We start from the raw sequence: 461,373 nt of genomic DNA, 5'->3' as shown, positions 1-461,373 counted from the left end.
ACGGGCGGCCATGACCACCGCCACGACGGCGAAAGCGAACGCCGCCGTGGTCAGGAGCAGGAACGCAGCGACGACGGCGCAGGCCAGCCCGCGCGGCTGGTCTCGCCAGTTGCCGTAGTGGTCGCGCACCTGCCGCTCCAGTTCCTCCCGTGGCGGCTGAGGCCGCTCCTCCGGGCCGGGCGGAGAGGACGAGGGCGTCACGCGCCCAGTGTCGCAGAAGCTCCCGGAGCGCGGAGGACGACAAAAGGGCCGGGCGCCGGTCCCTGGTGGGGATCGGCGGCCCGGCCCTGGCCGCGGGGGCGCTCCTGGTCGAGCGGGAAGGGATCAGGAACGCCCGTGCCCGTCCGCGGTCCGGAAGCGGTTCAGTACCGGTTCAGACGCCTCTACCGGTTCAGACGCCTCAGTTCCGGTTCAGACGCCCGGTCCCCCGGGGCCGCCCTGTCCTCCCTCTGCGATGGTGAACGCGACGTCGCCCTGCGGGTCGACCTGCGCGTCCAGGGTCTTGTCGTCGAGCAGCTGGGCGACGGTGGGCTCCAGGTAGACCCGGGCCCCCTCCGCCTCCACGACCTGGTCGCCGGCTTCCGGCTCGGGAGCGACCGAGAGCCGCAGTGCGTCGGAGCCGTCGATCCCGGCCTCGATGCGGATCCCGGTCTCGGGCGGCATCTCGGGGTTTGCGGTCACGGTACGGATCACCTGGACGGCGCCGCTGGTCAGGGTGAGCACGGTCGGCTCCTCATGTCTCGGTTGCAGGCCAGGGCAGGTCAGTGACCTGTTCGCCCCACCCTCCCCGGCGCGCGCGCCGGTAAACCTCCTTCTCCGGCAATCCGGGTGAACGCCCCGTAAAGGACCGGGCCCGGCGCGTCACCGCGACCGGGCCCGGAATCACCGCGACGAACGCCCCTTAATCGCCGGGGGCGAGGGCGCGGACCGCCTCGACCGTCGACAGCCCGCCGCCGGGGACGATCGCGAGCACGGGCGTGGTGAGCCCGTTCTCGACGTACTCCCGGACGCGGGCGCGGCAGGCCGCCGGCGAGCCGTGCACGATCAGGTCGTCGACGACCTCGTCCGGGATCACCTCCAGGGCCTTCTTGCGGTCGCCCGCGGCCCACGCCTCGTTCATCGGTCGCAGCGCCTCGCCGCGTCCCAGCCACTGGTGGAACGCCTGGTAGACCGGCACGTTCATGTACGCGGCGATCATCCAGCGGCCGATGGAGCGGGCCTCCTCGGCGTCGTCGGTCGGGCAGACGAACAGCCGGGCGAGCAGCTCGGGCTCCTCGCCCAGCTCGCCGCGCACGGTCCGCACGTCCCGGGGCGCCAGCCAGTTGGTGATCGCGCCGTCGGCCTCGCGGGCGGCCAGCCGCAGCATGCCGGGACGCAGCGCGGCCAGCACGATCGGCGGCGGCGTCGCGGGGGCCGCCTCCAGCTTGAAGCCCTTGACGGAGAACGTCGCGAAGTCCTCCTTGATCTTCTCCCCGGCCAGCGCGCGGCGCAGGAACCGCAGCGTGTCGCGGGTGCGCTTGTACGGCTCCTCGAACGGGATCCCGTTCCAGCGCTCGACGATGGTGTCGGAGGAGGTGCCGATGCCGAGCACGAAGCGGCCGGGCGCCAGGTCGGCGAGGGTCGCGGCCTGCTGCGCCAGCAGGGCCGGGCCGCGCGTGTAGACCGGCACGATCGCCGGGCCGAGGCGCAGCTCGGGCGCCCACTGGGAGGCCAGCGCCAGCGGGGTGAAGCCGTCGGTGCCGTTGGTCTCGGCGGACCAGGCGTCGGTGTAGCCGAGCGAGGGCAGCTCGGCGACGATCTCGCGGTGCTCGCCCAGGGCGAGCCCGCCCAGCGGAATGGTCAGTCCCCAGCGGTTCATGGTGCCGCTCCTCACGCGATCGAGGGCCGGATGATCGCGCCGCCGTCGATCACCATCGTCTGCCCGGTCATCCAGGACGCCGCGTCGCCGGCCAGGAACACCGCCGCCTTGGCGATGTCCTCGGGTGCGCCCAGCCGGCCCAGCGGCAGATGCTTGCTGATCTGCTCCTCGTTGTTCTCCCACAGCGCGCGGGCGAGCGCGGTCTTGACCAGCCCGGGGGCGATGCAGTTGACCCGGACGGCGGGGGCCAGCTCCATCGCGAACTGCCGGGTGAGGTGGATGACCGCGGCCTTGGTGGCGTTGTAGTACCCGATCCCGTGCTCGGTGATCATGCCGCCGACCGAGGCGATGTTGATGACCGAGCCGCCCCGTTCGCGCATCGAGCGCTTCCAGGCCAGCTGGGTCCACAGCACCACGGCGAACTGGTTGACCTGGACGGTCTTCTCGGCGGCGGCGGGCTCGATGTCGACCATCGGGCCGAAGTACGGGCTGGTGCCGGCGTTGTTGACCAGCACGTCCACCCCGCCGAACTCGGCCACGGCCGCCTCCACGCAGGCCGCGGCGGCGTCGGGGTCGCCCACGTGGGCGGCCTTGGCCAGCACGCCCGCGTCCGGGTGGGCCGCGCGGATCTCGGCGGCGGCCTCGTCGAGCGCCTCCTGCTTGCGCGAGGAGAGCACGACGTTGGCGCCCTCGGCGGCCAGCGCGACGGCGGTCGCCTTGCCGATGCCCCGGGAGGCCCCGGTGATGAGGGCTGTCTTTCCCTGCAGTCCAGTCCGCATGCGCACTCCAGAATCCGGCTCGGTTCGGTCTCACTGTACCGAAGTGACTGACGCGTCAGTTAGGAGACCTTCCCGTCACGCCCGGCCGTCCGGCCTCCGGCCGTTCGGTCCAGCACGAAGCGGCGGAATCCGTCCGCGGCGGGGGTCAGGGTGCGCCCGCCGTGCCAGGCCAGCCCGATCGTGCGCTCCGCGCCCGGATCCTCCAGCGGGATCTCGGCGAGCCCGGCCGACCCGCCGCCGCCCGTCCCCTCCCCGGCGGGCACCACCGCCACACCCAGGCCGGCGGCCACCAGCCCGCGGATGGTGGACAGCTCGTCCCCCTCGAACAGGATCGACGGCCGGAACCCGGCCCGCCGGGCCAGCTCCTCGAAGGTGTCGCGCACCCCGGCGCCCGGCCGTACCGCCACGAACGGCTCCCCCGCCGCCTCGGCCAGCCGCAGCGCCGCGCGCCCGGCCAGCCGGTGATCGGCGGGCACCGCCAGCAGCAGCCGCTCGGTGACCATCGGGGCCCAGGCCAGGTCCCGGGGCCACGGGCTGGTGATCGCCAGATCGGCGGCGCCGCCCCGGACCGCCTCCTCCAGCCCCGCCGCGGTGTCCTGGGCGAGCCGGAACCGCACCCGCGGACGCTCCCGCCGGAAACGGCGCAGCAAGTCAGGGACGAGCCAGGTGCCCTGCGTGTGCAGGAACGCCAGCGCGACCTCGCCGCCCTCGGGATCGGCGGCCTGCGCCAGCGCCCGCCGCGCCGCCTCCTCCTCGGCCAGCAGCCGGCGCGCGTGCGCGGCGAACACCTCCCCGTACCGGCTCGGCCGCACACTGCGCCCCTCCCGGTCCAGCAGCGGGACGCCCAGCTCGCGTTCCAGCCGGGCCACGGCCCGCGACAGTCCGGGCTGGGAGAGGCCCAGCTCGGACGCGGCGTTCGTCACATGCCCGTGCTCGACCACCGCCAGGAACCACCGCACCGTCTCCAGATCCACGCACTCATGCTTACCCGTCATCGATTTCCGTGACAACTCTCATTGGACGCATCACCCCTGCACGGCGGACCCTGGAGCCCATGACGGTCACGGTGGAGGCGGCCGGGCGGCACCGGCTCGGCTCGCCCGGCCTGCGCAGGATCAACCTCGCCCTGTTCGCGGCCGGGCTCTCGACGTTCATGTCGCTCTACTGCACGCAGGCGCTGCTGCCCGAACTCTCCCGCGCCTTCCACGTCCCGCCGGCGAAAGCGGCCCTGCTGGTGTCGCTGACGACCGGGGCGCTGGCGGTCGCGATCATCCCGGTCAGCTCGCTGTCGGAGCGGTACGGCCGCACCCGGGTCATGCTCGTCTCCTCGGTGGCGGCGGCGCTGGCCGGGCTGCTGCTGCCGCTGTGCCCGTCGTTCCCCGCGATGGCCGCGCTGCGCGCCGTCCAGGGCGTGGCGCTGGCCGGGGTGCCCGCCGTCGCGATGGCCTACCTGGCCGACGAGGTCGACCCCGGCTCGCTCGGCGGCGCGATGGGCCGGTACGTCGCGGGCACCAGCCTCGGCGGGCTGCTCGGCCGACTGGTGCCCGGCAGCGCGATCGACGTCGCGGGCTGGCGCTGGGCGCTGGCCGCCACGACCCTGCTCGCGCTCGGCTGCACGCTGCTGTTCTGGGCGCTGCTGCCGCCGTCCCGGTTCTTCCGGCCGGGCCGCGCCGAGCACCGCGCCCTGCTCGCCCACCTGCGCGACCCTGGGCTGCGCCGGCTCTACCTGACCGGGTTCCTGCTGATGGCGGGCATGGTCACGGTCTACAACCTGCTGTCCTACCGGCTGCTGGACGCGCCGTTCCACCTGCCGCGCGCGGTGGTCGGGCTGATCGCGGTGATGTACCTGGGCGGGTCGTTCGCGGCGGCCCGCGCCGGGCTGCTGGCCGACCGGCACGGAGGCCGTCCCGTCCTGCTCGCCGCGGTGGTGGCGACGGCCGGCGGGCTGGCGCTCACGCTGCCCGACTCCGTGCCGCTGATCGCCGCCGGCCTGCTGGTCTTCACGGCCGGGTTCTTCGCGGCCCACTCGGTGGCCGGCGGCCGGGTCGGCCTCCGCGCCACTCGCGGCCGGGCGCAGGCCTCCGCGCTCTACCTCTTCGCGTACTACATGGGCGCCGGCGTCGGCGGGACGGCGGGCGGCCTGGCCTACGAGCACGGGCAGTGGACGGGCACCGGCGTGTACGTGCTCGTCCTGCTGCTCGTGGCGGCGGTGGCCGTCGCCACCCTTGATTTGAACGTGCGCTTGGTTGGTAAGCTGCGCTCGTGACCCCCGGGAGGCGGCGTTGAGCGACACGGCCACACCAGGCGCGAAGGAGCGGCGGCCCGCGGTCGACGGCTGGTTCGCCGCCGCGCCCGCGGACGGAGGCGGCGCCCGCCTCCTCGGCACCCGCTGCGCGTCCTGCGGCACCCCCTACTTCCCCCGCAACGACCTCGCCTGCCGCAACCCGGCCTGCACCGGCCCCCGGGACGGCTCGGAACTGGAGGAGTACGCCTTCTCCAACCGCGGGCGCGTCTGGTCGTACGCCGACTCCCGCTACCAGCCCCCGCCCCCGTACGTCTCCCCCGACCCGTTCCGCACCTACGCGGTCGCGGCCGTCGAGCTGGAGGCCGAGCGGATGGTCGTCCTCGGCCAGGTCGTCCCCGGCGTCGGCGTCGCCGACCTGGAGGTCGGCATGGAGGTCGAGCTGACCGAGGGCGTCCTGTACGAGGACGACGAGGCCCAGTACACCGTCTGGATGTGGAGGCCCTCCCATGGGCGCTGATGTGGCGATTCTCGGTGCGGGGATGCATCCGTGGGGGAAGTGGGGGCGCAACTTCGTCGAGTACGGGCTCGTGGCCGCGCGGGCGGCGCTGGCGGACGCGGGCGTGGCCTGGCCGCAGGTCCAGTACGTGGCGGGCGCCGACACCATCCGGAACGGATATCCGGGGTTCGTCGCCGGTGCGACGTTCGCGCAGGCGCTCGGGTGGTCGGGCGCCCGGATCTCCAGCAGCTACGCGGCGTGCGCGTCCGGGGCGCAGGCGATCAACGCCGCCCGCGCGCAGATCCTGGCGGGCCTGTGCGACGTGGCGCTGGTGGTGGGGGCGGACGCGGCGCCCAAGGGGTTCTTCAAGCCGGTCGGCGGCGACCGTCCCGACGATCCCGACTGGCTGCGGTTCCGGCTGCTGGGCGCGACCAACCCGATCTACTTCGCGCTGTACGCGCGGCGCCGGATGGCGCTGCACGGCGCGACGCGGGACGACTTCGCCGCCGTGAAGGTCAAGAACGCGCGGCACGGCCTGGCCAACCCGCACGCCCGCTACCGCAAGGAGGTGTCCCTGGAGGACGTGCGGGCGTCCGCCGTGGTCGCCGATCCGCTGCGGCTGCTGGACATCTGCGCGACCAGCGACGGCGGTGCGGCGCTGGTGCTGTCGTCGATGGACTTCGCGCGGTCGCGGGGGGGCGCGGATCCGGTGCGCATCCCGGCGCTGTCGACGGTCACCCCGACGTTCCCCAAGACGGTCCTGGACCTGCCCGACTTCGCGACCGATTCGGCGCTGGCCGTGCCCGCGCCCGACACGGCGTTCCGCCCGGCCATGGTGCGGGCCGCCTACGAGGAGGCGGGCCTGGGCCCGGAGGACCTGTCGCTGGCCGAGGTGTACGACCTGTCCACGGCCCTGGAACTCGACTGGTACGAGGACATCGGGCTGTGCGGGCCGGGCGGGGCGGAGAAGCTGCTGCGCGCGGGTGACACGGCGCTGGGCGGGCGGGTGCCGGTGAACGCCTCGGGCGGGCTGGCCTCGTTCGGCGAGGCGATCCCGGCGCAGGCGATCGCCCAGGTGTGCGAGCTGACCTGGCAGCTGCGCGGCCGGGCGGAGGGCCGCCAGGTGGAGGGCGCCCGGGTGGGCATCGCGGTGAACCAGGGCCTGTTCGGCCACGGTTCGGCGATCATCACCGTCCGCTGACGTCCCGGGCACCGGGGGCGTTCCCGGCGACCTTGAGCGCCCAGGCGACCAACGGGACCTGGAGCGGCAGCCGCCCGTACGCGGCGGCGCGCTGCGGGAGCGGCCGGCGGCGCCAGTCGTGCGCCATCTTCACGTTGGCGGGGAAGACGGCGACGAACAGGGCGGCGGTGGCCAGCGCCCCGGCGCGGCGCGTCCTGGGCACGGCGACGGCGGCGGCGCAGGCGAGCTCGGCGACACCGCTGAGGTAGGTCCAGGTGCGCGGCGTGCCCGGCAGGTTCGCGGGGACGACCGTGTCGTAGGGCTTGGGCGCGACGAAGTGGGTGACGCCGGCCGTGGCCAGGAAGGCGGCCAGGGCGCGGGCCGGACGCGCCGAGGGGGAAGCCGAAGCGGGCATGGGCGCAACGCTCTCACACCCCCGTCCCGGCGGGATACGCGCGTCATTGACATAGCGCGCGTCACGGTTGTGCCCGCCGGATCAAGGCATGCGGCGCACCTGTTCGATAAGGCCGGGCATGGCCTCGTTGCCGCCCTGGACGTAGCCGGACAGCAGCCGCAGCTGCGCGTCGGAGTAGCCCGCCATCCGCTCGCCGAACGCCCGCGCGATCGGCTCGAAGTACTGCTCGAACCGCGCCGCGTTCTCCGGCACCAGCTCCACGATCACCCGCCGCCGGTCGTCGGGGTCGCGGCTGCGCTTGACGTACCCGGCCCGCTCCAGCCGGTCGATGACCGCGGTGATCGCGCCGCCGGTGGTGATCCCCATGAGTGCCGCGAGCCGTCCCGGCGTCAGGGGGCCCTCCAGCGACAGCGCGTTCAGGCACTGCGCGTCGGTCACGTTCAGCCCCGCCTTACTCGCGGCGGTGTGGTGGAGCAGCATCGTGTAGAGCGTGCTCCGTTGCATCGCCTCCCGCAGCTCCGCCACCGCCCGCTCGCGTTCCGGGGTCGACACGCTTCCACCTCGATCTCCAGGTTTTCCGAGGGGAGCCTAGTGCCCGCGGGGCACCCTCCACTCCCGACACACAGAGATCAACGCCTGGGCGCGTCCATCCTCTCCAGCTTCTCGCTCACCCGGCTATCCCGCCGCCTCCTGGGCGACCTGTTTGGCCCACCGGTAGTCGGCCTTGCCCGCGGGACTGCGCTTCATCTCCCCGACGAACGCGTACACGCGCGGCACCTTGTAACCGGAGAGGTTCTTGCGGCAGTGGGCGTCGAGGTCCGCCGGCGCCGGCGCCTCCCCCTGCGCCTGGACGACGGCGGCCACGCGGAACCCGAAGCGCTCGTCCGGGATCCCCGTCACGACCGCGTCGAACACGGCCGGATGCCCCTTCAGCACGGCCTCCACCTCCTCCGGGAACACCTTCTCGCCACCGGTGTTGATGGCCTGCGAGCCCCGGCCGTAGACGGCGATGCTGCCGTCCTCCTCCACCGTCGCGATGTCGCCGGTCAGCAGCCACCGCCGCCCGTCCACCTCGGGGAACGTCCGCGCGGTCTTGTCCGGGTCGTTGTAGTAGCCGCGCGCGATGTAGCCCGTGCGGGCCACCTGCCCCAGGACGCCCGACCCCGGCTTGACCGGCTGGAGCGCGTCGTCCAGGACGGTGACGTTCTCGACGTCGGCGGTGAACCGCAGGCCCTTCTCCGGTGTCGAGCCCGCCACCGCCTCGGCCGTGGAGCCCGACTCGGTGGACCCGAACCGGTCCATGATGATGACGTTCGGCATCGCCGCCGCCAGCCGCTCCCGGACCGTTCCGGTCAGGATCGCGCCGGTCGAGACGTAGGCGAACAGCGACGACAGGTCGTACGACGAACGCTCCAGGTCCTCCACCATCGGGATCGCCATCGCGTCGCCGGTGATGGTGAGGGAGTTGACCTTCTCCCGCTCGATCGTCCGCCACACCTCGGCGGCGTCGAACCTGCGCACGTACACCACGGTCGCGCCCATCCACCAGGCGATCCACGTCGCCATCTGCGCGGCGCCGTGCATCAGCGGCGCCACCGGCATCATCACCATCGGGCCCGAGTTCCGCGCCATCTCCACCACGTCCTCCGGGACGTCCGGGCGCGGCAGCGTCGGGTTCCAGAACGCGAAGAGCAGGTCCTTCAGCCCCCACATCACCCCCTTGGGCATCCCGGTCGTGCCGCCGGTGTAGATGACGTAGGTGTCCTCGGGCGAGCGCGGCCCGAACCCGCGCGTCGCGGGCTGCGCGGAAAGGGCCTCCTCGTACTCGACGGCGCCGGGCACCGACGTCGGGCCGCCGACCGCGACCAGGTGCCGCAGCCCCTCCACCTGCGGGACGGTCGCCGCGACCCGGTCGTCGAACTCCACGTCGTACAGCAGCGCCACGCTGTCGGAGTCGCGGAACAGGTAGAGCAGCTCGCTCTCCACGTACCGGTAGTTGACGTTGATCGGAACGGCCCGGATCTTCAGCGCGGCGACCAGCGCCACGGCGTACTCGACGCCGTTGTACAGCTGGAGGGCGACATGCCGGCCGGGCTCCACCCCGGCCGCCTCCAGATGGTGCGCGAGCCGGTTGGCCTGCGCGTCCAGTTCGGCGTAGGTGAGACTCCTGTCGCCGCAGACGAGCGCGACGCGGTCCCCGATCGCGTCCGCGACTCCCTCGAACAGATCGGCGTGGTTGAACTCCATCGGTCGTCCTCCGGAGATCGAGGGGGGTGGGGTGGAGGCGCCCGGGGGGCGCTTCTAGGGCTTCTCTGAGCCGACGATCCACATCGCGAAGAACTGCGCGCCGCCGCCGTAGGCGTGCCCCAGGGCGCGGCGCGCTCCGTCCACCTGGTGCTCCCCGGCGAGCCCGCGCACCTGCAGCGCCGCCTCGGCGAACCGGATCATCCCGGAGGCGCCGATCGGGTTGGACGACAGCACGCCGCCCGAGGGGTTCCACGGGATGTCCCCGTCCAGCGCGGTCGCGCCCGCCTCGGTCAGCTTCCAGCCCTCGCCCTCACCGCAGAACCCCAGGTTCTCCAGCCACATCGGCTCGTACCAGGAGAACGGCACGTACACCTCGGCGCAGTCCAGCTCGCGGCGCGGGTCGGCGATCCCGGCCTGCCGGTACACGTCGGCGGCGCAGTCCTTGCCGCCCCGCGGGTTCACGGTGTCGCGCCCGGCGAAGAAGATCGGCTCGGAGCGCATCGCGGTGCCGTGCACCCAGGCGGGCCTGTTCGGGGCCTGCCGCGCCGCGTCCTCGGAGGCCAGCACCATCGCGCAGGCGCCGTCGGACGACGGGCAGGTCTCCAGGTAGCGGATCGGCTCCCACAGCATCGGCGTCGACTCGACCATCGCGCGCGAGATGCCGGGGATCTTCAGGTGCGCGTACGGGTTCTTCAGCGCGTTCTCCCGGTCCTTGACCGCGACCAGCGTGCCGATGTGGTCGGGGGCGCCGGACCGCCGCATGTACGCCCGGATGTGCGGGGCGAAGTAGCCGCCCGCGCCCACCACCAGCGACGTCGAGTACGGCGAGTTCACCGTCAGCGCCCACGTCGCGTTCGACTCCGACTGCTTCTCCCACGCCACCGTCAGCACCCGGTCGTGCACGCCGCCCTGGATCAGGCTCGCCGCCACGATCGCGGTCGACCCGCCGACCGACCCGGCCGTGTGCACCCGCATGACCGGCTTGCCCGCCGCGCCCATCGCGTCCGCCAGGTACGCCTCGGGCATCATCACGCCCTCGAACAGGTCCGGCGCCTTGCCCAGCACGACGGCGTCGATGTCGTTCCAGGTCAGCCCGGCGTCGTCGAGCGCCTTCGCGGCCGCCTCGCGCAGCAGCCCGGCCATCGACACGTCCAGCCGCTTGGTCTTGTAGGCGGTCTGCCCCACACCAATGATGGCGCACGGGTTACCCATGGTCTTCTTCTCCCGAGAGGACGCAGACGAGGTTCTGCTGCAGGCACGGGCCGGCGGTGGCGTGGCCGAGCGTCCGGGTGGCGGAGCCGTCGTGGATCCGGGCCGCGGCCTCGCCGATCCTGATCAGCCCGGCCGCCATCGGCGGGTTGGCCGACAGCGGGCCGCCCGACGGGTTGACCGTGACGTCCTCGCCCAGCCCGAGCGCCTCCCGCAGGATCAGCTCCTCGTGCGAGAACTGCGCGTGCAGCTCGGCGACCTGCACGCCGGCGGCGCCCGCCCTCTCGCCCGCGATCCGGGTCGCCGCCGACCGGGACAGGTCCCGCACGCCGGGCGAGTGCGCCTCGCTGCGATGGTCGATCCCGCGGATCCACGCGGGCCGCTCGCACAGCTCGCGGGCCTTGTCACCGGTCGCCAGCACGATCGCGACGGCGCCGTCGGCGGACGGCGCGACGTCGTACGGCCGCAGCGGCGCCACGTCGTAGCCCTCGTCACCGGACGGGTCGGGCAGATGCAGCGCGAACGGGTTCTCGCGGCCCGCCGCCCGCGACCGCGCCGCCACGGCCCGCAGATCGTCCTCCTTGGCGCCCGAGCGCTCCAGGTAGGCGCGGGCCTGCAGCGCCGCCAGCGACACCTGGTCGATTCCGAGCGGCGCCAGGTAGTACGGGTCGAGCTGCTGCGTCATCAGCTCACGCAGTACGGTCTGCGACGCCTTCCCGAACCCGTACACCAGCGCGGTATCGACCTCGGAGTGGCGCAGCTTCACCCACGCCTCGTACAGCGCCCAGGCCGCGTCCATCTCCACGTGGCTCTCGGAGATCGGCGGCCAGGCCCCCACCGCGTCCAACCCGGACACGAACGAGAACGGTGCCCCGACCAGGTAGTCGTTGGACCCCGAGCAGGTGAACCCGAACCGGCTCAACCCGGTCCGCTCCTTGATCTCGGTGATGACGGGCGCGAGGATCTCCACCTCCGACAGCCCGGCGTCCTCGGCCGCGTGCTCGCTCTGCACGAACGCGACCACCGCTATGTCGGTATTCATTGCCTCGCCTCCGCTCGGCGGCTCGCGGCCGTTTCTTCGCGACGGCTTCCCTCGTCGCTCCGGTCGCTCGTCCCTCGCTCCCTGCGCTCCTCAGTCCAGCCGCCGCGCGGCCGCTCGCGATTCACACGTAGTCCTTGATCGTGTCGAAGGGCACGTCGGGCTCGTCGAGCGGCTCGAACCACTTGATGTTGGCCATGCTCCGGTCCCACTCCTCGCGCGGACGCCACGCCGCCTTGACCCGCATGCCCATCCGGACCTGGTCCGCGGGGATCCCGGCGACCAGGGCGAGCATGGGCAGGCCCGCGCCGTCCAGGAGGACGTACGCCGACACGAACGGGACCTCGGGCGCGCGCGGATCGGGCAGGTTGTTGACCGCGAAGGTGGTGACGGTGCCGGTGTCGGGCAGCTCCACCTCCTCGGTGGTCGGCACGCCGTCGCGCGAGCACAGCCCCTTCATCGGGACGATCACCTCGCCGCACACGCCGCAGCGGTGGCCGAGGATCCGGCCCTCGGAGATCCCCTCCAGGAAGCGGTCCAGCGCCCGCCCGCCGCGGAGCCGGTACTCCAGCCGGGTCGGCGCGTTGATCATCGTGACCTCGGGGACGAAGCACTCGATGTCGCCGATCGCGCCGGTCCGCTCCGCCCGGTACCTCGGACGGACCCGCATCCCGGTCTTGAGGAACCGCGGCGGATCGGCGCCCTCGTCGACGACGCCCAGATCCAGCGCGTGCAGCAGGGCCGTGTCGGCGCCGTCCGGGCGGATCAGCGCCCACGCGAACGGGCGGTCCAGCGGATGGTTCTTCAGCGGCCGCGGCACCCACGACCAGGTCTGCACCGTCCCGATCGGGCCGACCTCGACGAACTCCTCCGTCACCGGCTCGCCGCCGTCGGGGTCGTACTCCACCGGCGGGACCAGCACCCGCCCGCCGGCCGTCCGCACGCCGACCAGCCGCCCGTCGCGCAGCTCGCTCAGGAACCGCCCGATGACCGGCCCGACCGACCGCGTGTACCCGCCGGGGAACTCCAATACATGGTCGAGGGCCTCAGATGGCACGCTGGTGGTCCTTCCAGTACGGGTCGCGCAGCTTGCGCTTGAGGAGCTTGCCGTTCGGCTCGCGCGGCATGACCTCGATGAAGTCGATCGACCGGGGCCACTTCATCCGCGCCAGCCGGCCCTCCAGGGACGCAAGGATCTCCGCCGCCAGCTCCGGGCCGGGCGCGGTGCCCGCGGCGGGCTCCACGACCGCCTTGATCTGCTCGCCCCACTCCTCGTCCGGGATGCCGAAGACGGCCACGTCCGCGACCTTGGGGTGCAGCACGATCTCGTTCTCGATCTCGGCCGGGTAGATGTTGGCGCCACCCGAGATGATCATGTCGGACTTGCGGTCGGACAGGAACAGGAAGCCGTCCTCGGTGAGGCGGCCGATGTCGCCGACGGTGAAGAAGTCCTTGAGGCGGTTCTTCTCGGTCTTCTCCCGGTCGCCCTTGTACTCGAACTCGGTGCCGGCCATCTTCATGTAGATCGTGCCGTCGCGGCCGGCCGGGACGGGCTCGCCGGCGTCGTCCACGATGAGCAGCTCGCTGATCGGCCACGCCTTGCCGACCGTGCCGGGATGCTCGCGCCACTCCTGCGGGCTCGCGATCGTCCCGCCGCCCTCGGTGGCCGCGTAGTACTCCCAGACGCAGTCGCCCCACCAGTCGAGCATCTGCTTCTTGATGGGGACGGGGCAGGGCGCGGCGGCGTGGATCGCCCACTTCATGGACGACACGTCGTACCGCTTGCGGGTCTCCTCCGGGAGGGCCAGCAGCCGCTTGAAGTGGGTCGGGACCATGTGCGTGTTGGTGATGCCGTACTTCTCGATCACCCGCAGGCAGTCCTCGGCCTCCCACTTGTCCATGTAGACGAGCGTGTGGCCCATCTGGAGCGACGTGCCGCCGAACTGGGTGACGGCCGTGTGGTAGTTCGGCGAGGTCACCAGGTGCGCCTGCGGCTCCCGTCCCGCGGGCCTTCCGGGCGGGATCCCGAACAGCCCCAGCAGGAAGGACATCAGCTCCGCGCTGTCGTCGGGGTCGATCCCGCCGAGCGTCCTGCGCACCCCCTTGGGCCGTCCGGTGGTGCCCGAGGTGTAGTGCATGGTGGCGCCGTTGCTGCGGTCGTCCGGCAGCGTGTCCGGCTGCCCGTCCACGAGCTCCCCGCACGGCCGGAACCCCGCGACCTCGCCGAACGCGAACCGGCGCCGCGGGTCGATCCCCGACTCCTCGGCCCCGCGCGCGCCCTCCACCGCGTACCGCTCGTGCACGAAGAACGCCTTGGCCTCGCTGTCGGCCACGATGTAGCCGATCTCGGGGCCGGTCAGGTGCCAGTTGACGGGGGTGTAGTACCAGCCCGCCTGGAGCGCGGCCAGGTACAGCACCAGGCCGTCCACCCCGTTGGGGACGAGCCCGCAGATGCCGTCCCCCTTCTCCACGCCCAGCGCGCGCAGCCCGTGCACGAGCCGGTTGGCCCGGGCCAGCAGCTCGCCGGCGGTGTGCTCGGTCCCGTCCGGGTCGACGGCGGCGATCCACCCGGGATCGGCCTGCGCCAGCCGCCAAAAGCCCAACGACCCCATCGGTTCTCCTCGGTGATCGCGGTGCACCCGCAGGTGCCGGGGGACCAAAGTAGATCACGTTCTCGTTTTCCTGGGCAAGACCCGTTGACAGGCAACTCCTGTCACTAGAATCTGTTCTTGTTTACTGCCGGTTGAGTGGAGGAACGATGGCCGAACGGCTGCCCATCAGCACGGCGCACTGCACCGTCGAGCAGGACGGCCACGTGGTCGTGGTGACGCTGAACCGCCCCGAGGCGCGCAACGCGCTCAGCAACGACATGCTCGTCGGGCTGGCCGACGCGTGGGCCTACATGTCCGAGACGCCGGAGGTGCGGGTCGGCATCCTCACCGGGGCCGACGGCCAGTTCTGCGCGGGCGCCGATCTCAAGGCGATGGGCACGCCCTCATCGGACGCCCGCGTCCGGGAGCGCGCGGCCCAGATCCCCAACTTCCACTGGAAGGGCCTGCTGCGCGAGGGCCGTCCCACCAAGCCCCTCATCTGCGCCGTCGAGGGCTACGCCGTCGCAGGCGGCACCGAACTCCTCGTCGGCACCGACCTGCGCGTCGTCGCCGAGGGCGCCACCCTGGGCCTGTACGAGGCCAAGCGCGGGCTGTTCCCGATGGGCGGCTGCGCGATCCGCCTCCCCCGGCAGATCGGGTACGCCAACGCGATGGACATCCTGCTGACGGCCCGTTCCGTCACCCCGCAGGAGGCGCTCGACATGGGCCTCATCAACACGATCGTCCCGGACGGCCAGGCCCTCGCCGCCGCCCGCGAACTGGCCGGCCAGATCGCCGAGTGCGGCCCGCTCGCCGTCCAGGCCATCCTCCGCACCTACCGCGAGACCGAGCACCTCTCGGAAGAGGAGGCCCTGAAGATCTCCGACGAGATCGGCTGGCCCGTCATCGGCTCCGAGGACGCCAAGGAAGGCTCCAAGGCATTCAAGGAAAAGCGCCCCGCCGTCTTCAAGGGCCGCTGACCCCGCACCCGCGGGCACCAGACATCCCTGAGTGATCGAATCGACACATCGGGTAGTGACCCTGACGTCCGGGTACGAGGGGCGGAGGGGGAATCGGGGTGTTGAAGAAGAAGCAGGTCGTCGGGGTGTCTTGGGGCGGTCGTACGATGTGCGCCTGCGGGGAGGGGGGCGCCATGGACGAGGCCGCGTTCGCGGAGATGGCCGAGCGGTACCGGCACGAGCTGCGGGTGCACTGCTACCGGATGCTCGGGTCGTTCACGGACGCCGAGGATCTCGTCCAGGAGACGCTGCTGCGCGCCTGGCGGAAGCGGGAGAGCTGCGAGGGGCGCTCCACGTTCCGGGCCTGGCTGTACCGGATCGCGACGAACGCCTGCCTGGACGCGCTGGCCGGGCCGGTGCGGCAGCGGGAGATGTCGGCGGCGCCCGCGATGATGGCCGAGGTGTCGTGGCTGGAGCCGTTCCCCGACCGGCTGCTGGACCTGGCGGCGGACGGCCCGGACGCGGCGGTCGTGGCGCGGGAGACGATCGAGCTGGCGTTCCTGGCCGCCATCCAGCACCTGCCCGTCCGGCAGCGGGCCGTGATCATCATGCGGGACGTGCTGGGCTGGCCGGCCGCGGAGACGGCCGAGGTGCTGGAGACCAACGTCGCCGCGGTGAAGGGCATGCTGCAGCGCGGCCGGATGACGCTGCGGGCGTACCTGCCGAGGGAGCGCGCCGAGTGGAGCGCGCAGGCCGGTCCGGACGAGCGGGAGGTCCTGCGCCGGTACGTGGAGGCGAATGAGCGCTCCGACCTCGCCCGGCTCAAGGAGCTGCTGCGTGAGGACGCGCGGCAGACGATGCCGCCGCACGGGCTGGTGTACGAGGGCCGTGAGGCGATCCTGGAGCTGTGGGGGCCGGTGCTGGCCGGGGACGCGGCGTGGGGCGAGTGGCGTTCGCTGCCGCTGTGGGCCAACCGGCAGCCGGCGGTGGCCAACTACGTGCGCCGGGTGGGCGAGGAGCGGTTCACGCCCGTCAACCTCGACGTGCTGGCGGTGCGGGACGGGCGGATCGCGGAGATCACGACGTTCGATCCGCGGCTGCTGGAGTCCTTCGGGCTGCCCGCCGCGCTGTGACCGATTCCTTTTCCGGGGCCCGGCCGTCTTATGCCGAATCCCCAACGAGAGGAGCGGTCATGAAGGAGCTTGAGCGGCTGGTCGGGACGTGGCGGGTCACGGGCGGGGGCGAGGGAACGGTCACCTACCGGTGGATGGAGGGCGGGTTCTTTCTGCTGCAGGAGGTCGATCTGCGGCAGGACGGCCAGGACGTCAAGGGGATCGAGGTGATCGGGCGGCTGCTGCCGTTCGGCGCCTCCGATCCCAGCGAGGACATCTGGTCGCGGTTCTACGGCCACCAGGGCGTCACGTTCGACTACGTGTACGAGCCGGACGGCGACACCCTGACCATCTGGGGCGGGGAGAAGGGGTCTCCCGCCTACTTCCGGGGGACGTGGAGCGCGGACGGCAACACCCTGGACGGCGCCTGGGTGTACCCGGGCGGCGGAGGCTACCCGTCCACGATGGAACGGCTCCCCTAATTAAGGATGTCCGAAATTACGGCCATCGTTTGGTCGCGGCCGGTCGCGGGAGACAAGGGAGCGACTGTTCCGCGGAAGGAGCGTGACGAGGCGATGGCCGTTTCCATCTTCCGGCGGCGCGAGCACCGTGCGGCCGACACGGACCCGGCGGTGACCGGGCCGGGCGAGACCGGCGCCGCGCCGCGGCGCACCGTGGTGGTGCGCAGGCCGTCCCGGTGGCGGCGCAGCAGGCACAACCCGATCAGCGCGACCATCCTGGCCGCGGGCTGGGCGGCCGTCCTGGTGCTGGGGCTGGGCATGCTGCTGACCTGGAGCGACGCCAATCCCGGCAACGCCCTGGTGGACGCGACGCTGGACGCGGGGCGCTGGCTGGCGAGCCCGTTCCACGACGTCTTCACCAGGTCCTCGCCCGAGCACCAGCTCTACCTCAACTGGGCGATCGCCGCCGGGGTCTACTACGCGCTGGCGCGCGTGCTGGCCTGGCTGACGCGCTTCTGAGACGACCCGGGCCCGCCCCCGCGCCGGGGCGGGCCCGGGGGCGGGGGGCGGGGTCTCAGTCGGCCTGGGTGATGGTGTTCAGGCGGTCGAGGGCCTCGACGTACTCCTCGATGAGGTCGTACACGACCTGGGCGGCCGGTTTGACCTGGTTCATGGAGCCGACGATCTGGCCGACCGGGAAGGTGACCAGTTCGCCGTCACCGGACCGGCTGATGCGGCGCAGCGCGTCGGAGATCAGCATGAACTGCATCGGCATCGGGAGGTAGCCGGGCGAGGACTCGCTCTCCCACGCCTCGGTCCAGGCGGTCTTGAGGAAGCGGGCGGGCTTGCCCGTCCAGGCGCGGGAGCGGACGGTGTCCCGGGAGGTCGCGTCGAGCAGCTTGCCGCGCGCGTTCTCGGGGGTGTCGGCCTCGTCCACGGTGAGCCAGATCGAGCCGGTCCACACGCCGTCGGCGCCGAGCGCCATGCCCGCGGCCATCTGGCGGCCGCGGCCGATGCCGCCGGCGGCGAGCACCATGGTGTCCTCGCCGACCGCGTCCACGACCTCGGGGATCAGCACCATCGTGGACACGTCGCCGGTGTGGCCGCCGGCCTCGGTGCCCTGGGCGACGATGATGTCGACGCCGACCTCGACCTGCTTGCGGGCGTGCCGGGCGTTGGACGCGAGCCCGGCGACCTTGACGCCGTGCTCGTGGGCCTCCTGGACGACGTCGGCCGGGGGCGGGCCGAGCGCGTTGGCGAGCAGGGCGATGGGGTGCCTGAGCGCGACCTCGACCTGGGGGCGGGCGGTGGCGTCGGTCCAGCCGAGCAGGGCCCGGCCGGCGCCCTCCTCGCTGAGCGGCTCGACACCGTGCTCGGCGAGCAGGTTCTCCAGGAACTCCTTGTGCCGAGCGGGGATCATGCCCTGGAGCTTGCTGAGCATCTCGCCCGCGTCACCGAGGTCCGCGCCCTCGTACTTGGCGGGCATCACCACGTCGACGCCGTAGGGGCGGCCGCCGACGTTCTCGTCGATCCACTTGAGCTCGAGTTCGAGCTCCTCGGGGGTGAAGTAGAGGGCGCCGAGGACGCCCATGCCGCCGGCGCGGCTCACCGCGGCGACCACGTCGCGGCAGTGACTGAACGCGAAGATCGGGTACTCGATGCCGAATAGTTCGGTGACTCGTGTCCGCACGCCTCGACCCTAGGCCGCCCGAGAGAAAACTGCAACAGGTTCTAGTTCACTTCGGGCATGGGCAGGCCACAAAGGAGGGGGGTGAGTAGAACACGTATCAAGCAGCGGGGTCAGCGGCGGCGGGACGGGGCCGAGGGGATCTGGCGGCCGGGCGGGGGCGCGGCGGGCGCGCCCGAGGCCGGCGCGCCCGAGGCCGTGTCGCCGAACTTGCCGTCCGAGCGGCGCGGCGCCGGTACCGGACCGCCGCCCCGGCGCTCGCGGACGCCCCCGGCCAGACCGCCGATCGCGCCCGCCACCAGCAGCGCCAGCCCCAGCAGGACCGCCGTGACCGGCACGTACGACCGCACCATGCCGAGCTTCAGCGCGTTGCTGTTGGCCATGTCGACCAGGCTCTTCTGGAACGCCTCCATCGTGACCAGGTCCGCCGACGCGACCGTCATCCTCCCGCGCTGGTCGGGGGTGCGGACCGTGCTGTTGATGGTCTGGCGGTGCTTGACCGGGATCCCGGTCCGCGGGTCCACCCACACCGTGATGGTCGCCGAGGAGTAGCGGTCCACCTTCTGGTCGGGGGTCTTCGCGGGCAGCCCCAGCATGCGGGCCGGCAGCTTGACGTCCAGGGCCGCGGTCTTGGTGTCGGGGACCTGCTGCACGAAGCGGTACGCCCGCATCCCGCGCACCTCCTCCTCACCGGAGTAGCGCATCGGGACGGCCTGCTTCGTGGTCATGTCGAAGAACGGGTAGTCGCGCTTGCGCACGTTCGCGAGCGGGAACAGCAGCCCGTAGCCCCGCATCTTCACCGAGCCGTCGCCGTCGACGTGGGCGCCGCAGCACTGCACCAGCTGGGAGCTGGCACGGTCGAACGCGATCCGGTAGCCCTGGATCTGGACGGGCTTGTCCGGGTTCGCGGTGTCGTAGATGTTGGTGGAGGAGTCCCAGACCGCGATCCGGTCGTCGCCCCCGTTGGCCCGCACGTCGCCGCGGACGGTGTTGCTCGCCTGCAGCGTGACGCCCGTCTTCGTCTTCAGGCTCGCCTGGTCGAAGTACGTGGCGTTCCGGGCCTCCAGCCGGGTCACCTGGTAGCGGTTCAGCGGCGCGCGCACCATCTGGTCGGCCATGTAGAACCGGACCAGCGGGGCGAGCGTGAGGCAGAAAGCGCCCAGGCAGATCAGTGCCAATCCGACCGGTCGCCGCATGAACACCTCCGGGGGATGAGGTCCTCGCTCGGCGTGTCCCGCGTTACCCTACAGGACCTCCAATAAGCCGAACGCTACCGGAAGGTACCCCTTGTCCCGCGCCGCACCGCATCCGGGGGGTCACTCCGCGGGCCGCCCCGGCGACCGTGCGGGGACGCGCCGCTGGCTCGCGCTGCTGGCGGTGCTGCTGGCCACGTTCATGGACCTGGTGGACGTGACGATCGTCGGCGTGGCGCTGCGGGCGATCCAGACCGACCTGCACGCCTCGTACGCGGCCGGGCAGTGGTTCACCGCCGGGTACGCGCTGGCCTTCGCGCTGCTGCTGGTGACCGGCGGGCGGCTGGGCGACCTCTACGGGCGGCGCCGGGTCTTCATGGCCGGGGTGGCCGGGTTCACGGCCGCCTCGGCGCTGGCCGCGGCGGCGCCGTCCGCCGGCCTGCTCGTCGCGGCGCGGGTGGCGCAGGGCGCGTTCGGCGGGGTCATGGTGCCCCAGGTCATGTCGATCATCGCCACCGAGTTCCGGTCCGCGCGGGAGCGCACCCTGGCGATCAGCCTGTACGGGCTGGTGCTGGGGGCGGGCCAGGTCAGCGGGCCGCTGCTGGGCGGGCTGCTCACCGGGGACGCGCTCGGCTGGCGGCTGATCTTCCTGATCAACCTGCCGGTGGGACTGGTCGCGCTGGCGGGCGCGTGGCGCTGGATGCGCGAGTCGCGCGCGGACCGGCCGTCGCGCCTGGACGTCTCCGGCGTGCTGCTGGTCGCGCTGGGCTCCCTGCTGCTGGCCTACCCGCTGGTGCAGGGCCGCGAGCAGGGCTGGCCGCCCTGGACGGCGGTGTCGATGGCCGCGGCGGCGCCCGTCCTGTACGCGTTCGTGCGGCACCAGCGGCGGCGGGAGCGGGCCGGGCGGCCGGTGCTGGTGCCGACCGGGCTGTTCCGGCGCCGGTCGTACTCGGCCGGGCTGGCGCTGATGTTCGTCCTGTTCTGCGGTGTCTCGGGGTACTTCATCGTGATGACGTGGACGCTGCAGTTCGGGCTCGGCTGGTCGCCGCTGCGGGTGGCGCTGGTGGGGCTGGCCTGGCCCGCCGGGATCGCCTGCACGGCCCAGCTCACCAACCGGTTCGGCCAGCCGAGGGCGCGCGCCCTGGTCGCGCTGGGCACGCCGGTCATGGCGCTGGGCACGGCCGGGCTGGCCTGGTCGGTGGCCCGGCACGGCGCGGCGACGACGGCCCCGGACCTGATGCCGTGGATGTTCGGCGCCGGGATCGGGATGGGGCTGACCGTCCCGATCCTGTCCAACCTGGTGCTGGGCGAGATCCCGGCGGCGGACGCCGGGGCGGCCTCGGGCGTGCTGAACTCGGTGATCCAGTTCGGCAACGCGATGGGCGTGGCGCTGGCCGGGGTGGTCTTCTTCGGCGGGCGGGCGGCTTCCGGCACGGTTTCCGGCACGGTGTCCGGGACGGTGTCCGGGGCGCTGCCGGACGCGGCCGGGCACGCCGCCGGGGGCGCCCGCACGCTGCTGGCCTGCGCCGCGGCGTTCGCGCTCGCCGCCGCCCTGTCGCCGCTCCTGCCGCGCCGGGTCGCGCGGACGGGGCCGGACGCGACCGGCGGCGACGGCGACGGCGGCGACGGCGGCGGGCCGGAGGTCTCCCGCCTGCTGTCTACCGGTCGGTAGTATCCGGCGTTACGCAACCCTCGAACCCCCCGCGAGGTGGCCATGTCGACGGTCCGCCCCACCGGCTCCCACGGCTCCCCGGGCGCCTTCGGCCCCGCTCCCGGCCCCGCTCCCGGCCTCGGCCACGGTCCCGGCCGCAGGCGCGCGGCGACGCTGGCCCGGTCGGTCCGCCTGCTCTCGGCCTTCCGGCGCGAGCAGGCCGACCCGGCGACCTTCTACCGGCTCATGGCGCGCGACACGATCGCCCAGCTCGCCTCGTACACCGGCCTGGACGGGGCGACGGTCGTCGACGTGGGCACGGGGGCCGGTTTCTTCGCTCGCGAGATGGAGGCCCACGGAGCGCGCTGCGCCGGCATCGACCTCGACCCGGCCGAGCTGACCGCGTACGGCGCTCCGGCCGGGAACAACCTGGTGGCCAGTGCGCTGGCGTTGCCTTTCCGGACGGGCACCGCCGACGTGTGCTTCTCCTCCAACGTCCTGGAACACGTCCCCGACCCGTGGCGGATGTCGGCGGAGATGGTGCGCGTGACGCGGCCCGGGGGGATCGTCTTCCTGTCCTTCACCAACTGGCTGTCGCCCTGGGGCGGTCACGAGACGTCCCCCTGGCACTACCTCGGCGGTGAACGGGCCGCGCGCCGGTACGAGCGCAGGAACGGCCGTCCGCCCAAGAACCGCTTCGGCGAGAGCCTGCACGCCGTGTCCGTGGCCGCCGCCCTGACATGGGCCCGTTCCTGCCCCGAGGCGGAGGTGCTGGACGCGATCCCGCGCTATCACCCTCGCTGGGCGGACGGCATCGTGCGCGTTCCAGGGGTACGCGAGGTCGCCACATGGAATCTCGTCCTCGTCCTGCGCAAGCTGCCGGGTGCAGGCGATGAGTGACCCGGGCACGGGCGGCGGCAAAGGCCGGTGGAGCGTCACGCCCGCCCAGCAGCCCGCGCAGCAGCCCGCCGCTGTGCAGTGGCGCACCGCTCCTCCGCCCGTCAGCGCCAACGAAAGGGCCCTGCCTCCCATCTCCGGGCACCAGGACACCCTCGACGGTGTACGCGCCGTGGCCGCCCTGGCCGTGCTGGTGTACCACGTGGCCAGCACCTCGGGAGACCTCACCGCTCCAGGCACGTCGGGCTGGCTCTACAACGGGGGCCAGATCGGCGTCCCCATCTTCTTCATCCTGTCGGGCATGCTCCTGTACCGGCCCTGGGCCGCGGCCGTGCTGGACGCGCGCCGTACCAAACCGCGCACGCGCACGTACCTGCGCAAGCGCGCGCTGCGCATCCTGCCCGCCTACTGGGCCGCGGTCATCTGCTTCATGCTCACCGCGGGCTGGAGCCACATCACCGACCCGGGCACCTGGGCGCCCCTGCTCACCCTCACCCACACCTACCTACCCGACCCGTGGTGGCAGAGCAGCCTGGGCCCGCCACAGCTCGGCCAGATCTGGAGCCTGGCGGTGGAGGCGGCCTGGTACGCGAGCCTGCCCGCCACCGCGGCGGTCCTCGGCTGGTACGCGAGGCGCGGCCGTAACGGCGACGTGGGCGAGCGGGCGCGCAGGCTGCTGCGGGGCCTGGCCGTCTACGCGGCGCTGTCGTTCGTCTACACGACGGCGATGTTCGTGCCCGAGCACCACCCGCTGCTCGGCCTCTGGCTGCCCCGCTTCTTCGCCTGGTTCGCGATCGGGATGGCGCTGGCCGTGCTGACGGTCTGGGCGCGGCTGGAGCCGGACGGCCCCGTCGCGCGCCTGTGCCGTACCATCGCCGGTTCCTGGGGCGTGTGCTGGGCGGGGGCGGCGCTCCTGTACGTCATCGCCTCCACGCCCGCGACGGGCCCGCTCGACCTGGTGTCCCTCGACGTGGTGTGGACGTCGATGCTGGACATCGCCGTCAACGGCCTGTGCGCCGCCGCGTTCGTCGCGCCCGTGGTCCTGGCGCCGCCCGGCCACGCGGCGCTGGGGGCGGTCCTCGGCAACCGGGTGATGCGGTTCCTGGGGCGGATCTCCTACAGCCTGTTCCTGTGGCAGATGCTCATCATCGTCGGCTGGTACGAGTGGTCGGACCGGGTGTTCCGCGGGGACGTGGCTACCGATCTCCCGTTGCTGCTCGCGGCGTCCATCGCAGCGGCGACGGCGAGCCATTATCTGGTGGAACGTCCGGCTCAGCGTCTGGCGCGCTCTCGTCCTCGTCGGCGCGACCCGGAGGACCCTCCGGCCGAGGCGAGGATGCCGGGGCCCGGCGCCCATCCGGCGGCGACGCATCCGGACTGGCCGCCCAGTTCAGCTCGATCGACCCTTCCGGATCTGCCGGCGAACCATGGCGGGGCGTCCACAGGTGGAGAGCCACCAGGCCCAGGATGACCAGGCCCAGGAGTTGCGGGACGACATCACCGAGATATCCGGACGGGGCCGCGGGGTTGTTCACGGCGCCCGTCCAGTAGCCCACGGCCATGCATCCCGTTCCGGCGACCATGAGCAGTGCCACCGTCCAGGGGGACGCGGGCGCGCGCAGGAGTCGACTTCGCCGTCCACGGGACCACCCGCAAACGGCGGCTGTCGCCCCTGTGACGGCCAGTCCGGGTACTCCGGCCACCCAGAAGCCCAATGCGGCGGCGAGTCCTAGGGCGGCCCATACGGGCCAGCCTCGCGCCTCACGTGTGCGGGCAAGGCCGGGGGTCGGCTCCTTTCGGCTCGTTCCGGTGCCACCGCCACCGCCGGGCCATACGGCGACCAGCAACATCACCAGCAGGAGGTTGAGCCCTGCCACGACCGCGAGGCGCTGGGCCGCGTCAGGGCGGAAGGTGAGTTCGACAGTGCCGCTGGTTCCGGCAGGTACGAGCCAGCCCTGTTTCCAGCCGTCCAGGCGTACCGGGCGCAGCGTCCTGTCGCCGATGCGCGCCCTCCAGCCCGGGTTGTAGTTCTCGTTCACGGTGAGGAAGGAACGGCTCTGGGCGTTCACCTGGAGCCTGCGCTCGCTCTGGGACCACTGCGTCACGCGCACGGGTCGCGGGGCATCGCCCAGGGCGGGCGGGTCTCCGACCACGGCGGTCTCGATCCGGAAGCCGTCAAACGAAACGGAGCTCAGCCGGTTGGCCCCGGCCTGCACCGGGACCTGCCGGCATGCCTCGAACGCGACCGGCCGCCCTTCCAGCAGGTCGCCCAGGGTCCCGGTGGCCCTGGTCTGGACGACCCCGCCGCCGGCGCCGTTCGGCCCGATCCGCAGCTGGGGCCCGAACCCGCACTTCAGCCCGAGCGGGAAGGAGCCGGCGTCGCGCGCGGGCCGTACCCCGGGCACCCTCACCTCGGAGATCTGCACGGGCTGGAGCCGCCCGGCGCGCCGGAACGTCAGCGTCAGCCGGTCGGTGTCGAGGGGCGCGAAGGTGATCCGGCCGCGCGAGTCGGACAGGGCCTCGCGGGTCCCGCCGTCGCGTCCCTCGATGCGCACCTGGACGGGCCCGGACGCCGAGGGCGGCCGGTCGAGCGTGATGGACGAGACGCGGGCGCGGCGCTTCCACTGGAGGGTGAGCGTGGGCGCCTGGTCGTCGGACGCCGCGATCCAGGACGTCCGGTGGTCGCCGTCGAACGCGGACCGGGCCCGGGCCGCCGGGTGCGTGCTGACCGCCGAGGAGGCCGCGACCCGGGGATCGCCGTCCAGCGTCGTGTACCGGGCGATCAGCGCCGGATCGGTGAGCACCGCGGTACCCGACAGGGCGGTGCGGCCGGCGCGCCCGGCCGTGAACGTCCGGTCGAACCCGGTGCCCTCCTCGTCGCGGGCGCCCAGCGTGTCGGAGCAGACCCAGCGCCTGATGCCCTCCATGCACTCGGGCTTGGCGCCGGGGGCGCGGTTCATGACGTACGAGGGCGTCCCGGTGACCCCGCGCGGGGTGGGGAGCGCGAAGGTGCGGGAGGGCCGGACGCCCTCGATCGTCAGCTCGGAGATCCCCGCCCGGGTGAACGTCCTCGCGCCTCCTCCGCCGTCGGCGACCCCGGTGATGCGCAGCCGCACCCACCGCGTGGCCCCGGGCGCGGCCCGCAGCGGCTGCGGTTGCGCGACGGCCCGGACCGCCTGGTCCACGACGCCGCCCTCCGTCTCCACCGCGACGCGCGTGACCGGCGGCCCGTACCTGCGGTCCTGCACGAACGCGGCCGTGAGCACGGGGTTCTCGCGCGCCCGGTCGAGGTCGGCCCGGAGCCACTGCCCGACCGGTCCCTCCCAGCCGCCCGTCTGCCAGGCGCTGAACGCGTCGCCGTCCAGGGCCGCGTAGGGGATGGCGTCCGGACGGCGCAATTGCGGGATCGCGCTGTTCCCGCCCAGGGACGAGGACGCGACGACGTTGCGGAGGCCGCCGCCGTAGACGGCCGTGCTCGCGTACTTGCGCCAGCCGCCGTCCAGGACGTCGCCGGCCCGCCTCCGGTCGGCGGCGGCCAGCGTCTGGGACGTCTGGTGCAGCTCCCCGAAGTTGCGGCGCAGCAGGCGCTGCGCATCGGTGACGATCGGGGTACCGCCCAGATCGGAGGCGTCGTCGTTCAGGAGGACGGGGCCGCGCGGCAACGCCTTCGCGTCGGCCATCGGCAGCAGCGACTCAGGGCCGCCGTACACGCGCACGGGCTCGTCTGCGTCCGCCAGGCTCGCGACGGTGTCGGCGCCTTCGACCTCGTACACCTCCAGGGCCGGGTAGGGCTGGTCCACGGCAGAGACCGCGTCGTCATTGAAGTCACCGCCGACGGGTGCGCCGAACGCCGCCGCCCTGCGCAGCCCAGGCGAGGCGTCCAGGGACTGGTGCAGGCGGGCGGGCCAGCCGCCGCGCAGCGTCTCGCGGCGCAGGTCGTTCCGGACGAGCAGGTAGCGGACGCCCATGCGCCCCAGGAAGTCGGCCAGCCCAGGCGAACTCTGGCCCGACCTCACCTGCTGGTCGATCGCGTCAAGCGCGCGCGTGTAGCCGGGCGATCCCGCTGGGACGAGCTGCCGTACACCCCAGCGCGCAGTCAGGAGAGGCTGGACGATGTCGTCCATTGGACGGCCCCACAGGTACTCCCCGAACGCGGCGCCCGGCAGCGCGAGCACCCCCTGCTGCCCCGCGCGCCCGTTGAGCCAGGACGCGGCGTCCTTCCAGTAGCGCGGCACCTGCGTGAACTCCCCCGGCCCGGACAACCCCTGGGAGACGGCCGTGACACCGATGCCGCTCAAGCCGACCACCGCGACCACGGGAACGCTCAGGACGACCCGGACCCGCTCACGCCAGCCGTCCCCGCGCCTGAGGGCGTCCACGCGCGCCGAGGCGGCGGCGGTCGCGACGGTCAGCAGATGGGCCAGCCCCAGCGCGATCGGCAGCCGCACCACCGCGTCGAACTTGTGCAGGTTGCGCAGCGGGGCCAGCGGGCCGTCCAGCAGGTCGCGCAGCTCGGCGGCGAACGGCCCCGGCAGGTCGCTGAGATGCCCCATCGAGATGATCGCCACGCCGCTCAGCAGCGTGATCAGCAGGAACGTGCGCTCCGGCAGCAGCCGGGACAGCAGGCCCGCCAGCCCGAGCGCCGCGACCAGCCCGGTGCACAGCACCGGCAGCGGATCGAGCGAGAGCCCGTACCCGACCGGCCACCACACCTGGCCGTCCACGATCAGGTAGTTCACCCAGCGTTCGGCGCCGCGCAGCACGTTGACCAGCCCGGTCGGGCCGGTGGTCGTCTCCGCCTTCTCGGTGTAGGTCAGCCAGGAGAAGCCGTACGTGCCGGTCAGCAGCAGCGGGATCAGCCACCACGCGGCCGCCGCGCCCACCGCCGCCGACCACCAGGCCATGAGGCGCACCCGTCCCCGGCCGCGCCGCCGGGTCAGCAGGTACAGGACCGGCACGACCAGGACGGCCACGGTCGCGGTCGCGTTGACGCCGCCGCAGCAGGCGACCGCCACACCCGACCGCGCCGCCGCCCGCACCCGGCCGCCGCCGCTCTCCGACGCCGTGACCAGCGGCAGCACGATCCAGGGCAGCATCGCGGCGGGCAGGTACTCCGAGGACAGCTGGCCCATCGTCGCGAGCGCGTTCGGGGCCAGCGCGTACGCCATCGCCGCCGCCAGGCGGGTCCCCGGGCCGCCCACGCCCAGCCTGGCCGCCAGCCGCCGCGCGCCGAGGAAGGCCAGGCACATCAGCAGCGACAGCCAGAACCGCTGGGTGATCCAGGCGGGCATGCCGATCAGGTCGCCCAGCGCGTAGAACGGTCCCATCGGGAACAGGTAGCCGACCGCCTGGTTCTGCAACTGCCCGAACTGCTCGGGGTCCCACAGGTGCAGGGCCCGGCCGAGGAAGCCCAGCGGGTTCACCGCCATGTCGATCTTGGTGTCGGCGAGGATCGCGCCGGGACGGGTCGAGAAGGCCAGCGCGGTCAGCGCCAGGCAGCACACCGCCGTGCGCAGCCGGTCGCGCAGCCTGGGGTCGACGCCCCCGGCGGCCTGCGCGCCCCCGGCGGCCCGCGGCCGCCCCGCCTCTCCCACGGCCATGCTCGCCCCGGCTCCCTTCCCGATCCCTCGCGCCCGATCCCTCGCGGTGGTGCGGCCCGCGCCGCCCTCAGACCCCGGCACCGCCCGCGGCACCCGTCCCGGCGCCGCCGGCCGCCGCCTCTATCTCCGCCTCGATCTCCGGGGGCGGGTCGGCGGCGGCCCAGGTCCGTCCGAGCAACCGCTCCAGCGGCGTCGCCTCCCGCAGCACCGGCGGGCGCCCGCCGACGCGGTCCGCGAGCAGCAGATCGCGGTCGGGCCCCTCGGCGACCCGCGGCCGATCGTCACCGTACCGCCGCACGATATGCGCCCGGTGATCTTCGGAGGCGGCCGACCCGGTCGCCACCGCGGCCGTGATCAGCCGCGCCCACCGGCCGGCCGTGCCCGCCCAGCCGAACATCCCGGCCCACTCCCGGCACGCGGCGGCCACCTCGCGGCGCCGCACCGGATCCGCCCGCTCCTCCAGCGCGCGCTCGACCGCCCCGGCCAGGTCCTCCCCCGGCCCGACGAGCCATCCGGTCGCGCCGTCGCGCACGGCGTCGCGCAGGCCGTCGACGTCGTAGGCCACGGTCGCTACGCCCAGCGCCGCCGCCTCGATCACGCTCAGCCCCCAGCCCTCGCCCTGGGACGTGCTGAGGTGCAGGTCGGCGCGCGCCACCAGCGCGGCCTTGGTCTCCTCCGGGACGAACCCGTGCGCGACCACGACCTCCCCCAGGCCACGCCCCTCGATCTGGGCCGCGAGCCAGGACGCCTCGGGGCCGTCCCCCACCACGTGCAGGCGAAGGCCCGGATAGCGGCCGCGCAGGTGCTCGGCCAGGTCGAGCAAGTGGGAGAGCCTTTTGTGCGGGACGAGCCGCGTCACGCACACCAGGTCCGGATCGCCCCTGGGCACGTCCACGGCTCCAGGGCCCTGCTTGGAAACGGTGGCTCCGTTGGGCACGACGTAGGCCGACCCCTTCCAGCCGAGCCGTTCCCGTACGGCGTTCAGGGTGGACGGCGACACGCACACGAACGCGTGGCGGCGGTAGGCCCAACGGCTCACCGGCCCCTCCAGGAGGCGGCCGACCCACGCCATCCACCGCGGGAAGTAGAGCCCGAACTGCGCGTCGTGCACGTGATGGATCACGCAGAAGACGGGGACCCGCCGCGGAAGGACCCACGGGGTGAAGAAGGGGATGCCGTTCTGGCAGTCGATGACCGCGTCGAACGACCTGCGTCTCAGCAGCGTCCAGAGCAGCACCAGCGGGTACACGGTGAACCGTCCGCCGAGCCGGACGACGTCCACCCCGTCCACACGGTCGCGGCGCTGCTGCCCGCGCGCGCGGGACGTCACGTACCGGACCCCGGCGCCCTCCAGGGCGAGCCGCCGCGCCACCTCCCACGCGTAGCGCTCGGCGCCGCCCGCGGCCGGATGCCAGGGATCCCGCCAGTTCACGATGGCCAGCCGCAGGCCGTTCATGTCCTACGGCTCATCTCGTACGGCTCATCCCGGCCCGGCCCCGGTCCCTTCCGACAGCACCAGAGGCGACGCGGGCTGGGCGGACGACGGCGACGAACGCGTCCACGCGGAGGCGGAGGCGCCCGCGTTCGCCGCGCCCGTCTCCCGCGCGGCGCGCACGGGGCGCGGACGGCCCGCGCGGGCCCGGATGCGGGCCAGGTCGAGCATGCATTCGGCGGTGTGGCGGCGCACGGAGAAGGTGGTGCCCGGCCGGTCCCGCCACACCACCGGGATCGCGGTGACGGGCGCGCCGCGGCGGACGCAGTGCATCAGCAACTCGACGTCGAAGGTGAACCCCGCGGTCTTCAGGTCGGCGGCGGCGGCCCTGGCCAGCGGGCCGGTGAAGAACTTGAAGCCGCACTGGGTGTCGGGGATGTCGTCGGCCAGGTCCCGCACGAGCCGGTTGAAGGTGACCGCGCCGAGCCTGCGCAGCGGCTGCCCGTACCCTTCCACCAGCGAGGATGGGTGGCGGCGCGAGCCCACCACGACCGGGTGCCCGGCGCGCAGCAGGGCGAGCACCTGGTCCAGCGCGGCCAGGTCGGTGGCCATGTCGGCGTCGCAGAACCCCACGTACGGGGCGCGGGTGGCCAGCAGCCCGACCCGCACCGCGGCGCCCTTGCCGCGCCGCGCGCAGTGCAGCAGCCGCGCCGGAACGGGCCCGCGCCACTGCCGCACGATCGCGGCGGTGCCGTCGGTGCTGGCGTTGTCGACCACGAGGATCCGCGACCGGACGCCGAGCCCGGCCAGCTTCTCCCCGAGCAGTGCGAGCCCCGCCGGGAGCCGTTCGGCCTCGTTGTAGGCCGGGACCACGATCTCCAGGTGAACGGGTTCGGTGCCGTGGGCGCCCACGGGGTGGCCTTGGCCCCGGCCGTCAGCGCGAGCCGTAGTTGTAGAGCGGCTTGATGACGGGGTCCTTCTGGGAGGCGTTCGACAGCTGGACCACGCTGAACGAGGTACCGGCCGCCAGGACGACGCCGACGAGTGCAGCGATCGCGATCCGCATCAGGGGGCCCTTCGACGGGGGATACTGCCCAGTAACGGGCTGCCCAGAGTAGTGGCTCGCGTCACCAATGACCAGAAAAGCGCCACACTTACGACAATCCAGGCGGCGACCACGGCGGTGACCGGCGTGTTCTCCTCAGGACTGTGACGGGTCCCCGGGATTCGGTACAGCACCAAATCCTTGTCTTGGACAAGCCGTTCAGCCCCCGGCAGCCGCTCGGTGGCGCCGCCGGCATCGACCACGACATACCGGACGCCCGCCGCGCGGAGCACCTCCGTCAGCGGACCGCCCGCCCTGATCGCCCCGTCCAGCCGCACGGCCTTCGGGTCCTCGGGCGCGACGGTGGTCGCGTCGACCGTCACCGCGTCGTTCACGATGACCGGCCGGTGCAGGTAGCGCGGCAGGGGGTCCAGGACACGGCGGCCGTGGTTCCACGGGTAGCTCCGGTACGCGGCCCACGGCAGAACGAGCACGTCCCCCGGCTCGCGGTCCGCCTCGATGATCTGCTTCGCCCGCGCCCAGCCGGACGGATAGTCCACCGAACGCAACTGACCCGCCGCCCCCCACGCGAGGGACGGCAGCAGCACCACCGGAGCGAGCAGCGCCCCCACCGCCACGGCCGGGTGCCGGGCCTCGATCGCCCGGTCCGCCGCCAGCCCCAGGCCCACGGCGACCACGACCGCGAGCGGTGCGACGAACTGCTGGCCGTCCCGGAACACCGCGAGCCCCGACCACAGCCCGATCGCGCCCTCCAGCACCGGCGGCGCGACCGCGCCCAGGGCCGCCACCGCGAAACCCGCCACGGCGGCGATCGCCGCACCACGCCACCAGGACTCGACGCGGTCGCGGAACCTCCCGAAGGCGAACAGCGCCCCGGCCACCACCAACGCCCACAGGGAGGCCGTCACCGGCGCCCCATAACCGACCGGGACCGTCTCCCCGTTCCACACACCCCCCAGCAGCAGAAGGCTGCCGAGCGTTCCGAACGGAGTATCGGCGCGCGCCGCGAACGCCTCCACGGCCACCCCGTCCCCCGGCACGCCCCCAGGACGCAGCAGCCCGGGCACAAGCCACGGCAGACTCAGCACGGCCAGCGCGGCAACGACCTTGGCGCGTCCACCCCAGCCACCACGCCAGGGAACCATCAACAAGGCCGCCAGCCCCGACATCGCCAGCGCAGCGAAACCACCGACCGCCGCCGGAATCAGGGCGCACACCAGGCGGCGCCCACCACCGCGCTCCCCCGCCCTGGACGCCGCGACCAGAACCCAGGGCAACGCCGCATACCCCAGAAGCAGCGCCCACTGCCCCAGAAGCAACCGCTCCGCGACGAACGGATTCCACGCGTAGCAGACCCCCGCCACAAGCCGCGGGAGAAGCCGCCGCGACGGCACCAGCGAAGCCGCGGCCGTGCACGCCATCACGAACACGCCCAGCAGCACCAGCCGCTGCGCCGCCCACGCGGGAACGACCGCCGCCAGCGCGGTGACGACGACGTCGCTCGGCACGTGCCGCGGCACCGTCCCGGTCAGCCCGAACGTCATGCGCGTGAACGCGGGATCCGGGACGAACACCATGTCGTACGACAGCACGAACCCCGGCGCGAGCCCCGGACCCAGCACCAGCAGACCGAGCCCCAGCCCGGTGAGCGCGGCCGCCGGATGATGCCGCGTCCGCCCCACCGCGGCCGTCAGGAAGCGATCTTCAACCGGGTCAGGAACTGGTTGACGTCCGGCCACATCTTCTTGTGCGTGTTCGGCACCGACACGAACGCGACCGCCGGCGCCGGCCGCCCGGTGTCGACCACCGCGGTGACGACGACCTCACCCGTGGCCCGCACGCCCGCCCTCTTGTAGGTGAGGTACGAGGCGACCAGCCAGCCCTTCCGGCCGTCCACCGTCAGCGCCTGCGACGCCAGCGGAGCCGTCCGGTGCGGGAAGTCGTAGTACTGCGCCTCGATGCCCTTGTGCGCCAGCACCGCGACGCCCGGGACGCTCTCCGCGCCCGTGTACGCGCTGTGCAGGTTCGGGTTGAGCGTGCCGGTGAGCAGCTGGCCGTACCAGACCTGCGTGCCGCGCCGCTCGGTGACCAGCACCTGCTGCCCCGACCAGCCGGGCGTGGCCAGCTTGTTGGCCTTGGTCGGCGGCTGCCACGGCCGCGCCAGCCGCGGGTACGCCAGGCCGGAGGTCCGGTCGGAGACCATGCCCAGCAGCCTGCTCGGACGCCCGGCGAACCGCTTCAGCGGCTTGGCGGCCGGCATCTGCACCTGCGGCGGCTGCGGACGGCTGTCGGACGCGGCCCGTCCAGGCCGCACCTCGCCCGCGCCGGAGTCGCCGCCCCGCTGCTTGAGCAGGTAGACGCCGCCGGCCGCCAGCAGCGCGACCACCAGCAGGCCCACGCCGCCGTACAGCACCAGCTTGTTGCGGCCCTCGCCGCCGTCGCCCAGGCCCTCGCCGCCGCGCCCGCGGGGCTGGCCGTCGAAGCCGCCGGACGAACGGCCCAGCTTGGCGTCCGCGGCGTCCTCGTCGGCCATCCAGTCGGGCATCTGCCAGTTGCCGCTGCTCGGCTTGCCGGGCTTCGGCGGCGTCGCCGGGCCCATGGTGGTGACGCCCGCGTACTGCGGGTCGCCCTCACCCCCGAACAGCTCGTCATCGGATCCCTGCGCGCTCTCAAGCCCCTTCGCGTCATCGAAGGCCTTGGGAACGGGCGCGACCTTCACATCGTCAGCCTCGGCGCGCTCCGGAGCCAGGGCGGGCCCGGAGAAATCGGTCCGGCCTTCCGGCTCGGGCACCTCGACCTCGGGAACGGTCACGCGCACGTTCTCCTCGCGGCCGGCGGAGTTGTCACTCATCTCGGTCCAGCGCCCCCCGCGCTCCCCCTCATCGGACATGCGGCACAGGTTACGGCAAGATCACTGGCCCCGACGGGGCAGGTCATCACGCTCAGGACACATCTTTCCAACACCTCAGCCATGTGCCGGCGGCCCTCCCGCGCCCGGAGCGTACGGCCCCGGGGCGTACTGCCCGGGCGTGTACGGCCCCGGCGCCTGAGGACTGTGCGCCTGCGGCCCCGGAACCTGAGGACCGTGGCCCGGCGCGCCGGGCGCCTGCGGCGCCGCGGGCGCCTGCGGAATGCCGGCCGCCAGCCGCTCCCGGGCGAGCAGCGTGCCGGCCGCCACCGCGCCCGGCATCGCCAGCACCGCGCCCAGCGGGATGAGGAACACCACGACCGTCGCCACGCCGAGGCCGACCACCAGCATCCGGTTCTGCTTCATCAGCGCGAACCGCTGCTTGCGCCGCACCCCGCGCCGGTCCAGCGCGACCGACGTCAGCTCGCCCGCCAGGAAGTAGCCCGACACGCACGCCGCCACGACCGGCACCACCGTCTGCCCCACCAGGGGGATGAACCCGCAGGCGAAGAACACGATCGCGAAGCCCAGCGCCACCACGCCCAGCAGCACCGCGTCCTTGACCGCCCGCGCGATCTGCGTCATCAGCGGCTCGTCCGGCTCCGGCGGGGCGCCGCCCTGCGACTCCTCGACCTTCTCCGAGATGTTCTCGTAGAAGGGATCGCCCACCATGAGCGTGCACGCGGTGAACGTCACCAGCGCCAGGAAAAGGGACGCCCCGAACAGCGCGAGGCCCGCCACGACCCGCGTGGCCTGCCGAACCCCGTCCGACCAGTCGTCGGCGAACGGGGTCAGCCACCCCACCACGCCGTCCAGGTTCCAGGCCAGCACGCCGAGCACCGTCCCGTACACCACCAGGACGATCACGGCCGGGATGAGCCCGAACAACCACAGCAGGGGATGCCTGGCCACCCACCCCAGCCCGCGGAAGAGGTAGCCGATTCCGGAGATCAGATCACTGAAACCTTGGCGCACACGCACCAAACTATCGTTCAGAGGCGCACGAGCGCCGCCGAGCGCTCCCAGACCGCCGCGCGCAGGCCCGCGTCCCTGCGCGCCGCCACGACCGGCAGCAGCCGCGCCCCCGGAATCGTGGAGTGGAACCGCCCGGACTCGAACCGCTCCTCCACCGCCAGCCTCACCGGCACCCGGGCGCCCTGCGCCGGCGTCCGCACCAGCGGCGTCCGCGCCATCAGCCGCTCCGCCCGCTCCGCGCCCGGCACGTCCCGCACCAGCCCGGTGGCGACCCACCCGGGACAGACCGCGTTGACGGCCACGCCCTTGACCCGCTCCGCCAGCTCCTGGGCGAACAGGATGTTCAAGAGCTTGGAGCGCCCGTACACCCGCACCGATCCCAGCGGCCCGTAAGCCCCGGGCTCGGCCAGCCGCGCCACGTCCCAGCGGCCCGCCCGGCGGTGCATCTCCGACGCGATCATCACCACCCGCGACGGCGCCGCCTCCTCCAGCCGCTCCAGCAGCAGGTTCGTCAGCAGGAACGGCCCGAGATGGTTGGTCGCGATCATCCGGTCGTAGCCGTCCGCGCTCACCTTGGCGCGCAGGTTGTGCACGCCCGCGTTGTTGACCAGCACGTCGATCCACCCGTACCGGTCGCGCAGCCGTCCGGCGACCTCCCGCACGTCCGCGAGCACCGACAGGTCCGCCTCGAACATCTCGACCTCGGCCCCGGGCGCGCTCCGCCTGATCTCCGCGACCGCGGCCCGGCCCCGCACCGGATTCCGGCACACGACCCCGACCCGGAAACCCCGCCGCGCCAGCTCCCGCGCGATCTCCCTCCCGATCCCCGAGCCCGCCCCGGTCACGATGGCGATCTTCTCCATCCCCCCACTCTCCCACCCACCGACCAACCCCCGACACGCCCTCAGCCCCACCGCCCGAACAGCCGCACCCGCACGGCCAGGAGGATCCGCCGCCATTCGGGCTGGAGCAGCCGCACGAGAACGTCGTCCTTGACGGTCCGCCTCCCGCCGCCCCCGCTGCCCGCCCACCGCCGGACGAGGTCCACCATCACCTGAGCCCGCGCCGGCTCGTGCCCGGCGGCCCGGCAGAACGCCGCCACAATTCCCGGCCGCAGGTCGGCGCGCCGCGCCGCCGTGTCCAACCACAGTCGCGCCACCTCCTCGAAACCCCCGTAGCCGGTGTCGCGACGCCGCGCCGGCGACGCCGCCCGCGCACCGGCCACGGGCTCGGGCGGCGGTTCGGCCCCCAGCGCCACGGCCCACGCGGGCGTGCAGGCGTACGGATCGACGGCGGCAGGCCCGGTCAGCGCCGTGGCGAGCCCCTCGTGATCGCGCTCGGCCGCCAGGTCCAAGAACAGCTCGGTCCCGATCCTCGCCTGCTGCGCCTCGTCCCCGTACAGGCCGCCGCCGCTCCCGACCCCCGCCCACGTCAGCGCGGCGTCGAGCACGTCCGCGCGGTACCGAGCGGCCAGCTCCCGCGCCGTGTCGAGGACGATCGGCCGGATCTCCGGTCCGCCCCGCTCCGCCAGATCCCCGAGAACCCTCAGCACACGCCTGAGGTGGTGCGGGTCGGCCGGGCCCTGCCCGTCCAGGAATGCGCACAGCAGCCGGAGACCCGCACGCGTCCGGCGCGCCCTGTCCTGCTTGGACAAGTTGGGGTTCGGTTCGCACCACCGCATCGCCGTGACGATGACCGTGGCCCGATTCTGGACGGCCAGCTTGAGCGCCACGTCGTGAACCTCGGCCTGCACCTGCTCATCGCCGTACGTCGTCAGGTGCTTGAGCCGGGTCAGCGCGATCGACACGTGCGCCTCCCCCAGCACCTGGCAGACCCGCGCCACCGTCAGCTTCAGTGTCTGCGGGGCCCGCCGCTCGGTGGACCACTCGTAGAGCCGCCTGCGCACACGTCCGCCGACAAGCGGATCCAAGCAGGTGTTCGCCAGGGCGATATAGGCCAGGTTCGCCCCCAGTTGGTCCTTGCCGGTCCACCTCCGGGCCGTATCGGCGATGAACGCCGCTTCGCCGTGCCCGGCCGCCAGTTCGGCGAACACCTCGGCGAGCCGGTTACGCAGCGCGGTCTCCAGGCCCACCGCGTCGATGGCCAGCTTCGACAGCCATGTCAGCAGGTCCATGCGCGTCAGGGGGTACTCGTTCCAGACGTACCGGAGCACCGACTCCCGGTAGCTCTGGCGGCGAAACACGATCTTGCTCCCGTCGCGCTCGGCCTCGAGCAGCGCGGCGAGTCCCGTCGTGGGACACCAGGCCAGCCCGCCGCCCGCGACGGACATCTCCAGCTGCCGGGCCAGCCACAGGGCCGCGTCGTACACGCTCGTCTCGTCGGCCGGAGTGATCGTCGCCGCGGCCACCATCAGCGTCTGCTCCCGCAGGTCATGCCTGGCGAACCAGTGGCGCAACTCATCGGCCCAGCCCTGGTAGGCCCGCTCGACCTGCTGCTCGTCCCCGCCGGCCGCCGTGACGTCCAGCACGAGATCGGCCAGCCGCCGCCCATCCCCGGGCAGGGCGCGCTCCAGCAGCTCCGCCGCCCGCGGCCAGCCCGGCCAGCCGGTGCCGCCCAAGCCTCGGCAGGACAAACGGCGCCGGTACACCGCATCGGTCGGAGGCGGCTTCACCTCGATCGTGGCGAGGAACTCGGCGAAGTCCTGGCACTCCTCCGGCCTGCCGACGACCAGCAGGTAGCCGCCGACCTCGCGAACCCTGTCCAGGCAGGCCCACAGCCTCGTCTTCGATTCGTCGTGTGCGCGCACCAGGTAACCCTGGGCACCGGCGACCTGGATCTCCTCCATGTCGTCGCTGTCGGTGGAGAAGTACCGGATGGGCATGCTCGGCTGCAGCTGGCGCAGCGCCGCGATGGCCGTGGTCGCCGTCCCCGCGCCCCGCGGTCCAGTGACGGCGACGCCCCTGAAACGGCGGAGCGCCTCAACGATCTCGTCGTGGTTGTGAGCGGTCACGTAGCCGGTGACCCGCTCGACGATCCGGTCCTCCGTCATGACCATCTGAGGGCGCCCGCGCACGATCCGGATCTGCTGTTGGACGAGGTCACCGTTGACGGTGTTGCCGAACGCGGCCTGCGCCTCGTCCCCGCTGAACTCGACGTTCTCGATCGTCATGATGAGCGCCCCTGCCGGAGGTCACCGCCGACCGTGTTACCGAACGCGGCCTGAGCCCCGTCCCCGCTGAACGTGACCCCGCTGATGTTCGCTCCGCCTGTGGAAGGCCGCGGCGGGGCCTCCTCGGGCGGTCCTGCAGATGGCTCCACGGGCTTGACGGACGGGACGGGCACGTAAAGGTAGGCGGGCCGGGCGTACTGCTTCACCTTCACCGCCACCTCCGTGAACTGGCTCTCGCGCAGGCTCGTCCATTCTCCGAGCACGTACGGCCGGAAGATCTCCTCCGACAGCAGGAACGCGGCGAAGGTCACCCGGGGATCGCTGTGCTCGAGGGCGTCGCGGAGCGGGTCGCTGTCGAGCAACCGGTTGACATCGACGGTGGCGGTGGAGATGCCCGGCGCGTCGAGACGTTCGTCGTCCACGAGCCCGACGTGCAGCGCCACCCGCAGCCGCAACCGCAACTCCCGGGCCCGGAACTCCGGCGCCGCATCGTGCAGCGCGTCCTGGAGCCTGCGCGGGAACGGGTCGATGAGCGCGGCGCTCGACTCGTGGGGCAGCGCGGCCAGGACACCGTCGCCGGTGCTCTCCTTGAACTGTGCGTTCTCCCACGCCTCACCGAGCCCGCTGGCCTGGCACGCCTTTCCCAGGACGCGCCGGATCTCCAGGTGGACGTCGGGCAGCTTCTTGTCAGGGTGTGCGCTGAACTTCTCGGCGTCGACGACGAGCAGGGCGCGAAACTGTTCCACGGCGGTGTCTCCAGGGAGGCGGCGGGTTCTCCACCACCATGCCGACTCTCCGTTGACACGAGTGTCGGATATCAGACATTCCAGCGACCCGATTCGGCCAGCGCCCGCAGCCGCTCCGGGTCGGTGATGACGATCCTGCGCCGGGCGGTCCGGACTATCCCCTGGTCACGCAGCTTGCCCAGCTCAGCGGCCACCACGCTGCGGGACAGGCCCACGGCCTGGCCGATCTCGCTCTGGCCGAGGCCCACGTCCACCGGCCCGCCCCGCCCGGGGACCGCCAGACGTACCAGCGCCCGTACGACCCGCGGCCCCGCGGGCAGCGCCGCCGTCTCGGCCCGCCACGCCTCGCCCTCGCGGATACGCCGCATCGCCCGCTGCAGCAGTTCGGTCTCCAGGCCCGACGAACGCACCAAAGCCCGGAACCGGTCGGCCGGCAGCATCCGCATGACGCACGGCTCGATCGTGACCACGGTCGCCGAGCGCTCGTCCCCGCCCAGCACGGCGATCTCCCCGATCAGTTCCCCCACGCCCCGGAGAGCCAGCAGGAGCACCTCACCGCCGGGCAAAGAGAGCGACACCTTCACCCGTCCCGAGACCAGCAGCAGGACGTGCGTGGGCGGATCCCCCTGCCGGAGCACGACCTTCTCCGCCTCGAACCGCCGTTCGCTGCCCGCGGCATGCAGCCGCTCCCACATCTCCACCGAAACTTCCACGACCCAAGATCTCCGGCGCACGGCGATAGGTCCGACCCGTCCCCACCACCCTGCCAGACCACACGGACGAGGGCGTTCGGGACGGCATTCCGGTCTCTCGCGCGGCGGGAACAGGAGATCCCGAAACGCATCGCCGGCTCCGGGGGGAGCCACCGCAGTGCCGGGAGCACCGGCGCCCACCCTGTGGCGATTAGTGTGGCCGGGTGGTGTTCGAGGAGCGGCTGGAAGCGCACCGGGTGGAGTTGACCGCCCACTGCTACCGGATGCTCGCCTGTGCCGCAGAGGCCGAGGACGCCGTTCAGGAGACCTTCGTCCGCGCCTGGAAGAACGCCGACCGGTTCGACGAACGCAAGGCGCGGCTGCGCACCTGGCTGTACAGGATCGCCACCAACGTCTGCCTTGACATGACCCGCAGCGTGCAGCGCCGCGCGCTCGCGATGGATCTCGGCCCGTCCGGGGGTCCGCTCGGTGCGCCGCTGGACGCCGCCGCGTTCGTCCAGCCGATCCCCGACCGGCTCGCGCTGCCCGACCCGGCCGAGCTCGCCGCCGAGCGCGAGACGATCAGGCTGGCGTTCGTCGCCGCCCTCCAGGCACTGCCGCCGCGCCAGCGGGCCGTCCTCATCCTGCGCGAGGTGCTCTGCTGGACGGCGGAGGAGACGGCCGCGCTGCTCGACACCAGCCCGGCCGCAGTCAACAGCGCCCTGCAGCGCGCGCGTGCCGCCATGTCCGCGCGGCGCCCGTCCAACGAGATCGACGAGGACCTGCTCGAGCGGTACGTCAAGGCGTTCACCGCCTACGACGTCGACGGCCTGGTGTCGCTGCTCCACGAGGACGCCACCATGTCGATGCCGCCGTTCGCCTGGTGGCTCAGCGGCAGGGAGGCGATCCGGGCGGCCCTGCTGGGCGCGGGCGGCGCGTGCGCCGGCGACCGGCTGGTCCGCACCGCGGCCAACGGCTCGGCGGCCTTCGCGCAGTACCGCGACGGGAAGGCGTTCGGCCTGGTCGTCCTGGACGTCCGCGACGGATTGATCGCAAGCACCACGACCTACCTCGACCCGTCCCTGTTCGCGTTGTTCGGGCTGCCGATGAATCCGGGGACGCCGTCCCGTATGTAGTGCATGACCGACATCGTTGACATGTGGCATGACGAGCGCGGCGCGGGCGACCCGGTGGTGCTGCTGCACGGCGGGATGACCGACGGCCGCTGCTTCACCGGCAACCTCGACGGACTCGCCGACACGTTCCGGCTCTACCTGCCCGACCGGCGCGGCCACGGCCGTACACCCGACGCCCCCGGCCCGATCACCATCGAGCTCATGGCGCGGGACACGATCGCCTTCCTCGAACGCGTGGTCGGCGGTCCGGCCCGGCTGGTGGGCTACAGCGCCGGCGGCACGGTCGCGCTGTGGACGGCGATGCTCCGCCCCGACCTGGTCGAGCGCCTCGTCCTGATCAGCACGGCCTACGACCTGGACGGGCTGATCTTCAAACCGTCGGCGGAGGGCCCGATGCCCGCCGAGATCGTCGACGCCTACGCCGAGGTGTCGCCCGACGGCCGCGACCACTTCCCGATCGTCGTCCGCAAGATCGCGGATGCGGCCGCGACCGGGCCGGGCCCGGCCGACCTGCGCGCGGTGACGGCCCGTGCCCTGGTGCTGGCCGGGGACGACGACCTGGTCACCCTCGACCACACCGTGGCGCTCTACCGGGCACTGCCCACCGCCGAACTGGCCGTGCTGCCGAACGCCAGTCACCTGCTGCTGATGGAGCACCCCGAAACGGTGCGCGCCATCGTCCAGGCGTTCCTGACCACGGACCCCACCCCGACGTACATGCCCATCGCACGCAGGTAGCTCCCGAGGACATTCGCGGGACACTTCGTGCGGATACCGTGGAGAACGTGCGATCCCCGTAGGCGATCGCACGCTTCTCCGAGAAGCTGTCGACATGACCACGAATCGCGGCGCCCCGACGTGGCCGGTGCACCGGAAACGCAAATGGGGAGGACGGGTCGTAGCGTTCTTCCTGCTCGCCGGGATAGGCGCCGCGATCGTCTCCTACCTGGCGATCGGGGGCTCGTGGAGAATCTGCGAAAGCGGCCCTGGACCGGGCGGGGCCTTCGTCATGAACTTCCTGGGCATCGTCGGGTTCCTGGTCATGCCGCCACTGGCCGCACTATGCGGCGCGCTGGCCGTCGCCGCCCACGCCCTACTCAGCCGGTCGACGAGGCTGCGACGGTTTGAGAACACCGTGCCCACGCTCATCACCGTGGCGGGAATCATCATGCTGATCGCGCTGGTCGTCCTGTGGATAGCGTGGGGCAGCCCGCCCGACGGCTACTGCGACAAACCGCTCGGCTGAAGCAGAACACCCAGCCCGAGATCCCGACCAGGCCGCACGATCGTGGCGGCGCACCCCCCGGAAAACATTGGGGGCGACTCGTAAAGGTAATCACGTCCTGCTCGAACACATACGACCTGGTCAGAGATATATGCGTCCGGCTGACCGGCACGCCCGCAACCTCCGGCTTCGAGATGGTCGTCACCGATCTGGACGGACTCGTCCGGGCAGTTCGACCTCAACGCCGTGTTCTGTGAACATGCGCAGGAGATACTCCAGGGTGACCGCAGGGCCGTGTCGATGACGGTCGTAGCCTGCCACCAGGCGTTCGCGGGCTACTGCCGAGTCGTGCCAGACCAGGCGGAACGGCGCGCGGACTCCCCACTTCCCGCTCAGACAGTCATCGAAGGCGTCCAGGTTCCAGCCGAAGTAGCCACCCGGACCGTTGATGGCCTCACCGATGGCGCAGTAGAAGCCCTCGACGTCGGTGACGAAACGGCCGTCGAGGTCGAACGCGGTCCCTGCCGGACGATCGGGGACGTCGGAGCGATGATGGGCCAGCGCCACGCCGGCCCACTCGTGCCGCAGCGTCCGGTCGTAGTCGCCCCACAGGTTGCGCCGCGTGGGTCGGCCGGTGAACCACAGGTCCAGAATGCCGCGTGTGCCGGCCGGACGTGGTTCTGCGTTGCCGGCGATGGTCACGTCCAGGAGGCCGGCGCCGTGTGTGGACGGCACGCACGCCACGATCGTCCCGGACACACCGCAGTCGATCAGGGGTGTCACCGAGCCGTCGGCGGCAACGGCTCCCACCTGCGCGGACACCCGGCGGCGGCGCTGAGCGGCCTTCGTGGACCGCGGTAGTGCGGCGATCGCGTCCAGCAGCGGCGGCTCGGGCCGGCAGCCGATCAGGATGACCTGCGGTACCGGGGGCTCGGCCGGCTCCCGGAAGAGGCCGGTGACGTCGGCGCAGGTCCCGCATGGCGCACCGTCGGGATCGGTCAGCGCGAATCCGGTGACGTCGTCCGGACGAGCGATGCCGTCCGTACGGTCGTCGACATCGGCCAAGCCCTCCAGCTCGAGGTCGACACGCCCCGGCCAGTCCCGTGACGGCCGGTGGCCCAGGACGATCACGTCGAGCAGTCGTTCGCCCAACCAGCCGCGCCGCACCGCCGGATCGTCGGGCTTGGCCGACACCCATAGGTCGCCTGCCCACGCACCCTCGGGATCGGGATTCTGGGTCGGCCGATCGAGTGCCGCGGTGAGCACCCCGTCCGGCACACACCCCAGGAGGGTGAAGCGTTCCCGCGGACGAGGCGGCAGATCGACGAACAGCCCGTCGATGTCGGCGCACACCGCCACGGCTTCCTCATCGGGGTACTGCGGCGTACCGGTGTGCCCGACGAGCAGCCAACGCGGCGCAACCCCCACGTTCCACCTCCATGGCTGTTCGGCCAGGCGATCGTTTGTCACTGGCCAAACGTACCGGTCACCAAGAAACCGCCTCATCACCGCGGATCGCAGACGGCCGCCCGCACGGGAATGCTTTGAGATCCGGGGATCCGGTGACCAAACGGCCCGACCGGTGGGTCAGGCCGCACCCACCGCCCGTGGGGCGTCCCCCGCAAGGCGGGCGACCGCCTCAGTAGCAGCTTTCTATGGACTACCGCAGTCCCAGTACCTTTGCGGATGCACCACCCGATCCCTGGCCTTCCGCTTTCACCGCAGGTCAAAGCACCAAGGGCGGTGCACGATCTGGGAGCAGGCGGTGCCTTGATCCCAGTGGATCTGGACGCGACCATCGTGATCACGCACTCCGCCAAGGAGCAGGTCGCGCCCACCTGGAAGCGCAGCTTCGGGTTCCATTCGATTGACCGCATTTATCGCAGCCGGGCCACCACGCCGACCCGCCGACAGAACACCGGTCGTTGGGTCGCTCCACGCCCCGACCAACGGTATGGCTCGGGAAGGAGCCCCGAGGCCCGGCCGCTCAGCCTCGGCGCGCGGAATACACCGTCAGGTAGCGGTATTCGGGCGAGGTCACTTTGGCGTTCTCATCCTTTTTGGCCAGGGCCCGCTGCTTGTTCACCTCTTTCCATTGCGCCATCATCACGTCCTGGTATTTCTCGTGAAGCCGGCCCTCGCCGTCGACCTCCATCTGACCGATGTTCTGATCCCGGATGTAGATCTTCTCACCTTCCTTGAAGAGGGCGGCGGTATGGCCGAGTCGCCGCCCGATCGAGGACTCGGTGAAGCAGAGGAGATAGCCGGTGTTGTCGTCCAGGGCGTCGAACGGATCAAACTCTCCGTCATCGGCGATCTTGCGGGTCTGCTTCCGCTCGACCGTGAATCCGCGCGATGCGGCGTACTCGATGAGGCCGGCGTCGCCGTTCCGTTCCTCGGCGATCCTCCGGTACTCCAGCTGCTGGGCGGCCAATTGCCGCAGGTTTTGCCCCGCGAAGGCCGCGGGGGCGGTGTCAGTGGTGTACACGAGCGTCAGCCAGTCGAGTGCGATCGCCACGCAGATCCCGGCGTTCTCGGTGCCGTGGATCACGGTTTCGAGTTCGCGATAATCCGCTTCGGTCATCAGGTAGGTCGTGATCCTTTTCGGCATCGGCTTCGTCCTCTCCGTTGAGGCGTCGGTAGGGTGCAGCGTAGCCCCATATCAGAAATTTGTGGACTGAATAGCCACTTCCGGACGACAGGGCAGACGACGTCTCATGATCCCGCCATTCGGTTGCCAGTGGGTGGTGGCACCATTCGCTCATTGACTCCCGTGGATCACAGCGGATCTGGAATGTGCAGTCGAGAACGCGCGAGATCGACCAGAGCCATGCTCGAAGATCCACACGGCGATCCGCGTGCGTGACTTGAATATGCACTCGGCATGCCCCTCGGCGGTACGCTGGGCGACCACCAGCCGCTCTGCGTTTTCCTTGTTGCCGAGTTCCCCTCCGCGACTTCCGCTCCCGCGGCGTCAGCACCGTGTCAACGGCCTGTCCGGCCAGCCGGGCTCCGGCTCCGCATCCTCCGCGGACGGCGTCCCGGCACGCGTTGAAGAGCGCCAGGCAGGTGTCATCGCCCGGCGCGGGCTGCGGAGCCGCTCAAGGCGGCCGAACCCGACAAGCGACGCGCCGGCCGCGGTTGTCCTGTGCGGCGCGAACTTCACCACGCGTTCGAGGGACAGCTGCACGGACTCGGCGGCGCGGCACGGTCACGAGCGCCTCGCCGTTGATCCTGACGGCTCGTCGCGAGGAATGATCAACGGCGAGCCGGGGCGTGTCGCCCGCTCGCCCAGCCCGAGCGCAGTCGCAGTCCGCGTAGCGAAGACTGGGTATCGGGGGGGAACCAGGACGGCCAGGCGTTCAGGAGACCAGCGGACTGTAACGCCAGGACGCGCTCAGCCCCTTGTCCACCACGACAGTGCTTCCGGTCATGCCCGCACCGGCGTCAGGGCTGGCGCCGCTCCACCGCCTTGATGATCGTGTCCGGATCGGCGTTCGATGATGCCGGGGCACACGCAGTTGACCCTGATGATCGCCGAACCGAGGTCCATCGCCGCCGGAGGAAGGTCGCTGCCGCGCAGTTGACGAGGCCGCGGAGTTCGAGCCGGTCGGCGGCGGCGACGGCCCGCGATCCTTGATGTCGCCGGCGAGGGCGGAGGGGACGTCCGCCCCCGCGCCTCGCAGCTCATCGGCCGCGTGCGCCAGCCGTCCGTGCCCAGCATCCGCGCGCTCGCCAACCCGGTGCCGGGGCGCCACCCGTGACGATGACCGAACGCTTCTTCTCTGACATGGCGTGCCTCTCACATGCATGGACGGCTGCCGGTGGACCGCCGCGGCACGGGCTTCAGTCGCCGGTCACGATCTCGTAAGGAAGAACGGACATGAGCCGCCCGCAGTCGCCGACGGTCACCTCCACCAGGTGGCCGGAGCGCCGCGCCTCCGTACAGCGCGTAGTCGAGCCCGCTGCTCCCGTCGATGCCCACGCGGCCGGACATGTGGACGGTCGCTCCGGCGGCCTCGAGCAGCCCGCCGGCCTCGGCCGGGTCGTCACCCCGGACCTGCAGGTGGTGCAGACCAGGGCCGTGCTCGTCAAGGAAGTCCCGGTAGGGACCGGGACCGGCCGACGAGGACCTCGACGTGCAGGTCACCGGCTCGGACCGTGGCGATCCGCATGGCGAAGTCGGCGGGGCTTCCAGAGCGCGACGTGCGTCCCGGGGCCGGCGATCGACTTGAGGATGTCGGCCGTGATCTGCGATGCCCGCGATGTGCGAGACGCCATGCTGAATGCTTTGAGATCCGGGGATACGGTGACCAAAACGGCCCGACCGGTGTTCCGGTCGGGCCGCATCCACCGCCCGTGGGGGCGAAGCCCTCACGGGCGGGGGGTTCGGGGGTCGCGCCCCGATGGGCACAAACGAAACGACGCGGGGAGCAGGCCCGAAGGGCCTGCTCCCCGCGTCGTCCAGAGTGGAGGTGGCGGGAATCGAACCCGCGTCCTTCGGTGATGAGTCAGGGCTTCTCCGGGTGCAGCCTGCGGATCGCTTTCTCAGCCCCGGCGCTCATGCAGGCCTGTCGCCGGCGGGCTCAGTCGCTGTTAGATGTTCCTGCTCACCCCGCGACCGGGTGGGCAGGTGAAGTCCCCTGATGATGCCAGGCCCCGGGCCGGAGACATACCCGGGCTGACAGAGTCGCTACTCGCCTCAGGCGGCGAGAGCGAACTCAGACTGCTTCTTGTTGGCAGTTATTGGTTTGCTGTCACAGGATTTACGAGGTCACGACAGCAACCCTCGACCCGCTTCCCCTGGCTCGACCTACCGAAGTCGAAGCCGGTCACCCCCATGTTCAGTTGTCAACGCGGATGCCGGAGCATCCGCAGGAGACGCTACAGGGACAACGCTTCGGATGCCAACGGGATTCCCGCCCGGGCACGGTGATGCCCCGGTGAGCGGCGAGCTGGGTCGCTCGCTCACCGGGGCCGACCGGCAGGGTCAGGGCCGGTCCGGACGGCAGAGCCTCCCCCGAGACGAGGCTCTGGTCTCATCACGGCGACTGAGTCCGCAACCCCCCAAGCGGAATCCCAGTCACCCGTAAAGACGCCCAGGACCCCAACCGGGGTTGCGGCCCGGCCGTAAAGAGACCACAAAGCCCGTCAGCGGGCGGGGGCGCCGGTGAGGAAGATGGGTACCAACTTGGCGGCGTTGACCTTGCCCTCCACGGCGATGGCGAACGACATGTCGCCGCGGGAGCCCACGAACCAGGAGATCGGCTTGCCGTTCTGGTCGGCGGTGGCGGCCACGCCCCGCACCACGGCGCCGGTGCCGACCTCGGCGTCCCTGGCCGCCCCGGCGAAGACCGAGCGCCGCATCAGCAGCTTCAGGTCGGAGGTCGCCACCGGGCTCAGCGGCTGCGCGGCCACCTGCTGGGGGTCGCGGGGGTCGTTCAGGAGGTAGGGCGGGCGCCACGTGCCGGACTCGACCACTCCGGCGACCAGCGCCATCGCCAGGGGGCTCACCTCGACCTTGCCCTGGCCCAGCATGATGGCGGCCTTCTCGGCGTCGTTGGCCGGCGCCTGCACGGAGCCGGAGAAGTGGGGCGCCGACAGGCCCCAGTCCTTGCCGATCCCGAGCTTTCCGGCCTCGGCGAGCAGGGCGTCGCCGTTCAGCCGGCCGCTGAGGGCGGCCAGCGTGGTCGCGCACGAGTTGGCGAACTGCATCTGGAGGGTGTCCTGCTTGCGGGCGCCGCCGCCGGGGTTGCTGAACGTGCGGCCGCCCACGGTGGTGGTGGCGGGGCAGTCGGCCTTGGTGGTCTGCGACAGGCCCGCGTTCAGCAGCGCCTCGGCCGAGACGACGCTGAAGGCCATCCCGGGCGGGTAGCGGCCCTCCATGGCCAGGTTGCGGCCGCCGGTGAGGTGGTTGGCGACCGCCAGGACCTCGCCGGTGCTGGGACGGACGACGACCATCGACGCGGGCGTCCTGAGGCCGCTCAGGGCCAGATCGGCGCGCGGCTGGAGCCTGCGGTCGAGGGTGGTGCGGACCGGTGCCGGGTTCTGGCCGGGCCACGAGCGCAGCTCCTGCCGTCCCGAGCCGTCGGGGTTCTGCGCCACCACCCGTACCGTCGGGATCCCGGCGAGACGGCGCTGCAGCAGCAGCTGCAGCCCGCTGACACCGATGGTGTCGCCGGGCTGGTACGGGGCGCCGACCTGCTGGAGGCGGTCGGCGGTGGCGGGGCCGAGCCCGCCGACCAGCTCGGGGGCCAGTTCGGGGGCCATCGGCGTCTGCACGGGCTGGAACCGCAGCCCCTGGACCTGCCGCAGCCGCAGGATCAGCGCGTTGCTCTCGGGACGCTGCAGCGTCAGCAGGGGCAGGAACGCGTTCGGCGGCGCGGACCTGACCCGGCCCAGGAGGCGCTCGGAGTCCAGTTGCTGGCCGCCGTCGGCCCGGGCGGCCCGGGTGATCTGGTCGACGGTCCGCTTCGGGTCGCGCAGCTGCCCCGGGTAGACCCCGACGATGTCGGCGTTGACCTTGCGGATCAGGGGGCGGGCCGCCGAGTCCTGGATGGGGGCGCGGGGCGGCACCTCGGTCACCACGGCCAGGCGCTGCCCGGCCTTGAGGTTGGGGTTGATGATGGACGGGTCCCACTGGACCTTCCACTGCCCCTTGATGCGCTTGAGGTGCATGAGGCCGGTGTAGGTCCAGGGCTCGCCGTTCTCGCCCAGGTCGACCTTCACCGAGAAGCGGGCGGTGGCCGCTTCGCCGGTCTTCTCGATGGCCTTGTCGCGTTCGTCGCGCTCCTGCCCGGCCTGGACGGGCGCGCCCAGCGCCAGCTTCAGCGACGCCGCGTCCAGCTGGCCGCGCACCTGGTCGAGCGCGGCGGCGACGGTGGCACGGTCGGCGCCGGTGGTCTTGCGGGCGGCGGCCTCGTGGTTGCCGACCTGCCAGGCGATCAGGAAGTCGCGCATGGTCGGCAGCGCGGACGGCTCGGCGAAGCAGGCGCCGGCCCCGGAGCCGACGAGGACGGCGCAGCCCGCCGCCGAGATCACCCGGCGCACCCGGGAACGCGCGGGATCCAGGCGGCCCCGCCGGTCGGACCTGAAGCTCATCGGCACCTTCACCGTCCCGCCCTGAACCGGGCCGCCTGGGCGCGCTGCATCTCCCGGTCGGCCTCGCGCTTGGCGAGGGCCTGGCGCTTGTCGTAGGACTTCTTGCCGCGGCCGAGCCCGATCTCGATCTTGGCCTTGCCGTCCTTGAAGTACAGCGCCAGCGGGATCAGCGTGAAGCCCGGCTCGGACGACTTCGCGATGATCCTCTGGATCTCCTTCTTGTGCAGGAGGAGCTTGCGGCGCCGGCGGGGGGCGTGGTTGGTCCAGGTGCCCTGGGTGTACTCGGGGATGTGGACGTTCTCCAGCCACACCTCGCCGTCCCTGACGTGGGCGTAACCGTCGGCGAGCGAGGCGCGGCCGGCGCGCAGCGCCTTCACCTCCGTGCCCATCAGCACCATGCCCGCCTCCCACGTGTCGTCGATGTGGTAGTCGTAGCGGGCCCGCTTGTTCTGGGCGATGAGTTTCCGCCCTGTCTCACGTGGCACTGGTCATCAGCCTCGTTCAGCCTCGGTTCCTGTCCGGCAGCGTCGCGAGCAGGCCGCGCAGCACCTCCTGGCCGCGCTGCTCGGCCGCTCTGGGGGGGCGGTCGGCGGGGACCGGCACGTCGGGCTCGATGCCCACCCCGTCGAGGTTACGGCCGCCGGGCGTGCGGTAGCGACCCACGGTCAGCTCGATCGCCGAGCCGTCGGGCAGCTCCACCGGTTCCTGCACCGAGCCCTTCCCATATGTACGCGATCCTACGATCACCGCGCGGTCGCGATCACGCAGGGAACCGGCCACCACCTCCGCCGCGCTGGCCGTCCCGCCGTCGACCAGCACCACCACCGGGCCGGCCGGGTCGCCGGGACGGGTCACGGCGAGCTTCTCGGCGGGCAGGCCGGGGCGCTCGTAGGTCACCACCAGCCCGTCGGTGAGGAACGCCGAGGCGGTCTCCACCGCCTCCTCCAGCAGGCCGCCGGGATTGCCGCGCAGGTCGAGCAGGATGCCCGCGGCGCCGCGTCCGCCGGGCCCGCCGGTGACCGCGTCGCGGACCTCCCGGCCCACGCCGCGGGTGAACTCCTCGACCCGGATCAGGCGGGTGCGTCCGCCGGCCTCGGTCACGGTGACGTCGTGGGCGCGCACGGCCGTGCGGACCAGGGAGAAGCCGAGCTCGCGGCCGTTCCGCCCGACGGTGAGCCGCACCCGGGTGCCGGGACGGCCGCGCAGGGCCGTGGAGACCTGGGAGACGTCCCAGGCCCCGGCGGGCCGGCCGTCGACGGCGACGATCGAGTCGCCGCCGCGCACCCCGGCGCGCTCGGCGACGGAACCGGGCCGTACCCCGGCCACCAGCACCCGCCCCGCCGGGACCGGGACCGCGCCGCCGTCCTCGCCGGGGACCGCCGTGGCGTCGCCGGTGCCGAGCCACAGGCCGACACCGCTGTAGCGGCCTTCGAGCCGCCCCTGGAACTCGTCGTACTCGCTGGGCGAGTAGTAGCGCGCCCACCGGTCGCCCAGGCGGTGCAGCACGTCCTCGACCGCCGGCCCGTCCACGGCGCCGTCGCCCCTGGACGGCACCGGCACCCGGTCACCGACCCGCCACGCCGTCTCGTCGAGGAGCGAGGCACGGGCCGTACCGGAGGCCGGCCGCCCCTGCGGGCCGCCGGGGACCGCACCGGCGGTGTACGCGCAGATGACGACGACGGCTACGGCCGCCCCGCGCGGCATTCGGCCGCTCGACCGGAACATGCGGTCAGTCTAGATGCGTAGATAACGGCGCAACGTCAGGAACGAGGCGACCGCGCACAGCAGCACGCCGAAGCAGATCGAGACCACGATGACCGCGATCACCGTCCCCCAGCCCAGCTGGCTGGCGAAGCCGATATTGCCGGCCAGCCGGTCGATCAGCAGCATCTTGCTGGCCACCAGCAGGACCGAGGAGAACATCCCGCCGATCAGCCCGGCGATCGCGCCCTCCAGGATGAACGGCATCTGGATATAGGTGTTGGACGCCCCGACCAGCCGCATGATCCCGGTCTCCCGGCGCCGGTTGAACGCCGACAGCCGGACCGTGTTGCCCACCAGCAGCACCGAGGCGATCACCTGGACCAGCGCGATGAACAGCGACGCGAACTGCAGCCCGTTCAGGATACGGAAGAACTTCTTCAGGATCTCCTGCTCGTTGATCACCTGGTCGACCCCGGGACGGCCCAGCGCGGCCTGCGCGACCCCCTTGAACTCCTCCGGGTTCTTCAACCTGATCCGGTAGGAGTCGGGAATGTCACCCTCCTTCGCGCTCTGCACGAAGCCGGGGGTGCTGGCGAACCGGTCCTTGAACCGGGCGTAGGCCTGCTGCTTGCTCTCGTACTCGATCGCGGCCACCTGCGGCAGCTTGTCCAGCTCCGCCTTCAGGTCCTGCTTCTGCTGGTCGGTGGCGTCGGCCTTCTGGCAGTTGGGATTGGAACTGGTCTGGGCGCACAGGAAGATCGAGACCTCGACCTTGTCGTACCAGTAGGTCTTGGAGGAGTTGACCTGCTGCCTGATGAGGAGGCCGGTGCCGAAGAGCGCCATGGCGATGGCGACGGTGATGACGAGGGAGATCGTCATCGTCAGGTTCCGGCGGAGACCGATCCAGATCTCCTGGAGAACGAACTGTACGCGCATGCCTCGCTGTCCTTGATCGCCTGTGCCCCGCTGGGAGCGTGGGTCCGGTGCAGGCTACGCCATGCGCCCGGTCGAGCGGCGGCGCCCGGATGTCATACGCCCGTCGCGGACCCTCGGTTCAGATGCGTGCTTGGTCTCTTTCGGCCGGTTCCCGCATCCCGCGCGGGCCGGTGTCGGTGTCCCTTCCGGGGGCGGACCCCCAGACCCCGGCTTCGCCCAGGTCAGTTGTTCCTTCCGGGGACGGACCCCCGGGCTTCGCCTGGCTAGTAGGCCTGGCCGTAGACGCCGCGGGACTGGTCGCGGACGACGCGCCCGTCCTCCAGTTCGACGACGCGCTTGCGGAAGGCGTCGACGATCGCGGCGTCGTGCGTGGCCATGACCACGGTCGTCCCGGTCCGGTTGATCCGGTCCAGCACCTTCATGATGCCGATCGAGGTCGCCGGGTCGATGTTCCCGGTGGGCTCGTCGGCCAGCAGGATCATCGGGCGGTTGACGAACGCCCGCGCGATGGCCACGCGCTGCTGCTCGCCGCCGGACAGCTCGTCGGGCATCCGGTGCTGCTTGCCCTCCAGGCCGACCAGGTCGATGACCTCGGGCACCACCTTGGCGATGAAGCGCCGTGGCTTGCCGATCACCTCCAGGGCGAACGCGACGTTCTCGAAGACGTTCTTGTTCGGCAGCAGCCGGAAGTCCTGGAACACGCAGCCGATCCTGCGGCGCAGGTGCGGCACCTTCCAGTTGCTCAGCCGGCTCAGGTCCTTGCCCGCCACGTGGACGTGCCCCTGGGAAGGACGCTCCTCCTTCAGGATCAGCCGGAGGAAGGTCGACTTCCCCGAACCGGACGGGCCGACCAGGAACAGGAACTCGCCCTTCTCGATGGCGACGTTCACATGCTGCAGGGCGGGCCGGTTCTGGGTCGGATAGGCCTTGGTGACGTTGTCGAAATGGATCATGGCTGCATCACGGTGGTTCAGCACCATTCTTGCGAAGGACCCGCGCGGTCACGTACGGGAGGAATCGCGTCTATATCTCTTGTCGTCCCGATGTGCGGACGGTAGTTTTCCTGTAGCGGTCGGTGAGTCCGGTGCGCGGGCCCTGCGGCTCGCGGACGGACGGCGGACCGGTCACGGACGGCCCGGGGGCGCGGACACGGCCGTGGACAGCGTCACCGGCCGGTCGCCCCGACCCTGCTCGCAGGCCCTCGCCCGCCGGGATCCTTGCGCGCCCGGCGACCGCTGCCCGCGACGGGACGGACCCGCGAAGGTCCGGCGTCCGTACCTGCTCCAGTCCGTCGACGATGTCCGTCAACCTGCCTGAGGCGGCATCATACAGCCGCCCTTCCGGCTGATACGTCACCTCCAGTGGCGGGTGCGGGCTGCGAGTCCGGGGCGCCGAACCGCAGGCCGCCGACTCTAAGCGCTCCGGCCCCGACCGCGGTAACCGAAACCCGCGGCGACCGGCGAACCGTGCGGCCCCGTGCAGTGTAGAGGTGGGAGTGCACCGCCTCGACCCGGCAGGGCCCCGGCCTGGTCCAGGACTTTACAGCCCGGTCATGCGGATTGCTGCGGAATCACGCTTAAAGTTCTCAGTGACAGGAACTTCCCGATCGAGAGAGACGGCCATATGAGCTGCGAACATCTGATCTGCGCCCGGTGCTCGGGTCCGGTGGTCGAGGGCCGCTGCCCGACCTGCCGGAACGCCCGGGACGAGATGCACGAGCACGGCCCGTCCATCCCGCCCGCGCTGGTCCTGGCCGGGCTGGTAGCCCTGTTCTTCGTCGCGCTCGTCCTGCAGCGCCTGTACTGAGCCCCGCACCCGCCACCGCGCCGAATCAGCTGGGCGGCTTCCGGATGGGAGGCGCGGTGGCCTTGTACACCCCGCCGGCGTCGGCGATCACATCGGCCTTGGGAGGCTGCGGCGCGGCGCCGTCCCCGCCCTCGCCCTCGCCGTCCCCCTCGTCCTTCTCGGGACGCGCCGGATCGAGCGCCGCGAACTGCAGCGTCTCCGAGACATGGATCTCGTTGCCCTCGACCGTCCCGTCGTCGAGCAGATGCGCGATCTCCGGCGTGATCGGCGGCTTGGCCGTCTCGTCCTCCTCGTCGGCGACCCTCGTCACGCTGTTGCGGTACAGCGAGTACAGCACCAGCCCGCCGCCGTCCTCGGTGCGCAGCTGGAAGATCGGGTACGGGGTCGCGGTGATCACGACCGACAGCGTCAGATCCTTCGTCTTCGCCCGCCGCTTGGCCTTGCGCGCCGCGTCGTAGTAGCCGGTGGTGACCGGCCCCGACCTCATCACCTTCGCCGCGACGCTGTCGGACCCCTCCGCCCCCACGGTCGCGTGGATGCCCGGCACCTCCCGGGGCCGGATGAGCACCGAGGTGTCCGAGGTCGTCAGCGCCGTCGCGTACCCCTGCGCGTCCAGGACGACCTTCGGCTCCTTCGCCTTGGGCGCCAGCGTCGACGCCAGGCTCAGCGTCCACCGCTCCCCCGGCGCCCGCAGGACGAACGCCATGATCGCGGTGCGGGTGCCCTTGTCCTCGCCGCGCACGCTCCGCGGCACCGACGCCACGAACCACTGCGGGTACACCTCGGGCCGCAGCTTCGGCACGTACAGCTTCGGGGCCCCGTACACGTAGCGGCGCACCGGATCGCCGTCGAAGGCCGCCTTGCGGTACTCGTTGGCGGTGAGCGGCGACTCGCCGTCCGACACCCACGTCAGCGCCAGCCGCTCGTCGCCGGCGGCGCGGGCCACGTCCTCGTTGGTGACGAACGTCCGGAACTCCCGGCGCGCCACCTCCAGCGTCAGCGGCTCCGGCTCCTCCTTCGTGGCCGTGACCACCGTCGTCGGCCGCGCCTCGGGCTTCTCACCCGCGCACCCGGCGGCCGCGAACGGCACCGCCGCCAGCGCCGCCACCAGCAGCGAGGTTCTCCGCGCAGTCCTCATGACGCCCGAACCCGACCTCTCCCCCGGCACCTGACGAACCGATCCCACGCCCGGAGAACGCGCCCGCGGCAGTGATCGATCCCGTGATTGTGCCATCCAACGGGCGGGGACCGGAGCGCGGACCGGAGTATCGGTCGCTCGCGCACTGCCGGGACGGCGATAAGCTCGGGGTGTGGCAGGCATCGAACCCGAAGAACAGCTCAAGGAGCTCGGCTCGACCCTGTCCGGCATCGAGCAGGTGCTGGACCTCGACGGCATGCGGCGTGACATCGCCGAGCTGCGCGAGCAGTCCGCCGACCCCGACCTGTGGAACGACCAGGAGCGCGCCCAGACGGTGACACGCCGGCTGTCGTACCTGGAGAGCGAGCTGAACCGGGTCGAGGGCCTGCGCCAGCGCCTCGACGACGCGGCCACGCTCTACGAGCTGGCCGGCGAGATGGACGACGAGGACACCCGCAAGGAGGCCGACGACGAGCTGGCCGCGCTGCACAAGGCGATCCAGCAGCTCGAGGTCCGCACGCTGATGTCCGGCGAGTACGACGAGCGCGCGGCGCTGGTCACCATCAACGCCCAGGCCGGCGGCGTCGACGCCGCCGACTGGGCCGAGCAGCTCCAGCGGATGTACCTGCGCTGGGCCGAACGCCACGGCTACCCCACCGAGGTCTACGAGACCTCCTACGCCGAAGAGGCCGGGATCAAGTCCACCACCTTCACGGTGCGGACCCCCTACGCCTACGGCACCCTCCGCGGCGAGCACGGCACCCACCGCCTCGTCCGCATCTCCCCGTTCGACAACCAGGGCCGCCGCCAGACCTCCTTCGCCGGCCTGGACGTCGTCCCGGTCGTCGAGCAGAGCGACCACATCGACATCGACGAGAACGACCTGCGGATCGACGTCTACCGCTCCTCGGGCCCCGGCGGCCAGGGCGTCAACACCACCGACTCGGCCGTCCGCATCACCCACATCCCGAGCGGCATCGTGGTCTCCTGCCAGAACGAGCGCAGCCAGCTCCAGAACAAGGCCACCGCGATGGGCGTCCTCCAGGCCAAGCTCCTGGAGCGCAAGCGCCAGGAGGAGGCCGAGAAGATCTCCTCACTCCGCGGCGAGACCACCACCAGCTGGGGCACCCAGATCCGCAACTACGTGCTGCACCCCTACCAGATCGTCAAGGACCTGCGCACCGGCGTGGAAGCGGGCAACCCCACCTCCGTGCTGGACGGCGACATCGACGAGTTCATCGAAGCCGAAATCCGCTGGATGCGGCAACAAGAGCACTCGTAATCGTGGAGGGGCGTTTCATTGTGGGGGGACGACCCCCCACGCCCCCCGATACGGCGCGAAGCGCCTCCTCCACTCGCCTGGGGGCTCGCTACGGACCCGCTCCCCGCCGCCTGCCCGTCCCTCCACTCCGCTGGCGCTCCGCTACGGGCCGGACAGTTTTCGCGGTCGCCGTTGCGGTTGCCACGGGGCCGGCAACAAGGCTTTATGGGCCCGGCCGTGGTGCGTCACGGGCCGTTCTGATACAGGTAGGCCGTCGGGTGCCGGAGCGGCTCCACCGCAGCGGTCAACAGAAGCGGACCCGTCCGGCACCCGACCGAACGCAAGCAATCCTCGCAGGGTGACCGATCGGTCACCCTGCGAAAGGACTATTGTGGCGAATGTCGGCCACCTCGTTTAGGCCGCCTTCCCCCGGGTTTGCCCAGGTAGGCCACTTGACCTGCGGATAACGTCCCATCGCGCGGCGGGACGCGTAAGGATGGTGGGCATGAGAGAGGCGCAGCGCGAGGCCATCGCGGACGAGCTGGAAATGCGCGGATCTCCGCTGTGCGACTGCGTCGAGGCCCTCCCGGCGATCAGCCCGACGAGCGGCGCGGCCACGGCCCACCACTGCTGGTGCACGGCGGTACGCGCCTCGGCAGTGGCCCGCCGCACGGCGTCGCTGACCCGCCACGCGCGGGAATGCGGATGCTCCGAGGCCGACCGGTCGGCCGCCCTGTTCTGGGAAGGCGAATTCGCCGCCCGCACCCCCGGCCGCCAATGGCCGAACTCCGGCAGCTGACACACATTCGCCTGCCCGGAAAGCTTGGTCGCTGACAAACGCTTCGCGATTACCCCGGGCGGAATCTGGCCATGTGTGGGGCCAGGCGATGCTGGTGGCCCGCATCCCTGGGGGAGTCCTTGGAGAAGGTCCGGAGAGCTTCCCGCTAAGGGCCGAACCCACCCCTGTCCGAGCTCCGCCGTGGGATTGATCGAGGCGTGGACCTGGAAGGTAATGCGAATCTCCAGGGGTAGGTGGTGGGGGTGCAGGGGGCGGAGCCCTTTGCCGGGGTGTGGGGCGGAGCCCCGCCGGGGGGGTGGGGGGGGCTGGCCCCCCACCGGGGTGGGTGTGTCCGGGAGCGAGCCCCCAGGCGAGCGGACGGGTGCGCCCGCCCTGCCCGGGGGTCTGGGGGGTGGCCCCCCAGGTAAACAGAGCGAGCCCCCAGGCGAGCGGACGGGTGCGCCCGCCCTGCCCGGGGGTCTGGGGGGTGGCCCCCCAGATGAACACAGCCGGGGGGTGCAGGGGGGCGGAGCCCTCCCTGCCGGGGGCGTGGGGGCTGGCCCCCACCGGGGTGACCGCTCCCGGAGCGAGCCCCCGGGCGAGCGCAGGGAGCGCTCGCCCCGCCCGGGTGGTGTGGAGGGTCGCCCCTCCACAAGGTCACAGACTGCTGGCTGTCACCAACGTGCGGATGGCGCCCAGGGCTACGGACAGGGTGGCCAGGTCGAAGCTGTCGCTCTCCCAGATCTCGGAGAGGGTCAGCTGGGCTCGGGAGACGGCGGTGCGGTTCTTGTCGGCCCAGTGGACCATGCGTTCTTCGGGTTGGGCGCCGGGTTCGCTGGTGACGAGGACGTCGCGGGTGAGGGCGGCGTGGGCGGCGTACAGGTCGTCGCGGAGGGCGGAGCGGGCCATGGAGCGCCAGCGGTCGTCGCGGGGCAGCGCGATGATGCGTTCGCGGAGGCGGGAGAGCTGGAGGCGGTCGGCGAGGTCGAAGTAGACCTCGGAGACCTCTTCGACCGGGCGTCCGGTCTCGTGGGCGATGCCGACGAGGTCGAAGGTGGAGTACGCCGGGACGAGCATGGCGCACTGCTCGGCGAGTTCGTCGGGGACGCCCCGTTCGGCGAACTCGTCGCGGCGCTGCTCGAAGGCGGCCAGGTCGAGGCCGACGAGGAGCTTGGGCAGCTGCGAGCCGAGGGTGACGGCGCCCTTGGAGAAGAAGTCGATGTTCTCGCGGATGTCGAACGGGGGGCGCCGGTTGTGCAGGAGCCAGCGGGCGCCGCGTTCGGTGAGCTTGCGGGCCTCCAGCAGCATCTTGATCTGCGTGGACTCGTCGACCTGGTGGGCCAGGCCCTCGACCGAGCGCCAGAAGCGGGGCATGTCGAAGACCTCGCGGGCGACCAGGTAGGCGCGGGCGATGTCCTGGGAGGACGCGCCGGTCTCCTCGCTGACGCGGAAGCCGAAGGTGATGCCGCTGTTGTTGACGACGTCGTTCACCACGGCGGTGGTGATGATCTCGCGGCGCAGCGGGTGGCGGTCCATGTAGGCGCGGAACCGGTCGCGCAGCGGGGTCGGGAAGTAGTCGACGAGCCAGGACTCCAGGTACGGGTCGTCGGGCAGGTTGGAGGCGATCAGCTCGTGGTCGAGGGTGAGCTTGCCGTAGGCGAGCAGCACCGAGAACTCGGGGCCGGTGAGGCCGAGACCGGCTTGGCGGCGTTCGGCGAGGGCCTTGTCGTCGGGCAGGAACTCCAGCCGCCGGTCGATCTTGCCGTCGCGTTCCAGCTTGCGCAGGTAGCGGGCGTGGACGTGGAGCATGGAGGACGCCTGGGCGCGGGAGGCGGCGAGGACGACGTTCTGCGCGTAGTTGTCGCGCAGCACCAGTTCGGCGACCTCGTCGGTCATCTCGGTCAGCAGGCCGTCGCGCTGCTTGCGGGTGAGCTCGCCGTCGCGGACGACCTGGTCGAGCAGGATCTTGATGTTGACCTCGTGGTCGGAGGTGTCGACTCCGGCGGAGTTGTCGATGAAGTCGGTGTTGACCAGGCCGCCGGCGCGGGCGAACTCGATCCGGGCGAGCTGGGTGAGGCCCAGGTTGCCGCCCTCGCCGATCACCTTGCAGCGCAGGTCGGGCGCGTCGGCGCGGACGGTGTCGTTGGCCTTGTCGCCGACGTCGGCGTGGTTCTCCAGGGACGCCTTGACGTAGGTGCCGATGCCGCCGTTCCAGAGGAGGTCGACGGGGGCGCAGAGGGCGGCGTGGATGAGCTGGAACGGCGTCATGGCCTTGACGTCGTCGGCGATGCCCAGCGCGACGCGCATCTGCGGGGTGATGCGGATGGACTTGGCGGTGCGGGGGAAGACGCCGCCGCCCTTGGAGATCAGCTTGGCGTCGTAGTCGGCCCAGGTGCTGCGCGGCAGCGCGAACAGCCGTTCCCGTTCGGCGAAGGAGCTCTCGGGGTCGGGGTCGGGGTCGACGAAGACGTGCCGGTGGTCGAAGGCGGCGACGAGCCTGGTGTGCCGGGACAGCAGCATCCCGTTGCCGAAGACGTCGCCGGACATGTCGCCGATGCCGACGGCGGTGAAGTCCTCGTTCTGGATGTCGGTGCCGAGCGAGCGGAACAGGTACTTGACCGATTCCCAGGCGCCGCGGGCGGTGATGCCCATGGCCTTGTGGTCGTAGCCGACGGAGCCGCCGGAGGCGAACGCGTCGCCGAGCCAGAAGCCGTAGGAGGCGGCGACCTCGTTGGCGATGTCGGAGAAGGTGGCGGTGCCCTTGTCGGCGGCGACGACGAGGTAGGTGTCGTCGCCGTCGTGGCGGACGACGCTGGGCGGCGGGACGACCTTGCCGTCGACGAGGTTGTCGGTGAGGTCCAGCAGCCCGGAGATGAAGTCCTTGTAGCAGGCGATCCCGGCCTGCGTGAACGCCTCGCGGTCGGCGGGGTCGGGCAGCTGCTTGCCGACGAAGCCGCCCTTGGCCCCGGCCGGGACGATCACCGTGTTCTTGACGGCCTGGGCCTTGACCAGGCCGAGGATCTCGGTGCGGAAGTCCTCGCGGCGGTCGGACCAGCGCAGGCCGCCGCGCGCCACGGACCCGAACCGCAGGTGGACGCCCTCGACCCGGGGCGAGTACACGTAGATCTCGAACGTGGGCCTGGGCTGCGGCAGGTCGGGGATCCGCTCGGGGTCGAACTTCAGCGCCAGGTACGGCTTGCGCTGGTAGTGGTTGGTGCGCAGGGTCGCCTGGATCATCGACAGGTAGGCGCGCAGGATGCGGTCCTCGTCGAGGCTGGCGACGTCGTCGAGCTCGCCGTGCAGTTCCTCGGCGATCCCGGCGCTGCGCTCCTCCTCGCCGCCCGCCAGGGACGGGTCGAGGCGGCTCTCCCACAGCCGCACCAGTAGCCGGGTGATGGAGGCGTTGCTCAGCAGCACCTGCTCGAAGTAGCGCTTGGAGAAGGCGTTGCCGGTCTGCCGCAGGTAGAGGGCGTAGGCGCGCAGGATCATCGCCTGCCGCCAGGTGAGGCCGACGTGCAGGACGAGCGCGTTGAAGCCGTCGTTCTCGATCTCGCCGCGCCACAGCGCGGTGAAGGCGTCCTGGAACAGCTCCTTGGTGGTGTCCTCGGGGACGTTGGCGGACGGCCGGTAGCGCAGCCCCAGGTCGTAGATCCAGGCGCGGCCCCGGTCGGCGGGCCTGATCTCATAAGGGCGCTCGTCGATGACCTCGACGCCCATGTTCTGCAGCAGCGGCAGCACCCGGGACAGGGTGATCGGCTCGCCCAGCCGGTAGATCTTCAGGCGGCGTTCGCCGGGTCCGGCGCCGTACGGCTCGTACAGGTTGATCGAGGTGTCGTGGGTGTCGTCGAGGGCGTCCAGCCGCTTGAGGTCGGACACGGCGGTGCGGGCGGGGAAGTCGGCCTTGTAGCCCTCGGGGAAGGCCTCGCCGTACCGGCGGGCCAGGGCGCCCGAGCGCTCCTCGCCGCACTGCTCGACGATGGCGTCGGCCAGGTCGTCGGCCCAGGAGCGGGTCGCGGCGGTCAGCCGGGCCTCCAGGCCCTCGACGTCCACGTCGGGCAGCGGGCGGCCGCGCTCGCCGCGCACCACGACGTGCAGCCGGGCCAGCAGGGACTCGCTGACGTTGGCGCTGTAGTCGACGCTGACGCCCTCGAACGCCGTGCGCAGGATCTCCTGGATCTTCAGCCGGACCTTGGTGGTGTAGCGGTCGCGGGGCAGGTAGACCATGCAGGACATGAAGCGGCCGTACAGGTCCTTGCGCAGGAACAGCTTGAGCTGGCGGCGCTCGCGCAGCCGCAGCACGCCCAGCGAGATCGGCAGCAGGTCGTCGACCGACACCTGGAACAGCTCGTCGCGGGGGTAGGTCTCCAGGATCTCGACGAGGTCCTGGCCGTCGTAGCTGTCGGGGGTGAACCCGGCGCGGTCCAGCACCTGGTCGAGCTTGCGCTTGAGGACCGGGACGTTGGCGATCGACTCGCTGTAGGCGACGTGGGTGAACAGGCCGAGGAAGCGGCGCTCGCCGACGACCTGGCCGTCGGCGCCGAACTTCTTGACGCCGATGTAGTCGAGGTAGGCGGGGCGGTGCACGGTGGCCCGGGAGTTGGCCTTGGTCAGCAGCAGCAGGCGCTTCTCGGTGGCCTTCTCGCGGACCTCGGGGGGCAGCGCGGCGAAGCTGTCGGACTCGCCCTTGTCGTTGCGCAGGATGCCCAGGCCGGTGCCGGGCACGGGGCGCAGGGCGGTGCCGTCCTCGGTGAGGGTGTAGTCGCGGTAGCCGAGGAAGGTGAAGTGGCTGTCGGCCAGCCAGTCCAGCAACTCGACGCCCTCGTCGAGTTCGGCCTCGGTCAGCGGCGGCGGCTCATCGCGGATCAACAACGCGATCTCGCCCGCGCGGGAGCGCATCTTGGCCTCGTCCTCGACGGCGGCCCGCACGTCCTGCAGGACGCGCTGCAGGTCGCGCTCCAGCTCGTCCAGGCGGGCCCGGTCGCTGGTGCGGTCCACCTCGATGTGGATCCATGACTCGTCCAGGTCGAGGGGGCTGTCGAGCTTGTGGCGGAACGCCTTGAGCTGCCCGGCCACGTCCCGGTCCACGCCCAGCAGCGGGTGGACGATCAGGTGGGTGGTCAGCTGGTGGCGGCTGAGCTCCATCACGACCGAGTCGACCAGGAAGGGCATGTCGTCAGTGACCACTTGCACGACGGTGTGCCCGGGGTCCCAGCCGTGCTCCTCCAGGTTCGGGGTGAACACCCGGACCTTGGCCCTGCCCTGCGGGCGCTCCTCGCCCAGCAGGCGGTGGGCCATCGCGGGCCCGCAGATGTCGGCGGGGTCGCGCGCCAGCAGGTCCTCGGGGGCGACGTGGCGGTAGTAGAGGCGAAGGTACCCGACCGTCTCCTCCACGTCCGTGCTCCGGGCACCCGGGCGCTGGGCGCACGTCTCCGCCGCCCGCCGGAGTAGGTCGTCCTTCGCCTGATCGAGCCTGCCGCTCATCAACAACTCCCCTAGAGACCCTTCGCCACCTCATTGTGGCGCCGCTCACGCGCCAGCGTAGCCAGGAAACGCCCCAAAGCCGACCGCCGGGGCGGCGCGGCGAGCGTGGCCTTTCTTACGGTCACGCCCACAAACCCTGTCGCGTGCGAAATCCCGGTTTTCCCGGAGGGGCCGCCGGCCGGGCACCGGTCATCGCCCGGTGCCCGCGGGTTCGACGGCCCCGATCACCCGCCGGTGCCCGTGCCGCCCTGGCCGCCCGTCCCGGGTTCGCCGGGTCCCGGCGGCTCCTGCGGGTCGGTCTCGGTCTCGGTCGGCGTCGGGGTGGGGGTCGGCTCCTTGGTCGTCTCCGACGCGGTGGGCGTCGGGGTCGGCGTCGGCGTGCCGGTCGGCGTGTCGGAGTAGGTCGGCGAGGGGGACGGCGAGTACGGGCCGGTCGCGGTGTCCTGCGGCGTCGGGACGATCCGCTCCGACAGCGTCGGGGACGCGCTCGGGACGGAGCTGGCGGGCGGCACCGGCTGCTTGGAGTCGCTGACCGGATGGCCGGTCTTGTCGTTGCCGCCGCCGCTCAGCGCCAGCACGGTGGAGATGATCGTGACGGCGACGACCAGGGCCGCGGCCCCGGCGAGCGCGGCCGTCCGGCGCGGGCCGGTCACCGTGTGCCGCAGGCCGCCGGTGTTGCGCCGCTCCCCCAGCATCTCGGGGGGCAGGGTGTTCTGCGCGGCCCACTCCGAGGGGGTCAGGGCGCCTCCGGACCCCCCGGGCCGGTCGTCGCGTCCGGCGGCCGGGACGGGCTCCAGGCGGCCGGTGGCGCCCGGGTCGTCGCGGTCGTCGTATCCGGCGGACTGGTATCCGTCGTCGTAGTCGTCGTAGTCGTCGTAGGCCGAGTCGTAGCCCGTCTGGATCTCGCGCCCGGCCGCGGCGCGGGAGGCGCGGGTGGCGGTGGCGGCGGCGCGGGCCTCGTCCTCGCCCAGCTCGGCGGCCAGCACGCTGCCGGCGGCCAGGATCGCGGTCGCGTCGTCGGGGACCTCGCCGTCCGCGCCGTCCGCGGCGGCCCCGGCGGCCCCGGCGGGCGCGGCGGCGACGGGCAGGGCGGCGGTGGCCGCGCCGCGCTCCTCGTGGCCGAGCAGCCGCATCAGCAGCTGCCGGGCGTCGGGCCGGCCGGCGGCCTCCTTGCTCAGGCAGTCGACCACCAGCGCGCGCAGCGGGCCGTCCAGGTCGCCCAGCTCGGGCTCGCGGTGCAGGATCCGGTTGATGACGGCGGGGATGGTGTCCTGGCCGAACGGGGGCTCGCCGGTGGCGGCGAACGCCAGCGTGGCCGCCCAGCAGAACACGTCGGCCGCGGTGCCGATCTCGTCGCCCTGCAGCTGCTCGGGCGCCATGTACGAGGGCGTGCCGATGACCTTGCTGGTGAGCGTGGTGGACCCGCTGATCGCCCGGGCCACCCCGAAGTCGATCACGCGCGGGCCGTCGCTGCCGATCAGCACGTTGTGCGGCTTGAAGTCGCGGTGGATGATCTCGGCCTGGTGGATCGCGGCCAGCGCGGTGGCGGTGCCGACCGCCAGCCGCTCCAGCGCCGCGCCGCTCAGCGGGCCCTGCTCGGTGACCAGCTGGTTGAGCGAGGGGCCGGGCACGTACTCGCTGACGATGTAGGGCCGGTCGCCGGTCGCGTCGGCGTCGATCACCTGGGCCGTGCAGAACGGGGCGACCCGCTTGGCGACCTCCAGTTCCCGCAGGAACCGGGCGCGGGCCTTGTCGTCGGCGGTGAGCTCGGCGTGCAGCAGCTTGACCGCCACCCGGCCGCCCCGGCCGTCCTCGGCGAGGAAGACGGTGCCCTGACCGCCCTCGCCCACGCGGCCGATGAGCGCGTAGGGCCCCAGCCGCTCCGGGTCGCCGGAACGCAGCGCCCCAACCTTCATGCGCCGAACCGCCCTCTCTGGACCGACGGGACCGGACGACCCGTCCCCCGGATCATCCCGGATCGGCACAGATCGGTCCCTCGATTGTGTGACGCCCCAAACCCAGGGGAAGTTCACCCAGCCCTGAGACCTTACGTCGCATTGTCACCCTGCGCCCCCCATAAACCCACTTTGAGGTGATCTTCCGTTCACCCCCGCGGAGGGCGGCCGGCCGCACGGGCCCGCCCGGACCCCGCACAGACCCGGCAACGCCTGACATTATGGCAGGTCAGCGCCGTAATCTGGGGGAGTTTTGAGAGTGTGGCGACGGGGTCCGGGGTACACCGCGCTCGATGATCTTCGTAGACGGACGCGAGGGCATGGTCTGCGCGGCCACCCTGACCCTGGCCTTCGCGCTGATACCAAACACCGCGGAGGCCGTGCACGCCGCGCCGGGGCCGGCCGGGTCCGCGGCGGCGGAGTCGGCCGCGCGGGCCGCGACCGCGTCCTCGGGATCGCGATCGTCGACGGCGAGGTCGGCCGCCGCGACCGCGACGGCGTCCTCGGAGTCGGGGTCGGCGTCCGCGCGGGGGCAAGGGATCGTGCGGTCGCCGCGCACGCAGGAGTCCCTGGCGGCCTTGCAGCAGGCCGTGCGCAAGCGGCGGGTCCAGATGAAGGCCACCTGGACGCGGCGCGCCCGCAAGGCCGTGGAGTACGCGTACGCGCAGCGGGGGCGCCCCTACGTATGGGGCGGCACGGGTGAGTACGGGTTCGACTGCTCCGGTCTGGTCCAGCAGGCGTGGCGCCAGGCGGGCGTGTGGATCCCCCGGGTCAGCCACGACCAGTACGAGCGGATCCCCACCAAGGTCGCGCGGAACGATCTGCGCTCGGGCGATCTGGTGTTCTTCAACCGGCTGCGGCACGTGGGCATCTACATAGGCGGCGGCAGGTTCGTGCACGCGCCGCGTACGGGCCGTCCCATAACGGTGGACCGGCTCCAGGGACGGTACGCGCGCACCTACGCCGGTGCCGTACGGCCAGGGTGGGAGCCGCTGCCGCCCATACCGACCGGCACCTGAGCCAAGATGGGCGCATGACCTCGCTGGACGGGCGCCGCGCCTACACCAGGGCCGATCTGATGGCCGTGCACGGGCTGGGGCGCAGCACGCTGGAGAAGTGGTACCGCGAGCGGGCCGAGAACGGCCATCCCGAGCCCGCGGGCACGGTCGAGGGCGGGCAGCTCGCCTGGGACGCGGACGCCTGGGACCGCTGGTACGAGGCGCGCCAGACCGCGCCCAAGGTCCCGCCGGGCCTCCTCACGCGCGACGAGCTGGCGGCCCGGCACGGCCTCAGCCGCCACGTGCTGAAGAAGCTCTGGGCGGAACGCGAGACCAACGGCCACCCCCGCGCCGCCTACCAGGCCGGCAAGGCCCTCTACTGGGACGAGGCGGAATGGGCCGCCTGGCACGCGTCGTACCAGGCGGCCCAGAGTGACCGCGCCGAACGGGACCGGCAGGGCGGCGGCGACCCCGACGAGCTGATCACGCTCGCCGACGCCGCCCGCCTGCTCGGCCTGGCCCAGACCAGCGTCACCGTCTACCCGAAGCGGCCGCCCGCCGGGTGGCCCGAGCCCGCGCGCACCGAGCCGCTGGGCGGCGGCCGCGTCCGCCGCCTCTACCGGCGCGGCGACATCCTGGCCTACGGCGCGCTCAAGGGGCTCACGACGACGGCGTGAAGTGCCGCAGGACCTCCGGGTTGGCCAGCGAGTCGCGGTTGGCCGCCTGGTCGACCGGGGTGCCCTGGAGGATCTTGCGGACCGGGACCTCCAGCTTCTTGCCCGACAGCGTGCGCGGGATGCCCGGGACCTCGTGGATCTCGTCGGGGACGTGCCGCGGCGACAGCGCCGAGCGCAGCTCCCGCCTGAGCCGTCCGATCAGCTCCTCCGACAGCTCGGCGCCCTCGGCGGGCTGGACGTAGAGGATCAGCCGGCCCTCCTGCCCCAGCCGCCCGGTGTCGATGACCAGGCTGTCGGCGATCTCGGGGAACGCCTCCACCACGCGGTAGAAGTCGGAGGTGCCCATCCGGACGCCGCCCCGGTTGAGGGTGGAGTCGGACCGGCCGTAGATGACGCAGCCGCCGTCCGGCCGGACCTTGATCCAGTCGCCGTGCCGCCACACGCCGGGGAACATCTCGAAGTAGGACTCGCGGTAGCGGGCGCCGTCGGGGTCGTTCCAGAACAGCACCGGCATGGACGGCATGGGCTCGGAGATGACCAGCTCGCCGACCTCGTCGATCACCGGCTTGCCGTCGTCGCCGTACGCCTCCACCTTGGCGCCCAGGCTGCGGCACTGGAGCACGCCCGCGTACAGGGGCAGCAGCGGGGACGGGCCGACGAAGCCCGTGCACAGGTCGGTGCCGCCCGACAGGGAGCCGAGCAGGAGGTCCTTGCCGACCGCCTCGTACACCCAGGCGAAGCCCTCGGGCGGCAGGGGCGACCCGGTGGAGCCTATGCCGCGCACGGCGGACAGGTCGTACTCCTTGCCGGGCTGCTGGCCGTCCTTGGCGCAGGCGGTGATGTACGGCGCGCCCACGCCCATGTAGGTGACGCCGCTGTCGGCGGCCAGCTTCCACAGGTCCATGGGGGCGCCGTCGTACAGGACGATGGTGGAGCCCACCAGCAGGCCGCCGATGAGGTAGTTCCACATCATCCAGCCCGTGGTCGTGTACCAGAAGAACACGTCCCCGGGGCCGAGGTCCTGGTGGAAGGTGGTGGCCTTGAGGTGCTCCAGGACGACCCCGCCGTGCCCGTGGACGATCGGCTTGGGCAGGCCGGTGGTGCCGGAGGAGTAGACGACCCACAGCGGGTGGTCGAAGGGGACGTCCTCGAACTCCAGGGTGTCGTGGTCGCGCTTCGGCAGGTCGCCGTAGTGCATGCCCACCCGCAGCCCGCCGGGCGTGGCGGCCGGGTCGAGGTAGGGGACGAGCACGGTGGCGGCCAGGGTGGGCAGCGCCGCCTCGATCTCGCGGACGATCTCGCGCCGGTCGAACCGCTTGCCGTTGTAGGCGTAGCCGTCCACGGCGACCAGCACCTTGGGCTCGATCTGGGCGAACCTGTCGATCACCGACGAGGAGCCGAAGTCGGGCGAGCAGGACGACCAGATCGCCCCCAGCGACGCGGTCGCCAGGAAGCAGATCAGCGCCTCGGGGATGCTGGGCAGGTAGGCGGCGACCCGGTCGCCCTTGCCCACGCCCAGCTCGGCCAGCCCGGCGCGCACCTCGGCGACCTGCATGCACAGCTCGCGGCCGGTGAGCACGCGGTGCCCGCCCGCCTCGGAGCGGAAGACCACCGCGGGCCGGTCGGGGTCGCGGGCGGCGTGCCGCAGCGCGTTGGCGGCGTAGTTGAGGGTCGCCCCGGGGAACCAGCGCAGCCCGTCGACGGGGGTCGGGCCGCCGTCGCGGACCGGGCCGTCGCCGCGCTCGCCGACCACCTCGAAGTAGGACCAGAGCGCGTCCCAGAACGCGTCGACCTCGGTCACCGACCAGCGCCACAGCTCGTCGTAGGATCCGGCCTCGACGCCGCGCTCCCGCAGCCAGCGCATGAAGGCGGTCGTCCGCGAACCGGCGACGACCTCCTCCGACGGCTCCCACAACAGCGTGCCCTCGGCCACCTGTCGATCACGCGACATGTCTTATCCCTCCGCCGCTGCCCGCAGTGTCTCCCCAGCATCGGGCCGACCGGGTGACCTGCGCAACTTCCGAGATCGGAGGCTACGGGACGGCCCCGGGCCGGGTGCCGCCCGGGGGCGCCGCTACCGGCGGCCGGGCCGCGGGCAGGTCAGCGTCCGGTGAGCTCCAGGACGGCGCGGACCACGGCGTCGGTGTCGGCGAGGGTGGCCAGCACCACGTCCGCGCCGGCGCCGCGCAGCTCGGCCTCGGTCGCGCTGCCGGTCGCCACCGCGATGATCGCGGACCGGGCGATGTGCGCGGCCTGCACGTCGCGCGGCGAGTCGGCGATGAACACCGTGGCCGTCTCCGGATAGCGGACGCCGTGCTTCTCCCCCGCCCTGGTGCGGGCCAGCTCCAGCAGCGCGGCCTTGCTGTAGACGCCGTTCTCGTAGCCGCCGACCTCCAGGTCGAGCCGGTCGGCCAGCCCCAGCTCGGTCACCTTCAGCACGGCGTTCGGCTGGATCGAGCCGGTCAGCACCGACTGGGCGGTGTCGGGCAGCCGGGACAGGGCCGTGACCGCCTCGCGGGCCCCGGCCAGCACCCGGCCGTGCGACTTCAGGTCGGCCCGCCGGGCGGCGAACGACGCGGCCAGCGCCGTCATGAGCGCGGGCAGGTGGTCGTCGGTGGTGACGACGTCGTTGAACGCCAGCGTCTCGAAGATGATCTCCGACTCGGTGCGTCCGGGGGTGGGCGGCAGCCGGACCAGGGGCCGGCCGATGGTCCGCTGGAACGCGTCGGCATAGGCGTCGCGGGTGATCCGTCCGACGTCCACGAGCGTGTGATCGATGTTCCACAGCACCAGACGGTTCAGCGTCGTCATCCCGTTCCCAAGCGCAGCCCTGACCGCACTCCGGTGGTGCGGGCGGACATATCGTCGGGTCTGGCGCCCGCTTCCCGCAAGCGGGCGCCGGGGGCGGCCTGCTCTCCGCGAGGCCATGGATCACCGACCCGGCGGTGACGATCACCTGGCGGGACGGGCGCCGCCGCGGCCCGCGGGCCCGGGATCAGGAGTCCATGTGCGGGTAGCGGTAGTCGGTCGGTGCGACGAACGTCTCCTTGATCGAGCGCATGCTGGCCCACCGCGTCAGGTTGACGATCGACCCGGCCTTGTCGTTGGTGCCGCTGGCGCGGGCGCCGCCGAACGGCTGCTGCCCGACGATCGATCCGGTGGGCTTGTCGTTGATGTAGAAGTTGCCGGCCGCGAACCGGAGCCGCTCGGTGGCGGCGGCGATCGCGGCGCGGTCGCGGGCGACGATCGCGCCGGTCAGCGCGTACTCGGCGACGCCCTCCATCTGGTCCAGCATCGCGTCGTAGTCGCCGTCGTCGTAGACGTGCACGCCGACGATCGGGCCGAAGTACTCCTTGACGAAGATCTCGTCGTCGGGGTCGGTGGACTCCAGCACGGTCGGCCGGACGAACCAGCCCTCGGAGTCGTCCAGGGTGCCGCCGGCCAGGACGCTCATCGTGCCGACGCCGCGGGCGCGCTCCAGCGCCGCCCGGTGCTTGGCGAACGCCCGCTCGTCGATCACGGCGCCCATGAACAGGGACAGGTCCTCGGCGACGTTGCCCATGGGCAGCGCCTCGACCTCGTCGGCGAACTCGTCGCGGATCCGCGTCCAGATCGAGCGCGGCACGTAGGCGCGGGAGGCGGCCGAGCACTTCTGCCCCTGGTACTCGAACGCGCCGCGGATCAGCGCGGTCTTGAGCACGGCCGGGTCGGCGGACGGGTGGGCGACCACGAAGTCCTTGCCGCCGGTCTCCCCGACCAGCCGCGGGTAGCCCCGGTAGCCCGCGATGTTCTCGCCGACGGTCCGCCACAGGTGCTGGAAGGTGGCGGTGCTGCCGGTGAAGTGGATCCCGGCCAGGTCGGGGTGGGGCAGCGCGGCCTCCGACACGGCGCGGCCGTCCCCGGTCACCATGTTGATCACGCCGGGCGGCAGCCCGGCCTCCTCCAGCAGCCGCATGGTGTGGTGCGCGGCCAGCTGCTGGGTCGGCGACGGCTTCCACACCACCACGTTGCCCATCAGCGCGGGCGCGGTCGGCAGGTTGCCCGCGATCGCGGTGAAGTTGAACGGGGTGATCGCGACGACGAAGCCCTCCAGCGGCCGGTAGTCCATCCGGTTCCACACGCCGGGCGAGGAGTTCGGCTGCTCGGCCAGCAGCCGGCGCGCGTAGCCGGCGTTGAACCGCCAGAAGTCGATCAGCTCGCAGGCCGCGTCGATCTCCGCCTGCTGGACGGACTTGGACTGGCCGAGGACGGTGGCGGCGTTGATCGTGGCCCGCCACGGCCCCGCCAGCAGGTCGGCGGCGCGCAGCAGGATCGCGGCGCGGTCCTCGAACGGCGTCGCCCGCCAGGCCGGCGCCGCCGCCCGCGCCGCCGCGATCGCGGCCCGGACGTCGTCGCCGGTGGCGTCGCCCATGCGGCCGAGCACGCGGGCGCGGTCGTGCGGCTGCACCACCTCGATCGGCTCGCCGCCGCCCAGCCGGCGCTCGCCGCCGATCGTCATGGTCAGCTCGGCCGGCCCGGCGCCGGCGAGCTCCTTGATCCTGGCCTCCAGCGCGGCCCGCTCGGGGCTGCCGGGCGCGTGGGACTTCACCGGCTCGTTGGCCGGTACGGGCACGTTGATGACGGCGTCCATCTGCTCGCTCCCTGGAATCCGACCTCGTCGTCGCACGCCCCGGGGAGCCCGTGCCGGACGAGCACCGCGCGGGCGTGGCCGGGCGGCGCGCGGCCGTCCGACGTCGGCAGACCTACCCATCCGGGCACGCACGACGCTTCACCGCGCGAAGAACGCGCGGAGCGGTCAGGGCAGCAGGTGGCGGAGCTCCTGGGTGGCGTACCACATCAGCTCGTGGCCCTCGGCGCCGTCCACGGTGAAGCGGGCGTCGTCGTCGCCGGCGTCGGCGGCGGGCAGCGCCTGGACGGCGGCGCGGACGTCCGCCTCGGCGTCCGCGTCGTCCACGTGGCCGGAGGCGATCCGCCGCCACGGGATCACGGCGGAGACCTGGACCAGGGCGCGGGCGTCCTCCTCGGAGCCGGACTGGCCGGGCGCCCAGCGCACCTCGCCCTCGGACACCTCGGCGGCCAGCACGACCCGCCGGGGCGGGGCGTCCGGATCGCCGGCCAGGAGCCGCAGGGAGGCGCGGGCGGCGGCGGTCAGGGCGACGTACTCCAGCTCCTCGAGATCGCCGTCGGCGTACCACTCGCGCAGCGCGGGCGTCACCGCGTACGCCGCCAGCGGGGCGGGACCGGCCTCGCGCGCGTCGTGGACGCGGGCGAGGGCACTCAGCGTGGACGGGACGTAGACGCGCATGACGATCCGCAAGTCTGCCAGATCGCGCGCCTCAGATCCGCAATCCGAGGGCGCGCAGCTCCTCCAGCGTGGCGTCGGAGGAGGTGTGGTGGACGGCCTTCATGCCGACCGCCAGGGCGGCGTCCACGTTGTGCCGCACGTCGTCGATGAACACGCACCGCGCGGGCGGCAGGCCGACCAGCTCCAGCGTGTGCCGGAAGATCCGCTCGTCGGGCTTGCGCAGGCCGACCTCGCCCGAGATCACCACGGCGTCGAACAGCTCGGCGAAGACGTCGCGGGGGTAGTGGTTGCCCCAGGAGTTGGACAGCAGCGCCGTGCGGATCCCGCCGGCGCGGGCGGCGCGCAGCGCGGCGTACATCGGCTCGACGGGGTCGAACGCGCCGAACATCCGGTCGATCAGGCCCTCGGCGGGCACCGGGCCGCCGTCGACGGTGAGCAGCTCGGCGGCCAGCAGCCGCTCGAACTCGGCGGGCGGCAGGGTGCCGTCCTCCAGGCCGTGGATCGGGTTGGTCCCGGTCGCGGCGTCGTAGGCCTGCTTCACCCAGGCGCGCATCACCGCCTTGTACCGGCCGGCGTCGATCCGGTCGGCGGCCAGCCAGGCGCCGATCGCCTCGTTCAGCGGGGAGGTCAGCACGCCGCCCCAGTCGGTGATGACGGCCTGGACAGGCGCGGAGGTCGCGGGGGTCACGCACCGATGGTAGGCGATCGCCGCCGCCCCGCCCCGGCCAGGGTGATCATGCAATCGGCGGGGGCGATTGCATGATCACATGGCCGTCGGGCTCCAGCGCGGACCGGCCGGGGGCCGCCTCAGGCGGAACGCAGCCGCTGCAGCGCCTCCCGGACTCCGCCGTCGGTCTCCTCCAGCACCATCGTCGCGCGCGCCGCCGGCACCTCGCCGAGCAGCGAGACCAGCCTCCCCTCTTTTTCCCCCCCCCCTTTCCCTCCCCTCCTCCTTTTCCTCTCCCCCTTTCCTTTCTTCCTTCCCCCTTTTTCCTCCCCCCCTTTTTCTCTCCTCCCCCCCCTCCTTTTCCCCTCCCCCTTTCCTTTCTTTCCCCTTTCCCCCCCCTTTCCCCCCTTCCTTTTCTTCTTTTTCCTCCCCCCCCCTCCTTTCCTTTCCCCCCCCCCCTTTTTTCTTTTCTCCTTCTTTTTCCCCCCCCCTCCTTTTTTTTTTCTCCCTTTTTTTCCTTCCCTTTTTTTTCTCCCCTCTTCCCCCCCCTTTCCCCTTTTTCCCTTTCCCTCTTTCCTCTCCCTTCTCCCCCCCCTTCCTTTTTCTTTCTTTTTTTCCCCCCCTCTTTCTCTCTCTTTTCCCCTTCCTCCTTCCTCCCCCTCCTCTCCTTCCTCTTCCCCTCCCCCCCCCTCCCCCTCCCCCCTTCCCCCCTCCTCTTTTTCCTTTTTCCCCCCCCCCTTTTTTTTCCCTTTTCCCTCCTCCTTTCCCCCCCCCTCTTTCCCCCCCCCTCTCCCTTCCCTTCCCTCCCCCCCCCCCCCCCCTTCCCTTTCCCCCCTTTCCTCCTTCCCCTTTTTCCCCCCTCTCTCCCTTTTCCCCCTTCCTTTTCTCTCCCTCTCCCCTTCCCCCCCCCCTCCCCCCCCTTCTTTTTTCCCCTCCCCCCCCCCCCCCCCTTCCCCCCCCCCTCTTCCTCCTTTTCCCCTTCCTCCCCCCCTCCCCCCTTCTTCCCCCCTCCCTTCCCCCCCTTCCTTCTTCTTTTTTCCCCCCCCCTTCCTCCTCTCTCTTCCCCCCCCCCTTCCCTCTCCCTCTTCCCTCCTCCCCCCCTTTCCCCCCCCCCCTCCTCCCCCCCCCCCTTCTCCCCCCCCCTCCCCTCCCCCCTCTATAGCTCGGGGAGCACGGACGCCACCACCAGCGGCACCGTCGCGTCCTCGGCGTTGATCCGGCGCAGCACCTCCAGGGTGGGCAGCGTGTCGACGTCGAGGGTGCGCGGGTTGCGCCCCTCCGTGGGCAGATCGCAGTCGATCACCGGCGCCTCCGATCGGGTCGGACGGTCCGGCCGCGGACCGCCTCGAAGGTGGCTTCCAAGGCCTTGCGGGTGGTTCCGTAGGTGCGCTGGGCCACGCCGACGAAGACGCAGTCGACCACCGTCAGCTGCGCCAGCCGGCTGGCGGTCGCGCCCGAGCGGAACGTGGTCTCCCGAGCCGCGGTGGTCAGGATGAGATCGGCCACCTCGGCGATGGGCGACTTGGGGAAGTTGGTGAGGGCGACGGTCGTCACCCCCCTGTTCCTGGCGACTTCGAGCGCGTCGATGGTCTCGACCGTCCCGCCCGTGTGGGAGATCCCGATCGCGACGTCGCCCGCCCCCAGCACCGCGGCGCTGGTGAGCATGATGTGCGCGTCCGACCAGGCGGCGCAGACCCTGCCGATGCGGTGCAGTTTCTGCTGGAAGTCCGCGGCGACGAAGGCGCTGGCGCCGACCCCGTAGACGTCGACCCGGTCGGCGGCCACGAGCGCGTCCACGACCTGTTCGAGCATCTTGATGTCGAGCTGGGCCGCGGTCTCCTCCACGGCCCTGGCGTCGGCGAACGTGACCTTCTCCACGATCTGCTCGAGGGAGTCGTCGGGACTGATGTCGCTTCCGATGACCCGGCCGCCGGTCGCGCTCTGCGCCCGGCCCGCCTCGGTGGCCAGGGTCAGCCGGAGCTCCGGGTAACCATGGAACCCGATCGCCCGGCAGAACCTGATGACCGTGGTCTCCGAGGTGCCGCAGGTCTGGGCGAGTTCCGTGATGGTCGAGTTGGCGACCCCTTCGGGGTCGTCGATGACGCGTTGAGCGACACGTCGCTCAGCGGGGGGCAGTGAAGGCAGCAGGGAGCGCACTCTGACCACGGTGCTCAGCGGTGTCGCGTCCCTGCCCGCGCCGGTCGGCGGTGCCGGTGCGCCGAGCGCGCCGGCCCCCCCGGTGCTCCCCGGCTCCGAGCCGGTGGGTTTCCTCATGGAAGAAAGTTTCTTACTTGCGAGATGTCACGTCAACGGTAGAAAAGGCTACGGTCGCCATGTGTTGACCCATTTGGCCGGTCCGTACGTGATCGGCATAGACGCGGGTGGCACGAAGACCCGCTGTGTCGTACTAACGCTCGGGGGCGCCGAGGCCGGTTCCGGAACCGGTCCCGGCGCCAACCCCAACTCCGGGGGCGACACCGCGGGGGCGCTCACCACGGCCCTGCGGGAAGCGCTCGGTGACGTGGACCGTTCCCATGTGATCGGCGGCGTGTTCGGGATCGCCGGGGCCGGCTCGGCGGGGCGTCCCGCCGCGGTCGCCGCCGCGCGGCGCGCCTGGAACGCCGTCGGGCTGCACGGCTCGCCCGCCGTCGTGACCGACATCGCGGTCGCCTTCGCCGCCGGCACCACCGCCCCCAAGGGCATCGTGGTGTTCTCCGGCACCGGCGCGGGCGCCGCGGTGATCAGCGACGGCACGATCGTGCAGCGCGCCGACGGCTACGGCTGGCTCGTCGGCGACATGGGATCGGCCGTCTGGCTGGGCAGGGAGGCGGTCCGCGCCGCCCTGGCCGCCTACGACGGCCGAGGTTCCCCCACCCTGCTGACCGAGTCGGTGCCGCGGGCGCTGCTGGGCGCGGCGGTGGTCAGGGAGATCGACGCGACCCGGAGGCGTCAGCGGCACCACCGTGCCCTGGCGCTGGCGGCGTCGCCCCCTCCCGGCCACCCCGCGTCCGCGGCCGCCCACGGCGCCTCCCCAGGTCACGGCGCCTCCCCGCTCGGCCACGGCGCCCTCCCCCACGGCGCCCACCCCCTCTCGGCCGCCCCCGCGCCCAGCCCCTCCCCGCCCTCGCCCCTGGCCCACGGAACGGGCACCGCCGTGCTCGTCGCCGACGTGCCGCACCCGCCGGAGGGGGGCCCGCTCGGGCACCCGCCGGACGGCGGCCCGCTGGGACGGCCGCCCGATCCCGGGACGATCCCCACGGCCGGCCCCGCGCCCCCGCCCGACCCCCGGCTCGCCCAGGCGATCATCAAAGAGGTGTACGGCCGCCCGCCCGCGGCCCTGGGCCGGCTCGGCCCGGTGGTCGCGGACGCGGCGGCCGCGGGCGATCCGGTGGCCCTGCGCATCACCGAGGAGGCGGCCGAATGGCTGCTGCGGGACGTCGACGCCGTCCGCCCGGCGCTGAACGACCCGTACGCCCCGGTGGTCATGCACGGCTCGGTGCTGCGCGACGGGCCCGTCGCCGACGCGGTGCGCGCCGGGCTGCGCGACCGCTTCGCCGCCGAGCCCTGCGGGGCCGGCGACGGGGCCGTCGGCGCCGCCTCGCTCGCGCTGCGCCGGCTCGGCCACCCGCCGGTCTGACCCCGGCCGCACCCGCGGCCCCGGACACCGTCCGGAACACGGAGCGCACGCCGCGGCGCTCTCGGTGACCTTCACTCCCGCCCCGCCGCTCGTGGTTCCCCCCTGCCCTCCGAACGCCCCCGGCGCCTTGATGATCATGGTCAAGGCTCGTCCGGCCGGGCGCGGCGGGAGTCGACACCGGCCCGGCGAGCGGCTAACGTCGCCAGGTCAGATCACGACCGAGTAACAGATAACAGATCATGACCGAATGAAGCGAGCGACCACGTCGGGGGGCCTGGTCCGGTGCGTGTCCCACGTTCGATCGTCCTGGCCGCGGTGACCGCGGTCACGGTGCCGCTGGCCGGCTGCGGCGGCGGTGCCCCCGCCGACCGCGGGCGCCCGTCCGGAGGCGCCGCCCCGGGCGCCGGCGCGGCGCGGCCCGCGCCGTCCGCCGCGACCCCCGCGCCCGGCGCCTGGATCGCCGGACACGTCGCCGAGATGACCCTTGAGGAGAAGGTCGGGCAGCTGTTCGTCCCCACCTTCGCCAGCGCCGCCGACGCCCGGGCCATGATCAAGCGCTACCGCGTCGGCGGGCTCATCTACTTCCCCGCCAACTTCGCCGGCGGCCCCGCCGCGACCGCCCGGCAGTCCAACGCGCTCCAGCAGGCCTCCGAGCTGCCGCTGCTGCTGTCGGTGGACGAGGAGCAGGGCCTGGTCAGCCGGGCGCCGTTCCTCACCCGCTTCCCCGGCAACATGGCGCTGGGCGCCACCCGCGACCCCCAGGACGCCCAGGCCGCCGCCCGGATCACCGGCACCGAGCTGCGCGCGGTCGGGATCAACCAGGACTACGCCCCCGTCGCCGACGTCAACGTCAACCCCGCCAACCCGGTGATCGGCGTCCGCTCGTTCGGGTCCGATCCCGCGCTGGTGTCGCAGCTGCTCACCGCGGCCATCGGCGGCTACCAGTCCGCCGGCGTCGCCGCCACCGCCAAGCACTTCCCCGGCCACGGCGACACCGCCACCGACAGCCACACCGGGCTCCCCGTCATCCCGCACACCCGCGCCGAGTGGGAGCGCGTGGACGCGCCGCCCTTCCAGGCCGCGGTGCGCGCCCGCGTGGACGCCATCATGTCCGCCCACATCGTCGTCCCGGGCCTCGACAGCTCCGGCGACCCCGCCACGCTCTCCAAGACGGTGCTGACCGGGCTGCTGCGGCAGCGGCTGGGCCACCAGGGCGTGATCGTCACCGACTCGCTGCAGATGCAGGGCGCGCGCAGGAAGTACGGCGACGGCGCGGTCGCCGTCCGGGCCGTCAACGCGGGCGCCGACCAGCTCCTCATGCCGCCCCGGCTGGCCACCTCCTACGGGGCCGTGCTGCGCGCGGCGCGCGACGGCACGATCCCGCGCGCCCGCCTCGACGACGCCGTCACCCGGATCCTGCGGCTCAAGGAGGCCCGCGGGCTGTTCCGCGGCACCACCGCCGACCCGGCCCGCGCGGACGCGGTCGTCGGGGCCGCGGCGCACCGCGCCACGGCGCGGCAGATCGCCGAGCGCGCGGTCACGCTGGTGCGCAACGACTCCGGGCTGCTGCCCCTCAGGAACCGGACCGTCCAGGTCATCGGGCCGCGCGGGGACGCCCTCATGGACGCGCTGCGCCGCAACGGCGTCCGGCTCGCCGCGTCCCCGGCGACGGCGGACGTCGTCGTGCTCACCACGCTGAACGCGGGCGCGGCGACCGCGGCGCGGATCCGCTCCCCGGGGCCCAAGCCGGTGGTGGTCGCGGCGCTGGGCAGCCCGTACGACCTCGACCGCTCCACCGGGGCGGCGGCGACGCTGGCGACCTACTCCTCCGGGTCGGCGGCCGTCATGGCGCTGGGCAAGGTGCTGGCGGGCACGGTGAAGCCCGCCGGGAGGCTGCCGGTGAAGGCGGGCGGACGGCCGTTCGGGCACGGGCTCACCTACCAGTAGCGCCGCGGGCGCCGGGCGGTCGTCGACGGCGGGTGATCGGACGCGCACCGAATGCAGTGACCGTGTGGACGGGCGCCCCGGAGCCTGGGAAGATCGCGCGACGGCCGTGCCTCGTATCGCAGCAGGAGGTCCCGTGTTCCCCCGCTCCCCGTTCCGGACGTCCAGGGCGTTCCGGGCGCTCGGCGCGCTCCGGGCCCGCCCGGTGCCGCTCGCGCTGCCGGTCCTGGGCGTGGGCGTGGCGCTCGGCGCGTCCCTCAGCGCGTGCGGAGGGACCGACGAGGTGACCATGCCCCCGCTGACGCCCGAGCCCGGCGACGCGCATCCTGCCGCGACCGCCGCGGCGGCGGCGCCGGCCGCGCGGACGAAGGCCGCCAGGGTGGTGCTCTACAAGTACCTGCGCGGGGTGGCGTCCGGTGACGTCAAGGTGTGCGCCTCCCTGTCGCCCGCCTACGAGCGCGCCACGTTCGGCCGGCCCGGCGGTTGCCGTACGGGACTCGCCCAGGTCAGGAGCAGGCTGCGGGCCGAGGACGTCACCGCGCTGCGCGGCGTGACCGTCCCCGCGGCCGAGGCCGGGCCGGGGGACGGCGAGGTCACCGTGCGCTTCGAGGACCTGCGGTGGAAGACCGCGCCGGCCCGTCCCGGAGGGGTGATCGCGGCCCGGTACACGCTCCAGCTGACCGGGGCCCGCTGGCTCATCATCGGCTGACCGGAACCGGCCAGGGACGGCCCGGCCGGCTCCGGACCCGTCCCCGGCCCTGTCAGAGACCGAGTTCCGGCAGGACGGGCAGCAGGGCCCGGGCGCTCTCCCGCGCCTCCGCGGCCGACCGGGCCGCCCGCGCCGCGCCCGCCGCCGCGCGGCACTGGTCCAGCGTGTGGCGGGCCAGCGCGGCCCGTACCAGCGGAAGCGTGGGCGCGCTCATCGACAGCGACGTCACGCCCAGCCCGACCAGCACGCACGCCAGCGCCGGATCGCCCGCCGCCTCACCGCAGACGCCGCAGCCCTTCCCGGCCTCGCCGGCCGCCCCGGCGGCCATCGCCACCAGGTCGAGCACGGCGGGCTGCCACGGGTCCTGGAACCCGGCGAGCCCGCCGATCTGCCGGTCGGCGGCGCACGCGTACTGGGTCAGGTCGTTGGTGCCGATGCTGAAGAACTCCACCTCCGGCGCCAGGTCGCGGGCGCGCAGCGCCGCCGCGGGCACCTCGACCATGACGCCCGGATACTCGATCCCGGCGTCGCGGCACGCACCGGCGAAGAACGCGGCCTCCGCCGCGTCCGTCACCATCGGCGCCATGACCTCCAGCTTCGCCGACGCCCCGGACGCGGCCCGGGCCAGCGCGGCGAGCTGGCCGCGCAGCACGTCGGGGTGCAGGCGCGCCATCCGCAGCCCCCGCTCGCCCAGCGCCGGGTTGGGCTCCTCCCCGGGCGGCGGCAGGAACGCCAGCGGCTTGTCGGCTCCGGCGTCCAGCGTCCGCACGACCACGCGGCCGTCCGGGAACGCCTCCAGGACCTCCCGGTACGCCCGCTCCTGCTCCTCGTCGCCGGGGGGCGTGGCACGGTCGAGGAACAGGAACTCGGTGCGGTAGAGCCCGACGCCCTCGGCGCCGTTCATCACCGCGGCCTCGACGTCGCGCGGCCCGCCGATGTTGGCCAGCAGCGGCACCCGGTGGCCGTCCGCGGTGGCGCCCGGCCCGGTGACCTCCATCAGCAGCGAGGCACGCGCGGACGCGGCGTCGCGCGCCGCCGCCACCTCCTCGTCGGCCGGGCCGACCAGCACCGTGCCCGCGCCGCCGTCGACCAGCACCCGGGCGCCCTCGGGCAGCCCGGTCGCGCCCGGCAGCGCCACCACGGCGGGCACGCCCATCGTGCGGGCCAGGATCGCGGTGTGGCTGGTCGGGCCGCCCTCCTCGGTCACGAACGCGACCACCAGCGCGGGGTCCAGCAGCGCCGTGTCGGCGGGCGCCAGATCCCGCGCGACCAGCACGAACGGCTCGTCCGACTCCGGCACGCCCGGCATCGGGAGGCCGAGCAGCCGGGCGACCGCGCGGTCGCGGATGTCGTCCAGGTCGGCCACCCGGGCGGCCAGGTACTCCCCCGCCCCGGCGAGCATGTCGCGGTAGACGCCGAACGCCTCGAAGACGGCCCGGGGCGCGGCCGTCCCCTCGTCGACCTTGGCGGCCACCCCGTCGGCCAGGCCCGGGTCGCGGGCCATCAGCGCCTGCGCGCCCAGGACCTCCTGGCCGTCCTTGTTGCCCCGCGCGGCGGCCTGCTCGCCGCGGGCCTCCAGATCGGCGGCGACCGCCTCCAGCGCCGCCAGCGCCCGCTGCTTCTCGGCCGCCGCGTCACCGCCGTGCCGGTCGCCGGCGGGCGGCTCGGGGACCGCGCCGGCGACGGTACGGACCGGGCCCGCCCCGATCCCGGGGCTGACACCGGCGCCCCGCAGCGGCTCAGGCACCCTCGGGCTCCGGCTTGTTCAGCAGCCCCTCCAGACTGTCGAGCAGTTCGTCGGCGCCCTCGCCGTCGGCGCTGATGACGACCTCCTCGCCGTGGCGGGCGTCCAGGCCCAGCACGGCCAGGATGCTCTTGGCGTTCACGGGGGCGCCCCCGCGCCTGGCCACGGTGACGTCCATCGGGGCCTTGGCGGCGGTCTGCACGAACAGCGCGGCCGGCCGCGCGTGCAGCCCCACCTTGGACTCGATCTTGACCTTGCGCTCGGTCACAGCAACTCCCTCGTCATCGCTTCCCGGTACGGCCCGGATCTCATCGGACCGGTCTCATGGGGCCCCGGCCACCGGTCACCCGCAGCGCGGGCCCCGGGACGACGTCCACTTCCTTCAGGTTCGCCACGACGTGATCGGCCCCCGCCAGCGCCTCGGCGGGCAGCGTCGTGGTGACGCCCACGCACGTCATACCCGCGGCCTTCACCGCGGCCACCCCGGCGGGGGCGTCCTCGAAGCCCACGGCCCGCTCCGGCGGCACGCCCAGCCCGGCGCACGCGGCCAGGAACCCCTCGGGGTCGGGCTTGCCCGTCGTCACGTCGTCGGCGGTCACCACGGCCGCGAAGCACTCGCGCAGCCCCAGCTCGCTCAGCAGGCCCTCGGCGTACGGGCGCTGCCCCGAGGTCGCCACGCCCAGCGGGACGCCCTCCCGGTGCAGCGCCCGCACCAGGTCGGCCGCCCCCGGCACCGGCGCCACCGCGGGCGCCCCCGGGCCGTGCTCGTACGAGATCGCCTGCTGGTACAGCTCCTCGACGCCGCGGCCCGGGAACAGGTGCAGCAGCTCGGCCAGCACCTCCCGGCCGCGCCGCCCGGCGAACGAGGCGATCACCGCCGGGTCGTGCGCGGCGCCGTGCTCCTCGAACAGCCAGGTCCACATCACGCGGTTCCGCGGCTCGGTGTCGATCAGCGTGCCGTCCAGGTCGAAGACGGCGGCGCTCAGCTCCACACGAAAAGCTCGGCCCCCCTCTCGACCGCACCGGACTCCACCACCTGGCTGAGGGCGTCGGCGCCGGCGTCCAGCGCCACCACCGCGGTCACCGGCGACCGGCCGCCCGCCTCGATCTCGGCGGGGTTCCAGCCGACCAGCGGCTGGCCCGCGACCACCTGGTCGCCCTCGGCGGCGAGCAGCTGGAAGCCCGCGCCCTTCAGCTGCACGGTGTCCACGCCCAGATGGACGAGCACGCCGTGGCCCTCCGCGTCGACGACCACGAACGCGTGCGGATGCAGCTTGACGATCTTGCCGTCCACCGGGGACAGCGCCTGGCCGGGACCGCGCTCGGGGTCGATCGCGGTGCCCGGGCCCACCATGGCCTGCGCGAACACGGGGTCGGGCACGCCGGCCAGCCCCACCGCCCGGCCGCCGACCGGGGAGAGAACACGCGTCATTGCTCCGGACTCCTTCGGTCGGGGGGTCAGTCCAGGATGTCCTCGATGTCGCTGGCGATGGTGTCGGCCTCGGGGCCCACCACCACCTGCACGACCCGGCCGCTGCGCATCACGCCGAACGCCCCGGCCGCCTTCAGCGCCGCGTCGTCGACCTTGGCGGCGTCCGCGACCTCGGTGCGCAGCCGGGTGGCGCAGGGCTCGATCTCGACGATGTTGTCGGCGCCGCCCAGCGCCGCGAGGATCGCCTCGGCCTTGTCCATGTTCACTCCGTTTTCTCTTGCGCGGATCGGGGCCCCACGGCGGAGGCGGGGGTTCCGGACGGTCAGTCGGTCTGGGTCACCTTGTTGAGGCCGCGCGGGACGTCGGGGTCGACGCCGAGCTCGCGGGCCAGCCGTTCCACCAGGATCTGCCCCGGCACGATCAGCCCGAGCGGGGCGACCCACTCGGGCAGGGACGGACCCGGCAGCGACCGCGAGCACGCCTCGGCGAGCCCCCGTCCACCCCCCACACCGTACGCGCGGGCGCCCGCCCCGCGGACCCGGTGCGCCAGCGCGATCGTGCCCTGCAGGGTCGGGCCGGACTCGGCCGCCACCAGCAGCGCCGGGGTCCGGTCGTCCACGACGGCGATCGGGCCGTGCAGCAGGTCGGCGTACGACAGGCCCATCGCGTGCAGGTAGCAGGCTTCCTTGATCTTGAGGGCGAGTTCCAGCGCGGTGCCGAACGCGATGCCGCGGCCCGACACGACCGCGCCCTGCACCTCGGCCAGCTCCGCGGCGATCGCGGGCAGCTCCTCGGACGCCTCGGTCAGCGCGATCAGCCGCCCCACCTCGTCCGGGACGCGGCGCAGGTCGTCCGCGTCCGCCCCCTCGCCGGGCCCGAGGCCGAGGCCGAGCACCGCCAGCGCGGCGAGCTGGGTGGTGTAGGTCTTGGTCGCCGGGACGGCCAGCTCCTCGCCCGCGTCGGTGACCAGCGCGACCTCGGCGGCCTCGGCCAGCGGCGAGCTCGCGCCGTTGGTGATCGCCACGGTCCGGGCGCCGCAGCCGGCCGCCCAGTCCAGCGTCTCCACGATCTCCTCGGTCTTGCCGGACTGGCTGATCGCCACCGCCAGCACCCCCGACAGGTCCAGCCTGCGGCCGTAGGCGGTCGCGATGGACGGCGCCGCCAGCGTGCCCAGCCGCCCGGCGTGCGACTCCACCAGGTAGCGGCCGTACACGGCGGCGTTGTCGGACGAGCCCCGCGCGATGAACAGCACCTGCCGCGACTCGCGCGCCAGCGCCGCGATCTCCGGCCGCCGCGGCAGGAGGCCGTCGATCGTGCGGCGCAGCGCCTCGGGCTGCTGCCCGATCTCGGTGCGCATCCGGGTCGGGCCGGTCGTGGTCATGATGCCCCTCCGAAGACTCTCTCCCCGGCGATCCAGGTGGCATGCGCCCGGTGGTCGGGCCCCAGCCACACCAGGTCGGCCGCCGCGCCGGGGGCGATGCGGCCCAGGTCGGTCCGGCCGATCAGGTCGGCCGGGACGCGGGTGGCGGCGTCGACCGCGGTGACCGGGTCGACGCCGATCGCGACCGCGTTGGCGACCGCCTCGTCCAGCCGCAGCCCGGAGCCGGCGATGGTGCCGTCGGCGCGCAGCGGCGGGCCCTCGGCGGGCATCGTGATCGGCTCGCCGCCGAGCTCGTAGGTGCCGGGCGGCATCCCGGCGGACGCCGCGGCGTCGGTGACCAGCACGGTCCGTCCGGCCGCGGCCCGGAACACCATCCGGCAGACGGGCGCCGCCACGTGGTGCAGGTCGACGATGAGACCGGGGCTCAGCCGGTCGTCGATGAGCGCCTGCACGGCCACGCCCGGGTCGCGGTGGTGGACGCCGGACTGCGCGTTGAAGATGTGGGTGACCTTGCGGGCCCCGGCGTCGGCGGCGGCCGCGACCTGGTCGGCGGTGGCGTCGCTGTGGCCCACGCTGACCAGCACGCCCGCGGCGGCCAGGGTGCGGATCGCCGCCGGCGCGCCGTCCCGTTCGGGGGCGAGCGTGACCAGCCTGACCAGCCCGGTCTCCAGCAGCGTCGCGACGGCCTCGGGGGTGGGGTCGGTGAGCCAGTCGGCGTTGTGCGCGCCCTTGCGCTCGGCCGACAGGAACGGCCCCTCCAGATGGACGCCCAGCACGCGGGTGCCGTCCTTGGGCAGGCCGGGCAGCAGGTCGCGGGCGCGGCGCAGCGCGGCGGCCTGGATCTCGACGGGCGCGGTGATGAACGTGGGCAGGAACGCGGTGACGCCGGTCTCGGGCAGCCGCCGGACGACCGTGTGCCAGCCGGTCTCGTCGGCGTCCACCAGGTCGTGCCCGTAGAACCCGTTCACCTGCAGGTCGACCAGGCCGGGGGCCAGCAGCCCGCCCTCCAGGTCGACCGCGGGCGCGCCCGCGGGGCGTCCCTCGCCGACCTCGGTGATCACTCCGTTCTCCACGCGGACGTATCCCGGGGACAGGACGCGGGTGGGACCGCCGTCCCCGGGAGAAGTGATCAAACTGCTCGCGGTGATGAGGAGTGATGCCATGCGTGCGCACTCTCTGTCCCGCCGCGCCGGCGGCCGACTGGTCAGGTACTGGTCTAGTCCGGACTAGACCAGTACGCACCATACTCCACGAAAGAGATGGAGCGACAGATAGCGCGACGTAACAGCTCGGCGTCGCGTCCGGACCGGCACCGGCCCGGGGCGGCGCCCGGGGGGCCCGGCCGCCCGACGTCCGGCCCGCCTTCCGCCGACCGGCTGTGACCTGCGAATTCTCCGATCTTGGCGGGCCCGTGACGCGATCCGGCCGTTATCCTTTCGTGCATTGACAGGGCTTCGAGGGCTGTGGTCTAGTCCGGCCTAGACCAGCACTAACAAGGCGAAGACGGCGAACCGGTAACTCCACTCATCGGCCCGGCCACGAGGAAGCCCGTGACGACCATCGACCCGCACAGCCCGGTGCCCAAGTACTTCCAGCTCCGGGCCATCCTGCTCGACATGATCGAGGGCTCGGAGCTGCCCGTCGACGCTCCGATCCCCTCCGAGCGCGAGCTGTGCGGCCGCTACGGGCTGTCCCGGATGACCGTGCGGCAGGGCGTCGACCAGCTCGTCTCGGAGGGACGGCTCTACCGCGTCCCGGGCAAGGGCACCTTCGTGGCCAGGCCCAAGATCGAGATGCCGCTGCGGCTCGTCTCGTTCACCGAGGACATGCTGGCCCGCGGGCTGCGGCCGGGCGCGGTCGACCTCGACCGCCGCACCGTCCCCGCCGACGCCAGGCTCGCCCGCATCTTCGAGGTCGAGCCGGGCACCCCCGTCCACGTCATCGAACGGCTGCGCACCGCCGACGGCGAGCCGATGGCGCTGGAACGTTCGCACATCCTCGCCTCCCTGGCCCCCGACCTGCTCGACCGCAGGCTGGCCGACCGCTCCCTGTACGGGGTCCTGGAGGCGGTCTACGGACTGGTCTTCGACGCCGGCGACCAGACCATCGACGCCGGGCTGGCCGACGCCGCCGAGGCCAGGCACCTGCAGATCTCCCGGGGCAGCGCCGTGCTGCTCCTGCAACGCCGCTCCTACTCCGGAGGTGTCTGCGCCGAACTGGGCGTGTCGACCTACCGGGCCGACCGCTACCAGGTCCACACGGCCCTCGGAAACCCGCCCAAGCGCACCTAGCCCCAGACGCCGACCGGTTCGGAACCCCCAGGAAGAACCCCGGTATTGGAGGAACCCCTGATGAGTTCGACAACCGCAGTGGACGGGAGCGCTGCGCCACGCCGAGGGTCGAGCGCCCTCGCCGTGCTGCAGCGCATCGGGCGCAGCCTCATGCTGCCGATCGCCGTGCTGCCGGCCGCCGCCCTGCTGCTCCGGCTGGGCCAGGCCGACATGCTCGGCAAGGACGGGCTCGGCTGGAACGAGGTCGCCAACGTCGTCGGCAACGCCGGCGACGCGCTGTTCGCCGCGCTACCGCTGCTGTTCGCGGTCGGCGTGGCCATCGGGTTCGCGCGCAAGGCCGACGGCTCCACCGCGCTCGCCGCCGTGGTCGGCTACCTCGTCTTCGACCGGGTGTCGAAGGTGATGTTCTCCTACAGCGACGAGCTCAAGGGCAAGGTCCTCATCACCAAGGTCGTCGACGGGGCGCCGACCGAAGTGATCGACTGGGGCGCCAAGAACCCCACCGACGTGCTGGGCGGCATCCTCATCGGCGTCCTGGCCGCGCTGCTCTACCAGCGGTTCTACCGGATCAAGCTGCCCACCTGGCTGGCCTTCTTCGGCGGCCGCCGGTTCGTGCCGATCATCACCGCGGTCGCCGCGCTCGGCCTGGGCGTCGTCATCGGGTTCCTCTGGCCGGTCCTCGGCGCCTGGCTGACCGACTTCGGCAACTGGCTCACCGGCGCGGGCGCGGCCGGCGCCGGCATCTACGGAGTGGTCAACCGGCTGCTGCTGCCGTTCGGCCTGCACCACATCCCCAACTCGCTGATCTGGTTCGTGTTCGGCGACTACCAGGGCCCCGACGGCGTGGTGCACGGCGAGATCAACCGCTACCTGGCCGGCGACCCCGACGCGGGCGGCTTCCTCGCCGGATTCTTCCCGGTGCTGATGTTCGGCCTGCCCGGCGCGGCCCTGGCCATCTGGCGGGCGGCGCCCGCGCACCGGCGGCCCGCGGTCGGCGGCATCATGATCTCCGCCGCGCTCACCGCGTTCGTCACCGGCGTCACCGAGCCGATCGAGTTCGCGTTCATGTTCGTCGCCCCGGTCCTGTACGCGGTGCACGTCGTGCTGACCGGCATCTCGATGGCGCTGCTGGAGGCCGCCGGAGCCCAGCTCGGCTTCAGCTTCTCCGCGGGCGGCATCGACTTCCTGCTCAACATGACCAAGGACAACACCAAGGGACTGCCGCTGATCGTGGGGCTCGGAGTGATCTACTTCGTGCTCTACTACGTGATCTTCAAGTTCCTCATCGAGAAGTTCGACTTCGCCACCCCGGGACGGGAACCCGAGGGCGAGGAGTCGGTGGCCGCCGATCCCGGCGCGTCACCGGAACTGGCCGGCGCCGGAAAGACGGACAAGCGCCCGAAGGGCGGCACCGAGGCCAGGCCGGCCGCGGAGGACACCACCTGACGGACCTTCCCCCAAAAGCGGGCCCTCCTTCCTCCCACACTTTCGGGAGGGCCCGCTCCGGAACGGCGGCGGGCGTCCCCACACAACGCCCGCCGCCGTTCTCCGTGCGCGGATGACCGGATACGGCCAGCCGGTATCGGCCTCCCCGCCTTGCGCTCTGGTGAGCGATTCCTCACCGCCAGGAGGCGCCTTCATGCCCGACCGCCGTCACCGTTCCCGAGCCGAACTCCGTCCCGGCACGTCCAGCCCGGCCGCCCGGCGGCTCACCGTCGTGCGCATCGTCCAGGACGGTGGCGCGCCCGCCACGGACGGCTCCCTGGCTCTGGCACGGCAGGCGCCGCCCGAGGCACCGCGAAGACCGCACCTCTCCCTGGTCGGCGACGACGACCGCCGCCCGTCCCACGAGGAGGAGGCGGCGGCCATCGTGCGGCTCGTCCTGGAAGTCCTGGCCGGCACCCGACCGCCGCGCCACCTCGCCGAGCGCGCCGTCCCGGACGTGTGGCAGGCCCTGGCCGCACGGCGGCGCGGGCCGATCACGCCTCCGCGCATCGCCCGGACACTGCTCCAGGAGCCGACGCCAGGGGTGCTGGAAATCGCGGCGGTGGTCGTCCTGAACGGCCGCACCCACGCACTCGCGCTACGCCTGGACCACCACCGCGGCCGCTGGCGGTGCACCGCCATAGAGACCACAGCAATACAACGGCCATAAACCGGCAGTCAGAAAGAAAGCGACGCCCCAGGTTAAGAGACGGCCGTGAAGAAGCGGCCATCAGGGAAAGCGACGGCGGCCTCCCGGGATATGCATCCCGGAAGGCCGCCGCCTTTCCGTCCTCACGCCCCCGCTTCACACCGGGGCGGCCTGCCGAACGCCCCTACTTGTTGCGGGGGTCGCCGTGGCAGCGCTTGAACTTCTTGCCCGAACCGCACGGGCACGGGTCGTTCCGGGAGACACCGGCGTACTCGTCCGGAGCGTCCTCGCTGTGGTGCTCGACGCCGCCCTCACCGTCGACGGTCGGCGCGGAGTACTCCAGCTTCTTCGCCCGCTTCGGCTTGTCGAGCCCCTTGGCGCGGATGACGGGGGCCTCGGTCTCCTCCTCGTCGGAGGGCACGGTGTCCTTCTCGCCCTTGGCGAGCGACACCTCCTCGTCCTCGTCCTCGTCCGCGGGCGCCTTCGCCGGGGCGGTCGTGGAGACCTCGATGACCTTGGTGCCGACCACCGGGGACTCCGGCTGCTCCTCCACCTCCACCTCGAGGTTGAAGAGGTAGCCGACCGACTCCTCCTTGATGCCGTCGAGCATGGCGTTGAACATGTCGTAGCCCTCGCGCTGGTACTCCACCAGCGGGTCGCGCTGCGCCATGGCCCGCAGGCCGATGCCCTCCTGCAGGTAGTCCATCTCGTACAGGTGCTCGCGCCACTTGCGGTCGAGCACCGACAGCACCACGCGCCGCTCCAGCTCGCGCATGACCTCCGCGCCGAGCTCCTCCTCGCGCTTGTCGTACGACGCCTGCGCGTCCTCGCGGATCTTCTCCGCCAGCGTCTCGGCGTCCAGCCCGGAGATCTCCCCGCCGACCTCCTCGACCAGGTCGTCCACCGCCACCGAGATGGGGTAGAGCTGCTTGAACGCCTTCCAGAGCTTGTCCAGGTCCCATTCCTCGGCGAAGCCCTCGCCGGTGGCGCCCGCCACGTAGCCGTCCACGACCTCGTCGATCATGTTGCGGACCTGCTCGTGGAGGTCGGCGCCCTCCAGCACCTTGCGGCGCTCGGCGTAGATGACCACGCGCTGCCGGTTCAGCACCTCGTCGTACTTCAGAACGTTCTTGCGCATCTCGAAGTTCTGCTGCTCGACCTGGCTCTGCGCCGAGCGGATCGCATTCGAGACGATCTTGGACTCGATCGGGACGTCGTCCGGGATGTTCAGCCGCGTCATGATCGACTCGACCCGGGCGGAGTTGAAGAGCCGCATCAGGTCGTCCTCCAGCGACAGGTAGAACCGGGATTCGCCCGGGTCGCCCTGCCGGCCGGAACGACCGCGCAGCTGGTTGTCGATCCGCCGCGACTCGTGCCGCTCGGTGCCCAGCACGTACAGGCCGCCCGCCTCGACGACCTCCTCGTGCTCGCCCTTCACGGCCTCCTTGGCCTTCTCCAGCGACTCCGGCCAGGCCGCCTCGTACTCCTCCGGAGTCTCCAGCGGCGACAGCCCGCGCTGGTGCAGCTCCAGGTCGGCGCGGAAGTCGGGGTTGCCGCCGAGCATGATGTCGGTGCCGCGGCCGGCCATGTTCGTCGCCACGGTGACCGCGCCCTTGCGGCCCGCCTCCGCGACGATCGCCGACTCCTGCTCGTGGTGCTTGGCGTTCAGCACCTGGTGCGGGACGCCGCGCCGCTTGAGCATCTTGCTCAGCCGCTCCGACTTCTCCACCGACGTGGTGCCGACCAGGACCGGCTGGCCCTTCTCGTGCCGCTCGGCGATGTCGTCGACGCACGCCTCGAACTTGGCCTGCTCGGTCTTGTAGACCACGTCCGCGACGTCGTCGCGGACCATCGGCCTGTTCGTCGGGATCGGCACGACCCCGATCTTGTAGGTCTTGTTGAACTCGGCCGCCTCGGTCTGGGCGGTACCGGTCATCCCGCTGAGCTTGCCGTACAGCCGGAAGTAGTTCTGCAGGGTGATCGTGGCGAGCGTCTGGTTCTCGTCCTTGATGGGCACGCCCTCCTTGGCCTCGATGGCCTGGTGCATGCCCTCGTTGTAACGCCGGCCGTGCAGGATGCGGCCGGTGAACTCGTCCACGATCAGGACCTCGCCGTTCATGACGACGTAGTCCTTGTCGCGCTTGTACAGCTCCTTGGCCTTCAGCGCGTTGTTCAGGAAGCTGACCAGCGGCGTGTTCACCGAGTCGTAGAGGTTGTCGATGCCGAGCCAGTCCTCGACCTTCTCCACGCCGGACTCGGTGATGCCGACCGTGCGCTTCTTCTCGTTCACCTCGTAGTCGCCGGGGCCGTACTGGTCGACCTGCCCGGCGGTGCTGACCAGCTCGGCCCGCTTCAGCCGCGGCACGATCTTGGAGAACTCGCCGTACCACTTGGAGTTCTGCTCGGCCGGCCCGGAGATGATCAGCGGGGTCCGGGCCTCGTCGATCAGGATGGAGTCGACCTCGTCGACGACGGCGTAGTAGTGCTCGCGCTGGACGAGCTCCTCCAGGCTCCACGCCATGTTGTCGCGCAGGTAGTCGAACCCGAACTCGTTGTTCGTGCCGTAGGTGATGTCGCAGTTGTAGGCCACCCGGCGCTCGTCCGGAGTCATCTGCGGGAGGATGACACCGACCTCGAGGCCCAGGAACTGGTGGATGCGGCCCATCCACTCGGCGTCGCGCTTGGCCAGGTAGTCGTTCACCGTGACCACGTGCACGCCCTTGCCGGCCAGCGCGTTGAGGTACGCCGGGAGCACGCAGGTGAGGGTCTTGCCCTCACCGGTCTTCATCTCGGCGATGTTCCCCAGGTGCAGCGCGGCGCCGCCCATGACCTGCACGTCGTAGTGGCGCTGGCCCAGTACGCGGCGGGCGGCCTCACGGGCGGTCGCGAAGGCGTAGGGCAGGAGCTCGTCCAGGACTTCCTTCTCGGCGTCCTTCTCGGACTTGCCCTTGTCGGTGAGCTTCGCCACCTCCTCGGCGAACTCTTCCCGGAACTTCTCGGTCTGCTCGCGCAACTCGGCGTCGCTCATCTCGAGGTAGTCGTCCTCGATCGAGTTGACCTGATCCGCGAGCTTCTTGAGCTTGCGCAGGATTTTTCCTTCGCCCGCACGAAGGATCTTATCGATGACTGGCGGCACTCTCGGAGGCTCCTTGCAGATCGTGGGTCACCGCTCCCGGCGGTACGCACACCACACGTACGATGCCCATCGTAGGCGAGACCCAGAATGGTCTAGGTCACGTCGCGACGCAATCCACAGCGCGTCCCGTTTGACCCGGCGGGTCGGAGGAAGATCTGTCGGTGCAGATCCGAGGGAGCGTGAGCATGACCGAGAAAACGCACGACGACCACCACGGCTCGCACGCGGGCCGCCCCAGCTCGTGGATCGCGGTCGGCATCATGGTCGCCGGCTTCATCGTCGGCGGCGTGGCACTGTGCGTCGGCCCGTCCTGGATCATGTTCTGGGCCGGGGTCGCGATCGTCGTCGTCGGCTTCATCGTGGGCGGAGCGGTCCACATCTTCTCCGACGTGGTGGTGGACGCCCCCCGCGTCATCCCGGAGATCGTCGACTACTCCGTCTTCGGCGGCCGCACCACCAAGCGCCGCGGCGGCGCCGCCGGAGAGACCCTGGACAAGCCCAGCGCCACCGACCCCCAGACCCACCCCCACGGCTGAACCCCGCCCCCGGCCGCAAAGCCGGGGGCGTTCTCCCCTACCCGGGCGTGTCGAGCCCCAGCGCCGACAGGGCCGTACCCGCCTCAACCGGGTGAATCCGCTCGACACGCACGTCATCGCAGCCGACCCAGGACGCGGCCTGCCGCAACGCCGTGCGCAGCGCCGCCACCGACGCCTCCGCACGAGCGGCCGTCCTGGTCGCCCACGGCTCGAACGACACCTGCCTGGCGACGAGCGTGCGGCCCTCGCGGCCCGGGTCGACCCGTCCGATCAACCTTCCACCGGCCAGGAGCGGCATCACGAAGTACCCGTGGACCCGCTTCGCCTTGGGCACGTACGCCTCCAGCCGGTGATCGAACCCGAACACCCGCGACGTCCGGGCCCGATCCCACACCAGGGAGTCGAACGGCGACAGCAGCGTCGTCGCGTGCCGCCCCCGCACCGGCGCCCCCAGCGCCTCCGGGTCGGCCCACGCCCCGTTCTTCCACCCCTCGACCCGCACCGGGACGAGCCCCGCGGCCTCCACGACCTGCTCGACCTGGTCGGCCTTGATCCGGTAGTAGTCCGCCAGATCCGCGCGCGACCCCACGCCCAGCGCCCGCCCCGTCCGCTCCACCAGCCGCGTCAGGCACTCCGCGTCGTCGGGCTCCCGCTCGAGGAGCCGCGCCGGGACGGCCCGCTCGGCCAGGTCGTACACGCGCCGCCACCCGACCCTGCGGACGCACACCACCTCGCCGATGTCCAGCAGCCACTCGATCGCGATCTTCTGGTCGCTCCACTGCCACCAGTCGCCGCCCGCCTTCGCCCCGCCGAGCTCCTTGGTGGTGAGCGGGCCGTCCACCCGGAGCCGCTTGAGGATGTCGCCGGTCACGCCCTCGGGAACCTTGTGCCAGCGCCACCCCCGCCGCCGGTACGCCCTGCGCCGGAAGGCGAACAGCGGCCAGTCCTCCATCGGCAGCACCGACGCGGCGTGCGCCCAGTACTCGAAACCCGTCCCGTCGCCCCAGTAGGCCGCCTCCACCGCGTCCCGCCCGACCGGGCCGAGCCGCGCGTAGGGCACCAGCTCGTGCGAGCGCGCCAGCACGGAGATCGTGTCGAGCTGCACGGCCCCAAGCCCGCCCAGCAGCCCCTTGACCCCGCCACCGCGCCGGAACCCCTGCCCGAGCAACCCCTGCGCCCGCAACTGAAGCCGCCGCACCTCGTCCGCCGTCAGCTCGATCTCGTCCACGCCCGCGATGCTAAAGCACAACACCGACAAACCAACATTGCCGGTTGCCCTCACCCACCCGCCACGCGGAGCGGCAGGGCGAACTGAACATGAGTGCTTGTCGAAGTGGGTGCTGGCTCGGCTTGGTCGGCGGGAGTGCCCGTCGGCGCAAAGGGTCCAGTGGGGGGCGCCAGAGTGCGGAGGCGGCTAAGTGAGCCGTGGCGTGCCGCCGAGGGCGGGTGCGTGTCCGGTTTTCAGGGGCCTGCGAAGGCGGGGGCTGCTGCCAGGAGGTGGTGGGCGAGGGTCGGGTCGCCCTCTATGGCGGCGTCCACCTCGGCGGGGGTGCGGCGGTCGGCGGCCAGCATGCAGAAGTCCAGGACGTCCAAGCGAAGCGTTGTTCGCGGGTGGTCGTCTCCGAGCGGGACGAGCCAGTCGCCGCCGCCCGGGCCTTCGAGTAGGACGCGCGCCGTCCCCGTGGTCTCGATCCCGCGGGCGGCGAGGGCGGCGGGGAGGGAGCGGACGCCCAGGTCGGCGATGGCGTGCAGGTGGTCGGGCAAGGGGACGGGCAGGCTTCGCCGGACGGCGGCGGCGATGTCCGTGGCGTGGACCCAGGTCTCGAACGCGCGGGCGACCACGGCGTTCTCCAGGCGTAGCGGCTGGCGGATCCAGACCTTGTCAGGGGTGCCGGGGCCGGTCAGGCGGGTGCAGAGGTCGCGGGCGTGCCGGCGCCAGGCGGTGCGGGTCTCCTCGGGGCTGTGCGCGCGCTCGGAGGTGATCGCGGCGGCGGTACGGGCGTCGACGTCCGACTCGGGCGGGCGCTCGCCGCTGAGCTGGTCGGCCAGGAGGCGGTCGGTGGCCATGAGGTGCGCCACCACGTCTTGCACGTTCCAGTCGTAGATGACCACGGCCGACCAGTCGGGCCCGTCGAGCTCGGCCAGCAGGACGTCCAAGGTGGAGACCTGGGCCGCGTACGGCGCGATGTGCCCGGGAAGAGGGCCCACCGGGGGCCTTCGCCGGAAGGCGGCGCCGAGGATTCCGGCCCTGAGCGCCGCCGGTGTCTCATCCACGGCCCCGCCCGGTGGTCGTCATGGGAGGTTCCCCTCAGGTGATCTCGAGGAGCTTCTCCCGGACCGCGTAGACCACGGCCTCCATCCGGGAGTGCAGCTGCAGCTTCTCCAGGATGTTGCGGACGTGGTTCTTCACGGTGTTCTCGGAGATGAACAGCTCGCGCGCGATCTCCCGGTTGCCCAGGCCGCGGGCGACCAGCCGGAGCACCTCCATCTCCCGGTCGGTGAGGCGGGGCGCGGGGACCTGCTGGGTGCGCTCCTCGCTGCGCTTGGCGAGCGCGGCGAACTCGGTGATCAGTTTGGACGCCATCGAGGGGCTGATCAGCGACTGGCCGCCGTGCACGGCGCGCACCGCCTGCGGGACCTCGTCGATGGAGATCTCCTTGAGCAGGTAGCCGCTGGCGCCGGCCTTGATGGCCTCGAAGAGGTCCTCCTCCTCGTCGCTGATCGTCAGCATCACGATCTTGGCGCTGGGCGCCGCGTCCTTGATGGCGGTGCAGGCCTCGATGCCGCTGCGGCGCGGCATCCGGATGTCCATGAGGACGACGTCGGGCAGCAGGTCGCCGGCCATCTCGACGGCCTCGTGACCGTCCCCGCCCTCGCCGATGACCTCGATGTCGTCCTCGCCCTGCAGGACCATCTCCAGGCCGCGGCGGAACAGCGCGTGGTCGTCCACGATGAGGACGCGGATGGGGTCGGTGCCCTCGCCGGCCTTGGTGTCGCCGGCGGCGGCCTGACGGGGCACCGCTGCGGCGCCGCGAGCCTGGGGATTCTCGCTCACCTGAGTCGCGGCGTGGAGGTACGCCGCTTCCCCCCTTCGGTTTCGGTGGTCTCGGGTCGTGCGGAGGGGTGCGCGGGCGGGCGGGTCCGGGGCGGGATCGCCCGCCGAGGGCCCGCTCCGCGGGCGCGCACTCGGCACACGACCCCTCGCCCCCGGACCACCGCGTCCGCGGCTTGCTTCGAGTTACGCCTTTCTAGATCATGGCACGCTCTTGGCGGTGACGTGGCGCATGTGCCACATCACTCTTCGACAAGGCGGATGACGCCGTAGTCCCAGCCTCTCCTCCTGTATACGACGGAGGGGTGCCCTGTGGCCTTGTCCCGGAAGAGGAAAAAGTCGTGACCGACCAATTCCATCTCGAAAAGGGCCTGTTCGATGCCCATCTGCTCGGCTTCGTGGAACTTCTCGCGGACGATGAGGGGGCCTTCGCCCTCCATGGGGATCGGGACGAGCTGCTCGTCCATCGCCGAGTCGACCGCCTCGTAGGCGTCGGCCTCGGCCTCCTCGGGGGCGGCCGCCGCCTTCGCGGAGTTCTTCGGCGACTGCTGCGGTGCCGGTACGGCGTCGGCGGTGGTGTCGGGGAGCGCCTCCATCATGGCGAGCTTGGCCGGGGCCCGGCTGCCGTGGTGCACCTTCCTGCGGTCGCTCTCCCGGCGCAGCCTGGACTCCAGCTTGTCCAGCGCCAGATCGAGGGCTCCGTAACGGTCGTCGGCCGCCGCCTCGGCCCGGATCACCGGGCCGCGTGAGCGAATGGTCAGCTCCACCCGCTCCCGCTGGTCGGCGAGGCGCGGATTGCGTTCCTGCGACACCTCCACGTCCACGCGCCTGACCTTGGTGGCGAGTCGTTCGATCTTGGCCAGTTTCGTGTCGACGTGACGCCGGAACCTGTCGTTGACGTCGGTGTGACGGCCCCTCACGATGATGTCCACGCGAGAACCCCCTTCTCCCGATTGCGTTGTCCACCCGTCCCGCCGCCGTTGGCGCGCGGAACGAACACCGCGACCCGATGGGGTCGCACCCGCCCGGCCGACCTGGTCTTCGTCCCCACATCCGCCTGCTGAGGGGCTCGCGGCGCTCTCGCCACTACTGCCCTTCTCCCTGTGCGGGGGATGTCGGATCCCCCGCCGGGGCAGGACTCACCTCTAAGGCGCACCGTGATCGGTCGACGAGAAGTCGCCTTACGTGGGCCGTTTCGCCTGCGCCTGGCATCGGCTTGCCGGACCGCCTGCCGTGCTCTCGACGAGCACTGCGATCCGACGCAACCACGGACCCGGGCGGGTGCCATGTCAGGAACGCTAACCCCTTACGCCTCGAATGTCAGGGGGGTGGGGCGAGGAAATACTCACGGACCGTTATCGGGAAGGCCTTCCACACCGCGTCCGGCCCCGGGGGGCCCGCTCACGAGCAGTGAATCCACGTGACCGCAGCGCATGGGAGCACCTCCTCCCGACGCAGGTCATAACCACCTGACCAGCGGGTTAGTTCGGCGAACCTGTACCGCCCACCGGGTCTGCCAAGACGCTCGACGGGCCCGCATCCACGGACAAGCCCCGTCAGGCCGGGCATCCCAGCTACGTTAGGTAACTATCCACCTCACAACCTTGTTCGTTGGCATATTCTCACCAATGACCCGTTTACCCCTCATGTCACTCTTGTCACATCCCCCCTTCGAGCCCATCCATGCCGGCGCCCAGCCGACTCACTGGTGTAGCCGCCTTCCAGCACCCCTCTGACGCGCCGTCCGCGCCAACGACCGGCACGCTGCCTCTGACGCCGTCCTCGCCAGCGCCCGGCCGGGCGGCTTCGCGGATGGTCGGGGCGGTGGCTCGGTCGGGTGGCAAGGTGGTGTCCCCCCAGGTGGGGCGGTGTCTCGTCAGGTGGGGTGGTGTCTGGGGGTTGCGGCTACGGCGGCGGCGGCCAAGACCTGCGCGCCGGAGGTGCGCAGGGCGCGGGCTGCCTCGACGAGTGTGGAGCCGGTGGTGATCACGTCGTCGGCGAGCACCACGGCGCGGCCTGCCAAGGGGAGGCCGGGTAAGGGCTCCAGAGCGCCCGCCAGATTGGACGCTCGCCGGGACGCGGGCAGGGACGCCTGGTCGGCGACCTTCCGGCGGTGCCGGAGCGCCTGGAGGAGCGTGACGGGCGCCCCGGCATTCTGCAGCTCTCTGACGGCGACCTCGGCCATGCGCCGGGTCGGGTCGTGACCGCGTAACCGGACGGAGCGGCGGGACGACGGGACCGGGACGACGACCAGCGGCTCCGACAGGGACACCGCGCTCCGGACGGATCTGGCCAATGCCCTGCCCAACGGGACGGCCAGGGACGTGCGGGCCCGCTCCTTGTGAGCCACGATGACGGCTCGTACGGGCCCCGCGTATGACGCGACCGCCCACGGGCGCGGCAGGCCCGCAGGGACCGCCTCAGGCCAGGCTGGACGGGCTGGGGCCGCCACCAGGAAGGCCAGGCAGGTCGCGCATAAGAGCACCGACGGCCGTTCGCAGCCCGCGCACGCCTGCGGCAGGACCAGATCGAGGAGGTCGGCGAAAAAATTCATGCCTCCACGATGCCGGGCGTGTCGCGGAGGGGGCCAGAGGGTGCGGGAATTGTGGATAACCGGCGTCCTCGGGTCTCGAAGGTCCGATGTTTCAGCAGGTCGGGCGGGCTTTACCGGCGGCGGGCGGGCTCCAGCGAGCGGGGGGTGAGGTTCGGGGCGGGTGGGTGGGGTTAGCGGGGGTAGGTGGGGTCGGCGGCGGGGATGTTGCAGACCCACTCGCTGAACTGTTCGCGCGGGGTGCGCTGGCGGCATACCTGCTTGACGTGGGACGAACGGGTGCCGATCAGGACGGGCTCGTCCGGGGCGGCGGCGATCGACAGGGGCATTCCGAGCGCGCCACCGCCCAGCGTGCTGATCGCGCCGCCGCTCACCGGGACGAGGTAGGCCAGCACCTGCGAGTCGAGGTTCTTGCGGCCCAGCACCGCCAGCGTGCCGTAGTCGCGCCAGGCCAGGTCGATGGCGCCGCCCAGTTCGGAGCTGACCGGGAGGAACGAGCCCACGTCGGTGCCGCCCTCGTGGACGATCCGGCCGATCTGGACCTGCGCGCGGCCGTCCACGTGCACGATCGCGGCGGCCCGTACGCCGTCGCGGGAGACACGGAAGGCCAGGACCTGCCGCCCGCCGAGTCCCCAATGCGCCACCCGCGCCGGAGCCTGGCCGCGGCGTTCGCGTACCCAGAGCCAGGACTTGTCGCCGGACGACTCGACCGTCCACAGCCGGCCGTGGCGGTCCCAGGACGGCGGGGTGAAGCGGGAGCCCGCGCCGGACGGGCGGAGCAGGGTGCGGATGTTCGCCGCGCCCGCGACCAGGTCGCCGACCAGCACCTGGTCGCCGCGCGGGCTCAGCCCGGCGACCTCGACGTAGTCGGGGGCGACGGCGGGACGGACCAGGCGGCCGCCCGTGCCGGTGGCGACCGGCTGCGGCTGGTCCTGCAGGAGCTGGCTGAGATGGCCGGCGGCGCCGATCACGTAGGCGGTCTGGTCGGCGGCGGTGCCGTCGGGGTCGTTGACCTGCCAGGAGCGGACGGACTGGGTGCCGCTCGCGCCCTCCGGCGCGACCGTCTCACCCTCGATCTGCAACCGCCACTGCTTGATCTCCGACAGCTGCCGGAACGTCCAGCTGAGCTGCGCCGACATCCGCTCCACGTTGCCGCCGCGGGCCTCGCCGGTGAGGTCGACGGTGGCGACGTCCTTGCTGACGGTGACGCCGCGGCCGCGCAGCCGGCTGCCGCGGGGGAACGCGCTCTCGACCGCCGGGTCGAGCCAGGAGGTGGGGCCGTTCAGCAGCGCCCCGACCAGGTGGGCGGCCAGGTCGCGGCGGTTCACCAGGGGCAGGAAGATCCCGTTCGGGACGAGGGTGCGCTGGTCGGGGGCGAAGAAGAACAGGTTCACGGTGCGGAACGAGCGGTCGACGTCACCCTTGGTCAGCAGCAGCCCGTTCTCCACCTCGGCCGGCAGGCCGGTGATCCGCCACAGGCCGTGCGCGGTGCGGCCGACCTGGAACGTCACCTCGACGGTCTTGGGGTCGGCGGTGTACTGGCCGCCGGGGTCGATGGTGCCGAGCTGCTGCCCGCGCACCCGCACGGTGGCGCCGGTGGCGGTCTCCTTGACGATGTCGGGGTCCTGCCGGTCCTGCAGGACGGTCACGGCGGGACGGTCGTCCGGCCGCCACAGCCCCGGCCCGGACATGTACGCGCGGGCCACCGCGTGGTCGTCGTCGAAGCTGGCGGAGGCGGCCAGGAAGCCCGACACGATCTGCCGCGGCCCCCATTCGGGACGCGGCCGCACCGGGATCAGCCGGACATAGGGGTCGTCGACCTGGTCGGCGCCCTCCGCGCGTTTCCCCGAGACGACGCGGCCGCCGCTCGGCACGCCGGCGCACCCGGCGAGGAGCGAGGCCACCGCGGCCAGCGCCACGACATGCCGGAAGGTCCGGATCAATCTCCCGCCTCCAGCTCCGCGAACAGGGGGCGGGGGCTGCCCGCGCCCGGCGGTACGAGCGGCAGCGGGGAGCCGCGCAGTTCCGCGCCCGCCACCCGCGGCAGCGAGAGCCGGAACTGGGAGCCCTCCCCTGGCTCGCCCCACGCCTGGAGCCAGCCGCCGTGCAGCTGGGCGTCCTCGCGGGAGATCGACAACCCGAGCCCGGTGCCTCCGGTGGTGCGGGCGCGGGCGGGGTCGGCGCGCCAGAACCGGTCGAAGACCATCTGGCCCTCGCCGGGCTTGAGGCCGACGCCGTGGTCGCGGACGGCCACCGCGACCGCGTCGCGGTCGGCGGCGACGGTCACCACGATGTCCTCGCCCTCGCCGTGCTCGACGGCGTTGACCAGGAGGTTCCGCAGGATCCGCTCCACCCGGCGGCGGTCGACCTCGGCCATGCACGGCTCTCCGGGCAGCTGGAACACCACCTTGCTGCCCTTGCGCTCGGCCAGCCCCTGGATGTCGCCGACGGCGCGCAGCACCAGGTCGCGCATGTCCAGGGACTCGGCGTCCAGGGTGGCCGCGCCGGCGTCGTGCCGACTGATCTCCAGCAGGTCGCCGAGCAGGGACTCGAACCGTTCGAGCTGGCTCTGCAGCAGCTCGGCGGAGCGGCCGACCGCGGGATCGGAGAAGGTGTCGCGGTACTCGTAGAGCATGTCCGCGGCGATCCGGATGGTCGTCAGCGGTGTGCGCAGCTCGTGCGAGACGTCCGAGACGAACTGCCGCTGCACCTGCGACAGGTCCTCCAGTTCGCCGATCTTCTCCTGGAGGTTGGCGGCCATGTCGTTGAACGATCTCGCCAGCCGGGCGAGGTCGTCCTCGCCCCGGACCCGCATCCGCTCCTCCAGCCGCCCCGCCGCCAGCCGCTGGGCGCCCTGCGCGGCCAGCCGCACCGGGATCACGACCTGCCGGGTGACCAGGGACGCGATCGCGGCCAGCAGCAGCACCAGCACCGCGCCGACCCCGGTCAGCGACCGGCCCACCCAGGTGAGGGTGCGCTGCTCCTCGGCGAGGGGGAACAGGTAGTACACCTCGAACTGGCCCGCCTTGCCGCCGACGATCAGGCCGGGCTCGGAGCCGCGGCCGATGTAGGACAGCTTGCCGAAGGTGTGGTCGCGGGCGCCGGAGGGGCCCTTGCTCAGCTCGTCGCGCAGCCGCTGCGGGACGCTCTCCTCGCGCAGCTCGTTGGTGGCGAACCCGTCGAAGTACGGCTCGCGCACGTCGCGGATGTAGACCTCGTACAGCCCGGACGGGCCGCTGCGGGCCTTCAGCCCGTTCACCACGCTCTCCAGCCGCCCCCCGGAGTCGTCGGAGGGGGTGCCGAGGTCGCGCTGGACGGCGCCGAGGCCCTCGTCGAGCTGGAGCAGCGCCTGCTTGATCTTGCCGTCCATCAGGGCGGTGGTGATCTGCTGCATGAGGAACAGCCCGAGGATCGCCACCACGATCGCGGAGATGAACAGCGTGGAGGTGACCACCCGGACCTGGATGGAGCGGCGCCAGCGCGTGTAGGCACGCCGGACCGCGCCGCGGACCACCCGGCGCACGCTGCCGAGCCCGCGACGAACGAGCCGCTTCAGCCTGTTCATCGCGGGGAGCTGCTCCGTTCCGGAGGGAGGGTCAGGCGGGGCCGGCCTTGTAGCCGACGCCGCGTACGGTCACGACGATCTCGGGCCGTTCCGGATCCTTCTCGATCTTGGCCCGGAGCCGCTGGACGTGCACGTTGACCAGGCGGGTGTCGGCGGCGTGCCGGTAGCCCCAGACCTGCTCCAGCAGCACCTCGCGGGTGAACACCTGGCGCGGCTTGCGGGCCAGGGCGACCAGCAGGTCGAACTCCAGCGGGGTCAGCGGGATGTGCCGGTCGCCGCGCTTGACCGAGTGCCCGGCGACGTCGATGGTGATGTCGCCGATCTGCAGCGTCTCGGGGGCGGGCTCGTCGGTGCGGCGCAGCCGGGCGCGCACCCGGGCCACCAGCTCCTTGGGCTTGAACGGCTTGACGATGTAGTCGTCGGCGCCGGACTCCAGGCCGAGCACCACGTCCACCGTGTCGCTCTTGGCGGTGAGCATCACGATCGGGACGCCGGACTCGGCGCGGATCTGGCGGCACACGTCGATGCCGTCGGCGCCGGGCAGCATCAGGTCGAGCAGCACGAGGTCGGGCCGGGTCTCCCGGAACGCCTCGAGCGCCTTGTCGCCGTCGTGGACGAACGACGGCTCGAAACCCTCGCCCCTCAGCACGATGCCCAGCATCTCGGCGAGAGCGAGGTCGTCGTCGACGACCAGTACGCGTCCTCTCATGGCCCTCATCGTCACAAAGTCGGGGTGCGGTGGAGTGTGCAGGAAGGGGAAGACACACCTTGGCGTGCCAGGTTACCCGCGTTTGCCTCGTACATGACCCTTCCTGGACGGGCCGGTGACGCCCGCCCGGCCGGGACGGGTCCGGCTCGGACCGTCCAAAGGCCGGATTGTAAACAACGAGCGGCGCCGCGTTTCCCGGTTTGACCTCGATCGGCGGGCCGGGCCCGCCGCGCGTCCGGGCCGGTACGGGCAATCGCGGCAGCTCGCCCGTGACAGGATGACCTGACGAGTCATCGCACGGGGAGCAGACATGCCGACACCGGACGGTTGGGACGAGCGTGCCGTCCCGGGCGGCGGCGCGGCCGGGAACGAGGGCGCCGTGCCGTCCGAGGAGGTGCCCGGCGCCGGGGGCGGCGGGGTGGCGCTGGGGGGCGAGATCCCGTTCCGGCCGCTGTCGATCTCGGAGATGCTGGACGGCGCGGTCGCCTGCGTCCGCCTCTACCCGCGGGCCGTCCTCGGCCCCTCGGTCGCGATCACCACGGTGATCCAGGTGGCGGGGTCGCTGGCGGCGTTCTTCTTCGTGGGGCGGACGGCGCGGGACGAGGTGTCGCCGGGCTGGGTGGTGCGCTCCATCGGAACCCAGTTCACGCTGGGGATCTTCGGGCTGGTGCTGTCGGCGTTCGGGATCGTGCTGCTGGCCGGGCTGCTGGGGCCGGTGCTGGGGCGCGGGCTGTTCGGGATGCCCGTCACGCTGCGCGGGGCCTGGCGCGACCTGCGGCCCAGGCTGGGGCGGCTGGTCGCGGTCGGCGCGGCGGTCACGCTGGTGCCGCTGCTCGGCATGGCGCTGCCGGTGCTGCCGTTCGCGCTGTTCGTGGCGGTGGACGCGCATCCGGCGCTGGGCGTGCTGGCGGCGCTGGCGGGGTTCCCGCTCGGCGCGGCGCTGATGGTGTGGCTGTACGTGCTGCTGGTGCTGGCGGCGCCCGCCGTGGTGATGGAGCGGGAGAGCGTCGGCGGGGCGCTGCGCAGGGCCTGGACGCTGTCGAAGGGCCGCTGGTGGCGCACGTTCGGGACGCTGCTGCTGGCGATCCTGGTGACCGTGTTCATGGGGTTCTTCGCGCTGCGGATCCCGTTCCTGCTGGTGGAGCTGCTCTTCTTCGGCGGCGGGGGCGCGGGCGAATCGCAGGCGCTGCTGGCCATGGCGGTGGACACGGTGGGGCGCATCGTGAGCTGGTCGGTGGTGCTGCCGTTCGACGCGGGCGTGATCGCGCTGCTGTACTTCGACCGGCGGATGCGCCGCGAGGGCCTCGACCTTGAGCTGCGCACGCGCGCGCACGAGCGGCGGCGGGCGAACGGCCGGGCGCCCGCGGAGGGCGCGTCCCATGACGGAGGCGGTGTGGAGGACGAGGGGTTCTTCGAGCACTGGCGTCCCGACCTCGCGGAGCACGCGGCCACCCCGTACGGGCTCCAGCGGTACGGATCGGGGGCGTTGTCCTGATGCTCGACCCGATCGGCCGCGACGAGGCCCAGGAGATGGCCCGCCGCGAGCTGGAGAAACCGATCTACCACCGTGACCGGCCGTCCTGGCTGGAACGGGTCCTGGACCGGGTGGGCGACTGGCTGCGCGACCTGTTCAACCGGTCCGCCGACCCCACCGCGCACGGCAACGACGGCGGCTGGGTGTCGCTGGTGGTGATCCTGCTCCTGGTGGCGGCCGCGATCGCGCTGGTCGTCTGGCTGATGTGGGGGCGCGGGAACGTCCGCTCCCGCCGCGAGGCGCTGCTGGAGGAGAAGCCGACCACCGCCAGGGACCACCGGGCCGCCGCCGAGGAGTTCGCGGCGGCCGGCGACTGGCCCAACGCGATCCGGGAACGGCTCCGCGCCATCGCCCGCGACCTGGAGGAGCGCGCCGTGCTGGCGCCGGAGCCGGGCCGCACCGCCGACGAGCTGGCCGCGGAGGCGGGCGAGGCGCTGCCCGAGCTGGCCGGCCACCTGCGCGGCGGCGTGCGGATCTTCGACGACGTCTGGTACGGCGACCGGCCCGGCAGCGCCGAGGAGTACGCCCAGATGAAGGCACTGGACGACCGCGTGCGCGCCACCAGGCCCCGCCCGCTCGACGAGGACGAGGACGCGGCCCTGGCCGGCGCCGGGGCCGAGGACGGGGGCCTGCGATGGTGACCGCGACGCGGCCGCCGGAGGCACCGCCCGGCGGCACCCCCTCCGCGGGCCAGGTCGCCGCGCACCGCTGGCGCGCCTCGCGGGGCGTGCTCCTGGCCCTGCTGGCGCTGGTCGTGGTGGCGATCGGGCTGGCCGCGCTGCGCCCGTCCGGCACCGCCCAGGACCAGGACCCCGAGTCGCCCAGCCCGGACGGCACCCGGGCGCTCGCCGAGATCCTCAAGCAGCGCGGCACGCCGGTGCACGTGTCCCGGCGGGCCGAGGACGCCGCCCGCAACGCCGGCCTCGGCACCGTCCTGGTGATCACCCGGCCGGAACGGCTCACCGGCGCCGACGTCCAGCGGCTGCGCGCCGTCCGGGGCGACCTGCTGCTGGTGGAGCCGACCCGGGACGTCCTGGAGGGCCTGGCGCCCGGCGTCGAGCGCGCCGGCAGCAGCTTCGAGTCGATCGGCACCCCCGACTGCGCCCTGCGGGAGGCGACGCTGGCCGGGCGGGTCCTGTTCGACCGCTCCGACACCTACGCGCTCCCGCCCGGCGGCACCGGCTGCTACGAGGCCGACGGGCTGTACCGGCTCGTCCAGACACGGACCGGCGACCGCACGGTCACCGTGCTCGGCTCGCCCGAGCCGCTCACCAACGACATGCTCGACGAGGAGGGCAACGCCGCGCTGGGCATGAACCTGGCGGGCGCCCGCACCTCGGTCGTCTGGCTGATCCCCGACCAGCCCGCGCCGGGCAGCGGCAGCGAGGAGGAGACGGTCACCGACCTGCTCCCGTTCGGGGTCAAGCTGTTCATCCTGCAACTGCTCATCGCCGTCGTGCTGGTCGCCCTGTGGCGGTCCCGGCGGCTGGGACCGGTGGTGGCCGAGACGCTGCCGGTCGTCGTCCGCTCCGCCGAGACCGTGGAGGGCCGGGCCCGCCTCTACCGGGCCCACCGCGCCCGTGGCCGCGCCGCCGACGCGCTGCGCTCCGGGGCCCGGCAGCGGCTCGTCCCGCTGCTCGGGCTGCCCCGCAGCGCCGCCGAGGACCCCGCGTCCGCGCGGGAGATCGTCGCCGCCGTCGCGCAGCGCACCGGCTACGACGAGGCGATGGTCGGCGTGGCCCTGTACGGTCCTGAACCGGCGGACGACGGCCAACTCGTCGGGCTCACCGACCTCCTCGACGACCTGGAAAGGCAGGTACGCCACTCGTGAACCACCCAGTCGGACTCGACAAGGACGGCGGCGCGGCGCCGTCCGACACGCTCCCGCCCGGCGCGGCCGCCGACCCGGAGGCCCGGCGCCGCGCCGAGGGCGCCCGCGCCGCCCTGACCGCGCTGCGCGCCGAGGTCGCCAAGACGGTGGTCGGCCAGGACTCGGTGGTCACCGGGCTGGTCATCTCGCTGCTGTGCCGCGGCCACGTGCTGCTGGAGGGCGTGCCCGGCACCGCCAAGACGCTGATGATCCGCACCCTGGCGCGGGCGCTCGACCTGGACTTCAAGCGGGTCCAGTTCACGCCCGACCTGATGCCCGGCGACGTCACCGGCTCGCTGATCTACGACAACCGGACCGCGGAGTTCGAGTTCCGCGAGGGCCCGGTGTTCACCAACCTGCTGCTGGCCGACGAGATCAACCGCACCCCGCCCAAGACGCAGGCGTCCCTGCTGGAGGCGATGGAGGAGCGGCAGGTCTCGGTCGAGGGGTCGCCGCGTCCGCTGCCCGACCCGTTCGTGGTCTGCGCGACGCAGAACCCCATCGAGTACGAGGGCACCTACCCGCTGCCCGAGGCCCAGCTCGACCGCTTCCTGCTCAAGCTGACCGTGCCCGTCCCCACCCGGGACGAGGAGATCGCGATGCTGCAGCGGCACGCGACCGGGTTCGACCCGCGCGACCTGTCGGCCGTCAGGCCGGTCGCGGGCGCCGACGAACTGGCCGCGGGACGGGAGGCGGTCCGCACCGTCCACCTCGACCCGAAGGTCGCCGCCTACGTCGTCGACCTGTGCCGCGCCACCCGGCAGTCCCCGTCGCTGGCGCTGGGCGTGTCCCCGCGCGGCGCCACCGCGCTGCTGGCGACCTCCCGGGCCTGGGCGTGGATGTCGGGCCGCGACTACGTGACGCCCGACGACGTCAAGGCGCTGGCCCGCCCCACGCTGCGGCACCGCGTCCAGCTGCGCCCCGAGGCCGAGCTGGAGGGCGCCACCGCCGACGGCGTCCTGGAGGGCATCCTGTCCCACGTCCCGGCGCCGCGCTGAGCAGGCCGACGTGACCCGTGAGGAAGGGGGCGCGGCATGGCACTGACCGGACGTCTCGGGCTGCTGGCCCTCCTCGGCGCCGTCCTGCCGATCTTCCTGCCGAGCTGGTGGACGCTGCTGGGCGTCTGGGCCGCGCTGCTGCTGGGCGTGGCCGCCGACCTGGCGCTGGCCGGGAACGTACGCGCGCTGAAAATGCACCGCGACGGCGACACCAACGTCCGGCTCGGCGAGACCGCCCGCGCCGGCCTGGTCGTGGAGAACCTCGGGCGACGCCGCGTCAAGGCCGTCGTCCGCGACGTGTGGCCGCCCAGCGCGGGCGCGACGCCCCGCACCGTGCGGGTGGACGTCCCCGCGGGCGAGCGCCGCCGCGCCGACGTCACACTGCGGCCCACCCGGCGCGGCGACCGCAAGGCCGTGACCGTCACGGTGCGCTCGGCCGGGCCGCTCGGCCTGGCCGCCCGCCAGCTGTCACGCCCGGCGCCGTGGACGGTCCGGGTGCTGCCCGCGTTCCCGTCCCGCCGCCACCTGCCCGCCAAGCTGGCCAAGCTGCGCCAGCTCACCGGCCAGCACGTGGCGCTGATCCGCGGCCAGGGCACCGAGTTCGACTCGCTGCGGGAGTACGTGGACGGCGACGACGTCCGGTCCATCGACTGGCGGGCCACCGCGCGGCGCGCCGACGTCGTCGTCCGCACCTGGCGCCCCGAGCGGGACCGCCGCCTCTACCTCGTCCTCGACACCGGCCGCACCTCCGCCGGCCGGGTCGGCGACATCCCGCGCCTGGACTGCTCGATGGACGCAGCGCTGCTGCTGGGCGCGCTCGCGTCCCGGGCCGGAGACCGCGTCGACCTGCTCGCCTACGACCGCCGCGTCCGCGCCCGGGTGGAGAGCGCCTCCCGCACCGACCTGCTCCCCGCCATGGTGCAGGCGATGGCGCCGCTGGAGCCGGAACTGATCGAGAGCGACGCGGCGGGCATGGTGTCCACGCTGATGTCGCGGGTCCGGCAGCGCTGCCTGATCGTGCTGCTCACCGAGCTGAACCCGGCCGCGATCGAGGAGGGCCTGCTGCCGCTGCTCCCCCAGCTCACCGCCCGCCACCTGGTCATGCTGGCCGCCGTGAGCGACCCCCGGGTCGGCGAGATGGCCGGCACCCGCGGCGACCTGGCCTCCGTGTACGACGCCGCCGCCGCCGAACGCGCCCGCGCCGACCGCCGCCGCCTCACCGCCGAACTCCGCTCCTACGGCGTAGAAGTCGTCGACGCACCCCCAGAAGAGATAGCCCCCGCCCTGGCCGACGCCTACCTCGCCCTAAAAGCCGCCGGACGCCTGTGACTGTGTTTATGGTCGCCCTGTGTTTATTGGTCGCCCTGCGGCGTCGGGCGCGGGGCGCCCTCCTTCTCCGGGCGACGCGCGATCGCTGCATCGCTTCGACTCGCCTGGCGGCTCGCTGCGCGATCGGTTTCTCGCGGGCTCGAAACCGGCTTCGCACGCGATCGCAACGGTTGGGGTCGCCGGCGGCTGAGGAGAGACGGTTGGCGTCCCTGTTCAACTGGAGGTGCTGAGTTGGGTGGCGGTGGTCGGTTAACCGCTGGTCGGGGCGAGGTCGGGGCGGAGTTCGGCGTCGCCGGTCTCGCCCTGGCGGACGGCGCGGCGGCCCAGGACGATCACGTAGGCGAGGAAGGCCAGTTCGGCGACCACGCCGATGCCGATGCGCAGCCAGGTCGTGTGCACCCAGCCGGTCACGAAGCCCTCGATCAGCCCGGATACCAGCAGCACGCCGACCAGGCCGAGGGCGATGCCGACGGCGGCGCGGCCCTCCTCGGCGAGGGCGTGGCCGCGGCGGCGGGGGCCGGGGTCGATGACCGTCCAGCCGAGTTTGAGCCCGGCGGCGCACGCCAGGTACACGGCGGTCAGCTCCAGCAGGCCGTGCGGCAGGATCAGGCCGAAGAAGATGTCGCCCTTGCCGTGCGCGAACATCAGGCCCGCCGTGATGCCCAGGTTGGCCTGGTTGAGCAGCAGCACGTAGACCGTCGGGATGCCGAGCAAGATGCCGAAGATCAGCGCGACCGCCGACACCCAGGCGTTGTTGATCCAGACCTGGAAGGCGAACGAGGCCGCCGAGTGCTCGACGTAGTAGTTGGCGAAGTCGTGGTCGACCAGCTCGCGGATCTCGTGCGGGGTGGCGATGGCCGCCTGCACCTGGGGGTTGCGCGCCACCCAGATCGCCAGGACGAGGGCGAACAGGTTGCCGAGCACCGCGCAGCCCAGCCACCACCAGCGCATCCGGTACGCGGTGGCCGGGAACGACACCGTGGCGAAGCGCGAGACGTCCCGCCACAGCGGCGCCTGCGCCCCCGCGACCGCGGCGCGGCCCCGGGCCACCAGCGACGACAGCCGGCCCACCAGCATCGGGTCGGGCGAGCTGGACCGCACCACCGACAGGTGGGTGGCGGTGCGCTGGTAGAGCTCGACCAGCTCGTCGATCTCCTCCCCGGTCAGCTTCCGGCTGGAGTTGATCAGCCGCTCCAGGCGCTGCCACTCGGCGTTGTGCGCGGCCACGTAGGCGTCGACGTCCACCCGGCGAGACTAACGCCTCGCCCGCCGGTGCGGGCAAAATGGACTCCGGCACCCCACTCCCGAGGAGGGAGCCCAGCCATCGCTCCTCAGCCACCGGCGACCCCAACCGCCGCGATCGCGTGCGAAGCCGGTTTCGAGCCCGCGAGAAACCGATCGCGCAGCGAGCCGCCAGGCGAGTCGAAGCGATGCAGCGATCGCAGCGTCGCCCGCCGAAGGAGGGCGTTCAACGCCCGACGCCAAGGGCGACCAATAAATAGGGAGGGATCGTGACCCAACTCGTCACCGGCGAGGCCGTGGCGCTCGACATCCGGGTGGCGCGGCTGGCCAGCCGGGGGTGCGCCCTCCTTCTGGACCTGTTCTTCCAGATGATGATCCTCAACCTGGCGCTGTACATCGTCGGGATGACCACGCTGATCGCCGACGAGGCGTGGGCGGTGGGGCTGAGCATCCTGACGGTCGCGGCGGTGCTCGTCGGGTATCCGTGCGCGTTCGAGACGCTGTCGCGCGGCCGCACGCTCGGCAAGCTGGCCGTGGGGCTGCGGGTGGTCGCCGACGACGGCGGCCCGATCCGGTTCCGGCAGGCGCTGGTGCGGGCGCTGGCCGGGTTCCTGGAGTTCTTCGTCCTGTACGGGGCGCCCGCGCTGCTCACCTCGCTGTTCAACCGGCGCGGCAAGCGGCTGGGCGACGTGTTCGCCGGGACGGTGGTCATCCAGGAGCGGATCCCGCACTCGGCGATGCACGGGCCGGTGGCCGTCATGCCGCCCCAGCTGGCCGAGTGGGGCCGCACGCTGGAGGTCTCGATGCTGTCGGACGAGCTGGCGATGACCGCCCGGCAGTACCTCGCGCGGTTCTGGGAGCTGCGCCCCGAGGTCCGCGACGAGCTCGGCCGGCGGATCGCCGCGCAGGTCGCCGAGGTGGTGAGCCCGCCGCCGCCCCCGGGCGTGCGCCCGGAGATCTTCATCTCGGCCGTGCTGGCCGAACGGCGCCGCCGGGAGGAGTGGCGCCTCTGGCAGCGCCAGGCGCGGCGCATGCGCAAGCTGGGCGTCGCGTGGCCGAACACCGGGCAGGCCGCCGCTCCCGTGCCGGTGATGGCGATGGCCGGGGGTCCTCCGGCGGCTCCGGTACGGCAGGGGCCGCCCGCGCCGCCGCCGTTCAGCGCCCCGGTGCCGGGACAGCCCCGGTTCCTGCCCCCGCCCAACTACGGCGCGGGGCCGTACCAGCAGGTCCTGACCGCGCCTCCGCCCGGCCAGTACGGGCCGCCGACCGGCGGGTGGCCCCAGCAGGGGGCGTACAACACGGCGCCGCCCCCGCCCGAGCAGCGCTGATCAGGGAAGGGCCAGGTTGGGCGGACTCTCCAGCTCGGCCAGCTCGATGCCCGGGGCGTTCAGGACGACGTCCCCGGCCAGATGGATCTCCTGGCCCTCGCCCGTGGCGAGGTCGGCCACCTCGTACCGCGCCACGGGCAGCGGCCCGGTCTCGGTGTCGTACGGCGTCACCTCCGCCAGCCGCCAGCGCCGGTCGACGGTGAGCGCGGACAGGGCCGTCCCCGTGACCTGGACGAGCCGGACGTCGGCGTGCTCCCCCGCCGCCAGCCCCAGCGTCCGCGACACGGCCACCAGGAAGCCCGGCGACTCCCCCAGGAACCCCACGGCGCGCACCGCGCGCTCGGCCGCCTCGGAGCCGCCGCCCCGCACCCAGACCAGGTCGCGGCCCGTGACACCGCCGCGGATCCACCACCCGGCGCTCACGAACTCCACCCGGATCTGCCGCCACCGCGAGTCCACCACCAGGTCCACGCGCAGCCCGTCGGACCGCTCCCCCACGTACCGCCAGCCGCCGGCGCCGGGCGCGCACTGGAAGCGCTCTTCGAGGTCGCCGTCGAGATGCAGGTAGGTTCCGCGCGGCACTAGGAGCCGATCCGCCAGGAGTGCAGGTAGTCCTCCTGCTCGGCGGTGAGGGTGTCGATGGAGATCGCCATCGAGGCCAGCTTGAGCCGGGCCACCTCGGTGTCGATCGCCTTCGGGACCTCGTGCACGGCCGGTTCCAGCGTCGCGTGCTCGGCGGCCAGCCACGCGCACGTGAGGGCCTGGTCGGCGAACGACATGTCCATCACCGCCGCCGGATGCCCCTCCGCCGCCGCCAGGTTGACCAGCCGCCCCTCGGCCAGCAGCACCAGCCGCCGCCCGTCGGCCAGGACGTACTCGTCGGCCTGCGGGCGCACCCCCCGGTGCACCTCCACCGACAGCTCGGCCAGCGCCCGCACGTCGATCTCGATGTCGAAGTGCCCCGAGTTGGCGAGGATCGCTCCGTCCTTCATCACCCGCAGGTGCTCGCCGCCGATCACGTCCCGGTTGCCGGTGACCGTGATGAACACGTCGCCGTGTGCCGCCGCCTCCGCCATCGGCTGGACGGAGAAGCCCTGCAGCGCCGCGTCCAGCGCCTTCACCGGATCGATCTCGGTGACGACCACCCGGGAGCCCAGGCCGCGCGCCCGCTCGGCCAGGCCGCGCCCGCAGTACCCGAACCCGGCGATCACCACCGTCTTCCCGGCCAGCAGCGTGTTGGTGGCCCGGACGATGCCGTCCAGCGTGGACTGCCCGGTGCCGTACCGGTTGTCGAACATGTGCTTGGTGTCGGTGTCGTTCACCGCCACCATCGGGAAGCGCAGCACGCCCTCCCGGGCCATCTGGTGCAGCCGGATGACCCCGGTGGTGGTCTCCTCGCAGCCGCCCTTGACCGTGCCGAGCAGGTCGGTCCGCTCGATGTGCAGCGTGTTGACCAGGTCGCAGCCGTCGTCCAGCACCAGGTCCGGCCCGGTCTCCAGGGCCTGGTGGATGTGCCGGTAGTAGCCCTCCCGGTCGGTGCCGGACCGCGCGAACACCTCGGCCCCGTACTCCTGGACGAGCGCCGCGGCGGTGTCGTCCTGCGTGGACAGCGGGTTGGACGCCGCCAGCGCCACGCTCGCCCCGCCCGCCTGGAGCGTCCGGATCAGGTTGGCGGTCTCGGTGGTGACGTGCATGCACGCCGCGACCCGGAGCCCGTCCAGCGGCCGCTCAGCCGTGAACCGCTCGCGGATCTGCCGGAGCACCGGCATGGTCCGGTCGGCCCACTCGATCCGCTTGACGCCCTCGTACGCCAGCGAGGCGTCCGCAATATCGCTCACCATGATCCTTAAACGAACAACTGCCGGACAGGCCGTAAACCCCTGTCCGGCAGTGTCCCATCTACCTCAGCCGCCCTGCCTCAACCCCCGGCGGCCTCAACCGCCGCGATCGCGTGCGAAGCCGGTTTCGAGCCTGCGAGAAACCGATCGCGCAGCGAGCCGCCAGGCGAGTCGAAGCGATGCAGCGATCGCAGCGTCGCCCGGAGAAGGAGGGCGTCCAACGCCCGACGCCGCAGGGCGACCAATAAACACAGCAGCGATCGCGCGTCGCCCGGAGAAGGAGGGCGTCCAACGCCCGACGCCGCAGGGCGACCAATGAACTCAGTAGCGGTAGTGGTCGGGCTTGTAGGGGCCTTCGACGTGGACGCCGATGTAGGCGGCCTGCTCCTTGGTGAGCTCGGTCAGCTTGACGCCGAGGGCGTCCAGGTGCAGCCGCGCGACCTTCTCGTCCAGGTGCTTGGGCAGCACGTACACGCCGACCGGGTACTCCTCGGTCTTGGTGAACAGCTCGATCTGCGCGATGACCTGGTTGGTGAAGGAGTTGGACATGACGAACGAGGGGTGGCCGGTGGCGCAGCCCAGGTTCATCAGCCGGCCCTCGGCCAGGACGATGATCGAGTGCCCGTCCGGGAACCGCCACTCGTGCACCTGCGGCTTGATCTCGATCTTCTCGATGCCGGCGATCTTGGCCAGCCCGGCCATGTCGATCTCGTTGTCGAAGTGCCCGATGTTCGACACGATCGCCTGGTGCTTCATCCGCTCCATGTGGTCGGCGCGGATGATGTTGAAGTTGCCGGTCGTGGTGACGAAGATGTCGACCGTGTCGACGACGTCGTCCAGCGTGCTCACCTGGAAGCCGTCCATCGCGGCCTGGAGCGCGCAGATCGGGTCGATCTCGGTGACGATCACGCGGGCGCCCTGGCCCTTGAGCGCCTCGGCCACGCCCTTGCCGACGTCGCCGTAGCCGGCGACCAGCGCGACCTTGCCGCCGATCAGGACGTCGGTGGCCCGGTTCAGGCCGTCGATCACGCTGTGCCGGCAGCCGTACTTGTTGTCGAACTTGGACTTGGTGACCGAGTCGTTGACGTTGATCGCCGGGAACGCCAGGGTGCCGGCCTTGGCCATCTCGTAGAGACGGTGCACGCCGGTGGTGGTCTCCTCGGTCACGCCCTTGATCTCGGCGGCGGCCGCCGTCCAGCGGCCGTCCTTCTCCGCGATGGTGCGGCGCAGGGTGTCGAGGATGATCCCCCACTCCTCGGGGTCCTCGGCGGTGGCGGTGGGGACGGCCCCGGCCTTCTCGTACTCGGCGCCCTTGTGGACGAGCAGGGTGGCGTCGCCGCCGTCGTCGAGGATCATGTTCGGGCCCGTGCCGTCCGGCCACTGGAGGGCCTGGTCGGTGCACCACCAGTACTCCTCCAGCGTCTCGCCCTTCCAGGCGAACACGGGGACGCCCTTGAGGGCGTCGGCGGTGCCGTCCTTGCCGACGACGACGGCCGCGGCGGCGTGGTCCTGGGTGGAGAAGATGTTGCAGGACACCCAGCGGACGTCGGCGCCGAGCTCCACCAGCGTCTCGATCAGCACCGCGGTCTGGATGGTCATGTGCAGCGAGCCCATGATCTTGGCCCCGCGCAGCGGCTTCGCCTCGGCGTACTCGGCGCGTACGGCCATCAGCCCCGGCATCTCGTGCTCGGCGAGCCGGATCTCCCGGCGCCCGAAGTCGGCCAGCGACAGGTCGGCGACCTTGTAATCCATGCTTGCGTAACTCCTCGTGTCCACTGGGGTCGGCGCCCGCCGCAGGTCCCGCGAGCGCGGGCGGTCCGGGTCTGCCCGCGAGTCTAGGCCCGGCCCGGCCCGGAAGGCACGGCCGGAGCTGACTTTCTGACACAGATTTGTCAGAATCACCCTATGCGCATCACGGAGGCCGCCCGCCGTCTCGGCACCTCGCCCCGCATGCTCCGCTACCGGGAGAGCCTCGGGCTGCTCCCCGCCACGCGCGACGCCCCCGCGGGCGGGCACCGCCGCTTCGGCGACGCCGAGCTGCGCGCCGTGGCGCTCGCGCTCGCCCTGGAGAAACGCTTCGACATCGGCCCGGCCGAGCTGGCCTTCGGCCTCCGCGTCCTGGCCGAGCCGGACGCCCAGGCCCGCGTCCGCGAACTCGGCGAGCGCATCGGCAGGCTCTCCGCCCCGCCCACCCGCGCCCTGGACTTCGAGAAGGAGAAGGCGCTGCGCCTCCTCCAGCAGCGGCAGCGCCCCCGCCCCCGCTGAACGGGCGGCGGGACGGCTCCGCCCGTCAGACGGGCGGGCGGCGGGCCTCGTTCTCGCCCGGGACCACCACCCCGGACTCGTACGCCAGCATCACCGCCTGCGCCCGGTCGCGCAGGCTCAGCTTGGTGAACACCCGGGCCACGTGCGTCTTCACCGTGTGCTCGCTCACCACCAGCCGCGCGGCGATCTCCCCGTTGGACAGGCCGCCCGCGATCAGCACCAGCACCTCGGTCTCCCGCGCCGTCAGCGTCGCCAGCTCCGACGGCGCCTGCGGACGGTTGCGGCGCTGCTTGGTGAACTCGCGGATGAGCCGCCCGGTGACCTGCGGGGCCAGCAGCGAGTCGCCGCGCGCCACGACCCGCACGGCCGAGACCAGCTCGTCGGCGGTGGCGTCCTTCAGCAGGAAGCCGCTGGCGCCCACGGCCAGCGCGTCGTAGACGTACTCGTCCACGTCGAAGGTGGTCAGCACCAGGACGCGGACGCCCTCGGCGCCGGGCTGGGCCAGGATGCGCCGGGTGGCCTCGATGCCGTCCATCCCGGGCATCCGGATGTCCATCACCACGACGTCCGGCCGCCGGGACTCGGCCAGCCGCACCGCCTCCCGGCCGTCGCCCGCCTCCCCGACCACCGAGATGTCCTCCTGGGCGTCCAGCAGGGCGGCGAATCCGGCCCGCACGATCGTCTGGTCGTCGACGATCAGAACCTTGATCACACCGGCCCCCCGTGACGGGCGCCGGACCGCCGTCCGGCACGGGCCGTCCCCACCGTGTCCGGGGGGAGGGCCTCCCGGACGCCCAGGGGAAGGGCGGGCTCAGGGACGACCGTGCGGCGGCGCCTGCGAACCGGGTTCACGGGTGGGGGTCTCCTCCCTCGTCAGCGGAAGCTCGGCCTCCACCACGAACCCGCCCTCGGCGGCCGGGCCGGCGGAGAACCGTCCGCCCAGCATGGTCGCACGTTCCCGCATCCCCACGAGGCCATGTCCGCCGTCCGGAACGCCCGAGGACGGGGTTTCCAGGCGAGTTCGCCCTGCCTGACCGGTTCCGGCGCCCGGGGGATCCAGTACCGCCGTACGGGACGGCGTCCCGTCCCGGTTCAGGACCATGGTGGGCGCGGAGGCGCCGTCGTCGAGGACGCGCACCGCCAGCCGGTCGGGCAGGTAGGTCAGCTCCACCCTGACCCCCGCGCCCGGCGCGTGCCGCCGCGCGTTGGTCAGCGCCTCCTGGACGATCCGGTACGCCGACAGCTCCACCGTGGTCGACAGCGTCCGCGGATCGCCCCGCACCTGCATGTCCACCCGGCCGCCCGCGCCGCGGTGCTGCTCGACCAGCTCGGGCAGCCGGTCCAGCCGGGGCTGCGGTGCCGACTCGGGCTCGGCCTTCGCGTCGGCCCGCAGCACGCTCAGCAGCCGCCGCATCTCCACCAGCGCCTCGCGGGCCGTCTTGGCGATCTCGGTGTAGCCGTCGCGGGCCTCCGGCGAGAGGTTCTGCATCGTGTACGGCGCGGTCTCCGCCTGCACCGCGATCATCGAGACCGAGTGCGCCACCACGTCGTGCAGCTCCCGGGCGATCCGGGCGCGCTCGCGCATCACCGCCTGCTCCCGCTGGACGGCGGTCAGCCTGGTCAGCGTCTCGGTGTTGCGCTCGTCCGCCTCGGCCCGGGTGCGTCCCGCCGTCTCCACCACCCGGCGCGCGTCGCCCAGCCCGACGGCCGCCAGCACGGCGACGACGGCGGCCGGCCAGGGGATGTCGTCGAGGGTGCCGGTGGACAGGTAGACCACCGCGATCGTCACGAGCCCGCCCACCGCGAGCGCGCCCGCCGACTGCCGGGGCAGCTGCCGGGCCAGCGTGTACAGCGTGTAGAGGGCGGCGAACGCGGTCGTCACCAGGAGGGCCTGGCCGGTGAGGAGGCTGGCGGCGAACGCGCCGAGCGCCACGGCGGCCACCGGCCGCAGGTTCTCCCGCCGCCACACCAGCGGCAGCGTGGCCGCCACCGCGAACCCGCCCGCCACGCTCAGCGGCGTGTCCACCTGCGGCGCGAGCTCGGCGAGCGCGGCGATGGTCAGCGCGAGCCCGGTGAGGGGCGCGAAGTACCACGCCTGGCGGAACTCGCTCCAGGCGTTGATCCACCGCGGCAGCGGCGCCGTCTGGGTGGTCGAGGCGATCCGGGTGCGCCCGTCGGGCTGCTGCTGCTGGGCGCGGCGCCCGGTCAGCCTGCCGGCGATCCCCGTCCCGAGCGGCTTGAGCAGCCGTCCGATCCCGGTCAGGATCCACAGCAGCAGCTGGCCCACGCCCGCCACGATCCGGCCCGACAGCCGCCACGCGTGGTGGGCGACCGCCGGCCCGAACCCGCTCGGCGTCCCCCGGTCACGGGGCGGCGCGGTCTGGGAGTGGTCGTCGCTGGTCACCACTCAATACTGACCGCTGCACGGCCCTTGTCACCTCACCGTGCGGTGTTATGCGCCCGGCCTGTATCCCCCTCGAGGACGACATCGTTTCCCTCCTCTGGGGGGACGTGCGGCGGACCAGCGGGGACGTACTGTCTTAATCGTGATCGAGCCGGTGGCCCCACCGACCTAGGGGGTTCGGCGGAGCCGCCACGGTCACGCCAGAACCGCCCGGCTTCAGGGGTCCGGGCGGGGAGCATGGGAAGGCGCCTCGCCGGTCGACCGTCCGGTGTGCTTCGCAGAGGCACGGCCGGTCAAGCCTGGGCTGGGGTCGACCGGTACAACGGCCGATCGGCGGGGAAGCCGCCCTCCCGCTCACGAGCCGCCATCGGACTCCGATGGCCCCGCCTTCCGCCGATCGCGGCGATCTCTCGCGTGGCCCGCAGACCACCATCCGCCTGACCGCCTCCGGATCTTCCGGGGGCTTTCGCTTTTCCGGGGGACGTTCCGGGGGCGGTCAGGGGACGGCGGACGGATCCGCGAGCCGGTGCCTTGCTCAGGAGGTGGCAGGGGTTTCGGGGGCGGGGCTCTTCAGGTCGGCCTCGTCCAGGGCCGGCTCCAGGTAGATCAGCCGGGCCTCGGGGAACTGGGCGCGGATCTTCGCCTCGGCCGCGTCGATGCCGCGCGCCACGTCCGCCGCCGTGTCGTCGTGATGCACCGCGATCTTGGCGGCGATCAGCATCTCCTCCGGGCCGACGTACTGGGTGCGGATGTGCATGACGTGGTCGACCTCGTCCACCGACTCCAGCGCCCCGATGATGCGCTCCTCCTGCTCGGGGTCGGCGCCCTCGCCGATGAGCAGGCTCTTGGTCTCGACCGCCAGGATGATCGCGATGGAGGCCAGCAGCACGCCGATGCAGACGGTGCCGACGCCGTCCCACACCAGGTCGCCGGTGACGACCGCCATGGTCACACCGCCCAGCGCCAGGATCAGGCCGACCAGCGCGCCCAGGTCCTCCAGCAGGACCACCGGCAGCTCGGGGGCCTTGGCCCGGCGGATGAACTGCCACCACGACTGCTCGCCGCGGACGCGGTTGGACTCCACGATGGCGGTGCGGAACGAGAACGTCTCCATGATGATCGCCGCGATCAGCACGCCGAACGCCCAGGCGGGCGAGTCCATCTTGGCGCCCGGGTGCTCGATCGCCTCATGGATCTTGTGGTAGCCCTCGTACAGCGAGAAGACGGCGCCGACGGTGAACAGCACCACCGCCACCACGAACGCGTAGAAGTAGCGCTCCCGGCCATAGCCGAACGGGTGCCGCGGGGTGCGGCGGCGCTCGGACCGCTTCTTGCCGACCAGCAGCAGGCCCTGGTTGCCCGAGTCGGCCAGGGAGTGGATGCCCTCGGCCAGCATCGACGAGGAGCCCGTGAAGCCGAACGCGACGAACTTGGCGGTGGCGATTCCGAGGTTGGCGGCCAGCGCGGCGACGATCGCCTTGGTTCCGCCTTCTGCACTCATCTACGAAATCCTCGCTTTGAGCTCTTGGATGGCCGTGACGGGAGTGGGATCGACCCCCAGCGCGATAGCCAAGTAAACCGTGATGTAGTCCGCCAGCGCGATCATTGTCGCGATTCTTTCCAGCGGATGGTCGCCCTCGGCCGGGATCTCGGTGATCGCCACACCGCGCCCCCTGGCGAGCTCGACCGCCACCTCCCGGCGCCTGGCCACCTGCGGATGCTCGTCGCCGTCGCGCAGCACCACCAGATGGAGCCCGTGCTCGGACTCCTCGGCCCGGTCGCGGAAGAAGTCGTCGGCGTCGTCGGCGTCGGCGGCCGGGCGGCCGCCGGCGGCGAAGAACCCGTCGAACGCCACCACCTGGTTGTGCCCGGCCTCCGGCAGCTCGCCGTAGACCCCCGGGTACTTGGCGTTCTCGTTGAGCTGGCAGCAGAACCGGTACGCCGCCGTGCCCGCCAGCTGGGACGTCCCCCACACCAGCGGCACGTCGCCCATGAGATCGAGCGCGGCCCGCTTGGCCGGGTTCACGAACGACTCGCTGGCCGGACGGCACCGGTGGGCGACCTCCTCCAGCCGCTCGGCCGCCGACTCCAGCACCTCGTCGCGCACGTCGGTCAGCCCCAGCGCCCGGGCCGCCAGCAGCAGCGGAACGGTCAGCCCCCACAGCGTCGAACGCGGCTGGCCCACCGAACGCACCGGCACGAACAGCCCGCGGCTGCGCTCGGCCAGCCCCGCCAGCGGCGACTCGGCGCCGCCCACGAACACCATCCGGCACCCGCGCCGGGCCGCCTCCGCCGCCACGGCGAGGGTCTCCTCGGTGCCGCCCGAGCACGACACGGCCATGACCACGTCGGCCGCGCCCACCCAGCCCGGCAGCCGGTAGCCCCGGACGGTCACGATCGGCACCGGGCAGCCCGCGCCGCAGACCGCGGCCAGCACGTCCCCGGAGATCCCCGAGCCGCCCATCCCGGTCACCACGATCGCGCGCGGCCGCCCGTCCTCGGCGACCGCGTCGACGCGCGCCTCGGCGGCCAGCCGCCGGGCCTCCCGGATCTGCGCCGCCGACGAGGCCACCTGCCGCAGCATGCCGCCCGGGTCGGCCGACTCGATCGCCTCCGGCTCGTCGAGCCGGGTCGGGTCGACGCCGCCCATCACCGCACCGCCTCAGCCAGGGCGGTGCGGCGCCCCTGCGGCTCCCACCGTGCTCCCCGGTCGCCTCCGGGACGCCCCGACGCACCGCCTTCCCTCGTCGCAGGCTCCTCAGTCCAGGCGGTGCGGCGCCCCTGCGGCTCCCACCGTGCTCCCCGGTCGCCTCCGGGACGCCCCGACGCACCGCCTTCCCTCGTCGCAGGCTCCTCAGTCCAGGCGGTGCGGCGCCCCTGCGGCTCCCACCGTGCTCCCCGGTCGCCTCCGGGACGCCCCGACGCACCGCCTTCCCTCGTCGCAGGCTCCTCAGTCCAGGCGGTGCGGCGCCCCTGCGGCTCCCACCGTGCTCCCCGGTCGCCTCCGGGACGCCCCGACGCACCGCCTTCCCTCGTCGCAGGCTCCTCAGTCCAGGCGGTGCGGCGCCCCTGCGGCTCCCTCACGGGGCCGGGGTCCGGGCCTCGTCGACCAAGAGGACGGGGATGTCGTCGCGCACCGGGTAGGCGTAGCCGCACGAGCCGGTGCAGACCAGCTCGGAGTCGGCGTCCTCGGCGCGCAGCTCGCCGCCGCAGTTGGGGCAGGCCAGGATCTCCAGCAGCCAGCCGTCCAGCTTCATGCTCACTTCCCCCTCACGATGGCCAGGACCTCGTCGCGGATCCCGTCCACGGTCTGCTCGTCGGCGGCCTCCGCGTTGAGGCGCAGCAGCGGCTCGGTGTTGGAGGGCCGCAGGTTGAACCACCAGTCGCCGGTGCTCACGGTCATGCCGTCGAGCTCGTCGACGCTCACCCCGGGCCGCCCCTCGAAGGCGGCGCGGACCTGCGCGATCGAGGCGTCCTGGTCGGCCACCTCGCTGTTGATCTCGCCGGAGGCGGCGTACCGGACGTACTCGGCCAGCAGCTCCGACAGCGGCCGGTCCTGCCCGCCGAGGGCGGCCAGCACGTGCAGCGCGGCCAGCATCCCCGAGTCGGCGAACCAGAAGTCGCGGAAGTAGAAGTGGGCGGAGTGCTCGCCGCCGAACACCGCGCCGGTCTCGGCCATCGTCTGCTTGATGAACGAGTGCCCCACCCGGGTGCGGACCGGCGCGCCGCCGTGCTCGGTGACGATCTCCGGCACCGCACGGGACGTGATCAGGTTGTGCACGATCGAGGAGCCGGGGTGCTTGGCCAGCTCCCGCACCGCCACCAGCGCCGTGATCGCCGACGGGGACACGATCTCGCCGCGCTCGTCCACCGCGAAGCAGCGGTCGGCGTCGCCGTCGAAGGCCAGGCCGATGTCGGCGCCGGTCTCGCGCACCTTGGCCTGCAGGTCGCGCAGGTTCTCGGGCTCGATCGGGTTGGCCTCGTGGTTGGGGAAGGTGCCGTCCAGCTCGAAGTACAGCGGCACCAGGTCGACCGGGAGGCCCTCGAACACCACCGGGACGGTGTGGCCGCCCATGCCGTTGCCCGCGTCCACGACCACCTTGAGCGGGCGGATGCCCGACAGGTCGACCAGGGTCTTGAGGTGGTCGGCGTACCCCTTGAGGAGGTCGCGCTGGGAGAGGGTGCCGGGCGCGCCGTCGTGGGCGGGGACGCCCCGCTCGACGAGCTCGCGGATCTCGGTGAGGCCGGTGTCGCGGCCGATCGGCCTGGCCCCCGAGCGGCACAGCTTGAGGCCGTTGTAGCGGGCCGGGTTGTGGCTGGCGGTGAACATCGCCCCCGGCAGGTCGAGCACGCCGCTGGCGTAGTAGAGCATGTCGGTGGAGCCGAGCCCGGCCTCCACCACGTCGGCGCCCTGGCCGGTGGCGCCGCGCGCGAACGCCGCCGCCAGCGGGCCCGAGGAGGCCCGCATGTCGTGGGCGGTGACGACGGCGGTGGCCCCGGTCACCCGGACGAAGGCGGCGCCGATCGCCTCGGCGGTCTCCTCGTCGAGCTCATCCGGCACCACGCCGCGGATGTCGTACGCCTTGAAGATCTTGGCGAGGTCGCCCACTCCTGCTCCCTTGTCATCGCGGACGCCGTGCGAAGCTGCGAAGCCCAGAGCCTACCGGGACCAGAGGCAGGCCGGGCCGCGCACCGGGGGCTGTGGATATCTTCGCAGAAGGCGGGCCGCGGGCGCGCGGAGAGGGTCACTCCTGGCCGGGCTGCGTCCCCGCGGGCTCGGAGCGGAGCACCCGCAGATGGCCGCGGCGGCCCACCTCGGTGCCCTGGCCCACGGGCTCCGGGCCGCCGGGAGCGGGCCTGGCGGCCTCGCGGACGGCGTCGGCGAGGGCCTCCAGGTCGTCCGCGCTCGGCTCGGTCTCCTCCTCGACCGGGAGCCTCACCAGCTCCCAGCCCATGGGGGCGGTGAGCCGCTCGGAATGCTCCGCGCACAGGTCGTAGCAGTGCGGCTCGGCATAGGTCGCGAGCGGCCCCAGGACCGCCGTCGAGTCGCGGTAGACGTACGTGAGCGTGAAGACTGCGGTCGCCTTGCAGGCGGTGCGGGAGCAGATGCGGACGGGGCTCACGATGGCCGACCGTACCCCGCTGCCGCCGAGTCCGCCACCACCCGCGTGCACGTGTCGCCGTTACCGGCCTAATTCCTTTGGAAGGATCACATTCCGTGCCGCGGGGGCCGCGCTGGGTCGCCGGCACCTCACCGGCGCGGCCCGGTCGCGGGACGGGCCGGGCGGGGTAATGTGGACGGCGTGCGATCCCGTGTGGCAGGCGTACGACGCCGCGACCGGCACGGTCGTGGCCTCCGTGGTCCTCTGACGCCCCCGCAGGCGCCGGTCTCCCGCACCCGGGCGGAGCGCTTCGACGACCTCGTCCGCGACGAGGTCCGCCGGCTCGGCCGGCGTTGGGGGCGCGAGCTGGCCAGGGTCGAGTTCGCGGTCGAGGAGGTCCCGCCGGTCGAGCCCTGGTTCGACGGGCCGGTGCCCCTAGGCCAGACCCGGCCCGGCACCGGGGGCCGCCCGGTGCGCATCGTGATCTTCCGCCGTCCGGTGGAGGCGCGGGCCGCCGGGGAGCGCGAGACCGGCCGCCTGATCCGCGACCTGCTGGTGGAGGAGATCGCCGATCTGCTGGGCCTGTCGCCCGAGTCGGTGGATCCCAGCTACGACTCCCCCGACGACTGACCGGCACCCGGAGCGGAGCGCCGGCGGAGTGGAGGGTGACGGTCAGTCCGCTCTTGCCGGGGAGTCCGAGGGGGCGCCCCCTCAGAGTGTTACTGATCCCTTTATGGGAGGAGCGCGCCCTGGCCGTCGCCCACCGACGGCAGCCGCAGCGCGGTGAGGGCGGGCGTGATCGGCAGGGCTGTGAGGAGCAGGTCCTCGTCCTTGCCCGTCGATTGGATCCGTGCGGCGTGGACGGGCCCCGATCCTGGCCTGGGTTGGATCAGCGCGCCGTAGCCCTTCTCGCCGCCGCTGGGCGCCTTGAGGGCCACTTCCACGGTGCGGTCGGACGGCACGGCGACGTCCTGCGGCGTGCCGGGGCCCTGCGGGCCGATCGGGGTGATCCGTACGGCGGCGGCGCCGTGCGGGGCGGTGAGCGAGATCGTGGAGTCGAACCGGTTGTCGGACACCACGCCGAAGCCCTCGCCCTCCAGCGCGGGGGTGGCGGTGCCGTAGGCGACGTCGGCGCCGCGCTCGGCGGCGTACCCGGCCAGGATCGGGCGGTCGGAGCGCAGCCGCACGGCGGCGGGCTTGCCGCCGAGGGCGCGGTCGAGGTCGACGGCGGTGACGGTGCCTGCCGGGGCGTCGACGGTGTCCTGGCCCTGGGGTGCGAACGCGCCGTTCTGGGTGATGACCTGGACCTTGACGGTGGCGTCCTCCTGGTCGGGGACGGCGACCAGCAGCCGCCGCCGCCCCTCGCCGCCCGGCACGCCGGGGACGATCAGCGAGGTGCCCGGCGCGGGTGAGAGCGGCACCCATTCGATGCCCTTGCCCTCGGCGATCCGCACCCGCAGGGAGGCGGCGACCCGGCCGGTGGTGGCCCGCACCCGCAGCCCGAGGTCGGCGGCGGTCTTCACGATGTCGCCGAGCCCCTCGGCGGACTCGCCGACGGTCACGACCTTGGTGCTGTACGGCGGCACGGGAGTGCCGCGCCCGTCGGCGGTGTCGAGGGGGCCTTCGCCGGAGAGGGCCGTGACGTCGACGGTCGCGGGCTGGGCGTCGACGTTGGTGAGGTGCAGTTGGACGCTCTCGGCGGCGACGGGCCCGGGCCCCAGGAACCACAGGTCGGTGCCTGGACGGGCGCAGCGCAGCCCCGCCAGGCCCCTGTCCTTGCCCCCGGGCCAGTGGGTGGTCTGCTCGGCCTCCAGACCGGCCGCCATGGCGCCGTGGGCCCACACGGTGTAGGAGTCCTTGGACTGGGCCAGGTCCTTGCTCCAGCCGCCACCGGGAGTGGTGAGCGAGCCGATCCCGGAGCCGTCGGGGGCCTGGACGACGTCGGCGCGTCCACCCGTACGGGCGGTCTTGGCGCTCTGCAGGGTCAGCCGAGTGCCCTCCCGGCCCGGGCAGACCGACACCGCGGATCGGACGGGGTCGGCCCGGCCGGTGTCGGCGGCCGTGGCCCGGTCGGCGGGACGGGAGAGGGACGCCGCGCCGTACAGCGCGGCCAGTGCGAGCAGCACGAGGGCGGCGGTGGCATAGCGCAGCCCGAGCAGGCGGACGATCCGGTCCAGGTTCACGGGCGCTCCTCCGGCACCGTGGCCGCGTCCTTCCGGACCACCGGCCCGGCCGCCGGGGCGTCCGCCGGGTCGTCCGGCGTGCCGTTCACCGTGACGGGTTCCGGCGTGGGGTCATCGGCGGGCGCGTCAGGGGTGCTTTCGGGAGAGGTATCGCCGGTGTGGCGGATGCGGGCGCGCAGGGCGCCGGTGCGGCGTTCCGCCCCGGCAGCGGCTCGGCGGGCCAGGCCCCCGGCGGCGACGCGGGCTCTGCGCCCGCGGACGCGGCCGTGGCCGCCGGCCCTGGTCGCCGCCGCGTCCAGCGCCTCGGGACGCGCCCCGGGGAGGGCGAGGACGATGACCAGCAGCACCGCCGCCGCCTGGACGGTCACCCAGCCGTGCCGCGTCCACATGCCGCGCGTGAGCTCGAACTGCCCTCCGGCGGCCGGGATCCGGTACGCCTGCGCCCAGCCGTCCAGGGTCCGGGACCGGACCTCGCGGCCGTCCAGGGCCGCGCGCCAGCCGCCGTCGGCGGGCTCGGCCAGCAGCAGGGTGCGCTCGGTCCTGCCCGCGGGGATCCGGACGCTGACGTCGGTCCCACCGGGGCCGGTGTCGAGCGGCGTGGCGTTCTGGCCGTCCAGCAGCATCAGGCGCCCGGCCGGGGCCGGCAGCCGCCACACCCCGAAGGAGTCGGTGCGGCTCAGCCGCGACAGCTCCGGGGTGGCGTCCAGGACACGGGTCAGGTCGTCGCGCGCCGGCCGCGGCACCAGGACGTACTGGACGCCCATCCGGGTCAGCGCCCGGCCGCCGCCCGCCCGCCCTCCGGCCAGCCCGGCGACCAGGTCGTCCATCCGGCGGCGCGCCTCGTCGTTCACGGGGGTCTCGGACTCGCCCAGCATCGGCTCGACGCCGCGCAGGACCGTGTAGGCGACCCGGCCGGTGGGTTCGCGGCGCACGACCAGGGTGCGTTCCCCCGCGGAGCCGTTCACGAACGCGGGCACGGCGTCGGGGTCGGTGCGCCCGAGCGGCCCGGCGGCGCCCCCGGCGATCCAGCCGAACGCGGCCAGCGCGGGAGCGGTCAGCGCGGCCAGCACCACCAGGGCCCCGGCGACCCGGTAGGTCAGGTGCCGCCCGGCGAGCACGTCCACGGCGCGCTGCACCGCGGCGGTGGCGGCCAGCAGCACCCCGGCGCCGGCGACGGCCAGCGTCACGCCCGGCCACACGGCGGCCTCGTCGGCGCCCTTGGTGACTGTGGCCATGCCGGTCAGGATCGCGGCCAGCAGCCCGAAGATCGCCAGCATCCAGCCGGCCAGCACGGTGGTGCGGCGGCTGCGCAGCGGCAGCGCGCACAGCGCGACCAGCAGCAGCCCGTACAACGTCCAGCGCGCCGGGGTGCCGGGGCCGCCGGGGTCCAGCGCCAGCAGGTCGCGGGCGGTGGCGACCGGGGTGACCGGGGTGTGCAGGCCCGCCTCCAGCAGGAACCGGGACGGGTGCAGGATCAGGCCCAGCGTCCAGGGCAGGAGCAGCAGCGGCGGGACGGCCAGCGCGATGGCCAGGTGGCGGCGGGCCCGCCCGCCGGCCAGGCGCCCGCCCGCCCCGGCCGTGCCGCCGAACAGGTTCCAGGTGACCACGCCCGTGATCAGGGCGAGCAGCCAGATCAGCGGGACGAAGGCCATCGCGATCGTGAGGAGCAGCGCGACCGTCCAGGCCGCGCGCCCGGCGCGGCGCGGGTCGGGGCGGCCTCGGCCGGCGCGCTGACCGGCGCGGCGGGCGGCCGAGCGCGGCAGCCCGAGCATCCGGGCGGTCTGCACGGCGATCAGCGGCAGCAGCACGATCACCACGGCGGTGCCGAGGCGGCCGCCGGCGATGGCGCCGGTGGCCGCGGGCAGCAGCGCGTACACGGCGGCGAACCACATCCGCACCGCCCAGACGGGGACGCGCGGGCCGTGCGCGACGGCGCGGCGGCCGGTGCGGGCCGGCGCCGCCACCAGGGTCCGGGAGGCGTGGTAGGCGGTCAGCCCGGCCAGCGGCACGCTGCCCAGCAGCAGGATCGTCACCACCAGCCACGGCTTGCCGAGCAGCAGCGTGGACAGCGCCGCCAGGACGGCCACGTACGGCGGGCTTCCCGCGTCGGAGCCGAGCCCGACCGGATGCCAGCCCGCGAGGTACTGGGCCCACAGGTCGCTCGCGCCGCCCCAGGCGGGGACCAGCGCGCCGCCGCCCAGCCGCCCGGCCGCCGTGAGCAGCGAGCGTTCGGCGGCCACGGCCACCGCGGCCAGCGCGAGCACGACGATGACGCCGGGGCGGGCCAGGATCCGCCGGACCAGGCCCGGGCCCTCGTCGCGGGGCGGCTCGTCGTCGGCGTCGTGGCGGCGGCCGCCGCGGGCCGCGACCCGTCCGGCGGCGGCCTCCACGAAGCGGCGCAGCGCGACCCGGCGCGGCTGGAAGCGCCGCATGCTCCGGTGGACGCGCTTGCGGCCCTCCGCGCGGGCCGCGCGGGCGCGCCGCAGGCGCCCCGGGTGCCGCAGCACGCCGCCGAGCGCGGCCAGTTCGTCGCGGGCGGCCTCGGGACGCTTGACGGCCAGCAGGAACAGGACCCGGGTGAGGGTCGTCCAGATGTTGCGCAGCAGGGCGCGCAGCATCGCGGGCAGCGGCAGGTTGGCCAGCAGCGCGTAGAGGGCGTTGCGGCGGTCGCGGCGGCGCCGGGACTCGGCGGTCATCCCGATCTCGCGGACGCCGCGCCAGGACGCCTCGGCGTGGTGCAGCACCGCGTCGCTGACCACGACCACCCGGTGCCCGGCGGCGTGCGCCCGCCAGCAGAAGTCGATGTCGTCGCGGAAGAGGCCGAACTCGACGTCGAAGCCGCCGAGCCGCTCCCACACGTCGCGGCGCACCAGCATGCCCGCGCTGGAGACCGCCATCACGTCGCGGACGCCGTCGTGCTGGCCCTGGTCGAACTCGTGCCGGTCCAGGCCGGTCTCGCGGCGGCCGGCGCCGTCCATGGCCACGCCGAGCTCGCGCAGCGTCCGCCGGTCGTTCCAGTCGCGGAGCTTGGGGCCGAGGACGGCGGCGTTGGGGTCGGAGTCGGCGACCCGCAGCAGCTGCGCCAGGGCGTCCTGGGCGGGCGCGGAGTCGTCGTGCAGCAGCCAGACCCACTCGGTGCGGCCCTCGTCGGGCAGGTCGTCGGGCGGCGGCACGGGCAGCGACGCGGCCGGGTGGCGCAGCGCCTCCGCGACGGCCTCGCCGTAGCCGGTGGTGCGGGGCAGGGTGACCATGTTGCCGGCGCCGACGACCTCGGTGAGCACGGCGGTGCCGCGGTCCAGGCTTCCGGTGTCGGCGGTGACCAGGCGTTGCACGGGCCGGGTCTGGGTCAGCAGCGCCTTCAGCGTCTCGGGGAGCCATCGCGCGCCGTCGTGGGCGACGAGGACCGCCGTGACGACGTGGCGATCGAGTGTGGGCGACAAGGGTCCGCTCGATCTGTGGGGTTCGTGTGGGTTCCTGGTGGGTCGGAAAACGTCAGCCGTGCCGGCCAATCCGGCCGGCACGGCTGACAACTGTACGCGCGGCGGCCCCCGCGCGCCCTGGATCCCCCCAGATCCCCGGCGCGGGCGCCGTTCGCGTCAGACGGCCTGACGCTTCAGCTTGCGGCGCTCCCGTTCGGAAAGACCGCCCCAGATGCCGAAACGTTCGTCGTGCTGGAGCGCGTACTCCAGGCACTCCGCCCTTACCTCGCATGCGCGGCACACCTTCTTGGCCTCGCGAGTGGAGCCGCCCTTCTCCGGAAAGAAAGCCTCCGGGTCCGTCTGCGCGCACAGTGCGCGCTCCTGCCAGCCCAACTCTTCGTCACCGTCTGTGCCGTGCGCCAGCGGGATCACTACCTCGCTCACAGCGCACCTCCTAGCCCGTGGAGCCCCCTGGTCAATGCCTTCCCTCAGCTCCATCCCCCGAGAAGGCATAGAACTACACCCACGAAATTACACGCGTGTAGCGCCCACTCCGTCAAGCGGAACGGGTTTCCAGGGGGGCAAGGATGGTTATTCGCGGTTTGGGCGAGAGCGGCTTTGACCGGAGATCAGTTAAACGCCGGGAACATGCGTGTGAGCGATCATCGGGCCGGTCGGTGGTGGAACGCGCCGAAGATCACGCGTCGAAGATCACTGGGGCGGGCGGTTGTCCCGGTACCAGTCGCCGCCCTCGTCGCGCTGCTCGCCCTTGGACCCGCCGGGCTGCCCGTGGCCCTGGTCGGCGGAACCCGAGCCGCCGTACGCGCGGGTCCAGTCGCCGACCTCCTCCTCGCCGCCGGGCTGCTGGTAGCCGCCCTGGCCGTACTGCGGCGGCGCGGGCTGGGTCTGGCCGGGCTGGGGCGCCTGGTAGTCCTGGGGAGGCTGCTGGGGCTGCGGGGCCTGCGGCTGGCCGAACTGCTGGCCGTAGCCCTGCTGCGGGGTCTGCTGCGGGGCCTGCTGGTAGCCCTGCTGCTGGTACGGCTGCTGGGGCTGGCCGAACTGCTGCTGCTCCTGGGGCTGCCCGAACTGCTGCTGGCCCTGCGGCTGGGCCTGGGGCTGGGCCTGGGGCTGGCCGAACTGCTGCTGCTCGTGCGGCTGGCCGAACTGCTGCTGGCCCTGCTGGTAGCCGAAGTCGGGGTAGCCGCCCGCGGGCGCCTGTGCCTGCGGCTGCGGCCGCGCGGGCTGCAGCGCCTGGAAGACCGTGAAGACGAACCAGCCGGCGACGCCGATGACGGCGAGCCGTCCCGCGCCGGACAGGAAGACCGCCAGCTTCATCCCGCCGCCCGCGTACGCGGAGTCGACGAGCAGCGAGCCAAGCCAGCAGATGACGCCGAACAGCGCGATGCCGCCGAGGACGCCCAGCGCCCCCATGACGATGTTGCGGGCCTGCTTGGTCGGCGCCGGGCCGAGCGCGACCAGCGCCACCGCCAGCGCGAGCAGGCCGATCACCGCGACCTGGGTGAAGAAGCCCCCGGTGATCTCGATGTACGCGCGGTACTTGAACCCGGGGGACTCGGCGCCGCCGCCGGCGAACAGGGCGATGATGCCGGCGAACAATTGCACCCCCGCCGAGGCGAGCAATACCCAGGCGGCCGGTTCCCGCAGGCGGTGGACGGCTTCCTTGTTCACGGCGTCATCTCTCCCGTGGCAGACATTCGGATTCGGTGCGCAAAGCTTCGCACACCCCGTCCCTCCTAGTCTCTTCCCCCTGCCACGGGCGGTCTACCGTCCGAGGCACTCCGCCGGGCGCAGGTCGCGGCACCCCATAGGCTGAACGGGCAACACGGCGCGAGTCGAAACGGATGCACAGCATGAAGATCGTTACGTTGGCCGGGGGCATCGGCGGGGCCCGGTTCCTGCGCGGGCTGCGGCGGGCCCGCCCGGACGCGGACATCACCGTGATCGGCAACACCGGGGACGACATCTCCCTGTTCGGCCTGCGCGTATGCCCCGACCTGGACACGGTGATGTACACCCTGGGCGGCGGCATCAACGAGGAGCAGGGCTGGGGCCGGGCGGCCGAGACCTTCACGGTGAAGGAGGAGCTGCTCGCCTACGGCGTGGGGCCGAACTGGTTCGGGCTGGGCGACCGCGACTTCGCGACGCACATCGTCCGGACGCAGATGCTGGAGGCGGGCTACCCGCTGTCGGCGGTGACCGAGGCGCTGTGCGACCGGTGGAAGCCGGGCGTGCGGCTGATCCCGATGACCGACGACCAGGTCGAGACGCACGTGGTGGTGGACGATCCGGAGCGCGGGCGGCGCGCGATCCACTTCCAGGAGTGGTGGGTGCGGCTGCGCGCCTCGCTCCCGGCGCGGTCGATCGCCGCGGTCGGGGCGGAGGACGCCAAGCCCGCGCCGGGCGTGCTGGAGGCGCTGGAGGAGGCCGACGCGGTGCTGTTTCCGCCGTCCAACCCGGTGGTGAGCATCGGCACGATCCTGGCGGTCCCCGGCATCAGGGAGGCGGTCGCCGCCAAGACCGTGGTGGGGGTGTCGCCGATCATCGGGGGCGCGCCGGTGCGGGGCATGGCGGACGCGTGCCTGACCGCGATCGGGGTGGAGACCAGCGCCCGCGCGGTGGCCGCGCACTACGGCGCCGATCTGCTGGACGGCTGGCTGGTCGACGAGGCCGACGCGGACGTCGCGGACAAGGGCCCGGAGGGGATCGCGGTGCGGGCCAGGCCGCTGCTGATGAGCGATGCCGACGCCACGGCCGCGATCGCGCGCGCGGCCCTCGACCTGGCCCAGGAGCTCGCGTGAGCGGTGAAGGGCAGGGCATGAGCGAGTCGAACTCCCCCGTCGGACCCGACGGCCTGCGGATCTTCGGGATCCCCGGGCTGCCCGAGGTGACCGAGGGCGCCGACATCGCGGCGCTGGTCGCGGACGCGGCGCCCGCCGGGACGCTGGCGGACGGCGACGTCCTGGTCGTCACCTCCAAGATCGTCAGCAAGGCGGAGGGCCGTGTCCTGGTCGCCGACGACCGGGAGAAGGCGATCGACGCCGAGACCGTGCGGGTGGTGGCCCGCCGGACGCACGCGCGCGGCGAGACGCGGATCGTGGAGACCCGGCAGGGCCTGGTCCTGGCCGCCGCCGGGGTGGACGCGTCCAACACCAAGCCGGGCACCGTGCTGCTGCTGCCCGAGGACTCCGACGCCTCGGCCCGCCGGATCCGCGCCGCGCTGCGCGAGCACCTCGGCCTGAACGTCGCGGTGCTGGTCTCCGACACCCTCGGGCGGCCCTGGCGGATGGGGCTGATCGACGCGGCGATCGGCGCGGCCGGGCTGGCCCCGCTGCACGACTTCCGGGGCCAGGACGACACGTACGGCAACCGCCTGGAGGCGACGGTCACCGCCGTCGCCGACGAGATCGCCGCGGCGGCCGAGCTGGTCAAGGGCAAGCTGGACGGGGTCCCGGTCGCGGTGGTGCGCGGGCTGGGCGCGCTGGTCACCGAGGACGACGGGCCGGGCGCGCGCGAGCTGGTGCGGCCGCCCGACGAGGACATGTTCCGGTTCGGCTCGGCCGAGGTGCTGCACGCGCGCCGGACGATCCGCGAGTTCACCGCCGAGCCGGTCGACCCGGAGGCGGTCCGCCGGGCCGTCGCCGCCGCGATCACCGCGCCCGCGCCGCACCACACCACCCCGTGGCGGTTCGTGCTGCTGGAGTCGGCGGAGTCGCGGACCCGGCTGCTGGACGCGATGCGCGACGCCTGGGAGGCCGACCTGCGCCGCGACGGGTTCTCCGAGGAGTCGGTCGCCCGGCGGCTGCGGCGCGGCGAGGTGCTGCGCCGCGCCCCGTACCTGGTGGTCCCGTGCCTGGTCATGGACGGCTCGCACGACTACCCCGACGCCCGGCGGGCGGCGGCCGAGCGCGAGATGTTCGTGGTCGCCACCGGCGCCGGGGTGCAGAACCTGCTGGTCGCGCTGGCGGTGGAGGGGCTGGGCTCGTGCTGGGTGTCCAGCACGATGTTCTGCCGCGAGGTGGTCCGGGACGTGCTCGGCCTGCCGGACGCGTGGGACCCGATGGGCGCCGTGGGCGTCGGGCACGCCGCCGCGCCGCCGCGGCAGCGCCCGCCGCGCGCCCCGGACGCCTTCATCGAGGTCCGCTGAACGCGCCGTAATCAATGGGCGGGTATTTCCGTCCGGGGCCTCTTCCTGTCAGATCATTACCGGCATGCGAAGGAATTCGTCAGCACGTTACTAAAACGCGGTCGGGCGGCGCCGAAAGGCGCCGCCCGACCCTCACTTCAGGCCGTACTCGGCGGTGCTCAGGTGCCGACGAGCGGCAGGCCCGCCCGGCCGCCGCCGCCCTTTCCGAAATGGCCGACCCCGTCGGTGCGGCGGGCCGCCTCGATCCGCTCGGCGGGCACCTCCCCGTAGGTGGTGGTCCGCTGCCGCGCCGGCCGCCCGGCCGCCGCCGCGATCTCCTCCAGCGAGCTGATCGTCTTGAAGGAGCCGTTCTCCGACCCCGCCATCCGGCTGATCGTCTCCTCCATCAGCGTCCCGCCGAGGTCGTTGACGCCGCCGCGCAGGACCCGGGTGCACAGCTCGTCGCCCAGCTTCACCCAGGAGGTCTGGATGTTGTGGATGGCGCCGTGCAGCATGATCCGGGCCAGGGCGTGCACGGCCACGTTCTCCCGGACGGTCGGCCCGGGCCGGGCCAGCCCGGCGAGGTAGATCGGCGAGTTGTGGTGCACGAACGGCAGCAGCACGAACTCGGTGAACCCGCCGGTCCGCTCCTGGATGGAGCGCAGCAGCCTGAGGTGCCCCACCCAGTGCTCGGGGGTGTCGACGTGCCCGTACATCATCGTGGACGTGGTCGGGATGCCCAGCTCGTGCGCGGTGGTGACGACCTCGACCCACTGGTCGGCGGGCAGCTTGCCCTTGGTCAGCACCCAGCGGACGTCGTCGTCGAGGATCTCGGCGGCGGTGCCGGGCAGCGAGTCCACGCCCGCCTCCCTGGCGGCCTGGAGCCACTCGCGGATGGACAGGTCGGTGCGGCCGGCGCCGTTGACGACCTCCATCGGACTGTAGGAGTGCAGGTGGATCCCCGGGGCGCGCTTCTTGACCTCGCGGGCGAGGTCGAAGTAGGCGGTGCCGGGCAGGTCGGGGTGGATGCCGCCCTGCATGCAGATCTCGGTGGCGCCGGCCGCCCACGCCTCGTCCACCCGGTCGCCGACCTGGGAGAGGGACAGGGTGTAGGCGTCGGCGTCGGTGCGGCGCTGGGCGAACGCGCAGAACCGGCAGCCGGTGTAGCAGACGTTGGTGAAGTTGATGTTGCGGGTGACGACGTAGGTGACCTCGTCGCCGACCGTGTCGCGGCGCAGGTCGTCGGCCAGCTTGGCCAGGGCGTCCAGTTCGGGGCCGTCGGCGTGCAGCAGGGCGAGGGCCTGGTCGTCCGACAGCCCGCCGGGGTCGCGCTCGGCGTGCGCGAGGGCCGCCTTGACATCGGCGTCGAAGCGGCGGGGGGCGCCGATGCGGTCGCGGACGGCGTCCCAGTCGCCGTAGACCGAGTCGAAGTCCTCGCGGCGGTCGCCGGTGCGGCCGGTGGTGTCGATCTCGACGTGCAGGTCGGTGCGGCCGGTGCCGCCGAACGCGTCGAAGCCGCCGTCGGGCTCCTGCCACGGGCGGCCTTCGAGGACGGCGTCCTCGCGGGCCAGGCCGGTGGCCGGGTCGGCGAGGGCGGCGACGTGGGCGGCGAGGCGCGGGTCCAGCCACGGCTCGCCCCGCGTGACGTACTCGGGGTAGATGGTGAGCCGCTCGCGGAGGGTGAAGCCCTGCTCGGCGGTGCGGGCGGCCAGCTCGTCGATCTGCGGCCACGGGCGCTCGGGGTTGACGTGGTCGGGGGTGAGCGGCGACACCCCGCCCCAGTCGTCGATCCCGGCCCGCAGCATCATGGCGTACTGGTCGTCCACCAGGTTGGGCGGCGCCTGGACGCGCGCCTTCGGGCCGAGCACCAGCCGGGTCACCGCGATCGTCGCCGCCAGCTCCGCCAGCTCGGCGTCGGGGGTGTCGCGCATCTTGGTGTCGGGCTTGGCGCGGAAGTTCTGGACGATGACCTCCTGGATCGCCCCGTACTCCCGCATCGTCTTCCGGATCGCGAAGATCGCGTCGGCGCGCTCCCGGACGGTCTCGCCGATGCCGATGAGGATGCCGGTGGTGAACGGGACGTTGGTGCGGCCCGCGTCCTCCAGCACCCGCAGCCGCACCGCCGGGTCCTTGTCGGGCGAGCCGAAGTGCGGCCCGCCCTTCTCGCTGAACAGCCTGGTCGCGGTGGTCTCCAGCATCATCCCCATCGAGGGCGACACGGGCTTGAGGCGCTGGAAGTCGCGCCAGCCCAGCACCCCGGGGTTGAGGTGCGGGAGGAGCCCGGTCTCCTCCAGCACCCGGACGGCCATCGCGCGCACGTAGGAGAGCGTGTCGTCGTAGCCGTGCGCGTCCAGCCACTCCCGGGCCGGTTTCCAGCGGTCCTCGGGCCGGTCGCCAAGGGTGAACAGCGCCTCCTTGCAGCCCATGGCCGCGCCCTGGCGGGCGATCTCCAGCACCTCGTCCGGGCTCAGGAACGGCGAGTCCAGCCGGTGCGGCACGGTGGCGAAGGTGCAGTAGCCGCACCGGTCGCGGCACAGCCGGGTGAGCGGGATGAAGACCTTGCGGCTGTAGGTGATGACGCCGGGCCGCCCGGCGGCCTCCAGCCCGGCGTCCCGGGTGCGCGCGGCGTAGGTGAGAAGCTCGTCGAGCTGCGCGCCGCGGGCGTGCAGCAGGGTGGTGGCCTCGTCGAGGTCCAGGGTCTTGCCATCACGCGCCCGGGCGAGGGCCCGCCGGAGCCCGCTCGGGGTCACGCTGCTGTCCATGGCGTCCATGACATCGCACTCTATGCCAAGCGTCATAGAAAGAAGAGGGGTGGGGGCCCCTACCTTTCCCGCATTCCGGACAGTACGCGCCGTCCGTCCACAGCTTCCACCCGGGCGGTTCTATTCCCCGTCCGGGACGCCTCGCACGATCGAGGGACGGCGCGCGGCCAGCTCGTCCGCGGACGAGCGCAGCGCGTCCAGCACCGCGCCCACCGAGGGACGCACGTCCGCGCCCGCCCGCGTCCACATCACCATGCGGCGCAGCACCCGGGCCTCGGCGATGTCGCGGACCACGACGCCCTCCTGCCGCTCGGCCATCGCCAGGTCGGGGACGAGGCAGGCGGCGCCCGCCCGCGCCACCATCGCGAAGACCACCAGGAAGTCGTTGGAGCGGAACCGGATCTCCGGCCGGAAGCCGCCCAGCTCCACGCACGTGCGCTCCAGCAGGTCGGCCACGTTCGTGCCGACGTGCCCGGTCACCCACGGGTGGCCGGCCAGGTCCGCGACGCGCACCGGTCCCCCGCCGGCGGCGTGCCGGTCGCCGGCCGGCAGCGCGATCCGGATCGGCTCGGTGATCAGCACCTCGGCGGCCAGTCCGGGGCGGTGCGGACGGGGCAGGTGCGTGTACTCGTCCGTCAGCACCACGTCGATCTCGGCGCGGACCAGCGCCATCAGGACGCGGTGGAACTCCTCGTCGGTGATCTCCAGGGCCAGCTCGGGATAGCGCTCGGCCAGCCCGGGCAGCGCCGGGGCCAGGACGTGCAGCAGCGCCGTCTGGAAGCCGACGAGCCGCACCACGCCCGCGACCCGGCCGCTGGCCGCCAGCGTCTCCTCCCGCGCCCGCTGCGCCTGGGCGAGCAGCGCCTCGGCGTGCCCCGCCAGCACCTCGCCCGCCGCCGTCAGCCGCAGCCTGCGCCCGACCCGTTCCACCAGCGGCACGCCCGTCTCCCGCTGCAGCTGCGCGAGCTGCTGGGACACCGCGGACGGCGAGTAGCCGAGGGCCTCGGCGACCGCGCCGACGGTGCCGCGCAGCTCCAGTTCGCGTAGCACCCGCAACCGGCCCAAATCCATCATTGTGAAGGGATTCTTACACGAACCCTGCAGAAACAGTCGCTGGACCTGAAAGATGCGCCGGGCGAGAATGGAGGCACCGCGGAGAACCACCCAGTCCCTGGCCAGGGCGCGACCGCCACCCCTCCCCTCCACCCGAAGGACACGGACCCATGTGGATCGCGCTCGCCCTCATCGCCCTCGCCGTCCTCGGCCCGCTGGCCGGCGCCGACTCCCGTGACGGCCTCGACTGGAGGCCGCACCACTTCTGGCTGCGCCGCCGTCCCCGCTCCGACCGGCTCAGAAACCCCGGTAATCCCGGACGGGAAGGCGGGGGCCCCGTCGCGGCGGAGCGGCGCCGGTCAGTTCCAGCAGCCGGGTGACCCGGTGCCGGTGACCCGCGTACGGGGCCAGCAGCTCCAGCATCCCGGCGTCGTCGACCTTCCCCCCGGCCAGGGACCAGCCCACGAGCCCCGGCAGGTGGTAGTCCCCGACGGAGACGGCGTCGGCGTCGCCCGCGGCCCGCTGCCGGATCTCCGCCGACGTCCACTCCCCGATCCCCGGCAGCGACCGCAGCCGGGGATCGGCGGCCGTCCCGCCGCCGGCCGGCAGGGCCTCCAGCCGGGCCGCCACCCGCGCGGCGCCGATGATGGTCCGCGCCCGGACCGCCTCGGCGCCCGACCGGTGCCACTCCCACGACGGGATCCTGATCCACGTCTCCGGCGGCGGCGGCACCCGCAGCCACGGGACGCCGGGCGCGGGACGGCCGAACCGGCGCACCAGGTACCGCCAGGCCCGCCACGCCTCGGCGGTCAGGACCTTCTGCTCCAGCACCGCCGGGGCCAGCGCCTCGAAGACCCGGCCCGACCGGCCGATGCGCAGCCCGGGGCAGCGCCGCACCGCCTCCCGGAGGACCGGGTCCCGGGGCTCGAACTCCTCGGGGACGTCCCCCGCCCCCAGCAGGTCGGGAACCCCCTCCAGCAGCCACTCCGCGCCCGGCCCCCACGCGGTGGCCTCGACGACGCTCCCCGGCTCGCACCCGTCACCGCGCTGCCGCAGCCGGATCGTGCCCGGCCCCTCCGGAGTGAACGAGGCGCGCCAGACCGTGCCGTCGGGGTCGGTGTGGAACGCCGGATCCCGTAGCCCGCGCCGGTGCGGCGCCACCGTCAACCCCAGGTCGACCGCGAACGGCGCCCGCCACACCCGCTCCGCGTCCGGCGCCGCCGCGGCGACGCCCGCGCGGGGCGCGGCGGCCAGCCGGCTCGCGCCGCCCGCGAGACGCGCGCCTCCCCCGCCGCCGCCGCGTGAACGCGGCGCGAACGCGGGCGACGCGAAGTCAGGCATCGGTGGAGAATTTCAACGCCGTCGGCGGCAGCTCGATGTCCGGCCACACCCGCAGCCCGGCGCACGACCTCACAGGTCGTGCCTGCCGCTTCTCACCTCGGCCACCAGCGCCGACCAGCCCCCCTGAGAGAGAGCCAGCCTCGGGCCGCCCGGGTCCTTGGAGTCGCGAACGCCGATCACCCGATCCAGGTCCGCGACCTCCACGCAGTTGCCGCCGTTCGCGCCGCTGCGCGACGCCTTCCGCCACTTCACTCGCCTGTCCATCGCTCTTCCATCGTCCTCTCGATGAGTTCGATCGAGTCCGGCCGGCTGAGGGCCTCCGCCCTGAATCGCTCGAACATTCTACGAAGAACGGCCACGTTCTCGGGCTCCTCCACCACCTCCGCCCCCAACTGGTCGTCCACATAGGCCACCTCACCGCCGTCGAAGGTCGCGATGACGAACGGGGCGATGAAGCCGGCGCCGACCCCGGAGTCGAACGGGACGACCTGCACGATGATGTCGTCGCGCCGCGCCATCTCCACAAGGTGGGCCAGTTGGTTGTGCATGACCTGGGCGTCACCCACCTTGCTCACGAGGACGGTTTCGGTGAGCAGCGCGACCAGGGTCGGGCCATCGTCGTCTTCCCGGGCGAGGATCCGCTGCCGTTCCATGCGCTCGCTGACCATCTTCTCCACATCGCCGAGATGCGGGGCCATGCGGCAGACCGCGGTCGCGTAGTCCTCGGTCTGCAGCAGTCCCGGGACGACGGTCGTCTCCAGCGACAGCAGCGCCCTCGATTTCTCCTCGACCTCCCGCCACCTTCCCATCCATTCGAGCGGAACGGCGGAGTTGATGAGTTCTTCGCGCATCCGCCTGAGAATTCCCGCGAACGTCTCGGGGCCGAAGAGTTCCTCCAGCAGCACGAGGTGATCGGGTTGCGGTACACGCCGCCCCCTCTCCCACGACCGGACGAGCCCTTCCGAGACATAGATCGCTTTGGCCACATCGTCCGTTTTCATCCCTCGCTGCTCGCGCGCACGCTGCAGCTCCTTAGCAAGGAACATTCGTGGGGTGAGGTGATTGCTCGCCATGATCGTGTACAGCTCCGTACCAGTCAGGGGGCGTTCTTGTGCGGCCGGTGCGCTCGTGATTCCTCCACGGATGTTATGCCAATGCGCCAATGTGGCAACACCCCGGGGTTCTGAGGTCGCGAGTCTCGGACGGGGGCGCACCGGCGCCGAGCGTGCAGAGGACAGAGATGGCCAGGGAATGAGGTCACGATCCATGAGAAATCAACTCCAATCCACCACAACAACGGATGTCGCCCCACGCACTGCCCGAAAGGCCGACAGCCCACCCAATTCCGCGGAAACCAGGCCCGGGATCCTGCGCATCACGCACGAGCCGGCCGAGGTCGCGCGGGCGCGTGCGTGGATCAAGGCACGGATCGCAGCCGCCGCCCGGCCCATCGACGCGGAGACGGCCGACGACATCCTGATCTGCGCGGGCGAGACGATCACGAACGCGGTGGTGCACTCCCGTCCCCGGGTGCCGGGCGACACGATCACCGTCACCATGACGGTCCATCCGGAGACCGTCCGGGTCGAGGTGACCGACACCGGCGATCCTCGGGGACGCGGGCCACACGTGCGGGACATCGCCCCGGAACTCGAATCCAGCGGACGAGGGCTGCGCATCGTCCAGGAACTCTCCGCGGCATGGGGGCACAACGGCGACGGCGACAGCCGCACCACATGGTTCGAGGTCGGTTGTTGATAAGCGCCCATGCCACGGGCGGCAACCGCGAACAGCATCTCACCCGCCTGGCCGAACAGCTGGAACTTCGCGGCTTTCCCGCATGGGTGACCACCCTTTACAGGACGCCTCTGCTCCGGACCATCCGAATCCACCCCCGCAGGACCCTCATCATCGCCTGCGTCCGAGCAAGAGGCGGCTGGGTGTTCGTATGGCCGGGCGGCTACGCGCCGGGCTCGGATCCGGTTATGGCCGCCGAACGGGTGACCGGGTTCCTCATGCGATGATCAGACGATCACCGAGGCCAGCATGCTTTCGCGTTCGACACCATACTTGCGCGCCATCAGGCGAGGAATGGTGACATTCCATTCACTGAGCATGCCCAGCACATCGTCCACGACCACATGCCGACAGCCCACGCCATCGCCGATCACCGCACGCAAGGTCTGTTCGGTGAAGTAATATATATGGTCGGTATTGAAATGGACGTACGCCGCGTCCTGCTCGCCCAGCAACCGGCCGCCGTAACGAGGAGTGAGCAAAAGGATCACACCGCCCGGCCGGAGCAGGCTCCTGGCATGACGCAGATCCGAGACCGGATCGGGCAGGTGCTCGATCACGTCGATCATGGTGATGACGTCGAACGGGGCCAGCACGGCGACGGCCTGGCTCGCGACGTCACCGAGCACGAACCGGCCGGGTCCCGTGCCAGTGTGGCGTACGGCGTGATCAGATGTGTCCGCCCCGAACGCCGCCATCCCCCTGGCGGCGAGTGCGTGCACGAGGAAACCGCCCCCGCAGCCGAGATCAAGGCACCGCCGTCCATCCGGCGCCACCCTGAGCACCAGATCCGCGAGGGCGCCCGCGATCGCGCGGCGGTCCCCGGCCTCGCTGCCGAAATAGTCGGTGTACCCCGGCCCTGGACCGTCCCCGCGACGGTAGTAGCCCGCGTCGTAGGCACAACGCACCAGGTTGGTGCCGCGGGGCTCGACCATCGACACCAGGTCGCACCCCCGGCAGCGCACGACCGTCCCGAAGTCGAACCGGTACTCGATCACCCGGGCGGTTCCGGCGCAGAGCACGCAGGGGCGATAGGCCGTCATTCCCCGTCCGCCCGCCCGGCCAGGTAACGCCTGGTCTCGGCGAGAGTGTAAACACTGCCCGGGGAGAACTCCCCGGCGAACAGCGCTTCGGTCAGGTCGTCGCCGAACAGATCCCAGACGCTGATCTCGTGGATCTCCCAGTTGGCCCGCAGCACCGGAAGCTCCCTGCGGGCGAACTCGGGATCCTTGACATAGGCCAGCCCGCAGATATCGACCTCACCGTTGAGAGCGTCGAACCCGAACCCGAAGATGCGGAAATCCAGCACGCCGTCTTCCTGCGCGGTGATGAGCCGCGCGATCGGCGGCTCCCGGTAGAACCAGGTGGGATCAACGCGGTTGCCGCGCCGCTCGACCTCGGTGCCCCCGTAGAGTTCCTCGTACACCTCGCGCAGGAAGTTGTGAAAGATCGAGACCGGGGTGCGCTCCGACAGGTCCATGCTCTGGCAGCCGAAGACGGGGACGACGGCGAGCGCGCCACCGTAGATCGACACGGAGTGGGAACGGCGCTGGACCAGCACTCTGTGCCGCCCGTCCTCTTCGAACACGAACGCGCACTGCATCCCGAACCCATGCGCCTGCCGCCGGGCCTCGGCCGCGTCGTCCACCCCCGCAAGGGTCGCGTCCCTGATCGGAGTCGCGTTCTTCGGGCTGCGCACCGCCGCGTAGGTCTCGTCCTCCAGCGCCCCGCAGGCCGAGAGGAACTGGAAGTACTCGGCGAGCGCGATCTCGATGCGCGGTCCGTCGGGCGTCTCCCGGATCTTCTGGACCACCGCTATCAGGTCGTTCCACGGTTCGCCGTCCTCCCGGACGACGTTGAGGTAGGCGGCCCGGCGGCTCATCACGGCCTGGTCGACCGGCGCCTCCGACCGCCGCTGCGGGTGCGACTGCACGATCAAAGCGCCCTCGGCGAAGCCGTGATCCGTCCACGACGGCTTGGTGAGGAACGGCACGAACCGCCGCCGGCGTCCTTCGATCAGCAGGTAGAGATCGTCGAGCCGGTCCCTGCTCAGGTAGTACTCCAGCAGCCAGCCGTGGGTGAAGCGAGGATGACGCTGCTCCTGAACGCGACGGCTGCCGCCGGCCCGCCGGACGCTGCGGACACGCTGCCGGATCGACCGGACGCTCACCCCCAGCGTAAAGGCGATACCCGTGGCGACGAGGTTGACGAGCAGATCTTCCGTCACATGCCACCACCGCCCCGCCTAGCCGTGTGAGATGTGTATATCCCGGTTCGGCCGGAGGCGACAACGGGTCACCCGTCCGCGGAGAAGCGGACGGCGGTATCGGGGAGTTCGACTCCGGGCCAGAGGCGCAGGCCGTTGACCAACTCGTTGCCGGGACCCACGATGGCCCGGTCACCGATGACGGCGTCCTCCAACACCGCGCCGGCGCAGATCCGCGCGCCCTCGCCGATCACCGAGCGCACGACACGCGCGCCCGCCTCGACGGTCGCGTCGTCGAAGAGCACGCTCGACTCGACGTGCGCCCCGGCGCCGACCACCGACCGCGCCCCGACCGTCGTTCCGCCGCCCACCTGGGCGCCTGGCTCGACGGTCGCACCGCCCAGCAGCAGCACGCCATGTTCGCTCGCGGTCACGACCGGTGAGGGCATGGCGCCGAGCACCAGATCCCTGGCACCCCGGACGAACGCTGCAGGCGTCCCCACATCCAGCCAATAGGCCGCCTCGACGTAGCCCACGATGACCTCGCCGTCGGCCAGCAGCATGGGAAAGGTCTCGTACTCGGCCGACACGGGGCGCCCTGCGGGGATCCGCTCGATCATGGAGCGGCGAAAGACATAGCAACCCGCGTTGACCTGATTGGTCGGGGGGTCGGGGGATTTCTCCACGAAGTCGAGCACCCGGCCGTCGGGCCCCGTGGGAACGGAGCCGTACCTGCGGGCGTCATCCACCAGGGTCAAATGGAGGGTGATCTGCGCGTCGCCTTTCTGGTGCGCCTCTACCTGGGCCGAGATGTCGTGGCCGGACAGGATGTCGCCGTTCAGGATCAGCACCGGATCGTCGGGGCCGCACGTGAGCGCGGCGGACGCGTTGCGGACGGCACCCGCCGTGCCGAGGGGCTCGTCCTCGGTCACGTAGCGGAACTCCATGCCGAGCCGACGTCCATCGCCGAACGCCTCGTTGAACATCTCCGCACGGTACGAGGTGGCGAACACGATACGTTCCACACCAGCGTCCCTGGCCCGGGTGAGCTGGTGTTCCAGCAGCGGGACGCCGGCCGTAGGAAGCAGCGGCTTGGGGGTGGAAATGGTCAGCGGTCGCAGGCGGGTGCCCTGTCCCCCGACCAACAAGATCGCTTCCAAGAAGCTCCTTCCACGACGGCCGAGCCGTGCCCCGGCTCCCACGGCCTGGAAATGGTTCGGCCGAGCTTACTGGTCACGGGTAAACAGGCAAGTTGACGGCCATGCCACTCCGAACGCGGACCGGCCGGGTCTATTCGGAGATCATCTCGGTGCGGAGTACCCCGCGACGGCCCGTTCGAAGGAGGCCATGTGCGCCTTCGCCGAGGCCGTCCAGCTGAACCCCTGGGAGCGCGTGTACGCGGCGTCGGACAGGACGTCCCGGCGCTCGGGGTCCTCGATCAGCTCCTCCAGCGCCGACGCGATCGAGGACGCGTCCGGCTCGGTGTAGGCGACCGCCTCACCGCCGACCTCCGGCAGCGGGCCCCGCCGGGTCGTCAGCACCGGGGCGCCGCACGACATCGCCTCCAGGACGGGCAGGCCGAAGCCCTCCCCCCGGCTCGGCAGCGCCACCGCCAGCGCGCCGCCGAAGAACCCCGGCAGCGACGCCCAGGGCAGGTAGCCGGGGCGCACCACGCGCAGCTCCAGCGGCACCGTCGCCAGCGCCGCGTCGACCTCGTCGTCCCAGCCGCCGCTGCCCGCCAGCACCAGCGCGGGCGGGTCGGGGTGGTGGGAGCAGGCCCGCACCCAGCCGCGGATCAGGTTCGGCACGTTCTTGCGCGGCTCCAGCGCCCCCAGGTAGGCGATGTAGGGGTGCCCGTGCAGGCCCAGCGCGTCGGAGACCCGCTTGACCTCGTCCTCCGACGGCCGGTGGAACACCTCGTGGTCGACCCCGTGGTAGGCCACGTCGATCGAGGCGGGGTCGGCGCCCAGCAGCCGCACCAGCTCGTCGTGCGTCGCGCGGGACGGCGCCACCAGCCGGGTGGCCCGGCGCGCCGCCGTCCGCGTGGCCGACTTGACGTAGGTCGCGCGGACCGGGTCGTGGGTCTCCGGCTCGGTGAACACCGTCAGGTCGTGGATCGTCACCACCGTGGGCCGGCCCGCGTGGATCGGGATGCTGTAGGTCGGCAGGTGGATCACCTCGGCGCCGACCTGCGCGGCCACGTACGGCAGCCCGGACTGCTCCCAGGAGAGCCGCGACGCCCGGTGCGCCAGCGCCGCCGGGCCCTTGACGATGCGGGCTCCCGGCGCGAGATCGCCGTAGCGTTCCTCGTCCGCGCGCTGGCAGGCCACCGCGAGATCGGCGCCGAGCTCGTGCAGCGCCCGCAGCAGACCGTCGACATACCGCCCCAGCGCCCCGCGGTCGGCGGGGACCGCGGTCGCGTCGAGCAGAATCCGAGGTGCCAAAAGGGTTCACCCCTATCCCGGCTCGGCCAGAGTGAGGGGGGGTCCGTCGCCCGCCCGCTCCGAGCCTACGCCCAACCAGGCCGAATGGGAGGGACGCCACGGAGATCACAGCCGACCTGTGCGGGAGTGAGGCCGCTCAGCCGCGTTTGCGGGCGCGGATGAGCACGATGCTGCCGCGCTCGTTGGGCGCCTTGCGGTCGGCCACGGCCACCAGCGGGGCCAGCGGCGCGGCCGCGTTGAACCCGACCCTGCCCCCGTAGGCCGACAGCGACAGGTACAGCCGCTCGGCCGCCGCGGTGCGGAACTGGTAGGAGTGCCCGACCAGGTCAAGGCCGCGCTCGTCCATCAGCTCGCCGAGGCTGTCGTGGGTGTAGGTGTGCTGCACGTGGTACTTGGACCGGTGCGCGTCGCGCAGCTTCGGCCAGGCGTCGGCGCGGCTCAGCACGTCGGCGGACATGAAGATCTCGCCGCCGGGCTTGAGCACCCGCGCCATCTCGTCCAGCGACCGGCCGCCGTCGTCGAAGTGCTCGATCGCGCACACCGACAGGATCGCGTCGAACGACCCCTCGGCGAACGGCAGCCGCAGCGCGTCGCACTCGATGAGCGCGGGCGCGTGGGCGAGCGTGCGCCCGTACACCATCTTCTTGCGGGCCAGGTCGATCGAGACCGCCTCGGCGCCGCGCTTGCGGGCCTGCCCGGCCCAGTAGCCGTCGCCGCCGGCCACGTCGAGGACCCGCTTGCCGCGCAGGTCGCCGCCCATCCAGTCGAGCAGCGTCCCCGCCTCGCGGTACCGGCACACGTGCACCTGGTGCCCCATGAAGGCGACCACATCCGAAATCTTCATCGCGGACAACTGTAGGCCGCCGCGCGCCCGGACTGTGCGAACTCCAGGTGACGGGAAGGTCGTCACCCGGCAACGGCCGCCGGGTGCGGCACCGGGGACGGATAGCCTGGGCGGGTGTTGACGAAGGCCGTCCTGATGCGGGTGCTGCGCGTTCTGCTGGTGCTGCTGGCGCTGGGGTTCTGCGCCTACAGCCTCGTCTCCCAGTGGGACGACACGGTGCGGGCGTTCGAGCAGATGTCGTGGCCGACGCTGCTGGGCGCCTTCGCGACGGGCCTCGCGGGCCTGTTCGCGTGGATGCTCGGCTGGCGGACCTACCTGGCCGGGCTCGGCTCGCCGCTGCCGGTGCGGGCCACGTTCCGGATCTCCAACATCTCCCAGCTCGGCAAGTACGTGCCGGGCAAGGTGTGGGCGCTGGTCACGCAGATCGAGATGACCCGCGAGCACAAGGTCCCGGCGCTGCGCAGCTTCAGCTCCACGCTGCTGGCGGTGGCGACCTCGTGCGCCTGCGGCCTGGCGATGGCGGCGGTGACGCTGCCGCTGACCTCGGACGCGGCCCTGGAGCGCTACTGGTGGCTGTTCCTGCTGGCGCCGGTGATGCTGGCGGCGCTGCACCCCACGATCGTGACCTGGTGCCTGAACACCGCGCTGAAGCTGGTCCGGCGGCCCCCGCTGGAGCACCCGGTGGGCCTGGGGACGACGCTGGTCGCGGTGGCGTGGACGCTGGCGGGCTGGGCGCTGTTCGGCGTGCACACCTGGCTGCTGTGCCAGGCGGTCGGCGGCGACGGCGCCGGGCTGTACTTCCAGGCGGCCGGCGCCTACGCGCTGGCGTTCGTCGTGGGCCTGCTGGTGTTCATCGCCCCCGGCGGGATCGGCGCCCGCGAGGCGATCCTGGTCATGGTGCTGGGGCCGGTGCTGCCCGCGGGCGGGCCGATCGTGGTGGCGCTCGCCTCACGGGTCGTGCTGACGCTGGCCGACCTGGCCGGGGCCGGGGTCGCGTTCCTCATGGGACGGGGCAGGCGCGCGGCCGCCCCCGGCACGGCCGAGAGCGTGGACCGGGACGAGCCCGTTCAGGACGAGGACACCGAAGAAGGCGTCACCAGCACGTCCACGTAGGTCTCCCACAGGGGCGTGTGGTCGACCGGCCGGACCCCCGAGCGCAGCCGCTCCGGCTCGCCCGGCGCGTAGAAGCGCTTGAGGGCGTCGGTGAGGGAGCCCGCGTCGTCGGGCTCGCAGATCAGGCCGTCGACGCCGTCGCGGACCTGCTCGGCGAAGCCGCCCACCCGGGTGGCGATGACCGGGACGCCGTACTCGTAGGCCATCCACACGTTCTGCGAGGCCGTCGCCGTGCGGTAGGGCAGCACGAGCGCGTCGGCCTCGCCGAACAGCCGGGGGACCTCGGACGCGGGCACGTAACCCGGGCGCAGGTCCACGCGTTCGGACAGGCCCAGCTCTTTGACCAGGGCGCGGGTCTCGTCCACCCCGCCCCAGAACTCCCCGGCCACGGTCAGCGACACGCCCTCGGGGCCCGCCGCGAGCGCGCGCAGCAGCACGTCCAGGCCCTTGTACGGGCGGATCATCCCGAAGAACAGCAGCCGGTCGCGCCGCCCGGCGCCGCCCTCCGCGCCCTTCTCACCGGGCGCGGGCAGGTGCGCGGGCATCTCCGCGACGGCGACCGGGCGCGAGGTGAGCCCGCGCGCCAGCTCCGCCTGCTGCTCCGAATGCACCAGGACGCCGTCCACCTTCCGCAGCAGCGCCCGCATCAGGGGCACGTCGTAGGGCTTGCGCTCGTGCGGCAGGACGTTGTGGCACAGCGCCACGGCCCTGGTCCGGCCCCGCAGGCCCGCCAGGATGCCCAGATAGGCCGGGACCTGGACGGGGCTGAGCACGGCCTGCACGACCAGGTCGTAGGAGCGCAGGTCGCGGCCGGTGCGCCACCAGCCGTCGGGGCGCCGCCAGTCGAGCCGCCGCCGGGTGCCGGGGAACGGCTCGCCCTCCGGCTCGGAGATCGTCTGCTGCCCCGGGTACAGGAAGGAGGGGTACTGGGCCCGCCAGGACTCGATGGCGACCTCGTGGCCCGCCGCGTCCAGCCGGTGCGCCAGCTCGGTGGTGTGGTGCGCGCCGCCGCCCTTGTACGGGAACGCCGGCCCCACGATCGCGATCTTCATTCCGCCTTCATTCCGAATCGGCCCCCGGTCAGGTGTCGCCGCGGGAGCGGACGATCAGGTCGGCCAGCAGCGCCAGCGAGGCGATCAGCAACCCGCTGATGAAGATCATCACGGTGTTGTTGGCGAAGTAGCCGAAGTGCACGACCATGTCGAACACCCCCTTGCCGATCCCGATGACCAGCAGCCACAGCGCCAGCGGCATCAGCACCTTGAGCGGGTTGAAGTACATCACCATCCGCAGCACCTGCAGGATGTAGCGGTAGGCGTCCTTGAAGAACTTGAACTTGGACTTGCCCGCCCGCTTGGCGTACTCGATCGGCACGTACCGCACCGGGTGCTGGTTGGACAGGAACGCGATGGTGATCGTGGTGACGCAGGAGAACCCGGGCGGCAGCAGCCGCAGGTAGGGCAGCGACACCTCGCGCCGGAACGCGCGCAGCCCCGAGTTCAGGTCGGGGATCGCGGAGTTGGTCAGCCGCTCGGCGACCTTGCGGATGAACCACTTGGCGGGCACCCGCAGCGCCTTGTGACTGCCCTCCTCGCTGGTGCGGGCCCCGACCACCTGGTCCACCGCGGGATCGGTGTCGAGGATGTCGACCAGCTCGGGGATCCGCTCGTTCGGGTAGGACATGTCCGCGTCGGTCCAGACCACGATCTGGCCGCGGGCCTGCTGGCTGCCGATCCGGCGGACCGTGCCCGACCCGCTGTTGTGCTGGAACGCCATGATCCGCATCTGCGGGAACCGCGGCGCGGCCTCCCGCAGCCGGGCCAGCGTGGCATCGGTCGACTTGTCGTCGACGGCCAGCAGCTCGTAGGTCTTGCCGCTGTTGTCCATCGCCTTGCAGATGCGTTCGACCTCGTCGATCACGTGGTCCTGCTCGTTGTAGCAGGGCAGGACGATCGTCACGTGCACGGGGCCGTCCGAAGGCACGGCGCCGACGGCGTCCGCGGACGGCTCCTCGGACGGGGCCGCGATCGGCGGGGCGGTCGGTTGAGCGGTCGGCTGAGCGGCCTGCTCAGAGGGCTCGGTACTCACGCCCGGCGAGAATACTCGCCCGCGGGTACCGATGCCGTCTTGGTGACGCACTGTTCACCCGCAGGCGGTCCAATCGAGAGTTTTCACCCATCCGGCGGGACGCGGCGCTCAGCCGCCGTCGCCGCCCTCGGGCGGGGCGGGCTCGGCGAGCCACACGTCGATGGTGAGGCTCCAGGTGCCGTTGGGCGGCTCGGTCAGCGTCCGCTCGTCCTGGCGGGCCCGCAGCGCGACCGCCCGGACGGGCCGCCCGTCCGGCTGCTGGACGTACGGCGCCACCTGCCGCGCCTCCCCGCCCAGGATCACCGGCCGCCGCCCGGCCGCGTAGATCTTGCCGATGACGCGGCGCACGTCCTCCGGGGTGGCGCTGGAGACGGTACGGGCCGAGGGCACCCCGCACATGCCCCGGACGACCTGCAGGAGCCGGTCGGCGTTGGAGCGGTCGACGACCACCACCGAGCGGCCCGGGCCGAGCCGGTCGCACAGCCCCCGGACGGCGGCCAGCTCCCCCTGGTCGGTCCGGGAGACGATGACCCCGGCCGACGACAGCACGACCGGCAGCAGGAGCAGCACCGCGGTGGCGACGGCGGCCCGGCGGACGGCGGACGGGCCGTACCCGGTGCGCCGGACGCGCCGCATCGTCCAGGCCGCCCCCCAGACCGCGAACAGCAGCAGACCCGGGATGACGACCGCGATCAGCCGCCGGGACGCCCACGGGTGGTCGGGGGTGATGCCCGGCAGGTACAGCACCAGCACCGTCGTCCAGGCGGTCATCGCGTACGGCAGCAGCCATTCGGGGGCGCGGCCCCGCATCAACCGCCGGGCCAGCAGCGCGGCGCCGAAGGCGGCCAGCAGCAGGGCGGGCAGCCCGATGTACCAGATCACCCAGTAGAGGGAGAGCTCCGAGTACTGCCGGGTGCCGTCGACCGGCAGCCCGCTGAGCCGCTGCACGTGCTCGATGAACTGCACGTTCAGCCGGTCGTCGGCGTTGGCGGGCGCCCGCCGCACGGTCTGCACCAGCGGCCGGACGGCGAACGCGGCCACCACCAGCACCGCCAGCACGGCCGCGGCGGCGGGCGCCCGGCCCCGGGAGAGCGCCGCGCCGGCCCGGCGCAGCCGGGACCCGGTGACCTCCCAGCGCAGCACGATCACCATCACCACCGTCGCCGCGACCAGCAGCCCGGCGATCATCAGCAGCGGCTGCAGCGAGCGGTGCAGGTAGTCCAGGTAGGGGCGGGACAGCAGGTAGCCCTCGGCCAGCCCCGCGCCCGCGCCGACGGCGAGGCCCGCGGCCATCGGCAGGCCGGTCCGGCGCCGCCAGGCCACCAGCAGGCCCGCGAAGACGACGGCCGGGAGCACGTCCCGCAGCCCGTCGATCCGGACGAGCAGGATCAGCCCCAGCGCCAGCCCGCCCAGGAACGCCTTGCCCGCCTCGGGCGAGACGCCCCACCGGCGCCCGCCGCCACCGGGGGCGCGGCGCTCCTCGTCGCGGCGCGCGTCGTACAGCAGCGCGAGCCCGCCCAGCAGCAGCACCATCGCGGGCAGCTCGCTGAAGGTGGAGCGGGAGACGAAGACCATGGGGGTGGTGAGGGCCAGGAGCAGCGCCGCGAGGGGCGCCCACCGCGGCCCGACCAGCCGCGCGACCAGGCCGCCGAACGCGATCACCGCGCAGGCCCCGAGCAGCGGGGCCATCACCAGCAGCCCGTAGGTGCCGCCGATCCAGGCGCCCAGGGACAGGATCAGCGGCAGACCCGCCATGAACTGCGGGACGAGGTCGTCGCCCACCTCGTAGAAGGCGGGGCTGCCGTACCGCAGGGCCACGTCACCGCCGCCGAACGCCTCGCGCGACTGCGGGATCGGCAGCGAGCCGTGGTCGGCCAGCCAGGTGGCGAACTGGACGTAGGAGGCCGGGTCGCGGCGCACGATGACCTGCTCGGCCAGCATCAGCACCTGGAGGACCAGGAAGCCGAGCCCGACCGCGAGGACCCCCCACGCGGGCCACCGCGGCGCCTTCGCCGCCGGCTCCGTCTTCTCCTTCTCCTCGGCGTTCTCCTTCTCCTCGGCCTCCGCGGCGGACGGGCGTTCCCGCAGGCCCAGCCACAGGAACAGCGCCGCCGCGGGCACGAAGAGCACGATCGCCGGGCCGGGCCGGAAGTACCCGGCCAGCAGCAGCGGCAGCGACACCGCCAGCCACGCCATCACCAGCAGCACCGGGACCGTCGCGGTCCGGGCCAGGAGCCGGCCGGCCGTCACCGGATCACCTCCGCCACGGGCCGCACGGGCCGGGGGGCCGGGCGGGGGGCGAGAACGGCGAAAGCGGCGATCGCGGTCGCTGCCGATCGGGTCGTGATCCATCGGTGCGGAGCGTAGCGGTCCCCTCGGAGCGCTCGCGCCCGTACGCTCGCCTTCCATGAACGACATCGGACCCGCGGAGCTGCTGCGCCGGAGGCTGGCCGGCAATCCGTCCCGGCCCCTGGTGACCTTCTACGACGACGCCACCGGCGAGCGCGTGGAGTTGTCGGCCAAGAGCTTCGACAACTGGGTCGCCAAGACCGCCAACCTGCTGGTGGACGGGCTGGCCGCCGAGGGCGGAACGCGTGCGGTGCTGGCGCTGCCGCCGCACTGGCAGTCGGCGGTGTGGCTGATGGCCTGCTGGTCGGCCGGGGTGGTGGCGGAGCCGATCGAGGTCCCGGGAAGCGGGACCGGCGGCGTCGAACCGTCCGCGCCCTCCGGGCCGTACCTCCTGGTGGCCGCCGAGGAGGTGCTGGAGCGGATGCTCACCGACCAGAACGCCGAAGAGATCGTGGGCCTCTCGCTGCACTCGCTCGGCGGCGCGCTGGCGGACTGCCCGCCCGGCGTCCTGGACTACGCGGTCGAGGTGCGCGCGTACGGCGACCGCTTCGTCCCCGGGCCGGACGTGACGCCCGCTTCGCCCGCGTTGACCGTGACACGCCCAGGGAGTGTGACAAAGGCCACACTCACAGGGGCGGAACTGGTCGGTGAGGCGGTCGGGGCGGCGGAGAAATGGGGGCTCGACGCGCACGATCGCGTCCTGGTTGACATGCCCTACACCACACTGGACGGCGTACTCGCGGGCCTACTTGCACCACTAGCCTCGGGGGCTTCCGTCATAATCCAACGAAACTTCGACAAAGCAGCCCTAGATCGACGAGTGACGCAGGAGCATGTGACCGCGGTGGCCGGCGTACCGGGATGGAATGTTCCGTCCGGGTCCGTGAACCGGCTCCTCTGACCTAATCTCAGTTTGTTTCCGACCCCTGCGGGCGGAGCCGTCGCGCCGCGCGGCGGGGCCGTCCCACCACGGAGCCGATGAACAGCAACCCGATGTACATGGAGTACGTCGACGACGCCGATCCGCAACCGGCGACCCGTCGGCGCGGATGGCGCGTCCTGGGCTGGGTGTCCATCGGCCTGTCGGCGGTGATGGTGGCCGGGTCGCTCACCGCCTACGGCGTCTACCGCACGGCGATGGGGAACATCTCCCACGAGGACTCCAACGCCCTGCTCGGCCCCAACCGCCCGAAGAAGCTCAACAGCGCGATGAACATCCTGCTGCTGGGGTCCGACACCCGGGCGGGCTCGGGCAACGCCCAGTACGGCCGCAGCATGACCAAGGAGCCGCCGCGCTCCGACACCATGATCCTGCTGCACCTGTCCCCCGGCGGCGGGCAGGCGATGGGCATCAGCTTCCCGCGCGACCTGATGGTCCCGATCCCCTCGTGCACGCTGAAGAACGGGCAGCGGACCCCGGCCCAGACCGTCGGGCAGATCAACTCCACGTTCACGATCGGCGGCGCGTCCTGCGTCATCAAGACGATCGAGGCGATGTCGCACATCAAGATCGACCACTTCATGCAGGTCGACTTCGCCGGGTTCAAGGCGATCACCGAGGCGGTCGGCGGCGTCGACGTCTGCCTGCCCAAGGCGGTCGACGACCCCAAGTCCAAGCTCAAGCTGCCCAAGGGCAAGAGCACCATCAAGGGCGAGATGGCGCTGGCCTACGTCCGCAACCGGCACGGCCTCGGCGACGGCTCCGACACCGACCGGATCAAGCGGCAGCAAAAGTTCATGGGGGCGCTGGCCAACAAGGCGATGAGCGCGGGCGTGCTGACCAACCCGAGCCGGATGCTGTCGCTGATGAACGCCACCACCAAGTCGCTCACGACCGACAGTGAGCTGACCCCGCAGGTGATGATGCGGATCGGCTCCGGCATGCAGGGGATGACCTCCGGCAAGCTGCGGTTCGTGACCGTGCCGTGGGGGCCGTACGTGGCCGACCCCAACCGGGTGCAGCTCAGGCAGCCCGCCGCGAACCAGTTCTTCAGCTCCATCCGCAACGACAAGACCGTGCCCAGCGAGCCGAAGAAGAAGGCGGCCGGCACGCCGGCGATCCCGCCGAGCCAGGTGCGGGTGCGGGTCTACAACGCCAGCGGCATCTCGGGCCAGGCCAAGCGGGTCGCCGACGACCTCGAGAGCCAGGGCTTCCAGGTCACGGTCGGCGGCAACATGACCGCCACCAAGACCACGCGGGTCATGTACGGCGCCGGCGCCGAGCAGCACGCGCAGACCGTCAACGGGCTGCTGCCCGGCCCGCCGCAGCCCGCCGCCCGCACCGGCGGCACACCCGGGGTCGTCGACCTGGTCGTCGGCTCCAACTGGACCTCGCTGCAGGGATCCAAGACCGGGGGCATCCCAGCGCAGCAGGGAGAGATCAAGGCGACCGACGACATCTGTAAGGAATGATGGCGCACTCCACCCCGCCGACCACCGCTCCGCAGCCCCGCACCCCCGCGCCCGGAGAGGATCCCCCCGCCCCTGACGGGGCGGGCCCCGCGGTCCCGCGGCAGGCCGGGCCCCCGGCCTCGGGCGCGTCCTCCCCGGCACCCGGCACGTCCTCCCCGGCCTCCCCGGCCTCCGGCTCCGCCGCCCCCGGCTCCCCGGCCTCCGGAGCGTCCTCCTCCGGGACCGCGCCGGCGGCGCCGCGCCGTAAGGAGCGCGACCCCTTCTTCGACAACGCCAAGTTCCTGGCGATCCTGCTCGTGGTGATCGGGCACTCGCTGGCCTACCGGCTCGACGTGCCGATGGCCAAGGGCCTGTACCTGTTCATCTACATGTTCCACATGCCGATGTTCATCGTGGTCACCGGCTACTTCTCGCGGAACTGGACGTTCGCGGGCGGCAAGGCGCGGAAACTGATCACCAACGTCGGCGTCCCGTACGTGGTCTTCGAGATCGCGTACTCGCTGTACGACTGGCAGGTGGGACGGAACGAGCTGGAGATCAGCCTGCTCGATCCGTACTTCCTCACCTGGTTCCTGTGCGCGCTGTTCTTCTGGCGGCTGTCCACCCCGGTCTGGCAGCAGATCCGCTGGCCGCTGGCGGTGGCACTGGCGTTCTCGCTGCTGTCGTACATGAGCGACCTCGGCAACACCTTCAACATCCACCGGGTCATCGGGCTGCTGCCGTTCTACGTGCTGGGGCTGCTGCTCAAGCCCGAGCACTTCGAGTACCTCAAGCGGCCGGCGGCGCGCGTGCTGGGCACGCTGACGCTGGCCGGCGGGCTGGCCGTGGCCTACCTGGCCATGGACCGCATGAACCGCGCCTGGATCTACTGGAAGGATCCGCACGAGGAGCTGGGCGTCGACAACGTCACCGGCACCGTGATGCGGCTGGGCATGTTCGTGGCGGCCACCGTGCTGGTGGCGGCGTTCCTGGCGATCGTGCCCAAGCGGAAGACGTGGTTCACCAAGCTGGGCTCCACCACGCTGTACGCCTACCTGCTGCACGGTTTCGTCACGCGGCTGCTGCAGTTCACCGACTGGTGGGACGCCGAGTGGCTGAACACCGTCCCGGGCCTGCTGGCGGTCATCGCCGGGGCGGCCGTGGTCGGCACGTTCCTGTGCTCCAAGCCGGTCGTCACCTGCATGAGCTGGGCGCTGGAGCCCAAGATGAAGTGGGCGTTCACCCCGCTCCGGCGGCCGGGCGCCAAGAGCTCGAAGGGCGCCAAGGGCGCCGGCGGGGCCCAGGGCTCCGGCGGGCGGCGCGGCGGCGGGGGCCGGCGGGCGGGCACGCGGCGCGCGGGCGCCGAGCGCACCGCGCCGGAGAGACCCGCGGAGCCGGCCGAGCCCGCGGCGATGGACGCCGAGCCCGCCGCGGCGCCCGCCGCGGCGTCGTCCGGCGCGCCGTCCGAGGCGCCGTCCGCGAACTCCGCGCCGAGGGCCTGAGTCCTCCATAACGGACGCGTTCCTGAACGGGCGGGTCACGGCAACGCACCGGCCCGTTCACGACAGTTCAGATAATCTTCAGAAAAGTCGCCGTTTCTCGTGCGGGGCACCCTCCGGAGCCGGGTGGACACCGTCGGCGAGCACCCGCCACCGATCAGCGCAACCGGGAGAACCGTGTCACCGCTTCTCAGCGTCGTCGTCCCGTTCTACAACGTCGAGGCCTACCTGGAGGCCTGCCTCGACTCGCTGCAGCAGCAGACGCTGCGCGACATCGAGGTCATCATGGTCGACGACGGCTCTCCCGACGGCAGTACGGCGATCGCCAAGGAGTTCGCGCAGAAGGACGAGCGGTTCCGGCTCGTCCAGCAGCGGAACCAGGGCCTCGGCCCGGCCCGCAACACCGGGGCGCGGGAGGCGACCGGCGCCTTCCTGGCGTTCATGGACTCCGACGACATCGTGCCCCGCTACACCTACGAGCTGATGGTGGGGTCGCTCAAGGAGACCGGCTCCGACCTGGCGTGCGGCGGCGTTCGGCGGCTGACCTCGGCGGGCCCGCGCAACTCCCCGATGCACACCGAGATCTTCAAGGTCACCGAGAAGAGCACGCACATCACCCGGCGGCCCGACCTGCTCGGCGACCGCACCGCCTGGAACAAGGTGTTCCGGCGCGAGTTCTTCGAGGCGGGCGGGTTCGCCTTCCCGCCCGGCCTGTACGAGGACGCCCCGGTGACGATCCCGGCGCACTACCTGGCCTCCTCCGTGGACGTGCTGTCCGACATCGTCTACTACTGGCGGGAGCGCGAGGGCGAGTCGCAGTCGATCACGCAGCGCCGTACCGAGCCGGGCAACCTGGAGGACCGGGTCCGCACCACCCAGGCCGTCACCGCGTTCCTGCGCGAGCGGTCCCCCAAGCTGTGGCGCGAGCAGCTGTTCTCGGTGGTGTCCGGGGAGCTGCCGCTGTACATCGACGTGGCGGGCGAGGGCGGCCCCGAGTACCAGGAGCGGCTGCGCGCCCAGGTCGACGAGGTGCTGGCCGGGGCCGACGACGCCATGATGGGCGACCTGACCGCGCTCAAGCGGCTCAAGTACCACTTCATCCGGAACGGGATGATCGAGGAGCTGCTGGAGCTGATCAACTACCAGCAGGCCCGGATCTTCACCGCCGACGTCACCCGGGTGGACGGCCGCTGGTACGCCGCCTACCCCTACTTCCGCGACCCCTCCCGCCGCGTGCCCGACGCGCTGTACGACGTCACCGACGAGCTGCGGCAGAAGCTGCAGGGCCGGGCCGACGCGGCGCACTGGGAGAACGGCCGGCTGCGCGTCTCCGGGCACGCCTACATCGCGCGGATCCCGATGACCGACCCCACGCAGGACCCGGAGGCGTGCCGGCTGCGCGTGTGGCTCCAGCACGCCCGCAACGGCACGGTCGTGGAGCTGCCGGTGAAGCGGGCCCGCCGCCCGGACGTGTCCGCCGACGCCAAGCGGGCCGCCGCCGACTACGACTGGTCCGGCTTCGAGGTGGAGATCGACCCGGCCGACCTCAAGGTGAGCCGCTACCGGTTCATGCGGGTGAGCAAGTACCGCGTGCTGCGCGCGCTGCGCTCGGCCAACTGGGAGCTGCACGCCGAGGTCACCGCGCCGGGCGGGCTGAAGGTCTCCGGCCCGCTGGGCGGGCCGCGGCGCAGCGACGAGAAGTGGGCCAACGCCTGGGAGGCCGCCTCCGACGTGTGGATCCGCCCGGTGACGACCGCGAGCGACCACTACGTCGTCCAGGTCAAGCAGCTCACCGCCCACGTCACCAAGGCGGAGGCGGAGGACGGGCAGCTGGTGCTGCGCGGCTGGATCGCCGACGCGGGCGCCACCTCCGGCCAGGTCGTGCTGGCCCGGCGGCAGGGCATGGGCAAGGCCAAGCTGCCGGCAGAGCTCGACGGCAAGGGCGGCTTCACCGCCCGGATCCCGATGGACGTGCTCGTCTCCCACGCCACCGACAACGCCGCCACCCTGCACACCTGGGTGACCGAGGGCCTGGACTGGGACGCCTCCCTGAAGCTGTCGGGGCAGTCCAAGGCCGTGCGGCTGACCATCCACGACGACGTGGAGGTGCGGCACTCGCTGGGCTCGGACGAGATCGTGGTGACCCGCACCAAGTTCGGCAACCTGCGGATCGTCGAGCGTCCGCGCCGGCCGGCGGTGACCCGCGCCGAGTGGACCGCCGACGGCCGGCTGCTGCTGACCGGCGAGATGGCGGGCACCGCCGACGGCGGCGCCCACCTGCCGGACCGCCTCAAGGCGAAGCTGCGCAACGGCGGCGACACCTACGACTTCCCGGTGACCTGGGACGGCCGCACGTTCACCTGCGAGGTGGCGCCCGCCCGGGTGCCGCGGTTCGGCGAGCGGCTGCCGCTGTCCACCGGGCAGTGGGGGTTCTTCGCGCCGATGGAGGAGGGCGACGTCGCGGTGGCGATCTCCCGGTCCTCGGTCGCGGACCTGCCCGCCCCGCGCGTGGTGGGGCTGCACGAGTTCAAGCTGTCGACGTTCCAGGCCGACTCGCTGCGGCTGGAGTCGCGTCCCGCGCAGGACGACGAGGAGCGCGGCGTCTACGGCCTCAAGCGGCTCGCGCTGCGCGACCACCCCGCCTACCTGGCCGAGCCGCTGCGCGAGGTGGCGCTGTTCGAGAGCTTCCGCGGCCGGCAGTACTCCGACAGCCCCCGGGCGATCTTCGAGGAGCTGGCGCGGCGGCGGCCCGATCTGGAGTGCGTCTGGATCACCAAGGACGGCCAGTTCGAGCCGCCCGAGGGCGTCCGCTCCGTCCTGTACGGCAGCCGCGAGCACTTCAGGACCGTCGCCCAGGCGAGGTTCCTGGTCGGCAACGACCCGATGCCCGAGTGGATGCGCAAGCGCGAGGGCCAGTTCTACGTGCAGACCTGGCACGGCACGCCGCTCAAGCGGATCGGCTACGACATCGAGCGGCCGCAGTTCAAGAACGCGCAGGACTACCTGCGCCGGTTCAGCGCGGACGTGGCCCAGTGGGACGTGCTGGTGTCCCCCAACCCGTTCAGCACCCCGATCATGCAGCGGGCGTTCCGGTACGACGGGGAGGTCCTGGAGTCCGGCTACCCCCGCAACGACCTGCTCGCCCGCGGCGACGACGCGCGCGCCGCCCGGGTCCGGTCGCTGCTGGGCATCGCCGACGGCAAGCGGGTCGTGCTGTACGCGCCGACCTGGCGGGACGACCAAGCCAAGGCCGGCGGCTACCAGATGGAGCTGCAACTCGACCTGGCCGCGGCCCGCGAATCCCTGGGCGAGGACCACGTGCTGCTGGTCCGCGGCCACTTCAACCTCGGCGGCGGGGTCGAGGGCACCGACGGCGAGTTCGCCATCGACGTCAGCCGCTACCCCGACATCGCCGACCTCTACCTCATCGCCGACGTCATGATCACCGACTATTCGTCGGTGATGTTCGACTTCGCCGTCACCGGCCGCCCCCAGCTGTTCTTCACCTACGACCTGGAGCGCTACCGCGACCAGCTCCGCGGCTTCTACTTCGACTTCGAGATCGAGGCGCCCGGCCCGCTGTGCCGGACCTCACCCGAGCTGATCGAGGCCATCCTCGACGCGGACCCGGTCGCCGCCGCCTACGCCGACCGCTACCAGGCGTTCCGCGCGAAGTTCTGCGCGTGGGACGACGGCGGAGCGGCCGCCCGCGTGGTGGACCGCATGCTCGCCCACGTTACGAGTCGGCGACTTTCGGGAGGCCGAAGCCCGGACAGCCGATAACATCGATGCGGCCGCCGGGGGTCCTCCGGCCGGGGCATGGCATGCCGAAGCGGGCGAGTGCCGGCCGACAAACCCAATTTCGAGGTTCGCGCGAATCCGCGCCGGGGAAGCCTCTTCGCAATGAAAGGACAGCTCTCCATGGCGAACTTCACGCTCGAGGACGTTCGGCAACGGACGTACAAGGCGCGTGACGCATGGTGGACGGTGATGCTGGTCGATCCGCTCGCCGCCCGGCTGGTCCGCTTCACGGCCAACCGCACCAACGTGACGCCCAACCAGCTCACCGTCGGGGCCCTGATCCTGGGCCTGGGCGCGGGCGCCTGCTTCGCGGTGGCGACCTGGCCGTACCTGCTGCTCGGCGCGCTGCTGTACCACCTGTCGTTCACGCTCGACTGCATGGACGGCAAGATCGCCCGGCTGAAGGGCACCGGCTCGGTCTTCGGCGCCTGGCTGGACTACATCTTCGACCGGGTGCGGGTGCTGGCCTGCGCGATCGCGCTGATGGGCGGGCAGTACGCCGCCACCGGCAACGTCGCCTACGTCTGGACCGCGGTGGCCGTGGTGTTCCTGGACATGCTCCGCTACATGGACGCCCTGGAGATCTACAAGGTCCGCTCGCAGATGCGCAACAAGCTGCAGGCCACGCGGGCGCAGGCACAGGAGCTGGAGCTCGCGGTCCGCCGCGCCGGGAACGGTCCCGACGGCGAGGTCGGCGAGGACCTGCGCTCGGCGGAGGGCGCGCTGCGTCCCGACCCCGAGGCCGACATGGAGGACCAGGTCGTCGGCGACCACCCCAACGTCGCGCTGCAGGCCGAGTTCAACCAGCGCTTCCCGTGGTACGCCCGGATCCGCAACGCGCTGCTGCGCGGCCGGATCCGCCCGCACCTGATCAGCGGGATCGAGTTCCAGATGGGCGTGTTCATCGTGGCGCCGGTGGCGGCCGCGGTGGTCTCCGGCGCGATCATCCCGGTGACCGTGCTGTCGGGCGTCGGGATGATGGCCTTCGAGCTCGTCATCATCTACAAGTTCTGGCTGTCCAGCCGGGACTACAGCCGCAGCCTGGCCAAGCTGGAGCGGAAGATCGCCGGCTACCGGGAGCAGCTGCCCGCCGAGCACGAGCAGCGCCAGGCCACCGTCGGCAGCGCCGGCTGAATCGGCTGAGTCTTCTCCCGGCCGCCCGTTAGGAGCGCCTGGACAGGACGCGGCGCAGCCGGGTCACCACGGCTCCGCCCACCTGCACCGACAGGTTCCCGGACGAGGTCCGGAACGGTCGCGGCCCCCGCCGTCCGGCGGGGGCCGCGGCGTCTCCGGACCCCAGCGGGATCCGGAACTCGCCCTTCGCCCCGTCCACCGCGACCTCGTAGGAGGCGTCCCAGGCGCCCCTGCGCGCGCCGCGCAGGTCCAGCTCGGCGGAGACGTCCACACCGCCGGGCACGGCCGCGGCCACGGCCTCCGCCGCCCGCACCTCGCCGGACTCGCGGTGCCGCAGCAGCACCCGCACGCCCACCCGGTCGCCCGCGCCGCCGGGCAGCGCGGTGGTCAGCGTCGCGGCGATCCGCAGCGTCCCGGACGGCCCGGCCGACACCGCGGCGGGCGTGGCCGGGGCCGCCCCCGCCTTCTTCCCGCCCACGTGCAGGGCCAGCGCGCCGACGCTCTTGGTGAGGTAGGGCGCCACGACCGGCCGCCCGCCGCGCACGGCGGTGATCCGCGCGCCCGGCGGCTCGACGCCGTCCGCGGCGACCAGCCGGCCCTCGCCGGCCACCCGGTCCTGGACGCGGATCACGGCGTGCGCGTCCCAGCGGCCGGGGGCGAGCGGGGTCGCGGCGAAGTCGATCTCGGCGATCAGCGCGTCGTCCGCGGGTACGGGGCGGAACGGGACGCGGTGCTCCTCGCCGCCCTCGCGCCGCCGCAGCAGCAGCTCGGACCGGTGGCCGCCGGCGGCGCCCTCGACCGCGCCCGCGCGGTGCAGGACGGCCAGCCGGCCGTCCCGCCACTCCGCGCCGGTCAGGGTGCGCCGCGACGACAGCGGGCTGCTGGTCAGGAAGACCTCGTCGGGGATGCCGAGCGCCTCGTCCCGGAAGCCGGGGTAGGCGGCGAACGCGCGCTCGCCGTCCACCACGAGCTGCGGCTCCTCCCCGGCGTGCACGCGGGCCGCCTCGTCCACCAGGTCGTCCAGGCCGTGCCGGAGGGCGTGGGCGAGCAGCCGGTTGTACGGGTTGAGCCGCTCCAGGATCTCCGGGGTGGCCCAGCGCTCCACCAGCTCGCGGGCCCCGTCCCGGGTCGCGCGCCGCTCGTCCGGACCGAACCCCTGGTAGCGCTGGTCGAAGCGGGAGAAGACCTCCACCCCGAAGTGGCGGCGCATCAGCCGGTCGCGGGCCGGGCCCGGGCCGGTCCGCTCGGCCACGAACGCCATCAGCCGCCGGATCTCCGGGAAGTAGTCCGCCGCCGGGGCGCCGCCGCGCTGGAGGGCGCTGCTGCCGTCGTCCCGGTCGACCCAGTAGTAGCAGTCGTAGTCGGACAGCACCGACACGCCCTTGGCCTCGAAGTAGGCGCGCACGGCGAAGAACTGGTCCTCGCCGGACAGCACGTTCTCCGGGAAGCGGATCCGGTGCCGTTCGAGCAGGCTGCGCCGGTAGAGCTTGAGCGCGGTGATGCTGCCGTAGAGGTTGGGCACCTCGTCGTGGATGGTGGTGAACTCCACCGTCTCGCGGAACAGGTAGGGGTTCACCTTGCGGCCGATGCCGACGTACTTGGGGACGACGACGTCGGTCTCGTTCCGGTCGGCCATCGCGCAGCAGCGCTCCAGCGCCTCGGGGCCGAGGTAGTCGTCGGCGTCCAGGAAGAAGACGTACTCGCCCGCCGCCCGCTCGATGCCCGCGTTGCGCGGGCGTCCGGGCCCGCCCGAGGGCGGCTGGTGGACGACGGTGAACCCGGACCGCCCCACGGCGAGCCGGTCCAGCTCCTCACCGCTGCCGTCGGTGGACCCGTCGTCGACCGCGATGATCTCGATCCGCCCGGCGGGCATCGTCTGGTCGAAGACCGACCGGAACGTGCGCTCCAACGTCGACCGGCAGTCGTGCACGGGCACGATGACACTGACCTTCGGCGTCCCCATGAGCTCCATTCCCCGTCGTATCAGACGAACATGGCCTCTCCGACATCCCCTGCCCTGGCCGCCGGGCGTTATCCGTCACTGTGGCACGCATGACGGGCTTGGGGTGATGAAACAGAGACGTCCGTAGACGGGGGAAAGTTCACAGCGGAAGAGTGATTTTAGAGACTGATGCTCTTCGCTCCCTTATCGGCTGCATCCCTTACGCCATCGGGCTTCCCGGGCTCCTGAGGTTCGTCTGAATTGCCGGATTCGGGGGGCTCGGCGGCGGGGCGGCGCGTGCGCGCGGCGCCCGGGATCAGCGCCAGCGCGGCCGCCAGGCACGCGAACGGCACCGCCGGCGGCAGGTAGCGGTAGTCGAAGTCCGCGGTGGCCGCCGGGATCACCACCAGCGCCGCCCCCATCGACCAGGGCAGCAGCACCGCGGCACCCCACCGCGACCGCGGCCGCAGCCGGATCAGCACCCCGGCCAGCCCGACCACCAGCAGGCCCGCCAGCATCGGCCCGGGCGTGAACCAGCGGTCGTGGTACGCGCGGATCCACGCCGCGCGGGGCTCCACGACGGTGGCGCGGCCGTGCGCCCCGTACGCCTCGGCCAGCAGCTGCTGCTCGTCCGACCACGCCTCCCCCACCGGGAAGCGGGTGTTCTCCTCGGTCCACGGCGTCGGATAGGGCTCCCGGCCCGTCTCGAACGCGCGGAGCGTGTCGCGCACGATCACGCCCACGAAGTCGCCGAACTGCTTCTTGATGGCCAGGTCGGCGAACTCCCCGGCCTTCTCGTTGCCCTCGTCGCCGTAGATGCCGCCCGGGATGTAGACGAACGGCGAGTCCTGCGTCCACAGGGCCCGGAAGGCCGGCGCGATCCGCGGGTCGGACGGCGGCTTCGGGCACATCACGACCAGCTCGGGCGGCGGGTCCAGCTTGGCGCAGTCGGCGAAGTCGACCGTGCGGCCGTACAGCCAGACGTTGTCGGCCTTGGTGATGGCGAAGCCGCCCCAGTGCTCCTCGAACCAGTTCATGTACGCGACGAACGGCACCGCGAACGTCACCACCGCCGCGGCCACCGAGGCGATCGTCCGCCGCCACCCGGACCAGCGCAGCACCAGGGCCAGCACGATCAGCGCCAGCATCGGCAGCCCGGTCAGCCGGGTCAGCGCGGCGAAGGAGGTCAGCAGCCCGGCCAGGGCGCCCGCCCACCACGGCGTCCGCTCGCCCCACAGCACCACGGTCACGGCGGCGACCAGCAGGAACGTGAACAGGCTGTCGGCGAGCAGCATGTGCTCGGCGTGGATCAGGTTCGCGTCGTACAGCACCGGCACCGACGCCGGCGCGGCGAGCAGGCCCGGCAGCCAGATCCGGCGCGGCCAGGCGCGGCGCGCCATCCGCCACACCAGGGCGTACACCATGACCCCGGTGGCCACGCCCAGCACGGCCTGCGCCAGCACCACCGCCTGGAAGTCCTCGAACGGCCGGAGGCCCGCGAGGAAGACCGAGTAGCCGCTGGGCCGCCCGATGTGGGGACGGAACTTGTTCGCCGCGTCGAGGTAGCCGAACGAGTCGCCGCCCCACAGCAGCGCCGGGTAGCCGCGGGCGGCGGCGACCCGGACCGCGACGGCCCCGGCCAGCACCGCCGCGAACAGCAGGTGGGCGACCGTCCACCGCCCCGCCGCACGTCCGATGGATCGGTACAAAGAAGGCAGCGGCCGGGGTTTCACAGCGGAGAGCCTATCGAGATCATCCGCGTTCACGGGGCTGGAGCGAGTACCCCGTTCGCACCGGGTTGCCCCTTTTCCCGCGAGGCCCCGGGCTCGGGCCGCGCTACCGGCCGGAGGGCGTGAGCGCCCCGGCCAGGAGGTCGGTCCACTGGCGGCAGACCTCGTCCAGCGCGTACTGCCCGCGGACCTGCTGCTGGGCGAGCAGCCGCTCGGCCTCCCACCGGCCCTCGCGCACCGTCGCGGCGATCGAGGCGGCCATCGCGGACGCGTCCTGGTGGATCCAGCGCCGGTCGTAGATCGTGTCCGCCCCCGGCCACCCCAGCAGCACCGGGACGGCGCCCGACGCCATGCCCTCGGCCGGGGCCAGGTGGAAGCTCTCGTCGTCGCTGGTGGACAGCACGAACCCGATGCGGCGCAGCCAGGCCGCCACGTCCCGCCCGTAGGAGTCGAACACCACCCCGCCCGCCAGCAGCGGCGAGCGGCGGATCCGGCGGAAGACCTGCTCGTAGTGGGCGCGCTCGTCCTCCCGCTGCCAGATCCACCAGTACTCCCACGGCAGCTTCGACTTGACGAAGAGCGTGAAGCGGGGATCCTCGCGGCGCAGCTCCTCCAGCGCGTCCAGCGCCAGGTCGAGCCGCTTGCGGGACGGCGCGATGCCGATCATGCCGAGGTGGTGCTCGGCCCCGGCCAGCTTGTGCCGGTCGAGCTGGAGGTCGTCCACCCAGTTGGGCACCACGACGACCTTGTCGGCGGGCCAGCCGGTGGTCTCGCGGGTGAGGTCGGCGTAGTGCGGGCTGACGCAGACGACCTGGTCGACGGCGCTGATGTCGAGGTGGCGCGGCCAGGCGGCGTACAGCTCGAACCGGTGCAGCCGGACGACCAGGCGCTGGCCGGGCCGCTTGTGCGCGGCGTACCAGAGGGCGTTGGGCCCGCACCACTCGCAGACGACGACGTCGGCCCACTCGACGAGCTCCTGGCTGCGCTCGGGGTCGTGCACCTTGAGCGCGGCCCAGTGGTCGACGCGGACCTCCATGTCGGGCCGCGACTTCAGGTAGTCCAGGAGCCGGGTGAAGAACTTCAGGTCGTGCCCCGCCACCCCGATCCGCAGCTTGCGCGGGCCCTCCACCGCGGGCGCCGGAGGCGTGGCGGCGGCGGGCGCCTGCGGGTTGGCGGGCGCCGTGGCCTCGTGGACGAGCACGTCCCCCTCCACCGCGGGACGCTGCGGCGCCGCCAGGGCCGCCACCCGTGCCGCCGCCAGGACCAGCTTGGACGGCTCCGGGAACGTCTGCCCCAGGTAGGTGCGCAGCCGTTCGGCGGCGGCGTCGAGGGTGAAGTCGCTCGCGGCCTGCCGGCAGCGTTGCACGGCGAGCGTGAAGACGTCGGGGTTCTTCCCGATGAGGGTGAGGGCGTCCACGACATCGGCCTCGGACGCGGCGAACAGCGGGTAGTCCTCACCGAACAGCCGCTCGTGCATCGGAGTGCGGTTGAGGACGACCGGCACGCCCAGCGTCCCGCACTCCAGCACCTTCGTGGACAGCTCCAGGCTGGCGTCCATCTCCGGGTGCCGCCAGGACAGGCCGACGTCGCAGGCCGCGGTGAGCCGCATCGCCTCCGCGCGCGGGTGCCCGCCGTGCCAGATCACGCCCTGGCCGCCTTCCAGCGCGGACCGCATCCGCTCCGAGTAGCCCGGGTCCTTCGGGTCGTCGTGGACCTTGTCGCCGACCATGTGCAGCTCGGCGTCCACGCCGCGCTGCGCGAGCAGCCGCGGCAGCCCGGCCATCTCGTAGGTGTTCCAGCGCGGCGCGAACTTGCCCGTGTAGACCAGCCGCAGCGCCCGGCCCTCCGGCGCGCCGCCCTCCCGCCCGGTCATGCCGTCCGGCAGCACCACCACGGGCGGGAACAGCACGCTCTTGCCCGCCGTCGCGGGCACCGCGCTCTCCAGGAAGCCGCGCAGCTCCTCGGTCTGGCACAGCAGCACCCGCGAGGCGTCCGCGATGCGCCGCAGCTCGCCCTTGGCCGAGCCGGTGAACTCCCCGGCCGACTGCGGGACGTCGGTGAGGTAGGTCCACAGCCGCCCGGCCAGCGACCCGGCCGACAGCTTCCCGGCCAGCCGCCGGCCGCGCACCACGACCAGGTCGAACGGGTCGGCGGCGTCGATCGAGGACAGCACGGCCGCGGCCTGCTTGGGCTGCATCGACGCCTCGCCCTCGACCAGGCCCTCGGCGTGCGGGCTGAGCACGGTGACCCCCGGCAGCGCCCGCAGCGGGTCGACCAGCCGGCCGGTCCGCACGGGCGCCTTGAGCACCAGGGTCACCTCGCAGCCGGCCCGGGCCGCGGCCTGCACCATCCCCTGGGCCCAGATCGCCGAACCGTCGATCAGGTTGAGGTCGACGTCGCCGTAGACGAGGGCGCGTGGTCGCACGGAAGGTCCTTTCACGGGTACTGCACAGGTCATGCCGGCGAGTCGCGCCGGTCGGTCGTGACGGTCAGGGGGCCGGGGCCGGGCTCGCGGCGGCCGGCGCCGCGGCCTCGGCGAGCTGGGCGAACGCGGTGGCCCGGACGTCCCAGCCGAGGGCGGCCAGGGTCGGCGGCGGAGTCTCGCCCCACAGGACGAGCGGCACGCCGCGCTCCCGGGCGAGCCTGCGCACCTCGTCCAGCGCGCGGTCGCGGTCGTACATGCCGGGGACGCCGAGGTAGGCCCACGGGCCGCCGGGCTCCCCCGCCGCCGCGTCCACGACCAGCAGGTCGACGTCGGCGGTGTCGAGCGCGATCGCGGCGTCGTGCGGGTAGAGCGCGACCACCTTGGCCTGCCCGCCCAGGTCGGCGGCGGCCTCGCGGCCCAGCACCCCGGCGATGACCAGGCCCTCGTACGGCTGCGAGACCAGCAGCCGGTCCTCGGGCCGGTCGACGTGGTCGAGCTGGAGCCGGTCGCTCTCCCGCACGGTCGGCGCGACCGACGGGATGTTGCGCTTCTTCCACAGCCGGTACAGCTCGCGGGGCAGCTTCACGCCGCGCCGCCGCGGGTTGCGCGCCGCGCCCGCGACCAGCCGCCCGAACTGGACGGTGGTCGAGGTCTCCAGCGCGATGATGCGGCGCTCCAGCTCCTGGACGCGGCCCTCGCGCTCGCGCAGCGCCGCCCGCAGCCGGGCCGCCTGACGGTTGGCCTTAGCGGCCGCTGCGGCGCTGGGCTGGGCGGCGCCCTGCCCTCCGTTGGTCGGATCAGTCACCAAGGAACTCCATGACTACTTCTGCGATGCGCGGTCCGGCGTGGCCGTCCCACAGCGGCGGCTTGCGGCTGGTGGCGGCGTGTCCCGCGTCCAGGGCCTTGCGGGTCTGGGGGACCAGGTCCTCGAAGGTGACGAGGCGGTTGGTGCCGTGGGTGATGGTGATCGGCCGCTCGGTGTTGGGCCGAACCGTCAGGCACGGCACGCCCAGGATGGTGGTCTCCTCCTGGAGCCCGCCCGAGTCGGTCACGACCGCGGCCGCGCCCCGGACCGCGGCGATGAAGTCGATGTAGCCCAGGGGCTCCAGGACGTGCACGCCGGGGTGGTCGTCCAGGCCGGCGGCCAGCAGGGTGGCGCGGCCGCGGGGGTGCACCGGGATGACGACCTCGGCCAGGTCGGCGACCCCGTGCAGGTGCTCGACCAGCGCCGCTGCCGTCTCGGGGGAGTCGACGTTGGCGGGGCGGTGCAGGGTGGCCAGCACGTACCGGCCGGGCAGGGCGTGCTCGGCGCGGACCTTGGCGGTGTCGAAGGCGTCCAGGTTCTTCAGCAGGGTGTCGATCATCGGGTTGCCCACGAAGTGCGACCGCTGGACGCCGATGCCCTCGGCGGCCAGGTGGCCGATCGCCTCGGGGCTGGTGACCAGGCACAGGTCCGACAGCTGGTCGGTCAGGCGCCGGTTGACCTCCTCGGGCATGGTCATGTCGAAGCTGCGCAGCCCGGCCTCCACATGCGCGACCGGGATGTGCAGCTTGGCCGCGACCAGCGCGGCGGCGATCGTCGAGTTCACGTCGCCGTACACGATGACGAGCGCGGGTGAACGACTCGTGAACTCCTGCTCAAGCCCGGTCATGAGTGCGGCCGTCTGCGCGGCATGACTGCCCGACCCCACGCCGAGGTTCACGTCCGGCTCGGGCAGCCCCAGCTCGCGGAAGAAGATCTCCGACATCCGCTCGTCGTAGTGCTGGCCGGTGTGGACGACCGCCTGCCCGACCCCTCCGGCCCGCAGCGCCTCGATGACCGGAGCCGCCTTCACGAAGTTCGGACGTGCTCCCAGAACGTGCACGATGGACGCCAACACAATTTCCCTTCTGTTCATCGGGGTTGCCTACGCTCGCCCGCCGTGCTCAAAAGAACCGTCTACCTGCTGGGACTGACCTGGCGGCAGCTCCGCGACGACCCGGGCCGCGCTCCCCGCCTGGCCGTACGCCTGCTCGCCCGCGCCGTCCCCGGCCGCCCGGGGGCGAAACTGCGCAACTCCCCCCTGGCGGTCCCCCGCCCCCGCGACCCCGCCCGCGAGTCCGGAGACCTCAAAGCCCTGCTCGCCGCCGCCGCCCGTCCCGAGAAGCCCTCCGCAGGCCGAACGGCGGCCGAGCACAGCGGCCGGGGCGGTGCTCCCGTTCTGCAGTTCGTGACCAACGCGCTGCCGCTGACGAACGCGGGGTACACGGTGCGAACGCATCGGATCGCGCTGGCGCTGCGGGAGCTGGGGTACGCGCCGGAGGTGGTGACCCGGCTCGGTTACCCGCTCAGCCAGGGCCTGGGCGACTCGCGGGCGCGGGTGGAGGTGGACGGCGTCCCCTACCACCGGCTGCTGCCCTGGCTGCCCGCCCGGAACCCGGTGCGCGACATCGCCAAGAGCGCCGACCTGGCGGGGCGGCTGGTCAAGGAGGTGCGGCCGCGCGCGCTGCACGCGGTGAGCAACCACCTGAACGCGGCGGTGGCGCTGGAACTGGGCCGCCGTCACGGGCTTCCGGTGGTGTACGAGGTCCGCGGCTTCCTGGAGGACTCCTGGCTGTCCCGCGATCCCGCGCACCGGGAGAGCGACGACTTCTACCGGCTGACCCGTGAGCTGGAGACCCGCCGGATGTCCGAGGCGGACGCGGTGGTCACGCTGGGCGAGGCGATGCGCGCGGAGATCGCGGGACGCGGCGTCGACCCGTCCAAGATCATGACCGTGCCGAACGCGGTGGAGGACGCCTTCCTGGAACCGCTGCCGGACGCCGCCGGGCTGCGCGCCGAGCTGGGCCTGCAGGAGGGGACGCCCGTGGTCGGGCTGACCTCCTCGTTCTACGGCTACGAGGGGATCGACACGCTGATCGACGCCGCCGCCCGGCTGCGCGCGGCGGGCAGCCCGGTCACGTTGCTGCTGGTCGGCGACGGTCCCGAGCTGGGCGCGCTGATGCGGCGCGCCGCCGGGCACGGGCTGCCGGTGGACGACCGCCGCGCGGGCGCCGGCGAGGCCCGCGCCGGCACGGCCGGCGGGCACGACGCCAGGGTCGTGTTCACCGGGCGGGTGCCGATGCGGTCGGTTCGTCAGTACCACGCGCTCCTCGATGTGTTCGCGGTGCCCCGGCGGGCGGACCGGGTCTGCCAATTGGTGACGCCCCTCAAGCCGATCGAGGCGATGGCAGGAGGAATCCCAGTAATAGCAAGTGATGTCAATGCTCTGCGCGAAATCGTCGAACCGGGCGTGACCGGGACGTTAACACTTCCCGAAGATGCGGAAGCTTGGGCGAATTCCCTGGCCGAGCTGATTTACGCTCCCGACAGGTGCCGGAAAATCGGACAGGCGGCGCGGGAATGGGTCAGGGCGGAACGCACCTGGCGGGCCGTCGCCGCCCGTTACCGGGACGCCTACCGCTAGCGGGACGCCCGCTCGGCGGCCTGCGCGAGGGGCCTGAGGCAAGGCCGCGTCCCGGGTACGGCGCCGCATCGACATCCTGAAGCACGGTGCCGCTCAAGGCGTCGTGATACTCGTGAAGGGAGCCACCGGGTGGATCTGGTGGTCATCGGGCTCGGTTACGTCGGGCTGCCGCTGGTACGGGAGGCCGCCCAGGCCGGACTGCGGGTGGGCGGCCTGGACCGCGACCCCCGCGTCGTCGACGGGCTGAAAGCCGGGCGCTCGCACATCGACGACGTGGACGACGCCCAGGTGAGCGACATGCTCACCGCGGGCTTCACCCCCACCCTGGACGAGGCGGTCCTGGACGACGCCCGCTCCATCGTCATCTGCGTCCCCACCCCACTGTCGGAGGAGGGCGGCCCCGACCTGGCCGCCGTGCGCGGCGCCGCCACCACCATCGCCGCCCACCTGCGACCCGGCACCCTGGTCGTCCTGGAATCGACCACCTACCCCGGCACCACCGACGAAGTCCTGCGCCCCCTCCTGGAAGAAGGCTCCGGCCTCAAGGCCGGCACCGACTTCCACCTGGCCTTCTCACCCGAGCGCATCGACCCCGGCAACCCCGTCTACGGCGTCGCCAACACCCCCAAGATCGTCGGCGGCCTCACCGAGGCCTGCGCCACCGCCGCCGCCGCCCTCTACGGCAAATTCGTCGACCAGGTCGTCCAGGCCAAAGGCACCCGCGAGGCGGAGATGGCCAAACTCCTGGAGAACACCTACCGCCACGTCAACATCGCCCTGGTCAACGAGATGGCCGTCTTCTGCCACGAACTCGGCATCGACCTGTGGGACGCCATCGACTGCGCCGCCACCAAACCCTTCGGATTCCAAGCCTTCCGCCCCGGACCCGGCGTCGGCGGCCACTGCATCCCCATCGACCCCAACTACCTCTCCTACAAGGTCCGCTCCCTGGGCTACCCCTTCCGCTTCGTCGAACTCGCCCAAGAGATCAACGACCGCATGCCCCGCTACATCGTGGAGCGCGCCCAGCAACTCCTCAACAACCAAGGCCGCGCCCTCAAAGACGCCAACGTCCTCCTCCTCGGCGTCACCTACAAAGCCGACATCGCCGACCAACGCGAATCCCCCGCCCGCCCCATCGCCCGCCGCCTCACCCGCCTGGGCGCCCACCTCACCTACCACGACCCCTACGTCACCACCTGGCACGTCGACGACACCCCCATCCCCACCGCAGGCACCGACCTGCCCGCCGCACTCGAAGCCGCCGACCTGGTCATCGTGCTGGCCGACCACTCGGCGTACGACGCCGAGACGCTGGCGCGGCACTCGCGGCTGCTGTTCGACACCAGGGGGCGGACGAGGGCGTCCCGGGGCGAGACCGTCGAACTCCTGTGACGCGACCCGCGACACGCGATCCCGGTCAGCCGACATCCGCAGCGGAGCGAGGAATGTCGGCTGAGCCGTTGCCGGGGGGTCTGGGGGGTCGTCCCCCCAGAGTGACGCCGACCGGCGCCGTGCACCGTCCGGACAGGCGGGATTCATCTGCAATTTCCACAGCGCGCACAGAATCCAGCTCGGGAGATTTTCGGCACCCATCCGGAGTGAGTGGAATGCGGGTCTGCGTTTGCACGGTCGTGCACCACCCCGAGGATGCCCGGATTCTGCACCGGCAGATCCGGTCATTGCTCGACGCGGGCCATGAGGTCACTTACATCGCGCCTTTCCGCGCGTGCAATGTGACCCCTTGGCGGGAGATCAGCCCGGTGGACGTGCCCCGGGCCACGGGCCGGCGGCGGCTGCGCGCGCTGCGCGCCGCGCACCGGGTGCTGGTCGAGCACTCCGCGTACGCGGACGTGGTGCTGCTGCACGATCCCGAACTGCTGGTCGGGCTGCCCCGCTCGGTGCGGCGCCGCACGGTCGTGTGGGACGTGCACGAGGACACCGCCGCCGCGCTCACCGCCAAGGGCTGGGTGCCCGGCCCGGCGCGGCCGGTGCTGCGGCCGCTGGTGCGGCGGCTGGAGTCGCGCACCGAGCGGCGGCACCGGCTGCTGCTCGCCGAGGAGGGCTACCGCGAGCGGTTCCGCCTGGAGCACCCGGTGGTGCCCAACACCACCTACGTCTCCGAGGAGCCCCCGCGCCTGCCGGACGACAACCGGATCGTCTACGTCGGGCACCTGTCGATCGCCCGCGGCGCCCTGGACATGATCGAGATGGCTCGGCTGCTGGCGCCCGAGGGCGTCATGGTGGAGCTGATCGGCGCCGCCGACGCCCCGGTCCGGGTCGCGCTGCGCGAGGCGCAGCGCGAGGGGGTGCTGCGCTGGTACGGGTTCGTGCCCAACGACCGGGCGCTGCGGATCACCGAGGGCGCCACGGCGGGCCTGGCGCTGCTGCACGACGAGCCGAACTACCGGCACTCGATGCCCACCAAGGTCGTGGAGTACATGGCCCGCGGGATCCCGGTGATCACCACGCCCAACCCGCCCGCGGTGCAGATCGTGGAGCCGGCCGAGAGCGGGCTGGTGGTGCCGTTCGGCGACCCGGCCGCGGCGGCGGACGCGGTGCGCAAGCTGCGCGCCGACGCTGAGCTCCGCAACGACCTGGCCCGGAACGGCTACAAGACGGCCCTGGCGCACTACCACTGGCCGGTGCACGCCGCGCGGTTCGTGGCGCAGCTGGAGGCCTGGGCGGGCCGCTCGGCGGTGCGGATCGACGAGCCGCGGGTGGGCGAACCCCTGATGGACGACCCGCTGATCGACCGCGCCGCCGCCGAGGGCACGTACTGAGACCTCGGTCCCACGTACTGAGACCTCGGTCCGGGGTCTAGCGCGTGTGCGGCAGGCGGCCGGCGATGGCGCGGGCCAGCCGGGTCGCCGCGCCCGGCGGCTGCGTGGCGTCGACCATCACGATGTAGCGGTCGACCCGCAGCGCGATCGTCCCGGCCGTCGGGCCGATCTCGTACGCCTCGTCGCCGCCGATGTCGGTGCGGCGGCGCGTCTGCGACTGGGTGGCCTGCAGCGTCTGGAGCAGCGCGGACGCGGTCGGGGCGCTGGGCGCCACCCACTTCACCGTCACCGTCAGGCCGCGCTTGCCCCACCCCGTCTCCCGCCCGTCCGGGCTCGCCGTGCGCCGGGGGCTCGCCGACGTCCGCGGCTTCGCCGAGCCGGAGTCGCCCGGCCGCCCCCGCTCGGACGGCACCGGCCCCCCGGTCCCGGGCGATCCGCTCGCCGACGGGACGGGCGACCCCGGGGACGCGGACGGGACGGTGTCCCCGGGCAGGTCGCGGTCCCGCTCGTCCGGGTCGGCCGGGCCGGGCTGCTCGATCAGGTCCGCGCCCTCGATCTCGTACGTGCAGGTCACCGGGCGCGGCAGCCGGACGTCGCCGAATCCGGCGCGTCCCGGCTTGGTCGTGTACTCGCCGTCCAGATGGGCGTCGGCCAGGTCGGGGGCCTTCAGCAGGCCGCACGCGTCCGGCCAGTCGGCCTCGGCGACCCCGCCCAGCTCGGCGGGGCCCGGACCGGCGAAGCCGCCGCGCAGCGCCACCAGCCGGGCCGAGCCGGTCGGCCTGGGCGCCGCCTCCGGGACGGCCGCGTACAGCAGGCCCCCGGCCGCCGCCAGCCACGGCCGCGCCCCGCTCAGCGCCGGGTCCATCGCGAACGGCGCCGGCACGGTCGTCGCGGTGCCGTCGGCGGGGTCCAGGACGTCGACCCCGGCGGGCAGCAGCCGCTCGTCGAGCCTGGGCCGCAGCGCGTAGACGCGCCCGCCCGCCTCGGCGACGGCGGCGTATCCGGGGACGTCGCGGGTCCACTGCGAGCGGCCGGAGGAGACCTCGACCGACTCCAGCCGCCCCCGGTCGCGCCCGGCTCCGGCGCTCCCGGCCGGGCCCGCGTCCGCGCCCCGGTTCCGGTCCGCGTGCCGGCGGCGCTCCTCGCGGCCGCCGCCGGGCCGGTACGCCACGATCAGCCGGCCCCGCACGACCACGGCCGGGCACATGGCGTCGCCGCAGACCTCGTCGCCGTTCCAGACCCCGATCTGGGCGCCGTCCTCGTCGTAGGCGCGCAGCGCGGTGCCGTCGAACGCGAGCGTCGCGCCGTCGAGCACCCGCACCTCGGGCGACTCCTGGGAGCCGAGCGAGCGGATCCAGCGGACCCGGCCGCCGGACGGCTCGACCGCCACCAGCCGGCTGCGGCCCTCGCAGTCGAGGGCGAGGACGGACAGCTCCTCCACGCCGTCGGAGGCGTGCGAGGCGTCCTCGAACAGGCGGCATCCGGGGGGGCAGCTCCCGCGTCCACCGCTTGCCGCCGTCGTCGGCGGAGCGGCCGTACAGGGTCCGGCGCTCCTCGTCGGTGGTCAGCACCACGCCGGACCCGCCGGGCCAGCGCAGCGTCGTGCGGGTCGCCGCGGCGGGCCGCTCGGCGCCGGCCCGGCGCCACATCACTCCGCCCGACAGAGCGTCGAAGCCCACCGTCTGCCGCTCGCCGCGGTGGCCGGTGCGCTCGAAGTAGCCGACCAGCCGGGACCGGGTGGTCGACCAGCCGAGCAGCGTCCAGCCGGTGCGGCGGTAGCTCCAGCGCTCGGTGCCGGTGCGGGCGTCGCGGACCTCAAGGCCGCGGCCCGAGGCGGTCACGACCTGGCCCTGCGCGAGCTCGTGGGCGACGCTGCCGTGCCCGGCGAGCGTGCCGCGCCGCACCTGCGCCGACCGCTGCCAGCTGACCGCCAGCGGGCCGGGCGGCGGGCCGAGCGCGGCCTGCGGCGCGACCGGCGCGGCGGTGACGCTGTGCCGGACCTGCCACCATTCGGCCTGCAGCACGAAACGGCCGGCCATCACGGCGACGACGGTGACGACCAGCACGCCGGAGAGCACTCCCAGCGCCAGCCGTCCCCTGCCGGACGCCCCGGTTCCCTCCCGGGGCGGCCGTCTGCCGCCCACCACGTCCCGGCCGCCTCCCTCCCGTTCCATCCCGTACCTTGCTCAGCGAACGACTCCCACCATGCCCTGTGCCGGGCGCCCGCGCGACACGGCCGGACCAGAACGGAGCATCCCGTGGACGACATCTTCATCACCTGGCGGACCTGGCCCGAGGCGCGCGCCGCCCTGGAGTCGGACGGGACCCTCGATCCGCCCGCGCTGGAGCGGCTGGACCGGGCCGCCGCCGCGGCCCTGCGCTGGCACGGCGACCAGAAGCGGCCCACCGGCGTCCCCTACATGGAGCACCTGGTGGAGGCGCTGGAGGCGATGGTACGCGGGGCGGGCGAGACCGACCCCGAGGTGCTGTCGGCGCTGCTGCTGCACGACACCGTCGAGGACACCGGCGCGACGGTCGCGGAGGTGGAGGAGGAGTTCGGCCCCCGGGTGGCCGAGCTGGTGGACTGGGTCACCAAGCCTCCCACGGACGGCATGGGACGGCAGGCCAAGCGCGCGGCCAAGGCGGCGTACCTGCGGCGGCTGCGGGACGCCCCGCCCGAGGCGGTCGCGGTGAAGCTGGCCGACCGGGTGAGCAACGTCCAGCGCCTGGACCAGATGCCGCCCGACTTCCAGCGCCGCTACTACGCCGAGACGATCACCTACGTCCTCCCGCTCGCCGAGGGGCACCCGTGGTTCGCGTCGTGGTACGCCGCCTGGCGGGAGCGCTTCGCCCACCTCCGCTGACGGCCGGGCGCCCGATTCCGTCGGCATCCGATACTTTGAGCCCCTCGATACCGGAGGAGACGGGCGCGGACGGGGCGGCCGCCGGGGGCCGGAGGGACACGCCCAGTGCAGGAAGACAGGCAAGGCGAGGGGCTCCCGGCGGGGACGCGCCCCCTCGGCACCGGAGATCCCGCCGCCATCGGCCCGTACCCGCTGCTGGGGATGCTCGGGCAGGGCGGCATGGGCGCCGTGTACCTCGGGACGGACCGGGACGGACGGCAGGTCGCGATCAAGGTGATCCGGCCCGAGCTGGCCGCCGACGAGACCTACCTGGCCCGCTTCCACGACGAGGTGCGGCACGCCCGGCAGGTCGCCTCCTTCTGCACGGCCGCGGTGCTCGACCACGGCGAGGACGGCGGCCGTCCCTACCTGGTCACCGAGTACGTCGAGGGCGCCCCGCTCTCCGAGCACATCAGGCGGCACGGGGCGCTGCCGTCCGGCACCCTGCACGGCGTCGCGGTGGGCGTGGCGGCGGCGCTGACGGCCATCCACTCGGTGGGGCTGGTGCACCGCGACCTCAAGCCGGCGAACGTGGTGCTGTCCATCTCGGGTCCCCGGGTGATCGACTTCGGGATCGCGCGGGGCGTCGGGGAGCGGTCGGGGCACACCCGTTCCGGTTCCGTCGTCGGGTCGCCCGGCTGGATCTCGCCGGAGCAGGTGCGGACGGGCGAGGTCTCCCCCGCCGGGGACGTGTTCGCGTGGGGCTGCCTGGTGGCGTTCGCGGGAACGGGGCGGCACCCGTTCGGCGGCGCCGATGAGCGTTCGGCCGGCGACCCGCTGGTGATGGCCTACCGGGCGCAGCAGCACCTGTACGACCTCGGCGACCTCGCCGACCCGCTGCGGACGCTGGTCTCCAGGGCGCTGGCGCCCGAGCCGGTGATGCGGCCCACGGCCCAGCAGCTCCTGCTGGCCCTGGTGGGCGGCTCACCGGCCGCCGCGCAGCCGGGCGGCGGGCCCGCGGGAGGCGCGGACCCCGCGGGAGCGCGGCCAGGGACGGGACGCGTGGGCGCCGTCTCCGTCGGCCCCATCGGCCCCCGCAGCTCCGGCGGCCCCGGCGGCGCGGGCGGCGCAGGTGGACCGGGCTGGCCGGAAGGTCCGGAAGGTCCGGGCGGGCAGGACGCGGACCCGCCACCGTTCGACATCCTTGCGGCGGCCAGTCACTCCGTCGACGCCAACTGGCGTCTGGAGGACCTGCCGCTGTGGACGCCCCCGTCCGAGCCGCTGCCGCCGCCCCCGCCCGCGCCGCCGGTCGACCCGAAGGTCCTCCGGCGCGTCCGGATCAACCTCTGGGTGCGGCGCGCGGTCACGTTCCTGGTCCTGGCCGCGGCGGCGATCGGCGGCCTGGCCTACTACCAGGACAGGAACGAGCCGGTCACGGCGGAGTTCGGCAGGCCCGCCAAGGACGGCGACCTGTCGTTCGAGGCGAAGGCGCCGGAGTGCGGCGTCAAGGTGAAGGGCGTCACGGCCCGGGACGGCAAGCTGTGCCAGGTCCGGTTCACCGTGACCAACACGAGCGTCTCCGCCCAGGTGCTGGACCCCGCGAGCCAGCGGCTGCTGGACGCCTCGGAGAACGAGCACGGCGCGGTCATGCTGTTCCGGGGGACGCCGGGGCCGAAGACGAAGGTGAGCGTCCAGTCCCTGCAGAGCGCCGACTCGTTCACGGGGGTGCTGCTGTACGACGTGCCGCCTGGGTTCGTCCCGCGCGCGCTGGAGCTGCACGCGAGCGGTTCCAGCAAGGGCGTCCGCCTGTCCCTGTGATCGTGGTCCCCGTGATCGTGTCCCTGTGATCCCGGCCCTGTTGTGACCCAACGGTCATGCGGCAGGATTCCGGCATGGAACGCGAATGGGTGGCCGAGGAGAGCGTCGTCGTGCGGGCGCGGCCCGAGGCCGTGTACGCGGCGGTGGCCGACCCGCGCCGGATGACCCGCTGGAGCCCGGAGCTGTTCGCGGTCTGGATCCGCCGGCGCCGCCCGGTCGCCGCCGACGGCGCCTCCGGGCCGGGGGCGCCGGGCTTCGGGCCCGGCACCACGTTCACCGGTTTCAACCGGATCGGCTGGCGGGTGTGGTTCACCGACGCGCGCGTGACCGCCGCCGTCCCGGCCGAGAACTTCGCCTTCCGGGTCTCGAGCTTCCGGGTGCCGGTCGCGCTGTGGGGCTACCGCGTGGAGGACATCGGCGACGGCTCGACCCGCCTCACCGAGTACTGGCGCGACCTGCGCCGCGACGAGCGCGGCGCCCGCTTCGTCTCGCTGCTGGGGCGGGTGTTCACCGGGGTGCCCGCCGAGCGCCGCGCCGAGCTCAACCGGCAGGGCATGCGGGCCACGCTGGAGCGCGTGCGGACGGCCGTCGAGGGGGACCGGGAGGGCCCGGCGGACCCCGGGGCGTGACAGCAAAATAAGAACCTGTTCTACTTAGGGATGTGACGACAGGGACCCAGGCGCATGTGATCCAGGGCGAGCGGGTCGCCATGCCGGTGCGGATCCGGGACGCCGCCGTGGCCTCGGCCATGTTCGCCGTGCCCGCCGCCCCGGCACAGGCCGTGATCGCCTACTCCGGTCTCGAGGTGGTCGAGCCGTTCCCGGGACGGGCGGTCTGCTCGCTGGCGTTCATCCGCTACGCCGACGGCGATCTCGGCCCGTACCACGAGTTCGCCGTCGCCTTCCTGGTGCGCCCGCCGCGCGAAGGACCGCACGAGAGCGCGCCGGGCGGCCTGACGGACCTCAACGGCCTCCGCGGCCTTCGCGACGTCGGCGCGTTCATCCACTGGCTGCCGGTCAACCAGGAGTTCACCCTGGAGGCGGGCCGGTCCATCTGGGGCTTTCCCAAGGAGCTCGCGGAGATCCCCATGGACCTGTCCGGGCGGATCAAGCGGTGCGCCGTCCGGTTCGGCGGGCGCAGCGCGATCGAGGTGGCCGTCAAGCCGGGCCTGCCGGTGCCCGCCGGACGTGCCGCGCCCGAGGTCAGCGCGTACTCCTGCCTGGACGGCACGACCCGCCGCACGCCGTGGACGCTGCGGGCGTCGGGCGTGCGGGTGCGTCCCGGCGGCGCCCGCGTGACGCTCGGCGACCACCCGGTCGCCGACGAGCTGCGGGAGATCGGGCTGCACCGCGCCCGCCCGCTCAGCACCAGCACGGTCGCGCACCTGACGATGAGCTTCGCCGAGGCCGAGGAGGTCGGGCCGTGAGCTCCGAGGAGATCACCGGGCCGCGCCGGACCGCGCTGGTCACCGGGGCCGCGAGCGGGCTGGGCGCGCTGGCCGCCCAGCGGCTCGCCGCCGCCGGATGGGACGTCGTCGCCACCGACCTCGACGAGAAGGGCCTGGCCCGCACCGCGCTGCGCTCGCCCAACACCCACGTCCGCGCCTGCGACGTCGCCGACGCCGCGGCCGTCGCGACCGTGGTGGCCGAGACCGGGGCGCCGCACCGGGTCGTGCACGCCGCCGCGATCGGCCCGCTCGTCCCGGCCCTGGAGCAGCCGCTGGACGAGGTCGAGCGGGTCCTGCGGATCGGCTACCTCGGCACCGTCAACGTCGTCCGCGCCACGCTGCCCGGCATGCTGGAGCGCGGCCGGGGCGAGCTGATCCTGTTCTCCTCGCTGGCCTCCTGGGTGCCGGTGGCCGGGTCGTCGGCGTACGCGGCGGCCAAGGCCGCGGTCAACGCCTACGCCGAGACCGTCCGGCGCGAGCACGCCGGCAGCGGCGTGCGCATCCGGGTGGTGTGCCCGCGCCAGGTGGACACCCCCGGCTTCCGGGAGGCGGCCGCGGCCGACCCCGCCGCCACCGGCAACATGAAGGGCATGCCGCCGCGGACCGTCCTGGACGCGGTCGACCGCTCGCTCCGGCGCGACGGCGGCCTCTACGTCTTCCCGGACCCGCTGACCAGGGCGACCGTCCTGGCCCAGCGGTACGCGCCGGGCCTGATGGACCGCGTCCTGAGCCGGGTCACCGCCCCGTCCTGAGCCGGGGGCGGCCGGGCCCTGACCGCCCCCGGCCCCGCCCGGGACGGGTCGGACCCGCGATTTCGGGTAACCGTACGCGGACCGAATAAGCTGTCTCTTTCGCCCGGGCGGGTGAAGGGGCACCCGCACGGGGAGTCCACGGACGGTAGGGAGCAGCCTGCATGTCGTCCCAGGTGAAGGGTCGGCCGGCCACGGTCAAGGACCGCGAGATCGCCGCCGAGCAGCGCCACGTCGACGTGGCGTACGCGCGGCTGGAGGAGATGCGCGCCGAGGCCCAGGCCATGATCCGCGAGGGCTACCGGCAGTCGCTGGCCGGCACCAAGGCGTCGCTGGTGGACCGGGACGCGATGGTCCACCAGGCGGCGATGCGCGCCAAGGCCCTGGACGTGGCCGACGACGGCCTGGTGTTCGGCCGCCTCGATCTGGCCGCCGGCGGCGAGGTCCGCTACGTCGGCCGGATCGGCGTCCGCACGCCCGACCACGACTCCCTGGTGATCGACTGGCGCGCCCCGGCCGCCGAGGACTTCTACCGCGCGACCCCGGAGGACCCGCGCGGCGTGATCCGCCGCCGGGTGCTGCACTCGCGCGGGCACACCGTGGTCGACCTGGAGGACGACCTGCTCGACCCGTCCGCCGGCGAGGACCTCACGGTGGTCGGCGACGGCGCGTTCCTGGCCTCGCTGGCGCGCACCCGCGAGGGCGCGATGCGCGACATCGTGGCCACGATCCAGCGCGAGCAGGACGAGGTGATCCGCGCCCCCGCCGACGGCACCGTCCTGGTCCGCGGCGCACCCGGCACCGGCAAGACCGCGGTGGCGCTGCACCGGGTCGCCTACCTGCTGTTCCGGCACCGCCGCCGGTTCGGGTCGCGCGGCGTGCTGGTGGTCGGGCCCAACCGCCGCTTCACCGCCTACATCGAGCGGGTCCTGCCGTCGCTGGGCGAGGGCTCGGCGACGCTCCGGTCCCTGGGCGACCTGGTGGACGGCGTCACGGGCACCGTGCACGACTCCCCCGAACTGGCCCGGCTCAAGGGCGCGGAGGCGATGGGGCGGATCCTTCGCCGCGCCGTCACCGACCACGCCCCGGGGGCGCCCGACGAGCTGCGCGTGGTCTACAAGGGCGTGGTCGTCCGGCTCGACCGCGCCCGGCTCGACAAGATCCGCAACGAGGTGCACCGGCGCAGCCGCGGCAGCGTCAACGCCGCCCGGGGCCGCGCCGCCGAGGCCCTGCTGGACGCACTGTGGGACGCCTTCCGCGCGCTGGGCGGACCGGAGGCGGCGGCGACCGCCGCCGAGGGCGATCTCAGCGTCTGGAACGCGCTGCTCGCGGCCGACGGGCTGGCCGCCATCGACGAGCCGGAGGCGCCGGTCCCGGCCGGCGGCGCCGCGTCCTCCAACGGCGGCGGCGACACCATGCGCACGCAGTTCCTGGCCCGGGTCCGCGAGCAGCGCGCCTTCACCGACTTCCTGGTCGCCTGGTGGCCGCTGCGCCGCCCGCTGGAGGTGCTGCGCGCTCTCGGCGACCCGGAGCGGCTCCGCCGCGCCGCCGGGCGCGACCTCGACCGGAGCGAGGTCCGGCTGCTGGCCGGCGCCTGGGCCGGCGCCCTCGCCCCCGAGGAGACCGCCGGCGACGGCCGCGGCCCCGGCCCGGTGCTCAGCTACCAGGACATCGCGCTGCTCGACGAGCTCGACGCGCTGCTGGGCTCCCCGCCGCGCCCGTCCCGCCGCCGCCCGGCACCGGCCGAGGACGACCCGTTCGTCGTGGACGGCGTCAACATCCTCACCGGCGAGGACGTCGCCGACGACGACTGGACGCCGGAGATGCAGGAGCTCACCACCTCCATCGAGCGCCTGGAGCGATCCCGCCGGGTCGACGACGGCGTGGTCGAGGAGCGCCCCGAGTACGCCCACATCGTGGTCGACGAGGCCCAGGACCTGTCCCCCATGCAGTGGCGGATGCTGGGCCGCCGGGGCCGCCAGGCCAGCTGGACGGTCGTCGAGGACCCGGCGCAGAGCGCCTGGGAGGACCTCGACGCCGCCCGCACGGCGATGGACGTCGCGCTCGGCGCCGAGGACCCCGCGTCCTCCTCCGGCGGCCGCGGCCGGTCACGCGGCGGGCGCTCCCGGGCGCGCCGCCGCAAGCCGTCCCCGCGCCGCGCCCGCTACGAGTACGAGCTCACCACCAACTACCGCAACTCCACCGAGATCGCCGCCGTGGCGACCCGGGTGCTGGAGCTGGCGCTGCCCGGCGCCCATCCGGCCCGCGCCGTCCGCGAGTCGGGCATCGACCCGGTGGTGCGGGTGCTGCCGCGGCCCGGGCACCCGGCCGCCGCCCGCGACGCCGTCGAGGAGCTGCTGGAGCGGGTGGAGGGCACGATCGGGCTCATCCTCCCGACCGGCGACCCCGCGATCGGCGACCTGCGCGCCGCCGGGCTCCCCGAGCGCGTCCAGATCCTCGACGTCCTGGAGGCCAAGGGCCTGGAGTTCGACGCCGCGGTGATCGTGGCGCCCGAGACGGTGGCGACCCAGTCGCCGCGCGGGCTGCGCGTCCTGTACGTGGCCGTGTCCCGGGCCACCCAGCACCTGACCGTCCTCACCGCCGACCCCACCTGGTACGACACCCTCACGGGCGCCTGACCCGGGGCCCCTAGATGATCGGGGGGCGGCCGGTGCGGGTCATCCGCCAGGCCGTCCGCCAGGAGATCGGGCGGCGCGGGCCCGCGGGCTTGCGCCACCCCTCCGCGAACCCCTTGAACCACGGCTTGAGCGCGCTCGGCCTGCGCTCCCGCAGCAGCGTCATCGCCACCCACACGGCCAGGTAGGTGAGCCCGATCGTCCACGGCAGGTTGCGGCGGGCCAGCCACACCCGGTTGCGGGCGTTGTAGCGGTAGAACATGTCGTGCCGCGTGGGCAGCACCGCCGGGTGGAACATCACGGCGGACGAGTCGTACACGATCCGGTAGCCCGCGTTGAGGACCTGCCAGGCCAGGTCGGTCTCCTCGTGGGCGTAGAAGAAGTCCTCCGGGAGGCCGCCGCCGGCGTCGAACGCGGCCCGGCGGATCGCGCAGGCGCCGCCGAGGAACGTGGTGACCTCCGACGACCGCTCCGGGTCGCCCGCCCGCAGCCGCGGCACGTGCCGCCGCTCGCCGCGCCCGCCCTCGGGGTCGCGGACCCGGAACGAGATCACGCCCAGCCCCGGGTCGGCGGCGAACCGGTCGCGCAGGTAGGTTCCGAGGCGGGTGGAGCGGTACCAGCCGTCGTCGTCCAGGAACAGGATCACATCGCCGCAGGACGCCTCCACGCCCCGGTTGCGCCCCGCCGGGATCCCGACGTTCTTCGGCAGCTGCAGCGTCTTGACCCGCTCGTCGTCGAACGGCGCCTCACCGCCCTGCTCGCCGACCGGGTCGACGCCGTTGCCGACGAGCACGACCTCGACCTCGACGTGCTCCTGCTCCAGCGCGCTGCGGACGGCGCGGGCCAGCTCCTCCGGGCGGTTGCCCATCGTGAGCACCACGACCGAGAGTTTCATCTACTTGAGCCTCCGGGAGGCGAGGATGCTCACCAGGTGGAGCAGCGTCTGCACGACCGCCACGGCCGCGACCGCGACCGTCAGGACCCGGATCGCCGCGGGCGTCTCCGTACCGAGGACCACGTCGATCGCCGCGGCCGCCAGGATCAGCAGCGACAGCTCCACCGCGCCGATGATGCGGTGGAAGCGCAGCATGGACGCGGCCTGCCGGGCCAGCGCGATCCCGGTGGAGCGGGGCCGCAGCGCCCGGTCGCCGCCGGACGGGTCGGCGGTCAGCCCGGACTTGGCCCGTGCCACCACCACGTTGTCGGTCTCCGCCTTGATCAGTGCCGCGCCCAGCGCCGCGACCAGGCCCAGCTCGGTGTAGCCGCCGCTGGTCCAGCCGCCCTGCGCGGCGAACCCCAGCCCGATCAGCAGCGACACCTCGGACAGGTAGTGGCCGATGCGGTCGAGGAACACCCCGGCGACCGACGTCTGCCGCAGGTAGCGGGCGACCTCGCCGTCCACGCAGTCCAGCAGCAGGTACACCTGGATCAGCACGGCGCCGCCCAGCGCCGTCCACAGCGCGCCCGTCCCGGCGGCGGGCAGCGACACCACCACGCCGGCGGCCACGCCGCACGCCATCATCATGTACGTGAGCTGGTTGGGGCTGAAGCCCAGCCGCATCGCCAGCCAGGCGAAGTACGGCGACAGGTCGCGCATGTAGAGGCGGCCCGCCCAGTGCTCCTCGTTGCGCCGGTCCTTCAGGCCGGGCGGCTGCCCCCACCGCCGCACGTCGGCGACGCTCGCGGTGCGCCGGGACGGCCGCTGGTCGTCCCCCGGACCGGGCATCTCGGGCATCTCGGGGAGCTCAGTCGCCATGGGCTTCGACATACTCTTCCACCGCCTTGAGGATCGCGCCCTGGTCCAGGCCGAGATGCTCCAAGATCGTATAGCGGCCGGGCCTGGTCTGCGGGGCATACCGCACGGCCTCCGCGAACTGCTCGGCGGTCAGCCCCACATCACCCGGCAGCACCGGCAGCCCGTGCCGCCGCAGGCACGCCGTCACCTCGGCCAGCCGTTCCGCGCCCGCCCCCAGCCGGGTCGCGCGCAGGTGGTAGCAGAACGCGGCGCCGATCCCGGCCAGCTCACCGTGGTTGGCGGTGCCCGGGAACAGCTGGTCGATCGCGTGCAGGATCTCGTGGTCGCCGCCGCTGGACGGCCGGGACGAGCCCGCGAACGCCATCGCCATCCCCGACAGCACCAGCCCCTCGGCCAGCACGGTCAGGAACCGGTCGGACTCGATCGACTCGGGCTGGTGCAGCAGCGCCTCGGCGGCCGTGCGGGCCACCGTCAGCGCCATCCGGTCGACCGGCTCGCCGCACTCGTCGGCGGCCAGCAGCCAGTCGTCCACCGCCGAGAAGTTGCTCACCACGTCGCCGACCCCGGCCCGCACCAGCCGCTCGGGCGCGGCCCGCACGTAGTCGAGGTCGACGACCATCGCCAGCGGCATCACCACCCCGAACGACCCCTTGCCCTTGTCGTGGGTGAGGGAGGCGACCGGAGAGCAGATGCCGTCGTGGGACAGGTTGGTGGCGACCGACACCATCGGGATGCCGGCCAGCGTCGCGGCGTACTTGGTGGCGTCGATGGTGCGGCCGCCGCCGATGCCGACCACCGCCTCGTACGATCCGGCGCGCAGCTTGGCGCCGAGGCTGACCGCGGCGTCGACGGTGCCGCCCTCGACCTGGAACACCTCGCAGGCGTCCAGGGAGGGCCGCACATGCTCGGCGATCTGGTCGCCCTGGCCGGGGCCGACGGCGATGGCCACCCGCCCCTCGGTGGCGATCCGCCGGTCGGCCAGCAGATCGCCCAGGGCGGCGACCGCCCCGCGCCGGACATCGATGGACAGCGGGGCGGTCAGCATCCGCGTCAGCAAGGGCATAGGGGAGACTTCCTCGCTCGGATCGTCGGTCGGGACGTCCGGTCGTCGGGGGAGGCCCGGCCCGCCGCCGTACGGCTCACCGGGCCTTCGGGATCAGTAGCCCTTGGCGATCCGGCGGGCCTTCTCCAGGTCGTCGTGGTTGTCGACCTCGACCCACTCGACCTCGCCGATCGGGGCCACGGCGATGGCGCCGCCCCGGTTGACCAGCTCCTGGTACCCGTCCTCGTAGTAGAGGTCGGGGTCCCCTTCCCAGGTGGTCTTCAGGGCGTCGGCCAGCGGCTCGGCCGCGGCGGGCTCGATCAGGGTGGCGCCGATGTACTCCCCGTACGCCGTGGCCGGGTCCATCAGCTTGGTGATCCGCTGGAGCCGCCCCCCGGCGTCCAGGGTCACCTTCATCTCCTCGTCGGCGAGTGTTTTCACGTTGTCCACCGCCAGCAGGATGTCCGGGCCGCGGTTGGACAATAGTGTCTTCTCCACCCCGACCGGGTGCACCGTGTCGCCGTTGACCATGAGGACGCCCTTGGAGAAGTGCTCCCGAGCCAGCCACATGGAGTAGGCGTTGTTCCACTCCTCGGCCTTGTCGTTGTGGACGAGGGTGAGGGAGACGCCGTAGCGCTCCTCCAGGCCCGCCTTGCGCTCCTCGACGGCCTCCGCGCGGTAGCCGACCACGATCACCACGTCGGTCAGCCCGACCTCGGCGAGGTTGCCGAGCGCGATGTCCAGGATGGTGGTCTCGCCGTCGACGGGGACCAGCGCCTTGGGGAGAGTGTCGGTGTAGGGCCGCAGCCTCCGGCCCGCGCCCGCCGCCAGCACCATGCCGATCATGCTTTCTCGTCCTCCAGGTCGCCGATAACGCCGTCGCCGCGACCGGCACCGGCACCGTGCGCACCGGCGCGCCCGCCGGCATGCCCGACACGCACCCACGTGGCGGCGCTCTCGGTCACGAACAACACGCCAAGGTAGACGGCGAGTGCAGCGTACGCGAACGGGAGAAGACCGGTGAGGCCCGCGAGGGCCACGATCAGCATCCGGCCGTCCCAGCCCAGCCCGGCGCGGAAGAGCCGGTCCGGCGGCCGGAACCCCTGGCGGGTGCGGTACACGATGTCGTAGTGGTGGTACGCCAGGACCGCGATCAGCACGTAGACCAGCGGTGCGGCCACGCCCTGTGCGAACCCCAGTGCGGCGAGGTAACCATACTCGATCGCGCGGATCGCGGGAGGGACAAGCCAGTCGAACCTCCCGTGATGGGGATGTCCGGCGGCCGGTCCGGTCAGCAGCAGCGCCACGACGGGCGCGAACAGCGCGGTGGTGCGCTCCTCCCCGATCCCGGCGGCCAGCAGCAGGGCGCCGGCGGCGAGCGCGACCAGCGCCCCGGGCAGCGGCGGCAGCTGCCCGCGCACCAGCGCGCCGAGCCCCAGGCAGATCGGCCCGTCGTCCCGGTACAGCGGCAGCGCGTTCCGCACGGCCCCCGCCCTCGGCACAGGGACGGGAACGGGCTCCCGCGTGACCACGTTCATGGGGTGCCTCCCGCCGTCATGGTCGCTGTCATGGTCCTCAGGACTCGTCCGGCCAGGGTGTAGGCGGTCGCCACGCCTCCCCAGATCAGGAGGGCGAGGAAGGTCACGCGGGCGTCGGTGAAGGCGGCGGTGAGGGCGATCAGGGCGAAGCGCTCCCCGATCGGCAGGACCAGGATCTTCTTGGCCCAGTGCAGGGGGCGGACGCCGCTCGTCCGGGCGGACCAGCGCGCCACCGTGCCGTCCCCGTCCGCGCCGTCCGCGCCGGTATGGGCCTGGTACGAGAAGTCGATCATGTGCCGGACGGTCTGCAGGATCAGCGCGGCCATCGCCAGCGCCCACACGTCCCCGCCGTGCGCGGACGTGCCCGCCGCCGCGGCCGTGGACCCGATCGCCAGGCCCGCGTACACCGCGTACTCCTTGACCCGGTCGGACACCGCGTCCAGCCAGGCGCCCAGCGCGGAGAACCGGCCGGTGTAGCGGGCGAGCTGCCCGTCCACGCAGTCGAGGACGAACGCGAGGTACAGCAGCACCGCGCCCGTGACCATCCCGGCGCGGGTGCCGCCGGAGAACCACAGCGCCGCCAGCAGCGCCAGCGCGACGGACGCGGCCGTGACCGCGTCGGGCGTGATGCCCCGGGCGGCGACCCAGCGGACGATGTACGGCGAGTACGCGCTGACCGCGAACGTGGCGAAGAAGCCGTCGTCGCGCTTGACCGACGCCGCCAGCCGGGCGCCCTCGCCGTCGGCGTAGTCCAGCTCCGCGCGCGCCTCGGCGACCGCGGCCGGGTCGGCGGCGCGGCGGCAGACCAGGCCGCGGGCCGGGCGGTCGGCGACGTGCGTCCCGGCCCTGACCAGCCCGGCGAGGAGGGCGACGAGCGCGTCGCCGCGGAGCGTACCGTCCGCGCCCGCGCCGGTCAGGCTCGGGTCGCGGCCGGCCAGGCCCTCCGCGACGTCCGCCACCTCCGCCGCCCGGGACGGGTCGAAGCGGAGCATCCCGGGGGACGCGGCGTTGACCCGCGCGGCGGAGCCCGTCCAGGCGTCGGGGCCGGTGAAGGCGCCGGCCCCGGTGTCCACGGCGACGATCCGGCCCCTGGACACCCGTACCCCGGCGGTCCCGTGCGCGCCCGCCCGCGCGGCCGGGACGGTCACCGCCACGACCGGCCCGCCCGAGCCGTACAGCAGCCGTTCCAGCAGGGCGTCGTCGGCGACCAGGTCGGCGGGCAGCACCACGACCGGCTCCTCGGCCAGCCGGGCCGTCCGGGCGATCTCCCGGAGATCGGCGGCCGGGTCCGCGCACTCGGTGACGAAATGCCCGTCCGCGCGCAGCGCGGAGGCTCCGCGGGGACGACCGATCACCCGCACGTCCGGTACGTTGAGCGTGGCCAGCCGGTCGCACAGCCGCGCCAGCAGCGTCGGCGGATCGGCCGGTTCGCCCGGCCGGATCCGGTACGGCAGGGCGGCCGCGGGACCCGGATCGGGCCGCCCGCGGACGCGCCCGGTCGCGATGATCAACGCGATGGTCATCGGCGCCTCCGACCGCGGAAAGAAGATAGGACACGAAGGATTTTCCGGACAGTGATCGACAGGTCTCCCCCCGGACCGCACACGGCGGGGAGCAGGGACGACTGCCCAGCGTAGCGATCTCATCACCCTACGCGACGAGATGGGGATCATGGCGGAGCAGACCATCGCGGTGGTGCTGGCGGGCGGGATCGGCCAGCGTGTCGGCGCGCCGGCGCCCAAGCAGCTCATCGAGGTCGGCGGGCGGCCGATCCTGGCGCACGCGATCGCGGCGTTCGACGCCCATCCCGGCGTCGACACGGTCCTGGTGGTGATGGCCGCCGGGCACCTGCGCACCGCCGCCGCGCTGGCCGCCCCCTTCGGCAAGGTCGGCGGGGTCGTCGAGGGCGGCGACACCCGCACCGCCTCGACCGTCGCGGCGCTGCGGGCGCTGGAGGGGCACCCGGACACGGCCCGGGTGCTGTTCCACGACGCCGCACGGCCGTTCGTGGACGCCGCGGTGATCGGCCGTGTGCTGGACGCGCTGGAGGGGTACGACGCCGTCGCGGTGGGCGTGCCCTCGTCCGACACGATCGTGGCGGTCGACGAGGACGGCCTGGTCGCGGGCATGCCGCCGCGCGCGTCGCTGTGCCGGTTCCAGACGCCGCAGGGGTTCCGGCTCGGCACGGTCCGCGCCGCCTACGCGCTGGCGCTGGCCGATCCGGAGCTGCGCGCGACCGACGACTGCGGCATCGTGCACCGGTACCTGCCGGACGTGCCGATCAGGGTGGTGGAGGGCAGCGAGCGCAACCTCAAGGTCACCCACCCCCTCGACATCGTCCTGGCCGAGCATCTGGCCCGGACGCCCGCCGCCACCGACCCCCCGGAGGCCACGTGATCTTCGAGAACCGGCCCGCCGTCATCGGGCACCGCGGACTGGGCTCGGGCGACCTCGCCGCGCCCGGCGGCACCGGCACCGTGGCGGAGAACACCGTCCCCTCGCTGCTGGCGGCGCTGTCGGCGGGGGCGTCCTGGATCGAGATCGACGTCACCCGCACCGCCGACGACGCGCTGGTGCTGCGGCACGACCCGACGACCGCCGAGGGCGCGTTCCTGGTCGACACCACGGCCGAGGCCACCGGGCTGCCGCTGCTGGCCGAGGTGTTCGACGCGCTGCCGCCGGAGGTTCCGGTGGACGTGGACGTCAAGACGATCCTGGAGGACGCGGTCGACGAGCCGTCCCGGCGCACCGGCGCGCTGCTGCTGCCGGTGCTGGAGCGGGAGGCGCGGCGCCGCCCGCTGCTGGTCACCTCGTTCGACCCGTCGCTGCTGGCGCACCTGCGCGACAACCTGCGGGGGGTGCCGCTGGGGCTGCTGACCTGGCACCGGTTCCCGCTGTGGCACGGCATTCCGGCCGCCGCGGGCCTCGGCCTGCAGGCGGTGGGCGTGCACACGGCCTCGTGCGGGTTCGACCGTCCCGACACGCGGCTGCGTCCGCTGGAGCATTGCGTGGACGTGGCCCACAAGGCCGGGTTGGAGATCCTGGCCTGGTGCCCGCCCGCCGAGGGGGTCGCCGACTACGCCACGGCGGGCTTCGACGCGCTGGTGGTCAACGACGTGCCCGGGGTCGTCCGCGTGCTCGGCGAGGCCCCCGGGACGGACGCCGTCCCAGGGGCCGAGGCCGAAGCCGGGGTCTAGCCGGGGCGATCCGTCAGCGCTTGTCCTGGCCGCCGCGGAGGTCGTCGCCGCCGTACATCTGCGTCCACTCGCCGGGCTGCTGCCCGCCGGAGCCGCGCTGGGGCTCGGGACGCTCGTCGTCGGAGCCGAACGGCACCGCTCCCGACGGCGGACGCGAAGCCGGAGGGCCCGCGGGCGGCGCCTGGCCGCCAGGCGGCGCGAACGGCACCGCGCCCTGCGGCGGGCCGTACGGCTGCGGCTGCGGCACCGCCCCCGCAGCCCCGCCCGGCACCGCCCCGACGGCCCCACCGGGCACCGCCCCGACAGCCCCGCCAGGTACCGCACCCACGGCACCGCCCGGCACCGCACCCACGGCACCGCCGGGCACCGCCCCGACGGCCCCGCCCGGCACCGCACCCACGGCCCCGCCAGGCACCGCTCCCTGCGGCGGAGGAAGGCCGGGCCCCATCGGCGCGCCCGGGGCACCGTGCCTGGACGGCCTGGACGGCGCGCGCGCACCCCGCCAGCGCGAGGGCGGCAGCGACGCCACGAGCAGCGCCGCGCCGAGCACCAGCAGCACGCCGTACGGGGCGAGCACCATGTAGGCGCGGTCGAATTCGCGTGGCAGCACGCCGAGCGTGTGCTGCGCGCTGAAGATCGGGGCGGCCATCCACAGCAGGCCGATGCTCGCGAACGCCAGGCCGGGGATCAGCGAGGCCAGCGGCGACAGCCTGGAGCCCATCACCAGGCCCAGCAGCAGCGCGGCGAACAGGAACAGCCCCGTCGAGATCAGCCGGTCGGACCAGGGCGGGTCCATGAAGTTCCGGGTGTAGAGCCCGGCCCGGTGGGTCGCGTACATCAGGCTCAGGGCGATCAGCGGGGTGACGACCAACCCGATCACCGCACCGAGCCCGTGGCGTGCGCCGCTGGACATGGGCACCTCCTCGGCACGCCGGACGGGGTGCTCCCGTCCAACGTAACCTCAGACGCGGCGCCGAGCCGAGCGGTTCGCCCCAGTTGTCACGTTTTGGCCGGAGTCGGCTGGCCCAGGCCGGGCGGGCTCGTCAGGAAGCCCACGCCCCACGACAGGTGCATGGTCGCGAACACCAGCGGCAGCCGGAGCCAGGCCGACACCGGCAGCCCGCGCCCCTCGACCGCCGCGCCCGCCACGATCGCCAGCGCGTACCCGCCCGGGACGATCCAGCCCGGCCAGAACCCGAACGCCCCGGCCACCGCGCCCGCCGCCATCGCCACCACCGCCAGCGGCGGCGCCAGGTAGCGCAGGTTCAGTGTGCCCTGGTGCTCGCGGCCCACCACGCGCCGCCACCGCCCGGTGTGGAAGTACTGCTTGGCCAGGGCCCGCAGGTCGGGCCGGGGCCGGTAGGTGACCCGCATCCGCGGGGTGAAGTAGACGCGGCCGCCGGTCTGCCGGATCCGGTGGTTCATCTCCCAGTCCTGGGCGCGCACGAACGTCTCGTCGTACCCGCCGACCCGCTCCAGCGCGCTGCGCCGGAAGGTGCCCAGGTAGACCGTCTCGACCTCGCCGGCCTCGCCGCCGGTGTGGAACCGCGCGTTGCCCACGCCGATCTTGGACGTCATCGCCCGCGCCACGGCCTGCTCGAACGGGGTGACGCCCTCGGCGGCCATGATCCCGCCGACGTTGTCCGCGCCGGTCTCCTCCATCGTCTCCACGGCCGCCCGCACGTAGTCGACCGGCAGCAGCGAGTGCCCGTCCACCCGGACGATGATCGAGTACTGGGAGGCCTTGATGGCGATGTTGAGGCCCTGCGGGGTGCGGCCGGTGGGGTTGGCCACCACCACGATCCGCGGGTCCTCGGCGGCCAGCCGGGCGGCGATCTCCTCGGTGCGGTCGCGGGACGGCCCGATCGCCAGGACCAGCTCCAGTTCGCCCGGATACTCCTGGGTCAGGATGCGGCGGACGGCGTCGGTCAGGTGCCGCTCCTCGTTCAGCACCGGCATCACCACCGACACCGCGGGCCAGGTGCGGTCCGTGGTGCCGGGCTGCGGGGCGCTCTGCGCGCGGGAAGAAGAGGGATTCATCTCGGAGTCGCGGGCTCTCTCTCGATCGTCCATGACGCGGCTCGAACCACCCGGGCTTCCGGGACGTTGGTCAAGACGGCGCCACGTTACTGCAAGGACACGAGGTCCAGGTACCGAACGGACGGGGTGTCCCCACTTTAGAGTGGGACCACTCGTGTCATAAGGCACCGACGACTTCTCGGGAGGCGGCCCCAGGATGGCAGACGGGCCCAGGAGGGGCGGCGGGCGCGGACCCGCCGACGGCGAACCCGACCCGCTGGAGCGCTACTTCCGGCCGCGTCCCGGGGGCGCGGCCGGCGGCGCGGCGGGCGGCGACGAGGAGATCGACGGCGTCACCGTCGACGGCGTCCCGGCGCCCCGGGTGGAGGTGGACGGCCCGCGCGGCCCGCGCCGCCCGGCCCCCGGGCTGAGCCGGCGGTCCGCGCTCAGCGCCCGCAGGCAGCGCCGGTTCCTCACCCTGACGGGGGCGATGTCGGCGTTCGTGCTGCTCACCTCGGGCGGCGCCTGGGCGTTCCAGAACTACGTCACCGGCATGATCGACAGCGTCAACGTCGGCGGCCTGGGCAGGGGCGGGGACGCGCCGAAGGGCGCGATGACGATCCTCGTCGCGGGCGTCGACCGGCGCGAGGGCCTCACCCGCGAGCAGCAGAAGGCGGCGCGGCTGGGCCGCGAGCCGGGCGAGCGCTCCGACACGATGCTGCTGGTGCAGGTCTCGCGGAACCACGACCGGGTCACGGTGGTGAACCTGCCCCGCGACTCGTACGTGACGATCCCCGGGCACAGGTCCAACGGCTCGGAGGGGCCGAAGGGCACCCCGGTCATGCCCCGTCACGGCAAGCTGACCTGGGCCTACCAGTTCGGCGGGCCCGACCTGGCGGTCGACACCGTCAAGCGTTCCACCGGCGTGTCGATCGACCACTACGTCGAGGTCAACTTCTACGGCTTCGTCAACATGGTCGACGCGCTGGGCGGCGTGGACGTGTGCACCGAGCAGCCCATCAACGACCGCAAGAGCGGCCTGGTGCTGCCCGCGGGCAAGTCCCACCTCGACGGGCTCAAGGCGCTCGGCTTCGCCCGCGCCCGCTACACCCTGACCGGCGGCAGCGACCTGGGCCGCATCGACCGGCAGCAGCAGTTCATGGCGGCGATGATGAAGCAGGCGCTGAGCAGCAGGACCCTCAGCGACCCGGCCAAGTCGACGAAGTTCCTCAACGCCGCGCTCAAGTCCCTGCGGGTGGACGAGAAGCTCGCCGACGACCTGCCCGGCCTGGCCGACCAGATGAAGGACCTGTCGACCGACAACCTCACCTTCGCCAAGGTCCCGCTGGCCAACCCCGACCACCCGGCCCAGCTCTGGAACGCCCCGACCCCCCAGTCGACCGTCCTGTGGGACCAGAACCGCGCCGACGACCTCTTCACCAAGCTCAGGCGCGACCAGCCGGTCAGCACGCCGAAGCCGGCCGCCGCGCCCGCGACGCCCACGCCGCCGAAGCCGACCGGCCCGACCGTCCCGCCCGAGGACGTCACCGTCAGCGTGCTGAACGCGATCGGCACCCCCGGGCTGGCCACCAAGGCCGGTTCCCAGCTCCGCCGCGAGGGCTTCAAGGTCACGGTCGTGCCGGGCGTGGCGCGCCGCGGCCTGAAGACCACCACGATCCAGTACGGCCCGTCCCGCGAGGACTCCGCCAAGACCCTGGCGGCCGCCATTCCCGGCGCCAAGCTCAAGAAGGTCGACTCGCTGGGCTCCCGCGTCCAGGTGATGGTGGGCGGCGACTGGTCGGGCGTGGAGAAGGTGAAGGTGCAGCCCTCCCCGTCCGCCACCCCCGCCGACCGCACCCTGGAGACCGGCACCGCCACCCAGAAGCTCTGCAAGGGCTGAAGTCGCGGGACTCCTCGCCGGCCTCCGCCGCATGCGGCGGGAAAGCCGGGACTCATAGCGCATGCTACCCGCCGGTACACTGCGCCGGTCGGTGCCCGCGACCGCTACGCGCGGCGACGCGGGGTACGTCCCTCACCGGACACGGCTGAACGAGGAGAGGAGTCGCCTTGACCCACCGCTTGACGGTGATCGGCACCGGGTATCTCGGTGCCACCCACGCCGCCTGCATGGCGGATCTGGGCTTCGAGGTGCTGGGGCTGGACGTCGACGAGCGCAAAGTGGCCCGCCTGGCGGCGGGCGACCTGCCCTTCTACGAGCCGGGCCTGGAGCCGGTGCTCCGGCGCAACCTCGAGAACGGGCGGCTCCGCTTCACCACCTCCTACGAGGAGGCCGCCGAGTTCGGCGACGTGCACTTCATCTGCGTCGGCACGCCGCAGAAGGCGGGCGAGTACGCCGCCGACATGACCTACGTCGACGACGCCGTCTCCTCGCTGGCGCCGATGCTGCACCGGCCGTGCCTGGTGGTGGGCAAGTCCACGGTGCCGGTGGGCACCGCCGCCCGGCTGGCCGAGCGGATCGGGATGCTGGCGCCCGCCGACGGCGACGCCGTGCTGGCCTGGAACCCGGAGTTCCTGCGCGAGGGCTTCGCCGTCCAGGACACCCTCAACCCCGACCGCATCGTCGTCGGCGTCCCGGGCGACCAGGGCGCCGCCGAGCGGGCCGAGAAGATCCTGCGCGAGCTGTACTCCTCCATGCTGGCCGAGGGCACCCCGTTCATCGTGGCCGACTACCCGACCTCCGAGCTGGTGAAGGTGTCGGCCAACGCGTTCCTGGCCACCAAGATCTCCTTCATCAACGCGATGGCGGAGGTGTGCGAGGCCGCGCACGCCGACGTGACCAAGCTGTCGGAGGCGCTGTCGCACGACGACCGGATCGGCGGCCGGTTCCTGGGCGCCGGGCTGGGCTTCGGCGGCGGCTGCCTGCCCAAGGACATCCGCGCGTTCATGGCCCGCGCCGGGGAACTGGGCGTCGACCAGGCGCTGAGCTTCCTGCGCGAGGTGGACGAGATCAACATCCGCCGCCGGATCCGCATGGTCGACCTGGCCCGGCTGCTGCTCGGCGGGTCGTTCATCGGCCGCACGGTCGGGGTGCTCGGCGCGGCGTTCAAGCCCAACTCCGACGACGTGCGCGACTCCCCGGCGCTGGACGTGGCCGCCACGATCCGGGGGCAGGGCGGCAAGGTGACCGTGTACGACCCGCAGGCCATGGGGAACGCGCGCCGCGCGCACCCCGAGCTCGACTTCGGCGGATCGGCCCTGGACGCCGCCCGGGACGCGCACGTGGTGCTGCTGCTGACCGAGTGGGAGGAGTTCCGCGAGATGGACCCGGCGGCGCTCGCCGAGGTGGTCGCGGAGCGGAACATCGTCGACGGCCGCAACGCCCTCGACCCCGAGCAATGGCGCGCGGCGGGCTGGAACTACCGCGCGCTCGGCCGCCCCTGAGGGAACGGGCGCCGGGGAACGAACGGGCGGGCGCCGCTGTTGTGAGCGGCATGGGCGATGAGTACGCGGACCAGGCCGTGATCCGGCGGCTTCTCAACGAGTCGAGGACATGGGCGTTCGTGGGCCTGCGGGACAACCCCGCGAGGGAGGTCCACACCCAGGCGCGGCTGCTCCAGCAGCGGGGCAAGCGGATCATTCCGGTGCACCCGGCGGCGGAGACCGTGCTGGGCGAGACGGGTTACGCGGCGCTGGCGGACGTGCCCGAGAAGCCCGACGTCGTCGGGATCTACCGGCGTGCGGAGTTCGCGGGCGCGGCGGTGGACGAGGCGATCGCGGCGGGCGCCAAGGCCGTCTGGCTCCCGCTGGACGTGGTCGACACGGCCGCGGCGCGGCGGGCGAAGGAGGCCGGCCTGGAGGTGGTCATGGACCGCTGCCCGGCCGTCGAATGGGCCCTGCGCCGCTGAGAGCCCAGCTCAGAGGCTTTCGCGCAGGCGGGCGCCCTTGGCCTTGGCCTGGTCGTACAGGTCCTTCTGGAAGTCCTGCATCCTCGCCCTGAGGGCCTCGTCGGAGGCGGCGAGGATGCGGACGGCCAGCAGGCCCGCGTTGCGCGCCGCGCCGACGGCGACGGTGGCGACCGGGACCCCGGCGGGCATCTGGACGATCGACAGCAGCGAGTCCATGCCGTCCAGGTACTTGAGCGGGACCGGGACGCCGATCACCGGGAGCGGCGTCACCGAGGCCAGCATGCCCGGCAGGTGCGCGGCGCCGCCCGCCCCGGCGATGATCACCCGCAGCCCGCGGCGGGCGGCGTCCTCGCCGTAGGCGATCATGTCGTGCGGCATCCGGTGCGCGGAGACGACGTCGGCCTCGTAGGCGACGCCGAACTCCTCCAGCGCCTCGGCCGCGGCCTTCATCACGGGCCAGTCGGAGTCGCTGCCCATCACCACGCCGACGCTCGTCACGCGTCCTCCCCCTCGCCGTCCTTCTCGTTGACCGGCTCGCCGTCCGCCGCGGCGGGGCCCATGGCCGAGCCCCAGCGCAGGAAGTCGGCCGCGTGCCGGGCGCGTTCCCGCAGGTCGTCCAGGTCGGAGCCGAGCACGGTCACGTGCCCGACCTTGCGCCCGGGACGGATGTCCTTGCCGTAGAAGTGCACCTTGACGCCCGGGTCGTGGGCCATCACGTGCAGGTAGCGATGGTAGATCCCGGGCGCGTCGCCGCCCAGCACGTTCGCCATCACGGTGTAGGGGGCGGCCGGCTCGGTGGAGCCCAGCGGCAGGTCGAGCACGGCCCGCAGGTGCTGCTCGAACTGGGACGTGCGGGCGCCCTCGATCGTCCAGTGGCCGGAGTTGTGCGGGCGCATCGCCAGCTCGTTCACCAGCAGCCCGCCCTCGGTCTCGAACAGCTCGACCGCCAGCAGCCCGGTCACCCCGAGCTTCTCGGCGATGTCGAGGGCGAGCCGCTGCGCCTCGGCGGCGCGGTCGCCGTCCAGGCCGGGCGCGGGCGAGATCACCTCGACGCAGATGCCGTTCTCCTGGACGGTCTCCACCACCGGGTACGCGGCGCCCTGCCCGTGCGGGGACCGGGCGACCAGCGCGGCCAGCTCGCGGCGGAACGGGACGTGCTCCTCCACCATCAGGTCGACGCCCTCGGCGACCAGGCGGGACACCAGGTCCCACGCGTCGCGGTCGAGGGCGTCCAGGATCCACACGCCCTTGCCGTCGTAGCCGCCGCGGGTGGCCTTCAGCACCAGCGGCCAGCCGTGGTCGCGGGCGAAGACCTCCAGGAACGCCAGCGGGGCCCGGTCGGGCACGTGGCCGTAGGCGGGGCAGGGCGCGCCGATCGCGCTCAGCCGCTCCCGCATGACCAGCTTGTCCTGGGCGTGCAGCAGCGCCGCCGAGCCGGGCCGGCACGGGATCCCCGAGTCCTCCAGGTCGCGGATGTGCGCGCCCGGCACGTGCTCGTGGTCGAAGGTCACCACGTCGCAGCCCTTGGCGAAGGCGCGCAGGTCGTCGAGCGAGGAGTCGTCGCCGACGCGCACGTCCGCGCACACCCGGGCGGCCGAGTCGCCGGGCGACCCGGCGAGCACCCGCAGCGACACGCCGAGACCGATCGCGGCCTGCTGGGTCATCCTGGCCAGCTGGCCGCCGCCCGCCATCCCGACCACGGGCATCTGCGCTGGATCTGTCACGATCAGTAGGTTATCGGGCGGGACGGGGTGCGCCGTCATCGCGCAGGGTGATCGTCCCTCGTCAGCGCGGCGGGCCCGCGGGCGCCGCCACCGGGGCCGGGATCGGGGTGAACGGAACCGGCACGGGCGGCGTCAAAGCGGATGGGAGTCGAGCGGGAGCGAGTGTGATCGGCTCCTGGGCGGGGAGGGGAAGAGGCACGGTACCGTGAACGTTCTTGTTGCCCGTCTCACCGGCCACATGCGTCTATCCTCATCTAGCCTTCGCAGTAGCCGACCCGCGCCGGCCCAGCGCCGCGGCGCGGCAGCCGTTTCCCGGAAGGACGGTTCCCCTTCGTGAACCTGCTCTCCCGTCTCTACCGACGGTTCGCCCATCTGGTGCGGGAACTGGCGAAGTTCGGCAGTGTCGGCGCGGTCGCCTTCGTGATCACGTTCGTCCTGAGCAACGCGCTCCACCTGGAGTCGGGCCTGGGGATGGGGCCGCTGTCCTCCAACGCCATCGCGACCGTGGTGGCGACCACGTTCGCGTACGTCGCCAACCGCTACTGGACGTTCCGGCACCGCGACCGGACCGGGCTGGGCCGCGAGTACGTGCTGTTCTTCGCGCTGAACGGCGTCGGGCTGGTGATCACCCAGCTGTTCATCGGCTTCACCAGCTACGTGCTCGGGCTGACCGGGCCGATCCCGTACAACGCCTCGCTGATCGTCGGCACCGGCGTGGCGACGCTGTTCCGCTTCTGGTCGTACAAGAAGTGGGTGTTCCTGCCGGTGGAGGCCCCGCAGGTCGACCCGCACTCCGGGCTCCCGGAGGCCGCGCCGCAGCACCTGGCCGCTCCCGCGCAGCAGGACGTCCCAGGGCAGCCGGACGCCCCCCGGCACCGGCTCAACGGGCACACGCCGCCCTCGCACGAGCTGGGCCGCCCCGCCGACGGCAACCCCGCCGAGGGCTACGCCGAGTTCACCGCCCCCAGCCCCCGCTGACCCCCTCAAAGGGATCGGACGGGCCAGGATGTCGGACGGGCCGGGGGATCAGGCGGGGCCGATCACGACGCGTTCGGACGCCAGGCGCGCCTCGGCGGCCTGGCGCAGGAACACCCCGAACACCGCGGGTCTCGACTGGATCAGCTCCAGCCGCCCGCCGTCCACCACCGCCAGCGAGCGGGCCAGGTAGAGCCCCAGCCCGGTGCCCTTGCCGCTGCTGACGCTGCGCTCGAAGATCCGCGCCTCCAGCTCCTGGGGGATCCCGGTGCCCTGGTCGCCCACCTCCACCACCACCGAGCTGGCGCCCAGCTTGGTGTTGATCGTGACCGGGCCGGCGCCGTGCACCAGCGAGTTGTCCAGCAGCGTCGCGATGATCTGGGACAGCCCCTCCGGGCTGGTCATGCCGATCAGCCCGCGCTCGCCGGTCATGGTCACGTCCCGGCCGTCCCGCCGGAAGATCGGCCGCCACTCCTCGACCTGCTGGGCGATGATGTCGTCGATCGGCGCCGGCACCGCCGCCCCGGTGCGGTCGTGCCGGGACCTGGCCAGCAGCTGCTCCACCACCGCGACCAGCCGCTCCGCCTGCGCCACCGCGGCGGCGCCCTCCTCGCGCACCACGTCCGGGTACTCGGCCGCCTCGATCATCTCCTCCAGCCGCATCGACAGCGCGGTCAGCGGGGTGCGCAGCTGGTGGCTGGCGTCGGAGGCGAACTCGCGGCTGGCGGCCAGCAGGTCGGCGATCCGCACCGCGCTGCGGTCCAGCACCTCGGCGACCCGGTCGACCTCGGCGATGCCGTACCGGCGGCGGCGCGGGCGGGCGTTGCCGGTGCCGAGCCGGTCGGCGGTCTCGGCGAGGTCGATCAGCGGCAGGGTGAGCTTGCGGGCCTGGACCATCGCCAGCCCCACCGTCACCGCCACCCCCAGAGCGGCCAGGCTGCCGATCAGGAACATCAGCCGCAGCGCCTCGTCCTGCACCTGGCCGGCCGGGCGGGACACCTGGACGCGCACGCCGCCGCCCGTCATGGAGGCGGTGAGCAGCTCGGTGCCGCGGGCCGGGCGGAAGCCCGCCGTGACCACCTGGTCGTTGGCCAGGGTTATGACGATGTAGCGGCCGGGATACTCCTGGGAGATCTTCTGCGCCGTGATCGGCTGGCCGGCCTCCAGGCTGAAACCGACCCCGCCGAGGATGGAGGCCGCCTCGCGGTCCAGCGACTGGCGGGCCTCCTCGTAGATGAGCTTGTGCGTGGCATAGGCGAGGGGGATCCCGAGCAGCAGGATCGCGACGACCGCCACCGCGAGCGTCGACAGCAGCAGTCGGCGCCTCATCAGGGCTCCTTCGAGGGTGGGGAAGGACGGGGCTGCGGGCGGCCTGCGGCTGCCGGGCCGCCCGGGACGAGCGCCCGCGGGCGCCCAGGATCACGCCCTAGTCGCCGCGCTCGAACCGGAAGCCGACGCCGCGCACGGTGGTGATGTAGCGCGGGCTGCCGGCGTCGTCGCCGAGCTTGCGGCGGAGCCAGGAGATGTGCATGTCGAGGGTCTTCGTGGAGCCCCACCAGTTGGTGTCCCACACCTCCCGCATGATCTGTTCACGCGTGACGACCTTGCCCGCGTCGCGCACCAGCACGCGCAGCAGGTCGAACTCCTTGGTGGTGAGCTGGAGCTCCTGGTCGCCCATCCAGGCCCGGCGCGACTCGGCGTCGATCCGCACCCCCTGCACGATCGGGGTCTCGGTGCTGCCGCGGCGCAGCAGCGCCCGCACCCGGGCGAGCAGTTCGGCCAGCCGGAAGGGTTTGGTGACGTAGTCGTCGGCACCGGCGTCCAGCCCCACGACGGTGTCGACCTCGTCGGCGCGAGCGGTCAGGATCAGGATGGGCACGCCGTGGCCCTCGGCGCGCACCCGGCGCGCCACCTCGAGCCCGTCCAGCTCGGGCAGGCCGAGGTCGAGGACGATGAGGTCCACGCCGCCCCCGAGAGCCCGCTCCAGGGCCTGCGGGCCGTCCGGGCTGACTTCGACGGTGTATCCCTCACGCCGCAGCGCACGGGCGAGAGGCTCGGAGATGGACGTGTCGTCCTCGGCGAGCAGTACTGAGGTCATGAGACCGATCGTATGACCATTCATGAACGTTTCCCGGCAGCCGCCGCGCTCTTGACCTGCGGTTTGCCACTCGTAGTACATCCCTGAACACGGACATATCTGAGCGCTACCGGAGGTAACCGCATGTGGCGACCCCGATCCGGGGCCGTGACCGAACGGTCATGTCCGGGACGCCGCGCTCGTGCCGCCGCCGGGTTCCTTGAAGATCCTGGTGGCAACGCCTGAAAGTCCTAAAAAAGTGTGTCGCCACCTTGTGCAGTGATCCGGTGGGGTGCGGACGCGCGGGGACAGGGTCAGGCGATCACGGCGACGGCGGTCCCGGGAAGGGTGACGGTCGCCGGGGCGCCGTTCTCGCGGGGCGGATCGAGCCGAACGCCGGGATCCGAGGCCAGCAGGAGCCGCGCCGCGGGGCCGATCTCCGGGACGGGGAGCCGGACGGGCCTTTCGTCCGGTGCGGCGTCGAATGCGGCGTCGAATGCGGCGTCGAATGCGGCGTCGAAGCGGGCGAGCACGCGGACGCCGCCCCGGCGCAGCAGCAGCCAGCGGGCGCCGCCCGCCACATCGCTCTCACGGGCCCCGATATCCACAGCCACCTCGGTCAGGCGGGGGTCGTTCAGCTCGGGGCGGGAGCGCCGCAGGGCGATCAGGGCGCGATGCCATTCGAGCAGTTCACGATGGACGCCCCGGCCCGGCTCCGCCCAGTCCAGGACGGACCGCCGGTAAGTATCCACAGCCTGTGGATCGGGGACGTCTCCGGCCCATCCGTGCCGGGCGAACTCGCGCCGGCGGCCCTCCGTCACGGCCCGTCCCAGCTCCGGTTCGGCGTGGTCGGTGAAGTAGCACCAGGGCGTGCCCGCCGCCCATTCCTCGCCCATGAACAGCATCGGCGTGAACGGCCCGAGCAGCAGCAGCGCGGCGCCCACCTTGAGCAGCCCGGGCGGGAGCGAGGCGGCGACGCGGTCGCCGGAGGCCCGGTTGCCGACCTGGTCGTGGTTCTGGAGGAACGTCACGAACCGGTGGGCCGGCGTCCGGTGCACGTCCACCGGGCGGCCGTGCGGCCGCCCCCGGTAGGCCGACCACGTACCGTCGTGGACGAACGCCCTCGTCATGGCCTTGGCGAGGGTGTCCAGGGAGCCGAAGTCGCAGTAGTAGCCCTGCCGTTCACCGGTCAGGGCCGCATGCAGGGCGTGGTGGAAGTCGTCGCTCCACTGGCCGTCCAGGCCGTACCCGCCCGCCTCCGGGGACGTGATCAGCCTCGGGTCGTTCATGTCGGACTCGGCGATGAGGAACAGTTCCCTGCCCAGGTGCGCCGACAGGGCCCGCACGGCGGACGCCATCTCCTCCAGGACGTGGACCGCGCCGTGGTCGTTGATGGCGTGCACGGCGTCCAGGCGCAGGCCGTCGAGGTGGTAGTCGCGCAGCCACATCAGCGCGTTGCCGATGGCGAAGGCACGGACCTCGTCCGAGCCCGGCTGGTCGAAGTTCACCGCGTCGCCCCAGGGGGTCGTGTAGGCGCCGGTGAAGTACGGCCCGTAGGAGGCGAGACGGTTGCCGCTGGGCCCGAGATGGTTGTAGACCACGTCGAGCACGACCGCGAGGCCGCGGGCATGGGCCGCGTCCACGAAGCGCTTGAGCCCGTCCGGCCCTCCGTAGGGTTCGTGCGGTGCCCACAGGTGGACGCCGTCGTACCCCCAGCCGTGATGGCCCGGGAAGGACGCCACGGGCAGGAGTTCCACGGCGTCCACGCCCAGGGAGACCAGATGGTCGAGGCGTTCGATGGCCGCGTCGAAGGTGCCTTCGGGGGTGAACGTGCCCACGTGCATCTCGTACAGGACGCTGCCGGGTAGGGGACGCCCCCGCCATCTGTGGTCGTTCCAGGGGAAGCGGTCGTGCTCGTAGACGCGGCTGATTCCGTGCGCCCCGTAGGGCTGCCAGGGGGAACGGGGGTCGGGCAGGACCTCGTCACCATCGTCCAGGACGAAGCCGTAATCGGTGCCGTGCCCGGCCCCGTCGATGTCCACGGCCCACCAGCCACGCCGCCGCCCACGCTGCGGGCTCAGCGCATGGCGCGCCGGCCTCCCGCCTGGGGAGGCGCGCACTTCCACCTGGACGCGTTCGGCATCGGGTGCCCACACCTCGAACCGGGTCACTCGGCCACCCCTGAGACCAGCAGGGCGACCGGATGAACCGCCAGGACAACGGCCATTTCCAGCCGTGGGCCTTGGTGGACCTCCCCCGTGAGCAGGTTCCGCCACGGGACGGGCCCGACCTCCAGGTAGGTGTCCCCCCAACCCCCGGCCCGCTCCAGGCCCGCCGGGAGACGCGTGGCGACCGTCAGAGCACCCTCCTCGCCGCCTCCCCGCCGGAACGCCAACACGTGGCGGGCCGCCTCGCCGCCGGCCCGTACGGGCTCGTATCCGCCGCCCTCGCCGAACCACCCGGGACGCTCCCGCCGCAGCCGCAGGGTCCGCGAGGTGACCAGGAGCTTCTCGTCGTCCAGGTCGCGCGGCTCCCCGCCGCCGTCCAGCCGCGCCAGCCGCTCCCGGCGGCGTTCGTAGTCGACCGGCCGCCGGTTGTCGGGGTCGACGAGCGCGAGGCCGGTCAGCTCGCAGCCCTGGTACACGTCCGGAACCCCCGGCATGGTCAGCTGCACGAGCTTCTGCCCCAGCGCGTTCACCCTGGCGTACGGCTCCAGCATCGCCACGAACGCGCCCACGTCGGCCGTCAGGCCCTCGTCCACGAGAGCCCTCCGCGCGTACCCGAGCACGGCCTTCTCGTACTCGGAGTCGGGGTCCAGCCAGGACGTGCGGGTCTTGGCCTCCCGCATCGCCTTGGTGAGGAACTCCCCCAGCCGGTCCTCCGCGATGGGCCAGGCGCCCACGAGCGTCTGCCACAGCAGGTACTCCAGGTCCGGTTCCAGGGGCGACCCCTTCGGCGCCCAGGCCCGCCAGCGGCCGACGGCCTCCGTCCACGGCACCGGCAGCTCCGCCAGGACCGCCAGCCGCGCGCGCACGTCCTCCTGGCGCTTGGTGTCGTGCGTGGACAGGGTCGTCATGGTGGCGGGCCAGTCGCGGAGCACCCCGGCGCAGTAGGCGTGGAAGTCCTCAGGGTCGATCGCGAACCGGGACGGGTCGCCGCCCACCTCGTTCAGCGACGCCATCCGCGACCAGCGGTAGAACGCGGTGTCCTCCACGCCCTTGGCCGCCAGCGGCGCCGACGTCTGCTGGAACCGCACCACGAACTCGGCCAGGTCACCGGGATCGCCGCCCTTGGGCTCGTGCCCCAGCGCCAGCCGGACGACCAGGTCCAGGTCACGGCGCAGCCGAGCCGGGAGACGCGTCCGCGCCCGTTCCGCCGCCTCCTCCAGGACCTCCACCGCCTGCCGCGTGGGCGGCTCCCCCGGCACGACGTACGCCCTGTAGACGTGCATGGCCGCCAGCAGCTCCAGCAGGACGGCCTGGAGGTCCGCGCGGCGCGCCCCGTCCCCGGCGTCCACCCGCAGGACCCTGCACAGGACCTTGAGCAACCGGGACATCTCGGGGCGCAGGGCGTGCTCGGCCGCGAACCGCCGCGCCTCGTACTCCACCGGATCGAACGACGCCGGGCCGCCGCCGGTGAACGCCACGTACGCCTCCGTCAGCGGCCGCTCGCCGTCCGGATCGGCGAAGACGCCGCCCACCATGCCGAGCGCGTCGTACCCGGTCGTCCCGGCGCACCGCCAGTCGCCCGGAAGCCGCTCCCCGCCCGTCGTGATCTTCTCGACCAGGATCCAGCGCGGCCCGTCCGGCCCGGACGAGGCGTCCGACAGCCGCTCCAGGTAGCCGCGCGGATCGGCGAGCCCGTCGGGGTGGTCCACGCGCAGCGCGTCCACCAGGCCCTCGGCGACCAGGCCCAGCATCAGCGCGTGCGTCCGCCGGAAGACCTCCGGATCCTCCTGGCTCAGGCAGATCAGCCCGGAGATGTCGAAGAACCGCCGGTAGTTGGGCTCGCCCCGCCCCGGCAGCACGATCCGGCCGCCGCCCTCCTCCCAGTCCACGTCGAACCAGCGGGCGTAGGGCGACTCCGCGCCGTCCTCGATCAGCGCGGCCAGCGGTCCGTTCAGCTCCGGCGGGTCGGGGACCGCCATGTGGTTGGGGACGATGTCGGCCAGCACGCGCAGGCCGTGCCCGTGGAACCGCGCCGCCATCGCCCGGAACGCCTCCGGCCCGCCCAGCTCGGCCGACAGCCGGTCATGCTCGATCACGTCGTACCCGTGCGTGGAACCGGGCGCCGCCTGCAGCACCGGCGACAGGTAGACGTGCGACACCCCCAGCGCCGCCAGGTACGGCGCCAGCTCCGCCGCCTCGGCGAACCCGAAGTGCCGGGAGTCGCTCGTCCCCCGCAGCTGGATCCGGTACGTGCCGGTCGCCGGGCCGGTCGCCGGGTGCTCAGACACGGCGCAGCACCTGCAGGGACCTGGCCTCCATCAGCACGGACTCGCCCGCCTTCACCACCGGGGACTCCGCCTCGGCGAGCAGGGGGTCGGCGGTGTCGATCACCTTGGACCACAACCCGCCGTAGACGGCCGGGGGCGGCACGAAGCGCAGGTCGCCGTCGTGGGCGTTGAACAGCAGCAGGAACGAGTCGTCCCTGATCCGCTCGCCGCGCCGGCCCGGCTCGCTGATCGCGTCGCCGTTCAGGAAGATGGAGAACGACTTGTTGAACCCGGCGGACCAGTCGGCCTCGGCCATCTCCCGGCCGTCCGGGGAGAACCACAGCAGGTCCGGCAGGTCCACCGGGCCGTCGTCCCGCCCGGCCCGCGCGGGGCCGCGCCGCGTTCGCCCCGGCCCCGCCCGGCCCTGGAAGAACCGCCGCCGCCGGAACACCGGGTGCTCGCGGCGCAGCCGCGACAGCCGCTGGACGAAGTCGAGCAGCGGGAAGTGCTCTTGGAGCAGCCCGTCCCAGTCGACCCAGGACAGCTCGTCGTCCTGGCAGTAGGCGTTGTTGTTGCCGCGCTGCGTGCGCCCGATCTCGTCGCCGTGGGACAGCATCGGCACGCCCTGGGTGAGGAACAGCGTGGCCATGAAGTTGCGCTTCTGCCGTTCCCGCAGGGCGAGGATCCCCAGGTCGTCGGTCGGGCCCTCCGCGCCGCAGTTCCAGGAGCGGTTGTCGTCGGTGCCGTCCCGGTTGCCCTCGCCGTTGGCCTCGTTGTGCTTGGTGTCGTAGGAGACCAGGTCGTGCATCGTGAAGCCGTCGTGGCAGGTCACGAAGTTGATCGAGGCGCTGGGACGGCGGCCGTCGTCGGCGTACAGGTCGCTGGACCCGGTCAGCCGGGACGCGAACTCCGGCAGCGTCGCGGGCCTGCCCCGCCAGTAGTCGCGGACGGTGTCGCGGTACTTGCCGTTCCACTCGGTCCACAGCGGCGGGAAGTTGCCGACCTGGTAGCCGCCCTCGCCCACGTCCCACGGCTCGGCGATCAGCTTGACCTGCGACACCACCGGGTCCTGGTGGACGAGGTCGAAGAACGCCGCCAGCCGGTCCACCTCGTGCAACTCCCGGGCGAGGGTGGCGGCGAGGTCGAAGCGGAACCCGTCCACCCGCATCTCGGTGATCCAGTACCGCAGCGAGTCCATGATCAGCTGGAGCACGTGCGGGCTGCGCATCAGCAGGCTGTTGCCGGTGCCCGTGGTGTCCATGTAGTAGCGCGGGTCGTCCTCCACCAGCCGGTAGTACGAGGCGTTGTCGATGCCCCGGAACGACAGCGTCGGGCCCAGGTGGTTCCCCTCGGCGGTGTGGTTGTAGACGACGTCCAGGATCACCTCGATGCCGGCCTCGTGCAGGGCCTTCACCATCGCCTTGAACTCCAGCACCTGCTGGCCCCGGGTCCCCGAGGCCGCGTAGCCGTTGTGCGGGGCGAAGAAGCCGATGGTGTTGTAGCCCCAGTAGTTGCGCAGCCCCCGCTCCACGAGGCTGTCGTCGTGGACGAACTGGTGCACCGGCATCAGCTCGACGGCGGTCACGCCCAGCTTCACCAGATGGTCGACGATCACCGGATGGCCGAGCGCCGCGTACGTGCCGCGCAGCTCCGGCGGGATCTCCGGGTGGAGCCTGGTGAGCCCCTTCACGTGCGCCTCGTAGATCACCGTCTCGTGGTACGGGGTGCGCGGCGGCCGGTCGTCGCCCCAGTCGAAGTAGGGGCTGACCACCACCGACCGCATCGTGTGCGGCGCCGAGTCGAGATCGTTCCGGGACCACGGGTCGCCGAACCGGTACCCGAACAGTGACTCGTCCCAGTCGACCTCGCCCTCGATCGCCATCGCGTACGGGTCGACCAGCAGCTTGGACGGGTCGCACCGGTCGCCCCGGCGCGGGTCGTACGGGCCGTGCACCCGGTAGCCGTACCGCTGGCCGGGCATGATCCCGGGGATGTGGGCGTGCCAGACGAAGGCGTCCACCTCCGGCAGCGCGATCCTGGTCTCCCCGCTCGCCGGGGCGCCGCCGGGACCGGCCGGCCCGTCGAACAGGCACAGCTCGACCCGCTCGGCGACCTCGGAGAACACCGCGAAGTTGGTGCCGGTCCCGTCGAAGTGGGCCCCCAGCGGATACGCCTCCCCCGGCCAGACCTGTGCCACGTCCCGCCCTCCCGTCGTCGGGACGGATGCTTCCCCCCAAGGCCTTTCTCACACCGGCGGAAACCGCACCGGAACGCCCACCGGGCCTGGCCTGGGAGAACGTCGCGGGCGGGCGCGCGGGTGGGGTCCAGGCGGTTCGCGGGAGAAAAGAACCGGATGCCACTGGTCAGAACGGACATCGGTGGGTTACCTTAGGGGAGCCTTACCTTAATGAGGGTCCCCTAACCCCCGGGCTGAAAGGGCTGTCGCCGGATGTACGTCTGCATCTGCAACGCCGTCACGGAAGACGACGTGCGTGGCTGCCTCGATGGCGGCGCCTGCTCCCCCAAAGAGGTCAAGGCCGCCTGCGGGATGAAGCCCGGATGCGGGACGTGCACCAAGCGGCTGTACTCCCTCATCAGCGAGTACCGCACCGCCAGCGACCTGGTCGACGCCATCACCGGCGGCCCCGCGTCCCCGGTGATGCCCGCCGAGAGCACCGAGCCGATCCCGGTCGCCGGGCCGACGCTCAGGGTGCGCCGGTCCAACGGAGCCACGGGAAGGGGGGCCGCGCCCACCGCCGCCGCCTAGAGCACCGCCGCCGGAACCCCGTTCCGGTCATGTTTCGGTGAGGAACATGGACCGAGCGGGGGGTTAGTGCTGTCCAGATCTCGGCGGCCATGCGAACATGGTGATCCATGGAAGGCGACAACGAGATCATCGGGCTGCTCAACGAGCAGCTCACCGCCGAGCTCACCGCGATCAACCAGTACTTCCTGCACGCCAAGATGCAGGAGAACTGGGGCTACGTCCGCTTGGCCAAGTACACCCGCGACGAGTCCTTCGACGAGATGAAGCACGCGGAGCGGATCACCGACCGCATCCTCTTCCTCGAAGGGCTGCCCAACTACCAGAAGCTCGGCACGCTGCGGATCGGCCAGACCGTGGTCGAGCAGCTCAAGGCCGACCTCCAGGTCGAGCTGGAGGCCGTGGCCCGGCTGCGGCCCGGCATCGAGCTGATGCGCTCACGCGGCGACGTGACCTCCGCCAGGATCTTCGAGGACATCCTGGCCGACGAGGAGGAGCACATCGACCACCTGGAGACCGAGCTGAGCCTGGTCGAGGCCCTCGGCGAGCAGAACTACCTCCAGCGCCTCACCGACGCGCCCGGTGAGGGCATGAGCTCTCCCAACTGACGCCCCGCGGGCCCGGGGGGGGCTTGGGGATGCCCGCACCGGAGTGGACGGCCCCGCGCTGGGGGCGTTCACTCCGTCTCGGGGGCCCCGGAGGGCCGCCCTCCCGCACGGCGCAGCACGTAGGGCTGGATGATGCCCAGCCCGCGGACCGGGCGGCGGACGATCCGGGTCGTGGTGAAGGCGGGCACGTCCGCCAGGTGGGCGGCGAGCTCCTCGTCGATCACCACCGACCCGGGGCGGGCCAGGGAGGTCAGCCGGGCGGCGAGGTTGACGGTGGTGCCGAACACGTCGCCCATGAGCGGCAGGACGGGACCGTAGGCCGCGCCGACGCGGACGTCCGGCACCTCGGTCTCGTCCTTGATCGCGGCGGCGATGGCCAGCGCGATCTCCCCGCCCACGGCGGGGTCGTCGGCGCAGAACAGCACCTCGTCACCGAGCGTCTTCACCAGCCGGCCGCCGCAGGAGGCGACGATGTCGGAGGCGGTCTCCTCGAAGCGCTCCACCACCCGGGCCAGTTCCAGCTCCTCCAGCTCCCGGCTCATCTGGGTGAAGGAGACCATGTCGGCGAAGCCCACCGTGAGGGGGGCCCGCGCGGCGGTGGACCCGGGCTCCCGCGTCGCGGAGGCCGCGATGGCGCGGGTGCCGGCCGCGGCGAGCTGGCGCCGCCAGGCGTGCACGACGAGCGGCTCGAACTCCTCCATGTGCTTCTCGGCGATCTCCACGATGGTGCGGACCGCCCCGGGATCGGCCTCGCCGGACGGGTCGCCGATCGTGCCGCTGAGCAGGTTGACCTGCCACTCCGCGAGGCGGGTCATGGTCTGGCCGAACGCCCGCACCAGGCGGATCACGCCGTCCTCGTCGAGGAAGCCGTCGTCCATGAGCCGGCGGATCCGGTACAGCGCCGCGACGTCGCCCTCGGTGTAGGCGATCTCGCCGTCGGGCATCGAGGGGTAGCCGAAGGCCCGCCACACCCGGCCGGAGAACTCCCTGGTGACGCCGGCGAGCCGGACCGCGTCGACGCGGGTGTACCGCAGCTCGCCGCCGAGCAGGAGCTCTTCGATCTCCTTCGGATCCGGCGAAGAGCCCGGCCCGCCCTCTGCTGGCATCTCCCCTGCCCCTCAGCGCGCCGGCGGCGCGCTGGACGCCGGCGGCGACGTGGTCGAGTTCCGCGACATATCGTGGCAGACGCGGCCGTCCGCGGACGAAGGTCCGCCGCATCCGTCCGCGCGCGCCTGATCACCCACGTTGTGGGCCTCGCCACTTACTTTAGGCGGACATAAACCAGGCTTTCGGCTGTTCTTGTAATGATCTCGCTCATGCGTTCGATACACGCCGGGTCTCCTATGAGGGCCTCAGATGCACCACGTCCCCGGCGCCCACCGCGCGCTCGCCCTGCTCGGGGCTGACCACGACCAGGCGGCCCGCGTCGTCGACGTCGGCGGCGGCGCCCCGCAGCGTCCCGCCGCCGGGCAGGTCCACCCGCACGTCCTGGCCCAGCGTGACGCACAGGTCCTTGTAGGCGGTGCGCAGCCCGCTGGTCTCCGGGTCGCCGCCGAGCGCCGTCCACTCCCGGTACCACGTCTCGAACTCCCGGAGGATGGCGCGCAGCAGCGGCGCCCGGTCGCTCAGCGGCGCCCCCTCGATGGCCAGCGACGTGGCGGTGGGCACGGGCAGCTCGTCCTCCCGCAGGCCCACGTTGAGGCCGACGCCGACGACCACCGCGTCGTCGACCATCTCGCCCAGGATCCCGGCCAGCTTCCGATCGCCCACCAGCAGGTCGTTGGGCCACTTGAGCCGGATGTCGACGGCCACGTCCTCCCGGTCGCCCTCCTGGGCGAAGAACCCGGCCCCGGCCTCCGACCACGCCGTCATCCGCCGCACCGCCACCGCGACGGCCACCCCCGTCAGCAGCGGCACCCAGCCGAGCCGTTCGGCGGGCACCGAGGGCCGCAGGAGCATCGAGAACATCAGCCCCGAACGCGGCGGCGCCGCCCACGGGCGCCCCAGCCTCCCGCGCCCCGCGGTCTGCAGCTCCGTCGCCAGCACCGTACCCTCCGGCGCCCCCTCACGGGACGCGGCGGCCAGGTCGGCGTTGGTGGACCCCGTCTCCGGTACGACCCGCACGTCCCGCCACAGTGCGCCGGGCCGCACGAGCGCGCGCCGCAGCGCCCCCTCGTGCAACGGAGGACGATCAAGGTCGCCATACGGTGAGTCACTCACTGCTTCATTGTGGAGGGCCGACCCTCCACACCACCCGGCGGGTGGCCCCCGGGGTCAGCCCGTGTTGTCAGCCCGTGTTGTCAGCCGGTGTTCTGGAGGCCCGCCGCCACTCCGTTGACGGAGAGGAGGAGGAGTTCCTCCAGGTGGTCGCGTTCGGTCTCGTCGGCGACGCCTGCGCGCAGCGCGGCCAGGGCGCGCAGTTGCAGGTGGGAGAGGGCGTCCACGTACGGGTTGCGCAGCTCGACGGCGCGGGAGAGGACCTTGCGGTTCTCCAGGAGGCGCTCGTGGCCTGTCACTCCCAAGACGAGGGTGCGGGTGCGGTCGTACTCGGCCAGGACGGTCTCGCTCAGTTCGGGGCGTTCGCCCAGGGCCAGGTAGCGCTCGGCGATGGCGCGGTCGGACTTGGCCAGGCTCATTTCGGCGTTGTCGAGGAGGGCGGCGAACAGCGGCCAGGCTCCGTAGGCCTCCCGGAGTTCGTCCAGGTCGCGGCCGCCGTCTGAGACGGCGGCGAGGCCGCTGCCCAGGCCGTACCAGCCGGGGAGGTTGACGCGGGTCTGCGTCCAGGCGAACACCCAGGGGATCGCGCGGAGGTCCTCCAGGCCGCGGGCCGCCTTGCGGCGGGCCGGGCGGGAGCCGATGCGCAGTTCGGCGATCTCCTCCAGCGGGCTGACGCGGGCGAACCAGGCGGCGAAGCCGTCGGTCTCGATCAGCGAGCGGAACGCGGCGCGGGCCGCGTCGCTGATCTTGTCGGCCAGCGGTCGGTAGCGGGCGGCGGCGCGGCGGGCCCGGTCCTGGACGGCGCCGGTGTCGGCCAGCAGCACCGCGTTGGTCACCTGCTCGACGTGGCGGCGGGCGATCTGCTGGTGCCCGTACCGGGCGAAGATGACCTCGCCCTGCTCGGTGACCTTGAAGCGGCCCGCGACCGAGCCGGGCGCCTGGGCGAGGATGGCGCGGTTGGCGGGGCCGCCGCCGCGGCCGAGGGAGCCGCCGCGGCCGTGGAAGAGGGTCAGCGTGATGTCGTTGGCCGCGGCCCAGGAGGTGAGGGCCTCCTGGGTGTCGTACAGGCGCAGCGTGGCGCTGGTGGGGCCGAGCTGCTTGGCCGAGTCGGAGTAGCCGAGCATGACCTCCAGGCGGCGTCCGGTTTCGGCCAGGCGCCGCCGGACGGCGGGCAGCCCGAGCATCCCCTCCAGGACGGCGGGCGCGCGTTCCAGGTCCTCACCGGTCTCGAACAGCGGGATCACGTCCAGGACGGGCGCGTTGTCGCCGAGCGAGGCGGCCAGCTCGTGGACGGCCGCGATGTCGCCGGCCGACCGGGTGAACGACACGACGTAGCGGCTGCACGCCCGCACCCCGAACCGCCGCTGGATCCACGCCACGACCCGGAGGGTCTCCAGGACCTCCTCCGACATCTCGCTGAGAGGTTCGCCCGACTTCAGTTCGGCCAGGGTCCGCTCGTGGACCTCGGAGTGCTGGCGGATCTCCAGCTCGGCCAGGTGGAACCCGAACGTCTCCACCTGCCAGATCAGCTGCTGGACGCGGCCGTAGGCCAGGCGGGCGGCGCCCGCGTCCGCCAGCGACCCGCGCACGATCGTCAGGTCGGACAGCAGCTCGTCGGGCGAGCCGTAGGCCAGGTCGGCGTCGCGTTCGCGGGTGGCGGCGATCCGGGCCGCCGCGTACAGCAGGTACTGCCGGTGCGGCTCGTCCGGGGACCGCTTGGCGACCCCGTCGATCAGGCCGGGCTGGGCGGTGCGGGCCGCCGCCAGCGCCTCGCGCAGCGCGGGCGAGGCGGGCGTGGTGGAGGCGTGCACGGTCAGCTCGCGGCCGATGCGGGCGCAGGCGGTCTCCAGGGCGCGCAGCACGTGCTCGGCCTGGATCATCACCGCGTCCCGGGTGACCCGCGCGGTCACGTACGGGTTGCCGTCCCGGTCGCCGCCGATCCAGCTGCCCAGCCGGACGTACGCGCGCGCCTTCGGGGGACGGGTGCCGGTGCCCTCGGGGTCGAGGGCGGCGTCCAGGGAGCGGTAGATCTCCGGAACGGTCCGGAAGATCGTCTCGTCGAACGCGGCCATCGCGGTGCGGACCTCGTCCAGCGGGTCCATCTGGGTGTGGCGGCGCAGCGCGGTCCGCCACAGCAGGTCGATCTCCTCGCGCAGCCGCCGCTCCAGGTCGGCGGCCTCGGCGGCGCCCGGTCCCGCGTTCAGCTGGCCGAGCAGGTCGCTGACCCGCTGGATGGAGGTGACCACGGCGCGGCGGCGGGCCTCGGTCGGATGCGCGGTGAACACCGGGTGGAACTCCAGCCCCGCGATCGCCTCCGCCAGCCGCTCCTCCCCGCCCTCGGACGCGCGGATCCGCTCCACCGCGGCGGGCACCGAGCTGGGCACGGCCGCGTCCTCGGTGTCGCGCTCGCGCAGCGTCCGGATCCGGTGGTGCTCCTCGGCCAGGTTGGTGAGGTGGAAGTAGACGGTGAACGCGCGGGCGACCTGCCCGGCACGTTCCAATGACCAGCCGTCGACCAGCGCCGCCACCTCCGCGCCGGCGATCTCGCCGCGGCGGGCGGCGATCACCGCGTGCCGGAGCCGTTCGACGTCGTCCAGCAGCGCCTGGCCGCCGTACTCCACGAGGCCGTCGCCGAGCATGGCGCCGAGCAGGCGGACGTCGCGGCGCAGCGGTTCGGGCATGTCCTGCCGGAGGGTGTCGCGCGTGTTGGTAGCCACGCGCCCCAGGTTATGGGTCGCCCCGCCGCCGATCGCCCATCAGCCTCCGGTTACTCTGACCGGCATGGCGATGGAAGCTCCTGAACCCGCGGCGGAGATCGATATCCACACCACCGCGGGAAAGATCGCGGACCTGGAACGGCGCCGGTACGAGGCCGTGCACGCGGGCTCGGCGCGCGCGGTCGAGAAGCAGCATGCCAAGGGCAAGATGACCGCCCGGGAGCGGATCGACGCGCTGCTCGACCCCGGCTCGTTCGTCGAGTTCGACGAGATGGCCCGGCACCGCTCCACCAACTTCGGGATGGAGAAGAACCGGCCCTACGGCGACGGCGTCGTCACCGGGTACGGCACCGTCGACGGCCGGCACGTCGCGGTGTTCAGCCAGGACTTCACCGTTTCGGGCGGGTCCCTCGGCGAGGTGTTCGGCGAGAAGATCTGCAAGGTCATGGACCACGCGATCAAGACCGGCTGCCCGGTGATCGGGATCAACGACTCCGGCGGCGCGCGGATCCAGGAGGGCGTGGTCGCGCTCGGCCTGTACGCGGAGATCTTCAAGCGGAACGTGCACGCCTCCGGCGTCATCCCGCAGATCTCGCTGGTCATGGGCCCGTGCGCGGGCGGCGCGGTGTACTCCCCCGCGATCACCGACTTCATCGTGATGGTCGACCAGACCTCGCACATGTTCATCACCGGCCCGGACGTGATCAAGACGGTCACCGGGGAGACGGTGACGATGGAGGAGCTGGGCGGCGCGCACTCGCACAACACCCGGTCGGGCGTGGCGCACTACGAGGGCTCCGACGAGGCCGACGCGGTCGAGTACGTCAAGGCGCTGCTGTCCTACCTGCCGTCCAACAACCTGGCCGACCCGCCCGCGTTCGACGTGGCGGTCGACCTGGCCGAGGAGGAGGCGGACGAGGAGCTGAACACGATCGTCCCCGACTCGCCGAACCAGCCGTACGACATGAAGACCGTGATCGGGCACGTGCTGGACGACGGCGAGTTCCTGGAGGTCCAGGAGCTGTTCGCGCCCAACATCGTGGTCGGTTTCGGCCGGGTCGAGGGGCACTCGGTCGGCGTGGTCGCCAACCAGCCGATGCAGTTCGCCGGGACGCTGGACATCCACGCCTCCGAGAAGGCCGCCCGGTTCGTCCGGACCTGCGACGCGTTCAACATCCCGGTGCTGACGTTCGTGGACGTGCCCGGCTTCCTGCCCGGCACCGACCAGGAGTGGAACGGCATCATCCGGCGCGGCGCCAAGCTGCTGTACGCCTACGCCGAGGCCACCGTCCCGCTGGTCACCGTGATCACCCGGAAGGCGTACGGCGGCGCCTACGACGTCATGGGCTCCAAGCACCTGGGCGCCGACATCAACCTGGCCTGGCCGACCGCGCAGATCGCGGTGATGGGCGCGCAGGGCGCGGTCAACATCCTGTACCGGCGCGAGCTGGCCTCGGCCGACGACCCGGACGGCCGCCGCGCCGAGCTGATCACCGAGTACGAGGACACGCTGGCCAACCCCTACATCGCGGCCGAGCGCGGCTACATCGACAACGTGATCAAGCCGTCGGAGACGCGGGGGCAGATCATCCGGGCGCTGCGGTCGCTGCGCGAGAAGCGCAAGACGCTGCCGCCGAAGAAGCACGGCAACATCCCCCTCTGACCCCCGTGTTGTGATCACCCGACGTGCCGTGAAGGAGACGACGACGTGAGCAGCGCCGCCGGCAAGCCGTACCTGCAGATCGTCCAGGGCGACCCGAGCCCGGAGGAGGTCGCGGCGCTGGTGGCGGTGCTGACGGCCCGCGCACGCGCGCACGCCGCGGCGGCCGGGGGCGGGGAGCGGCGCGTCTCCCGCTGGGCCGACCGCTCCCGGCTGCTGCGCGGCCCCGTGGCGGAGGCGCAGCGGCCGCGCGGCGCGGGGGCCTGGCGGGCCAGCGGCCTCCCACGCTGACTCCGGCCCCGCGCCGGGACGGTCTCCCCGCGCGGGGTCGTTTCCCCCTTTTCCGGGGGCCACAGGGTCACGATCCCCCATCGGCCGCACACCCGGCGTAACGTGGCTGAACGCACACACATTTCGTGTGGACGCCGTGCGTGGGGCCATGCTGTGAGGACATCTAACCGTGGTTCGCACCCAGGACAGGCCCGTGCACGAATAAGGTGAAAGGCCATGGCCACCTCGGAGTTCGTTCCACAGCCCGCGCGTTACGCCGTTTTCGTCGACGCGGGATACCTCTACGCGGCCTCCGGTGCGCTGCTTCTCGGCTGCAGTTCGCGGCGCGAGTACCGGGTCGCCGCGGAGAAGCTGATCAAGGCCTTGACCAGTCATGCCGACAGCCAGTTGCTGGGCGAGCTGCTGCGGGTCTACTGGTTCGACGCCGCGCCCAAGCGGCAGCCCACGGTCGACCAGCGGGTGATCGCCAACCTGCCGCTGGTGAAACTGCGGCTGGGCAACCTGAACGCGCAGGGCCAGCAGAAGGGCGTGGACGCGCAACTGCGCGCCGATCTCGAGGCATTGGCCCGGCACCGGGCGATCACCGACGCGGTGCTGCTGGCCGGCGACGAGGACATGCTGCCGGCCGTGGAGGCCGCCCAGCGGTACGGCGTGCGGGTCCACCTGTGGGGCGTGGAGCCCACGCACGGCTCCAACCAGGCCGAGTGGCTGGTCTGGGAGTCCGACACGGTCGAGGTGCTGCCCGCCGACTTCCTCCGCCCCTACTTCACCAAGGCCAAGGTCCTGCCCGTCGCCGCCACCGCCCCGGCCGTGCGCGAACCGGTCGCCCCCGGGCGCACCCCGGTGCCGTCGCCGTCGCAGGTCTTCGCGGGGCGCACCCCGGCGGTCAAGCCGTCACACGCGGCGGCGGCCGTCCGCGCGGGCGCCGTCCCGGCCACGGCGGGCGCGCCCGCGTCCCCGGCCACGGTCGCCGCGGCGATGAACTCCACCGCGACGGCGCCGCCCACTGACGGCAAGCTCGGCCCCGACCGCGACCACATGCTGGAGATCGGCGAGCACGTCGCGCAGAAGTGGCTGTTCGAGCGCGGCCGCGACAACATCCGCGACCTGCTGCCCGGCCCGATCCTGCCGCCCGTGATCGACAAGGAGCTGCTGATCGAGGCGGAGAAGGAGCTCGGCTCCTCGCTGCGCCCCTACCAGGAGGCCCGCACCTGGCTGCGGGACGGCTTCTGGGAGCGGGTCTACCGCGAGTTCGGCATCGGAATCGGCAAGTCCGGCTAGCGTCCGGCGCGTCCGCTTGAGGACGATCGGCGGACGCGTTTGGTGATGAGCCGTACACGGGGCGTGCCGGAGGGGGTACAGTCCCGCCCGTGATGGGGGCACGCCGCGCACCGCGACCGGAGGCCCGTCGCCGGGCCGCCCCGGGACGGGCGGCGACCGCGACCCTCGCCTGCCTGGCCGCGGCCGGGCTGGTGGCGACCGGGTGCGGGTCGCCGGTGCCGTTCTACCGTCCGGGACGCGGGGCGCCGGACGCGCCCGCGATCGCGCTGGGCGGCCCCGCGCCGTACGCGCCGGACGGCGGCGGGCGCGGGAAGGGGAAGCACGTCGACGCGGCCGCGCCGCCCGGTGTGAACGTGTACGCCGCGACCGGCCCCGGAATGCTCGGGCCGGAGGCGCGGAGCCTCCCGCCGCGGGTGTACGTCCCGAACGCCGGCACCGGCACCGCCGACGTGATCGACCAGCGCACCGGGCGGCTGCTCGGCCGGGTCCGCACCGGCGGCGCGCCGTCCCAGATCGTCCCGGCCTGGGACCTGCGGCGGCTGTGGGTCGCCGATCCCGGGCACGGCCGGGTGCAGCCCATCGGCCCCCGCTACGCGCACCGCGGCCGGGCGCTGCCGATCTCCCGCCCCGGGCCGCTCTACTTCACGCCGGACGGCCGCGCCGCGCTCCTCATGGCGGGCCGTCACTCCGGCATCGATCTCCGCGACCCGCGCACGATGCGCCCGCTCGGGACGATCCGGCTGCCGTGCGCGGGCGCGCAGCGCGCCGACTTCGCCGCCGACGCGACGTACCTGGTCACGGCGTGCCCGTCGGCGGGCACCGTGGTCCGGGTCGACCCGTCCCGGCGGGCGGTCACCGGGACGCTGCGGCTGCCCGCCGGGGCGCGCCCCGCCGACCTGCGGCTGTCGCCGGACGGCGCCATGTTCTACGTCACCGACGCGGCGAAGGGCGGCCTGTGGCTGATCGACGCCGCGGGCTTCCGGACGGCCGGGTTCGTCCGCACCGGGCCGGGCGCGCAGGGGCTGGTGCTCGGCCGCGGGTCGCGCCTGCTGTACGTGCTGGGCGGCGACGGGACGGTGGCGGCGCTCGACCTCGCCACCCGGCGCGTGACGCGGCTGTGGCGGGTGCCGGGCGGGGGCGCCGCCGTCCCGGGCGGTGTGACCGCCGACGGCGCGGAGCTGTGGCTGGCGGCCCCGGCGGCGGGCATGGTGTACGCGCTGTCGACCCGGACGGGCCGTCCGGTGCACGCGGTCCGGGTCGGGGGGCGGCCCGGGGGCCCGTGCGTCCACCCGCAGCCCGCCCGCTACTCGCTCGGCGGCCCCGGCCTCTACCGCTGAGCGCGCCGGGCCTCTTCAGCGGGCCGCGACCTGCCGCCACTGCGGCATGAGCTCGTCCACCAGCGCCTCGGTCTCGGGCTGGAGCTGGTCGAGCAGCGGGTCGCGGACGACCCGGTTGCGCAGCTCGTCCACCACCACCCGCACCTGCGTCTCGTCGCCGGTGGCGTGGGTGGCGCGGAGCAGGTCACGCCACAGGCCCTCGTCGTCGGGGGCGAGCCGCAGCCCGGCGCGGGCGGCGCCGACCGCGCCCCGCAGGTCGTTCTCGTCCAGCCGCAGCAGCACCAGCCGGTGCGCGACGTCGATGACCCGGGCGGTCGCCTCGTACTCCAGGTCGTCGGCGGCCAGCCAGCCGTACCGGCCGCGCGGCCTGCCGGACAGCACCGGGCCCCGCACCAGGTCGAGCGCGTACGACATGTAGGCGGTCTCGGACGCCGGTTCGGCCGCCGACCGCCACACCAGCCAGCGGAACACCGCCCAGTCGACCCGCACCTCCGAGCCGAGCCTGATCCGGCCGCGGTCGTCGTAGTACAGGTTCGGGCGGCCGCGGGCGTCGCGTCCGAGCCAGTCGGAGACGCGGGCGACGCAGGCGTCCCGCACCCCGGTGGTGACGCCGCGCGGCCAGATCGCCCCGCCCAGCACGGTCGGATGCGCCCCGCCCGGGTGGGCCGCCAGGTAGATGAGGACCTCGGTGCACAGCGCCCGGCGGCTCTCGTCCATCGGGCCGGGCGCGTCGATCTCGATCGGGCCGAGGATCCTGATGTCGACCGACGACTGCCCGCCGTCGGGCGCGCCGGGCATCCCGGCCCCCGGCGCCTCCGCGACGGCCAAGCCGCCGGGCGCGGGACCCACGCCGGGGCCGGGGCCGAGCGCGGGCAGCGGCACCGACTCCAGCCGCGACGCGCCGCGGAACAGCTCGCCGAGGCCGCGGTAGTGCTCCTCGGGCACCAGCTGCGCGTCCACCTCGAAGCCGAGCACGCCCGCCTGCAGCCGCCCGCCGGCGTCGACGTCCCACGTCCAGGTCGCGCCCTGCACATCGCCGGGGACGAGGTAGCCGGCCGCCATCCGGGTGCCGGTGCGGGCCAGCGCGACCAGCCGGTCGGCCTCCCGCTCGGACGGCTCGTCCGCCATGATCAGGTAGTGCGGCATCCACGCCTCGCCGAACACCCCGCGGCTGCGGCCGGTGAGCACCGAGTCCATCCCGGAGGCCGCCAGCGCCTGCCGCACCTCCTCGCCGCGCCCCTCCAGCTCGGGCAGCGCCTCGTCCAGCACGGCCACCGTCCGGACCCGGTCCGGCGCGACCTCCGCCAGCGTCTCGCCCAGCTCGCCGCCGAAGCCCACCAGCGTGATCCGCATGTGGTCGGACCAGCGGTTGGTGGCCAGCTCCAGCGCCAGCGCCGCCAGCACCGACCGCCGGGTCTCCGCCGGGCCGCGCAGCGCGATCAGCCCGTGCGCGGCCTCCAGGTCGACCAGGATCCGGCCGCCGGGGTTGGTGCCGATCGAGACCAGCCCGGGGTAGGGGGCGAGGACGTCGCCGAGGTCGGCGGCGTCCAGGACGCCGAGCGCGTCGGCGGTCAGCCGCCACACCTGGCCGTCGTCGTGGGCCTGCCAGGGCGCGGGCGGGTTGCGGTCGGCGGGCGCGATCCACAGGTCGAGGCTGCCCGAGCCCAGATGGACCCCGTACACCGTGGGCAGCGCCCGGCCGCCCGCCGCCATCGACTTGGACAGGTGGCGCAGCCCCAGGTCGAGCAGGCGGGCGCCGTCGTCGTCGGCGCCGACGCGCAGCGCGTGCTCGGCCGCCGCGGCCGCCCCCTCGGGCCGGACGATCATGTGCCCGAACGCGCGGTGCCACATCTGCGTCCGGCGGCGCCGGCCCAGCGCGCCGAGCACGCCCGCGGCCAGCAGCGAGGCGGCGGCCAGGCCCTGCGGCCAGCTCATGTCGAACGGCAGCGCGGTGTCGTGCGCGTGGACGGCGTCGCGTCCCGGGACGGTGGCGCCGCCGGTGCCCGCGCCGCCGCCGAGCTCGTCGGTCGGCCGCGGCGCCGGGGTCCTGCTCTCCTGCTTCTGCTCCGGCGGCTGCGGGACCGGCTTGGGCGCCGGGGCGGGCGGCGGTACGGGCGCCGACGTGGACGGCAGCTCCGGCTCGGTCGGCTCGGCGGCGGGCGACTCCGGCGTGGGCACGCCGCCGTCCGGGACCTCCGCATCCGGCACCTCCGTCCCGGGAGCCTCCGAGCCGGGGACCTCGACGCCCGGGATCTGCGCGCCGGGCTCCTCCGGCCCGCCGCCGCCCCGCGTCGGCTCCGGATCGGGCGCGGGCGTGCGGTCGTCCGGACGGGGCGCGGGCGCGGGCTGCCGGTCGGGCTGGGGATCCGGCTGCGGGTCCGGCTGCGGATCGGGCGCCGGGGCCTTGTCCGGGACGGCGTGACCGTGCCGGAAGTAGTCGTTCAGGTCCTTCACCGGGACGACCTCGGCGTGCTTGGCGTCCGCCGGCATCTCCAGGATCCAGCCGGGCCGGATCAGGCTGGCGATGTTCAGCCTGCTGCCGTCCGGCTGCACGTGCCCCTTGTTGAGCTCGAAGACCTCCTTGTAGCGGCGGCCCTCGCCCAGGCACTTCTCGGCGATCTCCCAGAGGCTCTCGTGGTGCCGGCCCTCGGGCGGCTGCACCCGGTAGATCTTCGTCGTGGCGGTCTTCTCGATCGGCTGCGCGGCCTCGGCGACCGGCGCGGTGCCGGGCGCCCGCTCCACCGGCCGCTCCGGCGGGGCGGCCGCGATCGGCCGGAACTCCTGCGCCTGGGTCTGCACCGGCCGGTGCTGGTGCAGGTCCTTGCCGCCGCCGAACGCGGGCACGATCGTGGTGGTGGCGGTGAACAGCAGCAGCGCCGCGACCACCAGCCGGTGCACCAGCGACTGCGTGCCGCCCGCCAGCGGCACCCGGGCGGGCACGCCCACCCCGCGGATCCCCGCGTACACCTCCACGACCACGCACAGCGCCAGCTGCAGCCACGCCAGCCAGACCAGCGCCACCAGGATCGGGATCAGCGAGCTGTCGCTGATCGGCTGGGACAGGTCCGACAGCGTCGGCACCCGGTCGGGGATCGGCGACTCGAAGAAGGTCAGCAGCGCGAACGGCACCCCGGCCAGCAGCGCCACCAGGGCCGCAAGCGCGCCCAGCCCGGCGAGCACGTCGCCGGCGCCGCGCCGCCCGCGCACCCGCACGGGCTCGGGTGCGCCCTGCCCCAGCCGCCTCCCCGAGGCGTCCCGGACGCCCTCGGACCGCCTGCCGCCTGCGTGCCGTGCCGTCATCGGGTGTCCCCTACTGGTCCTCGTCGGTGACTGGTCGGGCGGACGCCGTCGAGGTCATCGTAAACTCCCCCAGTCCAGGCACGATGCCCAGCAGCTGGAGCCGCACCGTCAGCTGCACGGTCACGTCCACCTGCTCCTCGTCGGCCTCGCAGCGCGACCCGGTCACCTCGTCGTCGTAGCTCGCCACCAGGTCGCACGCCGCGGCGCGGGCGCGGGCCGGGTCGATCACCGGCTCCCCGGTGCGGCGCAGCGCGTCGGTGTCGATCTCGTTGGCGCCCGCGCGGGCGGCCTGCTCGGCCACGTCCGCCGCGCGCTGCCGGGCGTGGATCGCCAGCCCGCCGTCCACCAGCAGCCCGGCCAGCAGGAACACGGCCGGGGTGAACAGGACGACGTACATCCCGATCGTCCCGCGGTCGCGCAGGTCGCGCGGCACCCGCAGGCGGCGCGGCATCGTCAGGCGGCTCGGGCGCCTCATCCGTCGTCCCCGGTGCCGCCGCGGTAGGTGAAGGTGTCGATCGGGGCGAGCGCCTTGCCGCGCAGCGTCTTGCTGCCGGGCAGCCCGATGAACGAGAGGTCGGCCAGGTCGACGTCGCAGGTGATGGTCACCGCGACCCGCCCGCCCGGTCCCCAGTCGGTGGTGTCGGTGACCACGACCGGGCCGCCCGCGCACCAGTCGCGGCCGGTGAGGTTCGCGGACGCGGCCTCCTGCGCCAGCCGCTCGGCGGCTCCCGCGCTGCGGGCGATGGACGCCGAGCGGACGGCGTCGCGGGCCGCGCCGTCCACCTGGCTCTGCGCGTCCACCATCCGGCCCGCCCCGGCCAGCAGCATGAGGAACACCACGAACAGGGGCGTGACCAGCACCATCTCCATCGACATCGAGCCGCGGTCGGCGCCGTCCCGGGGAGGTCTCACGGGGCGCCTCCCCCGCACGCCACGCCCTCGCCCACGTCCGGGCGGAAGCACTCGATGGGGCCCTGCGAGCGCTGCGAGACGCGGAAGGTCATGAACGGCACGACCCGGACCGCCTCGCCGCTCACCTCGACCCACCGCTGGTCACCGGTCTCCCCGCTGCTCACCCGCAGCCCGCTGATGAGATTGCGGCCGATCTTCTGCACGTCGCCGGCCGCCTTCTCCTCGGCCGCGCCCTCCCAGCCGCCTCCGACCGGCCGGGTACGGGCCTCCCGCGCGCCCGCCTGCGCCGCCGCGAGGGCGACGTGGCGCGCGTGGTACACCATCGCGAACTGCACCACGGCGAGCATCACCAGGATCAGGATCGGCGTCAGCAACGCCCACTCGATCGACGACGCACCGCGGTCGCGGCGGTCCCGGCGCCGCGCCACCACTACTCCGTCCGGATGCTGTTGGCCTTGTTGACGATCAGGTTCCGGATCGTCGCGCCGATGGTGATCGCGATGACCGCGAGGATCGCGGTGATGATCGCCCATTCGATCGCCGAGGCCCCCTTGCCGCGCTCCGGCTCGTTGCGCAGCCGGTCGACGCGGCAGCCGACCAGGGCCCGCAGATAGACGACGACCGGGTCGTTCCATGGATTGATCGGACCCACACATCCTCCTTCAGGGGTTACTAGGCTCGCGTTTCCGTCAGGCCGCCATCACCCGCATCAGCGCGGGGTAGGCGAGGAAGACCAGGAAGGCGGCGCAGAGCAGGAGCTGCGCGACGAGCATCGACTGGGACCGCTCGCCGGCCTTGCCCTCCAGCTCCGACAGCTCGCGGCTGCGCATCGACGCGGCCCGGGCCGCCAGCGACTTGCGGATCTGCGCGCCGTCGTCGGCGACCAGCGCCAGCGCGCCGGCCATGTCGCGCAGCTCGGCGATGTCCAGCTCGTCGCCGAGCCGGCCCAGCGCCTGCCACGGGGTCTGCCCGGTGATCCGGGCGTTGGCGAGGGCGTCCCGGATGCGGTGCATCGCCCAGCCCTCGCCCACGTTGGACGCGGTCATCAGCGCCTCGGGGACGCCCCGCCCGCCGGCCAGGTTCATCGACACCAGGTCCAGGAACGCGCCGACGACGTGCCGGAAGTCCTGCCGCCGCCCGGCCGCCTCCTGCCGCAGCTGCATGTCGGGGAAGAAGAAGAACAGCACCGCGAAGAACACGCAGATCCACACCGGGACCTGGAACGACACCCCGGCGCCCAGCAGCGCGAAGTAGGCCACCACGACCGGGATGACCAGCAGCGCGCCCGCCGGCAGCAGGAACTTGGTGGCCAGGAAGCCTTCCAGGGAGCGTTCGGTGATGGCCAGGTCGGCGCGGATCGAGCGCAGCTTCCAGCCGCGCGACTCGCAGTACCGGGCCAGCTCCGCGCCGACCTTCGCGCGCAGCGTGCCGACCTTGTCGTGGCTGGGCGACATGCGGCGGGCGTCGGCGTCGTCCAGGTCGCGGCGGCGGGCGGCGTCGAAGGCGGCCAGCCGGGCCGACAGCCCCGGCCGGGCCGGGAAGATGGCGCGGACGAACAGGTAGAGCCCGGCGCCCACGAGGGCGCCCGCGAGCAACGGACCGGTCACGTCACACCACCCCGACGAAGAAGCGACGTCCGGCCATGGTCACACCATCCCCATGCCGCGCACAACGCCCCGGGCTGCGCGGTTCCGGTCGGTTCCCTCACTGGGCACCGCCTCCGCCCGCGTCCATCGTGTGGCGGCCGCGCAGCACGCTCTGGCCGTCCTTGGCCGCGCCCTTGGACTGCCAGGCGGCGAACGTCGTGGGCACCTCCCCCGGAACCCCCGGACGGGCCGTACCGGACGTGGTGAGGAAGCGGCTGGGCATCTCGTACTTGGCCAGGCGCCGCAGCCACAGGAAGCCCGCCCCGTACAGCGCGATCACCAGGCACAGCACGAGCTGGCCGAGGAGGTCGTCGTACGGCTCGACGTAGGAGTGGTTGAAGACGGCCAGGCCGATCGCCGTCCCGACCGAGACGCCGACGACGATGCGGACGCTGCGGCGGGTGGCGCGCCGGTCGGCCTCGACCCGGCGGCGCATGTCCAGCTCGGCGCGCGCGGACCCGGCCAGCGCGCCGAGCATGTCGCGCAGCCCGGGGCCGCGCAGCTTGGCGTTCAGGATCAGCGCGGCGATGACCAGGTCGGCGGACGGGTCGTCCAGGTCGTCGGCGAAGCGGCGCAGCGCGTCCGGCAGCGGGACGCGGGTGTGCATCCGGTCGACCAGCGTGCGCAGCGGCTGCTGCAGGACGGGCGAGGAGGCGCGCAGCGAGGCGGGGATGGCCTGCTCCAGGCCGACCGCGCCGGCGATGGTGTCGCGCAGCGACTCCGTCCACGCGGCGAGCGCCTCCAGCCGCGCCATGCTGCGGCGCTCCTCCGACGCGCCGCCCGCCAGGCCGTTCCAGGCCAGGACGAGCACGCCGGTGCCCGCGGCCGCGATCGGCCACCGGGTGACGACCAGCACCGCCAGGCCGACGATCACGGCGAGCGCGGTGCGGGTGGTGAGGGTCTTCACCAGCTCCTCGCGGCTGCGCCTGGGCGGCGGCCCCGAGCGGGCGGGCAGCCCGCGGATCGCCAGGGCCAGCAGCAGGAGCCCGCCGCCGGCGAGCGCGCCGGCGGCGATGGCCAGCAGCACGTCGGGCGCGTACATCACCGCGCTCCGCTCGACGTCGGGAGCGTCACCAGGCACCTCCGGCGGCGACGTCGTAGCCGAACTCGGCGAGCTCGTCGGCGCAGGCGATCGGCGCGGCGGGCACGGCGACGCCGTCCGGCCCGGCGGCGAAGATCTCCGACGACAGCACCCGGCCGTCCGCGCCCGTCACCTCGCGGACGCTGGAGACGAACCGGCGCAGCCGCCCGCCCCGCGCGTACTCGTTGCGCTTCTCGATGAACACCACGAAGTCGATGGCGCCCGCGATCAGCATGTGCGTCGCCTCGACCGGCAGCCGCTCCTCCGACTGGATCGCGTACGTGGCGATCCGGTTGAAGACCTCCATCGAGGAGTTGGCGTGGATGGTCGACAGCGAACCGTCGTTGCCCTGCGTCATCGCGTTCAGCATGGTGACGATCTCGTCGCCGAGCACCTCGCCGACGATGACCCGGGACGGGTTCATCCGCAGCGACCGGCGGACCAGCTCGGCCATCGAGATCGCGCCCTGCCCCTCGGAGTTGGGCAGCCGCTGCTCGAAGGCGACGCAGTTGGGGTGCAGCTCGGGGAAGGCGTCCAGGCCCAGCTCCAGCGCCCGCTCCACGGTGATCAGCCGCTCGTGCGCGGGGATCTCGTTGGCGACGGCGCGCAGCAGGGTGGTCTTCCCGGCGTTGGTGGCCCCGGCGAGCATGATGTTCTTGCGGGCGTGCACGGCGGCCTTGAAGAAGTGCCCGATCTCGGGGGTGAACGTGCCGTTGCCGACCAGGTCGGACAGGAACACCTTGCCCAGGCGGGCGCGGCGGATCGACAGCGCGGGCCGCACCGTCACGTCCATCACCGCCGACAGCCGGGAGCCGTCGGGCAGCCGCAGGTCCAGCTGCGGGTTGGCGGTGTCGAACGGCCGCGACGACAGCCCGCTGTAGGCGGCCAGGATCTGGATGAGCTCGACCAGCTCCTCGTCGCTCTCGGCCACCGGCTCGCCCATGACCTCGCGGCCGTCGGCGTACCCGATGAAGACCCGGTCGCAGCCGTTGATGTCGATGTTCTCGATCTCGGGGTCCTCGAGGAGCGGCTGGAGGCGGCCGACGCCGAACAGCGCCGCGTGCACGCCGGCGGCCAGCGCCTCCTCCTCTTCGGCGTTCGGCGGGCGCCGCCCGGAGGTGATCTCGCCGCGCGCGAACTCCTCCAGCACCTGGCCGATCAGGGCGCGCGCGAACTGCCGCTCGTCCTCCCCGGTCATGGGCGGGAGGCCGCTCGCGGCGTCGAGGCGGCGCTGCTGGGCCAGCCGGTCGCCGACCTCCTGGCGCAGCCGCTTGACCAGGCCGTGATCCACCTAGAGCCTCCCCTCCTGGTACTGCTGCCGCTCGGGCGGTCGCGCGAGCGGTTCCTGGACGCCGGGTCGTTCGTGGGGTTGGGGAGGATGCCCGGGAGCGGGCGGTGCGCCGGGGACGGCCTGGGCCGCGGGCGGCACGGGGCCGGCGTGGACGGCGGTGCCGAGGCGGCCGATGAGCGTGGCCGCGACCTCGCGCGCCGAACGGATCAGCAGCGAGCGGTCGAGCCGCCCGCCCCACCGCCCGGACAGCAGCTCCGCGCCCTTGGGGTCGAGCGCCAGCCCGCCCAGCACCGCCACCGGGGGCGGCGCGGGACCGTACCCGGGCCCGGGGCCGCCGGGGGACGCGGCGTCCTGGCCCTGCAGCCGGCTCTGGACGCCCGCGACGATCCGGTCGACCTCGGCGATCGAGGCGCGGAAGTCGCGCGGATCGGCCAGCACGACCACCCCGATCGGCGGGCCGCCGCGCAGCTCGGACGCCAGCGCAGCCACGCGCTCGCGCAGGTGGGCCACCTGCTCCAGGGTCGCGCGGGTGAACAGGACGACCATGTCGGCCTCGCGCAGCAGGTCGTTCAGCGGGGCTCCGGCGCCGAGCCGGCCGCAGTCGGCCAGCACGTCCACCGGGGACAGCCCGGCGAACGCCCGCCCGAGCGGGCCCCACAGCCAGGTCATGGCCTGCGCCTGCTCGGCGTTGGTGATCCCGACCAGCACGTCGAGCCCGCCGACCAGCCGCTGGCAGTGCTCGGCGATCTGGTCGGGGCGCAGCCCGCGGCGGGCGGTGGCGGCCAGGCTGAGCAGGCCGCGGGACGGGTTGAGCATGCCGCCGTCGCGCGCCCCGCCCCGTCCGGCGGGGTCGTCGGCGGCGGCCGGCAGCCGGTAGACGAGGTCGCCGCCGGCCTGGTCGCACTCGGCGACCAGCACGGGACGCGGCCAGACCGCGCCGAGCGCGACGGCCGCCGTCGTGACGCCCGGCGCCCCCTTGTCGGCCGCGAGCGCGATGAGTGCCACGGTCAGTCCCCGCCCGTGCCGTTCGGGGCCTGGCCGCCGCCCGGACCCTGGTTCGGTGCGCTTCTCGGTGCGCCGGTCGTTCCGCCGTTCGCGCCGCCGGTCCCGCCGGTCGTGCCGCCGCCGTTCTGCGCGGGGGTCTGGCCGCCGCCTCCGGCCGGGGGACTCTGCGAGCCCTCCGGCTGCGCGGGACGCTCGGTGCTGGGCGGCGGCTGCTGCGGCTGGCCGCCACCGGTCACCCGGGTGCCCTCCGGGATCAGCGCGACCGCGACCGAGCCGGCCGAGGCGGCCTGGGTCACCGCGGGGGCCTCGTTGGGCGGCACCGCCACGTCCACCGTGGTCTGGTCGCCGCGCAGCCGGCCGCTGTCGCCGCCCTGCGACACGCCCACCACGATCGCGTCCGCCGACAGGACGGTGCCGGCGCGGGGGCCGCCGCCGGTGCCGCCGCCGACCGCGTACAGGCTGACCCGCTTGCCGGTCTCCAGCCCGCGCGAGGGGAACTGGCCGGGTTTGAGCGCCAGCCCGAGCACGACCCGGCCCTTGGCGGCGTCGTCGGTGCGGCTGACCATGCGGTTGGTGAGCAGCGCGCCCTGGACGAGCGGGACGGCGGCGTAGGCGCGGGCCACCGCGGCGCGCTCGGTCCAGTTGATGTAGTAGTCGGCGCCGGTATCGCTGACCTGCACCTCTTCGAGTGCGCTGAGCGGGATCCGCTGCCCGGCCGCGACCGGCTGGGCGACCCGGATCGCCGAGACCCGCTGCCCGCTGGCCATGACCAGGTAGGCGCTGGTGAGCGCGCCGCCGAGGATGAGGAGCACCGCCAGCGCCGCGAGCGCGGGCTTGCGTTCGCGCGGGGCGACCGGGAGCCGCTGCCCGCCCGAGGCGCCCAGCCCCGACCGGCCGAGGCCGTCGCCGCCCTGGCCGCCGGCCGGACTGGTCGCGATGCCGCCCGCGACGGCCGACTGGTTGGACTTCATGGGACTGCCCACGCGCTCCCTTCCCGCCCCTGCGGGCCCCGCCCCCCGCGGGATCCCCGTTTCACCGGGCGATCCATGCTTGCGGTGCCGGTCATGCCGCGTCAATGGATTCGGCGAGGTGAAGCCTGGCCGTAACGTGATGCACACCCTTGACCAGCATTGACGCTGATCACATGCTTTCTTACGAACAGTCACAGAAATCACTGACAACTCGTGGCCGATTTCTGCTATTACGGAACGGATATGCCATGGGAGCAACATCACCTTGTACGGCGAGGCAAGGCGCGTAAGTACCGCGGGTAAGGCCATGGGCGCCCTTCGCGGGCAAGACCGCAAGCTCCGCCTCGCCGGGCGGGCCGAATTATTAAGCTGACCCGAGCGGCGGCGCGCCAGGGAGGGCTCGAATGCGGATCTCGTTCACGGCACTGACCGGCCAGGGGCCCCGGGACGTCGTGATCGACCTCGATTCCGAGGTGACCGTCGGCAGCGTCGCCCGGTCGCTGTCCGCCGCGCTCGGCGGCGCGGACGGCGAAGGCGTTCCCGCGGGCAGGGGGCCGGGCCCGGTCCCGCTGAAGCCGCGCTTCTCGAAGGAGTCGCTGCCGAAGCTCGCCGCGGGCGGTTCCGGCGCGGTGCTGGCGGCGGACGGTTCTCGCCCGGCCCCGAGCGCGAACGGCGCGAGCGGGGCCGGCGGCGCGGGCGCGGCGCTGTGGATGGACGGGCGGATGCTCGACCCGCAGGCCCGCGCCGTCCGGGAACTGCGGGACGGCGCCGTCGTGGCCGTCGAGCAGCGCACCGCCGCCGCCACCGTCCTGGCCGAGCCCACCGGGGTGGTCGAGGTGCGCGTGGTCGCCGGGCCCGCCGCGGGCACGGTGCACCGGCTCGGGCTCGGCGCCGCGGCGCTCGGGTCGGGCGGCGACGTGGACGTGACCATCGACGATCCCGCCGTCCCGGCGCGGGCGCTGCGCGTCACGGTGGGGCGCGGCGACGTCCAGGTCGAGTCGACCTCGCAGGCCATGGGCGGCGGCGCGCTGCTGGACGGCGAGCCGCTCTCCGGCGCGACGGCGTGGCCCGACGGGGGCATGCTGGCCGTCGGCTCCACCATCCTCACCCTCGCCCGCAGCGCCGCCCCCGACGCCCACCTGGAGCCGCTGCCCGAGGGCGGGCTCGCGTTCAACCGCCCGCCGCGCCTCAACCCCGCCGGGCGCGAGCGCCGCCTGGAGGTGCCCAAGCGTCCCGAACGCAATCCGCGCGAACGCCTGCGCCTCTTCGGCGCGCTGCTGTTCTCCGCGTTCGGTCTCGTCATGGCCTTCGCCCTGGGGCAGTGGTGGTGGGCGCTGTTCGCGCTCGCCTGGCCCGTGATGACGGTGGGCGAGTGGATCGGCGACCGGGTGCACGGGCGCAAGTCGTACAAGAAGGCGCTGAAGGAGTACCAGGGCAAGGTCGCCGAGTTCGGGGGCAGGCTCGACCGGCTGCGCAAGGAGGACGAGGCCGAACGGCGCACCGTCCACCCCGACCCGGCCGAAGTGCTGCTCACCGCCACCGGTCCCAGGCGGCGCCTGTGGGAACGCCGCATCACCGACGAGGACACGCTGCACCTGCGTCTGGGCCTGGCCGACCTGCCCGCGCGGATCGAACTCGCCGGGCTCGACGACGACCGGTCCGTTCCCGCCGATCCTGAACTGGGCGACGTGCGCGTGCCCACGGCGCATCTCGTGCCGGTCGCGCTGCCCCTGCCCCAGCTCGGAGTCATCGGCCTCACGGGTCCGCGGCACGCCTCACGCGCGCTCGCGCGCTGGATGGTGGCGCAGGCCGCCGTCCTGCACAGCCCCCGCGACCTGGCCATCGTGGTGCTCAGCGCCGACCAGGACGCGGGCGAGGAGTGGAACTGGGTGCGGTGGCTGCCGCACTGCGCGCCGCGCGAGGGCGAGGAGTGCATGGCCCTGGTGGGCACCGACCCGGAGTCGGTCGCGCACCGCATCACCGAGCTCGCCATACGGGTGACGGAGCGGCGCCGCACGGCGCAGGCGTCCTCCGGTTACTTCGGGCAGGGCAAGCCGGCCGAGAACGTCCCGTACAACATCCTCATCGTGCTGGACGGAGCCCGCGCGCTGCGGCGCGTCCCGGGGATGCCCATGCTCCTGTCGCGCGGCCCGGAGTACGGCCTGTACGCCATCTGCGTGGACGACGAGGAACGCCTCCTGCCCGAGGAGTGCACGGCCGTCGCCGCCTGGGATCCGCAGAGCCCCGAAACGCTGCGGCTCCGCGGCCGCGGCCTCGACGTGCTGGGGCCGGTGCTGGCCGACCAGGTCTCCCCCGCGTGGACCGACCGCGTCTCGCGCGCGCTCGCCCCGGTGCGGGACGTGTCGCGTGAGGACGCCGCGGAGGCCATCCCGTCCAATGTCCGGCTCCTGGACGTGCTCGACATGGCCACCCCCACGGCGGAGCACGTCCTGGCGTCGTGGGCGCGCACGGGCGGCCGCACCACCCGCGTCCCCATCGGGCTCGGCACCGACGGCACGCACCGGATCGACCTGCGCGCCGACGGGCCCCACGGCCTCATCGCCGGCACCACCGGCGCCGGCAAGTCCGAGCTGCTCCAGACCCTCATCGCGTCCCTGGCCGTGGCCAACCGCCCGGACGAGATGACGTTCGTCCTCATCGACTACAAGGGCGGCGCCGCGTTCAAGGACTGCGCCAGGCTCCCCCACACCGTCGGCATGGTCACCGACCTCGACGGCCACGCCACCGAACGCGCCCTGGAATCGCTGGCCGCCGAGCTGCGCCGCCGCGAGGAGATGCTGCTGCACGCGGGCGCCAAGGACATCGAGGACTACAACGACCTCCGGGCCCGCACCCCGGCCCTGGCGCCGATGCCCAGGCTCGTCCTGGTCATCGACGAGTTCGCCGCCATGGTCACCGAACTGCCCGACTTCGTGGCGGGCCTGGTCGACATCGGGCGCCGGGGGCGTTCCCTGGGGGTGCACCTCATCCTCGCCACGCAGCGTCCCGCGGGCGTGGTCACGGCCGACATCCGCGCCAACACCAACCTGCGCATAGCGCTGCGCGTCACCGACCCCGACGAGTCCACCGACGTGCTGGACGCAGCAGAGGCCGCCGGCATCTCCAAGGCGACCCCCGGCCGCTGCTACATCCGGTCGGGCGCTTCAGAGCTGCACGCCGTCCAGTCCGCGCGCGTGGGCGGACGGCGTCCCGGTGCGACGGCCTCCGACCAGGCGACCGTGCTGCCCGTGCCGTGGCAGGGCCTGGGCCGCCCTATGCCCGCCCCGCGCGAGGCCGCCGACGACACGATGGTCACCGACCTGGCCGTGCTCGTCCACGCCGTCGACGAGGCCGCCCGGCGCGCCGATATCCCGCGCCAGCCGTCCCCCTGGCTCAACCCACTGCCGGAGCAGGTCCGCCTGGCGCCCCGTACGGCGGCCGGCGGCTCGGTGGTCGACGTCCCCCCGATCCCGTTCGGCATCACCGACCTGCCCGCCGTGCAGAGCAGGGAGCCGCTCAGCCTGGACCTCGCCAACGGCGGCCACCTCTACCTGGCGGGGTCCGCGCAGTCGGGACGCTCCACCGCCCTGCGCACCATCGCCGGTTCCCTGGCGGGCGCGTGCTCGCCCTACGACGTGCACCTGTACGCCGTCGACTGCGGAGCGAACGCGCTGCTCCCCCTGGTCGGGCTCCCGCACTGCGGCGCCGTCGTAACGCGCGACCAGCTCGACCGCTGCGAACGCCTCCTGACCGCGCTCGCCGCCGAAGTGGCCCGGCGCCAGCAACTCCTGGCCGAAGCGGGCTTCGCGTCCCTCACCGAACAGCGCGCCTCCGTGGCCGCCACCGACCGCCTCCCCTACATGGTCCTCCTGCTGGACCGCTGGGAGGGCTTCATCGGCGCGTTCGAGAACTACGACTACGGCCGCCTGGTCGACGCCGTCCTCCGCCTCCTGCGCGAAGGCGCGTCCGTGGGACTGCGCGCCGTCTTCACCGGCGACCGCACCGGCCTCAGCGGGCAGATCTCCACCGTGTTCGACCGCCGCCTCATCCTGCGCATGGCCGACCCCAACGACTACGGGTACGCGGGCGTCCAGGAGAAGCAGGTCCCCGCGTCGATGCCGCCCGGACGCGCGCTGGAACTCCTCACTCCCGGCGTCCCCCTGCGCGAGTCGCAGATCGGCCTGCTCGGCGACGACCCGTCCGGCACCGCCCAGGTCGCGGCCCTCCAGGACTTGGCCCGCGCCTGCGTCACCCGCTACGGGCGGCTTCCGCGCAGGCAACGCCCCATCCACGTGGACGAACTGCCCGTCCGCGTCACCTACCGGGAGGCGATGGCACTCGACCAGGACTTCCTGGCCCCGTCCCCGCTCTGGACCCTCGTCGGCGTTGGCGGGGACACCCTCGCCCCCGTCGGCATCGACCTGCTGAACGAAGGCCCGGGGTTCGTGGTGGCGGGCCCGCCCCGCTCCGGCCGTTCCACCACGCTCCGCACGATCGTGCACTCCTTCCTGGACCCGACCGTCGCCGGAGGGCTCGTCCCGGTCGTCCTGGTCACCCCGCGCCGTTCACCGCTGCGCCTGCTGGCGGGCCGTCCCGGCGTCCTGGGCCTGCTCACCGGCGACTCCGAGGCCGACGACCTCATCGCCGCCATCGGCGACGAGCACCGCTACGTCGTCGTGGTGGACGACGCCGAACTCCTCGACGAGACCGAACTCGACGACTCCCTCCGCGACATCCTCCGCACCGCCCGCGACGGCGAGCACGCCGTCGTCATCGGCGGCACCACCGAGGACCTCGGCCGCGGCTACCGCGGCTTCCTCTCCGACGCCCGCCGCGCCCGCTCCGGCGTCCTGCTCTCGGTCGACAGCCCCGAGGACGGCGACCTGTTCGGCCTGCGCCTCCCCCGCAACGCCTCCCTGGGCGGCCCCACGGGCCGCGGCCTCTTCGTCGCCTCCGGTCTGACCACGGGCATCCAGGTCGCGCTCCCGCCCCCGGTCGGCGGAGACTCCGCGGGCTCCCCCCGCTGACCAGCCCCTACTCGCCCGCCCGGGAAGCCAGGACGGCCTCGAACACCGCCGCCAGCTCCGCCGCGTCCTCACCCGCGTGATGGGTGTGCGGAAGGCTGATGCCCAGCTTCTGCATGATGACGCTCTTGCGCGTGCTCACCCATTCGCAGCCGTCCAGGCCCATCCAGTAGCTGCGCAGGTCGATCCCTGCCCCACTGGCATTGAACGGGCTCTTGCCGAGGAACCGCATGAAGTACCAGTGCACGAACATGCCGTCGAACACCGCGGGCCCGGCCAGGAAGACCGGCCGCCCTTCCTTCCGCAGGCCGTTGATCCATTTGGCCGCGGCAGCCATCGCCTCAGCCGCCTCCGGCGCCTCCCGCACCAGCCGGTCACGGTCGAGGCCCGACACCGCCAGCGCCTCCGGCACGAACTCGTCCGAGATGGGCCGCACCTCGGTGTAGAACCGCAGATCGTCCCGCCCGACCACGGCCATCCCCAGCGAGATCATGCTGTAAGGCCCCGGAATCGGCCCGTCCGCCTCGACGTCCACCGCCACATAAAACTCCGGCAACTTCCCCATGCCGCCGAACCTATCCACCCCTCCCCCGCCCCGGCCATTCAATTTGCCCCGCCCCGGAACAGAGGAATGAACACACCGTAATCCCGATACGGAAATGCGCGGCCACCCATCCTCGGGCGCGGGCCGAGAGCCTCGGGACGGCGGAGTCGGCCCAGGTCAGGCCATGGATTGGGCGCCGTCCAGGGATTCTCGGATGATGTCGGCGTGGCCGGCGTGCTGGGCTGTTTCGGCGACGATGTGCACAAGGACCCGGCGGGCCGACCACTGTTCGCCGGGCGGGTTCCAGGGGGCCTCGGGAAGCGGGTGCGCGGCGTTCAGGTCGGGCAGGCCGGCGACCAGTTCGTCGGTCCGGGCGGCGACCTCGGCGTATTCGTCCAGGACGGCCGCGAGGGTCTCGCCGGGGAGCATCCGGAACTGGTCGGCGCGCCGCTGGAAGTCCTCCTCGGTCATCTCCGAGAAGGCGCCCATCGCCGAGGGGCCCTCCAGGATGAAGTCCCCCCAGCCCCGCTCGACGGCAGCGACGTGTTTGATCAGGCCGCCCAGGCAGAGCTCGCTCACGGTGGTGCGCCGCCCTGCCTGCTCGTCGGTCAGGTCGCGGACGGTGAAGCGCAGGAAATGCCGCTGCTTGGCGAGCGCGGCCAGCAGATCGGCCCGCTCGGTCGAAAGGTCGTCCCCCATGGCGGGAGTCATTCCCGCTCACGGGCCGGGCATCCGGAAAAGAGCGCGGGTCCCGGCCTCGGGGGGATGGGCCGGGACCCGCGGGTCAGGGGGAGACGGGCCTCAGCGGGTGGCCGCCTCGATGTTCTGCTGCGAGCGCTTGATGTCCTGACTGCCCTGCTCCAGCGCGACGGCCATCTTGTCGAAGGCGCTCTTGGCCTCCATCCAGGCCGCGCGGAACCGGTCCGCCTGCGGGCCCCACCAGATCTCCTGGCTGCTCACGGTGCGACCGTTCAGGTCCTTGATCAGAGCGTCCAGGTTGCGGGAGTGCTTGCTGAACATGCGGGACAGGTCTTCCAGCGCCCCGATGCTGGCGCCCCTCTTGTCGGTCATGATCGACCCTTTCGTCGCCGGAACGGCCACAGGCCTTGCGAATGCTTTCCAGGCAATGCCGACAGCCTACGACTCATCGTTCACAATAATCCAGCCGACCGCCGATCATGGCTGTTGATTGTGCCGTATTTCCCTGCCGCCCGTGCTGTCCGGATCCGGCCAGCCCGGACGCGTTCCTGACGTCGGCTATGACCCCAGGTCAATGAATTCGCAGGTCGCGGGCCGGGCTTTTCAGCGGGGATCGGGGTCGTTGATGGGGCGGGCGGCCGGATCGACGACGCGCTCGCCGGTGAGGATGATCGCCTCGCCGACGGCGGTGAACTCGAAGCGGCGGCGGACCGACTGGGTGACCTTGCCCGTCTCGTACCGGACCTCGGTGTGCTCGACGGCGTCGAGGGTGATGCGGTCGCCGGTGCGGACGGCGCGGGCCGCGTCCAGGCGGGTCCGGGCGCCGGTGAAGGCGGGGCCGCCCTCGACGGGGGCGCGGTTGCGGTTCTCCAGCTCGCGCGCGGCGCGTTCCTGGACGCGGGCCAGGCGCGGGGCGATCTCGACGCCGAGGATCTCGGTGGGGACGTGCCGGCGGTCGTGCCGGCCCTTCTCCACGAGCGCCTGGGAGCGGTACTGGACGAGGGTGCTGGCCACCACGGTGAGCTGGCGCCGGGTGTCGTCGTCCACCGTGGGGGTGTCGAGGCCCACGGCCGAGGAGGGCGGTACGGCGCAGACGGCCATGGCGAGGAGCGCCAGGCCCAGGCGTGTCCTGTGGAGGGCCATCGGACTCCCGCTCGTCGGCTGATCCCCCGCGAAGATACACCCGGGCCCCGGCGACCAGGGAATGAAAATGGTTATCATCCTGTTGGGCCGGTCAGGAGGTAGCGATGAAGAAGAACATTCACCCCGAGTACCGGGCCGTCGTCTTCCGCGACCGGGGCGCCGGACACGCCTTCCTCACCCGATCCACCGCCACGAGCGAGCGGACGATCGAGTGGGAGGACGGCCGGACCTACCCCGTGATCGACGTGGACGTCTCCTCGGCCAGCCACCCGTTCTACACGGGCCGGACCAGGGTCCTGGACTCGACCGGCGCGGTCGAGAAGTTCAGGCGGCGGTACGGGAAGTGACGCATGGGGCGGGCCCCGCGCGGGCCCGCCTTCCAGCGGCGCGAGGGGCACGAGAGCCCCAAAGGAGCCCCTTACCGAAGTCACGAAAACGGGATTATCTAGACTGCGCGTGCGAGGTTGAGGGAGGAGACCCACGTGCGCAAGGTCCTGATCGCCAACCGCGGTGAGATCGCGGTCCGTATAGCCCGTGCCTGTCGCGATGCGGGGCTCGCCAGTGTCGCGGTGTACGCCGAGCCGGACCTGGACGCGCTGCACGTTCGGGTCGCCGACGAGGCGCACGCCCTGGGCGGGCAGACCGCCGCCGACAGCTACCTGGACATCGACAAGCTCTTGAAGATCGCGGTGGACGCCGGCGCCGACGCCGTCCACCCCGGATACGGCTTCCTGGCCGAGAACGCCGATTTCGCGGCCGCGGTGGAGGGGGCCGGGCTGATCTGGATCGGTCCGCCGCCCGCCGCGATCACCGCGCTGGGCGACAAGGTGCAGGCCCGGCACATCGCGCAGAAGGTCGGGGCGCCGCTGGTCGCCGGCACCAAGGACCCGGTATCGGGGGCCGAGGAGGTCGTGGCCTTCGCCGAGGAGCACGGCCTGCCGATCGCGATCAAGGCGGCGTTCGGCGGCGGCGGGCGCGGCCTGAAGGTGGCCCGCGCGCTGGACGAGGTCGCCGACCTGTACGAGTCGGCGGTGCGCGAGGCCGTGTCGGCGTTCGGGCGGGGCGAGTGCTTCGTGGAGCGCTACCTCGACCGTCCCCGGCACGTGGAGACCCAGTGCCTGGCCGACAAGCACGGCAACGTGGTGGTCGTCTCCACCCGCGACTGCTCGCTGCAGCGCCGCCACCAGAAGCTCGTGGAGGAGGCCCCGGCGCCCTACCTGAGCAAGGAGCAGATGGACCTGCTCTACAACTCGTCCAAGGCCATCCTGAAGGAGGCCGGGTACGTGGGCGCGGGGACGTGCGAGTTCCTGGTCGGCCAGGACGGCACGATCTCCTTCCTGGAGGTCAACACCCGGCTCCAGGTGGAGCACCCGGTGACCGAGGAGGTCGCCGGGATCGACCTGGTCCGGGAGATGTTCCGGATCGCCGACGGCGAGGAGCTGGGCTACGGCGACCCCGAGCTGCGCGGCCACTCGATCGAGTTCCGGATCAACGCCGAGGACCCGGGCCGCAACTTCCTGCCCGCCGTGGGCACCCTGACCGCCTGGCAGCCGCCGTCCGGCCCGGGCGTGCGGCTGGACACCGGCTGCGTGGAGGGCCAGACCATCCCGCAGCAGTTCGACTCCATGATCGCCAAGCTGATCGTGACCGGCGCGACCCGGCGCCAGGCCGTCGAACGCTCCCGGCGCGCCCTGGCCGAGTTCACCGTCGAGGGGATGCCGACCGTGCTCCCCTTCCACAAGGCCGTGCTGGACGACCCCGCCTTCATCCCCGACGACGACGCGGAGCCGTTCTCCGTCCACACCCGGTGGATCGAGACCGAGTTCGACAACAACCTGCCCCCCTACGAGGGCGATGTCGCCGAGGACGAGGCGGCGGGCGACCGCGAGCGGGTGACCGTGGAGGTCGGCGGCAAGCGGATCGAGGTCGTACTGCCCGCCGGCCTGGGCGCCTCCGCCGCGCCCGCGGCCGGCGCCTCCGCCCCCGCCAAGCGGCGGGCCGGCAAGAAGGGCGGCAAGGCCCAGGCGTCCGGCGACGCGCTGGTCAGCCCGATGCAGGGCACGATCGTCAAGCTGGTCGCCGAGGAGGGCGCGACCGTGGCGGCCGGCGACCCGATCGTGGTCCTGGAGGCCATGAAGATGGAGCAGCCGCTGAACGCGCACAAGGCCGGCACCGTCACCGGGCTGGCGGCCGAGGTCGGCCAGACCGTCTCCAACGGCGCCGTGATCTGCGAGATCAAGGACGCCTGAGCACGACACCCCAGCAGGCCCTCGGCTCCCGGACCCGGGAACCGGGGGCCTGTTCTGTTGCGGTATTTAGGGCGGTTCCGTGATGCGAATCGGGTATGTCCCTGTTAGTCGGAACGGACGGCTGGGTCTGCTCGTCTACCTGGTGAGGAGGCAGACTCTAATCATGAACACCGAACCCCGGGGGCAGCGGGCGGTACGCCGCGGCGCGCTGGCGGCGGTCGCCGCCGCCGCACTCGTGCTGCTGTTCGGCTTCGCCGCGCCCGCCCAGGCGGACGACAACCCCTCCACCATCGCCAACGGCCTCGCCTCGTCCAGGCTCTACGTCACCCAGGACGCCCGCGGCCAGGTCACCATCGACCAGAACGCCGTCCTGGCGTCCCTCAACGGCAGCCCCGACGCCGACATCCGCGCCGTCGTGGTCCGCAACGGCGTCGGCCAGCAGGCCATGGGCCGCATGCTCGTCGGCGTCAAGGACCGCGTGGACAAGGGCGACACCTACGTCGCCATCACCGCCGACGGCACCCGCATGACCGGCATCTCCAAGATGTTCGACAGCGGCGAGATCAACCGGCTCATCGCCCGGTCCGACCCCGGCAGCGGCAACGCCCAGGCCCGCCTGACCGCGTTCGCCGGCCACGCCGAGCAGCAGGCCGACGCCAAGGCCCGCTCCGGCACCATCAGCGGCTTCGTCACGCTCAGCGTGGTCGTCCTGATCATGGCCGGCGCGTTCGGCGCCTTCCTCGTCGCCGGCAAGCGCCGCCGCGAGCGCGAGGCCCGGCAGATGGCCGAGCTCAAGAAGGGCGTCGAGGAGGACGTCATCCTGCTCGGCGAGGACATCGCCGCCCTCGACCTCGACGTCATGGACCACGGCCTCGACCCCGACACCCGCCGCGACTACGAGCGGGCCATGAACTCCTACGACGACGCCAAGACCGCCACCGACCGCGCCGCCAGGCCCACCGACATGGAGGACGTCACCACCGCCCTGGAGAACGGCCGCTACTACATGACCGCCACCCGGGCCCGCCTCGCCGGCGAGGAGGTCCCTCAGCGCCGCGCACCGTGCTTCTTCAACCCGCAGCACGGCCCCTCCGTCAAGGACGTCACCTGGGCGCCCCCAGGCGGCGTCGCCCGCTCCGTCCCCGCCTGCGACGCCGACGCCCAGCGCGTACTCAAGGGCCAGGACCCGGACGTGCGACTCGTCCCCTACGGCGACGGCCGCCGCCCGTACTACGACGCGGGCCCGGCCTACGCCCCCTACGCGGGCGGCTACTACGCCTCGTACGGCGGCCTCGACCTGCTCAGCGGCATGATGATCGGCACCATGCTCGGCTCCATGATGAGCGGCGGCTTCGGCGGCGGCTACGCCGACGCGGGCGCCATGAGCGGCTTCGGCGGCGACGGCGGCGACGTGGGCGGCGGCTGGGACTTCGGCGGCGGCGACTTCGGCGGCGGCTTCTAGCAGTGTTCATCTGGGGGGCCACCCCCCAGACCCCCGGGTCGGGGCGTTCGTGCCCTTGCGCTCGCCTGGAGGCTCGCTCCAGGGCACGCACCCCCCGGTGGGGGCTCCGCCCCCACGCCCCCGGCAGGGAGGGCTCCGCCCCCCTGCACCCCCCAACGGCCATCCATACGTGGAACCTCAATCCCCACAAGTCCACGCACCACCAATGGGCTTGTGGGGCCGTGGACCCCTCAATTCACCATGCGGTGTTGGTGGGGGGTGCAGGGGGGCGGAGCCCCTTGCCGGGGTGGGCGGACCCGTAGCGAGCCCCCAGGCGAGCGAAGGGGCCGATCGCCCCGCCCTGGGGGTCTGGGGGGTGGCCCCCCAGGTAAACACAGCCCCCAGAACTAGAACGCGTGTTCGGCCATCAGTCTTCTTGACGCCTCGGTGATGCTGCCCGAGAGGGACGGGTAGACGGCGAAGGTCTGGGCCAGCTGGTCGACGGTGAGGTGCTGCTGGACGGCCACGGAGACGCCCAGGATCAGTTCGCTGGCGCGTGGGGCGACGATGACGCCGCCCAGGACGATGCCGGTGGACGGGCGGCAGAACACCTTGACGAAGCCGTCCTCGAAGCCCTGCATCTTGGCGCGGGCGTTGCTGAAGAGGGGCAGCATCACGGTGCGGGCGTTGACTTCGCCCAGGTCGACCATCTTCTGGGTGACGCCGACGGAGGCGACTTCGGGGTCGGTGAAGATGTTGGAGGAGACCCAGCCCAGTTTGAGGGGCGTGACGGCCTCGCCCAGGGCGTGCCACATGGCGATGCGGCCCTGCATGCCGGCGACGGAGGCGAGCATGAGGATGCCGGTGCAGTCGCCGGAGGCGTAGATGTGGGGGACGCTGGTGCGGGAGACCTTGTCGACCTCGACGAAGCCGCGGGCGCTCAGGGTGACTCCGGCCTTCTCCAGGCCGATGCCGCGGGTGTTGGGTTCCATGCCGACGGTCATGAGGCAGTGGGAGCCCTCGACCTTGCGGCCGTCCTCGAGGGTGACGATCACGCTGTCGCCGGAACGCTCCACGCCGGCGGCCCTGGACCGGGACATGACGTTCATTCCGCGGCGGAGGAAGACCTCCTGGAGGACGGCGGCGGCGTCGGCGTCCTCGGTGGGGAGGATGCGGTCGCGGGAGGAGACGAGGGTGACGCGGGAGCCGAGGGACAGGTAGGCGCCGGCGAGTTCGGCGCCGGTGACGCCGGAGCCGACCACGATCAGTTCCTCGGGCAGTTCGGGGAGGTCGTAGAGCTGGCGCCAGTTGAGGATGCGCTCGCCGTCGGGTTCGGAGCCGGGCAGCACGCGGGGGGTGGCGCCGGTGGCGATCAGCACGACGTCGGCGATGATGCGGCGTTCGCCGACGGCGACGACGTGCGGTTCGACGAGGCGCGCCTCGCCCCGGACGATCTTGACCTCCTCGTAGGCGAGCCGTTCGGCGACGTCGAACGACTGGGCCCGGGCGAGGTCCTTCACCCGCTTGTTGACGGTGGGCAGGTCGACCTCGAGGCCGCCGACGATGCCGTCGGGGCCGCCGTTGAACCGCAGGCCCAGCCCTTCCGACTCCGACATCACCGCCATCCGGGTGGAGGTCGCGATGAGGGTCTTGGAGGGCACGCAGTCGGTGAGCACGCAGGCGCCACCGGGGCCGTCGCGCTCCACGACGGTCACGTCGGCGCCGAGCTGCGCCGCGACGAGGGCGGCCTCGTAGCCGCCCGGGCCTCCTCCGATGATCACGATGCGGGTCACGTACCCCATTGTTTCTCACTCGCGGGGGTGACCGGACCAGCGGCGCGCCCGGGGAGGTCCCCGCGGGGGCGGGGTCCTGACGTACGCTTGGCGACCGTGGCACTGTACGCGGCGTACGCCTCCAACATGGATCCCGAGCAGATGGCGGCCCGGGCCCCGCATTCGCCGATGCGCGGCACCGGCTGGCTGGCCGGCTGGCGGCTGACTTTCGGCGGCCAGGACGTGGGCTGGGACGGGGCCCTGGCCACGGTGGTCGAGGACGGCGGCGAGCAGGTCTTCGTCGTGCTGTACGACGTTCCGGCGTGGGACGAGGCCGAGCTGGACGCCTGGGAGGGCGCGGCCCTCGGCGTCTACCGGAAGATCCGGGTGCGGGTCTCCACGCTGGAGGAGGACGTGCTGTGCTGGCTGTACGTCCTGGACGACTACGAGGGCGGCCTGCCGTCGGCCCGTTACCTGGGCATTCTCGCGGACGCGGCGGAGTCGGCGGGCGCTCCGGACGACTATGTGAAGGATCTTCGCAACCGGCCGTGCAAGTCGATCGGCGACTAGTGTTCTGCTGGTGACCAACGACGCTTTCGCACTGGCGCGGGCCGCGGCCGATCGGCTGCGCGACCGGACGTCCTTCGATTCCTTCGACGTGGCCCTGGTGATGGGGTCGGGCTGGGTTCCGGCGGCGGACGCGCTGGGCGCGCCGGCGGCGGAGTTCGCGGTGACCGAGTTGCCGGGTTTCGCGGCGCCCGCGGTGGAGGGCCACGCCGGGCGCCTGCGCGCGGTCGAGGTGGGTGGCCGCCGCGCCCTGGTGTTCCTGGGGCGGACGCACCTGTACGAGGGGCTCGGCGTCGACCCGGTGGTGCACGCGGTGCGGACCGCGGTGGCGGCGGGGGTGCGGGCCGTGGTGCTGACGAACGCGGCGGGCGGGCTGCGTCCCGAGCACCAGCAGGTGGGGGATCCGGTGCTGATCTCCGACCATCTGAATCTGACCGGCGGCAACCCGCTGACCGGGGCGACGTTCCTGGACCTGACCGAGGTGTACTCGAAGCGGCTGCGGGAGCTGGCCCGGGAGGTGGAGCCGGCGCTGGCGGAGGGCGTGTACGCGGCGTTCCGCGGCCCGACGTACGAGACGCCGGCGGAGATCCGGATGCTGCGGACGCTGGGCGCCGACCTGGTGGGGATGTCCACGGTGCTGGAGGCGATCGCGGCGCGGCAGGGCGGCGCCGAGGTGCTGGGGGTGTCGCTGGTGACGAACATCGCCGCGGGGCTGGCGGAGGGGCACCTCGACCATGAGGAGGTGCTGGCCGCGGGGCGCGCGGCGGCGAGCCGCATGGGGGCGTTGCTGGCCACGCTGCTTCCCAAGGTCTGAGCGGTGGGGGACGTCGGGTTGCGGCGCCGTGCCGAGGAGTGGCTGGCGCAGGATCCCGATCCGGAGACGGCCGCGGAGCTGGGCGCGATCCTGGCGGCCGGTGACGAGGCGGTGCTGGCGGAGCGTTTCGGGTCCCGGCTGGAGTTCGGTACGGCGGGCCTGCGCGGCGAGCTGGGCGCGGGGCCGAACCGGATGAACCGGGTGACGGTGATGCGGGCGGCCGCGGGGCTGGCCGCGCGGCTGGGCCACGGCGGCGTGGTGATCGGTTACGACGCGCGGTACGGGTCGGAGCGGTTCGCGCTGGACACGGCGGCGGTCGTGACGGGCGCGGGGCTGCGGGCCTGGCTGCTGCCCCGTCCGCTGCCGACGCCGGTGCTGGCGTTCGCCGTGCGGCGTCTGGGGGCGTCGGCGGGGGTGATGGTGACCGCCAGCCACAATCCGCCGCGGGACAACGGCTACAAGGTGTACTGGGGCGACGGGGCGCAGATCGTCCCGCCGCTGGACGCGGAGATCTCGGCGGCGATCGACGCGGTCGGGCGGGTGGACGGGCTGCCGCTGGGCGAGGACTGGACGGTCCTGGGCGACGAGATCGTGGAGGCGTACCTCCAGGCGCTCTCAGGGCTGCCGCTGGGCGACGCGAGGGACGTGCGGGCGGTCTACACGCCGCTGCACGGGGTGGGCCGGGACGTGCTGCTGCGCGCCTTCGAGGGGGCGGGGTTCCCGGCTCCGGAGGTGGTCGCCGAGCAGGCCGAGCCGGATCCGGACTTCCCCACGGTCGCGTTCCCCAACCCGGAGGAGCCGGGGGCGATGGACCTGGCGCTGGAGGCGGCGGCCCGCTCCGGCGCCGATCTGGTGATCGCGAACGATCCGGACGCGGACCGGTGCGCGGTGGCGGTGCCGGACGCGGGCGGCTGGCGGCTGCTGACCGGGGACGAGGTCGGCGGGCTGCTGGCCGAGCACGTGCTGCGCCGGACCTCCGGAGCGGACCGGATGGTCGTGACGACGATCGTGTCGTCGTCGCTGGCGGCGTCGATCGCGCGGGCGCACGGGGCGCGGTTCGCGGAGACCCTCACCGGCTTCAAGTGGATCATGAAGGCGGGCGGGCCCGGGGACCGGATCGTGTTCGGGTACGAGGAGGCGCTGGGCTACAGCGTCGGCGGGATCGTCCGGGACAAGGACGGGGTGGGGGCGGCGCTGACTGTCGCGGCGCTGGCGGCGGAGGCGGCGCGCGAGGGCCGCACTCTCGTGGACCTGCTGGACGACCAGGCCCGCCGGTACGGGCTGCACGCCACGGCGCAGCTGTCGGTCCGGGTGACCGACCTCGCGCTGATCCCCGCGGCGGTCGCCCGCCTGCGGGCCGATCCCCCGGCCGAGCTGGCGGGACGCGCGGTCGAGCGCTTCGAGGACCTCGCGGAGGGCGTGGACGGCCTGCCGCCCACCGAGGGCCTGCGGCTGCGGCTCGCCGCCAGGGACGGGGGCGGGCCCGCGCGGATCGTGGTGCGGCCGTCGGGCACCGAGCCGAAGCTGAAGTGCTACCTGGAGATCGTCCGCCCGGTAGGGGAAGGGGACGACGTGGCCGCCGCCCGCGCGGAGGCCGGCGCCGACCTCGGCGCCCTGCGCGACGCGCTCTCGGCCGTGCTGGCGCTGCCCGCCGGCTAGAGCACCAGGGCGAGGCTGTGTTTCCGAAGTCCCGGCCTGCGTCGCAGTCGCATCACCGTCCAGGTAACGCGCTCGCGCGGTGACACATCGAGCCAGGCGCTAAATGACCAGGGCCAGGATGGCGGTCACGACCACCAGCGCGCCCGGGGCGGCGAGGGCGGCCACCGCCGTCCGCGACCAGACCAGCGCGCCGGTCGCCGTCTCCTTCGTGGCCGTCGCGCCCTTCTCCTTGCGCTTGGGGCGGTGGCGGTCGGCGATCTCGTTGAGCTGCTGGGCGGCGTACGTCGTCGGCGTGCGGCCCTTCAGCTTCGCGGCGGCCCCCTCCGGGGCGCCGCGGCTCTGGCGTGCGGCCCGCGCCTCCGCCTTCGCCTGGGCGCGGGGCGAGGTCTGCAGCACCCACGCCTTCACCGCGCGCACACCGTCGGGGGCCCCGGGGTCGGCGAACGTGAAGACCAGGGCGTGGGCGCCCGTGAGTTCGCGCAGGGCCGCCCACGGCACCCGCGCCTCCCGCAGCGGGTTCCGGACGGTCACCCCGCCCTCGTCGGCGACCACGGCGGGACGCAGCCCCATGACGTAGGCGATGCCGCAGCCGAGCAGCAGCACCCCGGCCATGACCGCCGAGGCCATGTCCCGCCCGCGCCAGGCGATGTCGATGAGGTTGAGCACGGCGAACGCCGTCCACGCCCAGGCGCCCACCCGCGCGGCGGTGGACCGTATCGTCAGCAGCGGGGTCATGTCCGAATCATGCCAGGCGGTCCGCCCGCAGCTCGGCGAACCCGGGCTTGATCACGCCGTTGATCAGCTCCAGCCGCTCGGTGAAGTCGATGAAGGCCGACTTCATCGCGTTCACGGTGAACCACTGCAGGTCGTCCCAGCCGTAGCCGAACGCGTCGACCAGCTTGGCGAACTCCTCGGACGGCGTGGTCCCGCTCATCAGCCGGTTGTCGGTGTTGACCGTCACGCGGAAGCTCAGCCGCCGCAGCAGCCCGATCGGGTGCTCCTCGATCGACTTGGCGGCGCCGGTCTGGATGTTGGACGTCGGGCACATCTCCAGCGGGATCCGCTTGTCGCGCACGTAGGCGGCCAGGCGGCCCAGCTTCGGCGTCCCGTCCTCGTCCTCGGTGATGTCGTCGATGATGCGGACGCCGTGGCCGAGCCGGTCGGCGCCGCACCACTGGATGGCCTGCCAGATGGACGGGAGCCCGAAGCCCTCGCCCGCGTGGATGGTGAAGTGGGCGTTCTCGCGCTGGAGGTACTCGAAGGCGTCGAGGTGGCGGGTGGGCGGGTAACCGGCCTCGGCGCCCGCGATGTCGAACCCGACCACCCCGGCGTCCCGGTAGCGGACGGCCAGCTCGGCGATCTCCATGCTGCGCGCCTGGTGCCGCATGGCGGTGACGAGGGTGCCGACCCTGATGCCGTGGTCGCGGCCGCCCCGCGCGAACCCCTCCAGGACGGCCTCGACGACCCGCTCCAGGGACAGCCCGGTGGCGGTGTGCAGTTCGGGCGCGTAGCGGACCTCCGCGTACACCACGCCGTCGCGGGCCAGGTCCTCGGCGCACTCGTAGGCCACGCGGGTCAGCGCCTCTTCCGACTGCATGACGCCGACGGTGTGCGAGAAGGTCTCCAGGTAGCGCTCCAGCGACCCGGAGTTGGACGCCTCGGTGAACCAGGTGCGGAGGTTCCCGGGGTCGGTGGTCGGCAGATCTCCGTAGCCGCCGTCCCGCGCGAGGTCCACGATGGTCTCCGTGCGCAGCCCGCCGTCCAGGTGGTCGTGCAGCAGGACCTTGGGCGCGCGCCGGATGTCTTCGAGCGACGGACGATCGTTCATCTTCGGAATCTACCCGGCGGCCACTCCCAGCGTGTTGGCAATAGTCGCCTAGAAAACCTGGAACTCCTGGCAGGCGACCGCGGCGCGGGCGATGTCGGGGCCGCGGTCCCAGAGCGCGGCCGGGTCGTCGGGCATCAGGGGCGCCGCCACCGCGTCCATCTTCGGGTACGGCAGCGTCCACGGCAGGAGCTTGCCGGGGTCGGCGGGGTCGGTGAACAGGTCGCGGATCTCCTCGGGGATCTCGGCGGGCTCCTGCCGGGACCACTGGCCGAAGCAGATCGTGGCGGCGTCGATCAGCGCGATCCCCGCGGCCTCGGCCAGCTCGCGGGCCCAGTCGGGGTTCTGCGGGACGGGGCCGCGCTCGTCCAGCAGCCGCTCGAACTCGGCGACCCGGTCCGCGCCGCCCCAGCCCTGCGGCTTGGCACGCCCCTTGATCTCCCAGCCGGGCATGTCGACGGGTCCGAACGCGCCGTCGGGCGAGTATTCGAGGGCGTCCGACCAGTCCGGGCGGTAGTAGTGGTGGCCGAAGATCAGGGCGCCGTTGGGGGTGCGCCACAGCTCCAGGTCGCGGGTGTGCGGGTGCGCGCCCGTCCAGGCCAGGGCGAGGCGGCGCCAGCGGCCGCCGCCGTCGCCGAGCGGCGTGCTCGCCCAGGCGTGCAGGGTCTCCAGGTTCGCGGCGCGGCGGCCGGTCTGCCAGGGCCGGGCGGCGGCCAGCGCGGTCTTTCCGAGCAGGCCGAAGTCGAGCGGCGGGACGAACGCCAGGTCTCCGGCGACGGCGATGGGATGGCCGTGCTCGCCGCGGGGCCGCGCGGCGGCGTCCTCCATGAGCTCGGCCAGCCGCCGGAACCGGGGAACGAGCGGCAGGGACCGGACGACGGGAAGGTCGGGACGGGTCCGCAGCACCTCCGGGAGCGCGGGCTGCGGCTCCAGGCCGAGGATGTCGCGCAGCCGGACCAGCCGGTACAGGCACTGGACGGCGGTGAGGGCGGCCTCGGCGATCTCCTCCCGCAGCCGGACCGAGGTGACGCGCGGGTCGACGGCCTCGGCGGCGGCCAGCGGCCCGGTGAACGCGGCGTCCAGCAGCCGCTCGGCCTGCTCGCGCCCGAGCCCGCGCAGCACCGCCGAGCCGTCCGGGTCGGCGGGTTCCAGGTGCGCCCACCAGCCGGGCGGCGGGACGGCCTCGGGGCCGGTGCCGCGCAGCTTCTCGGCGGAGTACGGCAGCAGCGCGGTGACCGTCCCGTCGTGGGCGGTCACCGTGATTCCGCCACGCGCGTAGGCGACGCGGGCCGGCCCGGGGGCTCCGGGGAAGGTGACCTCCGCGGAGGCCGGGCTTTGGGGGCGGCTGTACCGGGTGGCTTCGTCCAGGGTCAGGACGGGCCCGGCGGCGGGGTCGTCCTCCAGCCGGAAGGTCTGCAAGACGTGGTCAACGTAGCGGGAGGAGTAGGCGTTCTCCCCGTCGTACCAGGTCATGACGCCGTAATTCAGGTCCGGCCCCCGCCGCCGCTCGGCGCGGCCGCCGGGACCGACAATGTGGACGTCGCCGTTGCGGGCGGTCCAGGTGAGGAGTTCACCGTGCTGGAGGACCCGCACCGCGGAGCCGTGGGGCATGGGGGGATGGGCGAGTTCGGCCGGCAGGCCGCCGCGCAGCGTCGCCGACAGCGCGTCCCGAGGGTCGGGCAGCCGGAGCCCGGTACCGAAGTCGGCGTAACCGGCCTCGGCCAGCGGGACCAGGCGGGTCAGGGCGTGATCGAGTTCGGGCAGCGAACCGGAGGCCGCCCGCGCCTTCCAGCCCTCGACCAGGTCGCGGAGCAGATCCCGCAGCGCGGGCACCGAGCAGAAGGCGCGCAGGGCCTCCCTGTAGTCGACGTTGCCGTAATGGCCCAGGTCCTGGACGAACAGGTCGACCTGCACCTCGAACGCGTGCCGTTCCCCGGGCCCGGTCTGGAGTTCCGCCGCCAGGGCCTCGAAGTCGGTCTTCCCGGCACGCCAGCTCGGCGCGTCCACGCGATTCGCGAACGACGTGGTCTTGCTCCGCCGGATGTAGACCGAACCCCCCGGCGGCGGAACCCCCGGATCGCCCAGGTCGGCCTCGGCCGGCCTGTGCGGCGGGGTCCCGGCGAGCCGGTCGGGGGCCTGGTCGACGAGGCGCAGCAGCACCTCGGGCGAGCAGCGGCGGGCGGAGGTGAAGAACCACTCCGGCGGCACGTGCGCGCCCGCGTCCGCCTCGGCCAGGGCCTCCAGCCAGTACTGGCGGATCTCGGCGGCGAGGTCGGCGTCCTCGTCCGGTTCGGCGGCCAGCAGGAGGTCCAGGAGGGCGCGGTCGGCGGCGGCGATCCGCCCGAGCGGCCGGCGGGCGGCCCGCCAGATCGCGTGCGAGGCGGCCGGGAGCACGCCGGTGCGCAGGAGGCGCTCGGCCAGCCTCGCCTCCGCGTCCCCCTTCTTGACGCCCGCGGCCTTGGCCAGGCCCAGCAGGTCGGGGAACACGCGCGCGTACGGGACGAGCCCCACGGCGAAGGCGGCCTCCAGGATCTCCCAGAACCGGTCGTGGGCCTCGTCCGCCGCCAGTTCCGCGCCCATCAGCTTGACGTGGTCGCGCAGCGCCCCCGGCGCGACGGCGCCCCTGGGGGTGAACTCCAGGAACGCGGCATGCAGCACGTCCATGTCCCGCAGGGCCGGATGCTTCTTCTCGACCTTGCGGGCCTCACCGAACGCCCACGTCGCCAGCTCGCCCTCGCCCGCCGCGCCGAACTCCCGGCACGCCTGCTCGAAGAGCGGCGGCACATCGGCGGCGGGCAGCGGCCTGGCCAGCTTGGTCACGCCCGACTTGGCCTTGCGCGGGTCGGCGTTCGCGGCCAGCGCCGCGAGTGCGGGCTGGTGCGGGGAGGGGGTCGTCACGGGGTCCTGCTCCAAGGGATGGGCGATCTTGTCCGGCGACTAAGACCCCGCGGACGGGCCGTCAGTTCCCGCGATCAGCTCCAGATAGAGGGCCGCGGCGCGGTCGAGGTCGAGGCGCCCCTCCCAGATCTCGGACGGATCGTCGGGCACGAGCCGATCGCGGACGGCGAGCAGCTTCCACTGCGGGACGCGGTTGCCCCGGCCGGGCCATTCACCCGCGAACAGGTACCGGAACCGCTCGGGCACCTTGGCCAGGTCGACGAAGTCGTAGCAGACACGGGCGGCCCAGGCCCTGGGCATGCCGGTCCGCTCAGCGAGTTCCCGCGCCCAGGACGGCTCCATGGGCGCCGGGCCGCGCTCGGCCAGGAGCCGGTTCGCCTCGGCGATCCGGTCGGCGCCGCCCCACCCCTGGACGAAGCCCTCGGTCTCGTTGCGCAGGCCCGGGATGTCGGGGGGCGGGCCGAACGCGGCGTCCGGGGAGAACTCCACACCGTAGAGCCGCCTGTCGTCGCCGCGGGGATAGCGGTTCAGGGCGACCAGTGCCCCGTCCGGGGTGCGCCAGACCTCGCCGTTGGAGCCGCGCGCGTCACCGGCCACTTTCGTCAACGACAGCAGCCGCCATCGCCCACTTCCGTCGCCCCACGGCGTGTTCGCCCAGGCGAGGACGTTCGACGGCAGCCGTCCGGGCCGCCCGTCGGGTTCCCAGGCGTGCAGCGCCTGCAGCGCCCGGTAGCCGAGTGCCCAGAACGCGACCCACACCACGTCGTTGGGCGGAACGGGGAAGAGGGCTTCGACACGATCGAGCCGCCGCGTGCCCGGCTCGCCCGACGCCGCGGCCTCCTCCAGCACGCCCGCCAGCCTCCGGATCGCGGCGACGTCCCGGACCTGCGGCCCTGCGGGCAGGCCGGGACGGGTGCGGACGAGACGAGGAATCTCATCCGGCTGTGCGACGCCGAGCGCGTCCCGCAACCGGACCGCGTTCCGCACGCACCAGGCCGCCTGGTCCGCCACGTGGGCGATCCCGTCCCGCAGAAGGGGATCGGACACCCCCGCCAGGGCGGGCGCGTCGTTGACCAGCGCCGCGTCCAGCAGCCGAGCCGCGCCCGCCCGGTCCAGGGAGCGCAGCACGGCGGAACCGCCGGGATCAGCCGGGCCCATCAGCGGCCACCAGGCGGGCGGGAGCACAGGAAGCGCTCCCCCGCCGAACAGCGACTGCGTCGGCTCGAACGCGAGGCGCTCGGTGACCGTCCCGTCGGGGGCGGTGACGCGCAGCACGCCGCGCGCGTACTCGACGCGGCTCGGCGCCCCGGCCCCGGGGAAGACGACCTCCGAACACGACGGGCTGCGCGGCACGAGCGAACAGGTCTCCGGGTCCAGGCTGAGCAGGACCTCTCCACCGCGCCCGACCACGCGGTACGTCTGCCAGCGCCCCCGCTCATACCGCGAGACATAGGACGAGCCGCCGTCGTACCAGGGCATCCCCGACGGGAAGGACTTCTCCTCCCGTGAGCCGTCCGGCCCGTACACCGTGGCCCCGGCGCCCGGAACGTCGACCGTCAACCAGTCGCCGTGCTGGAGCACCGTCCGCCTGTGCCACAGGTACGGGTACTTGGACTGGGACCGCGTCGGCTCCATCGGGTGCGCGAGCTCGGCCCGGATGCCGCCGCGCAGCGTCCGCAGCAATGCCTCCACCGGATCGGCGATCTCCACGCCCTCGCCGAACCCGCCCTCGGCCAGCGCGGCCAGCCGGTGCAGCGCGTGCGCCATCTCGGGAACCGACCCGGACGCCGCCTCAGCCCGCCACTCGCCGACGAGCTCTCGCAGGACGTCCCAGACCGCGGGCTCCCCGTAGAACCGCCGGAACGTCGCGCCTGCGTCGGCCCGCATCCCCCCGGCGAGCTCCTCCACCACCGGCTTGAAGGCTTCGCGCACCCCCGGACCGGCGGCCTCAAGCTCCGCCGCGACCGCCCGCACCGCATCGTCGCGCCTGTACCAGTCAGAGACCGGCGGCCTCCCCCCGACCAGGAAGGGCCGTGCCGGATAGGGCAGGGCGGGATCGTCCCCGACGCCATGCCCCACCTCCGCGAACAGGCCGACGGCCTGCCCCGCGAGGGTCTGCAGAATCCCCGGATCGCACGCACGCGCCACCGTGAAGAACCACGTGGCCGGGACGCGCACGCCCGCCCTGGCGCTCGCCAGCACCGACAACCAGCTACGGCGGGTCTCGCCGACCAGAGCGGGCCGCCGCTCCCCCGTGGGCTCCGCGCCGATGAGCAGGTCCAGCAGCTCCGGATCGGCACAAGTAGCCCGAACCAGCGGATCGTGGGCCGTGTGCCAGAGCCCGTGGGAGGCGTCCGGCATCAGCCCGGCCCGCAGCAGCTTGGCGACGAGGGCGTCCTGCACGTCGTGCTTGGCGGCCCCCGCCGCCTTGCCCAGCCGGACCGCGTACGCGAGGAGCTGCTCGTCGGGGATCCGGCCCGCCGCGAACGAGGCGTCCAGGATCTCCTGGTACCGCCCGTGCGCCTCCTCAGGCCGCAGCCGACCCGCCATCAACCGGACGTGGTCGCGCAGCGTCCCAGGCGCGACCAGCCCCACAGGCGTGAACTCCAGGAACACCCCGTGCAGCCGATCCATGTCCGGGTCCGGTTCGGCCTCGCGCGCCATCGTGAACGCCAGGAGCGCCTCATCCCGCCTCCCCTCGGCGGCGAGGGAGCGGCACAGCCTCTCGTAGTACGGCGCGACCTCACTCGCGGGCACCCCGCGCGCCTCGCGCCTCAGGGCGTCCCGGATCTCACGCTTCTTGCTCATGTTCATCGGTCCCGGACGTAGTAGTCGCCCATCGTGCCGTCGAAGCGGCCCTTGGGGCGGCAGCAGCGTTTGAAAGCGCCGCCCGGAACCGCAGGGGCACGGGTCCTTGCCCCCGAGCTTCTCGATCAGCTCCTTACCAGCGCCGACCGTCCGGTCGCCTCGCTTGACCTGGGTCTCGCTAGAGGGAACCCCCTGCGGCGCTTGCTGATCGGCTCAAAAGGACGCCTCGGCGTCGCGGTCGCGGTACATGACGGACTCCTTCACCCGACGATCAGCGGACAGCCCCGACGCTACGGCCGAGCCCACACCACCGCCACCGAATAACACCCCCGCGAGCGATCAGCACCCCTCACCCCCACATCCCGGGTCGCGGCCGGCCACGATCGATCGCATCGGTGCGCAGTTCGTAGTGCCAGGGTTCGTTCCTGTAGATCTGGCACAGTCCGTAGAACTCAACACCGTCGTCAGTGGCATCCGTCGCCGCTTTGAGCAGCGCCTGGAGCAGATCGGGATTGAGGTTGGCGACGCCGGCATACTTGTCCGCCTCCAGGCCTAGGCAGCGTGGTGTCGCCGGCACGTATGCGGTTTCCGATATGCCGACGATATGGGCCGACTCGTAGCATCGAGGGCGTGCGCGTGTTGATCGTCGAGGACGAGCCCTATCTGGCGGAAGCCATCCGCAACGGACTACGGCTACCGTATCGACACGCGACCAGAGGGGGAGACCGTGGAGAGAACGCCCGGGTTGAGCGTTCGCCTCAAGCTCACCCTCAGCTATGCCGGGTTCCTCATGATCGCCGGCGCCCTGCTGCTCGCGGCGGTGTGGTTGTTCCTCCTGCGTTACGTCCCCGAGCGTCTGCTCATCGTCCCCACCGGCGCCACCAACAATGGTGTTTTTCCCGTCCGGTCCAACCTCCTGCGCGTCTTCGGTCCGAAGGCAGCCGCACTACTGGCGTTCCTGCTGGTGTTCGGCCTCGTGGGAGGGTGGCTCCTCGCCGGCCGGATGCTCGCCCCGCTGACCCGGATCACCGAGGCCACACGCATGGCCGCGACCGGATCGCTCTCCCACCGGATCCGGCTGCAGGGCAGCGATGACGAGTTCCGCGAACTCGCCGACGCCTTCGACACGATGCTCGCACGACTCGAAGCGCACGTCGCCGAACAGCGGAGATTCGCGGCCAACGCCTCTCACGAGTTACGCACCCCGCTGGCGGTCTCGAAGGCACTTCTCGACGTGGCCCGCACCGATCCGGCACACGACGCCGGCGAAGTCATCGACCGCCTCCACGCCGTCAACACCCGAGCGATCGACCTCACCGAAGCACTGCTCCTGCTCAGCCGCGCCGACCAGCGGTCCTTCACCCGAGAACACCTCGACCTGTCCCTCCTCGCGGAAGAAGCCACCGAAACACTCCTCCCCCTCGCCGAGAAGCGTGGCGTCACCATCGAAACCTCCGGCGACATCACCCCCACCTTCGGCTCGCACGCGCTCCTGCTGCAGCTGACCACGAACCTCGTGCACAACGCGATCGTCCACAACCTGCCCGAACAGGGCACCGTGCGGGTGAATACCGGCGTCCGCCCCGAGACCGTGGTGCTCACTGTCGAGAACACCGGCGAGAAGCTCACCCCGCAGCTGGTCTCGACATTCACCGAACCATTCCAGCGCGGCACCGAGCGCATCCACACCGACCACGCGGGCGTCGGCCTCGGCCTGGCCATCGTCCAAACCATCACCCACGCGCACGACGGAACACTCACCCTCACCCCGCGCTCGGCCGGCGGGATCAATATCACCGTGGAACTACCCGCACCGGCCCCGCACATCGGCAGGTGACGAATCCGGGAATTGACGCGCGGCCACTACGGCGAATCTGCGACAGGCGCATTGAGGGCACGGTAAAGCACTGTCATTCGGGTGCCCTGCGCGTGCCCGGCACGCGCAGGGCCTTCTCTTCGCGGTGGCCGCGCGTCAGGGCCGGCCGGTGATGGCTTGTATCTCCCGCTGGATGATCTCCTGGAACGGCACGCCGTCGTAGTTGCCGAGGATGACGCCGACCCAACCGGTGTACGGGTAGATGTTCCAGCTGGCGACGCTGCCGGGGTTGACGCCGGCGCGCCCGATCAACCACTGGCCGTTGACGAGCTTGACCGGCATCGTGTAGGTCCCGAACGTCGCGTCGGCGGGTGCTGCCTGGCCGTCCCGGCCACCTGCCTGGGGGGCATGGGGGATCTTGGCCCCGGTGAGCAGCTCGGCGTAGGGCCGGTCCAGCACCGTGCCGTCGCCCAGCGCGTGCGCGAACCGGACCAGATCCGGCGCGGTGGCGAAGCCGCCGTCCCCGGGGGGATCGATGAAGTTGCGGCCTGGGTTCTTGCCGAGTTGGTACGGGTCCGGGCTGCCCTTGTCCAGGTTGCGGACGGCGTCCACCCGGCTGCCGTCGGCCTGCAGCATGTACGAGTGCGCGATGTGCTCGTCGGTGAGCCACTGCGGCCTGGTGTAGAACGCCGTGCCGGTCATGCCGCAGCGCCCGAAGACGTGTTCCTGGACGTAGTCCCAGTACGTCGTGCCGGTCACGGCCTCCACGATCAGCGCGGGGATGGCGACCTCGGCGCCGGCGTGGTTGGTGGGAGTGCCCGGGGCGGCCACCGGCTTCGCCCGCCGGGCCCACTGCTCGCGGTACTCGCGCACCTCCTCCCGGCTCTGGAAGATGCGTTGCAGGTCCTCCTCCGGGGTGTTCAGCCCGGAGGTGCCCGAGAGCAGGTGGTGGATGGTCACCTTCTCGGCGATCTCCTTGGCGAAGCCCGTCAGGTAGGTGCCCACCGTGTCCCACAGCCTCACCTTGCCCTGCTGCGCCAGCTGCAGGATGGCCACCGCGCCGAACGGCTTGCCCGCCGAGCTGAGGTTGAACGCGACGCCCTGGTGGTTGCGGATCCCCTTCTCCTTGTCGGCCATGCCGTAGCTGCGGGACAGCACGGTCCGGCCCCGGTGCGACAACAGCACCACGCCGGAGAACTTGTCCTCGGCGGCCAACTTCGCCACGTACCGGTCATAGGCTCCGCCGGGCCGGGTGTCCGGCGGGATGTCGGAGCCGGTCGGGGGCGGGTCGGCGTGGCCGGGCCGGGCGTCCGCCAGCTGCGCGCCGGCCGCCACCACGCCGGCGGCGGCCAGCCCGCTCCACCCGAGCAGCCTCCGCCGGTCGACACCACGTACGGAATCCGAGTCCATGATCACGGTCCTTCCTGTGAACTGAGCGTTGATGCGCGGTGGCCCATGCCTCCACTGAAGACGGGGGACTGTTGCGGTGGCGTATGCGATTTTCGATACGCCCGCGATACACGGAATCCCGAACATCAAGGAACCGCGGTGGACCAGGCCACCGCCTGAACGCAGAACTCGCACTCGAACCGCCTCCGCGCAGCCCCGCAACCCACGGATCTGCGCTCGATCGACCGTCCCGCCCGGTCATGGCCGGCCGACGGGCCCGGCTCGACCGACTCGTGACGATCACGAACCGCGACCGTGATCGTCACATGGTGGCTGGGGACACGTTCACGAGGGACGCCGATCCCGAGGCCGTCCGGCTGTGCGCCTCGGGGCTGCTGACCGGCGTACCGCGGGCGGCTCAGCGGCCAGGTACCGGGGCCGGCCGAGGTCGGTCCGACAACTCTGTGGCCGTGGCGCGCCACCAGCGGCGCGATGCCAGGGCGGCCAGCCCGGCACCGGCGGCGTTGATCAGAACGTCGTCCACCGAGGACACCCGGTCCAGCCGCAGGACGTACTGGGCGGTCTCGACCAGGACCGAGCAGCCCGCCGCGAGCGCCAGGATCCGCGGTACCGACGCCAGCGCCGCGAACCGCAGGGGGGGCGAGGAACCCCAGCGCCGCGAACACCAGCAGGTTGCCGACGATCTGGAACGTGTCCATCGTGAGCAGGTCCCGCAGCGGTACCAGGCTCACGACGGCGCCGGCCTCGTCACCCGGCAGCAGGATCATCCATACCCACGGCACCGTCCCGTAGACGATGCCGACCTCGGCCAGCGACATCCGCCATGCCTGCGCGACGCCGGCGGCACTCCGGCGGCGTGCCAGCGCCCACACCGCCAGCGCGGCCAACGGCAGGGCGAGCACCGTGATGAGCACCACGCCGTTGAACGTCCCGACCCAGACGTTCCACCCCGGCCTGCGCAGCGGCATGGACAAGATCCTCAGTACCGGGCCGCCCAGGCCGAACGCGGCGATCGCCGCCGCGAGGATCCCCAGACCGACGAGCACGATCCTGCGCGTACGACGGGCTGGAGCTGACAATGATGCGCTCTGATCCATGCCCGCATTGAAGCCGGAAGGCTGTATCGCGGGCGTATGCGTTTTTTCGATGCGCTGGACGACTCGTCCGTGGACACCGTCCCGCCGAGCACCCAGGACGAGCTCGCCGTCACGCCCGCGAGTCGCGGTCGCGGTACATGACGGACTCGTTCACCCGGAGGGCCAACGGCCAGCCTCCGACGCTACGGCCGAGCCCACACCACCCGCCACCGATTAACGCCCCATCACATGCTCTTGAGAGCCTCCGCAAAGCGCCGGAAGTCTCGACGACTCACCAGCATCTTGGGCCCATCGGGATCCTTGCTGTCACGGAACGAGACGACGTTCAGAAAACCAGCAAGCTCGACGCAATTATCCCCCGACTCATTACTGCGAGACGTTTTCCGCCACACAGCATTGGTTTCAGGTCCATGCATTAAGGCACTCCCTTGATGCACTCAGCAAACCGCCGAAAATCACCGCGGACCACCACGAGCCAGGGGCCATCGGGGTCCTTACTGTCACGGATCATGACGCCCCCCGGAGAAGAAGCCACCTCGACACAGTTGGAACCGTCTTCTTTGCTGCGGGCCGCCCTGCGCCACACGACATTACTCAGGTCCATCTTTCGTCAATCACCTTCCGAATGAGCGTAAGCGTGTCTTTTATGTTCAACGCTTCAGCTTGCAACATAGCGAAAGTCTCACTCACAAGCGCTACATGTTGAAGGTCAGTTGTGGTTTCGCCGCCATATGCGTTGTCAGTGTATACCACTTGACGCTGGTCACTTTGAGTAGCGATGACGAAGGGGGCCCAGACGTTGCGGATGTAACAGATCGGAGCTATCTGTAGGCCAACCTTGCTTCGACACGACAATTCCACGAGATGCTCGAGCTGCTGCCTCATCACCGCTTTTCCACCGACTTCTCGATAGAGAACAGTCTCGTCCATCACCACGCAAATAGTGGGCGCGGGCACCCGGTCGATGATTGCCTGTCGCCGCATCCTGTTCTTGAGCGCCTCCTCGTCGTTCAGTAGAGCACTCGCATAGTCTTCGGTCTGAAACAATCCATAAACAATTCTTTCCTCAAAAGCGCGGAGCATGATCGCGGACTGCTCGGCCTTGGGGAAGTTGACGAAGAACTTGGGGTACTTGTCCGACTTGATCGATTCTAGTAGCTCGTCCCACGCTTCGACGATGGTCGTGCCGGACTTGAGCGCCCGATCCAGACGCAGGGCGAAGTCACGGCGGCACCGCGTCCGCCCGGACTCGATCTGGGTGATGTAGCTGCGGGTCACGTTGACCATGCCGGCCAGCTGTTCCTGGTTGAGGCCAGCGGCCTTGCGCAGGCGCCTGACCTCCGCACCGAAGCTCAGGAACTCGGGCTTGATCTTGCTGAGGGCAGGCATGGCAACTCCATTTGTTAGCGAGCCCGGTAGTGGTCGTTAGCTTTCGGGTAGTCCTTCGGCGGTCTCCTGAGAGCATACGCACTCCTGTGACTGGATGGTGGTCGTTCGAGCACTTAGGGTGACCGGTCTGCGAATCCGGCGTATAGCGCCGGGGCCACGGCCAGGGTCACACGCCATCCATGGGAGGGATCTGGCGATGTCAGTAGCGGCTCTTGCTCCGGAGACGCCGTCTCTCGTCCTGGAGCCGACGGATCGGGCGCCTGGGCTGGCGCGGCGCTTCCTTGTGGAGCGGTACCGGGAACTCGGGCTCGGGGACGACTACGTCGGCCGGCTGGTGGTTACCGAACTCGTTACCAACGCCTATCGGCATGCGGGGGGCGGGGCCATCGTCGTCCGCGTCTTCCGGCAGGAGGGCTTGGTCGTCATCGAGGTCTGGGATCAGGGGGCCGGGCTGCCGGTGGTTCGCGCCGAGGATCACGAGGCGACGTGTGGGCGCGGGCTGCTGCTCGTGACCGAACTCGTCCACGACTGGGGCGTCCGCCCGCTGAACGAGGAGGGCAAGGTCATCTGGGCTCGCTGCGCCCTCTGATCAGCAGTTCGGCTCCCCCGCACGGTCCGTCATTGTGTCCGCATGGCGGTTCCGCACGGCGTGAGCGCGTTCGTAAGGTTCCGAGCAGGGGGCCGACGGAAAGGGATCTGTGAGCATGGGGAAGCACAAGAAGAAGATTCCGTGTGGCGCGTGCAACGGCCAGAAGGGAAAGTGGGAGTCCGACGACGGGAACAAGGTCTGGAGGCCCTGCGTGATGTGCAACGGGACGGGAGAGCAGTGAAGGCACGCGATGCTCTAGCAGCCGTCCCCAGGGAGCCGTTCATCCCTGATGAGATCTTCGTGCGCAACGAGGCGGGCTGGCTGGAGCCGCTACGCCGGTCCGAGGACCCCGATCGGTGGCGGGAACAGGTGGAGGCGGACGCCCCCATCGTGACTCGGGTCGGGCCGGATCCCACACTTCCGGTGGAAATGTGCGACCCGTCCACGGGACGGGGGATGCAGTCCACCAGTTCCAGCAGCGCCCCGTTCATCATGGCGCGGCTCATTGACTTTCTGGAACTGGAGCCGGGCATGCGGGTTCTGGAAATCGGGACCGGCACCGGATACAACGCGGCCGTGCTCGCCAAGATCGCCGGGCCGGGCAATGTCTTCAGCGTCGAGATAGACCCCGTGGCCACGTCCAGAGCCCGCATATCGCTCAAATCCGTCAATTCCCCCGCGACGGTGGTGACGGGGGACGGCGAACAGGGCCATCTGCCTGGGGCGCCCTATGACAGGCTCATCGCCACGGCCTCCGCTCACACCATCCCCTACGCGTGGGTTGAGCAGACCCGGCCCGGTGGGCTGATCCTGGTCCCGCTGGCGGCCACAGCGCATCCTGAGTGGCCCCTTGCCGCACTCAGAGTCCAAGCGGACGGAAGAACCGCTCAAGGGTGGTGTGTCGCGCCCTCGCCGTTCATGCCGCTACGCGCACAGCACGTCTCCCCCAAAGCCGTCCAGGACGCAGAGGAACGATGGAAGAAGGCTGGTGAGCCTGATCTTGTGCGGTACGGCGTGACTGTGACGGGTGAGGGGCAGGCGGTCTGGCTTGATTCGCCGGACAACCCGATCGTCTCCTGAAGGCGGGACCGGCCTCACGCGGAGAGCGGACGGAATCCAGCAAAGTGCCCCGTGCGTACGGTCAATGTGGCCGCCCGGAGATTCCGCATGATGTAACCCGACTCGAGGCCCGTTCCTGGCCATTCCACCTCGAGTCGCCCCCCAAGGGCGCCGAGCGGCCCAGTGCCACCGGCTCCTTCCTGGCCATCCGACCGTGTGTGTCGTCCGCCGTGCGCCTACCGCTCCCGGACGGTGTAGGTCAGGTGCGTGCCCTCGGGGAGGGCTCCGCGCGGACCGGTTCCAGGGCCACGCGGCCCGCGTCCACGCCCTCGAACAGGCGGATTCCAGAGCCGAACAGCACGGGTGAGAGCGCGATCGAGAACTCGTCGATCAGGCCGGCGTTCACGTACTCCAGGATCGTCGCGCCGCCGCCCGCGATGCGGACGTCCCGATCGCCGGCGGCCTCCCGGGCCTGGTCGAGCGCGGACTCGATGCCGTCGTTGACGAAGTGGAAGGTGGTCCCGCCCGGCCGCTCCCAGGGGTCGCGCTTCTCGTGCGTCACGACGAAGACCGGAGTGTGGAACGGCGCCTCCTCCGGCCACATCTGCTCGCCGGCGTGGACGACCGGGGACGGCCCAAGGCGTTGTTCGACGCGACGGCCGGATGGCTGCGGGAGCGGCGGGTGCTGCTACCGGAGGCCACGGCATTGGAACGGCTGTGCGGGAGGCGGCCAACGAGCCTGATCCTCTCGTTTGCGGCTGGTGACACGTCAGTTAACGGCGCCCCGAATCATGTGAGGCGCCGCCACTCCGCCAGCAGAGCCCCACCCCACAGCGCCCGCCACACGACAGCCAGCCGGCTTCCCGAACACCGACGTCTCAGGGCCAACCGGACACCCGAGGCGGAAGGAACGACGCCCGGCGAGTCACGTCACAGTCAGGAGGGCGGTCTGTTGCGCCGCCCATTGGGCGGCGGCGTCGGCGACCGGAATCGTCGGGTTGACGAGCCACGCCGCCTCGAGGCCGTAGCAGAAGGCGATGATCTCCATGGCTTTCAGCCGCGGGTCCACGTCGTCGCGCATTTCGCCCCGTTTCTGGGCGGACCGCAAGGTCGCCGCGACGCGGTCGATCGTCGTCCGGTAGCCCTCGGCCACGCGGGGGTGGAGGTCGGTGTCCTTGCCGACGTTCTCCGCGAGCACCACCGTGTTCAGGCCGATCAGGCTGTACACGCTGTCGTCCTGCGGGTGGCTCGGCCAGTCGGCCATGTGCCTTGCGATGATCCACAGGATTCCGAGGCCGGGATCGGGCCCGTCGCCCCACAGCCACTGCTCGGTGAACGCCAGGTAGCGATCGAGCACGGCATTGAGCAGCGCCTCCTTGCTGCCGAAGTGATACAGCAGCCCGGCCTGCGACACGCCTGCTTCGGCCGCGACGTCGCTGAGGCTGGTGCCCCGTGCTCCGTTGCGCGCGATGAACCGCACGGCGACCTCGACGATGCGCTCCCGAGTCTCGATGCCCTTGGCCGACGAAGTCTTGGGCCTTGGGGAAGGGGGCACGGCTGGTTCTCCCTCGCGCTGACGAAAGGTCGATCCAGCATAGACAACTGACTGAGTGCTCAGTAACCTCCTGGAAACAGACTGAGTGGTCAGTCAGTCTTGGGTCGAGGCAGATGGGGGACCGAGTGAGCGCAGAGTTCGGGCAGGAGCGGCCGGATGTCCGCGATGGGGGCGCGCCGCCTCAACCGCACGAGGAGGTCCGCGGGTTTCTGGCGCGGGCGGCGCCGTCGCCCGACCCCTGGGCCGCCGACCTCGCCGCTCTGCGCACGGACGCGCGGGAACGAGTCCTGGCGGTGACGGGCGATCCGCAACCCGTGGTGTCCGTCGAGGCGATCGACGCGGACGGAGTCGGGGGCCGGCTCTACCGGCCCACCGGTACGGAGCGTGCCGTGCTCATCTGGGCCCACGGAGGTGGTTGGATCCACGGCGACCTGGACACCGCGGACGGCGTCGCCCGGGCCCTGGCGAACCAGGGCGACTGCGCCGTGCTCTCCGTCGACTACCGGCTTGCGCCCGAGCACCCGTTTCCCGCTGCCTTCGACGACGTCTGGACCGCCGTCGAGTGGGCGCGCCGCGCCTTCGACGGTGTCGCCGTCGGCGGGGACAGTTCAGGCGGCAACCTCGCGGCCGCGGCAGCCCTCAAGGCTCGCGACGACGGGGTCGAGATGGCGGCTCAGCTGCTCGTCTATCCGGTGCTCGACAGCACGGAGGACACCGACTACAAGATCGCGTTCAAGCGGCGATACGCCCGCTTCGCCGGTCAGCCGGGCTTCGGTCCCAACACCTACCGGCGCCTCAAGCACATCTGGGAGGCCTACGTCCCCGACCCGGCGCTGCGCGCCAGTCCCTACGCGTCGCCGCTTCATGCACCGTCGTTGGCAGGCGTCGCACCCGCGGTGATCATCACCGCCGAACACGACTTTCTCCGCGGCGAGGCCGAGGACTACGCCAAGCGGCTGCGGGCCGAGGGCGTGCCCGTCGAGTCGCGCGAGTACGTCGGCCAGATCCACGGCTTCTTCGAGATGTTCAGCGTGATGACCGACTCGCACCACGCCGTCGGCGTCGCAGGGGATGCCCTGCGTCGCGCCTTTCGGCACCTCGACCCCATCTAGCCCCGCAAAGGAATTCCAGTGCGATCACTGACCCACTGCCGCAAGGCCGTCCGGATGGCCGCCGCCACGGCCGCCGGAGCGCTGCTCGTCTCCGCGTGCGCACCGGGCGCGACGTCCGAGGCGGACAAGCCGTCGAAGCCGGTGAACACAGACATCGGCGCCAAGCCCGTCACGCTGAACCTGCTCGTCACCAGCGGCACGGACGTGCCGTTCTTCACGGCACTCGGCAAGCGGTTCCACGCCAGGCACGCCAACGTCACCGTCAAGGTGACCAGCCAGGACTACGGCGCGCTGACCACCAACATCGCGCGCATCCTCGCCGGCAGCGACGTGCCCGACCTGGTCCGTGTCCCCCAGTTCGGCAATCTGATCAACAACCGCCTCCTGACGAACCTCGACCCCTACGCGAAAGCCTACGGCTGGGACGACTGGCCCCGATCGCAGTTCGCCTCGACTCGTGTCGCGGCGGATGGCAGACAGCGCGGAACCGGGTCGCTGTACGGCGCCGGCCCGGGTTTCGGCCTCACCGGCGTGTACTACGACAAGGCGCTCGCGCAGCGCATCGGGATGTCCCGGCCACCGGCGACCGTCGCCGAGTTCGAGGAGCTCCTCGCCAAGGCCAAGGGCGCCGGGCTGCAGCCGATCATGATCAATGGCAAGGACGGGGGCACCATGTACCCGTTGCAGAACCTGCAGATGGCCTATGCGGGCAACGCGCAGGGCGTCCAGGACTGGAACTTCGCCAAGCCCGGCGCGAGCATCGACACGCCGGCCACGGTGAAGGCCGCCACCACGCTGCACGGGTGGGCGCAGGCCGGCTATCTGCCGACCGACGTGAACGCCATCGACCAGACCAAGGCGCCCGCCGAATTCATCAAGGGCAAGACCGTCTTCTTGCCCAGCGGGAACTGGCGGGCCCCCGAACTGGACAAGGCCGGTCCGGGCAAGTTCGGCTTCTTCCTGTTTCCGCCCGGCGAAGCCGGCGGTTCCTCCTGGGCGATGACCGCCGCCGCCACACTGGGGATTCCGACGAAGTCGCCCAATGCCGACGTCGCGGCGGCATTCCTTGACTTCGTCCAGACCGACCCGCAGGCCCGGCAGGACACGGTGACCCTGGGCGGCCTCGTCCCGGCCGGGCCGGCGGATGGCGCCGTGCCCACCGCGCCGACCGGATCGGCCGTCGGCGCGACCGTCGCGGCGTTCCAGGCCCTGCTGAAAAGCGACGGGCTGGTGGGGTTCATGGCCGATGCCACCGCGTCGATCAACGTGAACACCCTGGTGCCGCAGACGCAGCTTCTGCTCAGCGGCAAGACGTCGCCGAAGGCGTTCGCGGCCAAGGTCCAGGACGACTATGAGCGCGATCTCGGGCGCTGACACCGCACCTGGTGATTCGGTTCGGTCCCTATCGGGAGGCCCAATGTCGACGATCTCCAATCCGCTCGGGGCGGGCGGGGCTTCGGCCACGTCGGTTCCGCGGAGCCGGACAGATGCCGGCGAACGTCCCGCGTCCGGTGAGGCGGGCCGGCGTTCCCGGCCGGCCTGGGCCCGGCAGTGGAGCGCACTGCTCTGGGTGGCGCCGGGGTTCGGAATGTATGCGGTTTTCGTGCTTTATCCGATGTTCCAGTCGGTGCAGTACTCCTTCTACCACTGGGACGGCATCGGCACGGCCACGCCGGCCGGGCTGGACAACTGGAAGGCGCTCGTCACCCGGGCGGAGCTCCTGCAATCCGTCGTACACGCCTTCGTCCTGATCCTGTTCTACACGGTGCTGCCGGTCGGACTCGGCCTGGTCGCGGCGACGCTCATCCGGGAGCTCAAGCCAGGCCCGTTCAACACCGTCGCCCGGGTGGTCCTCTTCATTCCCCAGGTGCTGCCGCTTGTCGCGGCCGGCATCGCGTGGACGTGGATGTACTCCTCGGACGGGCTCGTCAATCAGATCCTGCGGGCGTTCGGCCTCGGTTCGCAGACGCGGGCCTGGCTCGGTGACTTCACGTTCGCCCTTCCGGCCGTGGGCGTGATCGGCGTCTGGGTGATGCTCGGCTTCTGCACGGTGCTGATGCTCGCCGGCATCGGCAAGATCGACCCGTCCCTGTACGAGGCCGCCCGGTTGGACGGCGCGGGGCGGTTCCGCGAGTTCTTCGCCGTGACGCTGCCCGGGCTGCGTCAGGAACTCGTCGTCTGCACCACCTTCACCATGATCGCCGCCCTGGCCAGCTTCGACGTGATCCAGATCTCGACCCAGGGAGGACCCGGTTACCAGACCATGGTCCCCGGCGTGGAGATCTACCGGCTCACGTTCCTCCAGCAGCAGGTCGGCCAGGCATCCGCGCTGGCGGTGTTCCTGGCGGTCCTTGTCCTCGTCGTCATCTGGCCGATCCAGCGGCTGGGGAGGAAGAAGTGAGGACATCCGCCGCGCAGCGTGTCACCCGTACCGGCATCCTGCTCGCGCTGATGCTGTTCGCCGTCCTGCCTCTGCTCAGCATGTTCACGACCGCCCTTGCGGCACCGGGCAGCTCTCCGCAGGGACTCAGCTGGCCGGCGAACCCGCACTGGCACAACTTCGTCGACGCGTGGAGTTCCGCCAACTTCCTCGCCCTTTTCCGCTCCAGCGCATTGATCGTGTTGGGCGTCGTCCCGGCCACCGTGGCGATGGCCACCGCCGCCGGCTACGCACTCGCCCAGCTGAGAGTGCCCGGCGGAAAGGCGATCTACGCCCTATTGATCGTGGGCCTCACCTTGCCGTTCGAGGCGCTCATCACCCCGCTCTACTACAACATGCAGAGGATGGGCTTGCTGGGGACGCGAACAGCGATCATCCTGCCTCTCATCGGGCTGCTGATGCCGTTCGGCGTCTTCTGGATGCGGGCCCACTTCCTCGGCACCGAGACAGCGCTCACGGAGGCGGCGAAGATCGACGGCGCCGGCACCTGGCAGATTTTCCGCCGCATCCACCTGCCGCTGGCCACTCCGGCCCTGTCCGCGCTCTCGGTCCTGTTCTTCCTGGCCACCTGGAACCAGTACCTGCTGCCGCTCGTCCTCGTCGACGACGCGACGAAACGCACGGTGGCCGGGGGTCTCGGTGCCTTCCAGGGCCAGTACGGCACCGATACCGTGCTGCTCTGCGCCGGATCACTGCTGATCATCCTGCCCTCGCTGGTGATCTTTCTGATATTCCAGCGCAACTTCGTCAAGGCACTGCTGCAAGGGGCCGTCAAGTGACGGGGACCGATGCCCCTCCGGGATTCCCACCGTCTCACCGAGGCCGCCTTGGCTCGCCGGGCCACGCGGTCGTTGTCAGCCGACGCGGTCGAGGATGAGGGGGGACGGGTCGGGGACGGCGTCCTCGACGATCTCGACGGCGCCCTCCAGGGCCTCCAGGGCGCGGGGGAAGCGGGCGACGTCGTCGGCGTACAGGGAGAGCAGCGGGGCGCCCTCGGCGACCTTGTCGCCCGGCTTGGCGTGGCAGATGATCCCGGCGCCGAACGACACCGGGTCCTCCTTGCGGGCCCGGCCCGCGCCCAGCCGCCAGGCGGCCACGCCGACGCCGAAGGCGTCCAGGCGGGTGAGGACGCCCGCGAACGGCGCGGTGAACTCGTACGACTCGCGCGCGACCGGCAGCGGGGCGTGCGGGTCGCCGCCCTGGGCGGTGATCATGCGGCGCCACACGTCCATGGCCGAGCCGTCGCGCAGCGCGTCCGCCGGGTCCTTGGCGCCGGACAGGCCGGCGGCGGCGAGCATCTCGCGGGCGAGGGCGACGGTGAGGTCGACGACGTCGGACGGGCCGCCGCCGGAGAGGACTTCGAGTGATTCGGCGACCTCGACCGCGTTGCCGACCGCGTTGCCCAGCGGGCGGTCCATCGCGGTGAGGAGGGCGATCGTGCGGACGCCGTGGTCGGTGCCGATGGCGACCATGGTCTCGGCGAGGTCGCGGGCGTCCCGGTGGGTCTTCATGAACGCGCCGGAGCCGACCTTCACGTCCAGCACCAGCGCCCCGGTCCCCTCGGCGATCTTCTTCGACATGATCGAGGAGGCGATCAGCGGGATCGACTCGACCGTGCCGGTGACGTCGCGCAGCGCGTACAGCTTGCGGTCGGCGGGGGCCAGGCCGTCGCCCGCCGCGCACACCACGGCGCCGGTCGAGTTCAGCACGTCCAGCATCTCGATGGTGCTCAGGGACGCCCGCCAGCCCGGGATCGACTCCAGTTTGTCGAGGGTGCCGCCGGTGTGGCCGAGGCCGCGGCCCGACAGCTGCGGGACGGCCGCGCCGCACGCCGCCACCGCCGGCGCCAGCGGCAGGGTGATCTTGTCGCCGACGCCGCCGGTGGAGTGCTTGTCGGTGGTGGGACGGTCCAGCGCCGACCAGTGCATCCGCTCACCCGAGTCGATCATCGCCTGGGTCCAGCGGGACACCTCGGCCCGGCTCATCCCGTTCAGCAGGATCGCCATCGCCAGCGACGACATCTGCTCCTCGGCGATCTCCCCGCGGGTGTACGCGGCGACCGCCCAGTCGATCTGCTCCGGGCTCAGCTCGCCGCCGTCCCGCTTGGCCCGGATGACGTCGATCGCGTCCACCTAGCGGCTCCTCAGGTCGTCGGGTCCGAACGCGTCCGGCAGGACCTCCGTCATGGGTCTGATACCGCTGACGGTCTCCAGCAGCATGGCGGGGCCGCCGTGCTCGTACAGCAGCTGGCGGCACCGGCCGCACGGCATCAGCGGGGTGCCGTTGCGGTCGACGACGGCGACCGCGACGAGGCGGGGCCGCTCCGGGGCCCCCTCCCCGTACAGGGCGCTGATCAGGCTGCACTCGGCGCACAGGCCGACGCCGTACGAGGCGTTCTCGATGTTGCAGCCGGTGACGATCCGGCCGTCCGAGGTCAGTCCGGCCGCGCCGACCTGGAAGTCGGAGTACGGCGCGTACGCGCGTCCCATCGCCTTCCTGGCCGCGGCCCGCAGCGCCTCCCAGTCGATCGTGCTCAGCGGGCTTCTCCTCTCCGGTACGTCTGGCCGTTGGCGGCCGGCATCCGCAGCCGCTGGCTGGCCAGCGCCAGCACCAGCAGCGTGGTCAGGTGCGGGGTGAACGACACCAGCTCGCCCGGCACCGTGTCGCTGAGCAGGAACCAGGCCAGCAGCCCGGCCGCCGCCGCGACCGCCAGGACCGCGCCGGCGAAGGCGTTGCGGACGCGCCGCCGGTCCAGGTCGGTGGCGACCAGCGGGCGCAGCCGGTTGCCGCGCACCAGCTGCCACACCGCCACGGCCACCAGGATCACGGTGACGAACAGCAGCAGCGCGTGCACCGCCTCGCCGCCGCCGCGCACGTTCATCGCGTCGGTGTAGCCGAACAGCAGCGAGCCGGTGGCCAGCCCGCCGGGCCGCCAGTTACCGAAGATCATCGCGGCGAGGCCGATGAAGCCGCGGCCGCCGGTCTGGCCGTCCTGGTAGACCGGGGACGCCACGGTGACCAGGAACGCGCCGCCCAGCCCGGACAGCGCGCCGGAGATCATCACGGCCGCGTACTTCATCCGGTAGACGTTCACGCCCAGCGACTCGGCCGCGTACGGGTCCTCGCCGCAGGAACGGACGCGGAGGCCGAACGCCGTCCGCCACAGCACGAAGAAGCTCAGCGGGATCAGCAGCAGCGCCAGCAGGGTCAGCAGCGACATGCCGGTGGTGAGGCCGCGCAGGATCCCGGCCACGTCCGACACCAGGAACCAGTGGTGCCGTTCCAGCGCGCCCAGCACGTCGGGGCTCTTCCACCCGAAGAACTCGCCGCCGGACAGGACGGGCGCGGTGAGCGTCCCGACCGGTTCGATCGGCGGCGACTGCCGGGGGCCGCCGCCCAGCGCCTTGGCCTCGCCCGTGTTGAAGATCAGTCCGGCCAGGAACTGGGTGAGGCCCAGCCCCAGGATGTTGATCGCCACGCCGGAGACGATGTGGTCGACGCCGAACGTGACGGTCGCGACCGCGTGCAGCAGCCCGCCCAGCGCGCCGCCCAGGATCCCGGCCAGCACGCCGATCCACGGGCCCCACTGGTAGCCGGCCCACGCCCCGGTCCAGGTGCCGAGGATCATCATGCCTTCCAGGCCGATGTTGATGATCCCCGAGCGTTCCGACCAGAGGCCGCCGAGGCCGGCCAGGAAGATCGGCACCGCCAGCCGCAGGGACGCGCTGACCGTCCCGCTGGAGGTCACGTCGTCCGCGCCGGTCAGCACCCTGACCAGGGAGAGCAGCACCAGCAGCGCGCCCGCCAGCAGCAGGTAGTGCGGCCAGCGCAGCCGCCGCCGCGCCCCGTTCGCCTGTTTGACGGTGTTCTCGACCGCGGTGGTGACGCTCATGAGGGGGCCCCCTTGGCGGCGAGGTCGTGCCCGGTGGCCAGCTCGTCGGCCACGGTCCGCTGCTGCAGCCGGATCTCCCAGCGCCGCACCAGCTCGTAGACGATGACGACGGTCAGGACGACCACGCCCTGCATCACCCCGACGATCTCCTTGGGCACGTCGACCTCCTGCAGCACGTCGGAGGTCTGGTCGAGGAAGGCGAACAGCAGCGCGGCCAGCGCGATGCCCGCCGGATGGTTGCGGCCCAGCAGCGCCACCGTGATCCCGGTGAAGCCCAGGCCCGCCGGGAAGTTCAGCGAGTACTCGTAGGAGGCTCCCAGCAGCTCGGGCATCCCGATCAGCCCGGCCACCGCCCCGGACGCCACCATGGTGATCACGATCATCCGCCGGGCGCTGACCCCGCTGGCCTGCGCCGCGGTCGGGGACAGCCCGGAGACCCGCAGGTCGAACCCGAACCGGGTGTGGTTGACCACCACCCAGAACACCACGCCGACCACGACCGCCATCGGCAGCAGCCCGTACACCTGGCCGGGCAGGTCCGACAGCACCGGCGCGACCACCAGCGCGGTCACCACCATGAACACCACCGCGCCGATCGCGCCCAGCACCAGCCCCGGCGCGGCGCCGGAGCCCTCCCCGCCGGCGGCCTGGCGGCGGTGGACGGAGTACACGATCACGGCGGAGCCGACGATCAGCACCGCGATCAGGCCCGGCCCGGAGAACAGCGCGGTCAGCACGTCGTTGAACGGTCCCACCCGCCCCGAGTCGGGGATCGGCGCGGTCGCCACGTTGTTGCTGCCCGGCCTGACCTCGGCCAGCCGCTGGTCGTTGAGCAGGTAGGCGATCAGGCCGGTCGCGATCGCGTTCAGCATGATCGTCGACAGCACCTCGCTGACCCCGCGGGTGACCTTGAGCACCCCCGCGATCGCCGCCCACAGCCCGCCGATCAGCATCGCCGACAGGATCACCAGGAACTGGCCGATCGGGGCGGGCAGCGTCAGCGCCCCGCCCAGCGCCGCCGACAGCATCGCCGCCAGCCGGTACTGGCCGTCCACGCCGATGTTCAGCAGCGCCATCCGGAACCCGATCGCGACCGCCACCGCCGACAGGTAGTAGCGGGTGGCCCGGTTGAGGATGTCGACGATCGAGTTGTCGGTGGTGCCGTAGTCGATCATGCTGGTGATCGAGCTGAACGGGTCCGCGCCGGTCACCCGGAGCAGCCCCATCGTGATCAGCAGCGAGATCACCAGCGCCAGGACCGGCGCGCCGATCCGCAGCCCCAGGCCGCTCGGCCCGAGCCCCTGCATGACCGCCTTCCACGCGGGCACCGGAGCGGGCTCCGCGGCCGGGGGCTTCTCCGGGGCCTTCTCCAGGTCGGCGGGCGGGGTGTCCTCCGGGGCCTTCTCCGGGCCGCTCACGACGCCGCCTCGTCGACGGCGCCGGTCATCGCCGAGCCCAGTTCCTCGGGGGTGACCGTGCCCGGATCGACCTCGGCGACCAGCCGGCCGCGCAGGATCACGTGCAGGGTGTCCGACATTCCGATGAGTTCCTCGAGATCGGCGCTGATCAGCAGGACGGCCAGCCCGGCGGCCCGGGCCTGGCGCAGGTACTCCCAGATGGCGGCCTGCGCGCCGACGTCGATGCCGCGGGTCGGATGCGCCGCGATCAGCAGCCGCGGATCGCCCGACATCTCCCGCCCCACGATCAGCTTCTGCTGGTTGCCGCCCGACAGCGCGGCGGCGGGCACGTCGATGCCGGGGGTGCGGACGTCGTACTCGCGCACGATCCGGGTCGTGTCGCGGCGCGCGCCCCGCCGGTCGACCCACGGGCCCCGGACGTTGGGACGCTGCGTCTGGTGCCCCAGCATCCGGTTCTCCCAGAGGGCGCCCTCCAGGATCAGCCCGTGCCGGTGCCGGTCCTCGGGGATGTAGGCGATCCCGGCCTCGCGACGGCGCCGCGTGGGCCAGTGCGTGATGTCCTCGCCGCCGTAGCCGACCGTCCCGGCGTCGGCGTTCCGGATCCCCATGATCGTCTCGATCAGCTCGCCCTGCCCGTTGCCCTCGACCCCGGCCAGGCCCACGATCTCGCCGCGCCGGATGCGCAGCGATACCCCGTCGACGACCGGGCGGCCCTCGGGGGTGAGCACGGTCAGGCCGTCCACCTCCAGCTGCACGTCCTCGGTGACCGTGGACTCGCGCAGCTCCGGCGTCGGCAGCTCCGAGCCCACCATCAGCTCGGCCAGCCGCCGCGAGGTCACCTCGCGCGGATCGAGCCGGGTCGCGACCGTCGTCCCGCGGCGCAGCACCGAGATGCTGTCGGCCACCGACAGCACCTCGTCCAGCTTGTGCGAGATGAACAGCACGGTGAGCCCCTCGGCGCGCAGCTCCCGCAGGTTGCCGAACAGCTCCTCGACCTCCTGCGGGACCAGGACGGCGGTGGGCTCGTCCAGGATCAGCACCCGGGCGCCCCGGTAGAGCACCTTGAGGATCTCCACCCGCTGCCGGTCGCCCACGCCCAGCGACTCGACCAGCACGTCGGGGTCGACCCGCAGCCCGTACTGCTCCGACATCTCCCGGATCCGCCCGCGCGCCCCGGCGAAGTCGATCCGGCCGCGGCGGCGCGGCTCGGCGCCCAGGATCACGTTCTCCAGCACGGTCAGGTTGTCGGCCAGCTTGAAGTGCTGGTGGACCATGCCGATGCCGCGGCCGATCGCGTCCGCCGGGGTGCGGAACGACACCTGCCGCCCGTCGATCTCGATGGTGCCCTCGTCCGGACGCTGCATCCCGTACAGGATCTTCATCAGCGTGGACTTGCCGGCGCCGTTCTCCCCGCACAGCGCGTGCACCTCGCCGCGCTCGATGGTCAGATCGACGTCGCGGTTGGCCACCACGCCGGGAAAACGCTTGGTGATCGATGTCAGCCGTACGGCCGGCATCTCCTCAGGCACGAGTGCCCCTCCTGACTCGCTGTCGGCGGTCGCGCGCGGCGGGATCGATCGCGCGGCCCGCGGACGCGTTCCGGCGCCTCGCCCGTCACGGAAGTCCCTCGGTGACGAGAGTCCCACACGGGGAGGCGCCGGGGTGTGCTCACGCGGACCGCGGCCGGACCGATCAGGGCTTGACCGGGACCTGGATCTTGCCGGCCGTGATCTCGGCCTTGTAACCGTCCAGCTTCGTCTTGATGTCGTCCACCTTGTTGCCGGAGGCGGAGAAGCCGACGCCGTCGTTGGTCAGGTCGTACTTCTTGGTGCCCGGCTTGAAGGTGTTGGTGCTGACCGAGTTGACAAAGTCGAAGACCGCCAGGTCCACCCGCTTGATCATCGAGGTCAGGATGTAGTCCTTGGCCTCGGCCACCGCGGGCTGGTTGTACTGGTCGGAGTCGACCCCGATGGCCCACTTCTTGGCGCCGCCCACGGTCTTGATCACGCCGATGCCGGCGCCGCCGGCGGCGTGGTAGATGACGTCCGCGCCCGCGTCCAGCTGGCCCTTGGCCGCCTCGTTGCCCAGCGCCGGGTTCTTGAAGCCGTCGAAGTTGGGCGGCTGGGTGAGGTACTTGGCCGGCAGGATCTTGACGTCCGGGCGGGCGTGCTTGGCGCCCGCCTCGTACCCGGCCTGGAACTTGTGGATCAGCGGCACGTTCACGCCGCCGATGAAGCCGATCGTGCCGCTCTTGGACTTCAGCGCCGCCGCGGCGCCGACCAGGAACGAGCCCTGCTCCTCGGAGAAGCACGCGCCCAGCACGTTGGGGCCCTCGACCTTGCACTGGTCGGCGTCCACGACCAGGAACTTGGTGTCGGGGAAGTCCTTGGAGATCTTGTTGATCGCGTTGGTGTAGGCGAACCCGACGCCGATCACCGGGTTGTAGCCCTTGTTGGCCAGCAGCCGCAGCCGGGACTCCTTGTCGGCGTCCGGCTCGTCGGGCTTGGCGGAGATCTCCTCCGTCGTGATGTTCAGGGTCTTCTTGACCCGGTCCAGGCCCGCGGCTGCGGAGTCGTTGAACGACTGGTCGCCCCGGCCCCCGATGTCGAAGGCCAGCCCGACCTTCAGCGTCTTCTTCCCGCCCTCGGCGCCCGCGTCGTCGGCTTTCTTGCCACCGCACGCGGCAGCGCCGAGCACCAGCGCTGCGCCCGTCAGGGTGACGAGCGGGATCTTCATTGCACGGCGCAAGGCAGCGCTCCTTCCGTTCCCCTGAAATCGATCGGACGCTACCCCGCAAATCACGGAAATCGCCCACGCTGCACCGTTTCGCAACGCGTCCGTTACCAAGGTGTAGGTCTAGATCACCACAGGTCAGGACACGGACACCGAGATTCGGGGAGGGATCGCGCGCGGCGGGGACGAGGGGCGGGAAGGCGGTGACGGCGCAGGACGCGAGCGCGGGGGGACCGAGGGGAGGAAGGGAGAGAACCGGACTCGCGGGGAACGGGCCGGTCAAGCCGGGGCGGCCGGTCAAGCTGAGCCGGACGGTCAGGCCGCGGCGGCCGGTCAAGCCGGGGCGGCCCGTTCAGGCCGCAGCGGCCATTCAGGCGAGCGCCGCGCCCTCCACCGAGGTCTCGGCCTCGGCGGGACGGCCGCCGTCCCACAGCGCCGTCAGCGCCGTGGCCGTCAGCACCCGCACGCCGACCGCGATGCAGCTCTCGTCGACGTCGAAGTCGCCGCGGTGCAGGTCGTACTCGTCCGACGAGCCCGGGGTGCGCACGCCCAGCCGGGCCAGCGCCCCGGGGATCGACTCCAGGTACCAGCCGAAGTCCTCGCCGCCCAGGCTCTGCGGGGTCGGCACGGCGGCCTCCTCCCCCAGCACCTGCGCCGCGGCGTCCCGGAACATCTGCACGCTGGCCGCCTCGTTGACGGTCGGCGGCACGCCCCGCACGTACTCCAGCGACGCCTCCACGTCGTAGGCGGCCGCCACCGACTGCAGCAGCGCCTTCATCATCTCCGGGGCCCGGTGCCAGGCCTGGTCGTCCAGGCAGCGGACGGTGCCCTCGGCGATGCCGTCGTCGGGGATCGCGTTGGCCACCGACCCCGCCGACACCCGGCCCCACACCAGCGACAGGCTGGAGCGCGGGTCGACCCGCCGGGACAGCGCCGACGGCAGCTCGGTGACGATCTTGGCCAGCGCGTAGACCAGGTCGGCGGTCAGGTGCGGGCGCGCGGTGTGGCCGCCGGGGCCGGTCACCTTCACGTACACCTTGTCGCACGCCGCCGTGATCGGACCGGACCGCAGCCCCAGCTGCCCGACCTCGGTGCGCGGGTCGCAGTGCAGCGCGAACGCCCGGTCGACGCCGACGATGCCCCCGGCCGCCATCACGTCCAGCGCCCCGCCCGGCGTCTCCTCGGCGGGCTGGAACAGCAGCCGCACCCGGCCGGGCAGCAGCCCCGCCCGCGCCTGCTGCGCCAGGAACAGCCCGGCGCCCAGCACCATCGCGGTGTGCACGTCGTGGCCGCAGGCGTGCGCCACCCCCGGGACGGTGGAGCGGTAGGGCACGCCCTCCTTCTCGTCCTGCAGCGGCAGCGCGTCGATGTCGGCGCGCAGCGCGACCGTGGGACCGTCCTCGGGGCCGACGTCGCAGATCAGGCCGGTGCCGCGGGGCAGGATCCGCGGGCTCAGCCCGGCCTCCTCCAGCCGCTCGGCGATCTGCTTGGTGGTGCGGTACTCGGCGTACCCCAGCTCCGGGTGCATGTGCAGGTCGCGGCGGAACGCGACCAGCGCGTCCTCGTACCGGGCCAGGAAGGCGTCCAGCTGCAGTTGCAGGGCGGCCCCGCCCAGCGCGGCGGAGACGTCCCGGGCCGGCGGCCGCGACGGGTCCGCCCGGGTGGACGGGTCGAGCCGCCCGCCCGGCCCCGGCAGGCCGGCGCCCGGCCGTTCCGTGCCCGGCGGCCCGGCGTCCGACCGCTCCGCGCCCGCGGCGCCGCCGCCCGCCGTGCTCTGCTCCGCCGCCGGGGCGGTGGGTGGTTCAAGGCCGGGCATCACCCCGGGCCGCGGTTGGGTCATCTGCGCCCCCTGCGCGAGGGCGGAGCCGAACGGCCTCCGCCCGTTGTTTGTGTGTTCGTCGCCGGCCGCGCCGCCCTCCGGGGCGGCCGCCCCGGGATCCTCAGCCCCCGGCATCGGCCACCTCCCCGAGGGTGACGAACCTGTCCTGCTCGAACTCCTTGATCGCCGCGTCGACCATGTCCGACACGGTGCCGCCCTCGGCGCGGATCGCGCGCTGGCGCTCGTACGGAGCCCCGTACTCCAGGACCTCCCCGGCGACCTTGAGCTCCTCGGAGCAGCCGAGCCGGTCGGCGACCGGCTCCAGCTCGCGGATCAGCTCGTAGATGTCGTCGCGGAGGGGGGCGGTGCCGCCCGCGTCGTCGGTGATGACGATGGCGTCGAGCCCGTACCGGGTGGCGCGCCATTTGTTGTCGCGCACCACCCAGGCCGCCGGCCGCGGCAGCGTGTAGCCGCGGTCGAGCTGCTGTTCGAAGAGCGTGACCAGGCTCTGGCAGAGCGCCGCGGCCATGCCCAGCTCCCGCATGGTGGGGATCCCGTCGAACATCCGGATCTCGACGGTGCCGAAATCAGGATGCGGGCGGATGTCCCACCACACCTCCTTGATGCTCCGGATGGTACCCGCACGCAGCAAGGTGTCCATGTAGTCCTCAAACGCCGCCCAGTCGTCCAGCAGATGCGGCGGCCCGGCCGTCGGGAGCTGGCCGAACACCACCGCGCGGCTGGAGGCCAGCCCGGTGTCGTTGCCGCTCCAGTACGGACTGGAGGCGGTGAGGGCGAGGAAGTGGGGCAGGTAGGCCGACAGCGCGTTGACGATCGGGATCGCCTTGTTCACGTCGGTCACCCCCACGTGGACGTGCACGCCGAAGGTCTGGATGCGCCGGGCCAGCCACTGCATCTGCTCGATCAGCTCGGCGTAGCGCTGGATGGGCGCCATGACCGCGTCCCGCCAGTCGCTGATGGGGTGCGTGCCCGTGCAGGCCAGGGTGAGGCCGCGGGCGGCCGCGGCGGTGCGCAGCTCGGCGATCGTGGCGGCCAGGTCGTCCTTGGCCTGCCCGACGGTGTGACAGATGTCGGTCACGATCTCGACCGTCGACTCCATCAGCTCGTGCCGGATCTTGGGGTTGTCACCGCCCTCGCTGAGCGACGGCAGGGCGGCCAGCACCTCGCGGGCGTCCTGCCGCAGGTACCGGGTCTCCGCGTCGACGAGCTGGAGCTCCCACTCCACGCCCAGCGTCGCGCCGCGCGATGGGTTGAAGTCAATGGCCACGGCCAACCTCCGTCCACAATCCTCGCAGGTCGATGCGTGGCACGTGGCGCAATTCAGCCAGCGGGTCCCTAAGCCTGAACAAACGCGGATCCAGGCCGGGGCGTCGCACCCCATCATGGCGCCCAGTGCCCGCACCCATCGGGAAACCATGCCCTAAGCGGATCATTTGACTCGTACGGACGGGCGCCGATCACACCCCGTCACCCTTTTCGGTCATCGACCGACCAGCAATGCATGACCCGAACAGACTAGTCCGCCCGTCCGGAAATCAATGTGGCAACTCTGGGTAACGACGCCATGGCGCTGAGTGTCACGACTGTTCGGTGGGGGCATGGCCTGGGCGGCGGCGGAGCGGCCATGGCGCCCCTGTCCGGGCGCCACCGGGCGAGATGCCCGAAAACGCCGTGTACACGGGCTCCGGAGTAGTGACACAGGCATGCCTGATCTTCCGGACACGTCGCCTAGTCTTCTACTCTGCTGGAGATCACGAGCCGTGTGCGGGGCGACCGGAACGAGGGGCGGAAGCTTGCGAGCACAGCCACTGCCGACACAGTCGCGGGGAGGGCGGGCATGAGGCGTCCGGGACGGGGCGCCGCGGCGCTCGCCGTGCCACTGGTCACCGCGTCGTTCCTCGCGCCGCTCGACGCGCCGGGCGCGAACGCCGCCGCGCCGGCGGCCGGGCGGACGCCGGAACCGGCCAAGCCGAAGGAGCCGGTGGGCGGACCGCAACTGGGCGGCCGGGGCGTGATCGTCAACGCCGCGTCAGGGGTGCCCGCCGCACCGAAGATCAAGGCGTCCTCGTGGATCGTCGCCGACGCCGGCAGCGGCGAGGTGCTGGGCGCCAAGGACCCGCACGGGCACTACCTGCCCGCCAGCGCCATCAAGACCCTCACCACGCTCGCGCTCGTCCGCAGGCTGAACCCGGCGCAGATGGTCCTTCCCACCCAGGCGACCTGCGACGTCGAGGGCACCAAGGTCGGCATGACCACCAAGATGCAGTACAAGGTCTCCGACATGTTCTACGCGCTGATGATGATGTCGGCCAACGACGCCGCGCTCGGGCTCGCGCAGGCCAACGGCGGCCTGGAGAAGACCCTAGCCGACATGAACGCCGAGGCGCGCCGGATCAACGCCCACGACACCCTGGCCGGCTCCCCCAACGGCCTGGACAAGGACCTCGGGCTCACCGTCAAGACCCAGCACACCTCGGCCTACGACCTGGCGCTGATCCTGCGCGAGGGCCTGAAGATCCCCGACTTCCGCAAGTACACCGAGACCATCGACCACCCCTTCCCGGCCCCGCCCACCAAGAAGGAGCGCAAGCGGGGCAAGAAGACCGGCGGCTACCCGATCCACACCCACAACCGGATGCTCCCCGGGCAGTCCCAGGCGTACAAGGGCATGATCGGCGGCAAGAACGGCTACACGATCGCGGCCCGGCAGACGTTCGTGGCGGCGGCCGAGCGCGACGGCCGCACCATCGTGATCTCGCTGATGCGGGCCGACGAGCAGCCCTCCCGCCTGGCCAAGGAACTCCTCGACTGGGGTTTCGCGGCGGCCGGCAAGGCCAGGCCGGTGGGCACGCTGGTCCCGCCCGGCGACCCGGACGCCGCCAAGAAGAAGTCCTCGGACAAGAACCTGCTGCCGACCAACCCGATCACGCACGACGACTCGGCCGGGGGCTGGGGCCTGCTGGTGGCCGGGGGCGCGGCGGCCGTGGGCGTGGCCGGCGGGCTGCTGTTCCTGGGCATGCGGCGCCGCCGCGACGACGACGAGCCGCCGCCGCCCGGCGAGACCTCCGAGCCGGTCGGCGCCGGAGAGCGCTGATCCGCGCCCATCGGTGAGGGTGCCCGCACTGGTGGGCGTCCGGGGTCCCGGCCTACGCTCGAAATGGTGCCGGTCACCGCGTCGCCGCCGCTGGACGGCGGGCCGGTGCCGTGTGGAGGAAGCGCCGTGTCCCCTGACCACGCCCGTCCGTCCCCGGTCGCGACGGAGCATCCCAACACCTGCCTGATCCGGGACGGCTACACCGCCTTCGACAAAGGCGACATGGAGATCATCCGCACCCTGCTGCACGACCGGGTCGTCCACCGGGTGCAGGGCCGCGGCCCGCTGTGCGGCGACTACCGCACGCCCGAGGAGGTCCTCGGCTTCTACGTCCGCGTGTTCGAGCTGTCGGGCGGGACGTACCGCTCCGAACCGTACGCGGTCATGGCGGGCGACGGCTACGGCGTCGCGCTCGTGCACACCTACGCCGAACGGCCCGGGAGGGTCCTGGACGGCCGCGCGGTGGACGTGTTCCGGATCGAGGACGGCCGGATCACCGAGATCCGCACGCTCGCCGAGGATCAGTACGCCGACGACGCCTTCTGGTCCTGACCGCGCGGCTCCCGGCGGCGCCGCCCATCGCGGGCCGGCCGCTCGTCGCGGGCGGGCTGCTCGTCCTGGGCGGGCGCGGGCCGTACCGCCGCCGAACGGTCCTCCGGGCCGGACCGCCCGGCTTCACCGCCCGGCCCCTCGGGGTCGCGGGCGGCCGAGTCGCCGTCGGAGCCGCCGTCCGCGGAGCCGCCGTCCGCGGAGTCGGTGGTGGCGTCCGCGCTGAGCACGGCCCGCCGGGTCGCCGTCCACGCCGCCGTGAACATCAGGAACCGCGACACGATGTTGATCCAGATCATCAGCCCGACCAGCACCGCGAACGAGGCGTACACCGGGTTGCTGGTGACCCTGTCCAGCAGGAACGCCGCGACCTGCTTGAGCAGCTCGAAGCCCAGCGCGCCGAACAGCGCGCCCCGGTAGATCGTCCGCCAGGGCGCCCGGGTGCCCGACAGCCGGGAGAACAGCACCAGGAACACCACCGCGTCGAAGGCGATCGCCACGGCCAGCGACAGCAGCCGCAGCGCCACGCCCGCCCCGGGCACCTCGTCCCAGCCCAGCCAGCCCAGCACCGTGTGCGTGGCGGAGCCGGTGACCGTCGACACCGCCACCCCGGTGATCAGCATCGCGCCCAGGAAGAGCAGGACACCGGCGTCCCGCACCCGCATCACCAGGAAGTTGCCCTCCGGCTGCGGCGGGTTGTCCCAGATGTCGCGCAGCGCCTCCCGCAGCATCTGGACGAAGCCCAGCCCCGTGAACAGCAGCGCGACCAGGCCGACCAGCCCGACGGCGGTCTTGGAACTGGCGATCTGCTCCACCTGGAGCCGGTCCTTCAGCCCCGGCAGCAGGTCCTCGACGGCCTGCACGAAGTAGGCGCGGGCCTCGTCGCTCACCCCGAGCAGGTAGCCGAGCAGCGCGTACGCCAGCGCCAGCAGCGGGAAGAACGACAGGAACCCGTAGCAGGTCAGCGCCGCCGCCAGCCGGTCGCCGCGGCGGTCCTGGTAGCGCCCGTACGCGCGGCCCAGGTGGTCGAGCCAGGGCCAGCGGGCCCGGCCGGCGCGCAGCAGCCTCTCCCCCGCCTCCCAGGACGCCTCGATCCGGCCCCAGGCCCTGCCGATCAACTGGCGCATGTACCCCGTCTACCCCGCTGCGGCCGGACGATGCTCCGCTTTGTGATCATCCGGTCACCCGGGGAGGGGCGCGGCGGTCAGCCGGTGGCCGGCGCGGCGCCGGCGTCCGGCGCGGAACCGAACCCGAAGTGCCGCCGGGGCCGCCACACGCCGTCGGCGCCGTGCTCGTACACCGAGAAGCCGCGGACCTCGAAGGCCGCCTCGTAGCCCGCCAGGTCCTTGTACGCCTGGTCCATGACCTCCTCGGGGAGGTGGTGCGCGACCGTCACGTGCGGGTGGTACGGGAACTCCAGCTCCCGCGCCAGCGGCCCCGTCAGCACCCGCCCCTGCAGCCGCTCGCACCCGCCGATGCCCTCGGCCAGCGCGACGAACACCACCGGCGACACCGGCCGGAACGTGGCGGTGCCGCGCAGCCTGATCCCGAACGGCCGCTCGGTGGCCGCGACCGCGGACAGGTGGTCGTCGATCGCGGCCAGCGCGGCCGGGCCGCCGCCCACCTCGGTGGGCGGCACCAGCGTGATGTGGGTCGGGATGGCGTGCGCCAGCGGATCGCCGAGGGCGGCCCGCATGCGCTGCAGCTGGGCGCCGAACGGGTCCGGGATCGGGATCGCCACCCCGATCACGCGCGAGCCCTCGACGCCCCTGGGCGCGGCCCCCCAGACCCCTTGAAGGGCCCTGGACCCCGCCCCGCCCCTGCCTGCGTGCCTCCTGGGCGCGGTCCCCCGGACGCCCAGAAGGACTCCGCCTCTGTCAGCGTTGCCCCTGGAAGCGGTCCCCCGGACCCCCTGAAGGGCTCCGTCCTCGTCAGCGTTGCCCCTGGGGGCGGTCCCCCGGACCCCCAGAAGGGCTCCGCCCCTGTCAGAGGCCACGTCCCGCGAACCCCACCCGATCACGCACGACCTCCATGGTCCCCCGGGCGACCGCGCCCGCGCGGGCGGCGCCCTCGGCCAGGACGCGGTCCAGCTGCTCCTGGTCGGCCAGCAGCTTCAGCGTCCGCTCGCGGATCGGGGTGAAGGTGTCGAGCACCAGCGCGGCCAGGTCCTTCTTGAACTGGCCGTAGCCCGAGCCCTCGTACCGGCGCTCCAGATCCGCGATCGGCACGCCCTCCAGCGCGGAGTAGATCCGCAGCAGGTTGGCGATGCCCGCCTTGTTCTCCTCGTCGAAGCGCACGTCGGTGCCCGTGTCGGTGACCGCGCGCATGATCTTCTTGCGCATCGGGCCGGGCTCCTCCAGCACGTCGATGATCCCCTGGGGGGACGAGGCCGACTTGCTCATCTTGGCCGTCGGCTCCTGCAGGTCGGTGATCTTGGCGGCGGCCTCGGGGATGTAGGCCTCCGGCGGCACGAACGTCTCGCCGAAGCGGTGGTTGAACCGCTGCGCCAGCGTGCGGGTGAGCTCCAGGTGCTGGCGCTGGTCCTCGCCGACCGGCACGTGGAACACCCGCTCGCCGGGGCCGGGCGCGGGCGTGTAGAGCAGGATGTCGGCGGCCTGCAGGATCGGGTAGGTGAACAGCCCCACCGTGGTGCCGGCCGTGCCCTGCTTGGACGACTTGTCCTTGAACTGGGTCATCCGGCCCGCCTCGCCGAACCCGGTGATGCAGCCCAGGATCCAGGCCAGCTCGGCGTGCTCGGGCACCTGGCTCTGCACGAACACGGTGGCGCGCTCGGGGTCCAGGCCCATCGCCAGCAGCTGGGCGGCGGCGACCCTGGTACGGCGGCGCAGCGTCTCCGGATCGTGCTCCACGGTGATCGCGTGCAGGTCGACCACGCAGTAGAACGCCTGGTGGGAGTTCTGCAGCGCGACCCACTGCCGTAGCGCGCCCAGGTAGTTGCCGAGGTGGAAGGAGTCGGCGGTGGGCTGGATGCCGGACAGCACGCGCGGGATCGCGGTGCCCGCCTCGCCGGCGGACGCGGCGCCGTCCGCGGGGACGGCGGTGCTGGTCGGGCTGGGCGCTTCGGACATGTGCACGGATCGATTCTCTCAGGCCCCGTTCGAGGCGATGTCACTGGCAGGGGCACCGTCCGGGGCCGAGGCCCCGGAGACGCCGCCGGCGGCCGGGACGGCACCGGCCCGGTGGACGCCCGGACCGGCCACGAACCGCGACGGCCCCGTCCCGTCCTGTGCGGGCGGTGCTTCGGCTCCCGGCGGCTGCGGTGCCGGGGATTGCTGCTGCGGTACGACGCGCACGCGCGCCACCCGGCGGCCGTCCATGCGGACGACCGACAGCCGGCAGCCGGGAGCGTCCACGGCGTCGCCCTCGGCGGGGATCCGCCCGAGCGCGGCCATCACGTGGCCGGCGACCGTCTCGTACGGCCCGGCGGGCAGCCGGACGCCGGTCTCGGCGGCGAAGTCGTCGAGGTTGAGCAGACCGTCGACCTCCACCACCCCACCGTGCAGCCGTTGCGCTTGCGCGTCCTGCACATCATATTCGTCGCGGATGTCGCCGATGAGTTCCTCGACCAGGTCCTCCAGGGTGACGATTCCGGCAGTGCCGCCGTACTCGTCCATGACGATCGCCAGGTGGTGGCCGTCCCGGCGCATCTCCGACAGCACCGGCAGCACCCGCTGGGACGCCGGCAGGTAGAGCACCGGCCGCACCAGCTCGCCCACCGGCACGTCCCGGTCGGCCGGGCCCGGGACCAGCAGGTCGCGGATGTGCACGAAGCCGATCACCTCGTCGTGCGAGACGCGGCAGACCGGGAAGCGGGAGTGCGGGCTGCCGGCGGCGATCCGGGCGGCGGCCGCGAGGGGCAGCGCCGCGTCCAGGAACTCCACCTCGGTGCGCGGCACCAGCACCTCGCGCAGCGGGCGCTTCCCGGCGGCGAAGACCTCCTCGATCAGCGCCCGCTCGTCGGCGGTGAGCTCGGTGTTGGCGGCGACGAGGGCGCGGACCCGCTCGGCGGTGATCCGCTCGCGGAGCGCGGCGGGGTCGGTGCCGGTGATCCGGGCGACCAGGTCGGTGGTGCGCGTCATCACGCGGACCAGCGCCCGCGCGGGCGTTCTCGTACGCGCCGCGGCACGGGTGCGGGGGTGATCGCCGGTGTGCTCGTCCATGGCCGGTGTCCGCTTCCTCCGAGCCGGCCGGGGGCCGCCGGGCGGTGAGACTGCCAGGCTCGCAGGTTTCCTTGGCGATCCGTAGTTTCCCGTCATGATTCCTTGATGATCATGATGATTGAGTGGAGTGATCATTAGTGATGTGGGGTGTCCTCAGAGATCTGGCGTGGCGGGGGTGGGCGGGGGGCCGGTGGGGGTAGTGTGGGCGTCGAACATTCGTTCGGTCCCCTGCCGGTCCTGTGCCCGTGAGAGGATCCCCTGGTCCCGTGAGCCGCAAGCAGAGCCGCATGCAGCTCCTGGCCGATGGTGAGACCGGCCGGACGGCGTGCGCCCAGACGGTGCTGCGTGAGGGAGTGGACGAAAAGACCGGTCATGTGCTGACGGTGGCCGAGTTGGCCGCCCGGACGGGCTGGTGCGCGGACCTGGCGGGCCGGATGGCCGCCGCCGTGCTGACCCAGCGCTGGACAGCCGCCGACGTGGCCGCCCTGACCTCGGGGGTGGACGCGGCCGGCAAGGCGTTGCCGTCACACGCATGGATGGCGCTGCGCCGCCTGGGCTGGGACGTGCCGGATGGCGCCTTGCCGGAGGGGGTGCGGGTCAACGACCGGATCAGGCGGATGGCCCAGGAGCAGGCCGGGCGGCTGCTGCGGTCGGTGCGGTGGCGAACCGCGCTCACCGCCGGGATCCTGACAACCTGGCCCGCCGCCCCGAACAAGCGCACCGTCGCCGAGTGGGACGCGGTGCGCGCGGCAGTGCCTGATGGTAGGGGTCTGCCGGGCAGTGTGATCAAGGCCCGCACCCGGCAGATCGCCAGGTTCGAACGCGCACACGGCCGCCTTCCCGTGGATGTGTTCGAGTTGGAGGGCGTGCCGAACTCGGCGCGGGTGCTGCTGCTGGCCGCGTGCGACGCCCAGCAGGCCACCCTCGCCCGGCACGAGAGCGACCCCGGCCGGGCGGTGCTGCGGGTGCAGTTGCCCACCCGGCCGGACCCGCGGTCCTACGCCGATTGGACGTGGGTGTCCTGCCCGATCGTGCTGCCGTCCACGGTCCCGGCCAGGGCGGTGCTGCATCTGCCCACCCTGCGCCCCACCGTGTGCCCCAGCGGCGCCAAGGTGCGGGCCGACCTGGCCTTCACCCACGCCGTCCCCGCCGCCCGGCGCACCGGGCACACCATCGCGCTCGGCGTGGACTGGGGCCTGAACACGTTGCTGTCGGCGGGGGCGTGCCGCCTGCACCCCGACGGGCGCATCACCGCCATGGGCCACGGCGGCCAGTTCCGCGCAGGTGGGGTGCTGGGCAAGGGCCATCGGCTGCGCCGCCAGTCCGAACGCCTGCACGCCAAGATCTCCCACTACGAGTGTCTGGCTCCCCACCTGGCCCACCAGCACGAGCAGATCAGCGGCCAGGTCGGCGGCCGGGCAGCCTCCGCCGACGACCAGGAATTGGTGGCGGCGGTCAGGCATTCCCTCCTGGTGGCCGAGCTCAAGCACACCTCAGCCCGCCGGACCGGCTTGAACGCGGCGCTGGCGTGGGCGGCGGCCCGCTGGGCGGCCGATCAGGCCATCGCCGCCCGAGCGAGCGTGATCTATCTGGAGGATCTGCGCTCGATGGAGGCCAAGGGCCAGGGGCGCACCCACAACACCCGCATGTCCCAGACCGTGCGCGGGCAGATCACCGACCGGTTGCGGCACATCGCCGCCGAACACGGCATCGCCGTGGTCACCGTCCCACCCCGCAACACCTCCAAGCACTGCCCGGCCTGCCTGGTCCCCCTCAGGCACTGCAAGGCCCCCGACCGGCCCACCGAGCCGGGGTGGAAGTGGGCCATCTGCCCCGCCCCCTCCTGCGGCTGGCAGGGTGACCGCGACCAGGGTGCCTGGCGGCGCATCGCCGCCCGCGGCTTGACCCACCAGGCCACGACCGTGGTCGACCGGGCCGGCGGCCGCATGGCCATCGGCTCGGTGGTGGACACGCTCGAAGCCCACGCCATCATCGCGGCCCCCACCACGTGCCGGGGTGACCGGGCGGATAGGTCGAAGACCGATCCGACCCGCCCCCGCAAGACGCATCACCACTCCCGCCCCGTGCCCAGGCGACGCGGGGTTCCCTCTCCCGACCGACCACCCGGCACCCAGCCGGGGCCGGCGGGCCGGCGTCCGGAGGGACACGCCCCCCAGGACCCGACGACCGCACCGGCACTGCCCCGCGCGGCTCGACGGAACCAGGACGTGACCACGATCAGCATCACCCCCACCACCACACGGCCACACCGGCCGCGCGGAGCGGCGCTGGGCGCAGGATTCCACCTGCACGCCCACGCCACCCCACCCCGGTGGACACACCCCCGCCACACACCGCGCATGGCCAGGGATCCCTAAGCTGATCAGAGACGCTACCGGTTGCGCCGTCCCCAGCTAGCCTGGACGGCGTCCCGCGGGCCCCGGGGTGGGCCGATGTCCGCGCGACCCCGCGACGCCAACCGACCAGGAGGTCTTTTCCGTGAAGCTGCTCGTCACCGGAGGCGCCGGTTACATCGGCAGCGTCGTCTCCGCCCAGCTCCTGGAGGCGGGCCACGAGGTCGTGGTCCTGGACGACCTGTCCACCGGGCACGCGGACGCGGTCCCCGAGGGCGCCCGGCTGGTGCGCGGCACGCTGCGGGACGAGGCGGCCGGGGTCCTGGAGGGCGGCGGCTTCGACGCCGTCCTGCACTTCGCGGCCAGGTCGCTGGTCGGCGAGTCGGTGCAGAAGCCCGGCCTGTACTGGGACAAGAACCTGGGCGAGTCGCTGGCGCTGCTGGAGGCGATGCGCGGCGCCGGCGTGCGGCGGATCGTGTTCTCCTCGACGGCGGCGACCTACGGGGAGCCGGAGTCCACGCCGATCCTGGAGACCGACCCGACCCGTCCGACCAACCCGTACGGGGCGTCCAAACTGGCGATCGACACGGCGCTGGCCGAGTACGCCCGGCTGCACGGCATCGGCGGGGTCTCGCTGCGCTACTTCAACGTCGCCGGGGCCCGGCTGGCCGGGGACGGCGGCCGGAGCCAGGGCGAGCGGCACGCGGTGGAGACCCACCTGATCCCCAACGTGCTGAAGGTGGCGCTGGGCGAGAAGGAGTCGGTGAACCTGTTCGGCGAGGACTACCCCACGCCCGACGGGACCTGCGTCCGCGACTACATCCACGTCGTCGACCTGGGCGCGGCGCACCTGCTGGCGCTGGAGGCGTGCGCGCCGGGCGCGCACCAGATCTTCAACCTGGGCAACGGCAGCGGCTTCTCGGTCCGCGACGTGATCGAGGTGTGCCGGGCGGTCACCGGGCACCCGGTCCCGGTCGAGGTGAGCCCGCGCCGGGCCGGCGACCCCGCGGTGCTGGTGGCGTCCTCGGAGAAGATCAGGACGGGGCTGGGCTGGAAGCCCGAGCGGGACCTGCGCGCCATGGTCGAGGACGCCTGGACGTTCGTCCAGCGGTCCCGATGACCGAAGAAGGCACGGCGACGCTGACGGCGGCGTTCACCGAGGCGTACCGGCGGGCGCCCGAGGGCGTCTGGCACGCCCCGGGCCGGATCAACGTGATCGGCGAGCACACCGACTACAACGACGGGCTCGTCCTGCCGTTCGCGCTGGCCCGCGGGGTCTCGGCGGCGGCGGCGCGGCGCGACGACGGCGTGCTGGAACTGCGCTCTTTGCAGGCCGCCGACGCCGGGGTCACGGTCGTCCTGGACGGCGCGGGCCCCGAGACCGCCGGCGGCTGGGCGGAGCGCGAACGCTGGGCGGCCTACCCGTTCGGCGTGGCGGCGCTGCTGCGCGAGCACGGCGTCGGCGGCGCCTCCGTCCTCTTCGACTCCGACCTGCCGCAGGGCGCGGGCCTGTCGTCGTCGGCCGCGCTGGAGTGCGCGACCGCGCTGGCGCTGTGCGAGCTGTACGGGCTGGACGGCCTGGCCGCCGACCGGGCGGGCCTGGCCCGGATCGCGCAGCGGGCCGAGAACGAGTACGTCGGCATGCCCTGCGGGATCATGGACCAGTCGGCCTCGCTGCTGTGCACCGCCGGGCACGCGCTGATGCTCGACTGCCGCACCGGCCTGTCCGCGCAGGTCCCGCTCGACCTGCCCGGCAAGGACCTGGCGCTGCTGGTGGTCAACACCCGCGCCCGGCACACCCTCACCGACGGCGGCTACGGGCGGCGCCGCGCCGAGTGCGAGCGGGCCGCCGCGCTGCTGGGCGTCCCGGCGCTGCGCGACGTGAAGGACCTCCCCGCGGCGCTGGACCGCCTCGCCGACCCGGTGCTGCGCCGCCGCGTCCAGCACGTGGTCACCGAGAACCACCGGGTCGAGGCGACCGCCGGGCTGCTGCGCGCCGGGGCCGAGACCGAGCTGGGCGCGCTGCTGACGGCCTCCCACCTGTCCCTGCGCGACCAGTACGAGATCTCCTGGCCGGAGGCCGACCTGACCATCGACACGGCGCTGCGGGCCGGGGCCCGCGGCGGGCGGATGGTGGGCGGCGGGTTCGGCGGCTCGGTGATCGTGCTGACGGCGACCGGGCGGGCCGAGCGGGTCCGCGACGCGATCACCGCCGCGTACCGCGAGCGCGGCCTGGCCGAGCCAGAGTTCGTGGACGCCGTCCCCTCGCCCGGGGCGCGGCGCCTCCCCGCCGCCTGAGCGGCCGCCCGGGACTCGTGCGTCCCGGGCGGCCGGACGGTCACTCCTGTCCCTGCTGCCCCAGCGCGCCCTCGATGTCGGCGCGGAGCCGGGACGCGGTCTCGGCGGCGTCCTGCTCGCCGAGCTCGGTGAAGCCCGCCGCCGCCTCGTCCACCAGGCGCAGCGCCTCCTCGAAGCGGCCCAGCTCGGCCAGCACCCGGGACTGGTCGTAGGACACCCGCGCCGTCTCCCACGTCAGCGCCTGCGGGTTGCCGGCGGGCAGCTCCGCGAGGGCGGCCCTGGCCAGCCCCATCTCGGCCAGGCCCTCCTCCGGCTGCCGGCTCCACAGCCGGCACAGCCCCGCCTGCCTGCGGGTCCGGACGACGCCGTACGGGTCGCCGGCGGCCGCGAACGTCTCCGCCGCCTCGACGAACTTGTCGGCGGCCACGGCGTCCTTGTCGAGCTTCGTCAGGACCTCGCCCGCCAGCTCCAGCAGCCGCGCCGCGAAACCGGGGTCGCCGTCCCGGTCCTCCGCCGCCAGCTCCGTGAACAGCTCGGCCGCCTGCTCCTCGCCCAGCTCCCACTGCGCGTGCGCCAGCACCAGCCGCGCCCTGCGGAACGCCTCCGCGTCTCCGAGGCGCTCCAGCAGCGGCACCGCCTCCTCGGCCGTCTCCGCCGCCTCCAGGTGCCGGCCCGTCGCGTAGTAGCCGTTGGCCAGGTCCAGGCGCGCATAGGCCGCCTGAGGCGCCGCCCCGACCGCCGTGAACCCGGCCACGGCCTCCTCCGCGTCGGGAACCGCGTCCGCCGGACGGTCCATCGCCAGCAGCGCGCTGCCGCGCTCGGCGTGCGCCACCGCGATCATCCACGGGTCGACCGACCGCGCGAACGACACCGTCTCGTCGAAGACCGCCAGCGCGTCCTCCAGGGCCTTGGCGTCCGCCTCCTCGCCCTGGTGGCCCTGGTGCGCCAGCAGCTTGGCCAGCAGCAGCGACGCGTCCACCAGCTGCGGCGTGTCGCCGCTCTCCCGCAGCGCGGCGCGGGCGTCGTGCAGCAACGGGATCGCCTCGTCGCCGCCGCCCCTCCGCAGCAGCGCCCGCGCCCGCATCAGCCCGAGATCGCCCGCGTCGCCCCGCGTCTCCGGGACCAGCGGCTCCAGCGCGGCCAGCGCCTCGTCGGGACGGTCGGCGTTCAGCAGCGAGCCCGCCAGCCGCATCCGCGCCGCGAACGCCCGCCTGCTGCCCGCCGCGTGCTCGTCCAGGTGGGCCACGGCGGCGTTCAGCAGCCCCAGACCCTCCTCGTGCCGCCCCTGACCTGCCTGGATCGCCCCGACACGGCCCAGGGCGGCATGCCGCGCCACCAGATCCCCGGCCTCGGCGTACAGCTCCGCCGCGCGCTCCCACTCGGCCGTCGCCGCGTCGAAGTCGTCCTCGGCGAACCGCTCCACCCCGAGCCCGTCGATCCGCCGCGCCCGCTGCAGCACGGTCGGCGACGCGCCCGCGACCAGCTCGTCGTAGCGCCGCCAGGCCGGGATCGCGCGCTCCACCCGCCCGGCCGACCACTCCTCGTCGCCGATGTCCAGCAGCGCGTCGAGATCGTCGATCTCCGAGAGGTCCGGGACGGGCTCGGCCTCGGGCGCCGGAGCCTCGGCGGGCGCGGCGGGCGCGGCCGCCGCGGGACGGCGGTCGTACTGCGACAGCGGCAGATGCTCGACCACCGGCTCCGCGTCCAGCAGCTCCCGGATGACCCCGCTCTGGAACTCGTTCCCGTTCCGCGCGTCGAACCGCGCCGCCAGCTCCTCCGCCCGCCGCGCCAGCTCCACCCGCAGCTCGCCCACCGGCACCTCCACGGGCTCCCCGCCACCGGTGCCGCGCGAGATCGTCAGCCCGCCGTGCCCGGCCTCCTCCACCCGCCGCAGCAGCAGCGCCGCCGCCGCCGAGAACCGCATGTCCGCGAACGGGCTCGGCGCCTTCTCCAGCCACCCCAGATGCCGCTGGACGATCTCCAGCCCGCGCGCCTCGTTGCCCGTCCGCGCGCAGAACTCCACGTGATCGCCGATGTAGGCGAGCTCGTTCAGCCGCGTCCGGATCAGCCGGTACGCCCGCAGATGCGCGTTCCGGGCCTCCTCGAACCGGCCCGCCCGCACGAACACCGGCAGCAGCGTCGTCAGGATCGACTGCGGCTGCTCCGCGCAGTTCAGCTGCTCGGTCAGCACCGGCTCGGCCACGGCGAGGGCCTCCTCGTCCCGGCCCCGCCAGGCCAGCAACTCCGCCTTCCCGGTCGGATCGCAGCCCGCGCAGTCCGACAGCTCGTCGGGCTGCGTCGTGTGCCACATCGCGAACCAGCGCTCGGCCACCTCACCGCTGCCCAGATGCTGCGCCACCCGCGCCCGCCTGCCGTACACCGCCTGCAGGCTGTGCCCGCCCATCTTGTAGCGGCGCTCCATGTCCTCCAGCACCGACCGGGTCCGGTCCAGCGGCACCTCGGGGAACAGCGTCAGCGAATGCACGATCCACTTGAACTGCCACAGCAGCCGATGCTCGGCCATCTCCCCCAGGCCCGACGGGTCGGCGTCGTACTCCGACAGGCACCGGCTGAACGTCGTGAACGTCTTGATCGGCTCACCGCCGAACTGGTACGCGCTGCCCAGCTCCATCCGCACCTGGAACGCCAGCACAACGTCCCCGGTCTCCTCCGCCCGGCGCAGCGCCTCCTCCGTCAGCACCGTGCGCGCCTCCCCGTACGGAAGGGAGTACGCCCGCTCCATCAGCTCCTGGACCTGCTCAAGGCTCACTTGCCCTCCCCAGAGGATTCACCGCGACCAGAGGATTCACCGTGCATCGCCCATTCCAGGAGACCCAGGAACGAGCGGTTCAACGCCGCCGTGTCGGCGGGACGCAGCGGATGCTGCCCGTACAGCAGCGCCTGCCCGTACAGGCCCTGCACCGCCAGCTCGATCAGGGCGCCCTCGGTCAGCGCCGTCGCCCGCCGCGCCAGCGGATTGCGATGGTTGAGGACCAGCTGCGGACGATCCGCCGCGACCGCCCCGCTCAGCGCCCCCAGCACGTCCGACCACAGATCGTCGGCCATCTCCCTGGCCTCGGACACCTCCGCCTGGTGCCGCGCCGCCCGGCTGGTCAGGTACAGCGCCGGCAGCGACGCCGGATCGAAGTCGCGGATCACCACCTCGCAGCCCAGCCGCTCCACCGCCCGCTGCGCCGCCGCCAGGAACGGCCGCAGCGCCAGCTCCGCCGCCGGATCCAGCACCCCGAACGCGGTCGTCAGCTCCGCCGGGTCCAGCGGGCGCAGCACCGCGTCCGGATCGATCGCCGCCAGCCGCTCGATGATCTCGGTGTCGTGCACGTAGCCGCCGTTCACCAGCCCGACGCCCTGCGCGCCCGACACCGCCGACAGCCGCCGGAACTCCTCCACGCTGGTCACGTACCGCGCGTCGGGATGCCGCCGCCGGAACTCCGCCAGCGTCATCGGCCCCGCCGAGGTCTCGAACTCCAGCCACCCGTGCACGATCCGCAGCATGTCGTCGTCGTGCAGCGCCATCGCCTTGACACCCAGCTGGTGCAACCGCAGGAACCCCCGCAGCCGCGCCGGATCGGTCTCCGACAACCGCACCAGCCACTGCCGCAGCCGCTCCCCCAGCGCCTCCCGCGCCGACTCCAGCAACTCGTCCTCGTACAGCGCCTCCCGGCTCGCCGTCGGCCGCAGCTCCCCCGCGTCCACCACGCACCGCACGAAGAACGCCCACTCCGGCAGCAGCCCCTCGACGCTCTCCGCCAGCAGCATCCGCTTCAGGTAGACGCGGTGCGCGCCGCGCGCCGTCGGCGCCACCGGACGCGGCAGCACGAACGCCACACCGGTCAGCCCCGCCTCGGGCACCTCCAGATCGATCACGTCGAACGGCTCGAACCCGAACAGGTCCGCGCAGTAGGCGTCCAGCGCCCGGCGGCGCCGCGCCGGATCGCCGTGCGCCGCCCGCCACGGCGGCCCCTCGCCCGACACCGGCGCGCCGTCCACCGTCAGCTCCACCGGCAGCAGCGACCCGTACGAGCGCGCCAGCTCCGCCACCACCTCCGGGCTCAGCAGCTCCGCCGAACCCGTGCGCGGACGCAGCGTCACCGTCGTCCCGGGCTCGCCGCGCTCCCCCGGCTCCACCCGGTAGCGGCCGTCGGCGTACCCCGTCCAGCGGACCGCCGCCTCCGGGGCGTCCTCGCGCGCCGACCGGGTCACCACCTCGATCTCGTCCGCCACCAGGAACCCCGACAGCAGCCCGATCCCGAACTGCCCCAGGAAGTCGTGCCGGGCGAAGCCCAGCTCGTCCCGCTTCGAGGAACGGCCGATCGTGGCCAGCAGCCGGTGCACCTCGTCCTCGGTCAGCCCGATGCCGTCGTCGTGGACGCGCAGCCCGCCGCCGTCGAGGGTCTCGATCCGCACCCTCCCGGCCGGCCCGCCGTCGCCGTCCGCGCGGCCGCGCGCGGTGATCGCGTCCACCGCGTTCTGCAGCAGCTCCCGCAGGTAGACCCGCGGACTGGAGTAGAGATGCCTGCTGAGCAGGTCCACCACACCGCGCAGATCTACCTGAAACGCCTGTTCCACCCTGCCGTCCCTTCACCAGCCCGCGCGATCCGCACGCACTCCGCGCCGGCACGAGCCACGGCCGCGGACCGGCCAGTCAGCCTAGTAGCGGCGGCCGACAGACACGCACCCGTTTGTCCCGAGATGCCGAGGGCCCCGGATCGCGCCGCCGCGGCGGCGCGATCCGGGGCCCGTCAGAGGCGGACGCCCGCGCAGGTCAGATGAGCCCGAGCTTGCGGACCGCGTCGCGCTCCTCGGCCAGCTCGTTCACCGACGCGTCGATCCGCGCCCGCGAGAAGTCGTCGATCTCCAGGCCCTGGACGATCTCCCACTCGCCGTTCCGGGTGGTCACCGGGAAGGACGAGATCAGGCCCTCGGGCACCCCGTACGAGCCGTCCGACACCACGGCCATCGACGTCCAGTCGCCCTCGGCGGTGCCGTTCACCCAGGTGTGCACGTGGTCGATCGCGGCCGACGCGGCCGAGGCCGCCGACGACGACTTCCGCGCCTCGATGATCGCCGCACCGCGCTTGGCCACGGTCGGGATGAAGTCGTTCTCCAGCCACGCCTGGTCGCCGACCGTCTCGGCGGCGCTCTTGCCCGCGATCTCGGCGTGGAACAGGTCCGGGTACTGGGTGGCCGAGTGGTTGCCCCAGATGGTCATCTTCTTGATGTCGGAGACCGACACCCCCGCCTTCTTCGACAGCTGCGCCAGCGCCCGGTTGTGGTCGAGCCGCGTCATCGCGGTGAACCGCGCGGCGGGGACGTCCGGGGCGTGCTGCTGCGCGATCAGCGCGTTGGTGTTGGCCGGGTTGCCGACCACCAGGATCTTGACGTCGTCGGCGGCGCCGGCGTTGATGGCCTCGCCCTGCGGCTTGAAGATCCCGCCGTTGGCCTCCAGCAGGTCGCCGCGCTCCATCCCCTGGGTCCGGGGACGGGCGCCGACCAGCAGCGCGACGTTGGCGCCCTCGAACGCCTTGGCGGCGTCGTCGAAGATGTCGATCCCCGCCAGCAGCGGGAACGCCGAGTCGTCCAGCTCCATGGCGGTGCCCTCGGCGGCCTTCACCGCCTGGGGAATCTCCAGCAGGCGCAGGCGTACCGGGGTGTCGGCGCCCAGCAGCTGGCCCGACGCGATACGGAAGAGCAGCGCGTAGCCGATCTGGCCGGCGGCGCCGGTGACGGTGACGGTGACTGGGGTACGGCTCATTGCCTCTTCTTCTCCTGTGACCGGACGGGCTCAGGCGGCCATCCTTCGATCTCGAACCCGACCGCCCGAGAGGTGGCCCCACGCGGGATTCTCTCGTCGTCGAGATATTTCTCCGCCAGGCTATCGCGCGCCTGCCCCTCCGGTACGCGCAGGTGCGCCACCCGGCACGCCACCCCTCCCCGCCCCGCCCCCGAACACACCGAAGGCCGCCCCGGGATCACCGGAGCGGCCTTCGTCACCCCCGCTTACGCGGGGACAAGGGCGTGTCCGCCCCAACGAGCAACGCCAGGTCCGGACCACCCCCGCTTGCGCGGGGAGTACACGGCCCGATACTAGCCGTTGACCTTCTTCTGGAGGTTGGTGTCCAGGGCCTCGAGGAACTCCTGCGTCGTCAGGAAGGGAGTCGAGTCGCCGACGAGCAGGGCCAGGTCCTTGGTCATCTGGCCGCCCTCGACGGTCTCGATGCAGACCTGCTCCAGCTTGCGGGCGAAATCAGTGACTTCGGGCTGGTTGTCGAGCTTGCCGCGGTGCTCCAGGCCCCGGGTCCACGCGAAGATGGACGCGATCGGGTTGGTGGAGGTCGGCTTGCCCTGCTGGTGCTGCCGGTAGTGGCGGGTGACGGTGCCGTGCGCGGCCTCGGCCTCGACGGTCTTGCCGTCCGGGGTCATCAGCACGGAGGTCATCAGGCCGAGCGAGCCGAAGCCCTGCGCGAGGGTGTCGGACTGGACGTCGCCGTCGTAGTTCTTGGCGGCCCAGACGAAGCCGCCCTCCCACTTGAGCGCGGCGGCGACCATGTCGTCGATGAGCCGGTGCTCGTAGGTGAGGTTCTTCGCCTCGAACTCGGCCTTGAACTCGGTGTCGAAGATCTCCTGGAAGATGTCCTTGAACCGGCCGTCGTAGGCCTTGAGGATCGTGTTCTTCGTCGACATGTACAGCGGCATCTCGCGGTTGAGCGCGTACCGCATGGTGGTCCGGGCGAAGTCCCGGATCGAGTCGTCGAAGTTGTACATCCCCATCGCGATGCCGCCGCCGGGGAACTTGGCGACCTCGAACTCCATCGGCTCGCCCTCGCCGTCGGGCGTGTAGGTGATCGTCACCGTGCCCGGGCCCGGCACCACGAAGTCGGTGGCGCGGTACTGGTCGCCGTGGGCATGACGGCCGATGATGATCGGCTTGGTCCAGCCGGGCACCAGCCGCGGGATGTTGGAGGTGACGATCGGCTCGCGGAACACCACGCCGCCGAGGATGTTGCGGATCGTTCCATTGGGGGAACGCCACATCTTCTTCAGGCCGAACTCTTCGACGCGCGCCTCGTCGGGGGTGATGGTGGCGCACTTGACGCCGACCCCGTGGGTCTTGATGGCGTTCGCGGCGTCGATCGTCACCTGGTCGTCGGTGGCGTCGCGGTGCTCGATCCCGAGGTCGTAGTACTTCAGATCGACGTCGAGGTAAGGCAGGATCAGCTGGTCCTTGATGAATTTCCAGATGATCCGGGTCATTTCGTCGCCGTCGAGCTCGACGACGGGGCCCGCTACTTTGATCTTGGGCATGCTGTTGCTGTCCCTTTCCTACACCGGCCAGCAGTCCTTGTAAGGCTCAACTGCGAAGGCTATCCGAGAGGCGACGGAGGTCTAGACCTGGCCTCGACCTGGGCTTGACCCGGGGGGTACGCCGCCGGGCGCACCGCGCGGCGCACCGCGCGCTCCGCCGCGTTGCGACAGCAGGAAACGGACGCCCCGCACCACGAACACCACGGCGATGAGCAGGCCGAACGCCGCGGCCACGACCAGTCCCGTCTTGTTCATGGGCGGGACGCTGAGCGCGACGAAGGCGACCGCCTCGCCGAGGAACACCAGCGTCCAGCAGTCGATGGAGCGGCTCCGCACCGCCAGCATGCCGAGCTGGGCCTCGGGCAGCAGCAGCCGGGCCAGCGCGCCGAACAGCAGCGCCGCGGCGATCAGTACCGAGCCCTTGCGGAAGTAGTGGAAGAAGCACAGCACCAGCCCGGCCGTCACGCCGCTGAGGACGATCAGATAGGGCAGCCGGCCCAGCCAGTGCGGTCCGGTTCCCCTGCGCGTGGGGGCCTTGCGCCGCCTTCGGCGCAACTCGGTGCTCATACGACCGACCGTAGCCGGTTCCGGCCCCGGGCGCGTCGGCCCGTGATATCTGCCGGAGAAGGGGCCCTCTTGACGGGAGATTTCTTCCAACTTTACCGTCCAGGCCGCAATCTCTTCACTCCAGGAGCGTGACGGATGGGGCCCAGAACGTCCTGATGGACGCCACATGCCTTGTGGCATCGGTCCTACCGGCCAGTAGGAGGGTGTGACGGGTACGCGGCCGGGTAACCCGCCAGACAGGGGTCGCTAACTAGCTGGGAGGACTGCCGTGGAGGGGCCGTTCATGCGGATCGAGGACAGCGGGCTGGTGGTGCCGCTGCGCCCCGACGTCACGACGGTCGGGCGAGGGCGGGGAGTCGACATCCGCCTCGACGACCCGAGTGTGTCCCGATTGCACGCAGAGATCGTTCGGCGCGGCCCGTACGTGTACGTCGTCGACATGGGACTGTCCCGTAACGGGACCCGTGTCAATGGCCGCCCGATCGCCCGCAGAGTCCTGGAGGACGGTGATGTCGTCAGCTTCGGCACGGCGCGCTGCCGGATGGGGGGCATCCCCCGGGAGGAGGTCGATCCGGACGTCGAGCTGCGGCGTGCCGTGGCTCCGGAGCTCACCCGCCGCGAGGTGGACGTGCTGACCTCGCTGTGCCGTCCGGCGCTGTCGGACGAGGCGTTCGTCGCACCCGCCACCGCACGGGAGATCGCCGCCGACCTGGTCGTCACCGAGGCCGCGGTCAAGCAGCACCTGTTGCGGCTCTACCAGAAGTTCCGCATCCCCGAGGGCGCCAACCGGCGCACCCGGCTGGCCAACGAGGTCATCGCGATGGGTCTGGTCAGGCCACTGCCGCCGGTGCACGTACCGCAGCAGAACCGGCCGCCGATGGACGCCGCGCGGAGCCGCGGCCCGGAAGTCCGCCGCCCGGGGGGCCCGCACGCCCCGGGCCACGTCACCGCACCGGGCCGGCCGGCGACGACGGCGGCGGGGCGCCGGGCCAGCTGATGTGACCGTGCGACCGCCCCGCCCCGGGTAGCGCCAACGAGGGGCGGTCGCCACGCCACCCGTACGGGGCCGCGTCACGCGGCCCCGTACGTGTGGGTGGGTTCGCCGCGGGGTCAGGCGGAGGCGCGCTCGGCGGCCTCGACGACGTTCGACAGGAGCATGGCGCGGGTCATGGGGCCGACCCCGCCCGGGTTGGGCGCGACCCAGCCCGCCGTCTCGCGGACCTCGGCGGCGACGTCGCCGGCGAGCTTGCCGTCGACCCGGGAGACGCCGACGTCCAGGACGGCGGCGCCGGGCTTGACGAGGTCCGCGGTGATCAGGCCGGGGACGCCGGCGGCGGCGACGACGATGTCGGCCTCGCGGGTGTGCGCGGCCAGGTCGCGGGTGCCGGTGTGGCACAGGGTCACGGTGGCGTTCTCGCTGCGCCGGGTGAGGAGGAGCCCGAGCGGGCGGCCCACGGTCACGCCGCGGCCGATCACGGTGACCTCGGCGCCGCGCAGCGGGACGTCGAAGCGGCGCAGCAGCTCGACGATGCCCTTCGGCGTGCACGGCAGCGGCGCGGGCTGCATCAGGACGAGGCGGCCGAGGTTGATCGGGTGGAGGCCGTCGGCGTCCTTGAGCGGGTCGATGCGCTCCAGCACGCGCTGCTCGTCCAGGCCCTTGGGGAGGGGCAGCTGGACGATGTAGCCGGTGCAGGCGGGGTCGTCGTTGAGCTCGGCGACGGCGCGTTCGACGTCGTCCTGCGTGGCGTCGGCGGGCAGGTCGCGGCGGATGCTCTCGATCCCGACCTCGGCGCAGTCGCGGTGCTTCATGTTGACGTAGGCGGTGCTGCCGGGGTCGTCGCCCACCAGGACGGTGCCGAGGCCGACGGTCACGCCGCGCTCGCGCAGCGCCTCGACCCGTACCTTGAGGTCGGCCCGGATCTCCGCCGCGGTGGCCTTGCCGTCCAGGATCTGTGCCGTCATCTGTTCCTCCGCGCTGATCTGGCCGGGAGCCTTCCCGGGCGTCCCCGATCCCGGCTCGGATGCCGTCCACCCAGGCGCGCGGTGTCCGGACTGTGTTCGCTCCCCGGTGGTCGAGTCCACCTTGACCGCGCCAGTCGCGTCCCGGCCAGTCTATCGACGCTCTCCGCGCCCGTCGGCTCAGTCCTCGTCGGGGCGGGACTTCCAGGCGAGCAGGCGGTCGGTGCCGTGCCAGCCGATCTGGGCGGCCAGCATCGCGGCCAGGATGGCGGCGGCGAGGCCGATCATCTGGCGGGACTCGGCGAGCAGGGTGGCGGTCTGCGTCACGCTCGCCAGCAGCAGGGTCACCAGGACGTCCATAGACGGGGCTCCATGAGAGAGACGGGTCGCGCAGGGCCGGGTCCGGGGAAGTCCGGGGAAGGAGAGGCGCGCGACCCGCCAGAGGGTACCAACCAGAAACCGTAAAACCGCCCATGATCGGCGAAAACCCCCGGGATTCCCGTGCCGGAGCACGCGGAATCCCGGGGGCGGCGGACCCGGCGGTCAGTGGAAGAAGTGCCGGACTCCGGTGAAGTACAGGGTGATCCCGGCCTTCTCGGCGGCCGCGATCACGTCCTCGTCGCGGATCGAGCCGCCCGGTTCGACGATCGCCCGCACGCCCGCCTGAGCCAGCACCTCCAGGCCGTCGGGGAACGGGAAGAAGGCGTCGGACGCGCCCACCGCCGCGGCGGCCCGCTCCTCACCGGCCCGCGACACCGCCAGCCGGGCCGAGTCGACCCGGTTCACCTGGCCCATGCCGACGCCGACCGTGGCGCCGCCCGCGGCCAGCAGGATCGCGTTGGACTTCACCGACCGGCACGCCTTCCACGCGAACGCCAGGTCGCGCAGCGTGGCCTCGTCCGCGGGCGTCCCCGCCTTGAGGTCCCAGCCGGACGGGTCGTCGCCGGGCTCGCCCACCTGGTCGACGGTCTGCAGCAGCACACCGCCGTCGATCCGGCGGAACTCCACCGGGTCGGACGGGCCCTCGGGGCAGCGCAGCAGCCGGATGTTCTTCTTGCGGGTGAGGATCTCCAGCGCGGCGTCCTCGAACCCGGGGGCCACCAGCACCTCGGTGAAGACGTCGGCGACCTGCTCGGCCATCGCCGCGGTCACCGGCCGGTTGACCGCGATCACGCCGCCGTAGGCCGACACCGGGTCGCACTCGTGCGCCCTGCGGTGCGCCTCGGCCACGTCGGCGCCGATCGCGATGCCGCACGGGTTGGCGTGCTTGATGATCGCGACGGCGGGCTCGGCGAAGTCGTAGGCGGCGCGGCGGGCGGCGTCGGAGTCGACGTAGTTGTTGTACGACATCTCCTTGCCGTGCAGCTGCTCGGCCCCGGCCAGCCCGCCGGTGCCGGCGGTGTAGAGCGCGGCGCGCTGGTGCGGGTTCTCCCCGTACCGCAGCACGGCGGACCGCTCCCAGGCGGCGCCCAGGAAGTCGGGCCACTGCGTCTGCGCGGCGGTCGCGTCGGGCGCGTACTCGCCGGCGAACCAGGAGGCCACGGCCACGTCGTAGGCGGCGGTGTGGGCGAACGCGCGGGCCGCCAGGCGGCGCCGCTCGTCCAGCGTGAAGCCGCCGGCGCGGGCGGCCTCGAGCACCGCCGGGTAGCCGGCCGGGTCGACGACCACGGCCACGCTGGCGTGGTTCTTGGCGGCGGCGCGGACCATGGTGGGGCCGCCGATGTCGATCTGCTCGACGCAGTCGTCCGGCGCGGCGCCGGAGGCGACGGTCTCGGAGAACGGGTAGAGGTTCACCACCGCCAGGTCGAACGGCTCGACGCCGAGGTCGTCGAGCTGCTGGAGGTGGTCGTCCTTGCGCCGGTCGGCCAGCAGGCCCGCGTGCACCTTGGGGTGCAGGGTCTTGACCCGGCCGTCCAGGCACTCGGGGAAGCCGGTGAGCTTCTCCACCTTCATCACCGGCACCCCGGCGGCGGCGATGCGGCCCGCCGTGGAGCCGGTCGAGACGATCTCGACGCCGGCCTCGTGCAGGCCCTTGGCCAGCTCCTCCAGGCCCGTCTTGTCATACACGCTGATCAGTGCGCGCTTAACCGGCACTTGCCGGGGGGCCTGGGGGGTCGCCCCCCCAGAATCGCTCGGCACCCTGCCGGGGGCGGTGCCCCCGGCATCATTCGCGACCTGGCTCACCGGCCGGGCTCCCCTCATCGTCTGCGGACGTGTTACAGGTCCTGCACTTCATGGAGACCCGCCGGCCCTGGGCGGTCCAGCCGTCGCGGGCCAGCCGGCCCACGACCTCGACCATGAGCCGGCGCTCCACCTGCTTGATGCGCTCATGGAGGCTCTCTTCATCGTCGTGCCAGCGAACGGGCACGGCCTCCTGGGCGATGACGGGTCCGGTGTCCACGCCTTCGTCGACGAGGTGCACCGTACAGCCCGTGAGCTTGACCCCGTACGCCAGGGCGTCCCGCACGGCGTGCGCGCCCGGGAAGGAGGGCAGCAGCGCGGGATGGGTGTTGATCGTGCGGCCGCCGAAGCGGGCCAGGAACGCCGGGCCGAGGATCTTCATGAAGCCGGCGGAGACGACCAGGTCGGGCTCGTGCGCGGCGATGGCCTCGGTGAGCGCCGCGTCCCAGGCGGCGCGGTCGGCGAAGTCGGGGATGCGGACCGTGAACGTGGGCAGTCCGGCGCCCTCCGCGCGCCGCACACCGCCGGTGTCGTCGCGGTCGGCGCCCACGGCTACCACCTGGGCCCCGTAGGCTGGATCCGCGCACGCGTCGAGCAGCGCCTGTAGGTTGGTCCCCGCGCCGGAGACGAGGACGACGAGCCGGGCGGACACCATGACTCCTTGGTGGACGGTGCTGGTGGACGTCGGACCGGCGGCGGGCCTACCGCGGGCGCGGACCGGGGGCGGTCCGGGCACGGTGGCCTGACCGGCCGCCACAAAGCCTATCGGCCCTGTTCGGCGCGGCGGCATTCGCACCAGAGGTCGGCATCGGGAGGACGGAACGTTGAGTGAGCAGCCGGGACAGGGCGACGGCGGGATCGGCCGGGACACCGCCCCCGCCGCCGGCGGCCCCGCGGGCAAGGACGACGACGCCCGGCGCGCGGGACGGCGGGCGCTGTGGCTCGGCGGCGGCGCCCTCATCCTGACGCCGTTCTTCTTCCCGGTCGGGCTGGTGCTGGGCATCGCCGCGCTGGTGGTCGGGGTCAGGGCGCGCAAGCAGGCCGTCCGGGAGCGCTCCGCGGCGCCGGGGGCGGTCGGCGGGATCGTGCTGGGCGCGTTCGGGCTGGCGCTGGCGAGCTTCTGGCTCGCGGTGACGGCGGTGCTGTGGCCGCAGCTGAGCGGGTACCAGGAGTGCCTGGGCTCGGCCAACACCCGGACCGACGAGACCGCCTGCCGTGACCGCTACTTCTCCGAGATCGAGAAGAAGCTGAACCTGCCCGCGGGGAGCATGTCCCGCTACGGCGACATGTTCTGAGACGCGGCCTGGTCACACGAACCAGCCGGCTAGTCGCGGTCGGGGTCGTCCCTGAGGAAGTAGATGGCGCCGCCGCGGTTCTCCGTCCGCTCGACGTCTTCACGCGGCGCCGGGACTCTGCGCGGGGCGGGCTCGGGCTCGTCGTGGCCGGTCTCCTCCTCCGTCGCGCCGCGGCGCTCCGGAAGATCATCGAACGGCTCCGGCTCCGGCTCCGGCTCGGCGGGCAGCACCCCGGCCCTGCTGGGCCTGCGGGGCGCGAGCACCGGCTCGGCCTCCTCGAACTCCAGCGGGTCGTCGGTGTAGGGCGACGGCTTGCGCGCGGGCTTCCGCTCCGGGGCGGGCGCCGCGACCGGTTCGAGGACGGGCTCCGGCCCCTCCTCCTCGGGGACCTCCGCGGGCAGGGCCGCGGCCTTCTTCTCGCGGCGCCGTTCACGCCTCGTGGCGGCCCGCTCCCCGGGCTCCCCGGCCCGCCGCCCGAAGGGCTCCTCCTCGCCGGGCTCGGACGCGGGACGACGCATCGTCAGCCAGTTCGCCAGCCAGGCCGCGATGGCCGCGGAGATGCCGACCTCCAGGGCCGCCAGCAGGCCGACCTGCCACGGCGACGGGCCGACGGTCGCCATCCGTCCCCCGCCCAGCGGCCCGCCCGCCAGCGCGCTCAGCACGGCCGCGGCGGCCCCGGTCAGCGCGCCGGACATGAAGCCCCACAGCGGGGCGGCCTCGTACACCGGGCTCGGCATGGCGCGGACGGTCAGCACCCCGCCCACGGCGCCGGCGGCGAACGGCGCGGCCAGCGCGATCAGCGACACCAGCGGGGCCGGTCCGGGCTCGGGCAGCGCGGCCAGCGCCGGGAAGGTGGGGATGACGTCGAGGAAGACCCCGGACGGGGAGACCCCGGTGCCGGCGCCGACCGAGAAGCCGGGGCCGATCGCGTACGCCATCCCCCAGATGATCGCGTTGGGCAGGAACGCCAGCTGGAGCAGCAGGAGCAGCACGCCGCCGACGGCGCCGGGGGCCAGCGCGCCGTACAGCTCGGTGAACTGCGGCAGGTGCATCGCCAGGGACGCGCCGACCAGCACCGCGCCGGCGCCGAGCAGGACGGCGGTGGCGCCGGCGACGCCGATCACCAGCGAGCGGGGCCGTTCGGGCAGCAGCCGCAGCAGGGCGCCCAGCCCGGACCTGACCCGGCGGCCGCGCGCGGCGACCAGGGCGCGGGCCGCGCCGAGCGCGCCCGAGACCAGCGCCACCACGAACGCGGCGACCAGGGCCTGCCAGGCGGAGGCGCGGACGGTGGGCGAGGTCGCGGCGAGGGCCAGCAGCCCGGCCAGGGCGGCGTAGGGGGCGGCGAGCGCCACCGCGACGTGCAGCACGCCGATCCGGGGCCGATCGGGCACCCCGGCGGCCCTGATCATCCAGGCGCCGCTGCGGTAGAGCAGCGCGCCGGGCAGGACCAGCAGCCCCAGCGGCAGCAGCCCGACGCGTCCCTGCGGGACCGAGAACCCGGCGTGGTGGGACACCAGCCACAGGTTGACCGCCGTCCGGAAGACGCCGGGCAGGCCGGGTCCGAGGGCGGTGCGGGGCGCGGCGACCCAGCCGAGCAGGGTGATGGTGGTGAGCATGGCGAGCCCGATGCCGATGCACCACAGCGCGCCGACCAGCCCGGTGACGTACAGCGGCCGGGGCGCGCCTCCGCCGCCCTGGTCACCGCCGTCGTCGCCGGGGGTGCGGGCCGCGGCGGCCCGCGGCTCCGGTCTCGCTCGCTGTCCGGGACTCGCTTCGCTCACGCCGTCAATGCTGGCAGCAAGGGCCCGCCCCGGCCCTCCGCCCGTCCGGCGTGTCGTCTTTGTCATCGACGATCAGCACCGGCGCCGGAACCGGACGGGACGAAAGACGCCCGGGTCGCCGGGTGGCGGCTCGGGCGTCTTTCGGTCCTCGGGGAGGCGCGCCGGGCGCACCTCAGAGGGTCTTCCCCGTCAGAGGTTCTTCATGATGTCGCGCATCAGGCGGGCGGTCTCGCTGGGGGTCTTGCCGACCCGGACGCCGACCTTCTCCAGGGCCTCCTTCTTGGCCTGGGCGGTGCCGGCCGAGCCGGAGACGATGGCGCCGGCGTGGCCCATGGTCTTGCCCTCGGGCGCGGTGAACCCGGCGACGTAGCCGACGACCGGCTTGGTCACGTTCTGCTCGATGTAGGCCGCGGCGCGCTCCTCCGCGTCGCCGCCGATCTCACCGATCATCACGATCGCGTCGGTGTCCGGGTCCTCCTGGAAGGCCTTCAGCGCGTCGATGTGGGTGGTGCCGATGACCGGGTCGCCGCCGATGCCGACGCAGGTGGAGAAGCCGATGTCGCGCAGCTCGTACATCATCTGGTATGTCAGCGTGCCCGACTTGGACACCAGCCCGATCCGGCCGGGGGTGGTGATGTCGGCGGGGATGATGCCGGCGTTGGACGCACCCGGCGAGGCGATGCCGGGGCAGTTCGGGCCGATGATCCGGGTCTTGTCGCCCTTCTTCTCGGCGTACGCCCAGAAGTAGGCGGTGTCGTGCACCGGGATGCCCTCGGTGATCACGACGCAGAGCGGGATCTCCGCGTTGACGGCCTCGACCACGGCGTCCTTGGTGAACTTCGGCGGGACGAACACCACCGACACGTCGGCGCCGGTCTCGGCCATCGCCTCGGCGACGGTGCCGAACACCGGCAGGGACGTGCCGTCGAAGTCGACGCTCTGCCCGGCCTTGCGGGCGTTGACGCCGCCGACGACGGCGGCGCCGGAGGCGAGCATGCGGCGGGAGTGCTTCATGCCCTCCGAGCCGGTCATGCCCTGCACGATGATCTTGCTGTTCTCGGTCAACCAGATGGCCATTGTCACGCACCTACCGAGGCGAGTTCGGCGGCCCGCTTGGCCGCGTCGTCCATGGTGTCGACCTGCTCGACGCCGGGCAGCGCCGCGTCGCTCAGGATCTTGCGGCCGAGTTCGGCGTTGTTGCCGTCGAGCCGGACGACCAGCTTCCGGTCGACGGTCTCGCCGCGCTCGTCCAGCAGCTTGTAGGCGGCCACGATGCCGTTGGCGACGGCGTCGCAGGCGGTGATGCCGCCGAAGACGTTGACGAACACCGACTTGACGTCGGCGTCCGACAGCACGATCTCCAGGCCGTTGGCCATCACCTCGGCGGACGCGCCGCCGCCGATGTCGAGGAAGTTGGCCGGCTTCTGGCCGCCGAACTCCTCGCCGGCGTAGGCGACCACGTCCAGGGTGGACATGACCAGGCCGGCGCCGTTGCCGATGATCCCGACGCTGCCGTCGAGCTTGACGTAGTTGAGGTCCTTCTCCTTGGCGCGCGCCTCCAGCGGGTCGGCGGCGGCCTTGTCCTGGAGGGCCTCGTGCGACTCCTGCCGGAACGCGGCGTTGTCGTCGAGGGTGACCTTGCCGTCCAGCGCCATGACGCGCCCGTCGGCGGTGAGGATCAGCGGGTTGACCTCGACCAGGGTGGCGTCCTCGTCGGTGAACACCGCCCACAGCCGCTCGATCAGCTCGGCGGCGCCGTCGCGGGCCTGCTCCGGCAGCCGGCCGGCCTCGGCGATCGCGCGGCCCTTGGCGCGGTCGACGCCGTCGAGCGCGGAGATGTCCACCTTGGCGACGGCGTCGGGGTCGGTCTCGGCGACCTCCTCGATCTCCATGCCGCCCTCGGCGGAGCAGATCGACAGGAAGGTGCGGTTGGCGCGGTCGAGCAGGAAGGAGAAGTAGTACTCCTCGGCGATCGCGCTGCCCTGCTCGATCAGGACCTTGTGGACCGTGTGGCCCTTGATGTCCATGCCGAGGATCTGGCCGGCGAGGGCCTCGGCCTCGTCGGCGTCGTCGGCGAGCTTCACGCCGCCGGCCTTGCCCCGGCCCCCGGTGAGGACCTGGGCCTTGACGACGACCTTGGCGTTCCCCGCGGCGAACAGCTCCTCCGCGATGGTCCGGGCTTCCTGGGGAGTATGGGCGACCTTGCCGGTGGGCACCGGTACCCCGTACTCGGCGAAGAGTTCCTTCGCCTGATGTTCGAACAGGTCCACGAGGGCGTCCTTAACGGATCGACAGACAATGACCGCTCAAGTGTGGTGGCACAGGTGTCCGTATGGTGACACGGGCGTCCGCGCTGCCCGTCACCCGGGCGGTCCGCTCCGTCGATGCAGCCTAGTCTCCCCAGGTCCATGGTGATGCCGCCGGGGCCCGCCCAAGCGGAACCCCCAGGAAGCCCAAGGAATCCGCCGGAATACGTACGGTGGTCCGTACCGGCGCCCCGGCCACCGGTCCGATAGGCCGAGGATGCTCGGGGGTATGAACCTTGAGGAGGATGTCTGGTTTGCTCCCTGAGGAGGAGGATCCCGGAAGTGGCGCTTGATGTACTGATCTTTCGCCCTTTCGGGAGGGGTTGGGTGACCGCCTGAAGGCCCGGTGGCTTGGTGAGGGCCTGTTGGACAGGGGGAGGCGCTCCGGTGGCCGTGGACCAGATCGGGTCGTCCGCGCGGGCCGTGCGGAAGGCGGACCGGATCGGGACGCCCCGGGGGACCACGATGAGGAAGGTCCGGCGCACGGCCGCGCTCCTGCTCGTCGCCGCCCTGGTGGGCACCTGCGGCGCCACGTTCCCCGACCACGGCGGGCCCGGCTGGGCCAGTCCGGGGCTGGTCGGCGGAGGCGGCTGGCCGTTCGCGGGCGTCCCGGTGTCGGCGGAGGCCGCGAAGGGCGCCTCCTACATCCCCGGCAGCTCGGTGCTGCGGCTCGGGGACGGCCGGGTGCGGCTCGTCCCGTTCGGGACCGACACGGTGATCACGGTCGAGGCGTCCGATCCCCGGGTGGAGGACGCCGTGCTGGCCGACACCGTGTGGCTCACCGGCGGCGCCGTCCCCGACGGCGGGAAGGCCACCCCCGCGGCGAGCAGGGAGGTCTACCGGGAGATGGCCGAGCGCGCGCTGCTGGACCTGCGGCTGCTGACCCGTCCCAACGGGGCCTCCCAGGCGTCCTGGTACGGCGCGTGGCGCTACTCCTGGCCGCGGGACTCGGCGTTCACCGCCGCCGCGTTCGTGATGACGGGGCACCTGCCGGAGGCGCGGCGGATCCTGCGCTTCCTGGCCGGCGTCCAGGACGGGAACGGGCAGTGGGCGGCCCGCTACCACGCCGACGGGACCGCCGTCACCGACGGCCGCGAGCCGCAGCTCGACTCGCTGGGATGGGTGCTGTGGGCGAGCTGGCTGTTCCGCGCCCAGGCCCCGGAGGCGGCCGGCGACCTGCCCGAGCTGTGGCCGATGGTCGTGCGGGCCGCCGACCACCTCACCGGCTCCCTGGACGCGGAGGGCCTGCCGCCGCCGTCGTCGGACTACTGGGAGCGCAAGCCCGACACCGAGGAGGACCCGCGGCGGCCCACGCTGGGCGTCGTCGGGCCCGTCCTGGCTGGGCTGCGGTCGGCGGCGTCGCTGGCGCTGGGGGTCGGGCAGCGGGAGAAGGCGTCGGAGTGGGGGCGCGCGGCGCAGCGCGTCGCCGCCGCGGTCGAGCAGCAGTTCACGCCGTACGGGTACCCGCGCTCCCCGGTGCGGGGCGGGCTGATGGACACGTCGGTGACGTTCGTCGCGCCGCCGTTCGCCCCGTCCGACCCGGGGGTGGACGAGGCCGTGGCGAACGCGTTCCGGCGGACGAGCCTGCCCAACGGCGGCGTCCTGCCGGGCGAGAAGTGGTCGGGGAACCCCGATGTGGCCTGGACGCCGGAGATGGCGCTGTTCGCGCTGACGGCGGCCACGTCGGGGCGGGCCGCGGAGGCGGTCTCGCACCTCGACTGGCTGGCCGCGCACCGCACGTCGCTGGGCGTGCTCTCCGAGAAGGTCGACGAGCACGGGGAGCCCGCCTCGGTCGCGCCGCTCGGCTGGACGGCCTCGGTCGTCCTGCTGGCCCTGTCGGCGCTGGAGCGTCCCCTGCCGATCCCCGGGGCCGCCCAGGAGCCCCGGGTGTCCTGAGGGCCGCCGTCAGGCGAACTGCTCGTAGCCGAGCTTGAGCACCAGCGCGGTCACCACGCAGAGCAGCACCGCCCGCACGAACCCGGCGCCGCGGCTGATCGCCATCCGGGCGCCGGCCTGGGCGCCGACGATGTTGCAGACCGCCATCGCCAGCCCGAGCGCCCACAGCACCCGGCCCTGCGCGGCGAACACCAGCAGCGCGCCCAGGTTGGTCGCGGTGTTGATGATCTTCGCGTTGGCGGAGGCGTTGACGAAGTCGGTGCCCAGCAGGGTGGTGAACGTGAGGACCAGGAACGTCCCGGTGCCCGGCCCCACCAGCCCGTCGTAGAAGGCGATCAGGACGCCCGGGATCAGCACCGCCGCGCCCACCCGGCGCCGGTCGCGCAGGACGAGCCTGGGCTCCCGGCCCAGATCGGGCTTGAGCACCACGACGGCGGCCACCGCCAGCAGCACCACCATGATGACCGGCTTCAGCACGTCCGAGGAGATCGCGGCGGCGCACAGCGCGCCGCCCGCCGAGCAGGCCACCGCCAGCCCCGCGCCGGGCACCGCGACCGGCAGGTCGGGCTTGGCCCTGCCCAGGTAGGTGACGGCGGCCGAGGTCGTGCCCGCGATGGAGGCGAGCTTGTTGGTCGCCAGCGCGCTCGCGACCGGCGCGCCGGGGTTGAGCAGCATCAGGGCGGGGAGCTGAATGAGCCCTCCTCCGCCGACGACCGCGTCGACCCAGCCGGCGGAGAGCGCGGCCAGCAGCAGTAGCACGACCTGCGGTGCGTCCAAGGGGGCTCCCGGGGAGGAGTGAGCGGGGGGACACGGATGAGACGGGCGGGCACGTTCGGCGTAAGGAGCGAACTGGCCTGTCGCGGCTGAAATCTACCCTCCGGGATGTTCACACCTTCTGATCGGGTTGGCCCGCACCACCGCGGCGCCAGATAACTGGGGCGATGCCGTCGCTTGTCCGCCCCGCCGCGTCCGCCAACAGTGCTCATATGCCTGTTGTCGTACTGATCGGTATGTTGGACGTGCAGGGGCTGGAGTACGCGTGGCTCCGCGATCGCCTCGGATCGCTCGGCGCCGAGGTCGTCCTGGTCGACACCGGCGTGCTGGACGAGCCGGGCGTCGTCCCCGACGTGCCGCGCGAGGACGTCCTCCAGGCGGGCGGCACCGACCCGGCCACGCTCTCCGCGACGGCCGCGGACCTCCCCGGAGGCCCGGGACGCGACACAGCCCTCGCCTCGATGGCCCGCGGCGCCGCGGCGACCGCCGGGGAGCTCTTCCGCGCCGGGCGGCTGCACGGGGTCCTGGCGATCGGCGGCGGCGGCAACGCCACGGTCGCGGCCGAGGCCATGCGGGCGCTGCCGGTCGGCGTGCCCAAGCTGATGATCTCCAGCATGGCCTCGGGCGACGTGTCCCCCTACATCGGCGGCGCCGACCTCACGCTCATGTACAGCGTCGTCGACATCGCGGGCCTCAACCGCATCTCCTCCCGCGTGCTGGCCAACGCCGCCGACGCGATCGCGGGGATGGCCGCCGGGTACGCCGCGGGCCGTCCGCCCGCCACCGCCGACGGCCCGCTGGTGGGCGCCACCCTCGCGGGCGTCACCGGGCCGGGCGTGAGCGCCGCGCGCGAGCTGCTGGGCATCCTCGGGTACGAGGTCCTGGTGTTCCGTGCCACGGGCGCCGGGGGCCGCCCGTACGAGGCGATGGCCGCGGGCGGGCTGCTCACCGCGGCGCTGGACGCGACCCTGGTGGAGCTGTCCACCGGCCTCCTCGCCGGAACGGCACCGGAGGCGCGGCGGCTGGAGGCGGCGGTGCGCCACGGCGTCCCGCAGGTGGTGAGCCCGGGCGGGCTCGACATGGCCCGGTTCCGCGGCATCCCTCCCGACCATCTGGCGGGACGGCGCGTCCACACGCGCCACCCGTCGGTGACCCTGGTCCGCACCACCCCCGCCGAGTCCGCCGAGCTGGGCCGCCGGGTCGCGGCCGCGCTCCGCGACGCCACCGCCCCCACCGCCGTCCACCTCCCGCTGCGCGGCCTGTCCACGCTGGGGGCACCCGGCGGCCCCTTCCACGACCCGGCGGCCGACGCGGCGCTCTTCGGCGCCCTGCGGGACGGCCTTTCCGGCTCCCGCGTGGAAATTCACGAAATGGACACCGACCTCAACGATCCGGCATTCGGCCGGGCCATGGCCGATCATCTGCACACGCTCCTGACCGGTTTTCCCGTGCGCGCCGCCGCGTCCTGAACGGATTGCCCGCCGCACCGGAAAATGTCCGTTCCTCCCGGTACTCTTGCGGTTTCTCACGGTCGTGCCGCACAGTTCCCTGATCATCAGGGTCACGAACACAGGGAGACGCCGTTGCCCCCCGCCGGCCACGCCCAGCCCACGGGCAGGAAGAAGTTCGACCCCGACGCCGAGCTCAGCGGGTCCTTCGGCTGCCTCACTCCGGCCTTCTTCGCGCACGTGCTGGGCACCGCGCTCGTCCTGTCCCCGCTGAGCTGGGGCGGGGCCGGAGCCGTGCTGAGCGGCCTGGCGGCGTGCGGGGTGTTCGTCGCGACGATCGGGGTCAGTTTCGAGAAGTTCACGCCCGGAACGACGGCCTACCGGAAGGCGCGGCGGCTGGCCCGGTTCCTGATCTGGTACGGCCTGGCCACCTTCGCGGCGAGCCTCGCCGTGCTGTGCGTGCGGGACGGCGAGGGCGCCGTGTGGAACTCGGTCTTCTCCGTGGCGGTGTCGTTCGGGGGCCTGTGGGTGCGCGGGTCCCTACTGGGCCGGAGGCGGATGGTGGCGCCGCCGCTGGCGGACGCCCTCACCCTCGTCCTCCCCCTGCTCATGGTCCTCAACGCCGTCGCGTTCATGACCTATCCGGGGGTGACGAAGACGGCGGTGATCCTCACGCTCAGCGCGCTGGCCCTGCTGGTGGTCTGCATGGCCTGCAACCGCTACCGGACCCCGGTGCTCCTCAACCTGGCGCTCGTCATCGTCCTGCTGATCTTCCTGGCGACCAACAACCACCACCGGAGCGCGAGCGCGCTCTGGCTCACCTTCACCGGGGAGAAGCAGACCTGCCGCCTGCTGGTCAACCCGCACCGGAACACCTACGGCTACTCCGACGACCACGACTACTACCTGTGCCCGGGCGAGGTCCTCAGCGTCGACCGCCGCAGTGTCTTCGCTCCGACCGCGCCCGCCGACGAGGTGATGGTCCGGGACGGGACCCGCTGGACCACCGCGTTGCTCAAGCCGAGCGAGGTGAAGGCGAGCACCGCGGCCCTCTGGTTCGTCCACCTCGGGATCATCGTCGCCATGCTGGCCGTGATCCTGGTCATCGCCCTCGTCCGCCGAGGGAGGCCGGCCACCGCCTGACCGCGCGTTTCCCGGGAGCCTAGCCGGCCGTTCTCCATTCGCCGGCGAGCAGCGCCCAGATCATGGTGTCGCGGCGCTCTCCGTCCATCACGAACGCTTTGCGCAGGGTGCCTTCGTGGGTCATTCCCAGGCGTTCGGCGGCGGCCACGCTGCGCTCGTTCTCCGGGTCGCAGTGCCATTCCACGCGCGCCATTCCGCGCGGCCCCAGCGCCCAATCGATCATGTGGCGGGCGGCTGCGGTGATGAGGCCGCGGCCGCGTCCGGCCGTTCCCATCCAGACGCCGATCTCGCAATTGCGCAGCACCGGGTCGAAGGTGCGGAAGACCGTGCCGCCCTGGAGCAGCCCGTCGATCCAGATCCCGTAGATGCGGCCCTGGTCGGCGGCGCGCCGCTGCGCGTACTGCTCCAGGAGCGCGCGGGCGGACGGGACGTCGGTCACGGTCCTCGACCACGGGATCCACGGCGCGATGTCCTCGCGCACCCGGTCCGCGTGCTCGGCGAACTCCTCCGCCTGCCAGGGCTCCAGCGGGCGCAGTTCGGCCCCCTCCCCCAGCGGGACAGCGAACATGATCCCTCCCCTTCGCCCCGAACGCCCGAACGGCCGTTAGAGCTTCTCCACGGGGGCGTAGCGGAGGACGAGCCGCTTGACGCCGTACTCGCCGCCGAAGTCGATGCTGGCCGCGGCCCGCTCGCCCGCGCCGTCCACCGTGACGACGGTGCCCAGCCCGAACGAGTCGTGCGTGACCTTGTCGCCCGGGGAGAGCGCGGGGACGGGCCGGTTGCCCGGGGAGCGCACGCCCGGACGGGCCGCCATCCGCGACATGGCCGGGGACGAGGTCGACGAGGCCTCCCGCTCCCACTTCACCAGCGGGCCGGGCACCTCGCCCAGGAACCGGGACGGCGGGTTGACCTGCGGGGCGCCCCACGAACTGCGCATCGTGGCCCGCGTCAGGTAGAGCCGCTGCCGGGCGCGGGTGATGCCGACATAGGCCAGCCGCCGCTCCTCTTCCAGCTCCTTGGGGTTGCTCATGGCGCGCAGGTGCGGGAAGACGCCGTCCTCCATGCCGGTGAGGAACACGACCGGGAACTCCAGGCCCTTGGCCGTGTGCAGCGTCATCAGCGTGACGACGCCCTGATCGGTCTCCTCCGGCTGCTCCCCCGGCGGCACGGGGTTGCCCTTGGGGCCGCCCGGGATCGAGTCGGCGTCGGCGACCAGGGCCACCTGCTCCAGGAAGTCGACCAGGCGCCCCTCGGCCGACTCTCCGTCGAGGCGCTCCTCGAACTCGCGGGCGACGGCCTCGAACTCCTGGAGGTTCTCGATGCGGGTCTCGTCCTGCGGGTCCTTGGACGCCTGCAGCTCGGCCAGGTAGCCGCTCTTCACCAGCACCTGGTCGACCAGGTCGGCCGGGGTGAGGGTCTGGGCGGCGGCGCCCAGCTCGTCCAGCAGGGTCACGAACTCGCGGACCGCGTTGATCGAGCGGGTCGCCATGCCCGGGACGTCCTCGGGACGGCGCAGCGCCTGCCAGAACGAGATCCGCTCCCGCGACGCGTACGCCTCCACGCACGCCTCGGCGCGGTCGCCGATGCCGCGCTTGGGCACGTTCAGGATCCGGCGCAGCGAGACGGTGTCCTCGGGGTTGGCCAGCACGCGCAGGTAGGCCAGCAGGTCGCGGACCTCCTTGCGCTCGTAGAAGCGGACCCCGCCAACGACCTTGTACGGCAGCCCGACCCGGATGAACACCTCTTCGAACACGCGGGACTGGGCGTTGGTGCGGTAGAAGACCGCGACGTCGCCGGGGCGGACGTCGCCGTCGTCGGTGAGCCGGTCGACCTCCTGGGCGACGAACGCGCCCTCGTCGTGCTCGTTGTCGGCCACATAGCCGACGATCTTGGGGCCCTCGCCCTGGTCGGACCAGAGCTTCTTGGGCTTGCGGTCGGCGTTGCGCTCGATCACCGCGTTGGCCGCCGACAGGATCGTCTGGGTGGAGCGGTAGTTCTGCTCCAGCAGGATCGTGGTGGCGTCGGGGTAGTCGCGCTCGAACTCCAGGATGTTGCGGATCGTGGCGCCCCGGAAGGCGTAGATCGACTGGTCGGCGTCGCCCACCACGCACAGCTCGGCCGCGCCCACCCCCTCGACCGGCGCGGTCAGCTCGCGGACCAGCTCGTACTGGGCGTGGTTGGTGTCCTGGTACTCGTCGACCAGCACGTGCCGGAACCGGCGCCGGTAGTGCTCGGCGGCCTCCGGGAACACCTGCAGCAGGTTGACCGTGAGCATGATCAGGTCGTCGAAGTCCATCGCGCCGGCCTGCTGCAGCCGGGCCTGGTACATCTCGTAGGCCTCGGCGAGCGTCTGCTCCATGTGGGTGGAGGCCCGGTCCTTGAACGTCTCGTAGTCGATCAGCTCGTTCTTGAGATTGCTGACCTGGGCGGAGAACGCCTTGGGCGGGTAGCGCTTGGGGTCGAGGTCGAGCTCCCGGCAGACCAGCGCCATCAGCCGCTGCGCGTCGGCCTGGTCGTAGATCGAGAACCCGGTCGGGAAGCCGAGCCGCTTGGCCTCGCGGCGCAGGATGCGCACGCAGGCGGAGTGGAAGGTCATCACCCACATCGCGCGGGACCGGGGGCCCACCAGCGCGTCCACCCGCTCCTTCATCTCCGCGGCGGCCTTGTTGGTGAAGGTGATCGCCAGGATCTGGCCGGGATGGACCTCCCGCTCGCCCAGCAGATGGGCGATCCGGTGGGTGAGCACGCGGGTCTTGCCCGAGCCGGCGCCGGCGACGATCAGCAGCGGCCCGCCCGAGTGCACGACGGCGTCGCGCTGCTGCGGGTTGAGGCCGTCCAGCAGGGAGTGGGCTTCGGTCTTCGACATCATGTGCGAGTCTACGGCCCGGCACCGACCAAAAGGCGCCGTCCGCGCGAGCCCGTGCGAGACGGCGCGGGACCGCGCGGCGGTCGCGGACGGTGCGTCCATGGTCCACAGTCCGGAACCGGACAGCGCCCTGCCGACCTCGGCATACCGGCTTGACCAACCTTCCTGACGGGCACAACGTAGGCCGTGCAGGGCGGAGTCCGGCACGGTCCCCCGGCCCACGTTGATCTTTGTGGGCCCGCTGCGTGTTCCCGACCGTGCCCCTTGACGCCCGTCCTGCGTCGCGTAGGGCCACCGGGGCCTTACGCCCGGTGACGAAAGGCGGCCTCAAGGATGATCCACCGCCAGGACGCTCAGATCACGGACCCACCGCCCCCGCTCCTCGAAGGGGCGGTGCCGGCGCCGGCCCCCAAGCCCGTTCCCGTTCCCGTGCCGCCCGTGCCCGGCCACCGCTTCCTGGTCTACAAGCAGGACCCGTCGGTCGCCCGGCTCGGCGTGCGGGTGGCCTTCATTCCCTCGCTCGTCCTCAACGGCCCCGCCGACGCGCGCATCACCACCGAGCTCGCCGGCGTCACCCCGGTCGCCCGCAACGTCGACGGCGACTTCGTGTTCCCGGTGGACAGCGCGCAGTTCGACGCCGCGCACACCTGGGCGGTGGCGCGGCAGACCCTCACGCTGTTCGAGCGGCACCACGGCGCGCCGATCCGGTTCGCCTGGAACACCGGCGGCAACACCGACCGGATCACCGTCCACCCGCGCGCGGGCGTCGACCGGAACGCGTTCTACAGCCGTACCGCCAAGGTCCTGAAGTTCTTCTTCTTCACGCCCGCGGGGCGGCAGGAGCAGGTGTTCACCTGCCGCTCCCTGGACATCGTGGCGCACGAGACGGGCCACGCGATCCTGGACGGCCTCAAGCCGGGCTGGCTCGGCGTCGGCAACCCGCCCCAGACCGGCGGGCTGCACGAGGCGTTCGGCGACCTCAGCGCGATCTTCCTGACCCTCGCCCAGCCCGACCAGGCCGACGCCCTGGTCGCGATCACCCGGGCCAACCTGCACGACAAGAACTTCCTGGCGGCCGTGGCCGAGCAGTTCGGCACCGCCCTCGGCAAGGACTTCGGCCTCCGCAACGCCGACAACGACCTCAAGCTCAGCGAGGTGGGCAACGAGGTGCACGCGATCTCGCAGGTGTTCACCGGCGCGATCTACGACATCCTCGCCGACGTCTACGCCTTCGAGCGGGGCCAGCAGGGCGGCCGCAAGGACCCGGCCCAGCTCCTGATCGAGGTCGCCGACCGGCTCTGCAAGCTCCTCCTGGACGCGATCATCGCCTCGCCCGCGGTCGGCGCCACCTACGTCGACGTCGCCAACCAGCTCCTGCAGATCTCCGCCCAGCGCGGGGAGCCCGCCATCTACCGCACGTTCATCCGCAACCGCTTCGCGGTACGGGAGATCACCACCGCGGCCACCCCGCTGCGCGACCTGCTCAGCGGGCGGGTGAACATGGCCGACGCCGAGTACACCGGCGACGGCGAGGACGTCACCGACGTCCAGGACCACGACGAGCACTCGGCCAGCCTGCGCGCCGAGCAGAACCGCGGCCGCTGCTGCGGCACCATGCAGATGCCCGAGTTCCAGGCCGTCGACCCGGAGAAGCTCAGCCGGGGCGGCCCGCTGGAGGACGACGACATCCTCCGCGACGAGTTGGAGGAGCTCCGCAGGGCCTTCTCGAAGTAGCCCGTTCGGCGGGCCCCTGAACGGGCACCATGAGGGGGCCCGTCCAGCAGGCGAGGAAGGCGAGGACCGGTATGCGGGTCAAGGTGGAGAGCATCGGCGGCCTCACCGGCGAGGCGGTCGTGGTGGCGCTGTACGACACCGCGGAACTGCCGGACCAGGAGGCCGCAAGCGTCCGGGACGCGGTCGAGTCCCTGACCGAGGCCCTGGCCCGCGGCCCGGCCGCCGAGATCGGCGCCGACCTCCCCGGCCACCGCATCACCGTGACCGGCCCGGGCGACGCCGCGCCGCGAGTCTTCGAGGTCCGCGGAGCCCCCGCCGCGGACCTCGAAGCACCCCTGAAGATCCTGCTGGGCGAGTGACTCACAGTTTCCGGTGGTCGTACGCGGACTCCGCGGCGGCCACCACGGTCGGCAGGTCGGCGCCGGTGGCGGCCATGGACGCGGCGGCCACCGCGCCCTCCACGAGGGGCGCGTCCACCAGGACGACGTCGCCGGGGATGTCCTCCAGGACGACCTTGGCGGTGAGGACGGCGCTGCCGAGGTCGGCGAGCAGGACCACGCCGTCGCCGTCCTGGACCAGCTCGATGGCCTGTTCGACCAGGTCGGCGCTGGTGCCCAGGCCGCCTTCGGAGTCGCCGCCGGCGGGTTCGACGGCGGCCTTGCCGACGCCCATGGCGCGGGCCAGTTCGGTGACGCCGTCGGCCAGCGTCCTGCTGTGGGAGATCACCACGATCCCTACCATCGGGGTCTCCTTTCAGACGGTGTCGGCCAGGGCTTGCAGGATGACGGCGGTGGAGGCGGCGCCGGGGTCGAGGTGGCCGACGCTGCGGGGGCCCAGGTAGCTGGCGCGGCCCTTGCGGGCCTCCATGGGGACGGTGGCCTCGGCGCCTTCGGCGGCGCCCTGGGCGGCGGCGCGGGCGCAGGCGGCCAGGTCGGCGCCGTCGGCGAGGGCGGTCTCGTAGGCGGTGACGGCGGGGGCGAGGGCGTCCACCATGGTCTTGTCACCGTCGGCGGCCTGGCCGAGTTCGCGGACGCCGTCGAGTGCGGCGCGCAGCGCGGCACCGAGGGCGGCGGCGTCGATCTCCCCGGCGTCGCCGAAGGACTTGCCGGCGCGGCGCAGCGCGGTCCCGTAGAGGGGGCCGGACGCGCCGCCGGTCTTGGAGACGATCGCCCGGCCGGCGGCGATCAGCGTCTTGCCGGGGGTTGCGCCGTTGGGGAGGGCGGCGACGGCGGCGGTGAAGCCCCGGTCGAGGTTGTGGCCGTGGTCGCCGTCGCCGATGGCGGCGTCCAGGCGGGTGAGGCGTTCGGCGTCGGCGGCGATCAGGTCGGCGGCGTGGCGGATCCAGGCCGCGGTGGTCTCGGCGTCCATGGCGGTCACCGGCCCCAGCGCAGGCCGGGGGTCTCGACGGGCGCGTCCCAGAGGCGGGTCAGCTCGGGGGTGAGGCGGCAGACGGAGATCATGCAGCCGGCCATCTCCAGGCTGGTCACGTACGGGCCGACGAGGGGGCGGGCGGCGGTGGCGCCGTGCGCGGTCAGCCAGTCCGACACGGCGGCGTAGGCGATGTACTGCTCGATCAGCGGGGTGCCGCCCATGCCGTTGACCAGGACGAGGAGCTCTGAGCCCGCCAGGGGCATGTCGGCGTCGATGGCGGTCAGGGCGGCGTCGACGACCTCGGCGGCGGGCATGGCCGGGACGCGTTCCCTGCCGGGTTCGCCGTGGATGCCGATGCCGAGTTCGATCTCGTCCTCGCCCAGCTCGAAGGTGGGCCGCCCGGCGGCGGGCACCGTGCACGGCGACAGCGCGACGCCGAACGAGCGGCTGCGCTCGTTGACCTCGCGGGCCACGGCGGCGACGGCGGCCAGGCCGGCGCCCTCCTCGGCCAGCGCGCCGGCGATCTTCTCGACGAACAGGGTGGCGCCGGTGCCGCGGCGGCCCGCGGTGAAGGTGCTGTCCTCGACGGCGACGTCGTCGTTCACGATGACCGGGACGACCTCGATGCCCTCGTCCTCGGCCAGCTCGGCGGCCATCCGGAAGTTCAGGACGTCCCCGGTGTAGTTCTTGACGATGTGCAGGACGCCGGCGCCGCCCTGGACGGCCATGGTGGCGGCGAGGATCTGGTCCGGGACGGGGCTGGTGAACACCTCGCCGGGGACGGCGGCGTCCAGCATCCCGGGTCCGACGAATCCGCCGTGCAGAGGCTCGTGGCCGGAGCCGCCGCCCGACACCAGGGCGACCTTGCCGGGCCGCGGCGCGTCCGCCCGGACGACGGTGCGCTCGTCCGGGTCGACCCGGAGGGCGGGGTGGGCGGCGGCCAGGCCCCGCAGGGCGTCGGCGACGACGTCCGCCGGGGCGTTGATGAGTTTGCGCATGTCTCAGCTGTACCCCCGTCGGGGCGGTCGTCCCAGACCCGGCGAACCCGGCGGTTCCGGCGCGGGACGGCTTAGGCTGGGGAGCGTGACGAGGGTTCTGGACGACGGCGAAGTGCGGCGGGTCCTGGCCGTGATGGCGCATCCCGACGATGTCGACTTCGGCAGCGCGGGCACGGTCGCGGGGTGGACCGAGCGGGGCGTCGAGGTGGTCTACCTGATGGTCACCGACGGCGACGCGGGCGGTTTCGACGACGGGATCACGCGCGCGGAGATGGCCGAGCTGCGGCGGGACGAGCAGCGCGCGGCGGCCAAGTGCGTGGGCGTCACGGACGTGCGGTTCCTCGGCTACCCGGACGGGCGGGTCGAGGCGACGCTGGAGTTGCGCCGCGACATCGCCCGGGTGGTCCGGCAGGTGCGGCCCGACCGGGTGATCACGTCGAGCCCGGAGCGCAACTACGAGCGGATCTACCCGAGCCATCCCGATCACCGGGCGGTGGGGGCGGCGACGCTGGACGCGGTCTACCCCGACGCCCGCAACCCCTACGCCTTCCCGGAGCTGCTGGCGGAGGAGGGCCTGGAGGCGTGGACGGCGCGCGAGGTCTGGACGAGCGGCGGCCCGACGGTGAACCACCACGTGGACGTGACCGAGATGCTGCCGCGAAAGCTGGCGGCGCTGCGGGCGCACGCGAGCCAGACGGGGCACATGGGTGAGCAGCTGGAGGAGATGGTGCGGGGCTGGCTGGGGGGCAACGCCGTCGCGGCGGGGTTGCCGGAGGGCCGGCTCGCGGAGTCCTTCCAGGTGATCGACACCGCATAAGACCGCTTTGTGACTTATGCCCGTCTTCTCGGTAACGTAGGTGATCCCTTACCTCGGGGAGACCGTGATGCCGCAGCGGACCGGGCCGTACACCGTCGAGTGCAGCGCCACCTCGCGCGCCGACCCGGAGGTCATCTTCAAGCACCTGGCGGTGGCGGAGGCCTGGAGCGAGTGGGGCTCGTTCCCGTCCCGGGCCCGCAGGGAACGCGCGGGCGCGCCCACGCCCAACGGCATCGGCGCCGTCCGGGCCATCCCCCCGGCGCGCGAGCAGGTGGTCGAGTACGACCCGCCCCGCCACTACGCCTACGTGGCGCTGTCCGGGCTGCCGGTCAAGGAGTACCGCGCCGACGTCACGCTGGTGCCGCGGGGGCTGGAGACGCTCATCCGCTGGGAGGGCAGCTTCGAGCCCAGGTACGCGGGGACCGGCGGGCTGATCAGGGTCCTGCTCAACCGGGCGCTCTCCTCGTTCGCCCGGCGCGTCGCCCACCATTCCGAGCACTGCGAGCCCGGCTGCCCCGCCCGCCTGCCCGACGTGCTCTGACCGGCGCGGTCACTCCTGGGGGACGGCCCGCTCCAGGATCTCGTCCACCGTCTCCTCCACCGACTGGCCGGAGGAATCCAGCCACAGCCCCATCCGCGGCGTGTTCTCGCGCAGCGCGCGGTCGAGGTCGTCGACGGTGAACGGGCCGTACGCCTTCTTGGCGCGGCCCCTCTCCCGCTCCGCGATGACCTTGGGCTGCGGGGCCAGCACGACCACGTACAGGGGCCGCGTCCGGATCTGGTTCACGAGCCAGGGCAGCATCTCGCCGAGCACCACGTCCTGGAGGACGACGTTGAATCCCGCCTCCGCGTACGTGTCGGCGGCGCCGGCCGCCAGGCGGTGGCGCAGCCGAAGCTGGGCCAGGGCCTCCCGTGAAGGGTCGGGGCTCATCTCGGCGCGCCCGCCCACGATGAAGCGGCGGAACGCGTCGCCGCGCACGTGGGCCGACCGCGGCAGCCGTTCCGCCAGGGCCTGGGCGACCGTGGACTTGCCGGCCGCCTGCACGCCGGTGATGAGGTGGACCGCCGCCCCTCGTCCGTCCATGCTCAGCGCCCGAAATGGGTAGAACGCCGGAAACACATGCGATCACAGTGGCACACTCGGCCGTCGCCCGCACACCAGAATCCGATCACCGCGCGGCCTTCCCGCCCTTCCGTCCGGGTACCCGGAACATTCAAAGCTTCCCGATGGGAATACCCGGAAATCCACCGAGGTTCCCGCTGCCATGACCATCGGAGTAGTCATCCCCCTCCCCCGCACCGGCAACGCCGTCGACCTCCAGGTGGACCTGGCCAGGGAGGCCGCCGGCGCCGGCCTGCGCTCGGCGTGGTTCCCCCAGCGGTTCGACCACGACGCCATCACCATCGCCGGGATCGCCGGACGCGAGGTGCCCGGACTGGCCGTCGGGACCTCCGTCGTCCCCATCTTCGGCCGCCATCCGCTGCCGGTCGCCCACCAGGCGCAGACCGCCCAGGCCGCCACGCACGGCAACCTGCACCTCGGACTGGGGCTGGGCGCCCCCGCCTTCGTCGAGTCCAGCCTGGGCCTCCCCTACGACCGTCCCATCGCCCGGCTGCGCGACTTCCTCACCATCCTCCGCTCGATCTTCGAGACCGGCACCGCCGACGTCCACGGGGAGATTCTCACCGCCGCGCCGCCGATGCCCGCCGCGCTGCCCGGCGCCGAACCGCCCGTCCCCCTCCTGGTCGCCGCGATGGGCCCGCAGGCCCTCCGCGCGACCGGCGAGCTGGCCGACGGCACGCTGCCCTTCCTCGCCGGTCCCCGCGCGCTGGGCGAGCACATCGTCCCGGCCGTCACCGCCGCCGCCGAGAGCGCCGGACGCCCCGCGCCCCGCATCGTCGCGGCCGTCCCCGCCGTGGTCACCGACCGGGTCGACGCCACCCGCGAGACCGCCGCCGCGCAGACCGCCTTCTACGACTCGATCCCCTCCTACCAGCGGGTGATCGAGCTGTCCGGCGCCTCCCGCGCCGCCGAGCTGGTCACCGTCGGCGACGAGAAGGCCCTGGCCGCGGCCGTCCAGAGCTACCGCGACGCGGGCGCCACCGAGGTGGTCGTCACCCAGACCGACATCGCCGGCGAGCCCGACCGCCGCCGCACCTGGCAGGCCCTCGGCGCCCTCGCCCCCTGACCGGGTCCGTCCTGAAACCGCTCAGACGAGGCGGCGGGCGGCGGCCCAGCGGGACAGTTCGTGCCGGTTGGACAGCTGGAGCTTGCGCAGCACGCTCGACACGTGCGTCTCGACCGTCTTGACCGAGATGAACAGCTCCTTGGCGATCTCCTTGTACGCGTAGCCGCGGGCGATCAGGCGCAGCACCTCGCGCTCGCGCTGGGTGAGCTGGTCCAGCTCGGGGTCCACGGCGGGCACGTCGCTGGCGGCGAAGGCGTCCAGGACGAAGCCCGCCAGGCGGGGCGAGAAGACCGCGTCGCCCTCGGCGACGCGGGCGATCGCGTCGGTCAGCTCCGGGCCGGAGATCGTCTTGGTGACGTAGCCGCGGGCGCCGCCGCGGACCACCCCGATCACGTCCTCGGCCGCGTCCGACACCGACAGGGCCAGGAACCGGGACGGGACCGAGCCGTGCAGGCGGCGCAGCACCTCGATGCCCCCGCCGCCGGGCAGGTGCACGTCCAGCAGCACGACATCCGGCTTCGCCGCGCGGATCACCGCGACCGCCTCGTCGACGTCGCCCGCCTCGCCCACGATCTCCACGCCGTCGCCCAGCTCGGCCTTCACCCCGGTCCGGAACATCTGGTGATCGTCCACCAGCACCACGCTGTTCTTCATCGGATACCTCCGTGGAGACCCCGTCCTTGAGGGCGGGGAGGAAATGGTCCCCCTGCGGAGCAGAGGGGTCGGGGGTCCGCCGCCACGGCGGAGCCCCGCTGGCGTTCAAGGTGATAGGCGCCACCTGAGGGTGACGTTGAGTGATTATGTCGGTGGGGTCTGTTACGGTCACGACCGTGAAAATCGTGGTTCAGGTGAGGCTGCTGCCGACCGCCGAGCAGGCGGCCGCGCTCGCGGCGACCCTGACGGCGGTCAACGCCGCGGCCGACCACGCATCGGAGGTGGCCTACCACCGGTTCGCCCTGAACGCGCGGCAGGTCCCTTTGCATCGGGCCGTGTACGCCGATCTGCGGGCTCAGGGCCTGGGCGCCCAGGCCGCCGTCCGCGTGATCAAGAAGGTCGTCGACGCCTACACCACCCTGCGCGCCACCATCCGCGCCGGAAACCTGGGCAGGCACGACTCGCCCCGTCGGATCAAGGCCGAGAGCAAACCGGTCACCTTCCGCAAGGATGCGGCGCACCCCTACGACGACCGGAACCTGTCCTGGCAGACGGACGCACGGACCGTGAGCATCTGGACGGTCCACGGCCGCCTGAAACACCTCCCCTACACCGGCTCGGCCGCGCAGCTCAAAACGCTGGCCGAGCACCGCAGAGGCGAGAGCGATCTCGTGGTGCGGGGCGGGAAGTGGTTCCTGATCGCCACCTGCGATATCCCCACACCCGAGACGTATGAGCCCCGGGACTGGGTCGGGGTCGACCGGGGCATCGCCAACCTGGCCACCACCAGCGACGGGGTGAACCACCAGGGCCGGGGCCTGCAGCACTACCGGCGCCGCATGGCGCGGGTCCGGGCCGAACTGCAGGCCAAGGGCACCAAGTCCGCCAAACGCAAGCTCAAGAAGTGGGCACGCCGGGAGACCCGGCACGCCACCCACATCAACCACGCGATCGCCAAGAGCGTGGTGGCCGATGCCGAACGCACCGGACGCGGCATCGCCCTGGAAGACCTCCAGGGCATCCGCGACCGGACAAGGGTTCCACGGCACCGGCGGGTCACCCACTCCTCCTGGCCCTTCCACCAACTCGGAGACTTCGTCGCCTACAAGGCCGAGCGGGCCGGTGTCCCGGTCCTCACGGTGGACGCCCACCACACCTCCCAGACCTGCCCGCGCTGCCGGCACGTGTCCAGGAGGAACCGTCCCAGCCGGGACACCTTTCGCTGCGTGGTCTGCGGGCTCGCCGGCCCGGCCGACCACATCGCCGCCGTGAACGTGCGCACACGGGCGCGAACGGCGTGGGTGCTCGTCAACGCGCCCCATGCGGCCGTGTCACCGTCCTCTCGTCAGGGACTGTCACGAGCTGCAACCCCTGTCCTTCCTTAGGGCCGGGAGTTGATCTCCAGACGTACCTCGGTGCCCTCGCCGGGGGCGGTGCGGAGCTCGGCCGTGCCGCCGTTGCGCTCCATGCGTCCGATGATGGACCCCCGCACGCCCATCCGGTCCTCGGGGATCTGCTCCAGGTCGAAGCCCTTGCCCCGGTCGCGCACGAAGATCGCCACGTCGTCGCCCTCGACCTCGGCGTAGACGGAGACGCTGGGCGCCCCGCTGTACTTGGCGGCGTTCACCATGGCCTCGCGGGCGGCCTGCAGGGCCGCGTCGAGCCGGTCGTCCAGATCGGTGTCGCCGACGCACACCACCTCGATCGGGACGCCGTGGTCGTCCTCCACCTGCCCGGCGGTCTCCTTGATGGCGGCGGCGAAGGTGCGGTCGGGGTCGGCGCGCGGCTGGTACAGCCAGGTGCGCAGGGTGCGCTCCTGCGAGCGGGCCAGCCGCTGCACCTCGCGGGGGTCGTGCGCGTTCCGCTGGATCAGGGTCAGCGTGTGCAGGACGGAGTCGTGGACGTGCGCGGCCAGCTCGGCGCGCTCCTGCGAGCGGATCCGCTCGTGCCGCTCGGCGTCCAGGTCCTGCCAGAGCCGCACCACCCACGGGGTCACGATCACCGCCACCCCGGTCAGGATGATCAGCATCGCGATGATCACGGACCGGGCCTGGCCCACGTCCACGCGCTGCGCCACGAACCCGCCGATGCCGCCGACCACCAGCAGCACGCCCAGCAGGCTGCGCAGCCACATCTGCCGCAGCGGGACCACCCAGCGCTGCCGCTGGTCGCGGTCGGCCTGCTGCCACAGGATGGAGGCGCCCACACCGCCGGCGACGAACGGCCAGAACGCCGCCTGCGCGAACCCGGCGCCCCAGGTCAGCACGGACAGCCCGGTCGCCACCGCCCCGTAGGCCAGCAGTTGCCCCCAGTCGCGGCCGTTCCGCCTGGACGCGGCCTCCTCTTCCTCCCGCCGCAGCGGCACCAGCACCCAGAACGCGATGTACGCGGCGACACCCAGCCCGCTGGCCAGGGTCAGCAGGACGAACGCGCCCCGGATATAGAACGCCTCGACGCCGAGATGGCTCGCCAGGCCGCGGCACACGCCGGCCAGCAGCCGGCCCTCGCCGCGCCGCTCCAGCCGTGCCACCGGCCTCGCCTCTTCGCTCACCATCGCGGTTCCCACGGTAACGATGCTGCCGCGGTGCTGTCGCGCCCGCATCAGGGCACGGCCCTGAACGGGTGCGGTCATCCTCAGGGTCAGGTCAGGGGCGTCCCGGATACCGCGCGCGGGTGAGCGGGCGCGACGATGGGGACCATGGCGGACGAGCAGAACACGCCCCGTGCCGAGGGCCCCTCGCGGCTGGCCCGCGTGACCGAGGGCCGCGTGCTGGCCGGGGTGTGCACCGGCCTGGGCCGGTACACCGGCATCGACCCGGTGGTGTACCGGGTCGGCTTCGCGATCATGGTGCTGGCGCACGGCCAGGGGATCCTGCTGTACATCGCGGCGGCGCTGTTCATGCCCGCCGCGCCGGACCGGGCGGCGCTGATGGAGCAGGTGTTCCGGCGCCGGTTCGACGCCACCGGGACGCTGTCGATCCTGGGCGCGCTGCTGTGCGCGTCGATGGCGCTCAGCCTCATGGGCAACGGTGTGTTCCAGGCGGGCGTGCCCACCGACACGATCGCGGTGCTGACGGTGACGGGGCTGGTGCTGCTGACCGCGCACGCCCGGGGGGTCGACCTGGGCGCGGCGGCGCGGTCGTTCCCGGAGCGGCTGCACGGGTACCCGCTGGAGCCGAAGGACCCGGCGGCCGAAGGGGCGGATTCGGTCGTCTCGCTCGAGAAGGACTCCGGCCCTCAAGGCGGCGGGGGCTCCGGGGGCGGGGGCTCCGGGGGCGGGTGGTCCGAAGGGATGATCGATCTGGCCACGCTGAGCAGGCCGCGCGGGCCGGGCCCGTCCGGCGGCGGGGCGGCGGCCGCGCCGCCAGACGGGGCGACGGCAGTGCCGCCGGAGGGGGCCGGACGGGCGCCCGGCGGGCGGGTGGCGGACCCGCCCGCGCACAAGGACCGCCGCCACCGTGCGGTGCTGACGTCCGTGACCCTGCTGGGCGCGATGGCCGTCGCCGCCGCGACCTGGCCGGTGGCGCAGACGTATCCGGGTCCGCAGTGGGCGATGCTGGTGACGGCGTCCGCGCTCGCCGTCGTCGGGTGCGGGCTGCTGATGGGCGGCTGGTTCCGGGCGCGCGGGCTGGCGACCATGGGCACGGTGCTGACCTGCGCGCTGCTGACCTCCTCGGTGGCCGCCGAGGCGCCCCGCGACGCCCGGTACGGCGAGGTCGAGTGGCGGCCCGCCGACGCCGCCCGCACCCAGCAGGACTACAAGATCGCGGCGGGCTCGGGACGGCTCGACCTCACCGCGCTGCCCCTGCGTCCCGGGCAGCGGGTGCACGTCACCGCCGAGATCACCTTCGGGGAGCTGGACGTGCGGGTGCCCCGGTCCGCCCGGGTCGAGGTCGACGCGAGGGTCCTGCTGGGCGATCTGGACCTGGCGGGCCGTACGATCAGCGGTCCCAACGCCCGCGCCGAGCAGGTCCTGGAGGCCGAGGGCGCCGCGGCGAAGAACCCGCCGGTGATCGCGCTGCGCGTCCGCGGCCGGGTGAGCGATGTGGTGGTGACCCGTGTCTGAGCCGGTGCGCGAGGAGAGCGGGGCTCTCGGTGAGGACGGCGGGAAGCGGCGGCGGTTCGACCCCGGGTCGGTGGTGACGGGGCTGTTCTTCCTCGGTGTCGCGGGCGTCTTCGTCGCCGGCGGGGTGACCGGCGAGCTGGTCGCGGGGCCGCAGGTGCTCGGGCCGGCGCTGCTGGTCGGGCTGGGTCTGGTGGGGATCGTCCGGGTCCTGACCCGTTCACGCCGCCACTGAAGTGTGACGGAGATCACCTTATCCGAGGGGAACTGCTTTTCCGATCGTTACGGTTGGATATGCCCGTGAGGTTCTCAGAGAAGATCATCATGCTCGTGGCGAGGCTGCACATCGATCTGTGCCGCCTCGCCAGCGTGCTGTGTCGCGCCTGACGCCCCCGGCAAGCTCCCGCTCCCCCTTTCCCTTCTCCCCACCCCGGAACCCACCGTCCCGCCGCCGCCGCGCGCCGCCGTGCCACAAGCATGCGTCCGTGCCGCGTACGCCGTACCGCGTGCCGCCGTGCCGCGCGACCGGACGGTGCCTCATGTCTGGAGACCCCGGCAGTGAACCTGCGCGTCTGGAAATGGCAGTTCTGGCAGCAGATCGTGCTCGCCCTCGTCCTCGGTGTCGCCGTCGGCGCCGCGTTCAACAACCTCGGCGACGGCGAGAAGCTCGCCGAGACCTGGCTCGACCCGTTCGGCGGCGTCTACACCAGCCTGCTGCGCGTGATCGTGGTGCCGCTGGTGCTGGCGGCCATCGTGGTCAGCATCGGCCGGCTGCGCAACGTCGGCAGCGTGGCCCGGCTGACCGCCAAGACCCTCGGCTGGTTCGTGGTCACCTCGGCCATCGCCACCGCGATCGGGCTGGCCGTGGGCCTGCTCGTGCAGCCCGGCGAGGGCCTGGGCAAGCTCGCCACCGAGAGCGCCGAGACCGAGGAGGTCACCTGGACCCAGGTCCTGGAGAACCTCTTCCCGTCCAACATCGTGAACGCCATGGCGGAGGGCAACATCCTCGGCCTGGTCACCTTCGCCGCGCTGCTCGGCGCCGCGCTGGTGGCGATCGGCGAGCGCGGCGAGCGGCTGACCGCGCTGTTCGACGACCTGTACGTGGTCATGCAGAAGATCGTGTGGTGGGTGGTGCTGCTCACCCCGATCGGCTCGTTCTTCCTGATCGCCTCCGTGGTCGCGACCTACGGGGCGAGCTCGCTGGAGCCGCTGGCCAAGTTCACCGGCGCGATCTACCTGGCGGTGCTGGTGATGCTGGTGGTCGGGTACCCGGTGCTGCTGCGCGCCTTCGGCCGGGTCTCGCCGCTGAAGTTCTACCGCAACAGCTGGCCCGCGCTGCAGTTCGCGTTCGTGTCGTCGTCGTCGCTGGCCACGCTCCCGATCGCGCAGAAGGTGCAGATCGAGCGGAACGGCGTCCACCCCGAGTACGCGAGCTTCGCGCAGCCGCTGGGCGCCACGATCAAGTTCGACGGCTGCGGCGCGATCTACCCGGCGGTGGCCGCGATCTTCGTCGCGCAGTACATGAACCTGGACCTGGGCTTCGCCGACTACGCGCTGATCGCGCTGGCCGCGGTCATCGGCCAGCTCGGCACCGGCGGCACGCCCGGCCCGGCCCTGGTCGCGCTGACGCTGACGCTGACCACCGTGGGCCTGCCGCTGGAGGCGGTCGGCTACCTGATCGCCATCGACAAGGTCATCGACATGGCCCGGACGGCGCTGAACGTGGCCGGGCAGCTCACCGTCCCGGTGCTGGTGGCCCGTTCGGAGAAGCTGCTGGACGAGGACGTCTTCAACGCCGTCCCCGTCGAGCTGACCTCCGGATCCGCGGCGCCGGACGAGACGCCCGAGACCCGGAAGGCGGCGCCCGAGCCCGCCGGCACCTGACCGGCCTCGTCCGCGGCTCATCGAACCGCGCCCGCGCCCGCGCCCGCGCCGGCGCGGCCGGGCGCGGCGAGGTTGAGGGCGGTGCCGAGCAGCACCATCCGCAGCGCGCGCTCCGCGCCGTCCGCCAGGAACTCCTCGCCCCGGGACAGGGCCTCGGCCAGGTCCACCGGGGCGGGGAGGATCCCGGCGAACGCGTCGATCCCGCTGCCGTAGACCAGATGGGCGTCCGGCCCGATCGTCCCGGCCAGGGCCAGTACCGGCTTGCCGTACCGCTTGGCCCGCCGCGCCACCTCGGCGGGGATCTTGCCGCGCGAGGTCTGCCGGTCGATCGCGCCCTCGGCGGTGATCACCAGATCGGCGCGGGCGAGCAGCCCGTCCAGGTCCACGTGCTCCAGGAGCACCTCGAAGCGCGGCAGCAGCCGGGCGCCCGCGGCCGCCAGCCCCGCGCCGAGCCCGCCGGACGCGCCGCTCCCCGGGCCGGTACGGAGATCGACCCCGGCGGGGACGTCCATGTCGCGTTCCAGGATGTCGGCCCAGCGGCACAGGGCCCGGTCGAGCGCCTCCGCCTGCGCGGGGGTCGCGCCCTTCTGCGGCCCGTACACGCGCGCCACGCCGTGCTCGCCGCACAGTACGTTCCAGGGGTTGCAGGCCACGAGGAGCTCCGTACGGGCCAGCCGCGGGTCCAGCCCGGAGGCGTCGATCCGCGCCAGCCGCGCCAGTGCGGCTCCCCCGGGCGGGAGGTCGTTCCCGGACGCGTCCAGAAGCCGGGCGCCGAGGGCCCGCAGCGCGCCCGCGCCGCCGTCGGACGTCCCCGAGTCGCCGCAGCCGACCAGGACGCGGCGGGCGCCGCCGTCCAGCGCCGCGGCGATCAGCTCCCCCACGCCCGCGGTGGTCGTGCGGCCCGGATCGCGGGCGTCCCGCGGGACCAGCCGCAGGCCCGCCGTCGCCGCCATCTCCACCACCGCCGTCCGCGGCCCCGGCCCGCCCATGACCGCGTAGTGCGACTCCACCGGCCGTCCCATCGGCCCGGTGGTGACGCGCGGCACGATCCGGCCCCCGGTGGTGCGGGCCAGCGCCGCGGCCGAGCCCTCGCCGCCGTCCACCAGCGGCAGCGTGTCGATCACGGCGCCCGGGACCACCCGCCGCACCCCGCGGGCGATCATCGCCGCGACCTGGTCGGCGCTCAACGACTCCTTGAACCCGCTAGGGGCGATCACGATCCGCAACGGAAACTCCTTCGACAGCGGTGACAGGACAAGGGGGCCGGAGTCCCGAGGCTCAGCGGGTGACGGGCAGGCCGAGCAGCGGCCACACGTACAGCGCGAAGGCCAGCACCAGCGCGGCGGTCAGCGGCGCCAGCACCGCCGAGACCCGCAGCAGGTCGCGCGGCGTGTACGTCGGCACGTCCTCGATCCCGTGGAAGAGCGCGACCGGTTTCGCCGACGACGGCAGCGTCAGGCAGAACCCGGCCGCCGCCGTGGACGCGAACGCCGCCGCGACCGGCGAGATCCCGGCGCCCAGGGCCGCCGTCATGACCAGCGGCACCAGCACGCTCGACCGCGCCGACCGCGACTGGAGCACCAGGTGGGCCAGCGTGCTCACGGCGACGACGCCGCCCAGGAACAGCCAGGCGGGCGGCGGCGCGCCGCCGGAGCGGGCGAAGAGGCCGCCGGTGATCCAGGCGGCGGCGCCCGAGGTGGTCAGCGCCACCCCCATGGCCATCGTCGCGGCCATGAACAGCAGCATCGACCACGGAACCGTCTTCAGCGACTCGCCCAGCCGGACCGTCCCGAGCAGCGGCGAGCAGCTGACGACCGCGCCGACCAGCGCGACCACGGCGGGCGGCACCCCGTGCAGCGGCTCGCTGCACCACAGCACGACCACCACCGCCAGCAGCGCCGCCGAACGGGCCTGGTGGTCGGTGAGCCGGCCGGTCACCCGCACCCCGGCGGCGGCGCCGACGTCCTCGGCCCGGACCGACACGGGCAGGCGGCGGTCCGCGCGGGTGGTGGTCAGCAGCAGGATGACCTCGGTGGCCAGATGCGCGGAGACGATCGCCGGCGGCGTGCCCAGCAGCAGCCACTGGACGAACCCGATCCGGTGCCCCGTCGCCTGCGCGACCATCTCCGCGGTGATGAGGTGCGCCCCGGCGCCGATCAGCGTGGCGACGGCCGACAGCAGGATCACCGCCGGGAAGATCAGCGCCAGCGCCAGGACGACCCGGCGCCGCTCCCGCAGCGCGCCCGCCAGCGCGAGGAACACCGGCAGCGCGAGCGCGGCCCGTCCCGAGGTGGCGGGGATCGCGAACGCGCCGGCGACCAGCGCGGCGGTGGTGAGGTGCGCGAGCTGCCGCACGGTCCGCGCGCCCGCGACGAAGAACGCCGCCGCGCGGGTGGCCAGCCCGGTCCGCGTCACCCCGGCGGCCAGGACGAACGCGCAGATCAGCAGCCAGATCGTCGGGTCGCCGAGGCTGCCGAACAGCACGTCGGCCTCCAGCGCCCCGGCGGTGACCAGCACCAGCCCGGCGGCCAGCGCGACATAGGTGTCGTCGATCGGGCTGAACATCCACAGCAGCGTCGCCACCGCGAAGACCGCCAGCGTGACGCGGCCGGGCGTCCCGAGCCCGTCCACCCCGAACACGGCGCCCGCGCACGCGGCGACCGCCGCCAGCGCCAGGAGGCCGTACCGGACCGCCGCCTTACGGCCCCGCGGGTTCAGCCCAGGCGGGCCGGGCCGCTCGCCGGTCTGCCGCGTCTCAGCGGACGGGGCGGGCGTGCGGGTCGGACCGGGCGATCCGGCCTCTCCGGACGTTCCGGTCGGGGTGGTCCCGCTGGTCTGTGCGGCCGTGCCGGAGTCGCCGGCCTGGCCGGTCGCGCCTGTCTCATCCGTCCCTCTGCCCGTCGCCGTTCGCACCGCCGGTCCGGCTTCTCGCACCACCGCTCGCTTCGATCTCACATGTCGATCCTGCGAAGCGGCGGTGAGCCGGTCATGAACGGCGCATGAGGCAATCTTCATCCAACGGGCGGCCCCGTCAAGGCAGGCGGTACCCCATGCCGCGGACGGTCTCCACGCAGCCGTCCCCGAGCTTCTTGCGCAGCGCCCGCACGTACACGTCCACGATGTTGGAGCCGGGGTCGAAGTCGTACCCCCACACGTGCGAGAGGATCTGCTCGCGCGACAGCACCTGCCCCGGATGGCGCAGGAACAGCTCCAGCAGCACGAACTCGCGCGCCGTCAGGTCGACGGTCCGGTCCCCGGCGCGGGCGCGGCGGGTGCGCAGGTCGAGGGTGAGGTCGCCGGAGCCCGACCGCAGCAGCGTCGTCTCGGGCGCCCGCGACGCCCCGCGCAGCCGCAGCCGCACCCGCGCCAGCAGCTCCTCGAACCGGAACGGCTTGGTCATCCAGTCGTCCGCGCCGCCCTCCAGCCCCGCCACCGTGTCCTGGACGGAGTCACGCGCGGTCAGCACGATCACCGGGGTCGCCACCTGGGCCTCGCGCAGCGCCCGCAGCACGGTGAACCCGTCCCGGCCGGGCAGCCCGATGTCCAGCAGGATCAGGTCGAAGCCGCGGCCGAACGCCTGGGACAGCGCCATGTCGCCGTCCTCGGCCACCGTCGTGCTGAACCCGTTGGCCCGCAGGCCCTTCTCGATGAACGTGGCGATCCGGTTCTCGTCCTCGACGATGAGGATCCTGTTCACGCGGACGTCACCTGCCCCTCCCGGCCGTTCCCGCGACCCGCCCGCGGCAGGTCGAGCTCGAATGTCGCGCCCTGGCCGTACGTGCCGCCCAGGCGCACCGTCCCGTCGTGGCCGGCGGCGATCGCCCGGACGATCGCCAGGCCCAGCCCCGCCCCGGTACGCGGCCGACGCCCGCCCGACGTCGTCGTCGCCGCGCCGTGCGCGAACCGCTCGAAGATCCGCTCGGCGTCGTCGGGATGCACGCCGGGGCCGGTGTCGGCGACCCAGAACCGCGCCCGCTCGTCGTCCAGCGCCGACCCGACGCGCACCACGTCGCCGGGCCCGGTGTGCCGGACGGCGTTGTGCGCCAGCTGCACCACCGCCTGCGTCACCCGCTGCGGATCGACCCGCGCGTCGCCCTCGCCGATCCCGTCCAGCACCCAGGCGCGGTCGCCCAGCGCCCGCACCTTGGCGTAGATGTCGCTGGTCAGCTCCGTCACCGGCACCCACTGGAGCTGGACGAAGTCGGACCGCTCCGCCTTGGCCAGCAGCAGCAGGTCCTCCACGATGCGGCTCATCCGGTCCAGCTCGTCGGTGACCAGCCGCATCGTCTCCTCGCGCTCGGCCGGGTCGTCGCCCATCAGCTCCAGATGGCCGCGCACGATCGTGATCGGCGTGCGCAGCTCGTGCCCGGCGTCGTCGACGAACTGCCGCTGCGTCGCGAACGCGCGGTCCAGCCGGTCGAGCATCGCGTTGAACGTGGCCGCCAGCTCGCCCACGTCGTCGTGCCGCCACACCGGGATGCGGCGGGCCAGGTCCTGCTCGGTGATCTCGGCGGCGGTGCGGCGGACGAGCCGTACCGGCGCCAGGATCCGCCCCGACACGATCCAGCCGATGCCCGCGCCGCACAGCAGCGCGGCGGCCGAGACCCCGCCCATGACGCGCATCATCCGGTCCACCTCGGCGATGTCGCGTTCGATGAAGTAGGCGATCACGAACGAGGCGGGCCGCACGGACGCCCCCCGCGCGCCGCCCGGCGTGACCGTCTCGACCTTGGCCCAGCGGATCTCCCCGGCCGGGCTCTCGGTGCGGCCCGAGGGGCCCGGCGCGTCCAGGATGCGGCGCATCGCGGCGGCGTCGTCGGCGAGGTTGTAGGGGCCGCCCTCCCGGTCCTGCCGGATGATCCGGCCGTCCGGCACCACGCCCAGCAGGAGCTCGTCGTCGTCGGCGTGCTGGCGGCGCAGATGGGTGAACAGCAGCGGAGCCGCGTCCGTGAAGGGCCGCCCGGTGGCAGGGTCGCGGCCCTCCCGGGCGAACTGCTCGAACTCGCGGGCCTCCTGCTCCAGCAGCTGGTTGCCGTCGCCCTCCACCTCGGCGACCAGGATGGCCCGCACCATCAGCCCCACCGAGGCGAGCGCGACCGCCATCACCCCGACCAGCCACAGCATGATGCGCATCCGGGCCGAGACGCCCGGACGGCCGGGGGTGCGGAGGGGCCGGGTGCCCTCGGTTCCGTCAGCCGTCATCCGGTCCGTCGTCCCCCACGTCGTCGGCGTCGTCGTCGTACACCGGCGGCGGCGCCGGGACGACCGAGGGCGGCTGGGAGGAACCGGACGGGGACGGGCTCCCGCCCTGCCCCGGGACCGCCGTCCGCCCCGGGACCGGCGGGGTCTGGCTGGGAGCCGGGGCGGGAGGGCCGGTCGATCTGGTGCCGCTGCCGTCCCCGACCTGCACCCGGGACGGGACGTTCGGCTCGCCCGGAGAGTCCGACAGGACCTGGCTGATCCCAGCGATGCCCAGCGGGACGGCCACGATGGCCCCGATGACCGCGACACGCTGCACGATGCTGCTGCTCATGCCGCCGAGCGTGCCGGACGCGGCGAAAGCCCCGATGAGGCCAGGATGAGGATTTCTTCATCTGGCGCTCAACGACCAGGTCAGAGCCCGCGTTCCCCCGACGGGCCGGACAGGGCGCCGTGCAGCGTGATCGCGTACGCGGGACCGGGGTTGGTCAGCTCGTGCGTGCGGCCGCCGCCGTGCACGCGGACCCGGTTGGCGCGCAGCGGGCGCCGCACCACCCCGTCCGGGGTGATCCGCACCTCCGCGAGCTCGCCCGCGATCACCGTGCTGACCTCGGTGGCGGTGTGGTCGTGCACGTCGGTGCGGTGCCCGGGCGGCCAGGTGACCAGCCACAGCCGGACGCCGTCGCCCTCCTCCAGCGGCACCCGCACCGGGCCGGCCGGGTCGAACCGGACCAGCCGCCACCAGCCGCCGGGGGCGGCGCTGAGCTCGTGGACGCGGGCGGCGAGCTGCCCTACGGTCGGGGGGCGCCGGAACGTGACGCGGCCGTGCGGGTCGTCCTGACCGCGCATCGTGAGATCGGGAACCATGCGGAAGGTCCTTCGGAAACGGCCGAAGATCGGCCGGTCGGGCCGGAAAGGTCAGAGATCTGGCTCAACGACACGAAGGACGACACAGCGCGCTGGCCACGCGGCGGAGGGCCACAGGGCAACCGAGAGAGATTCGCGCTGGCACGCAGACAAGGACACCCTGGTCACGGGGCATTGTCAAGTCGATCAGAAGAAGATCACCATATGTCCGGAGTTCATGCGTCGGCCACCGCCCTCCGCGAGCATGCGACCGCGACTCACCCCCACGAGAACGGAGACGCCGATGAAGCCGGACCGACGGAGCGTCCTGCGCGGCGGCCTGGCCGCGGGCGCCGGAGCGGCCCTGGGCGGGCTGCTCGGCGGCGGCGCGGCCGCCGCCTCCCCCGGCCTGGTCCGTTCGGGCCGGCCGCTGCTGACGCACGGCGTCCAGACCGGGGACGTCACCGCCCACGAGGCCGTGGTGTGGGCCAGGTCCGACCGCCCCGCGCGCATGATCGTCGACATCGCCCGGCGGCCCGACCTCAAGGACGCCCGGCAGGTCCGCGGCCCCGTCCTGACGCCCGACACCGACCTGACGGGCAAGACGTTCCTGCGCGGCCTGCCCGCCGGCGAGGAACTGCACTTCCGGGTGCGGCTGGCCGACCTCGACCGCGGCTCGGCGCTCTCCGAGGCCGCCACCGGCCGCCTGCGCACCGCGCCGCGGCACCACGCCGACCTCGGCTTCGTCTGGTCGGGCGACCTGGCCGGCCAGGGCTGGGGCATCAACACCGAGCTGGGCGGCTACCGGATCTTCAAGGCCATGGGCGCCCTCGACCCGGACTTCTTCCTGTGCAGCGGCGACCTCGTCTACGCCGACGGCCCGCTCACCGAGACCGTCGCGCTGCCCGACGGCCGCACCTGGCGCAACCTGGTCACCCCGGAGAAGACCAAGGTCGCCGAGACGCTCGCCGAGTACCGCGGCCAGTTCCGGTACAACCTGCACGACGCCAACCTGCGCGCGTTCAACGCGCACGTCCCGATGATCTACCAGTGGGACGACCACGAGGTCACCAACAACTGGTACCCGGGCGAGATCCTCGACCTGCCGCAGTACACCGAGAAGCGCGTGGACGTCCTGGCCGCCCGCGCGCGCAGGGCGATGTTCGAGTACACGCCCACCGCCGTCCAGGCCCCCAAGGACGGCCGCCTCTACCGCCGCATCTCCTACGGGCCGCTGCTGGACGTCTTCGTCCTGGACATGCGCACGCACAAGGACCCGAACGGCCCCAACAACAATGCGTCCCAGACCGAGGGCGTCCTGGGCGCCGACCAACTCGCCTGGCTCAAGCGGGAGCTGCGCCGTTCCAAGGCCACCTGGAAGGTGATGGCGGCCGACCTGCCCATCGGCCTCATCGTCCCGGACGGCTCGGCCGCCCAGGAGGGCATCGCCCAGGGCGACAACGGGGCCCCTCTCGGCCGCGAACGCGAAATCGCCGACCTGCTCTCCTACGCCAAGAAGAACAAGGTCCGCAACATGGTGTGGCTGACGGCGGACGTCCACTACACGGCGGCGCATTACTACGACCCGTCCAAGGCCGCGTTCAAGGACTTCGACCCGTTCTGGGAGTTCGTCACCGGCCCCCTGAACGCCGGCGCCTTCGGCCCCAACAACCTCGAAGGCACCTTCGGCCCCCAGCTCGCCTTCAGGAAGACGCCCCCGCGCGCCAACACCTCCCCCGCCGAGGGCTACCAGTTCTTCGGCGAGGTCGCCATCGACGGCCGTTCCGGCGAGTTCACCGCCCGCCTTCGTGACATCGACGGCAACGCCATTTACTCCAAGTCACTGCAACCCATCCGCTAGGGCCACTGGAAAACCGCCGCTGAACGGCGACCATGGTGACCCGAGGAGGTCGTCATGAACGACTACGTCGTGAGCCTCATCCGCACCTGGGTCCCGGTCGCCGTCGGCGCGGCGCTCACCTGGCTGGCCACGGAGGCGGGCATCGTGCTGGACGACGACACCAGCGCGACCGCCACCGCCGCGGCCGTCGCCGTGGTGACCGCCGCCTACTACGCGGCGGCCCGCGCCATTGAGCAGAAATGGCCGAAGGTGGGCCGCATCATGCTCGCCCTGGGCCTCACCGGCGCCCGAACACCCGCCTACCAGCCGACAACTCCCGCAACTCCCGCACCCCAACCAACCCCCCAACCACCCCCCACCACCTGAGCGGCGACCGGGCGCTCGAGAGAGGCCGGGGCACAAGAGACGAGGACACAAGAGTGACCTGTGAGGCGCTCTCCCTGCGCTGGCATTGTCCAGATCAGGTGCTAGGGGTCGCCTTCCGCCTCGTGCTCATGGCTTCCGGCCTCTCAGCCTTCTCTTCGGTTCCCCTCTCGGAGTTCCTCCGGTCCGGCTCCCTCGCTCGTCTCACAGGCCAGTTACTAATGTAACGCCGCCCGCCATTCCGGAACTTTCGCTTGCCTCCCGTATTGGCAAACATTCCGGAGATCAGGGCGCCGTCAGCATCACGGTTGCGTCGCAGGCCCGGGTTTCACGAGTGGATGACGGGGCCGAGGGTCAGGCCGATCAGATGGATCAGCGCGAGGACGGCGCAGACGGTGACGGCCCTGATGACGTTGGCGCTCAGGCGACCCCGGCGGCGGAGGGGCTCCCCCTCGTCGTAGTAGAAGAGGAAACCTGGCCGGTGGCGGCGGGTGATCGCGGGCGGCATGCGCTCTCCTGTCTCGTCAGAGGTTGAACGCGCGAGAGCGCCGTTCGTAGGTCACGGCGGCCGGATGTGGCTAGGGCGTTTACCAGGCCCGTTTGCACTCTGGGTAGTCATTGGATTACTCTTTGACATGACATGACGGCCCACTTACGGAGGCGCCGTGAGCTTGCCCGCAGAGATGGATCAGGTCGACGTCCACCCCGACGTCCACAGGGCCACGGAGGACGACGAGGAGCAGGTCCTCCGCGGGCTGTACGGGGAACCCGACCCGGACGGGATCTACCGCGGCGAGGAGGTCTCCTGATGGGGACGGCCGACGGGATGCTCGCCGAGGCGCGCGAGTCGCTGGGGCTGTCGGGGCGGCCCAACGTCATCACCCGGGAGTACGCCGAGCGGCACGGCGACGAGTTCCTGGAGGCCGCGTGGTGCGACATGGCCGTCACCTACTGGGCGCGGCGCTCCGACAATGTGGAGGCGGTGCTGCCGGGCGGCGACCGCGCCTACACCGTGTGGCACGCCCAGGACTTCCAGAAGATCGACCGCTGGTTCACGGGGACGACCGAGAACGTCGACGACGCCGAGCCCGGCGACATCGTGTTCTTCGACTGGGGGACGTCCAACACGATCGGCGCCATCGACCACGTGGGGGTCGTGGAGAAGGCCCTCGGCGGGGGCCGCGTCCAGACGATCGAGGCCAACACCGACGACGCGTGCAAGCGGCGGGTGCGGTCGTCGTCGGTGATCGCCGGGTACGGGCGGCCGGACTACGCATCGTCGCACTGGACGGAGGAGATCGTGAAGAAGCTGCCGGAGCTGAGCAGGGGCGCCACCGGCGAGCACGTGCAGACGCTGCGGGCGCTGCTGCTGGCGCGTTCGCATCCGGAGATCGGGGAGGTGGACGGTCCGTTCGACACCGAGGTGGAGCTGGCCGTCCGGGCGGTCCAGGTCTGGGGCCGGGTCACCCCGGACGGGATCGTCGGGCCCCAGACCTGGCCGGTCCTGCTGCGGGTCCACTGAGGTGCGCAGCGGGCTCGCCCGGGATGTGAGCCAGGTCCGGCGGGGTGTGAAAAAGGCCACATCAGGGGCTAGTACACACTTCAACATCGGCATAGGTTCGTAGGGTCGTTCGCCCTCCCGCCCCGGAGGTGGCCCCGATGCCGTGGCCCGACCAGCGCGCTCCGCCCTCAGGGACGTCTCTCCCTGCCAGCCCCACCCCCGAGACGTCCCTGGGAGAACGAATGCCCCGAATCAAGGTCGAGGTCGACGGCGCGATGTACGAGGACGACGTCGAACCCCGGCTCCTGCTCATCCACTACCTGCGCGACCGGCTGGGCAAGGTCGGCACCCCGATCGGCTGCGACACCACCAACTGCGGCGCCTGCACCGTCCTGCTCGACGGGATGAGCGTGAAGAGCTGCTCCCTGCTGGCCGTCCAGGCGGACGGCAGGCAGATCACCACGATCGAAGGGCTCGGCCTCGACGGCGAACGCCACCCGATGCAGCGGGCCTTCCACGAGGAGCACGCGCTGCAGTGCGGCTACTGCACGCCCGGGATGATCCTGGCCTCGATCGACCTGCTCCGGGAGAACGCCGACCCCTCCGACGAGGAGATCCGGGAAGGGCTCGAGGGGAACCTGTGCCGGTGCACCGGCTACCAGAACATCGTCCGCGCGGTGCGCGGCGCGGCGGCGGAGATGCGCGTCCAGGGCGAGGGCCGGCCGGCGGCGGAGCGGGAGGCGACCTCATGACGGTGACCGGCGAGGCGGGCACGGCGGCGCGCGAGGTCGGCTCGCCCCGGCGGCGCACCGAGGACGCGCGGCTCATCACCGGCCGCACCCGGTGGACCGACAACATCCAGCCGCAGGGCACCCTGCACGTGGCGTTCCTGCGCAGCCCGCACGCGCACGCGCGGATCGAGAGCGTCGACGTCGGGCAGGCGCTCGCCCGCCCCGGGGTGGTGGCGGTGCTCACCGGCGCCGACCTCGCCGCCGAGCAGGGCGGCCTGCCGTGCGCGTGGCCGGTCACCGAGGACATGAAGCATCCCGACCATCCGCCGATGGCGGTGGACGAGGTGCGCTACGCGGGCGAACCGGTGGCGTGCGTGGTGGCCCGCGACCGGTACACCGCCGTCGACGCGCTGGAGGAGATCGACGTCGACTACGAGCCGCTGCCCGCGGTGGTCGACATGGAGCGGGCGCAGCGCGGCGACGACGGGCTGGTGCACGCCTCGCTCGGCACCAACGAGAGCTACCGCTGGGTGTTCGAGAACGGCGACGTCGACGCGGCGCTGCGGGACGCGCCGGTGCTGATCGAGCGCCGCTACGTGCAGCAGCGGCTGATCCCGACCGCGATGGAGCCGCGCGCGGTGGTCTGCGTCCCGGAGGGCGACGACTTCACGCTCTACTCGGCGACGCAGATCCCGCACATCCTGCGGCTGATGCTGTCGGTCGTCACCGAGATCCCCGAGCACCGGATCCGGGTGGTCGCGCCGGACGTGGGCGGCGGCTTCGGCTCCAAGCTGCAGGTGTACGGGGAGGAGGTGCTGTGCCTGCTGCTGGCGCGGCGGCTGGGCCGTCCGGTCAAGTGGACCGAGTCGCGCAGCGAGGGCAACATGACCGTCCACCACGGCCGCGACCAGATCCAGCGGCTGACACTCGCGGCCGAGCGCGACGGCCGGATCCGCGGGCTCAAGGTCGACCTGCTGGCCGACATGGGCGCGTACCTGATGCTGGTCACGCCGGGCATCCCGATCCTGGGCGCGTTCATGTTCAACGGCATCTACAAGATGGACGCCTACTCGTTCACGTGCACGGGCATCTTCACCACGAAGACGCCCACGGACGCGTACCGGGGCGCGGGCCGGCCGGAGGCCACCTACGCCATCGAGCGGCTGATGGACGAGCTGGCCGACGAGCTCGGGCTGGACCCGATCGAGGTGCGGCGCCGGAACTGGATCGGGCACGGGGAGTTCCCGTACGAGACGATCGCGGGCCTGACCTACGACTCGGGCAACTACGAGGCGGCGACCGAGCGGGCGCTGGCGCTGTTCGAGTACGACAAGCTGCGCGCCGAGCAGGCTGACCGGCGCGAGCGCCGCGATCCGGTGCAGCTGGGCGTCGGGGTGTCGACGTTCACCGAGATGTGCGGGCTGGCGCCGTCGCGGGTGCTGGGGTCGCTGTCGTACGGGGCGGGCGGCTGGGAGCACGCGTCGGTGCGGGTGCTGCCGTCCGGCAAGGTCGAGGTGGTGACGGGTTCGTCGCCGCACGGCCAGGGCCATGCGACCGCGTGGGCGCAGATCACCGCGGACCGGCTCGGGGTGCCGTTCGAGGACGTGAAGGTGCTGCACGGTGACACCGCGGTCTCCCCGAAGGGAATGGACACCTACGGGTCGCGGTCGCTGGCGGTCGGCGGGATCGCCCTGTACGGCGCCTGCGACAAGGTGATCGAGAAGGCCCGGAAGGTGGCCGCGCACCTGCTGGAGGCCGACGAGGGCGACCTGGAGTTCGACGCGGGGCGGTTCAGCGTGCGCGGCGTCGCCGACGCGGGCCGCACGCTGCAGGAGGTCGCGACGGCGGCGTTCGCCGCGCACGACCTGCCGGACGGCGTCGAGCCGTCGCTGGACGCCGAGTCGACGTTCGACCCGGAGAACTTCTCCTTCCCGCACGGCACCCATCTGTGCGCGGCCGAGGTCGACACCGAGACCGGCATGGTGCGGCTGCGCTCGTACGTCGCGGTCGACGACATCGGCAAGGTCGTCAACCCGCTGATCGTGGAGGGGCAGGTGCACGGCGGGCTGGCGCAGGGCATCGCGCAGGCCCTCTACGAGGAGGCCGTCTACGACGAGGAGGGCAACCTGACGACCACCACGATGGCCGACTACCTGGTGCCGTCGGCGGCCGACCTGCCCGACTTCACCACCGACCGCACCGAGACCCCGGCGACGTCCAACCCGCTCGGGGTGAAGGGCGTCGGCGAGGCCGGCACCATCGCCTCGACCCCGGCCGTGGTGAACGCGATCGTCGACGCGCTGCGCCCCTACGGCGTGAACGACGTCCCGATGCCGTGCACGCCCGAACGGGTGTGGCGGGCGCTGCGGCAGGCAGGAGGTGCGGAGTGATTCCCGCGCGGTTCGAGTACGTGCGCCCCGCCTCGCTCGACGAGGCCGTCTCGGCGCTGGCGGAGGCGGGCGAGGACGCCAAGGCGCTGGCCGGCGGGCAGAGCCTGATGCCGCTGCTGCGGCTGCGGCTGGCCTACCCGGACGCGCTGATCGACCTCGACCGGATCGACCCGCTCCGGGAGATCCGCGACGACGGCGACGCGCTGGTCATCGGCGCGATGGCCACCCACCACCAGGTGGTGCGCGACCCGCTGGTGAACGAGCACGCCCCGCTCATCGCCGAGGCGACGGCGACGGTGGCCGATCCGGCGGTGCGGCATCGCGGCACGTTCGGCGGCTCGCTGGCGCACGCCGACCCGGCGGGCGACCTGCCCGCGGTGGCGGTGGCGCTGGACGCGGTCGTCCTGGTCCGTTCGGTGCGCGGCGAGCGGGAGATCGCGGCGCGTGACTTCTTCGTCGACTGGATGACCTCGGCGATGGAGCCGGACGAGCTGATGGTGAGCGTGCGCGTGCCCAAGCTCGGCCCGGGCTGGGGCGTCCACTACGAGAAGTTCCAGCGGACGGCGCAGGCGTGGGCGGTCGTCGGCGTCGCGTGCGCCGTGCGGCGCGAGCGCGGCGCGATCGAGGACGCCCGGGTGGCCCTGACCAACATGGGCCCCGTCCCGGTGCGGGCGAGCACGGTGGAGGAGTTCATCGCGGGCCGCACGGTGTCGGACGACTCGTTCCGCTCCGCGGCGGAGTCCGCCACCGACGGCACCACCCCGCCCACCGACCTGCACGGCTCCGCCGAGTACCGCAGGCACCTGGCCAAGGTGCTGACCAAACGAGCACTGGCCACCGCCGCCACGGCCTGACCCCGCCGGACCCGCTGTGGTTTCCCGCCACAGCGGGTCCGCCGTCCGCCGCCCCACGTACACGCGACACCACACGACGCTCAGCACCGCGCTACGGCCGGCACCGCATGACGGCCGGCGCCGCGCGATGCCGACGCCACGCGACGACCGACGCCACGCGACCGCCAGCACCACGCGACGACCAGCACCGCGTGACGGGCGGCGGTGCGTGGCGGGCGGGGCGGGCGTGGAGTGTGAGGGGGCGGTGGCCGGGGGGTGTCTGGCGGTGGGAGCGGTCGCGGTCGTAGGGTCACGGACAAGTCCCCCGGATGAGAAGGACCGAACAACATGGAGCTCGACCACGAATTCACCGTCCCGGTGCCGGTGGATCAGGCCTGGTCGGTGCTGCTCGACGTGGAGCGGGTGGCGTCCTGCATGCCGGGCGCGACGCTCGACTCGGTCGAGGGCGAGGAGTACTCCGGCCGCATGAAGGTGAAGGTCGGAGCGATGACCATCACCTATCGGGGCACGGCGCGCATCACCTCCGCCGACGAGTCCGCCCGTACGGTCACGCTGGAGGCCGCCGCGAAGGAGGCCCGGGGTTCGGGCACCGCGTCGGCGACCGTGGTGTCGCAGCTGCACGACGAGGGTGACACCACCCGCGTGACGGTGAAGACCAAGCTGAACGTGACCGGCCGCCCCGCGCAGTTCGGCCGCAACATGCTGTCGGAGGTGGGCGGCAAGCTCATCACCCGGTTCGCTGCGGCGCTCGCCGAGGAGCTGGAGTCGGCGTCGGCTCCCGCCGAGGAGGCCGCTCCGGCGAGCGCTGCCGAGCCGTTCGTACCGCAGCAGCGTCCGGCGAGCCCGGTGGAGTCGACGGCGTCCGATCCGGTCGTGTCGCCGATCCGGCGCCGGCAGGACGACCCCGACGACGCGATCGACCTGTTGGAGGTCGCGGGTCCGTCGCTGGTGAAGCGGGCCGTCCCGGCTCTGGGCGCGCTCGTGGTGCTTCTGCTGCTCATCCGGTTCGTGCGGCGGCGCAAGCGCTGAGACGTGTTTCGATCGCCGGGCCCGCCGGAAGCACAGTCGCAGTCGGGCGACCGGCCTCGCTCGCCTAGGCGAAAGTGCGGGAAAAGGCCGGGTCAACGATCGGGCGGGAGTCGGCCCCGACGGTGGCGGCAGGGCGTCGCGATGCCATCGGCTGGTGTCGTGGACACCATCGAGATTCAGCGGATCGTCGAGGTCGAGGACGACAACTGGTGGTACCGCGAGCGCCGCGCCATCGTCGCCAAGGAGGTGCGGCGCAGCGCCGCGGACCGGGCGGGCGGGCGGGAACGGGCCGTCGACATCGGGGCGGCCGGCGGCGGCAACACCCGCGTGCTGAAGGACCACGGCTGGCGCGCGGTCGCCATCGACAGCTCCGAGACCGCCGTCGACCTCTGCCTGTCCCAGGGCATCGACGCCTACCACGGCGACGCGTGCTTCCTGCCGCTGGCGTCCGGGGAGCAGGACCTGGCGCTGGCGCTGAACGTGCTGGAGCACGTCGAGGACGACCGGGCCGCCGCCGCGGAGATCGCCCGGGTGCTGCGGCCGGGCGGCGAGGTGCTGGTCGCGGTGCCGTGCGACATGACGCTCTGGTCGGCGCACGACGTCGCGCTCGGCCGCGTCCGCCGCTACTCCCGCCAGGCGCTCACCGACCTCTTGGAGGAGGCGGGGCTGGCGGTGGAGCGGCTGTGGAGCTGGAACGTGCTGCTGCGTCCTCTGGTCCGGCTCCGCCGGCACCGCACCGCGCACTGCGAGGACATGGCGCACCTGCACCCGTACATGAACGAGGCGCTGCATCTGGTCACGGCGCTGGAGCGTCTCCTGCCCGTCAAGTCGTGGCCGGGCGTCACCCTCTTCGCCCGCGCCCACCGTCTGTGAGCCCGCGCCGCGCCCGCCGCCGCTAGACGGCGGGCGCGGGGGCGGGCGCGCACGCCGCCAGCGGCGCCGATGCGGACCTGCGCGCCCTCCGCCAGAACTTCACGATGAGGGCGACCTCGAAGAGCAGCAGCAGACCGCCCGCGACGGCGACGGCCTGGAGGGCCAGTCCGGTGAGCGGCCCGACGATGAAGGCGGCCATCTGGAACTCGATGCCGCTCACCAGGTGCATGCGGATGCGGCGGCGCAGCAGGAAGCTGCGGACGCGTGTGTACGCGCCGCGCAGCCGGCCCCCACCGCGCCTCCGCCTCCGAGGACTGGGACCGGGCGGCATCGGCCGGGTGCTCTCCAGGTCGGGTTCGGGCCGTTGCCTCGGCACCCCCGCACCGGACGGTACGTGTGGCGCGTCCGGTCCCGGAGGCATCGCCGTCAGGGCCCGCTGGTTCAGCACCGCCGCCCTGCGGATCGAGCGGCGGGCCTTGGCGAGCTGCGCGCTGTTCAGGTACCGGAACATGTCGAGCGCGAGGATGGCGCAGCCCATCGCCCAGTACACGGCCTGCCCCGTCACGGTGTACAGGCCGTAGGCGAGGGCCAGCGCGCACGCGCCGTCGCGCACCCGGTCCAGCATGTAGTCCAGCCAGGCGCCGAACGGCGACTTGAGCCCCTTCAGCCTGGCGAGCTTGCCGTCGCAGCAGTCCAGGACGAAGCCCACGTGGTACAGCAGCGCGCCCAGCGCCAGCCAGCCGGGCGTGCCCTGGACGAAGCAGCCCGCGGCGCCGAGACCGAGCGCGAACGCGGCGAGGGTGATCTGGCCGGGGGTGACGGCCGTCCGCGAGGCCAGCGAACGGGTCAGCCGGACCGCGACCGGATCGACCAGCAGCACCGTCCACCACGCGTCGCGTTCCTTGCAGACGGCGCGGACCTCTCGCAGCGTGAACGTGGGCATGCGAGCCAGCATGGTGACACTCTGCCACCGCGTACAAGCAGATAGAGATCAACAGACCGGTGGCTGACCCAGAATTGACGTTCCCCCCAACACGCCTTCAGGCGGGCGCGCGGCCCCGCACGCGCACGGTGGTGGCGGCGTCGACGGAGACGGCGTCGCGGATGCTCTCGGCCAGCGCCTCGAACTCGGCGGCGCGGGGCGAGGTCGCCCGGTACCCGAGGCCGATGCGGCGGTTCGGCGCGGGCGCCGCGAAGCGGTGCAGCCGCAGGTTGGGCGCGCGCCGGGTCTCCACCGGCAGCGCCGTCTCCGGCACGAGCGTCACCCCCAGCCCGCCCGACACGAGCTGGACGAGCGTCGCGAGGCTGGTGGCGTACGTGGCGGCCGCGGCCCGGGCGCCGACCTGGCGGCAGACGTCCAGCGCCTGGTCGCGCAGGCAGTGCCCCTCGTTGAGAAGAATCACATCGAGCTCGTTGAGGACGGTGCGCGGGAGGTCGTCGCCGAGGTCGGAGGAGCCGGGGGCGACGAGGACGAAATCCTCGTCGTAGAGGGTGAGTTCGGTCACTCCGGGTAGAGGGGCGGGCAGCGCGATCACGACGACGTCGAGCCGTCCGGCGGTCAGTTCGGCGACGATCTGGTCGGTCTGCTCCTCGTGCACCGTGAGCTCCAGATCCGGGTAGTCGGCGGCCAGCCGGGGCAGCACGACGGGCAGCAGGTAGGGCGCGACGGTGGGGATCACGCCCAGCCGCAGCGGGCCGACCAGCGGGCCGCCCACCGCTCTGACCTCCTCGATCAGCCGGTCGAGCTCGGTCATGACGCGTTCGGCGCGGCGCGCGACCCGCTCGCCGGCGGGGGTCAGCAGGACCTTGCGGGTGGTCCGTTCGACGAGCCGTGTGTGCAAAGTCTCCTCGAGGGCGGCCACGGCGCCCGACAGTGCCGGTTGACTCATCCGCAACGCGGCGGCAGCATCCCGGAAATGTAGATGTTCCGCGAGCGCCAGAAAAGCCCTGAGCTGGGCGATCGTCGGCCTACTGATAGCAAACTCCTATCACCGCGACGCGATAGATCGATTTCTCATTTCACGATAGCCGGTGGCAACCTGACTGCGTCGCGGGCCGTGCCCCAGGGGCCCCGCCCGTCACTCGCACCCCAGAGGGTGACCCAACACGTGCAGAAGCGAAGGAGCCTACGTGCTTACTGTCGGTGACCAGTTCCCCGAGTACGAACTCACCGCCTGCGTCTCGCTGGACGCGGACAACGCCTTCGAGACGATCAACCACAAGTCCTACGAGGGCAAGTGGCGCGTGGTGTTCTTCTGGCCGAAGGACTTCACCTTCATCTGTCCCACCGAGATCGCCGAGTTCGGCCGCCTGAACGAGGAGTTCGCCGACCGCGACGCCCAGGTCCTGGGCGCCTCGGTCGACAACGAGTTCGTCCACTTCGCCTGGCGCAAGGACCACCCGGACCTGCGCGAGCTGCCGTTCCCGATGCTGTCGGACCTCAAGCGCGAGCTCAGCGAGGCCCTGGGCATCCTCACCGCGGACGGCGTCGCCCAGCGCGCCACCTTCATCGTCGACCCGAACAACGAGATCCAGTTCGCGATGGTGACCGCCGGGTCCGTGGGCCGGAACGTCAAGGAGGTCCTGCGGGTCCTGGACGCGCTGCAGAGCGACGAGCTCTGCCCGTGCAACTGGAACAAGGGCGAGGACACCCTGAACGCCACCAAGCTGATGGCCGGGGTCTGATCCCGCGCCACGAGCGGGCATCACGGCCAGCACGCAGCACGCAGAGCAGTACGGCGGCCGGTCGCGACGGGGGAACGCCGCGGCCGGCCTTCCGCATGAAGGGACACGAAAGACAGTGAGCGTCGACGCGCTGAAGGGCGCCCTGCCGGGTTACGCCAAGGACACCAAGCTCAACCTGGGCTCGGTCACGAGCACCTCCCAGCTGTCGGAGCAGCAGCTCTGGGGCACCGTGCTGGCCTGCGCGCTGGCCACCCGGAGCACCCGGGTCATCGCCGAGCTGGCCGAGGAGGCGGGCGACTACCTGTCCGCCGAGGCGTTCGAGGCCGCCAAGGCCGCCGCCTCGATCATGGCCATGAACAACGTCTACTACCGCGCCACCCACCTCATCGGCGACGACGCCTACGCCACCCTGCCGGCCAGGCTGCGCATGTCGGTGATCGGCAAGCCGGGCGTGGAGAAGCTCGACTTCGAGCTGTGGTGCCTGGCCGTGTCGGCGATCAACGGCTGCGGCCGTTGCCTGGAGTCGCACGAGAAGGTGCTGCGCGACGGCGGCCTGTCGCGCGAGCTGATCCAGGAGGCGCTGCGGATCGCCGCGGTGGTCAACGCCACCGCCGCCACCCTGGACGCCGAGGCTGTGCTCACCCAGCCCACCACCCCGGGACCCGATACCGCCCTCACTCCCGCCCCCGCCGCCGTCTGACACCGGCCGGCCCGCCCCTGCGGGACCGGCACCGGCGAACCGAAGGCCCGGGTGGACCACCACCCGGGCCTTCGCACGTCCGAACCGTCACTCCCACTCGATGGTGCCGGGCGGCTTGCTGGTGACGTCGACCACGACGCGGTTGACCTCGCGGACCTCGTTGGTGATCCGGGTGGAGATCCGCTGCAGCACCTCGTACGGCAGCCGGGCCCAGTCGGCCGTCATCGCGTCCTCGCTGGTCACCGGGCGCAGCACCACCGGGTGGCCGTACGTGCGGCCGTCGCCCTGCACCCCGACCGAGCGGACGTCGGCCAGCAGCACCACCGGGAACTGCCAGATGTCGCGGTCGAGGCCCGCCCGGGTCAGCTCCTCGCGGGCGATCGCGTCGGCGTCGCGCAGGATCTCCAGCCGCTCCCGGGAGACCGCGCCGATGATCCGGATGCCCAGCCCCGGGCCCGGGAACGGCTGCCGCCACACGATCTCGGCGGGCAGCCCGAGCTGCTCGCCCAGCGCCCGCACCTCGTCCTTGAACAGCGACCGCAGCGGCTCGACCAGCTTGAACTGGAGGTCGTCGGGGAGCCCGCCCACGTTGTGGTGCGACTTGATGTTGGCGGCGCCGGTGCCGCCGCCGGACTCGACGACGTCCGGGTAGAGCGTGCCCTGCACCAGGAACTCCACCGGCTCACCGGCGGATTCGCCCACCACCGCCCGCGCGGCCTCCTCGAAGACGCGGATGAACTCCCGGCCGATGATCTTGCGCTTGGCCTCCGGGTCGGTCACCCCGTCCAGCGCGGCCAGGAACCGCTCCTGGGCGTCCACCACGTGCAGGTTGACGCCGGTCGCGGCGACGAAGTCCTTCTCGACCTGCTCGGCCTCGCCCTTGCGCAGCAGCCCGTGGTCGACGAACACGCAGGTCAGCTGGTCGCCGATGGCGCGCTGGACGAGCGCCGCCGCCACCGCCGAGTCGACCCCGCCCGACAGCGCGCAGATCGCCCGCTTGTCGCCGACCTGGGCGCGCACCGCGTCGATCGACTCCTCGGCGATGTTGACCATGGTCCAGCTGGGACGGCAGCCCGCGCCCTCGTACAGGAAGCGGCGCAGGATCTCCATGCCGTGCTCGGTGTGCAGCACCTCGGGGTGGAACTGGACGCCGTAGAAGCCGCGCACGCGGTCCTCCATGCCGGCCACCGGGGTCACCTCGGTGGCCGCGGTGACCAGGAAGCCGTCCGGGGCGCGGCTGACGAAGTCGCGGTGCGACATCCACACCGCCTGCTCGCCCGGCAGCCCGGCGAACAGCGTCCCGGGGGCGGCCACGGCGATCGTGGCGCCGCCGTACTCGGCGACGTCGGAGTTCTCCACCGTGCCGCCGAGGGCCTGCGCCATCACCTGGTGCCCGTAGCAGATGCCGAACGTGGGCACGCCCAGGTCGAACAGGCCGTCGGGGGCGGCCGGGGCGCCCTCCTCGTACACCGAGGCGGGACCGCCCGACAGGATGATCGCCTTCGGCCCCTTGGCGAGCATCTCGGCCGCCGGCATGGTGGACGGCACGATCTCGCTGTACACATGGCACTCGCGCACCCGGCGCGCGATCAGCTGCGCGTACTGCGCGCCGAAGTCGACGACGAGGACGGTGTCGAAGGACTGGTCTACGGCCACCAAGGACGCCTTTCGAATGGGTGGAGGTGTTCCAGTCTATGGGCGCCCGCGGCCTGCGACGATGCGCGCCCCCGGCCCCGCATTGAGTCACGGATTGTGTCTGATCGGTAACGTTCCGCCTATTTTTGGCCTGCCGCACTCCGCGAGGCCGTTGCATTCTGATACCAATCAGACACGTTCCGTGTTCGATCATCACCCGGGAGTGCCGTGAAGCCGTTCGCCGCAGCCGTCACGCTGATCGCCGCCCTCGTGCCCGCCGTTCCGGCCGGCACGGCCACCGTCCAGGGGCCCCCGGCGGGTCCCGGCCCGGTGCAGGCCCCCGGGCCCGGCAAGGCTCCGGGGTCCGGGCACGAGCCGGGGGTGCGGCGGCTGGCGAGCGCCCGCGACTGCCCGCCGGCCGGCGCACGGTTGCGTTCTCGCGATACGGACCCGCACGGAACGCATGACGACGGGCACGGGCACGGCCACGACCATGGGCATGGGGGCGACCGCGCGCACGAAAAGGTCCGCGAGGGCGGGCGCAACGATCTGACGCCCGCCGAGGCGCACTCCGTCGAACGCGAGTTGCAGTCGATCCTGGCCGGGCTCGGGTTGGGGAAGCCCGGGGCGCCCCAGCCAGGGGCCGCCCAACCCGGGGCTGCCCAGCCCGATCCGCAGGCCGCCCGCCGCAAGGCGCCGAGGGTGACCGTCCCGGTCTACTTCCACGTCCTGCACGACGGCCCGACCGGCAACCTGTCCAACGACGACATCCGCCGCCAGATCCAGTCGCTGAACGACGCGCACGGCGGCAAGGGCGCCGGCGCCGACACCGGCTTCGCGTTCGCCCTCCACGGCGTGACCCGCACCGACAACGCCACCTGGTACGGCGACCCCGAGCGCCACGAGCAGACGTTCAAGACCAAGCTCCGCAAGGGCGGCGCGGGCACGCTCAACCTCTACAGCGCCGACATGGGCGAGGCGATGCTCGGCTGGTCCACTTTCCCCTGGTCGTACCGGGCCAACCCGAAGATGGACGGCGTCATCATCCACCCGGAGAGCATGCCGCACGGCTCGATCGAGAACTTCAACCTGGGCCACACCGCGACCCACGAGATCGGCCACTGGCTGGGGCTTTACCACACCTTCCAGGACGGCTGCGCCGGCGACGGCGACCGCGTCGCCGACACCCCGGCCGAGCGCGACCCCACCAACGGCTGCCCCGCGGACAAGGACACCTGCCCGGCGGTCGGGGCCGACCCCGTCCACAACTACATGGACTACGCGTTCGACGACTGCATGAACCAGTTCACCAAGGGCCAGGGCGACAGGATGCACCTGGTGTGGACGGCCTACCGCCGCTGATACGCGGCCAGCAGCGGGGCGGCGTCGTCCTCCGGGAGGTGGCGGACGGCCTCGCGGAGGGTCACACCCGAGATCCGGCCGGTGCGCGGCTCCACCCAGTCGCGCACCCAGGCCGGATCCTTCTTCGACAGCTCGCGCAGGACCCAGCCGAGGGCCTTGCGGATGAAGAAGCCGGTCTCCTCGATGAGGGCGTCCCCGTAGCGGGAGACGCGGTCCAGGTCGGGGTGCCCGGCGCGGACGCCCGGGAGCAGCGCCAGGAGCGCGGTCCGCCTGATCCAGGGGTACGGGTCGCCCGCCCAGGCGTCCAGGACGGCGGCGAGGTCCGGGAAGCGGACGACCAGGGCTCCGACGACCTTCTCGGCCAGGATGTCGACGTACACCCAGCTGCCCGAGTCACGGATCATGCTCTCGGCGACGGTCAGGTCGCCGGGCTCCAGCACGTCCACGCGCCGGACCAGGACCTCGATGGCCGCGACCCGGGCCTCGTGGACGGGACGGCCGCCGTCGGTCTCCCCCCACAGGGAGGCGGCCAGGGCGAGGAGGTCCGCGCGTGCGGGACGGGTCCGCACGGCGGAGCGGGCGGTCTTGCGGATGGCGGGCACCGGCACGCCGAAGTGGACGAAGTCGCTTTTCAGATAGCGCTTCTCGTACTCCGCGCGGTCCCGCGCGCCCTGCTCGCGCAGTTCGGCGACGATCCGGGAGGTCTCCTCGGCGACGGCGTCCATGGGGTCACGGTACGGCCCGCCGGCGGCGGCGTCCTACGTGATGCCGACGATGGGGAGGCGCAGGGCCTCCGGCGCGCCGGCGGGGACGACCGGGTTCTTCGGGGCCACGGCCGCGACCCGCCGGTACGCGGCGCCCAGCGCGGGCCGCGGGTCCTCGCCTCCCTTGTCGGGCCAGAACGACATCGCGCGCTCCGCCTGCGCCGTGATGGTGAGGGACGGGTTCACGCCCAGGTTGGCCGAGACCGCCGAGCCGTCCACGATGTGCAGGCCGGGGTGGCCGTAGACGCGGTGGTAGGGGTCGATGACGCCCGTGTCGGGAGAGTCGCCGATGACGCAGCCGCCCAGGAAGTGGGCGGTCATCGGCACGTCGAACAGGTCGCCCCAGGACCCTCCCGGCATCCCGCCGGTCTCCTCGGCGAGCAGCCGCACGGCCGCGTGGCCCACCGGGATCCAGGTGGGGTTGGGCTCGCCGTGCCCGCGCACGGCGCGCACGTCCCATCCGAACGGGCCCCGCCTCGGCTCCAGGGTGATGGAGTTGTCGCGGTTCTGCATGACGAGGGCGATGACGGTCCGTTCGGACCAGGTGCGCACGTCCAGGAGCTGGAGCAGGTCCCGGGGACGGCGCGCGACGTGCCGCGCGAACTTCGCCAGGCGCGGCGTGCGGCGTTCGCCGGGCCGGTCGCCGTCCACCAGCACGTCCCGTACGTCCCGGCGGCGAACACCACCTGCCCTGCGGTGAACGCCTTGCGATCGCGCCCGAACGAGCCGGTCCGCACGATGTCCACGCGGTACCCGCCGCCGCCGTCGCCCAGCGGGGTCACGCGGGTGACGCGGCTGAGCGGCATGATCCGGGCCCCGGCCTTCTCCGCCAGGTAGAGGTAGTTCTCGGTGAGCATGTTCTTGGCGCCGTGGCGGCAGCCGACCATGCACTCGCCGCACTCGGTGCAGCCCCGGCGGCGCGGCCCGGCCCCGCCGAAGTACGGGTCGTCGCTCTCCACGCCGGGCCCGTCCCCGAAGTGCACGCCGACCGGGGTGCGGACGAACGTCCCGGCCTTGCCCATCCGCTCGGCGACCTTCCGGATCGCCCTGTCGGCGTCGGTGACGGTGGGGTTCTGGACGACGCCGAGCATCCGCCCGGCCTGGTCGTAGTAGGGGGCGAGATCGTCCCGCCAGTCGGTGATGTGGGCCCACTGCCGGTCCTGGAAGAACGGCTCGGGCGGCACGTACAGGGTGTTGGCGTAGTTGAGCGAGCCGCCGCCGACGCCCGCGCCCGCCAGCACCATGACGCGGCTGGCCCTGGCGCCGCGGATCAGGTGGATCCGCTGGATGCCGGTGAGGCCGAGCGCCGGCGCCCACAGGTACCGGGACACCTTCCAGTTCGTCTCGGGCAGCCCGGGGTGGCGTCCGCCGGGCGCGACGCCAGGCGTGGCACCGGCCCGGACACGGGCCCCTTGCCGGGACGCGCCGGTGTCGAAGCGGCGGCCCGCCTCGACCACCGCGACCCGGTAGCCCTTCTCCGTCAGCCGCAGCGCCGCGACGGCGCCGCCGAACCCCGACCCGACCACGAGCACGTCGAAGTCGTACCGCACGCCCATCCCGCTCCCGCCGTCCCGCGCTACTTGACGCGCATCCGCTTCATCGCCTTGATCCCGGAGGTCATGACGTCGGCGAACCGGGCGTACGACAGCGAGCCGGGCGGCTCCAGGTCGGCGATGTGCTGGCTGGCGATGGTCTGCGCCTCGGTGAACTTCAGCAGGCCCTCGGCGCCGTGCCGGCGGCCGACCCCCGACTGCTTCATGCCGCCCATGGGGGCGTCGTAGGAGGCGTACGCGGCGCCGAACCCGTCGTTGACGTTGACCGTCCCCGCCTGGATACGGGCGGCGACGCGGCGGCCCCGGGCGGCGTTCTTGGTCCAGACGGAGGCGTTGAGGCCGTACTCGGTGTCGTTGGCGCGCTCGACGGCCTCGTCCTCGCTCGCGACCTTGTAGACGGCCACGACGGGCCCGAACGTCTCGTTCGCGCACAGGTCCATGTCGGCGGTCACGTCGGTGAGGACGGTCGGCTCGAAGAACAGCGGGCCGAGGTCGGGACGGGCGTTGCCGCCCGCCAGCACGGTCGCGCCCGCCTCGACGGCCTGGCCGACGTGCCTGGTGACGGCCTCCAGCTGGCGCGGGTAGGTGAGCGAACCCATCTCCACGTCGAAGTCGAGCTCGGCGCCGAGGCGCATGCCGTTCACCAGGTCGGCGAAGCGCGGCACGAACCGGTCGTAGACGGCGGCGTGCACGTACATCCGCTCGATGGAGATGCACAGCTGGCCCGCGTTGGTGAAGCAGGCGCGCAGGGCGCCGCGGGCGGCGCGCTCGACGTCGGCGTCGTCCAGGACGATCATCGGGTTCTTGCCGCCGAGTTCGAGCGAGTAGCCGACCAGGCGGGGCGCGACCTTCTCGGCGATGGCCCGGCCGCCGCGGGTGGAGCCGGTGAACGAGACGTAGTCGGCCTGCTCGATCAGCGGGTCGCCGATCTCGGCGGGCTCGCCGACGACGATCTGCCACAGGTGGCGCGGCAGCCCGAGCGAGACCAGCAGGTCCAGGACCCAGAGGCTGGACAGGCAGGTCTGGGTGTCCGGCTTGTGGACGACGGCGTTCCCGGCCATCAGCGCGGGGGCGATGTCGCTGGCGCCGAGCGCGAACGGGTAGTTCCAGGGCGCGATGAGGGCGACCACGCCCTTGGGGTGGCGCAGTTCCTGGACGCGGGTGAGGCCGGGCATCATGCCCTGCCGGCGCTTGGGCTTGAGCAGGCCGGGGGCGCGGCGCGCGTAGTACAGCGAGCACAGCGCCACGTCGAGGAACTCCTCCAGCGCGTGCCGGCGGGCCTTGCCCGTTTCGAGCTGGATGACGTCCAGGATCTCGTCGCGCCGCTCGACCAGCGCGTCGGCCAGCCGCAGGAAGGGCTTGGCACGCTCGCCGGGGGACAGCTTCGCCCAGGCGCGCTGGGCCTCCCGCGCGCGCTCGTGGGCGCGGCGCACGTCGTCGGCGCTCGACAGCGGGACGGTGGCGAGGTCCTCGCCGGTGAACGGGGTGGGGATGGTGGTCGATTCGGCGCCGCCCGCGACGATGTGGGAGGTCAGCCGCTCGATCAGGGGTGGGGGGGAGCCGATACGCCGCCGCGCCTTGGGCGGGGACCGTCGGGGATGCCATGCGAGCACACTATGACCCCCTGGCCATGTCTGGCTACCCGCAAGTAATGGGGCTTTTCTGGTGATCTGTCGCACGGCGATTTCCCCAAGTCGCGGACCGACCGGCCCCTTCCGGTGTATTCCGGAAGGTGAACGGACCAGGGCGGTGGCACCGGCCGGTCCGGGGTGTATCGCTGCCGCCCGCCCCGGCCCGGCGCTCCGCCGCGCGAGAAAGGTGGCTACATGATCGACGCCCAGTACAGGGGCGCCGACCCGGGCGAGGGCGGCGGCACCAGCGGCGGCGCGTCCGACCCAGGAACGGCCGGCACCGGCACGACCGGTAAGAACACGACCGAGACCGACACGACCACGAGCGGCACGAGCGCGAACGGCGGCGGGACGCGGCGGGAGCGGCGCGAGCGCACCAGGGCGGCGCTGCTCGGCGCGGCCCAGCGCCTCTGGGCCGAACGCGGCATCCACGGCGCCTCCCTCGACGACGTCGCCGCCGAGGCGGGACTCACCAAGGGCGCCGTCTACTCCAACTTCACCGGCAAGACCGATCTGCTGCTGGCCCTGCTGGAACGCTGGACCGGCGCCGGCATCGGCACCGAGACCTACACCGAACTCACCGGCACCGAACTCACCGGCACCGAACTCACCGGCACCGAACTCACCGGCGCCCGGCCGGCCGGGAACTCCCACTCCCCCGAGGAACGCTTCGACCGCGCCGGGGACGCCTACGCCCGCCGCATGTCCGGTGAGGGCGCCCGGCTCGCGGCACTGCTGCTGGTGGAGTTCTGGCTGTACGGCATGCGCGACGGCCAGGCGGGCGAGCGGCTCTCCGGCTGGTACGCCGAGCGCCGCGCCGGCCTCGCCGAGGACCTGCGCGACGCCGACGGCGTCACGGCCGCCGACCGTGCCGCGCTGGCCGTCGCGCTCGACTTCGGCCTGGCCATGCAGCACCTGCTCGACCCCGGCCGGGTCCCCGCCGAGCTGTACGCGCACGGCATGCGGCTCGTCCTCGGCAAGGCCGTGGCCTGACGGTCCCGCGCGAACCCCGCCGCGCGGGCCCGTCCACGGGTCACGAGGTGACGCCGGACGGCGCCGCCGTGGGGACGATGTCGGGCGCCCCGCGGCGCCGCGCGTCGGCCTCCTGGTCGCCGTCCTGGCTCTGCGAGTCGCGCTCGGCCTCCACCCGCTTGCGGTAGTACTCGATCTCCCGGTCGCGCTGCTTCTTCGACCAGCCCAGCACCGGCGCGATCAGGTCGGCGGCCTCCTGGACGACGCCGAGCCCGCGGTCCCAGGTCTCGATCGAGATCCGGGTGCGGCGGGCCAGCACGTCGTTGAGGTGCCGGGCGCCCTCGTGCGAGGCCGCGTACACGATCTCGGCGCGCAGGTAGTCGTCGGCGCCCGACAGCGGCTTGCCCAGGTCGGGCTTGTCGGCGATCAGCCCCAGCAGGTCGTCCACCAGGACCCCGTACCGCGACAGCAGGTGCTCGATCCGCGCCACGTGCAGCCCGGACACCGACGCCAGGCGGTAGCGGGAGTTCCACATCGCCTGGAAGCCCTCGCCGCCGACCAGCGCGATGTCGTGGGTGCACGACTCGGCGACCTTGCCGTCCAGGCCGTGCGCGACCGCGTCGATGGCGTCCTTGGCCATCACCCGGTAGGTGGTGTACTTCCCGCCCGCGACCAGCACCAGGCCCGGGACGGGATGCGCGACGACGTGCTCGCGCGACAGCTGCGAGGTCTCCTCGGTCTCGCCGACCAGCAGCGGCCGCAGCCCCGCGTACACGCCCTCGACGTCGTCGTGGGTGAGCGGGGTGTTGAGCACCGAGTTGACGTGCTCCAGCACGTACTCGATGTCGGCGCGGGACGCGGCCGGGTGCGCTTTGTCCAGGTCCCAGGCCGTGTCGGTGGTGCCGATGATCCAGTGCCGTCCCCACGGGATGACGAACAGCACCGACTTCTCGGTGCGCAGGATGACGCCCGTCGAGGAGTGGATGCGGTCTTTGGGGACCACGAGGTGGATGCCCTTGGACGCGCGCACGTGGATCTGCCCGCGCCCGCCGACCAGCTCCTGGATGTCGTCGCTCCACACGCCGGTGGCGTTGACGACCTGCTTGGCGCGCACCTCCGCGGTCGTCTGCGTCTCCAGGTCGCGGATCTTCACACCGGTCACGCGCTCGCCCTCGCGCAGGAACCCGACGCACTGGGTGCGGGAGGAGATGCGGGCGCCGTACGCGGCGGCCGTGCGCAGCACGGTCATCACGTAGCGGGCGTCGTCGACCTGCGCGTCCCAGTACTGGATGGCCCCGGTGAACGCGTCCTTGCGCAGCGACGGGGCCAGCTTCAGCGCGCCCCGGCGGGTCAGGTGCCGGTGGTGCGGGACGCCCCGCGAGCTGCCCATCCGGAACGCCAGCGCGTCGTACAGCGCGACACCCGCGCCGAAGTAGGCGCGCTCCCAGACCCGGTGCGTCGTCGGCAGCAGGAACGGCACCGGCTTGACCAGGTGGGGCGCGATCTGCAGCAGCAGCGCCCGCTCGGTGAGCGCCTCCCGGACCAGGTCGAAGTTGTACTGCTCCAGGTAACGCAGCCCGCCGTGGATCAGCTTGGACGACCGCGAGGACGTCCCGGAGGCGAAGTCGCGGGCCTCCACGACCGCCACCGACAGGCCGCGGGTGGCGGCGTCGAGCGCGGCCCCGGCGCCGACGATCCCACCGCCCACCACGACGACGTCGAACTCCTCGCGGGCCATCTGGTCGAGCGCGCCCGCACGTTCGGCCGGTCCCAGGCGCGAGCTGCCCAGTCCGGTCACCGGTGATCCCGTCATCGCGATTCCCCCTGTGCGGTGTGGGTGTCCGAAAGGTAACTACCCAACAGTAAGGACGGGACCACCCCGAGATCGCCCGATTCCGCCCCGAGATCATGTCCGGAACACGGTGAGACGCCCCACATCAGGCCCGGCGGCCCCCGGACGGCCCTCCGGACGGCCCTCCCGGGGGCCCGAAAAGCCTCAGATGGCGGACGGCGCGACGACCACCTGCACCCGCTGGAACTCCTTGAGCTCGGTGTAGCCGGAGGTCGCCATCGCCCGGCGGAGGGCGCCGATGAGGTTCATCGAGCCGTCGGCCACGTGCGAGGGGCCGTACAGGATCTGGTCCATGGTGCCGATCGTGCCCAGGTCGATGCGGGTGCCGCGGGGCACGTCGCCGTGGTGGGCCTCGCTGCCCCAGTGGTAGCCGCGGCCGGGCGCCTCGGCGGAGCGGGCGAACGGCGAGCCGACCATCACCGCGTCCGAGCCGCAGGCGAACGCCTTGGCGATGTCGCCGCTGTTGGTCATGCCGCCGTCGGCGATCACGTGCACGTACCGGCCGCCGGACTCGTCCAGGTAGTCGCGACGGGCCGCCGCCACGTCCGCGACCGCGGTGGCCATCGGCACCGCCACGCCCAGCACGGTGCGGGTGGTGTGCCCGGACCCGCCGCCGAACCCGACCAGCACCCCGGCCGCGCCGGTCCGCATCAGGTGCAGCGCCGCCGTGTACGTCGAGCAGCCGCCGACGATCACCGGCACGTCGAGGTCGTAGATGAACTGCTTGAGGTTCAGCGGCTCGGCCCGGCCGGAGACGTGCTCGGCCGACACGGTGGTGCCGCGGATCACGAACAGGTCCACCCCGGCGTCGATCACGGCCTTGTGGAACTCGGCGGTGCGCTGCGGCGACAGCCGGGCCGCGACCGTCACCCCGGCCTCCCGGATCTCCTGGATCCGCCGCCCGATCAGCTCCTCCTTGATCGGCTCGGCGTAGATCTCCTGGAGCCGGCGGGTGGCGCGGGCGTCGTCCAGCGCGGCGATCTCGGCCAGCAGCGACCCGGGGTCGTCGTAGCGGGTCCACAGCCCTTCCAGGTCGAGCACCGCCAGCCCGCCCAGCCGCCCGACCTTGATCGCGATCTCCGGGCTGACCACGCTGTCCATCGGCGCCACGACCAGCGGCATCTCGAACCGGTAGGCGTCGATCTGCCAGGCGACGCTGACCTCCTCGGGGTCGCGGGTACGGCGCGACGGGACGATCCCGATCTCGTCGAACGCGTAGGCCCGGCGCCCGCTCTTCCCCCGGCCGATCTCAACCTCAGCAGCCACTGCAGTTTCCTTCTTTCCCGGCCCGACCTGAACGTGCGGGGATGTTCCCGCCGGCCGCGGGAACACGCCGGCGGCGGAGAACAAGCCCCGGCGAGTTTACCCATTCCCGCAGGCCACCCCGCCCGCCCGGCGGGCCGTGCCGAATCGGGCCGGTACCGGGCCGGACCGGGCCTGACCGGGCCGCCGTCAGCGGTTGCGTCCCTGGTAGTTGGGGGCCTCGACGGTCATCTGGATGTCGTGGGGGTGGCTCTCCTTCAGCCCGGCCGCGGTGATCTGCATCAGCTGGCCGCGCTCCTGGAGCTCGGGGACGGTGCGGGTGCCCGCGTACCACATCGACTGGTGCAGCCCCCCGACCAGCTGGTGCGCCACGTTCGACAGCGGCCCGCGGTAGGGCACCTGCCCCTCCACGCCCTCCGGGATCAGCTTCTCCTCGCTGGACACGTCGGCCTGCGCGTACCGGTCCTTGGAGAACGACCCGCCGCGCTCGCGGTTGCGCATCGCGCCGAGCGAGCCCATGCCGCGGTACGACTTGTACTGCTTGCCGTGCACGAAGATCAGCTCGCCGGGCGACTCCTCGATCCCGGCCAGCAGGCTGCCGAGCATCACCGTGTCGGCCCCGGCCACGATGGCCTTGGCGATGTCGCCGGAGTACTGCACCCCGCCGTCGCCGATCACCGGGATGCCCGCCTCCTTGGCGGCCCGGGCGGCCTCGGCGATCGCGGTGATCTGCGGCACGCCCACGCCGGCGACCACGCGGGTGGTGCAGATGGAGCCGGGGCCCACCCCGACCTTGACCGCGTCGGCCCCGGCCTCGGCCAGCGCCCTGGCGCCCGCGTAGGTGGCCACGTTCCCGCCGACCACCTGGACCCCGGAGCTCGCCTTGATCGCGGCGACGGTGTCGGCCACGCCCTTGGAGTGGCCGTGCGCGGTGTCGACGATGATCACGTCGGTGCCCGCCTCGATCAGCGCCCGGGCGCGGCGGAGCGCGTCCTCGCCGACGCCGACCGCCGCGGCCACCAGCAGCCGGCCGTCGGCGTCCTTGGTGGAGGCGGGGTACTGCTCGCTCTTGGTGAAGTCCTTGACCGTGATCAGCCCGCGCAGCCGGCCCTCGCCGTCCACCAGCGGCAGCTTCTCGATCTTGTTGCCGGCCAGCAGCTCGAACGCGTCCTGGCGGGAGACGTCCACCGGCGCGGTGATCAGCGGCATCGGGGTCATGACCTCGCGCACCGGACGGGACAGGTCGGTCTCGAACCGCATGTCGCGGTTGGTGACGATGCCGACCAGGACGCCGCGCACGTCGGTGACCGGCACCCCGGAGATCCGGTAGCGGGCGCACAGCTCCTCGACGTCGGCGAGGGTCGCGTCGGGCAGGCAGGTGACCGGCTTGGTGATCATCCCGGCCTCGGACCGCTTGACCCGGTCGGCCTCGGCGGCCTGCTCCTCCACCGGCATGTTGCGGTGCAGCACGCCGATCCCGCCCTGGCGGGCCATGGCGACCGCGGTGCGGGACTCGGTGACGGTGTCCATCGCCGCCGACACCAGCGGGATGCGGAGGGTGATCTCCCGGGTCAGCCGGGTGGTGGTGTCGGCCTCGCCGGGCTGCAGGTCCGAATATCCCGGGAGCAGCAGCACGTCGTCGAAGGTCAGGCCCTGCGGGATGATCCGGGCGGGCTCGGCGGCGGGATTCATGATTGACCTTCCCTGGTGGCGCGGCTGGGTGGACGGCACCGGCGTGCCGGCATCGTCCGTACGCGGAGCGGGCCTGCGGGCGTACGGCCAGGTCACGACGGCCTCACTCCATGGTAGGACCCCGACCCGCCGCCCGTACGGCGGTTCGCGGCCGGCGGGGAGTGGCCTTGGTGACACACGCAACGCCTGCTTTTACCCCGGCATTCCCCAACCTTGCCGCGGCATGCGCGCCCCCGCCGCCCGTTCCGCGGCACCGTCCGGGGGCGCGGCACGCCCGGCGGCACCGGGGATTCCCGCGCCGCGGCACGCCGATCCGGACGCGGCCGTTCGCATCCGGATGACATCGGGGGGTGCACCGGACGGGGGGCGTGGCAGTAGCGTGGAAGGGTGCACGACGATGCCCCGCTCGACCCGTTCGCCGGCGATCCGGAAGACCCGGCCGCCTCGCTCGGCGACCCGGGCGAGGACGTCGCTCCGCTCAGCGTGGCGGAGCGCGAGGACGTGCTGGCCGACCTCGCCGACCTGGAGGTCTTCCGCGCCCTGCTGGAACCGCTGGGGGTGCGCGGGCTGACGGTCGACTGCGGCGACTGCGGCAAGCCGCACTACATCGACTGGGACCTGCTGCACGGCAACCTGCGGCATCTGCTCGACCAGGGCCTGCCCCGGGTGCACGAGCCGGCGCTCTCGCCCGATCCCGTCGACTACGTCAGCTGGGAGTACGCCCGGGGGTACGTCGACGGCGTGATCGACAGCGAGGAAGGCCGCGACACGCCCTGACCCGCTCCGGGCGCGATCTCTTTCCCGTCCCTTTGCGCGGACCTTTTGCGCCGGCGTCGTGCGCGGGCCTCTCGCGCGGGCCTCTCGCGCTTCAGTCGCGGTCGTAGCGCTCGCGCTGCAGGTCCGCGCGCTGCCGCCACCGCTTGCGGATCTCCTCCAGGCGGGGCCTGGTGCGCTCGCCGGCCTCGACCTGCGTCTCCAGCGACGGCACGCCCGGCCAGGACCATCCGTCGTCGGTTCCGTCCATGCGCGTGCGGGGGCGCGGGGCGGGGCCGTCCTGCAGGCCCTTGGTCCGGTCCTTGGCCCGGACGATCGTGATCCGGCGCGGCCGGTCGGGGGCGGGACCCGCGGCGCGGGCCGGGCCGCGCTCCGCGGGCCCGGTGATCGCGACCGGAAGGGGCCGTACCGGGGCCGGGGCACGGGGAGCGGCGGTCTTGCCGGCCTCGGCCCGTTCGGCTCCGGCCTTGCCCGCCTCACCGGCGGCCTCGGCGGCGCCCTGCCCCAGCGTGGTGTGCTCGGTCAGCCCGCCGCCGGCGGCGGCGACGCCGGTGCTGGCCAGCACGGCGCCGGCCACGCCCAGCGCGACGATCGCGCGGGGGCCGCGGCGGCGCGGGCCGGACGGCGGGTGGGGATGCGGCCGGTCGTCCTCGACCGCGGAACCGGCCGGCTCGCCGCCGCGGACGCCCTTGACGTCGGCGGACGGCTCCCTGGCCGCCCGGACGGCCGCGCGGCACGCGGCGGGCGCCTGCTCGTCGACATCGCTGATCAGGGCGCTCAGCAGCCGCACGGCGGGATCGTCGGGGTCGCCCTGCGCCCACGCCGCGGACGCGGCGGACGCGGCGGGCAGGGCGGTGAAGGGTGCGGTGATCCCGGCGGCGAGGCCGGGAAAGCCGGGCTCAGCCCGGGTGGAGGGGTCGGCCCTCTCGGCGGAGGCGGCAGCGCGCCGCGCCCCGAGCGCGTCGAAGATGGCGTCGGTACGGCGGACCGCACTCAGGTCGGCCGCGGGCGTCACGGCCGCTCTGCCCTGGGGCCCGCCATGGGGTGGGGCCCCGGTCTGGGGAAGGGCGGCGCCGCGGGTCGGAATCGCGGGGGGTTCGACCGGCTCGTCCGGATCCGGGGCGCCCTGGCTCCGCTCCGTCAAGCGATCGACTCCTCTCTGGCCATCGCCCGGAGCCGGGCCAGCGCCCGGTGCTGCGCGACCCGTACGGCCCCCGCTGACATGCCCAGTACATTACCGGTCTCCTCGGCGGAAAGGCCCGCGACCACCCGAAGCAGGACGAGCTCCCGCTGGTTGTCGGGCAGCCGGGTCAGCAGGTCGCGGGCGCGCTGCGCCTCGATGTAGCGCACCACGGTCTCCTCGGGTCCGGGCCGGTCGTCCGGCCCGTCCGGGAGGTCCTCGGTGGGCACGGCGGCGCGGACCGCGCTGCGCATCGCGTCGGCGATCTTGTGCGCGGCGATGCCGAAGACGAAGGAGGCGAACGGGCGCCCCATGTCGCGGTAGCGGGGCAGCGCCGACAGCACCGCGATGCAGACCTCCTGCGCCACGTCGTCGGCGGCGTGGTACTGCCCCGAGACCCTGCCGAGCCTGGCCCGGCAGTAGCGGACGACCATCGGCCGCACCTGCGCGATGAGCACCTCGATGGCGCCGGGGTCGCCCTGGACGGCCCGTGTCGTGAGGTCCTTGAGGTCTCCTTCGTCGGCTCTGGCCGTGCGTGCGGCCCTGGTCCCGCGGCCGGTGTCGCGGGGCATTGGAGGGGCCGGGCCCTCCGAGGGTTCGACAGCGCGCGCGGTCGTACTCCCGGCGAAAGCTCCCTCGGTCACGTTGAGCATGATGCCCAGCGCACTCGGGCGTGTCTCCACTGTCGAAGACAACGGAATGGTCACAGTGTGGGGACAGAGGCCCCGATACTACGCATCGCGGTCGGCCGACTCCGAACGGTGGGAGTTTTGTCCGGCCTCACCGCGCACGCAACGACATTCCCCACCAAACGCCACCAAACTCCGGCTATTCGGTCAGACAGCACAAAAGGGAGGTTCCCCACCGTTCTCTGACACAACGGCGGGGAACCTCCCCTTCGCGGCTGATCAGTGGCCGTGACCGTGGCCGTGACCGCCGCCGCCGGCGGCCTCGTCGGCCTCCTCCGGCTTCTCCACGACCAGGGCCTCGGTGGACAGCAGCATGCCCGCGATCGAGGCGGCGTTGGTGACCGCGCTGCGGGTCACCTTCACCGGGTCGATGACGCCCTGCGCGATGAGGTCGGCGTACTCGCCGGTGGCGGCGTTGTAGCCGTGGCCCGGCTTGAGCTCCTGGACCTTGGAGACGACGACGTAGCCCTCCTGGCCGGCGTTCTCGGAGATCCAGCGCAGCGGCTCGACCAGCGCGCGGCGGACCGCCTCCGCGCCGGTGGCCTCGTCGCCGGACAGGCCGAGGGCGTCGAAGCCCTCCTTGCCCACGTGCACCAGCGCGCTGCCGCCGCCGGAGACGATGCCCTCCTCGATCGCCGCGCGGGTCGCCGAGATGGCGTCCTCCAGGCGGTGCTTCTTCTCCTTCAGCTCGACCTCGGTGGCCGCGCCGACCCGCAGCACGCAGACCCCGCCGGCCAGCTTGGCCAGCCGCTCCTGCAGCTTCTCGCGGTCCCAGTCGGAGTCGCTGTTCTCGATCTCGACCTTGATCTGGTTGACCCGGCCCTCGATCTCGCCCTGGTCGCCCGCGCCGTCCACGACGGTGGTGGCGTCCTTGGTGACCGTGATCCGGCGGGCCCGGCCCAGGTCCTCCAGGCCGATGCCGTCGAGCTTGAGCCCGATGGCCTCGCTGACCACCTGGCCGCCGGTCAGGGTCGCGATGTCGCCCAGCATCGCCTTGCGGCGGTCGCCGAAGCCGGGGGCCTTGACCGCGACCGAGGTGAAGGTGCCGCGGATCTTGTTGGCCACCAGCAGCGCCAGCGCCTCGCCCTCGACGTCCTCGGCGATCACCAGCAGCGGCTTCTTGGTCTGGGCGACCTTCTCCGCCAGCGGCAGGAACTCCTGCACGTTGGAGATCTTGCCGTCCACGACCAGCACGTAGGCGTCCTCCAGGACGGCCTCCATGCGCTCGGGGTCGGTGACCATGTGCGGCGACAGGTAGCCCTTGTCGAACTGCAGGCCCTCGGTGAACTCCAGCTCCAGGCCGAAGGTGTGGGCCTCCTCGACGGTGATCACACCGTCCTTGCCGACCTTGTCGAACGCCTCCGCGATCAGGTCGCCGATCTGCGCGTCCTGCGCGGAGATGGTGGCGACGTGCGCGATCTCACCCTTCTCGCCGACCTCGCGGGCCGTCTTGAGGAGCTGGTCGGACACGTACTGCGCGGCCGCGTCGATGCCCCGCTTGAGGGCCAGCGGCGAGGCGCCGGCGGCCACGTTGCGCAGGCCCTCGCGGACCAGCGCCTGGGCCAGCACGGTGGCGGTGGTGGTGCCGTCACCGGCGATGTCGTTGGTCTTGGTCGCCACTTCCTTGGCGAGCTGGGCCCCCAGGTTCTCGTAGGGGTCCTCCAGCTCCACCTCGCGGGCGATGGTCACGCCGTCGTTGGTGATGGTCGGCGCGCCGAACTTCTTGTCGATGACGACGTTGCGGCCGCGCGGGCCGATCGTCACCTTGACGGCGTCCGCGAGAGCGTTGACGCCGCGCTCAAGAGCCCGGCGAGCGCCCTCATCGAACTCAAGGATCTTCGCCATTGCGGGAAACTCCAGTTCCTGTACTCGGCACCGGACGCGTCCGCCCCGGCCGCCCCTGCAAGCGGGCCGGTCCGGGGCGGAGCGTCACATCAGCGGTGGTTACTTCTCGATGACCGCGAGGACGTCGCGGGCCGAGAGCACGAGGTACTCCTCGTTGTTGTACTTGACCTCGGTGCCGCCGTACTTGCTGTAGAGCACAACGTCGCCGACCTTCACGTCGAGCGGCACGCGGTCGCCCTTGTCGTCGATACGACCCGGGCCCACGGCCAGGACGGTGCCCTCCTGGGGCTTCTCCTTGGCCGTGTCGGGAATGACCAGGCCCGACGCGGTGGTGGTCTCGGCCTCAAGCGGCTGGACGACGATACGGTCCTCGAGCGGCTTGAGAACAACCTTGGTGGCGGTCGTCACGATCTGACCTCCCCTTCGATTGGTCCTCGGCCGGCCATGGCGGGCCGACCGGCACATGTGACAGAAGAGGCGACCCTGGACCGGCCTGTCGTCGCGGGTGCCAGACCGACCTTGTCGCTGTGGTTGGCACTCTCGCACTGAGAGTGCCAGTCATGGAGACTATTCCGTGGCCGGTGGCCCGTCAACACGGACACGGCCGCGCGGCCCGCCGCTAACGTCCAGCCTATGGACCTCCAGGCGTTCCGCGACCTGCTCACCCCGGCGGGCCAGGCCGTGCTCGCGGCGGCGGCCGGGTCGGACCTGTCCGAGAGCGGCCTGCTGACCACCGCCACCCGGCTGCGCGAGGAGCATCCCGGCGGCCCGGTGGCCGCGGCGCTGACCCAGGCGCGGCTGCGGGTCCGCGCCCGCGCCAAGTTCGGCGCGGACGCCGACGCCATGTACTTCACGCAGGCGGGGCTGGAGCAGTCCACCCGGGCGGGCGTCGCCGCCCACCGCGCCCGCCGCTTCGCCGCGTACCTGCACGAAGATTCTCCGGATGTTCACCCGCCGGCCTCCGCCGGAGTCCTCGACCTGGGCTGCGGCATCGGCGCCGACCTGATCGCCCGGGCCCGCGCCGGCTGCACGGGCGAAGGCGTCGAACGGGACCCGCTCACCGCCGAGGTCGCCCGTGCCAACCTGGCCGCCCTCGAACTGGACGACCTGGCCTCCGTCCGGCTGGGCGACGCCCTCGACGCCGACCCCGCCGGCCGCGCGGCCGTCTTCGCCGACCCGGGCCGCCGCACCGCCCGGGGCCGCGTCTTCGACCCCCGCTCCTACGAGCCGCCCCTGGACGACGTCCTCGCCCTGGCGTCCCGGGCCCCGGCCGCCTGCGTCAAGGTCGCGCCGGGCATCCCCTACGAGGCCCTGTGGGACGGCGGCGACGGCGCCCCCCTCACCGGGGCGCCGGTCGAGGCCGAATGGATCTCCGAGGGCGGCGAGGTCAAGGAGGCCGCGCTGTGGCTGGGCGGCCTGGCCGGGGACGTCCGCCGCCGCGCCACCCTGCTCACCCCCGGCGCCCCGGCCGTCACGCTCACGCCCGAGCCCGGGCTGGGCGAGCCGGAGGTCCGCCCCTGGGGCCGGTTCCTGTACGAGCCGGACGGCGCCGTCATCCGCGCCCACCTGGTCGCCGAGGCCGCCGCGCGGGTCGGCGGCTGGCTGGCCGACCCCCGGATCGCCTACGTCACCTCCGACACCCTGGCGCCCACCCCGCTGGCCGCCGCGTACGAGATCGAGGACGTGCTGCCGTTCTCGGTGAAGCGGCTGCGCGCCGAGCTGCGGCGGCGCGCCCCCGGAACGCTCACGATCAAGAAGCGCGGCTCGGCCGTCGACATCGACCGGCTCCGCCGCGACCTGGGCTTCGGCGGCCGCTCCGGCGCGCGCCGGACGGGCGGCGAACTCGTCCTGCTGCTGACCCGGGTGGGACGCGATCCGGTCGCGCTGCTGGCCAGTCCGGCGCGCTGAAAGCGCCATTCCGCACCGAAGATCTTCGTCCGGGGAAGAACGCCATGACCGGCCGCGCCCGATGCCACAATCGGGCACATCCTCAGCACTTCCGGGTATTGCGCCGTCGGACCGCGTGCGCCGAATGAGAGATCGAATTGGCGGGCCGCCATCCCTGGCAGCACCGAGGACGCGCCGATCACCGCCTCGTTCATCCGGTTCTCCTGGTTCTCCCGGAAAACCGGGCGATGTCGCGATGGAAACAATGGTCCGAACCCGGATAACAAGTGCACGAAACAGACCCCGCAATGTTCCCCGTCCCCCGCTAGGAGCACCCTCCGAACGCACTACAGTTGGCGCTTCACGATTCATTCCCGCGCACCGCGTCACGGCACACGAAGGGGCATCGGGTGGAAACGAATCACCACTTCCTGCGGACGGGGGGTCAGCCGGTTTCGGATCGGATGAGGGAATTGCTCGCCCGGGCGGCACAGGACCACGTCTACGAGCAGCGCTCGCAAGGACAGGTCCTCGACGAGATACGCCGGCGCCTGGAGGGCATGGAGTGGCTCCTCCGCGAGGTGCGCGAGGGCGGGCTCGGCGGCATCACCGGGCAGCTCGAAGGGGTGCGCGGCCAGGTGGTGGACCTGTTCGGCAAGCCCCCCGAGTGGGCCGAGGGCCTCGCCGAGCACATCGAGTCGGTCGGCGAACGCGTCAAGCCCGTCGCCGAGCTCCCCGCGCTGTGGGCCGACGTCGGAATGGTCTCGGAGAACGTCGACGAGGGACTCACCCGCATCCAGGCCATCATCGACACGGCGCGGGACGTCACCGACGCCACCCAGCGGGCCGCGCAGCGCATGGAGGAGATGTCCAAGCGGCTGGACCGCCTCCAGGGCAGCATGGAGGCGGCCTCGGTCCGCTTCAACCGCCTCGACAAGTCGCTCGCCGAGATGGGCCACCGGGCCGAGCGGCTGGAGCACTCGATCAGCGGCGTCGGCACCCGGGTCGACCGGTCGCTGGGCGATCTGGCCGAACGCGTCGAGCAGGCCCTGGAGGCCGTCAACGGCCGCGTCGAGGGCGTCGGCGGCCGCCTCGACGGCCTCGACGGCCGGATGGAGGGCCTCTCCGGCAAGCTGACCGGCCTGGACGGCCGCCTGGAGGCCATCGACGACCGCGTCACCGAGCTCGTCCGGCGCCCGGCCTTCGACCAGGGCCACCGGTTCGACGCGCTGGAGAAGCACCTGGCCGACGCCGTCGACCCGCTGAGGGACGAGCTGCGGGCCCGCCCCGACCGCCACGAGGTCGAGGCCGCCCTGTCGCGGATCGCCAAGACCGCCCACGACGACGTCGCCGGCCGGTTCGAGACCGTCCGCGAGGAGGTCACCGCGCAGGCCGACCTCGTCTCCCGCCGGGTCGGCGGCGTCCAGGACGAGTTCTCCCGGAAGGTCGACGGCGTCAGCGAGAAGGTCGAAGCGGTCCACGAGGACGTCCTCAAACGCCTCTCCACCCTGGAGGAGACGATGCTCGCCCTCGCCGAGGCCCTGCTCCGCCCCCGCCGCGACCCCAAGGACTGACCCGCCACGCACATTGTGACGTGCACTTTGTTACGTTCCGTCTTCGTAAAATCACTCCCAATACCGATCGCCATCCGTTTTCATGGAACGCGTGACGTACACATCGGCACCCTGCCTCCGGACCGGCGCCCAGCCCAGCCGCGCGACCCTGCGCTGGGTGGAGGGCTGTCTCGGCGAGGGCGCCGTGGTGCGCATGGTGCGTCCGCTCGCCGGCGGCTCCGCGCACGCCAACCACGCCCTGCTCGTGGAGAGCCGCTCGGGCCGCGCGCACCGCCTCGTCCTGCGCCGCTGGGCGTACGGCCCCGGCACCGCCGACCGGTCACCCGAACGCGAGATCGCCGCCCTGGCCCTGCTGGCGGGCTGCCGGCTGCCGACCCCGTCCCTGGTCGCCGCCGACCCGGCCGGCGCCTACTGCGACGCCCCCGCGCTCCTGATCACCCGCCTGGACGGCCACCCGCCCCGGCCCTCACCCGACGACCTGCCCGAATACCTCATCCAGCTGGCCGCCGCGCTGCTCACCGTGCACGCCCTCGCCGGCGCGTCCACGATGCCGCCGTACGTGCCGCACAACCGCCTCGATCACCGCGCCGCCCCGCGCCACGCCCTGCGCCCCGCCCTCTGGGAACGCGCCCACGAGATCGCCGCGGGTCCACCGCCCGAGACCCCGTCCCGCTTCATCCACCGCGACTACCACCCCGACAACACCCTGTGGTCGTACGGCAAGCTGACCGGGGTGGTCGACTGGTCCGAAGCCTCCTACGGCCCCGCCGCCGTAGACATCGCCCACATGCGCCTCAACCTCGCCCTCCGCTACGGCCCCCTGGCCGCGGAACGCTTCACCGCGGCCTTCGACCAGGTCTCCGGCGGCTACCCGCACGACCCGTACTGGGACATCCGCTGCCTCCTCGACCTGCTCCCGGAAACCGACGACCACACCATCGACGAACCCACCGTCCCCCTCCTGGAGGACTACCTCGCCAGCCTGGTCTGATCCATCGTGCGGGGGGTCAGACCAGGGGCAGCGAGGAGTCGGCTGGTAGGTCGAGTTCTGAGGGTGGGCGGCCTGAGGCGAGGAGTTCGGAGCCCAGGGCGGCGACCATGGCGCCGTTGTCGGTGCAGAGTTTGGGGCGGGGGACGCGGAGGCGTATGCCGGCGTCGTCGCAGCGTTCCTGGGCGAGGGCGCGGAGGCGGGAGTTGGCGGCGACGCCGCCGCCGATGAGCAGGTCCTTGACGTCGTTCTCGTGGCAGACCTTGATGGCCTTGTGGGTGAGGACGTCGACCACGGCCTCCTGGAAGGAGGCGGCGACGTCGGCGACGGGGACGGGTTCCCCGGCGCGTTCCTTGGCCTCGACCCAGCGTGCGACGGCGGTCTTGAGGCCGGAGAAGGAGAAGTCGTAGGTGCCGTCGTCGTACTTGCCGCGGGGGAAGGGGATGGCGGCGGGGTCGCCCTCGCGGGCCCTGCGGTCGATGACGGGGCCGCCGGGGAAGCCGAGGTCGAGGACGCGGGCGACCTTGTCGAAGGCCTCGCCCGCGGCGTCGTCGACGGTGGAGCCGAGGGACCGGACGTCGCCGGTGATGTCGGGGACGAGCAGGAGCGAGGAGTGGCCGCCGGAGACGAGCATGGCGACGCACGGCTTGGGCAGGGGGCCGTGTTCGAGCTGGTCGACGGCGACGTGGGCGGCGAGGTGGTTGACGCCGTACAGGGGTTTGCCCAGGGAGAGGGCGTAGGCCTTGGCGGCGGCGACGCCGACCATGAGGGCGCCGGGGAGGCCGGGGCCTGCGGTGACGGCGAAGGCGTCGACGTCCTGGAAGGTGGCTCCCGCGTCGGCGAGGGCGCGTTCCACGGTGGGGGTCATGGCCTCGAGGTGGGCGCGGGAGGCCACCTCGGGGACGACGCCGCCGAACCGGGCGTGCTCCTCGACGCTGGAGGCGATGGCGTCGGCGAGCAGGGTGTGGCCGCGGACGACGCCGACGCCGGTCTCGTCGCAGGAGGTCTCGATCCCCAGGACCAGGGGTTCGGAGTCTCTGATCATCGTTGCTCCCCCGTGAAGCCGACCGGCGGGCGCTGCCTGCGGCGCATGACGATGGCGTCGGCGCCGGACGGCTGGTAGTAGCTCTTGCGGATGCCCACGCGTTCGAAGCCGAAGCGTTCGTAGAGGCGGCGGGCGGGGTCGTTGTCGGCGCGGACCTCGAGGAAGACCTCCTCGCTGCCGCGCCGCCCGGCCTCGTCGAGCAGCTCGGTGAGGAGGGCGGCGCCGAGGCCGGTGCCGCGCCGGCCGGGCAGGACGCCGATGGTCTGCACGTCGGCCTGCCCTCCGGCGGCGGCGAGGCCGGCGTAGCCGACGAGGGCGCCGCCGGGGTCCTCGGCGACCACGTAGTGGCGGGTGCGGGGCTGGTCGGAGAGCTCGCCGCGGAGCATCTCCTCGGTCCAGGCGTCGTCGGGGAACAGGGCCCGTTCCAGCAGGACGACGGCGGGCAGGTCGTCTTCGGTCATCCGCCGGAGGTGCGCGCTCATCGGGGCGTCACCTTCTTGCGCGGGCCGGGTTCGCGGGCGTCGGGACGGCGCAGGTAGAGGGGCTCGGGCGGCAGGAGTTCGGGGCCGGCGGCGCCGGAGAGGCGGGAGACGACCAGTTCGGCGAGGGCCCCGGCGGAGGGCAGGAGCGGTTCGGGTTCGTGGCCGCGGGCCAGGGCGTCGGGGTAGAGCGTGGCGCCCTCGCCGAGGACGGGGATGTCGGCGGGCACGTCGGCGGGCGGGCCGACGGCGGGGCCGTTGGTGCGGGCGCGGGCGGAGTCGTACCGGGCCCAGTAGACCTCTTTGCGGCGGGCGTCGGTGGCGACGGCGAACGGGGCGGTGCGTCCCGACTCCCAGGCGATGATGTCGAGGGTGCAGACGCCGTGGACGGGGACGCGGAGGGATTCGCCCATGGCGCGGGCGGTGACGAGGCCGACGCGCAGCCCGGTGTAGGGGCCGGGCCCGACGCCCACGGCGATGGCGCTGAGATCGGCGGGGGCGGCGCCCGCCTCGGCCATGACCTCGGCGATGGAGGGGGTGAGCAGCTCGGTGTGCCTGCGCCGGTCGACGTTGTCCGCCGAGCCGCGGCGGCGCACGCCCTCGCCCGGGGACCACTCGTAGAGCGCCACGGTGATCGCGGCCGTCGCGGTGTCAAAAGCCAAGACCAGCACGGGTGAAAAGGTTACTGCGTGCGAGGCCGGACAGCACCCGCCGGGCGGGGCGCGTCAGGTCGCGTTGAGGGCTTCGACCACGCTCTTGGCCGCTTCGGTGGCGCCGTTCATGGCGTCGGAGGAGCCGAGGGGCTTGCCGTCGTTGCCGCCGGAGTAGTGAATCGTCACCAGGACGTTCGCCACGCGGGCGTTGGCGATGGCCTCGCCGGAGCCCTGGCCCTCGTCGACGCTGTAGACGACGTAGCCCTCGTTGCCGACGCCTTCGAGCGGGGCCTTGTCGGTCAGTTCCTGCCCGGCCAGCAGGGCCTTGCCGGATTCGTCGGCCTTGCGCTCGGTCTGGAAGGTGCCGGCGGCGGTGTCGGTGGGGGTCTTGCCCTGGGCGCCTTCGAGGGCGCGGAGCTCGACGGTCAGCTGCCGCTTGCGGTCGCCGGTGTAGGCGCCCCAGACGCACTGGTTCTGCCGGTCGCTGCTCTGGTAGCTGTCGGCCTGGGTGCGGTCGGCGTTGGGGGCGAGCCTGTCGGCGACGTCCTTGGTGAGCAGTTCGCAGGCGTCGGGGACGAGGGACCGCTCGCCCTTGGACGGCGCGGAGCTCTCGGCGGCGCCGCTGCCGACGACCTGGCCGGCGTCCCGTTCCTCGCCGGCGCCGACCCCGCTGAGGATGGCGAACGCGGCCAGCACGCAGGCGCCGACGCCGGCGACCATGCCGACGAGGATCATCCCGAGGCGGCGGCGCCCGGTCTTGCGCTCGCGGACGATGCGGTGGCTGCCGGTGCCGGACGATCGGCGGCCCGGCGCGTGCTGCCCGCCGCGCCGGTACTCGCCGCTGCGGGTGCCGTATTCGCCGCTGCGGGTGCCGTAGGGGCCGCTGCCCGCCGTGCCGTGGCCGCCCGTTCCGTACGCGCCGCTGTCCCGGTCGGTCGCGGGGACGCCGTACTCGCTGCCGGGGATGGTGTAGCCGCCGCTGACGGTGCGGTATTCGCCGCTGCGCGGGTCGTACTCTCCGCTGCCGGAGGGGCCGTATCCGTAACCGCCGCCCTCCGTACGGTAACCGCTGCTCTCCGTACCGCCATGGCCGTCGGCGCGCCGGCTTCCGCCGCGATGGTCACCGCTCACCGGAACCCTCCCGAGGGAAAGCTGATATGTCGCGAAGGTGAGGTTCTTTCCGGCAAAGAGTATGACATCTCTACGTAAAGTGGTCTCTTCCTGAAGGTCCAAAAACGAGAGGGTCCTTCTATCACTTCAGTGCGGTGGCCAGCCCCGCCCAGCGCCCGCCGATCCCGATGATCTTTACCGTCCGGGCCTCCGAAGGGCCCTCGGAGCGGGAAATGATCACTTCCAGCCGGGCGTCGGCAAGGCCCTCGGCGAGGCCCTCGCCCCATTCCACGATCGTCACGGAGTCCTCCGCGGAGGCGTCCAGATCGAGGTCGTCCAGTTCCGCGAAACCGCCCAGCCGGTAGGCGTCCACGTGCACCAGCGCGGGCCCGCCGGCCAGCGCGGGGTGCACCCGGGCGATGACGAAGGTGGGCGAGGTGATCGGCCCGCGCACCCGCAGCCCCTCGCCGATCCCCTGCGTCAGCGTGGTCTTGCCCGCGCCCAGGTCGCCGGTGAGGACCAGCAGGTCGCCGGCCCTCAGCAGCCCGCCCAGCCGCAGCCCCAGCGCCCGCATGTCCGCCGCGGTGGGGACGTCCAGGCCGACCTCCAGGACGGCCTCCTCGTTCATCTCCACGCCCATCTCCGGTTCGTTTCCTCCCGTCACAGCGGTCACAACGTTCTCGCACGCTCTCTCAGGCCACGTCGGACGCGCCGGTCAGGCCGTGCGCTCCAGGCGCTCGGGCCGGATCCGGTCGATCAGCCGGCGCACGCCGCCGGTCACCACGCCCGGGTACTCCAGCGGCAGGACGTGCCCGGCCTCGCCCACCTCGACGTACTCGGCGTCGGGCAGCGCGTCGGCGATGCTGCGGCCGTGCTCGGCCGGGGTCAGCCGGTCCTCGCCGCCGGACAGCACCAGCACCGGCACCCGCCCGATGACCTCCAGGGCCGCCGCCTTGTCGTGCGCGATCAGCTCCGGGTAGAACTCGGCGATCACGTCGATCGGGGTCGCCCTGATCATCTGCTCCAGGAAGTCGACCACGGTGGGGCTCACGTACCGGTCGGCGAAGGCCATGTGCCGGGTGACGATGAACGCCAGGTCGGCGCCGAGGGCGCGGGCCCGCTCCACCAGGTCGGCCCGGCGGCCCAGACCACGCAGCGTACCGGGCGCCAGCGGCCGCACCACCTTGGCCAGGACCATGGGCAGGCCCAGCGTCATCTCGGCGAGGTCGCCGCAGGAGGTGTTGACCAGCGCGACCGCGACCACGCGGGGTCCGCCTCCGGCGGCCGCGCGGGGCGCCGGGGCCGTCTTCCCGGCCGGCTCCGTCTTGGCGCTGACGCGGGCCTTCCCGCCGGTCGCCGCGGACTTGGCCCGCTTCGAGGCGGCCTTGCCCGCCGCCTTGCCGGCGGCCTTGACCTTGGCGCCCTTCCCGGACGCGTCGCCGACCTTGCCGACGCCCTTGCCGGTGGTGCGTTCGGCGACCTTCTCCGTCACGGCGGCCCCGGCGGCGCCGCCGTCGAACAGCTCCGGATGCCGGTCGGCCAGCGCCATGACCGACATGCCGCCCATCGAATGGCCGACCAGGACGACCGGGGCGCCCGGCTGGACGGTGGCCTGCAGCACCGCGTACAGGTCCTGGCCGGTCTGGTCGATCGTGGCGTCCGTCGGCTTGCCGCGCCCGGACCGCCCGTGGCTGCGCTGGTCCCAGAACACCAGCCGCGGCCGCGCGTCGCCGGGCCGCAGCCGGGGCAGGTCACGGCGCTGGAAGTGCCAGGCGTCCTGGTTGAGCGTGTAGCCGTGGCTGAACACGATGGTCAGCGGCGCGTCGTCGGGGCCGTCGACCTCCACGTGCAGCGGCACGCCGTCGTCGGCATGCACGGTCAGCCGCCGGCCGCGCAGCTCGCCGAACGGCTCGTCGGCGTCGGGGTCGGGCCGCAGCCGGACCCGTCCCACCGCCAGCCGGCGCAGCCCCACCGCGGCGCCGACGCCGGCGGCGCCGACGCCCGCGACCGCTCCGGCGATCCCGATCCTGCGCCCGCGACCGCTACCCATGCACGCTCCCTCCGGCGGTCTGCCCCGTGTAGACCCGGGGGACCCTCGACCCGATGCGGGTGACGATCTCATACGAGATGGTGCCCAGCGCGTCCGCCCACTCCTGGGCGGTGGGCTCGCCGCGGTCACCCGGCCCGAACAGGACGATCTCGTCCCCGGCGGCCAGCTCGTCGTCCCCGAGATCGATCACGAACTGGTCCATGCAGACCCGCCCGGCGATCCGGCGCCGCCGCCCGCCGGCCAGCACCTCCAGCAGGCTGGAGCCGTGCCGGGGGATGCCGTCGCCGTATCCGGCGGGCACGACGGCCAGGTTGGTCTCCCGCTCGGTGATGTAGGTGTGCCCGTACGACACGCCGCTGCCGCCCGGGACCCGCTTGACCAGCGCGGTGTCGGCAACGAGGGTCATCGCCGGGCGCAGCCCGAACGTCCCCCGCTGCGGCACGGGCGTCAGCCCGTAGGTGGCGATGCCGGGCCGGACGAGGTCGAACCGGGCGTCGGGCAGCGTCAGCGCGGCGGCGGAGTTGGACAGGTGCCGCACCTCGGGCCTGACCCCGGCCTTCTCGGCGTGCTCCACCATCTCCCTGAACACCGCGAGCTGGCGGGCGACCGACGGGTGACCGGGCTCGTCGGCGCAGGCGAAGTGCGACATCAGGCCGACCACGCTCATCGTGCCGGCGGCCTCGGCGGCCAGCGCCGCATCCACCAGCGGAGGCCACTCGGCGCCCCACGCGCCGCCCCGGGACATGCCCGTGTCGGCCTTGAGGTGCACCCGCGCGGGACGCCCGGCCCGTTCCGCGGCGGCGGCGATCTCCTCGACCAGCCAGGGGGCGCCGGCGGTCAGGTCGACGCCCTCCGCGATCGCCCGGTCGTACGGCTCGCCCGGGACGCCGACGCAGGCCAGCACCGGCACGCCGGTCACCCCGGCCGCGCGCAGCGCCAGCGCCTCGGCCACCTTGGCGACGCCCAGCCAGGTGGCACCGCCGGCCAGCGCGGCCCGGGCCGCGGGCACCAGCCCGTGGCCGTAGGCCTCGGCCTTGACCATGGCCATGACCTCGGCGCCGCCCGCGCGCTCGCGCAGCAGGGCGATGTTGGCGCTGATGGCGTCGAGATCGACGCGTGCCTCCGCTGGACTCCTCATGGTTACCCAGTGTGCCGCCCCCTGGGCGTGGACGAACCGTGAACGTGCCTGCTCACACAGGTCCGCCGCGTCCCCCCTGGACGGCCTGCCCCTCCCCCTCGATCAGCTCTTGACGTTCTTTTACCCGTTCGGACGCCGAGGACTACCCGAGGGCGCGGAAGGCGGCGGGCAGCGCCGTGATCACGTCGTACGCGCTGATCGGGGCCATGCCGTCCGCCTCCTCCGGGCCCGCCGAGGCGATCCGTGCGGCCAGCCCGTGCAGGTACGCCCCGGCCGCGGCGGCGTCCAGCGCGGGCATGCCCCCGGCCAGCAGCGCCCCGGCCAGCCCGGACAGCACGTCCCCGGTCCCGGCCGTGGCCAGCCGCGGCGTGCCCGTCGGGTTGACCCGCACCGGCCGGCCCTCCTCCGCGATCAGGGTGGTCGAGCCCTTCAGCAGCACGGTCGCCGGGAGCTCGGCCGCCGCCCTCTGGACGTGCTCCAGCCGCGCGGCCTCGATCTCCTCCCGGTCCGCGCCGATCAGCCGGGCCAGCTCGCCCGCGTGCGGCGTCAGCAGCGTGGGCGCGGGGCGGCGCAGCAGGTCGCGGCGGCGGGCCAGGACGGTGAGCCCGTCGGCGTCCACCAGGACCGGGAGGTCGGTGCCGAGGACCGCCTCGACCAGCGCCTCGGCCTCCTCCCCCGTCCCGAGCCCGGGGCCGACCACCCACGCCTGGACGCGCCCGACCCGCTCCAGCTCCTCCGCCTTCGGCTCGATGACGGTGGTGACGGCCTCGGGCCAGCGCTGCCGTACCAGCTCCACCGGGTGCCGCGCGGACGCGAACCGCACCATGCCCGCTCCCCCGTGCACGGCCCCGCCCGCGCACAGCACGGCGGCGCCGGTGAACTCCTCGCCGCCCGCGAGGATCCCCACGACGCCGCGCCGGTACTTGTCGGACTCGGGGCCGGGCTCGGGCGGCCGGACGTCCTCGGGCCAGGCCGCGACCACGTCGGGGTCGGGCAGGTCGGGGCCGAGCCCGATGTCGACCAGCTCGACCACGCCGCAGTGCGCCGCGCCCGGGTCGATCAGCAGGCCGGGCTTGTGGGTGCCGAAGGTGACGGTCACGTCCGCACGGACGGCGGCGCCCTCGACCCGTCCCGAACTCGCGTCCACCCCGCTGGGCACGTCGCAGGCCACCACCACACCGGGCGAGGCCGAGGCGAGGGCGGCCAGCGTGGCGTGCGGTTCGCGCAGCCCGCCCGTGCCGCCGATCCCGGTGAGCCCGTCGATGATCAGGTCGGCGGCTCCGGTGAGCGCGGGGGCCGCCTCGGGCCCGGTCACCCGCCCGCCCGCGGCCCGCAGCGCGCCGACCCCGCCCTCGTGGAGCCTGGACCCGGCCTGGACGGCCGTGACGCGGGCGCCGCGCCGCGCCAGCCGGGCCCCGGCGTACAGGGCGTCGCCGCCGTTGTCGCCGCCCCCCGCCAGCAGGACGACCTCCGCCCCGTAGACCCGGACGAGCAGCCGGGCGCAGACGGCGGCGAGCCCGGCCGCCGCCCGCTGCATCAGCGCCCCCTCCGGCAGCCGCGCCATCAGCGCCCGCTCCGCCGCCCGCACCTTCCCGACCTCGTGCGCGTACCTCATCCGCACCCATCCCCTGCTCGGTCCCCGGCCCGGAGCCTGCCCGGGTCACGCGGGCTCATTCCGACTCGGCGATCACGACCGCGGTGGCGATGCCGCCGTCATGGCTGAGCGAGACGTGCCAGCGGGACACGCCGCGGGAGGCGGCCGCGGCGGCGACCGTCCCGGACACCCGCAGGTCGGGCCGCCCGTCCTCGGCCCGCGCGACCTCCGCGTCGGTCCAGCGCAGCCCGGCGGGCGCGCCCAGCGCCTTGGCCAGCGCCTCCTTGGCGGCGAACCGGGCCGCCAGCGAGCGTCCCGCCATGTCCCGCTCCACCTCGGTGAACAGCCGTTCCCGCAGCCCCGGAGTGCGCTCCAGGGAACGCTCGAAACGGGCGATGTCCACCACGTCGATCCCCACTCCCACGATCACCCGTCCAGGTTCCCACGGCGCCGCCGGCGCCCCCGGGGCGCCTTGGAACGGCCCACCCGAGTGACCTGGTGGAACGGTGTGCCGAAGAGTCCGGTCTTTGATCGGAAGTCGAGTGCGCACGGCTTCGCGTGCAAGTTACGGTTTCACCTGGACGGGTGATCCCCGCCCCCCATCCGACGACCGTGCCGTCGCCCACCTCAGCCGGGCAGGAGAGGCCGCCGCCATGAGCGCATCCCCGAGACCTTCCGTCCGCCAGCGCCGGCTCGCCGCCGAACTGCGCCGGATGCGCGAGCAATACGGCCTGACCGGCGACGACGTGGCCGACCGGCTCAGGTGGTCGACCGCCAAGGTGAGCCGGATCGAGAACGCCCGCACCGGAGCCAAGATCGCCGACGTCCGGCTCCTGCTGGACCTGTACGAGATCGGCGGCCCCCGCCGCGAGGAGATCGTCGCCCTGGCCCGCGACGCCGCCGAACGCGGCTGGTGGGAGGAGTACCGCGACCTGATCGGCGGCTATCCCGACTACATCGCCATGGAGGCGGAGGCGAGCCTGATCCGGCAGTGGGAGACGCACACCGTCCCCGGGCTGCTGCAGACCGAGGCGTACGCCCGCGAGGTGGTGTCGGGGTGGAACACGATCGCCGCCACGCCGCCGCGCGAGATCGACCGGCGGGTCGAGGTCCGCATGCGGCGCCAGGGGATCCTGCGGCGCGAGCCGGGTCCGGCTGAATTGTGGATCGTCGTCGACGAGTCGGTTCTGTGGCGACTGGTCGGGGACGAGTCCGTCATGGCACATCAGATCAGTCATCTCAGCACGCTCATGGAACTGCCCAATGTACGACTTCAGATATTCCCACTAAACGCACCACACCCACTCATGGAAGGCTCTTTCACGCTCCTTGAGTTCGCCGATTTCCATGACGTCACGTTCCCCGATATCGTGCACACCGAGAGTCTCGCGGTGAGCCATTTCGAGGACGAGGTGACCACGCACCTCTACCGGCTCGCGCATGCGACATTGGCCGAGGCCGCGCTGGATCCCGCCGAATCCCGGAGCTTCATCGCGGAGATTCTCCACGCATGGCAGGAAAAAATACCAGACCGCGGTCTCTGAACTAAAGGATGTCGCGTGGCCTCCGCTGAAAATCAACCGATCTCCTGGCGCAAGAGCAGCCGTTGCGCAGCCAACGGCACTTGCGTCGAAATCGCCGCCATGGCGTCCGTACCGGCCATCGCCGCCCGGGACGCCAAGCACGGCGACGCCAGTCCGGTCCTGCTGTTCTCATCCAGGGAATGGCGCGCTTTCACCGACCGGATCAAGCGCGGGGAGTTCGAGCAGTCGCTCTGAGGACACACACCTCCGAGGACACGCCGCGATGAGGGGGCCCGGCCGACCGCCGGGCCCCTCGTCATGTCCGGATGTCAGGCGTCTTGTCCGGAGTCTGTCCGGGGCCTGTCGGGCGTCCGTCGGGGGTCATGTCCGGCGCCATGTCCGGTCTATAGCCGATTTGTCCTATTCGTCTTCCTCCGGGGTCACCATGGCTTCGCCGCCACGGACCCCGCCGTATCCCGCCACTATTCGGTGGCGTGATAGTGAGCCGCCCGGTGACCTTTAATGGCGGTGGTACGACTCGCGCCGGCCCCGCCGGCCGGCCCTATCGAGGAGGTCGCATGCGACCCGACAGGGCGATCCCGTTCCACTGGCGGCGCAGTCTCCGCTGCCAGTCCAACAATGGCTGCGTCGAGGTGGCCCCGGCGGCGGGCGCGGACGCCGGCCCGGACGGACCGGCGGTCGTGATCCGGGACGGCGCCGCGCCCGGCGACGACACCTTCCTTTTCCTCACCCCCGCCGCCTGGCGGGCCTTCGTCACGAGGGTGAAAACGTCATGAGGGTGAAAACCGGCACCCCGATTCCGTCCCCGGCGAGCGAAACATGGAATGACGCAACTCTCATTCCGGGATTCTCATTCTGAGAATCTCACGCTATTCGACGGTGACGGACTTGGCGAGGTTTCTGGGCTGGTCGACGTCGTGGCCCTTGGCGGTGGCCAGCTCGCAGGCGAACACCTGCAGCGGCACCGTGGTCACCAGGGGCTGCAGCAGGGTCGGGACGGCCGGCACGGCGATCAGCGTGTCGGCGTACGGCTCGACCGTCCCATCACCCTCCTCGGCGATCACGATGGTGCGGGCGCCGCGCGCGCGGATCTCCTGGATGTTGGACACGATCTTGTCGTGCAGGACGGCGCGGGCGCGCGGCGGCACCACCACCACGACCGGCAGGCCCTCCTCGATCAGGGCGATCGGGCCGTGCTTGAGCTCGCCGGCGGCGAAGCCCTCGGCGTGCATGTAGGCCAGCTCCTTGAGCTTCAGCGCGCCCTCCAGCGCGACCGGGAAGCCCACGTGCCGGCCCAGGAACAGCACGCACCGCTCGCCCGCCAGGGAGCGGGCCAGCTCGCGCACCGGCTCCATGGTCTCCAGCACCTTGTCCACCTTGTCCGGCATCTGCGCCAGGAGCTGGACCATCGCGAAGACCTCGTCGCCCCACTTGGTGCCCCGCACCTGCGCCAGGTACAGCGCGATCAGGTAGACGGCGACCAGCTGGGTCAGGAACGCCTTGGTGGAGGCGACCGCGATCTCGGGGCCGGCGTGGGTGTAGAGGACGCCGTCGCACTCGCGCGGCAGCGTGGACCCGTTGACGTTGCAGATCCCCAGCAGCTTGGCGTGCTGCTCGCGGGCGTGCCGGACGGCCATCAGCGCGTCCATGGTCTCGCCGGACTGGGAGATCGCGATGACCAGGGTGCTGCGGCTCAGGATCGGGTCGCGGTAGCGGAACTCGCTGGCCAGCTCCACCTCGCAGGGCAGCCCGGCCCAGTGCTCGATGGCGTACTTGGCGATCAGCCCGGCGTGGTAGCTGGTGCCGCAGGCCACGATGATGATCTTGTCGACCTCGCGCAGCTCCTGGTCGGTGATCCGCATCTCGTCCAGGGTCAGCCGGCCGTCGGCGCCGACCCGGCCGAGGAGGGTGTCGGCGACCGCCCGCGGCTGCTCGGCGATCTCCTTGAGCATGAAGTAGTCGTAGCCGCCCTTCTCCGCGGCCGACACGTCCCAGTCGACGTGGTACTCCTTCACCTCGGCGGGACGGCCCTCGAAGTCGGTGACCGTCACCCCGCCCGCGCGCAGCTCGACCACCTGGTCCTGGCCCAGCTCGATCGCCTTGCGGGTGTGGGCGATGAACGCGGCCACGTCGCTGGCCAGGAAGTTCTCCCCCTCGCCGACGCCGACGACCAGCGGCGAGTTGCGGCGGGCGCCGACCACCAGGTCGGGGTCGCCGGTGTGCACCGCGACCAGCGTGAACGCCCCTTCGAGGCGCCCGCAGACCTGGCGCATCGCCTCGGCCAGGCCGCCCTCGGCGGTCTTGAGGGCGTCCTCCAGCAGGTGGGCGACGGCCTCGGTGTCGGTGTCGGAGCTCAGCTTGTGCCCGCGCTCCTCCAGCTCGGCCCGCAGCGCGGCGAAGTTCTCGATGATCCCGTTGTGGATCACCGCGACGGTGCCCGAGCAGTCGGTGTGCGGGTGGGCGTTGCGGTCGTTGGGCGCACCGTGCGTGGCCCACCGGGTGTGCCCCATGCCCAGCGTCCCGGCGGGCGGGGGTTCGTCCGCGAGCGCGTTGCGCAGGTTCACCAGCTTGCCCGCGCGTTTGGCCGTCGCCAGCCTCCCGTCGGCCAGGACGGCAACCCCGGCCGAGTCGTAGCCGCGGTACTCCAGCCGCGCCAGCCCATCGACCACGACGTCCAGTGCCGGCTTGGCGCCGACGTACCCAACGATTCCGCACATGGCGGCAAGCCTATTAGCTCGTCTTCCATGGACCCACCAGCAAGTGGCGTAGCGGGGTGGCTATAGCGTGGACGCCCGGTGAAACACCGGTGTACGCGAGGGACCCCTGGTTACCGTGTTCCCTCATGACGAGCGGATGGGACGACGTGTCTAGTCCTCAGAGCGTGCCCAGCCCCTACGTGGAGCTCTCCCGCGACGCCTGGCGGGCGCTGCGCGAGAGCACCCCGCTCCCCCTCACCCCCGGCGAGCTCGACGCCCTGCGCGGACTGCGCGACCCGATCGACATCACCGAGGTCGAGGAGGTCTACCTGCCGCTGTCGCGGCTGCTGAACCTGTTCTTCCTGGGCGAGGGGCGGCTGCGCGACACCGTGGGCGGGTTCCTGGGCGAGCCGGTGCCGCCCACCCCGTTCATCATCGGCGTGGCGGGCAGCGTCGCGGTGGGCAAGTCGACCACGTCCCGGCTGCTGCGGACGCTGCTGGCGCGCTGGCCCGAGCACCCCACCGTGGAGCTGGTCACCACCGACAGCTTCCTCTACCCGAACGCGGTGCTGACCGAGCGCGGGATCATGGACCGGAAGGGGTTCCCCGAGTCCTACGACCGGCGGGCGCTGGTGCGGTTCGTGTCGGCGATCAAGGCGGGGGCCGAGGAGCAGTCGATCCCGGTCTACTCGCATCTGGAGTACGACATCGTCCCGGGCGCGGCGCAGACCGTGCGGCGCCCGGACATCCTGATCGTGGAGGGCCTGAACGTGCTGCAGGCCCCGCCGCCCGGGACGCTCGGGGTGTCGGACTTCTTCGACTTCTCGATCTACGTGGACGCGCGGGTGGAGGACATCCGCCAGTGGTACATCGAGCGGCTGTTCGCGCTGCGCCGCACCCGCTTCACCGACCCCCGCTCCTACTTCCACAGGTACGCGCACGAGCTGGACGAGGACGAGACGGCGGCGTTCGCGCAGCGGGTCTGGCGGGACGTCAACGAGATCAACCTGGTGTCGAACATCCTGCCGACCCGGGCCCGCGCCACCCTGGTGCTGCACAAGGGCCGCGACCACGAGGTCCGGAGGGTCCGGCTCCGCCGCATCTGACCGGTTGCTTCGATTCCGCACTGCTCTGTCGGAGCTCTGTTCTACGGTTGCGCGACATGAGCAGCGACACGGGGACCGGCACGACGATCGAGAACGCCGCTCCGGGGGAGATTCCGGGGATTCTGGCCGACCCGCCGTGGGAGCAGGCGGCGCGGCGGCCCAAGCCCGCCAAGCCGAAGGAGCCCGAGGCGCGGGTCGTGGACGGCCTGGAGCCGCCGCCCGGCCTGGCGGTCTCGTGGGCGCCGGGGCAGCGGGAGAAGTGGGCGGCGACGAAGCTCTACCTCTCGTCCAGCAACGACTTGGACCGGCTGATCGACGAGTACGTGGCCGACCAGAGGTCCATGTACCCGCCGACCGAGGCGAGCATGTTCGCCGGCGGGCCCGAGGACCGGATCCGCCCGCTGCTCGCCGAGTGGCGGGTCAGGTACGTCACGCCGTCGTTCTTCCGCTACCTCAAGCCGACCGTGGCCCGCTACGAGCTGGAGGCGCGGGACGCGATGCTGCACTGCGCCGGGATCGACGCCCCGGCCGCCGGCAGCGCGCTCCTGCCCTACCTGGACGCCGAGGTCGCGCTGCTCATGGCCGACTGGATGTTCCGGCTCAAGACGGCGCAGGACTTCACCCAGGCCTACTTCCGCCAGCACGGCCTGGACGCGGTCCCGTTCCTGGTGCCGGACGCGGTCGGCAAGAGGCGCCCGCCGCGCCGCAAGGCCACCGCCGCCCTGGCTCTGGTCGCCGAGGAGCACGGCTTGGACGCGGTCGTGAAGGCGGCCCGCGTCCACGGTGACGAGGCCGCGGACATCGTCGCCGAGGCGCTGAGCGCGGGGGCGCCGGTCGCCGACGTCCAAAAGAAGCCCGCCGAGGGCCCGCCCAAGCCGCCGAAGCTGCCGTGGCTGGACGTCGCCGCGCTGCCCCGGCCCGTGCTGCGCGGCTCCGGGCGCGCCCTGCCGCCCGCCGCCACCGCCAACCTGGTGTCGCTGTTGGCGCTGTCCTCGGGGGACGAGCCGTACGAGGGCCTGGCCGAGGTGTTCGAGCTGTGCAAGCCCGGGTCGCTGGCCGCGCTCGCGTGGGCGGTCTTCGAGGCGTGGCGGGCGGCGCGCGAGCCGTCCCGCAACGGCTGGGTGCTGGCGCAGCTGGCCTGGCTGGGCGACGACGAGACCGTGCGGCGGCTCACCCCCGTCATCCGGGTGTGGCCGGGGCGGTCCGGGCACGCCAAGGCGGTGCGGGGGCTGGAGGTGCTGACCGCGATCGGCACCGACACGGCCCTGATCCACCTGGACGGCATCGCGCGGAAGGTGAAGTTCACGGGCCTGCGGGAGGCCGCGCGGCGGGCGATCGCCGGGGTGGCCAAGGCCCGCGGCCTGACCAGCGAGCAGCTCGCCGACCGCCTCGTCCCCGACTTCGGGCTGGACGCCGAGGGCGGCCTGCACCTGGCCTACGGCCCGCGCGGCTTCCGGGTCGCCTTCGACGAGCAGCTCAGGCCGCTGGTCACCGACGACTCCGGCAAGCTCCGCAAGGCGCTGCCCAAGCCGGGCGTCAAGGACGACCCCGAGCTCGCCCCCGCCGCCCACAAGCGCTTCGCCGCGCTGAAGAAGGACGTGCGCACGATCGCCGCCGACCAGGTCACGCGGCTGGAGACGGCGATGGTCACGGGCCGCCGCTGGACGCCGGAGGAGTTCCGGGCCTACTTCGCCGGGCATCCGCTGATCTGGCACATCGCCCGCCGGCTCGTCTGGCTCGCGGGGGACCGCGCGTTCCGGATCGCCGAGGACCGCACGCTCGCCGACGTCGAGGACGCCGCGTTCACCCTGCCGGACGCCGCCGAGGTCGGCATCGCGCACCCGCTCCACCTGGGCGGGCGGCTGGGGGCGTGGGCGGAGGTGTTCGCCGACTACGAGATCACCCAGCCGTTCCCGCAGCTCGGCCGCGCCGTGCACGCCCTCGCGGACGGGGAGCGCGGCAGCTCGCGGCTGGCCCGGTTCGAGGGCGTGACCGTCCCGACCGGGAAGGTGCTGGGGCTGACCCGGCACGGCTGGGAGCGCGGCGCCCCGCAGGACAACGGCATCGAGCACGAGATCTCGCTGCGCGTCGCCGGCGGCCGCTGGGTCGTGATCGATCTGGATCCGGGCATCGCGGTCGGCGCGATCGACGTCTTCCCCGAGCAGACGCTCCGCAGGGTCATGATCGGAACCAGGTCGTTCGCGTTCGGGTCAGAGGAGGGTGACCGGAGGTTCGGCGAGCTCGATTCCGTGACCGCCTCGGAGCTGCTCGCCACCCTCACCGATCTGTCCACGAAATAGGAGCCATGCCGGATTCCTCCGATGCCGGCGTCAAGGACGCGCCCGCCGCGGCCCTGCCCGCCCTCCTCGTCGACCCGCCCTGGACCTGGGAGCCGATCGTGGTCCCGGGGGTGGCGCCGCCCGCGGGCCCGACGGTCGTGTCCTGGCCGGAGGGCGTCCGGGAGTCGTTCCTGGAGAACGCCCCGGCCGCGCCCTCCCGCAAGGGCCACGACTGGAACGCGATGGCGGAGCGGATCCGCGGCGGCTCGCCCCTGGCCGACCTGACGGACAGGGGACGCTCGGCCCTCTACGCCCGCCTGCTGGTACACGGCCCGGACGACCTCGCCGCCGAGGCCCTGGACGACCGCCGCTACTGGGACGGCCTCGTCCCCAAGCACGTTCAGGCCATCGTCGCCCGGCACGAGCTGGCGGCCTACGAACTGGCGCTGCACGCCGTCCGCCCCGACGACCTCGACACGCTGTTCGCCCTCGCCCCCTTCCTGGACGCGGAGGTGACCCGGCTGATGCTCGTCCACTCGGACGGCGTCCGGGGGCTCCCGGCCCTCACCTGGAGCGCCGACGCCTGGTTCAGAAGGCACGGGACGGACGCGCTGCCGTACGCCCTCCCGCACGCGCTGGGCGAGCCCGGTCGCGAGCGCGAGGTCGCGCAACAGGCGGTCCGCGGAATGATCGCCCGCGACTGGGACGTCGTCGCCGAGGCGGCGGCGCGCCACGGCGGCGAGGCGGTGCGGGCGGTGGAGGTCCTGCGCTTCCCCATCGCCCCGCACGGACCGCGCTTCCCCCTGGAAGGGCTGCCGCAGGTCCTGCTGCGCGACCGTGAGCACGCCCTGCCCGCCGCGTCCGTCCGGCATCTGGCCACGCTGCTGTTCTGGTTGCGCCCGGAGGGGCCGCGCCCGAGGGTCGAGAAGGCCCTCGATGAGGTCGTCGAGATGTGCGACCCCGCCTCGCTCGCCGACTTCGCCTGGGGCCTGTACCAGGCGGAGTTCGACGCGCGGCCCCCGGCGGGGCGGAAGCGTGTCTGGGCCTCCGACGGCGTCCGGTACGCGCTGGAACGCCTCGGCGACGACCGCACCGCCGCCCGCCTCGCCGCCGTCGCCGCCCACTGGTCGTCCCGGCTGGTCCGGGACAGCGGCGGGGAGTCCGTCCTCCGGGTGTTCACCGCGCTCGGGAGCGACACGGCGCTGCGCCTTCTGGACGAGCTCGGGCGCGAGGCGGCCGACCGGCAGCGGATCGCCCCAGGCGCGCTGGAGGCGGTGCGGGAGATCACCGAACGGCGTGGACCGACCACGAAATAGGAGCAATGCCAGATTCCCCCGAAGCCCCCGTCCGGGACGCGCCCGCCGAGTCGCTGCCCGCCCTGCTGGTCGACCCGCCCTGGACCTGGGCGCCGATCGTCCTGGAGGGCCTGGAGCCGCCCGCCGTCCCGGTCACGGTGGCGTGGAACCGCTACCTGCGCGAACGCCTCCAGGAGGAAGCGGCCCCGCGCGGCCGCAAGGACGCCGACTGGGAGGCCGTGGCCGAACGCTTCCGCAGCGGCCGGGCCCTGACCGAGCTCACCCCCAAGGGCCGCGCCCCCCTGTACGCGGGCCTGCTGCTGCACGGGCCACACGAGCCGGCGCACGAACTCCTGGAGGACCGCCGCTACTGGGACGAGTTCACCGACCTCCAGGTGCTCGGCGGGGTCGTCGTCCGCCACGAACTGAAGGCGTACCCCCTGGCGCTGCACGTGGCCCGCCGGGAAGGCCCCGGCACGGCCACCCCCCTCAGGCCCTTCCTCAGCGCGGAGACGGCCGAGGTGATGGTCGCCCAACCGTCCAACGGGAACGCCGACGCCCGCGCCTGGGCGAAGGACCACGGGGCGGCCGCCGCCGCGCTGCTCGTCCCGTACGCGCTCGAGCGGCCAGGCCCGCGGCGCACCGCCGCGGAGGTCCTGCTCCGCCTGATCATCGCCGACGACGGCGCCGTCCCGCAGGCGGCGGGGTCCTACGGCCCCCAAGCGGCCAGGGCGATGGAGGTGCTGCGCTACCCCGCGTCCGTCCCGGAGATCAGCGGAGACCGGGACCCCGAACGGCTGCCGCGGATCCTGCTCCGCGGCCGGGACACGGCCCTGCCCGCCGACGCGACCCGGTCCTTCACCCGGCTGCTGCTCCTCTCCCGCCCCGACCGGCCGCACTCGTTCGTCGAGCAGGTCATCGAGGTGTGCGACCCCGGCTCGCTCGCGGAGTTCGCCTGGGCGCTCTACCTGACCGCCGAGCTGAGCCGGTATTCGTGGGCGCCCGACGGCGTCCAGTACGCGCTGCGCCGCCTCGGCGACGCCGAGACCGCCCGGCGGCTCGCGGAGGCCATCGCGGCCTGGGAGTACTGGTGGGCCGGTTCGCTGGCGGCGCGCAACGCCCTCGACGTGTTCGGGGCGATCGGCGGCGACACCGCGCTGCGCCTGCTGCACCAGATCGCGGACAACCCGCACCCCAGCAAGAAGGTCAAGGAGGAGGCGCGGTACGCCCTGCACCGCGCCGCGCGGGACCGGGGCCTGACGGCGGCGCGGCTCGTCGACCGGCTCGTCCCGGACTTCGGGCTTGACGCCGAGGGCGGCATGACCCTCGACTACGGCCCCCGCGGCTTCCGCGTCGGATTCGACGAGCAGCTCAGGCCCTACGTCATCGACGGCACCGGCAAGCACCGCAAGACGCTCCCCAAACCCGGCCCCAAGGACGACGCCGCGGTCGCGGACCCGGCCCACCGGCGCTTCACCGACCTGAAGAAGGGCGTCCGGTCCGTCGCCACCGAGCAGCGCAAGCGGCTGCACCGGGCGATGATGAGCGGGCGCGACTGGCCACTGGAGGAGTTCCACGCCCTCTACGTCGAACATCCGCTGCTGCGGCACTTCGCGCGGCGCCTCGTGTGGAGCGCCGAACACGACGGCACCGCCACCGCGTTCCGGATCGCCGAGGACCGCTCCTTCGCCGACGTCGACGACAAGGCGTTCACGCCCCCGCCCGGCGCGCGGATCGTCCTGCCCCACCCGGCGCACCTGGGCGACGCGGTGGGCGCGTGGGGGCGGGTGTTCGCCGACTACGAGATCCTCCAGCCCTTCCCCCAGCTCGGACGGACCGTCGTCCGCCTCCGCGAGGAGGAGCGCGCGACCAGCCTGCTGACCCGCTTCGACGGCGCCGAGGTGCCCACCGCCGCCCTTGTCCGCCTCGCCCAGGGCGACTGGAGCCTCCGCACGGCGCGCGACGAATACCACAACCGCAGCCTGCTCGTTCACCCGATCGGCGACCGCGGCGCGCTCGTCGAGGTCCGGTTCGCGCCGGGCATCCCCAAGCACGCCGCCCCCGCCCCCGTCCAGCGGATCGAGCAGGTCGAGCACGTGAAGGTCGCCGAGAACGGCTACGTCAGAGAGCCGATCCCGTTCGGGGACCTGAACCCGTCGACCGCGTCCGAGATCCTCACCGAACTCGCCGACCTCACCACGAAATAGGAACAATGCCGAACACCCCCGAAAGCTCCCTCCCCGAACTGCTCGTCAACCCGCCGTGGACGGCGAGCAAGCAGCCCGTCGTCCTCAAGCTGAAGGCCCCCAAGGAGCCCACCACCATGACGTGGGCGCCCGGCCGGCGCGAGGAATGGCTGGCGGCCCCCTACCAGGGCAAGTACGGCTGGCAGCCGCTCCCGGACGACACCGACTGGAACGAGCTCGCCGAGACCTTCTCCAGCGGCCGAGCCCTCACCGAACTCGACGCCGAGCAGCGCCGCGACCTGGGCTTCGGCCTCCTGGCACAGGCCCCGCTCGAACTGGGTGACGCGCTGCTCTCCGACCAGCGCCACTGGGACGCCTTCACCGGCTACGGGACGGCCACGGCCATGCCATGCATCGTGGCCCGCCACGGGCTGGCCGCCTACCCCATGGCGATGCACCTGGCCAAGAACTCCCGCACCTTCTACTGGCTCGACCCGTTCCTGGACACGGACGTCGCCCAGCTCATGATCAAGCATTGCGGCGTCTACCCGAACCGCGACCGCGTCGAGGTCTGGTTCAAGCTGCACGGGGAGGCCGCCGCCCTGCTGGCCGTACCGGACGCCCTGCGCAAGCCCGGTCCCAAGCGGGAGCGCGCCGAGGAGGCCCTCCGCATCGTCGCCAAGGAACACGGCCACGACGCCATCGTGCGGGCGGCCCGGCACTACGGCGACGAGGCCGCGGCCGCGATGTCCGTGCTCCGCACCGACGGCCTGGACATCTACCCGGACCCGCTCCCGGAGACGCCCGAGGCGTTCGACCCGGCGCGGCTGCCTCAGATCCTGCTGCGCGACCGGAAGACGGCCCTGCCCGCCCCGGCGACCCGCCACCTCCTCACGATGCTGACCTTCTCCAAGCCGTGGGACCCCTACCCGGGAGTCGAGCAGGTCATCGACCTGTTCGACCCCGACTCCCTGGCCGCGTTCGCCTGGGCCCTGTACGAGGCCGACACCCCCTACAGGTCGATGGCGAACAGGGGGGTCCAGTACGCGCTGGCCCGCTTCGGCAACGACGACACCGCCGACCGGCTCGCCCCCATCATCGCCCGCTGGTCCAAGAGCTACGTCTACGACATCGGCGGGTTCAACCTCCTGAGCCTGTTCACCCGCCTCGGAAGCGACTCCGCGCTGCGGCACCTGCACCGCCTAGCGAACAAGGCCGAAGACCACAAGCGGATCAGGGCGAGTGCCCAAGGGGCCCTGAACCGCATCGCCAAGGAACGCGGGCTCACCTCCGAGCAGCTCGCCGACCGCCTCGTCCCCGACTTCGGCCTGGACTCCCAGGGCGGCCTCACCCTCGACTACGGCCCCCGCAGCTTCCGCGTCGGGTTCGACGAGCAGCTCAAGCCGTACGTGACCGACGCCGACGGCAAGCGCCGCAAGACGCTCCCCAAACCGGGCGTCAAGGACGACGACACCCTCGCGCCCGCCGCGTACAAGCGCTTCACCGACCTCAAGAAGGACGTCCGGACGGTCGCCGCCGACCAGATCAAACGCCTCGAGAAGGCCATGGTCACCGGACGCTCCTGGACCTTCGCCGACTTCCGCTCCCTCTTCATCGCCCACCCCCTCCTGTGCCACATCGCCCGCCGCCTGATCTGGTCCGCGGACGTCGAAGGCCGGCCCGTCCCCTTCCGCGTGGCCGAGGACCGCACCCTCGCCGACGCCGACGACAAAGAACTCGGTCCCCTCCCCGACGAAACCCCGATCACGCTGCCGCACCCGGTCCTCCTGGGCGGCCCCACCGTCGAGGCATGGGGGCAGGTCTTCGCCGACTACGAACTCCTCCAGCCGTTCCAGCAGCTGGCCCGTACCGTGCACGCACTCACCGACGAGGAGCGCGGAAGCACCAAACTGACGCGCTTCGAGGGCGGCACCGTCCACTTCGGCCGGATCCTCGGCATGACCTCACGCGGCTGGGAGCTGGGCGAGAAGGAGACCGGCGGCTTCCGCCGCCAGGTCATGCTCATGACCCCCGACGAGCGGCACCTCATGGTCCAGTTCGAACCGGGAATCCGCGTCATCGCCCCCGAGGACTTCGCCGAGCAGGACATCCGGGACGTCTCCCTCTTCACGGGCCGCTACTCCGGCAAGCGCCACCCCTTCGGCGAACTGGACCCGGTCACCGCCTCCGAACTCCTCACCGACCTGACCCGCCTGACCGACCCCCCGGCCAACTAAGAGGAGAACCCTGATCGTCGGCGCCGCGGACGCGCAGCACAGGGAGGGGTGCGGGCGCGGTCCAAGGTGCGATCGCGGTGCCGCTCATTTGACGGCACCCGCGGTCAGGCCGGCGACCACCTGGCGCTGCAGGACGAGGAACAGTGCGATGGGGACCAGCATGATGATGGTCGCCCCGGCCATGGCGCCGGTGACGTTGTAGCCGAACTGCGACTTGAAGCCGGCCAAGGCCAGCTGCACGTTGTGGTTGGACTGGGTGACGGTGAGCAGATTGGCGAAGAAGAACTCGTTCCAGATCTTCACGAACGCCACGACGCACACGGTGGCGATGGCCGGTCGCGACAGCGGCAGGATGATCCGCCGCAGGGTGGTGAAGTACCCGGCACCGTCCATGAGGGCGGCCTCTTCGATCTCCGGGGGCAACGACAGCAGGAAAGATCTCATCACGATGAAGGAGAACGGGAACTCCAGCGCCGAGTAGAAGATGACCAACCCGATGCGGGAGTCGAACATGCCGAGCTCGCGCACCACGAAGAACACCGGCGTCGCCAGCCCCACCAAAGGGATGGCCAGGGCCAGGGCGAACATGGCGACGAGGAAGTTCCTGCCGAGGAACGCGTAGCGGGCGAGCGGATAGGCGGCCAGAAACGCCACGGAGACGGCGCCGATCGTGCCACCGGTGGCGTACAGCAGCGTGTTGAGCACGTAGGTGTGCAGATGGATCTCGGTGAACGCGTCGATGTAGCCCTGGAAGGTCGCGGGAGAGGGGAAGAACCCCTTGCCCGAGTAGACCTGCGGGCCCGTCTTGAAGGAGGACAGCATCACCCACACGGTGGGCAGCAGCGAGAGTAGCGTGACCACGGTGAGGAAGCCGTAGATGAGCACCAGGGCCCACGAGCGCGGACGGGTGCGTCGCACGCCGCGTCGGCGGGCGACGTCGGCAGGCTGGATGGCGGTCACAGGGCTCGCTCTCCGATCCGGAAGACTCGCCGCACCGTGACGATGAGCGTGGCGCCCAGGATCAGGATCACGGAGCCGACGGCGTTGGCGTAGCCCCACTCCCCGTGCACGTAGGCGCGGTAGGCGTACAGGGCGAGAGTCGTGGTGGCGTCGTTCGGGCCGCCGGAGGTCAGGATGTAGACCAGGTCGAACATGCCGATGTCGACCAGGAGCCGCACGAGGAGGACGGTGCCGATGACGTTGCGCAACAGCGGCAGGACGATGAACAGCTGGCGCTGGATCAGGCTCGCACCGTCCGCTTCGGCGGCTTCGAGGAGTTCGGTCGGGATCGCGGCCACCTCCGCCATGACGACCACGACCACGAACCCGATGATGAACACGAACGTGCCGGCCACGGCCCACCGGGCGGTGCCGCTGTCGAACAGCCAGTCGTGCCGGCCGCCCGTGACGGGGGCGAGCAGGTTGTTCAGCAGGCCGTAGGACGGGTTGTAGAAGGCCGAGAACACCAGCGCGTACGCGGCCCCCGAGATGACGAACGGGATGAAGATGATCGTGCGGAAGAGCTTCCAGCCCGGCACTTTCACGGCGAGGGTCATGCCGACCGCCACGCCGAGCGGTACCTGGATGACCATGGACGCGACGCAGTAGAAGAGCGTGTTGCCCGCGGCCTTCCAGAACACCGGGTCGGAGAACAGCCGGCGGTAGTTGTCCAGTCCGGTGAACGCGAAGTCGACACCGCCCCAGCGGGAGAACGCCGTCACGGCCAGCACGACGAGCGGCACCAGGAAGAACAGGGCGAACAAGACGAGGGCGGGCAGCAGCGAGACGGCGACGCGGCCACGCATGCCGGCGGGGATACGCGGCCCGGCCGCGGGCTTGGGCGCCCGCGACCGGACCCGGTGCGTGGTTCTCACGGCTCTAGCTCCCCGCCGCGGACTCGGTGGCCAGGCGCGACAAGAAGGCCTTCGTATCGATCTCGCCCTTGACGTAGGCGGGCCACAGGTTCTTCCACGCCGCGTCGATGCCCCCGGGTGCGTGGACCCGCGCGTGGGGGAAGGTCTGGGCGACCCGAGGGATCTGGGTGACCAAGCGCGAGCTGAGCGGTTCGAGCCCTGCCGCCTTGACGGTGGCGGCGGGCACCTTGACGGGCGGGTTGGAGCCCGTCGCCTTGGCCTGCTTGACGACCTCGTCGGCGGAGGACGTGAACCGCACGAACGCGCCCACCGCTTCGAGCTTGGTCCGGTCGCTCGTACCCGACACCCAGCCGGCGCCCGAGACGACGATCAGCCCTTGTCCCGCGTCCCATCCGGGGGACGGGGCGACATCCGTGCCGTCGTACAGCCCTGGTGCGGCGTTCGCCGACTTCAGGTTGGTCTTGACGAACCATGGCCCGTTGGGGACGGCCGCGGCTTTGCCGGCCAGGTACTTCGAGGCGGCGTTCTGGAAGTCGCCGGAGAAGGAGTCGGCGTTCACATAGCCCTTGGCGTGCCAGCCGCGAAGGCGCTCGGTGGCCGTGACGGCGGCCGCGTTGGTCGACCAGTCCTTGCTGGTGGCGATCTCAGAGGTGAGGAAGGCACCGCCTGCCGGTTGCGTGCCGATGAGGTTGGACCACATCAGAAGGGTCGCCCAGTCCCCGTCGAGTGCGATCGGGGTCGCGCCCGCGCCCTTGAGCTTGGCGGCCATGGCCTCGAAGTCGTCCCAGGTCGTGGGGAACGAGTCGTAGCCCACGCTGGTCAGGAGTTTCCTGTTGTAGTAGATCCCGATGGGATCCTGCTGCTGCGGAATGGCCCACCGCTGTCCGTCCCGGCCCGACAACGCGTCGAAGGCGCGGGGCTGGAACGAGGCAGCCCACGTCGCGTCGGCCTTGAGGTCGGGCGCGAAGTCGTGCAGCTTTCCCGCACCCGACAACGACTTGATCTCGGCGCTGTTCAACTGGAAGACGTCGGGCAGGTCGTTGGCCAGCGCGAGGCGCTGGTAGTACTGCAGCCGGGCGTCCCCTGAGCCGGCGTTCGCGTTCTGCAGCGTCTTGACGTGGTACTTGCCTTTGTTGGCCGCGTTGAAGCGCTGCGCCGCCTCGAAGTTGAACTGCAGGAACGGGTCGGTGGTGGACTTCTGGCAGGTCGCACAGGTGATCTCGATCTCCCCGGCGGCGTTGGTCGACCCGCCTTTCAAGGTCGAGCAGGCGCCGAGAGCTCCCGCCATGAGGACGGCGGTCGTCGCGGAGACGACAGTCCTGGTGATACGCATGGTCCGCCTCGCTTCTTCGTACGGGGTGGTCGGGGTGTTACGAGGAATGCAGGCCGAGCGCGAACGCGCTTCGGTGGCGGTCGTCAGTAACCGACGATCTTCGGCCAGTGCCGCTCGACGCCGACGGCGTCCAGTTCGGCCTGGAACTCGTCGAGCAGCTTGTCGTCGGCGCGGACCTGGGAGGGGGTGACGTCCCGGGCCGCGCAGAAGCCGATGAGGTGGCCGTCGACCTCGCCGATGTTCCACTCCACCAGGGGCATCCGGTAGGCGCCGTTGGTGATGTGGGTGGTGCCGATGTTCTTCGCGCCGGCGAGCAGGTTGGTGACCCGCACGGGAATGAGCGCGCCCAGGGGCAGCTCGAAAGGGCAGCAGCCGATGTCGATGTAGGAGTCGCCGCCGGTGGAGGGATGCAGGTCGATGCGGTACATGCCGACCCCGACGCTGTCGCGGTGCCGCACGGCGCCGCGGTTCCCGCGGACCTCCAAGGAGATCTCCTGCTCGACGATCGTGTGCTCGGCCACGATGCGACGCGACTCGCGGACGTAAGGCGCCTTGGCCAGCCCATCGGGGCTGTCGCCCAGCACATCACCACGCAGACGCAGCCCCGGCCAGCCAACGCCGCCGTCGGGACGCGGGGCGGCGGTCTGCAGCCAGTACAGCAGGCTCAGCGACAGCTCACGGGCCCGCTTCAGGTGGAACTCGACCTGCTCCGCGGGAACATCGAAGATGGGACCGTCCCAGTAATCCACCTGCGGCCAGTTCACCAGCGTGATGTCGGACTCGTAGGCATCGGGCAGAAAGTTCTGGGCTGCCGCGATGCGGCGGAAAGTCCACAGGTTGCGGTCCATGCTCCCCACCCGCTGGTCCGCGTAGTCCGGACGGATGAGCGTGTGGTCCTCGACGGGGTTCGGGAAGAACGTGTGGTGCGAGGGCGCGAGCGTCTTGGGATGGGGCGCGGTCAGCGACAGCCGGCCGTTCGGCGAGTTCGTCGCCGAAGAGGTCAGGAAGTGTTCGTAGCTGTCGGGGCGCGCGATCGTGAAGTCCCCGCCCTCGACGTGGTCGAGGGCGAAGCACACCGAGATCGGCTGCATGTTGAGCGGGGCCGGCAGTTCCGGAGCGTGCGGTTCACCGGTGACATCCCGCGACTCGGCGCCGGTGACGTACTCGACGCCGGCCAGCGGCAGCAGGTCGCCGGTCTCCGTCGCGTCGACGAACCAGGTAGCGCTCACCGTCGTGAGATCACCGGTACGGCGATCACGTAGAGTGATCGACTCCAGCGTGTCGGGGTCGTCCGTGTTCGTCACGGACACCGGCTCGTGCTCCATCAGTACCCGGATGCGCCCGGACGCCCGGTGCGGTGCGATGAGAGCCTCGATGACGGCGAGGGACACGCGCGGCTCGTGGCAGAGGTCGGAGACCTTGGCGACCGGGATTGAAGGCCATCGTGCGGCGGGCCGCCTCGGTCAAGGGGTAGTGCCGGCGGTAGTAGGAGCGAATGGCGTCACGGAACTCACGGTAGGTGGCCGTGCAGCCGAACTGCTCAATCCACACGTGCTCGTCCGGGGGGACCCCCTGGCTCGTCAGGACGCCGCCGAGCCAGTCGGTCGGCTCGGTCAGGACAACGCTCACGCCACGCCGCGCCGCGGCCAGTGCGGCCGAGACGCCGCCCAGACCACCGCCGACCACGAGAAGTTGTGTCTGAATCTCGGTCATGCCGAGATCTCACCACCGGAAACGCGCCGGTAACATGGCCAGAGTGAGCGAGCCTGTGTCTGGAATTGATGCCGCCTCCCGACGCCTGAGAATCGTCAATTCCGTGGTCCGCAGCGTCGTCCACCGCCCCGGCTCCCGCATCGGGCCCCGCGTGCAGGGCAATGTTCAGCTCTTGCTGATCCATGCCGGAACGATGGTCGTGCACGTGGACGACCGCGACCCGTACGCCGTCCCCGCGGGGCAGATGTGCATCCTGCTGCCCGGGCACACCGAGGTGATCGGCTTCACCGAGGGCGCCGAGACCCGCCAGACGCTCGTACGCGGTGACCTCGAAGAGCTCACCCCCCAGATGAACCGATGGCTGGAGGCGGTGCGCCCGACCAGACCGCTGTCCTCCGCCCTGACGTACATGGCGCGCGAGGCATTGATCACCGAACAGACCCGCCTCACCGCCCAAGGCGCACTGGTCGACGCGCTGGCCACGGCACTGTTGTGGCGCTTCATCGCCGAGTTCGAGAATCTGCCCGCCGCGCTGCCGGCGCCCATCGAGGACGCCCGGCTGTTCATCCACCGCAACGTCCAGAACGACATCAACCTGACGGCCATCTCCGCAGCCGCGAGGGTGAGCCCTGAGCACCTGGTGCGCTTGTTCCGTGAGCACATGGACACCACACCCATGCGCTACCTGTGGGACCGCCGCGTCACTCACGGCATCGAGCTGTTGACCAGCTCGGGGCTGCCGGTCGGATCGATCGCGGCGTGCTCGGGCTTCAAGACGAGCTTCCATTTCGCCCGCAAGGTCAAGGAGGCCACCGGCCTGTCACCGACGGCGCTGCGCGCGTGCAACTGGTCCCAGCAATCAACAGACGCCAACGACCGTCCCAGGCCGCTGCTCGATGCAAGGAACGCGGAGAGCAGAACAGCGGCCCGCCCGCGCAGCGAGTAGCCGACGGGCCGCAGGCACGGCGCCTCTGCCGCACCCTGATCGGCGACCGCCACTCGCGCCCAGCCGTCCGTCCAGCGGACGGTCAGGAGGAACGACCCGCCAGGCCGCCCGCTGGACGAGTGCGCGATCGCGTTGGTGCCGGTCTCCGAGGGTGAGCAGCATCGCGTCCGCGCGACAGGGATGATCGCCCCCCAGCGCCTCGGCGACGAACCGCCGCGCGACCGCCACCTGCACGGGCAGCCCCGGCAGCCTGACCGCCTTCTCACTGACGCTCACGAGAGCCAGACCTCTTGCCCGTCGGCCCTCACCGTGAGCCCCCACCGCCCAGCCTCCGGACGCCCCAGGCCCGTCCACCACCGGTGCGCGGCCTCGACCTCGTCCCACAGGCTCCGGAAACCGAGCTGCCGCACCTCGAAGCATTCCGCGCCCGGCACGTGGCGCAGGCTCGCCCACGACCCCGACCAGGGATCGATGAGCCACACCGTGTACCCGACCTCGTGACTCTCCACCACGAGCTTGCACCGCCGCACCTTGAGCCCGACCGCGAGGGACGCGTCGTACTCGCCGATCACGTCGTACGGGTGCAGGTCCGTGGCGGTCCGCCGCGCCCGGCCCACGTCGCGGACGTCGCGTACCAGCGAAGCGCGCCGCCCCCGCTGGACCCGCAGCGGCATGAACGCCACGTTGCCGACGACGCGTCCCGTCGCGGTGCCGTCTCCATGCGCCGTCAAAGCGAGCAACGCACCATTGTGGAAGTCGGTCAGCCACGGCACCAGGATCCGGCCGCCCGGCCGAGTCTGCTCCACCCACGCATGCGGCACGCGCTGGACGCCCACCGTCGCGATGACCCGGTCGTAGGGCGCTCCGGGCTCGTACCCCAGCGCCCCGTCACCGACGATGGCGGCGACCTTGCAGTCGGCGCTCCTCAGCGCTCGATGCGCCCGCTCCGCCACCTGCGGATCCACCTCGACCGTCGTGACATGCGCCGCGCCCAGACGCTCGGCCATGAGCGCGGCGTTCCAGCCCGTCCCCGTGCCGATCTCCAAGACGTCCATGCCCGGCTCGACTTCAAGGGTGGCGAGCATGAGCGCCACCACGTCCGGTCGGCTGGACGAGCTGGTGATCTCCGCGCCCACGAGCCCGGGGCCGACCGGCTCACCGTCGTCCACCTGCGTGATCACGGAGTCGTTGGCGTAACAGAGGTCGAGCCACGCCTCCGGGTCGTCCTCCCGGTGCAGGGGGACGAGCCTGTCGCCATCCTCGATCCAGACCGTGGGGGGAATGAAAAGGTGCCGGGGAACGGCCCTGAACGCCTCACCCCATTCCGCCGGCAAATCCCCCGCCGCGTCCAGTTCGGCCGCGAGTTCCATCATCCGCTCCGATGCGCCCGCCACCTACCTGCCGCCCTTCTCGTGCTTACCGCCCCCGGGCGGGTTCTTCGGGTCCTTCGGCGGAACCGGCCGATCCCACTTGCCGTCGCCCTCCTTCTTCTCATCGTGCTTGCCCACGCTCGCGCTCCCTTGCCTGCCGACGGTGGAGGCCGCCCTTGGACGACCTGCGAACGCGGAAGAGACGGATCACCCCATGCACGATCGTCGGGCCGACGGCCAGCCCCACCCCGAGAACCGCGTTCATGACAGGGAAGTTAAAAGGCGAAGCCCGCCATTGTCATTGGCACTTCAGAAGGCTGTTGACAGGAAGTACCCCTGCTGCCATCCACGCAGGTCAGTACTGGAGACCCACATAATTAGCCAATTCCCGCATTTCAGCCGTCAAGGTGCGCCGCTTCGTCACTATTCGACCGAGTATGTCGTGCACCATGCGCTGATTGGAGATCCATTCGGGGCTGATCGCGCGCACTTCCTGCAAGATCTCGAACGCGTCGGTGTAGCGCTTGAGCCTGACGTTCGCCTTCGCCACGTCCAGCCGATGGCGGTTCCGGCTGGACGCGCGGGCTCTGAATCCACTCTTGGGGATCTTCTCCGACAACGTCAGAACCCGGTCGGGCCTGTCCTCGATCATGTAGTTCTCGACTCTGCGCGTCGCCACCGCGATCGGGCCGAAGGTTCTGAGGGGGTCGGAGGGAGGAGCCCACTCGCTTCGGAGGATCACCGCGGCGGCCTGCGCGAAGCTCAACGCATCGTCGGCCTCTCCCGGCTCGTTGTTGCGCGACGCAGCGGTGGACACCCGCAGCAGCAGGCCGCCCCAGGCGGCCAGCTCCTCCTGGCTGGCACGGGAAATGCGGGGTTCGACGTCGTCCGCCCAGCGGGAGGCGAGCTCGAACGTCCCACCCAGGTCTCCCTGGCGCATCAGGAGCCAGCAGCGCGTGTTGGCGACCGCCGCCTGTTCGAGCCTCCCCGGCGCATCGTCGAACGCCCGCCGCAAGGCGATCTCCGCCGCGTCGAACTGGCGGGTCGAGACCAGGAGCATTCCGGCCAGGTGCATCACCCGCGACCGAACCTGCCGCCCGCGCCTCCCCAGGGCGTCCGCGTCCCGCACGAGGGAAGGGAGCACCGCACCGAGCTCCGCGTACTTGTTGTCCGTGAACAACGGCTCCGCCGCCTCGACCGCTCGGTTGACCCCTTCCGAAGTCGGCGCTTCCTCAGGTTGCTCGTACTTGCTCAGCAGGGAGTCCCTGACCGCCGTCCACTCCTGCGCGGTGCCCTCCTCGGCCGTCCGGCTGACGATCAGGTCGGAGGTGGAGACCTGGAGGGCCTTGGCTAGTTTGCGGAGGGTCTCCAGGCGGGTGTCGTCGCGTTCTCCCTGTTCAAGCTTGCGGATCAGGGAGATCGATACCCCGGACAGCTCCGCCAGCCCGCGCTGGGTCAGGCCGCGACGCTTCCGAACGCTCTGAAGACGCTCCGGGAGGTTCATGTCCTCCAGTGTGCATCTGGGCGCGAGCGCGATCGAGATCCTGTCCGGGAGATCTTCGTACGGGTCAGAGATCTAGGTGGATAAATTCGGCGAATTCTCGCATTTCCGGGGAAAGGGTTCTTCGGCGGGTGACGATCGTGCCCATGATGTCCCTGGCGTAGTGCTGGTTGACGATCCATTCCGGGGCGCTGCCGCGCACGCCTTGCAGGACGTCGAACGCCTGCGTGTACTGGCGGAGCTGGACGCGTGCCTTGGCCACGTCGAGGAGGTGCCGGTTCCGGTTGTTCGACGTCGGGCGCAGATCCCGCGTCGGGATCTTCTCCGCCATGCTGATCACCTGGTCGGGCCTGTCCTCCACCATGGCGTTCTCGGCTCGTTTCATCGCCACGGTCAGCGGGCCGAAGGCGCGCAGGAAATCGGCGTCCGGCGAGTACTCCGCCCCCATGGCGACGGCGGACGAGCGAGCCAGCCGCAGAGCATCATCCGCCTCGCCGGGCTCGTTGTTCCGGACCGCCGCCGTGCTCAGGCGGATCAGCAGCCAGCCCCAGGCGGACAGTTCGGCCATCGTGGCCCGGGAGATCCTGGGCTCGACCTCGTCGGCCCATCGGGTGGCGAGGGCGAGCGCGCCGCCGATGTCGCCCTGGCGCATCAAGAGCCAGCAGCGGGTGTTCACCACGGCCGCGGCGTCCAGCCGGTCGGAAGACTCGTCCAGGGCGCGCCGCAACGCCACGTCCGCCGCCTCGAACTGCCGCGTCTGCGTCAGCAACCAGCCCACGTGGTGCAGGAGCCGGGAGCGTACCTCGCGGCCCTCGGGCCCCAGCGTGTCGGCGTCCCGGAGAAGCGGCGGAAGGAGGCGGGCGAGTTCGGCATAGCGGTCGTTCGAGAACAGCGGCATCGACGCTGTCAGTGCCTGCCGCACTCCGTTGACGGTCGGAGGCTCCGCGACCTGCCCGGCTTGCTTGAGCAGGGCGGCCCGCAGCGGTCCCCAGTCTTCGGAGGGCTCCTCTGGGGCCACGGACGTGATCAGAGCGGAGGTCGGCACCTGGAGGGCCTTGGCCAGTTTGCGGAGGGTCTCCAGGCGGGTGTCGTCGCGTTCTCCCTGTTCGAGCTTGCGGATCAGGGAGATCGATACCCCGGACAGCTCCGCCAGCCCGCGCTGGGTCAGGCCGCGACGCTTCCGAACGCTCTGAAGACGCTCCGGGAGGTTCATGCCCTCCAGTGTGCCTCCGAAGGCGTGGCCGGGGGGATCACTCCAGTTCGACGGTCACGCGCGAGCGGACATAGCGGAAAGCGTCCTCAACGCTGTCTCCGACGTAGTTCCAGGGCTCCTTGGAGATACGGCCGCCGGTGGCGGTGAACTGCTCCTCGGCGGCAGCGAAATCGTCGCCCTGGGCGAACACGAAGGCGAAGAGGTTGTGGGCGCGGACGTCGTCCGGGAGGGGGCGCCATCTCGGGGAGCGGACGGACCTGTCGGCGGCGGCGTGCAGTTCCGCCAGCACCTCGGGGGCGGTGAAGTACTCGTCGCCTCCTTCGGCCTGCTCGGCGTCCAGCCACATCTCGACGTGGGCTTCGGCGAGCAGGGCGGCGATGGCGGTGCCCTCGGGGGCGGCCAGGGCCCGTTCCCGGGCGAAGTTGAACATCAGGTTGGACGACCCGCTCCACTTGGGGGCCACGCCCTGGAGCATCTGGGAGTGGGCCCGGCGGTGCCAGGGGTGGCGGGCGATGACCTCCTTGAAGCGGCGCCCGAGTTCCTCCTTGCCCACCCCGAGGCCGCGCGCGCAGGTGACGAGATGGGCCCACGGCTCGGGGTCGTCCGGGGCCAGTTCGGCCGCCTTCTCCAGGTCCTTCTCGGCGATCGCGAGGCGGCGCCAGAACTCGATGAACTGGTCACGTTCGGTGTGCTCGGCCCTTTGGTGCCCGCGCGCCTGCCAGGCCCAGACGACGCCGTGCGCGCCGCGCACCAGGTGCGCCTCGGCGCTACGGGGCTCGGCGGCCACCCACGCGTCCAGCCAGGACGGGCGGCCCGGCCACTCGGCGGCGATCGCGACGTAGAACGCGCGCAGGTCCGGGTCGTCGGTGGCCGTGATGAGGTGCCTGGCGCTCTCGTACGAGCCGTCCACCAGGTCGACGCGGAGGGCGCGGGCCTCCGGGGAGCCGAACAGGGGGTCGAACGCGATCTCAGGCATCGACGGCCTCCCGTGACAGGGGCGGTAGTTCGCGCAGCGGCGCGTCGGGCAGCCCGAGTTCGGCGCGTACGGCGGCGAGCCCTTGGGGGCCCTCAAGGGCGAGCCGGACCAGCTCGTCGAGCGGGGTGCCGGGCCAGTGGACGGCCGTCGGCCCGGACCACGAGACGGCCCAGTGGCCGCCGTGCCGTTCGACGATCTCGGCGGCGAGCACGGCCCGCACCGGGTAGAACATCTCGCCGTCGCCGGAGGCGTCCAGGTGTTCGGCGAGTTCGGCGCCGCGCCCGGCGGCGAGGAGCGCGAGGACCTGGTCGGGCCCGCCGCGGTCCCAGCTCCCGCCGATCGCGATCGCGGCCGAGCCGACGGTTCGGGCGGCACCGGCCGCCAACTTCCCGAACACCTCGTCGGCGGCCCGCTCCCAGGTGATCGGCTTCAGGCCGTCGGCGCCGGTCGCGGTCCGGGCGGCGAAGAGCGCCATCTCCGCTTCGGCGCGTCCGGTGAGCAGCCCCCAGGCCGGCTCCTCCTCACCCGCCGGTCCGGGGCCGGGCCGCGGCTCGTCCATGGCCGTGATGAGCCGTATCCGGTCGCCGATCGACGGATGGGAGTCCGCGCGGCCGGTCTCGGCGGCGAGGACGACCTCGCGGGCCTGGTCGAACTCCTCCCTGCGTCCCGGATCGGCGTAGAAGGCCCGGAAACCGCCGTACATGTCCTCGGGCCACCGGCCGCGCTCCCAGGCGGGAACGACGTACCGGTCGGCGAAGAACCCGAAGGCGGGCGCGGCGACGCCGATGGTCTCCAGCGCCCGCACCGCCGCCGGGGCGCCCGCGACGCGTACCGAGGCACGGTCGGCGGCGCGTTCCTGGGCCCGCGAGACCGCCGTGGTCGTCCGGCGGAAGAGCCGGTGGTAGGCGCGGAAGACCTGGGCGACGCCCTTCTTGAAGAACCTCTCGTCGCGTTCCAGGTACTCCACGGTCCGCTGGATCGCGGTACCGGCCCGGTGGATCATCGGGCCGAGCCGGGTATCGCCGCCGGATATGTGGCCGAACTCGTGCGCGAGGACGGCGCGCAGTCCCGCCCGGTCCACGACGCTGAGCAGGCCGAGGCCGACGCCGAGGATCACTTTCCCCTTGACCAGCCCGAGCAGCCGCGTCTCCTGCGTGACGAACGCGTTCACTCCGGGAACCAGGCGGATCTCGTCGGGTGCGGGCGCGCCGACCTCCGCGGCGAGGTCCCGCACCGCCTCCCACAGCCGCGGCTGGTCGGCGGGCCGCACGGCGATGCCCGCCGGGATCTCCGCCGTGACCACCCGGACGCTCTGCAGCACCCCGCCGACCACGGCGAACCCGCAGCCCACCGCGAGGCCCGCCAGGAGCGCCGAACCGGGCGGCAGGTCGCCGGCCCCGATCGCCAAGGCGACGACCGCGAAGAACCCGAACAGCGCCGCCATGAGGGCCAGCGCGAGAACGTAGAAGCCGAGCAGCAGGGCGAGCGCCAGGCCGGCGCGCAGGCCGAGGCGCGGGCCGCCGTCACGACGGTTGGAGGACACGAGCGTCCGTCCCTCTCTGGAATGCGGGAGACGGCCGGGCGCGGAGCCGCGCGGGCCGGGAGAACGGCGACGATTGTGGCCGAGCCCCGGCGACCGCGGAAAGGTCTAAATGATCATCGGCCGGTCGCGGACGTCACGTCAACCGTCGTCCCGTCCCGGGCGTCGTCACTCGGCGCTGGCCACCGAGAGGGTGCGGAGGCGGAGGACGGCCAGGAGGGTGGCGGCCACGGTGACCGCGATCAGCAGGGGGATCGCGACGCCCAGGTCGACCGTTGAGGTCACGTAGGAGGCGCCGGTCAGCGCGTCGGTGACCGACAGGGCCCACTGCTGGATGGACGCCGACCTGGCGCCGGGGGCGAAGTTGCCCAGCAGGGTCTCCCACACCAGCGCGTACAGCAGCCCGATCGTGACGGCGTTGCGGCTCACCACGGCCAGCGCCACGAACACCGCGCCGTAGGCGACGCCGCCCGCCAGCACGCCCACCGTGAACGCCGGGCTCATCCACTCGCTCGTCCCGGTCATCAGCAGCCCGGCCAGCAGCGTCGGCACCGCCGCGAACGCCGCGATCAGCACCACCGCCACGGCCAGCTTGGTCAGCACGATCACCTGGCGCGGGATCGGCTTGGTCAGCACGTACATGATCTGGCCGTCGTCGATCTCCGGGCCGATCACGCCGGTGCCCGCGATCAGCGCCAGCAGCGGCAGGAGGGTCGCCAGCGCGAACCGCTGGAGGACGCCCGCCGACACCTCCAGGTCGTTCTCGCCGATCATCCGCAGGCCGAGGGCCATGAACACCAGCAGCGCGGGCAGGAGGAGCAGCAGCAGCGCGCGCCGCCGCCCCAGCATCGCCCGGAACGTGATCATCGCGATGGTCGGGTTCATCGGGCCACCAAGTAAGAGAAGACGCTCTCGAGGGACTCGTCGGAGGGGGAGACCTCCCACAGGCGGACGCCGGCGTCGCGGGCCACGCGCGGGAGCAGCCAGGTGAAGCGCTGGAAGTCGACCGCCTCCACGCGCAGGCCCTTGTCGGTGAGCTGGACGCTGCGCGCCGAGCCGTCCGCGATGATGGCCGCGGCCAGCGCCCGGTCGTCGCCGGACCGGACCATGAAGATGTGCGGCCGGTCGGTCATCAGCCGCCGGATCTTGCGGAAGTCCCCGGACGCGGCGTGCCGGCCCGCCACGATCACCTCGATGTGCTCGGCCAGCCGCTCCACCTCCTCCAGGATGTGCGAGCTGAACAGGATCGTGCGGCCCTCGGCGGCCATCCCCCGGATCAGGTCCATGAGCTGGAGCCGCTGCCGCGGGTCCATGCCGTTGAACGGCTCGTCCAGGAGCAGCACCGGAGGGTCGTGCACCAGCGCCGACGCCATCTTGATGCGCTGCTTCATGCCCTTGGAGTAGTTCCCGATGGGACGGTCGGCGGCGTAGTCCATCTCCACCAGCCCGATCGCCCGCTTCGCCGCGGCCCCCGGGTCGGGCAGCTTGTGCAGCTTGGCCATCGCCAGGATGAACTGGGCGCCGGTGAGGAAGTCGTAGGCGGCCTCCCGTTCGGGGACGAGCCCGAGCCGCCGGTACACCTCCGGGTTGCGCCACATCGGCGCCCCGTCCAGGGTGACCGTGCCGGACGAGGGCGCCAGGAACCCGCCCATCATGTGGATGAGCGTCGACTTGCCCGCCCCGTTGGGCCCCAGCAGCCCGGTCACGCCCGGCCCGATCGTCATGGACACGCCGTTGACCGCGACCACGTTCCCGTACCAGCGGGACACCTTCTCCAGCTTCAGCTCGGTCATGAGAGCCCCGCCTTCCGGAAGCGGCCGTACAGGACGGCGGTGGACCCGGCGACCAGGGCCGCGCACAGGGCCAGCGCGACCAGGCCGCCCAGCGTCCCGGGCGCGATGCCGATCGAGGAGCTCTTGGCGCCCAGCAGCCGCACCTGGACGATGTCGACGAGGTTGAACGGCGAGAACAGCCCCGCCCAGCCGACCAGGGAGAAGTTGGTCCGCATCTCCGCCAGCCCCTGCACGATCGCCACGATGGTGGTGCTGAGCATGAACACCGCGATGACCGACGCCACCCCGAACCCGCGCCGCGGCGTGAACGCGGCCACCACCATCCCGATCGACCCCAGCACCACCGCGAACAGGACGCAGCCGACGAGCGCGGCGAGGTAGTGCAGCAGGTGCTCGCCGGACTTGGGGATGCGGGTCACCAGCCCGCCCAGGTACAGCACGGTGATCGGCACCGCCGTCAGCGCGAACAGCGCGGTGGCCATCGCGGCCTGCTTGGCCAGGACGAAGTCCAGATGGCCGACCGGCCGGGAGAAGTACAGCGGGACGACGTGGAACCGCAGCTCGCGCGAGGCCAGCACCGGCGCCTGGGTCGCCACGAAGATCGCGATGATGACCGACAGGGTGGAGGCGTAGGAGGAGTAGCGGATCAGCGTGTCCGCCTCCTTGGAGATCGCGTACACCGCCACCGAGCCCGCCGCCGGCAGCAGCATGATCGCGACCAGCAGGAACGGCATCACCTTGGCGCGGGCGGGGCGGCCGAGGCCGTACGCGGCGCGCAGGTTGTGCACGTACAGCGACCGCATCACGTACGCGCGGCCCAGCCTGCGGCCCTCGTAGTGGCGGTAGCCGATGTCGTGGATCGTGCTGGTGCTCACCGGGCCACCCCCTGCGGCTCCGCGGGCGGATGGCCCGGCGGGGCCGCGGCGCCCGGTGGGCCGGTGGCGGCGGGCGGGCCGGTGGCGAAGACCTCCTCGATCCGGTGCCGGCGCTGCTCCATCCGGATCAGCCGAAGCTCCAGGTCGGCGACGGCGTCGCGGATCAGGTCGTAGGTGTCCTCCCCCGCGATGTCGATCAGGAGGAACCGGCCCTCGGGACGCACCGCGACGCCCGCGTCGTGCAGCCGCTGCCCGAGCACGTCACGGCCCTCCTCGACCTCCACCGTCAGGACTCCGCTGGCGGCGGTGTACGCCTCGACCGCCTGCGACCGCAGCAGCCGGCCGCCGTCGATGATGACGACGTGGTCGCAGACCCGTTCCAGCTCGCCCAGCAGGTGCGAGGTGACCAGCACGCTGATGCCGAACTCGGTGCCGATCCGCCGGATCAGCTCCAGCATCTCGTCGCGGCCCGCCGGGTCGAGGCCGTTGGTCGGCTCGTCCAGGAACACCAGTTCGGGGTCGTGCACGAGGGCCTGCGCCAGCTTCACCCGCTGCCGCATGCCGGTGGAGTAGCCGCCGATGGGACGGTAGCGCTCCTCGTACAGGCCGACGTGCCGCAGCGTGTCGGCGGCGCGCTCGCGGGCGGCGGTGGACGGCAGCCCGCACATCCGGGCCATGTGGACGACGAACTCGGTGGCCGACACGTCCGGCGGCAGGCACTCGTACTCGGGCATGAACCCGACCCGCTCCCGGATCCGGCCGCCCTCCCGGGCGATGTCCAGGCCCAGCACGGAGGCGGTGCCCGCGGACGGCGGCAGCAGCCCCAGCAGGATCTTGATGAGCGTCGACTTGCCCGCGCCGTTGGCGCCGACCAGCCCGACGACGCCCGGTTCCACGGCCACGGTGAGGGCGTCCAGCGCGGTCACCCGGGGGAACCTCATCGTCAGGCCATCGGTGGCGATGATCGGCATGGTCACGAACCTAGTCCCTGTCCGCCGTGCGGGCGTCCCCCTGGAGGATTAGGCCTGAGGAGGGGCCGGCCCGTCCGGCGGAGGACGAGCTTCCACACCTGCCGCTGGACGAGCAGCGTCAGCGTGCCCGCGATGATCATCCCGGCGAGGTTGACGCCCAGCTGGAGCAGCGACCCGTCGACCTCGCTGCGGTGCCTGAGCGCCAGCGCCACCGCCAGGTTGCCCGCCGCCGGAACCGTGGTGACGGAGATGAACACCCCGACCAGCGCGGAGGACTTGCCCGCCGTCAGCGACAGCACCCCGCCGGCGCCCGCCAGCAGCGCCACGATGAACGACCAGCGGTCCGGGCTGTAGATGAACGCGGTCATCGGCCGCTCGCCCGGCAGCCGGTCCAGCTCGATGACCCCGATCCAGTGGCTGACCAGCGCGCACACGTAGGTGATCACGATCGCCACGGCGAACCCGAGGGCCAGCGTGCGCAGCGCCGCGCCGATCCGGCGGGCCTGGCCGGTGAGGATGCCGAAGCAGATCGCCGCGACCGCGCCGAACTCCGGGCCGAGCACCATCGCGCCGACCACCAGGATCGGCGAGTCGATCAGCGCGGCGATCCCGGCCAGCTGCGTGGCCAGCGCCAGGAACGCCACGAATGACCAGGTCAGCCGGCTCTCGTCGGCGGTGCGCTGGTCCAGTTCCTCCCACACCACGGCGTCGTCGCCGTGGCCGGGGGCGCGTTCCTGGGCCGCCTCGGCGCCGATCGACAGCGACAGGTCGATGTGCTCGAACGCGATCGACCCGTCCCGCTCGATGCCCAGGCCCTGCAGCGCCTCGATGACCTGGTTCGCCGACTCGCGGGCGATGTCGGCGTTGACCAGGTCGCCGAGGGGCGACCTGGCGGCGCCCGGCAGGACGACCACGTTGGTCGCCCCCGAGCAGCCCGCGAGGACGGCGCAGACCGCGTCGGTGCGGTCCGCGGGGACGATCGCTCTCAGGTGCAGCACCTTCCACATCGTGCCGTATCGGCGCGGCTCCCGCCGACGGACCGTATTTCCGAGGATCATCACCACAGATCGCTAAAAACCTGGCAAAGCGGGAATGTAACGAGTGACGATCCGACTACGGAAGGTGACGACATGGCATGGCGGCGGGCGGTGCTGGGCCTCGGCCTCGCGACCGCGATGCTGACCTGCGGCTGCGAGGTCGACGCCGGCCTCTCGGACGCCTCCCCGACCCCCTCCTCCGCCCGCACCCAAGCGGGCGGCGGAGACGAGCAACGCACCCGCCGGAACCTCGAACGGCTGCGCGTCGCGCCCGAGCGCTCCGGATCCGGCTACGCGCGCGACCGTTTCGGCACCCGGTGGAAGGACATCGACCGCAACGGCTGCGACCAGCGCAACGACGTCCTCGCCCGCGACCTGCGCGAGGTGCGCAAGCGCGGCGACTGCGTCGTCGTCTCCGGCACGCTGGACGACCCCTACAGCGGCAAGCGCATCACCTTCTCCAAGTCCGACGCCGACGAGGTGCAGATCGACCACGTCTACCCGCTCGCCCTCGCCTGGCGGATGGGCGCCTCCGGCTGGGACGAGGACCGGCGCGAACGCTTCGCCAACGACCACGACAACCTGCTGGCCGTGTGGGGCGTCCCGAACCGCCAGAAGAGCGACAAGGGCCCCGGCGAGTGGAAGCCGCAGAGGTCGTTCCAGTGCGCCTACGCCGGCAAGTACGTCGCGATCGCCAAGGAGTACGCCCTCCCCGTCACCCAGGGGGACCGCGCCGCCCTCCGCGACTTCCTCGGCCGCTGCTGACCGGAACGGGCGTGCCCGCCCCGCCTCCGTCATAGGGTTGATCGCATGAGCAGCGAGTCGAACGAGCAGGTGCGTCAGGACGAGACCGAGGGCAGGGGCAAGGCCGCCCGGCCCAGGGTCCGCACCGAACGCGGCATCGGAGCCCGCGCCACCGGCGCCGAGGTCACCGGGGCGTCCGCCACCGGCCTGACCCTGCGCGCCGGCAACGCCTTCGGTTCGCTGGCGCTCGGGGCGATGGCGCTGGGCGCCCTGGCCGTCGGCGCGGTCGTCATCGGCAAGCTGGTCGTCAAGCGGGCCGTGGTGGAGCACCTGGAGGCCGGCACGGTGGAGATCGAGCACCTCAAGGTCGGCCGCCTGGACATCCTCGACCGCTGACCGGTCACACGACGGATTCCCGCCCGGGACGATCTCCCTAGCGTCGTCCCATGACCTTTCTCGTGACAGGCGCGACCGGCAACGTCGGCCGCCACGTGGTGAACGCGCTGGTGGCCGGCGGCCGCCCCGTCCGCGCCCTGACCCGCTCCCCCGAGACCGCCCGCCTGCCGGGCGGCGCCGCCGTCGTGCGCGGCGACCACTCCGACCCCGCCGTCCTGGACGAGGCCCTGGACGGCGTGGACGGCGTCTTCCTGGTCTGGCCGTTCCCCTCGACCGCCCCCGTGCCCGCCGTCGTCGACACGATCGCCCGGCACGCCCGCCGGGTGGTGCTGCTGTCCTCGCTCGCCGTACGCGACGACGTCGAGGAGCAGACCGACCCGATCGGCGCCCTGCACGCCGCCCTGGAGCGCCCGATCGAACGCTCCGCCCTGGAGTGGACGTTCCTGCGCCCGGGCGGCTTCGCCGTCAACACCCTCGCCTGGGCCCCGGAGATCCGCGCCTCCGGGACGGTCAGCGACGCCTTCGGCGAGGCCGCCATGCCGCTCATCCACGAGGCCGACATCGCCGCCGTCGCCGTACGCGCCCTCACCGAGGACGGCCACGCGGGCGAGAAGTACACGCTCACCGGCGCCGACGTCATGACGCAGGCCGACTTCGCCCGGATCATCGGCGAAACGATCGCCCGCCCCGTCCACTGGCAGGAGATCCCCCGCGAGACCGCCCGCCAGAGGAAGATCGCGCAGGGGCTCCCACCCGACATCGCCGACGTCATCCTCGACGGCTACGAGGCGATGGTGAAGACCCCGGCCTCCACCACCACGACTGTCGAAGACCTCACCGGCACCCGCCCCCGCCCCTTCCAAGAATGGGCAAGAGACCACACCGGCTCCTTCACATGACCACCCGCCCCACCCCCCAGGAATTCGGGGGGCAAGGGGGCGGAGCGCCCCCAGCGGGGGGTGCGGGGGGCGGAGCCCCCTGCCAAGGGCCGGGTGCCCCCGGAGGGAGCGCCAGCGACTGGAGGGGGCGCGCGGCCCGGCCGTGGGGGTCCGGGGGGTCGCTCCCCGGGAATTACAGCGCGTTCTTGACTACCTCGGCCAGGTGTTCGGCCACGGTCCTCGCCTGTTCCTCGGAGGCGGCCTCGACCATGACGCGGACCATGGGTTCGGTGCCGCTGGGCCGGATGAGGACGCGTCCGCTCTCGCCGAGTTCGGCTTCGGCGCTGGAGACGGCCATGGCGAGTTCGGGGGACGTTCCGGCGCGGGACTTGTCGACGCCCTGCACGTTGATGAGGATCTGCGGGAGCCGGTTCATGACCTTGGCGAGTTCGTCCAGGGGGCGGCCGCGGCGGGCCATGGCGGCCAGCAGGTGCATGCCGGTGAGGACGCCGTCGCCGGTGGTGGCGTGCTCCAGCATGATGACGTGGCCGGACTGCTCGCCGCCGAAGGTGAAGCCGCCCTCCTTCATGGCCTCCAGCACGTACCGGTCGCCGACTGCGGTCTCGACGACGGTGATCCCGGCGTCGCGCATGGCCAGCTTGAAGCCGAGGTTGGACATGACGGTGGCGACGACGGTGTCGGAGGCGAGCCGGCCGGCCTCCTGCAGGTCGAGGGCGAGGATGGCCATGATCTGGTCGCCGTCGACGATCTCGCCGGTGGCGGTGACGGCCAGGCAGCGGTCGGCGTCGCCGTCGTTGGCGATGCCGGCGTCGGCGCCGTGCTCGCGGACGGCGTTCTGGAGCGCCTCCAGGTGGGTGGAGCCGCAGCCGGCGTTGATGTTGAGGCCGTCGGGGGCGGCGCCGATGGTGATGACGTCGGCGCCGGCGCGGCGGAGCGCCTCGGGGGCGACGTCGGAGGAGGCTCCGTGGGCGCAGTCGATGACGACGCGCAGGCCGTCCAGGGAGACCGGGACGGTGCTGAGCAGGTGGGCGACGTACTGCTCGACGGCGCCGTGGGCGTCGCGGACGCGGCCGACCCCGGCGCCGGTGGGCGGGTTCCACTCCTGGCCGAGGCTGGCCTCGATCAGGTCCTCGATCTCGTCGGCGAGTTTGTGGCCGCTGCGGTCGAAGAACTTGATCCCGTTGTCGGGCGCGGGGTTGTGCGAGGCGGACAGCATCACGCCGAGGTCGGCGTCCAGCGCCTGGGTGAGGTAGGCGACGGCGGGGGTCGGCAGCACCCCCAGCCGCAGCACGTCGACGCCGGCGCTGGCGAGCCCGGCGACGACCGCCGCCTCGAGGAACTCGCCCGAGGCCCGCGGATCACGCCCGACCACGGCCACCGGGCGGTGCCCCTCGAACGCGCCGGCCTCGCCGAGGACCCGCGCCGCGGCGACGGTCAGGTCCATGGCCAGCGGCGCGGTCAGATCGTGGTTGGCGAGCCCGCGCACGCCATCGGTCCCGAAGAGACGACCCACAGTTCAACTCCCGAATACGACAAAAGACCGCGGGCTGCGGCCGGACGCCGTGGTCCGGGCCGTTCCGCGGTCGAATCTAGTGCGCACACTCCGTGCCGCCCCAGCGTCGCCGCCCGGCGCGCCCGGATTCCGGCACGGAGCCATGAATCCCATGAAAGCAGGTGTTGGCCCGCGGCGGCGCCCGGACGGCTCCATCCGGTCGGCCGGATGGAGCCCGTGGACATACCGGCCGGCGTGCCCGCCGGCGTCTCCGTCGGTGTGCCCACCCGTGGACGTGCCGAACCGCGGACGCGGAAGGTCCCCGGAAACGCGGACGAGCCGCCGACCCCGTGCCCGTGCCGCCGACCTGGAGGGGTCGGCGGCATCGTGCGGCGACGGGATGCGACGGCTCGTGCCGGCGTCCGGCGATTCAGCGCTTGCTGTACTGCGGCGCCTTGCGGGCCTTCTTGAGGCCGGCCTTCTTGCGCTCGATGGCCCGCGCGTCACGGGTCAGGAAGCCCGCCTTCTTCAGCGCGGGGCGGTGGTCGATGTTGGCGAACTGCAGCGCGCGGGAGATGCCCAGGCGCAGCGCACCGGCCTGGCCGGTGGTGCCGCCGCCGTTGACCCGGGCCAGCACGTCGAACTGGCCCTCCAGGCCCAGCAGCACGAACGGCTCGTTCACGATCTGCTGGTGGACCTTGTTGGGGAAGTACTGGTCGAGGGAGCGACCGTTGATGGTCCACTTGCCCTCGCCGGGGACGATCCGCACCCGGGCGATGGCCTCCTTGCGGCGGCCGGTGCCGGCGGCGGGTCCGGTCGCGACCGGCTCCACGAGGAATTCGGAGTCACCGGTCTCGGGGGACTCGGTGCTGTACTCCGACGGCGCGTCTTCGTACGAGTCGAGCTCGGCGCCCTCGGCGGGCGTCTCGGTGTCGAAGGTCTCGTCCACGGTTCTCCTTGGTCTTCTGGCCAGGGCGGCGGACCCGAGGGTGTCGTCGGGTGCCCCGGCGGCCACTGTTCAATGAAGCGCCGCACGTCGATCCGTGCGGCCGGTCGTGCGGGGTGCTACTGCTTGATCTGGGTGATCTCGAACGGGACCGGCTTCTGCGCCTGGTGCGGGTGGTCCGGACCGGCGTAGACCTTCACCTTGCCGAACATCTTCCGGCCGAGGGTGTTCTTGGGCAGCATGCCCTTGATCGCCTTCTCGACGGCCCGCTCGGGGTGCTTGGCCAGCAGGTCGGCGTAGGCCACCGAGCGGAGACCGCCCGGGTAGCCGGAGTGCCGGTAGGCCCGCTTCTGCTCCAGCTTGTTGCCGGACAGCGCCACCTTGTCGGCGTTCACGATGACGACGAAGTCACCGGTGTCGAGGTGCGGGGCGTAGATCGGCTTGTGCTTACCCCGAAGCAGCTGCGCGACCTGACTGGCGAGCCGGCCCAGCACGACATCGGTCGCGTCGATGACGTACCACTGACGCTGAACATCAGCGGGCTTAGGGGTGTACGTGCGCACGGTCGTAGGCCTTCGTTCCTTGTCGACTACTCAGCGGATTCCTGCTCGCGCCGCTCAGAGGATGAGTTCCGACCCGGCGCTCCGGGAGACCGGGGCCCGTCGCGCGTGAACGGCACGGAAGGCACACCGGAGATCGCGGCCATGACCGTTCCCGAAGGGACAGGCGTCACCGCATACAGCAGTTGCACAGAATACCCAGCCGCGCGGGCGGTGGTCAAAACGGTGCGCCGGGAGTCGTGGTCGCCCCGCGTGAGCACGCCCGAACCCCTTGTCGGCGACGCGGGCGGGCGCCCGTTTGTTTGCCGGGTTGCAGGGACTTGCCCCCTCTTATAGGGATAATGTGCGGCGCGACCGCCCATCAGGGCCGTTGCCGACGAGAACCGGGAGCCCCGCCGATGCCCCCTAATCCCGATCCCGGCACACCCGCCGACCCGCGACGTACCGGTCAGTCCGGCCGGAGCGGCTCCCCTGCCGGCGCTCCGGGCTCGGGGCGGCCCGCTCCCGGCGAGGACCGGCTGGTCGCGGGACCCGGCCTGTCGGCCAACGACTGGTTCACCCGGCCCAGCCAGGATGAGATCCAGGGGCGGCCCACCACGTCCCCCGCCGCGCCCAGTGAGCAGCCAGGGCCGTTTCCGGCCCCCGGACCTCAGGAGCGGACCGACGGGCTGGTCAGGGTCGAGTTCGCCGGCCCTCCCAGCCCTCCCGACTCCTTTGGGCCGTCCGGGCGCTCGGGCCGGGGCGGTTCCCGGCGGCGGCGGTCTCAGGCGCCGCGCCGCTCCCGTGGCAGGTCCACGGCGGCGGCCGTGGCCGTGGTCGCCGCGTCCGCCCTCGCCGTGGGCACGGGCGTGGCGCTCGACCGGCTCGTGCTGCCGGAACTGCGCTCCGAGCCCGCCTCCGCGTCCGGGCCGTCCGCGCAGCACGCGGCTCCCCCCGCGCCCGGCACCGATCTCGGTACGCGCCGTCCCGCCGACGCCACCGCACCGGCCGCACCCGCCCCGAGCGAGACGCCCCCGCCGCTGAAGGTGATGCCGAACGGCACGGAGCGGCCGTCGGCGCGTCCCGACCCGTCCAAGTCCGGTTCGCCGGAAGAGCGCACGCCCGGGACCGCCGCGTCCCCCGGCACCGGCGGCTCCACGGTGACGGAGACGGCCGTGGCGCTGCTCACCAACAAGGAGCGGGCCAAGGAGGGCTGCGCGCCGCTGCGCGTCGACGCCCGGCTGGTGACCGCGGCCCGCCGCCACTCGGCCGACATGGCCGCGAAGGACTACTTCGACCACACCTCGCGCAACGGCGACAGCCCGTGGGAGCGGATGGAGGCCGCCGGCTACACCAGCCCCGGGGCGGAGAACATCGCCAAGGGCTACGGCACCGCGGCGGCGGTCGTGGACGGCTGGATGAAGAGCCCCGGGCACCGCGCCAACATCCTCAACTGCAAGCTGCGGGCGATCGGCGTCGGGATGGCCTCCGGGTCGGGCGGGCCCTGGTGGACCCAGGACTTCGGCTGGAAGTAGCACCGTCCCCTCTGGTGAGCGACCTTCGCCAAACGACCCGCGCCTGGTTCGTCCCCATGTCATGGTGGTTGTTCCCGACGTCCAGAGTCCCGAGGAAGGAACGGTAAGGTCCAAGCCATGGCTTATCCGGGCGATCAAGGCAAACCCGGCGGCTGGTCTCGCGACCAGCCGTCGCATGCCCCGTACGGCCCCGACAGGGACCGGCCCGAAGAGGCACCGTACGGAAGCGGCGAGAAGAAGGACGAGTCCCCCTTCCCACCACGCGACGACGCGTTCGGCGGACCGGCCGTCTCCTGGGACGAGGACCCGGCGGACGGCACCACACCGGCCCCCCGCCCCCTCGGGGCGGCGGCAGGCGGGCCCCTGGCAGGACCGGCTGCTCCCCCGACGCTCCAGGGCGGCCCCCTGGCGGGCCCAGGCGCTCCCAGCGGTCCCGGTGGCCCTGGCGGCCCCGGCGGCTTCCAGGTGGAAGGCCCCGGCGGCTCCGACCCGTACGGCCCGCCCCCGGGCAACGACCCTTACGGCCCGCCCCCGGGCAAGGATCCCTACGGCCCGCCGGCGGGCGACGACCCGTACGGCCCGCCTCCGGGAGGCCACTACTCCCCCGGCGGCTATGACGACGACGCCTACGGCGAACCGCACGGCTTCGGCACCCCCGAGGGTCCCGGCGGCCCCGGCTCCGACCACCGCCGCGGCCCCACGCCGCCCGCGAAGCGGCGCAGCCTGCCGCTGATCATCGGAGGCGCGGCGGCGGCCGGGCTGCTCCTCATCGGCGGCGGCTTCGCGGTGTCCTCGATGCTGGGGGACGACAAGGCCGAGGCGGGGAACACCTCCGCCACGCCACCCACCCAGACCCCCACCGCCCAGCCCTCGCCGACCCAGCCCGTCCTGGAGCCGGTCAAGCTCAAGAACCGCGCCACCGACCCCAGCCCGCTGACGCTCAACGAGGTCTTCGGGAAGAAGTCGTTCACCGGCGGCGGCCAGAAGTACGTGCGGACCGGCTGGAACGCCAAGAAGGGCTGCACCGGGACGGTCCAGGGCGCCAAGCTCGCCGCGGTCGTCAAGAAGGGCGGCTGCACGCAGGCGCTGCGCGCCACGTTCGCGCGCGGCGACGGAAAGCTGATCGGCACGGTCGGGGTGCTCAACCTCAAGACCGACGCCGCCGCCAAGCTCGCCCAGCGCGCCGCCGTGGCCAAGGACGCGTTCCTGCAGCCGCTGCCCGGCACCGGCGTCAGCAAGACCATCGGCAAGGGCGAGGCGCTGGGCACCGCCGAGGCGCGCGGCCACTACCTGCTGATGACGTGGGTGCAGCGGCCGGACGGCAAGAAGATCCCCGCGCAGTACCACAAGACGGTCTCGGCCTTCGGGCAGCAGCTCATCCGGGGGAGCAGTCTGAGCTTCGCGCTGCACTACCGCGAGACCGAGGGAAAACCCTTCCGCAACTGACCTGGATGAATAACCTATCTCGCTATGTCTGGACCTAAAGAGGCCTGGGAACCGGCCGAGGGCGAGGGCGCGGAACCCGTTCCGGCCCCCTCGGCCCCGCCCAGTTTCGGCAAGGCGGAGCCCGTGGCCGAGGACCCGGCCGAGTCCGAGTCCGCTCCCGAGGGCGCGGCGGCGCCGTCCGCCGAGGAGATCAAGCTGCCCATCGGCCTGCAGAAACCCTGGTGGGCCGCCGCTCCCGACTCCGACTCCGCCGAACCGTCCACGCCCGAGCCCGTAGCCGACACCGCCCCGGCAGCGACACCGGCACCGGCACCGGCACCGGACACCGCCGACGACGAGGAAACGATCGTCTTCGGCGAGCCTGAGGCGCGGGAGGAGACGGCGCAGGCTCCCGACGCCCCCGTCCCCGGCCTGCCGCCGGGAACGCTGGTCGCCGGACGCGGAGTCCCGAAGGTCGACACGCGCGGGGCCGTCCCGTCCGAGCCGATCGTCACGCCGAGCGGCCCGCAGTCCCCCGACACCGACCCGGACGGCATCCCGGTGATGCAGCCGGACGGAGCCGCCGCCGAGCGGCCTCCCGCCAAGACGCCCCAGGCGGAGGCGAAGCCCGCCGAAACGCCCCCGGCCACGGAGGCCAAGGCCGACCCGCCCCTGCCCCCGCCCCCGCCGCCGGTCGCCGTCGACACGGCCAAAACACCCGCGCCCTCCGAGAACCGGCCCGTCCCCGAGCCGCCCAGGCGCACGCCCGTCGTGGTCACGACGCCGGAGGCGTTCGCCCCGCGCAAGACCACGCCGCCCCGGGACTCGTCCTCGACGCCGACCACCCCGATCGCCGTCGCCGCCACGACTCCCCCCTCCGGCACGCCCATCCCCAAGGCCGCCGGCCCGGGCGACACCGCCGACTCCACCGCGACCACCGAGCAGCCCACGGTCGCCACCCCGTCCCCGCAGGAGTCCTTCCCCAGCGGCCCGCTCAGCGCGGGCGGCGGCGGTGGCGGAGGCACGCGGACGGCGGGCCGCGGCGGCGGCAGGCGCAAGCCGCTCCTGATCGGCGGTGCCGTGGTCGCCGTCGCGCTCGTCGCCGTCGCCGGATTCGTTTTCGCTGGCTCCGGCGGCGACAGCGAGGGCCGTACGGCCAAGGCCGTCGAGACGCCGGGCGCCAAGACCGACCCCGTCCCGTCGCAGTCCCCCGCCGCCCCGGGCGTCCCCGGGCAGCCGAGCCCGCCGGCACCGTCCTCCACGATCGACAGCGCCCGCACCGACCCCAAGCCGCTCGCGCTGTCGGAGGCGTTCCCCACCGCCCGCGTCGACCTCGGCGGCAGGGCCTACGCGCGCGACCGCGCCTCGGTCAATCACCAGTGCGCGCTGGCCGCGCGCGGCGCCATGGCCCGGTCGCTGACCCGCGAACGCTGCGGCAGCGTCGTCCGCGTCACCTTCCTTGACAGGGAACGGTCACTGGCGATCACCTCGGGCATCGCGGTGTTCCCCGGCAAGGCCGCCGCGCTCAAGGCCAACGGCGCAGGCGACCCCGCCAAGTACGAGTGGTTCCGCGCCATGCCGGGCCCCCGGACCAGCGACATCGACCGGGCGGGCGGGTACGCCGCCAGCACGGTCCGGGGACGGTACATCGCCTACGCCTACGCCACGTACGCCAGCGGCAGGCAACCGCAGCCCGGCGACCCGACCCTGAAGGCGGTCGCCGAGCAGTTCGTCGGCTACGCCCTGCGCCCGATCGACGCCCGCGCCCGCACCTAGGAGTCCCGCGCCCCCGAGTTCGACGAGGCCGCCGGTCCCTGGGCCTCCGGGCTCGGGGCGCCCGGGGCCGTATCGGGGCCCGGGTGTGTGTCGGGGGCGGCGTTGAGCGTGCGGACACGCCTGGTCTCCTGGGCGCGCCGCGCCAGGTCCTCGTCCTGCGGGTAGCGGATCTCCTCCAGCGACAGCCCGTGCGCGGGCGCCACGTTCACCGCCGAGTCACGGACGCGCGCCGCCAGGACCTCCGAGGGCCACTCCACCGCGCGCCGCCCGTCGCCCACCACCAGCAGCGCGCCGACCAGCGCGCGGACCATGGAGTGGCAGAACGCGTCCGCCTCGACGGTGGCGACCGCGACCCCGCGCCGCGCCGACGGCGCCGCCGACGCGCGCAGCATCCGGCCGTCCGCCGCGCCGTCCCGCGCGGCGCGGTCCGCGGGCGGCTCGGCGCGGCGCCACTCCAGCCGCAGCAGGCGGCGGATCGTGGTCGCGCCCTCCCGCTTGCGGCAGTACGCGGCGAAGTCGTGCTCACCCACCAGCAGCGCGGAGGCGGCGTTCATCCGGTCCAGGTCGAGGGGCCGCGGATGCCACAGCACGTCGTGCCGGCGCAGCGGGTCCACGCCCACCGGGTCGTCGCAGACGCTGTAGGCGTACCGCCGCGACAGCGCCGAGAAGCGCGCGTCGAACCCCTCCGGGGCCACCGACACCCGCCACACCCGCACGTCCGCCGGGAGCAGGCCCGCCAGGCGGCGCGGCATCGTCCCGTTCACCGCGGAGTACGAGGCCGCCGGGACGACCACGTGCGCCACCTGCCCGCGCGCGTGCACGCCCGCGTCCGTACGGCCCGCCACGGTGAGGGCCGGGGGCGGGTCGAGGCGCAGCAGGCGGGCGAGGGCGTCCTCGATGACGCCCTGGACGGTCCGCTGGTTCGGCTGGCGCGCCCAGCCCGCGAAACCGCCCCCGTCGTAGCCGATGTCGAACCGGAGTCGTACCAATGCGGTCATGTCAGAGAGTCTTCTCGTCTTCCGTCCGTGCCGTGCTCGCCGACCCGCGCGACAGCCGTCGCCCCCCTGACGTGACCATGGGAAGCAGTGTGGCAAAGTTCGGGCCCGCCGTCCCGTAGGAACGGCGGGCCCGAGCGCATGTCGGCGCGGTCGCCCTCGCGGGGCGCCCCTCCGGCCTTACTTGGCCTCGTCCTCGTCCTTCGCCTCACCCTTGGCCTCGGCGGTGTCCGCGGCCTCGGTGTCGGCGTCGGCGGGGGCCTCGTCCTTGGTCAGGTCGGCCTTGCCCTCGGCCTCCTCCGCCGGGGCGGCGGGCTCGGCCTCGGCCGGGGCCGCGGCGGTGCCGGCGCCCGCGAGCTGCTCCTGCACCAGCTCGATCACCGCCATCGGGGCGTTGTCGCCCTTGCGCGGACCGATCTTGGTGATGCGGGTGTAGCCGCCGGGACGGTTCTCGAAGCGCGGCGCGATCTCGGTGAAGAGCTCGTGCACGACGCCCTTGTCCCGGATCACCTGGGCCACCTGGCGGCGGTTGTGCAGATCACCCTTCTTGGCCTTGGTGATCAGCTTCTCCGCCAGCGGGCGCACCCGCCGGGCCTTGGCCTCGGTGGTGGTCACCCGGCCGTGCTCGAACAGCGAGGTGGCCAGGTTGGCCAGGATGAGCCGCTGGTGCGCGGCGCTGCCGCCCAGACGGGCGCCCTTGGTGGGCTGAGGCATGGTCGTTCCTTCCTGCGCCGGCCGTGTCAGGTACCGGCGTCAGCTGAATCCAGGCCCGGAGCCGGGCGGCCCCGGGCCTGGGACGAGGTCGTTCTAGTACTGCTCGGTCTCGGCGTAGCTGGTGTCGTCGTCGCCGTAGTTGTCGGCCGCCGCGCTCGGGTCGAACCCGGGCGGGGAGTCCTTCAGCGAGAGGCCCATGTCGTTGAGCTTCTGCTTGACCTCTTCGATCGACTTGGCGCCGAAGTTCCTTATATCGAGCAGGTCCTGCTCGCTGCGGGCCACCAGCTCGCCCACCGAGTGGATGCCCTCGCGCTTGAGGCAGTTGTAGGAGCGCACCGTGAGGTTGAGCTCCTCGATGGGCAGCGCCAGGTCCGCGGCCAGCGCGGCGTCCGTCGGGGACGGGCCCATGTCGATGCCCTCGGCCTCGACGTTGAGCTCCCGGGCCAGCCCGAACAGCTCGACGAGGGTCTTGCCGGCGGAGGCCACCGCGTCGCGCGGCAGCATCGCCTGCTTGGTCTCCACGTCCAGGATGAGGCGGTCGAAGTCGGTGCGCTGCTCGACTCGGGTGGCCTCGACCTTGTAGGTGACCTTGAGCACGGGCGAGTAGATGGAGTCGATCGGGATCCGGCCGATCTCCTGGCCCGGCTGCTTGTTCTGGGCGGCCGAGACGTAGCCGCGGCCGCGCTCGACCGTCAGCTCCATCTCCAGCTTGGCCTTGTTGTTGAGGGTGGCGATGTGCAGGTCGGGGTTGTGCACCTCGACACCGGCGGGCGGCGCGATGTCGGCCGCGGTCACCTCGCCGGGGCCCTGCTTGCGCAGGTACATCACCACGGGCTCGTCGTGCTCGGAGGAGACCACCAGCTCCTTGAGGTTCAGGATGATGTCGGTGACATCCTCCTTGACCCCGGGAACGGTGGAGAACTCGTGCAGCACGCCCTCGATGCGGATGCTGGTGACGGCCGCGCCGGGGATCGAGGAGAGCAGGGTGCGACGGAGCGAGTTGCCGATCGTGTAGCCGAAGCCCGGCTCCAGCGGCTCGATGGTGAACCGCGACCGGTACTCGTCGACCTGCTCCTCGGTGAGGGTGGGACGCTGAGCGATGAGCATGGTGTCCTTCTTTCCGCGGTGCCCGCTATTTGACTACCGCGTTTTCCATGGTACGTCCCGTTCCCGGGTCCGGTCCCGGCCCGCGTTTCGGCGGGCCGGGAGCCGGTCGGGAACGGCGGTGAGCCCTTACTTGGAGTAGAGCTCGACGATCAGCTGCTCCTGGACGGGAGCGTCGATCTGCTGCCGGACCGGCAGCGAGTGGACGAAGACCCGCATCCGGTCGGCGTCGACGCCCAGCCACGCCGGGACCTGGCGGTCGCCCGCCTCGGCCTTGGCGACCTGGAACGGCGTCATCTCCTGGGACTTGGTCCGGACATCGATGATGTCGGCCTCGGAGACCAGGAACGACGGGATGTTGACCTTCTTGCCGTTGACCCGGATGTGGCCGTGCCGGATCAGCTGGCGGGCCATGTCGCGGGACTTGGCGAAGCCCGCGCGGTAGACCACGTTGTCGAGCCGCCGCTCCAGCAGCGAGAGCAGGTTCTCACCCGTCTTGCCGCCCTGCCGGTTGGCCTCGACGTAGTAGTTGCTGAACTGCCGCTCCAGAACGCCGTAGATGCGCTTGGCCTTCTGCTTCTCGCGCAGCTGGAGCAGGTACTCGGTCTCCTTGGGACGACCGCGGCCGTGCTCACCCGGCGGGTAGGGCCGGATCTCGATCGGGCACTTGGGCCCTTCGCACTTGCTGCCCTTGAGGAACAGCTTCATCTTCTCGCGACGGCAGAGCTTGCAGTCGGCGCCGGTGTAACGAGCCATTGTTCTAGTTCTCCCCTGCCTCAGACGCGCCGGCTCTTCTGGCTGACGCTGCGGCGGGCGGTGCCGCCCCGCGCAAATTCCAGATTGCTCATGACGGTCAGACCCTCCGGCGCTTCGGCGGGCGGCAGCCGTTGTGCGGAACGGGCGTGACGTCCTGGATCGAACCGACCTCCAGGCCGGTCGCCTGCAGCGACCGGATGGCGGTCTCACGGCCCGAGCCCGGCCCCTTGACGAACACGTCGACCTTGCGCATGCCGTGCTCCATGGCGCGGCGCGCGGCGGCCTCGGCGGCCTGCTGGGCGGCGTACGGGGTGGACTTGCGCGAGCCCTTGAAGCCCACGTGGCCGGAGGAGGCCCAGGAGATCACGTTCCCGTTGGGGTCGGTGATCGAAACGATCGTGTTGTTGAACGTGCTCTTGATGTGGGCGTGCCCGTGAGCGACGTTCTTCTTCTCCTTGCGGCGCACCTTCTTGGCGCCGACACGGCTCTTGGGAGGCATCTGCTCTCTCTACTCCTGAGGTCATCGATCCGGGACGGGCCGCGGCCCGCCGCCCGGACTGCTACTTCTTGCCGGCCTTCTTCTTGCCGGCCACGGTCTTCTTCTTGCCCTTGCGGGTGCGCGCGTTGGTCTGCGTGCGCTGGCCGTGCACGGGCAGGCCGCGGCGGTGCCGGATGCCCTGGTAGCAACCGATCTCGATCTTGCGTCGGATGTCGGCCTGGATCTCGCGGCGGAGGTCGCCCTCGGTCTTGTAGTTCGCCTCGATCCAGTCGCGCAGCTTGACCAGCTCGTCGTCGCCGAGCTGGTGCACCCGCAGGTCCGGGTTGACGCCGGTGCCCGCGAGGGTCTCCAGCGCCCGGGTACGGCCGATGCCGAAGATGTAGGTGAGAGCGATCTCCACGCGCTTGTCCCGCGGGAGGTCGACGCCGAGCAGGCGTGCCATCTCGGGCAGTTCCTTTCTTTTGCGGAGGTATGTGCGCACCGCTCCCGCGAACACCCTGCCCGGGTGGCGGCCTCGGCCTCCGTCCGAGGGTCCCCCTTCACACGCCGGTGCCGCACGACCTGATCACGGGGCCTGGGCCCCGACCCGGGTCGTACGGCGACGTCCCCCGATGCTCCGGGGGTCACCCCCTGGACGGACTCCGGGGGGCCGGTGGAAGCGCGGCTTCCGACCGTGCGGCGACGCGAAGGATCGCGATGCGCGTCTGGAATTGTTAGGGCGTCAGCCCTGGCGCTGCTTGTGGCGCGGGTCGGAGCAGATCACCATGACCCGGCCGTGCCGGCGGATGACGCGGCACTTGTTGCAGATCTTCTTGACGCTCGGCTTGACCTTCACTGGGTCTCCTAGAGGTCAGGGTCACCCTCGCGCCGCCACGCACGAGGAAGGCAACCCCAGTGGGTTCACTTGTAGCGGTAGACGATCCGACCGCGCGAGAGGTCGTAGGGGCTCAGCTCCACGACGACGCGGTCGTCCGGCAGGATCCGGATGTAGTGCATCCGCATCTTGCCGCTGATGTGGGCGAGCACCTTGTGCCCGTTGTCCAGCTCCACTCGGAACATGGCGTTGGGGAGGGACTCGATGACGGTGCCCTCGATCTCGATGGCGCCTTCCTTCTTGGGCATGTCCTCCGCGCTTCGCTGATCGGCTCATTGGACCCGGTCCGCGACGTCCCACGACAGAGCTTCGCCAGGAAGATCGCCATGAGAGCCCGGCCGCGACCGTGCCGGGACGAGATGTCCGGGCAGGAATTCGAGGCGGCCGACAGCGGACCGACATAGGAGTCTACGTCACCCGGCCACCGAATGTGAAATTGTCGCACGAACCGGCACCGGAGACTGCTCCCGACCCCAGCATACAGCGCCCGCGCGTTGTACCTTTCGGGAAGGAAGGACGCCCAGGGAGGATCGGCATGCCGAGCTACGACTTCGCGCTGATCCTGAGTCGTCCCCTCTACGAGGAGGAGCTGGACGACCTGTTCGACCGGACCCACGGCTACGTCACGGTCTCGATCATCACCGAGCCGCAGCACGCGGAACGTCCCGGCAACGCCTCCTGCACCTGGCAGGGCGCCACGCTGGCCGCCGCGATCATGGAGCTGGTCGAGCATGTGGAGGCCAGCGCGCCCGGCCTGCGCGTCCAGCGGGTCGAGGCCGACCCGCTGCTGACCATCCGCGACATCTCCGAGCGGGTGGGCCGCTCGGTCGACTCGGTACGCCTGTCGATCACGGGCGCGCGCGGGCCCGGCGGCTTCCCGGCCTCGGAGATGTCGACCGCGGGCCACCGGCTGTGGAGATGGTCGAAGGTGGCGGCCTGGTACGACTACGACGACCCGCAGCTGCGCGAGGCCCGTCCCACCACCCAGGCGATCAACGGGTGGCTGGCGCTGCGCGACGTCGTGCCGGACGTGGCGCCGGCCGCGGCGGACGTCACCTCGGCACTGTCGGCGGTCATCCAGCACGTGGCCTGAGCCGTCCGGCCGCCCGCGCCACCGGCCCGGCGGGCGGCCCGGCGGGCGGCTCAGGCGCTTCGGGGACGGGCCGGGAGGGCCCCGGCGCGCCCGGGACGCCCCGCCAATGAGGTGATCTTGCTCTCGGAACGGTCGATTCGCCTGCGCCGGGCCCCGCCCCGCGGATCGAATCGCACCGGACCGTGACGTGCATGATGGAAGGGGAGGGGAGCAATGGCGATCATCGCGCAGCTCAGCGACATCCACATCGCCGCCGGCCGCGGCGGCGCGGTGGACGACGACTCCGGGCCGGTCCGGTCGCTGCGCGCCGCGGTGTCGAGCCTGCTGTCGCTGCCCGCCCGCCCGGACGCCGTCGTCCTCACCGGCGACCTCGCCGACTCCGGGCTGCCCGTCGAGTACGCCCGGCTGCACGCGCTGCTGTCCCCGCTGCCCATGGCGGTCTACCCGATGCCCGGCAACCACGACGACCGGGACGCGCTGCGCGCCGCGTTCACCGACCACCCGGCGGTCACCGCCAGCGGCGTGCTCCCCCAGGCCCCCGTGCAGTACGCCGTCGACGTGGCCGGGGTGCGGCTGGTGTGCTGCGACACCACCGTGCCGGGCGCCCCGTACGGGGCGATGGACGCCGACCGGCTCGCCTGGCTCGACGCCACCCTGGCCGCCGCCCCCGACACCCCCACGATCGTCGCCACGCACCACCCGCCCTACCCCATCGGGATCCGCTTCATCGACGACATGCGGTTCACCGAGCCGGAGGGGTTCGCCGAGATCATCGGCCGGCACGGCCAGGTGGTCCGGCTGATCAGCGGCCATGTGCACCGCGGCTCGGTGGGCGTCCTGGCGGGCCGGGTCAGCACCACCTGCCCCAGCACCTACCGCCAGCTGTTCCTCGACCTGACCCGCCCGGGCCGGGCCGCGGTGACCGGCGAGCCCGCCGGCTTCGCGGTGCACCTGGTCACGGACGAGGGCGACGCGACGACGCACTTCGTCCCGACCGGCAACTACCGCCCGCTCATGGAAGTCGAATAACGGCAGGCGTCGTCGAGGCGGCGGCGGGCACGTCGAACGGCCCCGCGCGGCCGGAGTCCGGGCAGCCCGAAACCGCCCGGGGCGGCGGAGGCCGTGACCCGGACGGCCCTACTCGCGGCGCCGGGACGCGCCGAGCAGCGTGATCGCCGCCAGTACGGCGCCCCACGGCCCCGCCACCCACAGCCACCACGGGTACACGATCTCGCCCGTCAGCGCGATGATCATCCAGACCGTGAAGTTGATCCCGCTGACCACGGCCCAGGTGCCCCACAGCGCGCGGGTGCCGGAGCGGTACAGGTCCATCCCGCCCCCGGCGCCCCGCACCGGGACCACGCCCTTGGGCGCCCGCTGCGCGGCCGGGACGGGCCGCTCGTACAGGTCCTCCTCCGGCAGGTCGGAGGTGATCTCCAGGAGCTGCCCGAGGGTCTTGGCGGTGTAGGCCGCCTCCAGCCGCTCGTCCAGCTCGTCCATCGTGATGCGGCCCTGGGCGCAGTGCTCGCGCAGGGTCGCGGCCACCCGGTCGCGGTCGGCGTCGGAGGCCCGAATGTCAGGGTTAGGCGTCATGCCACCCCACTTCACTTCATTCCATGCATCAGGAGGTGTTACTACCCAGCTTGGAGAACCACTCCCGCCCTTCGTCAAGGGCGGTGAGCACACGGGGGCCGTCCTCGGTCACCGCCATCAGGCGCTGCCTCGAAGTGCGGCGAACCACTCGGCACCTTCGTCAAGGGCGGTGAGCACGCGGGGGCCGTCCTCGGTCACCGTGAAGGTGTGTTCGAAGTGGGCGGAGGCGCGGCCGTCGGTGGTGATCACCGTCCAGCCGTCGTCCAGCTCGCGGGTGTTCTTCGTGCCGAGATTGACCATCGGCTCCACCGCGAAGCACATCCCGGGCTCCAGGACGGGCCCGTGCCCCGGCTCTCCGTGGTTGGGGATCAGCGGGTCCATGTGCATCCGCGTCCCGATGCCGTGCCCCCCGTACCCCTCGACGATGCCGTAGGAGCCCTGAGAGCGCACGTGCGACTCGATCGCGTGCGAGATGTCCGTGAGCCTGGCCCCGGCCCTCCCGGCCGCCAGACCGTGCCACAGGGACGCCTCGGTGACCTCCAGGAGCCGTACGAGCTCCGGCCCGATCTCCCCCACCGGGACGGTGATCGCGGCGTCGCCGTGCCAGCCCGCCACGATCGCGCCGCAGTCGATGGAGATCACGTCGCCGTCCCGCAGCACCTTCCCGGCGCTGGGGATGCCGTGCACGATCTCCTCGTTCACCGAGGCGCAGATCGTCGCGGGGAAGCCGTGGTAGCCCTTGAACGACGGCACGCCGCCGTTGTCGCGGATGTGCCGCTCGGCGATCACGTCCAGGTCCATCGTGGTGATCCCGGGCTTGACCGACTCGCGCAGCAGCTCCAGCGTGCGGCCGACCAGGAGCCCGGCCGCGCGCATCAGCTCCACCTGCTCGGCGGTCTTCACCTGGATCGCGGGTCTACGCCGTTTGAACATCTCTCCCCCTGGTCCCTGAACACGCGACCGCCCCCGGCGGGGAACCGGGGGCCGGACACGACCTGAAACGGCGGGGGTCACCGCTCCAGCGGCCGCAGCTCCCTGAGCGCGCGGTTGGTGACCTCCTCGACCGGCCCGGTCGCGTCGATGCCGCGGAGAATCCCCTCATCCGCGTAGAACTGCACGAGGGGGGCCGTCTGTTCCTTGTAGACCTCGAGACGGTGCCGGACGACCTCTTCCTTGTCGTCGTCCCGCTGGAACAGGTGACCGCCGCAGTCGTCGCAGATGTCGTCCTGCTTGTCGTCGAAGTCGACATGCCAGATCTTGCCGCAGCGCTCGCACGTGCGCCGGCCCGACAGCCGCCGGACGACCTCGTCCTCGTCGACCACCAGGTTCAGCACGATGTCGAGCTTGGCGTCCCACTCGGAGAGGATCTTCTTCAGCGTCTCGGCCTGCGGCACGTTGCGCGGGAAGCCGTCGAGCAGGAACCCGTCGCGGGCGTCCTCCTCGGCCAGCCGGTCGCGCACCATGGCGATGGTGACCTCGTCCGGTACCAGGTCGCCCCGGTCCATGTACTTCTTGGCCTGACGGCCCAGCTCGGTCCCGCCGCTGACGTTCGCGCGGAAGATGTCACCTGTCGAGATCTTCGGGATGGACAGATGCGATGCGATGAACTGGGCCTGCGTCCCCTTGCCCGCACCCGGGGGGCCCACCAGCACGATACGCACTACCGGAGGAAGCCCTCGTAATTGCGCTGCTGGAGCTGACTCTCGATCTGCTTCACGGTATCCAGTCCGACGCCGACGACGATGAGGATGCTCGTCCCCCCGAACGCGAAGTCCTGGCTCGCCCCGATGAGCGCGAACGCGACCATCGGGATCAGGGCGACGATACCCAGGTACAGCGCACCGGGGGTGGTGATCCTGGTGAGCACGTAGTCGAGGTACTCGGCGGTCGGCCGGCCCGGACGGATACCTGGGATGAATCCACCATACTTCTTCATGTTGTCGGCGACTTCAGTGGGGTTGAACGTGATGGCCACATAGAAGTACGTGAAGAAGACGATGAAGGCGAAGAAAACGCCCATGTGCCAGGGGTTGTCCTGGGCCAGGTAGGGCTGCACGCGCTGCAGGAACCCGGTCTCCGGCCACAGCTGCGTCGCCAGCACCGGCAGGTACAGAAGCGATGAGGCGAAGATCACGGGGATGATTCCCGCCTGGTTCACCTTCAGCGGGATGTAGGTGGACGTCCCGCCGTACATCCGGCGGCCCACCATGCGCTTGGCGTACTGCACCGGGATCCGCCGCTGGGCCTGCTCGACGAACACGACGCCCGCCATGATCGCGAGGCCGACCAGGATGACCACGGTGAAGACGAAGCCGCCCTTGGAGGTGAAGATGCTCCAGAACTGGCCGGGGAAGACCGCGACCACCTGGGTGAAGATCAGGATGGACATGCCGTTGCCGACGCCGCGGTCGGTGATCAGCTCGCCCAGCCACATGATCACCGAGGTGCCGGCGGTCATGCAGACCACGATCGTGAGGATCGTGAAGATGTCGTTGTCGTAGAGCACGTCCTGGCCGCCGGCCACGCCCTGGAACAGCTGCCCCGTGCTGGCCATCGCGACGATGCCGGTGGCCTGGAGGATCGCCAGCCCGATGGTGAGGTACCGGGTGTACTGCGTGATCTTGGTGGTGCCGGCCTGGCCCTCCTTCTTGAGGGCCTCCAGCCGCGGGATCACCACCGTCAGCAGCTGCAGGATGATGCTCGCGGTGATGTAGGGCATGATGCCCAGCGCGAACACCGACAGTTTCAGCAGCGCCCCGCCGCTGAACAGATCGACCAGCCCGTAGAGCTGGTTGCTCTCCCTGGCGGCTTCGGCCGTCTCGCGCAGAACCTCCGTGTTCACGCCCGGGGACGGCAGTACCGAGCCGATCCGGAAGATCAGGATGATGAAGAGCGTGAACAGGATTTTTTTACGCAGGTCCGGCGTACGGAAAGCCCGAGCGAACGCGGTCAGCACCATTCCTCCTGCGCGACTGGCGAATCCTTGGCCGCCGAGGGGCCGGAATCGGGTCCTTGGATGGCGGGGCCGACCCTGGAACGGGGAACCTCCGCCGCTGAGACTCTAACAGCAGATGATGCCGAGGCCGCGCCTCGCGGCGCCGGGACCCTGCGGGCCCCGGCGAGCGAACTACGCGTCCCCGGCATCATGGGCGTACTTCTTTACAGTTCTTCGGCGGAACCGCCGGCCGCCGCGATCTTCTCCTTGGCGGAGCCGGAGAAGGCGTGCACCTTCACCTGGACCGCCACGGAGATCTCGCCGCTGCCGAGCACCTTCACCGGACGGCCGCGGCGCACCGCGCCCCGCGCCGCCAGGTCCTCCGCCGTGACCTCGCCGCCCTCCGGGTACAGCTCGGCCAGCTTGTCCAGGTTCACCACCTGGAACTCGACCCGGTTCGGGTTCTTGAAGCCCTTGAGCTTCGGAATCCGGCGGATCAGGGGCATCTGGCCGCCCTCGAACCCGACCGGCACCGTGCTGCGGGCCTTGGTGCCCTTGGTGCCGCGGCCCGCGGTCTTGCCCTTGGACGCCTCGCCGCGGCCCTTGCGGGTCTTGGCGCGGTTGGCACCGGGGGCGGGACGCAGATCGTGCAGCTTCAGCGGGGTGCCCTCCTGGGCCTCCGCGTCGGCTTTGCTCAGATCAGCCGCCATGTCAGTCGACCTCCTCGACGGAGACCAGGTGGTTCACCGTCCGGATCATGCCGAGCACCTCGGGCCGGTCCTCCCGGACCACGCTCTGGCCGATCTTCTTCAGACCGAGGGTGCGCAGCGTGTCACGCTGGTTCTGCTTCTCGCTGATCACGGACTTGGTCTGCGTGATCTTGAGCTTGGCCATCAGGAGGCCACCTCCGACCGCGGCTCGCTGCCGGCGGCGCGCGCCCGCAGCATGGCGGCCGGGGCGACGTCCTCGATCGGCAGGCCGCGCTTGGCCGCGATCTCCTCCGGGCGCTTGAGCGCCTTCAGGCCCGCGATCGTCGCGTGCACGATGTTGATCGCGTTGTCGCTGCCCAGCGACTTGCTCAGCACGTCGTGGATGCCCGCGCACTCCAGCACCGCGCGCACCGGGCCACCGGCGATGACGCCGGTACCGGGGCTGGCCGGGCGCAGCAGGACCTCGCCCGCCGCGTCCCGCGCCTGCACCAGGTGCGGGATGGTGCCCTGGATCCGCGGCACCTTGAAGAAGTGCTTCTTGGCCTCCTCGACGCCCTTGGCGATCGCCGCGGGCACCTCCTTGGCCTTGCCGTAGCCGACGCCGACGGTGCCGTTGCCGTCACCGACGATCACCAGGGCGGTGAAGCTGAAGCGACGGCCGCCCTTGACGACCTTGGCGACCCGGTTGATCGCCACGACCTTCTCGATGTAGGCCTGGCCCTTGTCGCCGCCACCGCGACGGTCATCGCGGCGGCCGTCGCGACGGTCGCCACCCTGACCGCCGCCACGCCTCTGCGCTGCCATCAGTGGTTCCTCTTCTCATTGACGATAGACAGGGCCATCAGAGTTCCAGGCCCCCCTCGCGCGCACCGTCGGCGACGGCGGCCACGCGGCCGTGGTACTTGTTGCCGCCCCGGTCGAACACCACCGCGGAGACCCCGGCCTCCTTGGCGCGGGCCGCCACCAGCTCGCCGACCCGGCGGGACTTGGCCGTCTTGTCGCCGTCGTCGGCGCGCAGGTCGGCCTCCATCGTCGAGCCGTAGGCCAGCGTGCGGCCCGCGGTGTCGTCGATCACCTGGACGAAGACGTGCCGGCTGGAGCGGGTCACGACCAGGCGCGGCCGCGCGGCGGTGCCCACGACCTTCTTGCGGACCCGGAGGTGCCGGCGCTTGCGGGACTTGGCCCGCGCCGACGTGGCCTTGCCGGCCAGGGTCTTGGTGCCTGCCATGACTACTTACCAGCCTTCCCGAATAACGCAGCCGGCGGATCTGCTTGCCCGCATCACTTGCCAGCCTTTCCGACCTTGCGGCGGATCTGCTCGCCCTCGTACCGCACGCCCTTGCCCTTGTACGGGTCGGGCTTGCGCAGCTTGCGGATGTTGGCGGCGACCTCGCCGACCTTCTGCTTGTCGATGCCCTCGACGATCAGCTGGGTCGGCCGCTCGACCGTGAAGGAGATGCCCTCCGGCGGCTCCACCGTGATCGGGTGGCTGTAGCCGAGCGAGAACTCCAGGTTCTTGCCCTTGGCCACCACACGGTAACCGACGCCCTGGATGACCAGGGTCTTCTTGTAGCCGTCGGTGACACCGACCACCATGTTGTTGATCAGCGAGCGGGTCAGCCCGTGCAGCGCCCGGTTGACGTTCACGTCATCCGGCCGGGACACGGTGACCGTGCCGTCCTCCAGCGCCACCTCGATGGGCTCGGCGACGGTGTGGTGCAGCTCGCCCTTGGGCCCCTTGACGGTGACCTTCCGGCCGTCGATCTTCACCTCGACGGCGCTGGGCACAGTGATGGGGAGACGTCCGATACGCGACATTTCTAGTGCCCTCCCCTCACCAGACGTAGGCGAGGACTTCCCCGCCCACGCCACGCTTGCCGGCCTGCCGGTCGGTCATCAGGCCGGAGGACGTCGAGATGATCGCGACGCCCAGTCCGCCCAACACCTTGGGCAGGTTGTCCTTCTTCGCGTACACCCGCAGACCCGGCTTCGACACGCGCTTGATACCGGCGATCGAACGCTCCCGGGTCGGGCCGAACTTCAGCTCGATCACGAGCTTCTTGCCGACCTCGGCGTCCTCCACGCTCCAGCCCGAGATGTAGCCCTCCTGCTGGAGGATCTCGGAGATGTGCGCCTTGATCTTCGAGTACGGCATCGACACCGAGTCGTGGTACGCCGAGTTCGCGTTCCGCAGACGCGTCAGCATGTCTGCGATCGGATCGGTCATCGTCATGGGCTTCAGGCCCTCCCTCGCCACGGTTTCCTCGGGTGCTCCCGTGGACCTTTGGCGCGGTCGTGGACGCCTTGCTCAGGCGCCCGGGTGGTTATTACACGCTGGGCGACGGTACGGAGACCGTCACCAGCTGGACTTGGTGATGCCCGGCAGCTCGCCCCGGTGGGCCATCTCCCGGAAGCAGACCCGGCAGAGGCCGAACTTCCGGTAGACCGAGCGCGGACGCCCGCAGCGCGAGCAACGAGTGTACGCGCGCACGCCGAACTTGGGCTTGCGGGCCGCCTTGGCGATCAGCGACTTCTTCGCCATTCTGGTCAGCTCTCCTTGAACGGGAAGCCGAGGAGCTTCAGGAGCGCCCGGCCCTCATCGTCGGTCTTCGCGGTGGTGACCACCGTGATGTCCATGCCCCGGGTGCGGTCGATCTTGTCCGGGTCCACCTCGTGGAACATGACCTGCTCGGTCAGCCCGAAGGTGTAGTTGCCGTTCCCGTCGAACTGCTTGGGGGACAGCCCGCGGAAGTCGCGGATCCGCGGCAGCGCGGTGGCCAGCAGCCGGTCGAGGAACTCCCACATCCGGTCGCCGCGCAGCGTGACGTGCGCGCCGATCGGCATGCCCTCGCGCAGCTTGAACTGCGCGATGGACTTGCGGGCCCGGTTCACGGCCGGCTTCTGGCCGGTGATCGCCGACAGGTCGCGGATCGCGCCCTCGATCACCTTGGCGTCGCGGGCGGCCTCGCCGACCCCCATGTTGACCACGATCTTGGTCAGCCCGGGGATCTGCATCACGTTGGCGTAGCCGAACTGCTCGCGCATCGCGCCCGCGATCTCCTCGCGGTAGCGGAGCTTGAGCCGCGGCTGCGGAACGGGGCGCTCGGTCTCGGTGACAGTGTCGGTCATGGTCAGATCTCCTTACCGCTGCGCCGCGAGACCCGGACCTTCGTCCCGTCCTCGTTGATGCGGTATCCGACCCGGACCGGCTTGCCGTCCTCGACGATCGCGACGTTGCTGACGTGCAGCGGCGCCTCGACCGTGACCCGGCCGCTCTCCTTGCCGGCGCGCTGCTGGTCGGCCTTGATGTTCTTGGTGATGAGGTTGACGCCCTCGACGACGACGCGCTCGCGGCGCGGGTCGACGCGCAGGACCTTGCCCGTCGCGCCCTTGTCCTTGCCCGCGATGACGACGACCTCGTCGCCCTTCTTGATCTTCACTACAGCACCTCCGGAGCGAGAGAGATGATCTTCATGAACCTCTTCTCGCGCAGCTCACGGCCCACCGGGCCGAAGATGCGGGTGCCGCGGGGGTCGCCGCCGTCCCTGATGAGCACGGCGGCGTTCTCGTCGAAGCGGATGTAGGAGCCGTCCGGGCGCCGGCGCTCCTTGCGGGTGCGCACGACGACGGCCTTGACGACGTCACCCTTCTTCACGCCCGCGCCGGGAAGGGCGTCCTTCACCGTCGCGACGATGATGTCGCCGACTCCCGCGTAGCGCCGACCCGAGCCGCCGAGAACCCGGATGCAAAGGATCTCCTTGGCACCCGTGTTGTCGGCGACTTTGAGTCGCGACTCCTGCTGGATCACGTTGACTCCTGTTCGTCACACCGGTTCTCCGGGGCCTTCATGCGCCCGGAGCCTGGTGGAACCAGTGATTACTTGGCCTTCTCGAGGATCTCCACCACGCGCCAGCGCTTGGTGGCCGAGAGCGGGCGGGTCTCCATGAGACGGACGCGGTCGCCGACGCCACACTCGTTGGCCTCGTCGTGCGCCTTGTACTTGGTGGTCCGGCGGATCACCTTGTGGTAGCGGCGGTGGGTGATGCGGTCCTCGACGGACACGACCACGGTCTTGTCCATCTTGTCGCTGACCACCAGGCCCTCCAGGACCTTGCGGGTGTGCCGCTGCTCGGTCTGCTGCTCAGTCATCGTTGCCCTCCGCGGACGCGGCTTCGGTCTCCTCGGCGACCGTGACGATGCCGAGCTCGCGCTCCCGCATCACGGTGTAGATGCGGGCGATCTCGCGCTTCACGGTGCGCAGCCGCCCGTGGCTCTCCAGCTGGCCGGTCGCGGCCTGGAAGCGAAGGTTGAAAAGCTCCTCCTTCGCCTCCTTGAGCTTGGTGACCAGGACGTCCTCGGGCTCGGTCCGCAGATCGTCGGCGGTAAGACCCTTGGCCATCAGGACTCACCCACCTCTCGCTTAACAATCTTGCACTTCATGGGCAGCTTGTGGATCGCGCGGGTGAGGGCCTCCCGAGCGATCTGCTCGTTCGGGTAGGAGATCTCGAACATCACGCGGCCCGGCTTCACGTTGGCCACCCACCACTCGACCGAGCCCTTGCCGGAGCCCATGCGGGTCTCGGCGGGCTTCTTGGTCAGCGGACGGTCCGGGAAGATGTTGATCCAGACCTTGCCGCCACGCTTGATGTGACGGGTCATCGCGATACGCGCGGCCTCGATCTGCCGGTTCGTCACGTACGCGCCCTCGACGGCCTGGATGCCAAACTCGCCGAAGGTCACCCTGGTGCCGCCCTTGGCCATGCCCCGGCGCTTCGGGTGGTGCTGCTTACGGTGCTTGACCTTGCGAGGGATCAGCATCGGCTACTTCAGCTCCCCTCACCACTCGCAGCAGCCTCGGTCGCCTGGGCCTGCTGCTCTGAACTCTGCTGCTGCTTGGGCGCGCGCTCGCCGCCGCCGCCACCGCCACCGCGCTCGCCGCCGCGGCCGCCACGGCCACCGCGGCCGCCGCCACGACGGTCGCCGCCGCGGCGCTCACGGCCGCCGCCACCGCCGGCGGCGCGCTGCTGCGCGGCCTGCTGCTCGCGCTCGGCGCGGGTCGCCGCGGCCTCGCCCTTGTAGATCCACACCTTGACGCCGATGCGGCCGAAGGTCGTCCGGGCCTCGTAGAAGCCGTAGTCGATGTCGGCGCGCAGCGTGTGCAGCGGGACCTGGCCCTCGCGGTAGAACTCCGAACGGGACATCTCCGCCCCGCCCAGGCGCCCGCCGCACTGGACCTTGATGCCCTTGGCACCGGACTTCATCGCCGACTGGATCGCCTTGCGCATCGCGCGGCGGAACGCCACCCGGCTGGACAGCTGCTCGGCCACGCCCTGCGCGACGAGCTGGGCGTCGATCTCGGGGTTCTTCACCTCGAGGATGTTCAGCCGCACCTGCTTGCCGGTCAGCTTCTCCAGGTCGCCCCGGAGCCGCTCGGCCTCCGCGCCGCGGCGGCCGATGACGATGCCCGGCCGGGCGGTGTGGATGTTGACCTCGACACGGTCACGGGTCCGCTCGATCTCCACCTTGGAGATGCCCGCCCGGTCCATGCCCTTCTGCAGCATGCGCCGGATCTGGACGTCTTCCTTGACGTAGTCCTTGTAGAGCTTGTCGGCGAACCACACGCTCTTGTGGTCGGTGGTGATGCCGAGCCGGAACCCGTGCGGGTTGATCTTCTGACCCACTACCGGGCCCTCCTCTGCTTCTTGCCGCCACCGCCGGAGGTCGAGGCCTCGTCCCGCGATTCCACGATCACCGTGATGTGGCTGGTGCGCTTGTTGATCCGGTACGCCCGGCCCTGCGCGCGGGGGCGGAAGCGCTTCAGCGTCGGCCCCTCGTCCACGTACGCCTTGCTGACGACGAGCGTGTCGGTGTCGAGCTTGAAGTTGTGCTCGGCGTTGGCGATGGCACTCGCCAGCACCTTGCCCACAGGCTCGCTCGCAGCCTGGGGGGCGAACCGCAGCACCGCCTGAGCCTCCGCGGCGGGCAGGCCGCGGATGAGGTCCACCACGCGGCGGGCCTTCCTGGGCGTGACGCGGATGAACCGCGCCTGGGCCCTGGCTTCCATCGCTGTTCCCTCTCTCCTACGATCTACTGCCCGCGCTTAGCCACGACGGCTGCGGCGGTCTTCCTTGACGTGGCTGCGGAAGGTGCGGGTCGGCGCGAACTCACCGAGCTTGTGACCCACCATGGCGTCGGTGATGAACACCGGCACGTGCTTGCGGCCGTCGTGCACGGCGATCGTGTGACCGATCATCTCCGGCACGATCATGGAGCGCCGCGACCACGTCTTGATGACGTTCTTGGTGCCCTTCTCGTTCTGGCCGTCCACCTTCTTCATCAGGTGGTCGTCCACGAAGGGGCCCTTCTTGAGGCTACGTGGCATGACGAGCGACTCCTACCGCTTCTTCTTGCTGCGACGACGGACGATCAGCCGGTCGCTCGACTTGTTGGCCTGGCGAGTGCGGCCTTCCTTCTTGCCCTGGGGGTTCACCGGGTGCCGGCCACCAGAGGTCTTGCCCTCACCACCACCGTGCGGGTGGTCGATCGGGTTCATGGCCACACCGCGGACGGTCGGGCGCTTGCCCTTCCAGCGCATCCGGCCGGCCTTGCCCCAGTTGATGTTCGACTGCTCGGCGTTGCCCACCTCGCCGACCGTGGCGCGGCAGCGCACGTCCACCATGCGCATCTCGCCCGAGGGCATGCGCAGCGTGGCGTACTTGCCCTCCTTGGCCAGCAGCTGGACGCCCGCGCCCGCACTGCGGGCGATCTTGGCGCCGCCGCCGGGCCGCAGCTCGATGGCGTGCACGACCGTACCGGTCGGGATGTTGCGCAGCGGCAGGCAGTTGCCCGGCTTGATGTCCGAGCCCGGCCCGTTCTCGACCCGGTCGCCCTGCTTCAGACCGCGCGGGGCGAGGATGTAGCGCTTCTCGCCGTCCACGTAGTGCAGCAGCGCGATCCGCGCGGTGCGGTTGGGGTCGTACTCGATGTGCGCGACCTTGGCCGGGACGCCGTCCTTGTCGTGCCGGCGGAAGTCGATCAGCCGGTACGCGCGCTTGTGCCCGCCGCCCTGGTGCCGGGTGGTGATGCGGCCGTGGTTGTTGCGGCCGCCCTTCTTGGGGAGCGGTCGCAGCAGCGACTTCTCGGGCTCGCGGCGCGTGACCTCGACGAAGTCGGCCACGCTGGAGCCGCGACGACCCGGAGTCGTCGGCTTGTAGTTACGGATGCCCATCTTATTCGTTCATCCCTTGTCTGCTCCGGAGGCTCCGGCGGTTAGGCCGGACCGCCGAAGATGTCGATCCGCTCGCCCTCGGCCAGGCTGACGATGGCGCGCTTGGTGTCCTTGCGCTTGCCGTAGCCGAACCGGGTGCGCTTGCGCTTGCCCGGCCGGTTGAGGGTGTTCACGCTCGTCACCTTGACGTTGAACACCGCCTCGACGGCCTGCTTGATCTGCGTCTTGTTCGCGTCGGGGCGGACGAGGAAGGTGTACTTGTTCTCGTCCAGCAGCCCGTAGCTCTTCTCCGAGACGACCGGCGCGATGATGACGTCACGGGGGTCGGCGATCTTGGTCACTTCGCCGCCTCCTTCTTCTTGCTCGCACGCGCGATGAACTCGTCGTAGGCCGCCTGCGTGAAGACGACGTCGTCGTTGATCAGCACGTCGTAGGTGTTGAGCTGGTCGGAGACGATGACGTGCACGCTCGGCTCGTTGCGCAGGCTCTTCCAGGTCACCTCGTCCTCGCGGTCCAGGACCAGGAGGACGCGCTTGGCCTGGCTGACCTCGCGCAGCGCCGTCAGCGCCGTCTTCGTCTTCGGGGTGTCGCCCTCGATGAGGTTGTCGACGACGTGCACCCGGCCGTAGCGGGCGCGGTCGGACAGGGCGCCGCGCAGCGCGGCGGCCTTCATCTTCTTGGGCGTCTTCTGCGAGTAGTCGCGCGGCTGCGGGCCGTGCACGGTGCCACCGCCGGCGAACTGCGGCGCCCGGGTGGAGCCCTGGCGGGCCCGGCCGGTGCCCTTCTGCCGGTACGGCTTCTTGCCACCGCCGCGGACGTCGCCGCGGGTCTTGGTGGCGTGCGTGCCCTGCCTCGCCGCGGCCAGCTGCGCCACCACGACCTGGTGGATCAGCGGCACGCTCGTCTTGGCGTCGAAGATCTCGGCAGGCAGGTCGATGTCCAGCTTCGAGGTCACTTGCCCGCTCCCTTCACAGCGTCGCGGACCAGCACCACGCCGCCGTTCGGACCGGGAACCGCGCCCTTGATCAGCAGCAGGTTCTTCTCGGTGTCGATGGCGTGGACGGTCAGGTTCTGGACGGTGGTGCGGGCGTTGCCGTGCCGCCCCGCCATGCGCAGGCCCTTGAAGACGCGACCCGGGGTCGCGCAGCCGCCGATCGAACCCGGCGAACGGTGCTTGCGCTGGGTGCCGTGCGAGGCGCCGAGGCCCTTGAACCCGTGGCGCTTCATGACACCCGCGGTGCCCTTGCCCTTGCTCGTGCCGGTCACGTCGATCTTCTGGCCGGCCTCGAAGAGCTCAACGGTGATCTCCTGGCCGAGTTCGTACCCGGTGGTGTCGTCGGCCCGCAGTTCGACGAGGTAGCGGCGCGGCGTGACGCCGGCCTTCTCGAAGTGACCCGTGCGCGGCTTGTTCACCTTGCGCGGGTCGATCTGCCCGTACCCGAGCTGGACGGCGCTGTAGCCGTCCTTCTCCTGGGTGCGGAGCTGGGTGACAACACACGGCCCGGCCTGGACGACGGTCACCGGAACGATCCGGCCCTCATCGTCGAAGACCTGGGTCATGCCGAGCTTCTCGCCCAGGACGCCCTTCCTCTGCGTACTCATCTCTCGGTGCGTCCCTTAGAGCTAGAGCTTGATCTCGATGTCAACGCCGGCCGGAAGGTCGAGCCGCATCAGCGAGTCGACCGTCTTGGGCGTGGGATCGATGATGTCGATCAGCCGCTTGTGCGTGCGCATCTCGAAGTGCTCGCGCGAGTCCTTGTACTTGTGCGGCGAGCGGATGACGCAGTACACGTTCTTCTCGGTCGGCAGCGGCACCGGGCCCGCGACCTTGGCGCCCGTCCGCGTCACCGTCTCAACGATCTTCTTCGCGGAGGTGTCGATGACCTCGTGGTCGTAGGCCTTGAGCCGGATGCGGATCTTCTGTCCCGCCATGGTGGCCTCGGTGTCCTTTGCTGGTAGTGCCGCTGGGTTTCTGCTGTCGTGACGCGGCGGCCCGGCCGGCCGAGCGGCCGGGCCGCCGCGTCGACGAGGGTGTTACTTGAGGATCTTGGTGACGCGACCCGCGCCCACGGTCCGGCCGCCCTCGCGGATGGCGAACTTCAGGCCCTCCTCCATGGCGATGGGCTGGATCAGCTCAACGCGCATCTCGGTGTTGTCGCCCGGCATGACCATCTCGGTGCCCTCGGGGAGGTTCACCACACCGGTCACGTCGGTGGTCCGGAAGTAGAACTGCGGACGGTAGTTGTTGAAGAACGGCGTGTGCCGGCCGCCCTCGTCCTTGGACAGGATGTAGACCTGCGCCTCGAACTCGGTGTGCGGGGTGTTGGTGCCCGGCTTGATGACGCACTGGCCGCGCTCGACGTCCTCGCGCTTGATGCCGCGCAGCAGCAGGCCGACGTTGTCACCGGCCTGGCCCTGGTCGAGCAGCTTGCGGAACATCTCGACGCCGGTGACCGTGGTCGAGGTCGACTCGGTCTTGATGCCGATGATGTCGACGGTCTCGTTGACGTTGACCACGCCGCGCTCGATCCGGCCGGTCACCACGGTGCCGCGGCCGGTGATCGAGAAGACGTCCTCGATCGGCATCAGGAACGGCTTCTCGGTGTCGCGGACCGGCTCGGGGACGTTCTCGTCGACGGCGTCCATGAGCTCGACGATCGACTGGCCCCACTTCTCGTCGCCCTGCAGCGCCTGGAAGGCGGAGACGCGCACGACCGGGACGTCGTCGCCCGGGAACTCGTACTCCGAGAGCAGCTCGCGGACCTCGAGCTCGACGAGCTCCAGGATCTCCTCGTCGTCGACCATGTCGCACTTGTTCAGCGCGACGACGATGTAGGGCACGCCGACCTGGCGGGCGAGCAGCACGTGCTCCTTGGTCTGCGGCATCGGGCCGTCGGTGGCGGCGACCACGAGGATCGCGCCGTCCATCTGCGCGGCACCGGTGATCATGTTCTTGATGTAGTCGGCGTGACCGGGGCAGTCCACGTGCGCGTAGTGCCGGGCCTCGGTCTGGTACTCCACGTGCGCGATCGAGATCGTGATACCGCGCTCGCGCTCCTCCGGCGCCTTGTCGATGTCCTCGAACGGCGTGAAGGGGTTGAGGTCGGGGTACTTGTCGTGGAGCACCTTGGTGATCGCCGCGGTAAGCGTGGTCTTACCGTGGTCGATGTGACCGATGGTGCCGATGTTCACGTGCGGCTTGGTCCGCTCGAACTTGGCCTTCGCCACTGGTTGCTCCTTGTTGCGATTCCTCGGCCGGCATCCCGACCGCTTCGTATGTTGGCTGGTGATCTGGGGCAGGCCCGGAGACTCGCCTACTCGCCCCGAGCCTTGGCGATGATCTCCTGCGCGACGTTCCCGGGAACCTCGGCGTAGGAGTCGAACTGCATGGTGAAAACAGCCCGGCCCTGGGTCTTGCTGCGCAGATCACCCACGTAGCCGAACATCTCCGAGAGGGGCACGAGGGCCTTCACGACCCGCATCCCCGAGCGCTCGTCCATCGACTGGACCTGACCGCGCCGGCTGTTGAGGTCGCCGATGACATCGCCCATGTTCTCCTCGGGCGTGGTGACCTCGACCGCCATCATGGGCTCCAGCAGCGTGGGGGACGCCTTGCGGGCGGCCTCCTTGAACGCCATGGAACCGGCGACCTTGAACGCCATCTCCGAGGAGTCCACGTCGTGGTAGGCGCCGTCCTGCAGGGTGACCTTGACGCCCACCATCGGGTACCCGGCCAGCACGCCGAACTCGGCGGCCTCCTGGCACCCGGCGTCCACCGACGGGATGTACTCCCGCGGGATGCGGCCACCGGTGACCTTGTTCTCGAACTCGTACCCGTCGTTGCCCTCGCCGAGCGGCTCCAGGTCGATGATCACGCGGCCGAACTGGCCGGAGCCACCCGTCTGCTTCTTGTGGGTGTACTCGACCTTCTCGACCTTGCGGGTCACGGTCTCGCGGTAGGCGACCTGCGGCTTGCCCACGTTGGCGTCGACCTTGAACTCGCGCTTCATCCGGTCGACGAGGATCTCCAGGTGCAGCTCGCCCATGCCGGAGATGACCGTCTGACCGGTCTCCTCCTCGGTGCGGACCTGGAAGGACGGGTCCTCCTCGGCCAGCCGCTGGATCGCGGTGCCCAGCTTCTGCTGGTCGGCCTTGGTCTTCGGCTCGATCGCGACGTGGATGACCGGCGCCGGGAAGTTCATCGACTCCAGGACGATCGGGTCCTTGTCGTCGCTCAGCGTCTCACCGGTGGTGGTCTGCTTGAGCCCCATCACCGCGACGATGTCGCCGGCGCCCGCGCGCTCGATCTCGGTGCGCTTGTTGGCGTGCATCCGGTAGATCTTGCCGATCCGCTCCTTGCGCTCCTTGACGGAGTTCATCACGGTGGCGCCGGACTCCATCACGCCCGAGTAGACGCGGACGAAGGTCAGCTTGCCGAGGTGCGGGTCGCTCATGATCTTGAACGCCAGCGCGGAGAAGGGCTCCTCCTCGCTCGGCTTGCGGGTCAGCACCTTCTCCTCGTCGCGGACGGCGTGGCCCTCGATGGCCTCGACGTCCAGCGGGGAGGGCAGGTAGCGGACGATCGCGTCCAGCAGCGGCTGCACGCCCTTGTTCTTGAAGGCGGTGCCGCAGGTGACCGGGGTCAGCTTGGCGGCGATCGTCGCGCGGCGGATGCCCGCGTAGAGCTGCTCCACGGTGGGCTCCTCGCCCTCCAGGTACAACTCCATGACCTCGTCGTCGTTCTCGGCGAGGGTCTCCACCAGCTTGTCGTGCCACTCGCGGGCGGCGTCGACGTGGGTGTCGGGGATCTCGAGCGTGTCGTACATCTCGCCGAGCTTGGCCTCTTCGTTCCAGACCAGGGCCTTCATCGTCACCAGGTCGATGACGCCCTTGAAGTCGGCCTCGGCGCCGATCGGCAGCTGCAGCACCAGCGGTGTGGCGTTGAGACGGTTCTCGATCATGTCGACGCAGCGGTGGAACTCCGCGCCGACCCGGTCGAGCTTGTTGACGAAGCACATGCGCGGCACGCTGTACCGGTCGGCCTGGCGCCACACGGTCTCGGACTGCGGTTCCACACCGGCCACGCCGTCGAACACCGCGACCGCGCCGTCGAGCACCCGCAGGTTGCGCTCCACCTCGACGGTGAAGTCCACGTGCCCGGGGGTGTCGATGATGTTGATCGTGTGCTTGACGTCCTCGACCGGCCATTCGCAGGTGGTGGCCGCGGAGGTGATGGTGATTCCCCGCTCCTGCTCCTGCTCCATCCAGTCCATGGTCGCGGCGCCGTCGTGGACCTCGCCGATCTTGTAGCTGATACCCGTGTAGTACAGGATCCGCTCGGTCGTCGTGGTCTTGCCCGCGTCGATATGGGCCATGATCCCGATGTTGCGGACCTTGGCCAGGTCTACACCGGTTTTGGTAGCCACTGTGTCCTCGCGTCGTCTCGTGTTGGGTCCTGGTCCGCCGGGGTTACCAGCGGTAGTGGGCGAAGGCCTTGTTGGACTCCGCCATCTTGTGGGTGTCCTCGCGCTTCTTCACCGAGGCGCCGAGGCCGTTGCTGGCGTCGAGCAGCTCGTTCATCAGCCGCTCGGTCATGGTCTTCTCGCGACGCTGCCGGGCGTACACCACCAGCCACCGCAACGCGAGGGTGGTGCTGCGGGCGGGCCGCACCTCCACCGGGACCTGGTAGGTCGCGCCACCGACGCGGCGGCTGCGCACCTCCAGGGTGGGCTTGACGTTGTCGAGCGCGCGCTTGAGCGTGACGACCGGGTCGTTGCCGGTCTTCTCGCGGGCGCCCTCCAGGGCGTCGTACACGATGTTCTGCGCGATGGACCGCTTGCCGTCCAGGAGAATCTTGTTCACCAGCGCGGTCACCAGCGGCGAGTTGTAGACCGGGTCAGCGATCAGCTGTCGCTTGCCCGCGGGGCCCTTGCGCGGCATGTCAGCTCTTCTCCTTCTTCGCGCCGTAGTGGCTGCGCCCTTGCTTGCGGTTACGGACGCCCTGGGTGTCCAGCGTGCCGCGAATGATCTTGTACCGGACGCCCGGGAGGTCCTTCACACGGCCGCCGCGCACGAGCACGATCGAGTGCTCCTGCAGGTTGTGACCGACGCCCGGGATGTAGGCCGTGACCTCGATCCCGCTGGACAGCCGGACACGAGCGACCTTGCGCAGCGCGGAGTTGGGCTTCTTGGGCGTCGTCGTGTAGACGCGCGTGCAGACACCCCGGCGCTGGGGGCTGCCCTTCAGCGCAGGCGTCTTGTTCTTGGTCACCTTGTCCTGGCGGCCCTTCCGGACCAGCTGCTGGATCGTGGGCACCGCGTCTCCGTCTTCCCTCGTACCGAGCCGGTAAGTCTTGTTACTGCCTGGACCACACCCGTGTGGGGCCCATATCACCACCACTCGTGTGGCTGTGACCTGCCGGTTTCCCGACTCTCTCCGACCCACGCGGTCGGGCGTGTCGCGCTCTTCCGAGACCAGACCCGCACACCACCGCCCGGCCCCCAGGGGCCGAATCAAGCCGGGGAGTTTGGCGCGGCGCGGCGGACGCCACCTGAAGTGGCCCGATCCGCGCGCACGCAGAGCGGCCCGCATACTGCGGGCACGAAGGAAGAGATTACCCAGACGCGCGCCAAAGTGCAAAGCGAGCGGCGCACTACCGTGCCCGCCCCTTCCAGCGCAAGCCCGCGACGCCCCGAGGCGCCGCTTTTCCGTCTCCAGAACGGACGAATGCCGACGAGTGTTCCCGCCGCGAGAGGCGGAAGACCCGTCGGCATTGTCACCCGGCGACCCCGGGTTGGGGAAGATCTGGCCGAGTTTTTGACCTTCCCTAGCGGAGGAAGGCGAAATAGACGACGGCGAGGATGACCAGCACGGCCACCACGCCGCCGACGATCAGGAGCAGGTTCTTGCTGCCGCCGCCGCCCTTGCCGGAGCCGCCCTCGGCGCCGCCGTAGGTGGTGGGCTGGCCGTACTGCTGGCCGTACTGTCCCTGCTGCTGCGGCTGCTGCTGGCCGTACTGCCCCTGCTGCTGGGGCTGCTGGCCGTACTGGGCCTGCTGGCCCTGCTGCTGCTCGCCCGGCTGGCCGTACTGCTGCTGGCCGTACCCCTGCTGGCCCTGCTGCTGCCCGGGCTGGCCGTAGCCCTGCTGACCGTAGGGCTGCTGGCCGTAGCCCTGCTGCTGCCCCGGCTGGCTCTGCTGGCCCTGCTGGCCGTAACCCTGCTGGGCCTGCTGGCCGTGCTGTCCCCACCCCTGCTGGCCGATGTCCATGCGGGTCTGGTCGGCGTTGGCCGGGGCGTCGCCGCCCAGCGGCCCCTGGCCCTGGGACGAGGGGTCGAACGCCTGCGTCGACTGCGCGTCCTCACCCTGGCCGCCGGCCTGCGCCGGGGCGCCGAACGCCGGGGGCTCCTGGCCGAAGGCGGGGGGCTCCTGGCCGGACGGGGCGGCGCCGAAGCCCGAGTCGGGCGGCGGCACCATCAGCGTGCGGTCGTGGTCGCCCGGCCCCTGCTGCGCGCCGCCCTGGCCCTGGGGCTCGCCCTGCCACGGCTCGGGCGTGGACGGCGGCGTCGGCGCCTGCCACGGCTCGGGCGGCGCCTCGGACGGCTGCTTGCGCTCGGGGCCCGTCGCGACCGGGATGTCGGTGCCCGGCGACCAGTGCAGCGTCGCCTGGTCGTCGATGGGCGGCCGGGCCGGGGGCTGCTGCTGGTCGGCCGCCGGGGCGCCGGTGCCCGGACCCGGGACGATCAGCGTGCGGTCGGTGGCCGCCTCGGACTCGGCCGACTGCTGCGGCAGCTGGCCGGCCTGCGGGCCCGACTCGGGAGCGCCCTGCGGCTGGCCCGCACCCGGGAAGGGCGGCTGGCCGTAGCCGGGGGCCTGCGGCTGGTCGAAGGTCGTCGGCTGGTCGAAGGTCGGGGTCACCGGAGGAGCGCCGAAGCCCTGCTGCGGCTCCTGAGGCACGCCCTGCGGGGCCTGGGGAGGCTGGGGGGCCTGACCGTACGGCTGCTGCTCGTACGGCTGCTGCTGCTGCTCATACGGCTGCTGGCCGTAGGGCTGCTGCTCGTAGGGCTGCTGAGGCTGCCCGTACCCGCCGGGAGCGGGGGCGGGAGGCTGTCCGTACTGCTGCGGCTCCTGCGGAGCCCCGAAGGGCGGCTGGGGCGGCTGCGGCGGCCCCTCCGGCTCGGGCCGCGGCACCTGGATCGGCTCGATCATCGTGGGCGGAGGGGGAGGCGGCGTGGACCGCTCCTCGCGCGGCGGTGCCTGCGGGGGATGCGGCGGCTGCGCGGCGGGCGCGGGCGGCGCGGGCGGCTGCTGGCCCCCCAGCTGGGGCGCCCCGAAGATCACCGTGCGGTCTCCGAGCGGCCGCGCGGGCGGCTCGTTCTGTTCCGGCTGCGGCTTCTGCTCGCCGGCCGGGGTGTCCTTGTCGTCAGGCAACGGCCACTGCGGACCCTGCGTGCCGTCTTGATCGGTCATCGTCGGGCTCCTTCAGCGCCGTTGTCCTGGGCGTTTCCCTCTCCCAGGCCCGTGCCCGTCCACCCGGAGACGCGTGGCGCATAACGCGGCCTCCAGTACCTGTGCCGTTCCCTGGTGTGGTGGCCTCACCACGCTGGGGACTTTCGTCCCCAAGCCTGCCCCGATCGCCGGTGGTATCGCAAATCATCGGCACGGAAAACCCGCCGGACACGCGGGCGTTCTCCGGTCCGGCCGCGGGTTCCCGGATCTTTGAACGTTCACCTGGTGGCCGTACCCCGTCTTTAAGATCACCAAGTTCTGAAACCTCCTGATTTCTACGGTTTGTCGCCATGCACGGAGATCAGGCGGACCGGACGAGAGCCCTCCCGGCGACGACCGTACGCGGCGCGCGGGACGCCGCGCACGCGCCCCACCGGCGTACACGGTGGCGGGCGCCGGTGACCTGCCTCATATCGGCGGGCCTGCTGGCCCTGGCCCCGCTCCCCGCCGCGCCGCACGCGGCCGCGGCCCCAGCGGCCCCGGCGGCCCCGGCGGTGCGGGCGGCCCACCCGTTCGGCGACCCGCAGACGCTCCAGATCAGCCGCGAGGGCGCCACGGTACGGGCGCGCTGGCGCGCCGCCGCCGACGATCTGACCGCCCTGGCGCTGGCGCTCCGCGTCCTGGGCGGCAAGCGCACCTACGTCTACAAGGACGGCGCGCTGGTGCCGGAGGAGTCGGACGAGTCCGACGCGGTCACCCTCGCGGGGTCGCCCAGGCTCAAGGAGTACCTGCTCCGCAACATCCGGGTGGGCGTCAGGGGCACGGACTGTCCCGGAAAGGTGACCTCGACCGGGAACCTCGCGACCGACGGCGCGCTGCTGGAGTTCGCCTGCCCGGCGCCGGTCGCCTCGGCCGACATCACCGTGACCATGCTCACCGACCTGCACGCGTCGTACCGGACGCTGGCGAGCACGGCGCAGGGCGAGCGGCACACCTACACCAGGAGCGCGGCGACGCGCTCGTGGTCTTTGGATCGTTCCGCGGCGGGCGCGTCCGGGCCCGGCACGGCCGCGTGGCTCGCCGTGGCGGCGGCCGTGGCCGCCGCGGCGGCGGGAGCGGTGGTGCTCCGCACCCGGCGGGTGCGCGCCCGGCGGGGCCGCTCCGGTGGACGGCGCGCGGCCTCGTGATCATCGATCTGCCCGACTTCGGGGCGGCGTTCCACGAGCGGCTGCTCGCGTTCGTCGACTCCCCCGGCTTCGCCCCGGCCGCGCTCGCGGTCGCGTTCGTCGCCGGCGCCGCGCACGCCGCCGGGCCCGGGCACGGCAAGAGCCTGGCCGCCGCCTACCTGATCGGCGCGCGCGGCCGCGTCCGGGACGCGGCGTACCTGGGCCTCAGCGTCGCGGTGATGCACACCGTCTCCGTGCTGGCCATCGCGGTGGCCTGGACCTTCCTGTCCCTCTCGGACCTGGTCCGGATGGAGGAGCTCACCGCCGGGCTGCAGCTGGCCGGCGGCGTCATGGTCGTCGTCCTCGGCGGGTGGCTGCTGCGGCGCCACCTCTCCGGCCGCGCCCACCGGCACGACCACGGACACGGACATGGCCACGGACACGGACATGGCCACGGGCACGGACACGGGCAGGAGGGGCCCGGGCGGCCCGGGCTGGTGCTGCTGGGCGTGTCCGGCGGGCTCACGCCGTCGCCCTCGGCGTTCCTGGTGCTGCTGTCCGGGCTGTTCAGCGGGCGCACCGGCTTCGCGCTCGCACTGGTCGTCATCTTCGGCTGCGGCATGGCCGTGGTGCTGTTCGCCACCGGCCTGGCCGCCCTCTACGGCAGGGCCCTGGTGCTCAGGGCCGGCCGGACCCGCTCCCACGCCGCCGTCCGCCTCGCGGCACGGCTGGCACCCCTTGTCGCCGCGACCGGCATCACGCTCGCCGGTTGCGCGATCACCGCTACCGCGGTGATGAATCTCGCCGGAATACAGGAAGGTCTGAGATGAGACATCGTCACAGGACGTGGCGAAGACTCCGGGCGCCGATCGCGGTCACGGCCGCGCTCGCCGTCGCGCTGGGCGGGGCGGGGGCCGCCATGGCCACGGGCGCCGTCGAGAACGGCATCTGGCTGTCGGTCGAGGACGGGGACATCCTCACCGGGAAGGTCGTGCTGGCGGCGACCGACCGGCAGGACCGCGAGCCGGTGTCCCTCACCGTCGACGGGCAGGACAAGGAGGTCGCGACCACCGCCCCGAAGATCGCCGTCAGCTTCGCCGCCGACGGCTTCGAGGCCGGGTCGGGTTTCAAGAACAGCATCTGGGTCAACGGCGTCAAGGTGGCCGAGCCGGCGGTGAACGCCGGCGGCTACAGCCGGGTGACGGCGCGCGTCCCTGCGACGGCGTTCAAGGCCGGTGCCAACACCGTCCGCGTGCTGACCGGCAGCACCACCATGAACAACGACCCGGTCAACAACAACGACGACTTCTCGGTCCGTGACATGCGGCTCGGTTTCGACGACGGGACCGGCGCGGCCGACCCGGCGGTGACGCCGGGCACGGTCTTCAGGATCGGGGACAGCGCCGGGATGACCCGGTACCAGGACTGGACGATCGCGATGCCGGACGAGCAGCTGCTCGCCCAGCAGACCCACACCTGGGACACCGCGGCGCTCAAGGCCGGCACCTACGAGGTGGTCGCCAAGGCAAAGGACGGCTCCCGGGTGGCGCGCGCCGAGGTCCACGTGGACCACAGCGCGCCGGTGACGATGAGCCTGGCCGACGGCGACGTGGTCGCCGGCGGGCGGGAGATCGTCGCGGGCAGCGACGGGCCGGTGTCGATCAGCGTGGGCGACGCGAAGCTGCCGGTCGAGTCGCGCGACGCGCCCGACCCCGAGTTCGTCTTCCAGGCCCACGACTACCAGACCGGCGGCTTCCGCAACAGCATCTGGCTGAACGGGGAGCTGCTGGCCGAGCCCAAGCTGGGCACGGTGACGAACTTCGCCGAGGCCAGGGTGACCGTCCCGTGGGCGAAGCTGCGGGAGGGCCAGAACACCGTCTGGGTCCGCACGGGCAGCGCGCAGGCGCCGGTCGACGAGGGCGGCGCCAACAACAACGACGACTTCCAGATCCGCGACGCGCGGCTGGAGTTCGGGGCCGGGCAGGTCCTGCGCGACCCGTCGGTGCCCCCGGACGAGGTCCTGCGCATCGGGGACAACATCACGCCCAAGGCGTACTACAAGGCGTTCACGCTGAACGTCCCGGCGTCCTACCGCACCGAGTACGTGGCGCACTGGGACTCCAGCGGGGTCGCCGACGGCACGCACAAGGTCGTCGCCTCGAAGGAGGGCAGCAGGCGCACCGCCACGGCGTCGGTGGTCGTGGACAACACCGGCCCCGAGGTGACGGTCAAGAGCCCCGAGGCGGGCAAGCGGTACAAGGAGGCGCCGTTCGTCGTCGACGTCGCCGCCGGCGACCCGCACGCCGTCGAGTCGGTCGAGATCACCCTGGACGGCAGGACCGTCGCCAACGGCACCCGGTTCACCGCCGACGAGCTGAAGGACGGCGCGCACACGCTGGTCGCCAAGGCGGTCGACAAGCTCGGCAACACCACCGAGAAGACCGTGAAGTTCGAGACGATCGGCAACTACCCGCTGACGCCGTCGGACCCGGACCCGGCCGACGGGGCCACCGACCGCTCGCCCAGCGACACCACGCTGGGCGTGAAGGTGGCCGACCCCGCCGGCGACCCGGTCGACGTGGCCGTGAAGTGGGCGTACAAGGGCGACTTCGCCGAGGGGACCGGCACCGCGACGCAGGGGTCGTCGACGGCCGCCGTCCCGGGCCGCGCCGCCGGCGACGCGCTGGACGGCACCGCGGTCGAGGCGCTGAAGGCCAAGGACGGCAAGGTGACCACGTCCAAGGGCACCGGCGCCTACCCGTTCCAGCAGTTCGAGATGGAGGTGCCCCCCGGGCTGGCGGCGCAGCGCTACACCGTGTCCTGGAACGGGAAGGTCCCGGCCGGGCAACGGGCCGCGCTGTCGGTGTGGAACTACGGCACGCAGAAGTGGCAGCTCCTCGCCGAGGGGCAGGGCGGCGCCGACCTCGCGCTCAGCGGCCAGGCCGACATCGGGCAGACCGTCCGGGACGGCAGGGCCCGCGTGATGGTGCAGGACGTCGCCGCGTCGGTGATCTCGGAGAAGGACGCCGTGTTCGCCTGGATGACCGACACCCAGCACTACTCCGAGCGGGAGCCCGAGACCTACCAGAAGATGGTGGACTGGGCGATCACCAACCGGCATGCGCGCAACATCGGCTACGGCGTGCACACCGGTGACATCGTGGAGCACGCCGGGGTCAGCCAGGAGTGGGCGAACGCGTCCAGGATCATGAAGACCTGGGACGACGCGGGCCTGCCGTACGGCATCGTCCCCGGCAACCACGACATCGGCAACGGCCACTACGAGGTCTACCGGACGCACTTCGGCGAGCAGCGCTACAAGGGCAGGCCGTGGTACGGCGGCACGGTGGACGACAACGTCCAGCACTACGACATCGTCTCCACCCCGGGCGCGGACTACCTGGTCATGTACCTGGACTGGAGCCTGGGGGCCGAGGAGATCGCCTGGGCCAACAAGGTGATCAAGGCGCATCCCGAGCACAACGTGGTGATCGCGACCCACCAGTACATCACCGTCGGCGGCGCCTACTACGGGCCCGGACAGCAGATCTTCGACGAGATCGTGCTGCCCAACAAGAACGTCGACCTGGTGCTGTCGGGTCACGTCCACGGCGTCGCGCTGAACGTCAAGCGCGACGGCGACCGCACGATCGTCGAGGTGCTCGCCGACTACCAGGAGGTCCCGACCTCCGGCGGCGGCTGGATGCGCACCGTCGGGTTCGACACCAAGGCGCAGACGATCAGCAACGAGACGTTCTCGGTGCTGAGCGACGGCGACCACTACTGGGACCGCGACCTGGAGAACTTCACGGTCAAGTCCGAGATCAAGGCGCCTGCCCGGGAGGTCAGCACCGACTACGTCGGCGTCACCGCGCTGACGTCCTCGACGGTGGGCTCCGCGGCGGACATGGCCTCCGGGACCCGGGTGAAGGTCCCGGCGGGCGAGCTGAAGCCGGACACGCGCTACAGCTGGTACGCCGAGGCCACCGACGCCGACGGGTACCGCGCCACGTCCCCGGTGTGGTCGTTCACCACGGGCAAGGCCCGGACGAAGACCACGCCGGCGGCCAAGAACGAGAACACCGAGTTCGGTGAGGAAGGGAGGCTCGGCGCGAGCGGGCTGCCGCGCGACGCGACCGGGACCGTGGAGTTCAAGGCGGGCGACAGGGTGCTGTGCGCGGCGGAGGTCTCCGGCGGCAGGGCCGAATGCGCGTCACCGCCGGACCTGCCCGCGGGGACGTACCCGGTGACCGCGCACTACGGCGGGGACTCGGTGTACGCGGGCTCGTCGGCGAACCTCACCCTGACCGTGGGCAAGGGCGACGCCGATCTGCGCGGCGACGCCGTCGTGAACGGCTCGGCCATCACGCTCAAGGCCGGGGTGGACAAGCTCGCGGGCGGCCAGGTCATCTTCAGCCTGAACGGCTCGGAGCTGTGCACCGCGACCGTCAAGGACGGCGCCGCGTCCTGCTCGCCCGCGCAGAACCCGGGTGAGGGCAGGCACAAGGTGACCGTCCAGTACGGCGGTGACGCCAACTTCAGGCCGGACACCGACACCGTGACCCTCAGGGTGCGCTGACCGTAGATCGATCCGTATCGAGTCCAATGCGGGCCGCCTCCCCACACGGGAGGCGGCCCGTCTCACTCACGAGTGGCCGAGGATCGGGTGCGGCCGGTAGGGGGCCTCCAGCCGCGCCACCTCCTCCTCGCTCAGCTTCAGCCCTACCGCGGCGGCCGCGTCCTCCACATGCCCGAGCTTGGTCGCCCCGATGATGGGCGCCGTGACCCCGGGACGTCCCAGCAGCCAGGCCAGGGCCACCTGCGCCATGGGCACGCCGCGCTCGCCGGCGATCTCCTGGACGGCGTCGACCACGGCGAAGTCGTCCTCCTGGTAGAGCTGGTCGGCCATCTTGTCGCTGTTGGCCCGTACGGTACGGCGCTCGCCGCCGCGCCCCCGGGAACCCGCCAGCAGCCCGCGCGCCAGCGGGCTCCACGGGATGACGCCCACGCCCTGGTCCAGGCAGAGCGGGATCATCTCCCGCTCCTCCTCCCGGTAGGCCAGGCTGTAGTGGTTCTGCATCGCGACGAACCTGGCCCAGCCGTTGGCCTCGGCGATGTGCTGCGCCTTGGCGAACTGCCAGGCGAACATGCTGGAGGCCCCGATGTAGCGCGCCTTGCCCGCGCGCACGATGTCGTTGAGCGCCTCCATCGTCTCCTCGATGGGCGTCTCGTAGTCCCAGCGGTGGATCTGGTAGAGATCCACGTAATCGGTGCCGAGCCGCCGGAGCGAGTCGTCCACGGCCGCCAGGACGTGCTTGCGGGACAGGCCGCGGTCGTTGGGCCCCTCCCCCATCGGGAAGTAGACCTTGGTGGCCAGGACGTAGTCGTCGCGGCGCCGGAAGAAGCGGGACAGCAGCCGTCCGGTGATCTCCTCCGACCGGCCGACCGAGTACATGTCGGCGGTGTCGAAGAAGGTGACGCCGGCGTCCACCGCGCTCCGGACGATCGGCTCGGCGTCGCCCTCCGCCAGGAACCACTCGCGGTCCTTCGGGTCCCCATAGCTCATCATCCCGAGGCAGACACGCGAGACCCGCATCCCCGTGCCGCCGAGCCTGATCTGCTCCATGTCCCTCCTCACGACGGACCCCGCCGGGCCCGTGAAGTCCATGATCTCCGACACCGCCGTCACCGCGCCCGGAGGACGGCGAAGGGGCCCGTCCCCGGCGGGACGGACCCCTTCACGCGTGCGCGGCCCCCTGCGTGCGCGAGAGGCCGCTCACTCGAAGGCGCGGCACTCGACGGCGGCTCGTCGTTCGGTCATCCCGTGCCCGACCGACCAGGTCACGCACGCCCACTGCTTCTGGTCGAGCCGCGGGTGGCCGCACTCGGTGACGCTCGAGTAGGTGCGGCAGTCCTGGCGCGCGTTCCCCCCGTGGGACGGCTGGGACGGCTGCGCGGAGGCCGCTCCCGCTCCGCCGAACCCGACGGCGGCGACGATCAGAACACCGGTCATGACCTTTTTCATATGATTCCTCCCCCGTCGTGCACATTAGCCAACGAGAGCGTTCGTCCCCGGCCCCACTGCGGCAAAACGCTGCAAAGCCTAAAGAAAGGGATGGAAAGCCCAGGTCACGGCCCCGGTCCCGCGCAGGAGGGCGGCCGCACGGGACTCCCCTGGTGCTTCCGCGATCAAGTGTCGGCCGCGCGTGGCATGCTGCGGCGACATGACCGATCGGAGGCCGCGGGAGGTGCTCGACCTTCCCGAGCCCCGCTGAGCGGGCCGCTGACGCAGGGCCGCGGGAAACGCGAGAGGCCCCTCCCGAGACTGGCTCGGAAGGGGCCTCTGTGCGCTTCACCCTCGCGGGTGCCGCCTGCTTACCGGTTGTACTGGCCGAAGTCGTACTCCTCCAGCGGCACGGCCTCGCCCGAGCCCTGGCCGAAGGCGTACTCGGCGCCGTCGTCGTACGAGCCGACGCTGTAGACGGCGGCCTTGGCCTCCTCGGTCGGCTCCACCCGGACGTTGCGGTACTGCGGCATGCCGGTACCCGCCGGGATGAGCTTACCGATGATGACGTTCTCCTTGAGGCCCAGCAGCGGGTCGCTCTTGGCGTGCATGGCCGCCTCGGTGAGGACCCGGGTGGTCTCCTGGAAGGACGCCGCCGACAGCCACGACTCGGTGGCCAGCGAGGCCTTGGTGATGCCCATCAGGACCGGGCGGCCCGCGGCGGGCACCCCGCCCTCGGCCACCACGTTGCGGTTGCGCTCCTCGAAGATCGGCCGCTCGATCAGGTCACCGGGCAGCAGGTCGGTGTCGCCCGACTCGAGGATGTTCACCCGCTTCAGCATCTGGCGGACGATGATCTCGATGTGCTTGTCGTGGATCGACACACCCTGCGACCGGTAGACCTCCTGGACCTCCTGGACCAGGTGGAGCTGCACGGCGCGGGGGCCGAGGATCCGCAGCACCTCGTGCGGGTTGATCGCACCCGCGATGAGCTGCTGGCCGACCACGACCCGCTCGCCCTCCTTGACCAGGAGGCGCGACCGCATCGGGACCTGGTAGGCGATCTCCTCCGAGCCGTCGTCCGGGACGATGACGACCTTGCGGGTCTTCTCCGTCTCGTCGATCTTGACCCGGCCGGCCACCTCGCTGATCGGGGCCACGCCCTTGGGGATACGGGCCTCGAACAGCTCCTGCACACGCGGCAGACCGTGCGTGATGTCACCGCCGGCCACACCGCCGGTGTGGAAGGTACGCATCGTCAGCTGGGTGCCGGGCTCACCGATGGACTGCGCCGCGATGATGCCGACGGCCTCACCGACGTCCACCCGCTTGCCGGTGGCCAGCGAGCGGCCGTAGCACGCCGCGCAGACGCCGATCTTGGCCTCGCAGACCAGGGCGCTGCGGGTGCGCACCTTGTCGACGCCCGCCTCGACCAGGCGGGACACCACCGTGTCGGACAGGTCGGTGTCGGCCGGGAAGATGACCGTCCCGTCGACCACGACCTCCTCGGCGATGGTCCGCCCGACCAGGCTGGTCTCCGAGGTCGCGGGCTTCACCAGCGTGCCGTCCGGCAGCCGGTCGGCGACCTCGAACGGGATGGTGCGGTCGGTGCCGCAGTCCTCCTCGCGGACGATGACGTCCTGCGCCACGTCCACCAGCCGCCGGGTCAGGTACCCGGAGTCGGCGGTCCGGAGCGCGGTGTCGGCCAGGCCCTTCCGGGCGCCGTGGGTCGAGATGAAGTACTCGACCACCGACAGGCCCTCGCGGAACGAGGACTTGATCGGCCGCGGGATGGTCTCGCCCTTGGGGTTGGAGACCAGACCGCGCATACCGGCGATCTGCCGCACCTGCAGCGGGTTGCCGCGCGCGCCGGAGTTGACCATCATCCAGACCGGGTTGGTCCGGGGGAAGGCCTTCTCCATGTCGACCGCGACCTCGGCCGTGGCCTTGTTCCAGATCTCGATGAGCTCCTGCTTGCGCTCGTCATCGGTGATCAGGCCGCGGTTGAACTCGCGCTGGACCTTGTCGGCCTGGCGCTCGTAGTCGCCGAGGATGGTGGCCTTGTTCGGCGGGACGACGACGTCCTCGATCGAGATGGTGACCCCGGACCGGGTGGCCCAGTGGAAACCGGTGCTCTTGAGGGCGTCCAGCGCGTTGGCGACCTCCACCTTGGGGTAGCTCTCGGCCAGCTCGTTCACGATCGCCGACAGCTGCTTCTTCCCGACCTCGTAGTTCACGAAGGGGAAGTCGGCGGGCAGCGTCTCGTTGAACAGCGCCCGGCCCAGGGTGGTCTCCAGCCGGTACGGCTGGCCGGGCTCGTAGCCCTCGGGGGCCGTCCAGTCGCGCGGCGGCGGGACGTCCTTCAGCCGGACCTGGACGGTGGCCTGCAGGTCGAGCTCGCCCCGGTCGTAGGCCATGACGGCCTCGGCGACCGAGCCGAACGCGCGGCCCTCGCCCTCGGCGCTCTCCTTGAGCGTGGTCAGCCAGTACAGCCCGATGACCATGTCCTGGGTGGGCATGGTGACCGGCTTGCCGTCCGACGGCTTGAGGATGTTGTTGGTGGACAGCATCAGGATCCGCGCCTCGGCCTGCGCCTCCGCCGACAGCGGCAGGTGCACCGCCATCTGGTCGCCGTCGAAGTCGGCGTTGAACGCGGTGCAGACCAGCGGGTGGATCTGGATGGCCTTGCCCTCGACCAGCTGCGGCTCGAACGCCTGGATGCCCAGCCGGTGCAGGGTCGGCGCGCGGTTCAGCAGCACGGGGTGCTCGGTGATGACCTCTTCGAGGACGTCCCACACCACCGGGCGGGCCCGCTCGACCATGCGCTTGGCGGACTTGATGTTCTGCGCGTGGTTGAGGTCGACCAGCCGCTTCATCACGAACGGCTTGAACAGCTCCAGCGCCATCTGCTTGGGCAGGCCGCACTGGTGCAGCTTCAGCTGCGGGCCGACCACGATGACCGAACGGCCGGAGTAGTCGACGCGCTTGCCCAGCAGGTTCTGCCGGAACCGGCCCTGCTTGCCCTTGAGCATGTCCGACAGCGACTTCAGCGGGCGGTTGCCCGGCCCGGTGACCGGGCGGCCGCGGCGGCCGTTGTCGAACAGCGCGTCGACGGCCTCCTGCAGCATCCGCTTCTCGTTGTTGACGATGATCTCGGGCGCGCCCAGGTCGAGCAGGCGCTTGAGCCGGTTGTTCCGGTTGATGACCCGGCGGTACAGGTCGTTCAGGTCGGAGGTCGCGAAGCGGCCACCGTCCAGCTGCACCATCGGACGCAGGTCCGGCGGGATCACCGGGATGCAGTCCAGCACCATGCCGAGCGGGCTGTTGCGGGTGTTGAGGAACGCCGAGACGACCTTGAGCCGCTTGAGGGCGCGGGCCTTCTTCTGGCCCTTGCCGGTGCGGATGATGTCGCGGAGCTTCTCGGCCTCGGCCTCGAGGTCGAAGTTCTGCAGGCGCGCCTGGATGGCGGCGGCGCCCATCCCGCCCTCGAAGTACTTGCCGAAGCGGTCGCGCATCTCGCGGTAGAGGAGCTCGTCGCCCTCAAGGTCCTGGACCTTGAGGTTCTTGAAGCGGCTCCAGACCTCGTCGAGCCGGTCCAGCTCGCGCTGGGCCCGGTCGCGGAGCTGCTTCATCTCGCGCTCGGCACCGTCGCGGATCTTGCGCTTCTGGTCGGCCTTGGCGCCGGCCTCCTCCAGCTCCGCCAGGTCGGCCTCCAGCTTCTGCTGGCGGCCCTCGACCGCGGCGTCGCGGGCCTGCTCGATCTGCTGGCGCTCCACCGAGATGTGCGCCTCCAGCGTGGGCAGGTCGCGGTCGCGCCGCTCCCCGTCCACGCTGGTGATCATGTACGCCGCGAAGTAGATGATCTTCTCGAGATCCTTCGGGGCCAGGTCCAGGAGGTAGCCGAGCCGCGACGGCACGCCCTTGAAGTACCAGATGTGGGTGACCGGGGCGGCCAGCTCGATGTGGCCCATCCGCTCACGCCGCACCTTGGCCCGGGTCACCTCGACGCCGCAGCGCTCACAGATGATGCCCTTGAAGCGGACGCGCTTGTACTTGCCGCAGTAGCACTCCCAGTCCCGGGTCGGACCGAAGATCTTCTCGCAGAAGAGCCCGTCCTTCTCCGGCTTGAGGGTCCGGTAGTTGATCGTCTCGGGCTTCTTCACCTCGCCGTGCGACCACTGGCGGATGTCGTCGGCGGTCGCCAGACCGATGCGAAGCTCGTCGAAGAAGTTGACGTCAAGCAACTGTTTTTCCCCTTGAGTTGATCAGACCTCTTCGACACTGCTCGGCTCACGCCGGGACAGGTCGATGCCGAGCTCCTCCGCGGCGCGGAAGACGTCCTCGTCGGTGTCGCGCATCTCGATGGACATGCCGTCGCTGGAGAGCACCTCGACGTTGAGGCACAGCGACTGCATCTCCTTGATGAGCACCTTGAAGGACTCGGGAATGCCGGGCTCGGGGATGTTCTCGCCCTTGACGATGGCCTCGTAGACCTTCACGCGGCCGAGCACGTCGTCGGACTTGATGGTCAGCAGCTCCTGGAGCGCGTAGGCGGCGCCGTAGGCCTCCAGCGCCCAGACCTCCATCTCACCGAACCGCTGCCCGCCGAACTGGGCCTTACCCCCGAGCGGCTGCTGGGTGATCATGGAGTACGGGCCGGTCGACCGCGCGTGGATCTTGTCGTCGACCAGGTGGAGCAGCTTGAGGATGTAGATGTAGCCGACCGAGATCGGGTCCTTGTACGGCTCGCCGGTGCGCCCGTCGAACATCCGGGCCTTGCCGCCGGGGCCGACCAGGCGCTGGCCGTCCCGGTTGGGCAGGGTGCTGGCGATCAGGCCGGTGACGTCGTCCTCGCGGGCGCCGTCGAACACCGGGGTCGCGGTGTTGGTCCACGGCTCGGCCTCGTCGGCGCCGATCGCCTGCAGGGCCCGCTTCCAGTCGGCGTCGTCGCCCTCGACCTTCCAGCCGCGGCTGGCCACCCACCCCAGGTGGGTCTCCAGGACCTGGCCGACGTTCATCCGGCCGGGCACGCCCAGCGGGTTCAGGACGATGTCGACCGGGGTGCCGTCCTCCAGGAACGGCATGTCCTCGACCGGCAGCACCTTGGAGATGACGCCCTTGTTGCCGTGCCGGCCCGCCAGCTTGTCCCCGTCGGTGATCTTGCGCTTCTGCGCCACGTACACCCGGACCAGCTCGTTGACGCCCGGCGGCAGCTCGTCGCCCTCGTCCCGGGAGAACACCCGGACACCGATGACCTTGCCCTGCTCACCGTGCGGCACCTTCAGCGAGGTGTCGCGCACCTCGCGCGCCTTCTCACCGAAGATCGCCCGCAGCAGCCGCTCCTCGGGCGTCAGCTCGGTCTCACCCTTCGGCGTGACCTTGCCCACCAGGATGTCCCCGGGCACCACGTCGGCGCCGATCCGGATGATCCCGCGCTCGTCGAGATCGGCCAGCACCTCCTCCGACACGTTCGGGATGTCCCGGGTGATCTCCTCGGGCCCCAGCTTGGTGTCACGGGCGTCGACCTCGTGCTCCTCGATGTGGATCGAGGACAGGACATCGTCCTGCACCAGCCGCTGGGAGAGGATGATGGCGTCCTCGTAGTTGTGACCCTCCCACGGCATGAACGCCACCAGCAGGTTCTTGCCCAGCGCCATCTCGCCCTGGTCGGTGCACGGCCCGTCGGCCACGACCTGGCCCACCTCGACCCGGGCGCCCTCGTCCACGATGGGCTTCTGGTTGAAGCAGGTGCCCTGGTTGGACCGCTTGAACTTGGCGACCCGGTAGGTGGTGCGGGTGCCGTCATCGTTCATCACGGTCACGTAGTCGGCGGAGACCTCCTCGACCACGCCGGCCTTCTCGGCCACGATGACGTCACCGGCGTCGACCGCGGCGCGGTACTCCATGCCGGTGCCCACCAGCGGCGACTCGCTGCGCAGCAGCGGCACCGACTGGCGCTGCATGTTGGAGCCCATCAGCGCCCGGTTGGCGTCGTCGTGCTCCAGGAACGGGATCATCGCGGTGGCGACCGAGGTCATCTGCCGCGCCGAGACGTCCATGTACTGGACCTCGCGCGGGCCCACCAGCTCGACCTCGCCGCCCTTCTTGCGGATCAGGACCTTGGACTCGGCGAACGAGCCGTCGTCGTTCAGCGCCGAGTTGGCCTGCGCGATGACGTAGCGGTCCTCCTCGTCGGCGGTGAGGTAGTCGATCTGCTCGGTGACGACGCCGTCCTCGACCTTGCGGTAGGGGGTCTCGACGAAGCCGAAGGGGTTCACCCGCCCGAACGCCGCCAGCGACCCGATCAGGCCGATGTTGGGGCCTTCCGGCGTCTCGATCGGGCACATCCGCCCGTAGTGCGAGGGGTGGACGTCACGGACCTCCATGCCCGCCCGCTCACGCGACAGACCGCCCGGACCCAGCGCCGACAGCCGCCGCTTGTGGGTCAGCCCGGCCAGGGGGTTGGTCTGGTCCATGAACTGGGACAGCTGGCTGGTGCCGAAGAACTCCTTGATGGAGGCCACGACCGGCCGGATGTTGATCAGGGTCTGCGGCGTGATCGCCTCGACGTCCTGGGTGGTCATCCGCTCCCGGACCACGCGCTCCATCCGGGCCAGGCCCAGCCGGACCTGGTTCTGGATCAGCTCGCCGACCGTGCGCAGCCGCCGGTTGCCGAAGTGGTCGATGTCGTCCACCTCGATGGGCACCGACACCGCGCCGAGCGTGCCCTCTTCCTCACCGGCGTGCAGCCGGACCAGGTACTCGATGGTGGCGACGACGTCGTCCTCGGTCATCGTGCCCTGGTTCATGTCCAGGTCCAGACCGAGCTTCTTGTTCACCTTGTAACGCCCGACCTTGGCCATGTCGTAGCGCTTGGGGTTGAAGTACAGGTTCTCCAGCAGGGTCTGCGCCGACTCCTTGGTCGGCGGCTCGCCCGGACGCAGCTTGCGGTAGATGTCCAGCAGCGCGTCGTCCTGCCCGGAGGTGTGGTCCTTCTCCAGGGTCACATTGATCGACTCATAGCCGCCGAACCGCTCGCGGATGCGCTCCTCGGTCCACCCCAGCGCCTTCAGCAGCACCGTCACCGGCTGCTTGCGCTTGCGGTCGATCCGGACGCCCACGTTGTCGCGCTTGTCGATCTCGAACTCGAGCCAGGCGCCGCGGCTCGGGATGACCTTGCAGCCGTAGATGTCCTTGTCGGACGCCTTGTCGAGGGCGCGGTCGAAGTAGACACCGGGCGAGCGGACCAGCTGGGAGACCACGACCCGCTCGGTGCCGTTGATGATGAAGGTGCCCTTGGGCGTCATGAGCGGGAAGTCGCCCATGAACACCGTCTGGCTCTTGATCTCACCGGTGGTGTTGTTGATGAACTCCGCCGTGACGAACATCGGGGCGGAGAAGGTCATGTCCTTGTCCTTGCACTCCTCCACGGAGTACTTGGGCGGCTCGAACCGGTGGTCCCGGAACGACAGGGACATGGTCCCGGAGAAGTCCTCGATGGGACTGATCTCCTCGAAGATCTCTTCGAGACCCGACTGCGTCGGGGCCTTGTCTCCGGCCTTCTGGGCCGCCTCGACCCGGGACTTCCACCTCTCGTTGCCCAGCAGCCAGTCAAAGGAGTTGGTCTGCAGCGCAAGGAGGTCCGGGACTTCGAGCGGCTCCTTGATGCGCGCGAAGGAGACGCGGTTCGGACCGGTTGCGGTATTCGAGGCGTTGCGCGAGGCTGCCAAGAGTGGTCCTTCCGAGGGCTCGCGGCGTAACTGACGACACGCACGCCAGACGATCCAGGCGGGAGACCCGGGCGAAGAGCCCCGAAAAGGGGCACGACAGGGGTGCTCTCACACGTGGATAGTCAGAGGGCAGCGCAAAGGGGCAGTGTAGCCGACTACCACACCGCTCGCAACTCTAGCGCCGAAGTATGCATCACGTTGCCATGGAGCATCGCCTCTGAACGCCGCCGAGTCAAGAGCGGACTTGGACTTTTCGGGCTCTGACCTGCAGTGAGGAAGGCCATAGTTTAGGATTCCGGCCACCTACCGGCAGGTAGCCACTCTCAGGTCCCGCCGGCGAACCTCCAGAACCCCCTGCACACAGTGCTTCCAGCACATTCCGGCGCCGTCGCCGGGCGTGTCGGACGGGGTTGTGGAAGGTCTCCGGACGGGGCCCTTCGAGGGCTCACCTAAGGATGGAACGCCATGACGGGCGCCCCTTGTTCCAGGACGGGCGCCCGGACGTCTCGTACGCCCCCTGAGAGCCTCCTGGGGGCCTCCACGGAGACCCCCCGCCGTCCGGGGGCCGACCCTGCCGTCTAGAGGACCTCGACCTTGGAGACCAGCCAGCGCTCGCCGACCTTGGTCATGGCCAGCCGGAGCGTGAACTGGCTCGGCAGCCGCTGCGCCTCGCCCTTCTCGGAGTTCTTGACGGTCTGCTGGTTGAGGAACACCAGGACCGTCCCGGAGTCGGGCGAGATGTCCTCGACGGCCGTCTTCACCGCGGTGCCGGTGACCATCGCCTGCTGCTGCGGCGCCAGCGTCCGCACCCGCTCGGCCTGCGTCTCGAACTGCTTGCGGAAGTCGCCCGTCGCGTACGCGGTGGCCTTGCGCATGTCCGAGTCGACCGTGCGGTAGTCGTAGGACGAGATGCTCTGGGCCGCCTGCGTCGCCGCGTAGGTCGCCTGCCTGGTCGCGGTCTCCGTGGCGTCCAGCTGGGACTTCTTCGTCCACAGCCAGCCCACGCCGGCCGCGCCCAGCACGGCCACCAGGCCGAGCACCACGAGCCTGCGCGAGCCCCCGGCGGGCAGCGGGACGCGGACGCGCCGCCGCCTCTTCTCGCCGTCCGTGTCCTTGATCTTGGCCTTGATCTTGGGCTCGGGCTCGCTCTCGGTCGTGGTCCCGGCCTCGGGTTCGGGCTTGACCAGGTCGGGCTTGGCGGCCGCGCCGGAGACGACCGGCTCGGTCTCCTCCTCGGCGGCCTTATCGTCCGCCTCCGCGCCCGCTTCGGCCTCGTCCTTGTCGACGGCCTCGGCGGCCTCGGCGGCCTCGTCCGCTGCGGCCTTCTCCCCGGCCTCCAGCGCGGCGGCGGCCTCGGCCGCCTCCCTGGCCGCCTGCTCGGCCAGTTCGGCCAGCTCGGCGGCCCGGCGGGCCTTCTCCTTCGCCTCGGCCGCGCGCCGCTCGGCGCTCTCGACCTCGGTCTCGGTGTCGCGGGACGTCACGGAACCACCCCCAGCTTGGAGACGAGCCAGCGATCGCCGTCACGGGTCAGCTCGAAGTCCCAGCGGCCCGTCATCGGCATGCCCTGCGGCACCTTCTCGTTCGTGGAGATCGCCGACACCCAGACGATGACCTCGGCGGAGTCGCGGTCCATGGAGACCAGGCCGGCCCGCGCCGTCTGCACCGACGAGGCGGTCCTGGTCTTGCTGACCGTGTCGGCGAGCGTCTTGGCCAGCGTGGCCCACTGGTCCTTGGCGGTGCCGGTCATCCCGCCGGTGACCCGGTCGATGTCCTTCTGCAGGTTCCGGTGGTCGAGCGTCTGCATGTTGATCGCGGTCTGCTTGGCGGACTGCAGCGCGGCGGCCCTGCGGTCCTCGTCCCGCTGGGCCGACCAGATCTCCCTGCCCAGCAGGCCCGCGACCACCGCCAGCGCGGCGATCACGACGCCCAGCGTCCACACCCCGATCCGGCCGCGGGGGTTCGCGTCCGACTTCACTATCGCGCCGTTTCCCTTCACCGCATGAGCGGGTCGAGTAGGAGCATCTTCCACGAGGCGTCACCCAGCAGGCGCTGCTGGCTGCCGGTGGCGCCCATCCGGTAGCGCTTGCCGTCCGGCCCGTAGACCCAGCCGGTCGACGGATCGTACCCGGCCAGTTCCACCGATTTGGCGGGGAAGGGAATGTAGACGCTGTTGCCGGACTGCAGCGTGACCTGCTGCCCCGACAGCGTCGAGCCCTGCCCGCCGTCGCTCGGCGCCTGCGCGCGCGGTCCCTTCGCGCCCTTGTCGGACGAGGTGCCCGAGCCGTCGCCGTACGCCCCGCCCGCGGGGAAGCCGGCGCCGTCGGTGGCGCCCGGCGGCACGGCGGGCGGCGGCACGTTCGCGTCCTTGGGGTAGTTGCGGGAGCCGCGGACGACGTTGCCGGAGTCCTTGGGCTCGGTGCAGCTGCGGTTGAGGTCCGGCGTCTTCTTCTCGGTGCGCTGCGGCCAGCGCCAGTCGTCCTTGGGACGGAAGCCCTTGGTGCACGGGGGCGGCGAGTCGATGTTGAGCGCCAGGCCCAGGTGCTGGGTGCCGTCGCCGGGGGTCACGGTGAACGCGCCGCCCAGCGTGAGCGGGTAGAGGATGAACAGCGAGCGCAGCCCCGCCTGGCGGGAGGCGATGATCTGGCCCGTCGTGGTGAGGTTGGCCAGCAGCACCGGCAGCGTCGGCGCCAGCCCGTCGATGGTCTTGTCGAGCTGGGAGACCGTGCCGGGGATCGCGTCGATCGTCTGGCGCAGCGCCGGGTCGTCCCGGCGCAGCTGGGTGGTCAGCTCGTTCAGGTTGCGGGCGAAGCCGCGGATGTTGGCGGCCTGGGAGCGCTGGGTGTTCAGCACGACGGCGCCGTCGTCCAGCAGCCGCTTGGTGTCGGGGTAGGCCTGGTCGGCGGTCTGGATGATCCGGTCGGTGTCGTCCAGGATCGCCTGCAGGTCGGAGGCCGAGCCGGAGAACGCCCGGTCGAGCTCGTCCACGATGGTGCCCAGCTGCCGCGGGTTCACCGACGAGACGAGCTTGTCGACGTTGCGCAGCAGCTCGGCGGTGGACACCGGGAGCTTGGTGAGATGCCGCGGGATGGTGTACGGCTCGCCCTGGTCCAGGTACGGCCCGCCGGCCTTGGCGGGCTGCAGGTCGATGTACTGCTCGCCGACCGCGGACCGGTTGGCGACGACGGCCGCGGTGCCCTCGCGCGGGATCCGCCGGCCCCGCTCCAGTCGCAGCTCGACCTTGATGCCGTTGGACGTGAGCCGGATCGGGCCGACCCGTCCGACGGGCACGCCGCGGTAGGTCACCTCGGCGTTGGTGAAGACCCCGCCGGAGTCGCTGAGGTCCACGTAGGCGGTGTACTGGCGGCCGAGCAGGCCGCGGCCCACGCCGATGTAGTTCACCGAGACGACCGTGACGCCGATGACCGTGATGAGGGCGAACACGATCAGCTGGAGCTTGACGCCGCGCTTGAGGATCACGACAGCCCCCCTGTCATCAGCGTCTGGAGATCGTTGGAGCCGGGTGGCGGGGCCAGGGATCGCGGCCGGTTGCCGCCGTTCCCGGTGCCGCCGGTCCCGCCCGTGCCGTTCTGGGTGCCGTTGAGGCCGGGGAGGCCGCCGTCGCCGGCGCCGGGCAGGCCCGGCAGGCCGCCGCCGTTGCCCGTCCCGCCGGTGCCTCCCGCGCCGCCGGGCATCTCCGGCAGCACGCCCAGCGGCGTCTCCGGCAGCGTCACGTTCGGGACGGTGAGCATGTTGCGCATCTGCTGCCCGTCGCCCAGCAGCCCTTCCAGCGCGGTCCCGCCGAACAGGTTCTGGGCGACGTTCTCCAGGTCCAGGTCGAGGGTGAGCCGCACGTTGCCGTAGTCGCCCTTGATCACGTTGCCGAACGTGGACGGGAACGGGTAGGTCAGCATGCCGTCCAGGGCCTTGGGCAGATCCGCGCCGGCCTTGTTGAGGTTGCGCAGGATCGTGTCGAGGTCCTTGAGGTTGGCCAGCAGCTCCGTCCTGGACTTGGTGATGACGTCGGTGGTGGTGCGGCTGAGCCGCTCCAGCGCCCGCAGCATCTTGGTCAGGTCGGCCCGGTTGCGGTTGAGCACGGTCAGCGCCGGGCCGGTCTTGTCGATGGTGTCGGCGATGGTGCGCCGCTCGGCCGACAGCTTGCCGGTCAGCCGGTCGATGCTGTCGATGGCCCGGGTGATCTCGCCGCGGTTGCGGTCCAGGGTGCCCACGAACGTGTTCACCCGCTGCAGCACCGACTTGATCGTCGAGGTGCGGCCGCCCATCGCGGTGTTGAGCTCGCGGGTGATCGTGGAGACCTGCTCCAGGCCGCCGCCGTTGAGCAGCATCGACATCGCCGACAGCACCTCTTCGATCTCGGTGCTGCGGGTGGTGCGGGCCAGCGGGATCAGGTCGCCGGAGGTCAGCTCGCCGCGGGGCTGCTCGCCGGGCGGGTTGGCCAGCGCGACGAACTTCTCGCCCAGCAGGCTGGTCTGGCCGATGGTGGCGACGGCGTTGTCGGGCAGCCGGGTGTCGTCGCGCACCTTCAGGGTGACCACGGCGTGCCAGCCGCTCTGCCCGCCGGCCAGCTCGATCCGGTCGACCTTGCCGACCGAGACGTCGTTGACCTTGACCACCGACTGCGGCACCAGGTCCAGCACGTTGCCGAACTCGACCTTGATCGTCTTGGGGTTCCCGCCGAGGTCGGGGCCGCCGGGCAGCGGCAGCGAGTCGACGCCGCGGAACGAGCAGCCCGACAGGGCCGTCACCCCGGCCAGCGCGACCGCGCCGACCCGTCCCAGGCGCCCTGCCGGACGGCGGCGCGAACGGTTCGAGGGGGATGTCACTGGCCACCTCCGGGGAGCAGCGCGCTGATGTCCCTGGGCTTGGTGGTCTGCGGCCTGGACTGCGACCGCGGCTGGGCCTTGGCGCCGCCGTTGCCGCTCTTCCCGCCCGGCCCGTAGGCGTCCGGCGGGATCGGCTCGGGGTCGTAGTGCGTGGTCAGCGCGGTGATCCAGGACAGGTCCAGGCTCAGCCCGGTCAGCACCTTGCCGATCCCGTTGACCGGGGTGACGAAGTCCAGGCACTGCTTGGCCGGGGTGCCGACCGAGTAGGCCAGCGAGCAGACCCAGTCCGCCAGGTCGTGGAACTGCCGCAGGTCGGCCCGGTTGTGGATGGTGCCGCTGATCGGGTCGTAGGCCCTCGCCAGGTTGGCGATGCCCGTCGGCGCGGTCTCCAGGACCTCGGCGAGGGCGTCCTTCTCCTTCACCAGCACACCGGTGATCTGCGCGAGCTGCCGGACGTTGTCGGACAGCTGGCCGCGGTTGTCCTTGATGAACCGCTGGACGTTGCGCAGCGTGGGGCCGAGGGTGTTGAGCGCGGCGCTCAGCTCCTCCTTCTCCCCCGCCAGCTGCGCCGACACCCCGTTGAGGTTGCCGCTGAACCGCCGGATCTGCTGGTCGTTGGCCTTCATCGTGGCGGTGATGATCCGCAGGTTCTCGATCGTCTTGGCCACGTCGTGCCGGTCGGCGCTGAGGGTGCTGAGCATCTTGGAGGTGTCGGCGATCGTCTGCCGGATGTCGGTGCCCTGCCCCTGGAGGGTGTCGGCGCCGACCTGCAGCAGCCGCGACAGCGCGCCGTCCTGGCCGCCCGGGCCGGGCTGGTTGGCGCCCTCGGGGCCCAGGGCCCGGCTGAGGTCGTTGAGGCCCTTGCCGACCTCGTCCACCTCGACCGGTACGGCGGTGCGGTTGACCGCCAGGGTCTGCCGGTCGGGCATGACCGGCCCGCCCTTGTAGACCGGGGTGAGCTGGATGTAGCGGTCGGCCACCAGCGTCTGGTTGACGATCACGGCCTGGGCGTTGGCGGGGACCTTGTACTCGGCGTCGTACTCCAGGCTCACCCGCACGGCGCCGCCGACCGGGGTGACCTCGGTGACCTTGCCGACCGGGAGGCCGAGGACGCGCACGTCCGCGCCCGGATACAGGCCGACGGCCTTGGTGAAGTACGCCGTCATGCGGCGCTGCTCCGGCTCCCGCAGCAGCAGCACGAGCGCGGCCGCCAGCAGGGCGACCGCCAGGATCGCGCCGCCCAGCCGGAGGACCATACCTGCCTGGCGGGGGCGGGCCCCCGTCAGGGGGACGGAACTAACACTGCGCACGTTGACCTGCCTGCTCGCTTACGGGAGGAAGGGGAGCGGGTTGCCGTTGCCGTTGCCCGGCTGCCTGGGTTGGCCGCCCTGCCGCTGCTGGGTCTGGCCGCCCTGCGCGGGCGGGTTCTGGATCGAGGCGGGGATCGGGATCAGGTTCTGGATGTAGCTGTCGAACCACCGCCCGGATCCGGTGACGTCGGTGAACTGCCGGGTGAACGGCGCGAACAGCTGGATCAGCCGGTCCAGGTTCTGCTGGTTCTTCAGCAGCACCGCGTTGACCTTCTCCAGGTTGTTCAGCATCGGGCGAAGCTGCGCCTCGTTCTCCTTGATCAGCGCGTTCACCTGCTGGGAGAACACCACCGTGTTGACCAGCAGCTGGTGGATCACCTGGCGGCGGGCCCGCACCGACTGCAGGATCTTGTCGCCGTCCTCGATCAGCCTGGCGAAGTCCTGGTTGCGGTCGGCCAGCAGCTCCGAGACGTTCTTCGCCCGTCCGGCCAGCTCGTGCAGCTGCTCGTCGCGCGAGGCGATGGTGTTGGAGAGCCGGCGCAGCCCCTGCAGCGACGCCCTGATCTCGTCCGGGGAGTTGCGGAAGGTGTCGGCCAGCACGTCGAACGACTGCGCCACCTGCTTGTGGTCGATCTGGTTGACCCGCTGCGTCAGCTCGCTGATCGCCGGGACGACCTCGAACGGCACCGCGGTCCGCTCGACCGGGATCTGCCTGTTCAGCCGTCCCTTGCCGCGCGGGTCCAGCGCGACGTAGTGCGCGCCCAGCACCGTCTTGATCTTGATCTCGGCGCGGGTGGTGTCGCCCAGCCGCACGTCGTCGTTCACCCGGAAGGTCACCTTCACGTGGGAGCCCTCCAGCTCCAGCCCGGTGACCTGGCCGACCTTGACCCCGGCGACGCGCACCTCCTCGTCGGCCTTCAGCCCGGCGGCCTCGGCGAACGCGGCGCTGTACTCGCGCCCGCCGGCCAGGAACGGGATGCTCTGCAGGTTCATCGCGACCAGCAGCGCGACGGCGATGACGGCGAACGCGGCGAGGCCGATGGGGACCGGGTTGCGCTCCCGGAAGGGCGCCCTCATCTACTTGCACCTCGCGTTCTCGTTCACGATCGTCGGGGTCTGGTAGACGGGGCCACCGGGCAGGCGCACGCGGGCGTCCATGCCGCAGATGTACATGTTGAACCAGGACCCGTAGGAGGAGATGTTGACCAGCCCCTCCATCCGCTTCGGAGCGCCGCGCAGCGCCTTGTCGATGTCGTCGTCGTTCTCGCTCAGCGTGGCGGTCAGCTTCCGCAGCCCGGCGATGTCGTTCTTGATCGCGGGCCGGGAGTCGTTGAGCAGGTCCGCGGTGGTGCCGGTGAGCCGGTTGATCGCCTCCACCGACTGGAAGATCGCCTCCCGGTCGCCCGCGACCCCGCTGACGAACCCGCGCAGATCGGTGATCATCCGATTGACCTGGCCGTGCCGTTCGTCGATGGTGCCCAGCACGCTGTTCAGGTTGGTGATGACCTGGCCGATGACCTGGTCGCGGTTGGCCAGGGTGTTGGTCAGCGACGCCACGTGCGCCAGCAGGCTGTTGACCGTCCCGGCCTCGCCCTGCAGCGTCTGGACGATCTGGAACGCCAGCTTGTTGACCTCGCCGGGCTCCAGCGCGACGAACAGCGGGCGGAACCCGTTGAACAGCGCGGTCAGGTCGAGCGCCGGCCGGGTCTGGGCGAGCGGGATGGTGCCGCCGGGCCGCAGGTAGTCGTTGGCGGCCCCGGGCCCCTCGGTCAGCGCCAGGTAGCGCTGGCCCATGAGGTTCCGGTAGCGGACGTTGACCTGCGTGGAGGCGGGCAGCCCGGCCTGGAAGACGCCCTCCCTGTTCAGGCTGAAGGTCACCCGGGCCCGGTTGCCGGAGGCCAGCCGGATCTTCTCCACCTGGCCGACCCGGACGCCGGCCACCCGGACGTCGTCCTGCTCCAGCAGCCCCGCCACGTCGGTGAAGACCGCGCTGTAGGAGCGGGTGTCGGCGAACCGCATGTTGGAGATCGTCATCGCCAGCACGCCCGTGGCCAGCGAGGTCGCCACCACGAAGATCAGCAGCTTGATCGCCGCGCTGGTGGTCTTCACTGGACGTTCACCACCGATCCCTCCAGCAGCGGCCCGAACAGCAGCTGGGCCACGTCCGACACCTCGGCGGCGGGGGTCCTGGTCATCGGGCCCACCACGTTCTTGATCTTGTCTCGCTCGCTCATGCCGGGTCCGGGGTCGACGAACACGCCCGACGCCGCCCGGCCGCGGCCGCCGGCGGCGCCGTGCGGGTTCTGGTCGTCGGGGTCGTGCGGGTTCTGCCACCACAGGTCGTCCTGCGTGCCGTCCAGCGCCATCCAGTCGGGCCACGGCACCTTCGGATCGGGCAGGTTGTAGCAGCGCGGCCCGCGCTGGTCCTTCAGCTCGGGCAGGTCGAGCGGGTACTTGTACGCCGGGCGCGGCTTGACGATCTCGACCGTGAGGTTGAACGTCGGCGTCTTGCCGCCGCCGGCCTCCTCGGCCCGCGGCTTGAGCGCCATCATGCCGTCCAGCACGCAGGGGAACGACGGCGAGTAGCGGGCGACCACCGCCAGCCCGGCCCGGTTCGCCACGTTCACCCCGATGATCTTCGGGGCGTTGTCGCGGACGAACTGCTCGCCCTTGCCGCTCACCCCGGTCACCATCGGGATGACCTGGTCCTCCAGCGTCGTCCGCTTGTCGGTGACCGTCTTGCTCGTCACGTTGAGGTTGCGCAGCGTGTTCAGCAGGTCGGGGGCGGCGGCGGTGTAGATGTCGGAGACGTCCGACAGCGCGCGCAGGTCGTACACCAGCGTGCCGAGCTCGGGGTTGATCTTCTTCAGCAGCGCGTCGGCCTGCTCCAGGTTGCGGCCGATCTGGTCGCCGCGGCCCTGCAGCGCGGTCGCGATCGCGTTCAGCGTGGCGTTCAGCTTGTCCGGGCGGACGGCCTGCAGCAGCGGCAGCAGGTTGTTGAGCACCCGGTCGATCTCGACCGCGGCCTGCGACCGGTTCTGCTGGACGACCTGGCCCTCGCGCAGCCCCAGCGGCCCGGCCTGCGCCGGGATCTCCAGGTCGACGTACTTCTCGCCGAACAGCGTCTTGGGCAGCAGGCGGGCCTGCACGTTGCCGGGGATCAGGCCGGCCTTGTCGGGGTCCAGGGCCAGGTCGATGACGGCGCCGTCGGCGGTCGCCCGGGTGCCCCGGACCTCCCCCACGATCAGGCCGCGCACCTTGACGTCCGAGCGCGGCAGCAGCTGCAGCCCGGC

Annotated in this window: 399 protein-coding genes, 1 other RNA gene, 4 pseudogenes and 1 riboswitch (3 of these 405 cut by a window edge); of the genes and pseudogenes, 135 read left to right on the top strand and 269 right to left on the bottom strand. The window is 72.4% G+C overall.

Features of this window, described 5'->3' with window-relative positions; translation table 11 throughout:
• Window positions 1-14, top strand: partial view of an Rv3169 family protein gene (locus tag ACZ466_RS28990; protein WP_378279108.1) — the final stretch only. 1,135 nt of this gene lie to the left of the window's left edge; only the last 14 of its 1,149 coding nucleotides appear in the window; its start codon lies off the left edge, out of view; the stop codon is at window positions 12-14.
• Here ACZ466_RS28990 and ACZ466_RS28985 read toward each other — a convergent pair.
• The 5 genes from ACZ466_RS28985 to ACZ466_RS28965 form a co-directional block, all read right to left on the bottom strand.
• Window positions 1-201, bottom strand: partial view of a hypothetical protein gene (locus ACZ466_RS28985; RefSeq protein WP_378279110.1) — the 5' portion only. The gene continues 3 nt to the left of window position 1, outside the view; only the first 201 of its 204 coding nucleotides appear in the window; its start codon is at window positions 199-201; its stop codon lies beyond the left edge, outside the window. The genes ACZ466_RS28990 and ACZ466_RS28985 overlap by 17 nt on opposite strands.
• 210 nt (window positions 202-411) lie before the next feature.
• A complete protein-coding gene (locus ACZ466_RS28980) occupies window positions 412-723 on the bottom strand; it encodes a Fe-S cluster assembly protein HesB (RefSeq protein WP_378279112.1) in 312 nt (103 codons plus the stop codon).
• A gap of 178 nt (window positions 724-901) precedes the next feature.
• Window positions 902-1,858 carry an LLM class F420-dependent oxidoreductase gene (locus tag ACZ466_RS28975; protein WP_378279114.1) on the bottom strand — a complete coding sequence of 319 codons (957 nt, stop codon included), beginning with the start codon at window positions 1,856-1,858 and terminating at the stop codon, window positions 902-904.
• Between the two features lie 11 nt (window positions 1,859-1,869).
• Window positions 1,870-2,637 carry an SDR family oxidoreductase gene (locus ACZ466_RS28970; RefSeq protein WP_378279116.1) on the bottom strand — a complete coding sequence of 256 codons (768 nt, stop codon included), beginning with the start codon at window positions 2,635-2,637 and terminating at the stop codon, window positions 1,870-1,872.
• Window positions 2,638-2,696: 59 nt separating this feature from the next.
• Window positions 2,697-3,632 carry a LysR family transcriptional regulator gene (locus ACZ466_RS28965; RefSeq protein WP_378279118.1) on the bottom strand — a complete coding sequence of 312 codons (936 nt, stop codon included), beginning with the start codon at window positions 3,630-3,632 and terminating at the stop codon, window positions 2,697-2,699.
• A 59-nt stretch (window positions 3,633-3,691) separates the two neighbouring features.
• Here ACZ466_RS28965 and ACZ466_RS28960 point away from each other — a divergent pair, with 59 nt between their 5' ends.
• The 3 genes from ACZ466_RS28960 to ACZ466_RS28950 are packed head-to-tail and all read left to right on the top strand — an operon-like array spanning window position 3,692 to window position 6,579.
• Window positions 3,692-4,903, top strand: a complete 1,212-nt coding sequence (locus ACZ466_RS28960; RefSeq protein ID WP_378279120.1) for an MFS transporter — start codon at window positions 3,692-3,694, stop codon at window positions 4,901-4,903.
• Window positions 4,904-4,919: 16 nt separating this feature from the next.
• The gene (locus ACZ466_RS28955; protein WP_378279123.1) at window positions 4,920-5,399 is read left to right on the top strand and encodes a Zn-ribbon domain-containing OB-fold protein; all 480 of its coding nucleotides are present in this window, start codon (window positions 4,920-4,922) and stop codon (window positions 5,397-5,399) included.
• Window positions 5,389-6,579 carry a lipid-transfer protein gene (locus ACZ466_RS28950; protein WP_378279125.1) on the top strand — a complete coding sequence of 397 codons (1,191 nt, stop codon included), beginning with the start codon at window positions 5,389-5,391 and terminating at the stop codon, window positions 6,577-6,579. The genes ACZ466_RS28955 and ACZ466_RS28950 overlap by 11 nt, the downstream gene beginning before the upstream one ends.
• On the opposite strand, the gene ACZ466_RS28945 is transcribed toward ACZ466_RS28950, so the two are convergent.
• From ACZ466_RS28945 to ACZ466_RS28915, 7 genes are all read right to left on the bottom strand, one after another.
• Window positions 6,566-6,973 (bottom strand): DoxX family protein, encoded by a 408-nt coding sequence (locus ACZ466_RS28945; protein WP_378279127.1) that lies wholly within the window; start codon window positions 6,971-6,973, stop codon window positions 6,566-6,568. The genes ACZ466_RS28950 and ACZ466_RS28945 overlap by 14 nt on opposite strands.
• A gap of 81 nt (window positions 6,974-7,054) precedes the next feature.
• A complete protein-coding gene (locus tag ACZ466_RS28940; RefSeq protein WP_378279129.1) occupies window positions 7,055-7,525 on the bottom strand; it encodes a MarR family winged helix-turn-helix transcriptional regulator in 471 nt (156 codons plus the stop codon).
• 123 nt (window positions 7,526-7,648) lie between these two features.
• The gene (locus tag ACZ466_RS28935) at window positions 7,649-9,220 is read right to left on the bottom strand and encodes an acyl-CoA synthetase (protein ID WP_378279131.1); all 1,572 of its coding nucleotides are present in this window, start codon (window positions 9,218-9,220) and stop codon (window positions 7,649-7,651) included.
• Window positions 9,221-9,274: 54 nt separating this feature from the next.
• Window positions 9,275-10,432: a thiolase domain-containing protein gene (locus ACZ466_RS28930; protein ID WP_378279133.1), complete on the bottom strand. Its 1,158-nt coding sequence runs from the start codon at window positions 10,430-10,432 to the stop codon at window positions 9,275-9,277.
• A complete protein-coding gene (locus ACZ466_RS28925) occupies window positions 10,425-11,471 on the bottom strand; it encodes a thiolase domain-containing protein (RefSeq protein ID WP_378279135.1) in 1,047 nt (348 codons plus the stop codon). Before ACZ466_RS28925 ends, ACZ466_RS28930 begins: the two co-directional genes overlap by 8 nt.
• A 121-nt stretch (window positions 11,472-11,592) precedes the next feature.
• Window positions 11,593-12,525, bottom strand: a complete 933-nt coding sequence (locus ACZ466_RS28920; protein WP_378279137.1) for a Zn-ribbon domain-containing OB-fold protein — start codon at window positions 12,523-12,525, stop codon at window positions 11,593-11,595.
• Window positions 12,515-14,080, bottom strand: a complete 1,566-nt coding sequence (locus ACZ466_RS28915; protein ID WP_378279139.1) for an acyl-CoA synthetase — start codon at window positions 14,078-14,080, stop codon at window positions 12,515-12,517. The genes ACZ466_RS28920 and ACZ466_RS28915 overlap by 11 nt, the downstream gene beginning before the upstream one ends.
• 146 nt (window positions 14,081-14,226) lie before the next feature.
• On the opposite strand from ACZ466_RS28915, the gene ACZ466_RS28910 reads away from it, so the two are divergent.
• The 4 genes from ACZ466_RS28910 (at window position 14,227) to ACZ466_RS28895 (ending at window position 17,110) form a co-directional block, all read left to right on the top strand.
• Entirely contained in the window at window positions 14,227-15,039 is an 813-nt protein-coding gene (locus tag ACZ466_RS28910) for a crotonase/enoyl-CoA hydratase family protein (protein WP_378279140.1), read from the top strand.
• A 173-nt stretch (window positions 15,040-15,212) separates the two neighbouring features.
• Window positions 15,213-16,151 carry an RNA polymerase subunit sigma-70 gene (locus ACZ466_RS28905; RefSeq protein ID WP_378279142.1) on the top strand — a complete coding sequence of 313 codons (939 nt, stop codon included), beginning with the start codon at window positions 15,213-15,215 and terminating at the stop codon, window positions 16,149-16,151.
• Between the two features lie 59 nt (window positions 16,152-16,210).
• Entirely contained in the window at window positions 16,211-16,612 is a 402-nt protein-coding gene (locus ACZ466_RS28900; protein WP_378279144.1) for a hypothetical protein, read from the top strand.
• 93 nt (window positions 16,613-16,705) lie between these two features.
• Window positions 16,706-17,110, top strand: a complete 405-nt coding sequence (locus ACZ466_RS28895; protein ID WP_378279146.1) for a hypothetical protein — start codon at window positions 16,706-16,708, stop codon at window positions 17,108-17,110.
• Between the two features lie 55 nt (window positions 17,111-17,165).
• On the opposite strand, the gene ACZ466_RS28890 is transcribed toward ACZ466_RS28895, so the two are convergent.
• Window positions 17,166-18,281, bottom strand: a complete 1,116-nt coding sequence (locus ACZ466_RS28890) for an NAD(P)H-dependent flavin oxidoreductase (RefSeq protein ID WP_378279147.1) — start codon at window positions 18,279-18,281, stop codon at window positions 17,166-17,168.
• 110 nt (window positions 18,282-18,391) lie between these two features.
• The gene (pgfA, locus tag ACZ466_RS28885; protein ID WP_378279149.1) at window positions 18,392-19,474 is read right to left on the bottom strand and encodes a cell envelope lipid trafficking protein PgfA; all 1,083 of its coding nucleotides are present in this window, start codon (window positions 19,472-19,474) and stop codon (window positions 18,392-18,394) included.
• A 91-nt stretch (window positions 19,475-19,565) separates the two neighbouring features.
• On the opposite strand from pgfA, the gene ACZ466_RS28880 reads away from it, so the two are divergent.
• The 3 genes and pseudogenes from ACZ466_RS28880 to ACZ466_RS28870 all read left to right on the top strand — a co-directional run.
• Complete coding sequence (locus ACZ466_RS28880; RefSeq protein WP_378279151.1) at window positions 19,566-21,143, top strand: MFS transporter; 1,578 nt, start codon at window positions 19,566-19,568, stop codon at window positions 21,141-21,143.
• Between the two features lie 42 nt (window positions 21,144-21,185).
• Complete coding sequence (locus ACZ466_RS28875; RefSeq protein ID WP_378279153.1) at window positions 21,186-22,022, top strand: class I SAM-dependent methyltransferase; 837 nt, start codon at window positions 21,186-21,188, stop codon at window positions 22,020-22,022.
• Window positions 22,015-23,199: pseudogene (locus ACZ466_RS28870) on the top strand (acyltransferase family protein); the annotation flags it as partial. The gene ACZ466_RS28875 and the pseudogene ACZ466_RS28870, both read left to right, overlap by 8 nt.
• Window positions 23,200-23,215: 16 nt before the next feature.
• On the opposite strand, the gene ACZ466_RS28865 reads toward ACZ466_RS28870, so the two are convergent.
• The 11 genes from ACZ466_RS28865 to ACZ466_RS28815 all read right to left on the bottom strand — a co-directional run bounded on the left by ACZ466_RS28865 (window position 23,216) and on the right by ACZ466_RS28815 (window position 38,589).
• Complete coding sequence (locus tag ACZ466_RS28865) at window positions 23,216-27,619, bottom strand: alpha-(1->3)-arabinofuranosyltransferase domain-containing protein (protein WP_464041732.1); 4,404 nt, start codon at window positions 27,617-27,619, stop codon at window positions 23,216-23,218.
• 67 nt (window positions 27,620-27,686) lie between these two features.
• Window positions 27,687-29,075 carry a glycosyltransferase family 4 protein gene (locus ACZ466_RS28860; RefSeq protein WP_378279157.1) on the bottom strand — a complete coding sequence of 463 codons (1,389 nt, stop codon included), beginning with the start codon at window positions 29,073-29,075 and terminating at the stop codon, window positions 27,687-27,689.
• A 24-nt stretch (window positions 29,076-29,099) separates the two neighbouring features.
• A complete protein-coding gene (locus ACZ466_RS28855) occupies window positions 29,100-29,963 on the bottom strand; it encodes a glycosyltransferase (protein ID WP_378279159.1) in 864 nt (287 codons plus the stop codon).
• Between the two features lie 22 nt (window positions 29,964-29,985).
• Window positions 29,986-30,117 carry a hypothetical protein gene (locus ACZ466_RS28850; protein ID WP_378279161.1) on the bottom strand — a complete coding sequence of 44 codons (132 nt, stop codon included), beginning with the start codon at window positions 30,115-30,117 and terminating at the stop codon, window positions 29,986-29,988.
• Entirely contained in the window at window positions 30,117-31,856 is a 1,740-nt protein-coding gene (locus ACZ466_RS28845; RefSeq protein WP_464041731.1) for an MmpA family trehalose lipid delivery protein, read from the bottom strand. Before ACZ466_RS28845 ends, ACZ466_RS28850 begins: the two co-directional genes overlap by 1 nt.
• Entirely contained in the window at window positions 31,808-33,007 is a 1,200-nt protein-coding gene (locus tag ACZ466_RS28840) for a hypothetical protein (RefSeq protein ID WP_378279164.1), read from the bottom strand. The genes ACZ466_RS28845 and ACZ466_RS28840 overlap by 49 nt, the downstream gene beginning before the upstream one ends.
• 75 nt (window positions 33,008-33,082) lie before the next feature.
• Window positions 33,083-34,006, bottom strand: a complete 924-nt coding sequence (locus ACZ466_RS28835; RefSeq protein ID WP_378279166.1) for an EI24 domain-containing protein — start codon at window positions 34,004-34,006, stop codon at window positions 33,083-33,085.
• 11 nt (window positions 34,007-34,017) lie between these two features.
• Window positions 34,018-34,863 carry an SDR family NAD(P)-dependent oxidoreductase gene (locus tag ACZ466_RS28830; protein ID WP_378279167.1) on the bottom strand — a complete coding sequence of 282 codons (846 nt, stop codon included), beginning with the start codon at window positions 34,861-34,863 and terminating at the stop codon, window positions 34,018-34,020.
• Window positions 34,864-34,904: 41 nt separating this feature from the next.
• Window positions 34,905-37,130: a hypothetical protein gene (locus ACZ466_RS28825; RefSeq protein WP_378279169.1), complete on the bottom strand. Its 2,226-nt coding sequence runs from the start codon at window positions 37,128-37,130 to the stop codon at window positions 34,905-34,907.
• Entirely contained in the window at window positions 37,127-37,876 is a 750-nt protein-coding gene (locus tag ACZ466_RS28820; protein WP_378279172.1) for a hypothetical protein, read from the bottom strand. Before ACZ466_RS28820 ends, ACZ466_RS28825 begins: the two co-directional genes overlap by 4 nt.
• 71 nt (window positions 37,877-37,947) lie before the next feature.
• Entirely contained in the window at window positions 37,948-38,589 is a 642-nt protein-coding gene (locus ACZ466_RS28815; protein WP_378279174.1) for a Crp/Fnr family transcriptional regulator, read from the bottom strand.
• A gap of 203 nt (window positions 38,590-38,792) precedes the next feature.
• Here ACZ466_RS28815 and ACZ466_RS28810 point away from each other — a divergent pair, with 203 nt between their 5' ends.
• From ACZ466_RS28810 to ACZ466_RS28800, 3 genes are all read left to right on the top strand, one after another.
• Complete coding sequence (locus ACZ466_RS28810) at window positions 38,793-39,704, top strand: RNA polymerase subunit sigma-70 (protein ID WP_378279175.1); 912 nt, start codon at window positions 38,793-38,795, stop codon at window positions 39,702-39,704.
• Between the two features lie 3 nt (window positions 39,705-39,707).
• Window positions 39,708-40,442, top strand: a complete 735-nt coding sequence (locus ACZ466_RS28805) for an alpha/beta fold hydrolase (protein WP_378279177.1) — start codon at window positions 39,708-39,710, stop codon at window positions 40,440-40,442.
• A 94-nt stretch (window positions 40,443-40,536) separates the two neighbouring features.
• Window positions 40,537-40,950, top strand: a complete 414-nt coding sequence (locus ACZ466_RS28800) for a hypothetical protein (RefSeq protein WP_378279180.1) — start codon at window positions 40,537-40,539, stop codon at window positions 40,948-40,950.
• Window positions 40,951-41,130: 180 nt separating this feature from the next.
• On the opposite strand, the gene ACZ466_RS28795 is transcribed toward ACZ466_RS28800, so the two are convergent.
• The 8 genes from ACZ466_RS28795 to ftsE all read right to left on the bottom strand — a co-directional run bounded on the left by ACZ466_RS28795 (window position 41,131) and on the right by ftsE (window position 51,623).
• Window positions 41,131-42,357, bottom strand: coding sequence for a barstar family protein (locus ACZ466_RS28795; protein ID WP_464041730.1), 1,227 nt, complete (start codon window positions 42,355-42,357; stop codon window positions 41,131-41,133).
• Between the two features lie 559 nt (window positions 42,358-42,916).
• The gene (locus ACZ466_RS28790; RefSeq protein WP_378279183.1) at window positions 42,917-43,540 is read right to left on the bottom strand and encodes a hypothetical protein; all 624 of its coding nucleotides are present in this window, start codon (window positions 43,538-43,540) and stop codon (window positions 42,917-42,919) included.
• A 1,856-nt stretch (window positions 43,541-45,396) separates the two neighbouring features.
• Window positions 45,397-45,769: a transfer-messenger RNA gene (gene ssrA, locus ACZ466_RS28785) on the bottom strand.
• Between the two features lie 311 nt (window positions 45,770-46,080).
• Window positions 46,081-48,030, bottom strand: coding sequence for a penicillin-binding transpeptidase domain-containing protein (locus ACZ466_RS28780; protein WP_378279185.1), 1,950 nt, complete (start codon window positions 48,028-48,030; stop codon window positions 46,081-46,083).
• Between the two features lie 8 nt (window positions 48,031-48,038).
• The gene (gene smpB / locus ACZ466_RS28775) at window positions 48,039-48,515 is read right to left on the bottom strand and encodes an SsrA-binding protein SmpB (protein WP_378279187.1); all 477 of its coding nucleotides are present in this window, start codon (window positions 48,513-48,515) and stop codon (window positions 48,039-48,041) included.
• 16 nt (window positions 48,516-48,531) lie between these two features.
• Window positions 48,532-49,755: a S41 family peptidase gene (locus ACZ466_RS28770; RefSeq protein ID WP_378279189.1), complete on the bottom strand. Its 1,224-nt coding sequence runs from the start codon at window positions 49,753-49,755 to the stop codon at window positions 48,532-48,534.
• A 9-nt stretch (window positions 49,756-49,764) separates the two neighbouring features.
• Window positions 49,765-50,670: a permease-like cell division protein FtsX gene (gene ftsX / locus ACZ466_RS28765; RefSeq protein ID WP_378279191.1), complete on the bottom strand. Its 906-nt coding sequence runs from the start codon at window positions 50,668-50,670 to the stop codon at window positions 49,765-49,767.
• A 263-nt stretch (window positions 50,671-50,933) separates the two neighbouring features.
• Window positions 50,934-51,623 (bottom strand): cell division ATP-binding protein FtsE, encoded by a 690-nt coding sequence (gene ftsE / locus ACZ466_RS28760; RefSeq protein WP_378279193.1) that lies wholly within the window; start codon window positions 51,621-51,623, stop codon window positions 50,934-50,936.
• Window positions 51,624-52,293: 670 nt separating this feature from the next.
• On the opposite strand from ftsE, the gene ACZ466_RS28755 reads away from it, so the two are divergent.
• Window positions 52,294-52,476 carry a hypothetical protein gene (locus ACZ466_RS28755; RefSeq protein ID WP_378279195.1) on the top strand — a complete coding sequence of 61 codons (183 nt, stop codon included), beginning with the start codon at window positions 52,294-52,296 and terminating at the stop codon, window positions 52,474-52,476.
• A 25-nt stretch (window positions 52,477-52,501) separates the two neighbouring features.
• On the opposite strand, the gene ACZ466_RS28750 is transcribed toward ACZ466_RS28755, so the two are convergent.
• Window positions 52,502-53,614 (bottom strand): hypothetical protein, encoded by a 1,113-nt coding sequence (locus tag ACZ466_RS28750; protein ID WP_378279197.1) that lies wholly within the window; start codon window positions 53,612-53,614, stop codon window positions 52,502-52,504.
• A 172-nt stretch (window positions 53,615-53,786) separates the two neighbouring features.
• Between ACZ466_RS28750 and prfB the strand changes: the two genes are divergently transcribed.
• Both prfB and ACZ466_RS28740 read left to right on the top strand, forming a co-directional pair.
• Window positions 53,787-54,896: a peptide chain release factor 2 gene (prfB, locus tag ACZ466_RS28745; protein ID WP_378279198.1), complete on the top strand. Its 1,110-nt coding sequence runs from the start codon at window positions 53,787-53,789 to the stop codon at window positions 54,894-54,896.
• Between the two features lie 484 nt (window positions 54,897-55,380).
• Window positions 55,381-55,674 (top strand): hypothetical protein, encoded by a 294-nt coding sequence (locus ACZ466_RS28740; protein WP_378279200.1) that lies wholly within the window; start codon window positions 55,381-55,383, stop codon window positions 55,672-55,674.
• A 636-nt stretch (window positions 55,675-56,310) separates the two neighbouring features.
• On the opposite strand, the gene ACZ466_RS28735 is transcribed toward ACZ466_RS28740, so the two are convergent.
• Window positions 56,311-61,134: an NAD-glutamate dehydrogenase gene (locus tag ACZ466_RS28735; RefSeq protein WP_378279202.1), complete on the bottom strand. Its 4,824-nt coding sequence runs from the start codon at window positions 61,132-61,134 to the stop codon at window positions 56,311-56,313.
• A 224-nt stretch (window positions 61,135-61,358) separates the two neighbouring features.
• A complete protein-coding gene (locus tag ACZ466_RS28730) occupies window positions 61,359-63,050 on the bottom strand; it encodes a serine/threonine-protein kinase (protein WP_378279204.1) in 1,692 nt (563 codons plus the stop codon).
• Window positions 63,051-63,382: 332 nt separating this feature from the next.
• Between ACZ466_RS28730 and ACZ466_RS28725 the strand changes: the two genes are divergently transcribed.
• Both ACZ466_RS28725 and ACZ466_RS28720 read left to right on the top strand, forming a co-directional pair.
• Complete coding sequence (locus ACZ466_RS28725; protein WP_378279206.1) at window positions 63,383-64,108, top strand: C40 family peptidase; 726 nt, start codon at window positions 63,383-63,385, stop codon at window positions 64,106-64,108.
• A 14-nt stretch (window positions 64,109-64,122) separates the two neighbouring features.
• Window positions 64,123-64,764 (top strand): hypothetical protein, encoded by a 642-nt coding sequence (locus ACZ466_RS28720; RefSeq protein WP_378279208.1) that lies wholly within the window; start codon window positions 64,123-64,125, stop codon window positions 64,762-64,764.
• Here the strand turns inward: ACZ466_RS28720 and ACZ466_RS28715 are convergent.
• The 7 genes and pseudogenes from ACZ466_RS28715 to ACZ466_RS28685 form a co-directional block, all read right to left on the bottom strand.
• Window positions 64,748-66,715, bottom strand: coding sequence for an acetoacetate--CoA ligase (locus tag ACZ466_RS28715; RefSeq protein WP_378279210.1), 1,968 nt, complete (start codon window positions 66,713-66,715; stop codon window positions 64,748-64,750). The two genes, ACZ466_RS28720 and ACZ466_RS28715, sit on opposite strands and share 17 nt — an antisense overlap.
• A 149-nt stretch (window positions 66,716-66,864) precedes the next feature.
• Window positions 66,865-67,575 (bottom strand): HAD family hydrolase, encoded by a 711-nt coding sequence (locus tag ACZ466_RS28710; protein ID WP_378279212.1) that lies wholly within the window; start codon window positions 67,573-67,575, stop codon window positions 66,865-66,867.
• Window positions 67,576-67,759: 184 nt separating this feature from the next.
• Window positions 67,760-69,394: an L-glutamate gamma-semialdehyde dehydrogenase gene (gene pruA, locus ACZ466_RS28705; RefSeq protein WP_378279214.1), complete on the bottom strand. Its 1,635-nt coding sequence runs from the start codon at window positions 69,392-69,394 to the stop codon at window positions 67,760-67,762.
• A gap of 165 nt (window positions 69,395-69,559) precedes the next feature.
• A complete protein-coding gene (locus ACZ466_RS28700) occupies window positions 69,560-70,069 on the bottom strand; it encodes a DUF6912 family protein (RefSeq protein ID WP_378279216.1) in 510 nt (169 codons plus the stop codon).
• Between the two features lie 31 nt (window positions 70,070-70,100).
• A complete protein-coding gene (locus ACZ466_RS28695) occupies window positions 70,101-70,757 on the bottom strand; it encodes an HAD family hydrolase (RefSeq protein ID WP_378279217.1) in 657 nt (218 codons plus the stop codon).
• 1,138 nt (window positions 70,758-71,895) lie between these two features.
• Window positions 71,896-72,039: pseudogene (locus ACZ466_RS28690) on the bottom strand (N-acetylmuramic acid 6-phosphate etherase); the annotation flags it as partial.
• Window positions 72,036-73,010 (bottom strand): MurR/RpiR family transcriptional regulator, encoded by a 975-nt coding sequence (locus ACZ466_RS28685; RefSeq protein WP_378279220.1) that lies wholly within the window; start codon window positions 73,008-73,010, stop codon window positions 72,036-72,038. The pseudogene ACZ466_RS28690 and the gene ACZ466_RS28685, both read right to left, overlap by 4 nt.
• Window positions 73,011-73,071: 61 nt before the next feature.
• Between ACZ466_RS28685 and ACZ466_RS28680 the strand changes: the two genes are divergently transcribed.
• The 3 genes from ACZ466_RS28680 to ACZ466_RS28670 all read left to right on the top strand — a co-directional run bounded on the left by ACZ466_RS28680 (window position 73,072) and on the right by ACZ466_RS28670 (window position 77,026).
• Window positions 73,072-74,373 carry a BadF/BadG/BcrA/BcrD ATPase family protein gene (locus ACZ466_RS28680; protein WP_378279222.1) on the top strand — a complete coding sequence of 434 codons (1,302 nt, stop codon included), beginning with the start codon at window positions 73,072-73,074 and terminating at the stop codon, window positions 74,371-74,373.
• Between the two features lie 282 nt (window positions 74,374-74,655).
• A complete protein-coding gene (locus ACZ466_RS28675; protein ID WP_464041729.1) occupies window positions 74,656-76,320 on the top strand; it encodes a glycoside hydrolase family 3 protein in 1,665 nt (554 codons plus the stop codon).
• Window positions 76,321-76,453: 133 nt separating this feature from the next.
• Window positions 76,454-77,026: a hypothetical protein gene (locus tag ACZ466_RS28670; RefSeq protein WP_378289469.1), complete on the top strand. Its 573-nt coding sequence runs from the start codon at window positions 76,454-76,456 to the stop codon at window positions 77,024-77,026.
• Between the two features lie 52 nt (window positions 77,027-77,078).
• On the opposite strand, the gene ptsP is transcribed toward ACZ466_RS28670, so the two are convergent.
• From ptsP to nagA, 7 genes are read right to left on the bottom strand one after another with little or no spacing between them, the layout of a single operon-like run.
• Window positions 77,079-78,773, bottom strand: a complete 1,695-nt coding sequence (ptsP, locus tag ACZ466_RS28665; RefSeq protein ID WP_378289471.1) for a phosphoenolpyruvate--protein phosphotransferase — start codon at window positions 78,771-78,773, stop codon at window positions 77,079-77,081.
• A complete protein-coding gene (locus ACZ466_RS28660) occupies window positions 78,766-79,038 on the bottom strand; it encodes an HPr family phosphocarrier protein (RefSeq protein WP_378289473.1) in 273 nt (90 codons plus the stop codon). The genes ptsP and ACZ466_RS28660 overlap by 8 nt, the downstream gene beginning before the upstream one ends.
• 40 nt (window positions 79,039-79,078) lie before the next feature.
• Entirely contained in the window at window positions 79,079-79,762 is a 684-nt protein-coding gene (locus tag ACZ466_RS28655) for an HAD family hydrolase (protein ID WP_378289475.1), read from the bottom strand.
• A complete protein-coding gene (locus ACZ466_RS28650) occupies window positions 79,753-80,202 on the bottom strand; it encodes a PTS sugar transporter subunit IIA (RefSeq protein WP_378289477.1) in 450 nt (149 codons plus the stop codon). Before ACZ466_RS28650 ends, ACZ466_RS28655 begins: the two co-directional genes overlap by 10 nt.
• A gap of 26 nt (window positions 80,203-80,228) precedes the next feature.
• Window positions 80,229-80,528 carry a glucose PTS transporter subunit EIIB gene (locus tag ACZ466_RS28645; protein WP_378289536.1) on the bottom strand — a complete coding sequence of 100 codons (300 nt, stop codon included), beginning with the start codon at window positions 80,526-80,528 and terminating at the stop codon, window positions 80,229-80,231.
• On the bottom strand, window positions 80,525-81,583 hold the full coding sequence (locus tag ACZ466_RS28640) for an SIS domain-containing protein (protein ID WP_378289479.1): 1,059 nt from the start codon (window positions 81,581-81,583) through the stop codon (window positions 80,525-80,527). Before ACZ466_RS28640 ends, ACZ466_RS28645 begins: the two co-directional genes overlap by 4 nt.
• Window positions 81,580-82,746 carry an N-acetylglucosamine-6-phosphate deacetylase gene (gene nagA / locus ACZ466_RS28635; RefSeq protein ID WP_378289481.1) on the bottom strand — a complete coding sequence of 389 codons (1,167 nt, stop codon included), beginning with the start codon at window positions 82,744-82,746 and terminating at the stop codon, window positions 81,580-81,582. The genes ACZ466_RS28640 and nagA overlap by 4 nt, the downstream gene beginning before the upstream one ends.
• A 387-nt stretch (window positions 82,747-83,133) precedes the next feature.
• Here nagA and ACZ466_RS28630 point away from each other — a divergent pair, with 387 nt between their 5' ends.
• The 3 genes from ACZ466_RS28630 (at window position 83,134) to ACZ466_RS28620 (ending at window position 86,029) form a co-directional block, all read left to right on the top strand.
• Window positions 83,134-83,874 (top strand): GntR family transcriptional regulator, encoded by a 741-nt coding sequence (locus ACZ466_RS28630; RefSeq protein ID WP_378289483.1) that lies wholly within the window; start codon window positions 83,134-83,136, stop codon window positions 83,872-83,874.
• 60 nt (window positions 83,875-83,934) lie between these two features.
• A complete protein-coding gene (locus ACZ466_RS28625) occupies window positions 83,935-85,320 on the top strand; it encodes a PTS transporter subunit EIIC (RefSeq protein ID WP_378289485.1) in 1,386 nt (461 codons plus the stop codon).
• Between the two features lie 193 nt (window positions 85,321-85,513).
• Window positions 85,514-86,029: an Rv3235 family protein gene (locus ACZ466_RS28620; protein ID WP_378289487.1), complete on the top strand. Its 516-nt coding sequence runs from the start codon at window positions 85,514-85,516 to the stop codon at window positions 86,027-86,029.
• Window positions 86,030-86,192: 163 nt separating this feature from the next.
• Here ACZ466_RS28620 and secA read toward each other — a convergent pair whose 3' ends face one another.
• Window positions 86,193-89,144: a preprotein translocase subunit SecA gene (gene secA / locus ACZ466_RS28615; protein ID WP_378289489.1), complete on the bottom strand. Its 2,952-nt coding sequence runs from the start codon at window positions 89,142-89,144 to the stop codon at window positions 86,193-86,195.
• Between the two features lie 185 nt (window positions 89,145-89,329).
• Between secA and ACZ466_RS28610 the strand changes: the two genes are divergently transcribed.
• Window positions 89,330-89,680, top strand: coding sequence for an HGxxPAAW family protein (locus ACZ466_RS28610; protein ID WP_378289491.1), 351 nt, complete (start codon window positions 89,330-89,332; stop codon window positions 89,678-89,680).
• 37 nt (window positions 89,681-89,717) lie between these two features.
• Here ACZ466_RS28610 and ACZ466_RS28605 read toward each other — a convergent pair whose 3' ends face one another.
• The 8 genes from ACZ466_RS28605 to mtrA form a co-directional block, all read right to left on the bottom strand.
• Window positions 89,718-90,908: a winged helix-turn-helix domain-containing protein gene (locus tag ACZ466_RS28605; RefSeq protein ID WP_378289493.1), complete on the bottom strand. Its 1,191-nt coding sequence runs from the start codon at window positions 90,906-90,908 to the stop codon at window positions 89,718-89,720.
• A gap of 233 nt (window positions 90,909-91,141) precedes the next feature.
• Window positions 91,142-91,954 carry a maleylpyruvate isomerase family mycothiol-dependent enzyme gene (locus ACZ466_RS28600; protein ID WP_378289495.1) on the bottom strand — a complete coding sequence of 271 codons (813 nt, stop codon included), beginning with the start codon at window positions 91,952-91,954 and terminating at the stop codon, window positions 91,142-91,144.
• Between the two features lie 34 nt (window positions 91,955-91,988).
• Window positions 91,989-92,735: a response regulator gene (locus ACZ466_RS28595; protein ID WP_464041728.1), complete on the bottom strand. Its 747-nt coding sequence runs from the start codon at window positions 92,733-92,735 to the stop codon at window positions 91,989-91,991.
• Between the two features lie 239 nt (window positions 92,736-92,974).
• Complete coding sequence (hpf, locus tag ACZ466_RS28590) at window positions 92,975-93,664, bottom strand: ribosome hibernation-promoting factor, HPF/YfiA family (RefSeq protein ID WP_378289499.1); 690 nt, start codon at window positions 93,662-93,664, stop codon at window positions 92,975-92,977.
• A gap of 944 nt (window positions 93,665-94,608) precedes the next feature.
• Window positions 94,609-95,082 carry a ComF family protein gene (locus tag ACZ466_RS28585; protein ID WP_378289501.1) on the bottom strand — a complete coding sequence of 158 codons (474 nt, stop codon included), beginning with the start codon at window positions 95,080-95,082 and terminating at the stop codon, window positions 94,609-94,611.
• Window positions 95,083-95,456: 374 nt separating this feature from the next.
• A complete protein-coding gene (locus ACZ466_RS28580; RefSeq protein ID WP_378289503.1) occupies window positions 95,457-97,226 on the bottom strand; it encodes an LpqB family beta-propeller domain-containing protein in 1,770 nt (589 codons plus the stop codon).
• A complete protein-coding gene (gene mtrB, locus ACZ466_RS28575) occupies window positions 97,223-98,848 on the bottom strand; it encodes an MtrAB system histidine kinase MtrB (protein WP_378289505.1) in 1,626 nt (541 codons plus the stop codon). Before mtrB ends, ACZ466_RS28580 begins: the two co-directional genes overlap by 4 nt.
• Before the next feature lie 31 nt (window positions 98,849-98,879).
• A complete protein-coding gene (mtrA, locus tag ACZ466_RS28570) occupies window positions 98,880-99,557 on the bottom strand; it encodes an MtrAB system response regulator MtrA (RefSeq protein WP_021598338.1) in 678 nt (225 codons plus the stop codon).
• A 310-nt stretch (window positions 99,558-99,867) separates the two neighbouring features.
• On the opposite strand from mtrA, the gene ACZ466_RS28565 reads away from it, so the two are divergent.
• The 5 genes from ACZ466_RS28565 (at window position 99,868) to ACZ466_RS28545 (ending at window position 105,288) form a co-directional block, all read left to right on the top strand.
• Window positions 99,868-101,052: a hypothetical protein gene (locus tag ACZ466_RS28565; RefSeq protein WP_378289507.1), complete on the top strand. Its 1,185-nt coding sequence runs from the start codon at window positions 99,868-99,870 to the stop codon at window positions 101,050-101,052.
• Window positions 101,052-101,732 carry a DUF4129 domain-containing protein gene (locus tag ACZ466_RS28560; RefSeq protein ID WP_378289509.1) on the top strand — a complete coding sequence of 227 codons (681 nt, stop codon included), beginning with the start codon at window positions 101,052-101,054 and terminating at the stop codon, window positions 101,730-101,732. The genes ACZ466_RS28565 and ACZ466_RS28560 overlap by 1 nt, the downstream gene beginning before the upstream one ends.
• Window positions 101,726-102,922, top strand: a complete 1,197-nt coding sequence (locus ACZ466_RS28555) for a DUF4350 domain-containing protein (protein ID WP_378289511.1) — start codon at window positions 101,726-101,728, stop codon at window positions 102,920-102,922. The genes ACZ466_RS28560 and ACZ466_RS28555 overlap by 7 nt, the downstream gene beginning before the upstream one ends.
• A gap of 113 nt (window positions 102,923-103,035) precedes the next feature.
• Entirely contained in the window at window positions 103,036-103,959 is a 924-nt protein-coding gene (locus ACZ466_RS28550; protein WP_378289538.1) for an AAA family ATPase, read from the top strand.
• 36 nt (window positions 103,960-103,995) lie between these two features.
• Window positions 103,996-105,288, top strand: coding sequence for a DUF58 domain-containing protein (locus tag ACZ466_RS28545; protein WP_378289513.1), 1,293 nt, complete (start codon window positions 103,996-103,998; stop codon window positions 105,286-105,288).
• A 249-nt stretch (window positions 105,289-105,537) separates the two neighbouring features.
• On the opposite strand, the gene ACZ466_RS28540 is transcribed toward ACZ466_RS28545, so the two are convergent.
• Entirely contained in the window at window positions 105,538-106,533 is a 996-nt protein-coding gene (locus ACZ466_RS28540; protein WP_378289516.1) for a stage II sporulation protein M, read from the bottom strand.
• 266 nt (window positions 106,534-106,799) lie between these two features.
• Here ACZ466_RS28540 and ACZ466_RS28535 point away from each other — a divergent pair, with 266 nt between their 5' ends.
• Complete coding sequence (locus ACZ466_RS28535) at window positions 106,800-107,858, top strand: RDD family protein (protein ID WP_378289518.1); 1,059 nt, start codon at window positions 106,800-106,802, stop codon at window positions 107,856-107,858.
• Here ACZ466_RS28535 and ACZ466_RS28530 read toward each other — a convergent pair whose 3' ends face one another.
• The 3 genes from ACZ466_RS28530 to ahcY (ACZ466_RS28520) form a co-directional block, all read right to left on the bottom strand.
• Entirely contained in the window at window positions 107,859-108,440 is a 582-nt protein-coding gene (locus ACZ466_RS28530; protein ID WP_378289520.1) for a hypothetical protein, read from the bottom strand.
• On the bottom strand, window positions 108,440-109,699 hold the full coding sequence (ahcY, locus tag ACZ466_RS28525) for an adenosylhomocysteinase (RefSeq protein WP_378289522.1): 1,260 nt from the start codon (window positions 109,697-109,699) through the stop codon (window positions 108,440-108,442). The genes ACZ466_RS28530 and ahcY (ACZ466_RS28525) overlap by 1 nt, the downstream gene beginning before the upstream one ends.
• A 318-nt stretch (window positions 109,700-110,017) precedes the next feature.
• The gene (gene ahcY, locus ACZ466_RS28520; RefSeq protein ID WP_378289524.1) at window positions 110,018-111,448 is read right to left on the bottom strand and encodes an adenosylhomocysteinase; all 1,431 of its coding nucleotides are present in this window, start codon (window positions 111,446-111,448) and stop codon (window positions 110,018-110,020) included.
• A 153-nt stretch (window positions 111,449-111,601) separates the two neighbouring features.
• On the opposite strand from ahcY (ACZ466_RS28520), the gene ACZ466_RS28515 reads away from it, so the two are divergent.
• The gene (locus ACZ466_RS28515) at window positions 111,602-111,961 is read left to right on the top strand and encodes a MerR family transcriptional regulator (protein ID WP_378289526.1); all 360 of its coding nucleotides are present in this window, start codon (window positions 111,602-111,604) and stop codon (window positions 111,959-111,961) included.
• 25 nt (window positions 111,962-111,986) lie between these two features.
• On the opposite strand, the gene ACZ466_RS28510 is transcribed toward ACZ466_RS28515, so the two are convergent.
• The 7 genes from ACZ466_RS28510 to ACZ466_RS28480 all read right to left on the bottom strand — a co-directional run bounded on the left by ACZ466_RS28510 (window position 111,987) and on the right by ACZ466_RS28480 (window position 119,488).
• On the bottom strand, window positions 111,987-112,673 hold the full coding sequence (locus ACZ466_RS28510; protein ID WP_378289528.1) for a response regulator transcription factor: 687 nt from the start codon (window positions 112,671-112,673) through the stop codon (window positions 111,987-111,989).
• 99 nt (window positions 112,674-112,772) lie between these two features.
• Window positions 112,773-114,365: a sensor histidine kinase gene (locus ACZ466_RS28505; protein WP_378289530.1), complete on the bottom strand. Its 1,593-nt coding sequence runs from the start codon at window positions 114,363-114,365 to the stop codon at window positions 112,773-112,775.
• 535 nt (window positions 114,366-114,900) lie between these two features.
• Window positions 114,901-115,866 carry a cation diffusion facilitator family transporter gene (locus ACZ466_RS28500; protein WP_378289532.1) on the bottom strand — a complete coding sequence of 322 codons (966 nt, stop codon included), beginning with the start codon at window positions 115,864-115,866 and terminating at the stop codon, window positions 114,901-114,903.
• On the bottom strand, window positions 115,867-117,015 hold the full coding sequence (locus tag ACZ466_RS28495) for an SIS domain-containing protein (RefSeq protein WP_378289534.1): 1,149 nt from the start codon (window positions 117,013-117,015) through the stop codon (window positions 115,867-115,869).
• A 430-nt stretch (window positions 117,016-117,445) separates the two neighbouring features.
• A complete protein-coding gene (locus ACZ466_RS28490) occupies window positions 117,446-117,628 on the bottom strand; it encodes a Trm112 family protein (protein WP_433485805.1) in 183 nt (60 codons plus the stop codon).
• A complete protein-coding gene (locus ACZ466_RS28485) occupies window positions 117,625-118,974 on the bottom strand; it encodes a phosphomannomutase/phosphoglucomutase (protein WP_378292516.1) in 1,350 nt (449 codons plus the stop codon). The genes ACZ466_RS28490 and ACZ466_RS28485 overlap by 4 nt, the downstream gene beginning before the upstream one ends.
• A gap of 136 nt (window positions 118,975-119,110) precedes the next feature.
• Window positions 119,111-119,488 (bottom strand): DUF3499 domain-containing protein, encoded by a 378-nt coding sequence (locus tag ACZ466_RS28480; protein ID WP_378292518.1) that lies wholly within the window; start codon window positions 119,486-119,488, stop codon window positions 119,111-119,113.
• Window positions 119,489-119,668: 180 nt separating this feature from the next.
• Between ACZ466_RS28480 and ACZ466_RS28475 the strand changes: the two genes are divergently transcribed.
• The gene (locus ACZ466_RS28475) at window positions 119,669-120,097 is read left to right on the top strand and encodes a metallopeptidase family protein (RefSeq protein ID WP_378292520.1); all 429 of its coding nucleotides are present in this window, start codon (window positions 119,669-119,671) and stop codon (window positions 120,095-120,097) included.
• A gap of 101 nt (window positions 120,098-120,198) precedes the next feature.
• Here the strand turns inward: ACZ466_RS28475 and ACZ466_RS28470 are convergent, their stop codons facing one another.
• The 4 genes from ACZ466_RS28470 to ACZ466_RS28455 form a co-directional block, all read right to left on the bottom strand.
• Window positions 120,199-121,650: a DUF5719 family protein gene (locus ACZ466_RS28470; protein ID WP_378292522.1), complete on the bottom strand. Its 1,452-nt coding sequence runs from the start codon at window positions 121,648-121,650 to the stop codon at window positions 120,199-120,201.
• Window positions 121,647-125,090 carry a glycosyltransferase gene (locus ACZ466_RS28465; RefSeq protein WP_464041727.1) on the bottom strand — a complete coding sequence of 1,148 codons (3,444 nt, stop codon included), beginning with the start codon at window positions 125,088-125,090 and terminating at the stop codon, window positions 121,647-121,649. Before ACZ466_RS28465 ends, ACZ466_RS28470 begins: the two co-directional genes overlap by 4 nt.
• A gap of 156 nt (window positions 125,091-125,246) precedes the next feature.
• Window positions 125,247-125,513 carry a WhiB family transcriptional regulator gene (locus ACZ466_RS28460; RefSeq protein ID WP_378292526.1) on the bottom strand — a complete coding sequence of 89 codons (267 nt, stop codon included), beginning with the start codon at window positions 125,511-125,513 and terminating at the stop codon, window positions 125,247-125,249.
• A 267-nt stretch (window positions 125,514-125,780) separates the two neighbouring features.
• Window positions 125,781-126,758 (bottom strand): hypothetical protein, encoded by a 978-nt coding sequence (locus ACZ466_RS28455; protein WP_378292528.1) that lies wholly within the window; start codon window positions 126,756-126,758, stop codon window positions 125,781-125,783.
• Between the two features lie 182 nt (window positions 126,759-126,940).
• Between ACZ466_RS28455 and cofD the strand changes: the two genes are divergently transcribed.
• Together cofD and ACZ466_RS28445 are read left to right on the top strand one after the other, a co-directional pair.
• On the top strand, window positions 126,941-127,888 hold the full coding sequence (gene cofD / locus ACZ466_RS28450) for a 2-phospho-L-lactate transferase (RefSeq protein ID WP_378292530.1): 948 nt from the start codon (window positions 126,941-126,943) through the stop codon (window positions 127,886-127,888).
• Between the two features lie 17 nt (window positions 127,889-127,905).
• Complete coding sequence (locus ACZ466_RS28445; protein ID WP_378292535.1) at window positions 127,906-129,234, top strand: coenzyme F420-0:L-glutamate ligase; 1,329 nt, start codon at window positions 127,906-127,908, stop codon at window positions 129,232-129,234.
• 158 nt (window positions 129,235-129,392) lie between these two features.
• On the opposite strand, the gene ACZ466_RS28440 is transcribed toward ACZ466_RS28445, so the two are convergent.
• From ACZ466_RS28440 to ACZ466_RS28420, 5 genes are all read right to left on the bottom strand, one after another.
• Window positions 129,393-131,975 (bottom strand): bifunctional FO biosynthesis protein CofGH, encoded by a 2,583-nt coding sequence (locus ACZ466_RS28440; protein ID WP_378292537.1) that lies wholly within the window; start codon window positions 131,973-131,975, stop codon window positions 129,393-129,395.
• A gap of 120 nt (window positions 131,976-132,095) precedes the next feature.
• Complete coding sequence (locus tag ACZ466_RS28435) at window positions 132,096-133,049, bottom strand: LysR family transcriptional regulator (protein WP_378292532.1); 954 nt, start codon at window positions 133,047-133,049, stop codon at window positions 132,096-132,098.
• 276 nt (window positions 133,050-133,325) lie between these two features.
• The gene (locus ACZ466_RS28430) at window positions 133,326-134,369 is read right to left on the bottom strand and encodes a DNA-3-methyladenine glycosylase family protein (protein WP_464041726.1); all 1,044 of its coding nucleotides are present in this window, start codon (window positions 134,367-134,369) and stop codon (window positions 133,326-133,328) included.
• Between the two features lie 69 nt (window positions 134,370-134,438).
• Window positions 134,439-134,633, bottom strand: a complete 195-nt coding sequence (locus tag ACZ466_RS28425; RefSeq protein ID WP_378292541.1) for a DUF397 domain-containing protein — start codon at window positions 134,631-134,633, stop codon at window positions 134,439-134,441.
• Entirely contained in the window at window positions 134,618-135,442 is an 825-nt protein-coding gene (locus ACZ466_RS28420) for a helix-turn-helix domain-containing protein (RefSeq protein WP_378292543.1), read from the bottom strand. Before ACZ466_RS28420 ends, ACZ466_RS28425 begins: the two co-directional genes overlap by 16 nt.
• Window positions 135,443-135,635: 193 nt before the next feature.
• Between ACZ466_RS28420 and ACZ466_RS28415 the strand changes: the two genes are divergently transcribed.
• Entirely contained in the window at window positions 135,636-136,127 is a 492-nt protein-coding gene (locus ACZ466_RS28415; RefSeq protein ID WP_378292567.1) for an ATP-binding protein, read from the top strand.
• 266 nt (window positions 136,128-136,393) lie between these two features.
• Here the strand turns inward: ACZ466_RS28415 and ACZ466_RS28410 are convergent, their stop codons facing one another.
• From ACZ466_RS28410 to ACZ466_RS28390, 5 genes are all read right to left on the bottom strand, one after another.
• Window positions 136,394-137,209 carry a class I SAM-dependent methyltransferase gene (locus ACZ466_RS28410; protein ID WP_378292545.1) on the bottom strand — a complete coding sequence of 272 codons (816 nt, stop codon included), beginning with the start codon at window positions 137,207-137,209 and terminating at the stop codon, window positions 136,394-136,396.
• Complete coding sequence (locus tag ACZ466_RS28405; RefSeq protein WP_378292547.1) at window positions 137,206-138,393, bottom strand: hypothetical protein; 1,188 nt, start codon at window positions 138,391-138,393, stop codon at window positions 137,206-137,208. Before ACZ466_RS28405 ends, ACZ466_RS28410 begins: the two co-directional genes overlap by 4 nt.
• Window positions 138,394-138,461: 68 nt before the next feature.
• On the bottom strand, window positions 138,462-139,532 hold the full coding sequence (gene manB / locus ACZ466_RS28400) for a mannose-1-phosphate guanylyltransferase (RefSeq protein ID WP_464041725.1): 1,071 nt from the start codon (window positions 139,530-139,532) through the stop codon (window positions 138,462-138,464).
• A 141-nt stretch (window positions 139,533-139,673) separates the two neighbouring features.
• Window positions 139,674-140,816: a glycosyltransferase family 4 protein gene (locus ACZ466_RS28395; RefSeq protein ID WP_378292551.1), complete on the bottom strand. Its 1,143-nt coding sequence runs from the start codon at window positions 140,814-140,816 to the stop codon at window positions 139,674-139,676.
• Between the two features lie 136 nt (window positions 140,817-140,952).
• On the bottom strand, window positions 140,953-141,660 hold the full coding sequence (locus tag ACZ466_RS28390) for a class I SAM-dependent methyltransferase (protein ID WP_378292553.1): 708 nt from the start codon (window positions 141,658-141,660) through the stop codon (window positions 140,953-140,955).
• A 114-nt stretch (window positions 141,661-141,774) separates the two neighbouring features.
• On the opposite strand from ACZ466_RS28390, the gene ACZ466_RS28385 reads away from it, so the two are divergent.
• Complete coding sequence (locus tag ACZ466_RS28385; protein WP_378292555.1) at window positions 141,775-142,773, top strand: lysylphosphatidylglycerol synthase transmembrane domain-containing protein; 999 nt, start codon at window positions 141,775-141,777, stop codon at window positions 142,771-142,773.
• On the opposite strand, the gene ACZ466_RS28380 is transcribed toward ACZ466_RS28385, so the two are convergent.
• From ACZ466_RS28380 to ACZ466_RS28370, 3 genes are all read right to left on the bottom strand, one after another.
• Entirely contained in the window at window positions 142,728-143,825 is a 1,098-nt protein-coding gene (locus ACZ466_RS28380; protein ID WP_378292557.1) for a glycosyltransferase family 4 protein, read from the bottom strand. The two genes, ACZ466_RS28385 and ACZ466_RS28380, sit on opposite strands and share 46 nt — an antisense overlap.
• 28 nt (window positions 143,826-143,853) lie before the next feature.
• Window positions 143,854-144,756, bottom strand: a complete 903-nt coding sequence (locus tag ACZ466_RS28375) for a glycosyltransferase family 2 protein (protein ID WP_378292569.1) — start codon at window positions 144,754-144,756, stop codon at window positions 143,854-143,856.
• Window positions 144,757-144,969: 213 nt separating this feature from the next.
• Window positions 144,970-147,111 (bottom strand): hypothetical protein, encoded by a 2,142-nt coding sequence (locus tag ACZ466_RS28370; protein WP_378292559.1) that lies wholly within the window; start codon window positions 147,109-147,111, stop codon window positions 144,970-144,972.
• A 157-nt stretch (window positions 147,112-147,268) separates the two neighbouring features.
• Here ACZ466_RS28370 and ACZ466_RS28365 point away from each other — a divergent pair, with 157 nt between their 5' ends.
• From ACZ466_RS28365 to ACZ466_RS28345, 5 genes are all read left to right on the top strand, one after another.
• Window positions 147,269-148,111, top strand: coding sequence for a TIGR03089 family protein (locus ACZ466_RS28365; protein ID WP_378292561.1), 843 nt, complete (start codon window positions 147,269-147,271; stop codon window positions 148,109-148,111).
• Between the two features lie 77 nt (window positions 148,112-148,188).
• Window positions 148,189-149,622: an LCP family protein gene (locus tag ACZ466_RS28360; RefSeq protein WP_378292563.1), complete on the top strand. Its 1,434-nt coding sequence runs from the start codon at window positions 148,189-148,191 to the stop codon at window positions 149,620-149,622.
• A complete protein-coding gene (locus tag ACZ466_RS28355; RefSeq protein ID WP_464041723.1) occupies window positions 149,619-151,103 on the top strand; it encodes an acyltransferase family protein in 1,485 nt (494 codons plus the stop codon). The genes ACZ466_RS28360 and ACZ466_RS28355 overlap by 4 nt, the downstream gene beginning before the upstream one ends.
• Window positions 151,104-151,277: 174 nt before the next feature.
• Window positions 151,278-154,883, top strand: coding sequence for a bifunctional glycosyltransferase/CDP-glycerol:glycerophosphate glycerophosphotransferase (locus tag ACZ466_RS28350; protein ID WP_378293039.1), 3,606 nt, complete (start codon window positions 151,278-151,280; stop codon window positions 154,881-154,883).
• 138 nt (window positions 154,884-155,021) lie between these two features.
• Entirely contained in the window at window positions 155,022-156,035 is a 1,014-nt protein-coding gene (locus ACZ466_RS28345) for a CDP-alcohol phosphatidyltransferase family protein (protein ID WP_378293037.1), read from the top strand.
• A gap of 28 nt (window positions 156,036-156,063) precedes the next feature.
• On the opposite strand, the gene ACZ466_RS28340 is transcribed toward ACZ466_RS28345, so the two are convergent.
• The 5 genes from ACZ466_RS28340 to wecB form a co-directional block, all read right to left on the bottom strand.
• Window positions 156,064-157,998 carry a glycosyltransferase family 2 protein gene (locus ACZ466_RS28340; protein ID WP_378293035.1) on the bottom strand — a complete coding sequence of 645 codons (1,935 nt, stop codon included), beginning with the start codon at window positions 157,996-157,998 and terminating at the stop codon, window positions 156,064-156,066.
• 158 nt (window positions 157,999-158,156) lie between these two features.
• A complete protein-coding gene (locus tag ACZ466_RS28335; protein WP_464041722.1) occupies window positions 158,157-159,686 on the bottom strand; it encodes a glycosyltransferase 87 family protein in 1,530 nt (509 codons plus the stop codon).
• A 127-nt stretch (window positions 159,687-159,813) separates the two neighbouring features.
• Window positions 159,814-162,165 (bottom strand): glycosyltransferase, encoded by a 2,352-nt coding sequence (locus ACZ466_RS28330; protein ID WP_378293031.1) that lies wholly within the window; start codon window positions 162,163-162,165, stop codon window positions 159,814-159,816.
• A 31-nt stretch (window positions 162,166-162,196) separates the two neighbouring features.
• On the bottom strand, window positions 162,197-162,937 hold the full coding sequence (locus ACZ466_RS28325; protein ID WP_378293029.1) for a hypothetical protein: 741 nt from the start codon (window positions 162,935-162,937) through the stop codon (window positions 162,197-162,199).
• The gene (gene wecB, locus ACZ466_RS28320; protein ID WP_464041721.1) at window positions 162,930-164,030 is read right to left on the bottom strand and encodes a non-hydrolyzing UDP-N-acetylglucosamine 2-epimerase; all 1,101 of its coding nucleotides are present in this window, start codon (window positions 164,028-164,030) and stop codon (window positions 162,930-162,932) included. Before wecB ends, ACZ466_RS28325 begins: the two co-directional genes overlap by 8 nt.
• 24 nt (window positions 164,031-164,054) lie before the next feature.
• Between wecB and ACZ466_RS28315 the strand changes: the two genes are divergently transcribed.
• The 3 genes from ACZ466_RS28315 to ACZ466_RS28305 all read left to right on the top strand — a co-directional run bounded on the left by ACZ466_RS28315 (window position 164,055) and on the right by ACZ466_RS28305 (window position 168,361).
• Window positions 164,055-165,578, top strand: a complete 1,524-nt coding sequence (locus ACZ466_RS28315; RefSeq protein WP_378293538.1) for a glycosyltransferase family 4 protein — start codon at window positions 164,055-164,057, stop codon at window positions 165,576-165,578.
• A gap of 129 nt (window positions 165,579-165,707) precedes the next feature.
• Complete coding sequence (locus tag ACZ466_RS28310; protein ID WP_464041720.1) at window positions 165,708-166,973, top strand: nucleotide sugar dehydrogenase; 1,266 nt, start codon at window positions 165,708-165,710, stop codon at window positions 166,971-166,973.
• 215 nt (window positions 166,974-167,188) lie between these two features.
• Window positions 167,189-168,361: a glycosyltransferase family 4 protein gene (locus tag ACZ466_RS28305; protein ID WP_378290155.1), complete on the top strand. Its 1,173-nt coding sequence runs from the start codon at window positions 167,189-167,191 to the stop codon at window positions 168,359-168,361.
• 37 nt (window positions 168,362-168,398) lie between these two features.
• On the opposite strand, the gene ACZ466_RS28300 is transcribed toward ACZ466_RS28305, so the two are convergent.
• Entirely contained in the window at window positions 168,399-169,802 is a 1,404-nt protein-coding gene (locus ACZ466_RS28300; protein ID WP_464041719.1) for a hypothetical protein, read from the bottom strand.
• 817 nt (window positions 169,803-170,619) lie between these two features.
• Here ACZ466_RS28300 and ACZ466_RS28295 point away from each other — a divergent pair.
• From ACZ466_RS28295 to ACZ466_RS28270, 6 genes are all read left to right on the top strand, one after another.
• The gene (locus tag ACZ466_RS28295) at window positions 170,620-171,225 is read left to right on the top strand and encodes an HD domain-containing protein (RefSeq protein ID WP_378290159.1); all 606 of its coding nucleotides are present in this window, start codon (window positions 170,620-170,622) and stop codon (window positions 171,223-171,225) included.
• Window positions 171,226-171,330: 105 nt separating this feature from the next.
• Window positions 171,331-173,022 (top strand): serine/threonine-protein kinase, encoded by a 1,692-nt coding sequence (locus ACZ466_RS28290; RefSeq protein ID WP_378290161.1) that lies wholly within the window; start codon window positions 171,331-171,333, stop codon window positions 173,020-173,022.
• Between the two features lie 74 nt (window positions 173,023-173,096).
• The gene (locus tag ACZ466_RS28285; RefSeq protein WP_378290163.1) at window positions 173,097-173,651 is read left to right on the top strand and encodes an SRPBCC family protein; all 555 of its coding nucleotides are present in this window, start codon (window positions 173,097-173,099) and stop codon (window positions 173,649-173,651) included.
• Window positions 173,652-173,683: 32 nt separating this feature from the next.
• Window positions 173,684-174,448, top strand: a complete 765-nt coding sequence (locus ACZ466_RS28280; protein WP_378290165.1) for an acetoacetate decarboxylase family protein — start codon at window positions 173,684-173,686, stop codon at window positions 174,446-174,448.
• Complete coding sequence (locus ACZ466_RS28275) at window positions 174,445-175,221, top strand: SDR family NAD(P)-dependent oxidoreductase (protein WP_378290167.1); 777 nt, start codon at window positions 174,445-174,447, stop codon at window positions 175,219-175,221. The genes ACZ466_RS28280 and ACZ466_RS28275 overlap by 4 nt, the downstream gene beginning before the upstream one ends.
• A gap of 161 nt (window positions 175,222-175,382) precedes the next feature.
• On the top strand, window positions 175,383-177,857 hold the full coding sequence (locus ACZ466_RS28270; RefSeq protein WP_378290169.1) for a HelD family protein: 2,475 nt from the start codon (window positions 175,383-175,385) through the stop codon (window positions 177,855-177,857).
• A gap of 10 nt (window positions 177,858-177,867) precedes the next feature.
• Here the strand turns inward: ACZ466_RS28270 and ACZ466_RS28265 are convergent, their stop codons facing one another.
• The 6 genes from ACZ466_RS28265 to ACZ466_RS28240 form a co-directional block, all read right to left on the bottom strand.
• Complete coding sequence (locus ACZ466_RS28265) at window positions 177,868-178,749, bottom strand: glycosyltransferase family 2 protein (RefSeq protein ID WP_378290171.1); 882 nt, start codon at window positions 178,747-178,749, stop codon at window positions 177,868-177,870.
• Entirely contained in the window at window positions 178,750-179,580 is an 831-nt protein-coding gene (locus ACZ466_RS28260) for a CDP-alcohol phosphatidyltransferase family protein (protein WP_378290197.1), read from the bottom strand.
• A gap of 19 nt (window positions 179,581-179,599) precedes the next feature.
• Entirely contained in the window at window positions 179,600-180,655 is a 1,056-nt protein-coding gene (locus tag ACZ466_RS28255; protein WP_378290199.1) for an iron-containing alcohol dehydrogenase family protein, read from the bottom strand.
• Between the two features lie 111 nt (window positions 180,656-180,766).
• Entirely contained in the window at window positions 180,767-181,498 is a 732-nt protein-coding gene (locus ACZ466_RS28250; RefSeq protein WP_378290173.1) for a phosphocholine cytidylyltransferase family protein, read from the bottom strand.
• Window positions 181,495-182,190: a DUF5941 domain-containing protein gene (locus tag ACZ466_RS28245; protein ID WP_378290175.1), complete on the bottom strand. Its 696-nt coding sequence runs from the start codon at window positions 182,188-182,190 to the stop codon at window positions 181,495-181,497. The genes ACZ466_RS28250 and ACZ466_RS28245 overlap by 4 nt, the downstream gene beginning before the upstream one ends.
• Window positions 182,187-183,713 (bottom strand): CDP-alcohol phosphatidyltransferase family protein, encoded by a 1,527-nt coding sequence (locus ACZ466_RS28240; protein ID WP_378290177.1) that lies wholly within the window; start codon window positions 183,711-183,713, stop codon window positions 182,187-182,189. The genes ACZ466_RS28245 and ACZ466_RS28240 overlap by 4 nt, the downstream gene beginning before the upstream one ends.
• A 148-nt stretch (window positions 183,714-183,861) precedes the next feature.
• Between ACZ466_RS28240 and ispD the strand changes: the two genes are divergently transcribed.
• The gene (gene ispD / locus ACZ466_RS28235; RefSeq protein WP_378290179.1) at window positions 183,862-184,587 is read left to right on the top strand and encodes a 2-C-methyl-D-erythritol 4-phosphate cytidylyltransferase; all 726 of its coding nucleotides are present in this window, start codon (window positions 183,862-183,864) and stop codon (window positions 184,585-184,587) included.
• On the top strand, window positions 184,584-185,387 hold the full coding sequence (locus tag ACZ466_RS28230; RefSeq protein WP_378290181.1) for a glycerophosphodiester phosphodiesterase: 804 nt from the start codon (window positions 184,584-184,586) through the stop codon (window positions 185,385-185,387). Before ispD ends, ACZ466_RS28230 begins: the two co-directional genes overlap by 4 nt.
• A gap of 13 nt (window positions 185,388-185,400) precedes the next feature.
• Here ACZ466_RS28230 and ACZ466_RS28225 read toward each other — a convergent pair whose 3' ends face one another.
• Together ACZ466_RS28225 and ACZ466_RS28220 are read right to left on the bottom strand one after the other, a co-directional pair.
• Entirely contained in the window at window positions 185,401-186,300 is a 900-nt protein-coding gene (locus ACZ466_RS28225) for a hypothetical protein (protein ID WP_378290183.1), read from the bottom strand.
• An 86-nt stretch (window positions 186,301-186,386) separates the two neighbouring features.
• Window positions 186,387-187,427, bottom strand: coding sequence for a glycosyltransferase family 2 protein (locus ACZ466_RS28220; RefSeq protein WP_378290201.1), 1,041 nt, complete (start codon window positions 187,425-187,427; stop codon window positions 186,387-186,389).
• 196 nt (window positions 187,428-187,623) lie between these two features.
• On the opposite strand from ACZ466_RS28220, the gene ACZ466_RS28215 reads away from it, so the two are divergent.
• The 3 genes from ACZ466_RS28215 to ACZ466_RS28205 all read left to right on the top strand — a co-directional run bounded on the left by ACZ466_RS28215 (window position 187,624) and on the right by ACZ466_RS28205 (window position 191,272).
• Entirely contained in the window at window positions 187,624-189,306 is a 1,683-nt protein-coding gene (locus ACZ466_RS28215) for an LCP family protein (RefSeq protein WP_378290185.1), read from the top strand.
• A gap of 227 nt (window positions 189,307-189,533) precedes the next feature.
• A complete protein-coding gene (locus ACZ466_RS28210; protein WP_378290203.1) occupies window positions 189,534-190,808 on the top strand; it encodes a UDP-glucose dehydrogenase family protein in 1,275 nt (424 codons plus the stop codon).
• Window positions 190,809-190,858: 50 nt separating this feature from the next.
• Window positions 190,859-191,272, top strand: coding sequence for a CoA-binding protein (locus ACZ466_RS28205; RefSeq protein WP_378290187.1), 414 nt, complete (start codon window positions 190,859-190,861; stop codon window positions 191,270-191,272).
• Between the two features lie 9 nt (window positions 191,273-191,281).
• On the opposite strand, the gene purE is transcribed toward ACZ466_RS28205, so the two are convergent.
• Both purE and ACZ466_RS28195 read right to left on the bottom strand, forming a co-directional pair.
• The gene (purE, locus tag ACZ466_RS28200) at window positions 191,282-191,749 is read right to left on the bottom strand and encodes a 5-(carboxyamino)imidazole ribonucleotide mutase (protein WP_378290205.1); all 468 of its coding nucleotides are present in this window, start codon (window positions 191,747-191,749) and stop codon (window positions 191,282-191,284) included.
• A gap of 17 nt (window positions 191,750-191,766) precedes the next feature.
• The gene (locus tag ACZ466_RS28195) at window positions 191,767-192,978 is read right to left on the bottom strand and encodes a 5-(carboxyamino)imidazole ribonucleotide synthase (protein ID WP_378290207.1); all 1,212 of its coding nucleotides are present in this window, start codon (window positions 192,976-192,978) and stop codon (window positions 191,767-191,769) included.
• A 351-nt stretch (window positions 192,979-193,329) separates the two neighbouring features.
• On the opposite strand from ACZ466_RS28195, the gene ACZ466_RS28190 reads away from it, so the two are divergent.
• The gene (locus ACZ466_RS28190; protein ID WP_378290189.1) at window positions 193,330-193,974 is read left to right on the top strand and encodes a GtrA family protein; all 645 of its coding nucleotides are present in this window, start codon (window positions 193,330-193,332) and stop codon (window positions 193,972-193,974) included.
• 48 nt (window positions 193,975-194,022) lie between these two features.
• Here ACZ466_RS28190 and ACZ466_RS28185 read toward each other — a convergent pair whose 3' ends face one another.
• The 5 genes from ACZ466_RS28185 to glgX form a co-directional block, all read right to left on the bottom strand.
• On the bottom strand, window positions 194,023-195,300 hold the full coding sequence (locus ACZ466_RS28185; protein WP_378290191.1) for an ATP-binding protein: 1,278 nt from the start codon (window positions 195,298-195,300) through the stop codon (window positions 194,023-194,025).
• Between the two features lie 97 nt (window positions 195,301-195,397).
• On the bottom strand, window positions 195,398-196,069 hold the full coding sequence (locus tag ACZ466_RS28180) for a response regulator transcription factor (RefSeq protein ID WP_019629095.1): 672 nt from the start codon (window positions 196,067-196,069) through the stop codon (window positions 195,398-195,400).
• Window positions 196,070-196,362: 293 nt separating this feature from the next.
• Complete coding sequence (gene treZ, locus ACZ466_RS28175) at window positions 196,363-198,204, bottom strand: malto-oligosyltrehalose trehalohydrolase (protein ID WP_464044028.1); 1,842 nt, start codon at window positions 198,202-198,204, stop codon at window positions 196,363-196,365.
• Between the two features lie 11 nt (window positions 198,205-198,215).
• Entirely contained in the window at window positions 198,216-200,504 is a 2,289-nt protein-coding gene (gene treY / locus ACZ466_RS28170) for a malto-oligosyltrehalose synthase (protein WP_378290195.1), read from the bottom strand.
• The gene (gene glgX / locus ACZ466_RS28165) at window positions 200,497-202,680 is read right to left on the bottom strand and encodes a glycogen debranching protein GlgX (protein WP_464041717.1); all 2,184 of its coding nucleotides are present in this window, start codon (window positions 202,678-202,680) and stop codon (window positions 200,497-200,499) included. The genes treY and glgX overlap by 8 nt, the downstream gene beginning before the upstream one ends.
• A 252-nt stretch (window positions 202,681-202,932) precedes the next feature.
• Here glgX and ACZ466_RS28160 point away from each other — a divergent pair, with 252 nt between their 5' ends.
• On the top strand, window positions 202,933-203,250 hold the full coding sequence (locus ACZ466_RS28160) for a (2Fe-2S)-binding protein (RefSeq protein ID WP_378282651.1): 318 nt from the start codon (window positions 202,933-202,935) through the stop codon (window positions 203,248-203,250).
• A 107-nt stretch (window positions 203,251-203,357) separates the two neighbouring features.
• On the top strand, window positions 203,358-203,855 hold the full coding sequence (gene bfr, locus ACZ466_RS28155) for a bacterioferritin (protein ID WP_378282652.1): 498 nt from the start codon (window positions 203,358-203,360) through the stop codon (window positions 203,853-203,855).
• 68 nt (window positions 203,856-203,923) lie between these two features.
• Here bfr and ACZ466_RS28150 read toward each other — a convergent pair whose 3' ends face one another.
• The 3 genes from ACZ466_RS28150 to ACZ466_RS28140 all read right to left on the bottom strand — a co-directional run bounded on the left by ACZ466_RS28150 (window position 203,924) and on the right by ACZ466_RS28140 (window position 208,753).
• Window positions 203,924-204,961 (bottom strand): adenylate/guanylate cyclase domain-containing protein, encoded by a 1,038-nt coding sequence (locus ACZ466_RS28150; protein ID WP_378282653.1) that lies wholly within the window; start codon window positions 204,959-204,961, stop codon window positions 203,924-203,926.
• A gap of 235 nt (window positions 204,962-205,196) precedes the next feature.
• A complete protein-coding gene (locus ACZ466_RS28145; RefSeq protein ID WP_378282654.1) occupies window positions 205,197-206,075 on the bottom strand; it encodes a biotin--[acetyl-CoA-carboxylase] ligase in 879 nt (292 codons plus the stop codon).
• 80 nt (window positions 206,076-206,155) lie between these two features.
• The gene (locus tag ACZ466_RS28140) at window positions 206,156-208,753 is read right to left on the bottom strand and encodes a phosphoenolpyruvate carboxylase (protein WP_378282759.1); all 2,598 of its coding nucleotides are present in this window, start codon (window positions 208,751-208,753) and stop codon (window positions 206,156-206,158) included.
• A 100-nt stretch (window positions 208,754-208,853) separates the two neighbouring features.
• On the opposite strand from ACZ466_RS28140, the gene ACZ466_RS28135 reads away from it, so the two are divergent.
• From ACZ466_RS28135 to ACZ466_RS28120, 4 genes are all read left to right on the top strand, one after another.
• A complete protein-coding gene (locus ACZ466_RS28135) occupies window positions 208,854-210,452 on the top strand; it encodes an acyl-CoA carboxylase subunit beta (RefSeq protein WP_378282655.1) in 1,599 nt (532 codons plus the stop codon).
• 45 nt (window positions 210,453-210,497) lie between these two features.
• Window positions 210,498-210,740: an acyl-CoA carboxylase subunit epsilon gene (locus tag ACZ466_RS28130; protein WP_378282656.1), complete on the top strand. Its 243-nt coding sequence runs from the start codon at window positions 210,498-210,500 to the stop codon at window positions 210,738-210,740.
• Between the two features lie 216 nt (window positions 210,741-210,956).
• Entirely contained in the window at window positions 210,957-212,021 is a 1,065-nt protein-coding gene (locus ACZ466_RS28125; protein WP_378282657.1) for an NYN domain-containing protein, read from the top strand.
• An 89-nt stretch (window positions 212,022-212,110) separates the two neighbouring features.
• A complete protein-coding gene (locus ACZ466_RS28120; protein ID WP_378282658.1) occupies window positions 212,111-213,358 on the top strand; it encodes a YncE family protein in 1,248 nt (415 codons plus the stop codon).
• A 15-nt stretch (window positions 213,359-213,373) separates the two neighbouring features.
• Here ACZ466_RS28120 and ACZ466_RS28115 read toward each other — a convergent pair whose 3' ends face one another.
• The 10 genes from ACZ466_RS28115 to ACZ466_RS28070 form a co-directional block, all read right to left on the bottom strand.
• Window positions 213,374-216,658: a hypothetical protein gene (locus ACZ466_RS28115; protein WP_378282659.1), complete on the bottom strand. Its 3,285-nt coding sequence runs from the start codon at window positions 216,656-216,658 to the stop codon at window positions 213,374-213,376.
• A gap of 10 nt (window positions 216,659-216,668) precedes the next feature.
• On the bottom strand, window positions 216,669-217,133 hold the full coding sequence (locus tag ACZ466_RS28110) for a TadE/TadG family type IV pilus assembly protein (RefSeq protein WP_378282660.1): 465 nt from the start codon (window positions 217,131-217,133) through the stop codon (window positions 216,669-216,671).
• Window positions 217,130-217,570, bottom strand: a complete 441-nt coding sequence (locus tag ACZ466_RS28105) for a TadE/TadG family type IV pilus assembly protein (RefSeq protein ID WP_378282661.1) — start codon at window positions 217,568-217,570, stop codon at window positions 217,130-217,132. The genes ACZ466_RS28110 and ACZ466_RS28105 overlap by 4 nt, the downstream gene beginning before the upstream one ends.
• Window positions 217,567-217,998, bottom strand: a complete 432-nt coding sequence (locus ACZ466_RS28100) for a TadE family protein (protein ID WP_378282662.1) — start codon at window positions 217,996-217,998, stop codon at window positions 217,567-217,569. Before ACZ466_RS28100 ends, ACZ466_RS28105 begins: the two co-directional genes overlap by 4 nt.
• Before the next feature lie 2 nt (window positions 217,999-218,000).
• Window positions 218,001-218,222, bottom strand: coding sequence for a Flp family type IVb pilin (locus tag ACZ466_RS28095; protein WP_378282663.1), 222 nt, complete (start codon window positions 218,220-218,222; stop codon window positions 218,001-218,003).
• A 37-nt stretch (window positions 218,223-218,259) separates the two neighbouring features.
• Complete coding sequence (locus ACZ466_RS28090) at window positions 218,260-219,177, bottom strand: type II secretion system F family protein (protein WP_378282664.1); 918 nt, start codon at window positions 219,175-219,177, stop codon at window positions 218,260-218,262.
• A 97-nt stretch (window positions 219,178-219,274) separates the two neighbouring features.
• A complete protein-coding gene (locus ACZ466_RS28085) occupies window positions 219,275-220,297 on the bottom strand; it encodes a type II secretion system F family protein (RefSeq protein ID WP_378282665.1) in 1,023 nt (340 codons plus the stop codon).
• Entirely contained in the window at window positions 220,287-221,588 is a 1,302-nt protein-coding gene (locus ACZ466_RS28080) for a CpaF family protein (RefSeq protein WP_378282666.1), read from the bottom strand. The genes ACZ466_RS28085 and ACZ466_RS28080 overlap by 11 nt, the downstream gene beginning before the upstream one ends.
• Complete coding sequence (locus ACZ466_RS28075; RefSeq protein WP_464041715.1) at window positions 221,589-222,593, bottom strand: hypothetical protein; 1,005 nt, start codon at window positions 222,591-222,593, stop codon at window positions 221,589-221,591.
• A gap of 2 nt (window positions 222,594-222,595) precedes the next feature.
• On the bottom strand, window positions 222,596-223,576 hold the full coding sequence (locus tag ACZ466_RS28070) for a hypothetical protein (protein ID WP_378282668.1): 981 nt from the start codon (window positions 223,574-223,576) through the stop codon (window positions 222,596-222,598).
• 392 nt (window positions 223,577-223,968) lie between these two features.
• Between ACZ466_RS28070 and ACZ466_RS28065 the strand changes: the two genes are divergently transcribed.
• Window positions 223,969-228,591, top strand: coding sequence for an FtsK/SpoIIIE domain-containing protein (locus tag ACZ466_RS28065; RefSeq protein ID WP_378282669.1), 4,623 nt, complete (start codon window positions 223,969-223,971; stop codon window positions 228,589-228,591).
• A 7-nt stretch (window positions 228,592-228,598) separates the two neighbouring features.
• Here ACZ466_RS28065 and ACZ466_RS28060 read toward each other — a convergent pair whose 3' ends face one another.
• The 4 genes from ACZ466_RS28060 to ACZ466_RS28045 all read right to left on the bottom strand — a co-directional run bounded on the left by ACZ466_RS28060 (window position 228,599) and on the right by ACZ466_RS28045 (window position 230,974).
• On the bottom strand, window positions 228,599-229,153 hold the full coding sequence (locus ACZ466_RS28060) for an exonuclease (protein WP_378282670.1): 555 nt from the start codon (window positions 229,151-229,153) through the stop codon (window positions 228,599-228,601).
• Between the two features lie 156 nt (window positions 229,154-229,309).
• Window positions 229,310-229,831 carry a DinB family protein gene (locus ACZ466_RS28055; protein ID WP_378282671.1) on the bottom strand — a complete coding sequence of 174 codons (522 nt, stop codon included), beginning with the start codon at window positions 229,829-229,831 and terminating at the stop codon, window positions 229,310-229,312.
• A 102-nt stretch (window positions 229,832-229,933) separates the two neighbouring features.
• Window positions 229,934-230,203: a WXG100 family type VII secretion target gene (locus tag ACZ466_RS28050; RefSeq protein ID WP_378282672.1), complete on the bottom strand. Its 270-nt coding sequence runs from the start codon at window positions 230,201-230,203 to the stop codon at window positions 229,934-229,936.
• Between the two features lie 231 nt (window positions 230,204-230,434).
• Window positions 230,435-230,974 (bottom strand): hypothetical protein, encoded by a 540-nt coding sequence (locus tag ACZ466_RS28045; protein WP_378282673.1) that lies wholly within the window; start codon window positions 230,972-230,974, stop codon window positions 230,435-230,437.
• 104 nt (window positions 230,975-231,078) lie between these two features.
• Here ACZ466_RS28045 and ACZ466_RS28040 point away from each other — a divergent pair, with 104 nt between their 5' ends.
• The 3 genes from ACZ466_RS28040 (at window position 231,079) to ACZ466_RS28030 (ending at window position 234,685) form a co-directional block, all read left to right on the top strand.
• Window positions 231,079-231,321, top strand: a complete 243-nt coding sequence (locus ACZ466_RS28040) for a type B 50S ribosomal protein L31 (protein WP_378282674.1) — start codon at window positions 231,079-231,081, stop codon at window positions 231,319-231,321.
• Window positions 231,322-231,456: 135 nt separating this feature from the next.
• Window positions 231,457-233,223, top strand: a complete 1,767-nt coding sequence (locus tag ACZ466_RS28035; RefSeq protein WP_378282675.1) for an acetyl/propionyl/methylcrotonyl-CoA carboxylase subunit alpha — start codon at window positions 231,457-231,459, stop codon at window positions 233,221-233,223.
• A 163-nt stretch (window positions 233,224-233,386) separates the two neighbouring features.
• Window positions 233,387-234,685 carry a hypothetical protein gene (locus ACZ466_RS28030; RefSeq protein WP_378282676.1) on the top strand — a complete coding sequence of 433 codons (1,299 nt, stop codon included), beginning with the start codon at window positions 233,387-233,389 and terminating at the stop codon, window positions 234,683-234,685.
• Between the two features lie 386 nt (window positions 234,686-235,071).
• Here ACZ466_RS28030 and ACZ466_RS28025 read toward each other — a convergent pair whose 3' ends face one another.
• Entirely contained in the window at window positions 235,072-236,457 is a 1,386-nt protein-coding gene (locus ACZ466_RS28025; protein ID WP_378282677.1) for an NAD(P)H-quinone dehydrogenase, read from the bottom strand.
• A gap of 96 nt (window positions 236,458-236,553) precedes the next feature.
• Between ACZ466_RS28025 and ACZ466_RS28020 the strand changes: the two genes are divergently transcribed.
• Genes ACZ466_RS28020 through ACZ466_RS28010 form a run of 3 tightly spaced genes read left to right on the top strand, consistent with a single transcriptional unit; the run spans window position 236,554 to window position 239,476 of the window.
• The gene (locus ACZ466_RS28020) at window positions 236,554-237,006 is read left to right on the top strand and encodes a gamma-glutamylcyclotransferase (protein ID WP_378282678.1); all 453 of its coding nucleotides are present in this window, start codon (window positions 236,554-236,556) and stop codon (window positions 237,004-237,006) included.
• A 10-nt stretch (window positions 237,007-237,016) separates the two neighbouring features.
• Window positions 237,017-237,817, top strand: coding sequence for a purine-nucleoside phosphorylase (locus tag ACZ466_RS28015; protein ID WP_378282679.1), 801 nt, complete (start codon window positions 237,017-237,019; stop codon window positions 237,815-237,817).
• A 3-nt stretch (window positions 237,818-237,820) separates the two neighbouring features.
• Entirely contained in the window at window positions 237,821-239,476 is a 1,656-nt protein-coding gene (locus ACZ466_RS28010) for a phospho-sugar mutase (RefSeq protein ID WP_378282680.1), read from the top strand.
• A gap of 99 nt (window positions 239,477-239,575) precedes the next feature.
• Here ACZ466_RS28010 and ACZ466_RS28005 read toward each other — a convergent pair whose 3' ends face one another.
• The 5 genes from ACZ466_RS28005 to ACZ466_RS27985 all read right to left on the bottom strand — a co-directional run bounded on the left by ACZ466_RS28005 (window position 239,576) and on the right by ACZ466_RS27985 (window position 247,584).
• A complete protein-coding gene (locus tag ACZ466_RS28005; protein WP_378282681.1) occupies window positions 239,576-240,211 on the bottom strand; it encodes a PH domain-containing protein in 636 nt (211 codons plus the stop codon).
• Between the two features lie 7 nt (window positions 240,212-240,218).
• On the bottom strand, window positions 240,219-241,304 hold the full coding sequence (locus ACZ466_RS28000; RefSeq protein WP_378282682.1) for an adenosine deaminase: 1,086 nt from the start codon (window positions 241,302-241,304) through the stop codon (window positions 240,219-240,221).
• Between the two features lie 48 nt (window positions 241,305-241,352).
• The gene (locus tag ACZ466_RS27995) at window positions 241,353-244,199 is read right to left on the bottom strand and encodes a hypothetical protein (protein ID WP_378282683.1); all 2,847 of its coding nucleotides are present in this window, start codon (window positions 244,197-244,199) and stop codon (window positions 241,353-241,355) included.
• Between the two features lie 39 nt (window positions 244,200-244,238).
• Window positions 244,239-246,401, bottom strand: a complete 2,163-nt coding sequence (locus ACZ466_RS27990) for a hypothetical protein (RefSeq protein ID WP_464041714.1) — start codon at window positions 246,399-246,401, stop codon at window positions 244,239-244,241.
• 955 nt (window positions 246,402-247,356) lie between these two features.
• Complete coding sequence (locus ACZ466_RS27985; protein WP_378282685.1) at window positions 247,357-247,584, bottom strand: hypothetical protein; 228 nt, start codon at window positions 247,582-247,584, stop codon at window positions 247,357-247,359.
• Between the two features lie 213 nt (window positions 247,585-247,797).
• Between ACZ466_RS27985 and ACZ466_RS27980 the strand changes: the two genes are divergently transcribed.
• Window positions 247,798-248,844 carry a sensor histidine kinase gene (locus tag ACZ466_RS27980; RefSeq protein WP_464041713.1) on the top strand — a complete coding sequence of 349 codons (1,047 nt, stop codon included), beginning with the start codon at window positions 247,798-247,800 and terminating at the stop codon, window positions 248,842-248,844.
• A 135-nt stretch (window positions 248,845-248,979) separates the two neighbouring features.
• Here the strand turns inward: ACZ466_RS27980 and ACZ466_RS27975 are convergent, their stop codons facing one another.
• From ACZ466_RS27975 to ACZ466_RS27955, 5 genes are all read right to left on the bottom strand, one after another.
• On the bottom strand, window positions 248,980-250,233 hold the full coding sequence (locus tag ACZ466_RS27975; RefSeq protein WP_378282687.1) for a serine hydrolase domain-containing protein: 1,254 nt from the start codon (window positions 250,231-250,233) through the stop codon (window positions 248,980-248,982).
• Window positions 250,234-250,358: 125 nt separating this feature from the next.
• Window positions 250,359-251,279 (bottom strand): hypothetical protein, encoded by a 921-nt coding sequence (locus tag ACZ466_RS27970; RefSeq protein WP_464043998.1) that lies wholly within the window; start codon window positions 251,277-251,279, stop codon window positions 250,359-250,361.
• Window positions 251,280-251,554: 275 nt separating this feature from the next.
• Window positions 251,555-251,746, bottom strand: coding sequence for a DUF397 domain-containing protein (locus ACZ466_RS27965; protein ID WP_378282689.1), 192 nt, complete (start codon window positions 251,744-251,746; stop codon window positions 251,555-251,557).
• Window positions 251,746-251,934, bottom strand: coding sequence for a DUF397 domain-containing protein (locus ACZ466_RS27960; RefSeq protein ID WP_378282690.1), 189 nt, complete (start codon window positions 251,932-251,934; stop codon window positions 251,746-251,748). Before ACZ466_RS27960 ends, ACZ466_RS27965 begins: the two co-directional genes overlap by 1 nt.
• Window positions 251,925-252,719 carry a helix-turn-helix domain-containing protein gene (locus ACZ466_RS27955; RefSeq protein WP_378282691.1) on the bottom strand — a complete coding sequence of 265 codons (795 nt, stop codon included), beginning with the start codon at window positions 252,717-252,719 and terminating at the stop codon, window positions 251,925-251,927. The genes ACZ466_RS27960 and ACZ466_RS27955 overlap by 10 nt, the downstream gene beginning before the upstream one ends.
• Window positions 252,720-252,915: 196 nt before the next feature.
• Between ACZ466_RS27955 and ACZ466_RS27950 the strand changes: the two genes are divergently transcribed.
• On the top strand, window positions 252,916-253,308 hold the full coding sequence (locus ACZ466_RS27950) for an ATP-binding protein (protein ID WP_378282692.1): 393 nt from the start codon (window positions 252,916-252,918) through the stop codon (window positions 253,306-253,308).
• A gap of 300 nt (window positions 253,309-253,608) precedes the next feature.
• Window positions 253,609-254,388, top strand: coding sequence for a methyltransferase domain-containing protein (locus tag ACZ466_RS27945; RefSeq protein WP_378282693.1), 780 nt, complete (start codon window positions 253,609-253,611; stop codon window positions 254,386-254,388).
• A gap of 238 nt (window positions 254,389-254,626) precedes the next feature.
• Here ACZ466_RS27945 and ACZ466_RS27940 read toward each other — a convergent pair whose 3' ends face one another.
• Window positions 254,627-254,971 carry a dihydrofolate reductase family protein gene (locus ACZ466_RS27940; RefSeq protein WP_378282694.1) on the bottom strand — a complete coding sequence of 115 codons (345 nt, stop codon included), beginning with the start codon at window positions 254,969-254,971 and terminating at the stop codon, window positions 254,627-254,629.
• Between the two features lie 321 nt (window positions 254,972-255,292).
• The gene (locus ACZ466_RS27935; protein ID WP_378282695.1) at window positions 255,293-255,922 is read right to left on the bottom strand and encodes a TetR/AcrR family transcriptional regulator; all 630 of its coding nucleotides are present in this window, start codon (window positions 255,920-255,922) and stop codon (window positions 255,293-255,295) included.
• Window positions 255,923-256,215: 293 nt separating this feature from the next.
• Here ACZ466_RS27935 and ACZ466_RS27930 point away from each other — a divergent pair, with 293 nt between their 5' ends.
• Genes ACZ466_RS27930 through ACZ466_RS27915 form a run of 4 tightly spaced genes read left to right on the top strand, consistent with a single transcriptional unit; the run spans window position 256,216 to window position 260,253 of the window.
• Entirely contained in the window at window positions 256,216-257,034 is an 819-nt protein-coding gene (locus ACZ466_RS27930; RefSeq protein ID WP_378282696.1) for an alpha/beta hydrolase, read from the top strand.
• A gap of 18 nt (window positions 257,035-257,052) precedes the next feature.
• Complete coding sequence (locus ACZ466_RS27925) at window positions 257,053-258,408, top strand: ABC transporter substrate-binding protein (RefSeq protein ID WP_378282697.1); 1,356 nt, start codon at window positions 257,053-257,055, stop codon at window positions 258,406-258,408.
• Window positions 258,386-259,435 carry a carbohydrate ABC transporter permease gene (locus tag ACZ466_RS27920; RefSeq protein ID WP_464043997.1) on the top strand — a complete coding sequence of 350 codons (1,050 nt, stop codon included), beginning with the start codon at window positions 258,386-258,388 and terminating at the stop codon, window positions 259,433-259,435. The genes ACZ466_RS27925 and ACZ466_RS27920 overlap by 23 nt, the downstream gene beginning before the upstream one ends.
• Complete coding sequence (locus ACZ466_RS27915; RefSeq protein WP_378282699.1) at window positions 259,432-260,253, top strand: carbohydrate ABC transporter permease; 822 nt, start codon at window positions 259,432-259,434, stop codon at window positions 260,251-260,253. Before ACZ466_RS27920 ends, ACZ466_RS27915 begins: the two co-directional genes overlap by 4 nt.
• Before the next feature lie 75 nt (window positions 260,254-260,328).
• Here ACZ466_RS27915 and ACZ466_RS27910 read toward each other — a convergent pair whose 3' ends face one another.
• The 8 genes from ACZ466_RS27910 to ACZ466_RS27875 all read right to left on the bottom strand — a co-directional run bounded on the left by ACZ466_RS27910 (window position 260,329) and on the right by ACZ466_RS27875 (window position 270,624).
• Window positions 260,329-261,606: a thymidine phosphorylase gene (locus tag ACZ466_RS27910; protein WP_378282700.1), complete on the bottom strand. Its 1,278-nt coding sequence runs from the start codon at window positions 261,604-261,606 to the stop codon at window positions 260,329-260,331.
• Window positions 261,607-262,011 carry a cytidine deaminase gene (locus tag ACZ466_RS27905; protein ID WP_378282760.1) on the bottom strand — a complete coding sequence of 135 codons (405 nt, stop codon included), beginning with the start codon at window positions 262,009-262,011 and terminating at the stop codon, window positions 261,607-261,609.
• Entirely contained in the window at window positions 262,008-263,366 is a 1,359-nt protein-coding gene (locus ACZ466_RS27900; protein ID WP_378282701.1) for an ABC transporter permease, read from the bottom strand. Before ACZ466_RS27900 ends, ACZ466_RS27905 begins: the two co-directional genes overlap by 4 nt.
• On the bottom strand, window positions 263,363-264,784 hold the full coding sequence (locus tag ACZ466_RS27895; protein ID WP_417281728.1) for an ABC transporter permease: 1,422 nt from the start codon (window positions 264,782-264,784) through the stop codon (window positions 263,363-263,365). The genes ACZ466_RS27900 and ACZ466_RS27895 overlap by 4 nt, the downstream gene beginning before the upstream one ends.
• Window positions 264,781-266,301 (bottom strand): ABC transporter ATP-binding protein, encoded by a 1,521-nt coding sequence (locus ACZ466_RS27890; RefSeq protein ID WP_378282762.1) that lies wholly within the window; start codon window positions 266,299-266,301, stop codon window positions 264,781-264,783. Before ACZ466_RS27890 ends, ACZ466_RS27895 begins: the two co-directional genes overlap by 4 nt.
• Before the next feature lie 175 nt (window positions 266,302-266,476).
• The gene (locus tag ACZ466_RS27885) at window positions 266,477-267,532 is read right to left on the bottom strand and encodes a BMP family lipoprotein (protein ID WP_378282702.1); all 1,056 of its coding nucleotides are present in this window, start codon (window positions 267,530-267,532) and stop codon (window positions 266,477-266,479) included.
• 355 nt (window positions 267,533-267,887) lie between these two features.
• The gene (locus ACZ466_RS27880; RefSeq protein ID WP_464043996.1) at window positions 267,888-269,357 is read right to left on the bottom strand and encodes a M20 family metallopeptidase; all 1,470 of its coding nucleotides are present in this window, start codon (window positions 269,355-269,357) and stop codon (window positions 267,888-267,890) included.
• A gap of 100 nt (window positions 269,358-269,457) precedes the next feature.
• A complete protein-coding gene (locus tag ACZ466_RS27875) occupies window positions 269,458-270,624 on the bottom strand; it encodes a glutamate--cysteine ligase (RefSeq protein WP_378282704.1) in 1,167 nt (388 codons plus the stop codon).
• 570 nt (window positions 270,625-271,194) lie between these two features.
• Here ACZ466_RS27875 and ACZ466_RS27870 point away from each other — a divergent pair.
• On the top strand, window positions 271,195-272,451 hold the full coding sequence (locus tag ACZ466_RS27870; RefSeq protein ID WP_378282705.1) for a D-alanyl-D-alanine carboxypeptidase family protein: 1,257 nt from the start codon (window positions 271,195-271,197) through the stop codon (window positions 272,449-272,451).
• Window positions 272,452-272,577: 126 nt separating this feature from the next.
• Entirely contained in the window at window positions 272,578-273,003 is a 426-nt protein-coding gene (locus tag ACZ466_RS27865; protein WP_378282706.1) for a nuclear transport factor 2 family protein, read from the top strand.
• On the opposite strand, the gene ACZ466_RS27860 is transcribed toward ACZ466_RS27865, so the two are convergent.
• The 4 genes from ACZ466_RS27860 to ACZ466_RS27845 all read right to left on the bottom strand — a co-directional run bounded on the left by ACZ466_RS27860 (window position 272,973) and on the right by ACZ466_RS27845 (window position 277,181).
• Window positions 272,973-274,127: a YihY/virulence factor BrkB family protein gene (locus ACZ466_RS27860; protein WP_378282707.1), complete on the bottom strand. Its 1,155-nt coding sequence runs from the start codon at window positions 274,125-274,127 to the stop codon at window positions 272,973-272,975. The genes ACZ466_RS27865 and ACZ466_RS27860 overlap by 31 nt on opposite strands.
• Window positions 274,128-274,204: 77 nt before the next feature.
• Window positions 274,205-274,750, bottom strand: a complete 546-nt coding sequence (locus ACZ466_RS27855) for a 2'-5' RNA ligase family protein (RefSeq protein WP_378282708.1) — start codon at window positions 274,748-274,750, stop codon at window positions 274,205-274,207.
• A gap of 235 nt (window positions 274,751-274,985) precedes the next feature.
• Complete coding sequence (gene trpS, locus ACZ466_RS27850; RefSeq protein ID WP_378282709.1) at window positions 274,986-276,095, bottom strand: tryptophan--tRNA ligase; 1,110 nt, start codon at window positions 276,093-276,095, stop codon at window positions 274,986-274,988.
• 12 nt (window positions 276,096-276,107) lie between these two features.
• Complete coding sequence (locus ACZ466_RS27845; protein ID WP_378282710.1) at window positions 276,108-277,181, bottom strand: hemolysin family protein; 1,074 nt, start codon at window positions 277,179-277,181, stop codon at window positions 276,108-276,110.
• A gap of 266 nt (window positions 277,182-277,447) precedes the next feature.
• On the opposite strand from ACZ466_RS27845, the gene ACZ466_RS27840 reads away from it, so the two are divergent.
• The 3 genes from ACZ466_RS27840 to galK all read left to right on the top strand — a co-directional run bounded on the left by ACZ466_RS27840 (window position 277,448) and on the right by galK (window position 281,833).
• Window positions 277,448-279,559: a zinc ribbon domain-containing protein gene (locus ACZ466_RS27840; protein WP_378282711.1), complete on the top strand. Its 2,112-nt coding sequence runs from the start codon at window positions 277,448-277,450 to the stop codon at window positions 279,557-279,559.
• Between the two features lie 121 nt (window positions 279,560-279,680).
• Window positions 279,681-280,655, top strand: coding sequence for a UDP-glucose 4-epimerase GalE (gene galE, locus ACZ466_RS27835; RefSeq protein ID WP_378282712.1), 975 nt, complete (start codon window positions 279,681-279,683; stop codon window positions 280,653-280,655).
• Window positions 280,652-281,833, top strand: coding sequence for a galactokinase (gene galK, locus ACZ466_RS27830; protein WP_378282713.1), 1,182 nt, complete (start codon window positions 280,652-280,654; stop codon window positions 281,831-281,833). The genes galE and galK overlap by 4 nt, the downstream gene beginning before the upstream one ends.
• 40 nt (window positions 281,834-281,873) lie before the next feature.
• Here galK and ACZ466_RS27825 read toward each other — a convergent pair whose 3' ends face one another.
• The 5 genes from ACZ466_RS27825 to ACZ466_RS27805 form a co-directional block, all read right to left on the bottom strand.
• Window positions 281,874-284,603, bottom strand: coding sequence for a hypothetical protein (locus tag ACZ466_RS27825; protein ID WP_378282714.1), 2,730 nt, complete (start codon window positions 284,601-284,603; stop codon window positions 281,874-281,876).
• Window positions 284,600-286,420, bottom strand: a complete 1,821-nt coding sequence (locus ACZ466_RS27820) for an HSP90 family protein (protein WP_378282715.1) — start codon at window positions 286,418-286,420, stop codon at window positions 284,600-284,602. Before ACZ466_RS27820 ends, ACZ466_RS27825 begins: the two co-directional genes overlap by 4 nt.
• Before the next feature lie 196 nt (window positions 286,421-286,616).
• Window positions 286,617-287,606, bottom strand: a complete 990-nt coding sequence (locus tag ACZ466_RS27815) for a malate dehydrogenase (RefSeq protein WP_378282716.1) — start codon at window positions 287,604-287,606, stop codon at window positions 286,617-286,619.
• A gap of 332 nt (window positions 287,607-287,938) precedes the next feature.
• Window positions 287,939-289,156, bottom strand: a complete 1,218-nt coding sequence (locus tag ACZ466_RS27810; protein ID WP_378282717.1) for an NADP-dependent isocitrate dehydrogenase — start codon at window positions 289,154-289,156, stop codon at window positions 287,939-287,941.
• An 81-nt stretch (window positions 289,157-289,237) separates the two neighbouring features.
• On the bottom strand, window positions 289,238-289,723 hold the full coding sequence (locus ACZ466_RS27805) for a DUF3017 domain-containing protein (RefSeq protein ID WP_378282718.1): 486 nt from the start codon (window positions 289,721-289,723) through the stop codon (window positions 289,238-289,240).
• A gap of 268 nt (window positions 289,724-289,991) precedes the next feature.
• Between ACZ466_RS27805 and ACZ466_RS27800 the strand changes: the two genes are divergently transcribed.
• The gene (locus ACZ466_RS27800) at window positions 289,992-290,720 is read left to right on the top strand and encodes an FHA domain-containing protein (RefSeq protein ID WP_378282719.1); all 729 of its coding nucleotides are present in this window, start codon (window positions 289,992-289,994) and stop codon (window positions 290,718-290,720) included.
• Window positions 290,721-290,833: 113 nt separating this feature from the next.
• Here ACZ466_RS27800 and ACZ466_RS27795 read toward each other — a convergent pair whose 3' ends face one another.
• From ACZ466_RS27795 to purN, 4 genes are all read right to left on the bottom strand, one after another.
• The gene (locus ACZ466_RS27795; protein ID WP_378282720.1) at window positions 290,834-291,685 is read right to left on the bottom strand and encodes a bifunctional methylenetetrahydrofolate dehydrogenase/methenyltetrahydrofolate cyclohydrolase; all 852 of its coding nucleotides are present in this window, start codon (window positions 291,683-291,685) and stop codon (window positions 290,834-290,836) included.
• A gap of 61 nt (window positions 291,686-291,746) precedes the next feature.
• Window positions 291,747-291,833, bottom strand: a riboswitch (ZMP/ZTP riboswitch).
• 29 nt (window positions 291,834-291,862) lie between these two features.
• Window positions 291,863-292,042, bottom strand: coding sequence for a hypothetical protein (locus ACZ466_RS27790; RefSeq protein ID WP_378282721.1), 180 nt, complete (start codon window positions 292,040-292,042; stop codon window positions 291,863-291,865).
• Window positions 292,043-292,225: 183 nt separating this feature from the next.
• Window positions 292,226-293,776 (bottom strand): bifunctional phosphoribosylaminoimidazolecarboxamide formyltransferase/IMP cyclohydrolase, encoded by a 1,551-nt coding sequence (purH, locus tag ACZ466_RS27785; protein WP_378282722.1) that lies wholly within the window; start codon window positions 293,774-293,776, stop codon window positions 292,226-292,228.
• Between the two features lie 70 nt (window positions 293,777-293,846).
• On the bottom strand, window positions 293,847-294,518 hold the full coding sequence (gene purN / locus ACZ466_RS27780) for a phosphoribosylglycinamide formyltransferase (protein WP_378282723.1): 672 nt from the start codon (window positions 294,516-294,518) through the stop codon (window positions 293,847-293,849).
• A 169-nt stretch (window positions 294,519-294,687) separates the two neighbouring features.
• Here purN and ACZ466_RS27775 point away from each other — a divergent pair, with 169 nt between their 5' ends.
• Entirely contained in the window at window positions 294,688-295,158 is a 471-nt protein-coding gene (locus ACZ466_RS27775) for a DUF4190 domain-containing protein (protein WP_378282724.1), read from the top strand.
• 29 nt (window positions 295,159-295,187) lie between these two features.
• Here ACZ466_RS27775 and ACZ466_RS27770 read toward each other — a convergent pair whose 3' ends face one another.
• The 3 genes from ACZ466_RS27770 to sucC form a co-directional block, all read right to left on the bottom strand.
• A complete protein-coding gene (locus ACZ466_RS27770; RefSeq protein WP_378282725.1) occupies window positions 295,188-296,939 on the bottom strand; it encodes a cell division protein PerM in 1,752 nt (583 codons plus the stop codon).
• 189 nt (window positions 296,940-297,128) lie between these two features.
• Window positions 297,129-298,016 carry a succinate--CoA ligase subunit alpha gene (gene sucD, locus ACZ466_RS27765; protein ID WP_378282726.1) on the bottom strand — a complete coding sequence of 296 codons (888 nt, stop codon included), beginning with the start codon at window positions 298,014-298,016 and terminating at the stop codon, window positions 297,129-297,131.
• A 2-nt stretch (window positions 298,017-298,018) separates the two neighbouring features.
• Entirely contained in the window at window positions 298,019-299,209 is a 1,191-nt protein-coding gene (gene sucC, locus ACZ466_RS27760; RefSeq protein WP_378282727.1) for an ADP-forming succinate--CoA ligase subunit beta, read from the bottom strand.
• A 423-nt stretch (window positions 299,210-299,632) separates the two neighbouring features.
• Here sucC and ACZ466_RS27755 point away from each other — a divergent pair, with 423 nt between their 5' ends.
• Window positions 299,633-301,141, top strand: coding sequence for a glycoside hydrolase family 15 protein (locus ACZ466_RS27755; protein ID WP_378282728.1), 1,509 nt, complete (start codon window positions 299,633-299,635; stop codon window positions 301,139-301,141).
• A 9-nt stretch (window positions 301,142-301,150) separates the two neighbouring features.
• Here the strand turns inward: ACZ466_RS27755 and ACZ466_RS27750 are convergent, their stop codons facing one another.
• Window positions 301,151-301,918 (bottom strand): TSUP family transporter, encoded by a 768-nt coding sequence (locus ACZ466_RS27750; protein ID WP_378282729.1) that lies wholly within the window; start codon window positions 301,916-301,918, stop codon window positions 301,151-301,153.
• A gap of 209 nt (window positions 301,919-302,127) precedes the next feature.
• On the opposite strand from ACZ466_RS27750, the gene ACZ466_RS27745 reads away from it, so the two are divergent.
• Together ACZ466_RS27745 and ACZ466_RS27740 are read left to right on the top strand one after the other, a co-directional pair.
• Complete coding sequence (locus ACZ466_RS27745; RefSeq protein WP_378282730.1) at window positions 302,128-303,384, top strand: Tm-1-like ATP-binding domain-containing protein; 1,257 nt, start codon at window positions 302,128-302,130, stop codon at window positions 303,382-303,384.
• A gap of 114 nt (window positions 303,385-303,498) precedes the next feature.
• Window positions 303,499-304,506: a cytochrome c-type biogenesis protein gene (locus ACZ466_RS27740; protein WP_378282731.1), complete on the top strand. Its 1,008-nt coding sequence runs from the start codon at window positions 303,499-303,501 to the stop codon at window positions 304,504-304,506.
• Between the two features lie 19 nt (window positions 304,507-304,525).
• On the opposite strand, the gene ACZ466_RS27735 is transcribed toward ACZ466_RS27740, so the two are convergent.
• Window positions 304,526-305,074 (bottom strand): GNAT family N-acetyltransferase, encoded by a 549-nt coding sequence (locus ACZ466_RS27735; protein ID WP_378282732.1) that lies wholly within the window; start codon window positions 305,072-305,074, stop codon window positions 304,526-304,528.
• Window positions 305,075-305,110: 36 nt separating this feature from the next.
• Window positions 305,111-307,375: a DNA helicase PcrA gene (pcrA, locus tag ACZ466_RS27730; protein WP_464043995.1), complete on the bottom strand. Its 2,265-nt coding sequence runs from the start codon at window positions 307,373-307,375 to the stop codon at window positions 305,111-305,113.
• A gap of 435 nt (window positions 307,376-307,810) precedes the next feature.
• Between pcrA and ACZ466_RS27725 the strand changes: the two genes are divergently transcribed.
• Together ACZ466_RS27725 and ACZ466_RS27720 are read left to right on the top strand one after the other, a co-directional pair.
• On the top strand, window positions 307,811-309,106 hold the full coding sequence (locus ACZ466_RS27725; RefSeq protein WP_464043994.1) for a hypothetical protein: 1,296 nt from the start codon (window positions 307,811-307,813) through the stop codon (window positions 309,104-309,106).
• Window positions 309,107-309,177: 71 nt separating this feature from the next.
• On the top strand, window positions 309,178-309,465 hold the full coding sequence (locus ACZ466_RS27720) for a hypothetical protein (protein ID WP_378282735.1): 288 nt from the start codon (window positions 309,178-309,180) through the stop codon (window positions 309,463-309,465).
• 1 nt (window position 309,466) lies between these two features.
• Here the strand turns inward: ACZ466_RS27720 and dhaM are convergent, their stop codons facing one another.
• The 3 genes from dhaM to dhaK are packed head-to-tail and all read right to left on the bottom strand — an operon-like array spanning window position 309,467 to window position 311,475.
• Window positions 309,467-309,847 carry a dihydroxyacetone kinase phosphoryl donor subunit DhaM gene (gene dhaM / locus ACZ466_RS27715; protein WP_378282736.1) on the bottom strand — a complete coding sequence of 127 codons (381 nt, stop codon included), beginning with the start codon at window positions 309,845-309,847 and terminating at the stop codon, window positions 309,467-309,469.
• Window positions 309,848-309,859: 12 nt separating this feature from the next.
• Window positions 309,860-310,474 (bottom strand): dihydroxyacetone kinase subunit DhaL, encoded by a 615-nt coding sequence (gene dhaL / locus ACZ466_RS27710; protein WP_378282763.1) that lies wholly within the window; start codon window positions 310,472-310,474, stop codon window positions 309,860-309,862.
• A gap of 5 nt (window positions 310,475-310,479) precedes the next feature.
• Window positions 310,480-311,475: a dihydroxyacetone kinase subunit DhaK gene (dhaK, locus tag ACZ466_RS27705; protein WP_378282737.1), complete on the bottom strand. Its 996-nt coding sequence runs from the start codon at window positions 311,473-311,475 to the stop codon at window positions 310,480-310,482.
• Between the two features lie 133 nt (window positions 311,476-311,608).
• Here dhaK and ACZ466_RS27700 point away from each other — a divergent pair, with 133 nt between their 5' ends.
• Window positions 311,609-312,292, top strand: coding sequence for a PIG-L deacetylase family protein (locus tag ACZ466_RS27700; protein ID WP_378282764.1), 684 nt, complete (start codon window positions 311,609-311,611; stop codon window positions 312,290-312,292).
• Window positions 312,293-312,359: 67 nt separating this feature from the next.
• On the top strand, window positions 312,360-312,833 hold the full coding sequence (locus ACZ466_RS27695; protein WP_378282738.1) for an SRPBCC family protein: 474 nt from the start codon (window positions 312,360-312,362) through the stop codon (window positions 312,831-312,833).
• A 9-nt stretch (window positions 312,834-312,842) separates the two neighbouring features.
• Here ACZ466_RS27695 and ACZ466_RS27690 read toward each other — a convergent pair whose 3' ends face one another.
• Window positions 312,843-313,376 (bottom strand): AAA family ATPase, encoded by a 534-nt coding sequence (locus ACZ466_RS27690; protein WP_378282739.1) that lies wholly within the window; start codon window positions 313,374-313,376, stop codon window positions 312,843-312,845.
• Window positions 313,377-313,557: 181 nt separating this feature from the next.
• On the opposite strand from ACZ466_RS27690, the gene ACZ466_RS27685 reads away from it, so the two are divergent.
• Window positions 313,558-314,481 (top strand): TIGR03564 family F420-dependent LLM class oxidoreductase, encoded by a 924-nt coding sequence (locus tag ACZ466_RS27685; protein ID WP_378282740.1) that lies wholly within the window; start codon window positions 313,558-313,560, stop codon window positions 314,479-314,481.
• Between the two features lie 21 nt (window positions 314,482-314,502).
• Here ACZ466_RS27685 and ACZ466_RS27680 read toward each other — a convergent pair whose 3' ends face one another.
• Window positions 314,503-315,135, bottom strand: coding sequence for a LuxR C-terminal-related transcriptional regulator (locus tag ACZ466_RS27680; protein WP_378282741.1), 633 nt, complete (start codon window positions 315,133-315,135; stop codon window positions 314,503-314,505).
• Window positions 315,136-315,311: 176 nt separating this feature from the next.
• On the opposite strand from ACZ466_RS27680, the gene ACZ466_RS27675 reads away from it, so the two are divergent.
• Window positions 315,312-316,520 carry an RNA-guided endonuclease InsQ/TnpB family protein gene (locus ACZ466_RS27675; RefSeq protein ID WP_378282742.1) on the top strand — a complete coding sequence of 403 codons (1,209 nt, stop codon included), beginning with the start codon at window positions 315,312-315,314 and terminating at the stop codon, window positions 316,518-316,520.
• On the opposite strand, the gene ACZ466_RS27670 is transcribed toward ACZ466_RS27675, so the two are convergent.
• On the bottom strand, window positions 316,517-317,689 hold the full coding sequence (locus ACZ466_RS27670) for an ATP-binding protein (protein ID WP_378282765.1): 1,173 nt from the start codon (window positions 317,687-317,689) through the stop codon (window positions 316,517-316,519). The genes ACZ466_RS27675 and ACZ466_RS27670 overlap by 4 nt on opposite strands.
• A gap of 144 nt (window positions 317,690-317,833) precedes the next feature.
• Here ACZ466_RS27670 and ACZ466_RS27665 point away from each other — a divergent pair, with 144 nt between their 5' ends.
• From ACZ466_RS27665 to ACZ466_RS27650, 4 genes are all read left to right on the top strand, one after another.
• Complete coding sequence (locus ACZ466_RS27665; RefSeq protein ID WP_378282743.1) at window positions 317,834-319,201, top strand: PspC domain-containing protein; 1,368 nt, start codon at window positions 317,834-317,836, stop codon at window positions 319,199-319,201.
• On the top strand, window positions 319,194-319,433 hold the full coding sequence (locus tag ACZ466_RS27660) for a hypothetical protein (protein WP_378282744.1): 240 nt from the start codon (window positions 319,194-319,196) through the stop codon (window positions 319,431-319,433). The genes ACZ466_RS27665 and ACZ466_RS27660 overlap by 8 nt, the downstream gene beginning before the upstream one ends.
• 59 nt (window positions 319,434-319,492) lie before the next feature.
• Window positions 319,493-319,585 (top strand): putative leader peptide, encoded by a 93-nt coding sequence (locus tag ACZ466_RS27655; protein ID WP_464043993.1) that lies wholly within the window; start codon window positions 319,493-319,495, stop codon window positions 319,583-319,585.
• A 171-nt stretch (window positions 319,586-319,756) separates the two neighbouring features.
• Entirely contained in the window at window positions 319,757-321,082 is a 1,326-nt protein-coding gene (locus ACZ466_RS27650; RefSeq protein ID WP_378282745.1) for a dicarboxylate/amino acid:cation symporter, read from the top strand.
• 17 nt (window positions 321,083-321,099) lie between these two features.
• On the opposite strand, the gene ACZ466_RS27645 is transcribed toward ACZ466_RS27650, so the two are convergent.
• The 6 genes from ACZ466_RS27645 to ACZ466_RS27620 all read right to left on the bottom strand — a co-directional run bounded on the left by ACZ466_RS27645 (window position 321,100) and on the right by ACZ466_RS27620 (window position 327,148).
• Window positions 321,100-322,299: a glycerate kinase family protein gene (locus ACZ466_RS27645; RefSeq protein ID WP_378282767.1), complete on the bottom strand. Its 1,200-nt coding sequence runs from the start codon at window positions 322,297-322,299 to the stop codon at window positions 321,100-321,102.
• Between the two features lie 61 nt (window positions 322,300-322,360).
• Window positions 322,361-323,995: an SLC13 family permease gene (locus tag ACZ466_RS27640; protein ID WP_378282746.1), complete on the bottom strand. Its 1,635-nt coding sequence runs from the start codon at window positions 323,993-323,995 to the stop codon at window positions 322,361-322,363.
• Window positions 323,996-324,113: 118 nt separating this feature from the next.
• On the bottom strand, window positions 324,114-324,779 hold the full coding sequence (locus tag ACZ466_RS27635; RefSeq protein ID WP_378282747.1) for a response regulator transcription factor: 666 nt from the start codon (window positions 324,777-324,779) through the stop codon (window positions 324,114-324,116).
• On the bottom strand, window positions 324,776-326,284 hold the full coding sequence (locus ACZ466_RS27630; protein ID WP_378282748.1) for a sensor histidine kinase: 1,509 nt from the start codon (window positions 326,282-326,284) through the stop codon (window positions 324,776-324,778). The genes ACZ466_RS27635 and ACZ466_RS27630 overlap by 4 nt, the downstream gene beginning before the upstream one ends.
• A complete protein-coding gene (locus ACZ466_RS27625) occupies window positions 326,274-326,615 on the bottom strand; it encodes a hypothetical protein (protein WP_378282749.1) in 342 nt (113 codons plus the stop codon). The genes ACZ466_RS27630 and ACZ466_RS27625 overlap by 11 nt, the downstream gene beginning before the upstream one ends.
• An 80-nt stretch (window positions 326,616-326,695) precedes the next feature.
• On the bottom strand, window positions 326,696-327,148 hold the full coding sequence (locus ACZ466_RS27620; RefSeq protein ID WP_378282750.1) for a cupin domain-containing protein: 453 nt from the start codon (window positions 327,146-327,148) through the stop codon (window positions 326,696-326,698).
• A 283-nt stretch (window positions 327,149-327,431) separates the two neighbouring features.
• On the opposite strand from ACZ466_RS27620, the gene ACZ466_RS27615 reads away from it, so the two are divergent.
• Both ACZ466_RS27615 and ACZ466_RS27610 read left to right on the top strand, forming a co-directional pair.
• Window positions 327,432-328,988, top strand: a complete 1,557-nt coding sequence (locus ACZ466_RS27615) for an alkaline phosphatase D family protein (RefSeq protein WP_378282751.1) — start codon at window positions 327,432-327,434, stop codon at window positions 328,986-328,988.
• A gap of 54 nt (window positions 328,989-329,042) precedes the next feature.
• Window positions 329,043-329,354, top strand: a complete 312-nt coding sequence (locus ACZ466_RS27610; RefSeq protein ID WP_378282752.1) for a hypothetical protein — start codon at window positions 329,043-329,045, stop codon at window positions 329,352-329,354.
• A 325-nt stretch (window positions 329,355-329,679) separates the two neighbouring features.
• Here the strand turns inward: ACZ466_RS27610 and ACZ466_RS27605 are convergent, their stop codons facing one another.
• Window positions 329,680-329,859, bottom strand: coding sequence for a hypothetical protein (locus ACZ466_RS27605; RefSeq protein ID WP_378282753.1), 180 nt, complete (start codon window positions 329,857-329,859; stop codon window positions 329,680-329,682).
• A gap of 157 nt (window positions 329,860-330,016) precedes the next feature.
• On the opposite strand from ACZ466_RS27605, the gene ACZ466_RS27600 reads away from it, so the two are divergent.
• The 7 genes from ACZ466_RS27600 to ACZ466_RS27570 all read left to right on the top strand — a co-directional run bounded on the left by ACZ466_RS27600 (window position 330,017) and on the right by ACZ466_RS27570 (window position 336,729).
• Window positions 330,017-330,160 carry a hypothetical protein gene (locus ACZ466_RS27600; protein ID WP_378282754.1) on the top strand — a complete coding sequence of 48 codons (144 nt, stop codon included), beginning with the start codon at window positions 330,017-330,019 and terminating at the stop codon, window positions 330,158-330,160.
• Window positions 330,160-330,873, top strand: a complete 714-nt coding sequence (locus ACZ466_RS27595; RefSeq protein WP_378282755.1) for a CHAP domain-containing protein — start codon at window positions 330,160-330,162, stop codon at window positions 330,871-330,873. The genes ACZ466_RS27600 and ACZ466_RS27595 overlap by 1 nt, the downstream gene beginning before the upstream one ends.
• Window positions 330,874-331,094: 221 nt before the next feature.
• A complete protein-coding gene (locus ACZ466_RS27590; RefSeq protein WP_378282756.1) occupies window positions 331,095-331,604 on the top strand; it encodes a (2Fe-2S)-binding protein in 510 nt (169 codons plus the stop codon).
• On the top strand, window positions 331,601-333,973 hold the full coding sequence (locus tag ACZ466_RS27585) for a xanthine dehydrogenase family protein molybdopterin-binding subunit (protein ID WP_378282757.1): 2,373 nt from the start codon (window positions 331,601-331,603) through the stop codon (window positions 333,971-333,973). The genes ACZ466_RS27590 and ACZ466_RS27585 overlap by 4 nt, the downstream gene beginning before the upstream one ends.
• Window positions 333,970-334,827, top strand: a complete 858-nt coding sequence (locus ACZ466_RS27580; RefSeq protein WP_464043991.1) for an FAD binding domain-containing protein — start codon at window positions 333,970-333,972, stop codon at window positions 334,825-334,827. Before ACZ466_RS27585 ends, ACZ466_RS27580 begins: the two co-directional genes overlap by 4 nt.
• Window positions 334,828-335,154: 327 nt before the next feature.
• Window positions 335,155-335,856: an SRPBCC family protein gene (locus tag ACZ466_RS27575; protein WP_378284793.1), complete on the top strand. Its 702-nt coding sequence runs from the start codon at window positions 335,155-335,157 to the stop codon at window positions 335,854-335,856.
• A gap of 159 nt (window positions 335,857-336,015) precedes the next feature.
• Window positions 336,016-336,729 (top strand): class I SAM-dependent methyltransferase, encoded by a 714-nt coding sequence (locus ACZ466_RS27570; protein ID WP_378284794.1) that lies wholly within the window; start codon window positions 336,016-336,018, stop codon window positions 336,727-336,729.
• 22 nt (window positions 336,730-336,751) lie between these two features.
• Here ACZ466_RS27570 and ACZ466_RS27565 read toward each other — a convergent pair whose 3' ends face one another.
• Both ACZ466_RS27565 and ACZ466_RS27560 read right to left on the bottom strand, forming a co-directional pair.
• Window positions 336,752-337,672, bottom strand: a complete 921-nt coding sequence (locus ACZ466_RS27565; RefSeq protein ID WP_378284795.1) for a CDP-alcohol phosphatidyltransferase family protein — start codon at window positions 337,670-337,672, stop codon at window positions 336,752-336,754.
• 97 nt (window positions 337,673-337,769) lie between these two features.
• On the bottom strand, window positions 337,770-338,690 hold the full coding sequence (locus ACZ466_RS27560; protein ID WP_464044027.1) for a LysR substrate-binding domain-containing protein: 921 nt from the start codon (window positions 338,688-338,690) through the stop codon (window positions 337,770-337,772).
• 169 nt (window positions 338,691-338,859) lie between these two features.
• Between ACZ466_RS27560 and ACZ466_RS27555 the strand changes: the two genes are divergently transcribed.
• Window positions 338,860-339,414: a peroxiredoxin gene (locus ACZ466_RS27555; RefSeq protein ID WP_378284796.1), complete on the top strand. Its 555-nt coding sequence runs from the start codon at window positions 338,860-338,862 to the stop codon at window positions 339,412-339,414.
• Between the two features lie 115 nt (window positions 339,415-339,529).
• Window positions 339,530-340,114, top strand: a complete 585-nt coding sequence (ahpD, locus tag ACZ466_RS27550) for a carboxymuconolactone decarboxylase family protein (protein WP_378284797.1) — start codon at window positions 339,530-339,532, stop codon at window positions 340,112-340,114.
• Window positions 340,115-340,201: 87 nt separating this feature from the next.
• Here the strand turns inward: ahpD and guaA are convergent, their stop codons facing one another.
• Window positions 340,202-341,770 carry a glutamine-hydrolyzing GMP synthase gene (gene guaA, locus ACZ466_RS27545; protein WP_378284798.1) on the bottom strand — a complete coding sequence of 523 codons (1,569 nt, stop codon included), beginning with the start codon at window positions 341,768-341,770 and terminating at the stop codon, window positions 340,202-340,204.
• Window positions 341,771-341,977: 207 nt separating this feature from the next.
• Between guaA and ACZ466_RS27540 the strand changes: the two genes are divergently transcribed.
• Window positions 341,978-343,111, top strand: a complete 1,134-nt coding sequence (locus ACZ466_RS27540) for a zinc metalloprotease (protein WP_378284799.1) — start codon at window positions 341,978-341,980, stop codon at window positions 343,109-343,111.
• Here the strand turns inward: ACZ466_RS27540 and ACZ466_RS27535 are convergent.
• The 3 genes and pseudogenes from ACZ466_RS27535 to ACZ466_RS27525 all read right to left on the bottom strand — a co-directional run bounded on the left by ACZ466_RS27535 (window position 343,099) and on the right by ACZ466_RS27525 (window position 347,041).
• Window positions 343,099-343,836 carry a DNA alkylation repair protein gene (locus ACZ466_RS27535; protein ID WP_378284800.1) on the bottom strand — a complete coding sequence of 246 codons (738 nt, stop codon included), beginning with the start codon at window positions 343,834-343,836 and terminating at the stop codon, window positions 343,099-343,101. The genes ACZ466_RS27540 and ACZ466_RS27535 overlap by 13 nt on opposite strands.
• 33 nt (window positions 343,837-343,869) lie before the next feature.
• Window positions 343,870-345,431 (bottom strand): annotated as a pseudogene (locus ACZ466_RS27530) (FAD-dependent oxidoreductase).
• A 20-nt stretch (window positions 345,432-345,451) separates the two neighbouring features.
• Window positions 345,452-347,041: a succinic semialdehyde dehydrogenase gene (locus ACZ466_RS27525; protein WP_464043990.1), complete on the bottom strand. Its 1,590-nt coding sequence runs from the start codon at window positions 347,039-347,041 to the stop codon at window positions 345,452-345,454.
• A gap of 213 nt (window positions 347,042-347,254) precedes the next feature.
• On the opposite strand from ACZ466_RS27525, the gene ACZ466_RS27520 reads away from it, so the two are divergent.
• Window positions 347,255-348,052 carry a TetR/AcrR family transcriptional regulator gene (locus tag ACZ466_RS27520; protein ID WP_378284802.1) on the top strand — a complete coding sequence of 266 codons (798 nt, stop codon included), beginning with the start codon at window positions 347,255-347,257 and terminating at the stop codon, window positions 348,050-348,052.
• A gap of 40 nt (window positions 348,053-348,092) precedes the next feature.
• On the opposite strand, the gene glpD is transcribed toward ACZ466_RS27520, so the two are convergent.
• From glpD to guaB, 3 genes are all read right to left on the bottom strand, one after another.
• Window positions 348,093-349,844, bottom strand: coding sequence for a glycerol-3-phosphate dehydrogenase (gene glpD / locus ACZ466_RS27515; RefSeq protein WP_378284804.1), 1,752 nt, complete (start codon window positions 349,842-349,844; stop codon window positions 348,093-348,095).
• Between the two features lie 183 nt (window positions 349,845-350,027).
• A complete protein-coding gene (locus tag ACZ466_RS27510) occupies window positions 350,028-351,149 on the bottom strand; it encodes a GuaB3 family IMP dehydrogenase-related protein (RefSeq protein WP_378284805.1) in 1,122 nt (373 codons plus the stop codon).
• 186 nt (window positions 351,150-351,335) lie between these two features.
• The gene (gene guaB / locus ACZ466_RS27505) at window positions 351,336-352,838 is read right to left on the bottom strand and encodes an IMP dehydrogenase (RefSeq protein WP_378284807.1); all 1,503 of its coding nucleotides are present in this window, start codon (window positions 352,836-352,838) and stop codon (window positions 351,336-351,338) included.
• A gap of 387 nt (window positions 352,839-353,225) precedes the next feature.
• Between guaB and ACZ466_RS27500 the strand changes: the two genes are divergently transcribed.
• Window positions 353,226-353,615 (top strand): DUF5319 domain-containing protein, encoded by a 390-nt coding sequence (locus tag ACZ466_RS27500; protein WP_197009482.1) that lies wholly within the window; start codon window positions 353,226-353,228, stop codon window positions 353,613-353,615.
• 91 nt (window positions 353,616-353,706) lie between these two features.
• Here the strand turns inward: ACZ466_RS27500 and ACZ466_RS27495 are convergent, their stop codons facing one another.
• The 4 genes from ACZ466_RS27495 to groES form a co-directional block, all read right to left on the bottom strand.
• Window positions 353,707-354,756 carry a hypothetical protein gene (locus ACZ466_RS27495; protein ID WP_378284808.1) on the bottom strand — a complete coding sequence of 350 codons (1,050 nt, stop codon included), beginning with the start codon at window positions 354,754-354,756 and terminating at the stop codon, window positions 353,707-353,709.
• Entirely contained in the window at window positions 354,753-355,364 is a 612-nt protein-coding gene (locus tag ACZ466_RS27490; protein WP_378284877.1) for a sigma-70 family RNA polymerase sigma factor, read from the bottom strand. The genes ACZ466_RS27495 and ACZ466_RS27490 overlap by 4 nt, the downstream gene beginning before the upstream one ends.
• A 336-nt stretch (window positions 355,365-355,700) precedes the next feature.
• Window positions 355,701-357,326, bottom strand: coding sequence for a chaperonin GroEL (groL, locus tag ACZ466_RS27485; protein ID WP_378284809.1), 1,626 nt, complete (start codon window positions 357,324-357,326; stop codon window positions 355,701-355,703).
• A gap of 99 nt (window positions 357,327-357,425) precedes the next feature.
• Window positions 357,426-357,734 carry a co-chaperone GroES gene (groES, locus tag ACZ466_RS27480; RefSeq protein ID WP_464043989.1) on the bottom strand — a complete coding sequence of 103 codons (309 nt, stop codon included), beginning with the start codon at window positions 357,732-357,734 and terminating at the stop codon, window positions 357,426-357,428.
• A 225-nt stretch (window positions 357,735-357,959) separates the two neighbouring features.
• Between groES and ACZ466_RS27475 the strand changes: the two genes are divergently transcribed.
• From ACZ466_RS27475 to ACZ466_RS27465, 3 genes are all read left to right on the top strand, one after another.
• On the top strand, window positions 357,960-359,234 hold the full coding sequence (locus ACZ466_RS27475; protein ID WP_378284810.1) for a class I SAM-dependent methyltransferase: 1,275 nt from the start codon (window positions 357,960-357,962) through the stop codon (window positions 359,232-359,234).
• 443 nt (window positions 359,235-359,677) lie between these two features.
• Window positions 359,678-360,787, top strand: coding sequence for a hypothetical protein (locus ACZ466_RS27470; protein ID WP_378284811.1), 1,110 nt, complete (start codon window positions 359,678-359,680; stop codon window positions 360,785-360,787).
• 91 nt (window positions 360,788-360,878) lie between these two features.
• Window positions 360,879-361,778, top strand: coding sequence for a phosphotransferase family protein (locus ACZ466_RS27465; RefSeq protein WP_378284812.1), 900 nt, complete (start codon window positions 360,879-360,881; stop codon window positions 361,776-361,778).
• A gap of 16 nt (window positions 361,779-361,794) precedes the next feature.
• Here the strand turns inward: ACZ466_RS27465 and tsaD are convergent, their stop codons facing one another.
• The 9 genes from tsaD to ACZ466_RS27420 all read right to left on the bottom strand — a co-directional run bounded on the left by tsaD (window position 361,795) and on the right by ACZ466_RS27420 (window position 370,274).
• The gene (gene tsaD, locus ACZ466_RS27460; RefSeq protein WP_378284813.1) at window positions 361,795-362,820 is read right to left on the bottom strand and encodes a tRNA (adenosine(37)-N6)-threonylcarbamoyltransferase complex transferase subunit TsaD; all 1,026 of its coding nucleotides are present in this window, start codon (window positions 362,818-362,820) and stop codon (window positions 361,795-361,797) included.
• Entirely contained in the window at window positions 362,817-363,302 is a 486-nt protein-coding gene (gene rimI, locus ACZ466_RS27455; protein WP_378284814.1) for a ribosomal protein S18-alanine N-acetyltransferase, read from the bottom strand. Before rimI ends, tsaD begins: the two co-directional genes overlap by 4 nt.
• Entirely contained in the window at window positions 363,299-363,970 is a 672-nt protein-coding gene (gene tsaB, locus ACZ466_RS27450; RefSeq protein ID WP_378284815.1) for a tRNA (adenosine(37)-N6)-threonylcarbamoyltransferase complex dimerization subunit type 1 TsaB, read from the bottom strand. The genes rimI and tsaB overlap by 4 nt, the downstream gene beginning before the upstream one ends.
• 54 nt (window positions 363,971-364,024) lie before the next feature.
• Window positions 364,025-365,083 (bottom strand): hypothetical protein, encoded by a 1,059-nt coding sequence (locus tag ACZ466_RS27445; RefSeq protein WP_378284816.1) that lies wholly within the window; start codon window positions 365,081-365,083, stop codon window positions 364,025-364,027.
• Between the two features lie 121 nt (window positions 365,084-365,204).
• Entirely contained in the window at window positions 365,205-365,702 is a 498-nt protein-coding gene (gene tsaE / locus ACZ466_RS27440; protein WP_378284817.1) for a tRNA (adenosine(37)-N6)-threonylcarbamoyltransferase complex ATPase subunit type 1 TsaE, read from the bottom strand.
• 75 nt (window positions 365,703-365,777) lie between these two features.
• Window positions 365,778-367,112 carry an alpha/beta hydrolase gene (locus tag ACZ466_RS27435; RefSeq protein ID WP_378284818.1) on the bottom strand — a complete coding sequence of 445 codons (1,335 nt, stop codon included), beginning with the start codon at window positions 367,110-367,112 and terminating at the stop codon, window positions 365,778-365,780.
• Entirely contained in the window at window positions 367,105-368,250 is a 1,146-nt protein-coding gene (gene alr / locus ACZ466_RS27430) for an alanine racemase (RefSeq protein WP_378284819.1), read from the bottom strand. The genes ACZ466_RS27435 and alr overlap by 8 nt, the downstream gene beginning before the upstream one ends.
• A 142-nt stretch (window positions 368,251-368,392) precedes the next feature.
• On the bottom strand, window positions 368,393-369,865 hold the full coding sequence (locus ACZ466_RS27425; RefSeq protein ID WP_378284820.1) for an NAD(P)H-hydrate dehydratase: 1,473 nt from the start codon (window positions 369,863-369,865) through the stop codon (window positions 368,393-368,395).
• Between the two features lie 55 nt (window positions 369,866-369,920).
• Window positions 369,921-370,274 (bottom strand): holo-ACP synthase, encoded by a 354-nt coding sequence (locus ACZ466_RS27420; protein ID WP_378284821.1) that lies wholly within the window; start codon window positions 370,272-370,274, stop codon window positions 369,921-369,923.
• Window positions 370,275-370,497: 223 nt separating this feature from the next.
• Between ACZ466_RS27420 and ACZ466_RS27415 the strand changes: the two genes are divergently transcribed.
• The 3 genes from ACZ466_RS27415 to ACZ466_RS27405 all read left to right on the top strand — a co-directional run bounded on the left by ACZ466_RS27415 (window position 370,498) and on the right by ACZ466_RS27405 (window position 372,164).
• On the top strand, window positions 370,498-371,388 hold the full coding sequence (locus tag ACZ466_RS27415) for a helix-turn-helix domain-containing protein (RefSeq protein ID WP_464043988.1): 891 nt from the start codon (window positions 370,498-370,500) through the stop codon (window positions 371,386-371,388).
• A 15-nt stretch (window positions 371,389-371,403) separates the two neighbouring features.
• The gene (locus ACZ466_RS27410) at window positions 371,404-371,622 is read left to right on the top strand and encodes a DUF397 domain-containing protein (RefSeq protein ID WP_378284823.1); all 219 of its coding nucleotides are present in this window, start codon (window positions 371,404-371,406) and stop codon (window positions 371,620-371,622) included.
• 323 nt (window positions 371,623-371,945) lie between these two features.
• Window positions 371,946-372,164, top strand: a complete 219-nt coding sequence (locus ACZ466_RS27405; RefSeq protein ID WP_378284824.1) for a DUF397 domain-containing protein — start codon at window positions 371,946-371,948, stop codon at window positions 372,162-372,164.
• A 93-nt stretch (window positions 372,165-372,257) separates the two neighbouring features.
• On the opposite strand, the gene glmS is transcribed toward ACZ466_RS27405, so the two are convergent.
• Window positions 372,258-374,105 (bottom strand): glutamine--fructose-6-phosphate transaminase (isomerizing), encoded by a 1,848-nt coding sequence (gene glmS, locus ACZ466_RS27400; protein WP_378284825.1) that lies wholly within the window; start codon window positions 374,103-374,105, stop codon window positions 372,258-372,260.
• Between the two features lie 125 nt (window positions 374,106-374,230).
• Here glmS and coaA point away from each other — a divergent pair, with 125 nt between their 5' ends.
• The 5 genes from coaA to ACZ466_RS27375 are packed head-to-tail and all read left to right on the top strand — an operon-like array spanning window position 374,231 to window position 383,187.
• The gene (gene coaA, locus ACZ466_RS27395; RefSeq protein WP_378284826.1) at window positions 374,231-375,190 is read left to right on the top strand and encodes a type I pantothenate kinase; all 960 of its coding nucleotides are present in this window, start codon (window positions 374,231-374,233) and stop codon (window positions 375,188-375,190) included.
• 56 nt (window positions 375,191-375,246) lie between these two features.
• Window positions 375,247-377,490, top strand: coding sequence for a DUF4132 domain-containing protein (locus tag ACZ466_RS27390; RefSeq protein WP_378284827.1), 2,244 nt, complete (start codon window positions 375,247-375,249; stop codon window positions 377,488-377,490).
• Window positions 377,491-377,495: 5 nt separating this feature from the next.
• Window positions 377,496-378,785 (top strand): hypothetical protein, encoded by a 1,290-nt coding sequence (locus ACZ466_RS27385; protein WP_378284829.1) that lies wholly within the window; start codon window positions 377,496-377,498, stop codon window positions 378,783-378,785.
• Between the two features lie 5 nt (window positions 378,786-378,790).
• On the top strand, window positions 378,791-380,971 hold the full coding sequence (locus tag ACZ466_RS27380) for a DUF4132 domain-containing protein (protein ID WP_378284830.1): 2,181 nt from the start codon (window positions 378,791-378,793) through the stop codon (window positions 380,969-380,971).
• A 5-nt stretch (window positions 380,972-380,976) separates the two neighbouring features.
• Window positions 380,977-383,187, top strand: coding sequence for a DUF4132 domain-containing protein (locus ACZ466_RS27375; protein WP_378284831.1), 2,211 nt, complete (start codon window positions 380,977-380,979; stop codon window positions 383,185-383,187).
• Window positions 383,188-383,271: 84 nt separating this feature from the next.
• Here ACZ466_RS27375 and ACZ466_RS27370 read toward each other — a convergent pair whose 3' ends face one another.
• From ACZ466_RS27370 to ACZ466_RS27350, 5 genes and pseudogenes are all read right to left on the bottom strand, one after another.
• Window positions 383,272-384,147, bottom strand: coding sequence for a carbohydrate ABC transporter permease (locus ACZ466_RS27370; protein ID WP_378284832.1), 876 nt, complete (start codon window positions 384,145-384,147; stop codon window positions 383,272-383,274).
• Window positions 384,144-385,061: a carbohydrate ABC transporter permease gene (locus ACZ466_RS27365; RefSeq protein WP_378284833.1), complete on the bottom strand. Its 918-nt coding sequence runs from the start codon at window positions 385,059-385,061 to the stop codon at window positions 384,144-384,146. Before ACZ466_RS27365 ends, ACZ466_RS27370 begins: the two co-directional genes overlap by 4 nt.
• Before the next feature lie 4 nt (window positions 385,062-385,065).
• The gene (locus tag ACZ466_RS27360) at window positions 385,066-386,394 is read right to left on the bottom strand and encodes an ABC transporter substrate-binding protein (RefSeq protein WP_378284834.1); all 1,329 of its coding nucleotides are present in this window, start codon (window positions 386,392-386,394) and stop codon (window positions 385,066-385,068) included.
• 83 nt (window positions 386,395-386,477) lie between these two features.
• The gene (locus ACZ466_RS27355; protein WP_378284835.1) at window positions 386,478-387,785 is read right to left on the bottom strand and encodes an FAD-dependent oxidoreductase; all 1,308 of its coding nucleotides are present in this window, start codon (window positions 387,783-387,785) and stop codon (window positions 386,478-386,480) included.
• A gap of 112 nt (window positions 387,786-387,897) precedes the next feature.
• A pseudogene (locus tag ACZ466_RS27350) lies at window positions 387,898-388,107 on the bottom strand (FAD-dependent oxidoreductase); the annotation flags it as partial.
• Between the two features lie 43 nt (window positions 388,108-388,150).
• Between ACZ466_RS27350 and ACZ466_RS27345 the strand changes: the two are divergent.
• Window positions 388,151-389,053 (top strand): helix-turn-helix transcriptional regulator, encoded by a 903-nt coding sequence (locus tag ACZ466_RS27345; protein ID WP_378284837.1) that lies wholly within the window; start codon window positions 388,151-388,153, stop codon window positions 389,051-389,053.
• Between the two features lie 272 nt (window positions 389,054-389,325).
• Here the strand turns inward: ACZ466_RS27345 and ACZ466_RS27340 are convergent, their stop codons facing one another.
• The 10 genes from ACZ466_RS27340 to ACZ466_RS27295 all read right to left on the bottom strand — a co-directional run bounded on the left by ACZ466_RS27340 (window position 389,326) and on the right by ACZ466_RS27295 (window position 400,290).
• A complete protein-coding gene (locus tag ACZ466_RS27340; protein ID WP_378284838.1) occupies window positions 389,326-390,447 on the bottom strand; it encodes a methyltransferase domain-containing protein in 1,122 nt (373 codons plus the stop codon).
• Between the two features lie 331 nt (window positions 390,448-390,778).
• Window positions 390,779-391,927 carry a helix-turn-helix domain-containing protein gene (locus ACZ466_RS27335; protein ID WP_378284839.1) on the bottom strand — a complete coding sequence of 383 codons (1,149 nt, stop codon included), beginning with the start codon at window positions 391,925-391,927 and terminating at the stop codon, window positions 390,779-390,781.
• A gap of 64 nt (window positions 391,928-391,991) precedes the next feature.
• On the bottom strand, window positions 391,992-393,137 hold the full coding sequence (locus tag ACZ466_RS27330) for a helix-turn-helix domain-containing protein (protein ID WP_378284840.1): 1,146 nt from the start codon (window positions 393,135-393,137) through the stop codon (window positions 391,992-391,994).
• A gap of 37 nt (window positions 393,138-393,174) precedes the next feature.
• Entirely contained in the window at window positions 393,175-394,113 is a 939-nt protein-coding gene (locus tag ACZ466_RS27325; protein WP_378284841.1) for a hypothetical protein, read from the bottom strand.
• Window positions 394,106-395,656: a M48 family metallopeptidase gene (locus ACZ466_RS27320; protein WP_378284842.1), complete on the bottom strand. Its 1,551-nt coding sequence runs from the start codon at window positions 395,654-395,656 to the stop codon at window positions 394,106-394,108. Before ACZ466_RS27320 ends, ACZ466_RS27325 begins: the two co-directional genes overlap by 8 nt.
• Before the next feature lie 165 nt (window positions 395,657-395,821).
• Window positions 395,822-396,538: an ABC transporter permease gene (locus ACZ466_RS27315; protein WP_378284843.1), complete on the bottom strand. Its 717-nt coding sequence runs from the start codon at window positions 396,536-396,538 to the stop codon at window positions 395,822-395,824.
• Window positions 396,535-397,446 carry an ABC transporter ATP-binding protein gene (locus tag ACZ466_RS27310; RefSeq protein WP_378284844.1) on the bottom strand — a complete coding sequence of 304 codons (912 nt, stop codon included), beginning with the start codon at window positions 397,444-397,446 and terminating at the stop codon, window positions 396,535-396,537. The genes ACZ466_RS27315 and ACZ466_RS27310 overlap by 4 nt, the downstream gene beginning before the upstream one ends.
• On the bottom strand, window positions 397,443-398,321 hold the full coding sequence (locus ACZ466_RS27305; protein ID WP_378284845.1) for an ABC transporter permease: 879 nt from the start codon (window positions 398,319-398,321) through the stop codon (window positions 397,443-397,445). The genes ACZ466_RS27310 and ACZ466_RS27305 overlap by 4 nt, the downstream gene beginning before the upstream one ends.
• Window positions 398,318-399,292: an ABC transporter ATP-binding protein gene (locus tag ACZ466_RS27300; RefSeq protein ID WP_378284879.1), complete on the bottom strand. Its 975-nt coding sequence runs from the start codon at window positions 399,290-399,292 to the stop codon at window positions 398,318-398,320. The genes ACZ466_RS27305 and ACZ466_RS27300 overlap by 4 nt, the downstream gene beginning before the upstream one ends.
• 2 nt (window positions 399,293-399,294) lie before the next feature.
• Window positions 399,295-400,290 (bottom strand): DUF389 domain-containing protein, encoded by a 996-nt coding sequence (locus tag ACZ466_RS27295; protein ID WP_378284846.1) that lies wholly within the window; start codon window positions 400,288-400,290, stop codon window positions 399,295-399,297.
• 132 nt (window positions 400,291-400,422) lie between these two features.
• On the opposite strand from ACZ466_RS27295, the gene ACZ466_RS27290 reads away from it, so the two are divergent.
• Genes ACZ466_RS27290 through ACZ466_RS27280 form a run of 3 tightly spaced genes read left to right on the top strand, consistent with a single transcriptional unit; the run spans window position 400,423 to window position 402,368 of the window.
• Entirely contained in the window at window positions 400,423-401,094 is a 672-nt protein-coding gene (locus tag ACZ466_RS27290; protein ID WP_378284848.1) for an HNH endonuclease family protein, read from the top strand.
• A gap of 45 nt (window positions 401,095-401,139) precedes the next feature.
• Window positions 401,140-401,469 carry a hypothetical protein gene (locus tag ACZ466_RS27285; RefSeq protein WP_378284850.1) on the top strand — a complete coding sequence of 110 codons (330 nt, stop codon included), beginning with the start codon at window positions 401,140-401,142 and terminating at the stop codon, window positions 401,467-401,469.
• Between the two features lie 50 nt (window positions 401,470-401,519).
• Window positions 401,520-402,368, top strand: coding sequence for an NAD(P)H-binding protein (locus ACZ466_RS27280; RefSeq protein ID WP_378284851.1), 849 nt, complete (start codon window positions 401,520-401,522; stop codon window positions 402,366-402,368).
• A gap of 172 nt (window positions 402,369-402,540) precedes the next feature.
• Here ACZ466_RS27280 and glmM read toward each other — a convergent pair whose 3' ends face one another.
• From glmM to rplM, 3 genes are all read right to left on the bottom strand, one after another.
• A complete protein-coding gene (glmM, locus tag ACZ466_RS27275) occupies window positions 402,541-403,881 on the bottom strand; it encodes a phosphoglucosamine mutase (protein WP_378284852.1) in 1,341 nt (446 codons plus the stop codon).
• A gap of 409 nt (window positions 403,882-404,290) precedes the next feature.
• Window positions 404,291-404,809, bottom strand: coding sequence for a 30S ribosomal protein S9 (gene rpsI / locus ACZ466_RS27270; protein ID WP_378284853.1), 519 nt, complete (start codon window positions 404,807-404,809; stop codon window positions 404,291-404,293).
• 116 nt (window positions 404,810-404,925) lie between these two features.
• The gene (rplM, locus tag ACZ466_RS27265) at window positions 404,926-405,369 is read right to left on the bottom strand and encodes a 50S ribosomal protein L13 (protein ID WP_378284854.1); all 444 of its coding nucleotides are present in this window, start codon (window positions 405,367-405,369) and stop codon (window positions 404,926-404,928) included.
• A gap of 395 nt (window positions 405,370-405,764) precedes the next feature.
• On the opposite strand from rplM, the gene ACZ466_RS27260 reads away from it, so the two are divergent.
• The 3 genes from ACZ466_RS27260 to ACZ466_RS27250 all read left to right on the top strand — a co-directional run bounded on the left by ACZ466_RS27260 (window position 405,765) and on the right by ACZ466_RS27250 (window position 410,081).
• On the top strand, window positions 405,765-406,880 hold the full coding sequence (locus ACZ466_RS27260) for a CAP domain-containing protein (RefSeq protein ID WP_378284855.1): 1,116 nt from the start codon (window positions 405,765-405,767) through the stop codon (window positions 406,878-406,880).
• Window positions 406,881-406,997: 117 nt separating this feature from the next.
• Window positions 406,998-408,326, top strand: coding sequence for a hypothetical protein (locus ACZ466_RS27255; protein ID WP_378284856.1), 1,329 nt, complete (start codon window positions 406,998-407,000; stop codon window positions 408,324-408,326).
• A gap of 24 nt (window positions 408,327-408,350) precedes the next feature.
• Window positions 408,351-410,081 carry a hypothetical protein gene (locus ACZ466_RS27250; RefSeq protein ID WP_378284857.1) on the top strand — a complete coding sequence of 577 codons (1,731 nt, stop codon included), beginning with the start codon at window positions 408,351-408,353 and terminating at the stop codon, window positions 410,079-410,081.
• Here ACZ466_RS27250 and truA read toward each other — a convergent pair.
• The 8 genes from truA to infA all read right to left on the bottom strand — a co-directional run bounded on the left by truA (window position 410,078) and on the right by infA (window position 415,271).
• The gene (gene truA / locus ACZ466_RS27245) at window positions 410,078-411,079 is read right to left on the bottom strand and encodes a tRNA pseudouridine(38-40) synthase TruA (protein WP_464043987.1); all 1,002 of its coding nucleotides are present in this window, start codon (window positions 411,077-411,079) and stop codon (window positions 410,078-410,080) included. The genes ACZ466_RS27250 and truA overlap by 4 nt on opposite strands.
• A gap of 177 nt (window positions 411,080-411,256) precedes the next feature.
• Window positions 411,257-411,790, bottom strand: a complete 534-nt coding sequence (gene rplQ, locus ACZ466_RS27240) for a 50S ribosomal protein L17 (protein ID WP_378284859.1) — start codon at window positions 411,788-411,790, stop codon at window positions 411,257-411,259.
• 93 nt (window positions 411,791-411,883) lie between these two features.
• Window positions 411,884-412,897 (bottom strand): DNA-directed RNA polymerase subunit alpha, encoded by a 1,014-nt coding sequence (locus ACZ466_RS27235; protein ID WP_131944806.1) that lies wholly within the window; start codon window positions 412,895-412,897, stop codon window positions 411,884-411,886.
• 126 nt (window positions 412,898-413,023) lie between these two features.
• Window positions 413,024-413,650: a 30S ribosomal protein S4 gene (gene rpsD / locus ACZ466_RS27230; protein WP_378284861.1), complete on the bottom strand. Its 627-nt coding sequence runs from the start codon at window positions 413,648-413,650 to the stop codon at window positions 413,024-413,026.
• A 97-nt stretch (window positions 413,651-413,747) separates the two neighbouring features.
• Window positions 413,748-414,149: a 30S ribosomal protein S11 gene (rpsK, locus tag ACZ466_RS27225; RefSeq protein ID WP_197009447.1), complete on the bottom strand. Its 402-nt coding sequence runs from the start codon at window positions 414,147-414,149 to the stop codon at window positions 413,748-413,750.
• 61 nt (window positions 414,150-414,210) lie between these two features.
• Window positions 414,211-414,591 carry a 30S ribosomal protein S13 gene (gene rpsM, locus ACZ466_RS27220; protein WP_378284862.1) on the bottom strand — a complete coding sequence of 127 codons (381 nt, stop codon included), beginning with the start codon at window positions 414,589-414,591 and terminating at the stop codon, window positions 414,211-414,213.
• 279 nt (window positions 414,592-414,870) lie between these two features.
• Window positions 414,871-414,984: a 50S ribosomal protein L36 gene (gene rpmJ, locus ACZ466_RS27215; protein ID WP_021596712.1), complete on the bottom strand. Its 114-nt coding sequence runs from the start codon at window positions 414,982-414,984 to the stop codon at window positions 414,871-414,873.
• Window positions 414,985-415,049: 65 nt separating this feature from the next.
• Window positions 415,050-415,271 (bottom strand): translation initiation factor IF-1, encoded by a 222-nt coding sequence (infA, locus tag ACZ466_RS27210; RefSeq protein ID WP_197009446.1) that lies wholly within the window; start codon window positions 415,269-415,271, stop codon window positions 415,050-415,052.
• A gap of 287 nt (window positions 415,272-415,558) precedes the next feature.
• Here infA and ACZ466_RS27205 point away from each other — a divergent pair, with 287 nt between their 5' ends.
• A complete protein-coding gene (locus ACZ466_RS27205; RefSeq protein ID WP_378284863.1) occupies window positions 415,559-416,116 on the top strand; it encodes a hypothetical protein in 558 nt (185 codons plus the stop codon).
• 213 nt (window positions 416,117-416,329) lie between these two features.
• Window positions 416,330-417,145, top strand: coding sequence for a phosphodiesterase (locus ACZ466_RS27200; protein ID WP_378284864.1), 816 nt, complete (start codon window positions 416,330-416,332; stop codon window positions 417,143-417,145).
• Window positions 417,146-417,253: 108 nt separating this feature from the next.
• Here the strand turns inward: ACZ466_RS27200 and ACZ466_RS27195 are convergent, their stop codons facing one another.
• The 30 genes from ACZ466_RS27195 to ACZ466_RS27050 form a co-directional block, all read right to left on the bottom strand.
• Window positions 417,254-417,709 (bottom strand): DUF1707 SHOCT-like domain-containing protein, encoded by a 456-nt coding sequence (locus ACZ466_RS27195; RefSeq protein ID WP_378284865.1) that lies wholly within the window; start codon window positions 417,707-417,709, stop codon window positions 417,254-417,256.
• A gap of 117 nt (window positions 417,710-417,826) precedes the next feature.
• On the bottom strand, window positions 417,827-418,642 hold the full coding sequence (gene map, locus ACZ466_RS27190; RefSeq protein WP_378284866.1) for a type I methionyl aminopeptidase: 816 nt from the start codon (window positions 418,640-418,642) through the stop codon (window positions 417,827-417,829).
• Window positions 418,643-418,719: 77 nt separating this feature from the next.
• Window positions 418,720-419,370: an adenylate kinase gene (locus ACZ466_RS27185; RefSeq protein WP_378284867.1), complete on the bottom strand. Its 651-nt coding sequence runs from the start codon at window positions 419,368-419,370 to the stop codon at window positions 418,720-418,722.
• Window positions 419,370-420,665, bottom strand: coding sequence for a preprotein translocase subunit SecY (secY, locus tag ACZ466_RS27180; RefSeq protein ID WP_378284881.1), 1,296 nt, complete (start codon window positions 420,663-420,665; stop codon window positions 419,370-419,372). Before secY ends, ACZ466_RS27185 begins: the two co-directional genes overlap by 1 nt.
• A gap of 203 nt (window positions 420,666-420,868) precedes the next feature.
• Window positions 420,869-421,354, bottom strand: a complete 486-nt coding sequence (gene rplO, locus ACZ466_RS27175) for a 50S ribosomal protein L15 (RefSeq protein ID WP_378284868.1) — start codon at window positions 421,352-421,354, stop codon at window positions 420,869-420,871.
• A gap of 1 nt (window position 421,355) precedes the next feature.
• Entirely contained in the window at window positions 421,356-421,538 is a 183-nt protein-coding gene (rpmD, locus tag ACZ466_RS27170; RefSeq protein WP_378284869.1) for a 50S ribosomal protein L30, read from the bottom strand.
• The gene (gene rpsE / locus ACZ466_RS27165; protein ID WP_464043986.1) at window positions 421,538-422,158 is read right to left on the bottom strand and encodes a 30S ribosomal protein S5; all 621 of its coding nucleotides are present in this window, start codon (window positions 422,156-422,158) and stop codon (window positions 421,538-421,540) included. Before rpsE ends, rpmD begins: the two co-directional genes overlap by 1 nt.
• Before the next feature lie 37 nt (window positions 422,159-422,195).
• Entirely contained in the window at window positions 422,196-422,582 is a 387-nt protein-coding gene (rplR, locus tag ACZ466_RS27160) for a 50S ribosomal protein L18 (RefSeq protein WP_378284870.1), read from the bottom strand.
• Window positions 422,583-422,635: 53 nt separating this feature from the next.
• A complete protein-coding gene (gene rplF, locus ACZ466_RS27155; RefSeq protein WP_378284871.1) occupies window positions 422,636-423,172 on the bottom strand; it encodes a 50S ribosomal protein L6 in 537 nt (178 codons plus the stop codon).
• Window positions 423,173-423,188: 16 nt separating this feature from the next.
• The gene (gene rpsH, locus ACZ466_RS27150) at window positions 423,189-423,587 is read right to left on the bottom strand and encodes a 30S ribosomal protein S8 (RefSeq protein WP_197009436.1); all 399 of its coding nucleotides are present in this window, start codon (window positions 423,585-423,587) and stop codon (window positions 423,189-423,191) included.
• Between the two features lie 123 nt (window positions 423,588-423,710).
• Window positions 423,711-423,896: a type Z 30S ribosomal protein S14 gene (locus ACZ466_RS27145; RefSeq protein WP_018657585.1), complete on the bottom strand. Its 186-nt coding sequence runs from the start codon at window positions 423,894-423,896 to the stop codon at window positions 423,711-423,713.
• Between the two features lie 5 nt (window positions 423,897-423,901).
• Window positions 423,902-424,483: a 50S ribosomal protein L5 gene (rplE, locus tag ACZ466_RS27140; RefSeq protein WP_378284872.1), complete on the bottom strand. Its 582-nt coding sequence runs from the start codon at window positions 424,481-424,483 to the stop codon at window positions 423,902-423,904.
• Window positions 424,484-424,485: 2 nt separating this feature from the next.
• Window positions 424,486-424,794: a 50S ribosomal protein L24 gene (gene rplX / locus ACZ466_RS27135; RefSeq protein ID WP_378284873.1), complete on the bottom strand. Its 309-nt coding sequence runs from the start codon at window positions 424,792-424,794 to the stop codon at window positions 424,486-424,488.
• Entirely contained in the window at window positions 424,794-425,162 is a 369-nt protein-coding gene (gene rplN / locus ACZ466_RS27130; protein ID WP_378284874.1) for a 50S ribosomal protein L14, read from the bottom strand. Before rplN ends, rplX begins: the two co-directional genes overlap by 1 nt.
• Window positions 425,163-425,230: 68 nt before the next feature.
• On the bottom strand, window positions 425,231-425,503 hold the full coding sequence (gene rpsQ / locus ACZ466_RS27125; RefSeq protein WP_378284875.1) for a 30S ribosomal protein S17: 273 nt from the start codon (window positions 425,501-425,503) through the stop codon (window positions 425,231-425,233).
• Complete coding sequence (gene rpmC, locus ACZ466_RS27120; protein ID WP_344596382.1) at window positions 425,496-425,753, bottom strand: 50S ribosomal protein L29; 258 nt, start codon at window positions 425,751-425,753, stop codon at window positions 425,496-425,498. The genes rpsQ and rpmC overlap by 8 nt, the downstream gene beginning before the upstream one ends.
• Window positions 425,753-426,172 (bottom strand): 50S ribosomal protein L16, encoded by a 420-nt coding sequence (gene rplP / locus ACZ466_RS27115; protein ID WP_366617563.1) that lies wholly within the window; start codon window positions 426,170-426,172, stop codon window positions 425,753-425,755. Before rplP ends, rpmC begins: the two co-directional genes overlap by 1 nt.
• Window positions 426,173-426,180: 8 nt before the next feature.
• The gene (rpsC, locus tag ACZ466_RS27110; RefSeq protein ID WP_464043985.1) at window positions 426,181-427,035 is read right to left on the bottom strand and encodes a 30S ribosomal protein S3; all 855 of its coding nucleotides are present in this window, start codon (window positions 427,033-427,035) and stop codon (window positions 426,181-426,183) included.
• Window positions 427,035-427,418 carry a 50S ribosomal protein L22 gene (rplV, locus tag ACZ466_RS27105; protein WP_378292034.1) on the bottom strand — a complete coding sequence of 128 codons (384 nt, stop codon included), beginning with the start codon at window positions 427,416-427,418 and terminating at the stop codon, window positions 427,035-427,037. The genes rpsC and rplV overlap by 1 nt, the downstream gene beginning before the upstream one ends.
• 36 nt (window positions 427,419-427,454) lie before the next feature.
• Window positions 427,455-427,736 carry a 30S ribosomal protein S19 gene (gene rpsS, locus ACZ466_RS27100; protein WP_197009427.1) on the bottom strand — a complete coding sequence of 94 codons (282 nt, stop codon included), beginning with the start codon at window positions 427,734-427,736 and terminating at the stop codon, window positions 427,455-427,457.
• Between the two features lie 12 nt (window positions 427,737-427,748).
• Complete coding sequence (gene rplB, locus ACZ466_RS27095; protein ID WP_378292031.1) at window positions 427,749-428,582, bottom strand: 50S ribosomal protein L2; 834 nt, start codon at window positions 428,580-428,582, stop codon at window positions 427,749-427,751.
• A gap of 41 nt (window positions 428,583-428,623) precedes the next feature.
• Window positions 428,624-428,923 carry a 50S ribosomal protein L23 gene (gene rplW, locus ACZ466_RS27090; RefSeq protein ID WP_378292029.1) on the bottom strand — a complete coding sequence of 100 codons (300 nt, stop codon included), beginning with the start codon at window positions 428,921-428,923 and terminating at the stop codon, window positions 428,624-428,626.
• Window positions 428,920-429,537, bottom strand: coding sequence for a 50S ribosomal protein L4 (gene rplD, locus ACZ466_RS27085; protein ID WP_378292027.1), 618 nt, complete (start codon window positions 429,535-429,537; stop codon window positions 428,920-428,922). The genes rplW and rplD overlap by 4 nt, the downstream gene beginning before the upstream one ends.
• The gene (rplC, locus tag ACZ466_RS27080) at window positions 429,534-430,184 is read right to left on the bottom strand and encodes a 50S ribosomal protein L3 (protein ID WP_378292025.1); all 651 of its coding nucleotides are present in this window, start codon (window positions 430,182-430,184) and stop codon (window positions 429,534-429,536) included. The genes rplD and rplC overlap by 4 nt, the downstream gene beginning before the upstream one ends.
• A 21-nt stretch (window positions 430,185-430,205) precedes the next feature.
• Window positions 430,206-430,514 carry a 30S ribosomal protein S10 gene (gene rpsJ, locus ACZ466_RS27075; RefSeq protein WP_018657599.1) on the bottom strand — a complete coding sequence of 103 codons (309 nt, stop codon included), beginning with the start codon at window positions 430,512-430,514 and terminating at the stop codon, window positions 430,206-430,208.
• 102 nt (window positions 430,515-430,616) lie between these two features.
• Entirely contained in the window at window positions 430,617-431,810 is a 1,194-nt protein-coding gene (gene tuf / locus ACZ466_RS27070) for an elongation factor Tu (protein ID WP_378292023.1), read from the bottom strand.
• Window positions 431,811-431,896: 86 nt separating this feature from the next.
• A complete protein-coding gene (fusA, locus tag ACZ466_RS27065) occupies window positions 431,897-434,008 on the bottom strand; it encodes an elongation factor G (RefSeq protein ID WP_378292021.1) in 2,112 nt (703 codons plus the stop codon).
• 43 nt (window positions 434,009-434,051) lie between these two features.
• Window positions 434,052-434,522, bottom strand: coding sequence for a 30S ribosomal protein S7 (rpsG, locus tag ACZ466_RS27060; RefSeq protein ID WP_344596365.1), 471 nt, complete (start codon window positions 434,520-434,522; stop codon window positions 434,052-434,054).
• Window position 434,523: 1 nt separating this feature from the next.
• Entirely contained in the window at window positions 434,524-434,898 is a 375-nt protein-coding gene (gene rpsL / locus ACZ466_RS27055; protein WP_117398359.1) for a 30S ribosomal protein S12, read from the bottom strand.
• A 511-nt stretch (window positions 434,899-435,409) separates the two neighbouring features.
• A complete protein-coding gene (locus ACZ466_RS27050) occupies window positions 435,410-437,050 on the bottom strand; it encodes a hypothetical protein (RefSeq protein ID WP_378292018.1) in 1,641 nt (546 codons plus the stop codon).
• Between the two features lie 329 nt (window positions 437,051-437,379).
• On the opposite strand from ACZ466_RS27050, the gene ACZ466_RS27045 reads away from it, so the two are divergent.
• Genes ACZ466_RS27045 through ACZ466_RS27035 form a run of 3 tightly spaced genes read left to right on the top strand, consistent with a single transcriptional unit; the run spans window position 437,380 to window position 442,774 of the window.
• Entirely contained in the window at window positions 437,380-438,216 is an 837-nt protein-coding gene (locus ACZ466_RS27045) for a hypothetical protein (RefSeq protein ID WP_378292016.1), read from the top strand.
• Complete coding sequence (locus tag ACZ466_RS27040) at window positions 438,213-439,025, top strand: HoxN/HupN/NixA family nickel/cobalt transporter (RefSeq protein WP_378292014.1); 813 nt, start codon at window positions 438,213-438,215, stop codon at window positions 439,023-439,025. The genes ACZ466_RS27045 and ACZ466_RS27040 overlap by 4 nt, the downstream gene beginning before the upstream one ends.
• Window positions 439,022-442,774, top strand: coding sequence for an Ig-like domain repeat protein (locus tag ACZ466_RS27035; protein ID WP_378292012.1), 3,753 nt, complete (start codon window positions 439,022-439,024; stop codon window positions 442,772-442,774). The genes ACZ466_RS27040 and ACZ466_RS27035 overlap by 4 nt, the downstream gene beginning before the upstream one ends.
• 66 nt (window positions 442,775-442,840) lie before the next feature.
• Here ACZ466_RS27035 and ACZ466_RS27030 read toward each other — a convergent pair whose 3' ends face one another.
• From ACZ466_RS27030 to ACZ466_RS26975, 12 genes are all read right to left on the bottom strand, one after another.
• Window positions 442,841-443,821, bottom strand: a complete 981-nt coding sequence (locus tag ACZ466_RS27030; RefSeq protein WP_378292010.1) for an aldo/keto reductase — start codon at window positions 443,819-443,821, stop codon at window positions 442,841-442,843.
• Between the two features lie 150 nt (window positions 443,822-443,971).
• Window positions 443,972-444,208, bottom strand: coding sequence for a hypothetical protein (locus tag ACZ466_RS27025; protein ID WP_378292008.1), 237 nt, complete (start codon window positions 444,206-444,208; stop codon window positions 443,972-443,974).
• Between the two features lie 362 nt (window positions 444,209-444,570).
• Window positions 444,571-448,443, bottom strand: coding sequence for a DNA-directed RNA polymerase subunit beta' (locus tag ACZ466_RS27020; RefSeq protein ID WP_464043984.1), 3,873 nt, complete (start codon window positions 448,441-448,443; stop codon window positions 444,571-444,573).
• Window positions 448,444-448,464: 21 nt separating this feature from the next.
• Window positions 448,465-451,929, bottom strand: a complete 3,465-nt coding sequence (rpoB, locus tag ACZ466_RS27015) for a DNA-directed RNA polymerase subunit beta (protein ID WP_464043983.1) — start codon at window positions 451,927-451,929, stop codon at window positions 448,465-448,467.
• A 578-nt stretch (window positions 451,930-452,507) separates the two neighbouring features.
• Entirely contained in the window at window positions 452,508-453,410 is a 903-nt protein-coding gene (locus tag ACZ466_RS27010; protein WP_378293044.1) for a hypothetical protein, read from the bottom strand.
• Window positions 453,407-453,904, bottom strand: coding sequence for a hypothetical protein (locus ACZ466_RS27005; RefSeq protein WP_378293046.1), 498 nt, complete (start codon window positions 453,902-453,904; stop codon window positions 453,407-453,409). Before ACZ466_RS27005 ends, ACZ466_RS27010 begins: the two co-directional genes overlap by 4 nt.
• Before the next feature lie 17 nt (window positions 453,905-453,921).
• The gene (locus ACZ466_RS27000) at window positions 453,922-455,406 is read right to left on the bottom strand and encodes an MCE family protein (RefSeq protein ID WP_378293048.1); all 1,485 of its coding nucleotides are present in this window, start codon (window positions 455,404-455,406) and stop codon (window positions 453,922-453,924) included.
• Complete coding sequence (locus tag ACZ466_RS26995; RefSeq protein WP_378293050.1) at window positions 455,403-456,770, bottom strand: MCE family protein; 1,368 nt, start codon at window positions 456,768-456,770, stop codon at window positions 455,403-455,405. Before ACZ466_RS26995 ends, ACZ466_RS27000 begins: the two co-directional genes overlap by 4 nt.
• Window positions 456,767-458,026 carry an MCE family protein gene (locus tag ACZ466_RS26990; RefSeq protein WP_378293052.1) on the bottom strand — a complete coding sequence of 420 codons (1,260 nt, stop codon included), beginning with the start codon at window positions 458,024-458,026 and terminating at the stop codon, window positions 456,767-456,769. The genes ACZ466_RS26995 and ACZ466_RS26990 overlap by 4 nt, the downstream gene beginning before the upstream one ends.
• A 72-nt stretch (window positions 458,027-458,098) precedes the next feature.
• Window positions 458,099-459,157 carry an MCE family protein gene (locus tag ACZ466_RS26985; protein ID WP_378293054.1) on the bottom strand — a complete coding sequence of 353 codons (1,059 nt, stop codon included), beginning with the start codon at window positions 459,155-459,157 and terminating at the stop codon, window positions 458,099-458,101.
• Window positions 459,158-460,189 (bottom strand): MCE family protein, encoded by a 1,032-nt coding sequence (locus ACZ466_RS26980; protein WP_378293056.1) that lies wholly within the window; start codon window positions 460,187-460,189, stop codon window positions 459,158-459,160.
• A protein-coding gene (locus ACZ466_RS26975; protein WP_378293058.1) for an MCE family protein crosses the window boundary here: on the bottom strand, window positions 460,186-461,373 show its 3' portion. The gene runs 135 nt beyond the window's last position; only the last 1,188 of its 1,323 coding nucleotides appear in the window; its start codon lies off the right edge, out of view; its stop codon occupies window positions 460,186-460,188. The genes ACZ466_RS26980 and ACZ466_RS26975 overlap by 4 nt, the downstream gene beginning before the upstream one ends.

It is taken from the genome of Actinomadura rugatobispora (genome assembly GCF_055379765.1).
The sequence above is the reverse complement of the archived record's forward strand: the minus strand, read 5'-3'. Positions and strand labels throughout refer to the sequence as shown.

What these genes read in the sequence shown, in the direction of transcription:
- ACZ466_RS28975 (WP_378279114.1), bottom strand. Translation starts at nt 1,858, where the DNA reads ATGAACCGCTGGGGACTGACCATTCCGCTGGGCGGGCTCGCCCTGGGC.
- ACZ466_RS28970 (WP_378279116.1), bottom strand. Translation starts at nt 2,637, where the DNA reads ATGCGGACTGGACTGCAGGGAAAGACAGCCCTCATCACCGGGGCCTCC.
- ACZ466_RS28965 (WP_378279118.1), bottom strand. Translation starts at nt 3,632, where the DNA reads ATGACGGGTAAGCATGAGTGCGTGGATCTGGAGACGGTGCGGTGGTTC.
- ACZ466_RS28960 (WP_378279120.1), top strand. Translation starts at nt 3,692, where the DNA reads ATGACGGTCACGGTGGAGGCGGCCGGGCGGCACCGGCTCGGCTCGCCC.
- ACZ466_RS28950 (WP_378279125.1), top strand. Translation starts at nt 5,389, where the DNA reads ATGGGCGCTGATGTGGCGATTCTCGGTGCGGGGATGCATCCGTGGGGG.
- ACZ466_RS28945 (WP_378279127.1), bottom strand. Translation starts at nt 6,973, where the DNA reads ATGCCCGCTTCGGCTTCCCCCTCGGCGCGTCCGGCCCGCGCCCTGGCC.
- ACZ466_RS28935 (WP_378279131.1), bottom strand. Translation starts at nt 9,220, where the DNA reads ATGGAGTTCAACCACGCCGATCTGTTCGAGGGAGTCGCGGACGCGATC.
- ACZ466_RS28930 (WP_378279133.1), bottom strand. Translation starts at nt 10,432, where the DNA reads ATGGGTAACCCGTGCGCCATCATTGGTGTGGGGCAGACCGCCTACAAG.
- ACZ466_RS28925 (WP_378279135.1), bottom strand. Translation starts at nt 11,471, where the DNA reads ATGAATACCGACATAGCGGTGGTCGCGTTCGTGCAGAGCGAGCACGCG.
- ACZ466_RS28915 (WP_378279139.1), bottom strand. Translation starts at nt 14,080, where the DNA reads ATGGGGTCGTTGGGCTTTTGGCGGCTGGCGCAGGCCGATCCCGGGTGG.
- ACZ466_RS28910 (WP_378279140.1), top strand. Translation starts at nt 14,227, where the DNA reads ATGGCCGAACGGCTGCCCATCAGCACGGCGCACTGCACCGTCGAGCAG.
- ACZ466_RS28905 (WP_378279142.1), top strand. Translation starts at nt 15,213, where the DNA reads ATGGACGAGGCCGCGTTCGCGGAGATGGCCGAGCGGTACCGGCACGAG.
- ACZ466_RS28900 (WP_378279144.1), top strand. Translation starts at nt 16,211, where the DNA reads ATGAAGGAGCTTGAGCGGCTGGTCGGGACGTGGCGGGTCACGGGCGGG.
- ACZ466_RS28895 (WP_378279146.1), top strand. Translation starts at nt 16,706, where the DNA reads ATGGCCGTTTCCATCTTCCGGCGGCGCGAGCACCGTGCGGCCGACACG.
- pgfA (WP_378279149.1), bottom strand. Translation starts at nt 19,474, where the DNA reads ATGCGGCGACCGGTCGGATTGGCACTGATCTGCCTGGGCGCTTTCTGC.
- ACZ466_RS28875 (WP_378279153.1), top strand. Translation starts at nt 21,186, where the DNA reads ATGTCGACGGTCCGCCCCACCGGCTCCCACGGCTCCCCGGGCGCCTTC.
- ACZ466_RS28865 (WP_464041732.1), bottom strand. Translation starts at nt 27,619, where the DNA reads ATGGCCGTGGGAGAGGCGGGGCGGCCGCGGGCCGCCGGGGGCGCGCAG.
- ACZ466_RS28860 (WP_378279157.1), bottom strand. Translation starts at nt 29,075, where the DNA reads ATGAACGGCCTGCGGCTGGCCATCGTGAACTGGCGGGATCCCTGGCAT.
- ACZ466_RS28850 (WP_378279161.1), bottom strand. Translation starts at nt 30,117, where the DNA reads ATGCGGATCGCGATCGCTGCACTCGTCGGCGTCGTCCTGGCGGCCGGT.
- ACZ466_RS28840 (WP_378279164.1), bottom strand. Translation starts at nt 33,007, where the DNA reads ATGTCCGATGAGGGGGAGCGCGGGGGGCGCTGGACCGAGATGAGTGAC.
- ACZ466_RS28830 (WP_378279167.1), bottom strand. Translation starts at nt 34,863, where the DNA reads ATGGAGAAGATCGCCATCGTGACCGGGGCGGGCTCGGGGATCGGGAGG.
- ACZ466_RS28825 (WP_378279169.1), bottom strand. Translation starts at nt 37,130, where the DNA reads ATGACGATCGAGAACGTCGAGTTCAGCGGGGACGAGGCGCAGGCCGCG.
- ACZ466_RS28805 (WP_378279177.1), top strand. Translation starts at nt 39,708, where the DNA reads ATGACCGACATCGTTGACATGTGGCATGACGAGCGCGGCGCGGGCGAC.
- ACZ466_RS28800 (WP_378279180.1), top strand. Translation starts at nt 40,537, where the DNA reads ATGACCACGAATCGCGGCGCCCCGACGTGGCCGGTGCACCGGAAACGC.
- ACZ466_RS28790 (WP_378279183.1), bottom strand. Translation starts at nt 43,540, where the DNA reads ATGCCGAAAAGGATCACGACCTACCTGATGACCGAAGCGGATTATCGC.
- ACZ466_RS28780 (WP_378279185.1), bottom strand. Translation starts at nt 48,030, where the DNA reads ATGAGCTTCAGGTCCGACCGGCGGGGCCGCCTGGATCCCGCGCGTTCC.
- ACZ466_RS28770 (WP_378279189.1), bottom strand. Translation starts at nt 49,755, where the DNA reads ATGTTCCGGTCGAGCGGCCGAATGCCGCGCGGGGCGGCCGTAGCCGTC.
- ftsX (WP_378279191.1), bottom strand. Translation starts at nt 50,670, where the DNA reads ATGCGCGTACAGTTCGTTCTCCAGGAGATCTGGATCGGTCTCCGCCGG.
- ftsE (WP_378279193.1), bottom strand. Translation starts at nt 51,623, where the DNA reads ATGATCCATTTCGACAACGTCACCAAGGCCTATCCGACCCAGAACCGG.
- ACZ466_RS28755 (WP_378279195.1), top strand. Translation starts at nt 52,294, where the DNA reads ATGAGCTGCGAACATCTGATCTGCGCCCGGTGCTCGGGTCCGGTGGTC.
- ACZ466_RS28750 (WP_378279197.1), bottom strand. Translation starts at nt 53,614, where the DNA reads ATGAGGACTGCGCGGAGAACCTCGCTGCTGGTGGCGGCGCTGGCGGCG.
- ACZ466_RS28740 (WP_378279200.1), top strand. Translation starts at nt 55,381, where the DNA reads ATGAGAGAGGCGCAGCGCGAGGCCATCGCGGACGAGCTGGAAATGCGC.
- ACZ466_RS28735 (WP_378279202.1), bottom strand. Translation starts at nt 61,134, where the DNA reads ATGAGCGGCAGGCTCGATCAGGCGAAGGACGACCTACTCCGGCGGGCG.
- ACZ466_RS28730 (WP_378279204.1), bottom strand. Translation starts at nt 63,050, where the DNA reads ATGAAGGTTGGGGCGCTGCGTTCCGGCGACCCGGAGCGGCTGGGGCCC.
- ACZ466_RS28725 (WP_378279206.1), top strand. Translation starts at nt 63,383, where the DNA reads ATGATCTTCGTAGACGGACGCGAGGGCATGGTCTGCGCGGCCACCCTG.
- ACZ466_RS28720 (WP_378279208.1), top strand. Translation starts at nt 64,123, where the DNA reads ATGACCTCGCTGGACGGGCGCCGCGCCTACACCAGGGCCGATCTGATG.
- ACZ466_RS28715 (WP_378279210.1), bottom strand. Translation starts at nt 66,715, where the DNA reads ATGTCGCGTGATCGACAGGTGGCCGAGGGCACGCTGTTGTGGGAGCCG.
- ACZ466_RS28710 (WP_378279212.1), bottom strand. Translation starts at nt 67,575, where the DNA reads ATGACGACGCTGAACCGTCTGGTGCTGTGGAACATCGATCACACGCTC.
- pruA (WP_378279214.1), bottom strand. Translation starts at nt 69,394, where the DNA reads ATGGACGCCGTCATCAACGTGCCCGTACCGGCCAACGAGCCGGTGAAG.
- ACZ466_RS28700 (WP_378279216.1), bottom strand. Translation starts at nt 70,069, where the DNA reads ATGCGCGTCTACGTCCCGTCCACGCTGAGTGCCCTCGCCCGCGTCCAC.
- ACZ466_RS28685 (WP_378279220.1), bottom strand. Translation starts at nt 73,010, where the DNA reads ATGAGGAAACCCACCGGCTCGGAGCCGGGGAGCACCGGGGGGGCCGGC.
- ACZ466_RS28650 (WP_378289477.1), bottom strand. Translation starts at nt 80,202, where the DNA reads ATGACGCGTGTTCTCTCCCCGGTCGGCGGCCGGGCGGTGGGGCTGGCC.
- ACZ466_RS28640 (WP_378289479.1), bottom strand. Translation starts at nt 81,583, where the DNA reads ATGACCACGACCGGCCCGACCCGGATGCGCACCGAGATCGGGCAGCAG.
- nagA (WP_378289481.1), bottom strand. Translation starts at nt 82,746, where the DNA reads ATGGCATCACTCCTCATCACCGCGAGCAGTTTGATCACTTCTCCCGGG.
- ACZ466_RS28625 (WP_378289485.1), top strand. Translation starts at nt 83,935, where the DNA reads ATGAGTTCGACAACCGCAGTGGACGGGAGCGCTGCGCCACGCCGAGGG.
- ACZ466_RS28620 (WP_378289487.1), top strand. Translation starts at nt 85,514, where the DNA reads ATGCCCGACCGCCGTCACCGTTCCCGAGCCGAACTCCGTCCCGGCACG.
- ACZ466_RS28610 (WP_378289491.1), top strand. Translation starts at nt 89,330, where the DNA reads ATGACCGAGAAAACGCACGACGACCACCACGGCTCGCACGCGGGCCGC.
- mtrB (WP_378289505.1), bottom strand. Translation starts at nt 98,848, where the DNA reads ATGAACAGGCTGAAGCGGCTCGTTCGTCGCGGGCTCGGCAGCGTGCGC.
- mtrA (WP_021598338.1), bottom strand. Translation starts at nt 99,557, where the DNA reads ATGAGAGGACGCGTACTGGTCGTCGACGACGACCTCGCTCTCGCCGAG.
- ACZ466_RS28565 (WP_378289507.1), top strand. Translation starts at nt 99,868, where the DNA reads ATGCCGACACCGGACGGTTGGGACGAGCGTGCCGTCCCGGGCGGCGGC.
- ACZ466_RS28560 (WP_378289509.1), top strand. Translation starts at nt 101,052, where the DNA reads ATGCTCGACCCGATCGGCCGCGACGAGGCCCAGGAGATGGCCCGCCGC.
- ACZ466_RS28555 (WP_378289511.1), top strand. Translation starts at nt 101,726, where the DNA reads ATGGTGACCGCGACGCGGCCGCCGGAGGCACCGCCCGGCGGCACCCCC.
- ACZ466_RS28545 (WP_378289513.1), top strand. Translation starts at nt 103,996, where the DNA reads ATGGCACTGACCGGACGTCTCGGGCTGCTGGCCCTCCTCGGCGCCGTC.
- ahcY (WP_378289522.1), bottom strand. Translation starts at nt 109,699, where the DNA reads ATGGTGAGCGATATTGCGGACGCCTCGCTGGCGTACGAGGGCGTCAAG.
- ahcY (WP_378289524.1), bottom strand. Translation starts at nt 111,448, where the DNA reads ATGGATTACAAGGTCGCCGACCTGTCGCTGGCCGACTTCGGGCGCCGG.
- ACZ466_RS28515 (WP_378289526.1), top strand. Translation starts at nt 111,602, where the DNA reads ATGCGCATCACGGAGGCCGCCCGCCGTCTCGGCACCTCGCCCCGCATG.
- ACZ466_RS28500 (WP_378289532.1), bottom strand. Translation starts at nt 115,866, where the DNA reads ATGAGTGCAGAAGGCGGAACCAAGGCGATCGTCGCCGCGCTGGCCGCC.
- ACZ466_RS28495 (WP_378289534.1), bottom strand. Translation starts at nt 117,015, where the DNA reads ATGGGCGGCGTCGACCCGACCCGGCTCGACGAGCCGGAGGCGATCGAG.
- cofD (WP_378292530.1), top strand. Translation starts at nt 126,941, where the DNA reads ATGAAGATCGTTACGTTGGCCGGGGGCATCGGCGGGGCCCGGTTCCTG.
- ACZ466_RS28445 (WP_378292535.1), top strand. Translation starts at nt 127,906, where the DNA reads ATGAGCGAGTCGAACTCCCCCGTCGGACCCGACGGCCTGCGGATCTTC.
- ACZ466_RS28440 (WP_378292537.1), bottom strand. Translation starts at nt 131,975, where the DNA reads ATGGACAGCAGCGTGACCCCGAGCGGGCTCCGGCGGGCCCTCGCCCGG.
- ACZ466_RS28435 (WP_378292532.1), bottom strand. Translation starts at nt 133,049, where the DNA reads ATGATGGATTTGGGCCGGTTGCGGGTGCTACGCGAACTGGAGCTGCGC.
- ACZ466_RS28430 (WP_464041726.1), bottom strand. Translation starts at nt 134,369, where the DNA reads ATGCCTGACTTCGCGTCGCCCGCGTTCGCGCCGCGTTCACGCGGCGGC.
- ACZ466_RS28425 (WP_378292541.1), bottom strand. Translation starts at nt 134,633, where the DNA reads ATGGACAGGCGAGTGAAGTGGCGGAAGGCGTCGCGCAGCGGCGCGAAC.
- ACZ466_RS28420 (WP_378292543.1), bottom strand. Translation starts at nt 135,442, where the DNA reads ATGGCGAGCAATCACCTCACCCCACGAATGTTCCTTGCTAAGGAGCTG.
- ACZ466_RS28415 (WP_378292567.1), top strand. Translation starts at nt 135,636, where the DNA reads ATGAGAAATCAACTCCAATCCACCACAACAACGGATGTCGCCCCACGC.
- ACZ466_RS28410 (WP_378292545.1), bottom strand. Translation starts at nt 137,209, where the DNA reads ATGACGGCCTATCGCCCCTGCGTGCTCTGCGCCGGAACCGCCCGGGTG.
- ACZ466_RS28390 (WP_378292553.1), bottom strand. Translation starts at nt 141,660, where the DNA reads ATGAAGATTTCGGATGTGGTCGCCTTCATGGGGCACCAGGTGCACGTG.
- ACZ466_RS28380 (WP_378292557.1), bottom strand. Translation starts at nt 143,825, where the DNA reads ATGAAGATCGCGATCGTGGGGCCGGCGTTCCCGTACAAGGGCGGCGGC.
- ACZ466_RS28365 (WP_378292561.1), top strand. Translation starts at nt 147,269, where the DNA reads ATGAACGACATCGGACCCGCGGAGCTGCTGCGCCGGAGGCTGGCCGGC.
- ACZ466_RS28360 (WP_378292563.1), top strand. Translation starts at nt 148,189, where the DNA reads ATGAACAGCAACCCGATGTACATGGAGTACGTCGACGACGCCGATCCG.
- ACZ466_RS28355 (WP_464041723.1), top strand. Translation starts at nt 149,619, where the DNA reads ATGATGGCGCACTCCACCCCGCCGACCACCGCTCCGCAGCCCCGCACC.
- ACZ466_RS28345 (WP_378293037.1), top strand. Translation starts at nt 155,022, where the DNA reads ATGGCGAACTTCACGCTCGAGGACGTTCGGCAACGGACGTACAAGGCG.
- ACZ466_RS28340 (WP_378293035.1), bottom strand. Translation starts at nt 157,998, where the DNA reads ATGGGGACGCCGAAGGTCAGTGTCATCGTGCCCGTGCACGACTGCCGG.
- ACZ466_RS28330 (WP_378293031.1), bottom strand. Translation starts at nt 162,165, where the DNA reads ATGACCTGTGCAGTACCCGTGAAAGGACCTTCCGTGCGACCACGCGCC.
- wecB (WP_464041721.1), bottom strand. Translation starts at nt 164,030, where the DNA reads ATGAACAGAAGGGAAATTGTGTTGGCGTCCATCGTGCACGTTCTGGGA.
- ACZ466_RS28305 (WP_378290155.1), top strand. Translation starts at nt 167,189, where the DNA reads ATGCGGGTCTGCGTTTGCACGGTCGTGCACCACCCCGAGGATGCCCGG.
- ACZ466_RS28285 (WP_378290163.1), top strand. Translation starts at nt 173,097, where the DNA reads ATGGAACGCGAATGGGTGGCCGAGGAGAGCGTCGTCGTGCGGGCGCGG.
- ACZ466_RS28270 (WP_378290169.1), top strand. Translation starts at nt 175,383, where the DNA reads ATGTCGTCCCAGGTGAAGGGTCGGCCGGCCACGGTCAAGGACCGCGAG.
- ACZ466_RS28265 (WP_378290171.1), bottom strand. Translation starts at nt 178,749, where the DNA reads ATGAAACTCTCGGTCGTGGTGCTCACGATGGGCAACCGCCCGGAGGAG.
- ACZ466_RS28260 (WP_378290197.1), bottom strand. Translation starts at nt 179,580, where the DNA reads ATGCCCGGTCCGGGGGACGACCAGCGGCCGTCCCGGCGCACCGCGAGC.
- ACZ466_RS28255 (WP_378290199.1), bottom strand. Translation starts at nt 180,655, where the DNA reads ATGCTGACCGCCCCGCTGTCCATCGATGTCCGGCGCGGGGCGGTCGCC.
- ACZ466_RS28250 (WP_378290173.1), bottom strand. Translation starts at nt 181,498, where the DNA reads ATGATCGGCATGGTGCTGGCGGCGGGCGCGGGCCGGAGGCTGCGGCCC.
- ACZ466_RS28245 (WP_378290175.1), bottom strand. Translation starts at nt 182,190, where the DNA reads ATGAACGTGGTCACGCGGGAGCCCGTTCCCGTCCCTGTGCCGAGGGCG.
- ACZ466_RS28240 (WP_378290177.1), bottom strand. Translation starts at nt 183,713, where the DNA reads ATGACCATCGCGTTGATCATCGCGACCGGGCGCGTCCGCGGGCGGCCC.
- ispD (WP_378290179.1), top strand. Translation starts at nt 183,862, where the DNA reads ATGGCGGAGCAGACCATCGCGGTGGTGCTGGCGGGCGGGATCGGCCAG.
- ACZ466_RS28225 (WP_378290183.1), bottom strand. Translation starts at nt 186,300, where the DNA reads ATGTCCAGCGGCGCACGCCACGGGCTCGGTGCGGTGATCGGGTTGGTC.
- ACZ466_RS28220 (WP_378290201.1), bottom strand. Translation starts at nt 187,427, where the DNA reads ATGAATCCCTCTTCTTCCCGCGCGCAGAGCGCCCCGCAGCCCGGCACC.
- ACZ466_RS28215 (WP_378290185.1), top strand. Translation starts at nt 187,624, where the DNA reads ATGGCAGACGGGCCCAGGAGGGGCGGCGGGCGCGGACCCGCCGACGGC.
- ACZ466_RS28210 (WP_378290203.1), top strand. Translation starts at nt 189,534, where the DNA reads ATGGCGGATCTGGGCTTCGAGGTGCTGGGGCTGGACGTCGACGAGCGC.
- ACZ466_RS28205 (WP_378290187.1), top strand. Translation starts at nt 190,859, where the DNA reads ATGGGCGATGAGTACGCGGACCAGGCCGTGATCCGGCGGCTTCTCAAC.
- purE (WP_378290205.1), bottom strand. Translation starts at nt 191,749, where the DNA reads ATGGGCAGCGACTCCGACTGGCCCGTGATGAAGGCCGCGGCCGAGGCG.
- ACZ466_RS28195 (WP_378290207.1), bottom strand. Translation starts at nt 192,978, where the DNA reads ATGCCCGTGGTCGGGATGGCGGGCGGCGGCCAGCTGGCCAGGATGACC.
- ACZ466_RS28185 (WP_378290191.1), bottom strand. Translation starts at nt 195,300, where the DNA reads ATGAGGCGCCGACTGCTGCTGTCGACGCTCGCGGTGGCGGTCGTCGCG.
- ACZ466_RS28180 (WP_019629095.1), bottom strand. Translation starts at nt 196,069, where the DNA reads ATGACCTCAGTACTGCTCGCCGAGGACGACACGTCCATCTCCGAGCCT.
- ACZ466_RS28160 (WP_378282651.1), top strand. Translation starts at nt 202,933, where the DNA reads ATGTACGTCTGCATCTGCAACGCCGTCACGGAAGACGACGTGCGTGGC.
- bfr (WP_378282652.1), top strand. Translation starts at nt 203,358, where the DNA reads ATGGAAGGCGACAACGAGATCATCGGGCTGCTCAACGAGCAGCTCACC.
- ACZ466_RS28150 (WP_378282653.1), bottom strand. Translation starts at nt 204,961, where the DNA reads ATGCCAGCAGAGGGCGGGCCGGGCTCTTCGCCGGATCCGAAGGAGATC.
- ACZ466_RS28140 (WP_378282759.1), bottom strand. Translation starts at nt 208,753, where the DNA reads ATGCCCGAACCGCTGCGCCGCGACGTCCGCCTGCTCGGCGCCATGCTC.
- ACZ466_RS28135 (WP_378282655.1), top strand. Translation starts at nt 208,854, where the DNA reads ATGGCGATGGAAGCTCCTGAACCCGCGGCGGAGATCGATATCCACACC.
- ACZ466_RS28125 (WP_378282657.1), top strand. Translation starts at nt 210,957, where the DNA reads ATGGCCACCTCGGAGTTCGTTCCACAGCCCGCGCGTTACGCCGTTTTC.
- ACZ466_RS28115 (WP_378282659.1), bottom strand. Translation starts at nt 216,658, where the DNA reads ATGACGGCACGGCACGCAGGCGGCAGGCGGTCCGAGGGCGTCCGGGAC.
- ACZ466_RS28110 (WP_378282660.1), bottom strand. Translation starts at nt 217,133, where the DNA reads ATGAGGCGCCCGAGCCGCCTGACGATGCCGCGCCGCCTGCGGGTGCCG.
- ACZ466_RS28065 (WP_378282669.1), top strand. Translation starts at nt 223,969, where the DNA reads ATGCGGATCTCGTTCACGGCACTGACCGGCCAGGGGCCCCGGGACGTC.
- ACZ466_RS28060 (WP_378282670.1), bottom strand. Translation starts at nt 229,153, where the DNA reads ATGGGGAAGTTGCCGGAGTTTTATGTGGCGGTGGACGTCGAGGCGGAC.
- ACZ466_RS28055 (WP_378282671.1), bottom strand. Translation starts at nt 229,831, where the DNA reads ATGGGGGACGACCTTTCGACCGAGCGGGCCGATCTGCTGGCCGCGCTC.
- ACZ466_RS28050 (WP_378282672.1), bottom strand. Translation starts at nt 230,203, where the DNA reads ATGACCGACAAGAGGGGCGCCAGCATCGGGGCGCTGGAAGACCTGTCC.
- ACZ466_RS28045 (WP_378282673.1), bottom strand. Translation starts at nt 230,974, where the DNA reads ATGGCCCTCCACAGGACACGCCTGGGCCTGGCGCTCCTCGCCATGGCC.
- ACZ466_RS28040 (WP_378282674.1), top strand. Translation starts at nt 231,079, where the DNA reads ATGAAGAAGAACATTCACCCCGAGTACCGGGCCGTCGTCTTCCGCGAC.
- ACZ466_RS28030 (WP_378282676.1), top strand. Translation starts at nt 233,387, where the DNA reads ATGAACACCGAACCCCGGGGGCAGCGGGCGGTACGCCGCGGCGCGCTG.
- ACZ466_RS28005 (WP_378282681.1), bottom strand. Translation starts at nt 240,211, where the DNA reads ATGACCCCGCTGCTGACGATACGGTCCACCGCCGCGCGGGTGGGCGCC.
- ACZ466_RS28000 (WP_378282682.1), bottom strand. Translation starts at nt 241,304, where the DNA reads ATGAACGATCGTCCGTCGCTCGAAGACATCCGGCGCGCGCCCAAGGTC.
- ACZ466_RS27980 (WP_464041713.1), top strand. Translation starts at nt 247,798, where the DNA reads ATGATCGCCGGCGCCCTGCTGCTCGCGGCGGTGTGGTTGTTCCTCCTG.
- ACZ466_RS27975 (WP_378282687.1), bottom strand. Translation starts at nt 250,233, where the DNA reads ATGGACTCGGATTCCGTACGTGGTGTCGACCGGCGGAGGCTGCTCGGG.
- ACZ466_RS27965 (WP_378282689.1), bottom strand. Translation starts at nt 251,746, where the DNA reads ATGCATGGACCTGAAACCAATGCTGTGTGGCGGAAAACGTCTCGCAGT.
- ACZ466_RS27960 (WP_378282690.1), bottom strand. Translation starts at nt 251,934, where the DNA reads ATGGACCTGAGTAATGTCGTGTGGCGCAGGGCGGCCCGCAGCAAAGAA.
- ACZ466_RS27955 (WP_378282691.1), bottom strand. Translation starts at nt 252,719, where the DNA reads ATGCCTGCCCTCAGCAAGATCAAGCCCGAGTTCCTGAGCTTCGGTGCG.
- ACZ466_RS27950 (WP_378282692.1), top strand. Translation starts at nt 252,916, where the DNA reads ATGTCAGTAGCGGCTCTTGCTCCGGAGACGCCGTCTCTCGTCCTGGAG.
- ACZ466_RS27940 (WP_378282694.1), bottom strand. Translation starts at nt 254,971, where the DNA reads ATGTGGCCGGAGGAGGCGCCGTTCCACACTCCGGTCTTCGTCGTGACG.
- ACZ466_RS27920 (WP_464043997.1), top strand. Translation starts at nt 258,386, where the DNA reads ATGAGCGCGATCTCGGGCGCTGACACCGCACCTGGTGATTCGGTTCGG.
- ACZ466_RS27900 (WP_378282701.1), bottom strand. Translation starts at nt 263,366, where the DNA reads ATGAGCGTCACCACCGCGGTCGAGAACACCGTCAAACAGGCGAACGGG.
- ACZ466_RS27890 (WP_378282762.1), bottom strand. Translation starts at nt 266,301, where the DNA reads ATGCCGGCCGTACGGCTGACATCGATCACCAAGCGTTTTCCCGGCGTG.
- ACZ466_RS27880 (WP_464043996.1), bottom strand. Translation starts at nt 269,357, where the DNA reads ATGACCCAACCGCGGCCCGGGGTGATGCCCGGCCTTGAACCACCCACC.
- ACZ466_RS27870 (WP_378282705.1), top strand. Translation starts at nt 271,195, where the DNA reads ATGAGGCGTCCGGGACGGGGCGCCGCGGCGCTCGCCGTGCCACTGGTC.
- ACZ466_RS27860 (WP_378282707.1), bottom strand. Translation starts at nt 274,127, where the DNA reads ATGCGCCAGTTGATCGGCAGGGCCTGGGGCCGGATCGAGGCGTCCTGG.
- ACZ466_RS27845 (WP_378282710.1), bottom strand. Translation starts at nt 277,181, where the DNA reads ATGGACGAGCACACCGGCGATCACCCCCGCACCCGTGCCGCGGCGCGT.
- galK (WP_378282713.1), top strand. Translation starts at nt 280,652, where the DNA reads ATGACCGAAGAAGGCACGGCGACGCTGACGGCGGCGTTCACCGAGGCG.
- ACZ466_RS27815 (WP_378282716.1), bottom strand. Translation starts at nt 287,606, where the DNA reads ATGAGCCGTACCCCAGTCACCGTCACCGTCACCGGCGCCGCCGGCCAG.
- ACZ466_RS27810 (WP_378282717.1), bottom strand. Translation starts at nt 289,156, where the DNA reads ATGCCCAAGATCAAAGTAGCGGGCCCCGTCGTCGAGCTCGACGGCGAC.
- ACZ466_RS27805 (WP_378282718.1), bottom strand. Translation starts at nt 289,723, where the DNA reads ATGAGCACCGAGTTGCGCCGAAGGCGGCGCAAGGCCCCCACGCGCAGG.
- ACZ466_RS27795 (WP_378282720.1), bottom strand. Translation starts at nt 291,685, where the DNA reads ATGACGGCACAGATCCTGGACGGCAAGGCCACCGCGGCGGAGATCCGG.
- ACZ466_RS27790 (WP_378282721.1), bottom strand. Translation starts at nt 292,042, where the DNA reads ATGGACGTCCTGGTGACCCTGCTGCTGGCGAGCGTGACGCAGACCGCC.
- purN (WP_378282723.1), bottom strand. Translation starts at nt 294,518, where the DNA reads ATGGTGTCCGCCCGGCTCGTCGTCCTCGTCTCCGGCGCGGGGACCAAC.
- sucD (WP_378282726.1), bottom strand. Translation starts at nt 298,016, where the DNA reads ATGGCCATCTGGTTGACCGAGAACAGCAAGATCATCGTGCAGGGCATG.
- ACZ466_RS27745 (WP_378282730.1), top strand. Translation starts at nt 302,128, where the DNA reads ATGCCTGTTGTCGTACTGATCGGTATGTTGGACGTGCAGGGGCTGGAG.
- ACZ466_RS27735 (WP_378282732.1), bottom strand. Translation starts at nt 305,074, where the DNA reads ATGTTCGCTGTCCCGCTGGGGGAGGGGGCCGAACTGCGCCCGCTGGAG.
- pcrA (WP_464043995.1), bottom strand. Translation starts at nt 307,375, where the DNA reads ATGATGTCGAAGACCGAAGCCCACTCCCTGCTGGACGGCCTCAACCCG.
- ACZ466_RS27720 (WP_378282735.1), top strand. Translation starts at nt 309,178, where the DNA reads ATGCGGGTCAAGGTGGAGAGCATCGGCGGCCTCACCGGCGAGGCGGTC.
- dhaM (WP_378282736.1), bottom strand. Translation starts at nt 309,847, where the DNA reads ATGGTAGGGATCGTGGTGATCTCCCACAGCAGGACGCTGGCCGACGGC.
- dhaL (WP_378282763.1), bottom strand. Translation starts at nt 310,474, where the DNA reads ATGGACGCCGAGACCACCGCGGCCTGGATCCGCCACGCCGCCGACCTG.
- dhaK (WP_378282737.1), bottom strand. Translation starts at nt 311,475, where the DNA reads ATGCGCAAACTCATCAACGCCCCGGCGGACGTCGTCGCCGACGCCCTG.
- ACZ466_RS27700 (WP_378282764.1), top strand. Translation starts at nt 311,609, where the DNA reads ATGGCGCATCCCGACGATGTCGACTTCGGCAGCGCGGGCACGGTCGCG.
- ACZ466_RS27695 (WP_378282738.1), top strand. Translation starts at nt 312,360, where the DNA reads ATGCCGCAGCGGACCGGGCCGTACACCGTCGAGTGCAGCGCCACCTCG.
- ACZ466_RS27690 (WP_378282739.1), bottom strand. Translation starts at nt 313,376, where the DNA reads ATGGACGGACGAGGGGCGGCGGTCCACCTCATCACCGGCGTGCAGGCG.
- ACZ466_RS27685 (WP_378282740.1), top strand. Translation starts at nt 313,558, where the DNA reads ATGACCATCGGAGTAGTCATCCCCCTCCCCCGCACCGGCAACGCCGTC.
- ACZ466_RS27680 (WP_378282741.1), bottom strand. Translation starts at nt 315,135, where the DNA reads ATGAAGAACAGCGTGGTGCTGGTGGACGATCACCAGATGTTCCGGACC.
- ACZ466_RS27670 (WP_378282765.1), bottom strand. Translation starts at nt 317,689, where the DNA reads ATGGTGAGCGAAGAGGCGAGGCCGGTGGCACGGCTGGAGCGGCGCGGC.
- ACZ466_RS27665 (WP_378282743.1), top strand. Translation starts at nt 317,834, where the DNA reads ATGGCGGACGAGCAGAACACGCCCCGTGCCGAGGGCCCCTCGCGGCTG.
- ACZ466_RS27655 (WP_464043993.1), top strand. Translation starts at nt 319,493, where the DNA reads ATGCCCGTGAGGTTCTCAGAGAAGATCATCATGCTCGTGGCGAGGCTG.
- ACZ466_RS27630 (WP_378282748.1), bottom strand. Translation starts at nt 326,284, where the DNA reads ATGACGGCTGACGGAACCGAGGGCACCCGGCCCCTCCGCACCCCCGGC.
- ACZ466_RS27625 (WP_378282749.1), bottom strand. Translation starts at nt 326,615, where the DNA reads ATGAGCAGCAGCATCGTGCAGCGTGTCGCGGTCATCGGGGCCATCGTG.
- ACZ466_RS27620 (WP_378282750.1), bottom strand. Translation starts at nt 327,148, where the DNA reads ATGGTTCCCGATCTCACGATGCGCGGTCAGGACGACCCGCACGGCCGC.
- ACZ466_RS27615 (WP_378282751.1), top strand. Translation starts at nt 327,432, where the DNA reads ATGAAGCCGGACCGACGGAGCGTCCTGCGCGGCGGCCTGGCCGCGGGC.
- ACZ466_RS27610 (WP_378282752.1), top strand. Translation starts at nt 329,043, where the DNA reads ATGAACGACTACGTCGTGAGCCTCATCCGCACCTGGGTCCCGGTCGCC.
- ACZ466_RS27605 (WP_378282753.1), bottom strand. Translation starts at nt 329,859, where the DNA reads ATGCCGCCCGCGATCACCCGCCGCCACCGGCCAGGTTTCCTCTTCTAC.
- ACZ466_RS27595 (WP_378282755.1), top strand. Translation starts at nt 330,160, where the DNA reads ATGGGGACGGCCGACGGGATGCTCGCCGAGGCGCGCGAGTCGCTGGGG.
- ACZ466_RS27590 (WP_378282756.1), top strand. Translation starts at nt 331,095, where the DNA reads ATGCCCCGAATCAAGGTCGAGGTCGACGGCGCGATGTACGAGGACGAC.
- ACZ466_RS27585 (WP_378282757.1), top strand. Translation starts at nt 331,601, where the DNA reads ATGACGGTGACCGGCGAGGCGGGCACGGCGGCGCGCGAGGTCGGCTCG.
- ACZ466_RS27575 (WP_378284793.1), top strand. Translation starts at nt 335,155, where the DNA reads ATGGAGCTCGACCACGAATTCACCGTCCCGGTGCCGGTGGATCAGGCC.
- ACZ466_RS27565 (WP_378284795.1), bottom strand. Translation starts at nt 337,672, where the DNA reads ATGCCCACGTTCACGCTGCGAGAGGTCCGCGCCGTCTGCAAGGAACGC.
- ACZ466_RS27535 (WP_378284800.1), bottom strand. Translation starts at nt 343,836, where the DNA reads ATGGACGCCGTCGCCGAGGAGACCTCCCGGATCGTCGCCGAACTGCGC.
- ACZ466_RS27520 (WP_378284802.1), top strand. Translation starts at nt 347,255, where the DNA reads ATGATCGACGCCCAGTACAGGGGCGCCGACCCGGGCGAGGGCGGCGGC.
- glpD (WP_378284804.1), bottom strand. Translation starts at nt 349,844, where the DNA reads ATGACGGGATCACCGGTGACCGGACTGGGCAGCTCGCGCCTGGGACCG.
- guaB (WP_378284807.1), bottom strand. Translation starts at nt 352,838, where the DNA reads ATGAATCCCGCCGCCGAGCCCGCCCGGATCATCCCGCAGGGCCTGACC.
- ACZ466_RS27490 (WP_378284877.1), bottom strand. Translation starts at nt 355,364, where the DNA reads ATGCCCCGCGACACCGGCCGCGGGACCAGGGCCGCACGCACGGCCAGA.
- groL (WP_378284809.1), bottom strand. Translation starts at nt 357,326, where the DNA reads ATGGCGAAGATCCTTGAGTTCGATGAGGGCGCTCGCCGGGCTCTTGAG.
- ACZ466_RS27475 (WP_378284810.1), top strand. Translation starts at nt 357,960, where the DNA reads ATGGACCTCCAGGCGTTCCGCGACCTGCTCACCCCGGCGGGCCAGGCC.
- ACZ466_RS27470 (WP_378284811.1), top strand. Translation starts at nt 359,678, where the DNA reads ATGAGGGAATTGCTCGCCCGGGCGGCACAGGACCACGTCTACGAGCAG.
- tsaD (WP_378284813.1), bottom strand. Translation starts at nt 362,820, where the DNA reads ATGATCAGAGACTCCGAACCCCTGGTCCTGGGGATCGAGACCTCCTGC.
- rimI (WP_378284814.1), bottom strand. Translation starts at nt 363,302, where the DNA reads ATGAGCGCGCACCTCCGGCGGATGACCGAAGACGACCTGCCCGCCGTC.
- tsaE (WP_378284817.1), bottom strand. Translation starts at nt 365,702, where the DNA reads ATGGGCGTGGAGATGAACGAGGAGGCCGTCCTGGAGGTCGGCCTGGAC.
- ACZ466_RS27435 (WP_378284818.1), bottom strand. Translation starts at nt 367,112, where the DNA reads ATGGGTAGCGGTCGCGGGCGCAGGATCGGGATCGCCGGAGCGGTCGCG.
- alr (WP_378284819.1), bottom strand. Translation starts at nt 368,250, where the DNA reads ATGAGGAGTCCAGCGGAGGCACGCGTCGATCTCGACGCCATCAGCGCC.
- ACZ466_RS27425 (WP_378284820.1), bottom strand. Translation starts at nt 369,865, where the DNA reads ATGAGGTACGCGCACGAGGTCGGGAAGGTGCGGGCGGCGGAGCGGGCG.
- ACZ466_RS27415 (WP_464043988.1), top strand. Translation starts at nt 370,498, where the DNA reads ATGAGCGCATCCCCGAGACCTTCCGTCCGCCAGCGCCGGCTCGCCGCC.
- ACZ466_RS27405 (WP_378284824.1), top strand. Translation starts at nt 371,946, where the DNA reads ATGCGACCCGACAGGGCGATCCCGTTCCACTGGCGGCGCAGTCTCCGC.
- glmS (WP_378284825.1), bottom strand. Translation starts at nt 374,105, where the DNA reads ATGTGCGGAATCGTTGGGTACGTCGGCGCCAAGCCGGCACTGGACGTC.
- coaA (WP_378284826.1), top strand. Translation starts at nt 374,231, where the DNA reads ATGACGAGCGGATGGGACGACGTGTCTAGTCCTCAGAGCGTGCCCAGC.
- ACZ466_RS27390 (WP_378284827.1), top strand. Translation starts at nt 375,247, where the DNA reads ATGAGCAGCGACACGGGGACCGGCACGACGATCGAGAACGCCGCTCCG.
- ACZ466_RS27385 (WP_378284829.1), top strand. Translation starts at nt 377,496, where the DNA reads ATGCCGGATTCCTCCGATGCCGGCGTCAAGGACGCGCCCGCCGCGGCC.
- ACZ466_RS27380 (WP_378284830.1), top strand. Translation starts at nt 378,791, where the DNA reads ATGCCAGATTCCCCCGAAGCCCCCGTCCGGGACGCGCCCGCCGAGTCG.
- ACZ466_RS27375 (WP_378284831.1), top strand. Translation starts at nt 380,977, where the DNA reads ATGCCGAACACCCCCGAAAGCTCCCTCCCCGAACTGCTCGTCAACCCG.
- ACZ466_RS27360 (WP_378284834.1), bottom strand. Translation starts at nt 386,394, where the DNA reads ATGCGTATCACCAGGACTGTCGTCTCCGCGACGACCGCCGTCCTCATG.
- ACZ466_RS27335 (WP_378284839.1), bottom strand. Translation starts at nt 391,927, where the DNA reads ATGAACCTCCCGGAGCGTCTTCAGAGCGTTCGGAAGCGTCGCGGCCTG.
- ACZ466_RS27330 (WP_378284840.1), bottom strand. Translation starts at nt 393,137, where the DNA reads ATGAACCTCCCGGAGCGTCTTCAGAGCGTTCGGAAGCGTCGCGGCCTG.
- ACZ466_RS27325 (WP_378284841.1), bottom strand. Translation starts at nt 394,113, where the DNA reads ATGCCTGAGATCGCGTTCGACCCCCTGTTCGGCTCCCCGGAGGCCCGC.
- ACZ466_RS27315 (WP_378284843.1), bottom strand. Translation starts at nt 396,538, where the DNA reads ATGAACCCGACCATCGCGATGATCACGTTCCGGGCGATGCTGGGGCGG.
- ACZ466_RS27310 (WP_378284844.1), bottom strand. Translation starts at nt 397,446, where the DNA reads ATGACCGAGCTGAAGCTGGAGAAGGTGTCCCGCTGGTACGGGAACGTG.
- ACZ466_RS27300 (WP_378284879.1), bottom strand. Translation starts at nt 399,292, where the DNA reads ATGCCGATCATCGCCACCGATGGCCTGACGATGAGGTTCCCCCGGGTG.
- ACZ466_RS27290 (WP_378284848.1), top strand. Translation starts at nt 400,423, where the DNA reads ATGGCATGGCGGCGGGCGGTGCTGGGCCTCGGCCTCGCGACCGCGATG.
- ACZ466_RS27285 (WP_378284850.1), top strand. Translation starts at nt 401,140, where the DNA reads ATGAGCAGCGAGTCGAACGAGCAGGTGCGTCAGGACGAGACCGAGGGC.
- ACZ466_RS27280 (WP_378284851.1), top strand. Translation starts at nt 401,520, where the DNA reads ATGACCTTTCTCGTGACAGGCGCGACCGGCAACGTCGGCCGCCACGTG.
- ACZ466_RS27260 (WP_378284855.1), top strand. Translation starts at nt 405,765, where the DNA reads ATGCCCCCTAATCCCGATCCCGGCACACCCGCCGACCCGCGACGTACC.
- ACZ466_RS27255 (WP_378284856.1), top strand. Translation starts at nt 406,998, where the DNA reads ATGGCTTATCCGGGCGATCAAGGCAAACCCGGCGGCTGGTCTCGCGAC.
- ACZ466_RS27250 (WP_378284857.1), top strand. Translation starts at nt 408,351, where the DNA reads ATGTCTGGACCTAAAGAGGCCTGGGAACCGGCCGAGGGCGAGGGCGCG.
- truA (WP_464043987.1), bottom strand. Translation starts at nt 411,079, where the DNA reads ATGACCGCATTGGTACGACTCCGGTTCGACATCGGCTACGACGGGGGC.
- rplQ (WP_378284859.1), bottom strand. Translation starts at nt 411,790, where the DNA reads ATGCCTCAGCCCACCAAGGGCGCCCGTCTGGGCGGCAGCGCCGCGCAC.
- ACZ466_RS27235 (WP_131944806.1), bottom strand. Translation starts at nt 412,897, where the DNA reads ATGCTCATCGCTCAGCGTCCCACCCTCACCGAGGAGCAGGTCGACGAG.
- rpsD (WP_378284861.1), bottom strand. Translation starts at nt 413,650, where the DNA reads ATGGCTCGTTACACCGGCGCCGACTGCAAGCTCTGCCGTCGCGAGAAG.
- rpsK (WP_197009447.1), bottom strand. Translation starts at nt 414,149, where the DNA reads ATGCCTCCCAAGAGCCGTGTCGGCGCCAAGAAGGTGCGCCGCAAGGAG.
- rpsM (WP_378284862.1), bottom strand. Translation starts at nt 414,591, where the DNA reads ATGGCACGCCTGCTCGGCGTCGACCTCCCGCGGGACAAGCGCGTGGAG.
- infA (WP_197009446.1), bottom strand. Translation starts at nt 415,271, where the DNA reads ATGCCCAAGAAGGAAGGCGCCATCGAGATCGAGGGCACCGTCATCGAG.
- ACZ466_RS27205 (WP_378284863.1), top strand. Translation starts at nt 415,559, where the DNA reads ATGCCGAGCTACGACTTCGCGCTGATCCTGAGTCGTCCCCTCTACGAG.
- ACZ466_RS27200 (WP_378284864.1), top strand. Translation starts at nt 416,330, where the DNA reads ATGGCGATCATCGCGCAGCTCAGCGACATCCACATCGCCGCCGGCCGC.
- ACZ466_RS27195 (WP_378284865.1), bottom strand. Translation starts at nt 417,709, where the DNA reads ATGACGCCTAACCCTGACATTCGGGCCTCCGACGCCGACCGCGACCGG.
- map (WP_378284866.1), bottom strand. Translation starts at nt 418,642, where the DNA reads ATGTTCAAACGGCGTAGACCCGCGATCCAGGTGAAGACCGCCGAGCAG.
- rplO (WP_378284868.1), bottom strand. Translation starts at nt 421,354, where the DNA reads ATGGCGGCTGATCTGAGCAAAGCCGACGCGGAGGCCCAGGAGGGCACC.
- rpmD (WP_378284869.1), bottom strand. Translation starts at nt 421,538, where the DNA reads ATGGCCAAGCTCAAGATCACGCAGACCAAGTCCGTGATCAGCGAGAAG.
- rpsE (WP_464043986.1), bottom strand. Translation starts at nt 422,158, where the DNA reads ATGGCAGCGCAGAGGCGTGGCGGCGGTCAGGGTGGCGACCGTCGCGAC.
- rplR (WP_378284870.1), bottom strand. Translation starts at nt 422,582, where the DNA reads ATGGCAGGCACCAAGACCCTGGCCGGCAAGGCCACGTCGGCGCGGGCC.
- rplF (WP_378284871.1), bottom strand. Translation starts at nt 423,172, where the DNA reads ATGTCGCGTATCGGACGTCTCCCCATCACTGTGCCCAGCGCCGTCGAG.
- rpsH (WP_197009436.1), bottom strand. Translation starts at nt 423,587, where the DNA reads ATGACGATGACCGATCCGATCGCAGACATGCTGACGCGTCTGCGGAAC.
- ACZ466_RS27145 (WP_018657585.1), bottom strand. Translation starts at nt 423,896, where the DNA reads ATGGCGAAGAAGTCGCTGATCGCCAAGGCGGCCCGCAAGCCCAAGTTC.
- rplE (WP_378284872.1), bottom strand. Translation starts at nt 424,483, where the DNA reads ATGACCGACACTGTCACCGAGACCGAGCGCCCCGTTCCGCAGCCGCGG.
- rpsQ (WP_378284875.1), bottom strand. Translation starts at nt 425,503, where the DNA reads ATGACTGAGCAGCAGACCGAGCAGCGGCACACCCGCAAGGTCCTGGAG.
- rpmC (WP_344596382.1), bottom strand. Translation starts at nt 425,753, where the DNA reads ATGGCCAAGGGTCTTACCGCCGACGATCTGCGGACCGAGCCCGAGGAC.
- rplP (WP_366617563.1), bottom strand. Translation starts at nt 426,172, where the DNA reads ATGCTGATCCCTCGCAAGGTCAAGCACCGTAAGCAGCACCACCCGAAG.
- rplV (WP_378292034.1), bottom strand. Translation starts at nt 427,418, where the DNA reads ATGGAAGCCAGGGCCCAGGCGCGGTTCATCCGCGTCACGCCCAGGAAG.
- rpsS (WP_197009427.1), bottom strand. Translation starts at nt 427,736, where the DNA reads ATGCCACGTAGCCTCAAGAAGGGCCCCTTCGTGGACGACCACCTGATG.
- rplB (WP_378292031.1), bottom strand. Translation starts at nt 428,582, where the DNA reads ATGGGCATCCGTAACTACAAGCCGACGACTCCGGGTCGTCGCGGCTCC.
- rplC (WP_378292025.1), bottom strand. Translation starts at nt 430,184, where the DNA reads ATGAGTACGCAGAGGAAGGGCGTCCTGGGCGAGAAGCTCGGCATGACC.
- rpsJ (WP_018657599.1), bottom strand. Translation starts at nt 430,514, where the DNA reads ATGGCGGGACAGAAGATCCGCATCCGGCTCAAGGCCTACGACCACGAG.
- rpsG (WP_344596365.1), bottom strand. Translation starts at nt 434,522, where the DNA reads ATGCCGCGCAAGGGCCCCGCGGGCAAGCGACAGCTGATCGCTGACCCG.
- ACZ466_RS27050 (WP_378292018.1), bottom strand. Translation starts at nt 437,050, where the DNA reads ATGACCGATCAAGACGGCACGCAGGGTCCGCAGTGGCCGTTGCCTGAC.
- ACZ466_RS27045 (WP_378292016.1), top strand. Translation starts at nt 437,380, where the DNA reads ATGCACGGAGATCAGGCGGACCGGACGAGAGCCCTCCCGGCGACGACC.
- ACZ466_RS27035 (WP_378292012.1), top strand. Translation starts at nt 439,022, where the DNA reads ATGAGACATCGTCACAGGACGTGGCGAAGACTCCGGGCGCCGATCGCG.
- ACZ466_RS27030 (WP_378292010.1), bottom strand. Translation starts at nt 443,821, where the DNA reads ATGGAGCAGATCAGGCTCGGCGGCACGGGGATGCGGGTCTCGCGTGTC.
- ACZ466_RS27025 (WP_378292008.1), bottom strand. Translation starts at nt 444,208, where the DNA reads ATGACCGGTGTTCTGATCGTCGCCGCCGTCGGGTTCGGCGGAGCGGGA.
- ACZ466_RS26990 (WP_378293052.1), bottom strand. Translation starts at nt 458,026, where the DNA reads ATGGTCCTCCGGCTGGGCGGCGCGATCCTGGCGGTCGCCCTGCTGGCG.
- ACZ466_RS26985 (WP_378293054.1), bottom strand. Translation starts at nt 459,157, where the DNA reads ATGAGGGCGCCCTTCCGGGAGCGCAACCCGGTCCCCATCGGCCTCGCC.